This is a genomic window from Pseudomonas sp. GW821-FHT02C04 (assembly GCF_059421845.1).
On record NZ_JBWKVT010000001.1, the window covers coordinates 1,011,570 to 1,472,942 of the forward strand.

General features: G+C 59.9%; 397 protein-coding genes, 3 tRNA genes, 2 pseudogenes and 2 riboswitches (2 of these 404 running past the window's edge). Of the genes and pseudogenes, 214 read left to right on the top strand and 188 right to left on the bottom strand.

Features of this window, described 5'->3' with window-relative positions; genetic code table 11:
• On the top strand, positions 1-3,773 hold the 3' portion of the coding sequence (locus tag AC07VV_RS04625) for a RecQ family ATP-dependent DNA helicase (protein ID WP_495035462.1). 1,390 nt of this gene lie to the left of the window's left edge; the window shows 3,773 of its 5,163 coding nt (coding positions 1,391-5,163); the start codon falls outside the window, past its left edge; it ends in the stop codon at positions 3,771-3,773.
• 105 nt (positions 3,774-3,878) lie between these two features.
• On the opposite strand, the gene AC07VV_RS04630 is transcribed toward AC07VV_RS04625, so the two are convergent.
• Entirely contained in the window at positions 3,879-4,460 is a 582-nt protein-coding gene (locus AC07VV_RS04630) for a TetR/AcrR family transcriptional regulator (RefSeq protein WP_495035463.1), read from the bottom strand.
• 119 nt (positions 4,461-4,579) lie between these two features.
• Here AC07VV_RS04630 and AC07VV_RS04635 point away from each other — a divergent pair, with 119 nt between their 5' ends.
• Genes AC07VV_RS04635 through AC07VV_RS04645 form a run of 3 tightly spaced genes read left to right on the top strand, consistent with a single transcriptional unit; the run spans position 4,580 to position 10,304 of the window.
• The gene (locus tag AC07VV_RS04635; RefSeq protein ID WP_495035464.1) at positions 4,580-5,737 is read left to right on the top strand and encodes a MexC family multidrug efflux RND transporter periplasmic adaptor subunit; all 1,158 of its coding nucleotides are present in this window, start codon (positions 4,580-4,582) and stop codon (positions 5,735-5,737) included.
• 27 nt (positions 5,738-5,764) lie between these two features.
• The gene (locus AC07VV_RS04640; RefSeq protein WP_495035465.1) at positions 5,765-8,896 is read left to right on the top strand and encodes a multidrug efflux RND transporter permease subunit; all 3,132 of its coding nucleotides are present in this window, start codon (positions 5,765-5,767) and stop codon (positions 8,894-8,896) included.
• Between the two features lie 4 nt (positions 8,897-8,900).
• Positions 8,901-10,304 (top strand): efflux transporter outer membrane subunit, encoded by a 1,404-nt coding sequence (locus tag AC07VV_RS04645; RefSeq protein ID WP_495035466.1) that lies wholly within the window; start codon positions 8,901-8,903, stop codon positions 10,302-10,304.
• Between the two features lie 84 nt (positions 10,305-10,388).
• On the opposite strand, the gene AC07VV_RS04650 is transcribed toward AC07VV_RS04645, so the two are convergent.
• On the bottom strand, positions 10,389-10,955 hold the full coding sequence (locus AC07VV_RS04650; protein ID WP_495035467.1) for a TetR/AcrR family transcriptional regulator: 567 nt from the start codon (positions 10,953-10,955) through the stop codon (positions 10,389-10,391).
• A 536-nt stretch (positions 10,956-11,491) separates the two neighbouring features.
• Between AC07VV_RS04650 and ectB the strand changes: the two genes are divergently transcribed.
• Genes ectB through AC07VV_RS04675 form a run of 5 tightly spaced genes read left to right on the top strand, consistent with a single transcriptional unit; the run spans position 11,492 to position 15,510 of the window.
• Entirely contained in the window at positions 11,492-12,745 is a 1,254-nt protein-coding gene (gene ectB / locus AC07VV_RS04655) for a diaminobutyrate--2-oxoglutarate transaminase (protein ID WP_495035933.1), read from the top strand.
• Entirely contained in the window at positions 12,742-13,209 is a 468-nt protein-coding gene (locus AC07VV_RS04660) for a GNAT family N-acetyltransferase (RefSeq protein WP_495035468.1), read from the top strand. The genes ectB and AC07VV_RS04660 overlap by 4 nt, the downstream gene beginning before the upstream one ends.
• Positions 13,210-13,219: 10 nt before the next feature.
• On the top strand, positions 13,220-14,524 hold the full coding sequence (locus AC07VV_RS04665) for a SidA/IucD/PvdA family monooxygenase (protein WP_495035469.1): 1,305 nt from the start codon (positions 13,220-13,222) through the stop codon (positions 14,522-14,524).
• Positions 14,525-14,574: 50 nt separating this feature from the next.
• Positions 14,575-15,198: a LysE family translocator gene (locus AC07VV_RS04670; protein WP_096820436.1), complete on the top strand. Its 624-nt coding sequence runs from the start codon at positions 14,575-14,577 to the stop codon at positions 15,196-15,198.
• A 24-nt stretch (positions 15,199-15,222) separates the two neighbouring features.
• Complete coding sequence (locus AC07VV_RS04675; protein ID WP_495035470.1) at positions 15,223-15,510, top strand: hypothetical protein; 288 nt, start codon at positions 15,223-15,225, stop codon at positions 15,508-15,510.
• Between the two features lie 75 nt (positions 15,511-15,585).
• Here AC07VV_RS04675 and AC07VV_RS04680 read toward each other — a convergent pair whose 3' ends face one another.
• Entirely contained in the window at positions 15,586-16,194 is a 609-nt protein-coding gene (locus AC07VV_RS04680; protein WP_495035471.1) for a hypothetical protein, read from the bottom strand.
• Positions 16,195-16,218: 24 nt separating this feature from the next.
• Between AC07VV_RS04680 and AC07VV_RS04685 the strand changes: the two genes are divergently transcribed.
• Positions 16,219-16,398, top strand: coding sequence for a hypothetical protein (locus AC07VV_RS04685; protein WP_495035472.1), 180 nt, complete (start codon positions 16,219-16,221; stop codon positions 16,396-16,398).
• A gap of 297 nt (positions 16,399-16,695) precedes the next feature.
• On the opposite strand, the gene AC07VV_RS04690 is transcribed toward AC07VV_RS04685, so the two are convergent.
• The 8 genes from AC07VV_RS04690 to panB form a co-directional block, all read right to left on the bottom strand.
• On the bottom strand, positions 16,696-17,211 hold the full coding sequence (locus AC07VV_RS04690; RefSeq protein ID WP_495035473.1) for a cupin domain-containing protein: 516 nt from the start codon (positions 17,209-17,211) through the stop codon (positions 16,696-16,698).
• 132 nt (positions 17,212-17,343) lie between these two features.
• Positions 17,344-18,954 carry a gamma-glutamyltransferase family protein gene (locus AC07VV_RS04695; RefSeq protein WP_495035474.1) on the bottom strand — a complete coding sequence of 537 codons (1,611 nt, stop codon included), beginning with the start codon at positions 18,952-18,954 and terminating at the stop codon, positions 17,344-17,346.
• A 25-nt stretch (positions 18,955-18,979) separates the two neighbouring features.
• A complete protein-coding gene (locus tag AC07VV_RS04700; protein WP_495035475.1) occupies positions 18,980-20,071 on the bottom strand; it encodes a polyamine ABC transporter substrate-binding protein in 1,092 nt (363 codons plus the stop codon).
• A gap of 20 nt (positions 20,072-20,091) precedes the next feature.
• Positions 20,092-20,871: an amino acid ABC transporter ATP-binding protein gene (locus AC07VV_RS04705; RefSeq protein WP_495035476.1), complete on the bottom strand. Its 780-nt coding sequence runs from the start codon at positions 20,869-20,871 to the stop codon at positions 20,092-20,094.
• Between the two features lie 2 nt (positions 20,872-20,873).
• Positions 20,874-21,650 carry an amino acid ABC transporter permease gene (locus tag AC07VV_RS04710; protein ID WP_102620000.1) on the bottom strand — a complete coding sequence of 259 codons (777 nt, stop codon included), beginning with the start codon at positions 21,648-21,650 and terminating at the stop codon, positions 20,874-20,876.
• An 11-nt stretch (positions 21,651-21,661) separates the two neighbouring features.
• Positions 21,662-22,468, bottom strand: coding sequence for an ABC transporter substrate-binding protein (locus AC07VV_RS04715; protein ID WP_495035477.1), 807 nt, complete (start codon positions 22,466-22,468; stop codon positions 21,662-21,664).
• 79 nt (positions 22,469-22,547) lie between these two features.
• The gene (locus tag AC07VV_RS04720) at positions 22,548-23,216 is read right to left on the bottom strand and encodes a GntR family transcriptional regulator (RefSeq protein ID WP_096821385.1); all 669 of its coding nucleotides are present in this window, start codon (positions 23,214-23,216) and stop codon (positions 22,548-22,550) included.
• A 306-nt stretch (positions 23,217-23,522) separates the two neighbouring features.
• On the bottom strand, positions 23,523-24,347 hold the full coding sequence (gene panB, locus AC07VV_RS04725; protein ID WP_495035478.1) for a 3-methyl-2-oxobutanoate hydroxymethyltransferase: 825 nt from the start codon (positions 24,345-24,347) through the stop codon (positions 23,523-23,525).
• Between the two features lie 214 nt (positions 24,348-24,561).
• Between panB and AC07VV_RS04730 the strand changes: the two genes are divergently transcribed.
• The 13 genes from AC07VV_RS04730 to AC07VV_RS04790 all read left to right on the top strand — a co-directional run bounded on the left by AC07VV_RS04730 (position 24,562) and on the right by AC07VV_RS04790 (position 41,828).
• Positions 24,562-25,437 carry a LysR family transcriptional regulator gene (locus AC07VV_RS04730; protein ID WP_495035479.1) on the top strand — a complete coding sequence of 292 codons (876 nt, stop codon included), beginning with the start codon at positions 24,562-24,564 and terminating at the stop codon, positions 25,435-25,437.
• 591 nt (positions 25,438-26,028) lie between these two features.
• Positions 26,029-27,903 (top strand): 3-dehydroquinate synthase, encoded by a 1,875-nt coding sequence (locus tag AC07VV_RS04735; protein ID WP_495035480.1) that lies wholly within the window; start codon positions 26,029-26,031, stop codon positions 27,901-27,903.
• Entirely contained in the window at positions 27,900-28,790 is an 891-nt protein-coding gene (locus AC07VV_RS04740) for a UbiA family prenyltransferase (protein WP_495035481.1), read from the top strand. Before AC07VV_RS04735 ends, AC07VV_RS04740 begins: the two co-directional genes overlap by 4 nt.
• Positions 28,787-29,542 carry an EboA domain-containing protein gene (locus AC07VV_RS04745; RefSeq protein ID WP_495035482.1) on the top strand — a complete coding sequence of 252 codons (756 nt, stop codon included), beginning with the start codon at positions 28,787-28,789 and terminating at the stop codon, positions 29,540-29,542. The genes AC07VV_RS04740 and AC07VV_RS04745 overlap by 4 nt, the downstream gene beginning before the upstream one ends.
• Before the next feature lie 36 nt (positions 29,543-29,578).
• A complete protein-coding gene (locus AC07VV_RS04750) occupies positions 29,579-30,463 on the top strand; it encodes a TatD family hydrolase (RefSeq protein ID WP_096821431.1) in 885 nt (294 codons plus the stop codon).
• Positions 30,460-31,692, top strand: a complete 1,233-nt coding sequence (gene eboE, locus AC07VV_RS04755; protein WP_495035483.1) for a metabolite traffic protein EboE — start codon at positions 30,460-30,462, stop codon at positions 31,690-31,692. Before AC07VV_RS04750 ends, eboE begins: the two co-directional genes overlap by 4 nt.
• Complete coding sequence (locus AC07VV_RS04760; RefSeq protein WP_495035484.1) at positions 31,682-33,127, top strand: alkaline phosphatase family protein; 1,446 nt, start codon at positions 31,682-31,684, stop codon at positions 33,125-33,127. Before eboE ends, AC07VV_RS04760 begins: the two co-directional genes overlap by 11 nt.
• Complete coding sequence (locus AC07VV_RS04765; protein WP_495035485.1) at positions 33,106-34,248, top strand: hypothetical protein; 1,143 nt, start codon at positions 33,106-33,108, stop codon at positions 34,246-34,248. The genes AC07VV_RS04760 and AC07VV_RS04765 overlap by 22 nt, the downstream gene beginning before the upstream one ends.
• Before the next feature lie 10 nt (positions 34,249-34,258).
• A complete protein-coding gene (locus AC07VV_RS04770) occupies positions 34,259-36,628 on the top strand; it encodes a hypothetical protein (protein WP_495035486.1) in 2,370 nt (789 codons plus the stop codon).
• Between the two features lie 66 nt (positions 36,629-36,694).
• Entirely contained in the window at positions 36,695-37,615 is a 921-nt protein-coding gene (locus tag AC07VV_RS04775; RefSeq protein WP_495035487.1) for a hypothetical protein, read from the top strand.
• A 19-nt stretch (positions 37,616-37,634) separates the two neighbouring features.
• Positions 37,635-38,927, top strand: coding sequence for a hypothetical protein (locus AC07VV_RS04780; RefSeq protein WP_495035488.1), 1,293 nt, complete (start codon positions 37,635-37,637; stop codon positions 38,925-38,927).
• A 3-nt stretch (positions 38,928-38,930) separates the two neighbouring features.
• Positions 38,931-40,748, top strand: coding sequence for a hypothetical protein (locus AC07VV_RS04785; protein ID WP_495035489.1), 1,818 nt, complete (start codon positions 38,931-38,933; stop codon positions 40,746-40,748).
• A gap of 30 nt (positions 40,749-40,778) precedes the next feature.
• Positions 40,779-41,828, top strand: a complete 1,050-nt coding sequence (locus tag AC07VV_RS04790) for a hypothetical protein (RefSeq protein WP_495035490.1) — start codon at positions 40,779-40,781, stop codon at positions 41,826-41,828.
• A gap of 47 nt (positions 41,829-41,875) precedes the next feature.
• On the opposite strand, the gene AC07VV_RS04795 is transcribed toward AC07VV_RS04790, so the two are convergent.
• Together AC07VV_RS04795 and AC07VV_RS04800 are read right to left on the bottom strand one after the other, a co-directional pair.
• Positions 41,876-42,184, bottom strand: coding sequence for a cupredoxin domain-containing protein (locus tag AC07VV_RS04795; RefSeq protein WP_495035491.1), 309 nt, complete (start codon positions 42,182-42,184; stop codon positions 41,876-41,878).
• A 14-nt stretch (positions 42,185-42,198) separates the two neighbouring features.
• Positions 42,199-43,170, bottom strand: a complete 972-nt coding sequence (locus AC07VV_RS04800; RefSeq protein ID WP_493156366.1) for a metallophosphoesterase family protein — start codon at positions 43,168-43,170, stop codon at positions 42,199-42,201.
• A 154-nt stretch (positions 43,171-43,324) separates the two neighbouring features.
• Between AC07VV_RS04800 and AC07VV_RS04805 the strand changes: the two genes are divergently transcribed.
• Positions 43,325-43,846: a sigma-70 family RNA polymerase sigma factor gene (locus tag AC07VV_RS04805; protein ID WP_495035492.1), complete on the top strand. Its 522-nt coding sequence runs from the start codon at positions 43,325-43,327 to the stop codon at positions 43,844-43,846.
• Entirely contained in the window at positions 43,839-44,585 is a 747-nt protein-coding gene (locus tag AC07VV_RS04810) for an anti-sigma factor family protein (protein WP_495035493.1), read from the top strand. Before AC07VV_RS04805 ends, AC07VV_RS04810 begins: the two co-directional genes overlap by 8 nt.
• Before the next feature lie 40 nt (positions 44,586-44,625).
• On the opposite strand, the gene AC07VV_RS04815 is transcribed toward AC07VV_RS04810, so the two are convergent.
• From AC07VV_RS04815 to AC07VV_RS04825, 3 genes are all read right to left on the bottom strand, one after another.
• The gene (locus AC07VV_RS04815; protein ID WP_495035494.1) at positions 44,626-45,669 is read right to left on the bottom strand and encodes an alpha-xenorhabdolysin family binary toxin subunit B; all 1,044 of its coding nucleotides are present in this window, start codon (positions 45,667-45,669) and stop codon (positions 44,626-44,628) included.
• A gap of 28 nt (positions 45,670-45,697) precedes the next feature.
• Entirely contained in the window at positions 45,698-46,897 is a 1,200-nt protein-coding gene (locus tag AC07VV_RS04820) for an alpha-xenorhabdolysin family binary toxin subunit A (RefSeq protein WP_495035495.1), read from the bottom strand.
• Positions 46,898-47,167: 270 nt separating this feature from the next.
• Complete coding sequence (locus AC07VV_RS04825; protein ID WP_495035496.1) at positions 47,168-48,073, bottom strand: helix-turn-helix domain-containing protein; 906 nt, start codon at positions 48,071-48,073, stop codon at positions 47,168-47,170.
• Positions 48,074-48,235: 162 nt separating this feature from the next.
• Here AC07VV_RS04825 and AC07VV_RS04830 point away from each other — a divergent pair, with 162 nt between their 5' ends.
• The 5 genes from AC07VV_RS04830 to AC07VV_RS04850 all read left to right on the top strand — a co-directional run bounded on the left by AC07VV_RS04830 (position 48,236) and on the right by AC07VV_RS04850 (position 54,408).
• The gene (locus tag AC07VV_RS04830) at positions 48,236-49,594 is read left to right on the top strand and encodes a glutamine synthetase family protein (RefSeq protein ID WP_096821445.1); all 1,359 of its coding nucleotides are present in this window, start codon (positions 48,236-48,238) and stop codon (positions 49,592-49,594) included.
• A 90-nt stretch (positions 49,595-49,684) separates the two neighbouring features.
• On the top strand, positions 49,685-50,773 hold the full coding sequence (locus AC07VV_RS04835) for a polyamine ABC transporter substrate-binding protein (protein ID WP_192558052.1): 1,089 nt from the start codon (positions 49,685-49,687) through the stop codon (positions 50,771-50,773).
• Entirely contained in the window at positions 50,770-52,071 is a 1,302-nt protein-coding gene (locus AC07VV_RS04840; protein ID WP_495035497.1) for an NAD(P)/FAD-dependent oxidoreductase, read from the top strand. Before AC07VV_RS04835 ends, AC07VV_RS04840 begins: the two co-directional genes overlap by 4 nt.
• 113 nt (positions 52,072-52,184) lie before the next feature.
• A complete protein-coding gene (locus AC07VV_RS04845; RefSeq protein WP_096821448.1) occupies positions 52,185-53,840 on the top strand; it encodes a PqiB family protein in 1,656 nt (551 codons plus the stop codon).
• A gap of 16 nt (positions 53,841-53,856) precedes the next feature.
• Positions 53,857-54,408 carry a PqiC family protein gene (locus AC07VV_RS04850; RefSeq protein ID WP_495035498.1) on the top strand — a complete coding sequence of 184 codons (552 nt, stop codon included), beginning with the start codon at positions 53,857-53,859 and terminating at the stop codon, positions 54,406-54,408.
• Here AC07VV_RS04850 and AC07VV_RS04855 read toward each other — a convergent pair.
• Entirely contained in the window at positions 54,366-55,679 is a 1,314-nt protein-coding gene (locus AC07VV_RS04855; RefSeq protein ID WP_495035499.1) for a sensor histidine kinase, read from the bottom strand. The two genes, AC07VV_RS04850 and AC07VV_RS04855, sit on opposite strands and share 43 nt — an antisense overlap.
• Positions 55,680-56,005: 326 nt before the next feature.
• On the opposite strand from AC07VV_RS04855, the gene pmrG reads away from it, so the two are divergent.
• The 6 genes from pmrG to AC07VV_RS04885 all read left to right on the top strand — a co-directional run bounded on the left by pmrG (position 56,006) and on the right by AC07VV_RS04885 (position 64,049).
• Complete coding sequence (gene pmrG / locus AC07VV_RS04860; RefSeq protein ID WP_495035500.1) at positions 56,006-56,659, top strand: lipopolysaccharide core heptose(II)-phosphate phosphatase PmrG; 654 nt, start codon at positions 56,006-56,008, stop codon at positions 56,657-56,659.
• A gap of 281 nt (positions 56,660-56,940) precedes the next feature.
• Positions 56,941-58,653: a lipid IV(A) 4-amino-4-deoxy-L-arabinosyltransferase gene (arnT, locus tag AC07VV_RS04865; protein ID WP_495035501.1), complete on the top strand. Its 1,713-nt coding sequence runs from the start codon at positions 56,941-56,943 to the stop codon at positions 58,651-58,653.
• Positions 58,650-60,179 carry an ArnT family glycosyltransferase gene (locus tag AC07VV_RS04870; protein ID WP_495035502.1) on the top strand — a complete coding sequence of 510 codons (1,530 nt, stop codon included), beginning with the start codon at positions 58,650-58,652 and terminating at the stop codon, positions 60,177-60,179. The genes arnT (AC07VV_RS04865) and AC07VV_RS04870 overlap by 4 nt, the downstream gene beginning before the upstream one ends.
• A gap of 202 nt (positions 60,180-60,381) precedes the next feature.
• Positions 60,382-61,395, top strand: a complete 1,014-nt coding sequence (locus AC07VV_RS04875; RefSeq protein ID WP_096821454.1) for an iron ABC transporter substrate-binding protein — start codon at positions 60,382-60,384, stop codon at positions 61,393-61,395.
• A gap of 3 nt (positions 61,396-61,398) precedes the next feature.
• Positions 61,399-62,994 carry an ABC transporter permease gene (locus AC07VV_RS04880; protein ID WP_495035503.1) on the top strand — a complete coding sequence of 532 codons (1,596 nt, stop codon included), beginning with the start codon at positions 61,399-61,401 and terminating at the stop codon, positions 62,992-62,994.
• Positions 62,991-64,049 (top strand): ABC transporter ATP-binding protein, encoded by a 1,059-nt coding sequence (locus AC07VV_RS04885; protein ID WP_102620027.1) that lies wholly within the window; start codon positions 62,991-62,993, stop codon positions 64,047-64,049. Before AC07VV_RS04880 ends, AC07VV_RS04885 begins: the two co-directional genes overlap by 4 nt.
• A gap of 7 nt (positions 64,050-64,056) precedes the next feature.
• On the opposite strand, the gene AC07VV_RS04890 is transcribed toward AC07VV_RS04885, so the two are convergent.
• Positions 64,057-64,995: a site-specific integrase gene (locus tag AC07VV_RS04890; RefSeq protein ID WP_495035504.1), complete on the bottom strand. Its 939-nt coding sequence runs from the start codon at positions 64,993-64,995 to the stop codon at positions 64,057-64,059.
• Between the two features lie 372 nt (positions 64,996-65,367).
• On the opposite strand from AC07VV_RS04890, the gene arnB reads away from it, so the two are divergent.
• From arnB to AC07VV_RS04940, 10 genes are all read left to right on the top strand, one after another.
• Positions 65,368-66,516, top strand: coding sequence for a UDP-4-amino-4-deoxy-L-arabinose aminotransferase (arnB, locus tag AC07VV_RS04895; protein WP_096821457.1), 1,149 nt, complete (start codon positions 65,368-65,370; stop codon positions 66,514-66,516).
• Positions 66,513-67,541, top strand: coding sequence for an undecaprenyl-phosphate 4-deoxy-4-formamido-L-arabinose transferase (gene arnC, locus AC07VV_RS04900; protein WP_495035505.1), 1,029 nt, complete (start codon positions 66,513-66,515; stop codon positions 67,539-67,541). Before arnB ends, arnC begins: the two co-directional genes overlap by 4 nt.
• Positions 67,538-69,529, top strand: coding sequence for a bifunctional UDP-4-amino-4-deoxy-L-arabinose formyltransferase/UDP-glucuronic acid oxidase ArnA (arnA, locus tag AC07VV_RS04905; protein ID WP_096821459.1), 1,992 nt, complete (start codon positions 67,538-67,540; stop codon positions 69,527-69,529). Before arnC ends, arnA begins: the two co-directional genes overlap by 4 nt.
• Positions 69,529-70,413: a 4-deoxy-4-formamido-L-arabinose-phosphoundecaprenol deformylase gene (arnD, locus tag AC07VV_RS04910; protein ID WP_495035506.1), complete on the top strand. Its 885-nt coding sequence runs from the start codon at positions 69,529-69,531 to the stop codon at positions 70,411-70,413. The genes arnA and arnD overlap by 1 nt, the downstream gene beginning before the upstream one ends.
• Entirely contained in the window at positions 70,410-72,059 is a 1,650-nt protein-coding gene (gene arnT, locus AC07VV_RS04915) for a lipid IV(A) 4-amino-4-deoxy-L-arabinosyltransferase (protein WP_495035507.1), read from the top strand. The genes arnD and arnT (AC07VV_RS04915) overlap by 4 nt, the downstream gene beginning before the upstream one ends.
• Positions 72,056-72,400, top strand: a complete 345-nt coding sequence (gene arnE, locus AC07VV_RS04920) for a 4-amino-4-deoxy-L-arabinose-phosphoundecaprenol flippase subunit ArnE (RefSeq protein WP_423203520.1) — start codon at positions 72,056-72,058, stop codon at positions 72,398-72,400. The genes arnT (AC07VV_RS04915) and arnE overlap by 4 nt, the downstream gene beginning before the upstream one ends.
• Positions 72,397-72,810, top strand: a complete 414-nt coding sequence (gene arnF, locus AC07VV_RS04925; RefSeq protein WP_102620032.1) for a 4-amino-4-deoxy-L-arabinose-phosphoundecaprenol flippase subunit ArnF — start codon at positions 72,397-72,399, stop codon at positions 72,808-72,810. The genes arnE and arnF overlap by 4 nt, the downstream gene beginning before the upstream one ends.
• Positions 72,807-74,186 carry a UDP-glucose dehydrogenase family protein gene (locus AC07VV_RS04930; RefSeq protein ID WP_096821463.1) on the top strand — a complete coding sequence of 460 codons (1,380 nt, stop codon included), beginning with the start codon at positions 72,807-72,809 and terminating at the stop codon, positions 74,184-74,186. Before arnF ends, AC07VV_RS04930 begins: the two co-directional genes overlap by 4 nt.
• Entirely contained in the window at positions 74,183-75,781 is a 1,599-nt protein-coding gene (locus AC07VV_RS04935; protein WP_495035508.1) for an ArnT family glycosyltransferase, read from the top strand. The genes AC07VV_RS04930 and AC07VV_RS04935 overlap by 4 nt, the downstream gene beginning before the upstream one ends.
• 62 nt (positions 75,782-75,843) lie before the next feature.
• Positions 75,844-76,362 carry a GNAT family N-acetyltransferase gene (locus AC07VV_RS04940; RefSeq protein WP_495035509.1) on the top strand — a complete coding sequence of 173 codons (519 nt, stop codon included), beginning with the start codon at positions 75,844-75,846 and terminating at the stop codon, positions 76,360-76,362.
• Between the two features lies 1 nt (position 76,363).
• Here the strand turns inward: AC07VV_RS04940 and AC07VV_RS04945 are convergent, their stop codons facing one another.
• Positions 76,364-77,329 (bottom strand): LysR family transcriptional regulator, encoded by a 966-nt coding sequence (locus AC07VV_RS04945; RefSeq protein WP_096821466.1) that lies wholly within the window; start codon positions 77,327-77,329, stop codon positions 76,364-76,366.
• A 310-nt stretch (positions 77,330-77,639) separates the two neighbouring features.
• On the opposite strand from AC07VV_RS04945, the gene argH reads away from it, so the two are divergent.
• From argH to AC07VV_RS04990, 9 genes are all read left to right on the top strand, one after another.
• Complete coding sequence (gene argH / locus AC07VV_RS04950) at positions 77,640-79,067, top strand: argininosuccinate lyase (protein ID WP_495035510.1); 1,428 nt, start codon at positions 77,640-77,642, stop codon at positions 79,065-79,067.
• Between the two features lie 62 nt (positions 79,068-79,129).
• Positions 79,130-80,008 carry an amino acid ABC transporter permease gene (locus tag AC07VV_RS04955; protein WP_096821468.1) on the top strand — a complete coding sequence of 293 codons (879 nt, stop codon included), beginning with the start codon at positions 79,130-79,132 and terminating at the stop codon, positions 80,006-80,008.
• Between the two features lie 20 nt (positions 80,009-80,028).
• Entirely contained in the window at positions 80,029-80,793 is a 765-nt protein-coding gene (locus tag AC07VV_RS04960; protein WP_096821469.1) for an amino acid ABC transporter ATP-binding protein, read from the top strand.
• Between the two features lie 39 nt (positions 80,794-80,832).
• Positions 80,833-81,657, top strand: a complete 825-nt coding sequence (locus AC07VV_RS04965; protein ID WP_096821470.1) for an ABC transporter substrate-binding protein — start codon at positions 80,833-80,835, stop codon at positions 81,655-81,657.
• A 56-nt stretch (positions 81,658-81,713) separates the two neighbouring features.
• The gene (locus tag AC07VV_RS04970; RefSeq protein ID WP_495035511.1) at positions 81,714-82,562 is read left to right on the top strand and encodes a polysaccharide deacetylase family protein; all 849 of its coding nucleotides are present in this window, start codon (positions 81,714-81,716) and stop codon (positions 82,560-82,562) included.
• Positions 82,555-83,445 carry a polysaccharide deacetylase family protein gene (locus AC07VV_RS04975; RefSeq protein ID WP_495035512.1) on the top strand — a complete coding sequence of 297 codons (891 nt, stop codon included), beginning with the start codon at positions 82,555-82,557 and terminating at the stop codon, positions 83,443-83,445. Before AC07VV_RS04970 ends, AC07VV_RS04975 begins: the two co-directional genes overlap by 8 nt.
• The gene (locus AC07VV_RS04980) at positions 83,442-84,794 is read left to right on the top strand and encodes an MmgE/PrpD family protein (protein WP_495035513.1); all 1,353 of its coding nucleotides are present in this window, start codon (positions 83,442-83,444) and stop codon (positions 84,792-84,794) included. Before AC07VV_RS04975 ends, AC07VV_RS04980 begins: the two co-directional genes overlap by 4 nt.
• Positions 84,795-84,810: 16 nt before the next feature.
• Positions 84,811-85,989 (top strand): MFS transporter, encoded by a 1,179-nt coding sequence (locus AC07VV_RS04985; protein WP_495035514.1) that lies wholly within the window; start codon positions 84,811-84,813, stop codon positions 85,987-85,989.
• Positions 85,990-86,148: 159 nt separating this feature from the next.
• The gene (locus AC07VV_RS04990) at positions 86,149-86,835 is read left to right on the top strand and encodes an HPP family protein (RefSeq protein ID WP_495035515.1); all 687 of its coding nucleotides are present in this window, start codon (positions 86,149-86,151) and stop codon (positions 86,833-86,835) included.
• A 34-nt stretch (positions 86,836-86,869) separates the two neighbouring features.
• On the opposite strand, the gene AC07VV_RS04995 is transcribed toward AC07VV_RS04990, so the two are convergent.
• Positions 86,870-87,349: a hypothetical protein gene (locus AC07VV_RS04995; protein ID WP_495035516.1), complete on the bottom strand. Its 480-nt coding sequence runs from the start codon at positions 87,347-87,349 to the stop codon at positions 86,870-86,872.
• 280 nt (positions 87,350-87,629) lie between these two features.
• Here AC07VV_RS04995 and AC07VV_RS05000 point away from each other — a divergent pair, with 280 nt between their 5' ends.
• Both AC07VV_RS05000 and AC07VV_RS05005 read left to right on the top strand, forming a co-directional pair.
• Positions 87,630-88,736, top strand: a complete 1,107-nt coding sequence (locus tag AC07VV_RS05000; RefSeq protein ID WP_495035517.1) for an enoyl-CoA hydratase/isomerase family protein — start codon at positions 87,630-87,632, stop codon at positions 88,734-88,736.
• Between the two features lie 3 nt (positions 88,737-88,739).
• Entirely contained in the window at positions 88,740-89,891 is a 1,152-nt protein-coding gene (locus tag AC07VV_RS05005; protein WP_495035518.1) for an acyl-CoA dehydrogenase family protein, read from the top strand.
• A gap of 37 nt (positions 89,892-89,928) precedes the next feature.
• On the opposite strand, the gene AC07VV_RS05010 is transcribed toward AC07VV_RS05005, so the two are convergent.
• The 6 genes from AC07VV_RS05010 to AC07VV_RS05035 form a co-directional block, all read right to left on the bottom strand.
• A complete protein-coding gene (locus AC07VV_RS05010; protein WP_085730850.1) occupies positions 89,929-90,702 on the bottom strand; it encodes an enoyl-CoA hydratase in 774 nt (257 codons plus the stop codon).
• Between the two features lie 14 nt (positions 90,703-90,716).
• Entirely contained in the window at positions 90,717-91,844 is a 1,128-nt protein-coding gene (locus AC07VV_RS05015; protein ID WP_495035519.1) for an acyl-CoA dehydrogenase, read from the bottom strand.
• A 20-nt stretch (positions 91,845-91,864) separates the two neighbouring features.
• Entirely contained in the window at positions 91,865-93,055 is a 1,191-nt protein-coding gene (locus tag AC07VV_RS05020; protein ID WP_007951273.1) for an acetyl-CoA C-acyltransferase, read from the bottom strand.
• 12 nt (positions 93,056-93,067) lie between these two features.
• Positions 93,068-93,829, bottom strand: coding sequence for an SDR family NAD(P)-dependent oxidoreductase (locus tag AC07VV_RS05025; protein WP_011334280.1), 762 nt, complete (start codon positions 93,827-93,829; stop codon positions 93,068-93,070).
• Between the two features lie 16 nt (positions 93,830-93,845).
• Positions 93,846-95,510 carry an AMP-binding protein gene (locus AC07VV_RS05030; protein WP_495035520.1) on the bottom strand — a complete coding sequence of 555 codons (1,665 nt, stop codon included), beginning with the start codon at positions 95,508-95,510 and terminating at the stop codon, positions 93,846-93,848.
• A 282-nt stretch (positions 95,511-95,792) separates the two neighbouring features.
• Positions 95,793-96,809 carry an AraC family transcriptional regulator gene (locus tag AC07VV_RS05035; protein WP_495035521.1) on the bottom strand — a complete coding sequence of 339 codons (1,017 nt, stop codon included), beginning with the start codon at positions 96,807-96,809 and terminating at the stop codon, positions 95,793-95,795.
• Between the two features lie 219 nt (positions 96,810-97,028).
• Here AC07VV_RS05035 and efeU point away from each other — a divergent pair, with 219 nt between their 5' ends.
• The 4 genes from efeU to efeO (AC07VV_RS05055) are packed head-to-tail and all read left to right on the top strand — an operon-like array spanning position 97,029 to position 101,247.
• Positions 97,029-97,877, top strand: a complete 849-nt coding sequence (efeU, locus tag AC07VV_RS05040) for an iron uptake transporter permease EfeU (RefSeq protein WP_495035522.1) — start codon at positions 97,029-97,031, stop codon at positions 97,875-97,877.
• Positions 97,878-97,885: 8 nt separating this feature from the next.
• Entirely contained in the window at positions 97,886-99,085 is a 1,200-nt protein-coding gene (efeO, locus tag AC07VV_RS05045; RefSeq protein WP_495035523.1) for an iron uptake system protein EfeO, read from the top strand.
• A 17-nt stretch (positions 99,086-99,102) separates the two neighbouring features.
• Positions 99,103-100,401, top strand: coding sequence for an iron uptake transporter deferrochelatase/peroxidase subunit (efeB, locus tag AC07VV_RS05050; RefSeq protein WP_495035524.1), 1,299 nt, complete (start codon positions 99,103-99,105; stop codon positions 100,399-100,401).
• 21 nt (positions 100,402-100,422) lie between these two features.
• Entirely contained in the window at positions 100,423-101,247 is an 825-nt protein-coding gene (gene efeO / locus AC07VV_RS05055) for an iron uptake system protein EfeO (RefSeq protein WP_096821487.1), read from the top strand.
• Between the two features lie 63 nt (positions 101,248-101,310).
• Here efeO (AC07VV_RS05055) and pssA read toward each other — a convergent pair whose 3' ends face one another.
• Positions 101,311-102,654: a CDP-diacylglycerol--serine O-phosphatidyltransferase gene (gene pssA / locus AC07VV_RS05060; RefSeq protein ID WP_495035525.1), complete on the bottom strand. Its 1,344-nt coding sequence runs from the start codon at positions 102,652-102,654 to the stop codon at positions 101,311-101,313.
• 237 nt (positions 102,655-102,891) lie between these two features.
• Here pssA and AC07VV_RS05065 point away from each other — a divergent pair, with 237 nt between their 5' ends.
• Together AC07VV_RS05065 and AC07VV_RS05070 are read left to right on the top strand one after the other, a co-directional pair.
• Positions 102,892-103,458, top strand: a complete 567-nt coding sequence (locus AC07VV_RS05065; protein ID WP_192558074.1) for a TetR/AcrR family transcriptional regulator — start codon at positions 102,892-102,894, stop codon at positions 103,456-103,458.
• Between the two features lie 52 nt (positions 103,459-103,510).
• Entirely contained in the window at positions 103,511-103,990 is a 480-nt protein-coding gene (locus tag AC07VV_RS05070; RefSeq protein WP_096821490.1) for a nuclear transport factor 2 family protein, read from the top strand.
• Positions 103,991-104,032: 42 nt separating this feature from the next.
• Here the strand turns inward: AC07VV_RS05070 and sfnG are convergent, their stop codons facing one another.
• Positions 104,033-105,127 (bottom strand): dimethylsulfone monooxygenase SfnG, encoded by a 1,095-nt coding sequence (sfnG, locus tag AC07VV_RS05075; protein ID WP_495035526.1) that lies wholly within the window; start codon positions 105,125-105,127, stop codon positions 104,033-104,035.
• 256 nt (positions 105,128-105,383) lie between these two features.
• Between sfnG and AC07VV_RS05080 the strand changes: the two genes are divergently transcribed.
• Positions 105,384-106,163, top strand: a complete 780-nt coding sequence (locus AC07VV_RS05080) for a TSUP family transporter (protein ID WP_027611974.1) — start codon at positions 105,384-105,386, stop codon at positions 106,161-106,163.
• Here AC07VV_RS05080 and nudC read toward each other — a convergent pair.
• The 3 genes from nudC to AC07VV_RS05095 all read right to left on the bottom strand — a co-directional run bounded on the left by nudC (position 106,131) and on the right by AC07VV_RS05095 (position 108,636).
• Entirely contained in the window at positions 106,131-106,961 is an 831-nt protein-coding gene (gene nudC, locus AC07VV_RS05085; RefSeq protein WP_493071047.1) for an NAD(+) diphosphatase, read from the bottom strand. The genes AC07VV_RS05080 and nudC overlap by 33 nt on opposite strands.
• A gap of 6 nt (positions 106,962-106,967) precedes the next feature.
• On the bottom strand, positions 106,968-107,780 hold the full coding sequence (locus tag AC07VV_RS05090) for a crotonase/enoyl-CoA hydratase family protein (protein ID WP_495035527.1): 813 nt from the start codon (positions 107,778-107,780) through the stop codon (positions 106,968-106,970).
• A gap of 82 nt (positions 107,781-107,862) precedes the next feature.
• Positions 107,863-108,636 carry a class I SAM-dependent methyltransferase gene (locus tag AC07VV_RS05095; protein ID WP_495035528.1) on the bottom strand — a complete coding sequence of 258 codons (774 nt, stop codon included), beginning with the start codon at positions 108,634-108,636 and terminating at the stop codon, positions 107,863-107,865.
• Between the two features lie 157 nt (positions 108,637-108,793).
• Between AC07VV_RS05095 and AC07VV_RS05100 the strand changes: the two genes are divergently transcribed.
• The 4 genes from AC07VV_RS05100 to pncA all read left to right on the top strand — a co-directional run bounded on the left by AC07VV_RS05100 (position 108,794) and on the right by pncA (position 111,308).
• Positions 108,794-109,327 carry a tetratricopeptide repeat protein gene (locus AC07VV_RS05100; RefSeq protein ID WP_096821494.1) on the top strand — a complete coding sequence of 178 codons (534 nt, stop codon included), beginning with the start codon at positions 108,794-108,796 and terminating at the stop codon, positions 109,325-109,327.
• 62 nt (positions 109,328-109,389) lie between these two features.
• Positions 109,390-109,875 carry an RNA polymerase sigma factor gene (locus AC07VV_RS05105; protein WP_141401792.1) on the top strand — a complete coding sequence of 162 codons (486 nt, stop codon included), beginning with the start codon at positions 109,390-109,392 and terminating at the stop codon, positions 109,873-109,875.
• The gene (locus tag AC07VV_RS05110; RefSeq protein ID WP_495035529.1) at positions 109,872-110,630 is read left to right on the top strand and encodes an anti-sigma factor family protein; all 759 of its coding nucleotides are present in this window, start codon (positions 109,872-109,874) and stop codon (positions 110,628-110,630) included. Before AC07VV_RS05105 ends, AC07VV_RS05110 begins: the two co-directional genes overlap by 4 nt.
• 51 nt (positions 110,631-110,681) lie before the next feature.
• On the top strand, positions 110,682-111,308 hold the full coding sequence (gene pncA, locus AC07VV_RS05115; protein WP_495035530.1) for a bifunctional nicotinamidase/pyrazinamidase: 627 nt from the start codon (positions 110,682-110,684) through the stop codon (positions 111,306-111,308).
• 119 nt (positions 111,309-111,427) lie between these two features.
• Here the strand turns inward: pncA and AC07VV_RS05120 are convergent, their stop codons facing one another.
• Together AC07VV_RS05120 and AC07VV_RS05125 are read right to left on the bottom strand one after the other, a co-directional pair.
• Complete coding sequence (locus AC07VV_RS05120; RefSeq protein ID WP_495035531.1) at positions 111,428-112,732, bottom strand: ATP-binding protein; 1,305 nt, start codon at positions 112,730-112,732, stop codon at positions 111,428-111,430.
• A gap of 4 nt (positions 112,733-112,736) precedes the next feature.
• A complete protein-coding gene (locus AC07VV_RS05125; protein WP_007960391.1) occupies positions 112,737-113,438 on the bottom strand; it encodes a response regulator in 702 nt (233 codons plus the stop codon).
• A gap of 184 nt (positions 113,439-113,622) precedes the next feature.
• On the opposite strand from AC07VV_RS05125, the gene AC07VV_RS05130 reads away from it, so the two are divergent.
• From AC07VV_RS05130 to AC07VV_RS05145, 4 genes are all read left to right on the top strand, one after another.
• Complete coding sequence (locus AC07VV_RS05130; protein ID WP_096821498.1) at positions 113,623-114,780, top strand: efflux RND transporter periplasmic adaptor subunit; 1,158 nt, start codon at positions 113,623-113,625, stop codon at positions 114,778-114,780.
• Positions 114,781-114,795: 15 nt separating this feature from the next.
• Positions 114,796-117,894 carry a multidrug efflux RND transporter permease subunit gene (locus AC07VV_RS05135; RefSeq protein WP_495035532.1) on the top strand — a complete coding sequence of 1,033 codons (3,099 nt, stop codon included), beginning with the start codon at positions 114,796-114,798 and terminating at the stop codon, positions 117,892-117,894.
• Between the two features lie 109 nt (positions 117,895-118,003).
• Positions 118,004-118,900: a hypothetical protein gene (locus tag AC07VV_RS05140; protein ID WP_495035533.1), complete on the top strand. Its 897-nt coding sequence runs from the start codon at positions 118,004-118,006 to the stop codon at positions 118,898-118,900.
• 210 nt (positions 118,901-119,110) lie between these two features.
• Entirely contained in the window at positions 119,111-119,752 is a 642-nt protein-coding gene (locus AC07VV_RS05145) for a DUF1345 domain-containing protein (protein WP_495035534.1), read from the top strand.
• A 56-nt stretch (positions 119,753-119,808) separates the two neighbouring features.
• Here the strand turns inward: AC07VV_RS05145 and AC07VV_RS05150 are convergent, their stop codons facing one another.
• Both AC07VV_RS05150 and AC07VV_RS05155 read right to left on the bottom strand, forming a co-directional pair.
• A complete protein-coding gene (locus AC07VV_RS05150; protein ID WP_495035535.1) occupies positions 119,809-122,343 on the bottom strand; it encodes an autotransporter outer membrane beta-barrel domain-containing protein in 2,535 nt (844 codons plus the stop codon).
• 256 nt (positions 122,344-122,599) lie between these two features.
• Complete coding sequence (locus tag AC07VV_RS05155; protein ID WP_495035536.1) at positions 122,600-125,455, bottom strand: hypothetical protein; 2,856 nt, start codon at positions 125,453-125,455, stop codon at positions 122,600-122,602.
• A 230-nt stretch (positions 125,456-125,685) separates the two neighbouring features.
• Between AC07VV_RS05155 and AC07VV_RS05160 the strand changes: the two genes are divergently transcribed.
• From AC07VV_RS05160 to AC07VV_RS05180, 5 genes are all read left to right on the top strand, one after another.
• Positions 125,686-126,711 (top strand): LacI family DNA-binding transcriptional regulator, encoded by a 1,026-nt coding sequence (locus AC07VV_RS05160; RefSeq protein WP_495035537.1) that lies wholly within the window; start codon positions 125,686-125,688, stop codon positions 126,709-126,711.
• A gap of 64 nt (positions 126,712-126,775) precedes the next feature.
• The gene (locus AC07VV_RS05165) at positions 126,776-127,558 is read left to right on the top strand and encodes a sugar phosphate isomerase/epimerase family protein (protein ID WP_495035538.1); all 783 of its coding nucleotides are present in this window, start codon (positions 126,776-126,778) and stop codon (positions 127,556-127,558) included.
• Entirely contained in the window at positions 127,551-128,516 is a 966-nt protein-coding gene (locus AC07VV_RS05170) for a sugar kinase (protein ID WP_495035539.1), read from the top strand. The genes AC07VV_RS05165 and AC07VV_RS05170 overlap by 8 nt, the downstream gene beginning before the upstream one ends.
• Before the next feature lie 122 nt (positions 128,517-128,638).
• Entirely contained in the window at positions 128,639-129,937 is a 1,299-nt protein-coding gene (locus AC07VV_RS05175) for an MFS transporter (protein ID WP_495035540.1), read from the top strand.
• 21 nt (positions 129,938-129,958) lie between these two features.
• Positions 129,959-130,927 (top strand): 2-hydroxyacid dehydrogenase, encoded by a 969-nt coding sequence (locus AC07VV_RS05180; RefSeq protein WP_495035541.1) that lies wholly within the window; start codon positions 129,959-129,961, stop codon positions 130,925-130,927.
• Positions 130,928-130,962: 35 nt separating this feature from the next.
• Here AC07VV_RS05180 and AC07VV_RS05185 read toward each other — a convergent pair whose 3' ends face one another.
• From AC07VV_RS05185 to AC07VV_RS05200, 4 genes are all read right to left on the bottom strand, one after another.
• Complete coding sequence (locus tag AC07VV_RS05185) at positions 130,963-132,150, bottom strand: pyridoxal phosphate-dependent aminotransferase (protein ID WP_495035542.1); 1,188 nt, start codon at positions 132,148-132,150, stop codon at positions 130,963-130,965.
• 41 nt (positions 132,151-132,191) lie between these two features.
• A complete protein-coding gene (locus AC07VV_RS05190; protein ID WP_495035543.1) occupies positions 132,192-133,817 on the bottom strand; it encodes a methyl-accepting chemotaxis protein in 1,626 nt (541 codons plus the stop codon).
• A 223-nt stretch (positions 133,818-134,040) separates the two neighbouring features.
• A complete protein-coding gene (locus AC07VV_RS05195; RefSeq protein ID WP_495035544.1) occupies positions 134,041-135,180 on the bottom strand; it encodes a glycerate kinase in 1,140 nt (379 codons plus the stop codon).
• 91 nt (positions 135,181-135,271) lie between these two features.
• Positions 135,272-136,396: a sugar diacid recognition domain-containing protein gene (locus AC07VV_RS05200; protein ID WP_096821508.1), complete on the bottom strand. Its 1,125-nt coding sequence runs from the start codon at positions 136,394-136,396 to the stop codon at positions 135,272-135,274.
• Between the two features lie 171 nt (positions 136,397-136,567).
• On the opposite strand from AC07VV_RS05200, the gene AC07VV_RS05205 reads away from it, so the two are divergent.
• On the top strand, positions 136,568-137,878 hold the full coding sequence (locus AC07VV_RS05205) for an MFS transporter (protein WP_096821509.1): 1,311 nt from the start codon (positions 136,568-136,570) through the stop codon (positions 137,876-137,878).
• 116 nt (positions 137,879-137,994) lie between these two features.
• Here the strand turns inward: AC07VV_RS05205 and AC07VV_RS05210 are convergent, their stop codons facing one another.
• From AC07VV_RS05210 to AC07VV_RS05220, 3 genes are all read right to left on the bottom strand, one after another.
• Positions 137,995-140,319 carry a hypothetical protein gene (locus tag AC07VV_RS05210; protein ID WP_495035545.1) on the bottom strand — a complete coding sequence of 775 codons (2,325 nt, stop codon included), beginning with the start codon at positions 140,317-140,319 and terminating at the stop codon, positions 137,995-137,997.
• Between the two features lie 186 nt (positions 140,320-140,505).
• Entirely contained in the window at positions 140,506-140,877 is a 372-nt protein-coding gene (locus AC07VV_RS05215) for a DUF6124 family protein (protein WP_495035546.1), read from the bottom strand.
• 413 nt (positions 140,878-141,290) lie between these two features.
• Complete coding sequence (locus AC07VV_RS05220) at positions 141,291-141,653, bottom strand: VOC family protein (protein WP_495035547.1); 363 nt, start codon at positions 141,651-141,653, stop codon at positions 141,291-141,293.
• Between the two features lie 97 nt (positions 141,654-141,750).
• Here AC07VV_RS05220 and AC07VV_RS05225 point away from each other — a divergent pair, with 97 nt between their 5' ends.
• From AC07VV_RS05225 to rarD, 3 genes are all read left to right on the top strand, one after another.
• Positions 141,751-142,650: a LysR family transcriptional regulator gene (locus AC07VV_RS05225; RefSeq protein ID WP_495035548.1), complete on the top strand. Its 900-nt coding sequence runs from the start codon at positions 141,751-141,753 to the stop codon at positions 142,648-142,650.
• 69 nt (positions 142,651-142,719) lie between these two features.
• Entirely contained in the window at positions 142,720-143,733 is a 1,014-nt protein-coding gene (locus AC07VV_RS05230) for an aldo/keto reductase (RefSeq protein WP_495035549.1), read from the top strand.
• A 139-nt stretch (positions 143,734-143,872) separates the two neighbouring features.
• Positions 143,873-144,754, top strand: a complete 882-nt coding sequence (gene rarD, locus AC07VV_RS05235) for an EamA family transporter RarD (protein ID WP_096821514.1) — start codon at positions 143,873-143,875, stop codon at positions 144,752-144,754.
• Positions 144,755-144,814: 60 nt separating this feature from the next.
• Here the strand turns inward: rarD and hppD are convergent, their stop codons facing one another.
• A complete protein-coding gene (gene hppD / locus AC07VV_RS05240; protein WP_495035550.1) occupies positions 144,815-145,891 on the bottom strand; it encodes a 4-hydroxyphenylpyruvate dioxygenase in 1,077 nt (358 codons plus the stop codon).
• Positions 145,892-146,137: 246 nt separating this feature from the next.
• Positions 146,138-147,085 carry a DMT family transporter gene (locus AC07VV_RS05245; protein ID WP_495035551.1) on the bottom strand — a complete coding sequence of 316 codons (948 nt, stop codon included), beginning with the start codon at positions 147,083-147,085 and terminating at the stop codon, positions 146,138-146,140.
• A 77-nt stretch (positions 147,086-147,162) separates the two neighbouring features.
• On the opposite strand from AC07VV_RS05245, the gene AC07VV_RS05250 reads away from it, so the two are divergent.
• From AC07VV_RS05250 to AC07VV_RS05260, 3 genes are all read left to right on the top strand, one after another.
• Entirely contained in the window at positions 147,163-148,035 is an 873-nt protein-coding gene (locus tag AC07VV_RS05250) for a LysR family transcriptional regulator (protein ID WP_495035552.1), read from the top strand.
• Positions 148,036-148,150: 115 nt separating this feature from the next.
• Positions 148,151-149,686, top strand: coding sequence for an EAL domain-containing protein (locus AC07VV_RS05255; protein ID WP_495035553.1), 1,536 nt, complete (start codon positions 148,151-148,153; stop codon positions 149,684-149,686).
• Positions 149,687-149,921: 235 nt separating this feature from the next.
• Complete coding sequence (locus AC07VV_RS05260) at positions 149,922-150,287, top strand: histone-like nucleoid-structuring protein, MvaT/MvaU family (RefSeq protein ID WP_096821522.1); 366 nt, start codon at positions 149,922-149,924, stop codon at positions 150,285-150,287.
• Positions 150,288-150,495: 208 nt separating this feature from the next.
• Here AC07VV_RS05260 and AC07VV_RS05265 read toward each other — a convergent pair whose 3' ends face one another.
• Positions 150,496-151,014, bottom strand: a complete 519-nt coding sequence (locus AC07VV_RS05265; RefSeq protein ID WP_096821524.1) for a DUF4946 domain-containing protein — start codon at positions 151,012-151,014, stop codon at positions 150,496-150,498.
• A 142-nt stretch (positions 151,015-151,156) separates the two neighbouring features.
• Between AC07VV_RS05265 and gloA the strand changes: the two genes are divergently transcribed.
• Complete coding sequence (gloA, locus tag AC07VV_RS05270; RefSeq protein WP_065260490.1) at positions 151,157-151,678, top strand: lactoylglutathione lyase; 522 nt, start codon at positions 151,157-151,159, stop codon at positions 151,676-151,678.
• Positions 151,679-151,770: 92 nt separating this feature from the next.
• Here gloA and ahpF read toward each other — a convergent pair whose 3' ends face one another.
• From ahpF to AC07VV_RS05285, 3 genes are all read right to left on the bottom strand, one after another.
• The gene (ahpF, locus tag AC07VV_RS05275; RefSeq protein ID WP_495035554.1) at positions 151,771-153,333 is read right to left on the bottom strand and encodes an alkyl hydroperoxide reductase subunit F; all 1,563 of its coding nucleotides are present in this window, start codon (positions 153,331-153,333) and stop codon (positions 151,771-151,773) included.
• 128 nt (positions 153,334-153,461) lie between these two features.
• On the bottom strand, positions 153,462-154,025 hold the full coding sequence (gene ahpC, locus AC07VV_RS05280) for an alkyl hydroperoxide reductase subunit C (protein WP_007958941.1): 564 nt from the start codon (positions 154,023-154,025) through the stop codon (positions 153,462-153,464).
• 136 nt (positions 154,026-154,161) lie between these two features.
• Complete coding sequence (locus AC07VV_RS05285; RefSeq protein ID WP_495035555.1) at positions 154,162-155,100, bottom strand: site-specific integrase; 939 nt, start codon at positions 155,098-155,100, stop codon at positions 154,162-154,164.
• Positions 155,101-155,277: 177 nt separating this feature from the next.
• Between AC07VV_RS05285 and AC07VV_RS05290 the strand changes: the two genes are divergently transcribed.
• Complete coding sequence (locus AC07VV_RS05290; RefSeq protein ID WP_495035556.1) at positions 155,278-156,282, top strand: DNA-binding protein; 1,005 nt, start codon at positions 155,278-155,280, stop codon at positions 156,280-156,282.
• On the opposite strand, the gene gorA is transcribed toward AC07VV_RS05290, so the two are convergent.
• Positions 156,279-157,637, bottom strand: coding sequence for a glutathione-disulfide reductase (gene gorA, locus AC07VV_RS05295; RefSeq protein ID WP_495035557.1), 1,359 nt, complete (start codon positions 157,635-157,637; stop codon positions 156,279-156,281). The two genes, AC07VV_RS05290 and gorA, sit on opposite strands and share 4 nt — an antisense overlap.
• A gap of 129 nt (positions 157,638-157,766) precedes the next feature.
• Positions 157,767-158,606, bottom strand: a complete 840-nt coding sequence (galU, locus tag AC07VV_RS05300; protein ID WP_085710029.1) for a UTP--glucose-1-phosphate uridylyltransferase GalU — start codon at positions 158,604-158,606, stop codon at positions 157,767-157,769.
• A gap of 247 nt (positions 158,607-158,853) precedes the next feature.
• Between galU and AC07VV_RS05305 the strand changes: the two genes are divergently transcribed.
• Positions 158,854-159,042 (top strand): hypothetical protein, encoded by a 189-nt coding sequence (locus AC07VV_RS05305; RefSeq protein ID WP_249485983.1) that lies wholly within the window; start codon positions 158,854-158,856, stop codon positions 159,040-159,042.
• Positions 159,043-159,177: 135 nt separating this feature from the next.
• A complete protein-coding gene (locus AC07VV_RS05310) occupies positions 159,178-159,474 on the top strand; it encodes a hypothetical protein (RefSeq protein WP_495035558.1) in 297 nt (98 codons plus the stop codon).
• 3 nt (positions 159,475-159,477) lie between these two features.
• Here AC07VV_RS05310 and AC07VV_RS05315 read toward each other — a convergent pair whose 3' ends face one another.
• Positions 159,478-159,708 (bottom strand): hypothetical protein, encoded by a 231-nt coding sequence (locus tag AC07VV_RS05315; protein WP_096821535.1) that lies wholly within the window; start codon positions 159,706-159,708, stop codon positions 159,478-159,480.
• A gap of 72 nt (positions 159,709-159,780) precedes the next feature.
• The gene (locus AC07VV_RS05320) at positions 159,781-160,137 is read right to left on the bottom strand and encodes a hypothetical protein (protein WP_096821537.1); all 357 of its coding nucleotides are present in this window, start codon (positions 160,135-160,137) and stop codon (positions 159,781-159,783) included.
• Positions 160,138-160,348: 211 nt separating this feature from the next.
• On the opposite strand from AC07VV_RS05320, the gene AC07VV_RS05325 reads away from it, so the two are divergent.
• The 5 genes from AC07VV_RS05325 (at position 160,349) to ada (ending at position 163,486) form a co-directional block, all read left to right on the top strand.
• Complete coding sequence (locus tag AC07VV_RS05325; protein WP_007958929.1) at positions 160,349-160,651, top strand: DUF1883 domain-containing protein; 303 nt, start codon at positions 160,349-160,351, stop codon at positions 160,649-160,651.
• A 28-nt stretch (positions 160,652-160,679) separates the two neighbouring features.
• The gene (locus tag AC07VV_RS05330; RefSeq protein WP_169430549.1) at positions 160,680-160,856 is read left to right on the top strand and encodes a hypothetical protein; all 177 of its coding nucleotides are present in this window, start codon (positions 160,680-160,682) and stop codon (positions 160,854-160,856) included.
• A 92-nt stretch (positions 160,857-160,948) separates the two neighbouring features.
• On the top strand, positions 160,949-161,662 hold the full coding sequence (locus AC07VV_RS05335; protein WP_495035559.1) for a 2OG-Fe(II) oxygenase: 714 nt from the start codon (positions 160,949-160,951) through the stop codon (positions 161,660-161,662).
• 5 nt (positions 161,663-161,667) lie between these two features.
• The gene (gene alkB, locus AC07VV_RS05340; protein WP_495035560.1) at positions 161,668-162,330 is read left to right on the top strand and encodes a DNA oxidative demethylase AlkB; all 663 of its coding nucleotides are present in this window, start codon (positions 161,668-161,670) and stop codon (positions 162,328-162,330) included.
• A gap of 88 nt (positions 162,331-162,418) precedes the next feature.
• Positions 162,419-163,486: a bifunctional DNA-binding transcriptional regulator/O6-methylguanine-DNA methyltransferase Ada gene (gene ada / locus AC07VV_RS05345; RefSeq protein ID WP_495035561.1), complete on the top strand. Its 1,068-nt coding sequence runs from the start codon at positions 162,419-162,421 to the stop codon at positions 163,484-163,486.
• On the opposite strand, the gene AC07VV_RS05350 is transcribed toward ada, so the two are convergent.
• Positions 163,483-163,941: a GyrI-like domain-containing protein gene (locus tag AC07VV_RS05350; protein WP_495035562.1), complete on the bottom strand. Its 459-nt coding sequence runs from the start codon at positions 163,939-163,941 to the stop codon at positions 163,483-163,485. The two genes, ada and AC07VV_RS05350, sit on opposite strands and share 4 nt — an antisense overlap.
• Positions 163,942-164,002: 61 nt before the next feature.
• Positions 164,003-164,986, bottom strand: a complete 984-nt coding sequence (acuI, locus tag AC07VV_RS05355) for an acrylyl-CoA reductase (NADPH) (protein ID WP_495035563.1) — start codon at positions 164,984-164,986, stop codon at positions 164,003-164,005.
• 179 nt (positions 164,987-165,165) lie between these two features.
• Here acuI and AC07VV_RS05360 point away from each other — a divergent pair, with 179 nt between their 5' ends.
• From AC07VV_RS05360 to AC07VV_RS05415, 12 genes are all read left to right on the top strand, one after another.
• On the top strand, positions 165,166-167,613 hold the full coding sequence (locus AC07VV_RS05360) for an autotransporter (RefSeq protein ID WP_495035564.1): 2,448 nt from the start codon (positions 165,166-165,168) through the stop codon (positions 167,611-167,613).
• A 108-nt stretch (positions 167,614-167,721) separates the two neighbouring features.
• Positions 167,722-168,783: an NAD(P)H-dependent flavin oxidoreductase gene (locus tag AC07VV_RS05365; RefSeq protein ID WP_495035565.1), complete on the top strand. Its 1,062-nt coding sequence runs from the start codon at positions 167,722-167,724 to the stop codon at positions 168,781-168,783.
• Between the two features lie 175 nt (positions 168,784-168,958).
• On the top strand, positions 168,959-169,726 hold the full coding sequence (modA, locus tag AC07VV_RS05370; RefSeq protein WP_249485970.1) for a molybdate ABC transporter substrate-binding protein: 768 nt from the start codon (positions 168,959-168,961) through the stop codon (positions 169,724-169,726).
• Entirely contained in the window at positions 169,727-170,407 is a 681-nt protein-coding gene (gene modB / locus AC07VV_RS05375) for a molybdate ABC transporter permease subunit (RefSeq protein WP_096821551.1), read from the top strand. It begins immediately after the preceding gene.
• 3 nt (positions 170,408-170,410) lie between these two features.
• Positions 170,411-171,490, top strand: coding sequence for a molybdenum ABC transporter ATP-binding protein (gene modC / locus AC07VV_RS05380; protein ID WP_495035566.1), 1,080 nt, complete (start codon positions 170,411-170,413; stop codon positions 171,488-171,490).
• A gap of 72 nt (positions 171,491-171,562) precedes the next feature.
• Positions 171,563-172,600: a DNA topoisomerase IB gene (locus AC07VV_RS05385; RefSeq protein WP_495035567.1), complete on the top strand. Its 1,038-nt coding sequence runs from the start codon at positions 171,563-171,565 to the stop codon at positions 172,598-172,600.
• A gap of 143 nt (positions 172,601-172,743) precedes the next feature.
• Positions 172,744-174,381, top strand: a complete 1,638-nt coding sequence (locus tag AC07VV_RS05390) for an ATP-binding cassette domain-containing protein (protein ID WP_495035568.1) — start codon at positions 172,744-172,746, stop codon at positions 174,379-174,381.
• A gap of 71 nt (positions 174,382-174,452) precedes the next feature.
• A complete protein-coding gene (locus AC07VV_RS05395) occupies positions 174,453-174,683 on the top strand; it encodes a hypothetical protein (RefSeq protein WP_096821557.1) in 231 nt (76 codons plus the stop codon).
• Between the two features lie 120 nt (positions 174,684-174,803).
• Complete coding sequence (locus AC07VV_RS05400; RefSeq protein ID WP_085730787.1) at positions 174,804-175,034, top strand: hypothetical protein; 231 nt, start codon at positions 174,804-174,806, stop codon at positions 175,032-175,034.
• A gap of 85 nt (positions 175,035-175,119) precedes the next feature.
• Positions 175,120-175,404 carry a hypothetical protein gene (locus AC07VV_RS05405; RefSeq protein ID WP_495035569.1) on the top strand — a complete coding sequence of 95 codons (285 nt, stop codon included), beginning with the start codon at positions 175,120-175,122 and terminating at the stop codon, positions 175,402-175,404.
• Between the two features lie 114 nt (positions 175,405-175,518).
• On the top strand, positions 175,519-176,190 hold the full coding sequence (locus tag AC07VV_RS05410; RefSeq protein WP_495035570.1) for a TetR/AcrR family transcriptional regulator: 672 nt from the start codon (positions 175,519-175,521) through the stop codon (positions 176,188-176,190).
• A 120-nt stretch (positions 176,191-176,310) separates the two neighbouring features.
• Positions 176,311-177,150, top strand: coding sequence for an SDR family oxidoreductase (locus tag AC07VV_RS05415; RefSeq protein ID WP_495035934.1), 840 nt, complete (start codon positions 176,311-176,313; stop codon positions 177,148-177,150).
• Positions 177,151-177,344: 194 nt separating this feature from the next.
• On the opposite strand, the gene AC07VV_RS05420 is transcribed toward AC07VV_RS05415, so the two are convergent.
• The 8 genes from AC07VV_RS05420 to AC07VV_RS05455 all read right to left on the bottom strand — a co-directional run bounded on the left by AC07VV_RS05420 (position 177,345) and on the right by AC07VV_RS05455 (position 181,984).
• Positions 177,345-177,584, bottom strand: coding sequence for a YceK/YidQ family lipoprotein (locus AC07VV_RS05420; RefSeq protein ID WP_096821563.1), 240 nt, complete (start codon positions 177,582-177,584; stop codon positions 177,345-177,347).
• A 208-nt stretch (positions 177,585-177,792) separates the two neighbouring features.
• Positions 177,793-177,879 (bottom strand) — tRNA-Leu (locus AC07VV_RS05425).
• A gap of 195 nt (positions 177,880-178,074) precedes the next feature.
• Positions 178,075-178,148, bottom strand: a tRNA-Cys gene (locus AC07VV_RS05430).
• 47 nt (positions 178,149-178,195) lie between these two features.
• Positions 178,196-178,271: transfer RNA gene (locus tag AC07VV_RS05435), tRNA-Gly, on the bottom strand.
• Positions 178,272-178,331: 60 nt separating this feature from the next.
• Positions 178,332-178,892, bottom strand: coding sequence for a CDP-diacylglycerol--glycerol-3-phosphate 3-phosphatidyltransferase (gene pgsA, locus AC07VV_RS05440; RefSeq protein ID WP_085730785.1), 561 nt, complete (start codon positions 178,890-178,892; stop codon positions 178,332-178,334).
• A gap of 32 nt (positions 178,893-178,924) precedes the next feature.
• On the bottom strand, positions 178,925-180,748 hold the full coding sequence (gene uvrC, locus AC07VV_RS05445) for an excinuclease ABC subunit UvrC (RefSeq protein ID WP_192558124.1): 1,824 nt from the start codon (positions 180,746-180,748) through the stop codon (positions 178,925-178,927).
• Positions 180,749-180,750: 2 nt separating this feature from the next.
• Positions 180,751-181,392 carry a response regulator transcription factor GacA gene (gene gacA, locus AC07VV_RS05450; RefSeq protein WP_032829778.1) on the bottom strand — a complete coding sequence of 214 codons (642 nt, stop codon included), beginning with the start codon at positions 181,390-181,392 and terminating at the stop codon, positions 180,751-180,753.
• 127 nt (positions 181,393-181,519) lie between these two features.
• A complete protein-coding gene (locus tag AC07VV_RS05455) occupies positions 181,520-181,984 on the bottom strand; it encodes a GNAT family N-acetyltransferase (RefSeq protein WP_495035571.1) in 465 nt (154 codons plus the stop codon).
• A 184-nt stretch (positions 181,985-182,168) separates the two neighbouring features.
• Between AC07VV_RS05455 and AC07VV_RS05460 the strand changes: the two genes are divergently transcribed.
• The gene (locus tag AC07VV_RS05460; RefSeq protein WP_495035572.1) at positions 182,169-182,297 is read left to right on the top strand and encodes a hypothetical protein; all 129 of its coding nucleotides are present in this window, start codon (positions 182,169-182,171) and stop codon (positions 182,295-182,297) included.
• 334 nt (positions 182,298-182,631) lie between these two features.
• Complete coding sequence (locus tag AC07VV_RS05465) at positions 182,632-183,708, top strand: 3-deoxy-7-phosphoheptulonate synthase (protein WP_495035573.1); 1,077 nt, start codon at positions 182,632-182,634, stop codon at positions 183,706-183,708.
• Between the two features lie 47 nt (positions 183,709-183,755).
• Here AC07VV_RS05465 and AC07VV_RS05470 read toward each other — a convergent pair whose 3' ends face one another.
• On the bottom strand, positions 183,756-184,865 hold the full coding sequence (locus tag AC07VV_RS05470) for a hypothetical protein (RefSeq protein ID WP_495035574.1): 1,110 nt from the start codon (positions 184,863-184,865) through the stop codon (positions 183,756-183,758).
• Positions 184,866-185,202: 337 nt separating this feature from the next.
• On the opposite strand from AC07VV_RS05470, the gene AC07VV_RS05475 reads away from it, so the two are divergent.
• The 10 genes from AC07VV_RS05475 (at position 185,203) to AC07VV_RS05520 (ending at position 198,048) form a co-directional block, all read left to right on the top strand.
• On the top strand, positions 185,203-186,072 hold the full coding sequence (locus AC07VV_RS05475) for an esterase/lipase family protein (protein ID WP_495035575.1): 870 nt from the start codon (positions 185,203-185,205) through the stop codon (positions 186,070-186,072).
• A 97-nt stretch (positions 186,073-186,169) separates the two neighbouring features.
• Positions 186,170-186,451 carry a peptidylprolyl isomerase gene (locus tag AC07VV_RS05480; protein ID WP_041478733.1) on the top strand — a complete coding sequence of 94 codons (282 nt, stop codon included), beginning with the start codon at positions 186,170-186,172 and terminating at the stop codon, positions 186,449-186,451.
• Positions 186,452-186,586: 135 nt separating this feature from the next.
• Positions 186,587-188,455, top strand: a complete 1,869-nt coding sequence (locus AC07VV_RS05485; RefSeq protein WP_495035576.1) for an extracellular solute-binding protein — start codon at positions 186,587-186,589, stop codon at positions 188,453-188,455.
• Positions 188,455-189,516: a microcin C ABC transporter permease YejB gene (locus AC07VV_RS05490; protein ID WP_249485914.1), complete on the top strand. Its 1,062-nt coding sequence runs from the start codon at positions 188,455-188,457 to the stop codon at positions 189,514-189,516. The genes AC07VV_RS05485 and AC07VV_RS05490 overlap by 1 nt, the downstream gene beginning before the upstream one ends.
• Positions 189,516-190,538 carry an ABC transporter permease gene (locus AC07VV_RS05495; RefSeq protein ID WP_102622254.1) on the top strand — a complete coding sequence of 341 codons (1,023 nt, stop codon included), beginning with the start codon at positions 189,516-189,518 and terminating at the stop codon, positions 190,536-190,538. Before AC07VV_RS05490 ends, AC07VV_RS05495 begins: the two co-directional genes overlap by 1 nt.
• Before the next feature lie 13 nt (positions 190,539-190,551).
• Positions 190,552-192,126, top strand: coding sequence for an ABC transporter ATP-binding protein (locus tag AC07VV_RS05500; RefSeq protein ID WP_495035577.1), 1,575 nt, complete (start codon positions 190,552-190,554; stop codon positions 192,124-192,126).
• Between the two features lie 40 nt (positions 192,127-192,166).
• Positions 192,167-193,582 carry a sigma-54 interaction domain-containing protein gene (locus AC07VV_RS05505; protein WP_495035578.1) on the top strand — a complete coding sequence of 472 codons (1,416 nt, stop codon included), beginning with the start codon at positions 192,167-192,169 and terminating at the stop codon, positions 193,580-193,582.
• 274 nt (positions 193,583-193,856) lie between these two features.
• Complete coding sequence (locus tag AC07VV_RS05510) at positions 193,857-195,248, top strand: GntP family permease (protein ID WP_192558129.1); 1,392 nt, start codon at positions 193,857-193,859, stop codon at positions 195,246-195,248.
• A 7-nt stretch (positions 195,249-195,255) separates the two neighbouring features.
• Positions 195,256-196,029 (top strand): 3-hydroxybutyrate dehydrogenase, encoded by a 774-nt coding sequence (gene hbdH, locus AC07VV_RS05515; RefSeq protein WP_119428349.1) that lies wholly within the window; start codon positions 195,256-195,258, stop codon positions 196,027-196,029.
• 63 nt (positions 196,030-196,092) lie between these two features.
• Positions 196,093-198,048, top strand: a complete 1,956-nt coding sequence (locus AC07VV_RS05520; protein ID WP_495035579.1) for an acetoacetate--CoA ligase — start codon at positions 196,093-196,095, stop codon at positions 198,046-198,048.
• A gap of 6 nt (positions 198,049-198,054) precedes the next feature.
• Here the strand turns inward: AC07VV_RS05520 and AC07VV_RS05525 are convergent, their stop codons facing one another.
• A complete protein-coding gene (locus AC07VV_RS05525; protein WP_495035580.1) occupies positions 198,055-199,164 on the bottom strand; it encodes a PilT/PilU family type 4a pilus ATPase in 1,110 nt (369 codons plus the stop codon).
• A 126-nt stretch (positions 199,165-199,290) separates the two neighbouring features.
• Between AC07VV_RS05525 and AC07VV_RS05530 the strand changes: the two genes are divergently transcribed.
• Complete coding sequence (locus tag AC07VV_RS05530) at positions 199,291-201,828, top strand: PAS domain-containing hybrid sensor histidine kinase/response regulator (RefSeq protein ID WP_495035581.1); 2,538 nt, start codon at positions 199,291-199,293, stop codon at positions 201,826-201,828.
• 50 nt (positions 201,829-201,878) lie between these two features.
• Complete coding sequence (locus tag AC07VV_RS05535; RefSeq protein WP_096821583.1) at positions 201,879-202,154, top strand: peptidylprolyl isomerase; 276 nt, start codon at positions 201,879-201,881, stop codon at positions 202,152-202,154.
• Positions 202,155-202,203: 49 nt separating this feature from the next.
• Here AC07VV_RS05535 and kdgK read toward each other — a convergent pair whose 3' ends face one another.
• From kdgK to AC07VV_RS05580, 9 genes are all read right to left on the bottom strand, one after another.
• Complete coding sequence (kdgK, locus tag AC07VV_RS05540; RefSeq protein WP_495035582.1) at positions 202,204-203,139, bottom strand: 2-dehydro-3-deoxygluconokinase; 936 nt, start codon at positions 203,137-203,139, stop codon at positions 202,204-202,206.
• Positions 203,139-204,359 (bottom strand): amino acid deaminase, encoded by a 1,221-nt coding sequence (locus AC07VV_RS05545; protein WP_495035583.1) that lies wholly within the window; start codon positions 204,357-204,359, stop codon positions 203,139-203,141. The genes kdgK and AC07VV_RS05545 overlap by 1 nt, the downstream gene beginning before the upstream one ends.
• A gap of 39 nt (positions 204,360-204,398) precedes the next feature.
• Positions 204,399-205,163 (bottom strand): IclR family transcriptional regulator, encoded by a 765-nt coding sequence (locus AC07VV_RS05550; protein WP_495035935.1) that lies wholly within the window; start codon positions 205,161-205,163, stop codon positions 204,399-204,401.
• Between the two features lie 78 nt (positions 205,164-205,241).
• Positions 205,242-205,631: a RidA family protein gene (locus tag AC07VV_RS05555; protein ID WP_007912330.1), complete on the bottom strand. Its 390-nt coding sequence runs from the start codon at positions 205,629-205,631 to the stop codon at positions 205,242-205,244.
• Positions 205,632-205,662: 31 nt separating this feature from the next.
• On the bottom strand, positions 205,663-206,460 hold the full coding sequence (locus AC07VV_RS05560; RefSeq protein ID WP_007960239.1) for an amino acid ABC transporter ATP-binding protein: 798 nt from the start codon (positions 206,458-206,460) through the stop codon (positions 205,663-205,665).
• Positions 206,457-207,119: an amino acid ABC transporter permease gene (locus AC07VV_RS05565; protein ID WP_007960241.1), complete on the bottom strand. Its 663-nt coding sequence runs from the start codon at positions 207,117-207,119 to the stop codon at positions 206,457-206,459. The genes AC07VV_RS05560 and AC07VV_RS05565 overlap by 4 nt, the downstream gene beginning before the upstream one ends.
• Positions 207,120-207,128: 9 nt before the next feature.
• Complete coding sequence (locus tag AC07VV_RS05570; protein WP_059405928.1) at positions 207,129-207,791, bottom strand: amino acid ABC transporter permease; 663 nt, start codon at positions 207,789-207,791, stop codon at positions 207,129-207,131.
• A 51-nt stretch (positions 207,792-207,842) separates the two neighbouring features.
• A complete protein-coding gene (locus tag AC07VV_RS05575; RefSeq protein WP_085695951.1) occupies positions 207,843-208,691 on the bottom strand; it encodes a transporter substrate-binding protein in 849 nt (282 codons plus the stop codon).
• A 241-nt stretch (positions 208,692-208,932) separates the two neighbouring features.
• Positions 208,933-209,112, bottom strand: coding sequence for a hypothetical protein (locus AC07VV_RS05580; protein WP_495035584.1), 180 nt, complete (start codon positions 209,110-209,112; stop codon positions 208,933-208,935).
• 203 nt (positions 209,113-209,315) lie between these two features.
• Between AC07VV_RS05580 and AC07VV_RS05585 the strand changes: the two genes are divergently transcribed.
• From AC07VV_RS05585 to AC07VV_RS05610, 6 genes are all read left to right on the top strand, one after another.
• A complete protein-coding gene (locus AC07VV_RS05585) occupies positions 209,316-209,747 on the top strand; it encodes a thioredoxin family protein (RefSeq protein WP_495035585.1) in 432 nt (143 codons plus the stop codon).
• Between the two features lie 174 nt (positions 209,748-209,921).
• Positions 209,922-211,076 (top strand): non-hydrolyzing UDP-N-acetylglucosamine 2-epimerase, encoded by a 1,155-nt coding sequence (wecB, locus tag AC07VV_RS05590; protein ID WP_495035586.1) that lies wholly within the window; start codon positions 209,922-209,924, stop codon positions 211,074-211,076.
• Positions 211,073-213,247: a cyclic di-3',5'-guanylate-activated glycosyltransferase NfrB gene (nfrB, locus tag AC07VV_RS05595; RefSeq protein ID WP_495035587.1), complete on the top strand. Its 2,175-nt coding sequence runs from the start codon at positions 211,073-211,075 to the stop codon at positions 213,245-213,247. Before wecB ends, nfrB begins: the two co-directional genes overlap by 4 nt.
• Entirely contained in the window at positions 213,244-216,402 is a 3,159-nt protein-coding gene (locus AC07VV_RS05600) for an NfrA family protein (RefSeq protein ID WP_495035588.1), read from the top strand. Before nfrB ends, AC07VV_RS05600 begins: the two co-directional genes overlap by 4 nt.
• The gene (locus AC07VV_RS05605; RefSeq protein WP_495035589.1) at positions 216,402-217,280 is read left to right on the top strand and encodes a DUF4434 family protein; all 879 of its coding nucleotides are present in this window, start codon (positions 216,402-216,404) and stop codon (positions 217,278-217,280) included. Before AC07VV_RS05600 ends, AC07VV_RS05605 begins: the two co-directional genes overlap by 1 nt.
• Positions 217,264-218,340 (top strand): GGDEF domain-containing protein, encoded by a 1,077-nt coding sequence (locus AC07VV_RS05610; RefSeq protein ID WP_495035590.1) that lies wholly within the window; start codon positions 217,264-217,266, stop codon positions 218,338-218,340. Before AC07VV_RS05605 ends, AC07VV_RS05610 begins: the two co-directional genes overlap by 17 nt.
• A 5-nt stretch (positions 218,341-218,345) precedes the next feature.
• Here the strand turns inward: AC07VV_RS05610 and AC07VV_RS05615 are convergent, their stop codons facing one another.
• The gene (locus AC07VV_RS05615; RefSeq protein WP_495035591.1) at positions 218,346-219,902 is read right to left on the bottom strand and encodes a TerC family protein; all 1,557 of its coding nucleotides are present in this window, start codon (positions 219,900-219,902) and stop codon (positions 218,346-218,348) included.
• 301 nt (positions 219,903-220,203) lie between these two features.
• On the bottom strand, positions 220,204-220,608 hold the full coding sequence (locus AC07VV_RS05620) for a MerR family transcriptional regulator (RefSeq protein WP_495035592.1): 405 nt from the start codon (positions 220,606-220,608) through the stop codon (positions 220,204-220,206).
• A 79-nt stretch (positions 220,609-220,687) separates the two neighbouring features.
• On the opposite strand from AC07VV_RS05620, the gene AC07VV_RS05625 reads away from it, so the two are divergent.
• Entirely contained in the window at positions 220,688-221,911 is a 1,224-nt protein-coding gene (locus AC07VV_RS05625; protein ID WP_495035593.1) for an NADH:flavin oxidoreductase/NADH oxidase family protein, read from the top strand.
• Between the two features lie 3 nt (positions 221,912-221,914).
• Here the strand turns inward: AC07VV_RS05625 and AC07VV_RS05630 are convergent, their stop codons facing one another.
• The 5 genes from AC07VV_RS05630 to cobW are packed head-to-tail and all read right to left on the bottom strand — an operon-like array spanning position 221,915 to position 230,118.
• A complete protein-coding gene (locus AC07VV_RS05630) occupies positions 221,915-223,558 on the bottom strand; it encodes a phospholipase D-like domain-containing protein (protein ID WP_495035594.1) in 1,644 nt (547 codons plus the stop codon).
• A 40-nt stretch (positions 223,559-223,598) separates the two neighbouring features.
• The gene (locus tag AC07VV_RS05635; RefSeq protein ID WP_495035936.1) at positions 223,599-224,261 is read right to left on the bottom strand and encodes a vWA domain-containing protein; all 663 of its coding nucleotides are present in this window, start codon (positions 224,259-224,261) and stop codon (positions 223,599-223,601) included.
• A gap of 2 nt (positions 224,262-224,263) precedes the next feature.
• Positions 224,264-225,265 carry a magnesium chelatase ATPase subunit I gene (locus AC07VV_RS05640; RefSeq protein ID WP_495035595.1) on the bottom strand — a complete coding sequence of 334 codons (1,002 nt, stop codon included), beginning with the start codon at positions 225,263-225,265 and terminating at the stop codon, positions 224,264-224,266.
• A 2-nt stretch (positions 225,266-225,267) separates the two neighbouring features.
• Positions 225,268-229,041 carry a cobaltochelatase subunit CobN gene (gene cobN / locus AC07VV_RS05645; protein WP_495035596.1) on the bottom strand — a complete coding sequence of 1,258 codons (3,774 nt, stop codon included), beginning with the start codon at positions 229,039-229,041 and terminating at the stop codon, positions 225,268-225,270.
• Between the two features lie 3 nt (positions 229,042-229,044).
• Positions 229,045-230,118, bottom strand: coding sequence for a cobalamin biosynthesis protein CobW (gene cobW, locus AC07VV_RS05650; RefSeq protein ID WP_495035597.1), 1,074 nt, complete (start codon positions 230,116-230,118; stop codon positions 229,045-229,047).
• A gap of 99 nt (positions 230,119-230,217) precedes the next feature.
• Positions 230,218-230,427: riboswitch (cobalamin riboswitch) on the bottom strand.
• Between the two features lie 744 nt (positions 230,428-231,171).
• Positions 231,172-231,393: riboswitch (cobalamin riboswitch) on the top strand.
• A gap of 122 nt (positions 231,394-231,515) precedes the next feature.
• On the opposite strand from cobW, the gene AC07VV_RS05655 reads away from it, so the two are divergent.
• From AC07VV_RS05655 to cobM, 4 genes are all read left to right on the top strand, one after another.
• The gene (locus AC07VV_RS05655) at positions 231,516-231,713 is read left to right on the top strand and encodes a CbtB domain-containing protein (RefSeq protein WP_016983301.1); all 198 of its coding nucleotides are present in this window, start codon (positions 231,516-231,518) and stop codon (positions 231,711-231,713) included.
• Positions 231,714-231,724: 11 nt separating this feature from the next.
• A complete protein-coding gene (locus AC07VV_RS05660; RefSeq protein ID WP_495035598.1) occupies positions 231,725-232,426 on the top strand; it encodes a CbtA family protein in 702 nt (233 codons plus the stop codon).
• Complete coding sequence (locus AC07VV_RS05665; protein ID WP_323160581.1) at positions 232,423-232,836, top strand: cobalamin biosynthesis protein; 414 nt, start codon at positions 232,423-232,425, stop codon at positions 232,834-232,836. The genes AC07VV_RS05660 and AC07VV_RS05665 overlap by 4 nt, the downstream gene beginning before the upstream one ends.
• 91 nt (positions 232,837-232,927) lie before the next feature.
• Positions 232,928-233,674 carry a precorrin-4 C(11)-methyltransferase gene (gene cobM, locus AC07VV_RS05670; protein WP_495035599.1) on the top strand — a complete coding sequence of 249 codons (747 nt, stop codon included), beginning with the start codon at positions 232,928-232,930 and terminating at the stop codon, positions 233,672-233,674.
• Positions 233,675-233,721: 47 nt separating this feature from the next.
• On the opposite strand, the gene nfuA is transcribed toward cobM, so the two are convergent.
• The 3 genes from nfuA to AC07VV_RS05685 all read right to left on the bottom strand — a co-directional run bounded on the left by nfuA (position 233,722) and on the right by AC07VV_RS05685 (position 237,752).
• A complete protein-coding gene (gene nfuA / locus AC07VV_RS05675; protein WP_003225494.1) occupies positions 233,722-234,306 on the bottom strand; it encodes a Fe-S biogenesis protein NfuA in 585 nt (194 codons plus the stop codon).
• Positions 234,307-234,396: 90 nt separating this feature from the next.
• Positions 234,397-235,398 (bottom strand): acyltransferase family protein, encoded by a 1,002-nt coding sequence (locus AC07VV_RS05680; RefSeq protein WP_495035600.1) that lies wholly within the window; start codon positions 235,396-235,398, stop codon positions 234,397-234,399.
• A gap of 59 nt (positions 235,399-235,457) precedes the next feature.
• Positions 235,458-237,752, bottom strand: coding sequence for a fatty acid cis/trans isomerase (locus AC07VV_RS05685; protein ID WP_495035601.1), 2,295 nt, complete (start codon positions 237,750-237,752; stop codon positions 235,458-235,460).
• Between the two features lie 158 nt (positions 237,753-237,910).
• Between AC07VV_RS05685 and metH the strand changes: the two genes are divergently transcribed.
• Together metH and AC07VV_RS05695 are read left to right on the top strand one after the other, a co-directional pair.
• Positions 237,911-241,621: a methionine synthase gene (gene metH, locus AC07VV_RS05690; RefSeq protein ID WP_495035602.1), complete on the top strand. Its 3,711-nt coding sequence runs from the start codon at positions 237,911-237,913 to the stop codon at positions 241,619-241,621.
• Positions 241,622-241,758: 137 nt separating this feature from the next.
• A complete protein-coding gene (locus AC07VV_RS05695) occupies positions 241,759-241,977 on the top strand; it encodes a DUF2970 domain-containing protein (protein ID WP_495035603.1) in 219 nt (72 codons plus the stop codon).
• 6 nt (positions 241,978-241,983) lie between these two features.
• Here the strand turns inward: AC07VV_RS05695 and AC07VV_RS05700 are convergent, their stop codons facing one another.
• A complete protein-coding gene (locus AC07VV_RS05700) occupies positions 241,984-243,057 on the bottom strand; it encodes an ABC transporter substrate-binding protein (RefSeq protein WP_495035604.1) in 1,074 nt (357 codons plus the stop codon).
• A 525-nt stretch (positions 243,058-243,582) separates the two neighbouring features.
• On the opposite strand from AC07VV_RS05700, the gene AC07VV_RS05705 reads away from it, so the two are divergent.
• Both AC07VV_RS05705 and AC07VV_RS05710 read left to right on the top strand, forming a co-directional pair.
• A complete protein-coding gene (locus tag AC07VV_RS05705) occupies positions 243,583-245,241 on the top strand; it encodes a nitrite/sulfite reductase (RefSeq protein WP_495035605.1) in 1,659 nt (552 codons plus the stop codon).
• Complete coding sequence (locus AC07VV_RS05710; protein WP_096819964.1) at positions 245,225-245,719, top strand: DUF934 domain-containing protein; 495 nt, start codon at positions 245,225-245,227, stop codon at positions 245,717-245,719. Before AC07VV_RS05705 ends, AC07VV_RS05710 begins: the two co-directional genes overlap by 17 nt.
• Positions 245,720-245,762: 43 nt before the next feature.
• Here the strand turns inward: AC07VV_RS05710 and AC07VV_RS05715 are convergent, their stop codons facing one another.
• The 3 genes from AC07VV_RS05715 to sohB form a co-directional block, all read right to left on the bottom strand.
• Positions 245,763-247,145, bottom strand: a complete 1,383-nt coding sequence (locus tag AC07VV_RS05715) for an NEL-type E3 ubiquitin ligase domain-containing protein (RefSeq protein WP_495035606.1) — start codon at positions 247,143-247,145, stop codon at positions 245,763-245,765.
• Entirely contained in the window at positions 247,142-250,642 is a 3,501-nt protein-coding gene (locus AC07VV_RS05720) for a dermonecrotic toxin domain-containing protein (RefSeq protein ID WP_495035607.1), read from the bottom strand. Before AC07VV_RS05720 ends, AC07VV_RS05715 begins: the two co-directional genes overlap by 4 nt.
• Positions 250,643-250,835: 193 nt before the next feature.
• A complete protein-coding gene (gene sohB / locus AC07VV_RS05725) occupies positions 250,836-251,858 on the bottom strand; it encodes a protease SohB (RefSeq protein ID WP_495035608.1) in 1,023 nt (340 codons plus the stop codon).
• A gap of 205 nt (positions 251,859-252,063) precedes the next feature.
• On the opposite strand from sohB, the gene AC07VV_RS05730 reads away from it, so the two are divergent.
• Both AC07VV_RS05730 and AC07VV_RS05735 read left to right on the top strand, forming a co-directional pair.
• Positions 252,064-252,774 carry a histidine phosphatase family protein gene (locus AC07VV_RS05730; RefSeq protein WP_495035609.1) on the top strand — a complete coding sequence of 237 codons (711 nt, stop codon included), beginning with the start codon at positions 252,064-252,066 and terminating at the stop codon, positions 252,772-252,774.
• 48 nt (positions 252,775-252,822) lie between these two features.
• Positions 252,823-253,140, top strand: coding sequence for an SCP2 sterol-binding domain-containing protein (locus tag AC07VV_RS05735; RefSeq protein ID WP_085730743.1), 318 nt, complete (start codon positions 252,823-252,825; stop codon positions 253,138-253,140).
• Positions 253,141-253,196: 56 nt separating this feature from the next.
• Here the strand turns inward: AC07VV_RS05735 and AC07VV_RS05740 are convergent, their stop codons facing one another.
• The 13 genes from AC07VV_RS05740 to AC07VV_RS05800 form a co-directional block, all read right to left on the bottom strand.
• The gene (locus AC07VV_RS05740) at positions 253,197-253,787 is read right to left on the bottom strand and encodes a hypothetical protein (protein ID WP_495035610.1); all 591 of its coding nucleotides are present in this window, start codon (positions 253,785-253,787) and stop codon (positions 253,197-253,199) included.
• Entirely contained in the window at positions 253,784-254,836 is a 1,053-nt protein-coding gene (locus tag AC07VV_RS05745; protein ID WP_495035611.1) for a hypothetical protein, read from the bottom strand. The genes AC07VV_RS05740 and AC07VV_RS05745 overlap by 4 nt, the downstream gene beginning before the upstream one ends.
• Positions 254,837-254,848: 12 nt before the next feature.
• Positions 254,849-255,376: a PAAR domain-containing protein gene (locus tag AC07VV_RS05750; protein ID WP_495035612.1), complete on the bottom strand. Its 528-nt coding sequence runs from the start codon at positions 255,374-255,376 to the stop codon at positions 254,849-254,851.
• A 34-nt stretch (positions 255,377-255,410) separates the two neighbouring features.
• Positions 255,411-257,045, bottom strand: coding sequence for an ABC transporter ATP-binding protein (locus tag AC07VV_RS05755; protein ID WP_495035613.1), 1,635 nt, complete (start codon positions 257,043-257,045; stop codon positions 255,411-255,413).
• Between the two features lies 1 nt (position 257,046).
• Positions 257,047-258,069 carry an ABC transporter permease gene (locus AC07VV_RS05760; protein ID WP_495035614.1) on the bottom strand — a complete coding sequence of 341 codons (1,023 nt, stop codon included), beginning with the start codon at positions 258,067-258,069 and terminating at the stop codon, positions 257,047-257,049.
• Positions 258,063-259,133 (bottom strand): microcin C ABC transporter permease YejB, encoded by a 1,071-nt coding sequence (locus tag AC07VV_RS05765; RefSeq protein WP_192558157.1) that lies wholly within the window; start codon positions 259,131-259,133, stop codon positions 258,063-258,065. The genes AC07VV_RS05760 and AC07VV_RS05765 overlap by 7 nt, the downstream gene beginning before the upstream one ends.
• Entirely contained in the window at positions 259,120-260,970 is a 1,851-nt protein-coding gene (locus AC07VV_RS05770) for an extracellular solute-binding protein (RefSeq protein WP_495035615.1), read from the bottom strand. Before AC07VV_RS05770 ends, AC07VV_RS05765 begins: the two co-directional genes overlap by 14 nt.
• Before the next feature lie 114 nt (positions 260,971-261,084).
• The gene (locus tag AC07VV_RS05775; protein WP_495035616.1) at positions 261,085-263,739 is read right to left on the bottom strand and encodes a TonB-dependent receptor; all 2,655 of its coding nucleotides are present in this window, start codon (positions 263,737-263,739) and stop codon (positions 261,085-261,087) included.
• A gap of 119 nt (positions 263,740-263,858) precedes the next feature.
• The gene (locus AC07VV_RS05780) at positions 263,859-264,362 is read right to left on the bottom strand and encodes an RES family NAD+ phosphorylase (RefSeq protein WP_495035617.1); all 504 of its coding nucleotides are present in this window, start codon (positions 264,360-264,362) and stop codon (positions 263,859-263,861) included.
• A complete protein-coding gene (locus AC07VV_RS05785) occupies positions 264,359-264,835 on the bottom strand; it encodes an antitoxin Xre/MbcA/ParS toxin-binding domain-containing protein (protein ID WP_495035618.1) in 477 nt (158 codons plus the stop codon). Before AC07VV_RS05785 ends, AC07VV_RS05780 begins: the two co-directional genes overlap by 4 nt.
• A 269-nt stretch (positions 264,836-265,104) precedes the next feature.
• Complete coding sequence (locus tag AC07VV_RS05790; RefSeq protein ID WP_495035619.1) at positions 265,105-268,026, bottom strand: TonB-dependent receptor domain-containing protein; 2,922 nt, start codon at positions 268,024-268,026, stop codon at positions 265,105-265,107.
• 91 nt (positions 268,027-268,117) lie between these two features.
• A complete protein-coding gene (locus AC07VV_RS05795) occupies positions 268,118-269,068 on the bottom strand; it encodes a FecR domain-containing protein (RefSeq protein ID WP_495035620.1) in 951 nt (316 codons plus the stop codon).
• Positions 269,065-269,571, bottom strand: coding sequence for a sigma-70 family RNA polymerase sigma factor (locus tag AC07VV_RS05800; RefSeq protein ID WP_096819977.1), 507 nt, complete (start codon positions 269,569-269,571; stop codon positions 269,065-269,067). The genes AC07VV_RS05795 and AC07VV_RS05800 overlap by 4 nt, the downstream gene beginning before the upstream one ends.
• Before the next feature lie 298 nt (positions 269,572-269,869).
• Between AC07VV_RS05800 and AC07VV_RS05805 the strand changes: the two genes are divergently transcribed.
• The 4 genes from AC07VV_RS05805 (at position 269,870) to AC07VV_RS05820 (ending at position 274,865) form a co-directional block, all read left to right on the top strand.
• Positions 269,870-271,588, top strand: coding sequence for a hydrogenase maturation protein (locus AC07VV_RS05805; RefSeq protein ID WP_495035621.1), 1,719 nt, complete (start codon positions 269,870-269,872; stop codon positions 271,586-271,588).
• A gap of 84 nt (positions 271,589-271,672) precedes the next feature.
• A complete protein-coding gene (locus AC07VV_RS05810) occupies positions 271,673-272,536 on the top strand; it encodes a LysR family transcriptional regulator (RefSeq protein WP_495035937.1) in 864 nt (287 codons plus the stop codon).
• A gap of 110 nt (positions 272,537-272,646) precedes the next feature.
• Complete coding sequence (locus AC07VV_RS05815; RefSeq protein WP_495035622.1) at positions 272,647-273,792, top strand: sterol desaturase/SRPBCC family protein; 1,146 nt, start codon at positions 272,647-272,649, stop codon at positions 273,790-273,792.
• A gap of 50 nt (positions 273,793-273,842) precedes the next feature.
• On the top strand, positions 273,843-274,865 hold the full coding sequence (locus AC07VV_RS05820; protein ID WP_495035938.1) for an SMP-30/gluconolactonase/LRE family protein: 1,023 nt from the start codon (positions 273,843-273,845) through the stop codon (positions 274,863-274,865).
• A 77-nt stretch (positions 274,866-274,942) separates the two neighbouring features.
• Here AC07VV_RS05820 and AC07VV_RS05825 read toward each other — a convergent pair whose 3' ends face one another.
• Both AC07VV_RS05825 and AC07VV_RS05830 read right to left on the bottom strand, forming a co-directional pair.
• Complete coding sequence (locus AC07VV_RS05825) at positions 274,943-275,128, bottom strand: hypothetical protein (protein ID WP_495035623.1); 186 nt, start codon at positions 275,126-275,128, stop codon at positions 274,943-274,945.
• A gap of 107 nt (positions 275,129-275,235) precedes the next feature.
• Positions 275,236-275,478 (bottom strand): HP1242/YdcH family protein, encoded by a 243-nt coding sequence (locus tag AC07VV_RS05830; protein WP_495035624.1) that lies wholly within the window; start codon positions 275,476-275,478, stop codon positions 275,236-275,238.
• A 206-nt stretch (positions 275,479-275,684) separates the two neighbouring features.
• On the opposite strand from AC07VV_RS05830, the gene AC07VV_RS05835 reads away from it, so the two are divergent.
• The 7 genes from AC07VV_RS05835 to AC07VV_RS05865 all read left to right on the top strand — a co-directional run bounded on the left by AC07VV_RS05835 (position 275,685) and on the right by AC07VV_RS05865 (position 281,874).
• On the top strand, positions 275,685-276,206 hold the full coding sequence (locus AC07VV_RS05835; RefSeq protein ID WP_495035625.1) for a DUF4142 domain-containing protein: 522 nt from the start codon (positions 275,685-275,687) through the stop codon (positions 276,204-276,206).
• Between the two features lie 241 nt (positions 276,207-276,447).
• Positions 276,448-277,299, top strand: a complete 852-nt coding sequence (locus AC07VV_RS05840; RefSeq protein ID WP_495035626.1) for an STAS domain-containing protein — start codon at positions 276,448-276,450, stop codon at positions 277,297-277,299.
• 3 nt (positions 277,300-277,302) lie between these two features.
• The gene (locus tag AC07VV_RS05845) at positions 277,303-277,665 is read left to right on the top strand and encodes an STAS domain-containing protein (RefSeq protein ID WP_007959463.1); all 363 of its coding nucleotides are present in this window, start codon (positions 277,303-277,305) and stop codon (positions 277,663-277,665) included.
• The gene (locus AC07VV_RS05850) at positions 277,662-278,066 is read left to right on the top strand and encodes an anti-sigma regulatory factor (protein WP_495035627.1); all 405 of its coding nucleotides are present in this window, start codon (positions 277,662-277,664) and stop codon (positions 278,064-278,066) included. The genes AC07VV_RS05845 and AC07VV_RS05850 overlap by 4 nt, the downstream gene beginning before the upstream one ends.
• Positions 278,063-279,073, top strand: coding sequence for an ATP-binding protein (locus AC07VV_RS05855; RefSeq protein ID WP_495035939.1), 1,011 nt, complete (start codon positions 278,063-278,065; stop codon positions 279,071-279,073). The genes AC07VV_RS05850 and AC07VV_RS05855 overlap by 4 nt, the downstream gene beginning before the upstream one ends.
• A complete protein-coding gene (locus AC07VV_RS05860; protein WP_495035628.1) occupies positions 279,066-279,941 on the top strand; it encodes a sensor histidine kinase in 876 nt (291 codons plus the stop codon). The genes AC07VV_RS05855 and AC07VV_RS05860 overlap by 8 nt, the downstream gene beginning before the upstream one ends.
• On the top strand, positions 279,931-281,874 hold the full coding sequence (locus tag AC07VV_RS05865; RefSeq protein ID WP_495035629.1) for a PAS domain-containing hybrid sensor histidine kinase/response regulator: 1,944 nt from the start codon (positions 279,931-279,933) through the stop codon (positions 281,872-281,874). The genes AC07VV_RS05860 and AC07VV_RS05865 overlap by 11 nt, the downstream gene beginning before the upstream one ends.
• Before the next feature lie 51 nt (positions 281,875-281,925).
• On the opposite strand, the gene AC07VV_RS05870 is transcribed toward AC07VV_RS05865, so the two are convergent.
• The 3 genes from AC07VV_RS05870 to AC07VV_RS05880 form a co-directional block, all read right to left on the bottom strand.
• The gene (locus AC07VV_RS05870; RefSeq protein WP_495035630.1) at positions 281,926-284,559 is read right to left on the bottom strand and encodes an excinuclease ABC subunit UvrA; all 2,634 of its coding nucleotides are present in this window, start codon (positions 284,557-284,559) and stop codon (positions 281,926-281,928) included.
• A 29-nt stretch (positions 284,560-284,588) separates the two neighbouring features.
• Complete coding sequence (locus AC07VV_RS05875) at positions 284,589-286,700, bottom strand: hybrid sensor histidine kinase/response regulator (RefSeq protein ID WP_495035631.1); 2,112 nt, start codon at positions 286,698-286,700, stop codon at positions 284,589-284,591.
• Between the two features lie 130 nt (positions 286,701-286,830).
• A complete protein-coding gene (locus AC07VV_RS05880; protein WP_085710119.1) occupies positions 286,831-287,520 on the bottom strand; it encodes a GntR family transcriptional regulator in 690 nt (229 codons plus the stop codon).
• A 139-nt stretch (positions 287,521-287,659) separates the two neighbouring features.
• On the opposite strand from AC07VV_RS05880, the gene AC07VV_RS05885 reads away from it, so the two are divergent.
• The 7 genes from AC07VV_RS05885 (at position 287,660) to AC07VV_RS05915 (ending at position 294,954) form a co-directional block, all read left to right on the top strand.
• Entirely contained in the window at positions 287,660-288,745 is a 1,086-nt protein-coding gene (locus tag AC07VV_RS05885) for an ABC transporter ATP-binding protein (protein WP_495035632.1), read from the top strand.
• A 1-nt stretch (position 288,746) separates the two neighbouring features.
• Positions 288,747-289,664 (top strand): ABC transporter permease, encoded by a 918-nt coding sequence (locus AC07VV_RS05890; RefSeq protein WP_007959454.1) that lies wholly within the window; start codon positions 288,747-288,749, stop codon positions 289,662-289,664.
• The gene (locus tag AC07VV_RS05895; RefSeq protein ID WP_064597101.1) at positions 289,661-290,449 is read left to right on the top strand and encodes an ABC transporter permease; all 789 of its coding nucleotides are present in this window, start codon (positions 289,661-289,663) and stop codon (positions 290,447-290,449) included. The genes AC07VV_RS05890 and AC07VV_RS05895 overlap by 4 nt, the downstream gene beginning before the upstream one ends.
• Positions 290,450-290,464: 15 nt before the next feature.
• Positions 290,465-291,517: an extracellular solute-binding protein gene (locus AC07VV_RS05900; RefSeq protein WP_096819986.1), complete on the top strand. Its 1,053-nt coding sequence runs from the start codon at positions 290,465-290,467 to the stop codon at positions 291,515-291,517.
• Positions 291,518-291,602: 85 nt separating this feature from the next.
• A complete protein-coding gene (locus tag AC07VV_RS05905) occupies positions 291,603-292,799 on the top strand; it encodes an amidohydrolase family protein (protein ID WP_495035633.1) in 1,197 nt (398 codons plus the stop codon).
• Positions 292,796-294,283 carry an amidohydrolase family protein gene (locus tag AC07VV_RS05910; protein WP_495035634.1) on the top strand — a complete coding sequence of 496 codons (1,488 nt, stop codon included), beginning with the start codon at positions 292,796-292,798 and terminating at the stop codon, positions 294,281-294,283. Before AC07VV_RS05905 ends, AC07VV_RS05910 begins: the two co-directional genes overlap by 4 nt.
• 11 nt (positions 294,284-294,294) lie before the next feature.
• A complete protein-coding gene (locus AC07VV_RS05915; protein ID WP_085730718.1) occupies positions 294,295-294,954 on the top strand; it encodes a flavin reductase family protein in 660 nt (219 codons plus the stop codon).
• Between the two features lie 80 nt (positions 294,955-295,034).
• Here AC07VV_RS05915 and AC07VV_RS05920 read toward each other — a convergent pair whose 3' ends face one another.
• The 8 genes from AC07VV_RS05920 to AC07VV_RS05955 all read right to left on the bottom strand — a co-directional run bounded on the left by AC07VV_RS05920 (position 295,035) and on the right by AC07VV_RS05955 (position 303,890).
• Complete coding sequence (locus tag AC07VV_RS05920) at positions 295,035-295,694, bottom strand: DUF799 domain-containing protein (RefSeq protein ID WP_495035635.1); 660 nt, start codon at positions 295,692-295,694, stop codon at positions 295,035-295,037.
• Entirely contained in the window at positions 295,691-296,059 is a 369-nt protein-coding gene (locus tag AC07VV_RS05925) for a DUF4810 domain-containing protein (RefSeq protein ID WP_495035636.1), read from the bottom strand. Before AC07VV_RS05925 ends, AC07VV_RS05920 begins: the two co-directional genes overlap by 4 nt.
• A gap of 29 nt (positions 296,060-296,088) precedes the next feature.
• Positions 296,089-296,775: a CsgG/HfaB family protein gene (locus AC07VV_RS05930; RefSeq protein ID WP_162130490.1), complete on the bottom strand. Its 687-nt coding sequence runs from the start codon at positions 296,773-296,775 to the stop codon at positions 296,089-296,091.
• Between the two features lie 293 nt (positions 296,776-297,068).
• Positions 297,069-300,167 carry an error-prone DNA polymerase gene (locus AC07VV_RS05935; RefSeq protein WP_495035637.1) on the bottom strand — a complete coding sequence of 1,033 codons (3,099 nt, stop codon included), beginning with the start codon at positions 300,165-300,167 and terminating at the stop codon, positions 297,069-297,071.
• A complete protein-coding gene (locus tag AC07VV_RS05940; protein WP_495035638.1) occupies positions 300,143-301,558 on the bottom strand; it encodes a Y-family DNA polymerase in 1,416 nt (471 codons plus the stop codon). The genes AC07VV_RS05935 and AC07VV_RS05940 overlap by 25 nt, the downstream gene beginning before the upstream one ends.
• Before the next feature lie 7 nt (positions 301,559-301,565).
• Positions 301,566-302,183 carry a translesion DNA synthesis-associated protein ImuA gene (gene imuA / locus AC07VV_RS05945; protein WP_011334534.1) on the bottom strand — a complete coding sequence of 206 codons (618 nt, stop codon included), beginning with the start codon at positions 302,181-302,183 and terminating at the stop codon, positions 301,566-301,568.
• Positions 302,183-302,800, bottom strand: coding sequence for a transcriptional repressor LexA (gene lexA, locus AC07VV_RS05950; protein WP_102621788.1), 618 nt, complete (start codon positions 302,798-302,800; stop codon positions 302,183-302,185). The genes imuA and lexA overlap by 1 nt, the downstream gene beginning before the upstream one ends.
• Before the next feature lie 172 nt (positions 302,801-302,972).
• Complete coding sequence (locus AC07VV_RS05955; RefSeq protein WP_085745456.1) at positions 302,973-303,890, bottom strand: LysR family transcriptional regulator; 918 nt, start codon at positions 303,888-303,890, stop codon at positions 302,973-302,975.
• Between the two features lie 103 nt (positions 303,891-303,993).
• Between AC07VV_RS05955 and AC07VV_RS05960 the strand changes: the two genes are divergently transcribed.
• Both AC07VV_RS05960 and AC07VV_RS05965 read left to right on the top strand, forming a co-directional pair.
• Positions 303,994-305,748: an amidohydrolase gene (locus tag AC07VV_RS05960; protein ID WP_495035639.1), complete on the top strand. Its 1,755-nt coding sequence runs from the start codon at positions 303,994-303,996 to the stop codon at positions 305,746-305,748.
• A 102-nt stretch (positions 305,749-305,850) separates the two neighbouring features.
• Positions 305,851-306,588, top strand: a complete 738-nt coding sequence (locus tag AC07VV_RS05965; protein ID WP_495035640.1) for a TorF family putative porin — start codon at positions 305,851-305,853, stop codon at positions 306,586-306,588.
• A 22-nt stretch (positions 306,589-306,610) separates the two neighbouring features.
• On the opposite strand, the gene AC07VV_RS05970 is transcribed toward AC07VV_RS05965, so the two are convergent.
• From AC07VV_RS05970 to AC07VV_RS06020, 11 genes are all read right to left on the bottom strand, one after another.
• Positions 306,611-306,889 carry a DUF971 domain-containing protein gene (locus AC07VV_RS05970; RefSeq protein ID WP_495035641.1) on the bottom strand — a complete coding sequence of 93 codons (279 nt, stop codon included), beginning with the start codon at positions 306,887-306,889 and terminating at the stop codon, positions 306,611-306,613.
• Positions 306,886-307,848 carry a HEAT repeat domain-containing protein gene (locus AC07VV_RS05975; protein ID WP_495035642.1) on the bottom strand — a complete coding sequence of 321 codons (963 nt, stop codon included), beginning with the start codon at positions 307,846-307,848 and terminating at the stop codon, positions 306,886-306,888. The genes AC07VV_RS05970 and AC07VV_RS05975 overlap by 4 nt, the downstream gene beginning before the upstream one ends.
• On the bottom strand, positions 307,845-308,693 hold the full coding sequence (locus AC07VV_RS05980; protein WP_495035643.1) for an ABC transporter ATP-binding protein: 849 nt from the start codon (positions 308,691-308,693) through the stop codon (positions 307,845-307,847). Before AC07VV_RS05980 ends, AC07VV_RS05975 begins: the two co-directional genes overlap by 4 nt.
• Positions 308,693-309,466 carry an ABC transporter permease gene (locus tag AC07VV_RS05985; RefSeq protein WP_495035644.1) on the bottom strand — a complete coding sequence of 258 codons (774 nt, stop codon included), beginning with the start codon at positions 309,464-309,466 and terminating at the stop codon, positions 308,693-308,695. Before AC07VV_RS05985 ends, AC07VV_RS05980 begins: the two co-directional genes overlap by 1 nt.
• Positions 309,467-309,529: 63 nt before the next feature.
• The gene (locus AC07VV_RS05990; protein ID WP_495035645.1) at positions 309,530-310,933 is read right to left on the bottom strand and encodes an ABC transporter substrate-binding protein; all 1,404 of its coding nucleotides are present in this window, start codon (positions 310,931-310,933) and stop codon (positions 309,530-309,532) included.
• A 110-nt stretch (positions 310,934-311,043) separates the two neighbouring features.
• The gene (locus tag AC07VV_RS05995; protein WP_007959413.1) at positions 311,044-311,289 is read right to left on the bottom strand and encodes a 4Fe-4S dicluster domain-containing protein; all 246 of its coding nucleotides are present in this window, start codon (positions 311,287-311,289) and stop codon (positions 311,044-311,046) included.
• Positions 311,290-311,314: 25 nt separating this feature from the next.
• Positions 311,315-313,045, bottom strand: coding sequence for a fumarate reductase/succinate dehydrogenase flavoprotein subunit (locus tag AC07VV_RS06000; RefSeq protein ID WP_192558181.1), 1,731 nt, complete (start codon positions 313,043-313,045; stop codon positions 311,315-311,317).
• Between the two features lies 1 nt (position 313,046).
• Complete coding sequence (locus AC07VV_RS06005; protein WP_495035646.1) at positions 313,047-313,793, bottom strand: GntR family transcriptional regulator; 747 nt, start codon at positions 313,791-313,793, stop codon at positions 313,047-313,049.
• Positions 313,794-313,888: 95 nt separating this feature from the next.
• Positions 313,889-314,857 carry a Gfo/Idh/MocA family protein gene (locus AC07VV_RS06010; protein ID WP_495035647.1) on the bottom strand — a complete coding sequence of 323 codons (969 nt, stop codon included), beginning with the start codon at positions 314,855-314,857 and terminating at the stop codon, positions 313,889-313,891.
• 9 nt (positions 314,858-314,866) lie between these two features.
• Positions 314,867-315,754, bottom strand: coding sequence for a Dyp-type peroxidase (locus AC07VV_RS06015; protein WP_495035648.1), 888 nt, complete (start codon positions 315,752-315,754; stop codon positions 314,867-314,869).
• Positions 315,755-315,811: 57 nt separating this feature from the next.
• Positions 315,812-316,846, bottom strand: coding sequence for an AraC family transcriptional regulator (locus tag AC07VV_RS06020; protein WP_493072445.1), 1,035 nt, complete (start codon positions 316,844-316,846; stop codon positions 315,812-315,814).
• 211 nt (positions 316,847-317,057) lie between these two features.
• Here AC07VV_RS06020 and AC07VV_RS06025 point away from each other — a divergent pair, with 211 nt between their 5' ends.
• From AC07VV_RS06025 to AC07VV_RS06035, 3 genes are all read left to right on the top strand, one after another.
• A complete protein-coding gene (locus tag AC07VV_RS06025; RefSeq protein WP_096820006.1) occupies positions 317,058-318,005 on the top strand; it encodes a SphA family protein in 948 nt (315 codons plus the stop codon).
• 255 nt (positions 318,006-318,260) lie between these two features.
• Positions 318,261-318,455, top strand: a complete 195-nt coding sequence (gene relB, locus AC07VV_RS06030; RefSeq protein WP_192558187.1) for a type II toxin-antitoxin system RelB family antitoxin — start codon at positions 318,261-318,263, stop codon at positions 318,453-318,455.
• Complete coding sequence (locus tag AC07VV_RS06035; RefSeq protein WP_495035940.1) at positions 318,388-318,729, top strand: type II toxin-antitoxin system RelE/ParE family toxin; 342 nt, start codon at positions 318,388-318,390, stop codon at positions 318,727-318,729. Before relB ends, AC07VV_RS06035 begins: the two co-directional genes overlap by 68 nt.
• Positions 318,730-318,777: 48 nt before the next feature.
• Here AC07VV_RS06035 and AC07VV_RS06040 read toward each other — a convergent pair whose 3' ends face one another.
• From AC07VV_RS06040 to gspG, 9 genes are all read right to left on the bottom strand, one after another.
• Positions 318,778-331,272: a filamentous hemagglutinin family protein gene (locus AC07VV_RS06040; protein ID WP_495035649.1), complete on the bottom strand. Its 12,495-nt coding sequence runs from the start codon at positions 331,270-331,272 to the stop codon at positions 318,778-318,780.
• A 192-nt stretch (positions 331,273-331,464) separates the two neighbouring features.
• Positions 331,465-332,574: a substrate-binding domain-containing protein gene (locus AC07VV_RS06045; protein WP_102621803.1), complete on the bottom strand. Its 1,110-nt coding sequence runs from the start codon at positions 332,572-332,574 to the stop codon at positions 331,465-331,467.
• Positions 332,575-332,922: 348 nt separating this feature from the next.
• Positions 332,923-334,134 (bottom strand): type II secretion system inner membrane protein GspF, encoded by a 1,212-nt coding sequence (gene gspF / locus AC07VV_RS06050; RefSeq protein ID WP_495035650.1) that lies wholly within the window; start codon positions 334,132-334,134, stop codon positions 332,923-332,925.
• A complete protein-coding gene (gene gspE / locus AC07VV_RS06055) occupies positions 334,134-335,540 on the bottom strand; it encodes a type II secretion system ATPase GspE (RefSeq protein WP_085646839.1) in 1,407 nt (468 codons plus the stop codon). Before gspE ends, gspF begins: the two co-directional genes overlap by 1 nt.
• Before the next feature lie 166 nt (positions 335,541-335,706).
• Positions 335,707-338,064: a type II secretion system secretin GspD gene (gene gspD / locus AC07VV_RS06060; protein ID WP_495035651.1), complete on the bottom strand. Its 2,358-nt coding sequence runs from the start codon at positions 338,062-338,064 to the stop codon at positions 335,707-335,709.
• The gene (locus AC07VV_RS06065; protein ID WP_495035652.1) at positions 338,061-338,606 is read right to left on the bottom strand and encodes a type II secretion system protein M; all 546 of its coding nucleotides are present in this window, start codon (positions 338,604-338,606) and stop codon (positions 338,061-338,063) included. The genes gspD and AC07VV_RS06065 overlap by 4 nt, the downstream gene beginning before the upstream one ends.
• Entirely contained in the window at positions 338,599-339,744 is a 1,146-nt protein-coding gene (gene gspL / locus AC07VV_RS06070) for a type II secretion system protein GspL (protein WP_495035653.1), read from the bottom strand. The genes AC07VV_RS06065 and gspL overlap by 8 nt, the downstream gene beginning before the upstream one ends.
• On the bottom strand, positions 339,741-340,694 hold the full coding sequence (gspK, locus tag AC07VV_RS06075) for a type II secretion system minor pseudopilin GspK (RefSeq protein WP_495035654.1): 954 nt from the start codon (positions 340,692-340,694) through the stop codon (positions 339,741-339,743). Before gspK ends, gspL begins: the two co-directional genes overlap by 4 nt.
• 8 nt (positions 340,695-340,702) lie before the next feature.
• Positions 340,703-341,161 (bottom strand): type II secretion system major pseudopilin GspG, encoded by a 459-nt coding sequence (gspG, locus tag AC07VV_RS06080; protein ID WP_085610505.1) that lies wholly within the window; start codon positions 341,159-341,161, stop codon positions 340,703-340,705.
• Between the two features lie 146 nt (positions 341,162-341,307).
• On the opposite strand from gspG, the gene gspI reads away from it, so the two are divergent.
• The 3 genes and pseudogenes from gspI to AC07VV_RS06095 all read left to right on the top strand — a co-directional run bounded on the left by gspI (position 341,308) and on the right by AC07VV_RS06095 (position 343,890).
• On the top strand, positions 341,308-341,688 hold the full coding sequence (gene gspI, locus AC07VV_RS06085) for a type II secretion system minor pseudopilin GspI (protein WP_495035655.1): 381 nt from the start codon (positions 341,308-341,310) through the stop codon (positions 341,686-341,688).
• 618 nt (positions 341,689-342,306) lie between these two features.
• On the top strand, positions 342,307-342,669 hold the full coding sequence (locus AC07VV_RS06090) for a DUF6124 family protein (protein WP_495035656.1): 363 nt from the start codon (positions 342,307-342,309) through the stop codon (positions 342,667-342,669).
• 913 nt (positions 342,670-343,582) lie between these two features.
• Positions 343,583-343,890: pseudogene (locus tag AC07VV_RS06095) on the top strand (DUF6124 family protein).
• Between the two features lie 86 nt (positions 343,891-343,976).
• Here AC07VV_RS06095 and AC07VV_RS06100 read toward each other — a convergent pair.
• The 6 genes from AC07VV_RS06100 to AC07VV_RS06125 form a co-directional block, all read right to left on the bottom strand.
• Positions 343,977-344,264 carry a hypothetical protein gene (locus AC07VV_RS06100; protein WP_495035657.1) on the bottom strand — a complete coding sequence of 96 codons (288 nt, stop codon included), beginning with the start codon at positions 344,262-344,264 and terminating at the stop codon, positions 343,977-343,979.
• A gap of 212 nt (positions 344,265-344,476) precedes the next feature.
• Positions 344,477-344,863, bottom strand: a complete 387-nt coding sequence (locus AC07VV_RS06105) for a DUF6124 family protein (protein WP_273901115.1) — start codon at positions 344,861-344,863, stop codon at positions 344,477-344,479.
• Positions 344,864-345,454: 591 nt separating this feature from the next.
• Entirely contained in the window at positions 345,455-346,978 is a 1,524-nt protein-coding gene (locus AC07VV_RS06110) for an RNA-directed DNA polymerase (RefSeq protein WP_495035658.1), read from the bottom strand.
• Between the two features lie 248 nt (positions 346,979-347,226).
• Positions 347,227-349,410 carry a DEAD/DEAH box helicase gene (locus AC07VV_RS06115; protein WP_495035659.1) on the bottom strand — a complete coding sequence of 728 codons (2,184 nt, stop codon included), beginning with the start codon at positions 349,408-349,410 and terminating at the stop codon, positions 347,227-347,229.
• Positions 349,407-351,023 carry a HamA C-terminal domain-containing protein gene (locus AC07VV_RS06120; RefSeq protein ID WP_495035660.1) on the bottom strand — a complete coding sequence of 539 codons (1,617 nt, stop codon included), beginning with the start codon at positions 351,021-351,023 and terminating at the stop codon, positions 349,407-349,409. The genes AC07VV_RS06115 and AC07VV_RS06120 overlap by 4 nt, the downstream gene beginning before the upstream one ends.
• 178 nt (positions 351,024-351,201) lie before the next feature.
• Positions 351,202-351,633, bottom strand: coding sequence for a type II secretion system protein N (locus AC07VV_RS06125; protein ID WP_127798384.1), 432 nt, complete (start codon positions 351,631-351,633; stop codon positions 351,202-351,204).
• Positions 351,634-351,766: 133 nt separating this feature from the next.
• Between AC07VV_RS06125 and gspH the strand changes: the two genes are divergently transcribed.
• Positions 351,767-352,219 (top strand): type II secretion system minor pseudopilin GspH, encoded by a 453-nt coding sequence (gspH, locus tag AC07VV_RS06130; RefSeq protein WP_495035661.1) that lies wholly within the window; start codon positions 351,767-351,769, stop codon positions 352,217-352,219.
• Positions 352,216-352,824 (top strand): type II secretion system protein GspJ, encoded by a 609-nt coding sequence (locus tag AC07VV_RS06135; RefSeq protein WP_495035662.1) that lies wholly within the window; start codon positions 352,216-352,218, stop codon positions 352,822-352,824. Before gspH ends, AC07VV_RS06135 begins: the two co-directional genes overlap by 4 nt.
• Here the strand turns inward: AC07VV_RS06135 and AC07VV_RS06140 are convergent, their stop codons facing one another.
• From AC07VV_RS06140 to AC07VV_RS06150, 3 genes are read right to left on the bottom strand one after another with little or no spacing between them, the layout of a single operon-like run.
• On the bottom strand, positions 352,825-353,763 hold the full coding sequence (locus AC07VV_RS06140; protein WP_495035941.1) for a FecR family protein: 939 nt from the start codon (positions 353,761-353,763) through the stop codon (positions 352,825-352,827). It abuts the gene before it with no gap.
• Between the two features lie 45 nt (positions 353,764-353,808).
• Positions 353,809-354,360, bottom strand: a complete 552-nt coding sequence (locus AC07VV_RS06145; RefSeq protein ID WP_495035663.1) for an RNA polymerase sigma factor — start codon at positions 354,358-354,360, stop codon at positions 353,809-353,811.
• Positions 354,357-355,103 (bottom strand): STN domain-containing protein, encoded by a 747-nt coding sequence (locus AC07VV_RS06150; protein WP_495035664.1) that lies wholly within the window; start codon positions 355,101-355,103, stop codon positions 354,357-354,359. Before AC07VV_RS06150 ends, AC07VV_RS06145 begins: the two co-directional genes overlap by 4 nt.
• A 123-nt stretch (positions 355,104-355,226) precedes the next feature.
• Here AC07VV_RS06150 and AC07VV_RS06155 point away from each other — a divergent pair, with 123 nt between their 5' ends.
• Positions 355,227-355,541, top strand: a complete 315-nt coding sequence (locus AC07VV_RS06155) for a hypothetical protein (protein ID WP_495035665.1) — start codon at positions 355,227-355,229, stop codon at positions 355,539-355,541.
• Between the two features lie 143 nt (positions 355,542-355,684).
• Here AC07VV_RS06155 and AC07VV_RS06160 read toward each other — a convergent pair whose 3' ends face one another.
• A complete protein-coding gene (locus AC07VV_RS06160; RefSeq protein WP_495035666.1) occupies positions 355,685-356,125 on the bottom strand; it encodes a carboxymuconolactone decarboxylase family protein in 441 nt (146 codons plus the stop codon).
• 206 nt (positions 356,126-356,331) lie between these two features.
• On the opposite strand from AC07VV_RS06160, the gene pdxR reads away from it, so the two are divergent.
• From pdxR to AC07VV_RS06180, 4 genes are all read left to right on the top strand, one after another.
• Complete coding sequence (pdxR, locus tag AC07VV_RS06165) at positions 356,332-357,765, top strand: MocR-like pyridoxine biosynthesis transcription factor PdxR (protein WP_495035667.1); 1,434 nt, start codon at positions 356,332-356,334, stop codon at positions 357,763-357,765.
• 123 nt (positions 357,766-357,888) lie between these two features.
• The gene (locus AC07VV_RS06170; protein WP_096820028.1) at positions 357,889-358,182 is read left to right on the top strand and encodes a putative quinol monooxygenase; all 294 of its coding nucleotides are present in this window, start codon (positions 357,889-357,891) and stop codon (positions 358,180-358,182) included.
• A gap of 185 nt (positions 358,183-358,367) precedes the next feature.
• Positions 358,368-358,769, top strand: a complete 402-nt coding sequence (locus AC07VV_RS06175) for a cupin domain-containing protein (RefSeq protein WP_249484461.1) — start codon at positions 358,368-358,370, stop codon at positions 358,767-358,769.
• Between the two features lie 241 nt (positions 358,770-359,010).
• Positions 359,011-359,724, top strand: a complete 714-nt coding sequence (locus tag AC07VV_RS06180; protein ID WP_495035668.1) for an ATPase — start codon at positions 359,011-359,013, stop codon at positions 359,722-359,724.
• Between the two features lie 71 nt (positions 359,725-359,795).
• Here the strand turns inward: AC07VV_RS06180 and AC07VV_RS06185 are convergent, their stop codons facing one another.
• The gene (locus AC07VV_RS06185) at positions 359,796-364,682 is read right to left on the bottom strand and encodes an NAD-glutamate dehydrogenase (RefSeq protein WP_495035669.1); all 4,887 of its coding nucleotides are present in this window, start codon (positions 364,680-364,682) and stop codon (positions 359,796-359,798) included.
• Positions 364,683-365,198: 516 nt separating this feature from the next.
• Between AC07VV_RS06185 and AC07VV_RS06190 the strand changes: the two genes are divergently transcribed.
• From AC07VV_RS06190 to AC07VV_RS06220, 7 genes are all read left to right on the top strand, one after another.
• The gene (locus AC07VV_RS06190; protein ID WP_085711311.1) at positions 365,199-365,552 is read left to right on the top strand and encodes a hypothetical protein; all 354 of its coding nucleotides are present in this window, start codon (positions 365,199-365,201) and stop codon (positions 365,550-365,552) included.
• 211 nt (positions 365,553-365,763) lie between these two features.
• Entirely contained in the window at positions 365,764-366,723 is a 960-nt protein-coding gene (locus AC07VV_RS06195) for an AAA family ATPase (protein WP_007913915.1), read from the top strand.
• A gap of 5 nt (positions 366,724-366,728) precedes the next feature.
• Positions 366,729-367,673, top strand: coding sequence for a DUF58 domain-containing protein (locus AC07VV_RS06200; RefSeq protein ID WP_096820033.1), 945 nt, complete (start codon positions 366,729-366,731; stop codon positions 367,671-367,673).
• Positions 367,670-368,167, top strand: a complete 498-nt coding sequence (locus AC07VV_RS06205) for a DUF4381 domain-containing protein (RefSeq protein WP_192558207.1) — start codon at positions 367,670-367,672, stop codon at positions 368,165-368,167. The genes AC07VV_RS06200 and AC07VV_RS06205 overlap by 4 nt, the downstream gene beginning before the upstream one ends.
• Positions 368,160-369,239 carry a vWA domain-containing protein gene (locus AC07VV_RS06210; protein ID WP_495035670.1) on the top strand — a complete coding sequence of 360 codons (1,080 nt, stop codon included), beginning with the start codon at positions 368,160-368,162 and terminating at the stop codon, positions 369,237-369,239. Before AC07VV_RS06205 ends, AC07VV_RS06210 begins: the two co-directional genes overlap by 8 nt.
• A complete protein-coding gene (locus tag AC07VV_RS06215; RefSeq protein ID WP_495035671.1) occupies positions 369,236-370,972 on the top strand; it encodes a tetratricopeptide repeat protein in 1,737 nt (578 codons plus the stop codon). The genes AC07VV_RS06210 and AC07VV_RS06215 overlap by 4 nt, the downstream gene beginning before the upstream one ends.
• Entirely contained in the window at positions 370,969-372,609 is a 1,641-nt protein-coding gene (locus tag AC07VV_RS06220; protein ID WP_495035672.1) for a BatD family protein, read from the top strand. The genes AC07VV_RS06215 and AC07VV_RS06220 overlap by 4 nt, the downstream gene beginning before the upstream one ends.
• 103 nt (positions 372,610-372,712) lie before the next feature.
• Here the strand turns inward: AC07VV_RS06220 and AC07VV_RS06225 are convergent, their stop codons facing one another.
• The 9 genes from AC07VV_RS06225 to AC07VV_RS06265 all read right to left on the bottom strand — a co-directional run bounded on the left by AC07VV_RS06225 (position 372,713) and on the right by AC07VV_RS06265 (position 377,190).
• Positions 372,713-373,144: a hypothetical protein gene (locus tag AC07VV_RS06225; protein WP_495035673.1), complete on the bottom strand. Its 432-nt coding sequence runs from the start codon at positions 373,142-373,144 to the stop codon at positions 372,713-372,715.
• A gap of 19 nt (positions 373,145-373,163) precedes the next feature.
• Positions 373,164-373,586, bottom strand: a complete 423-nt coding sequence (locus tag AC07VV_RS06230; RefSeq protein WP_495035674.1) for a hypothetical protein — start codon at positions 373,584-373,586, stop codon at positions 373,164-373,166.
• Between the two features lie 111 nt (positions 373,587-373,697).
• Positions 373,698-374,090, bottom strand: a complete 393-nt coding sequence (locus AC07VV_RS06235) for a HEAT repeat domain-containing protein (RefSeq protein WP_495035675.1) — start codon at positions 374,088-374,090, stop codon at positions 373,698-373,700.
• A 144-nt stretch (positions 374,091-374,234) separates the two neighbouring features.
• Positions 374,235-374,702, bottom strand: a complete 468-nt coding sequence (locus tag AC07VV_RS06240; protein WP_495035676.1) for a hypothetical protein — start codon at positions 374,700-374,702, stop codon at positions 374,235-374,237.
• Positions 374,703-374,886: 184 nt separating this feature from the next.
• The gene (locus AC07VV_RS06245) at positions 374,887-375,351 is read right to left on the bottom strand and encodes a PM0498 family protein (RefSeq protein ID WP_495035677.1); all 465 of its coding nucleotides are present in this window, start codon (positions 375,349-375,351) and stop codon (positions 374,887-374,889) included.
• An 18-nt stretch (positions 375,352-375,369) separates the two neighbouring features.
• A complete protein-coding gene (locus AC07VV_RS06250; RefSeq protein ID WP_495035678.1) occupies positions 375,370-375,759 on the bottom strand; it encodes a contact-dependent growth inhibition system immunity protein in 390 nt (129 codons plus the stop codon).
• 108 nt (positions 375,760-375,867) lie between these two features.
• Positions 375,868-376,392, bottom strand: a complete 525-nt coding sequence (locus tag AC07VV_RS06255; protein ID WP_495035679.1) for a hypothetical protein — start codon at positions 376,390-376,392, stop codon at positions 375,868-375,870.
• 181 nt (positions 376,393-376,573) lie between these two features.
• Positions 376,574-376,879 carry a hypothetical protein gene (locus AC07VV_RS06260; RefSeq protein ID WP_495035680.1) on the bottom strand — a complete coding sequence of 102 codons (306 nt, stop codon included), beginning with the start codon at positions 376,877-376,879 and terminating at the stop codon, positions 376,574-376,576.
• Positions 376,880-376,977: 98 nt separating this feature from the next.
• Positions 376,978-377,190, bottom strand: coding sequence for a zf-TFIIB domain-containing protein (locus AC07VV_RS06265; protein ID WP_273536439.1), 213 nt, complete (start codon positions 377,188-377,190; stop codon positions 376,978-376,980).
• A gap of 296 nt (positions 377,191-377,486) precedes the next feature.
• On the opposite strand from AC07VV_RS06265, the gene AC07VV_RS06270 reads away from it, so the two are divergent.
• Genes AC07VV_RS06270 through AC07VV_RS06280 form a run of 3 tightly spaced genes read left to right on the top strand, consistent with a single transcriptional unit; the run spans position 377,487 to position 382,950 of the window.
• Entirely contained in the window at positions 377,487-378,731 is a 1,245-nt protein-coding gene (locus AC07VV_RS06270; RefSeq protein WP_495035681.1) for an exonuclease SbcCD subunit D C-terminal domain-containing protein, read from the top strand.
• A complete protein-coding gene (locus AC07VV_RS06275; RefSeq protein WP_495035682.1) occupies positions 378,728-382,369 on the top strand; it encodes an AAA family ATPase in 3,642 nt (1,213 codons plus the stop codon). The genes AC07VV_RS06270 and AC07VV_RS06275 overlap by 4 nt, the downstream gene beginning before the upstream one ends.
• A complete protein-coding gene (locus AC07VV_RS06280; protein ID WP_495035683.1) occupies positions 382,366-382,950 on the top strand; it encodes a glutathione S-transferase in 585 nt (194 codons plus the stop codon). Before AC07VV_RS06275 ends, AC07VV_RS06280 begins: the two co-directional genes overlap by 4 nt.
• 5 nt (positions 382,951-382,955) lie before the next feature.
• Here the strand turns inward: AC07VV_RS06280 and AC07VV_RS06285 are convergent, their stop codons facing one another.
• The 8 genes and pseudogenes from AC07VV_RS06285 to AC07VV_RS06320 form a co-directional block, all read right to left on the bottom strand.
• Positions 382,956-383,213: a hypothetical protein gene (locus AC07VV_RS06285; RefSeq protein ID WP_495035684.1), complete on the bottom strand. Its 258-nt coding sequence runs from the start codon at positions 383,211-383,213 to the stop codon at positions 382,956-382,958.
• A complete protein-coding gene (locus AC07VV_RS06290) occupies positions 383,210-383,422 on the bottom strand; it encodes a hypothetical protein (RefSeq protein ID WP_495035685.1) in 213 nt (70 codons plus the stop codon). Before AC07VV_RS06290 ends, AC07VV_RS06285 begins: the two co-directional genes overlap by 4 nt.
• A gap of 254 nt (positions 383,423-383,676) precedes the next feature.
• A complete protein-coding gene (locus tag AC07VV_RS06295) occupies positions 383,677-383,856 on the bottom strand; it encodes a hypothetical protein (protein ID WP_011334602.1) in 180 nt (59 codons plus the stop codon).
• Between the two features lie 156 nt (positions 383,857-384,012).
• Positions 384,013-385,188, bottom strand: coding sequence for a lactonase family protein (locus AC07VV_RS06300; RefSeq protein ID WP_495035686.1), 1,176 nt, complete (start codon positions 385,186-385,188; stop codon positions 384,013-384,015).
• The gene (locus AC07VV_RS06305) at positions 385,185-385,493 is read right to left on the bottom strand and encodes a DUF5629 family protein (RefSeq protein WP_495035687.1); all 309 of its coding nucleotides are present in this window, start codon (positions 385,491-385,493) and stop codon (positions 385,185-385,187) included. The genes AC07VV_RS06300 and AC07VV_RS06305 overlap by 4 nt, the downstream gene beginning before the upstream one ends.
• A gap of 230 nt (positions 385,494-385,723) precedes the next feature.
• Positions 385,724-387,304 (bottom strand): aldehyde dehydrogenase (NADP(+)), encoded by a 1,581-nt coding sequence (locus tag AC07VV_RS06310; protein WP_495035688.1) that lies wholly within the window; start codon positions 387,302-387,304, stop codon positions 385,724-385,726.
• A gap of 9 nt (positions 387,305-387,313) precedes the next feature.
• Positions 387,314-388,306, bottom strand: a complete 993-nt coding sequence (gene araD1 / locus AC07VV_RS06315) for an AraD1 family protein (protein WP_495035689.1) — start codon at positions 388,304-388,306, stop codon at positions 387,314-387,316.
• 35 nt (positions 388,307-388,341) lie between these two features.
• Positions 388,342-389,663: pseudogene (locus tag AC07VV_RS06320) on the bottom strand (MFS transporter).
• Between the two features lie 193 nt (positions 389,664-389,856).
• Between AC07VV_RS06320 and AC07VV_RS06325 the strand changes: the two are divergent.
• Positions 389,857-391,593 (top strand): IlvD/Edd family dehydratase, encoded by a 1,737-nt coding sequence (locus tag AC07VV_RS06325; protein WP_495035690.1) that lies wholly within the window; start codon positions 389,857-389,859, stop codon positions 391,591-391,593.
• A 211-nt stretch (positions 391,594-391,804) separates the two neighbouring features.
• Positions 391,805-392,524 carry a FadR/GntR family transcriptional regulator gene (locus tag AC07VV_RS06330; protein ID WP_323160316.1) on the top strand — a complete coding sequence of 240 codons (720 nt, stop codon included), beginning with the start codon at positions 391,805-391,807 and terminating at the stop codon, positions 392,522-392,524.
• 81 nt (positions 392,525-392,605) lie between these two features.
• Here AC07VV_RS06330 and AC07VV_RS06335 read toward each other — a convergent pair whose 3' ends face one another.
• Together AC07VV_RS06335 and AC07VV_RS06340 are read right to left on the bottom strand one after the other, a co-directional pair.
• A complete protein-coding gene (locus tag AC07VV_RS06335) occupies positions 392,606-394,990 on the bottom strand; it encodes an efflux RND transporter permease subunit (protein WP_096820060.1) in 2,385 nt (794 codons plus the stop codon).
• A gap of 28 nt (positions 394,991-395,018) precedes the next feature.
• Complete coding sequence (locus AC07VV_RS06340) at positions 395,019-396,047, bottom strand: WD40/YVTN/BNR-like repeat-containing protein (protein ID WP_096820061.1); 1,029 nt, start codon at positions 396,045-396,047, stop codon at positions 395,019-395,021.
• A gap of 325 nt (positions 396,048-396,372) precedes the next feature.
• Between AC07VV_RS06340 and AC07VV_RS06345 the strand changes: the two genes are divergently transcribed.
• The 7 genes from AC07VV_RS06345 to AC07VV_RS06375 are packed head-to-tail and all read left to right on the top strand — an operon-like array spanning position 396,373 to position 401,593.
• The gene (locus tag AC07VV_RS06345) at positions 396,373-396,963 is read left to right on the top strand and encodes an amino acid synthesis family protein (RefSeq protein ID WP_007957412.1); all 591 of its coding nucleotides are present in this window, start codon (positions 396,373-396,375) and stop codon (positions 396,961-396,963) included.
• 31 nt (positions 396,964-396,994) lie between these two features.
• Positions 396,995-397,828, top strand: a complete 834-nt coding sequence (locus AC07VV_RS06350) for an alpha/beta fold hydrolase (RefSeq protein WP_495035691.1) — start codon at positions 396,995-396,997, stop codon at positions 397,826-397,828.
• Positions 397,825-399,306, top strand: a complete 1,482-nt coding sequence (locus tag AC07VV_RS06355) for an aldehyde dehydrogenase (protein WP_495035692.1) — start codon at positions 397,825-397,827, stop codon at positions 399,304-399,306. The genes AC07VV_RS06350 and AC07VV_RS06355 overlap by 4 nt, the downstream gene beginning before the upstream one ends.
• A 12-nt stretch (positions 399,307-399,318) precedes the next feature.
• Complete coding sequence (locus AC07VV_RS06360) at positions 399,319-399,804, top strand: flavin reductase family protein (protein ID WP_085711335.1); 486 nt, start codon at positions 399,319-399,321, stop codon at positions 399,802-399,804.
• Between the two features lie 11 nt (positions 399,805-399,815).
• Positions 399,816-400,205, top strand: coding sequence for a carboxymuconolactone decarboxylase family protein (locus tag AC07VV_RS06365; protein WP_007957404.1), 390 nt, complete (start codon positions 399,816-399,818; stop codon positions 400,203-400,205).
• A gap of 58 nt (positions 400,206-400,263) precedes the next feature.
• Complete coding sequence (locus AC07VV_RS06370; protein WP_495035693.1) at positions 400,264-401,028, top strand: GntR family transcriptional regulator; 765 nt, start codon at positions 400,264-400,266, stop codon at positions 401,026-401,028.
• 1 nt (position 401,029) lies between these two features.
• Complete coding sequence (locus tag AC07VV_RS06375; RefSeq protein ID WP_495035694.1) at positions 401,030-401,593, top strand: NUDIX hydrolase; 564 nt, start codon at positions 401,030-401,032, stop codon at positions 401,591-401,593.
• A 145-nt stretch (positions 401,594-401,738) separates the two neighbouring features.
• Here the strand turns inward: AC07VV_RS06375 and AC07VV_RS06380 are convergent, their stop codons facing one another.
• Positions 401,739-402,032, bottom strand: a complete 294-nt coding sequence (locus AC07VV_RS06380; RefSeq protein ID WP_495035695.1) for a DUF1330 domain-containing protein — start codon at positions 402,030-402,032, stop codon at positions 401,739-401,741.
• Positions 402,033-402,097: 65 nt separating this feature from the next.
• Here AC07VV_RS06380 and ribBA point away from each other — a divergent pair, with 65 nt between their 5' ends.
• From ribBA to AC07VV_RS06405, 5 genes are all read left to right on the top strand, one after another.
• Positions 402,098-403,207: a bifunctional 3,4-dihydroxy-2-butanone-4-phosphate synthase/GTP cyclohydrolase II gene (gene ribBA, locus AC07VV_RS06385; protein WP_085711338.1), complete on the top strand. Its 1,110-nt coding sequence runs from the start codon at positions 402,098-402,100 to the stop codon at positions 403,205-403,207.
• A 166-nt stretch (positions 403,208-403,373) separates the two neighbouring features.
• Positions 403,374-404,399 carry an ABC transporter substrate-binding protein gene (locus AC07VV_RS06390; protein WP_495035696.1) on the top strand — a complete coding sequence of 342 codons (1,026 nt, stop codon included), beginning with the start codon at positions 403,374-403,376 and terminating at the stop codon, positions 404,397-404,399.
• Positions 404,396-405,343: an ABC transporter permease gene (locus tag AC07VV_RS06395; RefSeq protein WP_495035942.1), complete on the top strand. Its 948-nt coding sequence runs from the start codon at positions 404,396-404,398 to the stop codon at positions 405,341-405,343. Before AC07VV_RS06390 ends, AC07VV_RS06395 begins: the two co-directional genes overlap by 4 nt.
• Positions 405,344-405,349: 6 nt before the next feature.
• A complete protein-coding gene (locus AC07VV_RS06400; RefSeq protein ID WP_007957396.1) occupies positions 405,350-406,159 on the top strand; it encodes an ABC transporter permease in 810 nt (269 codons plus the stop codon).
• A gap of 16 nt (positions 406,160-406,175) precedes the next feature.
• A complete protein-coding gene (locus AC07VV_RS06405) occupies positions 406,176-407,330 on the top strand; it encodes an ABC transporter ATP-binding protein (protein WP_248740715.1) in 1,155 nt (384 codons plus the stop codon).
• A 63-nt stretch (positions 407,331-407,393) separates the two neighbouring features.
• On the opposite strand, the gene map is transcribed toward AC07VV_RS06405, so the two are convergent.
• The gene (gene map, locus AC07VV_RS06410; RefSeq protein WP_495035697.1) at positions 407,394-408,185 is read right to left on the bottom strand and encodes a type I methionyl aminopeptidase; all 792 of its coding nucleotides are present in this window, start codon (positions 408,183-408,185) and stop codon (positions 407,394-407,396) included.
• Entirely contained in the window at positions 408,182-408,442 is a 261-nt protein-coding gene (locus tag AC07VV_RS06415) for a ParD-like family protein (RefSeq protein ID WP_096820074.1), read from the bottom strand. Before AC07VV_RS06415 ends, map begins: the two co-directional genes overlap by 4 nt.
• A 296-nt stretch (positions 408,443-408,738) precedes the next feature.
• Between AC07VV_RS06415 and AC07VV_RS06420 the strand changes: the two genes are divergently transcribed.
• From AC07VV_RS06420 to yecR, 6 genes are all read left to right on the top strand, one after another.
• Complete coding sequence (locus tag AC07VV_RS06420; RefSeq protein ID WP_495035698.1) at positions 408,739-409,674, top strand: Ppx/GppA phosphatase family protein; 936 nt, start codon at positions 408,739-408,741, stop codon at positions 409,672-409,674.
• A 259-nt stretch (positions 409,675-409,933) separates the two neighbouring features.
• Complete coding sequence (locus tag AC07VV_RS06425; protein ID WP_096820076.1) at positions 409,934-411,310, top strand: pyridoxal-phosphate dependent enzyme; 1,377 nt, start codon at positions 409,934-409,936, stop codon at positions 411,308-411,310.
• Complete coding sequence (locus tag AC07VV_RS06430) at positions 411,307-412,485, top strand: cystathionine gamma-synthase (protein ID WP_085711347.1); 1,179 nt, start codon at positions 411,307-411,309, stop codon at positions 412,483-412,485. Before AC07VV_RS06425 ends, AC07VV_RS06430 begins: the two co-directional genes overlap by 4 nt.
• A gap of 843 nt (positions 412,486-413,328) precedes the next feature.
• Positions 413,329-413,556: a hypothetical protein gene (locus AC07VV_RS06435; RefSeq protein WP_495035699.1), complete on the top strand. Its 228-nt coding sequence runs from the start codon at positions 413,329-413,331 to the stop codon at positions 413,554-413,556.
• 426 nt (positions 413,557-413,982) lie between these two features.
• A complete protein-coding gene (locus tag AC07VV_RS06440; RefSeq protein WP_495035700.1) occupies positions 413,983-414,297 on the top strand; it encodes a hypothetical protein in 315 nt (104 codons plus the stop codon).
• A gap of 60 nt (positions 414,298-414,357) precedes the next feature.
• The gene (gene yecR, locus AC07VV_RS06445; RefSeq protein WP_495035701.1) at positions 414,358-414,666 is read left to right on the top strand and encodes a YecR family lipoprotein; all 309 of its coding nucleotides are present in this window, start codon (positions 414,358-414,360) and stop codon (positions 414,664-414,666) included.
• On the opposite strand, the gene AC07VV_RS06450 is transcribed toward yecR, so the two are convergent.
• Positions 414,638-416,275: an ATP-binding response regulator gene (locus AC07VV_RS06450; RefSeq protein ID WP_495035702.1), complete on the bottom strand. Its 1,638-nt coding sequence runs from the start codon at positions 416,273-416,275 to the stop codon at positions 414,638-414,640. The two genes, yecR and AC07VV_RS06450, sit on opposite strands and share 29 nt — an antisense overlap.
• A 114-nt stretch (positions 416,276-416,389) precedes the next feature.
• On the opposite strand from AC07VV_RS06450, the gene AC07VV_RS06455 reads away from it, so the two are divergent.
• A complete protein-coding gene (locus tag AC07VV_RS06455; protein ID WP_495035703.1) occupies positions 416,390-416,992 on the top strand; it encodes a LuxR C-terminal-related transcriptional regulator in 603 nt (200 codons plus the stop codon).
• 42 nt (positions 416,993-417,034) lie between these two features.
• Here AC07VV_RS06455 and AC07VV_RS06460 read toward each other — a convergent pair whose 3' ends face one another.
• Positions 417,035-417,577, bottom strand: a complete 543-nt coding sequence (locus AC07VV_RS06460) for a GNAT family N-acetyltransferase (protein WP_495035704.1) — start codon at positions 417,575-417,577, stop codon at positions 417,035-417,037.
• Entirely contained in the window at positions 417,574-418,572 is a 999-nt protein-coding gene (locus tag AC07VV_RS06465; RefSeq protein ID WP_495035705.1) for a bile acid:sodium symporter family protein, read from the bottom strand. Before AC07VV_RS06465 ends, AC07VV_RS06460 begins: the two co-directional genes overlap by 4 nt.
• An 84-nt stretch (positions 418,573-418,656) precedes the next feature.
• On the opposite strand from AC07VV_RS06465, the gene AC07VV_RS06470 reads away from it, so the two are divergent.
• From AC07VV_RS06470 to AC07VV_RS06480, 3 genes are all read left to right on the top strand, one after another.
• Positions 418,657-419,445, top strand: a complete 789-nt coding sequence (locus tag AC07VV_RS06470) for an AraC family transcriptional regulator (RefSeq protein ID WP_495035706.1) — start codon at positions 418,657-418,659, stop codon at positions 419,443-419,445.
• Positions 419,446-419,583: 138 nt separating this feature from the next.
• Positions 419,584-421,293, top strand: a complete 1,710-nt coding sequence (locus AC07VV_RS06475) for an amidase (RefSeq protein ID WP_495035707.1) — start codon at positions 419,584-419,586, stop codon at positions 421,291-421,293.
• A 223-nt stretch (positions 421,294-421,516) separates the two neighbouring features.
• Positions 421,517-421,870, top strand: a complete 354-nt coding sequence (locus tag AC07VV_RS06480) for a hypothetical protein (RefSeq protein WP_495035708.1) — start codon at positions 421,517-421,519, stop codon at positions 421,868-421,870.
• Positions 421,871-422,154: 284 nt separating this feature from the next.
• On the opposite strand, the gene AC07VV_RS06485 is transcribed toward AC07VV_RS06480, so the two are convergent.
• Positions 422,155-423,093, bottom strand: a complete 939-nt coding sequence (locus AC07VV_RS06485; protein WP_495035943.1) for a Dyp-type peroxidase — start codon at positions 423,091-423,093, stop codon at positions 422,155-422,157.
• 204 nt (positions 423,094-423,297) lie between these two features.
• Here AC07VV_RS06485 and AC07VV_RS06490 point away from each other — a divergent pair, with 204 nt between their 5' ends.
• Positions 423,298-424,275, top strand: coding sequence for a TerC family protein (locus AC07VV_RS06490; RefSeq protein ID WP_495035709.1), 978 nt, complete (start codon positions 423,298-423,300; stop codon positions 424,273-424,275).
• Between the two features lie 42 nt (positions 424,276-424,317).
• Here the strand turns inward: AC07VV_RS06490 and AC07VV_RS06495 are convergent, their stop codons facing one another.
• A complete protein-coding gene (locus AC07VV_RS06495) occupies positions 424,318-425,418 on the bottom strand; it encodes a polyamine ABC transporter substrate-binding protein (protein WP_096820082.1) in 1,101 nt (366 codons plus the stop codon).
• A 252-nt stretch (positions 425,419-425,670) separates the two neighbouring features.
• Entirely contained in the window at positions 425,671-427,077 is a 1,407-nt protein-coding gene (locus tag AC07VV_RS06500) for a purine-cytosine permease family protein (RefSeq protein WP_495035710.1), read from the bottom strand.
• A gap of 325 nt (positions 427,078-427,402) precedes the next feature.
• On the opposite strand from AC07VV_RS06500, the gene AC07VV_RS06505 reads away from it, so the two are divergent.
• Positions 427,403-427,888 carry a flavin reductase family protein gene (locus AC07VV_RS06505; RefSeq protein WP_007950450.1) on the top strand — a complete coding sequence of 162 codons (486 nt, stop codon included), beginning with the start codon at positions 427,403-427,405 and terminating at the stop codon, positions 427,886-427,888.
• Between the two features lie 67 nt (positions 427,889-427,955).
• A complete protein-coding gene (locus tag AC07VV_RS06510) occupies positions 427,956-428,999 on the top strand; it encodes an LLM class flavin-dependent oxidoreductase (protein WP_085703595.1) in 1,044 nt (347 codons plus the stop codon).
• A gap of 152 nt (positions 429,000-429,151) precedes the next feature.
• On the opposite strand, the gene AC07VV_RS06515 is transcribed toward AC07VV_RS06510, so the two are convergent.
• The 10 genes from AC07VV_RS06515 to AC07VV_RS06560 all read right to left on the bottom strand — a co-directional run bounded on the left by AC07VV_RS06515 (position 429,152) and on the right by AC07VV_RS06560 (position 446,495).
• Entirely contained in the window at positions 429,152-429,736 is a 585-nt protein-coding gene (locus AC07VV_RS06515; protein WP_495035711.1) for a hypothetical protein, read from the bottom strand.
• A gap of 324 nt (positions 429,737-430,060) precedes the next feature.
• Entirely contained in the window at positions 430,061-430,405 is a 345-nt protein-coding gene (locus AC07VV_RS06520) for a hypothetical protein (RefSeq protein ID WP_495035712.1), read from the bottom strand.
• A 92-nt stretch (positions 430,406-430,497) separates the two neighbouring features.
• Complete coding sequence (locus tag AC07VV_RS06525) at positions 430,498-430,941, bottom strand: hypothetical protein (RefSeq protein ID WP_495035713.1); 444 nt, start codon at positions 430,939-430,941, stop codon at positions 430,498-430,500.
• A gap of 75 nt (positions 430,942-431,016) precedes the next feature.
• The gene (locus tag AC07VV_RS06530; RefSeq protein ID WP_495035714.1) at positions 431,017-431,508 is read right to left on the bottom strand and encodes a hypothetical protein; all 492 of its coding nucleotides are present in this window, start codon (positions 431,506-431,508) and stop codon (positions 431,017-431,019) included.
• A 48-nt stretch (positions 431,509-431,556) separates the two neighbouring features.
• Positions 431,557-432,105, bottom strand: a complete 549-nt coding sequence (locus tag AC07VV_RS06535) for a hypothetical protein (RefSeq protein ID WP_495035715.1) — start codon at positions 432,103-432,105, stop codon at positions 431,557-431,559.
• Positions 432,106-432,360: 255 nt separating this feature from the next.
• Complete coding sequence (locus AC07VV_RS06540) at positions 432,361-432,939, bottom strand: hypothetical protein (RefSeq protein WP_495035716.1); 579 nt, start codon at positions 432,937-432,939, stop codon at positions 432,361-432,363.
• Positions 432,940-433,252: 313 nt separating this feature from the next.
• Complete coding sequence (locus tag AC07VV_RS06545; protein WP_495035717.1) at positions 433,253-433,519, bottom strand: MafI family immunity protein; 267 nt, start codon at positions 433,517-433,519, stop codon at positions 433,253-433,255.
• 3 nt (positions 433,520-433,522) lie between these two features.
• Positions 433,523-444,166 (bottom strand): hemagglutinin repeat-containing protein, encoded by a 10,644-nt coding sequence (locus tag AC07VV_RS06550; protein ID WP_495035718.1) that lies wholly within the window; start codon positions 444,164-444,166, stop codon positions 433,523-433,525.
• 25 nt (positions 444,167-444,191) lie between these two features.
• A complete protein-coding gene (locus tag AC07VV_RS06555) occupies positions 444,192-445,898 on the bottom strand; it encodes a ShlB/FhaC/HecB family hemolysin secretion/activation protein (RefSeq protein ID WP_495035719.1) in 1,707 nt (568 codons plus the stop codon).
• A 147-nt stretch (positions 445,899-446,045) separates the two neighbouring features.
• On the bottom strand, positions 446,046-446,495 hold the full coding sequence (locus AC07VV_RS06560; protein WP_495035720.1) for a winged helix-turn-helix transcriptional regulator: 450 nt from the start codon (positions 446,493-446,495) through the stop codon (positions 446,046-446,048).
• Between the two features lie 180 nt (positions 446,496-446,675).
• On the opposite strand from AC07VV_RS06560, the gene AC07VV_RS06565 reads away from it, so the two are divergent.
• From AC07VV_RS06565 to AC07VV_RS06590, 6 genes are all read left to right on the top strand, one after another.
• Positions 446,676-447,494: an alpha/beta fold hydrolase gene (locus AC07VV_RS06565; protein WP_495035721.1), complete on the top strand. Its 819-nt coding sequence runs from the start codon at positions 446,676-446,678 to the stop codon at positions 447,492-447,494.
• Positions 447,495-447,751: 257 nt separating this feature from the next.
• Positions 447,752-449,059, top strand: a complete 1,308-nt coding sequence (locus AC07VV_RS06570) for a flavin-containing monooxygenase (RefSeq protein WP_495035722.1) — start codon at positions 447,752-447,754, stop codon at positions 449,057-449,059.
• Positions 449,060-449,117: 58 nt separating this feature from the next.
• The gene (locus tag AC07VV_RS06575; protein ID WP_007950460.1) at positions 449,118-449,534 is read left to right on the top strand and encodes a RidA family protein; all 417 of its coding nucleotides are present in this window, start codon (positions 449,118-449,120) and stop codon (positions 449,532-449,534) included.
• A 27-nt stretch (positions 449,535-449,561) separates the two neighbouring features.
• Positions 449,562-450,239 (top strand): DUF1028 domain-containing protein, encoded by a 678-nt coding sequence (locus AC07VV_RS06580; protein ID WP_039766940.1) that lies wholly within the window; start codon positions 449,562-449,564, stop codon positions 450,237-450,239.
• The gene (gene argE / locus AC07VV_RS06585) at positions 450,236-451,384 is read left to right on the top strand and encodes an acetylornithine deacetylase (protein WP_495035723.1); all 1,149 of its coding nucleotides are present in this window, start codon (positions 450,236-450,238) and stop codon (positions 451,382-451,384) included. Before AC07VV_RS06580 ends, argE begins: the two co-directional genes overlap by 4 nt.
• 288 nt (positions 451,385-451,672) lie before the next feature.
• Entirely contained in the window at positions 451,673-453,088 is a 1,416-nt protein-coding gene (locus tag AC07VV_RS06590; RefSeq protein WP_495035724.1) for a purine-cytosine permease family protein, read from the top strand.
• Between the two features lie 137 nt (positions 453,089-453,225).
• Here the strand turns inward: AC07VV_RS06590 and AC07VV_RS06595 are convergent, their stop codons facing one another.
• From AC07VV_RS06595 to AC07VV_RS06605, 3 genes are all read right to left on the bottom strand, one after another.
• Positions 453,226-454,068 (bottom strand): hypothetical protein, encoded by an 843-nt coding sequence (locus AC07VV_RS06595; RefSeq protein WP_495035725.1) that lies wholly within the window; start codon positions 454,066-454,068, stop codon positions 453,226-453,228.
• Between the two features lie 77 nt (positions 454,069-454,145).
• Positions 454,146-456,677: an NERD domain-containing protein gene (locus AC07VV_RS06600; protein ID WP_495035726.1), complete on the bottom strand. Its 2,532-nt coding sequence runs from the start codon at positions 456,675-456,677 to the stop codon at positions 454,146-454,148.
• Between the two features lie 168 nt (positions 456,678-456,845).
• Positions 456,846-457,349: a winged helix-turn-helix transcriptional regulator gene (locus AC07VV_RS06605; RefSeq protein ID WP_495035727.1), complete on the bottom strand. Its 504-nt coding sequence runs from the start codon at positions 457,347-457,349 to the stop codon at positions 456,846-456,848.
• A gap of 99 nt (positions 457,350-457,448) precedes the next feature.
• On the opposite strand from AC07VV_RS06605, the gene AC07VV_RS06610 reads away from it, so the two are divergent.
• Together AC07VV_RS06610 and AC07VV_RS06615 are read left to right on the top strand one after the other, a co-directional pair.
• Positions 457,449-458,087: a cysteine hydrolase family protein gene (locus AC07VV_RS06610; protein ID WP_495035728.1), complete on the top strand. Its 639-nt coding sequence runs from the start codon at positions 457,449-457,451 to the stop codon at positions 458,085-458,087.
• Positions 458,084-459,649 carry an aldehyde dehydrogenase (NADP(+)) gene (locus AC07VV_RS06615; RefSeq protein ID WP_495035729.1) on the top strand — a complete coding sequence of 522 codons (1,566 nt, stop codon included), beginning with the start codon at positions 458,084-458,086 and terminating at the stop codon, positions 459,647-459,649. Before AC07VV_RS06610 ends, AC07VV_RS06615 begins: the two co-directional genes overlap by 4 nt.
• 41 nt (positions 459,650-459,690) lie before the next feature.
• On the opposite strand, the gene AC07VV_RS06620 is transcribed toward AC07VV_RS06615, so the two are convergent.
• The 3 genes from AC07VV_RS06620 to AC07VV_RS06630 all read right to left on the bottom strand — a co-directional run.
• Positions 459,691-460,299 (bottom strand): nucleotidyltransferase domain-containing protein, encoded by a 609-nt coding sequence (locus AC07VV_RS06620; protein ID WP_495035730.1) that lies wholly within the window; start codon positions 460,297-460,299, stop codon positions 459,691-459,693.
• Between the two features lie 107 nt (positions 460,300-460,406).
• Positions 460,407-460,835, bottom strand: a complete 429-nt coding sequence (locus AC07VV_RS06625; protein ID WP_102620931.1) for a TOBE domain-containing protein — start codon at positions 460,833-460,835, stop codon at positions 460,407-460,409.
• Between the two features lie 131 nt (positions 460,836-460,966).
• Positions 460,967-461,373 carry the 3' portion of a M24 family metallopeptidase gene (locus AC07VV_RS06630; RefSeq protein WP_119427389.1) on the bottom strand. The gene runs 256 nt beyond the window's last position, so only the last 407 of its 663 coding nucleotides appear in the window; its start codon lies off the right edge, out of view; it ends in the stop codon at positions 460,967-460,969.

The following is a 461,373-nucleotide window of genomic DNA, read 5'->3' on the forward strand; positions in this document are numbered from 1 at the left end:
GTTGCTTCACCGCCACGGCCAAACCGGAAGTACTGGCCGACATCCGCAGCCATTTCAAGGAGATGCTGCACATCAACTTCGAAGAGTTCCTTGGCAGCCACGAGCGCGGCAATCTCATTCTTGAGGTAATGCCCTGCAGTCGCGCCGAAAAATGGCCGAGGATCCATCGTCTATTGGAAGAATACCTGGGACAGCAACCGGGCGCGGCAGTGGTATTCGTGGCCAGCCGCAAGGCTGCCGAGAAACTGGCAGAGTTTCTCAGACAGCAGGGGCTCGATTGCCGGCATTTCCATGCAGGCATGGAGCCTGCTGAAAAGTTGTCAGTCCAGGCTGACTTCAAGGATGGTGGGATACGGATAATGGTTGCCACCAATGCGTTCGGCATGGGAGTGGACAAGGAAGATATTCGCCTGGTGGTGCATGCCGATATTCCCGGCTCGCTGGAAAACTACTTGCAAGAGGCCGGCCGGGCAGGGCGTGACCAGCAACAGGCGCATGCGGTATTGCTTTATGACCCACAGGATATCGAGACACAGTTCGGCCTGTGCGAACGAGCCTGCCTGAGCCAGCGGGACATTCAGCAGATTCAGAAGAAGCTGAACGGCGAATTCAAGCGCCGCGGTCAGAACACGCTAGTGATCACGGCGGGGGAGATCCTCATGGATGACACCATCCAGACCTCCTTCGATGCCGATGCACTGGATGCCGATACCAAGGTGGTCACCGCCATCGCGTGGCTGGAGCGCGGACGTTATCTGACCCGCGAAGAGAACCACACGCAGATTTTCCCTTCACGTCTGGCGCTGCCTCGCGAAGAGGCCGAGCGCTGTCTGCGCGAGTCGACCCTTACCGAGCGGCGCAAGGCGGAGTATCTGGCCATTCTTGGTTACCTCTATGGAGCCAGCGCCGCCGAACGGATCAACACCGACAACCTGGTTACCCTTACCAGCCTGGACCCCCAGGAAATAGCCCGAGTGCTCAAGGACCTCGAAGCGCGCAAGTTGCTGGTCAGTGATACGCAGTTCACCGTAGTTCTCAGCAATGGCCGTACCGAAAGCTCGCAGCAGCAACTGCAACTCTTGCTGACGCTGGAAAAGGCTTTGCTCGAAACGCTGGCTGAACAGGCACCCGACGCCCCCGATGGCACTTGGCAGGACATCAATGTTTCAATACTGACCTCGGCACTAAAGGCACGAATGGGGCGCACCGACGTGTTGCCGCTGCATGTGCTACGCCTGCTGCGTGGGCTTTCGCCCGATCGTGATAGTTATGTCGAGCGACGTGCCAACAGCTTTGAGTTGCGCCAGCTAAGCCATGATTTCATTCGTCTGCGCATTCGTCATGACAATGGTTGGCGCGGGCTTTCCGAGGTCAGCGAAACCCGTGCTGTAGTGGCCAGCAAGCTGCTCGAACATCTGTTGGGCAAATTACCGGGGCGGCGTAAGAACCAACTCGTCGAGGCCACGTTCGGCGAACTGGTCGACCTGATCGATCAGGATCTGGAATTGAGCCAGCGAGTGCCGGACAAGCGCGACAAATATGTCGAACGAGTGCTGCTGTTCCTCCATCGCCAAGAGGTGTTCTGCCTCAATCACGGTGTGACGGTGATGCGCCGGGCCATGACCCTCAAGGTCGACCATCAGCGCCCACGATTCCTCAAAGAGGACTACCAACTACTTGACGAGCACTACCGCGAGAAACGTATCCAGGTACATGTGATGCGCGAGTACGCCGAGTTGGCTCAAACCAATCCGCAGGCTTCGCGACAGCTTGTGGCCGATTATTTCAACGCCGACAAAACGACGTTCCTCAAGCGGTATTTCGCGGGCCGTGAGGCCGTACTCAAATACGCGACCAGCGAAGCATCCTGGCACATGATCGTCGAGGCTTTGAGCGACACTCAGCGTGCAATCGTCACCGATGACATGGACAGTAATCGCCTGGTACTTGCAGGGCCGGGCTCGGGCAAGACCCGGGTCATCGTTCACCGCATAGCCTACTTATTACGGGTGCGTCGGGTGCCGGCCAACGCAATCGTTGCGCTGACCTTCAATCGCCACGCTGCGAACCAGATTCGCAAACGACTGCTGACCTTGGTCGGCGCCGACGCCTACGGTGTCAGCGTGATGACCTACCACAGCCTCGCCATGCGCCTGACCGGCACTCGCTTTCAGCGCGGAGACGAGGTGGACGAGGACACCCTGGGCAAGCTGATGAGGGAGGCGGTGGATCTGCTTGAAGGCTCGCTCGTCGTACAGGTCGACGATGAGGATGACCAGACACTCACCCAGGACGACCTGGATGATGCCCGCGCCAACCTGCGTGCCCAGTTACTGCGTGGTTATCGCTATATCCTGGTGGATGAATACCAGGACATTGACGAGTTGCAGTATCGACTGGTGAGCGCACTGGCTGACCGTGGTTCATCCGACGAAGGTAAACCGTGCATCATCGCCGTGGGTGACGATGACCAGAACATCTACGCCTGGCGGGATACCAATAACCGCTACATCGAGGAATTTCGCAACACCTACTCAGCCACCGATGCCTTCCTTGTCGAGAACTATCGTTCCAGCGCCTGCATTATCGCGGCAGCCAATCACCTGATCGGCTTCAATGCCCAGCGCCTGAAAATCGCTACGCCGGTTTCGATCGACGCGCGGCGTCTTTCGGATCCTGCGGGTGGCAAGTGGCATACCCTGGACCCGCAGCGACGCGGTCAGGTAATGCGTTTGCTCATTGATCCAACTGACCGCGCGCATGGCAACTGCCAGGCGCAGGCCGCCATGCTCGAACTACAGCGTCTGCTGGATCTAGAGGATGGCATCTGGGATGGCTGCGCGGTACTCGCCCGGACTCATCACTATCTTCTGACAGTCCAGGCCTGGTGCGAGCAGCACGGTGTTTCTTATCATTTGGCGACGGAGAAGGACAATGGCTTGCCGCTGACCCGTCAGCGCGCATTTGTGGAGGTGGTCGAACATCTTGAACGGCAGGCCGGGGCCCTGACTGCCGAACAGGCGCTGCAGCAGGTGCAGTCGATGCTCGACGAGTACTCGGCGCCGTTCTTCGAAACTGCATTCTATGAACTCAAGATCGAACTCGGCGACTGTCAGCTGCAATGCAAGGCAATCATCGAGTGGCTGTATGACTATGCGCGGGAAATCCGTCAGCAGCCGGGCAGTGGCCTGTACCTGGGCACTGTGCATTCGGCCAAAGGCCTGGAGTTTCGACATGTGGTGCTGCTGGACGGAGGGTGGAACCACAAGATAGAGGCCCTTGATGACGAGCGCCGTCTGTATTACGTCGGGATGACTCGCGCGGAGCAGACCCTGACGCTGTGCGAATTCAGCGTCGAAAATCCGTTCAGCGGCTGCCTGCCGCCCAGCATCCTGCGCAGGCCTTTCACTGGTTCGCCTTTACACGGCCTGAACAAGCGTTACCAGCAGCTCGGACTCAATGAAATCGATATCGGGTACGCCGGCCGTCATGCCGAAAGCGATGCAATCCACTCGGCGCTGCGTCAGTTACGGCGAGGCGATTTACTGACCTTGCAACCTGATCGCTCGGGAACGCGCAACCTGATAATGGATGCGTTCGGCACGGTGGTCGGCAGAACCGCCAGCTCGTATACGCCTGAATTCGTGATACAGACCTGCGAGGTGGCCGAGATCCTCATTCGTTACGCAGAAGAGGGTGAGGAGCTATACCGCAAATATTGCAAATGCCAGCAGTGGGCGCTGGTGGTACCGAGAGTTTGCGGAATCCCTTGATGGTAAGGAGCGTGTTGGGCAGGTCATCGCCCAGCCGCTCCATGATTCAAGACGCTTGTAAGGCTATAGGTTTCGACCGCCAGCAGTTTGGGGCTGACACTGTCTTCAGCGACAAACCTGAGTAAAGCTCGTCCCAACAGCCAACGCACCATGTAGAAACATCTGCTCAATCGTCCGTTCAGAATCGGCGTTGGCAGCCCGCCCGAGTTGCTCGGCATCCACCAACCCGTAGACCAGCGCAATAAACAGCTCGGTGCAAATCGCCGCGGTGATATCGATGCGAAACAGCCCTGCCTGCTGGCCTCTCAAAAAGAACCCGTCCAGCGCCTCCAGATAAAACAGCCAGCGCCTGCCACCCTGTTCCAGGTCGAGGAAGTCGGGGCGGTATTGCGCCATCAGAAAGGCCAGCAACTCGCGGTGGGCGAGGTGTTCCCGGATCAATCGGCGCAGCGCCTCCAGCGGTTCCAGATGCTGCAAGCCGGCGTTGTCGATGATCAGCTTTAGCGTGCCTTCGGCGTGCTCCTCCAGTTTGGCTGTCAGGTTTTCCCGAGTTCCGCAGTAGCGGTGCAGGGTGGCCTTGCTCACGCCTGCCAGTTGCGCCAATTCCTTCATCGTCGCCCGCGGCCGGTTGGCCACGGCCAGGGTCAGCGACTTGAGAAGCGGGTCATCATGGGAAATCGAGTTCATCACCGAGCCTTAAAGGACGTTCACACAAGATTCACAAAATACTCACATGAGACTTTATTGACTCATTGTGATTTGAAACGTAGCATTCGCGCCAAATTCGATCAAGCCTTGGGTGAGTTATGGGCAATTTGCGTGCGGTAGGGATGGCGGGGTCGCTGGCAGTCGCCATCGCGTTGGCCGGGTGTGGGCCGGCAAGTGAACAAGCGGCGGTGGCGGAATTGGCGCACCCGGTAGAAGTGGTAGCCGTGAAGACCGAGCCTTTGGCGCTGACGTCGGAGCTGCCGGGCAGGGTGGAGCCGATGCGCGTTGCGGAAGTGCGCGCTCGGGTGCCGGGCATCGTGATGCAGAAGCGTTTTGAAGAGGGCGCTGATGTGAAAGCCGGGGATCTGTTGTTCCAGATCGACCCGGCACCGCTGAAGGCAGCGTTGTCGCGGGCCGAAGGTGAGCTGGCTCGCGCTCAGTCTGTTGCGCTTGAGGCACAGGCGCGCGTCAAGCGCTATGAACCGTTGGTGAAAATCGAGGCGGTCAGCCAACAGGATTTCGACAGCGCCATGGCTGACCTGCGCAGCGCTCAGGCGGCCACCCGTTCGGCCCAGGCCGACCTGCAAAGCGCCCGGTTGAACCTCGGTTATGCCTCGGTAACCGCGCCAATTTCCGGCCGTGTCGGCCGTGCACTGGTCACGGAAGGGGCCTTGGTCGGGCAGGGGGACGCGACGTTGATGGCGCGGATTCAGCAACTGGATCCGGTTTATGTCGACTTCACTCAGTCGGCCGCCGATGCACTGCGTCTGCGCGAGTCGCTCAAGGACGGAAAACTCTCCGCCGATGACGACAAAGCACTGTCGATTCGCGTCGACGGCACAAATTACGAGCGTCAGGGGGCGCTGATGTTTACCGATGTTGCTGTGGATCGTGGCACGGGGCAGGTGTCGTTGCGCGGCAAGTTCGCCAATACCGACGGCGTGCTGTTGCCGGGCATGTATGTCCGTGTGCGTACGCCACAGGGCACTGACAGCCAGGCCATTCTCGTGCCGCAACGTTCGGTGCAGCGGGGCAGCGATGGTGGCGCCCAAGTGATGGTGGTCGGCGCAGACGACCGGGTTGAATCACGCAGTGTGGTCACTGGCGCCATGCAGGGTTCGCGCTGGCAGATCAGCGAAGGGTTGAAGGCGGGCGATCAAGTGATCGTTGGCGGCCTTGCCGGTCTGCAACCGGGGGCCAAGGTCGTACCGGGTCAGTCCCAGGCCGTGGCTCAGACGTCTGAGTCGAAACAGTAAGGGCGCCGTCGCCGCGAGGATTTCCCGATGTCCAAGTTTTTCATCAAACGCCCGAACTTTGCCTGGGTGGTGGCGTTGTTCATCTCTCTGGCCGGCCTGCTGGTCATTCCGATGCTGCCGGTGGCGCAGTATCCCGACGTCGCGCCGCCGCAGATCAAGGTGACAGCGACTTACCCCGGTGCCTCGGCGAAAGTGCTGGTGGATTCGGTCACTAGCGTGATCGAAGAATCGCTCAACGGTGCCAAGAACCTGCTGTATTTCGAGTCGACCAACAACTCCAACGGCATCGCCGAAATTGCGGTGACGTTCCAGCCGGGTACTGATCCGCAACTTGCCCAGGTCGATGTGCAGAACCGCCTGAAAAAGGCTGAGTCGCGCATGCCGCAAGCCGTGCTCACCCAAGGCCTGGAAGTGGAGCAGGCCAGCGCCGGTTTCCTGTTGATCTATGCGCTCAACTATAAGGAAGGGACCCAGCACACCGACACGACCGCGCTGGGCGATTACGCCGCACGCAACATCAACAACGAACTGCGCCGGGTGCCGGGCGTCGGCAAGCTGCAATTCTTCTCCTCTGAAGCCGCGATGCGCATCTGGCTCGACCCGCAGAAGCTGGTGGGTTATGGGCTGTCCATCGACGACGTAAGCACCGCGATTCGCGGGCAAAACGTGCAGGTGCCGGCCGGCAGTTTCGGCAGCACGCCAACCAGCAGCCAACAGGAACTGACCGCCACGCTGGCAGTGAAAGGCACTCTGGATGATCCGCAAGAATTCGCACGCATCGTTCTGCGCGCCAACGAGGACGGCTCGACGGTCAAACTGGGCGACGTCGCCCGAGTGGAGATCGGTCAGGAGAGTTACAACTTCAACTCGCGTCTGAACGGCAAACCCGCCGTGGCAGCGGCGATCCAGTTGTCGCCCGGCGCCAACGCAATCCAGACCGCAACGGCCGTAAAAGAACGCCTGGCCGAACTGTCGACGTACTTCCCGGACGACGTGGAATATTCCGTTCCCTACGACACGTCGCGTTTCGTCGATGTCGCCATCGAGAAGGTGATCCACACCCTGATCGAGGCGATGGTGCTGGTATTCCTGGTGATGTTCCTGTTTCTGCAGAACATCCGCTACACCTTGATTCCGTCGATTGTGGTGCCGGTGTGTCTGCTCGGCACACTGGTGATGATGTACCTGCTGGGCTTCTCGGTGAACATGATGACCATGTTCGGCATGGTGCTCGCCATCGGCATTCTGGTGGACGACGCCATCGTGGTGGTGGAGAACGTCGAGCGGATCATGGCGGAAGAAGGGTTGTCGCCGGTCGACGCCACGATCAAGGCCATGGGGCAGGTATCGGGCGCGATCATCGGTATCACCCTGGTGCTGTCGGCGGTGTTCATGCCACTGGCGTTCATGTCCGGTTCGGTGGGGGTGATCTATCAGCAGTTCTCGGTCTCGCTGGCGGTGTCGATCCTGTTCTCGGGCTTCCTGGCGCTGACGTTTACGCCGGCGCTGTGCGCCACATTGCTCAAGCCGATTCCGCAAGGACACCATGCAAAGCGCGGTTTCTTTGGCGCCTTCAACCGTGGTTTCGCCCGGCTCACTGAGCGTTACTCGATCCTGAACAGCGGGCTGGTCGCGCGGGCCGGTCGCATGATGTTGGTGTACGTCGGCATTATCGCGATGCTCGGCTACTTCTACCTGCGCTTGCCGGAATCGTTTGTGCCCGTGGAAGACCAGGGCTACATGATCGTCGACGTTCAGTTGCCGCCGGGCGCGACCCGGACTCGCACCGAAGCGACCGGCGAACAACTGGAACGCTATCTCGCGTCTCGTGATGCGGTGCAGTCGATGTTCCTGGTCTCGGGTTTCAGCTTCTCCGGGATGGGTGATAACGCGGCACTGGCGTTCCCGGTGTTCAAGGACTGGTCGCAGCGTGGCGAAGATCAATCGGCGATGGCCGAGGTCATGGCGCTGAACGAGCAGTTTGCCGTGACCAACGACGGCGCCGTGATGGCGGTGCCGCCGCCACCGATTGACGGTTTGGGCAACTCCGGTGGTTTTGCGCTGCGCCTGCAGGATCGTGCCGGCCTGGGTCGTGAAGCCTTGCTCGCCGCCCGTGACCAGGTGCTCGGTCAGGCCAACGGCAACCCGAAAATCCTCTACGCCATGATGGAAGGTCTGGCCGAGTCGCCGCAATTGCGGGTGGTGATCGATCGTGACAAGGCCCGCACCCTCGGTGTGAGTTTCGAGTCCATCAGCAGTGCGTTGTCCGCCGCGTTCGGTTCCGAAGTGATCAACGACTTCACCAACGCTGGCCGCCAGCAACGTGTGGTGGTGCAGGCCGAGCAGGGCGACCGGATGACCCCGGAAAGCGTGCTCAAACTGTACGTACACAATAGCGCCGGCAATCTGGTGCCGCTGAGCGCCTTCGTTACGACTCACTGGGAAGAAGGCCCGGTGCAACTGGTGCGCTACAACGGTTATCCATCGATCCGCATTGTCGGTGACGCCGGGCCGGGTTACAGCACCGGTGAAGCCATGGCGGAAATGGAACGAATCGCTGCGCAATTGCCGGCGGGTTTCAGCTACGAATGGACGGGGCTGTCGTATCAGGAAAAGGTCTCCAGCGGTCAGGCGACGCAATTGTTCGCGCTGGCGATCCTGGTGGTGTTCCTGTTGCTGGTGGCGCTCTACGAGAGCTGGGCGATTCCGTTGACGGTGATGCTGATCGTACCGATCGGTGCCATCGGTGCGGTGCTCGCGGTGATGGTCGCCGGCATGCCTAACGACGTGTATTTCAAGGTGGGTCTGATCACCATCATCGGTCTGGCGGCGAAGAACGCGATCCTCATCGTCGAGTTCGCCAAGGAGCTGTGGGAGAAGGGCTACAGCCTGCGCGACGCCGCCAGCGAGGCTGCACGCCTGCGTTTCCGGCCGATTGTCATGACTTCCATGGCGTTCATTCTCGGTGTGGTACCGCTGGCACTGGCAACCGGGGCAGGGGCGGCAAGTCAACGTGCGATCGGTACCGGTGTGATCGGCGGGATGCTCAGCGCGACGTTGCTGGGTGTGCTGTTCGTACCGATCTGTTTTGTCTGGGTGCTGTCGCGGTTGCGCAGTAAACCCGCACCTATCGAACAACCCGCTTTGGCTCAGGAGTGATTCCATGCGTATTTCAGCTTTCTCTGCGCTGGTGATCGCCATGCTGCTGGGCGGTTGCTCGTTGGCACCGACTTATGAGCGTCCTGTTGCGCCGATTGCGGAGCACTGGGCGGGGGAGTCGACCAAGCAGGGCAGTCCGATTAACCAACTAGCTTGGCAGACGTTTATCGTCGATCCCGAACTGCGTCGCCTGGTGGTGATCGCCCTGGACAACAACCGCTCTTTACGCCAGACACTTCTGGATATCGAACAAGCGCGGGCGCAATACCGTATCCAGCGGGCGGACCGGGTGCCGGGCCTGAATGCCAGTGCATCCGGCAATCGTCAGCGCCTGCCGGCGGATCTGGCCAGCAATGGCCAGGCGGGGGTCGCCAGCAGCTATCAGGTCGGCGTGTCGCTGCCGGAATACGAGCTGGATCTGTTCGGCCGGGTGAAGAGCCTCACTGACTCTGCATTGCAAGAGTATCTGGCGACTGAAGAGACGGCCCGCGCCGCGCAGATCGCCCTGATTGCCGAAGTCAGTCAGGCATATCTGATTCACGATGGCGCCCAGCGTCGCCTGGATCTGACTCAGCAAACGCTGATCAGCCGCGAGTACTCGTTTGCACTGATCAGCCAGCGCCGATCAACCGGTACGGCGACAGCGCTGGACTATCAGGAAGCATTGGGACTGGTGGAACAATCGCGCGCCGAACAGGAAAGCAATCTGCGGCAGAAACAGCAGGCTTTTAACGCGCTGGTGTTGTTGCTCGGCACCAAGGATGCGGCGAAGTCGATTCCTGAACGGCTGTCGACGGAGCCGATGCTGGTTCAGGACATTGCGCCTGACACCACCTCCACGCTGATCGAGCGCCGACCGGACATCCTCGCCGCCGAGCATCGATTGCAGGCGCGCAATGCCGACATCGGCGCTGCACGGGCGGCGTTCTTTCCGCGCATCAGCCTGACCGGAAGTTTTGGTACGTCCAGTGCGCAAATGTCCGGTTTGTTTGACGGTGGTTCGCGGTCCTGGAGTTTTGTGCCGAACCTGTCGCTGCCGTTGTTCGATGCCGGGCGCAACAGTGCTGGCCTGAGCCTGGCCGAAGCCCGTAAGGACTCGGCGGTGGCGGCTTATGAGGGCACGATTCAGACGGCGTTTCGCGAGGTCGCCGATGCACTGGCCGCCACCGACACCTTGCGCCGGGAAGAGGCGGCCCGACGCGCGCTGGCCGACACCAGCAGCGAAACGTTGAAACTGGCCAAGGCGCGTTATGAAGGCGGCATCGACAGTCACCTGCGTTACCTCGATGCCCAGCGCACCCGCTTCGTCAACGAAACGGCATTTATCGAGGTCAGCACCCAGCGGCAGATTGCCCTGGTCGATCTGTTCCGCTCGCTGGGCGGAGGCTGGTCGCCAGAAAAGTCCTGACAACAGCTCCTTTGGGGTGGCACGTCCAGCCATTCAGCCCCGTGAACCGAGAGGTCACGGGGCTTTTTTTTGCTTGGTGGAACGTTACTGAGGACGGGCGGGATTGGCAGCGCCATGCAGGAACATCTGTTCCACGACATTGGCCGAGTTGGCACTGGCGGCACGCCCACGGCGTTCGGCATCGACCATGGCGAAAATCATGGTCAGGAACAGCTCGGTGAAGACCGCGGCAGTGATATCGATACGGAACGCGCCCAATTGTTGGCCGCGCAGAAAGAAGGCATCGAGGGCATCGAGGTAAAACTGCCAGCGTTTGCCTTCATCGGTGTTCGCGAAGGTGTCGGGGCGATACTGAAAGAGCAGGAAAACCAGCATTTCACGATGTGCCAGATGCTCATTGACCAAACCGCGCAGGGCTTGCACCGGATCGCCACTCAACAGGTCGGTCGAGGTGGTGATCTGGTTGAGAACCGTCTCACCATGACTTTCCATCATCAGCACCAGATTGTCACGGGTGCCGCAAAAGCGGTGCAGCGTCGCCTTGCTTACGCCAGCGGCTTCAGCCAGCTCCTTGAGCGTCGCGCGGGGGCGATCAACGATGGCCAAAGCCAGCGCCTTGATGAGTCGTTCGTCTTGGGGAGTCAGGGACATCAGTCAATCTCGGATCGAATTTCAATGTCGGGAATTGTGCAGGAAAAGCTCTTTACTGCAACGAAAACCAAAAAAATCGAGAAATTTACTTCATCTGAGACAATTTTCACTCAACGCCCCCGGCCCACCGCGCAACGCTCTTGCCTCCCGCCAATCCCAAGCCTGAAACGAGCGACGGGCGATTCTGTCGACCCAAAACGCCTCATCACGGTTACTGATTTGTACGTTTGGGCATTCCAGAGAACCAGTAATAAGCATATGAATTTATAGTTGGTCGTTTGTTCACGAATTACTGATAGTTTAATAAGCGAAAGACGTCATTGTTCCTGCTGGCCAACAGAGCGGGTCATGTTTCAACGGATGAAAGTTGTACACGGACTTCACGGATGATAGACCTCTCAGCATTCGCTACATGGCCACTGGGAAATCGCTATGCCTGTTGGAAGTCCATTCAATTGGATTGATAAACGGTACCTGACATGACGGCTACGCTGAACTACTCACTTCCCCACCTTGCACCTGCCACGCCACAGTCCCTGGATATATTTGAGCTTAAAGAATCCAACGTTCGTTCTTACTGTCGTGACTTCACTGCCACCTTTCATACCGCTGAAGGTTCGACCTTGACCAGTGAACAAGGTCAGGTGTTCATTGACTTTTTCAGCGGCGCGGGGGCTCTGAACTACGGGCATAACAACCCGGTTTTGAAAGCTGCGCTGCTCGACTATATCGAGAGCAATGGCATTACCCATGGCCTGGATTTCAAAACCACGGCAAAGAAGAACTTCCTGACGGCGTTCGATGAGCAGATCCTGGCCCGTCGCAACTTGCGCTACAAAGTACAGTTTCCCGGCCCTACCGGTACCAATGCGGTAGAGGCCGCCATCAAACTGGCCCGCAAGTACACCGGCCGCCAGAATATCGTGGCATTCACCAATGCGTTCCACGGCATGTCCCTGGGCAGCCTCGCCTTGACCAGTAACCCGCGTAAGCGAGCAGGGGCCGGGGTCACCTTGAACAACGTGACGTTCATGCCGTATGACCAGTATTTTGGCGACGACCTGGACACCTCGTTGTACCTGTCCAAGATGTTGCGCAGCGGTAGCGGCATCGATAAGCCAGCGGCCATCGTACTCGAGACAGTGCAGGGTGAGGGCGGTGTGAACAGCGCTTCGGCCGCCTGGGTACAAGCGGTGCAACGTATCGCCCATGACCATGACATTCTGTTGATCATCGACGATATACAGGCAGGCTGCGGCCGCACAGGGGACTTCTTCAGCTTTGAGACCCTGGGTGTCACCCCGGATATCGTGACCTTGTCCAAATCCATCAGCGGCTATGGCTTGCCCATGTCCCTTGTCTTATTGGCGCCCCATCTGGATGTATGGGAGCCGGGGGAACACAACGGCACGTTTCGCGGCAACAACCTGGCATTTGTCACGGGCAAGGCGGTTATCGATCACTATTGGAGCGATAACCGTTTTACCCAGGAGCTCAGCGCCAAGGCAGACCTGCTGCATCAAGGGCTGTTGGCGCTATCCCGGGACTTTGCAAGCAAGGCGCCAAATCGCCTCAAAGGGCGCGGGTTCTTCCGAGGCATTGAGTTCAAGGACAAGTCCCTGGCGCAGAGAGTTGCGGCACAGGCTTACGCGGGCGGGCTGATCATTGAAACTTCAGGCATCGACAACCAGGTGCTCAAGTTTCTGCCGGCACTGACAATATCCCCCGCTCAGATCACTCAGGGTTTGCACATACTTGAGCAAGCCTTTGCCGAGGTGACCGCATCATGAGTGATCAAATCATTACTCGGCATGCGTCCCTCGACGACGCTGCGGCGATTGCGCCATTGCTGGACAAATACCGCCAGTTCTATGGTGAAGCCTCCGATCTGGCCCGCTCACTGGAATTTATTAAACAGCGCTTTTTTCTGGGTGAAACAATTTTTGTTGTTGCTGAAGTCAACAACGAAGTCATTGGATTCACCCAGCTATTCCCCAGTTTCTCAAGTGTCACACTGGAGCGCCTCTGGATACTCAATGACTTATATGTCGAATCGTCAAAGCGCAAGAAGGGAGTAGGGCTGGCGTTATTGAATGCAGCAAAAATATTTGCGCAGACAACAGGCGCCAAACAACTATTTATCGAAGGCGCAGACGATAATCCACGAGCACGAAGCCTATACACTCGATTTGGTTTTATCGAAAACACCGCGTATCACTATTATCATCTTCCATTAAAGCAAATCCAGGGATAGGAGCATTTCCATGTCAAATACTGTCTTCGATATTGTGGGAATTGGCTTCGGTCCCTCCAACCTTGCGTTGGCAATTGGCCTCGAAGAGTCAGCATCAGCGCTGACTTATCGCTTCCTTGACGCCAAGCAGAAGCCGGACTGGCAGGATGAAATGCTGCTCAGCGGATCAGATATCCAGAACAACCCTTTACGGGATCTGGTTACGCCACGCAATCCACGCAGCCGCTATGGTTTCGTCAATTACCTGAAAGAAACCGGTCGCCTGTTCGACTACCTCAACTTGCCACTGACGTATCCGTTACGCCGGGAATATGCCGAGTACATCAAATGGGTAGCCAGCCATTTTCTCGGCGATGTCGAATCTTCGGCGTTCGTCCAGCAGGTTGAACCGCTTCTGTTCAAGGGAGAGCAGGTGTGGAAGGTTACCTATAACGATCAACGAGTCGTTTATGGGCGCAGCCTGGTACTCGGCACCGGGCGTACGGCGAATATCCCGGCAGTATTCGAAGGTCTGACCGGGCCCCGAGTGTTCCACCTCAATCACTATCTGGAGCACATCAACAAGCTGCCACCGAGTGTGCAGCGTATCGGCGTGGTGGGTTCCAGCCAGAGCGCGGTGGAGATAGTCCTCGATCTGACTGCCAGATTCCCGGACAAAGAGGTTTATTCGTTACATCGAAGCTTCAGCTTTCGACTCAAGGACACCAGTCCGTTCAGTGACAAGGTGTACTTCCCGGAATTCATCGACTACTACTTTGACCTTCCACCAGATGCCAAATCGCGGTTGGACAAGCAATTGCGGGGCACCAATTACAGCTCTGCCGATGAAGATGTCATCAACGCGCTGTACGTACGCATCCATGAAGAAAAACTGCAGGGCAAGCAGCGCATCAAGATCCTCAATAACATCGCCATCGAGCAGGCGCACATCGATACATCGGGCCAGGTGCAACTGGCACTCAGGGAGGTCAATCAGCTGACGCATTCAACCCTTGCTCTGGATGCGTTGGTGCTTGCCACAGGCTTCAAGGATATTGCGGCCAAGGAAAACGGTGAGCTGTACCCGCCGTTGCTCGCGCCTCATCACCGTCGGTTCCGCGCCGATGCTCAAGGTGCACTGGTGGTCAATCGCGATTACAGCCTGACGCCTCTGGATGACTTGCCCGCGGTGTTTCTCAATGGGTTATGCGAAAGCTCCCACGGCTTGGGCGATGCGGGCTCGTTCAGCCTGATTTCCTTACGGGTGGAACACATTCTTTCCGCCCTGGAGAATAAATTGGCTCAGATCGAAGCCCCGGTACAAGCATTGGCTTGATGCCATCCGGCAGCAGTCTGGAAAGACTGCTGCTCAAACAAGGAGGTTTTATGTTCACAGCAGCGTTGATTTACATACTGGCGGTAATAAGCCCTGGGCCGAATTTCATCATTGTCAGTCGATTCTCTTCACTGGGCTCGGTTTCCACTGGACTTGGCGCGACCTTGGGCATCTGCACTGTAGGGGTATTCTTCTCGACCATTTCCCTCTTGGGACTGGCAGCATTGCTGCATGAGTACCCGGCCTTTTCCAAGGTGGCCACCTTGTGTGGTTCGACGTACTTGCTCTACATCGCCTACAGCATCATCAAAAGTGTGCTGGCAAAAAATACTGGCACCACCGAAAGCGCCGCTGTTGGTGTCACCAGCTTCGGCAAGGCCTATCGGGTGGGCGTCATCACCAACATCAGCAACATGAAGACGATCGCCTTCATGATCAGCATCTATGCCGGCTTCCTGTCCTCGCCACGCACCGACATCGAAAAAGTGCTGGTGGTCGTGCTGTGCTCAACCCTCGAAGTCATCTGGTATTCCCTGGTGTCGTTGCTCTTCGGTCAGGGCCCGATAAAGGCGCTGTTTCTCAAATACACCCGGCAGATTGACATAGGCCTGGCCGTGTTTCTGGTGGCGTTCTCTCTCAATAACGCAATTCCAGTACTGATTGCCAGCCGATGAGGTCGTGTCATGGAGTGGAACGATATGCTCAAGGATGTAAGCGTGCGCTTCAAATATCGCAGTTGGTTGCTGATCGATTTGCCCTGTGATGGCTTGCCACTGAGCCTTCATACGCGAAACCTGGTAAGCGATTATGGCCCGGTCACCCTTGTTCTCGACTGCGGCCTTGAAGATATCTTTTCTGTCGTAGATGCCTTGGGGCCTGGGGTCAGCTATGCGGCATCGTTGCAAACCCCAAGGCGCGAAGTTTTGGCTGTAGTGGCAGGATTAGCGGATGCAGTGGCTTTTCAAGACTTCAAATGGGCCTGTTGATGCGCCACCTGCGAAGGAGCCTTGGGCAGTAAGCGAGGAGGGGCGCCATTCATCCTGCCAAAAGTTACGGGCCTCTCAGGTGAAAAACACAATAGGTTGCGATAACCCACTTTTGAACAGGAATTCATCTCCTACAAGTTGAGGATGGTAGTTTGGCCTTCCTGGAAAGTCTTCCGGGTGACCCGCAACCGCTCGGCCTTTAAGCTCGGGCGTGTTCAGTAACGTTCCGAGCGTTGTAAGTAATGTGAAATCCAATACTTCGTAGGTTGGCAACGTTAACCAGGCATGAAGATCGATGTGATTGAGTGGTTGTTCATCCCGACAAAGCTTCTTCAACTGAGCCAGCTCAGTGTGAAAGATGGGCCCCTTTCCTTCTTCTTGAACAAACCCCAGCGTGTAGAACAACGGAACACCAAGCAGCTCCTGAAGAGGTTCCTGCAGGCTGCCGGTAACCTGGAAGCACCTCTGGGAGAAGTCATCATAGTCACAGCCAGAAAGCTCAGAAATCCAACACTCCTGGATTTTGACCATTACATCACTTATCAGTAGCCGCCCCTGCAGAGGTGTAAATGATGGGGGATTCAGCCCCCATTTTCGGGTGCGGACCAGGCTTTCGTTGAATTCCCGTTCGTACCCGGTTCCTGTTACACGTCTAGACTTGAAAAAAGTGGAGAGAAATGACACCTGAAATCCTTATGGCGTTAGCGCATGCTGCAGGCTGAGCTTGAGAGGGTGCGGATTGTAGATCAGGTTGTAAAGGATGACCCGCTTGCTGCGCGGCAATTACTTCACGAAGATTTTTTTGCCGGAACGGCGCAAGGCTTCATCTGGAAAAAGCGCTTCATGGAAAATCCTTGCGATGAAGTCATCAGAGTCGAATGGTGTTGAGGATCGGGTGGGGCCAACCGGAGGTTAGTGAGGGCCGTGCGCTGATATCGGATTATGAATCCCACCGAAGCTTTTGATTTTCTGGGAAACGGGTGTGTGGGAGTTTGGCCGCAGGTATGTGGGATTGGACGTTTCGTAAAGTTCTGCCCTGACACATCATTTAACATAATATACATTACACGTAACAAAGTACTACAGAGCCAGCCCGGTTGCACAGGCGTTTTCGAGCTCCAGCATTGCCCTCAAAACGCTTTGCCTCTGAAGCTTGATGATCTCTCCATTTGAAATGCGCTGATCTCAATCCTCGTCACGCGTCAGCTTTTCAATCAGCGCTCTATGCTGCGGATACTGCGCCGTGAGCTTCTGTCGATTTCCCATTTCCATATCGGCGAAATCAAACCCTGGTGAAACCGCTTCGCTGATCAAGCCAAATCCATTCTCGCCATTCAACAGTCTGGAGGCTTTCCAGATTCCGCCCGGTACATGCAATTGCAGATGTTGTCCTGCCAGAACATCGCTACCCATCACCAAAGTCTGCAGCGAACCGTCAGCGTGAATCAGGCTGTATTCGATGGCGTCGCCCAGATGGAAATAATGCAGGATGTCTGACTGGTTGAAATGAAACTGGCCCACAGGCGATTCTTCGGTCAACAGGTAATAAATGGACGTCATCAAATAACGTGAGCCACCCTTGGTTTCGAGCATTTCTCGATGGTCGGCCTGAAATGTCCTGCGGAAATAGCCACCCTCAATATGAGATTCAAGTTTCAGGGCTGCAATGACGTCTTTTGAGCTCGCCTGGCGTTTCAACATAGCCTTCTCCATTGACTTCACAGTAGATTTTCGCATAGCTCAACTAAAGACTCATTTAGTGTAGTTAACCTAATATATCGACACATTCGAAGACGTTGGCCTCATTTAGCGTCACCTTTTGTCAACTTGCGCTTACCAAACCGCAATATGCGAATCCGCCCTGGGCTCAGTCCCGCCACACAGCACGCCACTGACCGGATCACGAAGAATAATCTGTCCCCGGCCATAATCCGTCAGATCGCATGCAATCTGCACCTCATGCCCCCGACGCGCCAAGGCATTGGCCAAATCCCTCGAAGCCCCCTGCTCGATCCCTACCCTCATCCCCCCCAGCCATTGCCAGCGCGGAGCATCCAGCGCCGACTGTGGATTCAATCCGAAATCCACCAGATTCATGACCATCTGCACATGCCCCTGAGGCTGCATATAGCCGCCCATCACACCAAACGGCCCAAGCGCCTGGCCATCCTTGGTCAGGAAGCCTGGAATGATCGTATGAAATGTCTTCTTGCCCGGCGCCAGGCAGTTCGCGTGTTCCGGATCAAGGCTGAATTCCTGCCCTCTGTTCTGTAGCGCAATGCCGCTGTCAGGCAGCACCACACCCGAACCAAAGCCGTGGTAATTACTCTGGATGAACGACACCATGTTGCCGTGCCCATCGGCCGTCGCCAGATAAACCGTACCGCTGGCATGAGGATCGCCTGGCTTGGGTGGCTGAGCTTTATCGCCAATCTGCCCACGGCGCCGAGCACTGTAGTCATCACTCAACAAATCGGCCACCGCCACCCGCATATGCAATGGGTCAGTGATGTAGTGCAAGCCATCGCTGTACGCAAGTTTCATGGCCTCTAGCTGACGATGCCAGGTCTGCTGGCTGTCACGATGATCAAAGTCGAAACCCTCGAGAATCTTCAGTGCCATCAACGCGACCAGACCCTGGCCGCTCGGTGGGATTTCCCAGACATCCACACCGCGATAATTGACGTGGATCGGCTCCACCCACTGCGCACGGTAATGCTCCAGATCCGTGGCGCGCAGATATCCGCCGGTAGTCCGTGAATGAGCATCCAGGCGCTGCGCCAACGCGCCGCGATACAGACTCTCACAGCAACTCTCCGCCAACTCTTCAAGCGTCCGCGCTTGTGCAGGATTGCGAAACAGCTCCCCTGCCCTCGGCGCCCGCCCCTCAATCAGAAAAGTATCGAACCAGGCGTCCAGCACCTCGTCGCGATGGGGACTGAACTCATCCAGAGCAACCTGCCACTGATGAGCAACCACGGGCGACAGCGGAAAACCCTCCCGCGCCAGGTTGATGGCCGGTTGCAGCAGATCAGCGAACGGCAGCACGCCAAAGCGTTGCGAAAGTTCGGCCCAGGCCGATGGGCAACCGGGCACCGTCACCGGCGTCCAGCCATACAGCGGCATTTGCTCATGGCCTGCAGCCTTGACTGCTTCGATGCTCAAAGCAGCCGGTGCATGTCCGTTGGCGTTGAGGCCATGCAACTGATCCTTGAACCAGACCAGGGCAAAAGCATCGCCACCAAGACCGCAACCCGTAGGCTCGACCACGGTCAGCGCTGCCGCGGTGGCGATCGCGGCGTCGATCGCATTGCCACCCTTTTGCATCATCTCGATGCCGGCCTGAGCGGCCAGTGGCTGGGACGCCGCCACCATGCCACGACGGGCAAAAACACTTTGACGTTGCGACGGATAGGGATACTCGTGAGCAGAGAATTTCAGCATGGCAAAGGCTCTTCAAAACAAGGATTCATTGACCGGACTTGATCCGGTTCCATTCGCGGGTCATCAGGCGCTGGATGTTTTCCGGCAGATCCGCAGAGACAAAGGTGTGACTGATCACCTCGTCGCCCGGGTAGATCCCCGGGTTGCCGCTGACCTTGGGATCCATCAAAGGCGTGGCGTCCTTGTTCGGATTCGCATACCCCACATAGTCACTGATCGACGCAATGACCTCGGGCCGCAGCAAGTAGTTGATCACGGCATGGGCATTGGCCACGTTGCCGGCATCCTTGGGAATCGCCAGCATGTCGAACCACAGATTCACGCCTTCCTTGGGAATCAGGTAGCGGATATCAGTGTTTTTCCCGGCCTCGCGAGCCCGGGTCTGGGCCTGCATCACGTCGCCGGAGTAGCCGATCGCCACGCAAATGTCGCCGTTGGCCAGGTCGGCGGTGTACTTCGATGAGTTGAAGTAAGTCACCGACGGCCGCAAGGTCATCAGCAGTTTCGACGCCTGCTTATAGTCGTCCGGCTTGACGCTGTTGGGGTCCAGCCCGAGATAAAGCATGGCTTGAGGAATGATTTTCACCGGCGCATCGAGAAAGGCCACGCCGCAACTTTTAAGTCTGGAAAGGTTCTGCGGATCGAACACCATGGCCCAGGAGTCCAACGGTACGTCCTTGCCCAGCACCGCGCGCACCTTCTCCTCGTTGTAGCCAATGCCCACGGTGCCCCACATATAAGGAACGGCATAGCGGTTGCCCGGATCGGCCGCTTCCAGACGCTGCATCAAACGCGGGTCGAGGTGCTTCCAGTTATCCAGCAACGACCGTTGTAGCGGTTGATAGGCACCAGCCCGGATCTGTTTCGACAGAAACTGGCTTGAAGGCACCACCACGTCATACCCCGAGTGTCCGGAAAGCAACTTGGCCTCGAGCATTTCATTGGTGTCAAAGATGTCGTACTGAACCTTGATGGCACTGTCTTTTTCGAAGTTCTTCAGTGTGTCGGGGCCGATGTAGTCGGACCAGTTATAGACCTTCACCACCGAGTCGGCAGCCTGAGTAAAGGGCACCACGGCAGCGCAGCACAGCGCCGCAAACACGCTCGATAAACGCATCGTCATTATCCTTGTGAGACTCACAGCACGCGGCTGAGAAAGGCTTGGGTACGGGGATGAGAGGGATGACTGAAAATCTGTTCCGGCGGTCCCTGCTCGATCAGTTCACCCTGATCGAGCACCACCACGCGGTCCGCTACCTCACGGGCAAACCCCATTTCATGGGTGACCACCACCATCGTCATGCCCTCCTCCGCCAGTTCCTTCATCACCTGCAGGACCTCGCCGACGGTTTCCGGATCAAGAGCGCTGGTGGGTTCGTCGAACAGCATCGCCTGGGGTTTCATGGCCAGCGCCCGGGCAATCGCCACCCGCTGCTGTTGGCCACCGGAAAGCATCGAGGGGTAATGGTTGGCCTTCTCCGCCAGCCCGACACGTTTGAGCAGCGCCCGCGCCTGTTCCTCCGCCGCTTTACGTGGCACACCCAACACCTGAATCGGTGCTTCGATGATGTTTTCCAGCGCGGTCATGTGCGGGAATAGATTGAAGCGTTGAAACACCATGCCGATATCCCGCCGCTGGCGGGCGATGTTGCGCTCCGAGTCTCGCACCAGGCTGCCATCGGCCTTCATGCGATAGCCCATGGACTGGCCATTGACCCGGATCTGCCCGGACTGAATGTCTTCCAGCAAATTGATGCAGCGGATAAACGTGGTTTTGCCCGATCCTGAAGCACCGATCAGCACCACCACTTCACCGCGTCGGACTTGCAGGGAAATCCCTTTGAGAATTTCGAGGTTGCCGAACGACTTGTGAATGTTCAGCGCTTCGATGATCAGCTCTTCACTTTGATGCGCCATGATTAACGTCCCCTCAGCAGTTTCAGGGTACTGCGACCGAACATCCGGCTGGATGCCGGCGGCGGCGACGAAGGTCGATCCGACTGGCCGAAACGTGTCTCCAGCCAACGCTGGAAGAAGCCCCAAAGCGTCGTGAGCAACAGGAAATAGATCGCCACCACGAGGTACAACTCGAACACCCGAAAGGTCGCCGAAGTCACCATCTGCGTACTGAGCAGCAGTTCCTGCACACCGATCACACTGACCAGCGTGGTGTTTTTAAGCATCACGTTGAACTCGTTGCCCAGTGGCGGCACGATGACCCGAAACGCCTGCGGCAAGACGATACGGCGCATCAACTTGGCGAAGGTCATGCCCAGCGAGCGCCCCGCCTCGTACTGCCCCTTGTCGACAGCGCCGATACCGGCGCGAATGATCTCGGCCATGTACGCGCCTTCGTTAAGGCCCAACGCAATGATCGCGGCCTGGATATTGCCCGGAACCACCAAGCCAAAAAGATCAATGTCTTCGAAGCGGAAAATCCCGCCCGCCGCCAGCGCCGTGTAAAGGAAGACGATCTGCACCAGCAAGGGCGTCCCGCGCATCAGCCACACATAAAAACGCACCGGCAGATGCAGCAAAGGGTTCTTCGACAATCGCAGCAACGCCGCCGCCAATCCCAGGACACAACCCAGCAACATGGCCAGCACACTGATCAGGCACGTCAGCCAGAGCCCGGTGAGGTAGACCCCGCTGGGCTGCAACAGGTACTGCCAGAACACATCCCAATTGAAGTTCATCAACACTTACCTCAATCGAGAGTGTCGCTGGAGACGTGCCATTTACTCAGGAGCTGGCTGTAGCTGCCATCGCTGCGCATGTCGGTGATCACTTGCTGCACCGCGGCACTCAGTTGCGGATCGTCCTTGCGAATGCCCAGACCGGTGAGGATCCGGCTGAAGGCTGGAACGCCTTCCTCGAACAGGTCCGGCGCCATGGCGGCGTAATAACCGGCGGTTTCCACCGTGGTGCCATAAGCATCGACCTGACTGATCCGCAGGGCCTGGAACGCATCGGTGTCGGTGTTGTAGACCACCAGTTTCATCGGTGGCTTGCCGGCCTTGGCCAGGCTTTCATTCTCGGTATCGAGCAAGGTCTTGATGGTCGAACCGTTGAGCACCGCGATCTTGTGCCCGCTCAGATCAGCCAGCACTTTGAGCCCCTTCGGATTGCCCTTGGGCACCACCACCGCCTGGCTGGAATACATGTAGTTGACGATGTCGATCACCTCGCGGCGCTCGGGTTTGTCGAACAACTGATCGACGATCATGTCGCACTGTTTGGCCAGCAAGGCCGGCAGCAAGCCGGAAAACGGGATCACCCGCCACTCAACCTTCTTGTCTCCCAGACGCTTGGCGATTTCCAGACCCAGGTCGACGGTCAAGCCTTTGGGCTTTTGCGCCTCATCGAAGGACACCAGGGGCGGCGAGTCCATGCCCGAGCAATAGGTGAGTTTGTCGACCTTGAGCAAACGCTCCGGCACGGTGGGTGCGGCAACCGCCCACTGCGTACAGAGCCCCAGGGAAATTGCAGCCAACAACAGGCGAGACGTATGCATGACCAGACACTCCAGTTCGGTTAGTAACGGGGCAGTTCTCAAAGTCAAAACATCGGCGGGCTTGGTGCCCGCTCTGTGGTTATCGTTCCGATTGCAGAAACTTGATGAGCTCAGGGACCGTGCCTTCGATGTGCTCGCGCACCACGGCCTCTGCCTTCGCGGCATCACCGGCACGAATTGCGTCGAGGATCACCACGTGTTCCTGGCGTGCACTCAGTGGCTTTTCAACGTGCTGCAGCCAAAGACGCATGGGGGCTTCGATCAGCGAGTAGAGCGCGCTGATCTGTTTCACCAGACGAGGTCGTCCGCTGAGGCTGCACAGGTACTCATGGAACTTGCGGTGGCGACTGACCCAGGCCGCACTCTCGTCGCGGTAGTCATCCATTTCATCGAGCAGGCGTTCCAGGGCAGTCAACTGACGTTCACTGATCTTCGGCACCGCGACTCGAATCGCCAGTCCCTCAAGGGCGCTGCGCATCTCGAAGACTTCATGCATTTCCTCGACATCCAGACCGCTGACAATCGCGCCGCGATTGGGCCTGAGCGTCACCAGCCCCTGAGCATCGAGACGGCGAAAGGCTTCGCGCACGGGCATCCGGCTCATGCCGATTTCACTGGCAATGTCCTCGGCGATCAGCCGGTCACCTTTGCGATAACGGCCGCCGCAGATGCCTTCCAGAAGAAAGTTGTAGGCCTCCTCCTCCGCGGTCATCGGTTGGCGCTGGTCGTAGGCGGGAGCGAATTGCATGGCGGCACCTTTTGTCTTTTTGTATCCAATTATCCACGGATACATAAAAGCAGAATGCATGCCAAGACCTGCCTCTTCACGCCAAGCGATTGATTCAAATGAATTAAGGAAAATAGCACCGTGCACAGCCATCAGATTTGCCGGCACGAAAATTGGGATTTGCTACCTAATGGCTCATTGCGAGACCTGGAAAGGTGCAGAACGGTAGCTGAGTAACACCTCTTGAAACACGCCGGCCAGCACCCACTCGCCTGCCAACGCAGCAAGCGAGTGAAATGAGCCAGTCCTCGGGTCGCGCAGCGCCAATCAGCGCTTCACGCCAAAGCAGTGCGAAAGCTCAGGGAAACTGCCCTCACGAACATCCGAAGCGTACTGCCCCACGGCATCGCGGATCACCGCATGCACATCGGCATAACGTTTAGCGAAACGCGGTACGAACTCACCCCCCAGCCCCAGGATATCTTCGATCACCAGCACCTGGCCGTCGCACGCGGGCGAGGCGCCGATTCCGATGGTTGGCACGCGCAAGGCTTCGGTCAACTCGCGGGCCAGCGGCTCTGCTACGCCCTCCAGCACAATGCAAAACGCACCGGCCGCTTCCATCGCCAGGGCGTCCTGACGGATAGCGTCTGCCGATCGTTCGTCCATGCCCTGGGCCTTGAAGCCACCCATGGTGTTGACGAACTGGGGCATCAACCCGATATGCGCCACCACCGGAATGCCCCGCTCCACCAGAAACTGCACAGTGGGCGCCATGACCGCACTGCCTTCCAGCTTCACGGCAGCGATATTGGCCTCCATCATCAACCGCGCGGCACTGCGAAAAGCCTGAGCCGGTGACTCCTGATAAGAGGCGAATGGCAAATCAGCCACCACGCACGCGCGCTGTGTGGCACGCACCACCGCACGACTGTGCTGAATCGTCTGATCCAGTGTGAAATCCAGCGTGTTGGGCTGCCCGTAGGCAACCATCGCGGTCGAATCCCCCATCAGGATAACGTCGACAAATTCGTCAACGATCTCAGCAAGCGATCGATTGTGCGCGGTCAACGACACGATCTTGCGTTTGCCCTTACAAGCCCTGATGTCGGGTACGGTCAGACGGCGGGTTTCATTGACTGCGGTACTCATGACGTGAGCTCCTCGCGAAAACAGCGTTGAAGAAAGGACCTCTTGAATCGACGCAGACGCCAAATACGATCTCCGAACAAGGCTGGCCTCCACTTCTGATTTAATGTTCCCCGTCCTTGTATCCGGACGTTTTTCGGGGGCGATGGTAGAAGCATTTCTCCAGCCGGAGTGAGCGAACATTTTTTCTGAACCGTATGCGGAAATGGAATACAAGATGGACCTGAAGAACTTGCGCTATTTCGTGGAAGTGACAGAGCACGGAAGTTTCTCGAAGGCATCCCGCACCCTTCACGTCACCCAGTCGGCACTGAGCAAAGCCGTTCAATTACTCGAAGAGGAACTGGGCGCGACGCTATTGGTTCGCAGCCGTCCGGGCGTGCCGTCACGCTTGACCCCGTCGGGCGAAGTGGTCTTCCACCACGCCAAGGGATTGCTGAGTCGCAGCAAGCAAATGTTGACGGACGTGAACTTGCTCAACAGCCTCGTCACCGGTGTCCTTCAGCTGGGGCTGCCACCCTTGGGCAGTACCGATCAAGTAGCGGCCGTGTTGACCGAGTTTCGGCGGCGCTTTCCCCAAGTGGAACTGCAATTGCGTGAGCAAGGAGGCCAGGCTCTGGAAGAGGCCGTTCGCAAGGGCGAGATAGAACTGGCGATCAGTCTGCGACCCGACGGAAACGACCTGGCCTGGCTGCCGATTTGTGAGGAACCACTGGTTGTCGTCCTGCCACCTCGCCACCCACTCGCCAACCGCCATCGACTGACACTGCCGGATTTGGCGCATCACCCTTGGGTGCAGTTGCAGGGCGCCTCGATTCTCAATCACCGCATCAAGCTCTGCTGCCCTGCTGTGGACGTCAGTCGTCTACAGGCAGCCAAAAGCGACAACCTGGCTTTTTGCTTGTCATTGGTGGCCGCGAACGCAGGCCTGCTGGTATTGCCCCGACTATTGGCTCAACACCACATCCCGCCCGGTGTGGAAATCGTCCCGCTCGAATGCGCGGACCTGGAGTGGCAACTCGTCACCATCTGGCGCAAGAACGCGCAGCTGTCGGTCGCGGCACAGCAATGGCTTGAACTGTTGGCCTTTTGAATAGCGAGTCTGGTCTGGGCGATGCATGGCGCAATCGTCAGGCTTGGCTGGTCTGAATGGGGATGCCGAATGTTTGAATGAATCGGTTGTTCGTACCGCAACTTTCATTCAACCATTCATCAAAACTTAAAAGCCCTGACACGCACCCACTCACCCAACGAATCAATCAACGTAAGTTCTTATAGCCAGCGGCAATAACTCAAATAACAAAAAATAATGCCACATCGCCACCATCTCAATAGCTTGCTAATTAACCCCGTTGAAAACTCTTCTCATTACGCTGAATAAACAGCATTTAAGCGACTGCAACAAATTCACTCATCACCCTGAATGCATTAGATATTTTTTCAGTCAACAACCGCCGACTTCCGAAACTCCCATACCCATTAAACAGCCTCTGAAAAACACCCTTTCTCAATCGACTTGCAAAAACACAACAACCGTCTAGGTTCATGAATATCTTCAAAGGCACCATCAGCCGAACAATAAAAACAGCCTTCAAGGCGGGAGAACTCATTCCCCTGAAATAATTCAGACTCTGCTTTTAGTTACTGAACGGAACTCAGTCATCACAATCAAGAGGGATGCTTGATGAAGCACAGCCGTTGGTATCGTGCGCTCTCGAAAAAGGCGCCAGCCGAACATTTTTGGCTGTCACTGTTTTGCTTTGCGGGTCTTGTGATCGCCAGCTTCGTGTTGTTCGAACAGCAGATCCAGGACTTCCTCACTCATCTCGACCTGTACCTTCCGTCTTCCCCCTCCCAGCAACTCAACCTGGCGCTTTTGCTGATCGCCCTGTTGGCGCTGGACGTTGTGCTGCCCGTGCCTTCCAGCGTGGTCGCGCTACTGGCCGTGGCCATGCTGGGCAGTGTCGGCGGTTATCTGGTGATTTTCGTTGGCCTGTGTCTGGGTGCCGGGTTGGGTTATGCATTGGGCGCCGGTTATTTCCGGATGCTGTCCAGCCGCCTCGGTCTGCATCAGCGCAAGCCAGGGCAACTGGCGTATCGGCTGGGTACGCTGTCGTTGATCTGCCTGCGCGGCGTGCCTGTACTGGCTGAAACCTCTGTGGTGGCGGCCGGCATGCAACGCTATCCGCTACGGGCGTTTCTGCTGGTGACTACCCTGGCCAACGCCGGTCTGGCACTGGCCTACAGCGCCATCGGCACGTTCCTCGTCGAAGAGAACGCGTTGCTCGTGACCATCCTCGCCAGCATGGTGTTGCCGGGGTTGTTTATCGCCGGGTACAGCCTGTTCAAGACCTTGCGCAAACGCGGCAACGAGCCAGCGCTGCACGGGCGTTTCGAGGTCAGTTACGACTACCCGGTGGTGTTCACGGATCACCTGTTCGATCCGCTCAATGCTTGCCTGCATCAACAACTCACCGCCCGGCAAAACGGCCGGGTGACGGTGATGGTGTTCGCCGATGAACAACTGCTGAAAAGCGCGCCGCACCTGCTGGAACAGATCGATGGCTACTTTGCCGCCCATGCCGCGGACCTGCATTTGCAGGCGCCGCCAATTGCCGTTCCGGCCGGGGAGCTGAGCAAGGATTCACAGGTGTTGCAGCAGCTCTACGCCGACATGCTGAAACATGGGTTGGACCGGCACTGTTATGTGCTGGCCTTGGGCGGTGGCGCGGTACTGGATTCCGTGGGCTACGCCTGCGCCACCTTCCACCGTGGCATCCGGCTGATCCGCGTGCCGAGCACCGTGCTGGCCCAGAACGACGCCGGCATCGGAGTGAAAAACGGCATCAATGCCTTCGGCCAGAAGAATCTGTTGGGGGCTTTCTACCCCGCCACGGCCGTGATCAATGACTTCCAGTTGTTGACCAGCCTGACCCGCCGCGACCAGATCGCCGGGCTGGCCGAGGCGGTGAAGGTCGCGCTGATCAAGGACCAGGCGTTCTTTGAATGGATGGAGCAACAGGCCGACGCCCTCGCCCGCTTCGATCACGCGGCCAGCCGTTATGCGATTCGCCGCTGCGCCGAGCTGCACCTGGCGCACATCACCGGCGCCGGCGACCCCTTCGAGCGCGGCAACGGGCGGCCTCTGGATTACGGGCACTGGGCCGCGCACAAACTGGAAAACCTCAGCCATCACCGGTTGCGCCATGGTGAAGCGGTCGCGGTGGGCATGGCCCTCGACGGGCTCTACGCCAATGCGCTCGGGCTGTTGAGCGATACCGACAGTGAACGGGTGATGAGCCTGTTGAGCAAACTCGGTTTCAACCTGTGCCCGCCGGAACTGACCCTCAAAGATGCGCAAGGTCGCTCACCCGTGTTGCTCGGGCTGGAGGAATTCCGCCAACACCTCGGCGGGCAGCTCTCGATCCCGATGCTCAGCGGAATCGGCCAGTCGGTGGACCTGCATGAAATCGACGACGCGCAAATGGAACAGGTGCTGCAGAAGTTGTCCGCCCGCAACGCTCCGGCTCTCGACCTGAGCGAGGGCTTTGCGAAATGAGCCAGACCCCGCAAAGCCTCAAAACCTGGATGACGCTTGGCCGTGTCTCCAACCTGCCCACGGTGTGGACCAACACCCTGGCCGCCGCCCTGTTGGCCAGCAGCGCCGGTGCTCTGGCGCCGCCCTCGTGGATGGTGTGGATTCTGCTGCTGTTCACGCTGTCGCTGCTGTATCTGGCCGGCATGTTGCTCAACGATCTGCTGGACGCCGACTGGGATCAGCAACACCACAATCCCCGGCCCATCACCCTGGGTCTGGTCAGCCGCCAGCAAGTGCGCCTCGCCACCGTGTTGTTGCTGACACTGGCGGCCGCCTCGGTGCTGGGCCTGAGCCAATTGATCGATCAGCCGCATTGGTTGCTGGCCAGCGTCACCCTCTTGGTGGGCTGCATCATCGGCTACAACGTGCTGCACAAAAAATACGCCCACAGCGTCTGGTTGATGGGCGCCTGCCGCTCGGCGCTGTACCTCACGGCGGCGGCCAGTCTGGCGGTGCCACCGGAGCCGATCTGGCTCTGTGCGATGTTGTTGGGCGTTTATATCAGCGGGCTGACCTACCTGGCCCGCAATGAGCACAACAATGAGTTGCTCAGTCGCTTGCCCCTGATCCTGATGTTGAGCCCGCTCGCGTTGGCGATCTACTCCGACAACTTGTGGTTCTGGCCGGTGCTGCTGCTCTGGCTCGGCTGGCTGGGCTGGCACTACTGGCGTAACTTGGCCAACCCGCAGCATCGAAAGGTCCGCGCTTTTATCGGCGCCGGCCTGGCAGCGCTGCCTCTGTTCGATGCGTTGGTGATGGCCGTGGCCAACCAGCCGTTGGGCAGCCTGCTGTGTGTCCTGGTGTTTTTCCTGCTCCCACACTTTCAGCGCTGGATCAAACCGACATGAACATGGACGTCACTGCACCGCCGACGGCGGCCCTCGGCATGCGCGACGATTGCCTCGCCGAACACCATCAAACCTTGACCCGGCAACTCGATGAGACCGAACTGCACTGGTGGCGTCAGGCACAGGCGCAACTGGCCCGGCAGCCGGACGCCAATACTGCAGCGCTCCTGAGCGGTCAGTGCAAGCGGCATCTGCGTGACCGTGCACTGCCCGACAGCCACTGGAGCCTGATCCAACTGGCTCGCGCGTTGTTGCTGGCGCAGGTCCTTGAACTGTCCTCTGAGGACGGACAATTGTCCCTGCTGCGCCAGCTTTTTCTCTGGGGCGACGATCAGGAAAAGATCGCCACCCTCAAAGCCTTCGACTGGCTCGACAGCCACGGGGTGTGCGTCGAACTGGCATTGCAGGCCGGACGTACCAGCAACAGCCAGGTGTTTGCCGCCCTCGCCCTCGACACCCTCTACCCGTCGCGTCACTACCCGGAACGGGCTTTCCACCAACTGGTGCTGAAGGCGCTGGGCATGGGGCTCGATGTCCGACGCCTGATCGGCCTGCCGCAGCGACGCAGCATCACCCTCAACCAATTGGCCCTCGACCTGCTGGAAGAACAGCTCGCCGCTGATCGAACGGTGTCCGCCGGATTGCCCCTGGCGATTGCCTTCGACCAGCTCAGCCAGGCGCAACACCAGCGACTGGCCGACCTGAACCAACAGCAACGCTTGCCGCCGGAATGGCGCAGCCATCTGAACTGATGCCCAACGATTCCTTTCCCTTGACGAGGATTCACCATGCCCAAGTACTTCGACCCGCATATTCATATGGTCAGCCGCACCACCGACGACTACCAGAACATGGCCGCCGCCGGCATCACCGGGGTGATCGAGCCCGCGTTCTGGCAGGGTCAGGCCCGGACCAGTGTCGGCAGCTTCATTGATTACTTCGACACCCTGCTGGGCTGGGAGCGCTTTCGCGCCAGCATGTTCGGCATCCACCACTTCTGCACCATCGGCCTCAATCCCAAGGAGGCCAATGACTTGTCGGTGGCCAACGAGGTGCTGGAGATTCTGCCGCGGTATCTGGTGAAGGACGGCGTCGTCGCGGTCGGCGAAATCGGCTACGACGACATCACGCCCGAGGAAGATCGCTTTCTCGCCGCACAGCTGGAACTGGCCAGACAATTCAACCTGCCGGTGCTGGTACACACGCCGCACCGCGACAAGATCGGCGGCACCAAACGGACTTTGGCAGTGATTCGCGAGGTGGGGATCAATGAGAATCTGGTGATCATCGATCACCTCAACGAACTGACCCTGCCGCTGGTGCTGGACAGCGACTGCTGGCGCGGTCACTCGATCTACCCCAATACCAAAATGTCGGAACAGCGCATGGTCGCCCTGCTCCAGCAGTACGGCACCGAAAAAATGGTGGTCAACAGCGCCGCCGACTGGGGCATCAGCGACCCGCTCAAAGTGCCGAAAACCGGTCAGGCGATGTTGGCGGCCGGCTTCAGCGAGGCGCAGGTCGAGCAAGTGCTGTTCCACAACCCGGTGGACTTTTTTGCCCAGAGCGGTCAACTGGACAAAACCCTGATCAGCACCCCGCTGCCCATCGATCAGCGCCGGCAGTGGCAGGAAAACTCCGCCCTGCGGGGTCAGGAACCGGTGATCAAATGAATGCCGGCATGGGCTGGACGCCCGGGCAGATCGGCTATTGCAGCAATGTGCACCCGACCCGCGATCTGGCCGGGTTGCAGTCTTCGATCGAGCAGCATTTTCAGGGTGTGCGGATCCTGCGCGGCCTGCAAGCGCAGGACAGCGGACTGTGGATCAGCGCCCTCGCCGAGTCCAAGTTGCAGCAGAAATCGGCGCGTTCGGCGTTCCTCAGCCTGCTGCAACACAGCGGGCTACGGCTGACATCGCTGAACGGGTTTCCCTACGGTCAATTTCATGACCGTGCGGTGAAAGCCGAGGTCTACCTGCCCAGTTGGGCGGAGCCGAAACGCCTGGCGTACAGCCTGAATCTGGCGCACATCCTCGCGCAAGCCTTACCGCCAGATTGTCATCAGGGAGTGATTTCAAGCGTACCGCTGGGCTATGCCGCCACCTGGAATCCGACGCTGCAACAACGGGCCGAGTATCAACTTCGCGAACTCACGGCTTCACTGGCCCAGTTGTATCGTGAAACCGGCAAGAAGATTGTGTTCTGTCTGGAGATGGAACCGGACTGCGTGCTGGAAACCACTGACCAGGCCATCGCCTTCTTCCGTCGCTGGCAAACCACGGACCCGAACCATGCCTATCTGGCGCTGTGTTTTGACGTCTGCCATCAGGCGGTGATGTTCGAAGACTGCTATCAGTCGCTGGAAAAGCTGCGTCAGGCCCGGGTGCCTATCGGCAAGATCCAGCTCTCCAATGCCTTGATCTGTCGTCTGCCCTGCGATGACGACAAACGCCGCGAACAGGTCCTCAAGACCTTGAGCGACTTCTGCGAAACCACCTACCTGCATCAAGTGAAGGCTCGCGATGAACAGGGCCGGTTGGTGGCCTGGGCGGACCTGCCCGCCGCCCTCGTCGATTGCGCCAAGCACCCGCAGCGATACCCCGAGCTGAGGATTCATTTCCACATCCCGTTGTTCAGCGAACAGCTGTTGTTGCCCGAGCTGAGCGGCAGCCAGATCGCCCTGTCGCAGACCTTCGATTTTCTCGCCAGCCATGAGGATTTCAGGCCGGTGCTGGAAGTGGAAACCTACAGTTGGGGCGTCCTGCCCGCGCAACTGCGGCCAACAACCGAAGCCGCCCAGCTTCAGGGGATCGCCGCAGAACTGAAATGGGTCGAGGACCAATTACGCCAGCGTCGGCTGCTGCAACCACAGACGCAGGAGGCGTACGCCGATGCGCTCTGATCATGCACGTCAACCGCTGCTGCTGATCAATGTGGTCGGGCTGACGCCATCGCTGCTGGGTGACGCGACGCCGCACATCAATGCCCTGCTGAAAACCGCCAAAATGGCCCACCTGCAACCGGTGTTTCCAGCCGTCACCTCGTCGGTGCAGGCCTCGATTCTCACCGGGCGGCCGCCGTCCGAACACGGCATCGTCGGCAATGGCTGGTATTTTCGCGATCAGGCCGAAGTGCGTTTCTGGCTGCAACCCAACGCGCTGATCCAGGGTGAAAAGGTCTGGGAGACGCTCAAGCGCGAGCTGCCAGGGTTTCGCTGCAGCCAGTTGTTCTGGTGGTTCAACATGTACGCGGACGTGGATGCCGCCATCACCCCGCGCCCTCACTACCCGGCCGATGGCCGCAAGATGTTCGGTCTGTATTCGTCACCGGCATCGTTGCACGAAACGATCGAACGGCAGATTGGCGAGTTTCCCTTTCCGGGTTTCTGGGGCCCGGCGGCGGGCATTGCATCGAGCCGCTGGATCGTCGATTGCGCCATCGCCGAATTTCAGATTGATCAGCCCGACCTGCAATTGATCTACCTGCCGCACCTCGATTACAGCCTTCAGCGTGTCGGGCCCGATCATCCGTCGATTGCCGACGAGGTTCGGGCCATCGACCAGGAAGTCGGTCGTCTACTGACCTTCGCCGAGGAACAGGGCGCGGCGGTAATGCTGCTGTCGGAATACGGGATCGAAGCGGTCAATCAATCGGTTTCGATCAACCGCTTGTTGCGTTCGGAAGGTTTGCTGGAGGTGCGCCAATCGCTGACCTGGGAATTGCTCGACCCCGGCGCCAGCGCAGCGTTTGCCGTGGCCGATCATCAGATCGCGCATGTCTACGTGAAACGGGCCCAGGACATCCCCCGTGTCAAAGCGCTGTTGCAGCGCCAGCCCGGTATCGAGCAGGTGCTGGACAAGGCCGAACAACGAGCGTTTCAGCTGGATCACCCGCGCAGCGGCGAGCTGGTGGCCGTGGCCGCTGCGGGTTACTGGTTCGATTACTACTACTGGTTCGACGATCGCAAGGCACCCGACTTTGCCCGCACCGTCGACATCCACCGCAAGCCGGGCTACGACCCGCTGGAACTGTTCATCGACCCGGCCATTCGTTTCCCGAAACTGCGAGTCGCGCGGCGCCTGCTGCAGAAGAAACTCGGATTTCGCTACTACATGGACCTGATTCCACTGGACACCGGACTGGTCCGTGGCAGTCACGGTCGCCTGCCCGAGCGCGAGGAAAGCGGCCCGCTGCTCATCACCAATTGCGATCTGCCATTGCCGCAAACCCTTGCGGCGACGGCAGTGAAACAACTGCTCCTTCAGCATTTTCTGGGGCACTCATACACCCACTCGGCCAATGCCAAGGAGCTTCCATGCGGCGAGCCATTTCTATAACTGTTCTCAGTGCACTGGCCGGTTTGGCTCAGGCACAGGACACCACCCCTTTCGATTGCACCCAGTTTCTGAAGTTTGGGACTGACATCACCAAGACCCGGGCTGCGTTCGAGCAGAATCCCGAAACCATGGCCTGGAACTGGTTCGTCTGTCTGAACCAATTCAGTCCCACCCAGGCCAGCAACCGGGTGTGGGAAACCATGAAGCCTTCGGATCAGGTCTACCTGCCCGATGGCGCTGCGCCCGGCGCCTACGCCAGCCCCGTGCCGCCTCCGACCGAGGTGATAACACAGGCCCGAACGCTGGGGATGGACCTGAACCGGACCTTCCACAATATCAATGCCACGCAACAGGTCGATGGTCTGGCGCTGCACATGGGCGGCGCCGTGCCTGCTTCTCAGAGAGGCAACCCGGTGCGCTTTCAACTGTTGATGGGTGAAGACACCTTCGACTACATCGTGCAGCGTCAGGTCTACAACATGAACGGTCAGGCCGCGCTGCCGGACAACCTGAACTTCCCGGCCACCGCGTGGGAGTTGAAGGCGGCATGGCTGTGGATCGGCTCAGACACGACCTACCGGCAAACCCTGGCCAACGACGGTTACTACATTGGCCAGGCTTATTACCGGCAGGACGACGGCACCTATCAGGTCGGCTATGCGGCGTTGAGCGGGCTGCACGTGGTCAACAAACTGGATGACAACTGGGTCTGGACCACCTTCGAAAACATCAACAACAGCAAGTACACGGTGACCAACGCCCCCACCCCGATGCCGATGACCAACACCACCGGGCCGACCCCGGCCGCCAAACCGGTGAACGTCAGCTTCCAGGCCAGCAACCCGACGCTGTCGAAGTACGAACTGATCGGGGTCGAGTACCAGCCCGTCACTCAGGTGCTGGCCAACTCGCAATTGGAATCGGCGTTCCAGAACACCTCGTCCTGCCTGGCCTGCCACGGCACTGCTGCCTACTCGAACGACAAGGGCTACTTCAATTTCGCCATCAAAAAGGATGGCGGCATCGTCTACCCGACAACCCCGCTGCCGCCGTCCGATTTCGACGGCTACAAAAAACTGGACTTTGTCTGGTCGCTGAAGCGCGCCCAGTGGCAACGCTAAGGAGCACGACATGAGCGTATTGAACTTCCCCCGGATCTACCTCAACGGCCATATGTTCTGGAACCCGCCGACGGCCAACAACAACGATGTGCTGCCGCTCTATGACGCGGTGAAGATGGATATCAACTGGCCGTTTACCCGCTACTACGACATCACGCAGGAGAACGCTCCCACCACCCTGATGCCCTGGATCATTTCACCCGTGGAGCAGAATAATCTGCCGCCCTATGTGCAGCAGGTTCCGGGCAACGGAAGCCCAGGCACCTTCCCGTTCATACCCGCCGAATGGGACCTGTTTGGCGACAATGCCTGCGGGACGGTGAGTTACCAGAGTACCCGCTCGACCATTATTGGCGGCGAATTGCAGGCCAACACCTACATTGCTCAGGATGCACTGGTCGGCAGGGACTTCCAGTTGCTCGGCAATCCTTTTGGCAGTCAGAGCCCGACGGCCGCGCGCTTCGTCGATATCAGCCCTTGGCAGAACACCTTCACGGCGCTGTACTTCGACAAGTTGCAGCTGGGAGATGCCACCTGTGGCCTGACGTTGAACCGTCAATACCGGATGCTCGACCGCTTCCTGACGTTCAATTGGGCCGGCGACTTCCGTGGTCTGGTGCATGTCACCACCACCTGGCAGACCTGCTTTCCCCGGGACAATCTGGAATGGGTCATTGGCGATTCCGTCCTGCTGAGCAATCTCCAGCAACAGATGGAGGCTCAAAACGCTCAGGGCCTGATGTTCAGGTTCGCCACGTACCTCACCTGTTACGACAGGAACGGTGTGTTCAACGACTTCCCGTACGTCGACACCCGCGACAATGTCGAATCGGCGCAGGCCCGTTTGAAGGCGATGTATCAGAAGGGGCTGGACAACGTTTCCGATATTTTCTTCAACCCCGCCTACAACCGTACCGTAGCGACCCTGGGACTGTGGTTCGACCACGAATACCCCACGGCGCCCGCCGGCCCGCGTCTGGTCAGCGACCAGAAGATCATGGTCACAAGCCCCGACATGCCTGAGCCGACCAGCACCAATCTGGGTGTGACCTCGGTGCAGATCACCAACAACACGTTGTCGCTGGATCTGGCCAACACGTTTCCGTTCTATCCGCTGGACAAGAACGCCGACGTCCTGACTGCCGAGAAATTCCAGGCCGGCGACTTCAAGCTGGGCGTATCGCAGAACGGGAATTTCGTGCCGGTGGTCGACATCGGTTTCGAGCAGTACCGACAGTCGGCCTTCGACAAACGCTCGGGCCTGCTGGATATCCCCCTCAGCGCCACGCAAACGGCCACCCTGCAATCCGGCCCGCTGGAGTTGCAACAACAGAACTCCACAGGCCCCGTGAAGGCCGCCGTTCAGCAAGTCTGGACCGCCGAGGTGGTAGAAAGCGGCACCTTCGTCGACGTGAACGACCGCAAGACGCTGAACATCATGGTGCAGCAAAATGGTCAACCGGCCGCCAACACCACACTCTGGGTGGTGGAATACGGCAACCCTTACAACGTGACCACCAGCGACTACTACCTGACGTTCCTGAATAAGCCCGACTTCACGCTGTTCTACGACAACGCAGATCGCAACAAAAACACCGCCAACCTGCCACAGTTCAAAGGTACGGCGCCTGTAGCGAACTACCTGGCCACCGGCAGCGGTCGTCGACTGGTCAATCTGGAAGCCAAAGACAAACCGGTGGGCGTTCCGGTCAGTTATCAGTCATTCATGAATGGCTCAAGCAAACCGATCACGGTCCCCCTGACCCCTTGCCTGGAATTCGACGCCGGCGTCTACGTCAGCGGAACGCTGGATAACGGTCAGACGGTGGATTACTCCTACGTCGCCACCACCACCGACGCCAATGGCATCGCCCAGGTGAGTTTCAAGGCTCTGGCCCCGGGTTTCCCTACGCTGCGCTTCATCGTCAAGGAAGGCGCCAGCGACCCGGACATCCCTTTCAGCTTCGCGTTCACGGAAGCCCAGACCGACTTCCTCGCCCCGCTGCGCGTCCTGCCTCTGGACATGCAGCTGCAACAGGACTTCGTCAACTACTGGAACGACATCTACAAGGACAAGAATGCGCCCGAAGCGATCTGGGATGACTTCATCTACCCAAGGGTCCTGAAGACCTTCTACTACCTGTACCCGATCATGAACAAGTTCATGCCGCTCAACTCCCGCACGCGGGTGGAAGGCGCTGTCGATCAGCTGATCCGGCTGATCAGCAAGGAATACCAGGAAGAAAGCACCCTCGCGATGCCCATCACCCGTGACCTGTCGCAAAGCCGGCGCGCCGTGCTGGAGTTGTGGGCGCAGAAACTGGTCAAGCGCAACTTCCCGCCCATGCAACTCAAGATGAGCGATTACGACGACCTCTGATCCATCAGGAAAGATGAGCCGCTGCGGGAGTGCGCTCCCGCCGTGCGCTTTGCCACGGAGTGACCCATGAACGTCAGCCTCATGAACCGTCTGTTGCTGTTGATCCTGCTGTTCTGTCCATCCGCATTCGCCCAGGACAGCGGCGCCGTCTATTTCACCAATGGCGTACACAACACGCTGGGGTGTAATGATCAGAACGGCAACTGCATCGCCACGCGTCTTCCCGGCGAGCCCTCCGATCCGTTCTTCCCGGCATTCTGGATCAGCAACTGGACCATGTACCGGGTGATGCACAACTACGAAAACAACCCGCCGCCCTACAGCAACCCACCCTCTACCCTGACGCCTGCGGACTACACCGTCTCTCGCGGAACCAGCTACTACGACACAACGTACATCCCGCCGGATGGCGACGGCTTCGGCGCGATGATGGAGCACTACGAGAAATACTGCCTGCCGATCTTCCCGATCAAGAACAACAACTACACCTGCTCGTTCGTGTCCCTGGGCAACAAGGCGTACTTCCTGACGTACCCGCAGGATCGTCCGAAAGACATGCCGGCCTGCTGCATGTTCTCTCCGATGAATCATCCGCCACGGCAGGACTTCATCGAGCACCTGCCCTACAGCGCCGAGCGCAGTAAAAACCTCGATGGCAGCGTGCAAGCCTACGCCCTGGATCTCGAATCGCCGCAAGGTCCGATCCTGTTCGGCTATGCCTTCTACAAAAAAATGTCGGGGCAACCGCCCTACCGGCCACCGCAATCGTTCTTCTTTTCGGGCGATACCAGCGTCGCCAACGCGCCGATCGTCAGCCAGAACTACACCGACTTTCACATCGCCAAACCGGACCCGGCAAAGACCTGGGCGCAGGTCGCCGCCATGTGCCCGTCGAATCCGCCGCCCTGCCAATTGTTCGAGCCACCGGAATCGCAGAGCAATGGCCACAAGGCGCAGTGGAACAAACTCATGCAGCGTAAACCGTGATCAACGACGAAGGATCGCCATGAAAACCACATTCCGTTATTCCGTGATATTGCTGGGTCTGGCCAGCCTGTCGGTGCTGGCCAGGGAACAAGCCATGCCATCGGTGCAGGCCAGCCAGTTGAACTGCCAGCCGCCGAGTACCGCACCGGCCGCCACGGCCGGTCAGGATCAGTTCGATCAATACAGCTGGCAGATGTTCATTGCCCTGAGCTGGCCGGCAAAAAGCGGGCAGCGCGGCAATCCCGACTGCACCAAACAGCCCGGCGATGCCGGTTACACCGTCTGGCAGACCTACAAGACCGTCGGCGAAATCTTTCTGCCGAATGCCGTCAATCCCGGGCCGTGGAATTCCCCGCAAATCGCAAAAAGCTTCAACATCATCAACATCGCCTCGTTGAAAAACAGCGCTCAGGTGAACGCCGTCGATCAGGCGGTCGGCGGCTGGTTGATCGATCAGGCGAAAAACCCGACCTATTACGACATTTCGGCCAACGAGACGTCCTACAACTACATCGTGGGCAACAGTTTCTACAACGCCGACATCGTTTCCAAAGCCAACAACATCACGTTTCCGTGGGGCGTCATCGAGATCAAGTCGAGCTGGCGCATCCTCACCGCCCATGACAACGCCCGCCGTTACCTGACCATGATCGCGCGAGTGGCCAGGTTCAATGACCAAGGCGAGAAGATCGGGGTCAGCGAGGCGTTTCTGGGGCTGGTGGGTCTGCACATCATCACCAAGGCGAACGGTTATCCGCAGTGGATCTGGTCGACCTTCGAACAGGTCGACAACGTTCCGCCGAAGGTGCAGGTGAACGGTCAGTGGGTCGATCAGCCCGCATCTGGCACAGCCTATTCCTACTTCAACGCCGCTGCGCCCGCCGCGACGCTCAACCAGTCGCCGTGCGACTGGCAGACTCAGGGCCCGCACCAGGTCTGCGTGCCCAAACCCGGCACCACGTTCCAGACCCCGAATCCGCTGAACCGCGTCACCCCGATCGCCGACATCACCAATCAGATCAACGCCAGTTACCAGGCCGACCCGGGGCTGCAAAAAAGCGTGTTGAAGTACTACCAGCTCATCACCACCCAGCGCCCGCTGATGCCTGACAACCCCGGCAACCCGCTGGGTCAGCCGACGCCGGCACTCTCGGCCAACGTGACCATGGAAAGCTACATCCAGCCCAACAGCAGCTGCATGAACTGCCATTCCATGGCGACACCGGTCAAGAGTCCTTACAAGTCCGATTACTCCTATCTGTTCAAGTTCGCCAATTCGCCACTCGGCAAAACCATCAAGGACGGGAAATAAATCATGAGCATCCTCAATGGCCCGCGACTGAATTTCTGGGGTGGTATCCGCACGGATGTCAGTCTGCCGAACAATTCACCCACCATTCCTTATGACGGCGATGACAACTGGCCGATCTTTGACCTGACCACTTCGACCCTGGCATCGGGTGCCCAGTCTTACACCGACGATCAGTTGAACACCATGATCAATGCGCCCACGGGCGACTACTACACCGCCGGCGGCTGGAATCATTACGGGCAGCATGTCGTCGACATGCAAAACGCGCTGATCAGTTCCCAGGGCAGCCCCGGCAGCGTCAGTACCACGGGGGATATGGTGGGCCAGCCGGTCTATCTGCTGGGTTCTGTGGACCCGGTGACCGGACAAGGGCCGGTATCGGGCCCGATGATGGTGGATCTCGACCCCACCTCGACAACCACCACCCAGATATTTGTCGGTGGTCTGCAAATCGGTGGCAGTAACAACATACAGTTGCTGATTCACGCCAATACGGTTTGCAGCAGCCTGGATCTCGGCATGCGGGTGCTGCAGCCACTGCCGAGTGAGATGGATTCACCCGGCTCTTGCCGTATCAGTGGCACCTTCCAGCTGACCTTCCCGCTGACCAGTATCGTCAGCTGGAACCAGAACAGCGCCGGTTTGCGATCGATCATCCAGGCACCGGGAGCCACCGGTATCGTCCTGCGCTTCGTGATGTTCGAAATGTGCCCGACGATGACCACGCCCCAGCTGCAAGCCGATTATGCCGCCGGCAGAGACACCCCGAACCCGAGCATCGGCCGGGTTATCGGTACATTGGCTCCGGCGTTCGCCAATGAGCCGCTGAACTGTCAGGCGGGCCGTCAGATCGTCAATCAGGACACGGGCGGCACCGGCTACGCCGACCTGAGCAGCGCGGCAATGCTGAGCGTCGACATGGTCAACATCATTCCGAAACAGACGTTCAGGGCCGTCAGGGATGACATCACCAGCCCAATCGGACCTAACGGGAATTACGGCCCTGTCACCCTGGCAGCCGGTGACACCAACCTCGCCACACTCGATCCGACCAGCAGTCCCCTGCTCGATTATTACGTGTATGGCGGCATTGTCGATTTGCCTCTCGATACAACTCAACAGTCTGCGGTCAGATCCTCGGCGCTGGAGATCAGCGCCCCCGGCACGGTCGCCGGGACTACGTTGCAGGCAACAGAGTCTGTCTATCGGATCTATGCCGATCAACGCAGCGTCTATACCGAGGACTACCCGCAGGGCCTGTCGATTACGCTGCAGGTGCGGTATCTGGGTGCTGCGGTGACCAGGACAACTGAAATCGATCTCACCGCCGCGCCCTCGGGACCGTATTACACGCAACAGCGCTACTGCGACTTCCTTTATTTCCCCCCGGCTCTGACGGTAAGCCCCGGTCAGTTGTCCGTCACGTTCTCCGTCAACGTAAAACCCGCAGCAGCTCCCTTCGCCGGTTTCGTCGCCCTGACCTACACCGTCAACGGTCAGCAAAGCGGCACGTATTTCACCAACTTCCGCAAATACGCCCAGACCGACTTCGGCATCCCCAGGGGCACCACCATCACCTGGCAACTGATGTATCCGAACGTCCTGCGCTTTCACTACCTGGCCTTCCCGGCCATGTCTCGCTACATCCCGCTGAACCAGCCCGACGCGATCATGGGCGCGAAGAACCCGATCATTGCCCGAACCTCGGACGCCTACAAAGGCACCACGTTGTTCATGCCCGTGGTGCGGTCGATGTCAGCCAGTCAGCGGGCATTGCTGCGGGCCTATCTCACGGGCGAGCCGTGGCAACCGCCGCAGTAATCGCGTCCATCAGCCCATGGAGAGAAACCTATGACTGTTCATATTCCTGCGCGCCCCAGCGAGACTCTGCGCCCGAGCACCATCATCGCCGAAGGCCTGCTGAACCCACGCGGTGTCTGCATGCAAGCCGATGGCAGCCTGCTGCTGGTCGAAGCCGGTTCAGGCCTGCCGGATCAGACGTTCAGCGGCCGCATCAGTCGACTGCGGCCGGACCCGCTCAAGCCCGGCACGTATCTCGCCCCTGAAACACTGGCGCAAGGTTTCCGCGCCATGAACATGCAGGCCCGCATGTTGCGCGATGAAATCATGGGGCTGTCGGACATTGCCTGCGGTGACGGGCGCTGCCTGGTCAGCCAGACCGACTATGTCGAGGGCTCGAAACTGCTGGACCTGCAATACACCCCACCCGAGCCGGTGTTTCACAGCCGGGGCAATCTGAATGCGCTGTGTTACCACCCGACCCGCCGCAGTTGGCTGGCCGTCAAACCCGATACCAATCAGTTGGTGGAGTTCAGCAGCGGCGAGGATGAACAGGTACTGGTGCAGTTGCCCGATCTGGACATGGGCCAGGAAGCCGTCCCCGTCACGCTGGTGCACGAACCGGCGACGGACGCCGTGCTGATCAGCCTGTTCTCCGGGGAGATGCAAAGCGACCCGAGTCGCAAAGGCATCGACTTTGATGATCAGGCCGGACAGGTGATCCGGGTCTGGCCCGACACCGGCCGGATCGAAGTGCTGATTCGCGGCCTGCAACTGCCCACCGGGCTCGCGCTGTGTCCGCAAGGAAACGTCTTGGTGCTGGAGCTTTGCAGCCGTCTGCAACAACCCTTGCCGCCTGACTGGAATGGCGAAACCCTGCATGGCGGATTCACCCGATTCAGCGGGCGACTGTTGAGCTGCAATCTGCAAACAAGCGAAGTGACCGTGCTCGCCCGCGACCTGGATACCCCGTCCAACCTGTGTCTGTTGCAGGATGCGGTACTGGTGAGCGAAGGCATGGGGTTAACGGGGCGACTGTTGCCCACGCCGGACAACAAGGTGGTTGCGTTGAACGGCCGACTGCGTCGGGTACAGCTCTGAAAACAGATGGAAAAAAGGCGCGGCCCTGTGAGAGCCGCGCCTTCTATTTATTGAGTCACCACAATCTTTCCGATCATCTGCGGATGCAGCACGCAGAAATACTCGAACTCGCCCGGCGTATTGAACACCCAGGAAAAACTGTCATTGGTATCCAGCGCCCCCGAGCGAAACACTTTATGGGTTTCGGCCACCGTGTGCGGGATCTGATCGTCATTCACCCACGTCACCTTGGTGCCCACGGCCACGGTCAGATCCTTGGGGCCGAACATGAACTCCTTGATATCGACCTTCACCTCCTGCGCCCACGCCGGCATCGACAGCATCAGGCACAGCACTGCCAACAGTCGCGATTTCATCTGGCTGCCCTCCCCTAGACCAGTGTCGAATCGATCAGCGCCAACGGATGATCGCCCTGTGTCGCACGCACATCGGTGATCCCCAGATAGTTGCGCAACTGATCGGCCGCCACGGTCATCGGCCCCGGAGACGGCGCCGCGCCCGGTGCCGGTTGTGGATACGCCGTGCCACGGGCGGTGTGGAAGGTGATGTTGCCTTCGACTTTCTGGATGACCTGATGGATGTGGCCGTTCAACACCGTCACCGAGCCGTACTTGCGCAACATCGCAATCGCCTGATCGCCATCCTCGGTGCCCCAGCCCCATGGCTGATAGATCGTCCACAGCGGAATGTGGGTGAACACGACGATGGGCGTACTGGTCGAAACCGCGCGCAGATCATCAGCCAGCCAGGCCAGTTGATCGGCGCCGAGGGTCGCTTCATGGCCTGCCTGGAAGTTGAAGACATTGACCAGCGCGATGAAATGCACGCCATGGTCATCGAAGCTGTACCAGCCGTTGCCTTTGGTGCCCTTGCCGTAACGTTCCAGATAGAGCTTGCCGCCGCCCTCGTCGAGGGTGTCGTGTTCACCGGGGATGTAATGCACGGTAGACGGCAGGCCTTTGAGCACCTGCGCCGCCGTATCGAACTCCTCGGCCTTGGACAGGTGCGTGATGTCGCCGGTGTGCAGGATCAGCGACGGCCGTTTCGGCAGTGCGATGACCTTGTCGATCGCCACTTGCAGCGTTTTCACCGGTTCCGGATTGGCTTCCTTGTTGAAGCCGATGTGCGAATCGCTGATCTGCACGAAATGAAAGGTGCTGGCCAACGCCTTGGGGTCGGTGACGTTACCCGCCTCATCCATCGCAAACGCTCTGGGAATACCGCCGCTCAAAGCCCAGAGGACGCCGGCCCCGGCCCACGCCGAGCATTTGAGCAGCGTTCGCCGGTCGGGGTTGTGCAGCAAGCCGTCGGTGCGCAGTGGATGTTTTGCTTGATTGTCCATGGGGATGTCCTCGCTGGCGGACTACAGTGATGTAGCTGACACCAGGTAGAACCACGCGGGGCGAACGTTTATTCCACGCTGCAAAACAAATTCTTTTCAGGGAATAAAACACGACGCATCACGGTTATAGGGGTGTGACGGTGCGGAAACCACTATGAATCGATTTGAGGAACTGATTGCGCCGCACCTGGACGCGGCTTACAACCTCGCGCGCTGGATCACAGGCAACGACAGCGCTGCACGGGACGTCGTGCAGGAAAGCGCCCTGCGCGCCTTCAGGTTTTTGCAGCGCTTTGCCGATGGCAACGCCAAGGCCTGGTTCCTGACCATCGTGCGCAACGAAAGCTACACCTGGCTCAAAGCCTCGGCCGGACGCCAGTGGGTCGCTTTCGATGACGAAACCGGCGATAGCAGCGATAGCGGCGGCGCACTGAGCCACAGCCAGAGCCCGGAACTGCTGGCCATTCACACGGAAAACGCGGCGTTGCTCCAGCAGGCACTGAGCGCCTTGCCGCCGGCGTTTCGCGAGGTCATTGTGCTCAAGGAACTCGAAGACATGCCCTACAAGGACATCGCCCTGGTGGTCGATATTCCCATCGGCACCGTCATGTCGAGACTGGCCCGGGCGCGTGCCATGCTCAAGCTCGAACTACTGAAGTTGCACGATCATGAATGAACTCGACTGCACGGTTTGCCGGACACAACTGCATGGTTATCTGGATCAGGAACTTGATCCTGCGATGGCTGCGGATGTCGCTGCGCATCTGGCCACGTGCGCCGACTGCGCGCGGCTTCATGATCAAGCGAAACTGCTGAAGACCAGCGTGAAACGCCATGCGACGTATTACTCCGCACCGGAGTCGTTGACTGCCAGCGTGCTTGCCGCCGTTGCTCCTGCATCGCCGAGCCCGTTCGAACGTTGGCGAAAATGGTTCGCCCCGGCATTTTCCGCAGCGGCCCTGGCCTTGGCGATGGTGCTTTACGTGGCAACACCGGGCAGCGAACAACCGTTGATGGACGAAGCCGTCTCCAGCCACGTGCGCTCGTTGATGGGGCAGCACCTGAACGACGTGGTGTCGTCCGACCGGCACACCGTGAAACCCTGGTTCACCGGCAAACTCGACTTCTCGCCGCCCGTCGTCGACTACTCGGCGCAAGGCTTTCCACTGCTCGGCGGACGGCTGGATTACCTGCAACACCAGACCACTGCTGCCCTGAGTTACGGCCGCGCAAAACACATCATCAATGTGTTTATCCTGCCGACAACGGACGCCGACAAACCGTCGCAGAGCCAGACGATTCGCGGTTTCAACGTGATTTCCTGGCAGGCCGGTCACATGCGTTTCGTGCTGGTTTCGGATGTCGAGAAAAGTGAGCTGGAGGCGTTCAGCCAATTGCTCAGGAATGGGGTCTGAAGCAGGCGCAGCCCATCGCTTGACCGACTGCGCCCGGCCCTCAGTTGATCATGAGGGCGTTGTAATCCGCATTCAGCGTGACCAGGTGCGTCTTGTACCGATTGATCAGCGAAGACAGATCGCTGCGCGAGTAGTCGCTGTTCTTCAGGCGCTCAAGTGCCAAGGCAAAGCCTTTCCAGACATTGGCCACTGCGGTGATCTCTTCACCCGCGACCCGCCGCTGACGGCTGATCTCGACGATCGCACTGGCATCCGACAGCACATCCTCTGCCGCTTGCAGATCGGTATTGAGCGCATTCATTGCCTGGGAAATGCTCTGGATTTCCTTGTCCAGATTGTTGCGAGCCGTCGCCAGTTCGCTGTACTTGATGCCATCGGACACCACGCCCAGCACTTTGCGCACCAGTTCGATGCCCTGCTTCACCGCCTCTTTCTTCGGGTTGGCCATGTCGATGCTGTCGAGCGCCTTGCCCGACGGGATCGCGTTCTTGTACATCTCGGCCAGATTGAACTCGCGAATCACCTCCTGAGCCTTGACCAGGGTGTCGCGTTGCTCCACACAGGTCGCCTTGCTCCGGCAGTGTTCATCCAGATGCGCCAGGATCCGAGCCTTGCGCTGTTTGGCAACACTCAACGGCTCATTGGCGCGCTCACCGATTTCGACGCTGTAGACACTGCGCACATCGTTGTCCAGACGCTGCGCGCACTCTGCAAACCGTGCCTCCACACGTTCGAACATCGCCTCGACGATCCCTTTGATATTGCGGATTTCTGCGCTGAGCAGGGCGCGGTCTTCGGCCGTCAGGTCATCCCGGCCGAGGGTGTCACGCAATTCTTCGAGCGCCGAGAAATAGCTGTCCCCGGACGCGTTGCTCAATGCCGTCAACAGAACCGGAAACGCTTCGCGCAGGGTCTGATCGGTGTTGTTCAAGTACGCGGCAACTTGTTGCGCGCGTTCTTGCAGCACGTCGGATTGAACATTGCGAAAACGCGCCAGGGTCGAAATGTCGCGAATGGTCTGCACGATGCTCTTCACATCGACCGTCGGGATATGCGGGGTATTGATGGGTGTAACGCCGTTCATGGCAATAATCCTCAAAGCGAAGGGGCAATCAGTTGAATGATTTCTTGTATTCGTCCAGGGCGGCATTGAAGGTTGCCAGCAACTCCCCGGCGGTGCTTTTCACGTCACGCCACGGGTCGATCACCAGCGCGAACTCGGCCACGAACGTGGTCAGGCGCAAGGCATCGTTGATGCGCTCGAACTGTTGCGCCGAGGCATCGATCTTGCTGAGCATGGTTTGCCACATGGTGTTGAGGATGTTCAGCGCGGCTTCTGCGCCGGCCATGCGAATGCCGATGTCGCCGAAATTCGACATCGAACTCTCGATGGCGCTCTGCAGGCTTTGCTTGCCGCTGACGCTCTCTTCCAGCGCATCGACCTCGGCCTTCAGGGCATTGCGCTCCTTGCGCGCGGTCTCGGCCTTGGGGCCGAAGATCGAGCCTGAAATCGGCCAGAAGATCGGCAGCACACCGGAGAACGACATGCCGACGTAATAGTCGTAGTCTTTGTCCAGTTGGGTGATCCGCTCCTTCTTTTCCTTGATGGTCTGTTGGGTGCTGGCGATCGATTCCACCAGGTTGTGGCGCTCCATCAAGTCGTACTTGCCCTTCACTTCCGACTGCAGGCCGAATACCCGCTTGCCGGTCGACAAATCACCACCGGACAGTTCGATCTTGAAGTTGGAGATGCGATCCTTGAGCTCTCGTGTCGCACCCTGCTGGCGCTGAATGTCGACCTTCATCAGCTTGATGATTTCAGTCACTGCCGAGGCCACTTCGCCATCGTCCGACGTGTACGTGATGCCGGCCAGATCATTCCCGGTCATTTGCCCGAAGGTGGTCCTGACGCGCTCCATGATCGGCATTTCCTTGATCACGGAAATGATTTCCCCGCCGCTGCTGACGATGTTTTTCGCCGCCGCAGCCAGATCGCTGCTCTGCTGGAGGATCTTGGTTTCAACCGCATCCCAACTGGCGGCGTGAATGCGGATCTTTTTGAACAGCACCTGGATGTCGGCCGGCTCCAGGCCTGCGACATCGATCTTCTTGTACTTGAGGTACGACTCGACTTCCGGCAGGTCGCCGGGCAGCGACAGGCCCTTTTTCACGTACTGCTTGATCTTGATCACATCTTCTCGGGTCAATAACCCGGCGTCGCGTGCAACGCCCGGATATTGCCCGGAGATAAGATGAAGAACCGCTTGCGGCAGGTTGTTACTGCTTTCCGACTCTTTCAATGGAACAGCCATCTTGAATGCCTCTATTCATACAGCCGGTGCAACCATTGCACCGGCCCGCAGAACGCTAGATGACTTTCCTGAAGGAGCAGAAGAAACAGAACGATTCGATAAAACCTTCGTAAGACTTTAATTTATATGGATTTAGACCAAAAGAGCCGTGTAGATGAAACATCGAGCAACAGACGCCGGAAGAGTCTTACAGACAACGGTTACTTTCGGGCCGTTAAACACACGGCAATCCGTACTCAACGCAATAAAGCGCACTTTTCATAGTGCGTTTTATTTGCTCGAACGCTTGAGCGTCTCACTGGGAAGTTCATTGAACAGCGCCCGATAGCTGTTGGAAAACCGCCCCAGGTGCCAGAACGACCAGTTCATCGCCACTTCGGCCACCGTGGTGCCTGAAACGGCCCCCCTGAGCAGTTCCCGGCGGGCACTGTTGAGCCGGCGCAGGCGCAACCACTGGGTCGGTGACATGCCCGTGTAGGCCTTGAAGGTCTGCTGCAATTGCCGCAACGAAACCCCGGCCACCTGGGACAGTTCCAGCAAGTTGAGGGTTTCTTCCGGCGAATCCGCCGCCCATTCGCCCACCCGTTTCATGGTCGTGCGCTCTTCAGTGCGGCGCTGCAAACCACCGCGGTCCAGGCACACGCAAGCGTTGTCGAGGATGAACAGGCAATCCTCCAGCAACTGTTGGGTCAGTGCTTCTTTGCTTGGCTGATCAAGGGTTTGCGACAACTTCGTGAGAGTCGAGCTTAACCAGCGACTGAACAGCGCGTTTTGCGCGCCGTTGAGCGGCGCCATGAACAAACCTTCCAGCCGGGCCACGTCCAGGCCGTTGCGGCGGACGAACTCCGGGCCGAACACCACGGCGATTTCCTGATAGTTCTCCGGGGTGATCCAGATGTTGCGGCTCTCTTCGTTCAGCAGGTACAGCGCGTTGTCACTGCGATCGAAACAGAACGCCAGAGCCCCCGACGGCGCACTGAAATTCTGCTCGACCCGGGTGTTCATCTGTTCTTCGTAGACCTCCACCCCCTGCAAGTCCAGATAGCGGATTCGCCCGGCAAAATGCCCCGGCGACATCTGTTGGTAATGCTGGACCCAGCCCGGTGTGGCGCGAACCTGTTCGGCGACATCGGCGGTGTTGAAAGCTTGAACCTGTAGCGGATTACACGTTGTCATGGGAGACCTTGCGCACTCTTTTGGTGCGCTTTGGTGCTGCTTAAAGTGGATAGATGGAACGGCAAGGCCCGCCCAAGATAGTCGTCAACGCGCCACAGGGGAAGCCTGCGAAAGATGAAATCGCACTTCCCCCGCGTCAATAAAACCAACGACGAGGTCTTTATGAATGCCCCTTTCGATCAGCTGTTCACATGGCTGAAAGATCACAAGATTACCGAAGTGGAATGCGTGGTCAGCGACCTGACCGGCATCGCCCGCGGCAAAATTGCACCGACCAACAAGTTCCTGCATGAGCGAGGCATGCGCCTGCCGGAAAGTGTGCTGCTGCAAACGGTAACCGGGGATTTTGTCGACGACGACATCTACTACGACCTGCTCGACCCGGCCGACATCGACATGGTCTGCAAACCGGTGAGCGACGCGGTGTACGTGGTGCCATGGGCCATCGAGCCGACGGCCATCGTGATCCACGACACCTTCGACAAGTTCGGCAACCCGATCGAACTGTCGCCGCGCAACGTGCTGAAGAAAGTCTTGCAGCTGTACACCGACAAGGGCTGGAAACCGATTGTCGCGCCGGAAATGGAGTTCTACCTGACCCAGCGTTGCGAAGACCCGGACTTACCATTGAAGGCACCGCTGGGCCGTTCCGGTCGCGCTGAAAGCGGTCGTCAGTCGTTCTCGATCGATGCGGCCAACGAATTCGACCCGCTGTTCGAAGACGTCTACGACTGGTGTGAACTGCAAGGCCTGGATCTCGACACACTGATCCACGAAGACGGCCCGGCACAGATGGAAATCAACTTCCGTCACGGCGACGCACTGGACCTCGCCGACCAGATCACCGTGTTCAAGCGCACCCTGCGTGAAGCCGCGCTCAAGCACAACGTCACCGCGACGTTCATGGCCAAACCGATTGGCGATGAGCCTGGCAGCGCCATGCACTTGCACCAGAGCGTGGTGGAAATCGCCACCGGCAAGCCGATTTTTGCGAATGCCGACGGCACCATGAGCGATCTGTTCCGCCATCACATCGGCGGTCTGCAGAAATTCATCCCGAAAGTGCTGCCGATGTTCGCGCCCAACGTGAACTCGTTCCGTCGATTCCTGCCGGACACCTCGGCACCGGTCAACGTCGAATGGGGCGAAGAAAACCGCACTGTCGGCCTGCGGGTTCCAACCTCCGGCCCTGAAGCGATGCGCGTGGAAAACCGTCTGCCCGGCGCTGACGCCAACCCTTACCTGGCGATCGCCGCGAGCCTGCTGTGCGGTTACATCGGCATGGTCGAGGGCATCGAGCCAAGTGCCGCCGTCGAAGGCCGCGCCTATGAGCGCCGCAACCTGCGCCTGCCGATCACCATCGAAGAAGCCCTGACCCAGATGGAAGAGTGCGACACCGTCGCCGAGTATCTGGGCAGCAAGTTCGTGCGCGGCTACGTGGCGGTGAAACGTGCCGAGCATGAAAACTTCAAGCGCGTGATCAGCTCCTGGGAGCGTGAGTTCCTGTTGTTGAGCGTTTAAGCCTGCGACCTGATCGCTCCCGGACACTGTCCGGGAGCGATCCCTACCGACTTTACGAGCATAAAAAATCCAACTCGAAGAGGTGTCGATATGCGTCTGTTGAAATCCCTGATCCCCGCCGCTCTGGCCCTGGCGTGCAGCGCAGGTGCGCAAGCCCAACCCCAGGTCAGCGTCTACAACTGGACCGATTACATCGGCCCGACCACCCTCGCCGACTTCCAGGCCGGCAGCGGGATCAAGGTGATCTACGACGTCTTCGATTCCAACGAAACCCTCGAAGGCAAACTGCTCGCCGGTCGCACCGGTTACGACGTGGTGGTGCCGTCCAACCACTTCCTGGCCCGTCAGGTGAAGGCCGGGGCGTTCCTCAAGCTGGATCGCTCGCAACTGCCGAACTGGAAGAACCTCGACCCGAAACTGCTGGCCCTGCTCGAGAAAAACGATCCGGGCAACGAGCACTCGGTGCCGTATCTGTGGGGCACCAACGGCATCGGCTACAACGTCGACAAGGTCAAACAGGTGCTGGGCATTGACCACATCGATTCCTGGGCCGTGCTGTTCGAACCGGAGAACCTGAAAAAACTCACCCAGTGCGGCGTGTCGATGATGGACTCGGCCGACGAAGTGTTCCCGGCGATCCTCAATTACATGGGCATGGACCCGCGCAGCGAGAACCCGGAAGACTTCAAGAAGGCTGAAGCCAAACTGCTGAGCATCCGTCCGTACATCACCTACTTCCACTCCTCGAAATACGTGTCGGATCTGGCCAACGGCGACATCTGCGTGGCCTTCGGTTACTCCGGCGACGTGTTCCAGGCCGCCAACCGCGCCAAGGAAGCGAACAACGGCGTGAACATCGCCTATGCGATTCCCAAGGAAGGCGCGAACCTGTGGTTCGACCTGCTGGCGATTCCCGCCGATGCCGGCAACACCAAGGAAGCCCACGCCTTCATCAATTACCTGCTCGATCCGCAAGTGATCGCCAAGGTCAGCGCCTCGGTCGGGTATGCCAACCCGAACCCGCCGGCCAAGCAATACATGGACGTCGCACTGGTCAGCAATCCTGAGGTTTATCCACCTCAGGAGGTGCTCGACAAACTCTACATTTCCACCACCCCGCCCCAGTCGATCATGCGTCTGATGACCCGTTCCTGGAGCAAAGTGAAGTCGAACAAATGAATCAATACACCCAGGAACACGCCCGCTCGTATTACGCCGCATCAGCCCGGTCGAGCACGCCCTACCCGGCGCTTGAAGCCGACCTGATCGCCGATGTCTGCGTGATCGGCGGTGGTTTCACCGGCGTCAACACCGCCATCGAACTGGCACAACGAGGCCTCTCGGTGGTGCTGCTTGAAGGCCGGCGCATCGGTTGGGGCGCCAGCGGGCGCAACGGCGGCCAGTTGATCCGTGGCATCGGCCATGAAGTCGAGGGCTTCGCCCGCCATGTCGGCGCAGAAGGCGTGCGTTACCTGCAACAGGCCGGCGTCGACTCGGTGGAACTGGTGCGCCGGCGCATCGGCGACAACGCCATCGAGTGCGACCTGCGCTGGGGCTTCTGCGAACTGGCCAACACCACGGCGCAGTTCGAGGCGTTCAAAGCTGAACAGGAAAGCCTCGCGGTCTCGGGTTATGCCCATGAAACGCGTCTGGTCGGCCCCGAAGACATTCGACGGCAAGTGGTCAACGCCGATGTCTACAAAGGTGGCCTGATCGACATGGGTTCGGGTCATCTGCACCCGCTCGATCTGGTCCAGGGCGAAGCGCGGCTGGCAGCTTCGCTCGGGGTGCGGATCTTCGAGCAGAGCCCGGTGCTGGAAATCAGCCACGGTGCGACGGTACAAGTGCGCTGCGCCTCGGGCACAGTGCGCGCTGGTAGCCTGGTGCTCGGTTGCAACGCCCACCTGGATGAACTCGAGCAACAGCTCAGCGGTAAAGTCCTGCCGGCGGGCAGCTACATCATCGCCACGGAGCCCTTGTCCAGGGAACGCGCCGCCGAACTGATCCCGCAGAACCTGGCACTCTGCGACCAGAAGGTCGGCCTCGACTATTACCGGCTCTCGGCGGATCGGCGTCTGCTGTTCGGCGGTGCCTGCCACTACTCCGGGAAGGATCCGGCGGACATCGCCGCGTACATGCGACCGAAGATGCTCAAGGTCTTCCCGCAACTGGCAGATGTGCGCATCGACTATCAATGGGGTGGCAAGATCGGCATCACCGCCAACCGCTTCCCGCAGGTCGGGCGCCTCAAGCAGCACCCGAACGTGTTCTACGCCCAGGGCTATTCCGGCCATGGCCTGAACGTCACGCACTGGTGCGCCAAATTGCTGGGCGAAGCGATTCACGCAGGCCACAGCCAGGGCATGGACGTGTTCAGCGGTGTGCCGCACATGACCTTCCCCGGCGGCCCGGCGCTGCGCTCGCCGTTGTTGGCACTGGGCATGTTCTGGTATCGCCTGCGGGAAATGCTCGGCTGAACCTCGCGGCTTGAAGCGACCTGCACATTTGCTCTATCGCAAAGCACTTCTATATTGATGAAGTGCTTTTGCGTTCCTGACGCTCAGTGCCCAACACACTCTGGAGGTCATGGATGGAGTCGTCAGCCGCCGATCAACCGCGAGCACCCGGTCAGGCACCGATCAAGACCCGCCGCTTCAGCATTTCGCTGGTGTGGATCGTGCCGATTGTCGCCGTGCTGGTGGGCATTTCGCTGGTGGTGCACAACCTGATGCAGGAAGGCCCGACGATCGTCGTCACCTTCAAGACCGGCAGCGGTCTGACCGCCAACAAGACCGAAGTCAAATACCGCAACGTGGTGGTCGGCCAGGTCTCGGATGTCGAACTGAGCGACGACCAGAAGAGCGTCAACGCCACGATCAAGCTGTCCAAGCAGGCCGAAACTTTCACCCGCGAAGACTCGCAATTCTGGGTGGTACGCCCGCGTATCGGCGCGGGTGGCGTGTCGGGCATCGATACCCTGCTGTCTGGCGACTACATTGGTGCCGATATCGGCCAATCGAACGATCGCGCCAAGTACTTCAAAGGGCTGGAAAACCCGCCCCCGATCACCTATGGCGAACCGGGCAGGCGCTTCAACCTGCACGCTTCGGATCTGGGTTCGCTGGACATCGGCTCCCCGGTCTACTACCGCAAGATCCCGGTCGGCCAAGTGGTGGCCTATGCCCTGGACCCCGACGGCAAAGGCGTGAACATCGAAGTGTTCATTCACGCGCCGAACGATGCCTATGTCACGGAAAACACCCGGTTCTGGAACGCCAGCGGCATTGACGTCAATGTCGGTGCCAATGGTTTTGCGGTGAAAACCGAATCGCTGTCGACCTTGCTGGTCGGTGGCATTGCCTTCCGCGCACCCGATTACAGCCCCAACGATGTCGCCGCGGCGGATGAAAAGTCCTTCGATCTGTTCGAAGACCAGATGACCGCCCTCGCCCCGCCCAACGGCAAGCCGCAGTACCTGAGCCTGCGTTTCGATCAGGCGCTGCGCGGTCTCAAGGTCGATGCCCCGGTGGAATTCCTCGGTATGGAGATCGGCCGGGTGGTGAGCATCAACCTCGACTTCGACGAGAAAAAACGCAGCTTCCCGCTCAACGTCGGCATCGTGATCTACCCGCAACGTCTCGGTCGGGCCCATGAAAAGATGCTCAAGGTGCTCAACCACAACCCGGACGACGAAGCCGCTGGCGTGCGTCTGATCGGCACCTTCATCGACAACGGCCTGCGCGCCCAGGCTCGCAGCGGCAACCTTCTCACGGGTCAGCTGTACATCGCTTTGGACTTCTTCCCCAAAGCCGAAAAAGTCGCGTTTGACCCCACCGCTCGCCCGATCAGCGTTCCGACCGTCCCCGGCAGCCTCGAACAGTTGCAGGAAAAACTCGAGGCCATGGTCGACAAACTCAACAAGCTGCCGGTGGAACGCATCGCCGGCAATCTCGACAGCAATCTGGTGGAACTGCGCAAAGGCCTGACCCAATTCAACGCCAAAACCCTGCCCGGTGTTCAGAGCACCCTGGCGGACGTGAGCAAGACTCTGCAATCGGCGAGTTCGACGCTGGCTGAAGACTCGCCGCAACGCGAACAACTGACCCAGACCCTCGACGAACTCGGGCGCATGTCGCGCTCGTTGCGTGAACTGTCGGATTACCTGGGCCGTCATCCGGAATCGCTGATTCGCGGTCGCCCCGACAACGCCGCGCCGCTGGATCTCAAAGGACCGCCGCGCAATTGAGCACAGGAGCTGTCCCATGGCTTTACCGCTGAAGTTCACCGTGCTCGCTGCGTGCCTGCTGCTGGGCGCCTGCCGCAGCGACCCGATCAGCTTTCATACCCTGACCCCGGCACAACCGGCGGCCGGCAGATCGGGCTCGGACATCACGATTGAAGGCATCAGCGTGCCGCCGCAGGTCGACCGGCCGCAGATCGTCATCCGCCAGGGCAACAGTGGCCTGGCGATTCTGGAAACCGAATGGTGGGGCGCCAGCCTGGCCGATGAACTGCGCAGTGCGCTGGTGGATCAACTGAGCAACGCCGGCGGGTCGCGCAAAGTCTCGGTGCGGATCGACGTGCAGCGTTTCGATTCGATTCCCGGGCAGTACGCGCTGATCGACGCCAAATGGCGGCTGCGCGCGGCCGGTGAATCCGACAAGGGGCTGCTCACCTGCCGTTCAGTCCTGCAAACCCCGTCCGGGCCGAGCATCAATGAACTGGTGATTGCACAACAAAACAACGTCAAGCGCCTGGCTGCGCAGATCACTCAGGCGGCGGGCAATGGACGGGGCTGTCCGCCGGCGTCCTGAGTGGCAGGGTTCAACGCCACGCTGAAGCGGCAACCGTTGGATTCGCCCGTACTCAGGTTCACCTGCCATTGCTGTCGCTTGCAGATCCGCTGCACCAGCGACAATCCCAGCCCAAGCCCCTCTCCCCGACCTTCATCACCGCGCACGAAGGGCTGAAATACGGCCTGGCGCTGTTCTTCCGGAATGCCGATGCCACTGTCCTCCACCACGAAGCCGTTGGCCCTCAAGGTCAATCGGACAAAACCCCGATCGGTGTAATGCCAGGCATTGCGCAGCAGGTTACCCATCACCGATTGCAGAAACGTCAGGTTAAAACGTTCCATGCAGGGCTGATCCACGTCGTAGTAAAACTCCAGCCCTTTTTCGCGAATCAGTCGGCCCCAGATCTCGCACTGAGCATCGGCGACTTCCTTGAGGGTGACGCAAATATCATTGCCGGCATCATCCTCGGCGCGAGCCAGCATCAGGAAGGTATCGACCAGTTGGCGCATCTCGTGGCTGGCCCGGGCGATGCGATTGACCTGTGCGGTCGAACGGGGATCCAGCGACGGATTGGCGAGCAACAATTCGCAGGAGCCGCCCAGCACCATCAACGGCGTGCGCAGTTCATGGCTGACATCGCTGGTGAACAGTTTTTCGCGGCTCAGGGTTTCGCGCAAACGCCCCAGTGTCTGATCGAACGACAACGCCAGTTCCCCCACTTCATCCGCCGCATAGTCCGGGTGCAATGGGGGCGCCAGCACCAACAGCTGATCGCGGTGGCGAACCTGGCGAGCCAGGCGAATGACCGGCGCCATCACCCGCCGCGCCAACAGCCGACCGAGCATGATCGCCAGCAGGATACTCAAGAGAAAACCGACCGTGACCACGATGAACAGCAACCGCTCGCGTTGTTCTAGGCTTTCCTGATCACGCAGTAGCACGTATTTGCGCCCGCCGACCACCTCGACCATCGCGAAAAAATCGTCGCCGTTGAACATGATTTCCTGGAATCCGGGTGACAGCGCCGCCAGTGACGGAATCAGTGCCATGGGTCCGGGTCCGCCTTCGAAGAAAAACAATTCACTCTTTTCCGGCTGATGGCTCCAGCGATTGATGTCATCCATCGCCAGCAACCGGTGCAGGCCGCCACTCAGGGTGCTGGTGGCCAGTTTGTGTTCGACCACATGCACGGCGGCAACGATGCCCAGCGCAAACACCCCGGCGACCAGGGCGCTCATCAAAGCGAACACGATGACGATCCGTTTCGTCAGGCTTTGCTTGAGGTCCATTCGGGTCGATGACTCCACTGCTGATTTCAGACTTCGCGGTCAAAAACAGGCGAGCGCCGCGACATTGACCGAACCTTCGCAGCTTCACCGCAAACATAAACATTTGTTAAGCCAGGCCGGTAAAAAAAGGGTATTTGAGTCTGGTTATCAAACACCCGATTAATTGTGCAGTTTCAACTCTCGCAAATTTTTCACATGTTCTTCACTGCCCCCCAACGTGCACAAACGTAATGTTCAGCCAATATTCAAGTTCACAACTATAAAAGTTGGTTAAATCGCCGGCCAATCTCGCCTGCGACGTCAAGGGGCATGCCGTGGAGCGACAGATGCAATTAACAGCGACATATAAACAACGCCGGACGCTGCGACTTGGAAGACTGCTGACCATCATCGGTTCGTTGCTGTCCATCGCGCTGGTCAGCGGCTTTGTCTGGATGACCCGTTCGCCCATCGATCTGGGCCAGGCCGGACATGCGGCCAAGGCTGATTTGACCAAGGCCTGGCAGGCCGGCGAAGTCGTTGCTCTGGTGCGTCATGCCGAACGTTGCGACCGTTCCGACAATCTTTGCCTGGGCCCGGCCGACGGCATCACCAAGGCCGGCAACGAATCGGCCGCACTGGTGGGCAAAGGCTTCGTGGCACTGGGCATGCAGCAGGCTCAGGTGTTCACCAGCCCGCTGACCCGTACCGTGCAAACGGCACGTGCCATGTTCGGGCAGGACGCCGCCGCCCAGATCTGGCTTGAGTCCTGTGGTTCGTCACTGCGCAACGACGTGGTGGCGCACAAGGTGGCGCAACGCAATCTGGTGCTGGTCACCCACAGCGGCTGCATCAGCGATTTTGAAAAACAGACCGGTTTCCCCCACGCGATCGCCGCCGATTACAGCAGCACCCTGTTTGTTCGCATCGATGACAAGGGCCAACTTAAAGTGCTGGGCATCATGAATGCCGACGCCTGGTCCCAACTCAATAGTCATTAATGCTTTAGTTGGATCGGGCCGGCAAGGCTGAACTTTTTTCAACTAGCCAAGCGCAGTTTTCATTATTTTGTAATGAGAGATGTATCTGCCCCCGATTTACTGGACAACTGTTTTTTTTAAGCTTGGCTTTATCGCGAGAACTTCGGCCTGGAGGTACGACAGTTCTCTGGATACAGGAAACGCCCGACACCTGCATTCATTCAACACGATGACACGCCCGCTCAGGAACGCGCCGGGCAGGTCATCGACACAAGAACTTCGTTCGGTACCAAGGCTCTGTCATGACGTCTGAAAACAACCCGCTGCGACACGCTGCCCGTCATTTTCCCCCAACCACGACTTTCGAACGCTTGGCCATCCCCGGCCTGATTCTGGCTTTCGTGGTGTTTTACCTGCTGCCGTTGATGACTCACGGCCTGTGGATCCCCGATGAAACCCGCTACGGTCAGATCAGCCAGGAAATGCTGCTCAGCGGCAACTGGGTGGCCCCGCACTTCATGGGCATCCGTTATTTCGAGAAGCCGATCGCCGGTTACTGGATGATTGCGATCGGTCAGGCGATCTTCGGTGACAACCTGTTCGGCGTGCGAATCGCTTCAGCGTTGAGTACCGGCGCCAGCGTCTGGCTGACCTACCTGATGGCCCGCCGGCTCTGGAACAACCCGCGCATCAGCGCCGCGAGCGCCCTGCTTTATATGAGTTTCGGGCTGATTGCCGGTCAGGCAGGTTATGCCAACCTCGATCCGCAGTTCACCTTGTGGGTCAACCTGAGCATGGTGGCCGTGTGGTTTGCTATCGACAGCCGTACGCCCCGCGCCCGCCTGGGTGGCTGGGCGCTGCTGGGTGTGGCGTGCGGCATGGGCCTGATGACCAAGGGCTTTCTGGCCTTGCTGCTGCCAGTACTGATCGCCCTGCCCTACATGATCTGGCAACGCCGCTTCGGCGAACTGGTGCGCTACGGACTGGTCGCCGTGGTGGTTTGCGTGCTGATCAGCCTGCCGTGGGTGTTGGCTGTTCATTACCGGGAACCTGACTTCTGGCGGTTCTTCTTCTGGCACGAACACATCCGTCGCTTTGCCGCCGGCGATGCCGCGCAACATGCTCGCCCGTGGTGGTTCTATCTGCCGCTGCTGTTCGCCTCCACTCTGCCGTGGGCCGTGCTGCTGCCTTCGACGCTCCTGCGCACCTGGCGTGAAAAGCGTGAGGCGAAAACCGCTTACCTGGCGCTGTGGTTCCTGTTGCCACTGGCCTTTTTCAGCTTGAGCAGCGGCAAACTGCCGACCTACATCATGCCGTGCCTGCTTCCCGTTGCGCTGTTGATGGGGCAGACCGTGGTCAACTGGCTGGATCAGCACAGTGGCCGCGTCCTGCGCCTGAACGGCGTGATCAACACCGTCATCGCCAGCGCTGCGCTGGTGGCGCTGCTTTATCTGCAAGCGACCAAGGAAATCTACGAAAACACCGAGATGTTCAGCCTGTCGCTGGTGTACATCGTGCTGGTGGGCTGGATCATCGCCAACGCCTTGCAGGTGCTGCGACCATTGACGTTGTGGGCGATGCCGGCGCTGGGCATCGGTCTGCTGGTGGCATTGCTGCCTGCGGCCATGCCGGCACAGATCGTCAACAGCAAGATGCCTGACCAGTTCATTGCCGAACATCAACAGGAACTGAGTGAAACCGCGTCCCTGCTGAGCAACGACCTGGGCGCTGCCTCGGCGCTGTCGTGGCGTTTGAAACGGCCGCAAGTGGATCTGTTCAACACCATCGGTGAACTGAAATACGGCCTGGAAGATCCAGCCATGGCTGCGCGAAAAGTCAGCATGGAAGGTGTCGGCCAATGGATGACCGAAGCGCGTAAGAAAGGCGCGGTCGGTGTGGTCTTGCGCGTCAACAGTACGCAGGAAGAGCAGGAAGTCGGATTGCTGCCGGTGGACGGCAAGCACTACCGTCGCGGCAATCTGCAGATCTTCATCTTTCCGCAGAGCCAGCCATGACCTTGCGCAACAATGAACGGGGCGCCCTGCTGCTCCTGCTGACGGCCAGCGCCCTGATGTTGCTGCTCGGCCTGGGCAGCCGCGAGCTCTGGGGCGCGGAAACCCGCTGGGCCAACATCGCGTTGCAGATGCTGCAAAGCGGCGATTACTTCGACCCGTACCTCAAGGGCGATCCCTACTACGACAAACCTCTGTTGTCGTATTGGCTGATCACCGCCACCGCCTGGCTGACCGGAGGCCTGGATCACTGGTCGTTGCGACTGTCTTCGGTGGTGTCCGCGTGGTTGAGCGTCTGGCTGGTGTACCTGCTGGGCGAGCGCCTGTTTCGCAAAGGCACGGGACTGATCGCCGGCTGGATGCTGGCGACCACGTTCTATTTCGTGTTCTGGGCACGGGTCGCCACGGCTGACATCCTGACCGTGTGCGGCGTGTTGGCGGCGGTCTGGTGGTACTGGCGCGGGCCGGATGACACTCGGTTTTCACGCTATTTAGTGTTCTGCGTTTTGCTGTCCCTGACTTCGCTGTTCAAAGGCCTGATCGGCTTCATCCTGCCGGGGCTGGTGCTGTTGCCGCACCTGTTGAATGAAGGCCGCTGGAAGCGCCATCTCAACCTGCGCCTGCTTGCGGCGCTGGTGGTTGCCGGGGCGTTCTATATGACGCCGTTCCTGCTGTCCCATCTCTACGGCGCGCCGAACTACGGGGAAAGCGGCCTGGGGCTGGTCTTGCGGGAAAACGTCGTGCGGTTTTTCCAGCCGTTCGACAACATCGGCCCGATCTACACCTATTTGTTGTATCTGCCGGTGTATACCCTGCCCTGGGCGCCGTGTTGGATCATCGCCCTGTGGGTTGCCGCGCGGAACTGGAAACACATCGAACCGGACACCCGCTGGCTGATTCAGGGCCTGGGGTTGTTGATGCTGTTCTTCACGGCCAGCGGCAGTCGGCGCAGTTACTACGTGCTGCCGCTGGTGCCGTTCGCGCAACTGCTCGGGGCCTGGTGGATCACCCGGCGCATGGCGGCGCGCAATGCCGAAAGCCCGTTCGGCGGGCGTGGCCTGAAAATCGGTTTCGGTGTGGCCACTGTCCTGCTGCTCGGCATTCTCGGCGTGCTTTACCCGTGGACCAACAGCGGTGGCGGCGCGATCCGTTTCGGCGAGACCGTGCGCCTGCAAGCCAGCCAAAAGGCGCCATTGAGTCAGTGGCACATGGTCATGGTCGAGGTGGACAACAAAGTGCCGATGTACCTGCAGACTGGCGGTGCACCGTTCTACTACGTGCCGGAAACCCGGGATTTCCCCCGTGATGGCGATGCCGCCGCGATGTTCGAGTGGCTGGAGCGCACCAGCGGCCGGCATTGGGATCCGCAACGGACCATCTTTGTCGCCCAGTACCGTACCGGTGATCCGGTGCCACTCGAGCAGCTCGGTCGCGACCATCAAGTCATCACCACCACCCCGACCCGCGGCGAACAAGTGTTCCACGGCCGCGAGGATCAAAGCGTCGCCTACCTCCCCCAAGGCTCCTGAAAGACAACGCCGGGTTCGCCCGGCGTCCCCGCCAAGTGACTGCTAACCTGAATGGCAATGACATGTATTAACGGTTTGTTTGACGTTTTTTTCTCATTTACCTCTCTACATTGCCAGCCAGCCAACATATGCAAATCATTCGCATTGAAATCTCCCCGCGAACGGTTGCCCATAACGTCTAAAAAACAGGAGCTGCCCCGTCATGAGTTCATCCATTCCGTCCTTTCTCAAGCACGCTGCTCTGGCGACGGCGCTGCTGGCTGCCGGCCAGGTGTTTGCCGCCGACTCGGTTGGCATCGTGGTCTACAACGCCCAGCATGAAACCCTGACCAAGGCGTGGGTCGCCGGCTTCACCGAAGAAACCGGGATCCCGGTCACGATCCGTAACGGCGACGACACGGAAATGGGCAACCAGATCGTGCAGGAAGGCGCGTCCTCTCCGGCAGACGTGTTCCTGACGGAAAACTCCCCGGCCATGGTGCTGGTGGACAACGCCAAGCTGTTCGCTCCGGTAGCACCGGCCACACTTGAACAAGTGGGCGCAGCCTATCGTCCGGCGCACGGCCAATGGGTCGGCATCGCCGCTCGCTCCACCGTATTCGTCTATAACCCGGCGAAACTGGCGGAAAAAGACCTGCCAAAATCCCTGACGGACCTCGCCTCCCCAGCCTGGAAAGGCCGCTGGGCTGCCTCGCCTGCCGGCGCGGACTTCCAGGCCATCGTTGCCGCCGTGCTGGAACAGAAAGGCGAAGCCGCCACCCTTGAATGGCTCAAGGGCATGAAAGCCAACTTCACCGCCTACCGTGGCAACAGCTCCGTGCTCAAAGCGGTCAATGCCGGGCAGATCGACAGCGGCGTGATCTATCACTATTACTACTTCGTCGATCAGTCCAAGACCGGCGAAAACAGCAAGAACACCGCCCTGCACTACTTCAAGCATCAGGACCCGGGCGCGTTCGTGAGCATTTCCGGCGGTGGCGTGCTGGCGTCCAGCAAGCACAAGGACGAGGCTCAGAAATTCCTCCAGTACATCACCGGCAAGCAGGGCCAGGAAGTTCTGCGCACCGGCAACTCCTTTGAATACGCCGTGGGCAAGGACGCAGCATCCAACGCCAAACTGGTGCCGTTGAAGGATCTGGACGCGCCAAAAGTCGACGCATCGAAGCTCGACAGCAAGAAAGCCGTCGAACTGATGACCCAGGCAGGACTGCTGTAATTGATGCCTGAAACTTTACCGGCGGGGATCGCTGCGGCGCCCCCCGCCAACCTTTCACGCAGGACCCGCGCCCTCAACGGTCGCGGGAGCCCTTGGGTGGTCGTGCTGGCGATCGGTGTGTCACTGCTGTCGTTACTGCCGATCGGCTTTGTCATCGGCGTGTCGTGGTACACCGGTTGGGCGACCATCGAAGCGTTGATCTTCCGCCCTCGAGTAGCCGAACTGCTGATCAACACCGTCTTGCTGGTATTGATCACCCTGCCAATCTGCATTGTGCTCGGCACCACTCTCGCGTGGCTGACCGAACGCACCAATCTGCCGGGTCGGCGATTGTGGTCACTGCTGGCGGTTGCGCCGCTGGCGGTACCGGCGTTCGTGCACAGTTACGCGTGGGTCAGCCTGATTCCGTCGATCAATGGATTGCCAGCCGGCGTGCTGGTGTCGGTGATCGCCTATTTTCCGTTCCTCTATCTGCCGATTGCGGCGACATTGCGTCGCCTCGACCCGGCGATTGAAGACGTTGCCGAATCCCTCGGTCTGAAACCGTGGGCCGTGTTCTTCCGGGTGGTCTTGCCGCAATTACGGCTGGCGATCTGTGGCGGCGCGCTGTTGGTGGGTCTGCACCTGCTGGCCGAGTACGGCCTGTACGCAATGATCCGCTTCGATACGTTCACCACCGCCATTTTCGATCAGTTCAAATCCACCTTTAACGGTCCGGCCGCCAACATGCTCGCCAGTGTTCTGGCGTTGTGCTGTCTGGCGATGCTGACCGTTGAATCCAGCGCCCGAGGCCAGGCACGTTATGCCCGGGTCGGTTCCGGCAGCGCCCGCGAACAGCGGACCGTGCGCCTAAAACGTGGCACCGCCACGCTGGGCCTGTGCCTGCAAGTCCTGACTTGCCTGCTGGCCCTCGGCGTCCCGATGCTGACGCTGGGCAAGTGGCTGATCGCCGGCGGCGCCGAGGTCTGGCAAGGCGAAGAGTTGTTGCCGGCGCTGCTTCAGACCCTGTCGTTCGGCGTGGCCGGGGCGCTGTTGACCAGCCTTGCGGCGATTCCGATTGCCTGGCTGTCGATCCGCGCGCCCGGCAAGCTGCAGCGTCTGCTTGAAGGCTGTAACTACATCACCAGTTCTCTGCCGGGGATTGTCGTGGCACTGGCGCTGGTCACCGTGACGATCCACTTCGCCCGGCCGATCTACCAGACCACCATCACCGTGCTGCTGGCGTACCTGCTGATGTTCCTGCCGCGAGCGCTGGTCAGCCTGCGTGCCGGTTTCGCCCAGGCGCCGGTGGAGCTGGAAAACATCGCGCAAAGCCTCGGTCGCTCGCCCCTGCGCGCCTTGTGGCTGATCACCCTGCGCCTGGCCGCGCCCGGTGCGGCAGCGGGTGCCGCGCTGGTGTTCCTGGCGATCACCAATGAATTGACCGCAACCCTGTTGCTCGCGCCCAATGGCACGCGCACCCTGGCCACCGGTTTCTGGGCCATGACCAGCGAAATCGACTACGCCGCCGCAGCGCCTTACGCCCTGCTGATGGTGGTGCTTTCGCTGCCGCTCACGGCCATCCTCTATCACCAATCCAGGCGCAGTGCCGGCCGATGAACGCTCTCGACATCATCAATCTCAGCAAATCCTTCGGCGCGCAAACGGCGCTGGACACCATCAACCTGTCCGTCCCGACGGGCAGCCGCACCGTGATCGTCGGCCCGTCAGGCTCCGGCAAGACCACGCTGCTGCGAATGATCGCCGGGTTCGAATTTCCCGATGCCGGCAGCCTGACGCTCAACGGCCAGACGCTGGTCGACAGCACCCACGCCGTGCCCGCCTACCAGCGGCAGATCGGCTATGTACCGCAGGATGGCGCGCTGTTTCCGCACATGACCGTGGCGGACAACATCGGTTTCGGGCTCAGCGAGACCGGCAGCGCCAGAACCGAGCGCATTCAGGCGCTGATGGACAGCGTGGCCCTGAACGCCAACATGGCCGCGCGCTGGCCTCATGAATTATCCGGTGGCCAGCAGCAACGGGTATCGCTCGCTCGCGCACTGGCCCAGCAACCACGCCTGATGCTGCTGGATGAACCCTTTTCCGCCCTCGACACCGGCCTGCGCGGCGCCATGCGCAAAATGGTCGCCCGCCTGCTCGAAGAGGCCGGTGTGACGACGATTCTGGTCACCCACGACCAAAGCGAAGCGCTGTCGTTTGCCGACCAATTGGCCGTCATGCGTGACGGACGACTGGTGCAATCGGGGCATCCGATGGACCTCTACCGCTATCCGGACGACGAGCAGACCGCACGTTTTCTCGGTGAAGCGGTGGTCATGCCGGCGCGGATCGAGGCCGGCTGGGCCCATTGCGATCTGGGACGGATCGCGGTGAACAGCAACGGCTTCTCCGGCCCGGCGCAGATCATGCTGCGCCCGGAACAGCTTCAGCTGTCCGACCTTCCCGCCGACTCGGAGGGCTGCAATGCCGTCGTCACCGAACGCGACTTCGGCGGCAACACCTGCACCCTGACGGTCGAACTGTGTGCCAGCGTCAACGAAGAAGCCGGCCGCTCACTACTCGTTCGCAGCACCGGGATGCACGCGCCACCGGCCGGCAGCGCCGTGCAACTGTCGATACTTGGGGCCGCCCACGTCTTCGAAGCGTCCTGACGTTCAGCTACAGATCGAAACGATCCACGGCGCGGCGCCGCTCGTTGTCGTCGCGCACGTCGTAGTTGGCGGTCGTCTGGATATTGCTGTGGTGCGCCAGTTTCTGGGCAATCGACAGGTCGTGCTCCTCGATCACCCGGGTGATGAATGAACGGCGGAAATCGTGGGGCATGATCTTCACCCCGACCTGCGTGCCGCGCTGGCGGGCGATGTAATAGATCGCGTGTTTGGTGATGCGCTCGCGGGTGATGTGGCTGCCACGGCGGATGCGATTGAACAGAAACGTATCGTCGCTTTCGCCTTCCTTGAGTTCGGAACGGCGAAACTCCAGCCAGGCATTGAGTTTGGCGAACGCCCAGGCCGGTGCGTATTTGATCAGTTGCTTGTTGCCCTTGGCATTGACGCACAGGCTGCGTTCAGTGAAATCCACCTGGTTCAAATCCAGATCCACCGACTCGGATTTACGCATGCCGGTGCCGTACAACAGCGCAATCACGGCCGCGTCACGCAGCCCCTGCGGGCGCGGGTCGGCGGCGCAGACTTCCATCAATTCGTGAATCAGCGTGCGCTTCAGATTGCGCCCCTGAGACAGTCGCGTGCCGGCGATGCCCTTGACCGAACGCATCTTCAAAAGATGATCCTGAGTGATCAGGCTCATGCGCCAGGCTTCGTTCATCACGCCGCGAATGGCATTTACATAAAGTGAAGAGGTGTTGGGGGCATAGTTGTCTGCACGCAATGCCGCGACTAACGCCACAACATCTTCGGGTTGTAAGGCGTGCCACGGAATGTCCTCGACATTCATGTCTTCAAAGCCGAGACGGTCGGCGGCATCCTGCAAAACGTAACGCATGGTGAGTTGGCTGGAAGGTGCCAAACGCGCCAGATACAAGGACAAAGGGTTACTTCTGATGGATTCTGAAGGGGTAACGGATAAGCTGCTCAAACGAAAGGCCTTGAGTAAAAACAGTCCAGCACAACAACTAACAACTGCAATGAACTTGATGTAAAGAAGAGTCTTGTAGTAGGACTTTTCCGATAAAACCGCAGAAGTCTGAACAGCGGCTGTATGAATTCCAGATAAACGATTCACCGACCGGTTTTTCATATTCCTTTCACAAAATCGGGAATAACCTTAGGTGGATAGGTCCTCAGTCGGTACCGCCCAACCTGCCGGGCAACGCCTGAAAAGTCAACCAACCCCCGACGTCTTGCTGCTCCAGCAACTCGTTGATGCAAAACCCGTTTTTTGCGTCTACGCTGGGATTGGATCCGATGAACAGATGGATCTGTCCATTTTTATCGCAATGAGGTGTCCATGAGTCAGGCGTTTCTCCCCTTCTCCCGCCCGAGTATTGGCGATGAGGAAATTGCGGCCGTCGAACAGGTACTGCGTTCAGGCTGGATCACCACCGGGCCGAAAAACCAGGCACTTGAAGAACAGTTCGCGCAGTACGTGGGTTGCAAGCACGCCGTTGCACTGTCGTCTGCCACCGGCGGGATGCACATCACCCTGCTGGCCCTGGGCATTGGCCCTGGCGATGAAGTCATCACGCCTTCGCAGACCTGGGTCTCCACCGGCAACATGATTTCCCTGCTCGGCGCCACGCCGGTGTTCGTCGATGTCGACCGCGACACCCTGATGACCGACGCCGCCCGCATCGAAGCCGCCATCACGCCGCGTACCAAAGCCATCATTCCCGTGCATTACGCCGGTGCCGCGTTCGATCTCGATCCGCTGTATGCCCTGGCCGACAAGCACGGCATCGCAGTCATCGAAGACGCCGCCCACGCTGCCGGCACCCGCTACAAGGGCCGCCACGTCGGCTCCCACGGCACGGCGATCTTCTCGTTCCACGCGATCAAGAACATGACCTGCGCCGAAGGCGCGATGTTCGTCACCGACGATGAAGCCCTGGCCGCCCGTGTACGCATGCTCAAGTTCCACGGTCTGGGCGTCGATGCCTACGACCGTCTGACCGGTGGCCGCAAACCGCAGGCCCAGGTCATGGAACCCGGCTTCAAATACAACCTGTCCGACATCAACGCCGCGATTGCCCTGGTGCAACTGCAGCGTCTGGACGCCATCAACGCCCGCCGTACTGAACTGGCCACCCAATACCTGCAAAAACTCGAAGGTCTGCCGGTGCAACCGCTGGCCGTGCCGCAGTACGCCCAGCAGCACGCCTGGCACCTGTTCATCCTGCGCATCGACAGCGAACGCTGCGGGATGGATCGCGAAGCCTTCATGAAGGGTTTGCAGGAGCAAGGCATCGGCACCGGTATCCACTTCATTGCCACCCACCTGCACACCTGGTATCGCCAGCGTGACCCAGATCTGTATCTGCCCAACACCGAATGGAACTCGGCGCGGCTGTGCTCGATTCCGCTGTTCCCCGACATGACCGACCAGGATCTGGATCGTGTTGTCGGTGCCATCGCCACCCTTATGGACAAACGCTCGTGAGACCTTACCCGATAAAATGCGTGTCGATCGTCATCCCGGTCTACAACGAAGAGGACAGTCTGCCTGAGCTGCTTCGGCGCACAGAGGCGGCCTGCGCCCAACTCAAACATGACTACGAAATCGTGCTGGTCGACGACGGCAGTCGCGATGAATCGGCCAACATGCTCGAGGAAGCCGCCGGACGTGAAAACAGCCCGTTCGTAGCCGTCATTCTCAACCGCAACTACGGTCAGCACGCGGCGATCATGGCCGGCTTCGAACAATGCAAGGGCGACGTGGTGATTACCCTCGACGCCGACCTGCAAAACCCGCCGGAAGAAATCCCGCGTCTGGTGGCCGAAGCCGAAAAAGGCTACGACGTGGTCGGCACCGTGCGCGGTAACCGTCAGGATTCGGCCCTGCGCCGCTATCCGTCGAAGCTGATCAACCTCGCCGTGCAACGCTCCACTGGCGTGGCCATGAGCGACTACGGCTGCATGCTGCGCGCCTATCGCCGCACGATCATCGACGCGATGCTCGCCTGCCGCGAACGCAGCACGTTCATTCCGATCCTGGCCAACAGTTTCGCCCGTCACACCACCGAAATCGTCGTGGCCCACGCCGAGCGTGAACACGGCGATTCGAAATACAGCCCGATGCGCCTGATCAACCTGATGTTCGATCTGGTCACCTGCATGACCACCACGCCGTTGCGTCTGTTGAGCATCGTCGGCTTCGCCATGGCCGGTCTGGGTGTGCTGTTCGCCGTTGCGCTGATCATCCTGCGCCTGGCGTTCGGCGCGGGCTGGGCCGGCGACGGCACTTTCGTACTGTTCGCGGTGCTGTTCGTGTTTACCGGTGGCCAGTTCATCGGCATGGGCCTGCTGGGTGAATACCTGGGGCGCATGTACAGCGATGTGCGAGCCCGCCCGCGCTTTTTCATTGAAAAGGTGTTGCGCAGCCAGCCGGCCTCCCCGGCACCTGTCGTCACCGTTGATGGCCTCACTTCCAATTCCAATTCCACTTCCGATCAGGTTCTCTCATGAGTGCAAAAACCGTTGTCTTCGCTTACCACGATATTGGCTGCGCCGGCATTGAAGCCCTGTTGAACAGCGGCTACGACATTGCAGCAGTGTTCACTCACGCCGATGATCCGAAGGAAAACGCCTTCTACGCCTCGGTTGCGCAACTGTGCGCCAACAAGGGCATCCCGGTTCACGCGCCGGAAGACGCCAACCACCCGCTGTGGATCGAGCGTATTGCCAAGCTCGACCCGGATTACATCTTCTCGTTCTACTACCGCAACCTGCTGAGCGAGCCGCTGCTGGCCCTCGCCAAAAAAGGTGCGTTCAACCTGCACGGCTCGCTGCTGCCACGCTACCGTGGTCGCGCACCGGCCAACTGGGTGCTGGTCAACGGCGAAACCGAAACCGGTGTTACCCTGCACCGCATGGTCAAACGCGCTGATGCCGGCGCCATCGTCGCCCAGCAACGCGTCGCCATCGAGCGCAGCGATACCGGTCTGAGCCTGCACGCCAAACTGCGCACCGCTGCCAGCGACCTGCTGCGTGACACCCTGCCGAACATGCTGCAAGGCAAGATCACCGAAACCCCGCAAGACGAATCCAAGGCCACCGTGTTTGGCCGCCGCACGCCTGCGGACGGCAAGCTGGTCTGGGCAAAACCGGCCGAAGAGCTGTTCAACCTGGTTCGCGCCGTGACCCGCCCATACCCGGGCGCCTTCTGCGCCGTGGGCGAGCACAAGCTGATCGTCTGGAGCGCCGAAGTCGTCAAGGGCAACGACGGTCAGGCCCCTGGCCGCGTGATCAGCGTCGATCCGCTGCGCATCGCCTGCGGTGAAGACTCGCTGGTGATCAACGCCGGTCAGCGCAACGACAACGGCCTGTACCTGAGCGGTCCGCAACTGGCCAACGAGCTGGGTCTGGTGGACGGTTCGCTGCTGCGCGGCGCCGAGTCCGGCCGTGCACCACGCCGCACCCGCGTGCTGATCCTGGGCGTCAACGGTTTCATCGGCAACCACTTGTCCGAGCGCCTGCTGCGTGACGACCGCTACGAAGTCTATGGCCTGGACATCGGTTCCGACGCCATCTCCCGTCTGCGCGACCACCCGAACTTCCACTTCGTCGAAGGCGACATCAGCATTCACTCCGAGTGGATCGAGTACCACATCAAGAAGTGCGACGTGGTCCTGCCGCTGGTGGCCATCGCCACGCCGATCGAATACACCCGCAACCCGCTGCGCGTGTTCGAACTGGACTTCGAAGAGAACCTGAAACTGGTTCGCTACTGCGTCAAGTACAACAAGCGCGTGATCTTCCCGTCGACCTCCGAAGTCTATGGCATGTGCCAGGACAAGAACTTCGACGAAGACAGCTCGAACCTGATCGTCGGCCCGATCAACAAGCAGCGCTGGATCTACTCGGTCTCCAAGCAACTGCTGGACCGCGTGATCTGGGCTTACGGCGCCAAGGGCCTGAACTTCACCCTGTTCCGTCCGTTCAACTGGATGGGTCCGCGTCTGGACCGTCTGGACTCGGCCCGTATCGGCAGCTCCCGCGCCATCACCCAGCTGATCCTGAACCTGGTGGAAGGCACGCCGATCCGCCTGTTCGACGGCGGCGAGCAGAAACGCTGCTTCACCGACATCGCTGACGGCGTCGAAGCGCTAGCCCGCATCATCGATAACGACAACGATGTCTGCAACGGTCAGATCATCAACATCGGCAACCCGGAAAACGAAGCCAGCATCCGTCAACTGGGCGAAGAACTGCTGCGTCAGTTCGAAGCTCACCCGCTGCGCTCCAACTTCCCTCCGTTCGCCGGTTTCCGCGACGTGGAAAGCAAGGCGTTCTACGGTGCCGGTTATCAGGACGTGGAACACCGCAAGCCAAGCATCGCCAACGCCAAGCGCCTGCTGAACTGGGAGCCGACCGTGGAAATGCGCGAGACCATCGGCAACACGCTCGACTTCTTCCTGCGTGAAGCCATGCTCGAAATCGCGGACAAGCGTTAATGCAGGCAGGTCTTCGTATCGATGTCGACACCTACCGAGGCACCCGTGAAGGGGTGCCTCGGCTGCTGGAAATCCTCGACGAAGCGCAGGTCAAGGCAACGTTTTTCTTCAGTGTCGGCCCGGACAACATGGGCCGACATCTGTGGCGCCTGATCCGCCCGCAATTCCTCTGGAAAATGCTCCGTTCCAATGCTGCCGGCCTTTACGGCTGGGACATTCTGCTGGCCGGCACCGCCTGGCCCGGCAAGCCGATCGGTCGCGATCTCGGGCACCTGATGCGTCAGGCCCGGGACGCCGGTCATGAAGTCGGCCTGCACGCCTGGGATCACCATGGCTGGCAGGCCAATGCCGGCACCTGGAGCGACGCGCAACTGATCGAACAGATCCGTCGCGGCGTCGACACCCTGAGCGACATCATCGGCGAAAAGATCCAGTGCTCGGCCGCCGCCGGCTGGCGTGCGGACGAACGCGTGATCGAAGCCAAGGAGACCTTCGGTTTTCGCTACAACAGCGACTGCCGCGGGCAACAGTTGTTTCGACCACTGTTGGCCGATGGTTCGGTGGGTGCGCCGCAGATTCCGGTGGACATGCCAACCTTCGACGAGGTGGTCGGCCCGACCGTAGCCGCGAAGGACTTCAACGCCTTCATCCTTGACCGGTTCCGCCCGGACAACCTCAACAACTACACCATTCATGCCGAAGTAGAAGGGATTCTGATGGCCGAAGAGTTTCGTCGATTGCTGGCCGATGCACGCCAGCGAAACATCGAGTTCAAGCCTTTGGGCGACCTGTTGCCCGAGTTTCTCAACACATTGCCTGTCGGCCGTGTGCAACGTGGCGCCCTCGAAGGCCGTGAAGGCTGGCTGGGAGTGCAAGGCGCATGAGCAAACGCTGGGCATTGCCGCTGCTGATCGGACTTTTTCTGCTGGCCTACCTGCTGCCGCTCGGCACGCATGGCTTGTGGATTCCCGATGAAACCCGTTACGCACAGATCAGCCAGGACATGCTGCTGAGCGGCAACTGGGTGTCCCCGCACTTCATGGGCCTGCGCTATTTCGAGAAACCGATTGCCGGTTACTGGATGATCGCGCTCGGCCAGGAATTGTTCGGGCAGAACCTGTTCGGTGTGCGTTTCGCCTCGGCCCTCAGCACCGGATTGAGTGTGCTGTTGTGCTTCCTGGTCGCCCGTCGGTTGTGGAACGAACCGCGCAAAAGCTTCATCTGCGCCCTCCTCTACATGAGCTTCACCGTCGTCGCTGGCCAGGCCGGTTACGCCAACCTCGATCCGCAGTTCACCTTCTGGGTCAACCTGAGCCTCGTCGCCCTGTGGTTTGCCGTCGACAGTCGCAGCACCCGGCAGCGTGTGATCAGCTGGGCCGTGTTGGGGCTGGCCTGCGGCATGGGGTTCATGACCAAGGGTTTTCTCGCCTGGCTGCTGCCGGTGCTGATCGCCCTGCCGTGGATGCTCTGGCAGAAGCGCTGGCGTGAACTGCTGATCTACGGTCCGGTGGCGATTGCCGTGGCAATCATTGTCAGCCTGCCGTGGGTGCTGGCCGTGCACAGTCAGGAACCGGATTACTGGCGGTTCTTCTTCTGGCACGAACACATCCGCCGCTTTGCCGGTGACGACGCTCAGCACGATGCGCCGTGGTGGTTTTACCTGCCGTTGCTGGTCGCGTTCAGCCTGCCATGGGTCGGCATGCTGCCGCCGGCCTTCAAACAGGCCTGGCAGACCCGTGCCCAACCGGGCATTGCCTTCCTGCTGCTGTGGCTGGTGATGCCGCTGGCGTTTTTCAGCCTGGCCAACGGCAAGCTGCCGACCTACATCCTGCCGTGCCTGCTGCCACTGGCGCTGTTGCTGGGTCATGCACTGGCCGACCGTCTGCGTCTGGAACAAGGTCGGGCACTGAGCGTCAATGGTCTGCTGAACCTGGTGCTGGGCGTCATCACGCTGATCGCACTGGTTTACCTGCAATTGAAAAAACCGGTGTACGACCACGAACTGCACAGCATGGTGCTGGTGTTCATTGCGCTGATCGGCTGGATCATCGCCAACCTGGCGCAGGCGTTTCTGCCACTGCAATGCTGGGCGGCTCCGGCCCTCGGCAGCCTGCTGCTGATCGGTGTGCTGCCGGCCGCGCTGCCGAAGTCCGTGGTGGCCAACAAGACCCCGGACCAGTTCATCCTGCATCACCTCGATGAACTGTCCGGCACCACTCACCTGCTGAGCAACGATCTCGGTGCCGCCTCGGCACTGGCCTGGCGCCTGAAGCAACCCAAGGTGGCGTTGTACAACACCGTGGGCGAGCTGAAATATGGCCTGTCCTACCCTGAAGGCGCCGAACAGCGGATCACCACCGATGAAGTCCAGCAGTGGGTGCGTGATGCCCGCCGCACCGGCTCGGTCGGCGTGGTCATGCGGGTCAAGGGCGACGACGAACTGCACGAAGTCGACCTGCTGCCCAAGGACGGCACTCGTTATGAGCAGGGCAACCTGGTGATCATGGTTCTGCCCAAGGATCCGTCATGAGTTGGTTGCTGTTGCTGACCGCGTGTCTGCTGACGTGCCTGGGCCAGGTCGCGCAAAAGTATGCGGTGGAGAGCTGGCGCGGGGTCGACTCGTCCTGGGCCGACAAACTGCGCTCGCCGTGGCTGTGGCTGGCCCTGTTCGCACTGGGCTCGGGCCTGCTGGTCTGGCTGTTGGTGCTGCAACGCCTTGAAGTGGGCATCGCTTACCCGATGCTCAGCCTCAACTTTGTACTGATTACGCTGATCGCGCGTTTCGTGTTTCGCGAACCGGTCGACCGCCAGCACTGGATCGGTGTGGCACTGGTGATCGGCGGCGTGGCACTGCTGGGGCAACAGTCATGAGCCAGGGACGCGGCATCGGCTTCGCCCTTGGCAGCGTGTTGCTGGTCAGCGGCGCCCAACTGGGCATGCGCTGGAGCATGACGCGCCTGCCGCAGCCTGAACAATGGTTGTCCGCGCTGACCACCGGCAACGTCGATCTGACGGCGCTGGCGGTGGTGTTCACGGCCATTCTCGCCTATGCGCTGTCGATGCTCTGCTGGCTCGCCGCCCTGCGCGACCTGCCGCTGGGCCGGGCCTATTCACTGCTGAGCATCAGCTACGCGCTGGTGTATCTGCTGGCGGCCAGTCTGCCGCTGTTCAACGAATCCTTCAGTTTTACCAAATCACTGGGCGTGGCACTGGTCATGCTCGGCGTCATCACTATCAACACTCGTCCGGCAAAAGCGCCCGATTTGAGGAGTGCTCCATGAAAATCACAGTATTTGGAAGCGGTTACGTCGGCCTGGTGCAAGCCGCGGTTCTGGCCGAGGTCGGCCATGATGTCGTGTGCATGGATATCGATCAGAAGAAGGTCGAACTGCTCAGCCAGGGTCACGTCAGCATTTTCGAACCGGGGCTGTCGAGCCTGGTCCGTGAAGGCCTGGACTCCAGCCGCCTGCACTTCACGTCCGATGAAAAGTTTGCCGTACAGCACGGTCGCGTAGCGTTCATTGCCGTGGGCACACCGTCCAGCGAGGATGGCTCGGCCGATTTGAAATACGTGCTGTCGGTGGGCGATGCCGTCGCTCGTCATCGTGAACAGCCGCTGATCCTGGTCGAGAAATCCACCGTACCGGTCGGCACCGGCGACACCTTGCGTGCGCACATTCAGGCCGCGCTGGACAAGGCCGGGCGCGCACTGCAGTTCGATATCGTCTCCAACCCGGAATTCCTCAAGGAAGGTTCGGCGGTCTCCGACTGCCGTCGTCCGGACCGTATCGTCATCGGCTGCGAAGGCGATGACGTGCGCGACGTGATGCGCGACCTGTACTCGCCGTTCAACCGCAACCATGACCGCATCATGTTCATGGACCTGCGCAGCGCCGAACTGACCAAATACGCCGCCAACTGCATGCTGGCGACCAAGATCAGCTTCATCAACCAGATCGCCGAGCTGGCCGAACACCTGGGCGCGGACATCGAGTCGGTTCGCCAGGGTATCGGCGCCGACACGCGCATCGGTTACCACTTCATCTACCCGGGCTGCGGTTACGGTGGCTCGTGTTTCCCCAAAGACATGCGCGCGCTGATCCACAGTGCCGAACAGGCCCATTGCTCCAGCGACCTGCTGCAAGCGGTCGAAGCGATCAACGAGCGTCAGAAGCACAAGCTGTTCGACCGCATCAATGCCTTCTACAAAGGTGATCTGCGCGGCAAGACCTTCGCCCTGTGGGGCCTGGCGTTCAAGCCGAACACCGACGACATGCGCGACGCACCTAGCCGCGTACTGCTCGATTCGCTGTTTGCCGCCGGCGCCAGCGTTCGCGCCTTCGACCCGGAAGCGATGCAGGAAACCCAGCATCTGTACCCGAACGAAGAGAAGCTGATGCTGATGGGCACCCCGGAATCGGTACTGTCCGGTTCCGACGCGCTGATCATCTGCACCGAATGGCAGCAGTTCAAGGCCCCGGACTTCGACCTGATCCAGCAACGCCTCAAGGACCCGGTGATTTTCGACGGCCGTAACCTGTACGACGCCGATCGCCTGGCACGCAATGGCTTCAAGTACTTCCCGATCGGCCGTGGGGACTCGCGCAAATTGCCGATCCCGCTGCAACAATGGCCTAACACTGCGGACGTCGCTTGATCCCGTTGTCGCCTGCCATCCGCCAGCAGTCCCTGATCGCAGGGCTGCTGGCACTGTTGTTGTTTATCGCCGGGGTTTACGGACAGGCACCCATTGGCTTCGATTCACGTTTTGTACTGTTTGCCCAGGAGATGCTGAGACACGGGCCGACGGTATTCCCGACCACGTATGGCCAGCCGTACGCCGATTATTCGGCGGTTTCGACGCTGTTCATCTGGCTGTTGTCGCTGCCCTTCGGCGCGATCAATACGCTGACGGCGTGGCTGCCCAGCGCCATCGCCGGTGCGGTGATCGTGACGTTGATGTACCGCTTGCTGGCGGTGCATTCGCTACGCTGGGCACTGGTCAGCATTGCGCTGCTGATGCTCACCAGCACCTTCGTCACGGAAGTCCGGGCGGTGTCGCAAGACCTGATGCTGGCTGCCGTGGCGCTGTCGGTGTTCTACCTGGGCTACGCACACGACCATTTCGGCTCCGGCCGACGCTGGCCATTGATCTTTGCCCTGTTGTTGCTGGGCTTCGGTATTCGCGGGCCGATCGGCCTTGTGGTGCCGACCGGCATGCTCTGCAGCTATTACCTGCTCAACCGCCAATGGGCACGGCTGTTCGTGTTCGGTGTGCTGGCGTCGATCCTGCTCGCCGCGTGCGTCGGTCTGCTGTTGTGGCTGGCCAAGCTCAGCGGTGGCGAGGCCTTTCTGCAAGACGTGATCCGCATGCAGTTCATGGGGCGCATGGATGGCAGTGAGGGCGTCAGCGGCTCGCTGTATTACTTCACCAGTTCGCTGGGCAACTACGCGCTGGCGTATCCGCTGGCACTGCTGGTGCTGGCGGCGGCATGGCTGAGCAAACCGCATCAGCGCGGGCCGGCCTTGCGGCTGGTGCAATATTGCGCAGCGGCCGGGTTGATCGTCATGGTCGGTCTGTCGATTCCACAGGCGAAGAAGGCGCGTTACCTGCTACCGATGTTGCCGATGGCGGCGATCATCGCGGCGTATCCGTTTCAGGTGGCTCACGGTCGGGTGTTCGCTTGGTTGCGCGGGATCATTCAGGGGCTGTGGCTACTGACGCCGGCGCTGCTGATGGTTGCCTTGCTGGCGGCGCAGCGCAGGTTTCCGGGCGTGCTGACCGGTGTCATGCCGGTGATGATCGTGCTGGGCGTGTTGCAACTGCTGGCGTTGTCCCGACTGTGGAAACCTCGCTGGCGTGCCGAAGTCATGGCGCTGAGCTCGGTGCTGGCGTTGTGGACGGTCTATGCGGCGGTGTTCGAACCGGTAGAACGTGATCTCTACGACACCCGTGCCTTCAGTCGTGCTGCGTTCGCTCAGGTTCAACAGAACCCGGCGCCGCTGGTGCTGCACGGCATGGGCAAGGACGCCAAGGCGATCAAGTTCATGGTCAACGTCGAACAGGACCTGCAACCGCAGTTCACCGAAACCGCCCAGCAACTGGAAGCGCTCAAGGGCCCGGCCTGGCTGATCATGGACAGCAAGGACCTGCAATCGCTGCAAGGTACACCGCTGGCCGGCCTGCAACCGGTATTGACCGGGCGTTTCGACAAGAACGATTACGTGCTGTTGTACCTGAAACCCTTGTAGACCTCGTTGAAGGCTGCGATCTTGCGGACTTTCCCAGGATCACAGCCTTCGGCAGTTCCCGCATGACATTCACGCTTCGCCTCGCCCGGCCCGCCGACGCGGTCACCCTCCCCGCCATCGAACGCTCGGCCGCCGAGCTGTTCCGCCTCGACCCGACCCTGGCCTGGCTGGCCGACAGCAATGTACCCGACGCCGCACAGCATTTGCAGGCCATCGAGCAGGGACATGTATGGGTTGCAGAAAATACTGTCGGACAACTTGCCGGTTTTTTAAGGGCCGTTGAAATCGACAACCAGTTACACGTCGAAGAACTGTCCGTCAGCCAACACTTTCAGGGCCAAGGCATCGGTCGCAAGTTAATGTTGGGCGTGATTGAACACGCGCGACGGCAGCAACTTGAGGCGATCACGTTGACCACTTTCCGCGACCTGCCGTGGAATGCGCCGTTCTATCAACGCATGGGTTTTGTGCCATTGAACGAAGTGGATGCCGGACCGCGTTTGATCGAGGTACTCAACGACGAAATCGCCCACGGTTTGCCCGGTGAGCGACGTTGCGCGATGCGATTGATGCTCGGCTGAATTACAGCGGTGCCTTCAGATCAACGCCCAATGCCTGAGCGAACGCCTTCACCAACGGACTGCGCACGGTGTTGTGACGCAGGATCAGATTGAACGGCGTGGCGATGTTGATTCGCTCAGGCAGCACTGCGCGAAACTGCCCCGCCGCCACCAGCGTGGCCGCGTAATGCCGGGGCAGGAAGCCTACGAAGCGCCCGGTCTTGATCAGCAGCGCCACGGCTTCGACCTGGGTCGCCGAAGCGGAAAAACTGTCGTAGCGGGCAAAATTGAGTTTGTCGCGATGGATCGCGTAGCGGTGGTTGATGCACTCGTAATCCTGCAGCACATCGCTGTTCATTTGTGCTTCAGGCATGTCGAACAACGGATGGCCGACAGCGCAGTAAACCTCCGAACGTTCTTCATATAACGGGTAATAATCAAACTCTTCCCGCTTTTGATAGACCGGCACTATTCCCGCCACCAGACGCCCCTCTACCACCCCTCTTTCCACCTCATCCAGCTGGGTGGCCTGAAGTTGAAACCTTACTTTCGGCGACTCTTCATTTATTCTTTTAAGCGCGGCAACTAACGGTGAATTAAGGTCGCTGATCGTATTATCGATCACCCCCACGCCAAGATCGCCGATAAGTTCGTTCTGCGCCGAACTAAGCCGATCCCGAAAGTTGTCGACCGACGCAAAAAGATCAATCGACGCCTGATACACCAGACGCCCTTCCTCGGTCAGGTGAAACCCCTCGCGCCCCCGGGTACACAGGCGCATGCCGATGCGGATTTCCAGGTCGGAGATCTGCTTGCTGATGGCCGCAAGGCCCACGTTCAGCTCGTTTTGCGCGGCGCTGAAGCCTCCCGCCTCGACCACGGCCTTGAACACCTTGAGCAGTTTGAAATCCAGTCCGCTGAGGGCCAGCGGTGCTCGGTGAGCCGTTTTCAGCGGCGGGTTTCCGGAATTGGAAAGTGGGGTTTCCATAATGCTGATTTACCTCTGGCGCAATGTTCAACAATCTGTGTCCAACAACAAAAACATCGCCGGCTAATAATAATGATCACAGAAAACAAGCCTTGGCAACCGCCAAAAAATCCCGAACATCAGTGCCAACTCACTGATCGTCAAACATTAAAAGCTGACACTTCGATCAGCTCTTGTCTCTTTGCAACTGCCCTCTTGAAAACTGCTTTGGCCTGATTCTGTCCGTTGCTGCTGTTCGCTAAATAGCCAGCGCGATTTTCAGGGCCAGCACACCGATTTCAGTTCGCGTTACCGACGAGGAAAACAACAAATGTCTCAAACCACCGACCGTCTCTGGGGTGCCCGTTTCAAAAGCGGCCCGTCCGCAGCCCTGGCGGCCCTGTCCCGTTGCCCCGAGCGCTATTTCCGCCTGACGCCGTACGATCTGGCCGGCTCCAAGGCCCACGCCGGGGAACTGCAACGTGCCGGCCTGCTGGACGAGCAGGAAACCCGCACGATGATCGAAGCCCTGGACGGCATCGGTGCCGATTTTGCTGCCGGGCGCATTGCCCCGACCCTGGACGACGAAGACGTTCACACCTTCATCGAGCGCCTGCTGACCGAACGCCTCGGCGCATTGGGCGGCAAGCTGCGTGCCGGCCGTTCACGCAACGACCAGACCGCCAACGACCTGCGCCTGTTCCTGCGGGATCACGTGCGCACCCTGGCTGTGGAAGTCCTGGCCCTGCAAACGGCGCTGGTGAATCAGGCCGAGCAGCACGTCGACAGCATCTGCCCGGGCTTCACCCACTTGCAGCAGGCGCAACCGATCGTGTTCGCCCATCACCTGCTGGCCCATTCGCAATCGATGCTGCGTGACGTGCAGCGACTGGTGGACTGGGACGCCCGCACCTCACTGTCGCCACTCGGTGCCGCAGCCATGGCCGGTTCCGCGATCGCTCGCCAGCCACAGCAATCAGCGAAGGAAATGGGTTATGCCGGGGTCTGCGAAAACTCCATCGACGCCGTGGCCAGCCGCGATCACGTCGCCGAATTCCTGTTCATCGCCAGCATGCTCGGGATCAACATCTCGCGTCTGGCCGAAGAGTTCTGCCTGTGGTCGTCGCGCCAGTTCCGCTGGGTCGATCTGGACGACGCCTACGCCACCGGCAGTTCGATCATGCCGCAGAAGAAAAACCCGGACATCGCCGAGCTGGCTCGGGGCAAGGCCGGACGTCTGATCGGCAACCTGACCGGTCTGCTCTCGACGCTCAAATCCCTGCCTCTGTCGTACAACCGCGACCTGAGCGAAGACAAGAACGGCGTGCTCGACAGCGTCGACACCCTGCTGTTGGTGCTGCCGGCGATGGCCGGGATGGTCGCGACCATGACCGTCAACGTCGAGGAACTGCGGCGTCAGGCGCCGCTGGGTTTCACCCTTGCTACCGAAGTTGCCGACTGGCTGGCGGTGCGCGGCGTGCCGTTCAAGGAAGCCCACGAAATCACCGGGGCGCTGGTTCAGGCCTGTGAGAAACACAGTCTCGAATTGTGGGAAGCCTCGCCGGCGCTGCTGGCCGAGATCGACCCGCGCCTGACGGCGGACGTGCGCGACAGCCTGACCCTGGAAGCCGCCATCGCTGCCCGCAGCGGTTGGGGCGGCACCGCGCCGCAGCAAGTGCGCGAGCAGATCGGCCGACTGAAAACCGCCCTCGCTGTGCAACAACAGTGGACCGAAAACTACCAAGGCTTCCGCCTCTAAGCCGGATCCCCCTCCCCCCCGGGAGGGGGTTGATCTGAAAGTACAGTGTACGGAGAAACACCATGAGCCAGACTCAGGCAGAACGACTCCAGGCGGAGCGCAAACTGGCGGAAAACCAGTTCGACATCACCCAGTACCAGCATGTGCCACGGCGCTATTACGGGCGAATCTTCTTCGCCACGTTGATTGTGATCGCGATCATCGGCCTGGTGCGGGCCTTCGCCGAAGGCAAGATCGAATGGTCGTACATCGGCCAGTTCCTGACTTCCGAAGCGATCATGTGGGGCCTGCTCAACACGATCATCATGGCCGTGCTGGCCATGGCGCTGGGCATCGTGTTCGGGGTGATCACCGCGATCATGCGCATGTCGGCCAACCCGATCCTGCGCTACGTGGCGCTGACCTACACCTGGCTGTTTCGCGGTACGCCGCTGATTCTGCAACTGCTGTTGTGGTTCAACCTGGCGCTGATCTTCCCCACCATCGGCATTCCCGGCCTGTTCGAACTCGACACCGTGAGCCTGATGACGCCGTTCGTGGCCGCCCTGCTCGGCTTGAGCATCAACCAGGGCGCCTACACCGCCGAAGTGGTGCGTGCCGGCCTGCTGTCTGTGGACACCGGCCAGTACGAAGCGGCCAAGTCGATCGGCATGCCGCGCCTGCAGGCGCTGCGCCGGATCATCCTGCCGCAGGCCATGCGGATCATCATTCCGCCGGTCGGCAACGAATTCATCGGCATGGTGAAAATGACCTCGCTGGCGAGCGTGATCCAGTACTCGGAACTGCTCTACAACGCCCAGAACATCTACTACGCCAACGCCCGGGTCATGGAGCTGCTGATCGTCGCCGGTATCTGGTACCTGGCCACCGTCACCGTCCTGTCCTTTGGTCAAAGCCGTCTGGAGCGTCGTTTCGCTCGCGGCGCCGGCAAGCGCTCGTAAGCCGCGCAGGAGAATCGAACATGAGAAGCATCGTCAAGGCTGTGGCCCTGAACAAATATTACGACCAGTACCACGCGCTCAAGGACATCAACATCGAGGTCGAGCAAGGCGAAGTGCTGTGCATCATCGGCCCGTCCGGCTCGGGCAAGAGCACCCTGCTGCGCTGCGTCAATCAGCTGGAAAAGATCGACAAGGGCGGCCTCTGGGTCGATGGCGAACTGGTGGGCTACCGCGTCGTCGGGCACAAGCTGCACGAACTCAACGAGTCGCAGATCGCCCGTCAGCGTCTGGCCACCGGCATGGTGTTCCAGCGCTTCAACCTGTTTCCGCACATGACTGTGCTGCAAAACATCATCGAAGGCCCGTGCCAGGTGCTCAAGCGTTCGCCCAAGGAGGCTCACGAAGAAGCCCTGGAACTGCTGGCCCGAGTTGGCCTGGCCGACAAACGCGACAGCTACCCGATCGAGTTGTCGGGCGGTCAGCAGCAACGGGTGGCGATTGCCCGCGCCCTGGCCATGCGACCCAAGCTGATGCTGTTCGATGAACCCACTTCGGCACTCGACCCGGAACTGGTCGGTGAGGTGCTGTCGGTGATGCGCGATCTGGCGCAGACCGGCATGACCATGATCGTCGTCACCCATGAACTGGGCTTCGCCCGTGAGGTTTCCAACCGCATGGTGTTCATGGACGGCGGGCAGATCGTGGAGGCTGGAAGCCCCGAAGAAATACTAATAAGTCCGCAAAACCCGCGCACCCAAAGCTTCATTTCTGCCGTTCGAACCTGAGGCCCCTTTGGCCTTCACAACACTCATAAGAGAACGTCCATGAAGAACTTCGTTATCCCAGCAGTACTCGCAGGCCTGATGGCTTCCAGCGTCAGCTTCGCCGCCGAATTGCCGGCCGGCATCAAGGAAAAAGGCGAGATCGTCGTCGCGATCATGCCCAACTACCCGCCGATGGATTTCAAGGACCCGGCCACCAACAAGCTCACCGGTCTGGACTACGACCTGGGCAACGCCCTGGCCGAACGCCTCGGGATCAAGATCAAGTGGCAGGAAACCGGCTTCGAGCAAATGATCAACGCCCTGACCACCGACCGCGTCGACATCGTGCTGTCGGGCATGACCGACACCGCCGAGCGTCAGGCCAGCGTGACCTTCGTCGACTACTTCACCAGCGGCCCGCAGTTCTACACCTTGCAGAAGAACACCGCGACCAACGAAATCACCGACCTGTGCGGCAAGAAAGTCGGCACCAGCCGCCGCACCACGTTCCCGGCGGAAATCGCCGCGTGGAGCAAGGAGCACTGTGAGGCGGCAGGCAAACCGGCGATCAACGTGATCGGCACCGAAGGCTCGGCCGACGCCCGCGCCCAACTGCGTCAGAGCCGTATTGATGCGGCGATGCAGGGCAGCGAAACCCTGTCGTACCTCAAGACCCAGGAAAAGGACATGTACAAGACGGTCGGCCAGCCGATCTCCGTGCAGTTCACCGGGTTGGGGGTGAGCAAGAAGAAACCTGAGCTGAGTGAAGCGGTGAAAGTGGCGTTGCAAAGCATGGTGGATGACGGCAGCTACAACGCGATCCTGAAGAAGTGGGATCTGGAACTGGGTGCGATCAAGGACGTGACCATTAACGCCGGCAAGTAAACCGGTCAGCGCCGACCCAACCGGTCGGCGCTTTTTCATGAACAGCTGGAGCGCCCTTGATGTCCTCCTTGCAACCCACCTGGCCCGACCAGCACAAAGCCTGCCTCGCCCTGGCCTTCGATCTCGACGGCCCGACCGGCGACGCCATGCTCAACGGTTCGATCTGGCACAAACCCGAATACTTCGGTTTCGGCGGCTATGGCCCCTACCGCGCCTTGCCGCGCCTGCTGGATCTGCTCGACACCTTCAAGATCCCGACCACTTTCTTCGTCCCCGCGTGGGTCGTGGAAAACTGGCCAAAACAATGCCAGGCCATCGTCGAGCGCGGCCATGAAGTCGCCTACCACGGCTACAAGCACGAATCCTTCTACGCCCTGACGCTGGATCAACAGCAGGCCGTGATGAACAAGTCCCGCGACGTTTTCTGGCAATACCTGCACATCCGCGCCGAGGGGTTTCGCACCCCGTCCGGGGACTGGCGCGCCGAGACCCCGGCGATGCTGGCCGACAACGGCGTCATCTATTCCAGCAGCATGCGCGGCGATGACCGCCCGTATCTGGTCAACGTCCCCGGCCACGACACCCCACTGGTGGAGATCCCCGGCCGCTGGGAGATGGACGACTACGCCTCCCTCGCCTACACCCGCGCACCGAACTTCCCGTCCGGGCTCGACCGCATCGCCAGCTACGAGCTGACCCTCGACAACTGGCAACGCGAGTACGACGGCGCGATGGACGAGGGACTGTGCCTGACCACCCTGTTCCACCCGAAAATCACCGGCAAACCGGGGCGCATCCTGTTGCTGGAGAAACTCTTCGAACACATGCGCCAGCGCGATGACGTGTGGTTCGCCACCTGCCGTGACGTCGCGCGCTGGTGGCTGAAGGAGCATCACCATGGCTGACGCTGAAAACCTCTGGCCCGCCGGCAAACGCTGCGCGGTGGTGCTGACCGTCGATTACAACGACATCCACGGCATTCTCACTCAGGCCCCGGAAGTCGCCGGGCGCGACAAGACGCTGTCGGTGTGGCGCTACGGCACGCAACGCGGCGTCGAGCGCTTGCTCGGTCTGTTCAGGGAACTCGGGGTGCGCAGTAGTTGGTTCGTGCCCGGCATCGTCGCCGAGGAAAATCCGCAGCACATCGCCGCGATACACGCTGACGGCCATGAAATCGCCTGCGCCGGTTACCGCCATCAGGATTACGACACGCTGGATCTGGCGGCGCAAAGCGCAGAAGTCGCCAAGGGTTGTGCAGCGCTGGAAGCATTGACCGGCGTGCGTCCAACCGGTTTTCGGATTCCTGCGGGCAACGGTGCACCGGGGTTCATCGAAGCCTTGAAAGATCACGGCATTCACTGGTCTTCGTCCTGGCGTGGCGATGACCTGCCGTTCTGTCACCCGACCGCGCCCGAAGTGGTCGAGCTGCCGCTGCATTACGAACTGGAAGACGAACCCTACTTCGCCTTCAACCTGAGCCCGGCCGTGCCGCCGGCACAATCGCGAATCGCTTCCTACAGCCACACCCTCGGCAACCTGCAAATGGACTTCGCCGGGTTCCTCCGCTTCGGCCTGTGCTACGTGCTGCGCCTGCACCCGGAAATCATCGCCACGCCGGGGCGTATCGGTGTGTTGCGTGAATTGCTGCAAGGCATTCAACAGCACGACGACGTGTGGATCGCCACCGGCGCCGAAGTCGCGCAATGGTGGGCGCAAACGGCGGCGCCGGTCGCACAGGATCACCCGGCGTCAGTGTATGAACGCCACTATCGGGACTACCTCGTATGACCGAACGCATGCAGCGGCTGGCGCAGTTTTGCGTCGAGACCCGGTTTGAAGATCTGCCCCCGGCGTTGGTGGCACAGGCCCAACGGCACATTCTCGATACCTTCGGTGCCGCGCTGGCCGGGGCCGACAGTGCGGTGGCGCTTCAGGCTCGGCAGGTGTTCGGCGCCGAACCGGGCACCGCACTGGTCTGGGGTTCATCACTGCGTGTCGGCGCCGGGCATGCAGCATTGCTCAACGGCATCGCCGCCCATGCGCTGGAGCTGGACGATACCGGCGGTTGCGATCATTCCGGCGCGGTGGTGCTGCCGGCGGTGATGGCCGCGCTGTCGCTGGTGGATCGGCCGGTGGACGGTCGCGAGTTCATCACCGCCGTGGTGATCGGCTACGAAATCGGCCGGCGGGTGCTGGAAGCCTGCGGCAGTTATTCCGCGCACAACGGCGCCGGTTGGCACTCCACCGCCACCTGCGGCGTGTTCGGCGCGGCGGCGGCCTGTGCGCGGATCTTTACCCTGGATGCAGGGCAAACCGTATCGGCGCTGGGCATCGCCGGCAGTTTCAGTGGCGGGTTGTGGGCGTTCATCCACGACGGTTCGCAAAGCAAGAAACTGCACAGTGGCCGTGCAGCCGAAGGTGGTTTGCTGGCGGCGCGTTTTGCTCGCGAAGGTGTCAGTGGGCCGTCGGTATTGTTCGATGATGTCTGGGGTGGATTTCTCAAGACCCTCGCGCCGGGTAGCGCGCAACCGGATGCATTGGACGCCGAGTTGGGACAGGTCTGGAAACTCGCGCGCTGTTCGATCAAACCCTACGCTGCCTGCCGTGGCACTCATTCGGCGATCGATGCGCTCGGCTTGTTGCTGGAGCAATTGCAAGTCGACGCCGATCAGGTGGAAGACGTCCAGGTGAACCTGTGCGGGTTTCTGCTCGACATGTGCGGCGGTCGCGACACCCGCAGCCTCGCCGCTGCGCAGATGAGCCTGCCTTACGCCCTCACCACGCGACTGGTGCACGGGCACTGTCGGCTCGAGGCTTACGATGAGCAGCCGCGCAACGATCCGCGCATTGCTCAATGGCTGACGCGCATTCGCCTTGAAGTGGATGAGCGTCTGTCGGAGGATGGCGAGCCGGTGGTCATTGTTCGAACCCGCGACGGGCGTCAGGCGAATCTGTGCGTCGAGGTGCCGCTGGGGGCACCGGGCAATCCACTGAGCGAGGCGGCGCTGGAGGAAAAGTTTCTCAGTCTGGCGTTGCGCGTGAGTTCAGCAGCCAAGGCTGAACGGCTGCTGGCGCAGTTGCGGCAACTGCAAACGCTGGATTCCGTGCGCGATCTCGAGCACCTGTTAACCGAATAAGGACATTTGATTTTCCGTGGCCACCTACTCGCTCGTTATCCGCCGCCTGATGATCGTTTCGCTGACCATCGTCGTCAGCCGCGCCATCACCAGCCCTTTGCTCACGCTGTTCTTGAGCAACAAGCTCGGCCTCAACCAACAGGACGTCGGGTTGCTGCTGGGTATCGCGGTGTTCATCGCCACCCTGCTTGCGCTGTACGGCGGCTACATCATCGACCGACTCGAGAAGCGTCGGTTGCTGATTCTGGCGATGCTGTCCAGTGCAGTCGGCTTCGTGCTGCTGACCTTCGCCAAAGACCTTTACCTGACGACCGCGACCCTGGTCATCACCGAAACCGCCTCGGCGTTGTTCCTGATCGGTTCCAAGGCGATCCTCAGTGAAAATCTGCCCATGGGTCAGCGGGCCAAGGCGTTTTCGCTGCGCTACACCCTGACCAACATCGGCTACGCCACCGGCCCGATGCTGGGTGTGGTGATCGCCGGGGTGTACCCGATTGCGCCGTTCCTGATTGCTGCCGGTATCGCTTTCGGCAGCATCTTCCTGATGATCGGCATCCCCAAGGACGCCAGCCCGGTCGCCGCCATCGGCCAGCCGCAAAGCTTCCTGAAAACCCTGGTCACCCTGAAAAACGACCGCACGCTGATCATGTTCACCTGCGGCTGTCTGCTCAGCACCGTGGTCCACGGGCGCTTCACGCTGTACCTGTCGCAATACCTGCTGGTGGTCGAAGACTCGCAGCGCGCCCTGCAAACCATGGCCGCCCTGCTCGCTTGCAACGCCATCGCGGTGATCCTGTTGCAGTACCAGATCGGCCGCTTTCTCAACCGGGAAAAGCTGCGCTACTGGATTGCCGCCGGCACCAGTCTGTTCATCCTCGGCCTGATCGGTTTCAGCCTCGCCGACAGCCTGGTGAGCTGGTGTATCGCAATGTTCATCTTCACCCTCGGCGAGATGATCATTTATCCGTCGGAGTTCCTGTTCGTCGATACCCTGGCCCCGGAAGAATTGCGCGGCAGTTATTACGGCGCGCAGAACCTCGCCGCATTGGGCGGTGCATTGAGTCCGGTGATCTGCGGTTTCCTGTTGATGCACACGCCGGCGCCGACCATGTTCTACGCGCTCAGCGCACTGACCGCGATGGGCGGGCTCCTGTGCTTCATGAGCGGACGCCGAGTGGCTTTACTTCATAAATAATGCATTGAAGATGCATTTATATGAATTTGTCAGCATCGAGATTGCTTGGCACACTGTGCGCGTTCCTCCCCCAATAGTTGGAACACTTCGAAGGACTTTCCGGATTGACGGACAAGTCCTTTTTTTTGCCTTCAGTTTCCCCAAGAGGATCGGTTCTTCATGCTCGCTCGCTGGTTGCCCGCCGCCATCAACACCCGCCCCACCGAATGGAGCCGCGCCGCCATCGGCATGGCGCTGGGCACGCTGGTCAGTGTCTGGGTGTGCAGTCAGGTGTTCGGCATCGAAGTCGCCTACCACCTGATCGGCCCGTTGGGTGCATCGGCGGTGTTGCTGTTCGCTGTGTCCTCCGGCGCCCTCGCCCAGCCGTGGTCAATCATCGGCGGCTACCTGTGTGCGGGTGTCGTGGCATTGCTGGTGGCCCACGTCCTCGGCCGAACCCTGGGCAGCGCGTGCCTGGCGGCGGGCATGGCGCTGATCCTGATGTGCTGGCTGCGCTGCCTGCACCCACCGGCCGGCGCGGTGGCCTTGACCATGGTGCTGGCCGACCCGACCACCATCGCCATGGACTGGAGAGCCCTGGAACCGGTCATGCTCAGCGCTGCGTGCATGCTGCTCAGCGCGCTGGCATTCAACAACCTGACCCGCATCCGCTACCCGAAACGCCCCGCCGAACCCGCGCCGGCCGTGGCGCCGATCGATACGCAGGCCATCACGGCAGAAGACCTGAAACTGGCGCTGGCGGACATGGAGGCGTTTATCGATGTCACGCCGGAGGATCTGGAGCAGTTGATTCATGCCAGCGAACTGCATGCCAAGCGGCGGAGCATTGGCCAAGTGTTCACCTGACAAAGGCGTCCTGCTGCAACGCCCTGAAAATGGATCAATCCGGCATCGACCGGATGATGTCCGTCAGATCCTCTTTGGTGATTTCATTGGCCTTGATAGCGGCGGCGATGTCTTTTTTGGAGAGCGGAAAACGTTTGAACATGTCTTTCAACGTGTCGGCATCGACATTCGACAACCAGCGAGGATCAATCAATGATCCTCCATACTCGGGTTTCATCGGCACTGGATCGCCGGCAATAACACCCTTGTGATTGAAAAAGACCATGTAACGACTAAAACCTTCGGGGTAGCTTTTGTCGTAATAAAGCGTCGTGCTGGCGGGCAGCACGTAATAGTGTTCATCATCGCCACTCCCCGCGATCAGCAAGGGTTCTTTGGTCCTGATCATCTCCATGCCATACGCCCTGGAAAGCCCGCCACGCAGGACAAACGCCAACGCTGCGACATTGATAACCGTCAGCAGCAGTAGCAACACAACGATCAGTCTGCCTGTTGAATACCTTGTGATTGACATGGTGCGACTCCATTGCGCGTTGAGCTCTGGTGAAAAAAACGCCGTGTTTCTGTTGCAGACGCTGTTGAAGCGAAGGTCTGTTTGCGGGCTCGTCGCAACCGCCGCGCAGCCTAGCAGGCGCCGGCGCTCCGGCCACAATTTTTCATTTTGTGGTCAAGGCAAAAATGCAGACAGCCCGTGCACATATCCCCGTTGTACACGGCAAATTTGCACTGTTACGATCCGCTAACGCTCGCGCGCGAGCTTCTCGAATAAAGACAATAAAAGCAGGGAGTTAGTGATGACTGCTCAGGCTTCATCCCCGCGGACTTCGTCCATGGATGCCACGCCACACGAAGTGCTGGCCGAGGTTCGCAATCACATCGGTCATCTGACCCTCAATCGCCCCGCCGGCCTCAATGCCCTGACCCTCGACATGGTGCGCCAGCTCCAGCAATACCTGGACGCCTGGGCCGGTGATGCTGATATTCACGCGGTCGTGCTGCGCGGTGCCGGCGAGAAAGCCTTCTGTGCCGGTGGCGACATTCGTTCCCTGTACGACAGCCATAAAAGCGGCGACACGCTGCACGAAGATTTCTTCGTCGAGGAATACGCTCTCGACCTGACGATTCACCATTACCGCAAACCGGTGCTGGCATTGATGGACGGCTTCGTCCTCGGCGGTGGCATGGGCCTGGTGCAAGGCGCCGATCTGCGGGTGGTCACCGAGAAGAGTCGTCTGGCGATGCCGGAAGTGGCCATCGGGTATTTCCCGGATGTCGGCGGCAGTTATTTCCTGCCGCGCATTCCCGGCGAACTGGGTATTTACCTGGGCGTCAGCGGCGTGCAGATTCGTGCGGCGGATGCGCTGTATTGCGGCCTCGCCGACTGGTATCTGGACAGCAGCAAACTCGGCACCCTCGACGAGCAACTCGATCAGTTGCAATGGCACGATACGCCGCTGAAAGACCTGCAAAACCTGCTGGCCCGTCACGCCGTGCAAACCCTGCCGGATGCGCCGCTTGAAGCCTTGCGCCCGGCCATCGACCACTTCTTCGCCTTGCCAGATGTGCCGAGCATCGTCGAGCAATTGCGCGCCGTGACCGTTGCCGACAGCCACGAATGGGCGACCACCACCGCCGACCTGCTGGAAACCCGCTCGCCGCTGGCCATGGGCGTGACCCTGGAAATGCTGCGTCGCGGCCGGCACCTGAGCCTGGAACACTGCTTCGTCCTCGAACTGCATCTGGATCGCCAGTGGTTCGAACGCGGCGACCTGATCGAAGGCGTGCGCGCCTTGCTGATCGACAAAGACAAATCACCACGCTGGAACCCGCCGACCCTTGCCGCGCTGCACGCCGAGCACATCGCGAGTTTCTTCCACGGTTTCGCTGAGAGCGGGAGCTGAGCCATGCACGATCTCGAATTGACTGAAGACCAGGTAATGATCCGCGACATGGCCCGGGACTTTGCCCGTGGCGAAATCGCCCCCCACGCCCAAGCCTGGGAAAAGGCCGGCTGGATCGATGACGGTCTGGTGGCGAAGATGGGCGAACTCGGCCTGCTGGGCATGGTGGTACCGGAGGAATGGGGCGGCACGTACGTCGACTACGTGGCTTATGCGCTGGCGGTGGAAGAGATTTCCGCCGGTGACGGCGCCACCGGTGCGTTCATGAGCATTCACAACTCAGTGGGCTGCGGGCCGGTACTCAACTACGGCAGCGAGGAACAGAAACAGACCTGGCTGGCGGATCTGGCCAGCGGCGCAGTGATCGGCTGCTTCTGCCTGACCGAACCCCAGGCCGGCTCCGAAGCGCACAACCTGCGCACCCGCGCCGAACTGCGTGACGGGCAATGGGTGATCAACGGCGCCAAGCAATTCGTCAGCAACGGCAAGCGGGCGAAACTGGCGATTGTGTTTGCCGTCACCGATCCCGATCTTGGCAAGCGCGGTATTTCCGCGTTTCTGGTGCCGACCGATACGCCGGGCTTCATTGTCGACCGCACCGAACACAAGATGGGCATCCGTGCCTCCGACACCTGCGCGGTGACGTTAAACGATTGCCGTATTCCCGAAGCCAATCTGCTGGGTGAGCGCGGCAAAGGCCTGGCCATTGCTCTCTCCAACCTTGAAGGCGGACGCATCGGCATTGCCGCGCAAGCACTGGGCATCGCCCGTGCAGCGTTTGAAGCGGCGCTGGGTTACGCCCGTGATCGGGTGCAGTTCGGCAAGGCGATCATCGAGCACCAGAGCATCGCCAACCTGCTGGCGGACATGCAGATGCAGATCAACGCGGCACGCTTGATGATCCTGCATGCGGCGCGGCTGCGTACAGCAGGCAAACCGTGTCTGTCTGAGGCTTCGCAGGCCAAACTGTTTGCTTCGGAAATGGCTGAAAAGGTGTGCTCGTCAGCGATTCAGATTCACGGCGGGTATGGGTATCTGGAGGACTATCCGGTGGAGAAATACTACCGGGATGCGCGGATTACCCAGATTTATGAGGGGTCGAGCGAGATACAGCGGATGGTGATTGCGCGGGAGTTGAAGAACTACCAACTCTGATTGGGCGCCCCCACGCAATGCGTGGGGGCGAACTCCATCACTTGCCTTGGAACTCCGGCGACCGCTTGGCCACAAACGCCGCCATCCCTTCCTTCTGATCCTGCGTCGCAAACGCCGCATGGAACACCCGACGCTCGAATCGCACGCCTTCAGTCAGGTTCACTTCGAACGCGCGGTTGACGCTTTCCTTGACCATCATCGCAATCGGCAACGACTTGCTGGCAATCACGGCAGCCACTTTCAGCGCTTCATCCAGCAACTCATCGCTCGGCACGATGCGAGCGACGATGCCGCAACGCTCGGCTTCCACCGCGTCGATCAAACGCCCGCTCAGGCACATCTCCATCGCCTTGGCTTTGCCCACGGCGCGGGTCAGGCGCTGGGTGCCGCCCATGCCCGGCAGCACGCCGAGGTTGATTTCCGGTTGACCGAATTTGGCATTGTCGCCGGCCAGAATGAAGTCGCACATCAGCGCCAGTTCACAGCCGCCGCCGAGGGCGAAGCCGTTGACGGCGGCAATGATCGGCTTACGCCGGTTGGCCACGCGGTCGCTGTCGCTGAACAGGTCGTCCATGTAGATCTGCGGGTAGGTCAGATCCGCCATTTCCTTGATGTCGGCGCCAGCGGCGAAGGCTTTCTTCGACCCGGTGATAACGATGCAACCAATGTTCGCATCGGCTTCCAGGCCATCGAGGGCGCGGTTCACTTCGCTGACCAGTTGCGCGTTCAGGGCATTCAGCGCCTGCGGGCGATTCAGGGTGATGACGCCGACGCGGCCATGGGTTTCCAGCAAAATCGTTTCGTAACTCATGTGCAGATTCCTTCTCAAAGATTGCGCGAAATGACCATGCGCTGAATGTCGCTGGTGCCTTCGTAGATCTGGCAGACCCGCACGTCGCGGTAGATACGCTCCAGCGGGAAGTCGTTGAGGTAACCGTAACCGCCGAGGGTTTGCAACGCCATGGAGCAAACCTTCTCGGCCATTTCCGAGGCGAACAGTTTGGCCATCGACGCCTCGACCAGCGCCGGCTGACCGCTGTCACGCAGGGCGGCGGCGTAATGCACCATCTGCCGCGCCACGGCGATCTGGGTCGCCATGTCCGCGAGACGGAAGGCCACGGCCTGGTGCTCGATGATCGGCTTGCCAAAGGTGTCGCGCTCGCGGGCGTAATCGCGCGCCGCTTCGAACGCGGCGCGGGCCATGCCCACCGATTGCGAAGCGATGCCGACGCGGCCGCCTTCAAGGTTGGCCAGGGCGATCTTGTAGCCCTCGCCCTCCTCACCCAACCGGTTGGCCACTGGCACTTTCACGTCTTCGAACAGAATCTGACAGGTGTCCGAAGCGTGCTGGCCGAGCTTGTCCTCGACGCGGGCGACTTTGTAGCCCGGCGAGTCGGTCGGCACGATAAAGGCGCTGATCCCGCGCTTGCCGGCACTCGGGTCGGTGACGGCAAACACGATCACGATCCCGGCGTTCTGCCCGGAGGTGATGAACTGTTTGCAGCCGTTGAGCACGTAGTGATCGCCTTCCAGCCGTGCGCGGGTTTTCAGGCTACTGGCGTCGGAACCGGCCTGCGGTTCGGTCAACGCGAAAGCACCGAGCATCGCGCCGCTGGCCAACGGTTTGAGGAAGCGTTCGCGCTGGTCGTCGTTGCCGAACTTGAGGATCGGCACGCAGCCCACCGAGTTGTGCACGCTCATGATCGTCGAGCACGCGCCGTCGCCAGCGGCGATTTCTTCCAAGGCCATGGCGTAGGCCAGATACCCGGTGTCGCATCCGCCCCACTGTTCCGGCACCAGCATGCCGAAGAAGCCCAGTTCGGCCATTTCGCCGATGGCTTCTTTCGGGAAGCGGTGCTCGCGATCCCACTCGGCGGCGAACGGTTTCAGCCGTTCCTCGGCAAACTGCCGGGCCATGTCGCGGATTTGTTGTTGGTCGTCATTGGGAATCATGGCAAATCCTTAACTCGGGTTCAGACGCACTCGACGGCCATCGCAGTGGCTTCGCCGCCGCCGATGCAGATCGCCGCGACGCCGCGTTTCAGGCCTTTCTGGCGCAGGGCCGAGAGCAAGGTCACAAGAATCCGCGCACCGGAGGCACCGATCGGATGACCGAGGGCGCAGGCGCCGCCGTGGATGTTGAGTTTGTCGTGGGGGATTTCCAGGTGGGTCATCGCCGCCATGCCGACCACGGCGAAGGCTTCGTTGACTTCGAACAGATCGACCTGATCCAGCGACCAGCCGGTTTTCTTCATCAGCTTCTTGATCGCGCCGATCGGTGCCACCGGGAACAGGCCCGGGGTGTCAGCGAAGGCTGCGTGGCCATGAATCACCGCCAGCGGTTTCAGACCTTGTTTCTGCGCTTGCGACTGGCGCATCAGCACCAGTGCGGCGGCGCCGTCGGAGATCGAGCTGGAGTTGGCAGCGGTTACGGTGCCGCCCTCGCGGAACGCCGGTTTCAGCGAAGCGATCTTGTCCAGTTTGGCTTTTGGCGGCTGCTCGTCGTTGCTGATCACAACCTGTTCCTTGCCGACGGTCACGGTCAGCGGAACGATTTCGGCCTTGAAGCTGCCGTCCTTGATTGCCTGCTGGGCGCGGGTGGTCGAGGCGATGGCGAAAGCATCTTGAGCTTCGCGGCTGAAGTCGTTGGTTTCAGCGCAATCTTCGGCGAAGGTGCCCATCAGACGACCCTTGTCGTAGGCGTCTTCGAGACCGTCGAGGAACATCGAATCCAGCACCCGGCCATGGCCCATGCGGTAACCGGCGCGAGCGCGATCCAGCAGGTACGGCGAATTGGACATGCTTTCCATGCCGCCGGCGATCACCACATCGGCGCTGCCGGCCAGCAGCATATCGTGAGCGAGGATGGTGGTTTCCATGCCCGAACCGCACATCTTGTTGACGGTGGTGCAGCGGGTGGATTTATCCAGCCCGGCGCCCAGTGCAGCCTGACGCGCAGGCGCCTGGCCGAGGCCGGCTGGCAGTACGCAGCCGAACAACACTTCATCGACCGCATCGGCGGCGACACCGGCACGCTCAACCGCAGCTTTGATAGCAGCCGCGCCGAGTTGCGGCGCAGTCAGGCTTTTCAGTTCGCCCTGAAAACCACCCATCGGGGTACGAACGGCACTGACAATGACAATCGGATCGTTGGAGATGGTCATGAGAAATCCTCCTTATTTGGCGGCCATGCGCAAGGCGCCGTCGAGACGGATCACCTCGCCGTTGAGCATGCTGTTTTCAATGATATGCCGCACCAGCGCGGCGTACTCGGCGGGTTTGCCCAGACGCGGCGGGAACGGCACGCCGGCGGCCAGCGAGTCGCGCACTTCCGGGGTCATGCCGGCCATCATCGGGGTTTCGAAAATGCCCGGGGCGATGGTCATCACGCGGATGCCGAAGCGCGCCAGTTCACGGGCGGCGGGCAAGGTCAGGCTGGCGATAGCGCCTTTGGACGCGGAATACGCGGCCTGGCCAATCTGGCCGTCGAATGCAGCGACGGAGGCGGTGTTGATGATCACGCCGCGCTCGCCGTCAGCGTTGGCTTCGCTTTCGGCAATCGCAGCTGCCGCCAGACGCAGCATGTTGAAGCTGCCGATCAGGTTGACGTTGATCACCTGCGCGAAGCTGGACAAGGCGTGAGGGCCGTTCTTGCCGAGGATTTTCTCGCCGCGAACGATCCCGGCGCAGTTCACCAGTCCATTGAGGCTGCCGAAAGCTTTTACCGTTGCCTGAACAGCGGCTTCGGCGGCGGCTTCGTTGCTGATGTCGGCCACGACACTTTGCGCGCCGAGGCGCTGAGCCTGAGCGGCAACGGCTTCGGCGTTCATGTCCACCAGCATCACTTTGGCGCCAGCGGCAACCAACAGCTCAGCGGTGGCGGCACCCAGGCCGGACGCGCCGCCGGTGACGATAAAAACCTTGTTCTCGATCTGCATGACTGTTTCCTTGGATTCAAGCTGAAACGTTGTGCGCCGCAGCCTCTTGAGCCTTGGCGATTTCCTGGTTGCGCAAGATAAAGCGCTGCAATTTGCCGCTCGGGGTTTTCGGCAACTCGCTGACAAATTCGATTTCACGGGGGTACGAATGCGCGGCCAGACGTTTGCGCACGTGTTGGCGCAGTTCTTCGGCCAGCGCCGGTTCCGCACGGTATTGCGGATTGAGCACAACGAAGGCTTTCACCAGTTCTGTGCGCTCGGGATCGGGTTTGCCGACCACTGCCGCTTCGACCACCGCCGGGTGCTCGATCAGTGCGCTTTCAACGTCGAACGGGCCGACCCGATAGCCTGAAGTGGTGATCACGTCGTCACTGCGACCGACGAAGCTGATGCTGCCGTCCGGGTTCCACTCGACGGTGTCGCCGCTCAGGTAGTAATCGCCGACGAAGGCCTTGGTCGGTGCACCTTCGTAACCGGCGAACCAGCACATTGGCGATTGCGTGCGGTCGATGGCGAGAATGCCTGGCTGACCGACGCCGAGTTCGTTGTTCTGCTCGTCGAGCACCACGATGCGATGGCCCGGCGAAGCAAAACCGGCGGCGCCGAGGTGGATCGGGTGTTCGAGGCCGTGGTGGTTGCACAGCACCATGCCCAGTTCGGTCTGGCCGTAATGGTCGTGAATGACCACGCCGAGGTTGTCAGCGAACCAGCGGATCACTTCCGGGTTCAACGGTTCGCCGGCGCTGCTGACGATGCGCAGCTTGCCCTTGATCGATTTGGCGAACTCATCACCACCGGCAATCAACAGGCGATAAGCCGTAGGCGACCCGGTGAGGTTGGTGATGCCGTATTTGTTGATCACCCGGCAGGTGCTTTCGAGGGTGAACGGGCCATCGTAGAAGGTGATTGGGTGGCCCATCGACAACGGGCCGGTTACGCCAAAATAAATGCCATAGGCCCAACCCGGATCGGCGACGTTCCAGAACGCATCTTCCGGACGCAGATCCACGGCGTCGCGGGTGTAGCTCTGGAACGCCACGACTGCCTTGAGCGGCACCGACAGCGCTTTCGACGGGCCGGTGGTGCCCGAGGTGAACATCAGCAGGAACGGGTCTTCACCGGTCAGCATCACCGGTTCGCAGACATTGGAATGGTTGGGCAGCTCGGCCCAGAAACTGAAATCGCCACGGACAATGCCCTGGCCTTTCGGACCGCCGACGGTGACCAGCGTCGGGCAGTCGGCGACTTCGGCAAGCTTCGGCCGGTTGACCGCATCGGTGACCACGACTTTGGCGCCGGAGCTGTTCAGGCGATGCTCGAGCGCTTTCGGGCCGAACGCGGTGAACAGCGGTTGATACACCGCGCCGATGCGCCAGGTGGCGAACACGGTGATCAGCAATTCGATATTGCGCGGCAGCAGGCCGGCGACCTTGTCGCCTTTCTGCACGCCCTGGGCGAGAAGGAAATTGGCGAAACGCGCGGCTTTGTCCTGCAGATCGCTGAAGGTGTACGTCGCACTGGCGCCGTCGCGGCCTTCCCAGAACAGCGCGATGCGCCCAGGCAAGGCGTGACGGTCACAACATTCGACGCAGGCGTTGAGCGCCTCGAGCGTGCCGCTGAGTGCGGCGTCCACGGTGTGCTGATAATCAAACTGCTGGGTGGCAGACAAGTAATCGCGCATTGCCAGAATCCCTCTGTGTTTTTATTAGGTTGGGGAACCGTAAACAACAGAGGAATACTCGCGCCGCACGCCGGCTGCGGCAATGGTCAAAGCCCTCAAAGTGGATGACTGGTTTGGCCAAGAATCCCGACTTTGATCGCTCCCACGCCGACCGCGTTGATCGTTCCCACGCTCTGCGTGGGAATGCCTCAAGGGACGCTCCGCGTTCCAGCTCTGGAAGGGACGCGGAGCGTCCCGGGCTGCATTCCCACGCGGAGCGTGGGAACGAGAGTCAGGGGCGGGTCAGACCGCTTCGTTGAGGATCAGGCTGCGGTAATGCCCAGGATTAGTCCCCGACCACTTGCGAAACGCCTTGTAGAACGAGCTCGCATCGGCAAACCCCAGGCGTGTGGCGATGTCGACAAAACTGATCGAAGGCTCCGCCAGCCAGATGATCGCCAGTTCCTTGCGCACGCTGTCCTTCAAACCCTGATAGGTCTGCCCTTCTTCGGCCAGACGTCGGCGCAGGGTCGAGGCCGACATGCACAGTTGCTGGGCCAGGGCTTCGGTTTCCGGCCACTGTTCGGCGGGCAACTGCCGCAGATCCTGTTTGATCCGACTGGCGAGGCTTTCCGGGTCGCGGTACTTCACCAGAATGTTGGCCGGCGCATGGGCGAGGAAACGTTTCAACTCCTCGGCACTGCGCTTGATCGGCAGATCCAGTACGTCGGCGGCGAAAATCATCCGCGTGCGCGGCCGATCGAAGCGCAGGTTTTCCGAGAACATCACCCGGTAATCATCACAGAACTCCGGCGCCGGGCAGCGCAGTTCGATGGCGAGGATCGGAATTCGCCGCCCCGCCAGCCAGCACGCCACACCGTGGACGATCATCCAGTAAGTGAAATAGGTGAAGGCGCGGCGCGGTTCGGGGTCGTCCTCCAGCAGCACGATCTCCGCCAGACTTTGCTGATGCACCAGTTGCGCGGGCATGCGCTCAAGCATCAGCGACAGGAAATTCAGGCCGCTGCTCAACCCGGCCGCCAGGTTCGGCTGGGCCATCGCGCTGCGGCAGAGGAATTCCAGGCTGCCGGACTTCAGCTTGCGCGGGTCCATGCCAAAGAACTCGTCATCACCCCGCCGCGCCAGCAGTCGCCACAACCGTGCGTACTGGCTGGCCGGGACGCGGGCGTCATCGGTGGCCAGCAGCGCCGGATCGATGCCGACCTTGTTCAAGACTTCTTCCGTGGCCACGCCCGGGGCACAACTTTGCAGCAGTGCTTCGCGCACCAGTTGAATGGCGATGGTGTCTTTTTCCGACATGGATCGAGGCAAATCCTGTTGTTGTTCGGGTGGCAGGCATCTTAACGCAGCCGCCCTGGCCCGGCTCGCTCAATCCGGAAATGTCGTTGCGTATTTGAGAATGGTTGATCTTCAAGCTCGTTCAGCTACCGTTCAGGTAAATGTCAATGAGTGACATGTGAGAATGACTTTCATTATGTTACAACTTGTAACCTCATTTCGTTACACAGTGGATGCCGAATGCTCGTTCCCTTTCTGATCATGCTGCGTGAAGGCATTGAAGCCGCGCTGATCGTTGGCATTATCGCCAGCTACCTGCAACAGACCGGCCGTGGCCAATGGATGCCGGCTGTGTGGATCGGCGTGTTTCTCGCTGCTGCGCTGGCGTTGCTGGTCGGTGGCGGTCTGGAACTGGTCAGCGCCGAATTCCCGCAGAAACAGCAGGAACTGTTCGAAGGCGTGGTCGGCCTCGTTGCCGTGGGGATTCTCAGTTCCATGGTGTTCTGGATGCGCAAGGTGGCACGTTCGATCAAGCATTCGCTGCAAGCCTCTCTCGATCACGCACTGACTTCTTCGAAGCATCAGGTCATCGCGCTGATCGCCATGGTGTTTTTCGCCGTCGCCCGGGAAGGGCTGGAAACGGTGTTCTTCCTACTCGCCGTGTTCCAGCAGAGCGAAGGCCCGGGCGCGCCGATCGGTGCCCTGCTCGGCCTGATCCTGGCCATCGTCGTAGGCTTCCTGATCTACAGCGGCAGCATGCGCCTGAATCTGTCGGCGTTCTTCCGCTGGACCGGGCTGTTCATCCTCGTGGTCGCTGCCGGGATCCTCTCCAACTCGGTGCAGGCACTGCATGAAGCCGGAGTCTGGAATCACCTGCAAACCGTGCTCTTCGATTTCAGCGCGACGTTGCCGATGGACGGCCCGCTGGGCTCGGTGCTGGCCGGCATGTTCGGTTATCAGGATGCACCGACCGTCAGCACCCTCGGTGCCTATCTGATCTACCTGGTGGTGGCGCTGGTGATGTTCTTCTATCCGGCCTCCGCCCCGGCGCCCAAAGCCGCCGCTTCGAATTCCGCTTCCAGCCAATAAGGGCCTCCATGTCAAAGCCTAATATTCCTCAGGCCTCCCCTCCCCGCGCCTTGCGCTGGGCGGTGGCCGGTTCGGTGGTCGTGATGATCGCCGCCGGTGGCCTGTTCTACTACGCCTCGAAAATGGCTGCGGCCAAGCGTCAGCACAACCATGACGAAGTGGTGGTCAACATCCACCCCGGCAGTTGCGAGCCCAACGAGCTGAGCGTGCCCGCTGGCCGCGCCAGTTTCCGCATCGTCAACCGCTCCGACCGGGCGGTGGAATGGGAAATCCTCGACGGCGTGCTGGTGATCGAAGAACGCGAGAACATCGCACCGGGCCTGAGCCAGGTAATCAACGCCAACCTGCAACCTGGCGACTACGCCATCACCTGCGGCCTACTGAGCAACCCGCGCGGCGTGCTGCATGTCACGCCGACCGCTGCCTCGGATGCCGCCGCCAAGGCCAAGCCGTCGATGGTCGCTTTCGTCGGGCCGCTGTCGGAGTTCCGCGTGTATCTGGCCACTCAGGGCAGCGCGCTGATCAGAGCTGTCACCGCACTCAATCAGGCGATCACCAGCGGCGATCTGGCCCAGGCTCAAGCCGCGTACCTGCCGGCCCGCGCGGCGTATCAACGTCTGGCCCCGGCCGCACAACGCCTGGCCGAGCTGGACAACAGCATCAATGCCCGCGCCGATTACTTCGAGAAACGCGAGCAGGATCCGGCCTTCGTCGGCTTCCATCGCATCGAGTACGCGCTGTTCCAGCAACGCAGCCTCGACGGTCTGTCGCCGGTTGCCGAGCGCCTGTTGGGCGACGTCACCACGCTGAAACAACAGTTGCTGGCCCAATCGCTGCCGCCAGAGCAACTGGTGGAAATCCTCGTGCGCAACCTCAACACACTGGCCGACGTGCGCGCCGCCAGCGGCGAAGAGGAACGCTACAGCCACGGCGACCTCAACGGCTTCGCGGCCAATCTGGAGACGGCGCACAAAGTCGTCGAACTGTTGCGCCCGATGCTGAGCAAATCCGCCGCCGACCTGCTGCCGAAAATCGACAGTGCGCTGACTGATTTCGATACCACGCTGAACGGCTTCAAGGTCAAGGATGGCTACGCGAGTTACGACACCGTCAACGGTGAGCAACGCAAGCAGATCGCCGACAAGGCCAAGGCTCTGGCCGACGCCCTCGACGCCATTGATCCCGCCCTCGGCCTCTCCGGCCTGTAAGTAGAAGACGAATACCGATGAACGATTCCGAACACTTCAACCTGCAACGTCGCCGCGTATTGATGGGCATGGGCGCCGCCGGTGTCGCACTGGCCGGTACCGCCCTGAGCTGCCCGGCGATGGCCGCAGCGCCTGCGCAAGTCACCGAAGCGCCGAGCAGCGACAAGACCCAGGATCACCACGACTTTCATGGTGCGCACCAGACCGGCATCGTCACCCCGCGTCCGGCGTCCGGCATGCTGGTGTCATTCGATGTGCTGGCCAGCGACCGCAAAGACCTCGAACGTCTGTTCCGCACCCTCAACGAGCGCATCGCGTTTCTGATGAAGGGCGGCCCTGTCGCGCAGATCGATCCGAAATTGCCGCCGCCGGATTCCGGCATCCTCGGCCCGGTGGTCACGCCGGACAACCTGACCATCACCGTGTCGGTGGGCGAGTCGCTGTTCGACGAGCGTTTCGGCCTCGCCTCCGCCAAACCCAAGCGCCTGATTCGCATGGTCGGTTTCCCCAACGATGCGCTGGAGCCCGATTGCTGCCACGGCGACCTGAGCCTGCAGTTCTGCTCCAACACCGCCGACACCAACATCCACGCCCTGCGCGACATCGTGAAGAACCTGCCGGACCTGCTGCTGGTGCGCTGGAAACAAGAAGGCAGCGTGCCGCCACAAGCCCCGGCCAAACCCGGCGTGCCGGCGCAATCGGCGCGTAACTTCCTGGGTTTCCGCGACGGCTCGGCCAACCCGGACTCCAACGACGGCAAAGCCATGGATCGCATCGTCTGGGTGCAACCGGGCAGTGACGAACCGGCCTGGGCCGTTCACGGCAGTTATCAGGCGGTGCGGATCATCCGCAACTTCGTCGAACGCTGGGACCGCACGCCGCTGCAGGAGCAGGAAAGCATCATCGGCCGCGTGAAAACCACCGGTGCGCCGATGGGCGCCAGCCATGAGACCGAAGTCCCGGACTACAGCAAGGACCCGGAAGGCAAGCTGACCAAGCTCGACGCACACATCCGCCTGGCCAACCCGCGCACCGCCGCGAGCCAGGCCAACCTGATCCTGCGCCGGCCGTTCAACTATTCCAACGGCGTGAACAAGAACGGCCAGCTCGACATGGGCCTGCTGTTCATCTGCTACCAGGCCGACCTGGAAAAAGGCTTCATCACCGTGCAGACCCGCCTCAATGGCGAGCCGCTGGAGGAATACCTCAAGCCGGTCGGCGGCGGTTACTTCTTCACCCTGCCGGGTGTTACGGGCGACAAGGATTTCATCGGTCGCTCGCTGCTCAACGCTACCCAACCAAAAACAACTGCATAGCATTCAACAGGAGCCGCCCCCATGAAAAAGACGCCCATCGCGTTATTGCTGACCCTAGGTTTACTCAACACCCCGCTGTCGGCGTTCGCGGCGACCGCGCCGCTGGATCTGGTCGGGCCGGTTTCGGACTACAAGATCTACGTCACCGAACAACTGGATCAGCTGGGCACCCACACCAAGCAATTCACCGATGCCGTGAAAAAGGGCGACCTGGCTACCGCGCAAAAGCTTTATGCACCGACCCGCGTCTACTACGAGTCGATCGAGCCGATTGCCGAGCTGTTCAGTGACCTCGATGCGTCCATCGACTCCCGCGTCGACGACCACGAAAAAGGCGTGAAGGCTGAAGACTTCACCGGTTTCCATCGCCTCGAGTACTCGCTGTTCTCGGAAAAGAGCACCCAGGGTCTGAACGATCTGGCGGACAAACTGGATAAAGACGTCCAGGACCTGCAGACCCGCGTCGCCGGCCTGACCTTCCCGCCCGAGAAAGTCGTCGGTGGTGCTGCCGCACTGCTGGAAGAAGTCGCTGCCACCAAGATCTCCGGTGAAGAAGACCGTTACAGCCACACCGACCTCTATGACTTCCAGGGCAACATCGACGGCGCGAAGAAAATCGTCGACCTGTTCCGTCCGCAGATCGAGAAACAGGACAAGGCCTTCGTTGCCAAAGTCGACAAGAACTTTGCCACCGTGGACAAGATCCTGGCCAAGTACAAGACCAAGGACGGCGGCTTCGAGACCTATGACAAAGTGAAGGAAAACGACCGCAAGGCGCTGGTCGGCCCGGTCAATACCCTGGCGGAAGACCTGTCGACCTTGCGTGGCAAGCTCGGCCTGAACTGAGTTCGGCGCATAAAAAAATCCCCCGGACGCGTCCTGCGTTCGGGGGATTTTCGTTTTCCGGTCTTACAGAATCCGGTACAGCAACCGCTCGACCCGTACCCGGCTCACGCGCTTGAGGAACTTGGCCACCCCGCTCGGATAATCCGGCAAGGCCTCCAGGTCCTGGAATCGTGCGATTCGCTGGGTGTGTTCGAAGATGTTTTCCAGTTCCAGACTCCGCGGCTCCAGCCACTCGCCTTTCGGGTCGTCGATCAGCAAGGCGTTTTCCAGATCGAGACGGAACGCCCGCGGGTTGAGGTTGTTGCCGGTCAGCAGCGTGTAGCGCTGATCGATCCACATGCCCTTGAGGTGATAGCTGTTGTCGCCCTCACGCCACAGATGCAGGTTCAACTGACCGCTGTCGATGTTGCGCTGATGGCGCTTGGCGAAACGGCGCAGGCTGATCTCGTAGAGATACGGCAGCGCGGCGATCACCTTGAACGGCTCAGTCGGCGGAATGTAGAAGTCGTTGGCCGTCTTGTCACCGACCACGATGTCGATCTTCACACCGCGAGCCAGCGCCCGGTTGATCTCGCGGATCACCCCCAGCGGCAGGTTGAAGTACGGCGTGCAGATGGTCAGTTGCTTCTGCGCGCTGGCGATCAGCTCCAGAATCACCCGGTTCAGCGGGTTGTTTTTGCCTACGCCGAGCAACGGGCTGACTGACAGGCCAGTGTGCGCCGTGCTGCCGGCGCTGGTGTCGTATGCCGCATATTTGAGGCGGCTGCGCAGGTCGCCGATGTCGTTACGCAGGCTGCGGGTGGTCGGCAGGTTCGGCAGGTCGAGGCGATGCACCGCTTTCGATTCGATCAGGCCGTGCTTGACCAGATGGTGCATCGAGTCCGCCAGTTCACGGCTCTGCAACACGTGATAACGGTCGAAGCGGTACTTGTCGAACTTGTGCAGATAGACGTTGTTCAGGCTCGCACCGCTGTAGACCACGCAATCGTCGATCACGAAACCTTTAAGGTGCAGCACGCCGAACAGCTCGCGGGTCTGCACCGGCACGCCGTAGACCGGCACCACGCTCTGGTGGGTGCGGGTCATTTCCTGATACCACGCCGAGTTGCCCGGCTGCTTGCCGGCACCGATCAAGCCGCGCTGGGCGCGCAGCCAGTCGACGACCACAACGATTTCAAGCTCGGGACGCTTGAGTTTGGCGGCGTGCAAGGCATCGAGGATTTCCTGACCGGCTTCGTCATTTTGCAGATAGAGCGCGACGAGGTAGATGCGCTGGGTCGCCTGGGCGATTTTCTCCAGCAGGCAACGACGGAACTCGGCGGCGCCGGACAGAATGGTCACGGCCTCGGCGGTCAGCGGAAAGCTGCGTAGTTTGGGCAGCAGAGAGCGTTTGAAAAGCAACGGCATAGGGCTCGCAATGGGTCGAATCCGAAGAACCCGAGAGCTTACACCATCAACTCCTTCGGGTCTTGTTACTGTCTGTTGATCGTTCCCACGCTCTGCGTGGGAATGCAGCCCGGGACGCTCCGCGTCCCTTCCAGAGCTGGAACGCGGAGCGTCCCTTGAGGCATTCCCACGCAGAGCGTGGGAACGATAAATAAAAAACATTTGACCAAGGAGAACGATCGTTCTACTGTTCGCCACATGAACGAAATCACCAGCAACGACACGACCCGCGACATCATTCTGGATGTCACCGAAAAGTTGATCTACAAAAGTGGCATCGCCGCCACTGGAATGGATCTTCTGGTGAAAACCGCCGGTGTCTCCAGAAAGAGTATCTACCGCTACTTCGCCAACAAGGAGGAGCTGACCGTCGCCGCCCTGCAACGCCGCGACGTGCGCTGGATGCACTGGTACAGAAGCGCCGTCGATCAGGCCGAAACCCCGGCCGATCGCCTGCTCAACCTGTTTACCGTGCTCAAGGGCTGGTTCGCCTCGGAAGGCTTCCGGGGCTGCGCCTTCATCAATACCAGTGGCGAAACCGGCGATCCGCAGGACCCGGTGCGCCAGGTCGCCAAAGACCACAAACAGAAGCTGCTCGACTACGTGTGCGAGCTGTGTACCGAACATGGTGCCGAGGACCCGCAACTGCTGGCCAAACAGTTGCTGATCCTGATTGACGGCGCCATTACCGTAGCGCTTGTGATGGGTGATCACAGTGCCGCCGATAATGCGCAATGCATGGCGCGAAAGTTATTGGACCTGTAAAGCCTCAATAAGCGACAAGTTGTTCAATCGTTAATTTGATCGGGAGACAAACATGTCTACTGCAGCCGAAGTGCGTCCGCCATTGCCACCCTTCAACCGTGAATCGGCCATTGAAAAAGTTCGCCTGGCCGAAGATGGCTGGAATTCCCGCGACCCGCACCGCGTATCGCTGGCTTATACCCTCGACACAAAGTGGCGCAACCGCGCCGAATTCGCCAACAACCGCGAAGAAGCAAAAGGCTTCCTGACCCGCAAATGGGCCAAGGAGCTGGATTACCGCCTCATCAAGGAACTCTGGGCGTATTCCGACACCCGCATCGCCGTGCGCTACGCCTACGAATGGCACGACGACTCGGGCAACTGGTTCCGTTCCTACGGCAACGAAAACTGGGAGTTCGACGAGCACGGCCTGATGTTCCAGCGTTACGCCTGCATCAACGACATGCCGATCAAGGAAAGCGAACGCAAGTTCCACTGGCCGCTGGGCCGGCGCCCGGATGATCATCCGGGGCTGTCCGAGCTGGGTCTGTAATTCAGCCTCCGATCCCTCCTGCACAGTGTGCAGGAGGGATTTTCAGGCGACTTCGGCAGTCCGGGCCGATTGCGCTTTGGCTTCCAGTTCCCGCACCAGCGGCAACACCCGCTGACCGAAATACTCCACCTCTTCCTGAAAGTGCAGGAACCCCGCCAACACCAGATCCACACCCACCGCTTTCAACGCCACGATGCGCTCGGCAATCTGCTGCGGCGTACCAATCAGATTGGTTTTGAAGCCGTCGTTGTACTGCACCAGATCTTCAAAGGTCGATTTGGACCAGTTGCCCTCGCCCTCCGGCGACGCCCTGCCCGCCTGTTTCGCCGCATCACCAAAGGCATTCACCGCTTCCGGATCAGCCTGATCGATGATCTGTGCCAACACAGCTTTGGCTTCCTCTTCGGTATCCCGGGCAATGACAAACGCATTCACCCCGATTTTGACTGAATGATGGTTCGCCGCCGCTTTGGCACGAATATCGTCGACCTGGGCCTTGATGCCTTCAACGCTGTTGCCGTTGGTGAAATACCAGTCCGACACCCGTGCCGCCATGTCCCGCGCCGCACGGGAGCTACCACCCTGAAAGATTTCCGGGCGGCCCAGCGGTTTCGGTTTGAGGCTGTAGTTGTCGAAGCGATAGAAATCGCCACGGAAGGTGAAGTTGTCCTGACTCCAGATCCCTCGCAATGAACGGATGAACTCTTCCGAGCGACGATAGCGCTCGTCGTGCTCCAGCCAGTGCTCGCCAATGGCCTGGAACTCGCCCTTGAACCAGCCGCTGACGATGTTCACCGCGATCCGGCCGTTAGTGAGTTGATCGATGGTCGCCAACTGTTTGGCCGCCAGCGCCGGTTGCCACGGGCCGGGCAGAATGGCGGCGATGACTTTGAGCTTGCTGGTAGCGGCGAGCAGCGCGTGGCTGAACGCCACCGATTCATGCTGGAACTCGGCGCCGTAGCCTGCGGTGAAGCGAATCTGAGTCAGGGCGTATTCGAAACCCGCCGCCTCGGCCAGTTGCGCCAACTTGCGGTTGTAGTCGATGCCCCAGTCGGTACGTTGTTCGATCTTGCTGACCACCAGCCCACCGCTGACGTTCGGCACCCAGTAGGCAAATTTCACGGCTTGCTGACTCATTGGCGTGTCCTCGGGACAGTTGATGAAGGTGAGAGAGGTAGAGCAGCAAGCGTGCCAGCCTCGATAGCCCGGTTTTATTGAGGCTTCAGGTGATCGGGATGCATGACGGGAGGGTGATTTGTTGTGTGCGTGTTGGCTGGGCAACAGTTGAACAGTCGGTGCCCGGGCCTTATGGGTCGCCGCAACACTTGGAAATGAGTAACATGACTGCCCTCCCCGCAGCCCAGCTCTGCAACCTGCCGAATAAGCCGATTCCATGCCTTTCGAACTCAGCGTTGACCTCACTACCCTGGCCGTTCTGGCCCTTGTCGCTTTCATTGCCGGATTCATCGACGCCATCGCCGGCGGTGGCGGTCTGTTGACCACGCCGGCGCTGCTCACCGCCGGTCTGCCGCCGCATCTGGTGCTGGGCACCAACAAACTGAGTTCGACCTTCGGCTCGGCCACCGCCAGTTTCACCTTCTACCGACGCAAGCTGTTTCACCCGAGGCAGTGGATGCACGCCATCGTCGGCACGCTGGTCGGCGCGCTGACCGGCGCCATCGTCGCCCACTATCTGCCAGCCGAGTGGCTGAACAAGATGTTGCCGGTGATCGTCTTCGCCTGCGGCCTGTACCTGTTGTTTGGCGGCACGCCGAAAGCACCGCTGGACAGCGATGCACCGATCAAGAAGAAGTGGCAATCGACCCAGGGCTTCAGCCTCGGTTTCTATGACGGCGTGGCCGGGCCGGGTACGGGTGCCTTCTGGACCGTCAGCAGCCTGCTGCTGTACCCGATCGATCTGGTCAAGGCCAGCGGTGTGGCGCGCAGCATGAACTTCGTCAGCAACATTGCGGCGCTGTCGGTGTTCGTGTTTTCCGGGCAGGTGGACTGGATCATCGGCCTGAGCATGGGCCTGTCGGTGATGGTCGGCGCGTTCTTCGGGGCGCGCACCGCGATCAGCGGCGGCGCCAAGTTCATTCGTCCGGTGTTCATCACCGTGGTGCTGGGGTTGACCGTGCGTCTAGCCTGGCAGCACTGGTTCAGCGTGGCCTAAGCGCCGCGCCACGTAGACGTCGATCAGGTAACGGGCAATCGATTTGGACGCCGGCAACGGCGGCAGATCGTGCACGTTGAACCACTGGGCGTCTTCGATCTCGTCCTCCTGACAGACAATCTCGCCACCGGCATATTCGGCATGGAACCCCAGCATCATCGAGTGCGGGAACGGCCAGCACTGGCTGCCCAGGTACTGGATGTTCTTCACTTCGATGCTGACTTCTTCGCGCACTTCGCGGATCAGGCAATCCTCGGCCGACTCCCCCGGCTCCGCAAACCCCGCCAGCGTGCTGTAGACCCCGGTGACGAAACGCGGCGAACGCGCCAGCAGCACTTCATCGCCACGAGTCACCAGCACGATCATGCTCGGCGAAATCCGCGGATAACTGCGCAGGTCGCACGGCTGGCAATACATCGCCCGCTCCCGTGGCACTTGAGTCATGGCCTGACCGCAATTGCCGCAGAAACGGTGTTCACGGGCCCACGTCCCGATCTGCGCCGCATAACCCAACACTTTGTAGATCGTGTGATCGCCGTCGAGCATGAACGCCCGCAAGCCTTTCCAGTTGCAGCCCGGCACCTCGCTGGCGCTGCGCAGTTCCAGCAGGTAGACCGGCTCGCCATCGAGATGGCCGATGCCATGCTCGGCGAGAATCGACAAGTCCTGGCGCTTGAGCCATTCCCGTGGGAACAGCACGCCGTTGTCATCGAACAGAAAACCCTCGGGGCTGCGCGCGACGGCCCAGCCGCCAGGTTGATCGGTGTCCAGTACTGCGGTGGTCCAGCGAGATGTCATGGTTTCTCAATCCAGAAATTCGGGTTTCTGTTTGCTCATATGGGCGGCCATGGCCACGCGCAAGTCGGTGGATTGCAACATGGCGGCGTTCCAGGTGGCAACGTACTCCAGACCATCGTCGATACGGTGGTCGCGCATGTAGCTGATCATTTCCTTGGTGCCGGTGACCGCGATCGGCGACTTGCCGGCGATGTCCCGGGCAATGTCCATCACGCCTTCGATCAGGCTGTCCTTGTCGCTGTAGACGCGATTGACCAGCCCGATGCTGCGGGCCTCTTCGGCGCCAAAGGTACGACCGGTGTAAGCCAGCTCCCGCAGCATGCCGTCACCGATGATCCGTGGCAACCGTTGCAGGGTGCCGACGTCGGCTGCCATGCCGATATCGATTTCTTTAATGGAGAATTGTGCGTCTTCGGCGGCGTAACGCATGTCGCATGCCGCTATCAGATCGATGGCGCCGCCCAGGCAATAACCCTGAATCGCCGCGAGCACCGGTTTGCGGCAATTGTCGACGGCATTGAACGAGGCTTGCAGGGTCAGGATCTTTTTGCGCAGCAGGCGCGCGTTGCGGCCGACGTCCTTGCCCAGCTCATTGGCCACGCCGGCCAGCATCATCAGGTCGATGCCCGAGGAAAAGTGTTTGCCGGCACCGCTGAGCACCACCACCCGCACTTCGTCGGTGTCGTCGATCCAATGGAACACCTCGACGATTTCGCTCCAGAACGCGGCGTTCATCGAGTTGATCTTTTCCGGACGGTTGATCTGCACATGGGCAATGTTGTCGGCCAGTTCGACGCTGAAGGCGGTGTATTGAGTCATGGCAGAAATCCTTTACCGGTCTGAAAATGAGGCCTGAACTATATCAAGGCCTCAGAACGGCGGTTCGGCCAAATGCAGGACTCTAGCCGCCCTTCACCGCCGCGAACGCGGCAGTCTCGTAAGGCACGGTCATCACATCCCTGCCCCGCAGCTCGGGATCGGACGCGACCAACGCACGCAGCTGCTCATCGATCCGGGCTCGTTCTGCATCCGGCAGCGCCGCGATGAAACTGGTGGAACGCACCCGGTTGAAAATCACATCTTCCGGCGAGCCGGTATGGCCATGGTGAAAATGCTGGGCCTGCAACGGCCCGAACGCCGGGTGCGGGAACACCTTGCGCCAGGCACCGGTGTAATAGCGTGGCGTGTCGCCTTCCTGAGCGTTGACGATGGCGTCGAGCTTCGGTACCCAGCCGACCTTGGTGTCGCGCAGGTTCCAGATCAGCCCAAGCTTGCCGCCGGGCTTGAGCACTCGGGCGATTTCGTCCAGCGCCTCGGTGCTGGCGAACCAGTGAAAGGCCTGGGCGCAGACCACGGCATCCACCGAGGCGTCGGGTAATGGCAGATCGGTCGCCATGGCGCTGACGGCCAGCACGTCCGGCCAGTTGGCAGACAGTTTTTCCAGCATCTGCGCCACCGGCTCCACGGCAATCACCTGAGCACCGGTCGCCACCAGCCGTCCGGTGAACTTGCCGGTGCCGGCGCCGAGGTCGATAACAGTCTTGTGGCCATCCAGGTCCAGTGTTGTCGTCAGCCATTCGGTGACCGCCGGCGGATAGTCCGGCCGGCCTTTGATGTACGTGTCGGCCGCGGTCTTGTAACCGGCGGCAGCCGAGTGGTGAACCTGATCTTTCATGGCGCGACTCCCAATGTGGAACGGCGGATCGACGACAGACGTCAGGAGCATAGCGCCCGGATTTGCGCTTTCCTTGAATGGCACCTGACAAAGCAATGAATAAAACTTCACCTTGCGGTGTTCAACATCAGACATGACCCACTATGGAGCCTTGCCCATGACCTTCCGTTCCGTTATGTTCGCCGCCCCGTTGCTGATGGCCGCGATGTTGTCCAGCCCATTGGCCCTGGCCCACGGCGATGAAGACGAGCCGGTACAGAAACCCAACTGCCCGAAAGGCCAGGTGCTCGACAGCAAGACGCAGAAATGCGTCAGGCAGACCAGCAGCCTGGTGCCAGACGCCGACCGCACCGACTACGCCTATCGTCTGGCCAAGGACGGTCGCTATGAAGAAGCCCTCGCCTTGCTCGACACCCTGAAACAGCCGAACACCGCCAAGGCGCTCAACTATCGCGGCTATGCCACGCGCAAACTGGGGCGCACCGACGAAGGCATCGGTTATTACCTGCAATCGGTCAAGCTTGATCCGCAGTACGCGCAAGTTCGCGAATACCTGGGCGAGGCTTATGTCATCAAGGGTCGCGTCGATCTCGCGCAGGAACAGTTGCAGCATATCCAGAAGATTTGCGGCACAACCTGCGAGGAATACCGGGACCTGGCCGAAGCCATCAACGATTCATCGAAAACCTGACACGACACGCGGAGGCGATCATTTTCAGCGATCAGGCATTCAGAGACGAACTCGGACAACACCTGGCGCGCTTGTGGCGCTACGGCTTGCTGCTGTCGCGCAATCGGCACGTGGCCGAGGATCTGGTGCAAGCCACTTGCGTGCGGGCGCTTGAGCGTTCAGGCCAGTACGTGGCCGGCACGCGCATGGATCGCTGGCTGTTGAGCATTCTGCATTCGATCTGGCTCAACGAAGTGCGCGCCCGCCGGGTGCGCCAGGGCCAGGGTGTGGTGGACGCCGACAGCCAGCTGACGTTCGACGGCGAATACGCTGCGCAGACTCACGTGATGGCGGCGCAGGTGATCCGTCGCGTCGATGCGCTGCCTGAAACCCAGCGCGAAACGGTGTACCTGGCCTACGTCGAAGGCCTGTCCTATCGCGAAGTCGCCGAGATCCTGCAAGTGCCGATCGGCACGGTCATGAGTCGCCTCGCCACCGCACGCCTGAAACTGGCCGAATACCCACCGCTGCAAGCGGTACCGAACACCCCCGCAGGAGACCGGCAATGAATACGCCTTCGGACGAGCAACTGGTGGCGTATCTGGACGATGAACTGGACCGCGAACAACGCAGCCAGCTCGACAGCCTCATCGCCGACGATCCGCTGCTTAATCTTCGGGTGCAGTGGCTGAGCCGCAGCAACCTGCCCTATCGCGACGCCTACGATGAACTGGCCCGACAGGCACCGCTTGATCGCCTGCAAGCCCGACTGGACGCTGCGCCCTCCCCGCAACGGCCGGGTTTCAGCCGGCGCTGGTTTATCGGCGCGGCGGCAGCGGGCATGGTGCTCGCGGGTGTCGCGGCGGATCGGTTGTTCCTCGGCTGGCAAGCGCAGCAATCGCACAACTGGCGCGAGCTGGTGGGCGATTACATGGCCCTGTATGTGCCGCAGACCCTTGAACATCTGGCCACCGACGAAGCCTCCGAGCTGGCACAGTTGCGAACCGTCGACGCGCGGCTGGGCCTGAGCCTGTCGCCGGCGAAACTGAAACTGCCCAGTGCGCAGTTCAAGCGCGCGCAACTGCTTGAGTACGACGGCGTGCCGATTGCCCAGATGACCTGGCTCGACGCCACCCATGGCCCGCTGGCACTGTGCGTCACGCGTTCCAACAGCGGCAGCCAGCCGCTGGCCCATGAACGCCGGCAAGGGATGAACGTGGTGTACTGGACCGAACGCGAACACGCGTGGATGCTGATCGGGCATAACCCGGCCACCGAGCTGGAAGGTCTGGCAAAAATGTTTAAAGAGCGGCTGAGCACATGAGCCAGCCTGTCACTATGCTTGGCGAGTGATTATCCAGGGAGGAACCCTTACATGCCGATTTCTACGCGTACTGCATTGCTGGTCATCGACGTACAGAACGACTTCACTCCCGGCGGCCAACTGGCCGTGCCCGAGGGTGACCAGATCGTCTTGCTGATCAACCGTCTCGCCGAGCAGTTCAAGCACGTGGTCATTGCCCAGGACTGGCACCCGGCGGGCCACGCCTCGTTTGCCTCCAGCCATCCCGGCCGCCAGCCCTACGACGTGATTCAACTGCCGTACGGCGAACAGACCCTCTGGCCGGATCACTGCATTCAGGGCACACACGGTGCCGAGTTTCACTCGGGTCTCAACCTGCCCCACGCGCAGCTGATCATCCGCAAGGGCTGCAATCCGGACATCGACAGTTATTCGGCGTTTCTGGAAGCGGACCGTGCCACCACCACAGGACTGGCGAGTTATCTGAAGGAACGCGGTGTCGACACGGTGTACATGGTCGGCCTGGCGCTGGATTTCTGCGTGATGTTCTCCGCGCTGGATGCGCGGGCGGCGGGGTTCAATACGTTTGTGGTGCTGGACGCGTGTCGGGCGATTGATTTGAATGGCTCGCTGGCGACGGCGATCGAGCGGATGCAAGTGGCCGGGGTCGGGTTGATTCAGTCCACTGAGATCCTCTAATTTCCACCCAGAGCACTGATCGTTCCCACGCTCTGCGTGGGAATGCCGCCATGGACGCTCTGCGTCCACTGTGACGCGGAGCGTCACGGTATGCATTCCCACGCGGAGCGTGGGAACGATCATGAAGTCGGGGTCGGCAACCAAAGCCTGAACCGCGCTCCGCCCAACGGCGAACCTTCCACCGTCAATGTCCCGCCCTGCGCTTCCAGCGCCCGACGGCTGATCGCCAGCCCCAGGCCAAATCCGCCAGTGGCTCGATCCCGGCTGCGGTCCAGTCGATAGAACGGTTCGAAAATCCGCTCCCGCTCATCTTCCGGAATGCCGATACCATCGTCATCCACCCAGATCTCACAGCCCTTCGGGCAGACCTGCACACCGATCTGAATGCGTTTTTCGCAGTAACGCATGGCGTTGCGCAGCAGGTTCTGAATCGCGCGGGCGGTCAGGCGCGGGTCGAGGGAGAAGCGTTCCAGTTGGTTGTGCAGCAATACATCGATGACGATTTCCGGGGACTCCAGCTCTTCGTCGACGCTGCCCAGAATACTGTCGATGAACTCGTCCAGTGCCACTTCGACCTGCTCCGGCAGACGCGCCGGGTTTTGCAGGCGACTGTAGGACAGCAACTCCAGCACCAGTTCATCGAGCTCACGAATGTGCGCGACCAGTCCTTGCAGACGTTCGCGGCTGGCTTGCGGCAGGTCATCGGACAGCGCCAGCGCGAGGCCGAAGTCCAGGCGGGTCAGCGGCGTGCGCAGTTCGTGGGACACCGCATTGAGCAAGTCACGCTGCTGGTTGAGCAGGTTTTCGATGTCGCCGGCCATGGTGTCGAACACCGTGGCCAGGCTGCCGATGTTCGAACTCGAGCCGATTTGCGTACGTTCGCTCAAGTGGCCTTTACCGAAGCGTTCGGCGGTACCTTTGAGGCGTTCCAGGTCGCGCCAGTGCGGCCGCAGCCACAGCAACAGACACGCCAGCAGGCTCGCACCGATCAGGACGTTGATGCTCCAGTACAGCAAATTCACGTCCATCGGGTCCGGCGGCACCACCATTTGCACGGCGACCTGGTCGTTCAACGGCGTCACCGCCAGCGTGCGCCAGCCCCAGTCGCCGATGCGCACCACGTTTTCTCCGCGACGCAGGCGTTCCTGTTCGATCGGGGTGAAATTGGCGTCATCGATGCGGGCGAGGACGATGTGCAGCGGCTGGAAATCCTTGTCCATCGAGGCGGCGACCGCCGGCCATTGATCCTGCGGCACGGCGCGAAACTGCTTGGTGATCAGCGATTGCAAGCCACGGGAATAATCGAGGTTGTAGGTGACGAACCGATCCCTGAACGCCATCACCACCAGATCCGGCACCAGATAGATTGCCGCGCTGTAGGAAACGATCGTCACCAGATAGAGGCGAAACAGGATTCTGAACATCGACTCAGCATTCCCACTCGGAACGGCTGAACAGATAACCCTTGCCCCACACGGTCTTGATCTTGCGCGCTTCGCCCGCGTGGTCGTCGAACTTGCGTCGCAGCTTGGAAATCGCCACGTCCACCGAGCGGTCGGTGCCGTTGAACTCTATGCCGCGCAGGCGTTGCAGGATCTGGTCGCGGCTCAGCACTTCACCGGCATGACGGGCCAGCACCACCAGCAGGTTGTATTCGCCACTGGACAGCTCGACCGGTTGCTCGCGCCAGGTCACGGTGCGCTCCGACAGGTCGATGCACAGGTTGCCCATCAGGATGCGGTCGTTGGCGGTCATCGGCTCGCCGAGGCTGCTGCGGCGCAACAAGGTGCGCACTCGCGCCAGCAGAACTCGCGGCTCGCAGGGCTTGGTGACGTAATCGTCGGCGCCCATTTCCAGGCCCAGCACCTGATCGTGGCTGTCATCGCGGGCCGTGAGCATCAGGATCGGCAGCGTTGCCGAGTCGGCGCGCAGCAATCGACAGACCTGCAAACCGTCGAGGCCCGGCAGCATCAGATCGAGAATCACCAGATCCGGCGGATTGAGCCGCGCCCGTTCGCGCACATGGTCGCCACGACCGATCACGCTGACGGAGTAACCGTTGCGTTCCAGGTAGCTGGAAATCAGTTCGGCGAGGGCGGTGTCGTCTTCGACCAGGAGGATGTTGGGCATTGAGGTGATCCAGAGCGAGCGATGGCGACGGTCATGTCGCAATAAATTTCAAGGCGTAAAGGATATACGCCCTCACTCGTCCCTGAGCAAAACCCTTACACAATTTCACACAGCACCTACAAAGCTTCACCGCTACCTTCGGTGCCTGCCCGTAGGATGCGCACATCAATATTGGGGGTTGTACATGTCGAAGAATCTGCTGGCCGGGCTCGGCCTGATCGCATTGGCGCTGACGCTGAGTGCCTGTGGTAAATCCTCGAGCACTGAGGAACAGGCGCCACCGGCCACCGTGCGGGTCGAAACCCTTGAGGCGCGCCCCCTGTCGATCAGCAGCGAACTGAGCGGGCGCATTGCCGCGCCACGCATTGCCGAAGTCCGCGCCCGAGTGGCCGGCGTCGTGCTGCAACGCACCTACCGCGAAGGCAGCGACGTGAAAAAGGGTGACGTGCTGTTCCGCATCGATCCGGCGCCATTCAAGGCTGACCTCGACAGCGCCGAAGCGGCCCTGCGTAAAGCCGAAGCCAATGCGTTCCAGGCAAAACTGCAGGAACAGCGCTACGCCCAGTTGATCGATGACAAGGCCATCAGCGCTCAGGACTACGACAACGCTCGCGCCAATGCCCGGCAAACCGCCGCCGACGTCGCCGCCAACAAGGCTGCGGTCGAACGGGCGAAGCTGAACCTCGGTTACGCCACCGTCACCGCGCCGATTTCCGGGCGTGTTGGCCGTGCCCTGGTGACTGAAGGTGCGCTGGTTGGCCAGAACGAAACCACGCCCATGGCGCTGATCCAGCAACTGAACCCGATCCACGCCGACCTCACCCAGTCGACCCGTGAATTGAATGAGCTGCGCCGGGCCTTCCGTTCCGGCCAGTTACAGCAGGTCGGCCAGGATCAGGTCAAGGCCACGCTGATTCAGGACGACGGCAGCCTCTATCCGCTACCGGGCAAATTGCTGTTCAGCGACATCACGGTCGATCCGGGCACCGGGCAGATCATCCTGCGCAGCGAGTTCCCCAACCCGGACCTTGATCTGCTGCCCGGCAGCTACGTTCGTGTGCGCCTTGAGCAAGGCGTGATCCAGCATGGCCTCACCGTGCCGCAACGCGCGGTGCAGCGCGACAGCGCCGGTGTGGCGCAAGTCCTGACCGTCGACGATCAGATGCGCGTCGCCCAGCAGCCAGTGCAACTGGGCGCCGTGCAGAACGACCGCTGGATCGTTACCGGCGGCCTCAAGCCCGGCGACCGCATTGTCATCGAAGGCCTGCAACACGCCCGTCCGGGCGAAGTGGTGCAGATCGACGACACCCCTCTTCCACTTGCCCAGACCTCTGGTCAGTAAGCAGGACGCTCTTCTATGCCGCAGTTCTTTATCGACCGCCCGGTGTTCGCCTGGGTCGTCGCGTTGTTCATCCTGTTGGCCGGTGCGCTGGCCATCCCGCAATTGCCGGTGGCGCAATACCCCGACGTCGCGCCGCCGCAGATCGAAATCTATGCCGTGTACCCGGGCGCCTCGGCGCAGACCGTCGACGAGAGCGTGGTCAGCCTGATCGAGGAAGAGCTCAACGGCGCCGATCACCTGCTGTATTTCGAATCGCAAAGCAGCCTCGGCAGCGCCACGATCAAAGCCACGTTCCAACCGGGCACCAACCCGGAACTGGCGCAGGTCGATGTGCAGAACCGCCTCAAGGTGGTCGAGTCGCGTCTGCCGCAAGCGGTCAACCAGCAAGGCTTGCAGGTGGAGAAAGTCTCCGCCGGTTTCCTGCTGCTGATCACTCTCACCTCCAGCGACGGCAAACTCGACGACGTGGCGCTCAGCGATTACCTGGCGCGCAACGTGATGAACGAGATCAAACGCATCGACGGCGTCGGCAAGGCTCAGTTGTATGGCGCCGAACGGGCGATGCGGATCTGGGTCGATCCGCAGAAGCTGATCGGTTTCAACCTGACCCCGGCCGACGTCAACGCCGCCATCGTCGCGCAAAACGCTCAGGTGTCGGCGGGCAGCATCGGCGATCTACCAAATCCGAGCACCCAGGAAATCACCGCGACGATTCTGGTCAAGGGTCAGCTGTCGACGCCGGAAGAATTCGCCGACATCGTGCTCAAGGCCAACCCGGACGGCTCCACCGTGCGCATCAAGGATGTGGCGCGGGTCGAGATCGGCAGCCAGGAATACCAGTTTGGCACCCGTCTGAACGGCAAGCCGTCCACCGCCGTCGGCGTGCAACTGGCGCCGGGCGCCAACGCCCTCAGCACCGCAACGCTGATCCGGGCGAAGATGGATGAGCTGTCGCGCTACTTCCCTGCCGGCGTGGAATACAAGATCCCCTACGACACTTCGCCGTTCGTGAAGGTCTCGATCACCAAAGTGGTCTACACCCTCGGCGAGGCGATGCTGCTGGTGTTTGCGGTGATGTTCCTGTTCCTGCAGAACATCCGCTACACCCTGATCCCGACGCTGGTAGTGCCGGTGGCGCTGATGGGCACCTTCGCGACCATGCTCGCGCTGGGTTTCTCGATCAACGTGCTGACCATGTTCGGCATGGTGCTGGCCATCGGCATTCTGGTGGACGACGCCATCGTGGTGGTGGAGAACGTCGAACGAATCATGGCCACCGAAGGCCTGTCACCGAAAGAAGCGACGCGCAAGGCGATGACCCAGATCACAGGCGCGATCATCGGCATTACGCTGGTGCTGGTGGCGGTGTTCATTCCGATGGCGTTCATGCAGGGTTCGGTGGGCGTCATCTATCGCCAGTTCTCGCTGTCGATGGCCACCTCGATCCTGTTCTCGGCATTCCTCGCCCTGACCTTGACCCCGGCGTTGTGCGCAACCTTGCTCAAGCCGATCGCCAAGGGCGAACACCACGAAAAAACCGGGTTCTTCGGCTGGTTCAACCGCCGCTTCGAGCAACTGACCGATCGTTATCAGGGCTGGGTCGGTTACGCGTTGAAGCGTACCGGTCGTTATCTGTTGATCTACGTTGTGTTGCTGGTCGGCCTGGGCTTGTGCTTCGCGCGCCTGCCCTCCTCGTTCCTGCCGGTCGAGGACCAGGGTTACACCATCACCGACATCCAACTGCCGCCCGGTGCGAGCAAGAACCGCACGGTGCAGGTGGTCGAGCAGATCGAAGCGCACAACGCCGGCGAACCGGGTGTCGGCGACAGCACGGTGATTCTCGGTTTCAGCTTCTCCGGCAGCGGGCAGAACGCCGCGCTGGCGTTCACCACGCTCAAGGACTGGTCGCAGCGTGGTCACGACGACTCGGCGAGCTCGATTGCCGACCGCGCCAACATCGCCCTGAGCCAGATCAAGGACGCCGTGGCCTTCGCCGTGCTGCCACCGCCCGTGGATGGTCTGGGTACGTCCAGCGGTTTCGAGTTCCGCCTGCAGGATCGCGGCGGCCTCGGTCATGCGACCTTGATGGAAGCGCGCACCCAGTTGCTGGCCGCCGCCGAGAAAAGCCCGATCCTGATGAACGTGCGTGAAAGCGCGCTGGCCGAAGCGCCGCAAGTGCAGCTGGAAGTGGATCGCAAGCAGGCCAATGCCCTGGGGGTTTCGTTCGCCGATGTCGGCAACGTGCTGTCCACTGCCATCGGTTCCTCGTACGTCAACGATTTCCCCAATCAGGGCCGCATGCAACGGGTTGTCGTGCAGGCCGAAGGCGACCGGCGCAGTCAGGTCGATGACTTGCTGAGGATGCACGTGCGCAACGACGCCGGGAAAATGGTGCCGCTGTCGGCGTTCGTCCGAGCCACATGGACTCAAGGCCCGGCGCAGTTGACCCGCTACAACGGCTACCCGGCAATCTCGATCTCCGGCGAACCGAAACCCGGTCACAGCACCGGGGAAGCCATGGCGGAAATCGAACGGCTGGTGGCGCAAGGCCCGAAAGGTCTGGGCCAGGAATGGACCGGTCTGTCGTTGCAGGAACGCTTGTCCGGCAGTCAGGCGCCGATCCTCCTCGGCCTGTCGCTGCTGATCGTATTCCTGTGTCTGGCGGCGTTGTACGAGAGCTGGTCGATTCCTACTTCCGTGCTGCTCGTTGTGCCGCTCGGCGTGCTCGGCGCGGTGCTGGCGGTCACGCTGCGCGGGATGCCCAACGACGTGTTCTTCAAGGTCGGGCTGATCACCATCATCGGCCTGTCGGCGAAGAACGCGATCCTGATCATCGAGTTTGCCAAGAGCCTGTATGACGAAGGCCATGATCTGATTGATGCCACGCTGCAAGCGGCGCGTCTGCGGTTGCGGCCGATTGTCATGACCTCGCTGGCGTTCATTCTGGGCGTGGTGCCGCTGGCGATTGCCACGGGTGCGAGCTCGGCAAGTCAGCAGGCGATTGGTACCGGGGTGATTGGCGGGATGATTACGGCGACGTTGGCAGTGATTTTTGTGCCGGTGTTTTTTGTGGTGGTGGTGAAAGCCGTAACCCGGTGGGCTGGCAAGAAATGAATTTTCGCTATAAGGCGATTGGCTTTTATACCTGTCATATTTGACAGGTTCATAAAATACTAAAAAACCCTAAATTGGCTCCTGATTCACTCACGAACAGGAGCCGTCAATGAACATTCAAAAAACCAGTTTAGCGAACTCTTTCACTGCTCAAACTGACGACCCAAACGCCGAGAAATTTTCTGCCGACAGATTTTTCATTTCAGGTACTGACACTGCGATTATCAGTGCTCGAATGTCTGTAGCGGATCAGCTTTATACCTATAGAAGTATCGTTATATATCTCGAGGCTCCCGGAAAAATTGAGAACAAAACCTACGACTTGAGCGCAAGCAATCCTGAGGTGCGTGTCCACTGGTTGAAGAGCAACGATACAATCGTACTGTCGCCCTATGTAGCAAACAGAGGGACGTTGACGATCAGCTTTGACCCAGAAAAAAACGTTGCATATGGCACACTGAATTTCACGGCGGAAGATCCAACGGGTGATCAAGTCGTAGTCAGCGCTGGAGCGTTTGATATTCAGAATGCTGATTCAAACCTAGATCACCTGAATGCCGAAAAAAATAATGCGACCGGCTCCGCCTCGGCACATGTTGAAATCGCTGATTACGACAAAAAATTCGAGTATCGGTCGACAAACGCAATCCTGAATCTGGAACAGAACCATCCAGCGCTTGGTAAATCCTGGGTAGTTCATACCGAAGATATAGCTTCAAGGCCTGATCCACACCACCGAGTCCTCACTTTTCATGTTTCAACAAGCGTTGCACAGAACAAACAGTATGATTTAGCAGCCGAGACCAAACAGGTAGAAGCAATATTTATGATCGTTGACGGCAGGATTGACCCCTTCCGCCCGCAAAATGGCCAGATAACCTTCACATCGTTGCCCGACCCAGAGACTGCAGAAGGAGAGATGAAGGCGACATTCAGCTTCACAGGTATTTCAGATGACGGAGTAACCGCTGAGATATCCAATGGCATCCTGTCTGTCGAAAAGTGACAGGATCAGAATGCGATAAGTATTCGATCTCAAGCGCCTTGCTACTTCTACCAAGCGTGTATCGAGGCGTTTACCTTAATAGACTGCTCATGGCTTTATTCCGCGCCAACCACTCTGACGAGTATGGCCAACATCTCTCAATTTCACAGCACCAGCCAGAACCCACACCCATGCTATGGTTTGCTCGACGCCGTCAACAAAGAGCCGCCCATGCGCTTCCTCGCCCGTACCCACCCTCGCCTTTCCGCCGCCGCCCTGTTCGGCCTTGCCGTCGGCCTGCTGGTGCCCGCCGATTCCATCATCAGCAAGATCCTCATCGGCTGGAACGCCGGGGTCTGGACCTATCTGGCGCTGATGCTCTGGCTCACCGCACGGGCGAAGGCGCCCGACGTCAAACAGATCGCCGTCATCGAGGATGAAAACGCCGGGTTGGTGCTGTTGGTTGTGTGTATTGCAGCACTGGCCAGCCTGGCGGCCATCACGATTGAACTGGCCGGCAGCAAGGACCTGGAAACCACCCGCAAACTGCTGCACTACGGTTTTACCGCACTGACGGTCATCGGCTCATGGCTGCTGATCGGGGTGATTTTCTGCGTCCACTACGCCCGGCTGTTTTACACCTGGGACGGCAAGGAGCCAGCGCTGCGCTTTGCCGAAGGCCTGACGACACCCAATTACTGGGACTTTCTGTACTTCTCGTTCACCATCGGCGTGGCAGTGCAGACGGCGGATGTCGGCGTGGCCACGCGGGAGATCCGCAAGATCGTACTGGCACAGTCGTTGATCGGGTTTGTGTTCAATACTGCGATTCTTGGCTTCTCGATCAACATCGCCGCCGGGCTCTTCGGCTGAGCGCACAAAAAAAACGCCCCGGCACTGCTGCACGGGGCGTTTGTTGTTTCAGCGCATCAGAAGAAGTAACTGACTCGCAGACTGCCACTCCAGTCCTGATTGACGGTGTTGCCTTTGCTGCCACCGACCTGACCGGAAACCTGCCAGTTGCGTTGCGCCGGCGTCCACTTCAGACCTGCGCCATATTCGACCCCGCTGCTGGCGCGATCATCATCGAAGCTGTCATCGTTGATCTTGACTCGGTTGGCTTTGACAAACTCATGGTTGGCGCCCAACGACAGGCTCGGCTCCAACAGACTGCCGTTATCAAGAGCGATGACTCGTCCCCCCCTCACCCCGGCGTTGCCCTGGAGCGAGCGCATGGTGTCGGCCTTGACCTTGAGACCATTGTCCAGACGATAGCTTTCACTTTGGGTCGCGCCGGTCGATACCCGGACCTGCGGCTCGACAAACCAGTTGTCCTTCAGACGAATGTGTTTGCCCACTGCCACCGAACCGCTTGCGCCCAGAGCCTTGTAATCGCCCTTGGCCTGGGTGCCGTCGCTCATGGTGACCTTGGCCTTGTTATCGAACTGGTTGACCTTGGCCATGAGGTTGACGAATACACCGCTTTCAACATCGTACGTGCTGCCGTAAACGCCTGCATTCAGGCTGTCGACCGTCGCGCTGGAGCCGTATTTGAGGTCCATGTTTGTGTGGCTGGCGCCCACAAAACCACCGATGACCCAGGCACGGCCAGCGATATACACCGTGGTATCGGCACCACCGGTGATGCTGTTCGTGTTCTGGCTGTAGCCATTGCCATAGGCATTTTTGACGCTGTACTGGTTGCCATTCGTACGCACCCAGACACTGTTACTCAATTTAGTGGTGTCACTGTCGCTGGCCGCGCGAAGAGAAGCGTCGGGTTGGAGGCTCAATCCACGATCACCGATCTGGTCGCTGAGCATGTTCATTTCCGCGTTCAGTACGCTGCGGGCACTGCCGGCCAAAGCCAAGGCGGTGTTGGTCGAGGTGCTGACAGTTCCCTTGTCGGGGTTGAGGTACAGACCCTGCCCGTCCTGCTTCAGTCGGTAAACGAATGTACCGGCATCCACCGTGTCTTTATTGGCCAGCGTAAAAGCAGCGGTGCCGGCGGCAATATTGCCGACTTTCACCGGTTCTGCGGTAACAGGCGTCGTTCCGGTGGCAGAGACCAGCAATTGATGCTGACCGCTTGCAGAGCCGGTCACGTTCAGGAAGTCAGTACTGCCAGTCCCGAGATCGGTGCCCATCACGAAGGTGCCTTTACCTGTGAGATTGCCGATATTCAACTGCTGGAACTGCTCGTTGGTGCCCATTTGCACGACACCGTCGTTCATACCCAGATTCTGTACGGTGCTATCACCGGTCATGACCCATCGCGCAGCATTGTTGATGGTCAGGTTACCCGAGTTGTTGATCTGGCCCGTGAGCACCGAACCGTTGTCCAGCAGCACGCTGCCGTTGGTATCGCTGGTGACGTTACCGGTCAGCGAGCTGCCATTGTTCAGTGAGAGGCTGGCGACATTGTCGACGTTGCCGTTGATAACCGAGCCGTTGTTCAGGCTGACAGTGGCCGCTGTTCCCGCGACGGCCTCTACGTTGCCGTTCAAGGTAGCGCCGCTGTCGAACCTGGACTGGGTGACGTTCTGTAGATTGCCGTTGAGCGTGGCGCCGTTCTGCATCAGCAGTGCAACCGTACTGCCGGTTTCGGCAATCACATTGCCAGTCAGGGTGCTGGCGTCGACATTGAAGTTGGCGGTGGAGCGGTTGATTGCTCTCAACACCGAGCCGTCCCCGCCGACCAGTTCGGAATTGTCACTGACATTGATGGTGGCGACAGTTCCCGCACTCCCGGACGAACCCAGCACGATGGCCGATCCGGTTCCGCCGTTCACGCGAGTGTTGCTAAGTGTCACTGTGCTGGCATTGACGCCTACCGTGTCGGTCACGATTTGTAAGCCGTCCTGTGCGCCGGTAATCGTGCTGCCCGTCGCTGCAAGCGTCGCGCCGCCCAGTTGCACACCGTAACTGGTGGCGCCTGTGCCGACGACAGTGGAGTCTGTAAGGTTCAGCACGGCAAAACCTACCGCTTGTACGCCGCCGATCAGGCCTGTGATGACGCTGTTACCCGTCACGGTGGCAGAAGAGGATGCAGGGGTGCTGATGTTACGTCCCAGCAAAAGTCCGAAACTGTTGGTGCTGGTGATCGTCGAGTTGTCGATCGTTGCATTGCTGTCGATCAGTTGAATGGCTCCACGGCCCGACGCGCTGTTGACCGTAGCGCCGGACATGTTCAACGAGGAGGTGTTTGCATCGATTCGCTGGCTCTGACCACCGTTGAAAACGACATTGGCACTTTGTGAACTGATGGTCAGCGCTGTCGCGTTGTTGACGGTCAGTGTTCCCCCCTGAGACACCACCCAGGCTTCCGGCGCAGGTGGATTGGTGACCACTTCACTTTCGCCCGGCAACAGCGTTCGGCTATAGGCCTCGGGTGCCGCGATCAATGTTGCCACCATCATCAGTCTGATGGTGTTCGGCTGTTTGAAACGAAAAAAAATGGACATGGGTACTTCCTCAAATCTGCACGATTACAAAAGCTGTTTTTTCGGCAGTATTGAAAGCGCCCACCTAAAAAACGTCCGACAGCCTAATGAGAAAACCGAATGTTTTATGTAGGAATAGTCCTTATATGCACGACGATTTATCCTCCCAGAGTGAAGGCATCCTCGATCTCCTTCTCTTTGATAATGGAAAAAATCGCGAGAGAGACAATCGAGTCTCCCTCGCGGCGCAAACAAGTTCAGCACATTGATATCAACCCTAAACTGGGGCTAGTGTCAGATCGCAATAGAAGTTGCTGCTATTGATAGTATCCAAAGGCTTGATAACCGGAGTTGATGATTGCAGGCCATTCTGAGCTGTAATCCAGTATTTACCCCATGCAACCGCCCCTCGCCTCGGTTGGGCAGCCTTGAAGTTTGCAGCAGTACCAACGCCTGCAACGTCAGGTATGTTGGCGGCCTGAATGGTGTAAGTTGCCGAGGCAGCCGTACCGGGAATCAACGCAGTACCCGTTGCATTTGAATGCGCTTCAAAATGTGCCGTGACAACTGTTGCCGGCGGTAGTAGTGGAGTCTTCGCAATCTGCAGTCCCAGTACATAGCCACTAGTAGGACTCGTCATCCCATAGCACTCGATATAGTCGCGCACCAAAGGACTACGAATTCTGATTGTAGGATCCGGCAGAACAATCGGAATTTGATTGACGATCACTGTCTTCGGCAAGGATTTATTGACGTTCTTGCCTAACCCGGTTATCTCGATAGTGTAGCGAGCCGTATCGCTAGGAGGTTTCAACTTGGCCATCTCGTTTGCCGGGATCGGTTCAGAAAAACCCTGCACAGCCACGAGCGGACTAAAAGTAGCAAAAGGAACTGTCGCGGTACCCAAGTAACACTTGACCGAATGCGTGGGCAAAATATCCGGATCGTTAATACCATTCGTCACCGTGAATGTACCTGGTTTGGTCCGATCATCAGCCGAAACAACGTCTGGAACATTGGAAGCCCCCGTTACAACCGGAAGTTGAAGATCCGGATTGTCCAGTTCCGGCGGGTTGACAGGAATTACACCAGCGATACGCGAATCAAAAGTAAAGATTGCAGTCGGTGACTCTGCATCAGGCGAAAGTCCGGTACGCACTATTACGGATTTGATCTCGATGTCCACGGGGTCATCGGTATCAGCAAACAGCGGATACAGATCTGTGAAGTCAATATCAAAACTCAAATTAGCGTTAGCCCATTGTTGTGTGGCAGTCTCAAAAAAAACAGTCACATCGAGAGCTTTAGTTAATACCAAATAGACTTCATCCCCAGTCACCGCATTCAGGATACTTGAGTTTTCGACAATAGCCGCAAGCGGGATCGGGGCCGGAGGCGAAGCCGTATTTAGAAAGTCCTCCCAATAAAGCGTAGTGGCGTAATTTGGATCGGTTTTTGGCACCAACGGCGCTTTATTGATCGATGGCGCCAAGGGTAATGCCAATGTCAGAAGGCCAACAGACGCAGACTTTTCACCTTCGTTACCGAGCCAGTCAATCCACTGATAGACCACATTGACGCGACCATTCGGAAATTTAAGCAACTCAGTGCTATCAATATCCAATGCACCAGTAGCAGGGACTTCGGCATCCCATACCAACACTTCCAGCACGCCGGAGATAAACCAGACCTTCAAAATATCATCGGAACGACGCCACAAGTAAGTGGTATTCACCGTGAGATTAATGTTCGCATTATTATCGATCCAGGTTTTGTCAATAGTCCGCAGCGGAAGCGGAGTGCCATTGACAAAGACTGGAGCGGGTGTCGGCTTGATTTTTTTGGGTGGATTTTTTGTATTGACCGGTGCAGTTTGGTCAGTAATGAACTCAATGGGTGGGTCGGATGGATCAGAGTTACCGCCATCGTCTTTATAAAGGTCAAGCCTGAACTCCCAGACAGTCGGTCCAGGTGACGTAGCCTTTTCCGCAAAAAGTTTTGCATCGAAAGGCAACAGGATAGTTGTAGGAGGACGGCTTGCAACCGGGCCAAGCTCAATTTTATCTGGATAATCAATCCAGTTCGGATCGCCTTTTTCACGGTACTGAACCTCAATACTATCTCTATCAAACTCTTCGTCTGAACGAGTAAAGTTGAAATTCACGACGCCGGAATCCAGCACTGCTTTCGCAATAAAACCTCCTGCCAGCGTATCAATTGAAACGACCGAATTAACCCCACCGCCTGACGAGGTAGAAACTGGCCGTGGTGTTTTAGGTACAAATTTAATTCCCATTTCTTTATCTCCTTGCGCGTTCAGGCCGGAAGGGCCAGGTTTTCCAGGTGTTACTCGATCGATTTTCACCAATCCTTTTTCTGACTCAGCAATGAGTTTTCCGCCACGAAACACCTGACAGACGAAAACAGCTGAATCATCATCAATTAACAAACTTATATGATTAAGAAACGGCACTACATGATTAAAGCCATTTGTTATATCTGTATTGAAAAGCGGTTTTTCCCAGCGACCATAAGCTTCTGTTACCTCAGGACCACTTCCGTTGAGGCTCCGGTATCCCCTCCAGAAAATCACTGCGGCATCTCCGGGCAAAGCAATATTGATCAAGGAAGGAATTTTGAGAGTGCCGCCACTCGTCAATGGAGGGTTCGTATTGTTATTCCAATACCCCCAGAGTGTTGCGCCCACCGCCACAAGTTCCGAAAAGGTTAAAAGAGGCGTGTGATCGATGGTCAGTTTACGCAGTGGAGAATCGTCTCCATTACCTCCACCTCGCTTCCACAATTTGTAATAAACGTACGCAACACCATCAGTTGCCATTTGTTTGGGAGTCAAAGGCACATAAACAAAAAGGCCGATAATCCCCGCAGGATAAGTCTGGTCAAAAATAATTGTTTCTATTGAATTTTGAACCCAAAACACCACCAATTGGTCATTGGGCCCTGTGTCATCCGGGCGAGGAATAACAATACGAGTGCCATTCTTCAGAATATCTCTGGGGATATTTCCATCCAGATCGTTGTCGTCAACACCTTCGACTGAAAGCGGTTGCGCCAGTACCCCTATAGGCGTCTTAGCGGTTTGATTAGTGGGTGTTGAAGTCATTTTTTCCATCACCGATTGGTACTAGACTCTTGAAAAACCCAGGTACTTTCTTTCGCTGTTCTGTCGGGAAAATTAGGCGCTTCAACAGAGAGTTTTCCTACTGTCAGATCTGACAGGTATTGCTACCGTCTGTCGGACTTATCCGACTTCCACCCCGCGACGCAAAGCATCTTCACTTGACGCCACCAAGGGGTTTGGTGTCTCCTGAAACCGGTTTCAGACAATAAGAAGACTCAACCGTGAACGATTTCTCCGCCGCCCAGCGCAGCCGCGTGACCATGCTCGACGTTGCCGAACACGCTGGCGTGTCCAAGGCCAGCGTCTCGCGTTTTATCGGCGACGACCGCGCCCTGCTCTCCGATGCCATTGCCCAGCGCATCGAGCAGTCCATTGCCGAACTCGGCTACCGCCCCAATCAGATGGCGCGTGGATTGAAGCGCGGACGCACCCGCCTGATCGGCATGCTGGTGGCCGATATCCGCAACCCTTATTCGATTGCCGTGATGCACGGGGTGGAGACCGCTTGCCGTCGACACGGCTACAGCCTGGTGGTGTGCAACACCGACCGCGATGACGAGCAGGAGCGCCAACACCTGGCGCTGTTGCGCTCGTACAACATCGAAGGGCTGATCGTGAACACCCTGGGTCATCACCGGGATGAGCTGGATGAGCTGAAGCGGGAAATGCCGCTGGTGCTGGTGGATCGCAAGGTCGACGGGCTCGACAGCGACATGGTCGGGTTGAACAACCCGCAGGCCATCGAGATGGCGCTGGAGCATCTTCAGCAGCGTGGCTATCGAGATGTGTTGTTGGTGACGGAACCCTATGACGGCACGAGTTCGCGGATCCAGCGGGTCAGCAGTTTTCAGCAGCAGATTGGCCAGCGCAAATGCATGAATGGTGCGGTGCTGGAAACCGGCTCGAGCCTTGCGAGCGATCTTCAAACCTTTTTGAACACACCTGATAACGGCCCGAAAGCCTTGTTCTGCGCCAATGGCGTGGCGGCGCTGGCCTGTACCCTGGCGTTACGTGAGATCGGCTGCCGGCTGTTCGAGGACGTCGGGCTGATCGCGCTGGATGATCTGGACTGGTATCCGTTGGTGGGCAGCGGGATCACCGCCCTCGCCCAGCCAACTGCCGAAATGGGTGCGCAGGCATTTGAATGCTTGCTCAAACGCTTGCGTGGGACTGATGAAGCAGCGCAAACCCTCGATTTTACGCCGGTCCTGGTCGAGCGTGGCTCGACGCGCGGAATAGCGAAATAAGGCCCTACGGGGCCACCAAATTTTTTTTGAACAAAAATGAAACCGGTTTCAGAGGTAGATAACAATGAATAAACCTGCCGTTTCCATCAGTCTTTCCAGCTACGGCGCCGACCTCGTCCGACGCCATGGCCAGGCTTCGTTCATCGAAGTGCTGGCCGCTGCGGGCGCCAATCGCATCGAATGGCGCGAAGAGTTGCTCACCAACGAAGTCCCCGAAAAACTCGCCGCAGCCACGCAAGCTCAAGCCATGCAAAGCATCTACTCCTCGCCCACCGAACTATGGCTGGCCGGCCAGTCGCGGCCCAATCCCGAACTCATCACCGCGCTGCAAAACGCCGAAGCGTTCGGCTCGAAGTGGCTGAAGGTTTCCCTTGGCTTCTTCACCGACAACACCGATCTGCAGACGCTGGCGCAGATCCTTGCGCAAAGTCCGGTGCAACTGCTGGTGGAGAACGACCAGACCCTGCACGGCGGTCGCATCGAACCGTTCCAGCGCTTCTTCGCCGCCGTCGAGCAACACAACCTGCCGATCAAAATGACCTTCGATATCGGCAACTGGCAGTGGCAAGACCAGTCCGCCAGCAGCGCCGCACGGTTGTTGGGCCGTCACGTCGGCTATGTGCATTGCAAAGCCGTGGCCCGCCGTGCCGACGGCAAGCTGGTGGCCGTGCCGCCGGCCGCCACCGACCTGCATCTGTGGGAACAACTGCTGCGGCACATGGCCCAAGGGGTCATGCGCGCCGCCGAGTACCCGTTGCAGGGCGATGATCTGGTGCAACTCACCACCGAACACGTCGCCGCCCTCGCCCGCCTCGGCCAATCCCGCCTGGAGCCTGCTCATGTCTGAGATCGATATTCTGTCGTTCGGCGAAACCATGGCCATGTTTGTTGCCGAACAGAGCGGCGATCTGGCCTCCGTCGACCAGTTTCACAAACGGATTGCCGGGGCCGACAGCAATGTGGCCATCGGCTTGTCTCGACTGGGTTTCAACGTTGCGTGGCTGAGCCGGGTCGGTGCCGATTCGCTGGGTCGCTTCGTGGTCGAAACCCTGCACGGAGAGGGTCTGGATTGCAGCCACATTGAAGTCGATCCAGCACACCCGACCGGTTTCCAGCTCAAGTCCCGCAACGATGACGGCAGTGATCCGACGGTCGAGTACTTCCGTCGCGGCTCGGCAGCCAGTCACCTGTCGCCGAAGTCGATCAACCCAACGCTGCTCGGCGCCCGGCATCTGCACGCCACCGGCATTCCCCCGGCGCTGTCCGCGTCAGCCCGGGAAATGTCCCATGAACTGATGACCCGCATGCGCAACGCCGGGCGCAGCGTGTCGTTCGACCCGAACCTGCGCCCGAGCCTGTGGGCCAGCGAACGGGAGATGATCAGCGAGATCAACCGCCTCGCCGCCCTCGCCCACTGGGTCTTGCCGGGGTTGAGCGAAGGCCGCTTGCTGACCGGGTTTGAGGATCCGGCGGATATCGCTGCGTTCTATCTCGATCAGGGTGCCGAAGCCGTGGCGATCAAGCTCGGGCCGCAGGGCGCGTATTACCGCACGCATCTGGATCAGGGGTTTGTCGCCGGGGTGCCGGTTGAAACTGTGGTCGACACGGTCGGTGCCGGGGACGGATTTGCGGTGGGGATGATCAGTGCCCTGCTGGAGCACCTGAGTTTTCCCGAAGCCGTCAGACGTGCCAACTGGATCGGCAGCCGGGCGGTGCAGAGCCGTGGCGACATGGAGGGTTTGCCGACGCGATCCGAACTCATGACTGATCGTTCCCACGCTCCTGCGTGGGAATGCAGCCCGTGACGCTCTGCGTCACATGGGACGCGAAGCGTCCCCGGAGGCGTTCCCACGCAGAGCGTGGGAACGAGCAAGCAATAAACAATTGAACCTGCTGCGACAAAAACAACAAGCTCAGGAGCAAGACCATGAAAACCGCAACCCTCGCCACCCGCCGCTGGTGGTACATCATGCCGATCGTGTTCATCACCTACAGCCTGGCGTACCTGGACCGAGCCAATTATGGCTTTGCCGCCGCGTCCGGGATGGCCGCCGACCTGATGATCACGCCGGGCCTGTCCTCGCTGCTCGGCGCGCTGTTCTTCCTCGGCTACTTTTTCTTCCAGGTACCCGGCGCGATCTATGCGCAAAAGCACAGCGTCAAGAAGCTGATTTTCGTCAGCCTGATCCTTTGGGGCGGGCTCGCCACGTTGACCGGCGTGGTCTCCAGCGCCTATTGGCTGATCTTCATCCGCTTCATGCTCGGCGTGGTCGAAGCGGCGGTGATGCCGGCGATGCTGGTGTATCTGTGCCACTGGTTCACCCGCGCCGAACGCTCCCGGGCCAACACCTTCCTGATCCTCGGCAACCCGGTAACCATGCTGTGGATGTCGGTGGTTTCAGGGTATCTGGTGCAGCATTTCAGCTGGCGCTGGATGTTCATCATCGAAGGTTTGCCGGCGGTGCTCTGGGCATTCATCTGGTGGAAGCTCGCCGATGATCGTCCGGCCCAGGCCAAGTGGCTCACTGACCGGGAAAAGCAGGATCTGGAAAGCGCACTGGCGGCCGAACAAGTCGGGATCAAAGCGGTGAAGAACTACGCCGAGGCCTTCCGTTCGCCGAAGGTGATCATCCTGGCGCTGCAGTTTTTCTGCTGGAGCATCGGCGTCTACGGCTTTGTGCTGTGGCTGCCGTCGATCCTCAAGGCCGGTGCGCAGATGGACATGATCGAGGCCGGCTGGCTGTCGGCATTGCCGTATCTGGCGGCAGTGATCGGCATGCTGCTGGTGTCGTGGGGCTCGGACAAACTGCAAAAGCGCAAACGCTTCGTCTGGCCGCCGCTGCTGATTGCCTCGGTGGCGTTCTACGGCTCCTACGCCCTCGGTGCCGAGCATTTCTGGTGGTCGTACACGCTGCTGGTGATTGCCGGCGCCTGTATGTACGCGCCGTACGGGCCGTTCTTCGCCATCGTTCCGGAGATTCTGCCGACCAACGTTGCCGGTGGCGCCATGGCGCTGATCAACAGCATGGGCGCCCTCGGTTCGTTCGGCGGCTCGTATCTGGTCGGCTACCTGAACAGCTCCACCGGTTCGCCCGGCGCCTCGTATCTGCTGATGAGCGGCGCGCTGATGCTCTCGGTGGTACTGACGATTTTCCTCAAGCCCGGCGCCAGCGACCGGGTGACGGCCAAGCGCGTCGCACCGCGCCCGCTGCCGGCCCATTCCTGAATTGACAGAGAGATGACTGCGATGAAAAAGCAGGTTGTGTTGTACAAGAAACTTTCGCCTTCTCTGATGGCCCGTCTGCAAGAGCAGGTCGACGTGACGTTGATCGACAGCCTCGACGCTGACGGTCTGATGAAACTGCGCGACGCGCTCCCCGGTGCTCACGGTCTGCTTGGCGCCAGCCTGAAACTGGATGCGGCGCTGCTCGATCTGGCACCCAAGCTTGAAGCGATTTCCAGCGTCTCGGTGGGTGTCGACAACTACGACATCGATTACCTGACCCGGCGCCGGATCATGCTGACCAACACCCCGGACGTCCTCACCGAAACCACCGCCGACACCGGTTTCGCGCTGATCCTGGCCACCGCCCGGCGGGTGGTGGAACTGGCGAACATGGTGCGCGGCGGTCACTGGCATCGCAGCATCGGCCCGGCGCATTTCGGCACCGATGTGCACGGCAAGACGCTGGGCATCATCGGCATGGGGCGGATCGGCGAGGCGTTGGCGCAGCGCGGGCATTTCGGGTTCGGGATGCCGGTGATCTATCACAGTAAGTCGCGCAAACCGGCGGTCGAAGAACGTTTCGATGCGCAGTACTGCAGCCTTGAGGATATGCTGCGGCAGGCGGATTTCATCTGCCTGACCCTGCCGTTGACTGCGCAGACTGAAGGTTTGATTGGCGCCGAACAGTTTGCGTTGATGCGTCCGAAAAGCATCTTCATCAACATCTCCCGGGGCAAGGTGGTGGACGAAGCCGCGATGATCGAAGCGTTGCGGCATAACCGGATTCGCGCGGCGGGGCTTGATGTGTTTGAACGCGAGCCGCTGAATCACGATTCGCCGTTATTGCAGTTGAACAACGTCGTGGCAACGCCGCACATGGGGTCGGCAACCCACGAAACGCGCGAAGCCATGGCGCGGTGTGCGGTGGAGAATCTGTTGGCGGCGCTGGCGGGAGAAAGGCCCGCCAACCTGGTGAATCCCCCACGTTGATCGTTCCCACGCTCTACGTGGGAACGATCACACGATCAGGCGCTGCGCACTTGCAAAAGCTGCGCAGCGCACAGCGCAATCCTTGAACACGCATCTGCAAGCTTCACCCGATCCACCACCAGCCCGATGCGAATATGCCCCGCCGCACTCGGCCCGAACGCTTCACCGGCCAGCACCGACACCCCATAACCCTCCAGCAGTCGCTCGGCAAAGCCCTGTGCTCCGATCCCCGTCTGACGCACATCGACCATCACGAACATCCCGCCGTCCGGCTTGATCGGGTACAACCCCGGACAGCCGCGCAACCGTTCGCACACCAGATCCCGACGCAAACGGTATTCCTCGCGCATCTGCGTCACTTCCGGCAGATCCTTTTCCAGTGCGACCTGCGCGGCCTTCTGCACAAAATCCGGCAGACCGAACAGCATGCTCAGCGACAGGTTCACCAGATGTTCGGCCAAGGGTTTGGGTCCGATCATCCAGCCGATGCGCCAACCGGTCATCGCGTGAGATTTGGACAGGCTGTTGATGGTCGCCGTGCGCTCGGCCATGCCCGGCAAACTCGCCGGACTGACGTGCTCACCCTCGTATAACAATTCGCTGTAGACCTCATCGCTGATCAGCCACAAGTCATGACGAATGCACAGCGCCGCCAGCTCCTGCCAGATCAACAGAGACAGACTGGCGCCGGAGGGGTTGTTGGGACTGTTGAGCAACAGGGCCCGCGTCCTGGGTGTAATCCGCGCCGAGACATCCGCCGGGTCGACTCGAAAGCCGTTTTCCGGACGAACCGGCACTGGCACCACGGTCGCGCCGCAAGCGCCAAACACGCCTTCGTAGGTGACATACATGGGTTCGGCGACGATGACTTCATCGCCCGGATCGAGCAGACATTGCGCCACCGAATACACCGCGCATTGCGCGCCGGGCAGCACGATCACATGCTCGGCATCGACGTCCTGACCGCTGCGTCGCCGATGGCGTTCGGCAATCCGCTTGCGCAGCTCCAGCCGGCCACGCACTTCGGAATAATGGGTATCACCCGCCAACAGGCTGTCGATGGCGCCGTGAATGATCGGCAGCGGCGTATCGAAATCCGGATCACCCACGGACAGCAGCAAGACATCAATGCCCCCGGCGCGCAGCTCCAGCGCTCGGTCGTGAATCCGCCAGGCCGCTGCACCCTCCCCGGCGATTCGTTGGGTCAAGGCTGAATAGCGCATGTACGTCTCCTGATTGCGCGGTCTCCAGCCTTCACCCTAGGTCAAATCACAAACCGCGCCACCATCGCATTCAAATCCACCGCCAGACGCGACAGTTCGTGGGTCGCAGCGCTGGTCTGGTTGGCGCCGGCGGCCGATTGGGTGGCGAGGTCGCGGATGTTGACCAGGTTGCGGTCGACTTCACGGGACACCTGCGCCTGCTCTTCCGAGGCACTGGCGATCACCAGGTTGCGTTCGTTGATCTGGTTGATCGACTGGGTGATCTGCTCCAGTGCGACGCCAGCGGCGCGGGCCATTTCAAGAGTGGACTGGGTGCGCTGGTTGCTTTGCTGCATCGACTCGACCGCTTCGCCGGTGCCGTTCTGGATGCCGGCGACCATTTTTTCGATTTCCTGGGTCGATTGCGCGGTGCGATGAGCCAGTGCGCGAACTTCGTCCGCTACCACGGCGAAACCGCGTCCGGCTTCACCGGCACGGGCTGCTTCGATGGCGGCGTTGAGCGCCAGCAGGTTGGTCTGTTCGGCGATGGCGCGAATCACGTCCAGCACCTTGCCGATGTCGCGGCCCTGAGCCGCCAGGCCTTCGATCATTTGCGCGGTGTTCTGCACGTCGTGGGTCATGGTCTGGATCGCGTCGACGGTTTTCACCACCTGGTCGCGACCTTCGCGGGCGGCGTGGGTCGACTGGTTCGACGCTTCGGAGGTCGACACCGCGTTGCGTGCGACCTCTTCCACCGCTGCGGTCATTTCGTTGACGGCGGTGGCGGCCTGTTCGATTTCGTCGTTCTGTTGTTGCAGGCCACGGGAGGCTTCTTCGGTCACGGCACTGAGTTCTTCGGCAGCGGCGCCCAGTTGCGTGGCGGAGCCGGCGATCTGCTCGATGGTCTTGCGCAGGTTGGTCTGCATCGCGGCCAGTGCTTCAAGCAGGCGCGCCGGTTCGTCCTTGCCGTCGATTTCAATGGCTTTGGTCAGGTTGCCGCCAGCGATGGTTTGCGCGGCAGCGACGGCGCGGTTCAACGGGGTGACGATGCTGCGGGTCAGCAACCAGGCCAACAACACCGTGGCAAATGCTGCGAAGACCGCCACGATGACAATGCCAGTGATCGCGCTGTCGTAGTGTTCACCAGCCTGAATGGACGCGTCCTTGGCACCGGCGGCATTGATCGCAATCAGTTTGTTGAGCTGCTCGCCCATCTGGTCGGTGCCGTCCTTGATCTTCGTGTTGATCAGGGTGCGCATGTCCTCGACCTTGTCCTGACGCGACAAGTCCATCATCTGGTTCTGGGCTTGCAGGTAGTTGTCCAGGGTCGTCGCGAAAGCCTGGTATTGCGCGCGCTCTTCACTCTCGGCCGGCAATGCGGCGTAGGCGGCCTGAGCGCTGCGTACCTTGTCCACCAGCACGCCGATGCGAGTCTGTGCTTCTTGCAGGCCGGCAGCGTCACGGTTGACCAGAATGCGGAACGACAGGATCCGCAGGCGCAATACGTTTTCCGTCACCACGCCAAGGTAAGTGACGCTGGGCAACTGATTGGTCTGCATTTCGACAGAGGCCTGGCGGATGACCGACATGCGGTTGACGGCGAATACGCCGAGCACGATCACCAGCAGGGCAATAAAGGCAAAACCGAGGAAGGCACGGGGCGCGATATTCAGATTACGCAAGGACATAGTAGGACTCTCGGATGATTGAAACTACGAGCGTCCATGCCGTGATCACTGACCCTTCGGGCGGGTTTCAGTCCGGCGTCACTGTGCTGGGAAATCTTGTGTGCGCCTGTTAGCTATATCGGCCAGGCTTTAGGAAGTTTGCGTGTAAAGAAGAAATATTTTTCAAAGTGTTGCGGGTGTTTCAACGTTGAAACACCCGCTGTTTTAGATGATGGGTGACAGGTCAGGTCGGGGTCGCCATGCGCCAGATGCGAGCGATGTCTGTGGCACGTTCGCGCAACAGGCGCGGGGCTTCGGCGCAGGCTTGTTCGAGGGTCATCGGGCCACTGGTGACGGCGAATGCTGCGTCGATACCGTGATCGTAAAGCTCCTGATAACCCTCGCCCAGAGTGCCGGCAATGACAATCACCGGTACGCCGTGTTGTTTGGCGATCCGTGCCACGCCAAACGGGGTTTTGCCGCGCAAGGTCTGCGCGTCGAAGCGCCCTTCCCCGGTGATCACCAGATCTGCGTCTTTCACTGCATCGGCCAGCCCGACCAATTCGGCGACCACTTCAACCCCGGCCTGGAACTGCGCGCCGAGAAACGCCTTGGCGGCAAAACCCAGTCCGCCCGCAGCACCGCTGCCAGGCTCATCACGAACGTCTTTATCCAACGCTTGCGCGCAGAGTTCGGCGAAGTGACCGAGGGCCTGATCCAGTTGCTGCACTTGCGCGGGTGATGCGCCTTTCTGCGGGCCGAAAATCGCCGAGGCGCCGTGGGGGCCGCACAGCGGATTGTTGACGTCGGCGGCGATGTCGAAACGGACTTGCGCCAGACGCGGGTCGAGTTCGGCGAGATCCAGTCTGGCAAGTTGCGCCAGTGCGAGACCGCCCGGCACCAACGATTGCCCTTGAGCATCCAGTAGTTTCACGCCCAGCGCCTGCATCGCCCCGGCGCCGCCGTCGTTGGTGGCGCTGCCGCCGATGGCCAGAATGACTCGTTGTGCGCCGGCATCCAGCGCTGCGCGGATCAGTTCACCGGTACCGAACGTGCTGCTGATGCACGCATCGCGTTGCCCCGGCGGTACCAGTTGCAGACCACTGGCCTCAGCCATTTCGATGATTGCGGTGTGGTTGTGCGGCAACCAGCCCCACGCGGCTTCAACCGCTGCGCCCAACGGGCCACGCACACGGGTGCGACGCAGTTCGCCTTCGCACGCGGCGAGAATCGACTCCACCGTGCCTTCGCCACCGTCGGCCATCGGGCATTTGACCAGCGTCGCCTGCGGCCAGACCTGCGCCAGACCCAGCGCAATGGCTTCTGCAACGCCTTGGGCACTCAGGCTGTCCTTGAACGAATCGGGGGCGATGACGATTTTCATGCGAATTCTCCAGTTCCAATGCCCCTCATGCTGCCAGTCGCTTTGCGCGTTGACGCCTGTCCGCTGCACAAGTTGGACAGGCGTTTATTGTTCATTTCGACAAATCGTCAGTCTGCGGCAGCAATTGCACACCCAGATACAACGCCAGCATCCCGTCGAGCCTTAGCGGATCGACCCCGCTCAACTCGGCAATTCGTTCCATCCGATAGCGCAGGCTGTTGCGGTGAATCCCCAACGCATCGGCGCAGGCCTGGCTCTGCCCGTCGTGATCGCACCAACTGCGCAGGGTCGCGAGCAACTGGCCGTTGTTGTCCTTGGCGATGACCTTGCGCAACGGTTTGAGCAGTTCATCCAGCGCATCATCGTTGCGATGGCGCCAGAGCATGACCGGCAAGCGATAGCGATTGAGAGTCAGCAGTCGAGAACGTGGCAACACTTCGCGGCCATAGGCGAGCAAGTCGCCGACCCGCCGATAGCAACGGCGCAACCCGGCCAGCCCATCGGCCTGTCCACCGACGGCGATGCGCAGGATGTTCCAGCCCAGGCCATCGAGTTTTTCCAGCAAACGATCATGCTCGACGTTCTGACTCGCCGGCCGGCACCACAGCAGCGACGACTTCGCGGAACTCACGCACCAGCTGTCCGGATAGCGCGTCATCAGCCAGGCACTCAGCGCCTCGACGGTCTGCCCCGGCCCATGCTCCAGACCCAATTCAAACAGATAGGGCACCCGCGTCAGTTGCGGTTTCAGCCCGAGTTGCTGAGCTTCATCGACCAAACGCGGCGAGTCCCCTGCTTCGCTCAACAGCAACGCGAGCAAGTCATCGCAGCGTTGCCGCCGCCACTGCTGCTCGGATTGCTGATTGCGCTGGCCAACGAGCATTTCAGCCGTCATGCGCACCAGTTCGGCGTAAGTGCGCAGTTGCTCCGGCTCACCAGTGATCCCGAGCACACCGATCAAACGCTGATCGAGCAGCAACGGCAGATTGATCCCCGGCTGCACGCCTTTCAGATGCACCGCCGTCTGCGCGTCAATCTCCACCACTCGCCCGTTAGCCAGCACCAGTTGCGCACCTTCGTGACGGGTGTTGATCCGCTCCGGCTCGCCACTGCCGAGGATCAGCCCCTGGCTGTCCATGACGTTGACGTTGTACGGCAAAATGGCCATGGCCCGGTCGACGATGTCCTGGGCGAGGTCGTGATCGAGTTCGAACATAAGGGCTGGAATCCTTGAAAACAGGCGCGGACGGTTGTTCACCCGCACAGGGTCTGGCGGCAAACCCTGTGCTCAGGCACAAAGACAATCCGGCCAAAGGTGGCCGAGACTCTCAGGGCGATCAACGTTACCCTTTGCATCGCAAAAAATCATAATAAAGAGAGAGCCGCCATGTCGCAGAGCGCCGCTGCCGCCCAGACCATCGATGACGATAAAAATGCCGTCTACAAACGCATCACCCTGCGTTTGATCCCCTTCATCTTCATCTGCTACCTGTTCAACTACCTCGACCGGGTCAACGTTGGATTCGCCAAACTGCAGATGCTTGACGCGCTGAAATTCAGCGAAACCGTGTACGGCCTTGGTGCCGGCATCTTCTTCATCGGCTACGTGCTGTGCGGCGTACCGAGCAACCTGGCCCTGACCAAATTCGGCCCACGGCGCTGGATTGCCGTGATGATGATCACCTGGGGCACGCTGTCGACCTGCCTGCTGTTCGTCACCACGCCGACCGAGTTTTACACCTTGCGCCTGTTCACTGGCGCCGCCGAAGCCGGGTTCTTCCCGGGCGTTGTGCTCTATCTCTCGCAGTGGTTCCCGACCTTCCGCCGTGGCCGGATCATGGCGCTTTTCATGTCGGCGATCCCGGTGTCCGGCCTGCTCGGCAGCCCGTTTTCCGGCTGGATCCTCAATCACTTCGCCGCCGGCCAAGGTGGCCTCGCCGGCTGGCAGTGGATGTTCCTGCTGCAAGGTATTCCGACTGTAATCCTCGGTGCACTCGCCTACTTCCTGCTGAGCGACAACTTCGCCAACGCCAAATGGCTGACCCCGCATGAGCGTTCGGTGCTGGAAGCGGATCAGGCAGAAGACCTGGCGAACAAACCCAAAACCACTTCCGATTCGTTGATTGCTGTGTTCAAAAACCCGGCGATCTGGGCTTTCGGCCTGATCTACTTCTGCATCCAGAGCGGCGTATACGCGATCAACTTCTGGCTGCCGTCGATCATCAAGAACCTCGGTTTCAGCGACAACCTGGTGATTGGCTGGTTGAGTGCGATTCCGTACCTGCTGGCGGCGGTGTTCATGCTGGTGGTCGGGCGTTCGGCGGACTTGCGTAAAGAGCGTCGCTGGCACTTGGTGGTGCCGATGTTGATGGGTGCTATCGGCCTGTTGATCGCGGTGAACTTCGCGGCAAATCCGGCGATTGCGATTCTTGGCCTGACCATTGCGACGATGGGTGCGCTGACCGGGTTGCCGATGTTCTGGCCGGTGCCGACTGCCATGCTGAGCGCGGGTGCTGCGGCGGGTGGGTTGGCGTTGATCAACTCGATGGGGCAGATGGCCGGGTTCCTCAGCCCTTACCTCGTCGGTTGGGTCAAGGACAGCACCGGGTCGACTGATGCGGCGCTGTATCTGCTGGCGGGGGTGATTGTTGGCGGGAGTCTGCTGGCGTTGCGGATGACGCGGACGTTGCGGGCTTAAGCCTTAGTCGAAATACAGAAACGGCCCATTGCGGGCCGTTTTTCATACACCTGTGAACCTGCCCCTAAACCATCCGAAATGGCGAGAAATAGGCAAGTGCCCTTTTCCATGAACGATCACCGAAACAGAGGCGAATCAGCAACACTCCCGCCGCCAAACTGCGGATCATCAGTTGGTACGCCAGCAACATTAGACGACATGCTTTGCAATCCGGCTTCGAGAGAAATGACGTACACACTGTCACCACCACCACTGGCGACATAAGCTCGCGTGTCATCGTGACTGATCGCGACACTGACAGATCCAGGTCCGATCGATGTGTAAGCGGTGATTGTCCCCCTGAGCAAGTCGATGGTCGCAAGCTTGTTGGTTTCCGCCAGACAGCAATAAGCCAGCGTACCGGCACGATTGAGAACAATATCTCTTGGTGTTCCGTTAACAGGGATTGTTCTGACAACTGCCCGTGTTTGAGTATCTATTTGCCGTATCTCACCGTTATAGGTAGATGTCCAAAAACAGCAATAAATGTATCTACCGTCTGGACTGACAGCCAAACCATACGGAACATTTGTCCCGATTAATGGAATCGTGGCAGTCACCGTCAATGATTGCGTGTCAATGATCGAAATCGATTTGTTTGTTCCTGTAGCACCATCAACGCAGCAAACAAAGAGACGATCTTGATTCGCAGTGATCGCCAGTGACCACGGATTGACGCCTACCGGGATACGTTTGACGACCAACTGGCTTTGAAGATCAACCACTGAAACGCAGCGCTCGTGATAACTGGACACATAGGCCAGACCGCCCGATCGGCTCAATACAACCCCAGCGGTATTCTTGACAGCAGCCAGCGTCGCAACAACTACCGAACGCTCAAGATCAATGATCGCAAGCGGCTGTGTACTTACCGATGAACTATCGAGGTCACATGCATAAGCGCGCGTCCCCTCTTTGTTGACACCTATGTCCCAAGAAATTTTCTGTCCCGGCACCGCTATATTCTGAATAACACGTGACGTTGTCGTATCGATCACGGCCACCGATGAACTGCTGGATTTGGCGACATACAATCGGGTGCCATCTGCACTGATCGTAACGCCAAGCGGCTGTGCGCCTACTGGCACTACCCCGGCGGGACCATAGGCCTTGATTGTAAAGGCAACATTTGTCGCTGCACCTCGACTACTGGCAGTGAGTGAAAAGACTCCAGGCGTATCACTGGCAATAACCCCGCTGACGTTAACCGTGCCGTCCTGCCGGGTAGGAAAATCGCGTGCCCCCCCTGTTCCATCGGCATAAACCGTACCCACTGGAAGCTTGACCTCGATTACGCCTGCAACCGGCTGGCCTGCCTGGCTCAGGCTCAGTTGGATATCCTTTACTTGCCCGCCGGCAGCCACGGTGTAAGGCCCGTTGAGAAACGCCACCACCACATCTGCCACCACTGTTAAATTGCGTACATTCGAATAGGTATTAGTCGGGTGATACAGCGATTTGGCATACAGACGCCGCGCGCCCGACGGTACTGTGATCGTCAGTACCCATTTTCCTGTCGTCGGGTCAGCCGTTACCTTGCCCTTTGGTACTGCACTTGGGCCGCTGCCGTCATAGATTTCGACTTGCCTGCCCGGACTTGCCTCGCCGTGGAGTGTCAGCGAGGTACTGCTCGTTGTATTCCCTTCTGGAACATCGTTGCCGGTTGCGTCAAGAACGGAAATGAGCTTCGGAACGATAAGTGGCTGGTTGGCAGTGATAACGATAGAGCTCGTCGGCGACACTCTGAAGTTGTTCAGTTGATCTTCATTGGTGGCGCTCACTGAACGGGTACCGTCACCGATCTGCTGGAGGTCAATAGTCGTCAAGGTGTAGGTGATCGGGTTGGCAGGATGGACATAGGGAATGGTTTTACTCCATGAGCCTATGGTCAGTTCCACTTCGTCAAATTGGCGCGGGTCGCTCCGGGTTAAAGTGACGGTAGCCGACTGCCCCGGGCCAATGCTGGGCGGATGGCTGACCGTGATACCGGAGACCGGGTTGTTGAACAGCACATTCAGTATCGGGGTGGATTGATCTTTATTACCGCTGACCCGGGTGACTTCGTAGTACAGCGTATTGAGGCCATTCTTCAGCCGTCCCCATGGCAACGACATCAAAATGCGGATGTTCTCTTCGCCCGGATAGATCGGCTTGATCTCGGATGTCTCCTGGCTGTTTACCCACAGCCTTACGGAGTCACCCACGGCAAAGGAGGCGGAAAACAACGTGACCGGGTCGATCACCATGAAGAGTTTGGTGGATGGCGAATGAATGCTTTCGGAAATGCCGAGATGGTAGGCCCCTGGCGGTTGCAGGTTCTCTTCTGCGCCCGGGATGGCCATCGGATACAGCTGGAGCAAGGCGCTGATTTGTGTCGAATTGATGTTGATGCTCGTGCTCATGCTGCTCTCCTGGCGTACAGTGGGAAGCCATATCGGGATCGAATCTCATGACACCGCGAAAAGGAGTGAATCGTCACCTGTCAGATCTGACAGGTGAGCGTGATTTCAAGACGAATGGTCATCAGTGAACGGTTTTCCTGCAGACGCAAAAACGGCCCCGTAAAGGGGCCGTTTTGGTTTCAACACTCAGGGTCGAGGTTCCGCCGCCAACTCCAGATTATCCAGCGCCCGGTTTACCGCCAGTTCACCCAGCATGATCAGTTGCGCAATCCCCAACAGCACATGCCGTTGCGGCGTATCGAGCATCCCGGCGAAATCGCTGGCCATGGTTTTGGCCGAGGTCAGGGTTTCGCAGGCGTCGGCCAGCAGTTCTTCGTTCGGAATGCCGGGGGCGATGAGGTAGCGGGTGTTGGGTTTGAGGAGCGGTTTTCTGGGGTGGAACGGATTGAGGTAGTGATCCAGGGCGCGGTCGGCGGCTTCGTGGAATTTCTTGGAGTCGAGGGTTTCGTAGGGGGAAGTTGAATCGGCTTCGGGTGGGTTGGGTGTTGGTTTGATCACGTTTGAATCTCCAAATCAGAAAAATGGAGCCATCAAACTTCGCTACCAAACGAAGAGGTGGTGGCCATACACGGGTTGGTAGACCGGTGACTTGGAGAACCGGCGCGCTCGAAAGCGCCCCACGCATGGCCACCATAAAAGCACGGACGGATAAGCGTCCGAATACGGTGAATTGCGCAACAAGTCAGATCCGGGCTACCAAACCCGATCGCTGTTTTTCAGCGACTGGACAACGATAAAACCCGGCCCTTGAGCGCACAAGCCGGCGGATTCTGACTTAGTCGTAGGCAACGGCGCAAGGTTGTGTAGCCTGGGAGGCGTGTCTGGACGTGTACTTTAAACACTGCACTTAAACACCCCACTCCAGATCGTTCCCACGTCGAGGCGTCGAACCGTCCGCGTGAGAACGAGTGTCACACACTGGTTTTTGCATCCAGCTCCAGCACCAACCCTCCCGGCATCTGCACAAAAATCTGCCAGATCCCATCCTCCGGCACCTGCGCCACCTGATACGGCAACCCACTGCCCTGCACCCGTTTCAAAACCACCGCCGCGTCTTCATCGGTGCGAAAAGCAATATGGCTCAACGCCGCCTCATCCAGCGCCGGCTGCTCAATCACATGCACCAACGCCTGCTCATCCTGGTACAACCAGCGCCCGGGAAACGGAAACGGCGGCCGGCGCCCCGGCGTCAGTCCCAGTAACCCGCCAAAAGCGTCCTGCAGCGCCTGACCGTCAGCGGTGTTGAAGGCCAGATGATCAAATGTCCACGTCATGTCTGTCTCCTGTGGTTATTCAGGACTTCAGTATCAGCGCTTGCCAATCCTGGAAAAATCCCGCAAAACGCCAAGGATCTTCAACGGATTTTTACTAATGAGCTCAATCCTCGATCTGGAAATCTTCGTCCGCACCGCCGACTCCGGGAGCATTTCCGCCGCCGCCCGGGCGTTGGAGCTGACGCCGGCCGCAGCCAGCATCGCGCTGAAACGCCTGGAAACCCGCCTCGGCATCCGCCTCTTCGCCCGCTCGACCCGCAGCATGCGCCTGACCGAAGAAGGCCGGCGTTATCTGGAAAGCGTGCGCTTGGCATTGGCCACACTGGCCGAGGGCGAGCAGGCGCTGAAGCAGCAGACCGAAGGCCTGAGCGGCGTGCTGCAACTGGCGGCGCCGTCGGACTTCGGGCGCAATGTGTTGCTGCCGTGGCTGGACGATTTCAAGCGCGAGCATCCGCACATTCAGCTGCAATTGCTGCTCAACGACCGGCATGCGGACCTGTTTCGCGAAACGGTGGATGTGGCGCTGCGTTTTGGCGTGCCGAGTGATTCGACGCTGGTGGCGTTGCCGATTCTGCCTGAGCATCGGCGTGTGGCCTGCGCCAGTCCTGCGTATCTGGAGCGCCACAGCACGCCGCAAAATCCTGCTGAACTGAGCGAGCACAGCGCCCTGCTCTACCTGCGCAACGGCCGGCCCTATAACACCTGGCGTTTCCATCGCGACGACGAAACGGTCGAGGTCGAAGTACGCGGCGACTACCTCAGCGACGACGGCGAGGTCGCGCGCCGCTGGGCGCTCGCCGGGCACGGCATCGCCTACAAGGCCTGGCTCGACGTGGCCGAAGACGTCCGTGCCGGGCGGTTGGTGACGCTGTTCGATGACTGGCACGGCGAGAGCGTTCCGTTCAATCTGCTGTGCCCGCACCGGGTGCAGGTGTCGGAACGGGTGAAGGTGTTGCAGGCGTTTTTGCGCGAGCGTTGCGAGGCATTGCGCCGATAAATTCACTTTGCCGTACCGGGCGCTTCTGGTATTTGATGGAAGCTTTCCCACCGACAAAAGGATTTCGGCATGAGCTATCGCACACTGGGTCACTCGGGGTTGCAGGTGTCCACCCTCACCCTCGGCACGATGATGTTCGGCGAGCAGACCAGCGCAGAAGACTCGCTGCGCATCATCGACAAGGCCTGGGATCAGGGCATCAACTTCATCGACACCGCCGACGTCTACACCAACGGCCGCTCGGAAGAGATCGTCGGTGAAGCCATAGCCCGTCATCGGCATGAATGGGTACTGGCAACCAAGGTCGGTTTCGGCCCGGTGGACGGTGTGCCGAACCGCAGCGGTTTGAGCCGCAAACACATCTTCAATGGTCTGGAGGCCAGCCTGACCCGGCTCGGCACCGACTACCTCGACATCTATTACCTGCACCGCGAAGACCACAACACGCCGCTGGAAGTGACGGTCTCGGCGATTGGCGATCTGATTCGCCAGGGCAAGATCCGTTATTGGGGCCTGTCGAACTATCGCGGCTGGCGGATTGCCGAGGTGATTCGCGTGGCGGACAAACTGGGCGTCGATCGCCCGGTGATCAGCCAGCCGCTGTACAACATCGTCAACCGTCAGGCCGAAACCGAACAGATCACTGCCGCCCAGACTTACGGCCTCGGCGTGGTGCCTTACAGCCCGCTGGCCCGTGGCGTGCTCAGCGGCAAGTACGCGCCGGACGTAACTCCGGACGCCAACAGCCGCGCCGGGCGTCAGGACAAGCGGATTCTGGAGACTGAATGGCGCGTGGAGTCGTTGCGCATTGCCCAGCAGATTCAGCAATACACAAAAGAGCGTGGGGTCGGGATTGTCGAGTTTGCGATTGCCTGGGTGCTGAACAATGGCGCGGTGACGTCGGCGATTGTCGGGCCGCGTACTGAGGAACAGTGGGATGCGTACACCAAGGCGCAGGCGGTGAAGATCACGGCGGAGGATGAGGCGTTTATCGATTTGCTGGTGACGCCTGGGCATGCGTCTACGCCGGGGTTTAATGATATGAGCCATTTTGTGTCGGGGCGTAAACCGCATCAGGCTTAAGCACCTATGCTTCGACACAGGTCCCTGCTCTCACGGGACCTGCGTCGAATGTTGGAAATATTGATCACTCGGCCAATATTCACCACAAAAACCACGTATCCTGCGCGCCCCGTTTGACCATCACCCCCGCGAGGACAGTTTGTCTAAAGGCATTGCTCTATCGGTGACAGCATCGACGCTGTTTGCCGTCATGTATTACTACACCTCGTTGCTCACTCCGTTGAGCGGCGTGGAAATCTTCGGTTGGCGGATGCTGCTGACCGTGCCCTGCATGACCGTGTTCATGTTGTTGTCCGGCGAATGGCGGCGCGTGCTGGAGTTGCTGCGCCGGATCCCAGCGCTGCCGAAGTTGATCGGTGGCCTGATCGTTTCGGCAGCGTTGCTGGGCGTGCAGTTGTGGCTGTTCATGTGGGCGCCGCTCAATGGCTACAGCCTCGATGTATCGCTGGGTTACTTCCTGCTGCCGCTGGCCATGGTGCTGACCGGGCGCATCGCTTATGGCGAAAGCCTGTCGTACCTGCAGAAAGTCGCGGTGTTTTTTGCCAGCCTCGGCGTGTTGAACGAGTTGTATCAGGTCGGTGGGTTTTCCTGGGCGACGCTGGTGGTGGTGGTCGGTTACCCGTTGTATTTCGTGCTGCGCAAATACCTCAAGACCGACAACCTCGGCGGATTGTGGGTCGACATGACGCTGATGCTGCCGGTGGCATACTGGTTTGTGCGCGGCGGTGAACAGGGTTTCGGCGTGTTCGATCAGTACCCGGCGCTGGCGTGGCTGATTCCGCTGCTTGGTCTGATCAGTGCGTCGGCACTGGTGGTGTACATCATTGCCAGCCGCTTGCTGCCGTTCAGCCTGTTCGGTTTGTTGAGTTACGTGGAACCGGTGCTGTTGTTGGGTGTGGCGCTGTTGCTCGGCGAAAGCATCAAACCCGGTGAATGGCTGACCTACATCCCGATCTGGCTGGCAGTCGTGGTGCTGGTGTTTGAAGGGTTCAAGCATCTGATGCGCCAGCGACGCCCGTAAGACGCGCAATAAAAAGCCCGGCCTGCAACATTGCAGTCCGGGCTTTTTTACATCTGCAGATTACTCGGTAGCGAGTACGCCACGACGCACCTGGTCACGCTCGATCGATTCGAACAGTGCCTTGAAGTTGCCCTCGCCGAAACCATCGTCGCCTTTACGCTGGATGAATTCGAAGAACACCGGGCCCATCAGGGTTTCCGAGAAGATCTGCAGCAGCAGACGCTTGTCTTCTTTGTCCGATGCACCGTCGAGCAGGATGCCGCGCGATTGCAGCTGATCGACCGGCTCGCCGTGGTTCGGCAGACGGCCTTCGAGCATTTCGTAGTAGGTGTCCGGCGGCGCGGTCATGAAGCGCATGCCGATCTTCTTCAACTGATCCCAGGTCTTGATCAGGTCGTCAGTCAGGAAGGCAACGTGCTGGATGCCTTCGCCGTTGAACTGCATCAGGAACTCTTCGATCTGCCCGGCGCCTTTCGACGACTCTTCATTGAGCGGGATGCGGATCATGCCGTCCGGGGCGGTCATCGCTTTCGAGGTCAGGCCGGTGTATTCGCCCTTGATGTCGAAGTAGCGGATTTCACGGAAGTTGAACAGCGTCTCGTAGAACTTGGCCCAGTAGGCCATGCGACCGCGATACACGTTGTGGGTCAGGTGATCGATGATCTTCAGACCGGCACCGACCGGATTACGGTCAACGCCTTCGATGAACACGAAGTCGATGTCATAGATCGAGCTGCCTTCGCCGAAACGGTCGATCAGGTACAGCGGCGCACCGCCGATGCCTTTGATCGCCGGCAGATTCAGCTCCATCGGGCCGGTTTCGATGTGGATCGGCTGGGCGCCGAGTTCCAGTGCGCGGCTGTAGGCCTTTTGCGAATCCTTGACCCGGAACGCCATGCCGCACACCGACGGGCCGTGCTCAGCCGCGAAGTACGAAGCAACGCTGTGGGGTTCGTTGTTGAGGATCAGGTTGATCGCGCCCTGACGATACAGGTGCACGTTCTTGGAACGGTGGGTCGCGACCTTGGTGAAGCCCATGATCTCGAAGATCGGCTCCAGGGTGCCAGGTGTCGGCGATGCGAACTCGATGAACTCGAAGCCCATCAGGCCCATTGGGTTTTCGTATAAATCTGCCATGGTTGGCGCCTCATCATTCTTATCAATTAACCAGAGTTATTTGTCAGTAATGCTGAGACCGGTGGGTGGCGCACAGGAGATGCCACGCACACTGCGGGCGAGGAAGTCACCGTAGATCAGTTGAAACCCGAATATCTTCATTGTCGACCCAAGGCTCTTGCGGGCGAGGCTTCTGCTGCCAGAAGACGATTATTATTGTATGCGTAACCCGATTCTACACAGCGTAAATAGGATTGTCTGCCCTCTCTATAAAATCCGCTTTTTTCGGCCCGGTGCAAGGGGTTTGTTGCACAGCCAGATGCCCGCCAGAACCAGCACGCCGCCCAGGCACATCGGCATCGTCAGTTGCTCGCCCAGCAGGACGGCACCGGCCAGCACGGCGGTCAGCGGATTGAGCGCGATGAACACACCAGAGCGGGTCGCGCCGATTTTGCGGATGCCATCGTAGTAACCGATGTAGGCCAGCGCCGAACCCAAGACCCCGAGATAGATCAAGCTCAGCCATTGCGTCATCCCTAGACTGGCCACCGCCGCCCCGCTCACTTCGCCGCGAACGGCAGCCAGTGCCCAGAGCATCAGCGTGCCGAGCAGAATCGAAAAGGTCACGGTCTGCAAGGGGCCGATGCTCTGGTTGAGGCGGCGGGAGAACAGCGAGTAAACACCCCAGCTCAACACGCAGCCGAGAATCAGCAGATCGCCGATCCAGGCGTCTGGCGTTGCGGCCAGCAATTGCGGATCGCGGCTGACGATCACTACACCCGCACCACCGATGCAAACCAGGATGCCGATGACTTTCAAGCGACTCAGGCGCTCCTTGAACAGCAGCCATGATGCCAGGCCAATCACTGCCGGATTCAATGCAACGATCAGCGAGGCCCGCGATGCATTGATGTATTGCAGGCCGTAAAAGAAGCACAGGTTGTAGAAGAAAATCCCGAAGAACCCCAGCAATGCCAGTTGCAGCCATTGCCCCGCAGTCGGCCGTGCGAAGGGAATCCGCGCCAGCCACAAGAATCCAAGCAGCGCGACGCTGGCCAGCAAGAACCGAAGACTGGCAGCGAAGATCGGACTCAGACTGCCGGCCAGAAACCGCCCGGCCACCCAGGTCCCGCCCCAGATCATGCTGACCATGGCCAGGTTCAGATAGACCGATATGTCCGAGGCGACCGGACGAATGGATTCATGACTGTTCATAACACTCCCGACGATGAAACTGACGAATGACGTATCATTCGATTGATTCAACATCATCGTAAAATGAGTCTTTACTCATGACCCTGACCCAACTCGAGATCTTTTCATTGGTGGCCGAGCTACGCGGCTTCACCCTCGCCGCCCATCGCCTTGGGATTTCACAGTCGGCGGTGTCCCACGCCTTGAAGTCGCTGGAGCAGGAACTGGGCGTCGAATTGCTGCGCCGGCATCAATCGCAGGTGGAGCTCAGCGACATTGGGGAACAGTTGCTATTGCGCGCACGGGCGATGCTCGGGCTGGCCAATACATTGCGTCAGGAGGCCGCCGATGCGCGGGGCATGAAACGCGGCACGTTGCGTATCGGCTCGTTCGGCCCGACGTCTTCGATCAGGTTGCTGCCGAACATTCTTCGGCATTACCGCGAGGCGCATCCGGGCATCGAGGTGCACATCGACGAAGGGCCGGATCGGCAAGTGGTCCAGTGGCTTGAGGAGCGGCGGATCGATATCGGTTTCGTGGTCCTGCCTGAAGATCGATTCGACACGTTTGCCCTCGTGGAAGATCAGATGGTCGCCCTGCTCCCTCTCGACCATCCGCTGGCAACTCGTGAAACGTTGGCCCTGAAAGACCTGTGCAACGACCCGTTCGTGCTGACCGAGGCGGGGTCCTCAGAGTTGGTGTCGCGGATGTTCAACGCAGCAAAGTTGAGCCCGAATATCCGCTACCGCTGCTCGCAGTTGCTAAGCACCCTCGACACCGTGAGCCGGGGCGATGCCATAACGGTCGTGGCCGAAGGTTCTCTGCCGGTTGAGGCGGATTCGCGCTACGTGAAGCGACCGCTGTCACCCATCGTGCAACGACAAGTCGGTCTGGCCGTGCTTGACCAACGTCAGGCTTCACCCGCCGCCCTGGCCTTTATCCAGCTGGCGACACGGATGAATTATCGATGAGCGGCGCAAGCGCCATCGGCCATCTATCATGGGCACAGACCAAACGCTTTCCGGAAGGTGCCCCGTTGCCCCGTCTGCAATCGAGAATCCCATTTCATCGCGACAGGATGCGCCCATGCCGCTGACCGCCCGGCCCCGCCGCAAACGCAGCACCCGAATCATCGTGACACTGCTTTGTGGCGCGCTTCCGATCATCATCGGCAGCGTCATTCTCCACATGCAGGCCGAACGCACGCTCCAGCAAAGCTCCCGGGAAACCGCCAACGAAGCCCTGCGCCAATTCGAACTGATGCTCGACAACACCGCCCAGGCCGCGCGTGACTTGCTGCCGCTGGCAGGCCAGACGTGCGAGAACGTCAAACTGGCCTTGCGCGAACAGGTGACCCGCCGCCCGTTCGTTCGCTCAACCAACCTGGTGTGGGACAACAACCTCTATTGCAGCTCGCTGTTCGGCGACTTCAAGGAAGCGGTCAATCCCGGCGATTATGCCCAAGGCAAGTTGTGGCTCATGAACGGCAACCCGGTCACGCCAGACACTGCGCTGCTGGTGTATCGGCTGAGCGACGGCCGGGGTGGTGCGTTGACCACGCTGGACGGTTATCACTTGAGCAACATCCTGCGCCTGATCGGTCGGCAAACATTGTTGTTGCTGCAAGTGGGCAACACCTGGCTTTCCGCCGACGGCAAAGTGCACCAAGGCCCCCTGCCCGAGTTGCCGGTTGCGCAAAGTACCTTGAATTCATCGCACTACGCTTTCACGGTGTCGGCCGGTTTCCCTGAAGGCGAGATCTGGCGGTACATGAGCAACGAGTACCCGCCGCTGTTCAGCCTGCTGATGTTTTTTGGTGCGGTGTCCGGCGCGATCGGCTACAGCATGCAAAGACGCTCTACGTCGCCGAGTCACGAAATGCTCCGCGCACTGGAAGCGGGGGAATTCATTCCGTACTTTCAACCGGTGGTTCACGGCGACAGCAAACAATGGTCAGGCACTGAAGTGTTGATGCGCTGGAAGCATCCCAAAGAAGGCCTGGTGCGTCCGGACCTGTTCATACCGTTTGCCGAACACTCCGGGCTGATCGTGCCGATGACCCGCTCATTGATGCAGCAAACCGCTGTTGCACTCGGGCCGCTGTCGTCTGCCTTTGCGGCGCCCTTTCACATCGGTATCAACATTACGGCCAGTCACTGCCAGGATCTGGAGTTGCTGGAAGATTGCCGCGAGTTTCTGGCGGCATTCGCCCCCGGCAGCATCAGTCTGGTGCTGGAGTTGACCGAGCGGGAGTTGATCGAGCCCACCGACATCACCCATCAACTGTTTGCACAACTGCGCGCCATGGGCGTGAAGATCGCCATCGACGACTTCGGTACCGGTCATTCGAGCCTGGGTTACTTGAGAACATTCAATGTCGACTTCCTGAAGATCGACCAGACATTTGTCGCCATGATTGATAAGGACGCCCTGTCCCGCCACATTCTGGACAGCATCATCGAACTGTCCGCCAAACTGGAACTGGGCACGGTAGCCGAAGGCGTGGAAACACAGACCCAGGCCGATTACCTGACCGCGCACCACGTCAACTTTCTGCAAGGCTATCTGTTTGGCAAACCGATGCCGGCCGCAGACTTCATCGATGCATTAACTCACCATTAACTAAACGCGATAAAACCGGCGGGCTCAGACCGTTCGCACCAAATTGATACAAGACATCGCTGTTTTTACATAAAGAAAAAGTCAGGATTTACTCTTGACGCATTAACTACTACAATTTTTCTTACCTGTTGCTAGATTGGCAGGTGAGCCACTATCACCGAGTCGCTTCAAGGCTCTTGGCTTATAGCTTTGTTTGCGGTTGGTATCAGCCAAACACACTATTGGAGTAAAGATATTGTCCAGACTCGCTGAATTTCGCGCAGCCGAAAAGGCCCTTCAAGAACAGCTCAAGCAGCTGGAGTCGCTGAAGAACGATGCCGGGCTCAAGAAAGAAATCGAATTCGAAGAAAAGCTCCAGGGGCTGATGAAAACCTACGGCAAAGGCCTGCGCGACATCATCGCCATCCTCGATCCGAATCCGGCAAAATCCGGCCTGCAACAGGCCGCGGCACCTAAAACCCGCCGCGCTCGCGTGGTCAAGGTCTATCAGAACCCGCACACCGGCGAGCTGATCGAGACCAAGGGCGGCAACCATCGCGGGCTGAAAGCCTGGAAGGAACAATACGGTGCAGCCACCGTTGATTCCTGGTTGCGCGGTTAATCCCTCGCAAACATAAAAGCCCTGCATTTGCAGGGCTTTTTTTTGGACGATATCTAACAAATGCAACAATTTCTTGTTGCGAAAGTTGAGAGCCAAACACCGTCTTGCACTGGAACTATGCTTCCGGATGTTGCGTCATTGCCGGGCGATCAACTTTGTATTTAATCACTTCAGGTATCTAACGCCCCACGGACCACCGAACAGCTGACTAAAATTTCAAGCTGTTTCTCGCCGCCACTATTTCATCCGCACTGGCCTTGTAAACCTCGGCCTGCCCGGCATAGGAAAGTACATAGGCTTTGTCTGCCTCTACTGCGGCAACCAATGTTTGTGACAGCACATGACGGCCGTTTTCGGTGACGGTGCAAGTGGTCTCTAGCGCCGCCAGTGAACCGAGCGTGCTCGAATGAACCTTGTTGCAGACACTCTGATAGCCGCCCTGGAAAAAGTCTTTCTGTACCGACTTGCGCATCTCCAGCAACACGCCTTGCAAATTGACCTGATGACCCGTTTCCACACGCGTCATCGTCAACTCCATCACCATGACCTGATTGCCATCGGCATCAGTCTTCACCGCCCGCTGACGGGAAACTTCCGGCGCGGTTTCGGGCAGCGCTTCGACTTGCCAGCCGGCGGGCCAGGTAATGCTCGGCGCCTCAGCGCAGGCCGCAGCCGCGATGAGGGACAAGCCGAAGAAAACGAACAGCGATTTGAACGGTCGGATCATTACCAGAGGCACTCGCGGATTGAGCCGTAAAGTCTGAGGCTCGCCCGCTTGCAGGGCAAGCCCGCGCTTTCGGTTTGGCGATGCCGCAAGGCATGCGTATCATTGCGCCCATTCACTCGCCCCAATTTGTTACGGAGGGCTCATGAGCCTGCAAGAACTGAACACTTTCCCTGGCGTGACCGCCACCCCGGACAGCGCAACCCGCAATTTCGTCTTCAACCACACCATGCTGCGCGTAAAAGACATCACCAAGTCGCTGGACTTCTACACCCGCGTACTGGGCTTCTCGCTGGTGGAAAAACGTGACTTCCCGGAAGCGGAATTCAGCCTGTACTTCCTCGCCCTGGTCGACAAATCGCAGATTCCGGCCGACGCCGCTGCCCGCACCGAGTGGATGAAGTCGATTCCCGGCATCCTCGAGCTGACCCACAACCACGGCACCGAAAACGACGCGGACTTCGCCTATCACAACGGCAACACCGACCCGCGCGGTTTCGGCCACATCTGCATCTCGGTCCCGGACATCGTCGCCGCCTGCGCGCGCTTCGAAGAACTGGGCTGCGACTTCCAGAAGCGCCTGACCGATGGCCGCATGAAAAGCCTGGCGTTCATCAAGGATCCGGATGGCTACTGGGTCGAGATCATTCAGCCGGCGCCGCTGTAAAAGCTGAAACCTCTCTCCCTTGGTAAGAGGACGTTGTAGAAATAAAAAACCCCATCATCGCTGATGGGGTTTTTCTTTTTCAGGCCCGGGATTTACGCCGGCGCTGAAGTGCGGATCAGGTGATCGAAGGCGCTGAGGGAAGCCTTGGCGCCCTCGCCTACCGCAATCACGATCTGCTTGTACGGTACGGTGGTCACGTCACCGGCAGCGAAGATGCCGGGGATCGAGGTTTCACCACGGTTGTCGACGATGATCTCGCCACGCGGCGACAGCTCGATGGTGCCTTTGAGCCAATCGGTGTTAGGCAGCAGACCGATCTGCACGAAGATCCCTTCCAGCTCGACAGTGCGCAGCTCGTCACTGTTGCGATCCTTGTAACGCAGGCCGTTGACCTTCTGCCCGTCGCCGGTGACTTCAGTGGTCAACGCACTGGTGATCACGGTGACGTTCGGCAGGCTGTGCAGCTTGCGTTGCAAGACCGCGTCGGCACGCAGTTGTACGTCGAACTCAAGCAAGGTTACTTGGGACACGATACCGGCCAGGTCGATGGCCGCCTCGACGCCGGAGTTACCGCCGCCAATCACCGCCACACGTTTGCCTTTGAACAGCGGGCCGTCGCAGTGCGGGCAGTACGCAACGCCTTTGTTGCGGTATTCCTGCTCGCCTGGCACGTTCATTTCACGCCACCGCGCACCGGTCGCCAGAATTACGCTCTTGGCTTTGAGGGTCGCACCGCTGGCGAAATGTACTTCATGCAGCTCGCCGTTCTTGCCCGGTATCAGCTTGTCGGCGCGTTGCAGGTTCATGATGTCGACGTCGTACTGCTTGACGTGTTCTTCCAGCGCGGTCGCCAGTTTCGGGCCTTCGGTTTCCTGCACGGAAATGAAGTTCTCGATGGCCATGGTGTCCAGCACCTGACCGCCGAAACGCTCGGCCGCAACGCCGGTACGAATACCTTTACGTGCGGCGTAGATCGCAGCCGAAGCACCGGCCGGGCCACCGCCGACGACCAACACATCAAAAGCCTGCTTGGCGCTGATTTTCTCGGCCTGACGCTCGATGGCGCCGGTGTCGAGTTTGGCGAGGATTTCTTCCAGGCCCATGCGGCCCTGGCCGAAGTTTTCGCCGTTCAGGTAAATGCTCGGCACAGCCATGATCTTGCGATCGTTGACTTCGTCCTGGAACAGCGCGCCGTCGATGGCGACGTGGCGGATGTTCGGGTTCAGCACGGCCATCAGGTTCAGCGCCTGAACGACGTCCGGGCAGTTCTGGCAGGACAGCGAGAAGTAAGTCTCGAAGTTGAACTCGCCCTTGAGCGAGCGGATCTGTTCGATCACCTCGACACTGGCCTTCGAAGGGTGGCCACCGACTTGCAGCAGGGCCAGCACCAGCGAAGTGAATTCATGGCCCATCGGGATGCCGGCGAAACGCAGGCTGATGTCGGCACCCGGGCGGTTGATCGAGAACGACGGCTTGCGTGCATCGTCGCCGCTGTCGATCAAAGTAATCTGGTGCGAAAGACTGGCAACGTCTTTCAGCAGGTCGAGCATTTCACGGGATTTCGCACCGTCGTCGAGTGAAGCAACGATCTCGATCGGCTGGGTGACCCGTTCCAGGTACGATTTCAACTGGGCTTTAAGATTGGCGTCCAACATACGGGCGATCTCCTGACTTTATTTGAGGCGAAAAAAAGCCCGAGCGAATCTCGCCCGGGCTTTTCTATTGGGCGGTGCAGCTTACTTAAGTAGGTGCGGAGTTCCGCCCTGCGTTGCGTGTCACAGACTTAGATCTTGCCGACCAGGTCCAGGGACGGAGCCAGAGTGGCCTCGCCTTCTTTCCACTTGGCTGGGCAAACTTCGCCTGGGTGAGCAGCAACGTACTGAGCAGCCTTGATTTTGCGCAGCAGCTCGGAAGCGTCACGGCCAACGCCGCCATCGTTCAGTTCAACGATTTTGATCTGGCCTTCAGGGTTGATCACGAAGGTGCCACGATCCGCCAGACCAGCTTCTTCGATCAGCACGTCGAAGTTGCGGGAGATGACCTGAGTCGGGTCGCCAATCATGGTGTACTGGATTTTGCCGATGGCTGGCGAAGTGTTGTGCCAGGCAGCGTGGGCGAAGTGGGTGTCGGTCGAAACGCTGTAGATTTCTACGCCCAGTTTCTGGAAGGCAGCGTAGTTGTCGGCCAGGTCTTCCAGCTCGGTTGGGCAAACGAAGGTGAAGTCGGCTGGGTAGAAGAACACTACGGACCATTTGCCTTTCAGGTCAGCGTCCGAGACTTGTACGAAGTCGCCGTTTTTGAACGCGGTAGCTTTGAACGGTTTTACTTGGCTGTTGATGATAGGCATTGATGACTCTCCGTCAGGGTTGTGAATTCGATGGGTGAATCCTACCCACTCACTCGACGGATGGCTCATTGGCAAACCTGATGCTGCTGATTTGTTTTCGCTATTAGCGGACTGTATTAATAGAAGAAAACGATATCTACGGCGACAGCGGCTTATCCGTAATCCGGGCCATCCCGTGAAAAGGGCTCGCTTCAACATAGCGCATGGCGGACTTCATATCCTTCCAGCCCACGTAACTCATCAACGACTTGAGATCCCAACCGCTTTGATGGGCCCAGGTGGCAAAGCCGCGCCGCAACGAGTGGCTGGTGTAGCGCTCGGCGGAGATCCCGGCGCGTTCCAGGGCCTGACGCAGCAGCGGAATCACGCTGTTGGCGTGCAAGCCCTCCTCGCTCAGATTGCCCCAGCGATCGACACCTCGAAACACCGGGCCGCGTACGAGCGCCGCTTCGGTGATCCAGTCGATGTAGGCCTGCACCGGGCACAGCTTCAGCAACGCCGGAGCCTGATAGGTCTGACCGAGGTTTTCCCGGTCGCCCTTGCTGCGCGGCAGGTACAGGGTGATGCCGCTGCCGGCGTGGGCCTGCACGTGCTCGATCTGCACCCGGCACAGTTCGTCACTGCGAAAGCCGCGCCAGAAACCCAGAAGAATCAGCGCTCGATCCCGGCAGGCTCTGAGTAGCAACGGCCGGTCCTGTTGCTCTCGGGCTTCTTTCATTTCCTGTTCAAGCCAGGCCACGGTCTGTTCAAGATCATGCAGTTGCAACGGCTCGGCCTGTTTTTCCTGCGCGGGATGCAGTGCCCTAATGCCCTTGAACACCTTGCGCACCACCGGCGTCTTGGTCGGATCGGCGAACCCCTGACTGTTGTGCCATTGCGCGAGCGCCGACAAACGCAACTTCAGCGTATTGACCGACAGCACGCCCGCGTGAGCCACCAGATACCGCGCGACGCTGTCAGCCGTCGCGGGCAGGAACCCGCCCCATACCGTTTCGAAATGCTCGACGGCCGCACGATAACTGCGGCGGGTGTTGTCACGGGTGGCGGCTTGCAGATAGCGATCGATATCGCTCATGGGCTGATTTCTCGCAGATGTACTGATTTGAAGATTGAAAAGCGGATTCTGGCGCTTCACACGGGGTAATACCAGTATATCCCGCCCGTTCATCTTGAAACATTTAACTTTATTTTCAGCATGGTACACTGCGTACTTTGGTGGCATGTACCACAGTACGTAATCGTAGGAGCACATATGGCCCGTGGCGGCGTTAACAAAGCAGTAGTCCAGATCGCGCGCTCAGCGATCCTCGCCCGTGGCGAACACCCAAGCATCGACGCAGTACGCATCGAGCTGGGCAACACCGGGTCGAAAACCACTATTCATCGATATCTGAAGGAGCTGGATGACGGCAGCGAACCGGCTGATCCGTCGGCAGAACCGATTGATGACGAGCTGCTGGCGCTCGTCTCGCGCCTGGCGCAACGCCTGAAAGAACAGGCGCAGGAGCCAATTGACCAGGCTCGCGAACAGTACGAGCAACAACGCCAGGCATTGGAGGCAGAGCTGAATCAGCTTCGCCAGAACCATGCGCAACTGGAGCAAAAGCACGACATCCAGGGCGCAGCGCTAGCGAAGGAGTCCGAAGCCCTGAGCGACACTCGCTCGATGCTGCAGACCGAACAGACACGCAATGCCGGCCTGAATCAGGCGCTGGCAGATTTCGAATTACGCTTGCAGGACAAGGACGAGCAGATCCGCTCGCTGGAAGAAAAGCACCTGCACGCTCGCGACGCGCTCGAGCACTACCGCAACGCCGTCAAGGAGCAGCGCGAACAGGAACAGAGCCGTCACGAAAGTCAGGTTCAGCAATTGCAGATGGAGTTGCGTCAGGCGCAGCAAAGCGCGCTGGTACGCCAGGATGAGATCACTCAATTGCACCGCGACAACGAACGCTTGCTGACCGAAAACCGCGGCACACTGCGGGAACTGAGCCTGCTGCAGGATCAGCTCAAGCACAGCAATCAACGTCAGGATCAACTGCTGGAACAAGCGACGCGTGTCGACAGCGAACGCACCCTCCTCCAGGAACGCTTGCGCGTGGCCCTGCTGGAAAGCCAGACGCTCAAGCAGAACATCGACGAGCAGTCGCAGCTCAATCAGTCACTGGAAAAGCAACTGACCCAGACTCAGGACAGCTTGCGCCTGGCCACTACCGTTGCGGCAGCGCCAGACGCAAAAGCTTCAAAGGATACTTAAGCGCCAACCGGCGTACGCATGGTGACAAACTCTTCGGCCGCCGTCGGGTGTACCCCGATGGTGTCGTCGAAGTCACGTTTGGTTGCGCCAGCCTTCAGCGCAATCGCCAGGCCCTGCACGATTTCACCGGCATCCGGCCCGACCATGTGGCAGCCAAGCACCTTGTCGGTTTTGCCATCGACCACCAGCTTCATCAGCGTGCGCTCCTGGCACTCGGTCAGGGTCAGCTTCATCGGGCGGAAACGACTTTCGTAGATCACCACGTCGCGCCCCGCCTTCCGCGCCTCTTCTTCGGTCAAACCGACGGTGCCGATATTAGGCAGACTGAACACCGCCGTCGGGATCATCTTGTAATCCACCGGACGGTATTGTTCTGGCTTGAACAGACGTCGCGCCACCGCCATGCCTTCAGCCAGCGCCACTGGCGTCAGTTGAACGCGGCCGATGACATCGCCCAGCGCAAGAATTGACGGCTCGGTGGTCTGATATTGCTCATCGACCTTGATAAAGCCCTTCTCATCCAACTGCACCTCGGTATTTTCCAGCCCGAGATTGTCCAGCATCGGACGCCGACCGGTGGCGTAGAACAGGCAGTCCGCTTCCAGTACACGACCATCCTTGAGGGTCGCCTTCAGGCTGCCATCCGCTTGCTTGTCGATCCGCTCGATGTCGGCATTGAACTGCAGATTCATGCCGCGCTTGGTCAGCTCTTCCTGCAGATGTTTGCGCACTGAACCGTCGAAGCCGCGCAGGAACAGATCGCCGCGATACAGCAACGTGGTCTCCGCACCCAGGCCATGGAAGATTCCGGCAAATTCGACCGCGATGTAACCGCCGCCGACGACCAGAACACGTTTCGGCAGCTCTTTCAGGAAAAACGCCTGATTGGAGCTGATGGCATGCTCATGTCCCGGGATTTCCGGAATCTGCGGCCAGCCGCCCGTGGCGATCAGAATATTTTTCGCGGTGAAACGCTCACCATTGACCTCGACTTCATGCGGACCAACGATCTTCGCGTGCGCTTCGTGCAGGGTCACGCCACTGTTGACCAGCAGATTGCGATAAATGCCGTTCAGGCGATTGATCTCGCGATCCTTGTTGGCGATCAGGGTCGCCCAATCGAAATTCGCCTCGCCCAGGCTCCAGCCGAAACCGGACGACTGTTCAAAGTCTTCGGCGAAATGCGCGCCGTACACCAGCAGTTTTTTCGGCACACAGCCGACATTGACGCAGGTGCCGCCCAGATAACGGCTCTCCGCAACCGCCACTTTCGCACCGAAACCGGCAGCAAAACGCGCAGCCCGCACACCGCCGGAACCGGCACCAATCACATAAAGGTCAAAATCGTAGGCCATTTCTTTCTCCTCGGCAGGCGATCAGCATACCCGGCGTCGTCTGTTGGGCAAGCACTCCTGCCGATATAGGGGCGGAAAATGAAAAAGCCACCCGAAGGTGGCTTTTTCGTACAGACAGGTCAGGCGCTATCAGTAGGCCTTGCCAGTCTTGTAGAAGTTTTCGAAGCAGAAGTTGGTTGCCTCGATGTAACCCTCGGCACCACCGCAGTCGAAACGCTTGCCCTTGAACTTGTAGGCCATCACGCAGCCGTTCTGGGCTTGTTTCATCAAGGCGTCGGTGATCTGGATTTCACCACCCTTGCCTGGCTCGGTCTGTTCGATCAGGTCGAAGATGTCCGGAGTCAGGATGTAACGACCGATGATCGCCAGGTTGGACGGCGCGTCTTCCGGCTTTGGCTTCTCGACCATGCTGTGTACGCGGTAGATGTCGTCGCGGATCATCTCGCCGGCAATGACGCCGTACTTGCTGGTTTCTGCCGGATCGACTTCCTGGATAGCAATGATCGAGCAACGGAACTGCTTGTACAGCTTGACCATCTGGGTCAGTACGCCGTCGCCTTCGAGGTTGACGCACAGGTCGTCCGCCAGCACCACGGCAAACGGTTCATCACCGATCAGCGGACGACCGGTCAGGATCGCATGACCCAGGCCTTTCATTTCAGTCTGACGGGTGTAGGAGAACGAGCATTCGTCCAACAGCTTGCGGATACCGACCAGGTATTTCTCTTTGTCGGTGCCTTTGATCTGGTTTTCCAGCTCATAGCTGATGTCGAAGTGGTCTTCCAGAGCACGCTTGCCACGGCCGGTCACGATGGAGATCTCAGTCAGACCAGCATCCAGAGCTTCTTCGACGCCGTACTGGATCAGTGGCTTGTTTACCACCGGCAGCATTTCTTTGGGCATGGCTTTAGTCGCTGGAAGGAAGCGAGTACCGTAACCGGCTGCTGGGAACAAGCATTTCTTGATCATATAAGTCCTTGAAAGGGCTGTGTGTACGAGTTTCGGCGCAGTCTAATCAGGCGGCGTGCACCTTACAATGCCCCGCACTGGCTAACCGATGTCAACATAGAGAAATATTCTGGCGGATAGTTCAATCCGCACGCAGAAGCTGCGCATTCAGCGTAGCCCAAAGATTCAGGAACACCGCATCGACCCGCGCCCGTTCGCCCGTTTCCCGTTATCATGACGCCTTTGAACCAGCCAACGAGGCCGCTAGATGTCCGCAGCAAAAATCATCAACGGGTACACCATCGCCAAGGCGAAAGATGGCCAGTGGCATATCACCGCCGCCAACGGCGAAGATGTGTCCGGTCCATTGCCCACTGAAGCGATGGCGATTGAGGTAGCCGCGGTGCTTGATTACACGCCTCCTGCACCGAAACGTCGCGGCAAGGATCAGGACTGATCAGCTGTAACGCATCCAGAGCCCTGCCATAGCGCGGGGCTTTTTTTGAACATGAAGATGTGGCCAATCGCTATAACCTTTTCATGCCGGCGCTGTCATAGCGTCTAGCCCTCTCCTTCCGAAGACGACATCGCCATGAACACCCGTACGCTGCACAGCATGCTGCCCCTGTTAGCACTTCTGACCCTGGCCGGCTGCGCCAGCTCTCAACCCACTTACCTGGACAATGGCGAGCAAGGGTTGAGTATCGATTGCTCCGGCGAGGCCAATTCCTGGGCAACCTGTTATGAAAAGGCTGACGCCTCCTGCGCCGGCACCGGCTATCGCATCGTCGGAACCGATGGCACACCGGCGCCCAAGGAAAGCGACAAAACGCTGGGTATCGATGTCGGCAACTACAAGAACCGTAGTGTCGTGGTGGTCTGCAAGTAGGTTTTACATGTGAATTTCGGCGAACTTGATCCCCAGCCCGCGGACGACCTCAATCAGGTCATCCAGACGGCCAAACGATTCGACTTCGTCGTTTTCATCCACCAGAAAATAACTGCGCCCGGCGCTCTTCTTGAAAAACACGATCCATTCACCCGAATTCGCCGGGTTCTGAATCACATGGGTGGCCGCGATCAGCCCCTCTTTATGGCGCTCGCGCACCTGTTCTCGCTTCATGCACATCTCCAGAAATGACAATGCCGCCCAGGCGTGACCTGGACGGCATCAATACCGATGACTGACAGTTTATCAGCCGGAAATGCACACCGTGGCGGCATTGCGCACATCCCTTGGGCGTATCGGCACGTTGGACATGCGCTCGTGCAACTTGATGCTGCTGCCGCCGGAGCGGTCCTCAATGTCAAACACCGCTGCCGGGCCGGACGACAACTTCCCGGGCACGATCACCCGAACCCCGTCCTTGTGCGGCTCCATTTGCAGGGCCCCGCGGCTTTGCGCCAGCTTGTCGGCCAGACACTGTGCGTACTCGTGGGGTTTCTTGCCGGAAATGACGCTCATGGTCGGCAGTGTTTCATTGATTTCCGAAACACTTGCGCAACCACCCATCGCCAATGCCAACGGCACAAAGACCACACCCCACTTCATACAGAATCTCCTATAAAGACCCTCGGACAGCGTGAATGCCGTTTTTCTCCGAGGCTCATTGCATTTAACGCACATGAAATCGCGAATAACTGTTTTTAATTGTCAAAGCGGCGCCCGACGGCCGGATAATAACCTGTCCGGGCTGATAAACTGCGCCAATCGACCCTGCTATCGTTTTGATTTTGTAGAAAAAGCCCTTCTGGAGGCGCCCATGAAATTTATTCACCAGCGCGAGCACCTCAACGAAGACGACATCGTCGTCATCCAGTGCTCACAAACCTGCAACATCCGTCTGATGAACGACGCCAACTTTCGCAGCTTCAAGAACGGCGGCCGTCACACCTATCACGGCGGCGCGTTCGACACCTTTCCGGCCCGCATCACTGCGCCGAGCACCGGGTTCTGGAATATTACTATCGACACCGTCAACCGTCGTGCAATCAGCGTGACCCGCAAGCCGACCCTGACGCACTCGATCAAGATCATTCGCCGTTCCAGCTCGAAACTCAGCTGATCGGCTCCTTCAACGCAATCAGGTAAGCATGACCGTGGCCCAAACGACCAAATACGTCATCAAGTACAAACTGAACGGCGAGCGCCGCTTCGAATTCGCTCAGCTGGAAAACGGTACGCCGGAAGAAGCAAAGGCTGCGCTGGATGCCCTGCACGGCCAAAGCGAAGACGTGATCAGCGACATCAGCGTCAGCAAGGCGTTGTAAGACGCGGGTGACAATTCGACCGCAAGCGCCGGAGTGTTCCGGCCTGGCGGGCTGCCTAGACTGATCACCTGGACGCAAGCCAAGGAATCAGTATGCCGATGTCACCCGAATCGCCCCTCGATGCGCTCGACTGGGCCGCACTGGAACAACAACTGGATCAGGACGGTTGCGCCATCATCCGCTCGCTGCTGCGCCCGGAAACCTGTGATCGCCTGAGTGCGCTGTACCCGCAAAGCGAACCGTTCCGCTCACAGGTGATCATGGCCCGCCACGGTTTCGGTCGCGGCGAATACAAGTATCTGCGCTACCCGTTGCCTCCATTGGTGGAGCGCCTGCGCAATGCGCTTTATCCGCGCCTTGTTCCCCTGGCCAATCACTGGCATGAACGGATGGGCTTGCCGCAACGCTTTCCACCCCTGCACAGAGAGTTTCTTGCGCGCTGTCATGCCGCCGGTCAACTGCGGCCTACCCCGCTCTTGCTGCAATACGGCCCACAGGACTACAACTGTTTGCATCAGGACTTGTACGGCGAACACGTCTTTCCGCTGCAAGTCGCGATTCTTTTGTCAGAACCTGGCGAGGATTTCAGCGGCGGTGAATTCGTCCTGACCGAACAACGCCCGAGAATGCAATCTCGCCCACTGGTGATGGACCTGAAAAAAGGCGACGCGCTGATCTTTGCCGTCAACCAACGCCCGGTCAAAGGCGTGCGCGGCGACTATCGGGTCACCATGCGCCACGGCGTCAGCCGCCTGCACAGCGGAAAACGGCATACTCTGGGCATCATTTTTCACGACGCTACCTGACCATCATGCACACCCACTTCGATTTGTTCGCCGACACCGAATCCGAGCAGCCCCGACGCGCTGAGCAGATCGGCGAACAATCCTGGGTACTGCGTGGCTTCGCCCTTCCCCATATCGAACATTTATTGCCGGCTCTGAAATCGGTCATCGAACGCGCCCCGTTGCGACACATGATGACGCCCGGCGGTTTCAGCATGTCAGTAGCCACCAGCAGTTGCGGAGCGCTTGGCTGGATTACCGACCGCAGCGGTTACCGTTACTCGGCCGATGACCCGCTCAGCCACCAGCCTTGGCCGGAGATGCCCGAAGTCTTTCGCGACCTGGCGCAGACAGCGGCGAAGCAAGTCGGATTTTCCGATTTCATACCGGACTCCTGCCTGATCAACCGTTATGTCCCTGGCGCGAAAATGTCTTTGCATCAGGACAAGGACGAACATTCCTACACCGCACCGATCGTTTCTCTGTCATTGGGTTTGCCCGCCATGTTCCTGTTCGGTGGTTTCGCCCGTAGTGACAGGAGCCAGCGCATTCCGCTGTTGCACGGCGACATGGTGATCTGGGGTGGCGCTGATCGGCTGCGCTACCACGGCGTCCTGCCGATCAAGTACGGCCGGCATCCGCAGTTGGGCGAACAGCGTTTCAACCTGACGTTCCGCACCGCCGGATAACCGCGCAAAGTTTGACCGCAAGGGCCGGAGTGTTACGGTTGGCGGCACTGGTTAACCTGAAATTCAACAGGTCAACGGACTCTCCATCATGAAAACGCTTTCGATCCCGCTGAACATTGAAGACGATCCACGCTGGTCCGCCGTCGTCGCCCGGGACCCACGGGCGGACGGTCAATTTGTCTACGCAGTGAAAACCACTGGCATCTATTGCCGCCCAAGCAGCCTGGCGCGCTTGCCGAAACCGCAGAATGTCGAGTTCTTCGACACCGCCGAAGAGGCTGAAGCAGCGGGTTATCGCCCCAGCAAGCGGGCGAGCAAGGATCAGAGCGACGTGGCCGCGCAACATGCAGCTACCGTAGCCGCTGCGTGCCGACAGATCGAAACCGCCGAAACCCTGCCAGCGCTCAACGAACTGGCGGATGCCGCCGGCCTGAGCTCATTCCATTTCCATCGGGTATTCAAAGCCGCCACCGGCCTGACGCCCAAAGGTTACGCCGCCGCACACCGCTCCCGCAGAGTGCGGCAACGATTGGCGGATGGCGACTCGGTGACCGACGCGTTGTACGACGCTGGTTTCAACTCCAACAGCCGTTTCTATGAAGCCGCTGACCAGTTGCTGGGCATGAAACCCGGCGACTTCCGGGCCGCCGGGCAAAACAACAACATTCGTTTTGCGGTCGGTCAATGTTCGCTTGGCGCCATTCTGGTGGCCCAGAGTGACCGGGGGATTTGCGCGATTCTGTTGGGGGACGATCCCCATCAATTGGTCTGTGATCTGCAGGATCAGTTTCGTCGGGCCAACCTGATTGGCGCCGATGCCGGGTTCGAGCAACTGATCGCCCATGTCGTCGGGTTCATTGAAACGCCGGCCATCGGTCTCGATCTGCCACTGGATGTACGGGGCACCGCGTTTCAGGAGCGGGTCTGGCAGGCGCTGCGCGAAATACCGGTTGGCAGCACCGCCAGTTATGCCGATATCGCCCAGCGTATCGGCTCGCCCAAAGCGGTTCGGGCCGTGGCTCAGGCCTGCGGCGCCAACAGCCTTGCGGTGGCGATCCCTTGCCATCGCGTGGTCCGCAGCGACGGCAACCTCTCGGGCTATCGCTGGGGCGTGGAGCGCAAGCGTGAGTTGTTGTCCCGGGAAACGCAGCCTTAACGGATGCCGATGTAAATCGACACTGACTCGGGGCCGAGATAGGCCTCGAAGTCGGTGGCGTAACGTCGCTGAATCTGCGGATTGGCTTCGAAGTGTTTCCAGATCCGCCCCCAAGTGGCAATGACCGCATCGGGCAATGCGCCATGTCCCTGGAACACCAGATACTCGCCGCTTTCGATCCTAATGGTTTCGAAATCAGTCAGCGGATTGGCAACCGCAACACCCGCCGTCACATCGAATGCACCCGAGGCATCCGACTCATAGGCCGAGTACACCCCGTAAATCGGCGACTCGGTCAGTTTGCCGGGAATGGCCTCCGCCAGGTTCTTGCCGAAGAATTGCCCCCACATCGGGCCGATTTTCGCGGTCTCGGCCTTGTGTTCTGCGGCGTTGGTGGTGCGAACGCGCAAGCCTGAAACCGTGAACGACTCAACGTGCTGTTGTTGTAAATCCATCGAAGTGCCACTCCCTTTTTTTGAAGTGCGGCCCGGCAGGTCCGCGATGGCGCTTAATGTGTCAGCGATTGACGTCCACGACAACCCGTCCGCGCAGCTGCCCGGCGAGCAGCTTCGGGGCCGCTTCGATGGCTTCGCTGAGGCCAATTTCGTGGCTGATCAGGGGCAGCAATGCAAAATCCAGATCCTTGGCCAGACGTTCCCAGGCCTCGATTCGACGGGCCTTGGGCTGGGTTACGCTGTTGATTCCGGCCAGCGTAACGCCCCGCAAGATGAACGGTGCCACCGATGCCGGGAAATCCATGCCCTGAGCCAGACCGCATGCCGCGACAGTCCCTTCGGCGCGGGTGCTGGCGCAGGCGTTGGCCAATGTGTGGCTACCGACCGAATCGATGACCGCTGCCCAACGTTCCTTCGCCAGTGGTTTGCCGGGTTCGGACAAGATCGCCCGATCGATGATTTCGCTGGCGCCCAATTGTTGCAGATACTCATGCTCCGACACCCGGCCGGTAGAGGCCACCACGCGATAGCCGAGCTTGTGCAATAAGGCGATTGCAAAGCTGCCGACCCCACCATTGGCACCCGTGACCAATACTTCACCGTGCTCCGGCGTCACGCCATTACGTTCCAGCGCCATGATGCACAGCATCGCCGTGTAGCCCGCCGTGCCAATGGCCATGGCTTGCGCCGCGGAAAACGCCTTGGGCAGCGGAATCAGCCAGTCGCCGTTGAGCCGCGCCTTCTGGGCCAGGCCGCCCCAGTGGTTTTCACCGACGCCCCAACCATTGAGCAGCACCTGATCGCCAGTCTTATAGTCGGGATGCGAACTGACTTCGACCGTACCCGCCAGATCGATCCCCGGCACCATCGGAAACCTGCGCACCACCGGGCTGCTGCCGGTAATCGCCAGCCCGTCCTTGAAGTTCAGCGTGCTGTACGCGACGCGCACCGTCACATCGCCTTCGGGCAACTGCTGCTCGTCGATTTTCTGCAGGCTGGCGCGATAACCGCTGTCGTCTTTGTCGATCAGAATGCCGTTGAACATGATTGCCTCTCAGGGAATGAATTCAGGGTCTCGTGGCATTCAAATAGCACATCGCAACATTTTGCCCCACTCGACCTTCCGCCAATCACTTAAACCGCCGGATGATTCCGGATCGGCCGGCTATGCTCTTTCGACGGCTTCCACTTATCCCCGAGAAGCCCTTGTCGATGGAGCTGACAATGTCCCGCGCTCGCCCTTTTCTTGCCTGGCTGATGCTCTGTCTGTTGGCATTCAATACCGCGTGGGCGGCGCCTGCGGCCAAGACCACGGACGCCGCTGCCGTTGAGCCGACATGGCCGCAAGTCATCACTAGCGGCAAGTCAAAACTCACCGTGTATCAGCCGCAGCTCGACAGCTGGGACGGCTACACCTTGCAGGCCCGCGCCGCCGTAGAGGCCACCGGCGCTGACGGCAAGGCGACTTATGGCATCGTCCAGTTCAGCGCTCACACGCTGGTCGACAAGGCCACCCGCTGGGTCGCGCTCGACCAGTACAAAATCATCAAGGCTGATTTCCCTGCCGACGCCAGCCAGGCCGACACCTGGATTACGACACTGCAAAACGATGCGGCCAAGCGCAAGAAAACCATTTCACTCGATCAATTGGAGGCTGCCGTCGGTGTACTGGCCGCCGAACAGAAAGCCGACACCGCGCCCCTGGAAAACACGCCACCGACCATCCTCAGTTCGGACGTGCCAGCCATGCTTGTCTATATCGACGGTGAGGCTGCGTATCGCGAGGTCGACGGCACCGGGTTGCAACGGGTGATCAACACCCGTCCTCTGCTGCTCAAGGACGCCCAGGGCAAACACTATCTGCACGTGTTCGATGGCTGGATGGTTGCCGAGCAATTGACGGGGCCCTACGCCCTGCTCTCATCGCCTCCGCCGGATCTGGAGAAAGCCAAGAAAGCGGCGATCGAGAGCCGGCAGGTGGATCTTCTCACCGGGCAAAGCGATCCGAAGGACAAAGTGCCGAGCCTGGCCAAGCCGCCGCAGCCGAAGATATTCGTCGCCACGACCCCGACCGAACTGATCGTCACCGACGGTGCGCCACAGTGGCTGCCGATCCAGGGCACGCAACTGCTGTACGTCAGTAATACCACCGGGCACATCTTCAAGGAAATCGGCGATCAGAACAGTTATGTGCTGATCTCCGGCCGCTGGTTCCGCGCCGGTGACATGAACGGCCCGTGGACATTTACCCCGGCGGACAAACTGCCGGCCGACTTCGCCAACATCCCCGACGACAGCCCGAAGGAAAACGTCAAAGCCTCGGTCGCCGGAACGCCCCAGGCCAAGGAAGCGGCCATTGCCGCCACCATCCCGCAGACGTCGGCAATCAAGAAAAACGCGGTAAAAATGACTGCACCGCAGTTTGACGGCGAGCCTCAACTCAAAGCCATCAGCGGGACCCCGCTTCAATATGTGATCAATAGCGCCACGCCGATCATCCGGGTCGACAACAACAGTTGGTACGCCGTGGAGAACGGCATCTGGTTCGTCGCCACGGCAGTAACCGGGCCATGGACCGTCGCCAGCTCAGTGCCAGCGGTGATTTATTCGATACCGCCGAACTCGCCGATGCACTACCTCACTTACGTCAAAGTCTATGAGTCCAGTGGTGACACGGTCGTCGTCGGCTATACCCCGGGCTACCAGGGATCGACGCTGGATCCGGCGACCGGCGTTGTGGTTTACGGCACCGGCTATCCGTACACGCCATGGGTCGGTAGCGCCTGGTACGGGCCGCCGGTGACTTACGGCTTTGGGGTCGCGATTCGCTACACGCCGTGGACTGGCTGGACCTTCGGCTTCGGGTTCGGCTGGAGCTGGGGCGGCAGCACTGCCGCCATGGGCTGGGGCTGGGGCGCCTATCCATGGTGGGGCAATTACGGATGGGGTTACGCGTGGGGGCCACACCTGTATCCGGCACCATTGGCCTGGGGCGGCGCTGCCTATGGTTATCACGGCGGCGCCGTGGCCTGGGGCCCTGGCGGCTGGGCCGGCACCACCGGCAACATCTACCGGCAATGGGGCGACCGGGCGACCGTCAGCCGCTATGGCGCAGGCTACAACGCCTGGACTGGCAACCGCTGGGCTGGCCAGGTCGGTTCCTCCTACAACTCACGGACCGGGATTGCGACCGCAGGCCAGCGTGGAGCGGTACACAATGTCTACACCGGTAACTATGCAGCTGGCCGCAGCGGTGAAGTGGTTGGGCCCAACGGTGGCGCAATCGCAGGGGGCCGGGTAACCGCAGGCAACGCTCGCAATGGCACTCAGGTAACGGCCAATCGTGGCGCCGTTTACAACCCGAACACCGGCAACACCACGCAATACGGCGGGATTCACGGACGCAACAGCGGCGCCGCGCGGGTTGGCGACAACGTGTATGCCGGCCATGACGGCAACGTCTACAAAAAGACCGATGACGGCTGGCAGTCGATGGTCAAGGGTGGCGCGACCCGCACATCGGCCAACAACAATGCTCAGTTGCAGAACCTCAACCGCGACTCCGCGGCGCGTAACGTGGGCAATCAGCGTCTGAACAACTTCCACAATTCTTCGCAGTTCATGAACCATTCATTCGGCGGAGGAGGCGGTGGTGGATTTCATCGACGCTGACCTGAATCCCGCGAGGCTACAAATCTCGGCTGGCCCTGCACCCGGTTTTGCTGGTAAAAAAACCGGCTTCAGCTTCTCTGCCCTGCTTTGTCCTTCGGAGTCTTTTCCATGAACCAATGGCCAGATACCCGCATTCTTGACCTGCTCGGCATCGAATTGCCGATCATCCAGGGCCCGATGGCCGGTGCCACCAACTCGTCGATGGTCATCGCCGTGTGCAACGCGGGCGGTTTGGGATCAATGCCGGCAGCGATGTTGAGCATCGAGCAATTGCGCGAAGAACTGAAAGCCATCCGCCAGGGCACCGATAAACCGTTCAACGTCAACTTCTTCTGCCACCAGCCACCGGCCGCCGATGAACAGCGGGCACGGGACTGGAAGAATCTGCTGGAGCCCTACTACCGCGAACTGGGCGCTGATTTCGACGCCCCGACGCCGGTATCCAACCGTGCACCGTTTGATGCAGCAGCTTGCGAAGTGCTGGAAGAGTTTCGCCCTGAGGTGGTGAGTTTCCACTTTGGCCTGCCGGAAAAATCCCTGCTGGACCGGGTCAAGGCCACTGGTGCGAAGATTCTGTCTTCGGCAACCAACGTCGATGAAGCCATCTGGCTCGAACAGAACGGTTGCGACGCAATCATCGCCATGGGCTACGAAGCCGGAGGGCATCGGGGCATGTTCCTCAGCAATGACCTGAGCAGTCAGGTCGGAACCTTTGCCCTCGTTCCGCAAATCGTCGACGCGGTCAAAGTGCCGGTGATTGCTGCCGGTGCGATCGCCGATGCGCGAGGCGTTGCAGCGGCGTTCATGCTCGGTGCATCTGCTGCTCAGGTCGGCACGGCTTATCTGTTTACACCAGAGGCCAAAGTCAGCGCCTCTCATCACAATGCGCTGCGCACGGCGAAAGACAGTGAGACCGCTATCACCAACCTGTTTACCGGGCGTCCGGCACGGGGGATTCTGAATCGAGTGATGCGTGAAGTGGGACCGATGTCGGACAAAGCGCCGGCGTTTCCCTTGGCCGGCGGTGCCCTGATGCCATTGCGCGCCAAGGATGAGGCCGACTTCAGCAACCTTTGGGCCGGTCAGGCGTTTACGCTGGGCAAGGAGTTGAGCAGTGCTGAACTGACTCGGCAACTGGCCGAAGGAGCGCTCGCAAAACTGGCTCGGTAAAAGCACGGCAGACTGAGGGATTTCATGCCCTCACCTGCCAGCCTGAAACCAGCACTTTCCGTTTAGAGGCATTTCGCTATATATTCAGCTATATAGCGATTCACCCCCTCGCATCGGCGCAGTCTACCCCTCCAACAATAACTGCCCACTGCACTTGCCAACAACGGAGCTGTTCATGACCATTCGTGCCTCACGTTTTGCCCCTACCTGCCTGGCCTCCTTGCTTGCAGTATTTGCCGCCGGCGCTGTTCAGGCGGATGAAGTGCAGGTTGCCGTCGCGGCCAACTTCACCGCACCGATCCAGGCGATCGCCGCCGATTTCGAAAAAGACACCGGGCACAAACTGGTCGCGGCCTATGGCGCCACCGGGCAGTTCTACACCCAGATCAAGAACGGCGCGCCATTCGAAGTGTTCCTCTCGGCTGACGACACCACCCCTGAGAAACTGGAAAAAGAAGGCGACACCGTCAAGGGCTCGCGCTTCACCTACGCCATCGGCACCCTCGCGCTGTGGTCGGCCAAAGAAGGCTACGTCGACGCCAAAGGCGACGTTCTGAAGAAAAACGAATACCAACACCTGTCCATCGCCAACCCGAAAGCCGCGCCTTACGGTCTGGCTGCCACCCAGGTGCTGGAAAAGCTGAAACTGACTGAAGCGACCAAAGCCAAGATCGTCGAAGGCCAGAACATCACCCAGGCCTACCAGTTCGTGTCCACCGGCAACGCTGAACTGGGCTTCGTTGCCCTCTCGCAGATCTACAAGGACGGCAAGGTCAGCAGCGGCTCGGCGTGGATCGTGCCGGCGAGCATGCACGACCCGATCAAACAGGACGCCGTCATCCTGAACAAAGGCAAGGACAACGCCGCTGCCAAGGCGCTGGTCGACTACCTCAAAGGCCCGAAAGCCGCTGCGGTGATCAAGTCCTACGGTTATCAGCTGTAAATGTCGCTGACGAGTGCCGATTTCGCGGCGATCTGGCTGACCCTGAAGCTGGCGTCCCTGACCACCGCGATCCTGCTGGTCATCGGCACTCCGATTGCTCTGTGGTTGTCGCGCAGCCAGTCCTGGTTGCGCGGCCCCATCGGGGCAATTGTCGCCCTGCCCCTGGTGCTGCCGCCGACCGTCATCGGTTTTTATCTGTTGCTCGCGCTCGGGCCCAATGGCTTTCTGGGTCATTTCACCCAATGGCTCGGGCTCGGCACGCTTACGTTCAGCTTCACCGGACTGGTGATCGGTTCGGTGCTCTATTCCATGCCCTTTGTGGTGCAGCCGCTGCAAAACGCCTTCTCCGCCATCGGCACTCGCCCCCTGGAAGTGGCCGCCACTTTGCGCGCCAATCCATGGGACACGTTTTTCAGCGTCATCCTGCCGCTCGCACGTCCCGGCTTCATTACGGCGGCGATCCTGGGTTTCGCCCATACCGTCGGTGAATTCGGCGTTGTACTGATGATCGGCGGCAATATTCCCGACAAGACCCGGGTGGTCTCGGTACAAATCTACGACCACGTCGAAGCCATGGAATACTCACAAGCACATTGGCTCGCCGGTGCGATGCTGGTGTTTTCGTTTCTGGTGTTGCTGGCGCTCTATTCCAGCCGCAAGTCGCGCGCAGGCTGGAGTTGATCGATGATTGAAGCACGCTTGAAACTCGCTTACTCCGGCTTCGGCCTGGATGTTGACCTGCACCTGCCCGGTCGTGGCGTGACCGCATTGTTCGGACAATCAGGCTCAGGCAAGACCACCTGCCTGCGTTGTATTGCCGGACTGGAACGGGCTTCGCACGCCTTTGTGCAAATCAACGACGAAATCTGGCAGGACAGCGATAAAGGCATTTTCGTCCCGCCGCACAAACGTGCGCTCGGCTATGTCTTTCAGGAAGCGAGCCTGTTTCCGCACCTCTCGGTGCTGGCCAACCTGCAATTCGGCCTCAAACGGATTGCCAGGAATCAACGCCGGGTCGACATGGCACAAGCCACCGAACTGTTGGGAATCGGCCATTTGCTGGAGCGTCATCCGCAGCATCTGTCCGGCGGCGAACGTCAGCGTGTCGGCATCGCCCGGGCGCTTTTGACCAGTCCGAAACTGTTGCTGATGGACGAGCCGCTCGCGGCCCTCGACAGTCAGCGTAAAAGCGAAATCCTGCCTTACCTGCAACGGCTGCACGACGAACTCGATATCCCGGTTCTGTATGTCAGTCACGCTCAGGATGAAGTCGCGCGCCTGGCCGATCACCTGGTGCTGCTCGACAACGGCAAAGCGTTGGCCAGCGGCCCGATCGGCGAAACTCTGGCCCGCCTGGATCTGCCACTGGCAATGGGCGATGACGCCGGAGTGGTGATCGAGGGGCAAGTTATCTCCTACGATCACAACTACCAATTGCTCTGCCTGCAATTGCCCGACACGTTACTGAGCATTCGCGTGACCCACTCCCCCATGGAAGTCGGTCAGACGCTGCGCTGCAAAGTGCAGGCTCGCGATATCAGCCTGACCCTGCAAAACACCGAGCACAGCAGCATCCTCAACCGCCTGCCGGTGACGGTTGCCAGCGAAATGCCCGCCGACAATGCCGCTCATGTGCTGATCCGCCTCGATGCGGGTGGCACGCCTCTGCTGGCAAGAATCACCCGGTATTCGCGAGACCAGTTGGGCGTGCATGCGGGTCAACAATTGTGGGCGCAGATCAAGGCTGTCGCGGTTCTGGCTTGAATCGGTCGGCACGACTGCCATGGCATGCGGTCAATCGCTGTAACAGCCCGATTGCCGCCAAGGATTCCCGCCATGCCCGATACCGCGCTGACCGATGTGTTGCCTTCGGACCTGCATTACGTCGATGACACCCAGCCCGGGCTCACCCGCAAGAAGCTGCGCGGCAAGTTCTGTTACTTCGACACAGCAGGCCAGCGCATCACTGATCCTGACGAAATCAAACGCATCAATGCGCTGGCCGTGCCACCGGCCTACACCGATGTCTGGATCTGCGCTGACCCTCGCGGTCATCTTCAAGCCACTGGTCGCGATGCTCGGGGGCGCAAACAGTATCGCTATCACCCGCGCTGGCGCGAGGTCCGTGATGCCGACAAATACTCGCGACTGCGTGAGTTCGGCATGGCGCTGCCGAAGTTGCGCAAACAACTGGAAGCGCTGTTGGCAGCACCGGGGTTCAGCCGCGACAAAGTCATGGCCACGGTGATCACTTTGCTCGATGCGACCCTGATCCGTGTCGGCAATACTCAATACGCACGAGACAATAAATCCTATGGACTGACTACCCTGCGCAGCCGGCATGTCGAGATCAATGGCAGCGCGATCCTGTTCCAGTTTCGCGGCAAAAGCGGCATCGAGCATCAGATCACCGTGAAGGACCGGCGCCTGGCGCGGATCATCAAGCGCTGCCTGGAAATCCCGGGGCAGAATCTGTTCCAGTATCTGGATGAAAACGGCGAGCGGCACACCGTCAGTTCCTCCGACGTCAACACCTACCTGCAAACCCTGACCGGCGCAGACTTCACCGCCAAGGACTACCGGACCTGGGCCGGCAGCGCCCTCGCACTGTCGGTGCTGCGGGAGTTGCAATGGGAATCGGAGGCCGAAGCCAAGCGGCATGTGGTGGAGATGGTCAAAGGTGTGGCGCGGCAACTGGGGAACACGCCGGCGGTGTGTCGAAAGTGCTACATCCATCCGGCCGTGGTGGAGCATTTCATGCTGGGAGCGCTGGCTGAGCTTCCAAGATCACGGATCCGCAAAGGTCTGCGCAAGGAAGAAGTCGCACTGGCGCTATTCCTGGAGCGTATGGCTGAGATGGCCGCTACGCCTTGAACCCGTCGGATGTCTCGACTAGGCTAACGACCCTTCCCTCCCAAGGACGACCGCAGAAGTGAACAACTAAGCCTTCAAAAATGTAATCGCGACACGCCTTCAAAGGCGCCTGTCAGTGTTCCCGACATTTTTTGGAGGTGCCGATGACTCACGTCTCGCGTACGCCTGCCCTCGTCTCCCTGAATCAGCTGGGTTTCCAGTTCGCCAACGGCGAGATGATTTTCGATGCACTCAATTTGAAGTTTGATCACACGCCGACCGCCATCGTTGGACGCAACGGTGTTGGCAAAAGCGTACTGGCGCGCCTGATCGCCGGACAATGGCAACCCACCACCGGCAGCGTGACGCGCGCCGTGACAACAACCTACGTGGCGCAGACCTGTGTTGCGGCGCCCGGCGAGACGGTCGCCAAGACCACCGGCAGCGCCTCCATTCTTCAGGCTCTGGAGCGAATGAACCGGGGCTGCGGCTCAGTCGAGGATTTCGACCTCATTGGCGAACAATGGGATTTGGCGGAGCGCTTGCGGCGCTTGCTCGATGACGCCGGGCTGGCCGAGGTCGCATTCACTGACTTGACCGAACAACTCAGTGGCGGTCAGCAAGCACGAGTCGCACTGATCGGCGCGTTTTTGAGTCAAGCCCCGTTGCTGGTTCTTGATGAGCCGACTAACCATCTGGATTCATCGGGACGGCGATGGCTGATGAATTCACTGGAGCGCTGGCACACCGGGTTGATCGTCGTCAGCCATGATCGGCAATTGCTCGACCGCATGCAGCGGATCGTCGAGTTGAGCGCGTCTGGGGCTATCGAATTCGGCGGTAATTACTCGGCATTCCGCGAGCATCAGCGAATTCATCAAGCAGCGGCGCAAGCGCGCCTTGAGCAAGCCAGAAGCGAACGTCAGCGCGAGCGCCTTCGATTACGGCGTGAACATGACACGATACAGCGCCACGCCGCCAACTCGCGACGCAACGCCGAAACCGCCAACATTGCCAGTTTCGAATATGTGGCGATAAAGGGTGCCGCCCGGGAAATCATGGGGCATGTCCGTCAGGGACATCAGGCCCGCAAGTCCGAACTCGATGCCCAGGTGCGGGAGGCTTACGCCAAGGTGCAACCCGAGGACAACGTGCTTATCAACTTGCCGGGGAGCGCGGTGCCGAACAACCGTCAGATCTGCACGCTGATTGACGCTCGGCTGCCATGGTTACCGAACGATGCACCGACGAGCCGGCTGAATCTCACGATCCACGGCCCGATGCGGATCGCTGTCAGCGGTCCCAACGGGTGCGGAAAAACAACCCTGCTGAAGGTACTCGCCGGGCAACTGGCGCCTGTCGACGGAGTCGCCGCGACTCACGTGCCCTTCGCGTTTCTTGATCAGCAATTGGCCCTACTGGACGATCACCGTTCCATCACCGAACAGCTGATGATGCAGGGGGCTGCACTGACCGAGGGCACCCTGCGCAGCTATCTCGCCCACTTGCAGTTGGATGCGAGCCGCGCCACGGGATGTTGCGCTTCATTGAGCGGTGGCGAACGTCTGAAAGCCGCACTGGCGCTCGCATTGTGGCGACCGGACCCCGCGCAACTGTTGTTGCTGGACGAACCGACCAATCATCTGGATCTGCCCTCGGTGGAAGCTTTCGAACAGGCCTTGCAGACATTTCCGGGAGCGATCGTTGCGGTTTCACACGACCGGAATTTTCTCAAGGCATTGAATCCGACTCACCATCTGAACTGGCACCGCTCTGGCTGGGTACTTCAGCCGACGAACTGACCTGCCTATTTTTTGCACGATTTGTCAGGGCTTCTATAGTTGATCTGACACGAATCAACTGCGGTGACGCCATGGAAGACATATTCGTCGTGAAGCGTTGCAACAAGATCATCATTCACGGTCGCCGCGCCGGAGAAAGTCTCCATGAACCTGCCGAAGCCACCGGCTGGTACCGCATCAGTGACACGCGTACCGGCGGCTTCATCGGGGATGGCTACGATCTGGAAGAGGACGCTCGGCGAGAATGTCTGCGACTCAACGCCGCCAGTTCACGGGTGACTGTCAGTGAGTCTTCTGGCTGATAGCTGTCATTTACGGGTCTATACTCAAACCAGCTGAAGGAGCAGCGCCCCAACGGCAGAGAGCTCGCGCTTCGCGGGCTTTTTGCTGCCTCAGAGCGGTTTCCTGAACGGAGGTGTTCCATGTCCGAAAGAGAGTCCATCACCACTCTCCTCACCTTGCTCGATGCCCGGGAGGCCCGCCTCGCCGCGGCCTGCAAAGAGATCGCCGACTGGGTCGATCATCAAGGCGGGCACCCGACCGCCCTGCGCATTCGCGATCGTTTGAACGACATCGAAAAGGATGCTCCGCTGATTCGCAGCACCCTGTCGTCGCTCAAACCTGTTGATCGGCCTCTGCCACGCTTCAGGTGATCCGCTGATTGGCGCAATGCTGCAAAAAAGAACGTCCTTGGTGGTGAGAGGTCAAACCCTTTACACGTCACCAAGGAGGCGTCTCATGGTCATTCACTTCAAAGTCGATGGGCATCTGGCCTGTGGTCACAAGGGCAACAACCTCAGTTCCAGCCCCGAGCTCAATCGCGTCAAATGCCGCAGCTGCCGCAACACAGAAGCTTATAAAAACGCACGCAAAGACCAACGTAATGCTGCGCGTCGGCTCGCTCGCCATGCAAAAGCAACGCACCATGCATCCGGTTGGCGCTCGGAGTGGATCGAGCGTCTGACAGCGATGACTGGTCTCCAGCGCCTGCCAAGAGGTTTTACCGGGCAAGCATTCGTTTAAGCGGCCGACGACAATGGGCCGTCTGTTCGGCCCATTTCTGCTGATGTGTTTATGACTGTGTAGATCCGCCGATGCTATGGTAAGTCCTGTCCGTTCCAGTTTCGGTAACTCAGAGTGCAAGCATCCATTGATCCTGAAGAAAGTGTCGGGGCTTCCCCCTTACCTCGCCGCAATCCGTTGCAAAAACGTAGCCGTGAACGGCAGGAACGAATTCTTGGTGTGGCCACCCGGCTGATTGCCAGCAAGGGCAGCGATCAACTGAAGATGAGCGAAATCGCTGCACTCTGCGAGATATCCATTGGCTCTCTCTACCAGTATTTTCCTGACAAGAGTTCGATCATCCTCAGCCTCGCGCAGCGTTATAACGCCGAAAGCCGCCGCTGCATTCAAGTTGCCTTGGAAGCGGCCCACGACGCGCAAACGCTGAAAACCGCCTATTCGGATCTGCTGGATCTGTATTACCAGGTGATCACTGCGGAACCGGTCATGCGCGATATCTGGTCTGGCATGCAGACCGACAAACAACTGCTGGACCTGGAACTGCAGGAAAGTCGCGTTGCGGCGCAAATGCTGACCAGCGCAATGCTGCGTGCTTTTCCTGACGCGGATAAACAGCAAGTGAGCGATGCGGCTTTTCTGGTCTGGCAACTGGGTGAATCGACAATGCGCCTGGCCATTTCCTGTACCCCGGAAGAAGGACGTCGATTGGTCGAAGCCTTCAAGCGCATGTCACTTCGAGAAATACTGCACCCTGCCCTCGCCGAGTCTCTCAATACCTCGATTTAAGTTCGTGACCTTCAGAAAATGACCTGTCGTCGGCTAAGGGCGAGCTTTTCTTGACGCAATAACATGAGCATCTATCGTCTTTTTTGTGAGGAGCACTCACGTTCAGACGGAGAGATGATCATGACAAGCTCAGAAGCCCAACCCTTTCTGATACTCGGCGCCACCGGAAAAACCGGATGCCGCATCAGCCAACGACTGACCGAAGAAGGACATCCGGTTCGACCGGGCTCGCGCAATGCACCCATCCCCTTCGATTGGGACAATCCTTCAACTTGGAGCACTGCCCTGACGGATGTGCGTGCAGTCTATATATCCTATCAGCCTGATCTCGCCATGCCCGGAGCCCTGGAAACACTGCAAGCATTCGTATCGCTCGCGGCTGAGCACCAAATCAGACACCTGGTGTTGTTGTCAGGGCGCGGTGAAATTGAAGCGCAAGAAGCTGAACGGATTGTGCAGAACAGCGGCATCGACTGGACAATTCTGCGAGCCAGTTGGTTTTTCCAGAACTTCAGCGAGGCACATTTCCTCGATCCGATCATCGAAGGTCAGCTCGTGCTTCCAGTTGGTAATGTCGCTGAGCCGTTTGTGGATGCGGAAGATATTGCTGATGTCGCCGTGCAGGCACTCACCAAACCGGGTCATGTTGGAAAACTCTATGAACTGACCGGGCCAAAAGCATTGACCTTCGCTGAGGCGATTCGGGAGATCGGCTCGGCAACAGGGCGCGAAATTCAGTTCATACAAGTGCCGGCGGAGAGTTACCGCAAGGAACTTGAAAATGCGCAACTACCAGCGCCGTGGGTCGACCTGGTGCTTTATCTCTTCACCACTGTACTGGACGGGCGCAATACCGCTGTTGCCGATGGTGTGAGGCAAGCGTTGGGACGGTCGGCGGCAGACTTCAGTGCTTATGCCATACGTACGGCTTCGACTGGGGTCTGGAATGCGCGACCGTGAATGAAGGGCGGATGTTTTTGTGGCACAAAAAAGGCTTGCATGAAAAACGTCATGCAAGCCTTTATATTCGATGTATCGAAAGCCGAGCCTGAACCAATGCCCCTCTGGAGAGCTCAATCGGTTCGTATTCCATACTGTCCAGTGATTGAAATCCAGGTCGAAACCTCATCCCGATACGGAGGCATTCCAGCAAATCAAAGGTTACAGCTGTACTGATACTCGAAGGGGAAAAATACCGTATCGACCACTAATGAAAACGGTGCGTCTATGAGTAAAAACGGAATCAACTTTCCTTTGGATGCACCCACCGCCCACCAATCAAACCGCACTCCGATATAGGGGCATCGATGCTCGTCGTAATCCATCCGCATGGCGGTTGCTGCACAACCGCTCAGACTGGCGATCAACACCAGTAAAACTGCTTTGCGAAACACGTAACGTCCTTATTACATCATCGATGGAGACTGAATGCTCCTGCCCCACCTCTCAGTTGACCGCGATAGCGACGAGGTTGAACAGCACGATCCGAATGGCAGGGAAAAGGTCATGACAACAAGATCAATCAGGGTTGAGATCAAAATTGCGACCCAGAAACAAACAAGGGTTTGCATCAGCTTTCGCCCGCAAACCCTTGATTCAAGATGGTGCCCGAAGCCGGAATCGAACCGGCACGCCCTTACGAGCGGGGGATTTTAAGTCCCATGCGTCTACCAGTTTCGCCATTCGGGCGGTAGCGCGGTACTGCGTTGCCCTGATGCCGGTTCACAATCCTGACAGATTGCTGCCCGTACAGCAGAGGGGGAAATATATACATCACTCCCCCGTGAAGCAAGTTGGCAAAGGCCGTTTTAAAGACTAAATCTTTCAGCACAATGCAATAAAAAAAAGCTCCGTAAATCATGGATCTACGGAGCTTATTTATAGTGGAGGCCGAGGTCGGAATCGAACCGGCGTAGGTGGATTTGCAATCCACTGCATAACCATTTTGCTACTCGGCCTCAAAAACATTTGCTGTCAGTAGCGCAACAACAAACGCTGTAAAACTTGGAGCGGGAAACGAGACTCGAACTCGCGACCCCGACCTTGGCAAGGTCGTGCTCTACCAACTGAGCTATTCCCGCTTGGTGTGGCGCATTCTATAGAAATCAGAAGCGCCGTCAACCCCTTGATTCAAAAAAGTTTTATTTCTTTTCAACATCGGTCTTCAGATGCGGCCAGGCAGCCCGAAGGTATTGAACCATCGACCACAAGGTCAGGCCTGCAGAAACCATCAGCAACGTGTAACCGATGAAAACCCAGAAGCTGAAAACCTTGGGGTTGGCCAGAAGGATCACCAGTGCAAGCATTTGCGCAGCGGTTTTCCATTTGCCCAGGTTCGACACAGCCACATGAGCCCGCGCGCCGAGTTCGGCCATCCACTCACGCAACGCCGAAACGACGATCTCGCGACCGATGATGACGGCCGCCGGCAACGTGAGCCACAGGTTGCCGTGCTCCTGCACCAGCAACACCAGTGCAACAGCAACCATCAGTTTGTCAGCGACAGGATCCAGAAACGCTCCAAACGGAGTGCTTTGCTCCAGGCGGCGCGCCAGATAACCATCCAGCCAGTCCGTTGCTGCCGCGAAGGCAAAGACCGAACTTGAGGCCAGATAACTCCACTGGTAAGGCAGATAGAACAGCAATATGAAGATCGGGATGAGCAGGACACGGAGAACGGTAATCAGATTAGGGATATTCATCGGCACAACTGGCTACGAGGTGAATGGGCATTCTACTCACTATGCAGGTTTGCATAAATCGACTCTGCTAGCTTTTTGCTGATCCCCGGCGCTTTGGCGATCTCTTCGATGCTTGCACGAGACAGCTCCTGCAATCCACCAAAATGTTTCAACAAGTCCCTGCGCCGAGTCGGCCCCACACCCGCCACGCCTTCCAGCGTTGACGTACGACGGGTTTTGCCACGGCGCGCACGGTGTCCGGTGATTGCAAACCGGTGAGCTTCGTCACGAATCTGCTGAATCAGGTGCAACGCCGGGGAGTCGCCACGCAATGTGAATTCATGCGCGGCATCATTCAGATACAAAGTCTCGAACCCTGCCTTGCGCGTCGCGCCTTTTGCAACGCCCAGCAGAATCAGGTCCGGCACGGCCAGTTCGTTGAGCACATCACGCGCCATCGACAACTGCCCTTTGCCGCCGTCCACCAACAGAATGTCCGGCAACTTGCCCTCACCGTCCTTCAGCTTGCTGAAGCGCCGGGTCAACGCCTGATGCATGGCGGCATAATCATCACCCGCCGTCACGCCTTCGATGTTGTATCGGCGGTAATCCGATTTGATCGGCCCTTCTGGCCCGAATACCACACAGGACGCGACGGTTGCTTCGCCGCTGGAATGGCTGATGTCGTAGCACTCCAGGCGCTGCGGTGGCTCGTCCAGCTTCAGCACCTCGGCCAATGCCTCGAAACGGGCCGCAACGTGCTGACGGTTCGCGAGCCTCGCACCCAGCGCCTGTTCGGCATTGGTCACGGCCAGTTGTTGCCAGCGCGCCCTCGTACCGCGAACCCGATGACTGATGGACAGTTCGCGCCCGCGCAGCTCCTGGATCGCTTCGATCAATGTGGGAAAGTCTTCATGAACGACGTTGACGATCAGTTCACTTGGCAAATCGCGCTCGGGGCTGCTGATGAAATACTGGCCAAGAAACGCAGCCATGACTTCCGCAACGTCTTCTTCGATCCCGACCTGCGGGAAAAAGTTCTTGCTGCCCAGAACCCGCCCTCCCCGCACGCTGATCAAATGCACGCAGGCGCCACCGGGGTTGACGAAGGCTGCGATCACATCGATATCGCCAGTTCCGCCTTCCATGCTCTGCTGATCCTGAACCCGACGCAGCAATGCAATCTGGTCGCGCAGTTCAGCGGCGCGCTCGAACTCGAGGTTGATGGCAGCCTCTTCCATCGCAGTGGACAGTTCGTTGGTCAACGCATGGCTGCGCCCCTCGAGGAACATCACCGAGTGCCGCACGTCTTCGGCGTAAACCTCAGGCTCGACCAGCCCGACACAGGGAGCCTTGCAGCGTTTGATCTGGTACTGCAGGCACGGACGCGTCCGGTTCTTGTAGTAGCTGTCTTCGCACTGACGCACAAAGAATGTCTTCTGCAGAAGGCTGAGGCTTTCGCGAATTGCCCCTGCACTCGGATAAGGCCCGAAGTACTTGCCCTTGGCCTTCTTGGCACCGCGATGAATGCTCAGGCGAGGGAATTGTCCGTCAGACAGAAACACATACGGATAAGACTTATCGTCGCGCAACAGGATGTTGTACGGCGGCCGCCACTCCTTGATCAGTGTTTGCTCAAGCAGCAGGGCTTCGGTTTCGTTGGCGGTAATGGTCGTTTCGACCTGGGCGATTCGTCCAACCAGCGCGGCGGTCTTGGGTGCCAGCCCGGTTTTTCGAAAGTAACTGGCCAGGCGTTTCTTCAGATTCTTGGCCTTGCCGACGTACAACAGACGCGCATCGCTGTCGAACATGCGGTAAACGCCGGGGCGCCCGCTGACAGTCGACAGGAAGGCGCCGGAATCGAATGTTTCAGTCATGGTCAGAGGCTGGCATCAACCATGCCGTGACGAACTGCCAGAAGCGTCAGCTCGACATCACTGCTGATCGAAAGCTTCTCGAAAATGCGGTAACGGTAGGTGTTTACGGTTTTTGGCGACAGGCACAATTTGTCGGAAATGATCTGCACCTTCTGGCACCCGACAATCATCAAGGCAATCTGGATTTCCCGCTCCGACAAGGCATCGAACGGAGAATCATTGGTTGGCTGGAAGGACTTGATTGCCAGTTGCTGGGCAATCTGCGGACTGATGTAGCGCTGACCGGCAAAGACCAGGCGTATAGCCTGTACCATTTCCGGCAATCCAGCACCCTTGGTCAGGTAACCCGCGGCTCCCGCCTGCAGCAATCGGGTAGGAAACGGATCTTCTTCACACACGGTGACTGCAACCACCTTGATGTCCGGATGGCTGCGCAACAGTTTGCGCGTGGCTTCCAGGCCGCCGATGCCAGGCATCTTGACGTCCATCAGCACCACGTCTGGCTTCAGCTCACGGGCCTTGATAAGGGATTCTTCCCCGGACTCGGCCTGGCCAACCACTTGCAGGCCATCAATATCGGCCAGCATCCGTGTAATGCCCGTACGAACGAGATCATGGTCATCGACCACTAGCACCCTAATCAAGCAGACACCTCGCGATATGGTCTTATTGGGATGCCGGACACCTTAGCAAAAAGTGCCAGACAGACCTAGCGGCAAGCAGCATATAAAAAGTTTCAATTCATCATTCAGGGCTTGCCGGCCGTGCGTTTCAGAGCACACGTGTACTGAATTCGAGATGCATCCTCAGGAAACACTCGTCCTCGCCCTGCACAACCATTCCCTTTCTGCGATACAGGTTTTGCGCCGGATTGTTCTTGAACACTGTCAGACGCAATGCCGGGCGGCGCTCAAGGTGCGCAATTGCAACAATCTGATCGATCGCCCAGGAACCTGCGCCTTGTCCCTGAAATCCCCCGCAGACCTGTAACTCGCGAATGTACAACGCACGAGCATCACGACTGAGGCTGAAATAGCCTACAGGCCTGCCATCGCATTCGATCATCCAGTTTTCGCGCCCGGCCCAGGCGATATCGAAAGCTTCGTCCAGCCACAGCAGATCGTAGCTGATGTAATAGCGGAGCATGTTCTGGCAGGTAATTTCTCGCGTAAACGACAGGTCATCGGGTGTCGCCGATCGCAAATGAAACCTTGTTTGCACATCCACCACCTTCATGCCTTGCCCTCCCCTGATGCCAACCTCGACGCGACTCAACCTTGAACCGCTGAAAACGGCAGAGTGTGTCATAGCTTGCCGAAGGCTCAACCGATAGAGCACGTCTTATACCTTCGATAGCATTTTCTGATTGCTGACGCGCATCGGGCTCTAGTAAGCTCGGCGCATTCATCGGAGACACATCATGTTCAACGCCCTTGCACAGCTTCTTGCCACCAGCGCCCAGCGCTCGGTTGCGGCTGCGCGCGTGAACGACATTTGCGCTCCAGCCAGCTTTTATTTTGGGTATTGGTTTAGCCACTGGCGCGCCTGATACCCACACGGCGCCCATATAGACGGGTCGCCTACCAGAGAATTCTCAACCCCCGGTCGGCCTCCCGACCGGGGGTTTTGTTTTTTCAGGCCCTGAACTTTCAGCGACACACCAGACATTTGAGGAATCACGACATGAACTACGCCACTTATTACCGCTACGACAGTTTTACCGCCTGGCGATTTAGCAGCCTCCGCTCGGGACAGCCTGCCGCCTCCGATCGGTCACCCACAGGTGGCAAGCCAACACATGTAGCCAATACGGCCAACTGTCGAACACCCCAATAGGGCCGAGTCGGCGGGAAAAACCCGCGACCAGCCCAGGAAGACCGAATATGAACTCGTCCGTTTCTGCTCTGCCACTGTCCACCCTGAACCCGGCCAACGAAGCATTGACCCTGCGTCTGCCCAGTTCGCTGCAACTCAAGCAGCAATTGCCCCTGAGCAATGCCTTGAACCAGCAAGTTGCCAATCACCGCCAGGCCATCCGCGCCATTCTCAACGGCGAAGACCACCGTTTGCTGGTCGTTGTCGGCCCTTGCTCCATTCACGACCCCGAATCAGCGCTCGAATACGCCGAAAAACTTGCCCGACTGGCCAACGACGTCAGTCAGGAAATGCTGCTCGTGATGCGTGCCTATGTCGAAAAACCCCGCACCACCGTCGGCTGGAAGGGTCTCGCGTACGATCCCCATCTGGACGGCAGCGATGACATGGCCGCCGGCCTGACATTGTCACGCGAACTGATGCTGGAAATGATCCGCCTCGGCCTGCCTGTTGCCACCGAACTTCTGCAGCCCATGGCTGCTGGCTACTTCGACGACCTGCTCAGCTGGGTTGCCATTGGTGCGCGAACAACCGAATCACAGATTCATCGCGAGATGGCCAGCGGACTGAGCATGCCGGTCGGCTTCAAGAACGGCACCGATGGCGGCGTATCCATTGCCGTCGACGCAATGCGCTCAGCGGCTCATCCACATCGTCATTTCGGCGTAGACAGTCAGGGCCATCCGGCAATCATTCCGACTTCGGGCAACCCGGACACACACCTGGTCCTGCGCGGCGGCCATCAAGGGCCGAACTACGACCGCGCCAGCGTGTCCCGAATCCATACCGAACTGAGCCGCCTGAAAATCCCGAGCCGGATCATGGTCGATTGCAGTCACGCCAACAGCGGCAAGGACCCTCTGCGTCAGCCTGAAGTATTCAACGATGTGCTGGAACAACGCCTGCAAGGCGACCGCTCACTGGTCGGCATGATGATCGAGTCGCACCTGTTCGAAGGATGTCAGCCCCTGAGCGAATCGTTGCGTTACGGCGTTTCCGTGACCGATGGCTGCCTGGGCTTCAGTGCCACGGAACACCTGCTGCTCAATGCAGCCGACCGCCTTCGGACACAACCTCTGCCTTGATTGCAAAAGCAGCCTTCCGCAGCGGATACACGCGGAAGGCTGTTTGATCATTCCTGTACGTGCAACAAGACACCCTCGGAAACCTGGCTGACATCGTCCAGTCGCTCGACGGAATAAGACACACGCACGACCGTATTGATGTGTTCACGCCAGAATCGATGGGGAACGATAAAGACGATTGGCTCAACTTCCATTCCGCTGCTGATTTCCCGATCATCACGATGAAAGAAGAACTCTCCATCGCACTTGAGATAAACCAGCTCTCCAACCTCCAGCTGCGCATTGCTGATCACCACACTGACACCGTCAATGGTGTCCTTTACGTCGAGCACCCGGCCTTCCGCCTCCAACACTTGTGGCATGGCCAGTTCGCCCCGCACCAGCGGAGCAATGTTGACTCGCGTAACCCCTGACTCACGAATCGCACCACTTTTCTGTTCTATGCAGTACTGAACCACCACCTCTCCACCCAGGTGCGGGGCGATGAATTGTGGGTCGACACCGAATACCAGCGGCTCTCCAACAGCAAAGGATTCGACGATCAGACAGTCCCGAAAGGACGCGTGCTCTACGGGACCTTGCCAGATCAACGCCACCCGGTCTCCCGCTGTCATTCCGGCGTAAGGCTGCAGGGTGACCGTGGTTCCATCGATGACACGCGCAGGCTCAAGACTCCCTCCGACAGCATCATCAATGATGGCCGGCAGCAGACTGTAACGAACATCTCCGACATCCAGTCGTTCTCGATCGGAGGTCACCGGCATCGGTCTTGAAACGCTGGTCAATGTCCAGAAGACCTCCAGTGAACCGCCGTCCAATGCCGCGATGTGAGGGCTTCTGACGACAAATACAATTTCCTTTCCCAACTGGGCTTCGCTGACGAATCGAACGCCTTCGTTTCGGTACGGCATGCCCTCGATATCAAGACCGTGCCAGCTCAATACCACCCTGTCGCCGCAAGCCATATCGGGATAAGGCGCAATCCGCACGACGACCTTGTTCCGCGAGGGATCAAGAACCGCATCCTCCACAGCGTCGAGGGTGACAGCGGGCAGTGAGTCAACCGGCTCATGACTGCAAGACTGCCCGGATGACTCGATCATTGTTGCGACCAAAGCGTTGCCTTGCGTTGCTTCCTGCGCGTTCTGCGTATTCATTCGTAGCTCCATTCCCTGGAAATACCCTGCAGCTGGCTCGCTGCGTCGAAGAACCTCTATTCAAGCCGCTTCATCAAAAATTTAATGTCGTCCGTACGCAGTGCAGAACGCGGGCAAGTGCATCACATGAAGTAGGCAACGGCAGGGAAAACACATGGGGCAACGCAGGAGATGTCCAAACATTCCGATCCGGACTTCAAACATCAGGGAAGTTTCGTTCAGGTGCTGATCCAGTTTCCGGCGCTGAACCGGGACTCTTCATACATCGTGAGCTCAACGACTGTTTTAGAGTGGCACCGTGCAAATATCGATGAACTTCTGCGATCAAGGATGAAAAATGCAACGAAATACCACAACTCTTTATCCCATCCTGTTGGTGCACGGCCTGTTCGGGTTCGAGCGCATTGGTCCTTTTGAGCTGTTCCACGACGTCAAACAGGCGCTGAAGGCCGTCGGCGTACAGGTGTTCGTGCCGCATCTGTCAGCCATTCATGACAATGAAGTGCGAGGCAAACAACTGCTCGGGCAGATTGACTCTGTGCTCAGAGGCACAGGCGCGAGCAAAGTCAACCTGATCGGTCATAGCCAGGGCGCATTGGCGGCTCGCTATGCCGCAGCGGTTGCCCCACAAAGGGTTGCTTCCGTGACTTCGGTCAGTGGACCGAACCACGGCTCGGAGCTCGCAGACTTCTTGCGCAAGGCACTGATTCCCGGAAGGTTACCGGAGAGCGTCGCGCAGAATGTGGCCACGCTGTTTTCCGACTTTCTATGCCTGCTCGGTGGAACCACGACCCTGCCGAAAAATGCATTGGCCGCGTTGAATGCACTGACGACCGTAGGGGTCGGTGATTTCAATGACAAATATCCGCAAGCCCTGCCGGAGAGCTGGGGCGCGCAGGGAGCCGAACGGGTCAATGGCGTCCGCTACTATTCCTGGAGCGGCGTTGTGCCGGAAATGAAACTGCAAACATTCGATCCCGTTCATGGCATTTGCCGGGCGCTGTCGCAGTACTTCATCACCGAGCCCGGTCAGAACGACGGTTTCGTCGGCCGCTACAGCTCTCATCTGGGCACCGTGATCCGTTCCGACTACCCATTTGATCATTTGCGCAGCTTGCGTCGGGCCTCCGGTGAGCCTGCCGGCTCAGCCGATTCGATCCAGTTGTACGTCGAGCACGCCTTGCGCCTGCAGGCAGCTAATCTCTGAGTGCCGGCATCAGACAGCCGAACGGAACTTTGCCGAGAAATCGGCCACTGAATCCGGTAGGCTCCACCCTTTACTGATTTGATTGGAGATTTTCCCCATGGCTAAAGCCACCGCCCGCCACATCCTGGTTTCCAGCGAAGACAAGTGCAACGAACTCAAGGCCCAGATCGAAGCCGGCGCCGATTTCGCTGAAGTCGCCAAAGCCAACTCCACCTGCCCGTCCAGCCGTCAGGGCGGTGATCTGGGCTCGTTCGGTCCGGGCCAGATGGTCAAGGAATTCGATACCGTGGTTTTCAGCGCCCCGATCAATGTCGTCCAGGGCCCGGTCAAGACCCAGTTCGGTTATCACCTGCTGGAAGTCACCAGCCGTCAGGACTGATCCCTCACCCGTCCTGCTGTGTAACGGCCCGCCAGATGGCGGGCCGTTGTGTTTTGGTTACACCACGCGACTGGCGAACAGCGCTGCGCTCGCGTACAAATTGCGCTTATCGATTACCCGGCTCTAAGGCTGACAATGCGACTGGCTTTCTCCACTTTGATGTTCACTGCCGTGGCTCTGCTGATGAGCGCCGCCGGTGTGAGCGCTGCACCGCAGCATGCTTTGACCGTTTACGGCGAACCGGCAAAGTATCCGGCCAATTTCAGTCACTTCGACTACACCAATCCGCAAGCGCCCAAGGGCGGAACGATGCGCCGCTCGGCGATCGAGATCGGTCACTTCGACCATGTCCTGCCCTACATCGACAAAGGCATCGGCGTCACCCAGATCGATGGCCTGCTGTATTCCCCGCTGGCCCAGCGCTCGATGGACGAGCCCTACACCGTCTACGGACTGGTGGCGCAAAAGATGGAGCGTTCCGAGGACGGTCTGTCCCTGCGCTTCTTCATCAACCCCAAGGCACGCTTCGCCGACGGTAAACCGATCACCGCCGAAGACGTGCGCTACACCTACGATTTACTGATGACCCAGGGCAGCCTGCGCTATCGCACCCAGTTCGCCGACGTCAAAGGCGTCGAAGTCGAAGCGCCGCTCACCGTGCGCTTCGATTTCAAAAGCAATGAAAACCGCACCCTGCCACTGGATATCGCGACCCTGCCGGTGTTTCCCGAGCACTGGTGGAAGACCCGGGATTTCGCTGGCGGTGGCGGCTATGAACCTCCGCTGGGCAGCGGCCCGTACCGAGTCGGAAAAGTCGACTCCGGGCGCAGCATCACCTTCGAGCGCAATGGCAACTGGTGGGGCAAGGACTTGCCGGTCAGCCGCGGGCTCTACAACTTCGATCACTTCAGCATCGAGTACTTCGGCGACACCGATGTCGCCCGCCAGGTGTTGCGCGGCGGCGCCTACGACTACAACCGCGAATTCTCCGCTACCGGCTACTCGATCGGCTACGACAGCCCGGCCCTGAGCGACGGGCGCCTGCAGAAGGCTCACCTGGCAACCGAGGCGCCGCAATCAGCCCAGGGCTTCGTGTTCAACCTGCAAAAACCGATGTTCCAGGACCGCCGCGTACGTCAGGCCCTGGCCATGCTCTGGGACTTCGAATGGAGCAACCGGCAGATGATGCGCAACATGTACATCCGCCAGCAGAGTTACTTTTCCAACAGCGCCCTCGCCGCCCGTGAACTGCCGGACGCTGCCGAACTGAAGATCCTTGAACCACTGCGCGGACAAATCCCCGACGAGGTATTCACGAAGGTCTTCGAGGCGCCGAAAACCGACGGCAGCGGACTGATCCGTGACAAGCAGCTTCAGGCACTCGAACTGCTTGAACAGGCTGGCTGGAAACCCGACGGCGACCAATTGGTCAACGCGCAGGGCGAGCCGCTGAGCTTCACCTTCCTGGTCAGCCAGAACGGCATGGACCGCCTGCTGCTGCCCTACAAGCGCACCTTGAAACAGATCGGCATCAATCTCGATATCCGCCGCATCGACTCCTCGCAATACGTCAACCGACTGATGAGCCGCGACTACGACATGATCGTCACCGGTTACCCGGTCACCACGTCGCCCGGTGGGGAACTGCTCAACTACTTCGGGTCCGCTTCGGCCAACGATCCCGGCGCCAACAACTATATGGTGCTGAAAAACCCCGCGGTCGACGGCTTGATCAATGGCCTGATCCGCGCCTCGACCCAGCCAGACATGTTGCATTACGCCCACGCGCTGGATCGGGTGTTGCAATGGAATTACTACTGGATTCCCAACTATTACCCGCCGGGCACGTCGACCGTGTGGTGGAACCGCTTCGGCATCCCTACCGTGCAGGCGAGCAATGACGAAGCGATCGAGAGCTGGTGGGAAATCAGCAGCACGCCGCTGACCAACCAGCAGATGACGGCCGAGAAAATCAGCCGTGGCAGACCCGGAGGGCCGCACTGATGTGGGCTTACATACTGCGGCGCCTGCTGCTGATCATTCCGACGCTGGTGATCATTCTGCTGGTCAACTTCGTGATCATCCAGGCCGCCCCTGGCGGTCCGGTGGAACAGGCCATCGCTCATTTGCAAGGCATCGGTGGCGCCAATGTCGGCGGTGGTGCAAGCGAAACCATGAGCAGCACCTCCCGCGCCAGCCGCGGCCTCGACCCGCAACTGATCAAGGACATCGAAAAACAGTACGGCTTCGACAAACCGGCCCATGAGCGTCTGTGGCTGATGCTCAAGAACTACGCGCAGCTGGATTTCGGCAAGAGCTTCTTCCGCGGCGCCACGGTCACCGACCTGATTCTGCAGAAAATGCCGGTGACCATTTCCCTCGGGCTGTGGGCGACGCTGATCACCTATCTGGTGTCGATCCCGCTGGGCATTCGCAAAGCCGTGCACCACGGCAGTCATTTTGATATCTGGAGCAGTACGGCGATCATCATCGGTTACGCGATGCCGGCGTTTCTGTTCGCCATGTTCCTGATCGTGGTGTTTGCCGGCGGTACATCGCTGAACTGGTTTCCGGTGCGCGGGCTTGTCTCGGACAACTTCGAATCGCTGTCGACGCTGGGCAAGATTGCCGACTATTTCTGGCACCTTGTTCTGCCGGTCACTGCATTGGTGATCGGTGGCTTTGCGACCCTGACCATCCTCACCAAGAACTCGTTCCTCAATGAAATCACCCGTCAGTACGTGGTCACCGCTCGCGCCAAAGGCCTGAGCGAACGCCGGGTGCTGTATGGCCACGTGTTCCGCAACGCGATGTTGCTGGTGGTGTCGGGCATTCCCCAGGCGTTCATCAGCGTGTTCTTCGCCGGCTCATTGCTGATCGAGGTGATCTTCTCCCTCGACGGCCTCGGGCGCATGAGTTACGAAGCGGCCGTCTCTCGCGACTATCCGGTGGTGTTCGGTTCGCTGTTCATCTTCACCCTGTTCGGCCTCCTGATAAAACTGATCGGTGACCTGTGCTACACGCTGGTCGATCCGCGCATCGACTTCGCTGCGAGGAATGCCTGATGTTCAAGCTCTCGCCTCTGGGCCGTCGCCGTTTCGAACGCTTCAAGAAAAACCGCCGGGGCTGGTGGTCGCTGTGGTTGTTCATTGGTCTGTTCGTGATCAGCCTCGGCGGCGAACTGATTGCCAACGACAAGCCCTTGGTCGTCAGCTATCAAGGTCAGTGGTATTTCCCGGTGTTCAAGCGCCACACCGAACAGGAGTTCGGCGGCCAACTGCCCTTCCAGGCCGATTACCGCAGCGACTACGTCCAGAACCTGATTCGCAAGGACGGTGGCTGGTTGCTGTTTCCGCCGATCCCGTTCAGTGACGACACACCTAACTACGACCTCAACAAACCGGCGCCCAGCCCACCGACTTCGGTCAACTGGCTGGGCACCGACGATCAGGCGCGGGACGTGCTGGCACGGGTGATTTTCGGCGCTCGGGTGTCGATCCTGTTCGCGCTGATGCTGACTTTCGTCAGTGCTTTGATCGGCATCGCGGCCGGCGCCCTGCAAGGCTACTACGGTGGCTGGATCGACTTGCTCGGTCAGCGTCTGCTCGAAGTCTGGTCGGGGCTGCCGGTACTGTACCTGCTGATCATTCTTTCGGGGTTTGTCGAGCCGAATTTCTGGTGGCTGCTGGGGATCATGGCGCTGTTTTCATGGCTGGCGCTGGTGGATGTGGTGCGGGCGGAGTTCCTGCGCGGGCGCAACCTGGAATACGTCAAGGCTGCGCGGGCGCTGGGCCTGACCGACCGCAAGGTGATCTTCCGGCACATCCTGCCCAATGCGATGAATGCCACTTTGAGCTACCTGCCGTTCATTCTGACCGGGGCGATTTCCACCCTGACGGCGCTGGATTTCCTGGGCTTCGGCATGCCCGCCGGCAGCGCATCGCTGGGCGAGCTGATCGGCCAAGGCAAACAGAACCTGCAAGCACCGTGGCTGGGATTGACGGCGTTTTTCACCCTCGCGCTGATTCTGTCCTTGCTGGTATTCATCGGCGAAGCGTTGCGCGATGCCTTTGACCCGCGCTCATGAACGGATACTTGATATGACTGACAACCTGATCGAAATCCGTGACCTCAGCGTCGCCTTCCATGGCCAGGCCGTGGTGCGCAATCTGTGCCTGGACATCCGCCCCGGCGAGTGCCTGGCGCTGGTCGGCGAGTCGGGCTCGGGCAAATCGGTGACAGCTCACTCGGTCCTGCAACTGCTCCCGGACAGTGAAGCCCAAACCACCGGCAGCATTCGTTATCGCGGCCAGGAACTGGTGGGAGCTGATCCCAAGACCTTGCGCGACTTGCGGGGCAACCGCATCGCGATGATCTTCCAGGAGCCGATGACCTCGCTCAACCCGCTGCACACCATCGAAAAGCAGATTGGCGAAACCCTGCTGCTCCACCGAGGCCTGGGCGGCAAAGAGGCGCAGAAACGCATTCTCGAACTGCTCGAACTGGTGGGTATCCAGAAACCGCAAGAACGGCTGAAGGCTTACCCCCATCAATTGTCCGGCGGCCAGCGGCAGCGGGTCATGATCGCCATGGCACTGGCCTGCGAACCGGAACTGTTGATCGCCGACGAGCCAACCACGGCCCTCGACGTCACCGTGCAGCGCAAGATCCTGGTGCTGCTCAAATCCCTGCAGCAACGCCTCGGCATGTCGCTGCTGCTGATCAGCCACGACCTCAATCTGGTGCGCAGCATCGCCCAACGGGTATGTGTGATGAAGGCCGGGGAAATCGTCGAGCAGGCACCGTGCGAAACCCTGTTCACAGAGCCGAAACACCCTTACAGCTGTGTGTTGCTCAACGCCGAACCCGAGGGAGAAGCGCTTCCCCGGGACGAACGGGAAAACGTGCTGGAAGTCGATGACCTGCGGGTTGATTTCACGGTCGGTGGCGGGCTGTTCCAGCGCAAGCAATACCTGCGGGCGGTGGACGGTATCAGCCTGAATATCCAGCGCGGCAAGACGCTGGGCATTGTCGGCGAGTCCGGCTCGGGCAAGTCAACGCTGGGTCAGGCAATCCTGCGTCTGCTCGAGTCCGAAGGCAGCATTCGCTTTCAGGGACAATCTCTCGACAGCCTCACTCAGAAGCAAATGCGCCCATGGCGCCGGCAGATGCAGGTGGTGTTTCAGGACCCGTTCGGCAGCCTCAGCCCGCGCATGTCGGTGGCGCAGATCATCAGCGAAGGGCTGGAGGTGCATTGCCAGTCCACCGCCGACGAGTGCGACGCCCAGGTGATCCGCGTGCTCAAGGAAGTCGGCCTCGACCCCGAAAGCCGTCATCGCTACCCCCACGAATTTTCCGGTGGCCAGCGTCAGCGCATCGCCATTGCCCGGGCACTGGTGCTCAAACCGGCGCTGATCCTGCTCGACGAGCCGACTTCGGCGCTGGATCGCACCGTGCAGAAACAAGTGGTCGCCCTGCTCCGCCAGCTTCAGGAAAAACATGGCCTGACATACCTGTTCATCAGCCACGACCTGGCGGTGGTCAGGGCACTGGCCCACGACATGATCGTGATCAAGGACGGCAAAGTGGTCGAACGCGGCGCCAGTCACGACGTGTTCGACTCGCCGCAGCACCCCTATACCAAAGAGCTGTTGGCAGCGGCGCATCCGGGGTAGGCATAATCGCGCCACCTGACTTCCGCCAATGGACGCCGCCATGAACACCACTGAAAGCCTCAAGGACTACCAACGGGTTCGCACGCTGGCGATCCGTTCGTTGTTCGAGATCATCGAGCAATCCAGTGAAGGCACGGTGATTGTCGACCGCGATGCGAACATCGTCTGGATGAACGAGCGCTACGCCCGGCGCTTCGGGCTCGACTCTGCGGCCGGAGCCATCGGCAAACCTTGCGAAAGCGTGATTCCGGGCAGCCTGCTGCGTGAAGTGGTGCGCACCGGGCGACCGATTCTGCTGGACATGCAGGACACCCCGAAAGAACCGCTGGTGGTGATGCGCCTGCCGATCCATGACGACGCCGGCGCGGTGATCGGCGCCATCGGCTTTGCCCTGTTCGACGAATTGCGCACACTGTCGCCGATGCTCAAGCGCTACCTGAGCATGCAGGAGGAACTGGCCTCGACCCGTTCGCTGCTGCGCGCACGCCAGACCAAATACAACTTCGCCCACTTCATCGGCACCAGCGCTGCCAGCCTGGAAGTCAAACGCCGCGCCCGACGCAGCGCGAGCGCCGAGTCGCCGGTTCTGTTGCTGGGCGAGACTGGCAGCGGCAAGGAGTTGCTGGCTCAGGCGATTCACGGCGCTTCGCCCCGGGCCAACAAGGCGTTCGTTAGTATCAACAGTGCGGCGATTCCCGAAGCGCTGCTCGAAGCCGAGTTCTTCGGCACGGCGCCCGGCGCCTTCACTGGTGCCGATCGCAAGGGCCGCACCGGCAAGTTGCAGATTGCTCAGGGCGGAACGCTGTTTCTCGACGAAATCGGCGACATGCCGTTGCCATTGCAAAGCAAATTGCTGCGGGTGCTTCAGGAAAAAGAGTTCGAACCTGTGGGTTCCAACGACGTGATCCAGAGCGATGTGCGGGTAATCGCCGCGACGTCGACGGATCTGGAGGCAGCGATCAAGCGCGGCGAGTTCCGCGCAGACTTGTACTACCGGCTCAACGTGCTGCCGATTCAGGTGCCGCCGCTGCGTGAACGGCTGGATGATCTGCCGGCGCTCAGTGAAGCGATTCTTGAAGAGTTGCGGAGTCAGCATGAACTCAATCGTGAAGCGCTGGAGTTGCTGGGGCAGCACGCCTGGCCGGGGAACATTCGCGAGTTGCGCAACGTGCTTGAACGAGCGGCGTTGCTCAGTGATGACTTGATGCTCACGACGGAAGACATTCGTGCAGCGATTGGCACGTTTACACCGGTTGAGCGAACACTGATGTCTCTGTCAGAGCCGGTAACCAACGAAACCTTCAGTCAAGCCCGCGAACGGTTTGACCGGCAATTGATTCAATCCACCCTCGTGCAATGCGGGGGCAAGGTGATCGAGGCGGCTGAACGGCTGGGACTGGGGCGGTCAACGCTTTACAAGAAAATGATTGCGCTGGGAATTGTGGAGTCTCAATAAAGAGACGAAATTCTCCAAAAAGGGACAACATCAAAAGCATCGCGGGCAAACCCGATCCCGCAGGGAAATTCGCTCAATTGTGGGAGCGGGCTTGCCCGCGAAAACGCCCTCCCGGCCATCAAAGTCTCAAAACAGAGACAAAATCTCGAAAACCATCATCCAGAACCAAACTAATTCCATATATTTCAATAACTTAACCATCTGGCACAGTTCTCGCTAAAGCCCCTTCCTACACCCGTTCCACCCACAAAAATAACAATCGAAGGAGCACACCATGAGTGTGATCATCGCCTTGGCAGCCCTCGCGCTGCTGATGCTCGCGGCCTACCGTGGCTACAGCGTTATCCTTTTTGCCCCGATCGCCGCCCTCGGCGCCGTCCTGCTCACCGACCCGTCCGCCGTCGCCCCTGCCTTCACCGGGGTGTTCATGGAGAAAATGGTCGGTTTCATCAAACTCTACTTTCCCGTGTTCCTGCTCGGCGCCGTGTTCGGCAAACTGATCGAACTGTCCGGTTTCTCCCGCTCGATCGTCGCGGCAGCGATTCGCTTGCTCGGCACCCGCCAGGCGATGCTGGTGATCGTGCTGGTCTGCGCCCTGCTCACCTACGGCGGCGTTTCGCTGTTCGTCGTAGTGTTCGCGGTCTATCCGTTCGCAGCGGAAATGTTCCGTCAGAGCAACATCCCCAAGCGCCTGATCCCGGCAACCATCGCCCTCGGCGCGTTCTCGTTCACCATGGACGCCCTGCCCGGCACGCCACAGATCCAGAACATCATCCCCAGCACCTTCTTCAACACCACCGCGTGGGCGGCGCCCTGGTTGGGCTTGATCGGCACGATTTTCGTGTTCTGCGCCGGCATGCTGTTCTTGCAGCGTCAACGCAACAAGGCTCAGCGCGCCGGCGAAGGCTATGGCACTGAACTGCGAAATGAGCCGGAAACTGCCGAAGACCTGAAACTGCCGAACCCGTGGCTGGCGCTGTCTCCGCTGCTGGCGGTAGGCATCATGAACCTGCTGTTCACCCAGTGGATTCCGCAGTGGTACGGCAAAACCCACAGCCTCGCGCTGCCGGGCATGGCCGCGCCGGTGACCACCGAAATCGCCAAACTCACGGCGATCTGGGCGGTGCAGGCGGCACTGCTGGTGGGGATTCTGATGGTGCTGGCGTTCGGTTTTCAGGCGATTCGCAGCAAGCTTGCCGAAGGCAGCAAAAGCGCGGTCAGCGGCGCGCTGCTGGCGGCGATGAACACCGCGTCGGAATACGGTTTCGGCGCGGTCATCGCCTCGTTGCCGGGTTTTCTGGTGCTGGCCGACTGGCTCAAAAGCATTCCCAATCCGCTGGTCAATGAAGCAATCACCGTGACCCTGCTGGCCGGCATCACCGGTTCCGCCTCGGGTGGCATGAGCATCGCCCTGGCGGCGATGTCCGAACAATTCATCAGCGCCGCCCACGCTGCCAACATTCCGCTGGAAGTGCTGCACCGGGTAGCCGCGATGGCCAGCGGCGGCATGGACACCCTGCCGCACAATGGCGCGGTAATCACGCTGCTGGCGGTCACCGGCCTGACCCACCGTGAGGCCTACAAAGACATTTTCTGTATTACGCTGATCAAGACCCTGGCGGTTTTCGTGGTAATCGGCACTTTCTACGCCACTGGCATTGTGTGAGGTATTCATGACGACTCTTACTGGCAAGACCGCACTGGTCACCGGCTCCACCAGCGGCATCGGGCTTGGCATTGCGCTGACGTTGGCCAAGGCCGGCGCCAACCTGATCCTCAACGGCTTTGGCGATGCTTCGAAGGTGATTGCCGAAGTCGAGCAGTTCGGCGGCAAGGTCGGCCATCACCCGGCAGACGTCAGCAGCCCTGAACAGATCGCCGACATGATCGCCTACGCCGAGCGCGAGTTCGGTGGCGTGGACATTCTGGTCAACAACGCCGGCATCCAGCATGTCGCGGCGGTGGAAGAGTTTCCGGTGGAACGCTGGGATTCGATCATTGCCATCAACCTGTCGTCGGTGTTTCACAGCACCCGCCTGAGCCTGCCGGGCATGCGTGCCAAGGGCTGGGGCCGGATCGTCAACATCGCCTCGGTGCACGGTCTGGTGGGTTCCACCGGTAAGGCCGCGTATGTAGCGGCCAAGCATGGCGTGATCGGCCTGACCAAGGTGGTCGGCCTGGAAACCGCCGCCAGCAACGTCACCTGCAACGCCATCTGCCCGGGCTGGGTACTGACGCCGCTGGTGCAGAAGCAGATCGACGATCGCGCGGCCAAAGGTGTCGACCCGCAACAGGCGCAGCACGATCTACTGGCCGAGAAACAGCCGTCGCTGGAGTTCGTCACCCCTGCACATCTGGGTGAACTGGTGTTGTTTCTGTGCAGCGAAGCCGGCAGCCAGGTGCGAGGCGCCGCGTGGAATATCGATGGCGGGTGGCTCGCGCAGTAAGCTTGCAACTGATCGCTCCCACGCTGTCGTGGGAGCTTTCTGACAAACAATAAGAGGCAAACCATGTCCGACATTCTCTGGCAGCCCGATGCCAAGCGCATTGCCCGGTCCCGCATGGACGGTTTTCGGCGCTTCATCAATCAGCGCCATCAACTGCATCTCGACGACTACCCGGCCCTGCACCAATGGTCCATCGACCAGCGCGAAGCGTTCTGGCAGGCGATCGTTGATTTCTTCGGTATCCGTTTTCATACCCAGCCGGACGCCGTTCTGCGTGGAGGCCTGAAAATGCCGGGCGCCGAATGGTTTCCCGGCGCCACCCTGAATTTCGCCGAGCATCTGCTGAGTCGCCGCGACGACGCCATCGCCGTGATCGCTATCGGGGAAAACGGCCAACGTGAACTGCTGACCTGGGCCGAACTCGCCCAGCAAGTCGCCGGATTTCAGGCCAGCCTGCAAGCAGCCGGTGTCGTGCTCGGCGACCGGGTCGCGGCCTGCATGCCCAACACCTGGCAAACCCTGGTGGCGATGCTGGCGACCACCAGTCTCGGCGCGATCTGGTCATGTTCCTCACCGGACTTCGGCACCCACGGCGTAATCGACCGTTTTGGCCAGATCGAGCCAAAAGTGCTGATCACCTGCGCCGGCTACCGTTACGCCGGCAAAGAGATCGACCAGACCGTCAAGATCAACGAAATCCTCGAGCAACTACCTTCACTGCAACAACTGATCATCGTGCCGTACGCACGACCTCACGCCCATGCCACGGATTACCGGACACCCGCCAACGTCACGTTGTGGGACGACTTCTATGAGCCGGGCGATGAGCCACAATTTGTCCCGGTACCCTTCGCCCATCCGCTGTACGTGCTGTATTCCAGCGGCACTACCGGCGTACCGAAGTGCATCGTTCACAGCACCGGTGGCGTGTTGCTGCAACACGCCAAGGAACACGGACTGCATGTCGACCTGGGCCCCGGCGACCGTTTGTTCTACTACACCACTTGTGGCTGGATGATGTGGAACTGGCTGGTCTCGGCACTGGCAGTCGGCAGTGCGGTGGTGCTGTATGACGGCTCACCGTTTTATCCGGACAACGAGCGGTTGCTGGAGCTGCTCGACGACGAGCAGGTCAGCGTGTTCGGCACCAGCCCGAAATTCCTCGCGACCCTGGAAAGCAGCGGCATCAAGCCGCGCGAAAGCTACGACTTGAGCCACCTGAAAACCCTGCTCTGCACCGGCTCCGCGCTGTCGCCGCAGAGTTATGACTTCGTTTATCGCGACTTCAAACCGGACGTTTGCCTGTCCTCGATGTCCGGCGGTACGGACATCGTGTCCTGTTTCGTCAATGGCAACCCGATGTCAGCGGTACGCCGGGGCGAGATCATGGGCAAGAGCCTGGCCATGGCGGTCGAAGTGTGGAACGACGCCGGGCAACCGGTGATCGGCGAAAAAGGCGAGCTGGTGTGTACCCGGCCATTCCCCGCCATGCCGATCGGACTGTGGAATGACCCGGACGGCGAGAAGCTGCGCAAATCCTATTTCAGCCAGTTCCCCGGCGTCTGGGCCCAGGGTGACTACGCCGAACAGTTGCCTCACGGCGGGATGATGATTCACGGCCGCTCCGACGCCGTGCTCAACCCCGGCGGCGTACGCATCGGCACGGCGGAAATCTACCGTCAGGTGGAGAAAGTCCCGCAAGTTCTGGACAGCGTTGCCATCGGCCAACAGTGGCAGGACGACGTGCGAGTGGTGCTGTTCGTGCGCCTCAAGGAGGGCGTAACGCTGGACGAGGCGCTGCAACAGCAGATTCGTCAGGTGATCCGCGCCAACACCACGCCCCGCCATGTACCGGCGAAGATTGTCGCGGTCACGGACATTCCGCGCACCATCAGCGGCAAAGTGGTGGAACTCGCCGTGCGCAATGTGGTGCACGGCGAGCCGGTGAAAAACACCGATGCGCTGGCCAATCCTCAAGCGCTAGAGCAGTTCCGCAATCGGGTCGAACTTCGCGACTGACGCCTGTCAGTCCATCAGTCCCCATTCGCCAGTCGATGGCGGTGGGGACGGCACGGTATCGGCGTGCAGCTTCAGACGCAGGCGCAGGTTGTTCACCGAATCTGCGTTTTTCAGGGCCTCGTCTTCATCGATCACCCCTTCTGCCACCAGTGCAAACAACGCACCGTCAAAAGTCTGCATGCCGAGTTCCGCCGACTTTTCCATGATGTTTTTCAGTTCGCCGAAGTCATTGCGCCGAATCAGATCGGCAATCGTCGGCGTACCGAGCATCACTTCTGCTGCTGCCCGCCGCTGCCCGTCCCGTGTTCGCACCAGACGCTGGGATACAAACACTTTCAGATGATTGCCCAAGGCATGCAGCAATTGCGCGCGGCGCTCTTCGGGGAAGAAATTGATGATACGGTCCAGCGCCTGATTGGCGTTATTGGCGTGCAACGTCGACAACACCAGATGCCCGGTTTCGGCGAATGCCAGCGCATGCTCCATGGTTTCGCGGTCGCGGATCTCGCCGATCAGCACCACGTCCGGCGCCTGACGCAGGGTGTTTTTCAGCGCGGCATGAAAGCTGCGCGTATCGACCCCGACTTCTCGCTGGTTGATGATCGATTTCTTGTGGCGATGAATGTATTCAACCGGATCTTCAATGGTGATGATGTGCCCGCTGCTGTGGCGATTGCGATGGTCGATCAGCGCGGCGAGCGAAGTAGACTTCCCGGAGTCGGTAGCGCCGACAAACAGGATAAGCCCCTGCTTGAGCATCACCGTTTCGAGCAGTATCGGCGGCAGCTTCAGGTCTTCGAATCGGGGGATGTCGAGTTTAACGTTGCGGATCACGATCGACACGTCATTGCGCTGCTTGAAGATGTTGACCCGGAAGCGGCCGATCCCGGTTCGGGAAATCGCCAGGTTCATTTCCAGATCCCGGTCGAACTCTCGGCGCTGCTCGGCGTCCATCAGGGAGACGGCGACAGTCGCCACTTCGCCGGGCTTGAACGGCTGTTCGCTCAACGGTGTCAGCACACCGTCGAACCGCGCACTGGGTGGCGCCCCCGTGGACAGGAACAGATCTGAACCGTGGCGGCTCGCCAGCTGTTTGAGCAGTGCGTCGATTTCCATGGCCAAAAGCACCTGCGAAGCTTTCAATGAACTTAAGACCGTGCGTCGTGACGCGACGGGCCTTACAGCGTCTACCGCACTAGGATAGTAGACGCCGCCTCACCGACCGACGCTCAGGACCTTTTGATGAACGCTGTACCGCACACCGATGACGCCCAGGCATTGATTGCCCGCACCGACTGGAGCCGCAGCCCGCTCGGCAGCGCCGACAATTGGCCGCAGAGCCTGCGAACCGCGGTGGACATCGTGATTCATTCGCCGATGCCGATGCTGCTGTTGTGGGGCCCACAGCTCACCCAGATCTATAACAACGGCTTTGCGCTGCTGGCCGGCAGCAAGCATCCACACGCTTTCGGACAGCCGGCGCACCAGATATGGCCGGAACTTCGAGACTTTACCGACCCGATTTACAGCGCCGTCCTACAAGGCCAGGTGCGAACCTACAGCGAACGGCGTTTTACCCTGCAACGGGACGGCAAGGATTCCGACTTCTGGCTGGACCTGACCTACAGCCCGATTCGTGACGAAAGCGCGCAAGTGGCCGGCATTCTGGTCACCGCCATTGAAACCAACGAACGCCGACGCATCGCCCTGGAACTGCAGCAACGTTCCGAAGACAGTCTCAAGGCCCAGCGCGAAAGCGAAGAGCGCCTGCAACTGGCGCTGGCGGCAACCGATGCGGTCGGCACCTGGGACTGGGACATTGGTGAAGATCGCTTCATCGCCGATGCCCATTTTGCCCAATTGCACGGCGTCGACCCGGCGCGGGCCAGTCAGTTACCCATCAGTGAATACCTGCACGGCGTGCACCCCGAAGATCGCGCGCTGATCGCCCGCAGCATCAAGCATTGCATCACCCATGGCACCGAATACGCCGAGGAATACCGTCTATTGCAGGCCAATGGCGACGTGCGCTGGGTATTCGCCCGCGGGCGTTGCTACAAGGATCACCACGGACGGCCGATGCGTTTTCTCGGCGCGGCGCTGGACCTGACCGAACGCAAGCACACCGAACAGGCACTGCGCCAAAGCCAGACCGAGCTGCAACTGATCATCAACGCAATGCCGATCCTGATCAGCTACGTCGACCGCGAAGAACGCTTTCGCCTGAACAATGCTGCGTACCTGGACTGGTACGGGCTGACGCCGCAAGAGCTGTACGGACGCACGATCCGCGACGTGATCGGCGAAGAATCCTACTTTCTGCGTGCCCCGTACATTGCCGAGGCACTGGCCGGCCGCCCCTGTTCGTTCAGCCTTTACACACCCCATCGCGATGGCAGCCAGCGCCACGCCCTGATGAACTACCTGCCGCGCCACGGCCCGGATGGCGCGGTGAACGGTTTCTACATCTTCGTGATCGACGAGACCGAACGCAAAAAGACCGAAGAAGCCTTGCGCAACCTCAATGAAACCCTTGAGGAACGCGTGAGTGCGCGCACCGAGCAACTGGCCCAGGCCAACCAGCGTTTGCAGAACGAAATGTTCGAACGCGAACGCGCCGAAGATGCCCTGCGTCACGCACAGAAAATGGAAGCGGTCGGCCAGCTCACCGGCGGCATCGCCCATGACTTCAACAACATGCTGACCGGAATCATCGGCAGCCTCGACTTGATGCAGCGCTATATCGCCAGTGGCCGTACTGATGAAATCGGTCGATTCACCGATGCCGCGGTGTCCTCGGCCAATCGCGCCGCGGCGTTGACCCACCGCTTGCTGGCGTTTTCGCGGCGCCAGTCGCTGGATCGCAAGACCTTGAACGTCAACGAGCTGATCCACTCACTGGAAGACCTGATCCGCCGTACCAAGGGCGATCCGATCGAACTGACCCTGCGCCTGGCCGACAGTGTCTGGCCCGTCAGCACCGATGTCAGCCAATTGGAAAACGCCCTGCTCAACCTGGTGATCAACGCCCGCGACGCCATGCCGGACGGTGGCGAACTGCTGATCGAAACCGCCAACGTCTACCTCGACGGTAACGACATCACCACCCTCGAACCGGTCAAGGCCGGTGATTACCTGATGCTAGCGGTGAGTGACAACGGCACCGGCATGACGCCGTCGGTGCGTTCGAAAGCGTTCGACCCGTTCTTCACCACCAAACCGATCGGCCAGGGCACGGGGCTCGGGTTGTCGATGATTTATGGTTTTGCCCAACAAACCGGTGGGCATGTCAGCCTCGACAGCCTGCCGGGCCAGGGCACCTGTGTGCGCCTGTACTTGCCGCGTTTGTATGCGCTGGAACCGGAGCGGCCGGTGATCGAAACGACGACCGAGGCCCCGGCAGCCGCCACCGGCGAAACCGTGGTGGTGGTCGAGGACGATCCGGCGGTGCGCATGCTGGTCATGGACCTGCTCAAGGAATTGGGTTACCGCGCCCATGAAGCCGAAGACGCCAAGAGTGCCTTGCCGCTGCTGGAATCCGACCTGCGTGTTGACCTGCTGGTGACCGACGTCGGGCTGCCGGGCATGAACGGCCGACAACTGGCGGAGATCGCTCGCCAGCACCGTCCGGGGCTCAAAGTGTTGTTCATGACCGGTTATGCGCAGAAAGCCGCCGAACGTCAGGGTTTCCTGGAGGACGGCATGGACATGGTGGCCAAGCCGTTTTCCATTGAGCTTCTGGCCGGCAAGATCCGCACGATGATCAGCCAAAACCCGTGACTTGAGGCATAATCCGCGCCCCGCCGTTACCCCGCTACAGGTATTGCACGATGAAAGCCCAAGCCCGCCACATTCTGGTGAAAACCGCCGAAGAGGCTGAAAAACTCAAACAACGCATCGCCAACGGTGAAGCGTTCGATGTGCTGGCCAAGAAATTCTCGACCTGCCCGTCCGGCAAGCGCGGCGGCGATCTGGGTGAAGTACGGCCGGGGCAAATGGTCGGCGTGATCGACGCAGTGATCTTCAAGAAGCCGCTGCGCACGGTGCACGGGCCGATCAAGAGCAAGTTCGGCTATCACCTGGTGCAGGTGTTTTTCCGCGATTGATCCGGAGCCCTGATGGCGCGGCTTTCGGCAGCGCCTTCAGGGAACGTATTCATTCTTTGGGGATCAGTGCGCCAGGCACCTGAATCACCCGACTGGCCAACCGGTGCCCAGCCTCCGCCGCCTGCGCAGGGCTTGCGCCCGACAAGCGGCTGGCCAGATACGCCGCACTGAACGAGTCCCCCGCGGCCGTGGTGTCCACCACCTTCTCGACCTTCTGCGCCGGCACTTCGAACGCTTCCCCGTCGCAACGGATCAGACAGGCCTCGGCGCCGCGTTTGAGTACCACTTCCGGCATGCCGATCTGCGCGTACGCTTCAAACACCGCGTCACAGTCTTCGAAATGGAACAGCGCCTGCTCGTCGTCCACCGTCAGCAACGCCAGATCGACATACGGCAGCACGCTGCGATACGCCGCCCGCGCCTCTTCTACCGAGGCCCACAGCCGTGGCCGGTAATTGTTGTCGAAGACGATCCGCGCATCGCGCTGGCGGGCTTCGATCAAGGTCTGGATCAGCTTTTCCCGACCCTGCGCGCCGAGCACAGCCAGCGTGATACCGCTGAAATACAGCACGTCGTAGTCCGGCAACGCCGCCAGAATCGGCGCGGCCGCTGGGGTCGTGAAGCAGTCGCGTACGGCGGCCTCATTGCGCCAATACAGAAAGCGACGTTCGCCGGCGGCGTCGGTCTGGATGCAATACAGGCCCGGCAAACGACCGGGCAAGCGCTGGACCAGATCCAGGCCAATGTTTTCATCGGCCCAACTGCGACACATGGCGTCACTGAAGCTGTCGTCACCCAGCGCCGTGACGTAATCGACCTGCGCCTTGTCGCCCATGGCGCGAGACAGATAGACCGCGGTGTTCAGCGTGTCGCCGCCGAAGCTCTGTTGCAGGCTGCCATCGGCACGCTGTTGAAGTTCGATCATGCATTCGCCGATCAGGGCGATGCGCGGGGTGTTCGGCCCCAACGGACTGAGCGTGTTCATCAGAAACAGGTTTCCATGGTTTCGATCACCGACAACTGCTCATCCACCAGCAGTCCCACGCGCCACTTGTCGAAGGTCAGGCACGGGTGCGAAGTGCCGAAGGAAATGATGTCGCCCACGCGCAATTCCACACCCGGCGCCACGGTCATGAAGGCATGCTGGTCCATCACTGCCGTCACCTTGCAGGCGCCGACATCGTCGCCTACCGCCGGCAGCACACCAGCCTTGTAACGCAGCAATGGCACCGGCATCCCGGCATCGAACGCCACGTCGCGCTTGCCCAAGGCAATCACCGCGAACCCCGGCTCCGGCATCGACTGCACATGCGCCCAGACTTCCAGCGCCGGGCGCAGGCCTTCATGCAGATCGCTGCGACGGTCGAGCACGCAGCACTGCGCCTCTTTATAGATGCCATGGTCGTGAGCCACGTAACTGCCGGGACGCAACACACTGAGGAAACGCCCGCCAGCGTTCTGCGCCTCGAACGACTCAGCGATCAGGTCGTACCAGGCCGAACCCGACGCAGTGATGATCGGCTTGGCGATGGCGAAAGCGCCGCTGTCCTGCAATTGCACCGCCAGGCGCACCAGCGAAGCCGCGAATTCACGGATTCCGCTGACAGCGTGATCGCCATGGATCACGCCCTCGTAACCTTCAATGCCAGTCAGAGCCAGCGCCGGTTGTGCGCCGATGGCCTTGGCCAGCTCGATGACTTCCTGCTCGCTGCGGCAACCGCAACGACCGCCGACCACACCGTACTCGATCATCACGTTCAGGCGCACACCGCGAGTCGCGAAGTAAGCGCCCAGATCGGCGACGTTATCCGGGTGATCGACCATGCAATAAAAATCAAAGCCCGAATCGGCCGCCAACAGATCGGCGATCAACGCCATGTTCGGAGTGCCGACCAGTTGATTGGCCATCAACACCCGGCGCACGCCGTGGGCGTAAGCGGCGCGGGTCTGGGTGGCGCTGGCCAGAGTGATGCCCCAGGCGCCGGCGTCGAGCTGACGGCGAAACAGCGCCGGGGTCATGCTGGTTTTGCCGTGGGGCGCGAGCTCGGCGCCGCTGTCGCTGACGAATGTCTGCATCCAGCGGATGTTGTGCTCCAGCGCTTCGCGGTGCAGGACCAGCGCCGGCAGGCTGATGTCACGCACCAGTTGCGCGCCGAGGGCGGCATCGCCCTTTTCCACCGCAGCAGTGTTGTTGGCAGTCGTCATGGTCGAACTCCTCACAGTCGCGTCCGCTGGCGGGCGCGGTTATTCGTTGATTCGCCGGGCGAGGCTGTTGGCGCTCTCGATCAAGACCCGGCGATAGTCGTTGTAATTGTTCTTGGCATCGGCGCGCGGGGCGACGATGCACAGGGTGCAAATGGCCACGCCGCTCGGGTCTTTGACCGGCGCGGCGAAGCAATGGGTGAAGGTATCGGCGACACTGTCGAACGAGAAGAAACCGTCGATGCCGGCCTGGCGAATTTCCTTGAGAAACGTCTCCATCGGCAGACGTTCGCCACCCGGCAGGATGAAGTCGTCGGGGTCGATCAGGTCGCTGATCGCCTGATCACTCAAGTGCGCCAGCAGCAAGCGTCCGGACGCCGTCCACGGGATTGGCGCGTTCTCGCCGATATCGGAGGAAATGCGGAAATGCCGCTCGCCCTCTTTCATCAACGCCACCGTGTATTTGCGCCCGTTGAGCAGGCACATCTGCGCGGTTTCCCGGGTCTGGCTGACGATCTCCTGCAACGCGTGATCGGCCTCGCGACTGAGGTCGAAATGCCGCAGATGCGCCTGGCCGAGGAAATACAGCTGACGACCGAGATAGACGTGACCATCCTTGCCCACCGGCTCCAGAATCCGCCGTTCGAGCAACGAGGCCACCAGTTCGTAGACCGTGGATTTCGGGCTGCCGATGCCATTGGCGATGTCGTTCGGGCGCAGTGGCTGGCCGATCTCCTTGAGGAAATCGAGGATATCGAACGCCCGGTCCAGACCACGTGCCCGGCGCTTGATGGTGTCTTCGGTCATTTCAGTGGTTCCCATTCAAAGTGCCGGGAGTTTATCGCGAAAGATCGTTCCCACGCTCTGCGCGGGAACGGTCAACGCTCAAGCCTTTTTCTTGTACGCAATGCAGTCGATCTCGACCTTGCAGTCGACCATCATGCTCGCCTGCACACAGGCCCGGGCCGGTGCGTGTTCGGGCTTGAAGTATTCGCCGAAAACCTTGTTGAAACTGCTGAAATCCCGCGGATCGTCCAGCCAGACCCCGGCACGGACCACGTCTTCCAGGCCATAACCGGCCTCTTCGAGAATCGCGATCAGGTTCTTCATGGTCTGGTGAGTCTGCTCGACGATGCCGCCCACGATGATCTCGCCATCCACCGCCGGCACCTGACCGGAAACGTGCAGCCAGCCATCGGCCTCGACTGCGCGGGCGAATGGACGTGGCTGGCCGCCAGCGGCGGTGCTGCCGGTGCCGTAACGAGTAATGCTCATGGATGTGTCTCCTGATTGAAAAAGTGAAAAGTCAGAACCGCGTGCTTTTAAGAAATTCCGCCAGCCGCGGCGATTGCGGACGCTCGAACAGCTCCTTGGGAGGCCCCTGCTCTTCGATGCGCCCCTGATTCATGAAAACGATCTTGTCCGAGACCTCGAACGCAAAACGCATTTCGTGGGTCACCAGCAACATGGTCATGCCGTCCTCGGCCAGGCCCTTGATCACGTTCAGCACTTCGCCGACCAGTTCCGGGTCGAGGGCCGAGGTGACTTCGTCGAACAACATCAGGCTCGGGTTCATCGCAATCGCCCGGGCAATCGCCACGCGCTGCTGCTGGCCGCCGGACAACTGGCCGGGAAAGTGATTGCGCCGCTCCAGCAGTCCGACCCGCTCCAGCCACTTTTCGGCCAGGACCACGGCTTCGTCCTTGTGCATCTTTTTGACTTTGAGCAAGCCGAGGGTGACGTTCTGCAGTGCGGTGAGGTGCGGGAACAGGTTGAACTGCTGGAACGCCATGCCGGTCATCGCCCGATGGCGCGCGATGACTTTTTCCGGGTGGCGCACGCGTTTGCCATTGAGTTCGTCATAACCGATGGATTCACCGTCGAGCAGGATCTGTCCGCCCTGGAACTCCTCCAGCATGTTCACGCAACGCAGCAGCGTGGTCTTGCCCGAGCCGCTGGAGCCGATCAAGGTCACCACGTTGCCGCGCTGCATGCTCAGGTCGACGCCCTTGAGCACTTCGACCGCGCCGTATTGTTTGTGCAGGCCACGGATGTCCAGCAGCGGCTGGCCGTTCTGGACGTTGGAAACTTGAGCTTGAGTCATGGCAAAGCCACCCGCTTTTCAATGTGCCGGCCGAGTAATTCGATGCCGTAGTTGATGACGAAGAACAGAAAACCGGCGAACAGATAAAACTCCAGGGTCATGAACGTCCGGGCGATGATCTGCTGGGTGCTGAGCAACAGCTCCGCCACGCCGATCACCGACAGCAAGGTCGAGGCCTTGACGATTTCCGTGGACGAGTTGACCCAGGTCGGCAGGATCTGTCGCAGTGCCTGAGGCAACAGCACGTAGCCGAGGGACTGATAGAACGTCAGGCCGATCGCCTTGCCCGCTTCCATCTGCCCGCGTGGCAATGCCTGCAACGCACCGCGCACGATCTCGGCCACGTGGGAGCCGCAAAACAGCGTCAGACCCAAGGCACCGGCCTGAAACGCGCTGATCTGCCAACCGAGCGCCGGCGCCATGTAGAAGCAGGCCAGCACCAGCACGAACACCGGGGTGCCGCGAATCAGGTCGACATAAAAACGAAACGGTGCGCGCATCCAGAACTTGCCATAGGTCAGCACCAGCCCGGCAAATACACCGATGACCGTGCCGAACAGAATCGCCAGCGCCGACACCTGCACGCTGGTCAGAAAGCCTTGCCACAAGGCTTCGCGGGCAATCCACAACTCATGCAACCAACTGGGGGATTCGTACATCGCAGCCTCCTATCGGCGGATCGCCAGACGCTGCTCGAGGTAACGCAGCAGCATGGCAATGAGGTAACAGGCCGCGACATACAACGCCGTGGTCACCAGCCAGGTTTCGATCACCCGGTAGCTTTCGACGTTGATCTTGCGCGCGTAATAGGTCAGCTCCGGCACCGCAATCGCGGCGGCCAGCGAGGTGTCCTTGAACAGCGAAATGAAGTTGTTCGACAGCGCCGGCAGCACGTTGCGCAACATCACCGGCACCGTGACGTAGGCCTTCACCTGCCACTCGCCCAGGCCGATGGCCAGTCCCGCTTCACGCTGACCCTTGGGGATGCTCAACAAGCCGCCCCGGAACACTTCGGTCAGGTACGCCCCGGCATACAGCGACAGCGTGATGATGAACGACGGGATCTTGTCCAGCCGGATCCCCAGGCTCGGCAACGCAAAGTAGATCAACAGAATCAACACCAGAATCGGCGTGTTACGGATCACCGTCACATACACCGATGCCAGCACCCGCAAGGCGCGATGCTTCGACAGCAAGGCAAACGCCATCAGCAGGCCGATCACGCAGCCGATGGCGATCGACACCAGCGCCAGCTCAAGACCCAGACCGAGCCCCGCCAGCAAGGTGTCGAAATCGCGCCACACGGCGGCAAAGTTCAACTGATAGTTCATGGTTGGCAGTACCTTGAGCGGGGCGCATCAGGGCGCCCCACTCTCACGGGATCATTTGAATTCGACAGGGAAACCGATAGCGGGCGATGGCAGATCAACGCCGAACCATTGCTTGAACGATGCCGCGTAGGTCGGGAACTCAACACCGGTCATGGCTTCATGCAAGGTGGTGTTGACGAAGTTCAGCCAGTCCTGATCGCCGCGTTTGACGGCGCAGGCGTAGGTCTGCGGGCTCCAGGCGTACGTCGGGCTGCGATAGCGGCCAGGGTTCTGGACCATCAGGTATTTGACTGAAGACTGGTCGGTGGCGGCGGCATCGGCGCGACCGGAGTTCACGGCCTGATACATCAGATCGACGCTGTCGTACTGATCGACCTTGGCCTTGGGCAGCGCCTGGTGCACCAGCTCTTCGGCGTACACGTTTTGCAGCACCGCCACAGTCACGCTGTCACCGGCGGCCTGCAGGTCTTCGATTTCCTTGTACTTGCTGTTGTTCGGCAGCAGCAGGCCGACGCCTTCGCGGTAATACGGCAGGGTGAACGCCACTTGCTGCGCACGGCTGGCGGTGACGGTGATGAACTGACAGCTCATGTCGACCTTGTCGGTCAGCAGGTTGGGAATCCGTGCATCGGATGACTGCACCACGAACTCGACCTTGCTCGGGTCATTGAACAGACCTTTGGCCACCATTCTGGCGATGTCGATATCAAAGCCCTGCAACTTGCCGTCCGCGCCCTGGAAGTGCCACGGCGCATTGGTGCTGCCGGTCCCCACGATCAGTTTTCCACGGGCCAGGACGCTGTCGAGCTTGCTGTCGGCCGCCTGGGCCATACCCATGACAGCGGACGAAGCCGCAAGAACAAAAACACACGCTTTGAACAAGGAAGGTCGGCGATGCATGGCAAGCACTCCAGAGGATTGTTTATTCCGCTATACCGGAACACGGTTTGTTACTACGGAATGAACAGCAGAAAGTGTGCCACAGGAATCGAGGGTAATCTGTAGCGGGTTGAAAATTCACAAGAATCAAACAGATACGAAAAAAGGGAAATGAGAAAGCGGTGATGAACCGGAAGCGAGCGCTACCGTTGGCTACAACAATGCGGGTAGCAGGTTCCCAGTCGGTGCACGGGTGATCGATTCAGGGGCGGTGTTTATCCCCCGAGAACTCCGCGCACAAGTCTTCTATCGAAACTCTTATGGTCGGATCATTTTCCCGCTCACTGCAGAGAGCTATCAGCTCCAGATCCTCAAGACGATTTGTCAGGACCTCATCGGTTTGTGCTACGGAAACTGCTTTCAAACCTGCATCGCTGCCCATCAGGAGCTCCTTTGATAAATGCCTGAAAAACGATACCAGCTGCTTGGCGTCCGTGGATCTGAGTCTTCTGAGGGAATGCTCTTGCAGCAAAGTAGGACGAAACCATCCTTCGCAGGACCTACCTGTAATTTCTGACAGTAGACCGCCGTTTTGCCCTGCTTTAACGTCAAAGGCCTTTCAGATTCATTGATCAGGAGGCTCCAATGACGACGCCGACTCGATATTCAGCGTTGCCCCCGACGTACCAGAAGGTCTTGAAAGCCAGGCGCCTCGTCGTCCTGTACTTCTTCAACGAGCATTGCGGTGCCTGCGTGTTCTCCGGCCCCGTTTTTCTCGAAGTCGCCAAGCCCTTCCGGCCCTGGATGGATATCTTCATGCTCGATACCACACAGTCGTGTCGACATCCTGATGTCACGGGAACTCCGACGGTGTTGTTCTACAAGGAAGGCGTACTGCTCAAAAAACTGAAGGGCATCGGTACGGATGAATCACTCCAGCAAGACTTCAGCCAATTCCTCGGCAAAACCAGACACCCCGCCGTGCCGCGCAAATCGCCCCATGACCTGAGCTGGCTTCGCCACACCCTGCGTACCCTCTGCACCATCCCCCGCGCAAAACGATGGAACTTTTCCTGAAAGTGCCACCTAAGAGCCATCAGAGATGGCACTTTCGTTCCAATTGATCTGTAACAACTAGCCTCAAGGCCGGATTGGACAAGCTCCCATCCGGCTGCTTTTCTTTATTTCTCAGAAAGAGATAGGTGCTGCTGGCTATCCGGCTACAGCCTTGCTTCGTCCCAGGAGGGGTCAATGTCCTTTAACGTCATGATGGTTTTCGGTACTCGCCCGGAGGCCATCAAAATGGCCCCGTTGGCTCGGGTTCTGCGTCAGTGGCCCGACATCAAACTCAACATCTGCTCGACCGGCCAGCATCGGGAGATGCTCAAACAGGTACTCGACGCGTTCGAACTGACGGTCGATGAAGACCTGCAAGTGATGACCCAGGGCCAGACACTCAACGGTCTGTCGCAACATCTGCTTGCACAACTCGACCAGGCCTACGAACGGGTCAAACCGGACATCGTGCTGGTACACGGCGACACCACCACCAGCTTCATCGCCGCCCTCGCCGCGTTCAACCGGCAGCTGCCCATCGGCCACGTCGAGGCCGGTTTGCGCACCGGCAACCTGCGCGCTCCCTGGCCTGAAGAAGCCAACCGACGTCTGACCGGCGTGATCGCCGACCTGCACTTCCCGCCGACCGGCAAAGCCGAAGCCAATCTGCTGCGTGAAGGCGTGCCGCAGGACAACATCGAAATCACTGGCAATACCGTCATCGATGCGCTGCTGTGGATGCGCACGAAGCAGCAACAGAGCAACTGGCGCCCGGTTGCCGATTCACCTCTGGCGGTGCTCGACGACAGCCGTCGCATGGTGTTGATCACGGGCCATCGCCGGGAAAACCTCGGCGACGGTTTCCAGAACATCTGCCAGGCCCTGGCCGATCTCGCCCTGCGCTACCCGGATGTGCAATTCGTCTACCCGGTGCACCTCAACCCACAGGTGCAGAGCGCGGTGTACGGCATGCTCGCCGACAAACCCAACATCTATCTGGTCGCGCCTCAGGATTACCCGAACTTCGTCTGGCTGATGGGCCGTGCGCATTTCATCCTGACCGACTCCGGCGGCGTCCAGGAGGAAGCGCCGGCCATCGGCAAGCCGCTGCTGGTCTTGCGAGACGTCACCGAACGCCCCTCCGTGCTCGAGGGCGGCACCGTGCTGCTGGTGGGCACCGACACCGCGAAGATCGTCAAGGAAGCCAGCCAGTTGCTCGATGACGAAGCGACCTACAAACGCATGAGCCGCGTCCACAGCCCATACGGTGACGGTCACGCCAGCGAACGTATCGCCAAACGCCTCCACGCCTGGTTGAGCGCACGCTCGACGGCGGGTAACGGGGTATGAGCCTGGGCTGGGTCGATTTTTTTGCGTATGTGCTGTTTGGTCTGAAGTATGTGGCGATCCTCCTCGCCCTGCTGATGTTCATCCTCGGTCTCGATGACCTGTTCATCGATCTGGTGTACTGGAGCCGCAAGCTCATCCGACGCTGGCGGATCTACGAGAAATTCAAGCGCGCTGACGAGGAACGCCTGTATTCGATTCCCGAGAAGCCGCTGGCGATCATGGTGCCGGCGTGGAACGAAGTCGGCGTGGTCGGCGAGATGGCGCGGCTGGCGGCCTCGACCATCGATTATGAGAACTATCAGATTTTCGTCGGCACCTACCCCAACGACGCCGAAACCCAGGCCGACGTCGATGCGGTCTGCCAGCACTACCCCAACGTGCACAAAGTGGTCTGCGCCCGACCGGGTCCGACGAGCAAGGCCGACTGCCTGAACAACATCATCGATGCGATCCTGCGTTTCGAAAGCGAGGCGAAGATCCAGTTCGCCGGCTTCATCCTGCACGATGCCGAAGACGTGATCTCGCCGATGGAGTTGCGCCTCTACAACTACCTGCTGCCGAACAAGGACCTGATCCAGATTCCGGTCTACCCCTATGCACCGGAATGGAAAGGCTTCACTGCCGGGCACTACGTCGATGAGTTCGCCGAGAACCACGGCAAGGACGTCATCGTCCGCGAAGCCCTCACCGGCCAGGTGCCCAGCGCCGGCGTCGGCACGTGCTTCAGCCGTAAAGCCATCAGCGCGCTGCTGGAAGACGGCGACGGTATTGCCTTCGATGTGCAGAGTCTCACCGAGGACTACGACATCGGTTTCCGCCTCAAACAGAAAGGCATGAAATGCATCTTCGCCCGCTACTCGGTCAGCGATCCAAAACTGGCACTGGAGCAACCGTGGGTGTTCGGGATGAACCGCGAGTTCTCCCAGGTCATCTGCGTTCGCGAGCACTTTCCCCGCGACTTGCAACACGCGATCCGGCAGAAATCACGCTGGATCGTCGGCATCGTGTTTCAGGGCACCAAGAACCTCGGCTGGAGCCGCAAAGGCCTGCTCAATTACTTCCTGTGGCGTGACCGTCGCGGGCTGATCGCCTACCTGCTGAGCTTTCTGGTCAACTTGCTGTTCCTGGTGCTGCTGGCGATGTGGGCCGTGACGGTGATTTCTCCGGATTCGTGGCGCTATCCCTCGATCCTCGCTGACAGCTCGTTGCTGTCGGTGCTGCTGTGGCTCAACGGTCTGATGCTGTTCAACCGCCTGTTCCAGCGTGGCTGGTTTGTCACTCGCTACTACGGGCTGGTCGAAGGTCTGTTGTCGGCGCCGCGCATGATGTGGAGCAACTTCGTCAACTTCTTCGCCAACCTGCGCGCCCTGCGTCAGGTCATGGAGATGGGCGATTCGCGCCGTGTGGCCTGGGACAAGACCACCCACGAATTCCCGGCGTTGACCAAGGCGCAGCGCACCCCGCTCGGCCATCGGCTGGTAGAAAAAGGTCTGCTGACCGAAGAACAACTGGAAGCGGCGATCACCAGTCCGGTGCGTCGTCGACTTGGTCGCGAACTGCTGCTGCGTGAGTACATCGACAGCACTCAGCTGGTTCAAACACTTGCCGAACAGCTTGACCTGGAATGGGCGCCACTCAACCCGTTCAAGCTCGACAAGCGCCTGATCGATGCCGTGCCACGCCGGGTCGCATCGCACTACGGCGTGCTGCCGGTGGCCGAAGAAGGCGACACCCTGATTCTGGCCTCCGAAGGCCCGGTCAGCCAGGTTTCGCTCGGCGCGATCAGCCGTCAATTGAAACGCCCGGTGCGTAGCCGTCTGGCACCCCAGGGCCGCGTTACGCTGGGGATTCGTTACTGGTACGCCAGCCCCCGCCAGAATGAGGAAGTGCGTCATATGCTCGAAGTCCTTGAGCGCCATCAGGACGATGAAGCCTTGCTGGAGCGGGTCAGCCGCCATCAGGTGCTGCTGGGCAATCTGCTGCAGGTTCGCGGTATGGTGCCGCCAACCTTGTTCAATCAGGCGTTGATCGATTTCGATGCCGAAAACATGTCACTCGGGGAGCATCTGATTTCCCGCGGCATGATCACCCAGGAAGTCCTGGAACAAGCCCTCGCCGATCAGGCCAGCGAACAGCAAGCCGCCTACCGCATTGTCCGGGAGGTCGCATGAAGCCTGTGCATCGTCACACCCTGCTGATGGGCAGTCTGCTGCTGGGTCTGAGCACCGCGTATCCGCTACAGGCCGCGCCTCTTAGCGACTTCGAGCAATTTCGCAGCTATCCCTACATGGACCGAAGCTATCGCGAAGCGAAAAAGGGCAACTGGAAAGAAGTCGAACGACTGATGCGCCACTTGCTGGAAAAGGTCCCGAAAAACGACGAGGCCCGAGCGCTGCTGGTTGAGTCGCTGGCCAAACAACGCCGCTACAAGGACGCCATGCAGGCGCTGCCGGACAACAGCGACGCCCTCCTCGACCTGCGCCTGACCTGGATCGAACAGGATCCACCCACCAGCACTCAGGTTGAAAGCTGGATGGCCACCAGCAGCCTGAATGATCGCGTGCGTCTGTGGCAGGCCTACAGTCTGAGTCTCGCCAAGTTCGGCGGCGCGGCCAAGGCTCACGACTGGCTGGCACAGTTGTCGCCCAAGGGCGATGACAATATCCTGCGTCTGGCACGGGCCAACTGGTCGGAACAGCTGCGCGACTGGAGCGGCACCATCGATCAGCTCGCACCGCTCGCTGCCCGCAAACAGCTGGACGCCGAAGGCTGGCAACGCCTGGCCAATGCTTATGTACAGCGCCTCGACGAAAAACCGCTGCAACAACTGCTGCAACAGGCACCGACTCCGGAGGCTGCACGCAAGATCCGTCTGGCAATGGTCGACCGCGCCATTGCCATGGGCCACGAACAACAGGCACAACGCTGGATTCAGTCGTTGCCGGACTCCGATCTGGCCGACCCGGCGCAACGTCAGCGCCTGTGGGAACTGGCGCGCAAGACCGAAGACGTTCCGACCGTACAGCGCTTGAGCAACGACTTGCAGCGTCCTTGCCTGGAGACCGCCGAATGGTTGTCGCGCCAGGACCCGGAAGCAGCGCTAAAGCAATTTCGCAGCTGCACGCCTGACGACGACCCGCGCACCTGGCTGATACTCGCCCAACGCCTGCAAGCCACTGACCTGCTGCAGACCACCCGACTGCCGCAGCCGTGGGACAGTCGCCGTCAGGAGCAATTGCTGGGTGTCTGGCAGGAACAGGGACGCAGTGACAAGGTCGACGCCTGGCTGGCTGGTCAGACGCAGACCGCCGATGTGGTCAAGCGTCGGGCGGAATTGTCGCAACGCATGGGCCGGATGACCGAAGCACAAACCCTGTGGGAGCTGCATTACCGGCAGACCGGCAATCTGGCTTCGCTGAATCAGGCCACTTATCTGGCGGTGAACAGCGGCGATCGTGAGCATGCGCAGCAATTACTTGAAACGGCGTATGACCGCCATCAAGGGCGCTTGCCGGCCACAGCACTGCAACGCCTGGCCGGACTTTATGCGGCTTCGAAAACCACGACACCGGAACAGCAACGGCGAATGGCTTCATTGCTTACCCATGTGGATGGCGCTACCCGGGGTCAATTACTCGCGCAACTCGCGGAAAACGGTCAGTGCGACGCCGTTCAGCAAGCCATCGGCAACCATCCGCAAGCCGCCGGGGATTACCGTGCCCTGGGTCGTTGCGCGATGCCGGATCGGCCGGGTGAAGCCGTCGTCTATTACCAGCAAGCGGAAAAACTCGGTGACCGCAGCAACCGTCTGCCGTTGGCCTACGCCCTTGAAGCGGCCGGTGATTCGGCTGGCGCACTGACTATCTGGCGCAGCCTCCCGTCAGCGGAACTGAGTGACAACGCGCGCCTCACCGCCAGCCGCAGCTCGCTGAATGCCGGTGACAGCCAGACAGCCGAACGCTACTGGCAGCAAAGCACAACGCGCGGCGCCAATGAATGGGCCCTCGGCGCGGCAATCGCCGATGCCCGTGGCGATCATGCCCAGGCACTTGAACGTCAGCGTAAAGCCTTGCAACAAGCACCGGACGCCGGACATTTCTACGCGGCATCGGTCACTGCGCAAAAAGCCGGCGACCTGCCACAAAGCACCGCATGGCTGGCCGAGGCGGTACGCCGCGACCCGAACAACCCACGGTATTGCGCCGATTACGGCATGCGGCTGGCCGGCGCCGAAACCCGAGAGGAACGCGCCACCGCAATCCCCTATCTGCAACAGGCCACCGGTGACTTTCCAGAGGACTATCGACTCGGTGAAACCCTGGCCTGGCGCTACGACGAAGTGGAAGACAGCGCCTCTGCCCGCAAGGAATTGCGCCGGGTGATCGATCTGGAACAGAACCCGGTGGCCGCCGACGACGAGGATGGCAGCATGGAAGCGCGGCGTTACCGTCAGCGCCGCGCCCATGAAACCCTCTCCCGCCGTGACAGCCGGACGATTGCCAGCACCTGGTCACCGGCCGGCGTATCGACGAATGACTTCGTGCGACCGGACGAGAGCAAAGGTTCGCACCGCCGCGCCGACTCGCAAAACGTACAACTGGCGATGTGGGATCACGCCCTCGGCGATGAACCGAGCCGCGCCGGCAGCACGCTGTCGGTGTATGGCCGGGTCCTGCTCGGTGGCCAGGGTCGCTCCAGTTACGCCGAATCCCTCGCCGCCGGTGTCGGCCTGCGCTACAAGCCGTGGGGCACGCAAAACATCAACTTCTACGGCGAAATCTACAAACAGAGCCAGTTCAACGATGACGATAACCACAGCCTGAGCCTCGGCCAGATGCTGGTACCGGAAAAACTGCTGGATCAGGTTAACGATCACCGCCAGGACGGCCACACCACCACCGACTATCTGCTGCGCGCGACTGCCTCGTTCCTCGATCAGGGCAAGTACCGTAACGACTGGCGCGTCGACGAAAATGACTGGGACGAACGTTTCCTCTACCTCGACGCCGCCTGGTGGACCAAGGCCGGCGATCATCAATGGCTGTCGCGGTTCCAGCAGGGGCATGCCTGGAAGCTGCCAAACAGTGGTGCTCAGACAATCATGCCTTACGGCTTCCTCGAATTTGCCAGCCAGGACCCGAGCAACGACTGGCGCCAGGATCTGCGCACTGGCGTCGGTCTGCGCTGGCAGTGGTGGTACGACGAAGATCGCTACAACGCCTACCGGTCGAAACTGACGGTACGCACCGAATATCAACAGTCGCTGGGCGGCAATCTGTATGAAGGCGGCAACGGTGTGCTGCTGGGCGTGGAGTGGAATTTCTGATGGCTCGATGGATGTTGTTTTTCTGCCTGCTGATGGGCGCCACGCTCGCACGGGCCGATGAGCGGGTGTTCTATCAGCCGCTGAATGTCGACGCCGACCTGACGCAGGCGCAATGGCAGAAAGTCTGGCAGGACACCGCCAGACAAGGCACGCGAACGGTGATTGTGCAGTGGACCGCGTATGGCGACTCGGACTTTGGCGGTGCCAATGGCTGGCTCGCCAACAGCCTGAAACTCGCCGGGCAACAAGGTCTGCAACTGGTGCTCGGGCTGGTAATGGACCCGGCGTATTACAAGCGCATAGACGAACTGGACAGCGCCGGCCTCGGTGCCTACTGGCAGGCGCAACTGGGGCAATCGCTGGCGCAACAACAAAAGTTGCGCCAGGAATGGAAACTGCCGGTCAGCGGTTGGTATCTGCCGCTGGAGCTGGATGACTTGCACTTTCTGGCGGCCGATCGACGGGCAACGCTCCAGCGTCAACTGAAAGACTTCGCGGCAAAACTGGATGCGCCGCTGCATGTCAGCGCCTTCAGTGCCGGCAAGCTTGCGCCGACAGTCAATGCCCAATGGCTGGAAGATCTGACGGCGGCCGGCGCGCACGTCTGGTGGCAGGACGGTGCCGGTACCGGGCGCCTGCCAGTGCTGGTGCGCAATGGATATGCCAGCGCACTGCCTTGCTCCGTCGGTATCGTGCATGAAGCGTTCCGCCAGGTCAGCCGCGAGGGCGAGCCGTTCCGCGCCGAACCGGCGACCCCGGATGCGACCCCGACCGGCTGTCATCAAAGTGCAGTGTTTTCCCTGCGCTATCGACCGTGGGGACAGGTGATTCTCGACAACCAGCGCAAGCATTCGGGCAGCAATGTACAAAACCATTGAAGACGAAGTCCTGAAACGAACCGCGCCCGCCGAGCTGTGGGACGAGTTCATCCAGCATGAGTTTGAGCGGCTGCATTCGTTCTGCCTGCTGATCTATCTGGCCAGCATGGGCATCTGGCTGGCCTTCGACCTGATCGTCAGTTTCCTGGGCGATCAGGGCTTCACCTGGCGTTCGATGATCTTCATCGCCGCGTTTGCGGTGCTTGCCGTGGTGCTGATGTTCACACGCAAGGCCCGTCACTTCGACTGGCTGAACCTGACCTTCGTGTTCGTCATTACTCTGGGCATCAGGCTGGTGATTGATGGCCTGCCGCCGACGTTTCATGGCATCTGGCTGGTGCTCGCGGCGGCCACCACGCTCTACAGCGCCTCAGTGTTGCCACTCAGTCGCTGGTCGTTCTTCGCTGCGCAGGTCATCACCTGGCTGATACTCAACCCGTTCATGGGCACCGGTATCGGCCTGCTGGAACTCAAAGGCGTCATGACCATCGCCTACAGCGTGTTTCTCTGTGCGTTGACGATCTACACGTTCCTCAAACTGCGCGAGACCAAGCTCTACAACTACATCATGTCCAAGCTGTTGCTGGATCAGGCCTACAACGACACCCTGACTGAAATTCCCAACCGCCGCTCGTTCATGACCCGTGCCGAAAAGAGCCTGCAAGCGGTACCTCGCGAGCACGACCATTATCTGGCGATGATCGACATCGACAACTTCAAGAAAGTGAATGATGTGTACGGCCACGACATCGGCGATGAAGTGCTCAAGAGGATCGCGGCGGACATCAAAGCGGTGATGGCGCCGTTCGAGTACGCGCGACTGGGCGGCGAGGAGTTTGCGATTTATCTGGCCGGTGTGCGCCGCGACGACGTCGAGGCATTGTCCGGTGAGTTGTGCCGGGTGGTACGTGAGCAAACCACCCGGCACCCGGTGACCATCAGCATCGGTGTGGCCCGGGTCGAGGATGGTGACACCCTAAACCAGGCCCTGATCAAAGCTGATGAAGCGTTGTATGAGTCAAAGCACACCGGGAAAGACCGGTATACCTTTCATCAGTGAGGCTGTCAGGCCTCACGCACCAGCAACACCCGCGTCACCCGTCGCTCCTCGACCGCCATCACGGTCATGCCCCAACCGTCGTGTACCAAGCGATCACCCTTCATCGGCAACCGATCCAGTAGACTCATCACCAACCCGGCGAGGGTCTGGTAATCCTCGGTTGGCTCGGCGGTGAAGCCGGTGCGCTGACGAATACGTGTCAGGTTCAAAGCGCCATTCACCACAAACCCGCCCTGCTCCTCGACCACGTCCGGGCCAGCGATTTCGCTGGCGTCCGGCAATTCACCGGCGATCGATTCGAGAATGTCGGTCATGGTCAATACACCAACAAAATCACCGAATTCGTTTACTACAAACGCGATATGGGTCGATGCTGCACGCATCTGCTCCAGCGCGTTGAGGATCGAATAGCTGTCGAGCAGGTTCAGTGTCTTGCGCGCCAGGTGTTCAAGGTTTGGCTCGTTTCCGGCCAGATATTCCTTGAGCAGCTCCTTCTTGTGGACGAAGCCCAGCGGTTCGTCCACCGCACCGTTGCGAATCAGCGGCAGGCGCGAGTAGGACGAATGCATCAGTCGCGTACGAATCGCCTCAGCATCGTCAGCCAGATCAATGTGATCGACATCGGCGCGCACGGTCATCAGGGCGCGAATCGGCCGCTCGGCCAGTTGCAGCACACCGCTGATCATCACCCGCTCGCGACGGTCGAACAGCTCCGCGCTTGGCGCTTGGCCATCGTCCAGCAAGTCGGAAATCTCCTCGCCCACCTCTTCCACCGCCAGTTTACGACCGCCCAACAAACGCATCACCGCGTGGGCCGTACGCTCACGCATCGGGCGCAAGCCCTGCATCGAGCGTTTGCGACGGGCACGGGCGATCTGGTTGAACACCTCGATCAGGATCGAGAAACCAATGGCCGCGTACAGATAACCTTTCGGGATGTGGAAGCCCAGGCCTTCAGCAGTCAGGGCGAAACCGATCATCATCAGGAAGCCCAGACAGAGCATGATCACCGTCGGGTGCGCGTTGACGAAACGGGTCAGCGGCTTGCTGGCTACGATCATGACGCCGATGGACACGATCACCGCGATCATCATCACCGCCAGTTCGTCGACCATGCCCACGGCGGTAATCACCGCATCGAGGGAGAACACCGCATCGAGCACGACGATCTGCGCCACGATAGGCCAGAACAACGCATAAGCCGTGTTGGTCGAGCGCTCGCCGATATGGCCTTCCAGCCGTTCGTGCAATTCCATGGTCGCCTTGAACAACAGGAACACACCACCGAACAGCATGATCAGGTCACGGCCGGAGAAACTCTTGCCGTACACTTCGAACAACGGTGCGGTGAGGGTGACCAGCCAGGAAATACTCGCCAGCAGGCCAAGACGCATGATCAGCGCCAGGCTCAAACCGATGATTCGCGCGCGGTCGCGCTGATGCGGCGGCAGTTTGTCTGCCAGGATCGCGATGAACACCAGGTTGTCGATACCGAGTACCAGTTCCAGCATGATCAGTGTCAACAAGCCCAGCCATGCCGTGGGATCCGCTAACCATTCCATATTCTGTCTCTATCTCTCTTCAGTGAATTCAGGCTGCCGGACACGGCAAAGTGCGGCGCGAAAGCTCGAGGGCTGCGCCATCAACGATAGTCGGTAGTCGGAAGACTGGATGCTGCGAGTGCGTCAAGACCGCGCCGTGGCGCGAGGGGAACGTGGTTCGTTGAATCGAACCGGGAGGCTCCAAGAGGGTGTTCATGCAAATCCTGAATGAAAAAAGGCCTTGAAGCGTACAGGCTCAGATGACTTTTCCTACAGCTGGAAATCATTTCAAAATCTGTACGCCGCAGACATATCCGGACTTTTACGGGTAAAGCGTCGACAACACCCGTTCGGCATTCGCACCGCAGCTCATGCCTTCCGGCTTCGATTGAATGCTGTCGATCACCTCCAGCAAACGCGCCTTGCTCTGGGCCAGATGCTGTTGCATGACTTCAATCTGCTCGACCTTGCGCGTCAGGCCTTCCACCAGTTCATCGTGCTTGAATTCACCGGTTCCGGCGGCTGGCAGCAACTGCTTGAGCTCTTCAAGGGTAAACCCGGCCTGCTGGGCGCAACGGATGATATTCAAGGTTTGCAGCACTTGCGGCGGGTAACGCCGATAGCCATTGCCCAGCCTTTCCACTTTGGGAATCAGGCCCTGCGCTTCGTAGAAACGAATGCTCGAAGCGCTCAGCCCGCTCTGTTGCGCCAATTCACCAATTTTCATTTCAGCCTCGAATTGCCTGCTTGACATTAAAGTTAACTTTAAGCTTAGCCTCTCTCCATCACTGATGAGGAGTCAAGCAATGTCGCCCTTCCAGATTTTGAATCTGCCCAACGGCCAGACCGTCGGCAACCGTATCGCCAAAGCCGCCATGGAAGAAAACCTTGCGGACCGTGACCAGGCACCGTCCCGCGAACTGTTCCGCTTGTATCAGGCGTGGGCCGACGGCGGTGCCGGGCTGCTGCTGACCGGTAACGTGATGATCGACCGCCGCGCCATGACCGGCCCCGGCGGCGTGGTGCTGGAAGACGAACGGCATCTGCACCGTTTCCGCCAATGGGCCGAAATCGCCCGCAGTGGCGGCGCGCAGGTCTGGGTACAGCTCAACCATCCCGGCCGCCAGACCTTCGCCAATATGGGCCAGCAAGCGCTGGCGCCGTCGGCGGTGGCACTGGACATGGGTTCGTTCTCGAAACTGTTCGCCGAGCCCAAACCGATGACCGAGGACGACATCGAAGATGTGATTCAACGTTTTGCCAAAAGCGCCGCGCTTGCCGAGAAGGCCGGGTTCACAGGCATACAGATCCATGCCGCCCACGGTTATCTGCTCAGCCAGTTTCTGTCGCCGCTGACCAATCGTCGTACCGACCGTTGGGGTGGCTCGCTGGAAAACCGTGCACGCCTGCTACTGTCTGTGATCGAGGCTGTGCGTCAGGCGGTGTCGCCACATTTTTGCGTGGCGGTGAAGCTCAATTCGGCGGACTTCCAGCGCGGCGGTTTCGACACGGACGACGCTCGTCAGGTGATCGAATGGCTCAACGAACAGCCAATCGACCTGCTGGAACTGTCCGGTGGCAGTTACGAAGCGCCGGCGATGCAAGGCGAAGCCCGCGACGGGCGCACCTTGGCCCGTGAGGCATTTTTTCTGGAGATGGCCAGCGAACTGGCCAGCGTGGCGCGCATGCCGGTGATGGTCACCGGCGGCATCCGGCGCCTGCCAGTCGTCGAACAAGTGCTCGACAGCGGCCTCGCCATGGCCGGCATCGCCACGGCACTGGCCATCGAACCGAGCCTGGTCAAACACTGGCGCGAAGGCCGCAACAGTCATCCGCAACTGCCGCCGATCCGCTGGAAACGCAAACCGCTGGCGGCGCTGGCGAACATGGCCGTGGTGCGCTTCCAGATGGTGCGCCTGAGCCGGGGTCGCAAGCCGCATCCGGAAGTGTCGGCACTCTGGGCGCTGATTCGCGACCGCTTGTACCTCAGTCGCCGAACCCGGCAGTACCGTCAGGCGATGGATGTATAAGCGCTAGCGCCCGGCAAACCGCAGGCGAGACAGCTGGCGCAAATCCCCTTCGACGTAATAGTCGTTGGTCCAGCTGTCATCCGCCGCCAGCGGCTGCACCTGCTTCAGCGCCAGTTTTTTCGCGAAATAGCGGAAGCGGTAATGCTCGTAGAACCGCAATAGTTCCAGGCCATAACGGTCCGCCAGTTCGGTGTCGCCGCGAATGATCAGGAAGTTCTCGTCGTTGCCGTTGCTGGCCGCTGCGCTGAGATTGTGGCTACCGCTGATAATGGTCGGGTTGTCACTGGTGAAGTCGGTGACGATCGCTTTGGTGTGCACCAGCAGGTTGCCCTTCTGGCCTTTCATGTTCTCTTTCAGCCAGCCTTCCAGCCCGGTGTTGAGCAGCGCGGTGGCAGCGAACTCGGCCGTGCGGTCGGCGTGGAATCCGGTGATGCGACTCACGGTGTTCTGCAGGCCGTAACGCAGGATGTCGTCGTGGGGCTGACCGAGCAGCGCATTGAGAATCGCGTCGGGCAAGGTAAATGCCGTGACGAATAGCACGTCCTTCTTCGCCGCATTGATGATGTCGACGAACGCCCGCAGATCGGCACCGCCACTGCGCGGTGAGAACCCGGCAAACAGCGGTTGCGCCGGGTTCATAGGGTTGTGCTGGGTGATCCAGTCGCGGGTGGCGCCGACATCCGCCGGCGTCGCCCAGACCTGCTCGAACGTCTGCAGATAGCTGGCTGCGATGACCGTGTCGTCCAGCACATGCACCACGTTGGCCTGGCGATACACGCCGTTGGCGGTGAAATTGGTGCTGCCGCACAGCACGGCCTGCGGTTGCCGCTCACCGCCAGCGATACGACTGAGGACGATGAACTTGTCATGGAAAATATCGTGGGTCACCCGGCCGCGCTTGCTGGCTTCCGGCAATTTGGCGAGGCTGGCCTCGTTCATCGTGGTGTCTTCGTCACCGGGCTTGGCGTGATACAGCACCCGCACCTGCACACCGCGATCGAATGCGGCGTTCACCGTGTCGATGATGGCTTGCAGTTGATACTCGTAGATCGCTATGTCCAACGCCCATTGCCCGTCGACGGCGCGCTCGATAAACCCTTGCAATCGCCCGAGCAGGCCGTTTTCCAGCCATTGTCGAGCGGCGTCTGGCCAGGCTTCGATAGGCATGTTCTTGTTGGCGCTGATCTGTGCGTCGAGATCGGGAAACTTGCGTTGGAACGCCTGACTGGCGGCCACAGCGCGATTGAAGATCACGCTCTGGTTGGCCGGATGACCGTCATCCGAGGTAATGCTCAGTTCCAGCGACTCCCCCAGCACCGGCGCGTCGGCAGTGCCATAGGCCAAGTGCACGCGGTAGTGCATGGTTGTGCCGGGATAGACCGCGTAGTCGGCCCATCGAAATTTCTGCAAGGGCGCGATATCGCTGGGCGTGGCGTGAAACTGCGGGAAGGTGTGAGCCTTGCCGGGAAAGGTCAGGCTGTTGAACAGGAACTGCCAGGGTTTGTCGCCCTGCTGCTTCTCGATGGCAAACCCCAGCATGCCTTTGCGGCGGGGTTCAGCGAGGTCCATTGCCAGCAGCACGCCGTTGGTACCGGCGTAAGCCTTTACGCGAAAATCGTCCTGAGGATTGGCAACCAATACGCGCATGATTCACTCCTTGTGAGATGGGCTGGTTGCAGCATAGACCTCATATCGACAATAAATCGTCAATATGACGGTAATCCGCTTCCAGTGCAGTCGCCAACTGCCTGGCCCGGCCCAACCGGATCGGCCCGCGTTCGATATCGATCAACAGGCCCGGACAGGCCAGCACCGGCAATCCCGAGCATTCTTTCAAGCGCCCATCAGTGAGTACCAGCAGGCGCTGCTGCTCGGCGGGGAATCGCTTGCGACGCACGGTCAGCCAGTGCTCAGCCTCAGTCAGCGCCGCCAGCAATGGCGTGCCACCGCCCGCGCCCAAATCCTCGAGCCACGCACGCAATCCGCTGGAAGCTTTCAAACCCTGCACCTGCCATTTCGGCGCTGCGCCGCTGGCGGTCAGCAAGGCGAGCCGCGCCCGTTGTCGGTAAGCGTCATCGAACAATTGCGCGAGCACGCCCTTGGCATCGCTCAACGCTTGATGACGACGGGTCGAGGCCGAGGCGTCCACGATCACCAGCCACAGTTCATGAGGGGTGCGGGTGCGTAGTTGAAACAGCAGATCCGCGCGCACTTTCGGGCGGCCATTGAGCAATGTGCCCGGCCAGTTCACCGAACCACTGCGAGCGGCGTGACGTTTGCCCTGGCGACCGTTATCGAGGCGTCCGGCGCGGGGTCTGGCATTCGCCCCCGCGTCGGATCGGGGGCGAATGCCTACGGCTTTTTTGGCCAGGCAGGGACTTCACGGCGCGTGCCAGTGGCGAGGGCCGGCGCCGGCATTTCACCCCACTGGCCCTGCCCTTCACTCGGATCAGCCTGAGAGCCGGACGGCGATTGCGCCGGTGGCGGCGCACTGGTCGAAGACTGTTCGCGGCGGCGATGACGCAGTGCAAATTCAGCCACGGCATCGATGTCCTGCTCGGCGATGGCTTCGGCGCCACGCCACGCCGCATGGGCCCGCGCGGCACGCAGCCAGACCAGATCGGCACGCAGGCCATCGACACCGGCCGCAAAGCAACGCTCGGTAATCTGCGCCAACGCTTCATCATCGAGGGGAATATTCGCCAAGGCATTGCGGGCGTTTTCACAGCGCTCACGCAGGGCTTGTTGCTCGGCTTCCCACTGCCCGCAGAAGGCCTGCGGATCGCTGTCGAAATCCAGTCGCCGGCGAATGATCTGCCCGCGTTCAACCGGCGCCGTGTGACCAGTCAGGGCGACATTCAGACCAAAGCGATCGAGCAGTTGCGGGCGCAATTCGCCCTCTTCCGGATTCATCGTGCCGATCAGCACGAACTTCGCCGAATGACGATGGGAAATGCCGTCGCGCTCGATCAGGTTGGTGCCGCTGGCGGCCACATCGAGCAGCAGGTCCACCAGATGATCCGGCAACAGGTTCACTTCATCGACATACAACACGCCGCCGTCAGCCTTGGCCAACACACCGGGAGAAAACTGCGCACGACCGTCACTGAGTGCCGCATCCAGATCCAGCGTGCCGACCAGCCGTTCCTCAGTCGCGCCCAATGGCAAGGTGACGAACTGACCGCTGGCCAGCAGATCCGCCAGACCCCGAGCCAGGGTCGACTTGGCCATACCACGCGGGCCTTCGATCAACACGCCGCCGATTTTCGGATCGATGGCCGTCAAATACAGCGCCAGCTTCAGATCGTCGGCGCCGACCACCGCAGAGAGCGGAAAATGTGGGGTATCGGTCATGTTCAGCTCTCTTCTTCTATATCCAACAACAGGTTTTCCAGCGCTTCGCGGTACGCGCCCGGCTCCTGCCACATCCCGCGCTGCTGCGCCTCGAGCATGCGCTCGGTCATGTCGCGCAGCGCGTGGGGATTATGCTCGCGCACGAACTCGCGGGTCGCCGGGTCCAGCAGATAGGCGTCGGCCAGCAATGCGTACTGGTGATCGTCGATCAGTTGGGTGGTGGCGTCGAAGGCAAACAGGTTGTCGATGGTGGCCGCCAGTTCGAACGCGCCTTTATAGCCGTGGCGTTTGACGCCGTCGATCCATTTCGGATTCGCCGCCCGGGAACGGATCACCCGGTTCAGCTCTTCTTTCAGAGTGCGGATCTTCGGCAGGTCCGGCTGACTGTGATCGCCGTGATAACTGGCCGCCGCCTCGCCGCGCAGGCTTTCCACGGCAGCGAGCATGCCGCCCTGGAACTGGTAGTAGTCGTTGGAATCGAGCAAGTCATGCTCGCGGTTGTCCTGGTTTTGCAGCACGGCCTGCACCTGGCTCAGGCGCTGGACGAATTGCTCGCGGGCGGCGGTGCCTTCATCGGAACCACCATAGGCGTAGGCGCCCCAGTTCAGGTAGACCTCGGCCAGATCCTCGCGGGTTTGCCACAGGCGACCGTCAATGGCGCCCTGCACGCCCGCGCCATAGGCACCGGGTTTGGCACCGAATATTCGCCAGCCAGCCTGACGACGGGCAGCGTCTTCATCCAGCCCCGACTGCCGCAGCGCCTCGCGTTCGGCGCGCACCTTGGCGGCCAGCGGGTTGAGGTCGTCCGGCTCGTCCAGCTCTGCCACGGCTTGCACGGCAGCGTCGAACAGACGAATCAGATTGGCGAACGCATCGCGGAAAAATCCGGAGACTCGCAGCGTGACATCGACCCGAGGCCTGTCGAGCAGGCTCAGCGGCAGAATCTCGAAATCATCGACGCGCTGACTACCCGTCGCCCATACCGGACGCACGCCCATCAGCGCCATGGCCTGGGCGATATCGTCACCGCCGGTGCGCATGGTCGCCGTGCCCCAGACCGACAAACCGAGCTGGCGTAGATGGTCGCCGTGATCCTGCAGGTGTCGTTCGAGAATCAGGGTTGCGGACTGGAAACCGATCCGCCAGGCGGTGGTGGTCGGCAGGTTGCGCACGTCCACCGAATAGAAGTTGCGCCCGGTGGGCAACACATCGAGACGACCGCGACTCGGTGCGCCGCTCGGGCCGGCCGGGACGAAGCGACCGCTCAGAGCGTCGAGCAGACCGTGCATTTCGGCCGGGCCGCAGGCGTCGAGGCGTGGGGCAATCACTTCGCGCAGGGCGCTGATGATCGCCTGCACATCCGACCAGCCAGAAGCGTCCAACTGCGCCACATCACCCGCCAGTGACTGCTCGATCAACTGCCCCGCGAACAACTCCAGACGCTCTCGGGTATCCCCCGCCGTACGCCAGACTTCATCACTCAGCGATTGCAGCTCCATTGGACGCTGGCCGGTCCAGGGATCAGCCAGTGCGCAATCCAGTGGATCGAAACCCAGTTGAAACGCCTTGGCCAGCGCCCGCAACAAACTCGATTGAGCGCCTTTGCCGTCGCCCCGAGGAATGCGCAGTAGCGCCAGCAAGGTATCAATGCGCAAACGCCCGGTCGGTGACTCACCGAAGATGTGCAGGCCATCGCGGATCTGCGATTCCTTCAGATCACACAGATAAGTGTCCAGACGCGGCAGCCAGATCGCCGCGTCAGCGTCGCTGTCGAGGGCTTCGTCGAGTTGCAGTTCGCGATCGATCTGCGTGTCCCGCACCAGTTGCAGAATGTCGCGTTGCAATTCCCGGGCGCGGCGCGGATCGAGCAACTGCGCTTCGTAATACTCGTCGGCCAACAATTCGAGATTGCGCAACGGACCGTAGGTTTCGGCGCGGGTCAGCGGCGGCATCAAGTGGTCGATGATCACGGCTTGAGTGCGACGCTTGGCCTGGGCGCCCTCGCCCGGGTCGTTGACGATGAACGGATAGATATTCGGCAGCGGCCCGAGCAGCGCGTCCGGCCAGCAGTTCTCCGACAGGCCCACGCCTTTGCCCGGCAGCCATTCGAGGTTGCCGTGCTTGCCGACATGGATCACGCAGTGAGCGCCGTAGGTCTGGCGCAGCCAGAAATAGAACGCGAGATACGCGTGCGGCGGCACCAGATCCGGATCGTGATACACCGCGCTCGGGTCGACCTGATATCCCCGCGCCGGCTGAATACCGATAAAGGTCAGGCCAAACCGCAGGCCGGCGATCATCATCCGCCCGTCACGGCACATCGGATCGTTTTGCGGCGAACCCCAACGTTCCAGCACCGCCACGCGATTGGCTTCGGGCAGTGCGTTGAACATCGTCAGGTAGTCGTTCATCGCCAGACTTTGCTGGCACGGGCGCTGGTCGAGGGTGTCGAGGTCGTTGCTGACACCGCCGAGCAGTTGCCGGATCAGTTCCGTGCCGCTGTCCGGCAGTTCGGACGGCAGCGGATAACCCTCGGCCTGCAACGCCCGCAGGATATTCAGCGCGGCGGCCGGTGTGTCGAGACCGACGCCGTTGCCGATGCGCCCGTCACGGGTCGGGTAGTTGGCGAGGATCAGGGCGATGCGCTTTTCAGCGTTCGGCACCCGCGCCAGATCGACCCAGCGTCGCGCCAGTTCTGCGACGAAATCCATGCGTTCAGGCTGCGCCCGATAACACACGACATCGGACTGACTGCGCTCACTGCGCCAGGCCAGGTCCTTGAAGCTGATCGGCCGACTGATAATCCGGCCGTCGAGCTCCGGCAAGGCGATGTGCATCGCCAGATCCCGAGGGCCGAGGCCTTGCTCGCTGTCACGCCAACCTGGCTCGTTGTCCTGGGCGCAGATCGCCTGGATCACCGGAATGTTGCGACGGAATGGCCGCAGATGCGGCGCTTCCGGGCTGGACTGGGCGAAACCGGTGGTGTTCAGAGTCACCCCAGCCTCGACCTCATCCAGCCAGTCCTCGACCACCGACAGGCAGCCGGGCTCTTTCAAACTGGCCACGGCAATCGGCAGCGGATTGAGTCCGGCAGCCTGCAGCCGTTGGCAGAACACGTCGATAAACGCCGTGTTTGCCGCCTGCAAATGCGAGCGGTAAAACAACACCGCCGCCACCGGTTGACCGGGCCGCCAATCGGCTTGCCAGTCGCTCAGTGCGGCGGTGTTTTTATTTGGGTGGTAAATCGCCGTGCGCGGCAGCGTTTGCGGCTCGCCCCACACGTAATCCCGCGCCAGCCAGCGATTGGCCAGACAGCGGAAGAAGTCCAGCGCATTGCCCATGCCGCCCTGACGAAGAAACTGCCAGAGCCGGTCACGATCCTCGGCACCCACGGTGCTCAAGTCGCTGAGCTCCGGGTCGGGACGGTCATCGCCCGGCACCAGAATCACCTGCACACCACGCTCGGACAACTCGACCAATCGCTCGACGCCATACCGCCAATAAGCGATGCCGCCGTGCAGCGAGATCAGAATGACCTTGGCGTGACGCAGCACTTCATCGACGTACAGGTCGACCGACGCATGGTTCTGCACCTGCATCGGGTTGGCCAGCCGCACGCTCGGGTAATCTTCGGGCAGCTGCTGCGCGGCTTCGGCGAGCAGCGCAAGGCTGGAGTCGCCGCTGCACAGGATCACCAGCTCGGCGGGGGTTTGTCCAAGGTCGGCAATGTTGTCATCCGACACGAAACCGCCGGGCTGGGTCCTGAGCAGGTGCATGGCTTAAACGCTGAGCGCGGTGCGCAGTTGCGCTTCGAGCTGGGCGGCGTCCAGTTCCTGGCCGATCAACACCAGACGCGTCACACGTGCCTCATCGGCGCCCCATTGACGGTCGAAATGCTTGTCGAAACGCGTGCCCACGCCCTGGATCAGCAAGCGCATCGGCTTGTTCGGGATCGCCGCGAAGCCTTTGACCCGTAGGATGCCGTGCTGAACCACCAGTTGCGTCAGCGCGTCGAGCAGCAGGCTTTCGTCAGCTTGCGGCAGTTCGATGGAGATTGAGTCGAAAGCATCGTGATCGTGGTCGTCGTGATCGTCATCGCCTTCACCGTGGTGGTGATCGTGATGGCTGTGACGGCTGTCGATGTGCTCTTCGGAACCGGCACCGAGGCCGATCAGCACGTCCAGCGGCAGGCGACCGTTGCTGGCTTCGATGATTTTCACCGCTGGCGGCAGCTCCTCGGCGACTTCCAGACGCACGCGAGCGAGGTCTTCAGGGCTGGTCTGGTCGGCCTTGTTGAGGATCACCAGGTCGGCGCTGGCCAGTTGGTCGGCGAACAGCTCGTGCAGTGGCGATTCGTGGTCCAGGTTCGGATCGAGCTTGCGCTGGGCATCGACCTGATCCGGGAACGCGGCGAAGGTGCCGGCGGCCACGGCCGGGCTGTCGACCACGGTGATCACCGCGTCAACGGTGCAGGCACTACGGATTTCCGGCCACTGGAAGGCTTGCACCAGCGGTTTTGGCAGAGCCAGGCCCGAAGTTTCGATGAGGATGTGGTCGAGGTCACCGCGACGGGCCACCAGTTCGCGCATCACCGGGAAGAACTCTTCCTGAACGGTGCAGCACAGGCAGCCGTTGGCCAGTTCGTAGACGCGACCGGTGGCTTCTTCTTCGGTGCAGCCGATGGTGCACTGCTTGAGGATTTCACCGTCGATGCCCAGCTCGCCAAACTCGTTGACGATCACCGCGATGCGGCGACCCTGAGCGTTGTCGAGCATGTGCCGCAGCAAGGTGGTTTTACCCGAGCCGAGGAAACCGGTGACGATGGTGACGGGGAGTTTGGCCAGTGTTTTCATCGGATGCCCTTTGGCAAGGTGGCGGGCATACGGGACGAGACCGGCAACGCGGGTGCGTGCCTGGAGAGTTCGCCACCGGATCACCCCGCCCGGTTGAAAGTGAGAATCTGTGACGAGGCAGGTCTCCTGGCTGACGGTGTTCGGGCCTTGGCCCGGTATTCGCTGCGCCTTCCCGCTGGCTCTGGATTGAGTTGGCAGTGGCGTGGCAGCGAACAGCACCGTTCACAGTTGCGGGGGCAGCCGCGGCTTGGACCGCGTTCCCTTCTTAGCTTCGGCGTGGGCCGAAGAACCTCGAAAGCGCAAGGCTACGCAGGGTATTGGGATGGGTCAATGGCCGTTGTTTTTTGATTTTTGGATTTGTGAGCATATCCGTTGCTGCGGTAACGGCTTCCTAGGGTTCCGCCCTTACGGCGGGTCACTTTTGACAAACGCCTCAAAAGTAACCAAAAAGTCTTGGCCCCGGCGTACGGCACTTCGCTGAGGCTCAGTGTTCCCTCGCTACGGTGTCCATCAGGGGGCATCGCCTACGGTTTGCTTCGCTGCACCTCCTCTCGATGTATGCGGCTTCGCCGCACGGCGCTGCGCGCCTACCCCCTGATGAACACCTCCGCTCGGCCTGCCGAAGGGGCAAAAAATCAAAAGCCAAAGCCAGAGCAAAGCCCGATCAAGAGCCCCCTCACCACTCACCACTCACCACGATGAGCGTTAGCTCGAGTAAAGCTTTTGATCTCAAGGCCCGTCGGCAGGCTGAGTGGAGGGATTGATCCGGGGGTGGGAGCGCAGCGACCGTTTGGCGAAGCCAAACACATCGAGAGGAGGTGCAGCGAAGCAAACCGTAGGCGATGCCCCCGGATCAATCCCGGAGCGAAGGAACCCCGAGCCTCAGCGAGGGGCCGAACGTCAGGGTAAAGCCTTTTTGGTTACTTTTTCGGCGTTTGGAAAAAGTGACCCGCCGTAAGGGCGGAACCCTAAGTGGCCATAACCGCAGCAACGGATATGCCCACAAAAACGGATATGCCCACAAAATTGACTAAATTCCCCAACCCATGGTCTCCTACACAACTTGTTACGGGTGCCCTTCACAGGGTGAAACGGGAAACCGGTGAATCATGTGCTTTACTCTAAAGCCATGTCAGTCCGGTGCTGCCCCCGCAACGGTAAGCGAGCGAAGCGTCAGATCCACTGTGCCCAAGGGCATGGGAAGGTGACGCTTGCAGGTCGGCCTGACGCCAACCCCTCGTGAGCCCGGAGACCGGCCCGCAACACACAGTGCGCATCTTGCGTCACTGAACATAACAAACCCGCGGTGGGCGGGCGCTGTTCGAACCTCTGCGTGCCCGACTCGCAGGGGTTTTCATGCGCACCGTTCACCCGCTGACACTCCAGAGGGAAGCGCCATGTCGATCATCAGCAGCACCGGCAGCAACACGGACAAAATCTCCAGCACCACCACCCTGAGCCAACGCCTGACCGCTGCGATCTTCGCGTCGATCCTGGGTGCCAGCCTGGTCTACTTCGCCGGTTTCTCGCACATCGAAGCGGTTCACAACGCCGCTCACGATACCCGCCACAGCGCCGCGTTCCCGTGCCACTGAGACCTGACGACATGATCAAGCGTATTGCGCAGACCGCAGGTTTCACCGGCCTTCTGGCCGCCCTGCTCCTGACGTTGCTGCAAAGCTTCTGGGTGTCGCCGCTGATTCTTCAGGCAGAGACCTTCGAGAAAGCCGAGCCGGTTGCCGCCGTTCACGAACACGCCGCCGGCACCGCCGCCCACACCCACGATGCCGAAGCCTGGGAGCCGGAAAACGGCTGGCAGCGCGTGGTTTCTACAACCGGCGGCAATCTGGTCGTGGCCGTGGGTTTTGCCCTGATGCTGGCCGGTCTGTACACCCTGCGTGCACCGACCAAGACCTCGCAAGGCCTGCTCTGGGGTCTGGCGGGTTACGCGACTTTCGTGCTCGCCCCGACACTGGGTCTGCCGCCTGAGCTGCCGGGCACCGCTGCCGCAGACCTGGCGTCGCGTCAGATGTGGTGGATCGGCACTGCCGCGTCGACCGCTGTCGGCCTGGCGTTGATCGCGTTCGGTGGCAACTGGCTGCTGAAGATCCTCGGCGTGGCGATCCTCGCTGTTCCGCACGTGATCGGCGCCCCGCAACCGGAAGTGCACTCGATGCTCGCTCCGGAAGCACTGGAAGCTCAGTTCAAAATCGCTTCGCAGCTGACCAACGTGGCGTTCTGGCTGGCCCTGGGCCTGATCAGCGCCTGGTTGTTCCGCCGCAAAAGCGAAGGTCAGTACCACGCATGACCGATGACAGCGCAGCGCCGACCTTCGTGGTCGGCCTGGGCTGCCAGCGCGGCTGCCCGGCCAGCACGCTGCGCGCATTGCTTGACCAGGCCTTGCAGGCGCATCGAATTGACCTCGAGAAGGTCAAGGCGCTCGCCAGCATCGACCTCAAGCGCGATGAACCCGGTTTGCAGGAACTCGCCGCCCAACTGGCGCTGCCGTTGCTGTATTTCAGCAGCGAAGAACTGGCCAGTTATCAGCAACGTTTGAGTCATCATTCACAGATCGCCTTCGAACGCACCGGTTGCTATGGCGTAGCGGAAAGTGCCGCGCTGGCGCTCGCCGAACAACTGATCCAGGCCCCGGCAAAACTGCTGATTTCCAGACAAAAATACGCCCAGGCAACCCTGGCATTGGCCGGCGCGGCGTAAATTCCCGATAATCCCCGCTTTCGATCATGAGCATTCTTCATCTGAAGTGCTCTTGAAGCCTCGACCTGCCCTACTTTCACAGGATCCAACGATGACCGTTTACTTCATCGGCGCCGGCCCCGGCGACCCGGAATTGATCACTGTCAAAGGCCAGCGGCTGATCCGCAGCTGCCCGGTGATCATCTATGCAGGTTCGCTGGTGCCAGCGGCGGTGCTGGACGGTCATTCGGCTGAAACCGTGGTCAACAGCGCCGAACTGCATCTGGAACAGATCATCGATCTGATCAAGACTGCCCACGCCAAAGGCCAGGACGTGGCGCGCGTGCATTCGGGTGATCCGACCCTGTATGGCGCCATCGGTGAGCAAATCCGTTATCTGCGCGAGCTGGATATCCCGTTCGAGATCATCCCCGGTGTAACTGCCACCGCCGCATGCGCCGCGCTACTGGGCGCAGAACTGACCCTGCCGGACATCTCGCAAAGCGTGATCCTGACCCGCTATGCGGACAAGACCGCGATGCCCGCCGGCGAGGAACTGGGCAATCTGGCACAGCACGGGGCGACCATGGCGATTCATCTGGGGGTCAATCATCTGGAGAAAATCCTCGTCGAGCTGCTGCCGCATTACGGCGCGGACTGCCCGATCGCGGTGATCCACCGGGCGACGTGGCCGGATCAGGACTGGGTGGTGGGGACGCTGGAGGATATTGCCGCGAAGGTGGCCGCCAAGGGATTTCGGCGTACGGCACTGATTCTGGTCGGGCGGGTGTTGGGCAGCGATCACTTCAGTGAGTCGTCGCTGTATCGCGCGGGGCATGCGCACTTGTATCGACCATAAAAAAACGGCGCTCACGGGGCGCCGTTTTTTATGCCGCAGCGAACGCCTTAGTAGTAGGCGTTTTCTTTCTGCGTGTGGTCGGTCACGTCACGAACGCCCTTGAGCTCCGGAATGCGCTCGAGCAAGGTGCGCTCGATACCTTCCTTCAGGGTGACGTCCGCCTGGCCGCAGCCCTGGCAACCGCCGCCGAACTGCAGCACGGCAATGCCGTCTTCAACGACATCGATCAGACTGACCTGACCGCCGTGGCTAGCCAGCCCCGGGTTGATTTCGGTCTGCAGGTAATAGTTGATGCGCTCATTGACCGGGCTGTCGGCGTTGACCATCGGTACTTTGGCGTTCGGCGCCTTGATGGTCAGTTGGCCGCCCATGCGGTCGGTGGCGTAGTCGACGACAGCATCGTCGAGGAACGCTTCGCTGAACGAGTCGATGTAGGCAGTGAAGCTTTTCAGCCCCAGCGCAGTGTCTTCAGGTTTCTCTTCGCCCGGCTTGCAATAGGCAATGCAGGTTTCGGCGTACTGGGTGCCAGGCTGGGTGATGAAGACGCGGATGCCGATACCCGGGGTGTTCTGCTTGGACAGCAGATCGGCCAGGTAATCATGGGCGGCGTCGGTAATGGTAATAGCGGTCATGGAAACTCCTCGCAGGCTTGAAGCGGAGTTTACGCCAATCGGCGCGCGGCACAAAGTCCCAGTATTTACGTAGGAATAGTTCGCAATCGCCTAATCCGCGAGTTTGCCGTCGATTCGCGCCCTAAGCCATTGATAACTGCGCCTCTCCACCCATTCGTAACTCAGCCACGAACCCACGCCGATCGCCACCGCGCACAGGACAAACATCAGATACGGGTTGATTGCGTAGCGCCGGGCCAGAAACCCGCCGGCGGACAACACCAGAACGTGCATCAGATAAACCGAGTAGGAACAGTCACCCAGCAACTTGAGCACCTGATTGCGCTCGACATAGCGCTCCAGCGCCATACACGCCATGACCAGCAACGCGCTCGGAACGCCCCAGTTCAGTAATCGGGGCGATGGTGGCAAGTGATAGATCGCCAGTAGCGCCGCGCCGATGGCCATCAGCGGCAGCCAGCAACCCTGGCTGATCCAGCCACGGTGATACAGCATGCCGATGCCAATCCCGAGCAGAAACTCGTAAACGATATCCGAACGGTAGAACTCACTGACCCAGCCAAACCCGGTCCACGCCTGAGACACGGCAAACAGCAGTGCTGCGACCACCAATAACCGCATGCGCAGGCGGAACAACAAAGTCCATGCAAACAACAGGTAAAACAGCATCTCGTAGTTGAGGGTCCAGCCAACGTTCAGCGTTGGATAGAACCCATAGCCGCCAGGATTTTCGCTGGGAATGAACAGCAACGACAGCAATAGATGAGGCCAATCGAGCACCTGATCCGGCAGCAACGGCCGGGCGAACACCACCAGCAATGCCATCAACAGCGTGTACAGCCAATAGGCCGGCAGGATGCGAAACAATCGATACAGCAGAAACCGCGCCGGCAGCAGCGCCTTGCCTTCGGTGGACAGGAAAATCACCAGCCCGCTGATCACGAAAAAGATATCGACGCCCACCGCGCCCTTGTCGATGAACAGTTGCCCTATCGGCCCGCGCGCCTTGAAATCGAAGAAAATCTGCATGAAGTGATGGCAGACCACCGCCCACGCAGCGAGCGCTCGCAGGGCCTGCACTGAAATCAACATCGATGGCGCTCCCGATCCCGTGCTACACAGAATTGGGACAGCGGCCATCGTTCAAACGATCAAAGATTCTCGTACCGGTTCATATCCAGCACGCCCTCTTCCACCGGGTCGGTTTCATGGATGTACTGGCTCAGATCGTGGAAGTAGAACCAAAACTGCGGATGGCTGCGGCGAATGCCCCAACGTTCGACGATTTTCTCGAACTGCGGCGCATCCTTCGCGCTTTCCATGGCATCGACAAACGCCGGCACCTGATCCGCCGGGATGTTGAACATGAAGTTCGGGTAGCTGCTCAGCACACCCGGATAAATGGTCAGGGTGTCGAGGCCCGGCTGATAGCGCAGTGACTCACCGAGCAGGAACGCTACGTTGCTGTGGGCGCGGTTGCGCAACAGGCTGTAGACCTCGCGCTTGCCGCTGCGGGTTTCGATGCGCAGCATGGTCGCTTCCGGCAACTGATCGATCACTTTCAGCCCCGCCGCAGGACGCGCCGTCAGACGGCTCAGGGCCTGTTCGGCGTTTTGCAGCGCCGGGTCGATGTTCGGCCGCGAGCAGTAGGCATCCACGCAGCGGTTGATCGGATCGGGCCGTGCGTTGAGGTCGCCGTAACGGGCGAGCAACTGCATGGCGAAGTCATGTTTCGGGTCTTTACCGTCGAGTTTCAGTGCCGTTGGCTTGTCGTCGTCGATGGACTCATAGTCCAACCACATCTTGAACTGGCCGCTGCTCTGATACCAATCGTCGAGGTAATCCTCGCGGGAATCGGCCGGCATCAGACGCAGAAAGTTCTGCTCGGCGCCATTGCGGATCAAGTCGAAATACAACCGGGTCTGCGCCTGATGGGAGACGTTACCGAACACATCGAAATTCACCGCCAACTGGTAGTAGGTGCGTTCCAGCAGCGGATAGTCGAACAGCCACATGGTCTGCGGCACCTCGCCGATCAGGCCTTTGGTCACCGAAGCGCTGTCGAAGTGGCGGAAGATGCTCAACAGCGCATTGTCGTTGCCCGCCCACAGGGTCGACCAGCTCGGCGCCGGTTGGTCGGCGTAGCTGTCACGGCGCAAGGCTTCGTACTGGTTTCGCTTGTTGCGATAGTCGTGCCACAGGCTCAGGACGCTGCCGACGTCGTCGTTCTGCCCCGGCATGGCCAGCAACGGCGTGGCCTGGCCGCGATAGTTCGGATCGGTGATGTACAGGTCATGTTCCGGCGCCTGGAACAGCGCCCAGAAGTTGTCGCGGATCACGTCGGTTGCGATCTGGCCACGGCACACGGGACCGCGAATGAAGGTACGCACGAAGTATTCGGCGTTATCGAGCATGAACTGATAACGCGCCTGCGCCGGAATCGCTTCGAAGGTCGCAAACGGGTTCGCGCGGCTCTGCGGCCCGTAACCCGGCAGCGCATGCACCTGCCAGTTGCCGTTATAGAACAGGCTTTTGACCCGCGCCATCTTCGCCGCGCTCAGCGGATAGGTGATGTGGGTCTTGTGCACGATCACGCCCTGCACCGGCCACAGGCGGTAATACACCTGGGTGCCCGGATCATCGTTCGGGCGACGGGTGGCAATCAGGTCGATCGGCTGGCCGGTCGGCGTGCGCGAACGCACCCACTGGAAGAAATGCCCCGGCTCGCCGTCCTTGAAGTAGATGTGCGCCAGGAACCAGTGTTCGTACAACCAGCGCCCGACCAGACTCTCCCGCGCGCCAGGCTGGTTGAGCAGGTTTTCCCACTGCACGATCTGCAGCGCTTCCTTGGCGCTCGGCGCCAGGCCCTGCTCGTCGATCGGCGCGCCGGACGCCAGCCAGCGCTGCAACGTCTGGTATTGCTGGTTGGTCAGGCCGGTGACCGCCAGCGGCATGCCCTCTTTCGGGTGGGCGCCGGCATAGCCGTCGAACTCGGCGGGCATCGCACACATATTTTCCCGTTGCAGGCCGAGGACGATGTCTTCCGGCAGCTTGGCGTTGGGTGTCAATGGCGTTTTGTGCCCCAATTCCAGCATGCGCGCCATCAGCGCCGCCTGACTGCCCTGGGCGTCGAGTACCGAATAGAAGTCTTTCTGCTGCCAGGCACGTTTGCCGAAGGCGTCGTAGAACAGCCGCGTGGTCGGCGCCGCTTGCGTGCGTTCGCCGTCGTAGACCGGCATCTTGCTTGCGCCACGGGCCGCACCTTCACCGCTGCCCAGGTTCAGCTGACAGGCGGAGTCGTAGCACGCATGGCAGGCCACGCACTTCTCGGTGAAGATCGGCTGGATGTCGCGGGTGTAAGAAATCGAAGGCGAGATCGCAGGACTTTGCGCCGCCGCGCCAAAGCTCAAAAACAGCAACACCATGCTGACGACGCGGTACGACATATCCCTGATCCTGATCCTGAATAAAAACGCCGCGATTCTACCGTTATGACGCCCGTGCCAACATGAGCGATATTCATGCAAAAGCGCCACATGCTCTAAATCCGCACAGGTTTGTTATGATCCCGCTCCTTCGTCATGGTCTTTTTCGAGTAGTCCCAATGTCCGATCGCAGCGTCCGCCTTCAAGCTCTCAAGCAAGCCCTCAAAGAGCGCATCCTGATACTCGATGGCGGTATGGGCACGATGATCCAGAGCTACAAGCTCGAAGAGCAGGATTATCGCGGCAAGCGTTTCGCCGACTGGCCGAGCGACGTCAAGGGCAACAACGACCTGCTGGTCATAACCCGTCCCGACGTGATCGGCGGCATCGAGAAAGCCTACCTGGATGCCGGCGCCGACATCCTGGAAACCAACACCTTCAACGCCACCCGCATTTCCATGGCCGATTACGGCATGGAAGAGCTGGCCTACGAACTCAACGTAGAAGGCGCACGACTGGCCCGCAAGGTCGCTGACGCCAAGACGGCCGAGAACCCGGACAAGCCGCGTTTCGTCGCCGGCGTGCTCGGCCCGACCAGCCGCACCTGCTCGCTGTCGCCGGACGTCAACAACCCGGGCTACCGCAACGTCACCTTCGATGAGCTGGTGGAAAACTACACCGAAGCCACCAAAGGCCTGATCGAGGGCGGCGCCGACCTGATCCTGATCGAAACCATCTTCGACACCCTCAACGCCAAAGCGGCGATCTTCGCCGTGCAAGGCGTGTTCGAAGAACTGCACATCGAACTGCCGATCATGATTTCCGGCACCATCACCGACGCCTCCGGTCGTACCCTGTCGGGCCAGACCACCGAAGCGTTCTGGAACTCCGTGGCGCACGCCAAGCCGATTTCGGTCGGTCTGAACTGCGCCCTCGGTGCCCGTGAACTGCGTCCGTACCTGGAAGAGCTGTCGGACAAGGCCAGCACTCACGTTTCGGCGCACCCGAACGCCGGCCTGCCGAACGAATTCGGCGAGTACGACGAACTGCCGGTGGACACCGCCAAGGTCATCGAAGAATTCGCCCAGAGCGGTTTCCTCAACATCGTCGGCGGTTGCTGCGGCACCACGCCGGGCCACATCGAAGCCATCGCCAAAGCCGTTGCCGGCTACGCGCCACGGCAGATTCCGGACATTCCCAAGGCCTGCCGCCTGTCGGGTCTGGAACCGTTCACCATCGATCGCAGCTCGCTGTTCGTCAACGTCGGCGAGCGGACCAACATCACCGGTTCGGCCAAATTCGCCCGCCTGATCCGTGAAGACAACTACACCGAAGCCCTGGAAGTCGCCCTGCAGCAGGTCGAGGCCGGCGCCCAGGTGATCGATATCAACATGGACGAAGGGATGCTGGATTCGAAGAAGGCCATGGTGACCTTCCTCAATCTGATTGCCGGCGAGCCGGACATCTCCCGCGTACCGATCATGATCGACTCCTCGAAATGGGACGTGATCGAAGCCGGCCTCAAATGCATTCAGGGCAAGGGCATCGTCAACTCGATCAGCATGAAAGAAGGCGTCGAGCAGTTCATCCACCACGCCAAACTGTGCAAACGCTACGGCGCCGCCGTGGTGGTGATGGCGTTCGACGAAGCCGGCCAGGCCGACACCGAAGCGCGCAAGAAAGAAATCTGCAAACGCTCCTACGACATTCTGGTCAACGAAGTCGGCTTCCCGCCGGAAGACATCATCTTCGACCCGAACATCTTCGCCGTAGCCACCGGTATCGAAGAACACAACAACTACGCTGTGGACTTCATCAACGCCTGTGCCTACATCCGTGACGAACTGCCGTATGCGCTGACGTCCGGCGGCGTGTCCAACGTGTCGTTCTCGTTCCGTGGCAACAACCCTGTGCGTGAGGCGATTCACTCGGTGTTCCTGCTGTACGCGATCCGCGCCGGCCTGACCATGGGTATCGTCAACGCCGGTCAGCTGGAGATCTACGACCAGATCCCGCAGGAACTTCGCGACGCCGTTGAAGACGTGATCCTCAACCGCACCCCGGAAGGCACCGACGCCCTCCTCGCCATTGCCGACAAGTACAAGGGCGACGGCAGCGTCAAGGAAGCCGAGACCGAAGAGTGGCGCAGCTGGGACGTCAACAAGCGTCTGGAGCATGCGCTGGTCAAGGGCATCACCACCCACATCGTCGAAGACACCGAAGAGTCCCGTCAGTCCTTCGCCCGTCCGATCGAAGTGATCGAAGGCCCGCTGATGTCCGGCATGAACATCGTCGGCGACCTGTTCGGCGCCGGCAAAATGTTCCTGCCGCAGGTGGTTAAGTCCGCCCGCGTGATGAAGCAGGCCGTGGCCCACCTGATTCCGTTCATCGAACTGGAAAAAGGCGACAAGCCGGAAGCCAAGGGCAAGATCCTCATGGCCACCGTGAAAGGCGACGTGCACGACATCGGCAAGAACATCGTCGGCGTGGTGCTGGGTTGCAACGGCTACGACATCGTCGACCTCGGCGTGATGGTCCCGGCCGAGAAGATCCTTCAAGTGGCCAAGGAGCAGAAGTGCGACATCATCGGCCTGTCCGGCCTGATCACCCCGTCGCTGGATGAAATGGTCCACGTGGCCCGCGAGATGCAGCGCCAGGACTTCCACCTGCCGTTGATGATCGGCGGCGCGACCACCTCCAAGGCGCACACGGCGGTGAAGATCGAGCCGAAGTACAGCAACGACGCGGTGGTCTACGTGACCGACGCCTCCCGCGCCGTGGGCGTGGCGACGCAGTTGTTGTCCAAAGAACTGAAAGCCGGTTTCGTCGAGAAGACCCGCGAAGAGTACGTCGAAGTCCGCGAGCGCACCGCCAACCGCAGCGCCCGCACCGAACGCCTGAGCTACGCGGCGTCGATCGCGAAAAAACCGCAGTTCGACTGGGCCACTTACACCCCGGTCAAACCGACGTTCACCGGCAGCCGCGTGCTGGATAACATCGACCTCAACGTGCTGGCCGAGTACATCGACTGGACACCGTTCTTCATCTCCTGGGACCTGGCCGGCAAGTTCCCGCGCATCCTTGAAGACGAAGTAGTCGGTGAGGCCGCGACCTCGCTGTACAAGGATGCCCGCGAGATGCTGACCAAGCTGATCGACGAGAAGCTGATCAGCGCCCGTGCGGTGTTCGGTTTCTGGCCGGCCAATCAGGTACACGACGACGATATCGAGCTGTACGGCGATGACGGCAAGCCAATGGCCCGCCTGCATCACCTGCGTCAGCAGATCATCAAGACCGACGGCAAGCCGAACTTCTCCCTCGCCGACTTCGTCGCGCCGAAGGACAGCGAAGTGACCGACTACGTCGGTGGTTTCATCACCACCGCCGGGATCGGCGCCGAAGAAGTGGCCAAGGCCTATCAGGACGCTGGCGACGACTACAACTCGATCATGGTCAAGGCGTTGGCCGACCGTCTGGCTGAAGCCTGTGCCGAGTGGCTGCACCAGCAAGTGCGTAAAGAACACTGGGGTTACGCCAAGGATGAAGTCCTCGACAACGAAGCACTGATCAAAGAGCAGTATTCCGGCATCCGCCCTGCCCCAGGCTACCCGGCGTGCCCGGATCACACCGAGAAGGCCACGCTTTTCGCCCTGCTCGACCCTGAAGCTCAGGAAATGCGCGCCGGCCGCAGCGGTGTGTTCCTCACCGAGCACTACGCGATGTTCCCGGCGGCAGCGGTCAGCGGCTGGTACTTCGCGCATCCGCAGGCGCAGTACTTCGCCGTGGGTAAGGTCGACAAGGACCAGGTGCAGAGCTACACCTCGCGCAAAGGCCAGGAACTGAGCCTGACCGAGCGCTGGCTGGCGCCGAACCTGGGTTACGAAAACTAAGTTACGACAACTAAGTTACGACAACCAATCCAGCTTCACCCGACACCCTGTGGGAGCCTATTGGCTCCCACAGGTATTTCTGCGACCTGAAAAGGGTTGGCTATGCTTGTCTGACACACACGGCAGACGAGGGATTTATGGACGATCCAGTCGACAACAAGCCACCGACCTTCTGGCAGATGGTGCAAAGCGTCATGGCGGCGGCGTTCGGGGTGCAGAGCGGCAAGAACCGGGCAAGGGACTTCACCCATGGAAAGCCCAGCCACTTCATCTTCCTGGGCATTGCGTTCACGGCGGTGTTCGCCCTGACGCTGTTTGGCATCGTGCAACTGGTGGTGCACCTGGCGGGTGCCTGACCGGCGTCAGCGCATCAGGGTTTGCAGGTTGAACGGATAGCGATACGAAGCCGGACGGCCCTTCGCCGAGAGCTTGCGAAAATGCACGCCGTAGTCCGGCGAAGTGCCCATGGCCAGCATTCGACGGGCATGATCTCTGTCGATCAGTTGCAACAACGGAATCTGCCGGTCACGGCCGCCGTACTGATTCAGATCGACGCCTTGCGCGTGATCATGCAGTTCGACCAGCGCCCAGCCACCGAGGGTGAAATGCCCGCCGAGCAGCGCGCTCAGGCGACCGTCGACCATGGCCTGCAAAGCTTCGGGCGAGGTATTGACCGCGCTGAACAACACGTCCTTGCCCGGTACTTTCCCCGCCTCGGAAACGGCGCGCATCGCACCGAAGGCCATTTCATCGTTGGCCGCCCACACCAATGACACTTTCGGATATCGAACCAACAATTGCTTCGCCTGCTCGTAGGCACGCTGTTGCGTCCAGCCGCCGTAGACCAGTTGCCGCAAACGTACCTGAGGATGCTCGGCCAGCGCCCGCTGCATGCCTTTTTCGCGCAACTGTGCCGAAGGTGTGATCTTGAGGCCCGAAAACGCCAGCAGATCGATGGTTTCACCGGGAGCCACCGCAGGGTGCAGGCGAATCAGCTCCTTCATCATCAGGTAGCCACCCTCCTCATCGTTGGGCACCAGACTGCCGATGCGATCGGCGCGCTCCGCTACCAGCGCCTGCTGGTTGGGCGTCAGTGCCGAATTGACGATAAAGAGCTTCACGCCACTGTCGTTGGCCATGCGCAAAATCTGCGGAGCGACGTACTGTTCATTGACGAACACCAGATAATCCGGGCGGTCAGGCCCCTGCAACGCCAATCGCGCCTGCGCCAGGGTCAGTTCGGGCTGGCGTTGGGCATAGAGGATGTGCAGGTCGACTCCCAGATCCCGAGCGGCGGCCTGCATGAATTGCGAATAACTGACCCAGAACGCTTCCTGGGTCGAACCCGGATTCAGGAACAGCACGGACTCCGCCCGCGCACTGGTCCCGAAGGCCATGCCCAGCAAAAGCAGACTGATGTGGAGAAACTTGAACATGAAGCATCCGGGCCCAGGGAAAAATGGCCGCGCATTATAGCCATTCAATCGCCGGCCATTAGCGCCTGATCCCGCTTTTTGTCCGACAATCGTCGGAGGCGGGCCCGGAGGGGTCGTTTTACTGATGACTGACCCAGAACACCGCTGTTCCAACGACCAGAATGATCAGGAACAGAATGGCCCATGCATCGACACTGCTATCGCTTTTCCTTGCCTTGGTTGGGTTGCTCATTGCATCGCCTCTTGTCGGTTTTATCGGTGATTGCAGAAAGACTCGACCACAGTTAAGACGATGATTGTCCGCACGACAAATGTGGGTTAGTTAACAGTGATTCTCGTTAGTCGTTTTGGTTCTTTCCATATACTCAAACATCACTTTTGCGCATAACTGCAAACGGGTATATTGCCCCGGCTCCATTAGGGAGTGCGCGGCCGTGCGCGCGTAATTGCAGAGGCACCATCGGACTCCAGCAAGCGAAAACGCAGCGTTTTCCGAGTAGCCCAAAGCCTGAGAACAGGACTTATATGTACGTATACGACGAGTACGATCAGCGGATCATCGAGGACCGCGTCAAGCAGTTCCGTGATCAGACCCGACGCTATCTGGCAGGTGAGCTGAGCGAAGAAGAATTCCGCCCCCTGCGCCTGCAGAATGGCCTGTACATCCAGCGTTTCGCGCCGATGTTGCGAGTGGCGGTGCCCTACGGCCAACTGACTTCGCGTCAGATGCGCATGATGGCCAAGATTGCCCGCGACTACGACAAGGGCTACGCCCACATCAGTACCCGCCAGAACGTACAGTTCAACTGGCCGGCACTCGAAGACATCCCGGACATCCTCGCGGAACTGGCCACCGTGCAGATGCACGCGATCCAGACCAGCGGCAACTGCCTGCGCAACGTCACCACCGACCAGTTTGCCGGTGTTGCGTTCGATGAGCTGATCGACCCGCGTCCGTGGTGCGAAATCGTTCGTCAGTGGACCACGTTCCACCCGGAATTCGCCTACCTGCCACGCAAATTCAAGATCGCCGTCAACGGTTCGACCTCCGACCGTGCGGCCATCGAAGTCCACGACATCGGCCTTGAGCCAGTGCACAACGCCGCGGGCGAACTCGGTTTCCGCGTGCTGGTCGGCGGCGGTCTGGGTCGTACTCCGGTGGTGGGCGCCTTCATCAACGAGTTCCTGCCGTGGCAGGACCTGTTGAGCTACCTCGACGCGATCCTGCGGGTTTACAACCGCTACGGCCGTCGCGACAACAAATACAAGGCGCGGATCAAGATCCTCGTCAAAGCGCTGACTCCAGAAGTCTTCGCCCAGAAAGTCGATGCCGAAATGGAACACCTGCGCGGCGGCCAGACCACCCTGACCGAAGCCGAACTGCATCGCGTCGCCAAACACTTCGTCGACCCGGACTACAAGGCGCTGAGCAATCAAGACGCCGAACTGGCCACCCTCGACAAGGAACACCCGGGTTTCGCCCGCTGGCGCACCCGCAATACCCTGGCACACAAGAAGCCGGGCTACGTGGCCGTGACTTTGTCCCTGAAGCCGACCGGTGTTGCACCGGGCGACATCACCGACAAGCAGCTCGACGCCGTCGCCGACCTGGCCGACCGCTACAGCTTCGGTCAATTGCGCACCTCCCACGAACAGAACATCATTCTGGCCGACGTCGAGCAGAGCCAGTTGTTCACCCTGTGGGGCGAGCTGCGTGAGAGTGGTTTCGCTACGCCGAACATCGGCCTGCTGACCGACATCATCTGCTGCCCTGGCGGTGATTTCTGCTCCCTGGCCAACGCCAAGTCGATCCCGATCGCCGAATCGATCCAGCGCCGCTTCGACGACCTGGACTACCTGTTCGACATCGGTGAGCTGGACCTGAACATCTCCGGCTGCATGAACGCCTGCGGTCACCACCATGTCGGCCACATCGGCATCCTCGGCGTGGACAAGAAAGGTGAGGAGTTCTATCAGGTCTCCCTCGGCGGCAGCGCCAGCCGTGACGCCAGCCTGGGCAAGATCCTCGGCCCGTCCTTCGCCCAAGACGCCATGCCGGATGTGATCTCCAAGCTGATCGACGTGTACGTGGAGCAACGTACCGAAGACGAGCGCTTCATTGACACCTACCAGCGTATTGGCATCGACCTCTTCAAGGAACGCGTCTATGCAGCGAATCATTAAGAACAACGAGGTCGTCGACGAAACCTGGCACCTGCTGCCCAAGGATTTCAATATCGACGAGATCAGCAACTGCGACGACCTGATCGTCCCGCTGCAGCTGTGGCGTGAACACAGCCGCATGCTCAAGGCCCGCGATGGCGGTCTGGGTGTGTGGCTGGATGCCGACGAAGAAGCCGAGGAAATCGGTGACGACGTGAATGAGTTCCAGGTGATTGCCCTGAACTTCCCGGCGTTCACCGATGGCCGCAACTACTCCAACGCCCGCCTGCTGCGTGACCGTTACGGTTTCAAAGGCGAACTGCGGGCGATTGGCGACGTGCTGCGCGACCAACTGTTCTACATGCGCCGTTGCGGCTTCGATGCCTTCGCCCTGCGTGCGGACAAAGACCCGTACGACGCCCTTGAAAGCCTCAAGGACTTCTCGGTGACCTATCAGGCCGCCACTGACGAACCGCTGCCGCTGTTCCGTCGCCGCTGACCGTGTACCCCGAGCCCGCCTGCGCGGGCTCGGGTGTCTCTGCTTATCCCTCTCTCGTTCCTAACCTGTTGGGCCCCGGCGTGACTGGCAAGGTCAAACCTGGATGCCTCGCCAATGCTGCATTGGTCAGCTGTTTGCGCAGTTCCAGGCTTTCATTTCTGAAGTTGTCGAAGATCGTCGTCATTTGCTGACTGGCAGCCTCACGAGACAACCCGACCTGTGCCTCCAATCGCGAAAACGCTTGCGCACTGCGATCGAGAACGCTGGTAAATGCATCCTGACGTGTCGTCAGCAAATACTCCGCCCAGAACTCCTGCCTGCTGACCGACTCGGACAGTTGTGCCGTCTGCTCGGCCCTGACGACCTCCAGATACGCGTGATCGATCTGCGCGTCAGTCACCTCGGTATCCAGCGGCATATTCAGCTCTGTGGGTTGTGCCGGCAACGCCAGGCGTTGTGCCAGTCTCACCCGGTAAATCAGGCTGACATCCAGCGCCTGACGTTGAGTGAAGGTCCCCGAGCGGGAACGTCGCGCAATATCGAGCAACGCTTGCTTTTCCACCTGCTGCAAACGGAACAACCCGCGCAACAGACGGACCAGGTCGCCTTCGAGTGTCTGTGTACCGGTGCGGGCCGCCGCCGCTGCCCGATAACACAGCACCCTGACCTCCAGATCGCTGAACAGCCCCGCAACATTGGGTGCACTGACCCAACCTGTCCGGGCCATGCGAAACAGGGCTCGACGCAACGTGTCGTCCTCACAAGCTGCCTCCAGCACATTCCACACCCGCTGCCCGAGCTGTTCGCGGGTTCGGGAGTAATCGGCCGTTTCACGCAGTTGCATGAGCACTTCAAAAAAATCCCGGGAGTCCGGGGCCGCCGACAGCGATGACAGCACTTGCTTCGCCCGGCCGATTTCCACAGTCGGCAAGCCGTTGACCCACCCGGCCCCCTCACGATCACCCGCCAATCGTATGGTGCGGGCGTACTCGGTGGTGAGCACGCCGAGGCTTATGCCTTGTGACTGTTGGTACGCAGCGATGTCTTTCAGGCTTGCCGCCGACAGCGGGTTGCCATCGATCGTGGTGCCACGATTCAGTACCGCGCGGGAGGTGAACACAGACAACGGGATATCGACGATCCTGTTGTTGCGCAAATCGAGAGACTCCAGATGCGCCAGTACATCGGTTTTCCCGGGCCATTCGCTGATGCCGGTGTCACGCAGATTAAGATGACGCAAACTGCGCATCGCACTGACATCAGGCGTCTGCCCCAACGTCGAGTTGAACCCAAGATCCAGCGTGCGCAAATGCTGTTTGCCGCCCAGCTCCTGCATCGATCGCTCGGTCAGGCGAATGCTGTTATTGCTCAGATCCAGCCCGGTCAGCGCCGGCATATCCCCGATCGCAAGAGGAATGCGCGTCAACCCGTTCCCTGACAATTCAGCACCCGCAATCCGGTAAAGTTACGCAAAAATGTGTTCAACCCCGCGCTGGCGCCAACGCCACTCATCTCCAAAGCGGTGATGTGGGCAAAATCACCAACGAGGGTCGGCATTTCCCCCAGCGGCGCTGCATCGAATGTCAGACTGTAGGTCGGATGACCCGAGTGCACGGAGTGGCGGGTTTCCTTGCGCCAGGCGCGCAAAATGGCTTGCATTGCCCGGGCCTTGCTATGGGTCGGCACCTTGAGTCTCGGTCCCTCCTTTTCCTGATAATACGTATCGCGGTGAGTCCAGCGCTCCAGGGTTTCGACCATCGTCCGGTATTGCTCGCGCAGCCGCTCCAGCGATCTGATGGCCAAGACTTCGTCGGTGCCCAGCGAGGTCACGAAACGTTTGAGCTGCGCGGGGGACTGGGCCGGATACAGCTCCTGCGCCCGGCGCATGAGCACGGGAGATGTTCCCGGTGCAGAACTCGAAGGAGCCGACTGCTGGACGAAGGCTTGCTCGATCCGACGATCCGCCAGGCCCATCGGTGAACGGTAATCGGCGCTCACCGGTTCAATTTCCAGCACCTTGGCGAATGCTTCGCGCCGCTGCAGTGCCAATGCAGTGATTTTCTGCCGCAAGCCAGTGCCATCGATGTCCTTGTCGACCCCGATGGCCTTGCGACTGTGGGTCGGGAGGCTTTCCCACAATGTCTGGAAGAAATTCGCCCGGGTGCGCGTCGGCTGACTGGAGACGACAGTGTGACGCGTGTCCTGGCCCTGATAGCGCTCGGCGTAGGCTTCGATCAGCACCTTGTGTGCGGCGTCACTCGGGCCGACGGTTGCCCGCTGATCGGCATATACACCCCAATCCAGAATTTCGACAAACACATCGCCAGGCCAGCCGGGCAAATGGATCAACGTGTCGAGTATCAGCATGTCGGGATCGCGTCCGCAGGCCGCATCGAGATACAAACCCTCGTATGCCCGGTTCAGACGCTGGATCTGCTGATAGCGCCGCGCCTCTTCGGCCAGACGCAGCGGTACGGTATCGGACTCCAACTGCTCCCACTCACGCGCATCGGCATGCTGAACCAGTTCGTCGATGGCACTGGCTGAAAGTCCTGGAAAGGCCTTGATGATCGGCTCGCCCCTGGACAGTTCGCAGATATCGGCTCGCCGGAACAGCCGATCCATCATCGCCATGCGCATGCGCGGTGCCAGCGCGGCAATGTGACTGGCCAATAGCGCAGACTGGTTTTTCGACTCCACAGTGGCCGAACCCAGCAAGCGTGAACGCTCACTGGCATTGAGTGCGGCCAACAGTGGAGCATGGAACTGTCCCTTGCTCAGCACGTCCTCACTGATTTTCACCTGCCGGGCCGCATTGTCTGCACCATAGCGCGTCACTTCGAAGCCGGCGACGTCCTCCACAATGATTGCCATGTCCCGTGGCCAACGCCCTGCCCCCGTCAACAAATACAACTGCAAATCGGCATCTGCCATGGGTGCAGAAGCCGGTACGGCGATCTGCTCCATGAACAACCCGACGTCGGTATCTGCGCGAAAACGTCTTACAGAGTCCGTCAAAACCGCCATCGGTTTGCCGCTTTCGACAAACAACTGGCGCATAGCCGCCTCGTCGATGCCACTGGCCGCGATGACTTGCAGCGCACGAGTATCTGAAACCTTCTCTTCCCGGAATCCCAAACGACGGAACAGGGTCAAAGAGCTCCATTCGTGAGGCAGCTCGGAGTCGTGACGCCAGGCGCCCGCACCGTTGGTCTCAAGTAAAGGTGAATAGCGTTCGGGCAACTGCGGGTCATGCACCTCCCACAAGCCGGTGCCGGTTACCGGACGCACCGCGTACGCATCGGGGCCCAGCGGCAAATAGCGCTTGTCTGCACGCCAGACCAACCCTTGCGCATCGGCAGCAAGATTGCCAGGCAAGGATTCACGATATCGGTAAGCGGTCATGTCCGGATTCCAGAGTCGATGCGACATCGTGCCAACCGGGACACGCCGCAACCCTTGCATGAAACTCGACGAACGCACGACTCTATAAGCCTTGCCGGTGGCCACACCGCCAGCGGCGAAGCCCGCCATGAGGATCAGGTTCTCGAGGGTGTCAAACAGACAATCGGCGGCATGCTCCTGATCGCCGTGAGCCCAGCTGTCGATGCCCTCGTAAATCTCGCCGAGTAATTGCAGCCCGGCAACGGCGCACAGGACTTCGCCGAGAACCGGCACAAAGGAGACAAAAAACAACAGCGTATTCAGTCCGATGGCTTTGTAGGTGTCCAGCCTGGCCAGACGGGTTTTCTCATCTTCATCATCGGTGGGCACCACCAGCAAACGAGTGTCGGCCCGCACCTGCGCTGCGCGGTGCTGGAAGATGGCCAGAAACAGATCTTGTTTTGCGTCACCTTCAAGATCGATGCCTGTCAGAGGCAGATAGCTCGAAGTAATGGGAAACTGGTTCGGCCTGACATCCAACAAGCGCACACTCAGACCCGTAAGGAAAAGCGAGCGATCCTGCATAGGCAGGAATCGCATGAAAAAACGCCGAAACTCGGGATTGCGTAAACGCCCGCTCAGCTCAAGTTCGAATTTTTGGAACGACGCATACTCTTTCAAGGGATGATCATGATCGCCCGGCATATAGATCACACAACGGTAATCGTCTTCCTCTGGCTCGCTGATCAGGCCGATGAACATGGCGCCTCGAAGTTGCACCCCAAGCATTTCAAGACTTTGATAGCCAAGCGTGTTCTTGCCCAGTTTGATCGGGGATTCAGAGTTCTTGACCGAGTTGAGCATCTGATAAACATCGGCACCGATGTGACCACGCATATAGGCGATATGCCGATCAACATCGAACTGATCTCTGGAACAAGCGACGGATGTTTCCTGCAAACTGGCGATTTGAGTGTCGCTGCCAAAAAAACCTTCCACATGTTTCTGGTATTGCTTGCCAAGATCCAGGTATCGGCAAAGTCTGGCGAACTCATGGGGCTTTATCGGCAATACCCGATTGAATCGCCCCGTTACTTTCTGTGGAATGTAGAGCAAAGAGCTCTCGTGATAGCTGCTGGCCAAGGTTTCAGACAACTCGAAATTTTCACAAGCGGCCGTCAACAGATTGCGATCGATCGGTAACACCAGTTTCTTGCGCAGCCCCAACAGACTGGATGTGGAGCGTACGTGTTGAAAAATCGCCCCATCGACTTCGAAGGGCTCGCCCAGTTTCTCAGCCATGGCCTTGGCCAGAAGGGGTGTGCAAAAGCTCTGTGGGGATTTTAGCGTCCGCAGTTTTTCCAGCGCGGCATGGCGGGATTTGAAACTGGCCTTGAAACTTTCATAGAGATCATTGCGAGCGACCTCTGAAGATTCAAGCAGCCAGGCGGGCATTTGTTTTTTATATAACTCAAAGAAGACGCCTTGTTGAGCTGGCGTCATGCCGGGCAAACTTGATCGACTCTTTTCAACATCCATGTTTAACAACTCTCATCCTGAAGTGAACATTCAGAATAAAGTTGAAACAACATTCAATACAGCGCGATTAGTTGATGTATTCCCCACCAAAACAACAACATTACGCGACGATAAAATACCTATATACCGCACTGTCTTACGATAAAAGTGTTTCACGCTCGCGAGGGTGAAACCTCACGAGCGTACGCAACACTTACCAGAAACGTTGCTGGGTCAGCCGGCTCCACCAGCTCAGCAACACGCGATCCACCGAGCCGCTGGCCGCGATGCCGATACGCTCCTGCAGGCTTTTGCGTTCGGCGTAGTGCAGATGATAGACCTCTGACTGCTTGGCGCGCTCGGCCAGGTATTCGTCACTGGTCTTGAGTTCATCCACCAATTGCTTTTCCAGCGCCGCGATGCCGAGCCAGACCTCGCCCGTGGCCACTTCGTCGATCGCCAGTTGCGGGCGATAACGGGCGACGAAGTTCTTGAACAGTTTATGGGTGATGTCCAGGTCTTCCTGGAATTTCTCCCGGCCCTTCTCGGTGTTTTCGCCAAACACGGTGAGGGTGCGCTTGTATTCGCCAGCGGTCAGCACTTCGAAATCGATGTCATGCTTTTTCAGCAGGCGATTGACGTTCGGCAGCTGCGCCACCACACCGATCGAGCCGAGAATGGCAAACGGTGCGCTGATGATCTTCTCGCCGATGCAGGCCATCATGTAGCCGCCGCTCGCCGCGACCTTGTCGATACACACCGTCAATGGCACGCCGGCGTCACGGACGCGCGCCAGTTGCGACGAGGCCAAGCCATAGCTGTGAACCATGCCGCCGCCACTCTCCAGACGCAGGACCACTTCATCCTTCGGTGTAGCCAGGGTCAGCAGCGCAGTGATTTCGTGACGCAGACTTTCGGTGGCCGACGCCTTGATGTCGCCATCGAAATCCAGCACGAATACACGCGGTTTGGCGTCCGGGTTCTTCTTCTGTTTCTTCTCGGCCTTGGCCTCGCCCTTGCGCAAGGCCTTGAGCTGATCCTTGTCGAGCAGGGTCTGCTCCAGCCGCTCACGCAGGCCTTTATAGAAATCATTGAGCTTGTTGACCTGCAACTGGCCCGCGGACTTGCGTCGGCCCTTGCTGCGCAATGCAGCAAAACTGGCCAGCACCACCAGAATCGCGATGACCAGTGTCACGGTCTTGGCCAGGAAACTGGCGTATTCAGTCAAAAACTCCACAGTGACTCCTTCAAACGATGCGCAATTGCTTAACACGCGCGGGATACCTCCAGCATACCCATGCACTGCTTCGTCGGCCAGCCGTGAAACCTCTGGAAACAGGCCTGTAACGGGCATTTCAAACAAGCGTATGTTTTTTCATTGACAGCTCTCCGCCATCCCCATAACCTCGCCACAACCTTCAACGTACCGGGATGACGCGGACGTGGGCAGCATCTACTTGATTCGACATGGCCAGGCCTCCTTCGGTGCAGACGACTATGACGTCCTGTCGCCGACCGGTGTACGCCAGGCAGAAATCCTCGGCCGCCACCTCGCCGAGCTAGGCGTCAGCTTCGATCGCTGCCTGTCGGGCGATCTGCGACGTCAGCAACACACGGCCAACAGCGCGCTGGAACAGTTCGCCGCCGTCGGCCTGCCGGTCCCTGCTCTGGAAATCGATTCGGCCTTCAACGAATTCGACGCCGACGCCGTGATCCGCGCCCTGCTCCCGGCCATGCTGCCCGAAGAACCCGAAGCGCTGGAGATCCTGCGCAACGCCGCACAGAACCGTGGCGAGTTCCAGCGCATCTTCGCCCTGATCATTGAACGCTGGCTGGCCGGCACCTACGACACGCCGGGGCTGGAAAGCTGGCTGGGGTTCGTCGAGCGGGTCCAGGCCGGGCTGAACCGCCTACTTGATCAGGCCGACAACAACCAGAAAATTGCAGTGTTCACCTCGGGCGGCACCATCACCGCCCTGCTCCACCTGATAACGCAAATGCCTGCCCGGCAGGCCTTTGAACTGAACTGGCAAATCGTCAACACCTCGCTCAACCAGCTGAAGTTCCGCGGTCGCGAGGTGGCTCTGGCTTCCTTCAACAGTCATGCACACCTGCAACTGCTGAAGGCCCCGGAACTCATCACTTTTCGCTGAGTCCGGATTACTGTGACCCTGCTGCAATCAACCAAAAAGGATCGAACCATGACCTCCGTAGCTGATGCCGTAAAAGCAATGCAAGCCAAGTTCAACCCAGCCGCTGCTGCCGGTCTGGATCTGATCTTCGGTTTCAACATCACTGACGAAGACAAGCACTACGCCCTGATCGTCAAAGACGGCACTTGCGACATCCAGGAAGGCGAAAACGCCGACGCCAACTGCACACTGGTGCTGGACAGCGAAACCCTGAAAGGCATCGTCAGCGGCGAAACCGACGGCATGCAGGCCTTCATGGGCGGCAAGCTGCGCGTTGAAGGCGACATGATGCTGTCGATGAAACTGTCCGAGCTGTTCCCGGCGTAAGTCGCAGGCCAGCCCAAAAAAATCCCGCCTTGATGGCGGGATTTTTCATTTCAGCGTCATTGGATGCCGGCGGCGTCCAGCTCCTTGAAGACCTCACGATCGGCGATCTGGGTCTCACTGTCGGGGTACATCAACTGGACGTTGCCCCCGGGGATGATTTCACCTGTCTGCGCATCACGGGCGAAGGTGATGACATACCGCTCACCCTGATACTTCAAATAAATATTGTAATAATCCTGCGGCTTGTCCGGTGCTTCAAAAGCGCTGTAGCGATAACGAATTCGCGGAATCAGCATCGGCCAGGCGTTGCCGAGCGAGTCGCCATTGACCGCTGGATCGGCCGCTTCAAGGGCCACAATGGCACCCGCTACCAATTCATCGTTGTCGCTCGACTTGAAAGGCAATGGTCGATTACGCAACATGGTCACGGCGCTTGCCTTGCCCTCGACAACATCACGACGGTACAGGTCGTTACGAAACCATTTTGTTGCATCAAAACGGTTTTCTTCCGGGCTCCAGTCGCCGTAATACATCATTACTTTCTCGCTCATCGCATCTTCCCTTGTGTGCAGATACAAACCCATTGCACTAAAAACCAGCAAAAAAGCCGCTATGACGACCACGCGCTTATGAAAATTGACAGTCATGGTTGCGCCGGTTGCCCCTTTTTAAACTTCAGTTGCTGCTTCGGTGGCCCCAAAGGCGTATTGCCTGAACGAACTTTTCCGACAGCGCCGTAATCGTCCAGCGGAAATTTCATGTTCTTTTCGTTCTTCGCACGACTCTGGGCATGCATCGACAGCTTTCTATCGTTTTCGGTCGCCTGATCCGGCGGCTGGACCGGAGCTGTTTCGCCGGGCAGCGCCAGGGTGTCGTCCTTTTTTGACAATCTATATTCAGCAAGACGTCGTTCATAACCCGCTTTCTTGATCCTGAACGTAGATTTGGCTTTTTCGTCCGACGCTATACGCGCTTTCGCCCCCTCCAAACCATCGCGATCTGCATCGCTGCCATACGTTTGATCGTAAAGACTGCGTCGCGGGTAAGCATGAATGGTTGCCCCGGTTGCCTCGGCAAGTTGTTGTGCGAGGCTGAGTTCGTAATGCTCCTGACCTTCTCTGACCACCGCCGTCTCGTTCACACCTAACCCGGTTCGGCAAGCGTACGAAAAGATATTGGCGCCCAGGGCAAAGGCGTCAGGCTTCAACTGGCTGGCCTGGGCAGGCCCGAAGCGATAGGTGGTGTCCTTGCCTTCGATTTCGTAACCGAACTCGATATTGAACACCACGCCGTGGGCAAAAATGTCGAGCTGTTTGATCTCGCGCTTCTCTTCGACCCGCTTGTTTATAAAGGCAACCAGTTCGGCGGCGGAATCGATCTCCAGGTATTCGGCTTTGTATTTATTGACGACAAGCTCTTTGAGCGTCGCGCGCATTTTGGGGTCGTACTCGGCTGTAAACAGCAGAAAGAAGGTTTTGTCCGCAGCCCCCATTTTAATACGCAAGTAGTCGCTTAGCTGTCCGACACCCTGGTTGATGAAACTCATCTTGTTGCCGTAATTCCCGCGAAACTCGGTCCAGCTACTGATGTGGTAGGAGCCTACCACCGTCACATAATCGTACTTGAGCGTCCCCTTGACCTGAGTAGTCCCATGTTGATCACTGGTCTGTACCTGCTTTTTTTTCGGTGGTGGCACGTTCAACTTTCCTTAGTAATCAATGCCCAGGGCATCCAGGTGAGCGGCAGCTTCCTTGCCCCATTGCACGACAATCGATGTCGGATCGGCAGTGAATACCCGTGCCGCATTACCGTGATTGTCGGTGTGGCCGACCAGACGCTGACCGTCACCGGTTTCGATGCAATAGAGCATGTCGGGAATGGCTTCGCCGGTGCCTTCGTCCACCAGCTGGAAGCGCTCACTGTGCTTGGGTACGGTAATGATCGGAGTGAAAGGAGCGGAGCCGACCTGGGTGCCGACGAACACATCGCCGGAACCGGTAATGATCATGCCGCCATGAGCGGTGGCACTGCCGAGAAAGGCGATGGGCTTGCCATTGATCAGGATGTTGCCGATGCCTTCGGTCACGCTATCACCGCAAGCCGTGGCGTCACCGACGCGCAGCACCGGCATGCCGTTGATGTTCACATTGGGCGAACCACTGGTGCTGGGATTGGTACCGTGGCCAGTGACGGGGCAGGCATTGAGGTCGCTGAGGCGCGCGGCAGGCTTTGCCATCGTTTACATCCTTGTACGAGTGGGGATGCGGAATTTACCGGATGTGTGCCGTGTTTGAAAGGCTGATCTCCTGTCTGCTCTGGCCCGTCGTGACCGGTGCCACAATCGATGCCGCCAACAACTCCCTCGTGTACGGATGCTGTGCCGAGCGAAACAATTCGGCCGTTTCCCCACGCTCCACCACCTCGCCATCCTTCATCACGATCAAGTCGTGGGCCAGCGCTCGTACCACCGCCAGGTCATGACTGATAAACAAATAGGCCAGCCCGTGTTCCTCCTGCAATCGGCGCAACAGCGCGACGATCTGTTTTTGTACTGTGCGATCCAGCGCCGAAGTCGGCTCATCAAGCAATATCAGATCCGGTTTCAGGACCAGCGCCCGGGCAATCGCAATGCGTTGCCTCTGCCCGCCGGAGAACTCGTGGGGATAGCGATGGCGTGTAGCAGGGTCGAGCCCGACTTCCTTCAATACATCGATCACGGCCTGTTCACGCTCTAGCGCATTCAAGTCACTGTGCACCTGTAAGCCCTCGGCAATGATCTGCTCCACGCACAAGCGTGGGCTGAGGCTACCGAACGGATCCTGAAACACCACTTGCAGGCGTTTGCGCAGCGGCCGCAGTTGTTTTCCGCTCAGTTGCTCCAGCGCTTCGCCCTCGAATCGAATGCTGCCTTCGGCCTCGATCAATCGCAGGACTGCCTGACCGAGGGTGGATTTCCCCGAGCCGGATTCACCGACAATGCCCAGGGTCTTGCCTCGCTGCAGCGTCAAATCAATACCGTTGACCGCATGCAGATACGACTTGGGTCTTAGCCAGCCGCCACCGAGTGGGAAGCGCACGTTGAGATCTCGAACCAGCAGCAGATCCTCCCCGGCGTCGCGGCATAGCGCCGCGCCACCGGGTTCGGCGTTGAGCAACTCGATGCTGTAAGGATGCTCCGGCGCCCGGAACAGTTGCTCGCAAGTCGCCTGTTCAACGATCTCGCCGCCGCGCATTACCGCGACACGCTGGGCAATGGTGCGCACCAGATTCAAGTCATGACTGATGATCAGCAACGCCATGCCCAGTCGTTGTTGCAGCTCTTTGAGCAACAGCAGGATCTTGCGCTGCACGGTAACGTCGAGGGCAGTGGTCGGCTCATCAGCGATCAGTAAATGAGGCTCACACGCCAGCGCCATCGCGATCATCACTCGCTGCCGTTGCCCGCCGGAGAGCTGATGCGGATAGGCCTGCAGACGCTCGCTCGGGCGTTGAATGCCCACCAGCTCCAACAACTCCAGAATCCGTTTGCGTGCCGCCGCGCCCGCCAGACCTTTGTGCAGCGCCAGACTTTCGCCGAGTTGCCGTTCGATGCTGTGCAACGGGTTCAGCGAACTCATCGGTTCCTGAAAAATCATCGCGATGCGGTTACCACGCAGTTGCCGCAGATAACGCTCATGCACGCCCAACAATTCCTCGCCGCCATAACGAATGCTGCCGTCAATGCGGGTGATGGCCGGGTCCAGCAGTTGCAGGATGCTGTGGGCCGTCACCGATTTGCCGGAACCGGACTCCCCCACCAGCGCCAGGCATTCCCCCGGACGAATGTCGAGGTCGATGCCGTGGACCACTTCCTGGCCTTTGAAGGCGACTCGCAGGTCGCGTATTTCGATCAAGTGTTCACGCATATCAAGTCCTGGGGTCGAAGGCATCACGGCACGCTTCGCCGATGAATACGAGCAATGAAAGAATCAGCGCGAGCGCAAAGAACGCAGTCAGGCCTAGCCACGGGGCTTGCAGATTGGTCTTGCCTTGGCCGATCAATTCACCCAGCGAAGCACTGCCCGCCGGCATGCCGAAACCCAGGAAATCCAGCGCAGACAACGTCGCAATGGCTCCGGTGAGAATGAACGGCAGGTACGTCAGCGTCGCGCTCATGGCGTTGGGCAGGATGTGTCGCACAATCACTTGGGCATCGCCGACACCCAGCGCCCGCGCGGCTTTCACGTACTCAAGCCCCCGACTGCGCAGAAACTCGGCGCGCACCACGTCAACCAGGCTCAGCCAGGAAAACAGCGCCATGATGCCCAGCAACCACCAGAAATTCGGCTCGACGAAGCCCGACAGAATGATCAGCAGATAAAGCACCGGCAGCCCCGACCAGACCTCCAGCAAACGCTGCCCGATCAGATCGATCCAACCCCCGTAATAGCCCTGGAGTGCACCGGCGGCGATGCCGATCAGGGCACTGGTCGCGGTCAGCGCCAAGGCAAACAGCAGCGATACCCGTGTACCGAAGATCACCCGCGCCAGCACATCCCGTGCCTGATCGTCGGTGCCCAGCCAGTTCTCACCGGTGGGAGGACTCGGTGCCGGTTCCGTGAGGTCGTAATTGACCGTGTCGAAACCGAACGGGATCGGCGCAAACCACATTCGCCCGCCCTGCCCCTCGATCAGCTCGCGCACCTGGGCGCTGCGATAGTCGGGCTGAAACGGCAACTCGCCGCCGAAATCCTGTTCGGTGTAACGCTTGAACGCCGGAAAATACCAACCGCCCTGGTAGCTCACCAACAGCGGTTTTTCGTTGGCGACCAGCTCGCCGCCAAGGCTCAAACCAAAGAGCGCAAGAAACAGCCACAACGACCACCAGCCGCGCCGATGGGCCTTGAACCGCGCCCAGCGGCGCTGTCCGATGGGAGATAACGTCAGCATCGGGCGGTCCTCGCAGAGAAGTCGATGCGCGGGTCGACCAGCGTGTAGCACAGGTCGCCCAGCAGTTTTATCAAGAGTCCGAACAGGGTGAAGATGAACAGCGAACCGAATACCACCGGGTAATCCCTCGACACTGCCGCCTCGTAACTGAGGCGCCCGAGGCCATCGAGGGAAAAAATCACCTCGATCAGCAGCGAGCCGCCGAAGAACACAGTCACCAGCGCCTGAGGCAACCCGGCGACCACCAGCAGCATCGCATTGCGAAACACGTGTCCGTACAACACCTGCCGCTCACTCAACCCCTTGGCCCGGGCCGTGACGACATACAGCCGCGAGATCTCGTTGAGGAAGCTGTTCTTGGTCAGGATCGTCAGGGTCGCGAAACCACCGATCACTAACGCGCTGACCGGCAACACCAGATGCCAGAAGTAATCCGCCACCTTGCCCCACGGCGTCAGCTCGGCGAAGTTGTCCGAGACCAGCCCGCGCACCGGAAACCAGTCCAGCGCCGTGCCGCCGGCAAACACCACGATCAACAACAGGGCAAAGAGAAAGCCCGGCATCGCGTAACCGATGATGATCGCCGCACTGCTCCAGACATCGAACGCCGAGCCGTTGTGTACCGCCTTGCGAATACCCAGCGGGATCGACACCAGATAAGTAATCAGCGTCGCCCACAGGCCCAGCGACAAGGTCACCGGCAATTTCTGCCAGATCAACTCCGTCACCGTCGCGCCACGAAAGAAACTCTTGCCGAAATCCAGCTGCGCGTAGCTCTTGAGCATCAGCCACAAGCGCTCGCTGGCGGGTTTGTCGAACCCGTACTGACGCTCGATATCGGCCACCAGTTTCGGGTCCAGGCCACGGGTCGCGCGGGACTCGCCGCCAATGGTTTCGACATGACTTGCGCCCACCGCCCCGCCGACACCGATGCCCTGCAAACGGGCGATGGCTTGCTCGACCGGGCCACCGGGCGCAGCCTGCACGATCACGAAGTTCACCAACAGAATCGCCAACAAGGTCGGCACGATCAGCAGCAGACGCCGCAGACTATAACCCCACATGGGCAAACTCCTTTTGCTGTTTTTGCGCCTGTGTGGCGGTCAACGCCGTCGGACTGATTTCCCACCAGGTGTCGAGGCCAGCGTCGTACAGCGGCGCAATCGCCGGCCGGCCGAAACGGTTCCACCACACCGTGGAGATTCCCGGCGGGTAGTAGTTGGGAACCCAGTAGTAGCCCCACTGCAACACCCGATCCAGCGCCCGGGCATGGCGCAACAGACTCGCGCGACTGTCGGCCTGCACCACGCCTTCGAGCAGCGCATCCACCGCCGGATCACGCAGGACCATGTAGTTGTTGGAACCCGGATCATCGGCGCCGTCGGAGCCGAAGTAATTGAACATTTCGCGCCCGGGTGCCTGACTCACCGGATAACCGACGACGATCATGTCGTAGTCGCGATTGCGCACGCGGTTGGTGTATTGCGCGGTGTCGACCTGACGAATATCGAAGCCGATGCCGATCTGCGCCAGGTTGCGTTTGAACGGCAGCAGCAAGCGCTCGAAACCTTTCTGGCCGTTGAGAAAAGTGAATTGCAGCGGCTCGCCGGCGGCATTCACCAGCTGATCGCCACGGGGTTTCCAACCGGCGGCCTCCAGCAGTTTCAGCGCCTGCAACTGTTGCGCGCGGATGTTGCCGCTGCCGTCGGTGCGCGGCGCCTCGAACACCTCGCTGAACACCTCATCGGGAATCTTGCCGCGCCAGGGTTCGAGGATTTTCAGTTCTTCGGCGTCCGGCAATTCAGTGGCTGACAGCGCGCTGTGGGAGAAGTAACTGCGCTGGCGCAGGTACATGCTGCGCATCATCTGCCGATTGCTCCATTCGAAATCCCAGAGCATGGCGATCGCTTGGCGCACCCGGCGATCCTGAAACATCGGTTTCTGCAGGTTGAACACGAAACCCTGAGCGCCTTGAGCAGCACCGGGAGCGAGGTGTTCACGCAGCAACTTGCCCTGCTCCAGCGCCGCACCGGCGTAACCGATGGTGTAACTGGTGGCGGAGAATTCGCGGTTGTAATCGAAGCCGCCGGCCTTGAGCACTTGCCGTGATACGTCGGTGTCGGCGAAGAACTCCACACTCAACTGATCGAAGTTGTAGAGCCCGCGACTGACCGGCAGATCCTGGCCCCACCAGTCCTTAACCCGCTGGAATTTCACACTGCGCCCGGCATCCACCCCGCTGACCCGATAGGGGCCGCTGCCGGGCGGAATCTCGAAACCAGCGCCTTCGGCGAAGTCCCGCGTGCGCCACCAGTGCTCGGGCAGTACGGGTAGCACCGCCAGATCCAGCGGCAAGGTGCGGCTGTCGTTGTTCTTGAATACGAAGCGCACTTGCGTCGGCGACTCGACCTGCACCTCGGCGACATCACGAAACTGCTGCCGGTACTTCAGGCTGCCCTGGGTGGTGAACAGCTTGAAGGTGTAGCGCACGTCCTCGGCGGTGATCGGCGTGCCGTCATCAAAACGCGCCTCTGGATTGAGATAGAAACGCACCCAGCGCCGATCCGCGTCCAGCTCCATGCGTTGCGCCACCAGGCCGTAGACGCTGTAGGGTTCGTCTTTGCTGCGATACGCCAACGGCGCGTAGAGCCAGCCATCGATCTCGGCGACGCCGGTGCCTTTTTCGACATAGGGAATCAGGTGATCGAACGGACCGCTTTCCAGCGAAGAACGCCGCAGGCTGCCGCCCTTGGGTGCGTCGGGGTTGGCGTAGGCCAGGTGCTGGAAGTCCGGGGCGTATTTCGGGGCTTCGCCGTAGACCGTGAGGGCGTGTTGGGGCTGCGCAAAAATAGCCTGGCTCAGCACAAGACATACGCCCAGCAAAGTGAGTCTGGAAAACATGGGCAGATCCTTTAACCACGTACCTGCCTACCTTTGATGTGCAGCGGGCAGGCATTTTTTATAGGGCCGGTTTTAGAACAATGGGTTACTAAAACCGGCACCGACTGGTCATTCTCAGAACTTGTAGTTGACTCGCGTGAACAGCGTGCGCCCAAACGGGTCGCCGTATTTCGGGTCGTAGCCGCTCTGGAACGTATAGGTCTGGTTGCTGAATGGCGGCTCGCGGTCGAACAGGTTCTTCACCCCCAGCGTCACGGCCAGGGTCTTGCGCCAGGTGTAAGTGCCGGCCACGTCCCAGACGTTGTACGAGCCAACGTAGTCGTGGGTCTCACGATCCGAGTCGTGATAACCGCTGGTGTAGCGGTTGGTCAGGCTTGCGCCGAACGGGCCGTAGTTCCAGCTGCCGGTCAGGCTGTGGCGCCAGCGGGCAACGGCGCCGGCCGAGGAAAAGTCACCGCCGCGGAAATCGCCCAGCTTGTCGATGTAGTCGCCCTTGAGTTGCTGCTGATACTCGTAACGACTGACATAGGTCCCTTGCAGACCGATGCCGAAATCGCCGTAGGCCGTGCTCGGCAGGCGATAGTCGAAGCTCACGTCGACGCCGTTGGTCTTGATCTTGCCCAGGTTGGCCAGGCCGGTGACGACGTGATCGATAGAGCCATCAGGCTTGCGGATCAAACGCTCCGGGTACAGTTCCGGGTTCTCGAACACCGCCGACTCGGGAAACTCGGCGATCTGGTTGGCGATATTGATCCACCAGAAATCCAGCCCGGTGGTCAGGCGATCGAACGGCTGATACACGAAACCGAGGGTGACGTTGCGCGCGGTTTCCGGGCTCAGGTCCTTGTTGCCGCCGGTCCGACTGTTGAACTGCTGAGCGCAGTCGCGGTTGGCAATCCCGCCGTTGCTCGGGTTGCCACCGGCACACAGCCGCGGGTCGTTGTAATTGGCCACGGTGAACGTGGTGAAGTTCGGGTTGTACAACTCGTACAGCGATGGTGCCCGGAAGCCTTCACTGTAGGCGCCGCGAACCACCAGCTCCTTGAACGGCTGGAAGCGGAACGAGTATTTCGGGTTGGTGGTGCTGCCAAAATCACTGTATTTGTCGTGTCGCACAGCGGCGGACAGTTCCAGGCTGTCGAGCACCGGCACGTTGACCTCGGCGTACTGCGCCGAGACGCTGCGGTCCCCGGTGACGCTGGCATTGGGGTCAACGCCCAGGCTCTGCACATCGGCCGCGAACTGGGCGAAATCCTGATGGAAGTCTTCCTTGCGGTATTCGCCACCCAGCGCCAGCGCCGAAGGGCCGGCGCCAAACCAGTCACCGATCTCGCGGCTGACACGGCCATCAATGGCCTTCACCCGGCCGACGGCTGTTCCGTAATCGCCATCCACCGCGTTGGCCGCCAGCAACGCGGAACCTGCAGCCGTCTGCGGGCCGAACGGATTGATCACACCGTTGGCAATGCCCTGGCTGACAGCCCGGTCGTTCACATAACCGCTACGGATGGTATTGACCACTTTGTTCTGGTTGTACGAGGCACCGACGTTGTAGTCCCAACCGACGAGCGTGCCGTCGAAGCTCAGCAGCAGGCGCTGACCCGTGTTGTCGTCCTCATGCTGGCGAGCACCGACAGCGGTTTCGCGCCAGTTCACGTCTACCGGTTGCGTTGGATCAAGGGCAAAACCGCTCGGCCCCGGGGTGATGCCGTTGCCCGGATAAAACGTAGTACCAGGATTGACCTGATTGCCCATCAAGGTACCGGGGCCGATCTGGGTGCGGTTTTCGTTGCGTGCCCAGAAGTATTCGAGGCTGACGTTGTGATCGTCCGACAGCTTGCCGGTGGCTTTGGCGAAGGCCGACGTCTTTTCGGTTTCCGGCACCAGATCGAGGTAACTCCACAGGCTCTGGCGGCAGATACCGTTACGCGACAGCAGGCCCGGTGCATTGCAACCGGAACCGGCCAACGGGTTGGTGGCGTTGCTGCCCTGACTCCAGTTGGCGGGTGACGCCGTACCGGAGGTGTAATCCAGCCCTCGCCCCGGCTGGTAATTGTAGGTGTAGGCGCGATCTTCGGCGGCCAGCCGTTGCTGCTTGTCGTAACTCACAACGCCGAACACGTTGAAGCGATCGTCCTGCAAATCTCCAAAACCCCAACTGCCGCTGAAGTTGCGGCTTTCACCGCCGCCGGAATGGGTCGGCGTGTCGTAGTTGGTACTGATCTGACCTTCGGTGAGGCTGGTCTTGGTGATGAAGTTGATCACCCCGCCGATGGCATCAGTGCCGTACAGCGCCGAAGCACCGTCGCGCAGCACTTCAACCCGGTCGATGGCGGCAAACGGAATGGTATTGAGGTCCACGCCGGAGCCGTTGATGGCGTTGGTCGCGTTATTGCTCAAACGCCGGCCGTTAAGCAGTACCAACGTCTTGTTCGGGCCAATGCCTCGCAGGTCAGCGTAAGACGCCCCGCCGCTGCTCGAACCCACCGAACGTCCGGAGCCCACGGAAGACTGGTTGGCAGAAATGCGATTGACCAGTTCTTCAGTGGTGGTCACGCCTTGCTTCTGCAGTTCCTCAACCCGAAGGATGGTGACGGGTACCGCCGTTTCGGCATCGACCCGGCGGATCGCGGTGCCGGTGACTTCGACCCGTTGCAGTTGAGTGGTCGGTTCTGTGGCACTGCTGTCGGCGGCAATCGCCGGCAATGTGTTGATCGCCAGCAGCAAGGCCAGGCTCAACGGGGATCTAACGGGTGAAAATCGAATCATGAACAGCCATCCCTGCGTTTTGGTTTATGCAGGGATGTGCGATGACCAATAGGGATTTATAGGGCGCGATTTAGACCGTTGGGTGATGAGGTTATGCAAAAAAGAGGCATGTGAATTTCTCAGATCAATTCCGCGTCCCGCAGCAATCGCGTATCCAGCCCGAACCGTTCTTGAGAGACCATCCTGAATTGCCCCTCAGCCAGATCGCAGCTCACCAGCAAATTCCATGAATGCCGGGTGGCTGCCGAGGGGATCAGTACGAACGGATGCTCGGCCAGCAATGCATCGGCAAAATCCTGCTGGTTGGGCGACGCCTGTGCCGGGCTCATCCAGTAGGGGTTGGGCAGCTCCTCGGGTTGCACGATTTTCACAAGTGCCTCACTGATCACCTCAAAGCACGTCAGCACATAGGGACTTCTATCCAGTGCGTTAAAGCTCCCATGAGCTGCCACCTCCAGAATGGCTGTAGAGGGATCGATCGAGGCATAAACGACGCGCCGGCCGGGCCGGTTCCATCGACCGCCCTGCAGTTCCGAACCAATTCCGCTGTCCCAGGTGCATCGATAAACCTCAGGGTCCAGCCGCCACGCATACCAACGGTCGTCCCAAGGCAACGGGTTCATTGATAAACCCCGTATTTGATTCGGTGCAGATAAGCATCGACCGATTGATACCCCAAAGAGCTCTCAATCAATGCGACGGGCCTGTAACCGTTTAACCATTTGGTTGCCTTGTTCAACCATTCCTCGGCGCTCGACTGATCGTGGAACACCTCGATGGCGGACTCCAGAGCGTGCGCATACTGGAAGGCGATCATGCTCTGTTGGCGGCTCAGGCGCGTAGGCTCGTCGCTGTTAAGCAAGCGCCGTACGGTTCTGACGGACCTTCCGGTGATGAGCTGCACAAGTTCGCTTTCCCGGTACAGCTCAGACGTTGAAATCATGTTGACGACGTCGCGCAGATCAAAGCCTTCCAGCGCATAACGGATGATGTACATGGTATCCCGGTCCCATATCCGGCCATGCAGCAACAACTCCACAGGTTTGCCCTCGATCTTCTTCAGACCGGTAAGTCTGGGTGCTTTTGTCTGGGGCATGGGAGCACCCTCCGTAGGGCACCTGGCGTGATCGGCACGCCAGAAATCACGAGGGGAATAAGTAGAGTTTTCGTGCTCGAGATGTGCGGTTCGCATAATCCATCCAATGTCAGGGGCCCGAGCGTTCAGGCCGGTCAGTGACTTCATGTCACGACCGATGCTATAGGCCCCGCTTCCGACGGCCAACCTTAAAAAGTCGTCGGAAATATCCCTGATTTCACTCAAAATCCGGCAACTTCCGTAGGACGCTGTGGAGCATCATTCCGTACTCAACTCCCGAAGTGATAACTCACATCCAGCCACCACTGACGGCCGTACGGGTCGTAGTTGCCGGTCGGGTAATACGGCCAGCCTGCCGAGTCGTCATGCTTGACCTGATTGAGCACGTTGTTCACGGTCAGCCCGACGCTTGCCCGGTCGTTCAAGCGATAGCGCGCACTGGCGTTGAACACCGTCCACGGCGACAGACGTCCGTCACCCGCGCCGTTGGTGACCGAGCCATACCGGATGCCCATCAACGTCGCCGTGGCCTTCTGATAGTCCCAGGTCAGGCTGGCGTTGACCTTGCTGCGCCAGTCGTAGTTGGTGCGCGAAGTGCGCCAATCCTGGGTCGGGGCTTCGTCCGATTCCTTGTAGAAATGCGACAGCACCAAGGTGTAGCCCAGCGCCGAACTGAACGCGCCGTACTGGCCCGCGCCCCAACGGATATTGCTCTTGAAATCGAGACCGCTGACCCGCTCGCTCGCCGCGTTGATCGCATTCACCCGCACCCGCTGCAACTGGTTGGGATCGATGGCGGCATTGCCGGGATTGCGATCGACGCGAGCGAGGGTCGACTGGCAATTGGCCGAGTTGATGTCCTGGGTGCCATTGCGGCATTCGTTCTCCTGCTGCAACAGGCGGTTTTCGTCGACGGTGGTCAGCAGGTCATCGATTTCCACACGCCAGAAGTCGGTGGAAAAATCGAAGTTGCGCGACGGCGACCAGACAAAACCGTAGGTCCACGACTTGCCGCGCTCGGACTCCAGATCCGCCGTGCCGCTTTGCGTGTAGTCGACCCGCCCACGATCACACGCGCCCGCCACGCCCTGACTGCAACCGTAATAGTCGATCTGCGCCGGATAGTAACCATTGCTGTCGGACTGGTAGATGTAGTTCAGGTCGGGCGCGCGGAAACTGGTGCCGTAACTGCCGCGCAACAACAGGCTGGTGACTGGTCGCCATTCCAGGCCGAGGTTGTAGGTTTTCTGCTGCTCGGTGCGGCCGCTGAATTTGTATTGGTCCCAGCGCCCCGCCGCTGTCGCCAGCACGGTGTCGGTGACCGGAATGCTGAACTCGCCGCCAGCCGCGTATCGCTTGCGCGAACCACCCGAACTTTGCGCCGGGGTCACGCCATAGAAACTGCCGTCGTTGAGGCTGTCGTCCGGATCGATCCGGTATTCCTGTTTGCCTGCTTCCAGTACGCCGGCAAAGCCGACCGGGCCGGCCGGCAGGTCAAACAGATCGCCATTGACCGAGGCGTTGTAACTGGTGGACACCGACTTGCTGCTTTGGCTCAGGTTGCCGCGAAACTGCTCCCATTCCTGCGGCGTCAATGGCCGGTCGAGGCGCGAGGCGTCCGGGGCGAACACCGGGTAGCCGCCGCGTGTACCGAGCTGCGGGCCGAGATAGAAATCCTGGATCGACGACAGCGGCGTGTAGCGTGTGGTGCGCACGCTTTTGTATTCCGAGCGGTTGGCCGCCAGATCATAGTGCCAGCCGGTGTCGGCGATCTTGTCCGAGAGCCCCAACGTGCCGGTCCACGAGGTGTCGCGCCACTTGCTGTTGTTGCTGGTGCGCCCGCCGATTTCCTCTTCACCGAAACGGCGATACCAACGTTCCAGACTGCCGCTGTTCTGGTTGATGAAATCCGGCGAAGTGAAGGTCGGACCACGGGTGTTGTTCTGGATGTGGTCGAGGCCATACATCAGATCAGCGAACACCTGACCGCTATCACTGAAATGCCAGGTGCCACGGGTGTAGCCGTCGTAGTTTTCCTTTTGTGTCTGGATCGTCCAGTAATCGTTGTACATCTGGTCGGTGCGGCAGCGCCCGCCGCTGTTGAACAGTTTGTTATCGAACGTGCCTTGATAAGCGCCGCAGCCCGGTCCCAGGTAACGGTTGTTGCTCAGGTCACGGCGGTAACCGACGTCCGCCAGCGGCCCGCTCTGCATAAAACCTCGGTCATCGGCCCAGATCGGATCACGATTGGTCAGCTCAAGTCCGAACAAACCATCGAAGTCGCCCCAACTGCCGCCGCCGCTGATCTGCAACCGCTGATTGTCACCGCCGCCGCGCTCGCTGGTACCGCCCTTGAGGTTGACGTCGACGCCATTCATCTTGTCCTTGAGGATGATGTTCACCACCCCGGCGATCGCATCCGAACCATAGATCGCCGAGGCGCCGCTGCTGAGGATTTCGATGCGGTCGATGATCGCCGACGGAATGTTCGCAAGGTTGGTGAAGTTGACCTTGCCGTCGTACGGCGTCGGGTAATCGGCGACCCGCCGGCCATTGATCAGTACCAGCGTGTGGTTGGGCCCCAGGCCGCGCAGGTTGAGTGCGCTGGCGGCCGGTTGCCAGGTGTTGCCGTAGTCTTCGCCTTGGGTCATGCCGGTGTTTTGCGTCTGCGTGGCGAGGGCGTCGTAGACGTTCTTGTAACCCCGCGCTTCCATTTCTTCGTGGGTGATGACGTTGACCGGCGTCGCGCCATCGCTCTGGGCCCGGGCGATCCGCGAGCCGGTGACCGTGACTTTTTCCATGCGGTAATCGGCGCTGCTGGCGGGCACCACAGCAGCGGCTTTCACGGGCGCAGCGCTCGGCACATCGGCCTGGCGAATGCTCAAACCCTGAGTGCCCTGCTCGACTTGCAGACCGCTGCCGAGCAACGCCTTCTCCACCGCCTGCCGGCCACCCAACGCACCGCGCACGGCACTGCTGCGCTTGCCCTGCACCAGATTCTGGCTGAAGGAAATCGGCACGCCGGTCTGGCGCGAGATATCCAGCAGCACCTCGTCGAGGGCTCCTGCGGCGATGTCGAAGGTAAAGACCTGAGTGGCGGCGTCTTGCGCCAATACGGCCGAAGGAACGATGCCCATCGCCAGCGCGGCGGCCAGCGTCAGGCGGGGTAATTGTTGTTTGAATGAGAACATCGAGGGGCTTCCCTGTTGAAGGCGTCTGCAGGGAATGAGCAGCGGGCCGGCGCTTTTTATAGGGTCGCGGATAGACCAGGAAGTTATGGTTTTATAACCGTGCTTCGATACTGACCCAGTACGGGTTGTGCCAGGTGACACGGATCGGCAGCGAACGTTCGAGCAATTGCAAGGTGCGGTCGCTGTCGTCCAGCGGATAGAGGCCGCTGAGGCGTAAACCGGCGACGTCGGGGCTCAGGTACAGAATGCCGCGACGGTAGCTGCGCAGGCTGTCGATGACTTCGCTCAAGGGACGATCACGCACTTCGAGTCGCCCTTGCACCCAGGCGCTTTCCTGCCCTTTGCTGCGTTCCAGCGCGAGAAACTCCTGACCGTTGAACAGCAGGCTTTCGCCCGCCTCCACCACTTGCCGCGCGCCGCCAGCAGTAACCACTTCGACCTGCGAATGCAGCATCACCAGCCGCGTCGAATCCTCAGCACGCTGCACCAGGAATTTCGTACCGAGGGCGCGCATCCGCCCGTGCTCGGTTTCGACCACAAACGGCCGGGCCAGATTTTTCGCCACGTCGACCAGCAGTTCACCGCTGCGCAAGGCCAGAAGACGCTCGACGTTATCGAATCGCGGCACCACGCGGCTGCGGGCGTTCAGCGTCAGGGCGCTGCCATCCTCCAGCGTGAATTGACGTCGCTCGCCTGTACCCGTCGACAACTCGCCGGCCTCCGGCAGCCAGCCATAGCGTCGACCGAGCAAACCGGCCAACACCGCAATGCCGAGCACACTCAAGCTGCCGCTGATGAATCGGCGGCGACTGCTGGCGGGCGCATTCAGGCTGTGCAGCACACTCTCACGCGGCAACCCGCGCAGGTTCGAATGACGCAGCAGATTCAGCCCGCCGCCCATTTGCTCGATGATCTGCTGATGCCGTGGATCCGCCGCACGCCATTCGTCGAAGGCTGCGCGCTCCTGCAGGCTGACATCCCCCGACTGCAACAACGCCATCCATTGCGCGGCTTCGTCGATCAGCGTTTCGTCCGGTCTCATGCCTGCATCGCCTGATAGCAACGCTTGAACGCCTCGACCATGTACTGCTGCACGCGACTGGTGGACACACCGAGGCGCTCGCCGATTTCGCTGTAGGTCAGGCCGTCGAGCTGATGGTAGAGAAACGCAGCCTTGGCCTTGGCCGACAGGCCGTTGAGCAAGCGATCCACCGCCAGCAGTGCTTCGATCACCAACGCCCGCTCCTCGGGTGACGGATGCACCGGCTCTGGCGCCAGGGCCAGGCTTTGCAGGTAGGCACGCTCCAGGTCCTGCCGGCGCCAGCCTTCATAGACCAGACGCCGGGCAATCGTCGTCAACAGTGCGCGGGGTTCGCGTATGGCCAGTGGATCGGGCAACGCCAGCACCCGAAGAAAGGTTTCCGAAGCAATGTCCTGTGCGCTGTGCGGGCAACCGAGGGTACGGCTGACCGCTGCGCATAACCATCGGTAGTCCTTTTGGAACATTTGCCCGATGACTTGGTAATGCGGGTTGTGACTCCCCATGCCTTACTCCCTGAAAACGGGCTCCACCCGCTGCGAAAATCCATGGATACGCCGGGATCGTCCGGCGTTGATCAGGGGAGCGACTGTGCAATAGCATCGCGGACATTTGAAGTAATAAAAAATCAGGATCAGCAAACCTTTGAGAATAAGACACGTCGTCGCCACGGCAACATTGGCTGACACAACGTTGATCTCGATCAGTGGCGCCGGCCACGCCAGTCTCTAACCTTGCGCCTCCATCGATAGCCACGGACGGCTCACCGGGAGCCTGCGGCTGACCCTTCAAGGAAGAGCAATCATGCGATCACTCAACATCATTCTTTTGTCGTCGGCGTTCAACGGCCTGACCCAGCGTGCCTGGCTGGACCTGCGTCAGGCGGGCCATTCGCCCAGCGTCGTGCTGTTCACCGACGAAACCGCCGTGTGCGAACAGATCGAACACAGCGGCGCCGACCTGGTGATCTGCCCGTTCCTCAAGGACCGCGTACCCCACGCGCTGTGGAGTAACCCGCAACGTCCGGTGGTGATCATTCACCCCGGCATCATCGGCGATCGCGGCGCCAGCGCACTGGACTGGGCGATTACCCGCGAACTGCCGTCCTGGGGCGTGACCGCCCTGCAAGCGGTGGAAGAAATGGACGCCGGCCCGGTCTGGGCCACCTGCGAATTCAACCTGCCGACGGGCCTGCGCAAATCCGAGCTGTACAACGGCCGAGTCAGCGACGCGGCGATCCGCTGCATCCGTGAAGTGGTGGAGAAATTCATCGACGGCTATGTGCCGGTGGCCCTGGATTACGCCGATCCGAAGGTTCTGGGACGTCTGCAACCGAACATGAAACAGGACGACCGCACCTTCGGCTGGCACGACTGCTCGCGCTTCATCAAACGCTGCATCGACGCGGCGGACGGCCAGCCCGGCGTGCTCGCCAGCCTCGCCGGCGGGCAGTATTACGTGTATGACGCGCACCTCGATCAGCGCACCGGGATGCCCGGCGAGATTCTCGCGGTGCACGACGATGCGGTGCTGGTGGCGACCGGTGATCACAGCCTGTGGATCGGATCGCTGCGGCGCAAACCGCAACCCGGCGAAGAAACCTTCAAGCGTCCGGCACGGCATGTGTTGGCCGGGCAACTGGCGCACGTGCCGGTGCTGGACTGGTCGATTGCCAATGCGCCGTTCAGCGACGAGACGTATCAGCCGATTCGCTATCGCGAGTCCGGACAGGTCGGCGAGCTGACGCTGGAGTTCTACAACGGCGCCATGAGCACCGAGCAGTGCCAACGCATGGTCGAGGCTTTGCGCTGGGCCAAGTCCCGCGACACTCAAGTGTTGTTGATCAAGGGTGGACGCGGCAGTTTTTCCAACGGCGTGCATTTGAATGTGATTCAGGCTGCCGAAGATCCGGGCGCCGAAGCGTGGGCCAATATCCAGGCGATCGACGATGTGTGCGAGGAACTGCTCAGCGCACGGCAACTGGTGGTCAGCGGGGTCACCGGCAATGCCGGCGCGGGCGGCGTGATGCTCGCCCTGGCTGCCGATATCGTGTTCGCCCGCGCCGATATCGTGCTCAACCCGCACTACAAGAGCATGGGCCTGTACGGCTCGGAATATTGGACCTACAGCCTGCCCCGCGCCGTCGGCCCGGCCATGGCCGAACAACTGACCCAGGCCTGTCTGCCGGTCAGCGCCACCCAGGCGTTGCAACTGGGCATGGTCCAGGAAGTCGGCCCGCGCTGCCCGGACGAGTTTGGTTTGTGGCTGCTGCAACGGGCCAATTCGGTACTGAGCGATCCGACGTATGCGCCAGTGCGTGAACGCAAGCTGCGGGTTGATCACGAACTGATCCGCCAATGCCGCGAAACCGAACTGCAGGAGATGCAGGAAGACATGCTGTACAACCGCAATCAGTTTGCCGAGAAGTGCCGGAATTTTGTGTACAAGCGCAAGACTTGCTGCACGCCAGCGCGGTTGGTGGAGGATTGGGCGAGAGTGCGTGAGGCTGAGCTCGCCGGTTGAGTCCCGATGCAGGTTCGCGATTGCACGATGACGCGATCGCGAGCCTGCACCTACAATGCGGGCACCTCAACCACCGGCCCGCCCATGGACATCGACCTCGCCCGCACCTTTCTGGAAATCGTCCGCCACGGCAGCCTCGCTGCGGCGGCCGAGAAGCTGTTCGTCACCCAGACTGCGATTACCGCCCGTGTGCAGAAGCTAGAAAGCCAGTTGGGCAGCACACTGTTCGTACGTAACCGTGCCGGTGCGCGCCTGACCGCCAATGGCGAGGCTTTCGTGGTCTACGCCAATCAACTGGTGCAGACCTGGGAGGCCGCACGCCGCGACCTGCCGCTGCCCGAAGGCTACGACAACGTGCTGCACATCGGCGGCGAAGTCAGCCTGTGCAACCCGTTGATGCTCAGTTGGGCCGCCGAACTGCGCGAGAAGATTCCCAGCCATGCCCTGCGCATGGACATCCGCGACGGCGAAAACCTGCTGCGCCAACTTGAACTCGGCGTGCTCGACGCAGCGTTGGTCTATCAACCGGAATACTGGCCGGGATTACAGGTTGAGCAAGTGCTGGAAGAGAAACTGATTCTGGTCCGAACCCCCAACCGCCCCGCGCCTTACGTGTACATCGATTGGGGCACCGATTTCCGTCGCCAGCACGACGCCGCGCTGCCGGAAAAAGCCAAGGCGGCCCTGAGCTTCAACCTCGGCCCGCTGGCCCTGCAATACATTCTGGAGAACGGCGGCAGCGGCTATTTCCGCACCCGGGTGGTGCGCACCTATCTGGAAAGCGGCGCACTGGAAACCGCCACCAAAGCCCCGGAATTCGGCTACCCGACCTACCTCGTCTACTCCCGTGACCGCGATTCGGCAACCCTGCAACAGGCGTTCGATCTGCTGCGCGAAGTGATCAAGGCCGATGACGACTGGTCGCAACGCTGGAACCCGTTGAGCTGACGACCGCTATGCACCGGAGCATGGCAGTTGTGACCTCAAGGTAGACCCTGCACAAACGGCGGGATCGGCTAATCTGCCGGGTATAACGACAATATCCGCAGGTGACCGCAGTGAGGCAGACCACCGAGGCATTTCGCAGCCGCTATCGTGCGGCGATTCATCCGCTGTACAACCCGTGGCTGCACGGCGCCTTCGTGCTGCTGTTCGGCGTGCTGGCCATCGGTGCGTTCTGGAGCAGCACACATCAGGTGCGTCCGCTGGAATGGCTGGCCGTGCCGCTGACCTTGCTGTTCTTCAACTTCGGCGTGTACGTGGTGCACCGCCACCTCGGGCATCACAAGAAAGCCTTCGCCAAGATGTTCTATGCCCGTCATGCCGGCGACCATCATAGTTTCTTCACCCCTGGCCACATGACCTGGGACAGCGCCCGCGACTGGCGGGTGATCCTGTTTCCGGCGTGGCTGATCGTGGTGCACACGCTGCTGATCACCCTGCCCCTGTGGTGGCTGTTTTCGCAGGTCAACGCCAACGTCGCCGGACTGTTCGGAGGCAGCATGGTGCTGGGTTACCTGACCTACGAGGTGTTTCACGCCTGCGAGCACTTGCCGGCGCAACACCCGCTGAGCCGCCTGCCGTGGATCCGCCAGATGCGCCGTCTGCACGAGTTGCATCACCGTCGCGAGCGCATGCAGGAGCGAAATTTCAACATCGTCCTGCCCCTGATGGATTACCTGTTCGGCTCCCTCTACTGGGAGCCGGAGCCCGTCCCTTTGACCGATTCGAGAACGCCCATGACCCGCATGCAGCATCCGATCGACATCGCCGGCGACCCGATTGCCGTACTCGCCTACGCCGCCACCGTCAGCCGCTGGCCGGAGTGGCACCCTTCCTCGCTGAAAATCGATGGCCCCGCCGGCCCGTTGCATGCCGGTGCCCGTTTCGAAGAAGACATTCATGCCGGTGGCCGCGAGGGACATTTGAGCTGGGAAGTCACCGAATACCTGCCAGGTCGGCGCTGGTGTGCCCGGGCCCAGGGCGATCATGGATTGTCATTGCATCTGACCTACGAATGCTCGGCCGCAGGCGAAGGCACGGCTTTTGTGCGCACCCTCGATTACCGCTTCGAGAGCCTGGGCATGCGCATCGCCAATCAGTTGTTGCTCAAACGCCGCATTGAACGTGAATCGGCGGCCTCGATGCTGGCCCTGCGCGACAAGGCGACTCGGCATCTGGCACTCGCAGGAGCTCACGTGTGAAGTTGCGCCATGTGATTTTGCTGCTGATCGTCTTGATTCTGGCCTTCCTGATGCTGATGCCAACCAAGGTCGAACCGGTGGCCTGGACACCGCAACCGGCACCGTCGCTGACCGAAGGGATTTACGCCGAAAACCAGCGTCTCAAAAGCGCAGCGCAGGTCGGCCCCAGCGACATTGAAGGCCCGGAAGCCCTGCTGCTGGAGGGCGACGCATTGATTACCGGGCTACACGACGGGCGTCTGATCCGCACCAGCCTCGACGGCCAGCAACGCAAAGTGCTGGCCGATACTGGCGGGCGTCCGCTGGGACTGGCGCGGCACCCCAACGGCTTGCTGGTGATCGCCGACGGGGTCAAGGGTTTGCTGTCACTCGATGCCCAGGGCCGACTGACCGCGCTGACCACTGAAGCCAATGGCCTGAAGTTCGGTTTCACCGATGACGTGGCCATCGACAAGTCCGGGCATTACGCCTACTTCAGCGATGCCTCCAGTCGCTGGGGTTACGGCCATGACGGCGAAGCGATCATCGAGCACGGCGGTGACGGACGTCTGCTGCGCTATGACTTCCAGACCGGCAAGACCAGCGTTCTGCTCGATAAACTGGAATTCGCCAACGGCGTGACCCTCGGCCCGGATGACGCCTATGTGCTGGTCAACGAAACCGGCGCCTACCGCATCAGCCGCTTTTGGCTGACCGGGCCGAAGGCCGGCACCCATGACCTGTTCATCGACAACCTGCCGGGTCTGCCCGACAACCTCGCGTTCAATGGTCGGGATCGTTTCTGGGTGGCGCTGTACACGCCGCGCAATCCGCTGCTGGATCGCACCGCCGGGCATCCGTTCGTGCGCAAGATGCTCGTGCGGGCAATGACCGTCCTGCCCAAACCGCTGGAAAAACGCGGGTTCGTGTTGGGGCTGGATCTGGACGGCAAGGTGATCGCCAATCTGCAGGATGCCAGCGCCGGCAATTACTCGCCGATCACCACGGCGCGCGAGTATGGCGAATGGTTGTATTTCGGCTCGCTGAAGGCCACGCACATGGCGCGGATGCCGCTGGATGCGGCCTTGAAATGAAGGCCTGAAATTCGCGTTGAACCGGCGGGCGCCATCGCTGCGATGCGGCGGGCCGACGATCCAGCGATGGCGGACGGTCAGTTGTTGGACCGATCGAATTTTTCCGGGTCTTCATCTTCCGGCAGATCCGCGATCTTCCGTTCCTCCTCAGGATGGCGGACGGTATGCGCTGGACTGTTGGGCTCGGGATGCGTCGGAACCGGGTCGAATGCGCCCTGCTCTTCACTGGGGAACTTGTAATCGGGGAGCTTGGGTTTGTTCATGAGGCACCTCGCAAAGAGTCGTTAAGTGAAGACTCTGTACATTCGAGGTGCCGTCGTGGCTGTCGTTCCAGTCGTGCACCATCGAAGATCAATGGCGCGACTGACGGTCAGGATCGCGCCTGCAACTGCTGGACGATCTTGTCTTTGACCTGCAAGCGTTTCTCTTTGAGTTTCTTCAGGGTGTCGTCGCTCGGAGCATCCGAGGTCGCCGTCTCGGCCTTGACGACTTCGGCGTCCGCCTGGGAGTACTTGTTGATCAGTGCATCCAGAAACGGATCCGCGGTGCGTTTTTGCTGGATCTCTTCCTTCGTAAGCTTCAAGTCCTGTAACAGATCATGGGTCACCGGCATGGAACACCTCCGTCAGTTGATCGGCAGCCAACGCGACCGATTGCGCTGGCCAGTTATCAGAATGGCCTTGGTTGACCGGTTCTGTCGACCACCTGTCAGACCAGCGGTGCCCGTTCGTCGCCCTGTCGCAAATGCAATAAAACCTTCGCCCGCAGGCCTCCCTCCATTGAGTAACACCCCCAAAATACCTGCGTGGAGAAACACCAATGGACGGATTCAATCTGCGTCATCTTTTTCTGGCCATGGCGTTGAGCACTGGCATGGGCTCGGCATTTGCCGCTACCGACAATGACTTCGTCGACAACGCTGCCGCCGGCGGCATCGCCGAAATCGAGACCAGTCGCCTGGCGCTCGAGAAGAGCCAATCGGCCGACATCAAGGCCTTCGCCAACATGATGATCACCGACCATGGCAAGGCCAACGATGAATTGGCCACAATCGCCCAGGCCCACGACATCAAGGTCCCGGACTCCACGACTCTGGTCAAACAAGCCAAGGAAAAAATCCTCGACATGCGCGATGAGTCCTTCGATGCCGCCTACGCCAACAATCAGGTCAAGGCCCACGAAGAAGCCATCAAACTGTTCGAGAAACAGGCCAACACCGTGACCGACGACCAGGTCAAGGGCGCCACCGAACTCAAGGGCTTTGCCCAGAAAATGCTCCCGGGGCTGCAAAAACACCTGGCCGCCGCCAAGGAACTGCAAGCCAAACACCCGAGCAAATAAACGCCAAACGCGCAAAAGGGCCGCATCCACTGGATGCGGCCCTTTCATTTCTGCCCCCCGAAATCCGCCAAAAAACCTCCGCCGCCACCCACGCCGACTAGAGTTACCGGAACGTTCCTTGCGACAGATCAAAAATATCCACTCGGGAACGAACAACTATTTCATACGGCAAATGTCATTCATTTCGCGCCGGTCGTTTTCCCGCACACCGGCCCCCACTTCGCGACGGAGCAACAGGCACATGGCAGCACTGCAGAACAGCACACTCGAGGCGATGAAAAACAAACAGGCACAACTGCTGGGCGAATGGACCCAAGGGCTGGTCGACAGCGGCGCCACCCGCAACCTCAAGGATCACGACATCCAGCAACAGACCAGCGAGTTCCTGCAACTGGTGGTCAGCGGCCTTGAGAACGACAACGGCACCAACATTGCCGCGCCGGGCTGGGAAGCGACCCGCCAGTTCCTCGAAAAGCTTTCCCACAGCCGCGCCCTGCTGGGCCAGGATTCGCAGCAGACCGCCAGTTTCATTTTCTCGCTCAAAGGCCCGCTGTTCACCTTGCTGCAAAGTCATTACCGGGAACAACCGGCACTGCTCGCCGAACAGCTTTGGGAAATCTCCGAACTGCTCGACGCCTTCGGCCTGCACACCATCCGCACTTTCCAGAAATCCCGCGAAGCAGTGATCAAGCGTCAGCAGGAAGAGCTGCTGGAGCTGTCCACACCAGTAGTCAAACTCTGGGACGGCGTCCTCGCCCTGCCGATGATCGGCACCCTCGACTCGCAACGCACGCAAGTGGTGATGGAATCACTGCTGCAACGCATCGTCGACACCGGTTCGGAAATCGCCATCATCGACATCACCGGTGTGCCGACCGTCGACACCCTGGTAGCCCAGCACCTGCTCAAGACCGTGACCGCGATCCGCCTGATGGGCGCCGATTGCATCATCAGCGGCGTGCGTCCGCAGATTGCCCAGACCATCGTCCATCTAGGCCTCGACCTGCAAGGCGTGGTGACCAAAGCCAACCTGGCTGATGCACTGAAATTGGCCCTGACCCGCCTGGGTATCACTCTCGCCAAGACGGTTTAAGCGATGGAACGTATCCCGATTCTCCAGATGGGCGACTTCCTGCTGGTGACCATCCAGGTCGACATGCATGACCAACTCGCCCTCACCCTGCAGGACGATCTGTCCGAACGCATCAGCAAGACCTCGGCGCGCGGGGTGTTGATCGACATCTCGGCGCTGGACATGGTCGATTCGTTCATCGGCCGGATGATCGGCACGATCTCCGGTCTGTCGAAAATCATGGACGCCGAAACCATGCTGGTCGGCATGCAACCGGCCGTGGCGATCACCCTGGTCGAGCTCGGCCTGAACCTGCCCGGCGTCAGCACCGCGCTGAATGTCGAGCGCGGCATGAAACTGCTCCAGGAACGAGTACGCCAGCAATGACGGTGCGCAGCAGCGGTACGCATCCGATCAACATAGAGCAGGACGTGGTACTCGCCCGGCAACTGGCGCGCAAACTGGCCACCGAGTGCGGCATGCGCCTGATCGACCTGACCAAACTGGTGACCGCCGTCAGCGAACTGGCGCGCAACACCATGGTGTACGGCGGTGGCGGTGACATGGACTGGCAGATCCTCGACGACAACCACAAGGTTGGCCTGCGCCTGACGTTCCGCGACGAAGGCCCGGGCATTGCCGACATCAAACTGGCGATGACCGACGGCTGGACGTCCGGCAGCGGCCTGGGTCTGGGCCTGACCGGTGCCAAGCGGTTGGTGGACGAGTTCGAACTGGACACCGCGCCCGGCAAAGGCACTCGCATAACGATCACCCGATGGACATGAACATCAGCGGGAGCCTGACCCGAGTGTTGCCGATCGAAGAGCTCAGCCAGATCGGCCATGCACGGCGCACGGCGCAGCAACTTGCCGAACAGCACGGCTTCGATGAACGCGATGCCGGGCGTGTCGCGCTGGTCGCCACGGAGCTGGCGAGCAATGTGCTCAAGCATGCGACGCACGGCGAATTGCACTTGCGGGTGTTGCAACGGGTCGACGGTTTCGGCATCGAAATGCTCGCGGTCGACCGGGCCGGAGGCTTCGATCTCGACGCCTGCATGGCCGACGGGTTTTCCACGGGTGGCACGCAGGGCATCGGGTTGGGTGCGGTATCGCGCCAGACCGAGGTGTTCGATGTGTACGCCGACGCCCGGGGCGCGGTGTTGCTGGCGCGTCTTTATCCGCGCACCGATCGGCAGGCGGATCTGCGCTTCGGCGTCAGCCAGCACTCACTGCACAACGACCCGGCGTGCGGTGATGTCTGGCATCTGGCATTCAACGGGCCGGACATCAGCGCCCTGATCGTCGACGGCCTCGGCCATGGCGAAGACGCCGAGCGCGCCGGACGGGCCGGTGAGAAGGCCTTCGCCCTGACCCCCTTCGCCGCCCCGGTGTTGCTGATGGAAGACCTGCACCGGGAAATGATCGGCACCCGTGGCGGTGCCGTCGCATTTGCGCAGTTCCATGGCGCGCGCGACAGCCTGACGTTTGCCGGTGTCGGCAACGTCGGTGCCAGCCTGGTGACGGCCGACAAGTCCCGCGGACTGGCCTCGCACCCGGGGATCGTCGGCGCTCAATACCGAAAAGCCCAGCCCTTTGACTATGCTCACGTGAATGGACATCTATTGATCATGTACAGCGACGGCTTGCAGTCCCGTTGGAACCTACAAGACTACCCCGGCCTGGTGCACCGCCATCCCGCCGTGATAGCCAGCATCCTGCACCGCGACTTCTGTCGCGGGCGCGACGATGTAACGGTGCTGGTCGTTGCCCTGGAGGCCGCCCATGGCTGAGTCCCCGACCTTGAACAGCGCCGAGCAATCAGCGCTGATCGCCCAATTGCAGAGCGAAACCGCCGCGCTGCGCGAAGAGCTCGACGAGACCAATCAGGGCGTCCTCGCCCTGTATGCCGAACTCGATACCCAGGCCGAACAACTGCGCCAGGCGTCGGACCTGAAAAGTCGCTTCCTGTCGTACATGAGCCACGAATTCCGTACGCCGCTGGGTTCGATCCTGAGCATCAACAGCCTGCTGGCCGATGAACTCGACGGCCCGCTCAGCCCCGAGCAACACAAGCAGGTTGCGTTTGTCAGCACTGCCGCCCGAGAACTCAGCGACATGGTCGATGACCTGCTCGATCTGGCGAAGATCGAAGCCGGGCGCATCACCATTTCCCCGGCGTGGTTCGACATGTTCGATCTGTTCGCCGCACTGCGGGGGATGTTCCGGCCGATTGTCGACGCCACGGCAGTGGACCTGATTTTCGAAGAGCCGGTGGGCCTGCCAAGGCTCTACACCGATGACAAGAAGCTGGCGCAAATCCTGCGCAATTTCATTTCCAACTCGCTGAAGTTCACCACCCGGGGCGAAGTCCGGGTTTCGGCGCGCCTCGAAGGTCAGGACAAGGTGCGTTTCGCGGTCAGCGACACCGGCATCGGCATTGCCCCGGAACTGCACGGTGCGCTGTTCGAAGACTTTTCCCAGGTCGACTCACCGTTGCAAAAACGCCTGCGCGGCACCGGGCTCGGATTGTCCCTGTGCAAGCGCTTTGCGGCGTTGCTGGGTGGCGAAGTCGGCGTGGAAAGCGCGCCCGGCGTCGGCTCGACCTTTTTCGTGATCATCCCGCTGGCGATCGCTCTGGAGAACGTCGATGAAACATGACATCCGCCTGCTGATCGTCGACGACAACGTCGCCACCCGCTACGCCTTGCGCCGACGGCTGGAACGCCACGGCTACGAAGTGCTGGAGGCCGGCACCGGCGGCGAAGGTCTGGCGCTGATCGCCAGCGAAACGCTGGATGCGCTGATTCTCGACGTCAACCTGCCGGACATGAGCGGTTTCGACATCGTGCGCAAACTGCGCACCGATCCGGGTACCGCCCTGCTCCCGGTGATCCACGTATCGGCGGCATCGATCCAGACCGGCGACATCATCACCGGCCTCGACGCCGGGGCCGATGCCTACCTGATTCATCCGGTCGATCCCGATGTGCTGCTGGCGACCCTGCGCACCTTACTGCGGGTACGCGACACGGAAAACGCCCTGCGCGAAAGCGAGGCGCGGTTCCGGGAGATTTTCGTCAACGTCTCGGCGCCGATTGCCGTCATCGATGCGACCCTGAAAATCCACGAGTGCAACCACGCCTTCGCTCAACTGATCCAGGACAACCGTGACCCGCAGATCCTCAGCGAATGCTTTGCCGAGGATCAGGGCGCGATCCTCGACGAACTGCGCCTGCGGCTGGTGGATGGCGAACGCTGGAAAGGCACGCTGAACATGCGCGTGCAAGGCGAGATCCGTGAAACCGAGTGGCAGATTTCACCCTATCGCACCCCGGAGCTGAGCCTGGTGTTCGTCGAAGACGTCACCGAACACCGTCATCGTGAACGCTCGCACCTGGCGCGACTGGACGACACCACCACGCAACTGGCCAAGGAAGTCGCCGACCGGGTACGCGCCGAGTCGCAGCTGCTGCAAGTGCAGAAAATGGATGCGCTGGGCAAACTCACCGGCGGCATCGCCCATGACTTCAACAACCTGCTGACCGGGATCATCACCAGCCTGGAACTGATCCAGAAACGCGTCGCCGATGCACGTCCGGACAAGGTGCAGTTCTACGCCGAAGCGGCCCTGAACTCGGCGATGAGCGCGGCCTCCCTCACCCATCGCCTGCTGGCCTTCGCCCGGCAACAGCCGCTCGACACCCGGCCGGTGGACATCAACGATCACGTGCGCTCGCTCGAAGAGTTGCTGGTGCGCACCATCGGCGAACGCATCGCCCTCAAGCTTGAGCTGACCACCAAACCGGCCATCGCCCTGGTTGACCCGATTCAGCTGGAAAGCGCGGTGCTCAACCTGGTGATCAACGCCCGGGATGCGCTGCCGCAGGGCGGCAATATCTGGGTCAGCACCTATGCCGCGTACTCTCACGGCGATCCGAACCTGACCGATGGTTCCTACGTGGCGCTGTCGGTGCGCGATGACGGCACCGGCATCGAGCACAACGTGATCGACAAGGTGTTCGATCCGTTCTTCACCACCAAACCGCTGGGCCAGGGCACCGGGCTGGGGCTGTCGACGATTTACGGTTTCGCCCGGCAGTCCGGCGGCGATGCGCACATCCGCAGCGTTGCCCGGCGCGGCACCGAAGTGACCATCATGTTGCCGGCCACCAGCGACCCGACTGCCGTCGATCTGGTGCCACCCGTGGTCGATCCGCAGGGTTCCGGCGAGCACGTGCTGATTGTCGAGGACATGCCTTCAGTGCGGCTGTTCGTCACCGAAGTGCTGGAAGACGCCGGTTACCGTTGCACCCAGGCCGGCGATATCGAGACCGCGCTGGAACGCCTGCAGAACGATCCGTCGATCAACCTGCTGCTGACCGACGTCGGCCTGCCGCGCATGAGCGGTCGCGAACTGGCGGACGTTGCCCGGGGCTGGCGCGACGGGTTACCGATCCTGTTCATGACCGGTTATGCGGAAACCGCGATCAACCGCCAGGTGTTCCTCGGGGCCGGCATGGACATGCTGGTCAAGCCGTTCCAGATCAGCGATTTGCTGGACAAAGTGCGCCGTACGCTCGACGGCGCCTGACACGCCGCCCTCGCCAACCTGCTGGCGAGGGCGATATTCGAGGCGCTACGGCTAGCGGCTGAGGGCACGGGCAAGAAACGGCGCAGTCCGGCTTTTCTTGCTCGCAGCGACTTTCTGCGGCGTGCCGGTCACGACGATTTTGCCGCCCTGATCTCCCGCACCCGGGCCGATGTCGATCACCCAGTCGCTCTGCGCCACTACGCGCATTTCGTGCTCGACCACAATCACCGTATGCCCCGCCGTCACCAGCGTGTCCAGTTGTTCGAGCAAGCGGTCGACGTCTCGCGGGTGCAGCCCGGTGGTCGGCTCATCCAACACATACAACGTCGCGCCGCGCTGGTTGCGCTGCAGTTCAGTGGCCAGTTTGATCCGCTGAGCTTCGCCGCCGGACAACTCCGTCGCCGGTTGCCCAAGGCGCAGGTAACCGAGGCCAATATCTCGCAAAACCTCCAGCGAACGGCGGATCGGCGGTTGTTCGGCAAACACCGTCACCGCCTCGTCCACGGTCAATTGCAGCACCTGCGCGATGCTCAGCCCCTGCCACTGCACCGCGAGCGTTTCGGGGTTGTAGCGTGCGCCATGGCAGGTCGGGCATGGCGCATAGACACTGGGCATGAACAGCAACTCGACACTGACAAAACCCTCGCCCTCGCAGGTCGGGCAACGACCCTTGGCAACGTTGAAGGAAAACTGCCCGGCGTCGTATCCCGCCGCACTCGCTTCGCTGGTCGCGGCGAACAATTTGCGCACGTTGTCGAACAGCCCGGTGTAGGTCGCCAGATTCGAACGCGGTGTTCTGCCAATGGGTTTCTGGTCGACCTGCACCAGACGCTTGATCGACTCAAGCCCGGCGCTGACCTGGCCGGTGCTGGCAGTCGGGGTATCGTCCTCCAGATTGAGTTCTTCCTGCTCGGCGTCACTGACACTGCGCCCGAGCTGCGCGCCGACCAGTTCCAGCAGCGCCTGGCTGACCAGGCTCGATTTGCCGGAACCGGAGACGCCAGTGACCGAGGTGAAACAACCCAACGGAAATTCGGCGCTGAGGTTATTGAGGTTGTTGCGTGTGACGCCGTCGAGTTTTAGCCAACCCGAAGGTTTGCGCGCGACGCGGGTCGGCCGTTGCTGTTCGGCGAACAGGTAGGCGCGGGTCTGCGACTGCTCGATGACCGCCAGCCCGGCAGGCGGACCGCTGTAGAGAATCTGTCCGCCCTTTTCGCCCGCTGCCGGGCCGACGTCGATCAGCCAGTCGGCGCGGCGCATGGTGTCCAGGTCGTGCTCGACCACAAACACGCTGTTGCCGTCGGCCTTCAGACGCTGCAAGGCCTCGAACAGCGCCTCGCCGTCCGCCGGGTGCAGGCCGGCGGAAGGTTCGTCGAGCACGTAGATCACACCAAACAGTTGCGAGCCCAATTGGGTGGCCAGGCGCAGGCGCTGCAATTCCCCGGACGACAGGGTCGGTGTGCTGCGTTCCAGCGCCAGATAACCGAGGCCAAGATCGGTCAGGGTGCTGACCCGCTCCAGCAAATCCTCGGCAATGCGCTGTGCGGCCAGGCGCTTTTCCAGCGACAGGTTCGGCGTATGGCGCACGTCCGGCGCGTTGGCGTGGCCGCTGGCGCCATGGGCCACACGCTGCTGCCGGGCTTCGCGGGTCTGGTTGTGGGTGAGGGTTTCGCCGGTTTCATCGGCGTGTTCCAGCCAGCTCGCGTCCGCCACCGGTTTCAAGACTTCGGCGACTTGCAGCAACGGCATTCGCGACAACTCACCGATGTCATGGCCGGCAAACGTCACCGACAGCGCCTCGCGCTTGAGGCGCTTGCCATCGCACAACGGGCACAGGCTACCGAGCATGAATTGCGACACGCGCTTCTTCATCAGCGCACTTTGCGAATGGGTGAAGGTGTGCAGGATGTAGCGCCGGGCGCCGGTGAACGTGCCCTGATAGCTCGGTTCCATTTTGCGCTTGAGGGCGACGCGGGTTTCTTCCGGCGTCAGCCCGGCGTACACGGGAACGGTCGGCGTTTCCTCGGTGAAGAGAATCCAGTCGCGCTGTTTTTTCGGCAGCTTGCGCCATGGAATATCGACGTCGATGCCCATGGTCACCAGGATGTCGCGCAGGTTCTGTCCCTGCCAGGCCAGCGGCCAGGAGGCCACGGCACGCTGGCGGATGGTCAGCTCGGGATCGGGCACCATCAACGCTTCAGTCACTTCGTAGACCCGGCCAAGCCCATGACAATCGGGGCAGGCGCCTTGCGGTGTATTCGGCGAAAAATCCTCGGCGTACAGCATCGGATGGCCCGGAGGGTAACTCCCGGCGCGCGAGTACAGCATGCGGATCAGGCTCGACAGCGTGGTCACACTGCCCACCGACGAACGCGTACTCGGCGTACCCCGCTGTTGCTGCAGGGCCACGGCCGGTGGCAGGCCCTCGATGGAGTCGACGTCCGGCACACCGACCTGATCGATCAGCCGCCGCGCATAAGGCGCTACCGATTCAAAGTAGCGCCGCTGGGCTTCGGCGTACAACGTCGAAAACGCCAGCGACGACTTGCCCGAGCCCGACACGCCGGTGAACACCACCAGCGCATCCCGGGGGATGTCGACATCAACGTTCTTCAGGTTGTGTTCACGGGCGCCGCGCACGCGAACCATGCCGGCGGCGGAATTGGAGCTGCGCTTGGAGGTCATTGGCCAGCCTTGGTCAGGGGATTCGAAGCTCAGGCACTGAGCACGGAACGGATCATCTGCAACAACGCTTCGGGGCCATAAGGCTTGCCGAGCAAATGGGTGTCGGGACTGAGCTGGTGATTGCGCGAGATGATGTCGCGGGTGTGGCCGGAGGTGAACAGTACCGCCACCGGCGGCATTTGCACCTTGGCCCACGCCGCCAGATCGGAGCTCTTGATCAGCCCGGGCATGACCACGTCGGTGAAGATCAGGTCGACCCGAGCGCCTTCCATCAACATCTGCATGGCTGCGTCGCCATTACCGGCGATCAGCACACGGTAGCCTTCTTCGCGCAACAGTTCGACCGCCGAGGTGCGCACCGCTTCGTTGTCTTCGACCACCAGAATGGTTTCGTTGCCGCCCGCCTGCTGTCGACGCACACCGGGTGTCTCATCGATCAGCGGCCGCAGGCTGCGCGGGAAATACAACTGCACCCGCGTGCCCTCGCCGACCTGGCTGTCGATCTCGACATGCCCGCCGCTCTGTTTGACGAAACCGAACACCATGCTCAATCCGAGGCCCGTGCCCTGCCCGTCGGCCTTGGTGGTGAAGAACGGTTCGAAGACCTGCTCCAGCATGTGCGGCGCAATGCCCACGCCGCTGTCACTGACCGAGACCCGCACGAAATCCCCCGGCACGATGCCCTTGCCGGCGCAGAACGCCCGGTCGAGCGAGGTGTTGGCGGCGCCGAGCACGATGGTGCCCTCGCCTTTCATGGCGTCCCGGGCATTGATCGCCAGATTGAGAATGGCGTTTTCCAGCTGGTTGCGGTCGACGTTGATGTGCCACGGTTCTTTGGGCAACTGGACGTCGATCTGAATGGTTTCCCCCAGCGCCCGTTGCAGCAATTCGCCGACGCCCTCGAAGATCTGCCGTGGATCACACACCGCCGGCGACAGCGGCTGGCGCCGGGCAAACGCCAGCAGTTGCGAGGACAGCTTGGCACCGCGCTCCACCGCCGCCAACGAGGCGCTGACCCGCCGTTGCACGTTGGCATTGTTCGGTTCGTGCCGCGCCAACAGGTGCAGGTTGCCGGCGATCACTTGCAACAGGTTGTTGAAATCGTGGGCCACGCCGCCGGTAAGGCCGCCGATGGCTTCGAGCTTCTGCGACTGGCGCAGTTGCTCTTCGGCGCTCAGGCGCGCTTCGACTTCATCGGCGACGCGCTGTTCGAGGTTGCGGGTGAACTTGAGCAGGGATTCTTCGGCGGTCTTGCGTTCGTGGATGTCGATCAGCACGCCGGGGAAACGGAACGCCTGGCCCTGCTCATCGAACTCGCATCCGCCGCTGGCCAGTACCCACAGATGACTGCCATCGGCGCGCAGTACGCGGTATTCAGCGTTGTACGGTTCGCCGGTGCGCACCGAGTTCTCGACACATTCCTGCACCCAACTGCGGTCATCGGGATGAATGTGCGCTTCGGCAATGTGCTGCGGCAGGTTGGTCAGGTCCTGGTCCGGCGGAAAGGAAAAGGTGCGGGCGAATCGCTCGTCCGCCGACAGCACGTTGTTTCTCACGTCCCAGACAAACGAACCGAGCAATGCCCCGGCATTCAGCGCCAGGCGAACCCGCTCGTTGTCGGCGCGATAGGCATCTTCAGCGGCCTGGCGCAGGCGTTCGGACAGCACCAGTTCAGTGGTTTCCACCACCATCGCCATCACGCCCGAAGGCACCCCGGCATCATTGGCCACCGGGCTGTAATAAAGGTCGAGCCAGACATCCTCGGGCACGCCATCGCGTAGCAGCACCAGTACTTTGTTGCGATATTCGAGGGTGCCGCCGGCCAGACAGGTGTCGACCACATGCCGGTTGAAATCGGCGACTTCCGGCCAGCCCAGTTCCACCGGCACGCCCAAAAGGTACGGATGCCGGCCGCCGGCGAATCGCGAGTAAGCGTCGTTGTAGATCATGTGGCCGGCATGGCCCCAGAGCATGACCATCGGCAACGGCGAGGCGAGCATCAGCTGCACCGTGCTGCACAGGCTGGCCGGCCAGGTTTCGAGAGGGCCCAGGTCGGTCCCGCTCCAGTCAAAGGCGCGGATGCGTCCGGCCATCTCGCCCTGCCAGCCGTCACACCCGTGGCTATCGGATAAAAACTGCATCGACTGCTTCAACGCCTTGTGGTTGGTTCGCTCGATCGCTACGCCCGATGACGTGGCACCCGTCTGTTTCGAGCGCATCGGGCAGCGATGGTTTCATAGAGGTATAGCCGATTTCACTGGCGGCCGGCGCTCAGACTTCGATCAGGTGTTTGAGCGGGTGGTAGCCGGTCTTGAGCTTCGCAGCGACGTCGAGAATCGCCTTCTGGATGCCGTCCAGGTGCATGCAGGTCAGCTCGATGGCCGCGCTCTGATTGCCGGCCTCGATGTACTCGATCAGGCGCAGATGCTCGTCGTCGCGGCAGGCTTCGTGGCTGTCGTCATCCAGCGCGGCGGCATACAGCGAGGCGCGGGAAATCAGCTTCTGGAACCAGTCGAGCAGCACCGGGTTGTTGAGGCTGCGGGCCAGTTTGAGGTGGAACTCGCCAAGCAGGTGAATCAGCCGCTCGTGGTCACCGGCCGCATGGGCCTCGTCTTCCAGCAGCAGGTGCTCGCGCAGGTCTTGCATCGCAGCGGAGTCCTTGCGTCGGCACAGTTCGGTGACGATGCCGATCTCGATCAGGCGCCGGGTTTCGAACAGCGAACGGATCTCTTCATCGCTGGGCAGCGACACCGACGCACCTTTATTGGGCTCGGTGGTGACCAGTCCGTCGGCCTCCAATTGCTTGAGCGCGGCCCGAACCGACGTGCGGCTGACATTGAACAATTCCGCCAGCGACGCCTCGCCCAGTTTCATCCCCGGACGCAGCGAGCGCTTGCTGATCGCCTCGTAAACCCCTTGGTAGACGCGGTCGACCGTGGTTTCCGTTTTCTTCTCGGTCATTCAAAAGCTCCTTCAATGCTGGCAACGCTGCCCGACGAACGACTCAGTCTGGGAAATGGGGGTTGCGCAAGCAGATTAATCCGGGTATTTCTAAATTGCATTCAAATATTGCATACAATAATTAGAGGATTGCACCATTATGGGTCAACCAATAGCAATTGAAGTGCGTAATGTCTCCAAACGGTACTCTGACGATCCTGGCCTCGCGCCGGCCCTCGATAACGTGTCGGTGAACATCGCCGACAACGAGTTCTTCACCCTCCTCGGCCCTTCGGGCTGCGGCAAAACCACCTTGCTGCGCACCATCGCCGGTTTCGAACACGTCAGCGACGGCGAGATCCGTCTGGCGGGCGAAACGGTCAATCACCTGCCGCCGTTCAAGCGTCGGGTCAACACAGTGTTCCAGAGTTACGCGCTGTTTCCGCACATGAGTGTCGCGCAGAATATCGCCTTCGGCCTCGAGATGCAGGGTCTTGATCGCAAGACGATTCCCGGACGGGTCGACGAGATGCTCGCGCTGGTGCAGATGGAGCACCTGGCCGGGCGCAAACCGGCGGAACTGTCCGGCGGCCAGCAGCAGCGCGTGGCTCTGGCCCGGGCCCTGGCGCCGAAACCGAAAGTGCTGTTGCTCGACGAGCCGCTGTCGGCGCTGGACCTGAAGCTGCGCAAGGAAATGCAGGTCGAACTCAAGCGCGTGCAGCAGGAAGCCGGGATCACTTTCATCTTCGTCACCCACGATCAGGAAGAAGCCCTGACCCTGTCCGACCGGATTGCGGTGATGTCCGCCGGCAAAATCCTGCAGATCGGCACCCCGACCGACATCTATGAACGCCCGCAGCACCGTTTCGTCGCCCAGTTCATCGGCGACATCAACTTCCTCCCCGGCCAGCTCAAGCGCGGCGAGCACAACGAAAACATTTTCGTGCCCAACGGCATGCCGGTGGAAATCCCCTGCCCGCCCCAAGGCGTCAATGGCAGCAGCGTGCAACTGGCATTTCGTCCCGAGCGTTCACAACTGGTCGGAGCGGATCAGCCGCATCATCTGCGCGGGGTGATCGAGGCCGTGCTGTATGTCGGCACCGCGACCCTGTACCAGTGCCGTTTGAACAACGACATCAAAGTCATGCTGCGGGAAAACAACGAAGGTCTGAACCGTGGTCGTGCAGTAGGTGAGCGCGTGGCGGTGCACCTGCCGCCTCAGGCCTGCCTGTTGATGGAGGCCTGAGATGAGCGTCAGCAGCACTTCCCCCTCCCTCAACCGCGCGCTGCTGCTCAGCCCGGTGGTGTTGACCCTGCTCGCCCTGATCGCCATTCCGCTGGGGATCATGGGTTACATCAGCCTGTTGCCACGCAACACCTACGGCGGCGTCGACTGGCAGGCCCAATGGCAACTGCAGAGTTACGTGCAGCTGTTTTTCCAGGAAGGTTTCGACGGCGAACTGGAGCTGAACTGGGTCTACGCCCAGGCGCTGCTGCGCTCGGTGTTCCAGGCCGGTGGCACCACGGTGCTGTGCTTCCTGTTCGGATTTCCGGTGGCGCTGTGGATGTCGAGCCTGACCCCGCGCCGACGAAACCTGATGGTGTTGCTCATCACCATTCCGTTCTGGACCAACCTGCTGATCCGCAACTACGCGTGGCTGATCATCCTGCGTGAACAGGGCTGGGTTGCCCAGAGCCTCAACGCGCTGTTCCCGAGTGCCGGCGGCATCACCCTGCTCTACAACGATTTCGCGGTCAGCGTCGGCCTGGTCTACAGCTTCCTGCCGTTCATGATCCTGCCGATCTACTCGACCCTGGAAAAACTCGACTGGCGTCTGGTGGAAGCCGCCTACGACCTGGGCGCCAACCGCTGGCATGCCCTGCGCCGGATCATCCTGCCGCTGTCGATGCCCGGCGTGATTGCCGGTGCGTTGCTGGTGTTCGTGCCGAGCCTGGGCGCCTTCATCACCCCGGCGATCCTCGGCGGCGGCAAGACTTTGATGATCGGCAACCTGATCCAGCAGCAATTCGGCACCGCGCGCAACTGGCCGCTGGGCAGTTCGCTGTCGTTCCTGTTGCTGGGGATTCTGCTGCTGTCACTGGTGCTCTACGCCCTCTACAGCCGCAGCGCGGCGAAAACCCTGAACCGGGGAGCGAAAGCATGATTTCTCTGCACCTGAAAAAACTCCCCGCGACCCGGGAAATCAGCCTGCTGATCCTTGCCTACCTGTACGTGCCGATCCTGGTATTGATCGCCTACAGCTTCAACGCCAACCGCTCGGCGACGGTGTGGACCGAGTTCTCGTTTGCCTGGTACGGGCGGATCCTGGCCAACCCGTCGATCCAGACTGCCGCGCTGAACTCGATCATCGTCGCGACCATCGCCACGGTGTGCGCCACGGCAATTGCGCTGCTCGCAGCACTGGCGACTTACCGGCCGTTCTACGGACAGAAAATGGTCGAGGGCGGGATCAACCTGCCGCTGATCCTGCCGGAGATCGTCACCGCCGTGGCCACCCTGCTGCTGTTCATGGCGCTGGGGATCAAGCTCGGGCTGATGACGGTGATCGTCGCGCACATCGGCTTCTGCATTCCGTTCGCTTACCTGCCGATCCGTGCACGGCTCAACGATCTGGACAAGAGCCTGCTGGAGGCCGCCAACGACCTGTACGCCAACCCGTGGCAGGTGTTCCGCCGCGTGACCTTGCCGCTGCTGTGGCCGGCGGTGTTGTCCGGTTCGGTGCTGGCGTTCGTGGTCAGCCTCGACGATTTCATCATGACCTTCTTCGTCGCCGGCCCCGGTTCGACCACGTTGCCGGTGTACATCTTCTCGGCGATCAAGGCTGGCGTAACGCCCGAGATCAACGCGATTTCGACCCTGATGCTGGTGATTTCCATCGTGCTCGTGGTGCTGGCCTTCTGGCTCGGCCAACGCGGCAAACAACAATAAACCTGGAGCGCTCTCATGAAATTGAAAAACATGCGTCTGGCAGTATCCGGTCTGGCCCTGAGTTGTTTCACCGCGTTCGGCGCCCACGCCGCCGAGCCCAAAGAGCTGTTTTTCTACAACTGGACCGATTACTACCCGGTGGACCTGCTGGCCAAGTTCGAAAAAGAGACCGGGATCAAGGTCACCATGGACGGCTACGACAGCAACGAAACCCTGCTCGCCAAGTTGCAGGCCGGCGGCGCGGCGTATGACGTAATCGTGCCGTCGCAGTCGATCATGCAGACGCTGATCAAACAGGATCTGCTGCTGGAAATCGACACGCCAACCCTGAGCAACTTCCAGTACGTCAAAGGCCCGTTCCGCGACCCGAGCTTCGACCCGGGCCGCAAGTTCTCGGCGCCGTATCTGTGGGGCACCACCGGTTTCTCCTACGACAGTGCCCGGGTGCCCGGCGGCAAACTGGATGATTCGTGGAAAGAGTTCTTCGAGCCGCGCAAGGAACTGCAAGGCCAGCTCGCCGCCCTCGACACCTCCAGCAGCGTGATCAACGCCGCCAGCCATTACCTGAACGTCGACGAATGCACGGAAAACCCGCAGGACGCTAAGCGCATCCTCGAGCTGCTGCAAAAGCAGAAACCGTTTTTGAAGATGTACAGCTCCGACAACACCGTCGACCGGATGGCCTCGGGCGAAGTGATCATGATGCAGAACTGGAACGGCTCGACGGCCCGCGCCACGTTGCAGAAGAGCACGATCAAATACGTGTACCCGAAAGAAGGCCTGGCGATGTTCCAGGACAACTTCGCCGTACCGAAAAGCGCGCCGCATCCGGGCAACGCGAAGATCTTTATCGACTGGATGATGAAACCGGAGAACGCGGCGGCCGTGTCCAACGCGATTGCCTATGCCAACGGGATACAGAGCGATCAGTTGCTGGATGCGAAATGGAAGGTCATGGACGCGATCAACATGCCCGAGGAATACGCCTCGCGACTGCGGCCGGAGAAGGAATGCAGCAACAAGGCGCGGGAGCTGCAGGATCGGATCTGGTCGAAGCTTAAGGGTTGATTGCCTGACTTGAACCGGTGGCGCTGCCATCGCTGGCATGCCAGCGATGAGGCCCGCCCAGACAACATAGAAACAGAGGTATGAAATGTCCCACCCCCGCTGGCTCAGAAACACCCGCCCCTACGGCGCCCCCGCCGAAGACCTGCTGATTGAAAACGGCAAGTTCACCCAACGCCGTCCGGCCTCGAATACGCCGTTGGCCGCCACCGACATCGACGGCCAGAACCAGCTGCTCACCGCCCCGTTGGTGGAAAGCCACGTCCACCTCGACAAGACCCTGTACGGCCAACCCTGGCGCCCGAACAGCGCCGGCCCGACGCTCAAGGACTACATCAGCAACGAGCGCCGCGTCCTGCGCGAAGTCAAAGCGCCGATTGCCGAACGCGCCGGCGCGTTGTTGGAAAACTGCATCGCCCGGGGTTCGCTGACCATGCGTTGCCACGTCGACATCGACCCGGAATTCGGCCTGCGTCACGTCGAAGCCATGCAACAACTGCGCGAAACCTACAGCGACCTGATCGACCTGCAACTGGTGGTCTTCCCGCAAACCGGCCTGATCAGCCGCCCCGGCACCGCCGAGCTGATGCGCGAAGCCATGGCACTGGGCGTGGAAAACGTCGGCGGGCTCGACCCCTGCGGCATCGACAACGACCCGATCGCGCAACTGGAATTCGTGTTCAAACTGGCCCGCGAATTCCAGCGTGGCGTCGATATTCACCTGCACGACAAGGGTGAACTGGGTCTGTGGCAGATCGCCCGGATCGCCGATTACACCGAACGTTTCAACCTGCAGAACCGGGTGATGATCAGCCACGCCTATTGCCTCGGCATGTTGCCGTGGAGCCAGGTCAAACCGGTCGCCGAACGCCTTGCGGCACTGGGGATTTCGCTGATGAGTTCGGCGCCGGCCGATTGCGCGGTGCCGCCGTTTCTGGCGCTGCGCGAGACCGGCGTCAACGTGTGCCTGGGCTCCGATGGCATTCGCGATGCGTGGTCGCCGATGGGTAATGGCGACATGCTCGAACGGGCGATGTTGCTGGCGTTTCGTTTCGACCTGGGCAAGGACGATGAACTGGCGGCGGCGTTCGAAGCGGCGACGGTCAACGGTGCGCGCGCACTGGGGATCAAGGATTACGGTTTCGCCATCGGTCGGCCGGCGGACTTTCTGCTGATGCCGGTCGAAACCCTTGGCGAAGCAGTGGTCGCGCGGCCGGTGCGTCAGGTCTATCGCGGCGGCGAATTGATCGCCAGCGGCGGTCGCTTGCTGGGCAGCCGTCTGTGAAACGGATCGGCCTGAAGGCCAGTTGCGTGGTCGGTTTCGACGGCACGCAGCATATGCTGTGGCGCGACGGCGAAGTGGTGTTTGCCGGCTCGCGCATCGAGTTTGTGGGGCGCGGTTATCAAGGGCCGGTGGATCAGTGGATCGACTACGGTAACGCGCTGATCGGCCCCGGCTTCATCGATCTCGACGCCCTCGGCGATCTCGATTCCACCGTGCTGACCCTGGACAACGGCGATGAACGCAGCATGGGTCGTATGTGGTCGGCGGAGTATCTGGCGGCCGGCCCGCGTGAGTCGTTCAGCCCCGAAGAAGAAGTCTTCAAATACCGTTACGCCTTCACCCAGTTGATCCGCAACGGCATCACCACGGCGATGCCGATCACCTCAATGTACTACCGCGAATGGGCGGAGACCTACGACGAGTTCGCCGCTGTCGCCGACGTGGCGGGCGAACTGGGGCTGCGCACCTACCTCGGCCCCTGCTACATGAGCGGCATGAGTTACTGGCGCGCCGACGGCACCCTCGCCCATCACTGGGATGAGGCGCGGGGTCTGGCCGGACTGGACGCAGCCGAACGGTTTTTCAAGGATTTCGATGGTGCGCATGCCGGGCTGATTCGCGGTGCGCTGCTGCCGGATCGCATCCAGACCTGCACCCCGGCGCTGCTGCAACGCACCTCCGCCCTGAGTCGCGAACTGAATGCACCGATGCGTCTGCACTGCTGTCAGGCGCCCGGTGAAGTGGCGATGGTCGAGCAGTTGCGCGGCACCTCGCCGCTGGGCTGGTTGCAGCAACTGGATTTGCTCACCTCGCGCAGCCTGTTGCCCCACGGCATCTACACCTCGGGCGATGACGATCTGCAACGGGTCATCGACGGCGGCGCGAGTCTGGTGCACTGCCCGCTGGTGTTCGCCCGTGACGGCGAAGCGCTGAACTCGTTTGGCCGCTACCGCGCCAAAGGCATCAACTTTGCCCTCGGCACCGACACCTGGCCGGCGGACTTGTTGGCCAACATGCGCCACGGTTTGAACATCGCCCGATTGATGGAGGGCGGCCCGGCGCTGACCAGCAGCCTCGATCTGTACAACGCCGCCACCCTCGGCGGCGCCAAAGCGTTGGGCCGTGACGATCTCGGTCGCCTGGCCCCCGGTGCCAAGGCCGACATCACCGTGTTCAGCCTGCGCGGCCTGCATCTGGGCCCGCTGTTCGATCCACTGAAAAATTTGCTGCTGGCCGGGTGCGGCGACGACTGCATCGCCAGTTACATCGACGGTCGCTGCGTGATGCACGACGGCCAGGTCAACGGCGTCGACTACCCCGCCCTGCAACGCCAGGCCCAACGCCAATACGAAAAACTGATGCGCAGCCACAGCGACCGGGCCTTTGGCCGACCGGACTGGAAAACCCTGTTCCAGCCGGCCATTCCGTTCGCCGACGACTACAGCGCCGAGGCGCCGTTGAGCGCCATCGATCCACTTCTTTAGAGAACACTGCCATGCACAGCTTCGATTTCAGCCAACTGAGCCCACGGGAAAAATACAAGATTCTGATCGGCAGCGTGGTGCCGCGCCCGATCGCACTGGTCACCACCATCGACGGCGAAGGCCGGGTCAATGCGGCGCCGTTCAGCTTCTTCAATGCGCTGTCGGCGGACCCGCCCATTCTCGCGCTTGGTGTCGAGAACTACGGCGACCAGAGTCCCAAGGACACCACCCGCAATATCCAGATGAACCAGGAATTCACCGTCAACATCGTCAACGATGCGCTGGTGGAGGCCATGAACGTCTGCGCCGTGCCGTTCGCGCCGGGTTTCGATGAATTGACGGCTGCCGGCCTGACGGCAATCCCCGGGACTTCGGTCAAATGCCCGCGAATCGGCGAAGCACCGGTGGCGCTGGAATGTCGGCGGATGATGGCGCTGAACATCGGTCAGTCGCGGGAGATCATTTTTGGCGAGGTGTTGATGGCCCATGTACGCGACGAGTTGATCGATCCGAAAACCCTTTACATCGATCAACTGGGGCTGGATGCGATCGGGCGCATGGGCGGCCATGGTTATGCACGGACCCGGGATTACTTCGACCTGCCGACCCGCTCGTTGCAAGCGTGGACGGAGGCGCCGGGGGGTGGCGAGCGGTTCTGGCCCGCCAAATAAAACGGCGGCCCACCGAAGTGGGCCGCCGTGCTGATCGTTCCCACGCTCCGCGTGGGAACGATCAGTGCGAAACAGGTCGATCAGTCAGTGCCGTACTTCGGCGACCGTGGCCCGTACAACAGGCCTGCCGGATGACCGGCCGACAGCAGACGATTGCTGGCCACACCGGCAATCGGGAAGCCGGCATCGGTGGAGCTGTTGACGATCTGTTTCACCGCTGCGGTGATCAGTGCGCCGATCAGGCCGCCGCCACTGTTGTTGCCGCCCTCTTCACTCGACGCCCGGGCCGAACCGGTCCACAGGGTGGTGCCGGTTTTCAGGTCGACCAGTTTGGCGCTGGCGGTCACGGCAGTTTCGCTGCTGATCACCATGTAGCGCGTACCGTACTCGCTGACGGTGATGTACAGCGCCGCGTCGGCACCGAAGATTTCATGCAGTTTGTTGGTCGGTGCCTGATGAATGTCATCCGGCGTGGTCAGGCCGTTCTGGCGGAACGTCTCGTCGACCAGGGTGATCGGCAATACGTAGTAACCGGCTTCGGCCAGCGGGAACGTCACTTGCGACAACAGGCTGTAGGACGCCTTGACGTCCGGCGAGGTGTTCAGCGGCGGCAGCACCAGAATGGATTTCGGGCGCGCTTGCTTGTAAGCCGAATAGTCCACGGCCTTCGGTGCAACGCAGCCGCCCAGAACGGTCAGCGCCAGGCCCGCAGCCAGCAGTTTCAAGGCACGCGAGATCATTTGGCGTCCTCGGTCTTGGCGTTTTTAAGCAGAAAATCCATGTACGTGCCGGACTCGGGGAACAGGGTCTTTTCGGTGCGCAGCTGCTGCACCATCTGATCGTCCTTGCCCATGCTCAGGTACAACAGACCGAGGTGTGCGTGATAACCCGGCGGTACCGGCTTGCCACTGGCGCGGATTTTTTGCAGATCGGCTTCCAGCGCTTCGGCCTGGGCTTCTTTCGGCGTTTCGCTTTTGAAGTATTCGTAGACTTGTGGCTGGTAGCCTTCCCACTGATACAGGGTTTGCGGGCTGCTGCAACCAGCCAGCAAGGCGCTGGCGGTCAGTGTCAGGGCCATCAGCGACCGGGACAGGGACAGATTCATGGTGTGTTGCTCCTTGCGATGGGCGTCTATCAGTTGCCCGGTTTCCAGGCACCGGCGTTCATGCCATCGACCAGACGATTGATCGCCTCGCGCATGGCCAGATCGAGGACTTTGCCGTTGAGGGTGGAGTCGTAGGCAGCGGTGCCGCCGAAGCCGATGATTTCGCGGTTGGACAAGGCGTATTCGCCGGCGCCCTGGGTCGAATACACCACTTCGGAAGTGCTGATGTTGACGATGTTCAGGTTGACCTTGGCGTAGGCGACCTGGGTCTTGCCACGGCCGAGAATGCCGAACAGTTGGTGATCGCCGGTCTCTTTGCGGCCGAACTCAGTGACATCACCGGTCACCACGTAATCGGCGCCTTTCAGACGCTGGGCCTGGCCCTTGATCGCCGCTTCCTGCTGGATCTCGCCCATGTTGTCGCGGTCGAGCACGGAGAAACGGTTGGTCTGCTGCAAGTGAGTGATCAGGATGGTCTTGGCCTGACCGCCGAGACGGTCGACGCCGTCGGAGAAGATCCCGCGCATGTAGCTCGAACGGTTGTCGAACTTGCCCACGGCCATCGGGATACGGACACCGGACCAGGCTTGAGAGGCGCTTTCCACCTTGGCCACCGGCAGTGCGCGGGAGCTTTCGGTGGCGCAACCGGAAAGCGAGCCGGCCAGGGTGCCGAGGACGGCAATCGCAACGCCCGAGACCAACATCCGGGAGATCATTCTCACTGTGCATTCCTTCTGAAAAATGATGTGTCCCGGCACCGCAAAGTCGTGGGGGATCGGGAAAGGGGCGGCATTATGCCAAAGTGCCACCACTGAAGACAGGTTTTTTTGACGTCAGCAAATTGGCTTTCGTATCGGCCAGCAGCCGTCAGTTGCCGATCGTTCCCACGCTCCGCGTGGGAATGCATCCCGTGACGCTCTGCGTCACAGTGGACGCGGAGCGTCCATGGCGGCGTTCCCACGCAGAGCGTGGGAACGATCACTAACGATCAACACAGGTTCAGAGGTTGTCAGTGGAAATCGCGGCTTTGCACCCGAATCCCGTTGAGTAACGGACTGAGGTCACTCAAGCGTCCGGCAATCAGATGCCGGACTTCGCCTTCACGCTCCCAGCGGCCATCGACCTTGAGCAATTGCGAGCCGACCAGCACCTGACGCTGGCGCTCGGCCAGATCACGCCAGACCACCACGTTGACGTTGCCGAACTCGTCCTCCAGCGTCACGAAGGTCACGCCGCTGGCGGTGGCCGGTCGTTGGCGGCCGGTCACCAGCCCCGCCACGCTGACCGGTCGCCCGTGCTCGACCTCCAGCAACTCCCGGGAGCTGCGACAGCGTCGTGCCCGCAACTCATCGCGCAACAACGTCAGCGGGTGCGGCCCCAGCGTGGTGCCGAGAGTGGCGTAATCGGTGAACAAATCTTCGCTGACACTCGGCGTCGGCAGCACCACATCGGGCTCTTCCTGACTCGGCAGCCCGGCAAACAGTCCAAGCTGCTTCTGCACCCCGGCCACTTCCCAGCGTGCCCGATGGCGGTGACCGGCCAGATCGCGTAACGCACCGGCATCCGCCAGCAATGCCTGGGCCCGACTGTCGAGCCCGGCCCGTTCGCCCAGATCGGCGACATCGGCAAACGCGCCCCTCGTGCGAGCCTTTTCAATACTCCGTGCATCTTCCTCGCGAAACCCCTTGATCATCCGCAGCCCCATGCGGATTGCCGGTTGCTCGCCGGTGATCGGCTCCAGGCTGCAATCCCAGTCACTGGCGCGCACGTCCACCGGACGGATCTGCAAATGATGCCGGCGCGCATCCTGAAGAATCTGATCCAGGCTGTAGAAACCCATCGGCCAGCTGTTGATCAGCGCACAGGCAAACGCCGCCGGTTCGTGGCACTTGAGCCAGCAACTGGCATAGGTCAACAAGGCAAAACTGGCGGCATGGGACTCGGGAAAACCGTAACTGCCGAAGCCTTTGATCTGTTCGAAGATCTGCGCGGCGAATTCCGGGGTGTAGCCGTTTTTCTTCATGCCGGCAGCCAGCCGTTCCTTGTGCGGCTCCAGCCCGCCGTGGCGTTTCCACGCGGCCATGGAACGGCGCAACTGATCGGCCTCGCCGGGGCTGTAGTCGGCGGCGACAATGGCGATCTGCATCACCTGTTCCTGAAACAGCGGCACGCCGAGGGTGCGTTTGAGCACCACTTCCAGTTCCGGTGACGGGTAGGTTTCCTTTTCTTCCTTGTTCCGGCGGCGCAGGTACGGATGCACCATCCCGCCCTGGATCGGCCCCGGCCGGACGATGGCCACCTCGATCACCAGGTCGTAGAAGTTTTGCGGTCGCAAACGCGGCAGCATCGACATCTGCGCCCGGGACTCGATCTGGAACACGCCGATGGTGTCGGCGCGGCTGATCATGTCGTAGGTCGGGCGATCGTCAGGCGGGATGGTGGCCAGGCTCAGATCCTGATTGCGATGACGGCGCAGCAGGTCGAAACAGCGGCGAATCGCGCTGAGCATGCCGAGGGCGAGGATATCCACCTTGAGCAACCCGACGGCGTCGAGATCGTCCTTGTCCCACTGGATGATCGTGCGGTCGGCCATGGCGGCGTTTTCCACCGGCACCAGCGTGTCCAGCGGTTGCTCGGAAATCACGAAACCGCCGGGGTGCTGCGACAAATGTCGGGGGAAGCCGATCAATTGCCCGGTCAGGCTCAGCACCCGGTGCAGGATCGGGCTGTCCGGGTCGAAGCCATTTTCGCGCAAGCGCTCCACGGGCGGCGTTTCATCGCTCCAGTGGCCGCAGCAGTCGGCCAGCGCATTGATCTGGTCCGGTGGCAAGCCAAGCGCCTTGGCCACGTCGCGCACCGCGCCGGCGGCGTGATACGTGCTGACCACCGCCGTCAGCGCCGCACGACGGCGGCCATATCGGCGAAACACGTATTGCAGGACTTCTTCCCGGCGCTCGTGCTCGAAATCCACGTCTATGTCCGGCGGCTCGTTGCGCTCCCTCGACATGAAACGTTCGAACAGCAGCGTGGTGCGATCCGGGTCGATCTCGGTGATGCCCAAGGCAAAACACACCGCCGAGTTGGCCGCCGAACCCCGGCCCTGACAAAGGATTTTCTGCGCCCGTGCGTAACGCACCACGTCGTGCACGGTGAGGAAGTAGCTTTCGTAGCCGAGCTCGGCGATCAGTTCCAGCTCATCGTCGATCTGTTTGAGCACCTTGGGTTGCGCGCCTTGTGGCCAGCGCCAGGCGATGCCTTCTTCGGTCAAATGACGCAGCCAGGAACTGGCGTCGTGTTCCTCGGGCACCAGCTCTTTGGGGTATTGATAGCGCAACTGGCCGATGTCGAACGTGCAGCGGTGGGCCAGCCTCACCGATTCGTCCAGCAAGGTCTGCGGATACAACTCGCTCAATGCGTCGAGACTGCGCAGGTGCCGCTCGCCGTTGGGGTGCAGACGCAACCCGGCTTCGGCTACCGGAACGTGATGACGGATCGCAGTCATGGTGTCCTGCAAGGCACGGCGGCCACGGGCATGCATGTGCACATCACCGCTGGCCACCGCTGGAATCTGCAACTCACCCGCCAGACTCAGCAGCGCGGCCAGCCGCTGTTGATCGTTCTGCCCGCGATGCAACTGCACCGCCAGCCACAAACGTTCACCGAAGGTCTGTTTCAGCCAGCGGCCCTCTTCCACGTCATCGACCGTATCCGGCACCCACAGCACCAGCAATCCCGGCAGCGGTTCATTGAAATCTTCGCGCAGTATTTGATACTGGCCTTTCTGGGTACGCCGTCGAGCCTGGGTGATCAAGCCGCACAACGCCTGATAACCCTCGATGTTCTCGACCAGCAACACCAGTTTCGGGCCGTTCTCGATGCGCATCTCGCTGCCGATGATCAGCGGCAGCTCCACGGACTTCGCCGCTTGCCAGGCACGAACGATCCCGGCGAGGGTGCATTCATCAGTGATCGCCAGCGCCTGATAGCCGTGCTTTTTCGCCCGCTGGAACAACTCCAGCGCACTGGACGCACCGCGCTGGAAACTGAAATTCGACAGGCAGTGCAGCTCGGCATAGCCCTGATTCACGCGAACCAGCCCTGCAGCCACAACGGGCCGCCCTCACCCACTGCCCGGTACGCCCAGCCTTGCTGGCCGGCGCGGTTCTGGATCAGGTAATAGTCACGGCGCACGTCGTCACCGTCCCACCAGCCGGATTCGATCCGTTCCGGGCCCATGAGGATGCGCGCCGAACCTTCGGGCACGGTCTGCGGCTCGCCCAACAACCAACCCGGACGCTGCACGCCCGGCAATGCAGCGCAACGCTGTTTGTCGTCGGCGTTCTGCCACGCGCACTCCGGTCGATGATCGGCCTGGAAGCGCAGGCCCTGCACCGCGTCATCGCCCAGCCGCGCACGCAGGCGTTCGCGCAGTTGCTCCCAGGGCAAGGTCTGCTGCGGGCGGTCGTCGAACAGCTCCTGGAACTGCGGCACGAAACTCGGCAGGTCCTCGGCGCGCAGACGAAAACCGCGCACCGGGGCCTCGACCTGCACCTGCTCCAATCGGCCACGGGCCAGTTCAAAGAGCATCGCCGGATCGCGCTCGGCGCTGAGCAGGCCGACCTTGATCAGCGTGTCCGGCAACCCCGCATGTTCCAGATGCAGATCGAAGCGCTGCACGCCGCTGTCGCGTCCGCACAGAAACGCCGACAGATCACCGGTCAGGCGGCGCAACGGGAACAGCAGCGCCTGATGAGACTGCACGTCGAAATTGAGTTCGATGCGCACATCGAAGCGATCCGGCGGCAGGTAGAACGCCAGCGCCAGCGGCCGTGCGCCGAACAGCGTGTCCAGATGCTTGAGCATCGGTGCCTCGAAACGCCGGGCCAGGGCCTGACGCGGCAGACTCTGCACCTGATGGAGATTACGTAGTCCCATGCGCGACAACGCCGTGGCCACGCTCGGTTCAAGCCCGATGCGATCGACCGGCAGTTGCCCGAGGTGATGGCGCAGGGCTTCACCATCCGGCACCACCAGTCCGTCATAGGCGTTGGCCAACACCCGCGCCGCCACCGGGTTGGGCGCGGCGACGATGCGGTGACGAAAGCCCAGCTCCGTCAGCTCAGTACGTAATAGCGCTTCGAACTGCGCCCAGGAACCGAACAGCCCGAGGCTCGACTCGATCTCGAACACCACGGTGCGCGGGTAATGCACGCTGACCTGCGCGCTGAAACGATAGGCCCAGGCGGCGAGAAACTGCTGCCAGTGCTCGACCTCGGCCGCGTCGTAATCGACGGTGACAAAACCTTTGCTCATGGCCTGCGCGGCGGTCATCGACTGCCCCGGACGCAACCCCAATGCCCGCGCCGCCGGGTTGACCGCTTGCAGCACCCGGCGCTGGGCCGGGCCGCTGAGCAGCGCCAACGGTTGGTCGGGATCGGGACGTTGGCGCAGCACGGCGTCGAGGGCCAATTGCGGGAACAGAATGCAAACCCAGCGCATGGCGACCTCAATGCCCCACGGTAAAGGCAATCGGTGCGCTGCGCGCCAGCCCGCCCCGGCATTTGAGTACGCGCAATTGCGCCGGGCGGGCATCGATGGCAATGCGCAATGCGGCCGGCGACGGATTGACCGCTTCGCTCAAGGGTCGCCACGCGAACGCGAGGGTCTGGCCGGTTTCCGCCGCTACCTGCAAACGGCGCAAGGCGCGGTCATCGGCCTTGTGCGGCCAACACAGCACTGCGCCGCAACTGCCCGAACGCAGGCATTGTTCTGCCGCCCACAACGCATCGCGCTCGCTGGCCTGGATCACCGACAACTGACGCAGATCGACCCCGGCATTGGCCCAGGCCTGCGGATACGGCACGAACGGCGGCGCCACCAGCACGATGCGCTCGCCCGCCGCCGACAGCCGCGCCAGGGTCGGCCACACCAGTTGCAGTTCGCCGACACCGGGCCCGGCCAGCAGGATTTCGCTCAGCGCCGCTTCCGGCCAGCCGCCACTGGGCAAGGCGGCATCCAGCGCCGCGTGCCCGGTGGGTTGCGGGCTGGCGGCCGGTGGCGCAGGCCGGCCCTTCCAGACCTGGCCGCCATTGAACAGCGTATCCAGCGCGACGACGGCACCCATCAGCCTTGCCTCACCAGGCCGCAGAACACCCCTTCGATGGCCAGGTCCTGATCGGCCCGCACGACAATCGGCTGGTACGCCGGGTTGCGCGGCAACAGGCGAACCTCATCGCCGATCCGCTCGAAGCGTTTGATGGTGACCTCGCCGTCGAGCCGCGCCACCACGATCTGGCCGTTGAGCGCTTCGGGGTTGCGGCGTACGCCGACCAGATCGCCGTCGAGAATCCCGTCTTCGATCATCGAATCGCCCTGCACCCGCAACATGTAGTCGGGCGTACGGGAGAACAGCGCGGGGTCGAGCATCAGCCGATTGTGGATGTCGGCATCGGCGCCGATGGGCGCACCGGCGGCCACCCGGCCAAGCACCGGGACTTCGAGCAGTTCCGGCCGCGCCGGTTGCCCGAGCAAACGAATGCCCCGGGCCTGATGCGGATTGACCTCGATAAACCCGGCTTCGGTCAGCGCCAGCACATGCTTGCGCGCCACGCTGCGGGAGGCAAAACCAAAAGCCTCGCTGATTTCAGCGAGGCTTGGGGGCTGACCGTGTTCGGCGATGCGTTCGCGGATAAAGGTCAGGATGGCGGTACGGCGGGGAGTCAGAGTCGTCATGGAGTACATTTGTACTCCTGTGGGATTTTCCTGACAAGCACCGCCAGTCAGCTCGAATCCTGTGACTGATCGTTCCCACGCTCTGCGTGGGAATGCAGCCCGTGACGCTCCGCGTCACTGGACGCAGAGCGTCCCTAGAGGCATTCCCACGCGGAGCGTGGGAACGATCAGAAGCACGGCATCAGCTCAAACCGCGCTCCGCCAGAAACCCCGCGATGTAGTCGATAAACGCCACAACCTTGGCCGTCGCCCGCCGATGGCTCGGGTACACCGCCAGGATGTGCGGGCCAAAGCTGTCAGGGTCGATCTCGTAATCAGCCATGACCCGCACCAGTCGCCCGTCGGCGATATACGGCGCAGCGCTCCACAACGGCGTATGCAGCAAGCCGCGCCCGGCCAGGGCGCTGGCCAGCAGCAGGTCGTAATTGTCGCTGCGCAACAGTGGCGCCGCCGGTTGCGCCAGGCTCAGGCGCTGGCCGTCGCGTTCGGCCCACCAGAATTCGCGGCTGAGCAACGGATGCCGATACAGCAGCCATTCATGCTGATCGAGGGTCTGCGGCGTCACCGGCAAGCCCTTGCGCGCCAGGTATTCGGGGCTGCCGCACAGCGCCAGACGATTGCTGCCGACCACCCGCGCAATCAGCCCCGGCAAATCGTCATGACCTTCGCGCAGCGCCAGGTCGTAGCCGCTTTCCAGCAGATTGACGAATTCGTCGCACAAGTCCACTTGCAGGCTGATCTGCGGGTATTGCTGCAAAAAGCCGTCACACACCTGATCGAGAAACGCTCGCCCGTAAGCCAGCGGCGCGGTGATTTTCAGGCTGCCGCGCAGGCCGTGCTGCAACTGCTCGATTTCTTCGCTGGCCTCGTCCAGCCGTTGCAACACCTGTCGTGCGGTTTCCAGATAGAGCCGGCCGATTTCGGTCAGCAGGATCCGCCGCGTGCTGCGCTCGAACAACCGCGCGCCAAGTTCGGACTCCAGATGATTGACCGCTTTGGTCAGGGCCGACGGGGTCTTGCCCAATTGCTCGGCGGCGCGGCTGAAACTGCCGAGCTGCGCGGTGACCACGAACATTTTCAGTGCACCCAGCTTGTCCATGCTTTTTCCATTCAGGCAAAAACGTTTTTCGTGAGGGAGGCGTTCTGTCGGGCGTTGGCAGCCACTAATCTGGCCATCAGACGCAATAACAAGGAAATGTTCAATGAAAAGATTCATCCCGCTTTTCACCAAAAATGTCTTGATCGCCGCTGTGAGTTTTGCCTCGATGGAAGCCATGGCCGCCACCGATCTGGTGCTGCTCAACGGCAAGATTTTCACCGCCGACCGTGCTCAGCCGAAGGTTCAGGCGCTGGCCGTGGAGAACGGCAAGGTGCTGAAAGTCGGCACGGATGCGCAGATCAAAGCCTTGATCGAGCCCGGCACCCAAGTCATCGACCTTAAAGGCCAGGCGCTGATGCCCGGCCTGATCGACAGCCATTCCCACGCGATTTTCGGCGGGCTGGAAATGGTCTCGGCGAACATGGAAGACGACGTGGTCGGTCTTGATGAACTGGAAAAACGCCTGCGCGGCTGGCGTGACGACGGCAAGGCCCGGCATGGCGATGTGTTGAGCGTGGCCGGCATGAGTTCGGCGTACTGGGCCAAGGCTGAAGCGCTGGGCAAAATCTTCAACCACGGCGAATGGGCCAACGTGCCGGTGGTGTTCACCGGCAGTGATCACCACACGGCGTGGGCCAACAATGTGATGCTCAAGCGTGCGGGCATCGACGCCGCGCTGCTGAAAACCCTGCCTGACGCGGAAAAAGACACCATCGGCAAACTGCCCAGCGGCGAGCCGAACGGCTTTGTGGTCGATGCCGGTTGGGATCGCGTCGCCTCGAAAATGCCGGTACCGAGCCCTGCCGACATGCTCAAGGCGGCGCAATCGGCGGTGCGTTTCAATAACAGCCTCGGCATCACCGCGTGGATGGACCCCGCCGCCAACGCCGCCCCGGGCGAGCCGGTGTTCGCGCTCAAGCCCACCGAGAAAACTGTCGGCGTGCTGCCGGCCTACAAAGCCCTGTCGGAAAGCGGCGGCATGACCGCCCACGTTGCCGCGCTGCTGGTGGCCAATCCGAAAAGCGTCCCGGCCGATCTCGATACCCTCGACAAGGTACGCCAGCAATTTCAGGGCATTCCCAACCTGACCCTGCCCGGAATCAAGATCTTCGCTGACGGCGTGATCGAATACCCGGCCCAGAGCGCAGCGATGATCGATCCTTACAGCAACTCCCACAAACAGGGCGAGTTGCTGATCGATCCGCAGCACTTCGGTGAACTGGTCAGCGCCATCGACCAGCGCGGCTGGCTGGTGCACATCCACGCCATCGGCGACCGCGCGGTGCGCGAATCACTGAACGGCATCGCCCAGGCGCGCAAGGATCGACAGAGCGGCGTGACGCACTCGATCACCCACCTGCAAATGGTCAACCCGAAGGAGTTCGCCCGCTTCAAGCCGTTGAACGTGATTGCCTCGATGCAACTGCTGTGGGCCAGCGCCGACGACTACACCACCGACATGATCAAGCCTTACGTCAGCGCCCTAGCCTTCCGCTATCAATACCCGGCGCATTCGCTGCTCAAGCAAGGCGCGACAATTGCCGGCGCCAGCGACTGGCCGGTGTCCTCGCCGAACCCGTGGAATGCCATGGCCCAGGCCATCACCCGCGTCGGGCCGCTGGGCGTGCTCAACGCCGACGAACGCCTGGACCGCGAAACCATGTTCTACGCCTACACCGTCAATGCCGCGCGGACCATCGGCCTGGAGCAACAGATCGGCTCGCTGAGCCCCGGCAAACAGGCCGATTTCATCGTGCTCGATCGCGACGTGTTCAGCGTCGACGACAAGGCCCTGCATGACACCCAGGTCCTGCAAACCTGGTTCGCCGGCCGTCAGGTCTACGCACCGACCCTCTAATAACAATCGCCGTACCCCCTGCCCGCCCCCGCGCCAACCGCCGGGGTCCGGCGCAGCCTTGCCCGCTTCCTGCCCATAACAATCACAACATCGGGACTTCACATGAAAGCCATGCCCCTGCTCGCCCTCACGTCCTTGAGCCTGCTGCCCTTGAGCAGCCACGCGATTCCCCTGAACGATGACTTTGCGGTGCTGGTCGACCTGACCCTGGCCAGCGACTACCGCACTCGCGGCATCTCCCAGACCCAGAACGATCCGGCGGTGCAGGCCGGTTTGACCCTGGCCCACAGCAGCGGCCTGTACCTCGGCGCGTGGAGTTCGAACGTCGATTTCGGCGGTGGCCTGAAAACCCGTCAGGAAGTCGATTACTACGCTGGCTGGCTGTGGCAGGCCACCGAGCAGGTGAGCCTGGACCTGGGCAGCATTCGCTACGCCTACCCCAGGGAAAGCCAGTTCAATCAGACCGAGGTCTACGGGATTCTCGGCGTCTACGGCGTGAAGCTGGCGGCGTACTACTCAAGTGATGCGCCGGGCATCGACAGCAAACAGAGTTCGCTCTACAGCTACATCGGCTATGAAACCGAATTGCCGTTCGATTCCGGGCTGAAGCTGCGCTACGGCAACATGGACTTCAAGGACCCGCACCTGTATTCGGCATCCGGTCACAGCGAAGAGTCCTACCGGGAGTGGGAAGTCAAACTGACCCACAACCTGGCCGGCGTGGTGCTGGGTCTGAGCTACATCGACACCGACCTCTCGCAGAACCAATGCCTGAGCAACTGGGGCTTCAAGGATGTGTGCACGGCGACGGTGGTGGCCAGCGTCAGCAAATCCTTCTGAGCCCCGGTTGATTGTGGTGAGCCTAGGCTTTGAGTTGCGCCAGGTATTGCCACGGGTAGATCCCGCGCTGATGACCATCGCTGAACACCAGTTGCAGGCCGTAACCCTGGGGGTTGAGTTCGACCACACGCACTCGATCATCCACCAGCGGAATCGAACCTCGCAGGCGAAACGCCCGGCACTGCGAACACGGGCACTGGCGGCGCAGTTCGGCGTGGTCGAGCAACTGCTCGCGGCCATCCGGCCAGCTCAGCCGCAACCGGTGTTCACTTTGGGAATTGCCGATCGCCAGCGGATTCATTGCAGCTGACTCAAGGCAATCCGCACGGCCTTGCGCACTTCCGGGTCGCCGTCATCCTGCGCGGCCTGCAATGCCGCCACGGCCCCACGATCATTCAACTCGCCCAGCGCCAGCGCCGCTTCCTTGCGCAGGTTGCTGATGCGATGACCGAGGGTATCGATCAGGGCGTCGAGGGCTGCGACGTACTTGAGGCGCCCGAGGCTGCGAGTGGCGCGCAGGCGAACCTGCCAGTAGTCGTCGGCCAAAGCTTCGATCAGTGCCGGGCCTGCATCGGCATGGCCGACTTTGCCAAGTGTGGTCGCGGCTTCTTCGCGCACTTGCCAGGCGTCATCCTGCAAAGCCTGACGCAATGCGGGCAGCACCTCGGCGCCACTTGCCAGACCCAGAGCACCGGTGGCTGCGCGGCGCACTTCGGTGTCCGGGTCATCACTCGCCAAGCGGGCCAAGGCTGGCAACGCGTCGAGTTGCTTGAGCCAGCCGAGCACGCCGACGGCTTCGCGGCGCACGCTGGCGTCGGCATCGTTCAGCGCCTGAATCGCGGCCGGCGCAGCGCCGGGGAAACGCAATTCACGCAAGGCCCGGAACGCGGCAATCCGTACGCCGGTTTCGGCATGGGCGGTCCACGGCAGAATTACCCTGCCCGCCGCTTCGGTTTTGAGCAGGCTCAGGCTCTGCGCCGCAGCGGCTTGCACGGCCGGGGACGGATCCGTCAGGGCCTGGCACAGCGCTTCAACCACCGGCTCGTCTTCCCAGGCTTCCAATAGACGCGCCGCTTCGGCACGCACTTCTTCGGCCGGGTCTTCGGCCAGTCGCTCGACCAGCCAGAGCAAGCCGTCCGGCTCTTCGAGGTCAGCCAGGTCGATCAGGGCTATCCGACGCACTCCGGCATCATCGGCGGTCAGGCGTGGTTGCAGGGCGAGAATCTCGTCGTTATCGGTCACAGCAAAAAATGAGGTCATAGGGCAAATCGCGGCAAGGAGTTTTCAGGAGGCAAACCGAGCGGGTTGAGGCGCGGCAGCGGTCGGTCGTTGTCGTGGCGCAGCAGGTCGAGGCAGTGGCGCTTGAGGCGCGAAAACTCGCTGCTGGTGACCAGTTCGGTGGTGCGTGGCCGGGGGAAGTCCAGACGCAAGTCTTCGATGATCCGCCCCGGCCGTGCGCTCATCACCAGCAAGCGGTCGGCGAGGAACAGCGCTTCGTCGATGTCATGGGTGACGAACACTACGGTGGTGCGAATCCGCGTCCAGATGTCCAGCAGCAGTTCCTGCATGTTCAGTCGGGTCAACGCGTCCAGTGCGCCGAAGGGTTCGTCCATCAGCAACAGCCGTGGCCGGTTGACCAGCACTCGGGCGATTTCCACCCGTTGCTGCATCCCGCCGGAGAGTTGATCCGGCCAGCGGTCGGCGAAACCTTCGAGGCCGACCAGTTTGAGGATTTCATCGGCGGCACGATGGCGCTCGGCCTTGCCGATGCCGCGCATCTTCAGGCCGAAAGCAACGTTGTCGCGGATCGTGCGCCACGGGAACAGGGTGTGATGCTGGAACACCATGCCGCGCTGCGGCGACGGGCCAGACACCTCGGCGCCATCGACTTTCAACTGCCCGCCATGGGGTTGCAGATGCCCGGCCAGCGCGCCGAGCAAGGTCGATTTACCACAACCGGACGGGCCGAGAATGCACACGAACTGGCCCGGCTCGATCTGGCAATCCAGCCCCTGCACCGCTTCAAACGCTTGCCGACCTTCGCCGAGAACGATGGATAACTGGCGGATGTCGATCCGCCCTTCGGGGGTTTGCATCACGCTCATCAGGCTTTTCCTCGTGGTCGGTGCCAGGGCGTGAACAGCCCGCCCAGGCGTTTGATCAGCAGGCTGCTGCCCATGCCCAACACGCCGATCAGCAACATGCCGACCACGATGTCGGCGTAGTTCTGAATGGTGTAGGACTCCCAGGTGTAGTAACCGATGCCGAACTGGCCGGAGATCATTTCGGCGGTCACCAGACAGAACCACGACGTGCCCATGCCGATCGCCAGCCCGGTGATGATGCTCGGCGCAGCGCCCGGCAGGATCACTTCCAGCAGGATCGCCCGACGCCCTGCCCCAAGGCTTCTGGCCGAGGCGATCAGGCGCGGGTCGACGCCTTCGACGCCGTGCACGGTGTTGAGCAGGATCGGGAACAGCGCGCCGGTAAAGGTGATGAAGACCATCGACAGCTCCGACGACGGGAACATCAGGATCGCCAGTGGAATCCATGCGACGGCGGGAATCGGGCGCAGGACTTCCAGCGGTGGCAGCAGCAGGTCTTCGGCCCATTTCGACCGGCCGATGGCCAGGCCCAGGGCGATGCCGATGATCAGTGCCGCTAGGTAACCGGCGAAGACTCGGCTGAGGCTGGCGGTCAGGTGTTGGATGAGCTTGCCGGAGTCGCCGAGGCCGAGGGCGGCTTCGATCACGGCCAACGGGGTTGGGACGTTGGCGAAGGTGACGAGGCCGAGGTTCCAGTGGTGGCTGGCGGCTAGTTGCCAGAAGAGCAGGCAGAGCAGCAGTGAGGCGGCTCGGGGGATCCAGCGTGAAAACATATATCACCTCTGATCGTTCCCACGCTCTGCGTGGGAACGATCTACGTGGGAACGATCTGTAAATCAGCGGGTGGCAACGGCCTGCGCGGTGGCATCAGTGAAGTCGAAGACCTTCCCACCCTGCGCCGAAGCAAATTGCTGCGCCTGCCCCTTGAGCAGGAACGCACTCAACCGCCCCTTCCCATCACTGGCAAACCACGCCTGCTCCGCCAGCAACTTGATCCCGCTGTCACTCGCCTGGGCATACACCGCCCGAATGTTCTTGCCTTCCGATTTCAGACCGGCCAGTGCGGTAAACGCCTCTTCAGCCGAGGCATAACGCCGGACTTTGTCCTCACCGCGCACCCAGATTTCCGCGACATGGCTGAAATCAGAAATGGCTTTTCCAGTCACCGCATCGACAGACTTCAACGGCGTCTGTGCGTAGTTGGCCAGTTGCGCGGTGTAATCCAGATTCGAGGCCTTGAACGCCGCGCGGATGTACTGATCGTCGATAAAGGTATTCAGGTCGAGCCCGCGATCCGCCTTCTTCAGCAGCTTCAGCGTGTCGATGGCAGTGCCCACGGCCTGGCGATATTCCGGTTTCCAGCTCAGGTCACGGGTCTGCACGCCGAGCGGGCCGTGGAACAGGTAATTGACCTCGGCATCGACGCCAGTGACCTTGGCGATCAGTTCACTGTACTTCTCCGGTTCGGCGGCCAGCAGTTGATTGGCCTCGATGCTTGCGCGCAGGTAGGCGACGACGATTTCCGGGTACTTCTTGGCGTAGGCCTGATCCACCAACGCACCATGGAAGGTCGGCGCATTGGCCTGGGCGCCGTCGTAGATCTTGCGGGCGAAGCCACGGCTCGGGAACAGTTCGGCGAACGGTACAAAGTCGGCGTGGGCGTCGATCTTGCCGGCCTGCAACGCGGAGCCGGCAACTTCCGGCGGCTGGGCGATGATGTTCACATCCTTCAGCGGATCCCAGCCCTGCTCCGCCACCGCGCGCAGCAGCATGCCGTGGGCGGTGGAGGCGAACGGCACCGAAATGGTCTTGCCCTTGAGTTCGCTCAGCGACTGCACGCCGGACGCGCTCGGCACCACGATGCCATTGCCGCTGCCCTTGATGCTGCCCGACAACACGCTGATGAACAGGCTGTGTTTGCCGGCGGTTTCAAACGCCACGCCGTTGAACGCACCGGGGAAATCGGCCATGGCGCCAAAGTCGAGTTTGCCGGCGACCATCTCGTTGGTCAGCGGCGCACCGCTGGTGAAGTTCTTCCACTGCACATCATATTTGGCGTCCTTGTAGGCGCCGTCGTGGGGCAGGTATTTGTCGAGCAGGCCCAGCTCGCGGATCAACAGCCCGCCGGCGGCGCAGTTGATGGTGGTGTCCTGGGTGCCGATGGCGATGCGGATGGTTTCGGCCGAGGCCGACAAGGTGAACGAAGCCAGTACCAGACCGGCGATTGCTGCACGCAACATGGTTGAATCCCCTCGAATCATTTATAGGATGTTCGTCTCCGCCGCGATCAGGGCGCGGTGGGAAACGAGGGGTGTCTTGAATCAGGCGTCCGGTGTTGCCGGATAGCGTTTTAGCGGAGCAGGTACGGGATTTCGACTTTCACCGCGCCGGTCGGGCAGTCCTTTTCGCACGGCATGCAGTACCAGCATTCATCGAACGCCATGTAGGCCTTTTGCGTGGCCGGGTTGATCGCCAGCAGGTCCATCGGGCAGACGTCGACGCACACGGTGCAGCCCTTTTCGGCGATGCATTTGTCCTCGTCCACGGTGACGGGGGCGTTGGAGCGGAAGAAGATTTCCTGGGCTTGGTAGGCCATGGTTCGGACTCTCTCTAGTGATGCCTCAAGCGGCGAAAGCGCCGACCCGAAGGCGGTCGTAGGCCTGCATTTCCTCGGCATCGAGCGGGATGATGTAAGGCTCGACGGCTTTCTTGAAACTGGTCATGCGCCCGTCTTCGCCCTTCTTCAGGTGGCAATGGCAGAACCATTCGCGGTCGTCCCGTTGCGGGTGATCGACCCGGTAGTGGTACAAGCCCCAGCGGCTTTCAGCGCGGAACAGCGAGGCCCGGGCGGCCATTTCGGCGCAGTCGCGGATCACGCTGGTTTCCATGGCGCGCATCAGTTCGTGGGCGTTGTTGGCCTTCATCTCGTTGAGGTCGCGTTCGATGTCGCTGAAGCGCTGCAGGCCGATTTCCATTTTCTTGGTCACTTTCGGCGGTTGCAGGTAGTCGTTGACGAAGCGCCGCAGCTTGTACTCGACCTGCGCCGGCGGCAGACCGTGTTCGCGATCCAGCGGTGCGTAGACCCGGGCCTTTTCCTTTTCGATCTGTTCGGCATCCAGCGCAGAGAACTCACGTCCGGCGACAAATTCAGCCGCGTTATGGCCGGCGAACCAGCCGTAGGTGAATGCGCCGAGCATGTAGTTGTGCGGCACGGCGGCCATGTCGCCCGCCGAGTACAGACCTTTCACCGAGGTTTCGGCGCGCTCGTTGACCCAAACGCCGGACGCCGAGTGGCCGCTGCAAAAGCCGATTTCCGAGATGTGCATCTCGACCATTTGCGTGCGGTAGTCGGTGCCGCGATTGGCGTGAAACTGGCCACGGCTCGGGCGTTCGTTGCTGTGGAGGATTTCCTCGATGTTCTGGATGGTTTCCTCGGCCAGGTGATCGAGTTTGAGAAACACCGGGCCGTTGCCGCTCTCCAGTTCCTGGTGGAACTCCCACATCATCTGCCCGCTCCAGTAGTCGCACTCGATGAAGCGTTCGCCCTTGTTGTTGGCGGTGTAGCCGCCTAGCGGGCCGGTGACGTAGGCGCAGGCCGGGCCGTTGTAGTCCTTGATCAGCGGGTTGATCTGGAAGCACTCAAGGTTCGCCAGTTCGGCCCCGGCGTGATACGCCATCGCGTAACCGTCGCCGGCGTTGGTCGGGTTTTCGTAGGTGCCCATCAGGTAACCCGAGGACGGCAGACCGAGTCGCCCGGCCGCGCCGCAAGCGAGGATCACCGCCTTGGCCTTGATCACGTGGAAGTCGGCGGTGCGGCAGTCGAACCCCATCACACCGTTGACGGCGCCCTCCTCGTCAGTCAGCAAACGGGTGCAGACCAGTCGGTTGGTGATGCTCACCCGCGCCCGCTTCAACTGGCGATACAGGACTTTCTTGATGTCGTGCCCTTCCGGCATCGGCAGCACATAGGCGCCCATGTGGTGGACTTTCTTCACCGCGTAATCGCCGGTTTCGTCCTTCTCGAACTTCACGCCCCAGCGGTCGAGTTGCTCGATGGTTTCAAAGCTGTGGGTCGCGTAGGCATAGACGGCCGCCTGATTGACGATGCCGTCGTTGGCGATGGTGATTTCCTTGGTGTACTGCTCCGGCGTCGAGTGGCCGGGAATGATCGCGTTGTTCAGGCCATCCATGCCCATGCTGATCGCGCCGCTGCGCTTGACGTTGGCCTTGTCGACCAGCAGCACGCGCAGTTCCTTGTTCTTTTCCTTGGCCTTGATCGCCGCCATCGGGCCAGCGGTGCCGCCGCCGATGACAACGATGTCGTATTCCTGCTCTAAGGTATTGCGGGTCATGTCACGCCCCTTTTTGCCGGTCGATCCGCAGGCGGTACTGGAACGCATCGCCACGGTAGTAAAGGTGTTCGAAGTCCAGCGGCTGGCCGTGGGCGTCGTGGGTCAGACGCTCGATGCGCATGATCGGCGAGCCGGCCTCGACGTTCAGCGCCTGGGTCAGGTCGCTATCGGCCAGCACGGCGTCGATGGCCAGATCGGCGTGGCCGAGGGCAATGCCGCAGTCGTTTTCGAGGATCAGGAAGATGTCGCGGGTCACCAGGTCGGCCTTCTCCAGCCGCTCGCCGACGGCTTTGGTCAGGTAGGTGATTTCCAGCGAGATCGGCTCACGGTTGATCAGCCGTACGCGTTTGATCTGGGCGACGATTTCGCCTTCGGCGATCTGCAAACGCTCGGCGACCAGTTTGTCGGCGGCGATGAATTTGAAACTGCGCAGGCGGTTGATCACCTCGTAGCCACGGCCGGTCATGGACTCGGCGAGGCCTTGCAGGGTGCTGACGTTCTGGAATGTCTTGGGTTTGGCGACGAAGGTGCCTTTGCCATGGATCTTGAAGATCAGCCCTTCCTTCTGCAGATCGCCCAGGGCCTGGCGCACGGTGATGCGGCTGACTTTGAACAGCGTGCCGAGCTCGCTTTCGGACGGCATCTGGCTGTCTTGCGGGTATTCGCCGTCGAGAATCCGGGTGCGCAGCACGTCGCGCAGTTGAGTGTGCAGCGGGACGCTGCCCAAGGAGAGAACGTTATCAGTCATCACGAAATCACTTGTCATAACGAGTTATGACGTGATCTTAGAGACGTTATGACAAGCTTGAGAAATATTGTTTGGGCATAACCTTAGACGCGCCTTCAGTGGCGCTTGAGGATTTGATCCATGACCCAATCGGTCTTCAGGGCTTCGGCGGCGACCGCGGGGTGCCGGGACTCACCGCGAATCTGCGCGTTCATGCCGAGTACGTGATGCCATTGGATGTGTTCGTGATGGGGGATTTCCAGGCTGATATCTTCTTCCGCATGCAACTCGACCGGATGCTCATCGAACACCGAAAAACCGATTCGCCCTTGGCTGCCGATGATCTCGACCCGATCCTCACGGCGATCCGCAACAAAGCTCCAGCAACCCATACCTAACGCGCCCGAGGCAAACCGCCAACTGGCGCTGACCGCATCCTCCGCCGCGTACAACCCGGCCTGACGCGCCGTGAATCCGGCGACTTCAACGATGTCGCCGAGCAGGTACTGGAACAGGTCAAAACCATGGCTGGCCAGATCCGCGAAATACCCGCCACCCGCCACCGCCGGATCGGTGCGCCAGTTGGCGCTGCCGTCCAGATCCTTCGGTGATGGCGCCTTGGTCAGCGTCCAGCTCAAGTGCCGCACTTCGCCAATGCGGCCCTGCTCCAACCATTGCCGAACCTGCTGGAAACGCGGTAACGAACGACGGTAATAGGAGACGAACAGGTGCAGACCGGCATCGGCAAACACCTGCTGCATTTCGCGGCTTTGCCCGGCGTTGAGCGCCATGGGTTTTTCGACGCAGCAATGCTTGCCGGCGGCGGCGACTTTCAGGCTGTAGGCGTGGTGACTGTCGGGTGGCGTGGCGATGTATACCGCGTCCACCTCGGGGTCGTTGATCAGGGCATCGACGTCGGTGTAAGTCCGGGCGATGCCGTGGCGCGTGGCGTAATCGGTCACGGCTTCGAGGCGGCGGCCCATTACCGCCACCAACGCCGAGCCGGGCGCCTTGTAGAAGGCCGGCCCGCTCTTGCGTTCGGCGACACTGCCGCAACCGATCATGCCCCAACGCACCACGTTCATGCTTGTGCCTCAGCCGATGCGCAGTGCGCGCAGATCGAGGTGGCCGTTTTGCAGCGGCGGGCACCAGTAGTAGCCGCCGGTGATCGGCCGGCTGATGCGGTACAGACCGTCGGTGATGCCGTCTTCCAGACCGCTCATGCGGCGCAGTTGTGCTTCGAAGGCGTCGAGGGAAAAGCCGAACGCCAGGAACATCAGGCCGGCGCGGTCGCCTTCGATCCACGGCATCGAACGGCGCACGACGAAGGCTTCCGGAGCGAAGCTTTCCTGAGCGGTACGCTTGACGTGGGCGGACACCGGGGCGTCGTCGATCTCTTCGTTGTCGCTCAGGCGACGGCCCATGATGTTGTCCTTGTCCTCGGCGGACAACGCATGGAAACCCTTGAGGTCGTGCTGCCACTGCTGGATCGCGGCAAAGCTGCCACCGACCAGGCCTTCGGCGCCTTCACTTTGCAGTGCGGCGGCGATGGCGGCTTCGTCATGCGGGTTTTCGGTACCGTCTTCATAACCGGTGAGGTCATGGCCGTCCTTGTGGCGGAAGGCTTCCTGCATCTGCACCAGACGCAGCGCCGGGGCCAGTGCAGCCTCAAGCGCAGTGCTGCGATTGAGCAACTCGCCACGGTCGACGCCGTGCAGCCAGACCCACAGGGCGTGCTGGGTCGACGGGTTTTCCACGCCGACACCGGTCAGCGCCGGGAAGCTGCGCAGGCCGTCGATGTTCACATTCAGGGCCTTGGCCAGGGATTCACCGAAACCGACCACCGCCGACTTGCTGTCCACCAGGTTCAGCAGGTTGTCGATCGCCTGCGGCAATGCTTCCACCGATTCGAGGGCGAAAAACAGGTGACGTGCTTGCGGCGGAACAGGGGTGGCGAGGATGCCCGGCTGGTAGTAACTCATGTGAACTCCTTGGGAAAGAGCGCGGAGTTTAACTGTAGCCGGAGGGTTTGTGTGGGTTCAGATGACGCACTCGTTGCGCCACGCGCTCGGGCTCTTGCCCGTCCAGCGCTTGAACGCCCGGCGAAAGCTGCGCACGTCGCTGTAGCCAACTTCTTCGGTGATGCGCTCGATGGGCATGTCGGGATTGGCCAGCAGACTCATCGTGCGTGCCTGGCGCACTTGCTCCAGCAACGCCTCGAAGGTCAGCGAGTGCTCGGTCAGGCGCCGGCGCAAGGTGCGGCTGCTCATGTTGAGGTCGCCAGCGATCTTTTCGATGTGGCTGCCCCGGCTCAGGTCCCGGGCAATGGCGCGCTCCACGGCCTGGATCAGATCGAGCTTCTGGTGAACCTGCGCCGCCTCCAACTCCAGCAGTTTGACCGCCTGGCGCAGCGCCAGCGAATGATGATTGGGCAGGTTCACATCCAGCCACTGCACATCGATCAGCATGCGATTGTGCAGACAACCGAAGCGTACATCCGGCCCCAGCAGTCGCCGGTATTCATCAACGTAATCCGGCGCCGCGTGCATGAACTCCACGGCAATCGGTTTGAACGTCTCGCCCACCAGCGCACGGCCGTAGACCAAAAGGCTGGCGAAAAACTCTTCGACCGCAAACACCTGCACTTCGGCGAACGGCAAGCGGCATTCCACGTCCAGGTACACCTGCTCGCCCACGACATCGACACTGGAAACGACGATCCCGCCGGACGTGTGTTGATGACGAATCCCCAGCTCGAACGCATCGCGCAGGTTCTTGCACAGCGACAGCACATGCCCGAGCAGGCCGAGGGTGCCGAGCACGTTCTGCGCACCGACCCACAGACCCAGCCCCTGATTGGGCAACGCCTTGAGCGCGCGCTGGATCATGGCCACGGCCTGGCGGTAGGAAATCCGCTGTGACGGATCCTGCAGGTCTTCGAAAGTGAAACCGAGGCCACGGCACAGGCTTTCGGCCTCAATACCCTTGTTGGCCGCAACTTCGGCCAGGGTCTGCAGCAGAAAGGGCGACACCAGCGCCAGTTCGAAGGTGGGGTCTTGGACTTTTACATTCATGGGGGCTGACATTCCGGATCACGCTGAATTGTTATTTTTGTAACCGGTTATGTCGAAGGAAGTTAGCACAGGGTTGGCGGACTGTCCGCAGAAGTCCCCTTCCGTGTCCGCCAATACCCTGCCCCGTCGTGCGCCAAGGGCTTATTTCTATAGTGGCCGGGCGTCCTGCGCGCCGGCGGTGCGCCCAAACACAATAATAATGAGGACGGACATGACCCCGAACCGCGCGACATTCCCTGTGCGACTGGCGCTGAGCCTGCTCGGCTGCGCCGTGACCCTGCCGGCGCTGGCCACCGAAGCCGGTGTCGACAACATCGGCACCGGCACCGACGGCTTCTTCATGCTGCCGCTGGAAGTCGACAGCCTTCCCGAGAACATGGTTGCCTTCAACCTCTACTACAACCACTACAAGGCGACCAAGCTCAACATCAGCTCGTTCGGCGGCAAAGTGCCGAATGTCGAGATCGAATCCACCGCCGTCATCCCGCGCATCGATTACTTGAGCCCGGTACGGGTGTTCGGCGGACGCCTCGCCGGTTACATCGCCCAGCCGTGGCTGAAGCAGGAAGTGTCGGTGTTCGGCCTGAGCGACACCCGCGAAGGCATGGGCGATACCACCATCGCGCCGATCATCCTCTGGGACATGGGCAAGAACCTGACCCTCGGCGCCGCCCTGGAAATCACCGTTCCCACCGGTGAATACAGCGTCGATCGCCTGGCCAACACCAGCAACAACTTCTACACCTACAAACCGCTGTTCTCCTTCACCTGGCTGCCGACGGACAAGACCGAAGTCTCGATGAAGACCACCTACAGCTTCAACGAGAAGAACAAGGACACCGACTACAAATCCGGGCAGATCTTCCACTTCGATTATTCGGCCAGCTACAAGATCACCGACGACCTGATGCTCGGCATCAACGGCTACTACCTCAAGCAAACCACCGACGACAAACAGTTCGGCCACACCGTGCAGTTCGCCGGCCAGGACGTTGATGACGGCGTACGCGGCAAGGTGTTCGCCATCGGCCCGGCGTTGCACTTCACCTTCCTCAAGTACGCCAGCGCGGAGATTCGCTGGGCCAAGGAATTCGACGTGGAGAACCGGCCGGAGGGGGAAATGTTGTGGGCGAAAGTGAGTATTCCGTATGCGTTCTGAGTGCATTTGTAGGAAGGCGCGCGCAGATTTGTAGGCTGGAAACCTGAAAAACAAAGAGGAGGAATAGGCCTACAGCGGCGGTCGAGATTGCCGGACAACGGAGAGAAACGTCCGGCAGATTTCAAAGGGGGTGTTTGCAGATACTGGATCCCGCAGCTTCATGGTTCTTCAAGGGCTCATGGAGTGCATCGTCTGCCAGTGACGACAATGGGCCAATCCCCCCTTAGACTGCTGAAATTGATCACGGAGATCACTATGAGCATATTGCATTCCCCGTTTTACTCTGACTTCGAATCAGAAGAAGAGGCAGAGAGCTACGATCGCTGGTTTCGTGCCAAGGTTCAGGAGGCTCTCGATGATCCCAGCCCTGGCATTCCCCATGATGAAGCTATGGCAATGCTCGACCAGATGCTGGAAGAGATGCGCAGGAAGCGCCGCGCTGCTGCTTGAATGGAGCGATCAAGCTCTGAACGATCTGGCTGACATTATTGATTACATTGAACAATACAACTCAAACGCTTCAGTTGCTCTGCAACACAAGGTTGGTGCAGCAACGAAAAGGCTTTCATCAATCCCCTATGGTTACCGGTCCGGTCGAGTGCCAAGCACTCGGGAAATGGTGATCAATCCAAACTATCTGCTGGTCTATCGGGTGAACGGGTGCATCAGAATACTGACGTTAGTCCACACCCGACGACAATACCCACGAACCTCATCAACATAAAAAAAGGGCGGCCAAATGGCCGCCCGAAGCGTACTACACGAGAGTCCTTTACAACGTCAGCTGCCCCCGCTCCTCCTCCGTCAGCTGCTGTTTCGCCTGTTCATCCAGCGCCCCGGCGCCCAGTACCTGCACCGGGCTGTTGGGGTTGTAACCCGGTGTCGGTGCACGGCTCGCGCCGTCGCGGGTCGGGGCCAGTTGTTCGTTGCCGAAGCTCAGTACCTGCACGGTGAACACCGAGGCCTGGTTCTGCCGTGACGCGGCTTGCTGTTGACGGGCGACGTCTTCCGCTGCCTGGGTCGCCGACGACGCAGCCGAGCTGGCCGAGGTGATCGCCCCGGTGTTGACCGCCGAAACCACCGGCACACCGGTTGCCTTGCCCTGCACCGCAATGTTGGCGGCATTGACCACCGTCAGCGCGGCGATGTTGACGTTGCCCGAGACGCGAATCCCCGCCTCGCCCGCATCGATGGTGCCCAGCGGCGCAATCAGGTCGATGTCCCCCGGTGCCACTTCGGCAATCGGGTTGAGCGTGGCGATACCGGCGCCGGTGCTCGGCACCGATGGCGACAGGGTCACGTTGCCCCAGGTGTCGTACACGCGTTTCGGCGGGGTGTAGACCACGGTGGTTTTCGAGCCGCGACCGGCGTTGATGTCGCCCTCGGCGGACCAGCCGAGGATCGAGCCACCAAACGTGGTCATGATCCGGCTCTGCCCCAGCAGAATGCTGCCCTGGGAGTAGAGCTGAATGTTGCCCGAGCCCTGGGTGATGATGCCCGCCGTGGATGGCGGCGCCGCGCCCTCGATGCCGAACACCTGACCACCACCCGGCGTAAGCATCTGGATATCGCCGCCGAACAGCGTCTTGACCCCGGAGCCACCGTAAAGAGTGATGTCGCCGTCATAACGGATCGGGTTGCCGGCCACATCGGTGGTCGGGAACAACGAGGCAATGGCATTACGACCGCGCAGATAACTACCTTTGCGTGGACCATCGGCGTCGTTGTATTCCAGGCCACCGGCGCGCAATTCGGCGAAGTACACCTGGCGGGCGAAGATCGCCTGCTCGGCACTTGGCAACGCGGCGAAGAAGGCTTGCGCCTGTTCGGCATTACCGTTGAAGCCGTAGCCGAGGGTCAGCCAGCTCTGCAGTTCGTCGAGGTAGGTTTTGACCACCTTGCCCGGTTGACCACTGAGGGGCACATCAGGATTGGCAAGGTTCTGCGAGTTCAGGTAATGCGCAATGAACCGCGAATAATCCACGCCCTGCGCGCCCGCACCCGCCTGCATGACCACACTGGCGCCAGGCCGGTTATCCCCGGCCACTAGCGGCCCGATGCTGCTGATGCCGGCACGATCCTCCATCAGGATGTTGCGCCCGGCACTCATATCCAGCAGACCAGGACCGGCGATGTCGAAGCTGCTGTAGAGGATGTCGCGGCCGGCGGAAACCCGTGACACGTCATGCGCACTGTTGTGTATGAACAGGTTGCCCGAAGAACTGATGGCTTCGTTATTCCCCATTTCCTTCGGCGCCCTTGTCGGCTGGCCCAGATTGGCACCCGACGCCACGATATCGCGCCCCGCCAGCATCCATACCGGTGCTGCCGCTTCGTACCAGGTGCGCAGTGTGGTTGCAAAAGACAGGGTTTCGCCGCTGCGCACACCCACCAGATCACCGGTCAATGCATAAAAACGAGCCGGTGCCTGTACGCCGCTCAATCCCGAGTAGGTGTCGGCACCAAAAGCGAACAATGGATAACGCGAGTTCAGGCGCGGTGCTATGCCATCGTTGCTGTAGTTACTCGTTGTCGGCCTGCTGTCGGTGTATTGCGCATACCCCGTGAACGCAGGGGCAAACGGCGTTGCAATGGCCAACAGGCTGGCGCCGGACTGATTGATCGCGTAGCCACCGGCGTAGATCGAGTCACCGGCCAGCATTTCCAGTTGCCCCGCCCTTGAAGGCGCCAGCAAGAGTGAATAGTTCGTTGCGGCAGGCGTCCCGTTTTCACTGAACGTGGCCGAAGCACCGGCATAGATGGAACCTTGCCCTGCCACGGCACGCAAAATCGACGGATACACGAAGCGTCCGTCAGTGGGGGACGTGTTGAGATTCGGGACAGTCCCCTGCGAGTCGGTTTCGGCCAATTGGGTACTTGGCGTCAGGTTGCCCCCCGCCGAAAACAGGTCGATAGCCGTGTGATCGGTCCACAACGAGAAAGCCGACAAGCCGCCTCCTGCGTGAACAACACCGTTTGCATCCGTGAACGGCGTGGAGTTCTGCAGTTGGACCCGCCCAGGGTCGGCTGCGCCACCGAGGACCAGATCACCACGGGTGCTCAAGCGCATGCCCGAGTCGCCGGGTATCAGCACCAGCCCACCGGAAGCACTGCCCAGAGTCGAGGTAAACGGATCGAAAGCCCGGGTTTCGCGCGGGTCCTGATAGGTTGCGTAAGCACCATACTGCAGCTTGATCGCACCCGATGCGCCAGCCGACATTTGTGCCGCTCCGCGCAGGTTGATCAACGCACCCTGCAAATCGTGGCGTGGCGTGGCAGTACCGGTTTGCCCGGCACGTGCCTGCAATGACGGGTTCAGCATGCCGCCAATGCGAATGTCCATGTCGCCGCCACCGGTCAATTGCAGGCTGCCATCACTGCCCACTCGCCCGGTACTGCCCACTGCAACGATCAGACCCTGACTGCGTGGGTTGGTCACGCTGTCGCCCAGCGGCTTGAGCATACCGGCATCGCCTCCGACTCGCAGGCTGACGTTGCCGCCGCCGAGTGCGCCGAAACCGGTAAAACCCACCAGGTAAGGGGCGGTATCACTGCCCGCACCAGGCAGCGGCTGGGTAGCATAGCTGCCGAAGTTGATCCACCACGCCGTCGGCACATTGCTGTTGCCCGTGCCCTGACGCCAGAGCCAGTTGCCCACCGATGCGCTGGCCACCTGCTCTCGATAGACCGCCGTGTTGCTCGGCCCACGACGTCCGACCGCATCACCGGACACCGAGCCGCCGGCATTGATCGTCAGGTTGCCACCCAATGTCGGGTACCAGGCCTGATAAAGACTTTCGGTACCGCCATTGCCCCATTTTTCGTAGTCCGCCCCTTTACTGCCCAGCACCGAGTTGTCGTCGGTCAAACGTCCACGTGGCTGGTTATATCGCTGATCGATGTCGCTGGACTGAGTGCCGGCCGTGTACACACCGTAAGGTGAATCCATGCTCAGGTTGCCGGCCGCCAACAGATCGAGATCGCCGGTACCGGTGCGCAGCACGCTGAACATTTGCGAGTGAGTGGTGACAGCGATGCCACCCTTGTTCGGCATGCAGCCACCCGGATCGATGTCGCACCAGTACAGATCCTCTTCACTGATCGGTGTACCCGGCTCCTTGCCCAACCAGTTGCCTTCGGCCCACAGGAACTTGGCGGGAGCGACACAGTCCGCCGGATTTTCATCGCAGAAATGCAGATCGGCATCGGTCACGACCGAACCGGCCGGGCGGTTCTTGGAGTTGCCTTCAGCCCATTTGGTGTCGAGCTTTTTCTCGGTCACTTTCAACCCGTAATGGGTATCCGCCAGACGCAGATTGCCGTCCGCCGTCAGCGGCTTCAACGCACGGCTGTCGGCGGACCCAAGGTCGGCGCCGGCCACTACGCGCATCGACCACGACGTGCTGCCCGGTGCCAGCATGCTCGCGATGGCCCAGTTGCTGCCCTGCTGCGTTGTGCTTGAGTAACCGCGCAGCTCAATGAATGCAGTGCCATCGGCAAGCACGACGTCGGTCATGGACGGAATCAGCGAGCCGCGCAACAACGCCAGCGGGCCGCGCAATTTAACGCCCACAGCGTTGTTATCCGCCCCGATCGCACGAGGCAGCGGCACATCTTTTGGCCAGAGCATGGCAAGCAGGCTGGTGGCATCGTTCAATCGAGTGCCAGCCCCCAGCCGACTGCCTGCCGGCAATGTCACGCGGTCATTGAGCAAGGTGCCGGCGGCGTACAACAGGTTGCCCGATGCATCATGCACGGCGCCTGACAATACCGTGCCGGCGCTGATCGTATAGGCGTTGACCAGAACGCCTTCGGTCGGCAGCAACGTACCGCCCGCCAGCGTGGCCGCTTGAATCGGCAAGTCGTAATTGAGCGTGGTGCCCGCCGGAAACAGAGTGCCTTCGGCCAGAGTCACGCCGCTGCCCGGTACAATCAGGTCGCCGCCAAACGGCTGGACACCCGGCAGCAGTTTCCAGCCAGCATCATCGACGGTTTCCAGGGGCTTGGCGAAACCGTCGTTGATGCTGCCGTAGATATCCAGATTGCCGCCGGCACGAATCACCAGGCTGCCGGACTCACCAGAGCCATAGACCGGCGTCTTCTGCGAATTCGGGTTGAGGCTGGCGTAGCGGTAATGCGACAGGTCGACATCACCTTCTACCACCAGATCGCCATCGGCCGTCTTGCTGACGATCTCGACACCGGGTCGCAGATGGAACGCATCGGCGTAGGACGCATTGTTGAGCCCGGCGAGCTTGCGTTGCAGCAGATCATTGTTGGCCAGCGCCGCATCGATGAACGTGGTGTTGTCACCGTCGATACGAACGAACATGGCCTGATCGATCACCTGATACGGCCGGCCGCTGGCGGCCGGATCGATACCATCGCGGGCATCCGCGTAACGTCGCACGCCATTGAGGCCGATGGAGCGCGCCCCTTCAATGGTCAGCGTACCGCTGGCATCAATGGCGATATCACCGACGCCAAGCCGTGGCGCGTTCAACTCCAGCGTACCGCGCGGCATCCCGTCGTTTTGCCCTGGCAGCTTGCCATTGACTGCATCGGTGCCATGACGCAGATCGATCCGTGCACCGGAGGCCAGTGTGAGCAAGCCATCACCGGAATTGAGTTCGACCATGGCGCGGTTCGGCGCGTCGATGATCTTGCCGTAGCTGTCGACCCGCAACACACGACCATGGGCATCGAGCACGGCATTACCGGAGAGGGTCAGGCCGTTTTTGCCGGACAGGCGAATGCTGCCGACCCGCTCACCACTGGCATCGACACGACCGCCAATGGTGAGGCTGCCATTGTCCACCACCACATTGACTTCGCCGGCCTTGAGCCCGTCGCCGATCAGCAGGTCACCCTGTTTGAACTGGAAGCTGCGACTGCCGAACACCTGCCCGGCGTTCAAGCGCTGATTGAGTGCGGCGAACTGTTCATTCAAATCGCCACCCAGCCGTTGCGCACGGATGTCCACACCGGCGGCCTTGTACGGCACCAGCGTACCGCCGGCATCGTAATAGCCGCTGCTGGCACCGAGGATTTCACCTTGCAGATCGACCTCCCCCGCATTCACCGCCAGTGCCACAGCACTGAGATTGCCGGCCTGATTGTTCTGCGCCGACAAGTCGATACGTGAGCCCGCCGCCTGGCGAATGTTGCCGTTGTGGCTATAGAGCGACACGTCTCCGCCCCAGCTGTATTTCTTCACGTCATTGAACGGCAAGGTGCGCCCGGCCAGATCCAGTTGCGCGTTGCCGGTCAGGCTCAGGTCGCCTTCTGCCTTGACCTGCAGCTTGCCGCTGGCCAGCACGATACGGCCGTCGAGTACGACGTTGCGCGCTTCAAGACTCAGCTCTGCGCCCAGCGCATCGGCCAATGCAGCGCCACCGGTACCGGTGAGCGTCAAATTGTTGCCCGCCTTCAATGCGTTGACCGATGCTGCTTCGCCCGTCAGCAACGGCGTCAGCAGCGTAAGGTTGCCGCCGCTGTAGGTGTAGCCCTTGGCCGGGTCATACGCGCCCTGTTCCTGGTACACCGACAGGCTGCCTTTGTGGTTGGCGGTAATGCGCTCACTGGCCGTGAGATTGACGTTGGCGAAACCCAACGCCAGGCGATCGTTCTGATCCAGTCCACTCGGTTGCGGACTTGGCCCATAGCCCAATTCGATCCGCTGCGCCTGGATGTCGAGGGTCCCGTGACCGCTGCCGGCCCCGCCCTTGACCACTGCACCCGGCTCTTGCGGGGCACCATTCCAGATCAGGTTGGCGGTACGGATGGTTGCGACATCCCGGGCATCACCCTGTCCGTAGATCGCCGGTGTGGTCAGGATCAGGTTTTGCAAATTGCTGCGACCGGTTTGCGGGTCCAGCGTATCGAGCGAGACACTGCCGAAGAAGTTGAAGGCGTCACGGGCTGTCAGGCTCAAGGACTCCAGCGCCGGAGCACCGAATTGCGTATCGCCCCGCAGCAGACGATCAAGCACGTTCTGGCTCAGCGTGAGGCCGACTGGCACGCGCCCTTCTGCACCCGTCAGCGCCTGCGCATTACCGACATTGATCGCACCCACCGCAAGCCCCAGGTGGCGTGTGCCGAAACGCACCGCGGCGCTCAGCTCAAACTGATTGTCGGTCGCCGCGGTGATGCTCCCGTTGGAGTAAAGTATCGCCGGGTTGCTGCACGGCTCAAGCGAACAGCTGCCGATACGGATACTGCCCGCTCCATTGATACCCACGGCCTTCGCCGGTGCCAGCACGCTGTTCCAGCCATTGGAAACCAGCAGCAGGCTGGCATTGCCGGGGTCGTAGACAAACCCGTCGGTTGAATCGAACGGGGCGTCACCACGTCCCAGCGTGTTGATACCCGCGCCGGCCTCAAGGGTGATGGTGCCGTCGATCTTGCGAGTCCGCAGAACCACTTCCGGCGCAGAAAGCACGGCACCTTCGCGCACCGTGATGTTGTCGGAGCCGATGTTGTTGGCGAAGGTGACAATATTGCCCCCACTGCCGTAGTCCACCGTTGGCAAGGCGCCAATCGCCAGCCTCCCGGCATTCATTTGATTCAGGCTGTCGGCGTACAGCGAAATACCCGTGAAACCCTGTGTACGCTGTCGACCCGCACCCAACACCTCGATGGTGCCATCGACTGAACGCACAACGGCGGTACCCGCCACACCGCCCTCGGTCGGCTTGAACAGCACCTGTCCGTTGAAGTCCATGGCAATGTCACGGTCCCCGCCACTGTTGAAACGCAGCTCCAGCAACTTGCCATCCATCGGCGCCAGCGCCCGTGACACGCCCAGGCGCGCCGCATCGTTTTTGATGAACTGGGTGAAGCCGGTTTCGTTGTATTGCGAATAACGCCGCAGTACATCGGCCGAGGTCAGAATCAGCGCGCTGGAGAGACTGTCGCGTACACCGCTGTTGGCGATCGACATCTGCCCGTTGCTGGTCCATGAACCGTTGCGCATCTGCAACGCAGCACCGGTCTGCCCGCCCATGACCTGACCGTTGACCTCGACGCGAAATGCACCGGGCAACAAGGCGAATGTCGACGGCAGCAAGGTATAAGTGCCGGCCGCCAGCCCCGGCACACCGGCGGCGATGGTAATTTGCTGGCCGATACGCGGATCGACCGCCCCCGCCTCGGCGAGCACCGGCGCATAAACACTCTGATTACCCGGCACGATGGCATAAACCGGATTGCTCGCCAGCCCTGGCAGGCTGAAGGTGCCGTCATTGGCATTGCGTACCAACGGGTTGAAACGCGCATCGGTCGAACCGCCACGGCCGGAGACAAAGCCTGCGCCACGCAAGTCGCCGCCACCCGAAAGATCAATCACGGCACCTGGCGCGACGTCGATGTATTGCGACAGCAGGGTCACTCCCGTCGAAGCGCCGACAATCCCTTTGAGCGCTACAGGGCTGCCGTTGTAGCGATAGTCGATGCCATCGGTTGTACCGCCGTAAGGCATGACCAACCCGGAAGCGCTGACGGACGTGAGACTGCCGGGCAATAGCTGGACTTCACGGGTCAGCACTGACTTGGTGTTCTCGCCCAGCATGATCGAACCGAGCGGCGCCCGTAGCACACCACCTTGCTCGATGCGGCTGGCAGCGAGCGTCAGATTGCCGAACACCGAGTAAGGCAGCGCAGTCGGCGCCGCGCCGTTGGAGAGAATGCGCAGAGTACCTTCAGAGGGTGACGTCTCCTGCTGAAAACCGGCACGCACCCTGGCACTCGCCCCAGTCACCGGGTAGATCTGAGCCGCGCTGAGGCTCAAGTCACCCGCCGCCCAGAGTTCGGACTGTGTTCCAGTGGTGGAGGCAAGAAACCGCATGTCACCCGAACTGGCGAGAGAAACCTGGGCGAAGCCACGGCGACCAACCTGCCGGGCCGGGCCATTGAGTTGCGCAATCGAACCCGACGTACCGAATGACAGACTGTTGCCGATGTCCAGCAGGTTCGACGTGGCGACGAACTGCGCCGCCGACAGGTTCGGTGTTGGCGCATTCATGACCCTTGGGCGGATGACGGCGTTGGAGCTGTAATAGACGCCCGTGCCCAGCATTCGCAGGTAAGGCGCAGACAGATTGATTCGCGCGGTGCCTTTCGAGTTTTCGGCCAGCGACACGGCGCCGGCATACAGGCTCAAGCTCTGATTCAGATGCAGGTCGACATCGCCGTCGAAGGAAATCAAGCCGTTGCTCAACAGGCCAAGATGATCGAAACCGCCTGTCATCAATGCATCGGCACTCAGCCGCGTGCGACCGTAGACCAACTGCCGGTCTGCCTCACCGGGCTCAAGATCCGCCGGCAACAGCGGCTCGCCCTTACCCTGGCCAATGATCAGTTCCCTTGGCAGGCGTACCTCGTTGGTGGCCAGGTTGGGATTGTAGATCGGCGTTTCCAGTGCGATGTCCAGTCGACCACCGGCAGCACCTGCACCGCCCGCCGCCGCCCGCAGATCGCCGTCGATAAACAGGCCGTTGTAGGAACTCAGGGAAATCTTGCCGCCATCCGTGGCAACCGTGGTCGGCCCCTGACCGGCGATGTCCAGCACCGCCTGAGTGCCAGAAGCGTCAAGACGTGCACCGTTGCGCACGATGACATAAGCGTCGGCCGACGTGGCGGTGGCCTTCTTCGCATCGATTTCACCGCCGATGATGATGCTGCCACCCTTGCCGACCTGGCCATAGACGCGTCCCAGTGCATCGACTGCCGTGGTCGCGCGACCGGCCACATCCAGCACGGCGCGTTCGCCAATCCAGATCGAACGGTTATGGGCTTGATTGGCGGCTTCCAGGGCATTCTCGGCCGGATCGCTCAAGCCGAACTGCTGCTGGCGAATATCAAGGGTGCCGCCCCACGCGTTCAGTTCGCCATTCACCGTGATCTGCCCCGGCCCGCGCAGACCGATCCGTTGCCCGGGATCGACGCTGATGCGTGAACCCGCGCCAAGCGTCAACGCGGACTTGAGCGGATCGATCAGGCCGGCCTCGCTCGATCCAGCCTGCAACGACAGGCTGGCGCCACCTCGTTGAGTCAACACAGCCTTGGTCGGGTTTTCCTGGAACAGCGTCGGCGTCCACAACTCCAGTGCCGTCTGCGGATCGACGCCGCTGACCTGTTTCGACGCCGCTTCAGCGAAACGATAGACCGGCATCGTGACGTCGAGCACGCTGTTGTCGGCGACCTCCAGGCCGTTCAAACCAATAATGCTGTACGCCGAGAAGCCCTTGCCGAACAGGTTCGGTGCCAGTTGCAAGGTGCGTTCGGCCAGCGTCTGGTCGGTCTGCCCGATCATGACCTTGTTGGCCTGTACCAGCAGCGTGCCGCCCCCGGTGACACCGTATCCGCGCACATCACCATCAAGGATGAGCTGTGTGTTACCTGGCGCGGCGTTGGCGCTGGACTCCAGCGTCACACTGCCGCCCTTTCCGCCGCGAGTCTTGCCGTTCGCCAGCACAGCGGCGCCAGACGAAACATCCAGCAAGCTCCCGGCCTGGACGTCGATATCGCCACTGCTGCGGATCGAAATCAGGCCACCGTTCAAATACGCAAGGTGGCTGCCGTCATCCGGGTTGGTGCCCAGATTGCTCCACAGACCGCGCGTATCCAGTTGCACACCGTCAGCCACAGTGACGCGGGTTGCGTGCCCTGTCGCGGCAGAAATCTTCGTGTCAGCGACCTTGTTGAGCTGCAGCTGATTGAGCACGTTACCCAAACGCACACTGCCACCGCGGGCCGTGAGATCGGCATCGATCTGCACATCCGGCGCGTACAGCGTGATGTCGCCGCCGGCATCGACCTTGAGCGCATCGTTAACGTCGATCAGGTCTTTGGCAGACACTTTCAGAGCGCCCAGCCTGAAACCGTTGAGTTGATCGGCATCGAGAAACAGTTTGCCTTTGCGCGCCTCGGACACTGAAGCGAGCAGATTCTGGTCATTGCCATCGGCCGGTTTCTCACCGCCAATACGTACCTGGTCGAACGTTGGATTGAGGCCGTACAACAGGCCGCCAGCGGAGGCGACATAGGCCGGGTCATAACTGCCGACGATCAGTTGCGCACGCCGCGCCACGGCTGTCTGAGACTGTTCATAACCGTCCAGTACAGCACGCGGTGTCTGGGTCTGGCGCTCACCTTGATACACCTCGCCGAGCATTTGCCCGTTGAGCACGGCGCTGCTGGTCGCAATCACCAGTTGCCCGGCATCGCGGCCCACGGTGTAGCCCGACTCGACACGTTTGGTCGGCGCGATCAGCGGGCTGTAGTAATAATTCGTCTGGCCCCAGCGCTTGCTGCTGTCCTCGTAGCCTTTGTACAAACCGCTGTAAAGAATATCTCCCGGCGCTCGAGAGATTTCATACAGACGCCCGTCGGCACCGCGCAGCCAGCTCTGGCGAATCTCGCCGCTCTGTACATCCAGCGTACCGCCGGACAGATTGATCAACGAACCTTGCTCGGTGACCACATCATTGCCGGCGAAACTGACCCGGCCGCCTTGCGCCATCCACTCACCGATGCTGTGGTTCTGCGTGCCCAGATAGCCGCCGACTTCGAGCAAGCCGCCGGCGGTGTACCAGCGGTCCGTGGCATAGCCGTTGGTGCCGGCGGGGACATACACCAGTTCGCGCACATCGACCCACACGTCATTGCTGTTCAGCGCACCGCTCTCGCGGTTGACCGACGCATCACGCTGCTCGTTGCCCTGTACGTTGATTTTGATGTTGTTGGATTCCATCGCGACTTTTACGCCGATGGCGCCGGACACATCGATCATCGCGCCGTCACGCACCAGGCTGCGACGCCCTGCCGTCACGGCGACCTGACCGCCTGTGGCAAGCGTGATCGAGCCGTTCTGGAACTCGACGCTGCCGCCGCTCTGCACCTCGATACGCGACTGGTCGCCGCGCACCTTGTTGTTGGCGTTGACACCGGTCAGCGCGGCTTTGTGCTGACTGTCGAGTGCCGTCAGATCGCTGCTGTCGAGCATGATCGCCGTGGCGCTGCCCTGCCCCAGGGTGACGCTGCCGTTGGTGTCGGTGGCCGGGTTGAGCAAGTGGATGGTGCCGCGCGTTGCCACCGAAGTGCTGGCCAGCAGCACACCGTTTTGCTGCACCTCATGGCCGGTCAGGGTGATGTCGCCCGTGGCGGCCTGAATCAAACCGCTGTTGCTGACCTTGCCGGCACTGCTGCCAGCCTTGAAGCCCGGAACGACTTCACTGCCGAACGTCGTGGAGAAGCCGTTGCCTTCGGTACCCGAGCCTTTGCGGATATAGAAACGATCGCCGGCGCCGAGCACGGTCTGGCCTTTGGCGGTGTTGATACTGCCGTCGTTCTGCACCTCGTTGCCCAGCAGCAAGGCATAGCCGCCGGCATCGGTGGACGTCGCGGGCGCGTGGGTTGCAATCGCTGCGCCGCGCTCTACCAGTACCTTGCCGGCAGCGTCGGTAAAGGTCGGCTGACTGGCGTTGCTGTCGAAGTACAAGCCGCGGTCACGGAACTGGATGTCGGTGATATTGGCGGCAGCGGCCACCAGGTTACGCACGTTGACCTGGCTGCTGCCGCTGAACACGATGCCGTTGCGGTTGATCAGCATCACCGTGCCGTCGCCCTTTATCTGCCCCTGAATCTGACTGGCGCGTGCGCTCGGATCATTGACCCGGTTGAGCACTGCCCAATTCGATTGCTGGGCAAACTCGACCGTGGTGTTGCGGCCGACGTTGAAGGTTTCCCAGTTGAGAATCGCCTTGTCGGCGGTCTGTTCGATCTTCACCGTAGTCTTGCCATCGGCCTGGGACTGCTGCGGGCCTTTGGCATTCTGCCAACCCTGGGCAAGGCTGTTATCGACCTTCAACCCGCCCTCGCCCAGACCATCCGGCACAAACTGCACCGTACCCAACGCCGCCGAGCGCCCGGCAGCCTGAGCCGCTTGCTGCGCGGCAATCGCGGCCACGGTGTTGTTCAACGTCTGAATCGAACGTTGCAATTGCTGATTGGCTTTCTGTTGCTGCGCCAATGGCGGCGTCATTCCCGGTAACCCACCGGTGCCGGGCCTTGCAGCGGCGGCTTGCTGGGCGGCGCCCTTGGCGGCAAACCAGCCCGAGCTGAACGCCGTTTGCGCGTGCGCACTGCCTGCCACCAGACACAACGCCACCGCCTGAGCCAGCGGCTTGAGCAGCCACAATGCCGGGTCCATGGCATCACGCTTGAAGGACTGGACGTGGGTACGACGACGGGATGGGCGAGCGAGCATCACTACGAGATCCTTTTAAGAGCTGCAGGTCGGCAACCACCTGCTGTTAGGACATAGGCGGTTGGCAAGGGGCACGACCGAACGGATGTCACACAAACTTCATGTTGGGGGAGTAATTGCGCGCGGTTCCGGCAAAAAAAATGGCAGCCCCAAAAGGGGCTGCCATTCAAACCGCTGACTTGAAGTGAAACCTTACAGAGGACGGCCAACAGTGTTGCAGACGCTGGCGTTGTTGATGTCCAGGTTGTTGCCGGTGGAGTTGGTGATGAAGTTGGCGGTCACAGCGTTTTTCCAGTTGGTCGGAACCACGCTGAAGCCGTGAGCCACGGTCGCAACGGTGTTGCCTGGAACGCTGTAGTGAGTGGTCAGGAAGGCCTTCACGTCAGCAGCCACGGATGCATCCTTGTAGCACTGGCCGAAGATGAAGTTGGTGTAGGCAGCAATTGGGTAACCGGTGGCTGGGTTGGCAACAACCGGAGCCCACTGAGCTGGATCAGCCGGGTTGACTGGCAGTGTGGCCGAAGACAATGCGGTAGTGACGTTTGCGGTGGTCGGCTGAACACCGTTGACGCGCGAAACGACGGCATTGCTGTTGGCATTCACGCCATCCGGACCCACGTAGCCGATGGAACCGTCAACAGCGTTCACGGCAGCAGCGACGTCAGAGGTGTTAACCACGCCTACGAAAGTGGTTGGCAGTGGAGTGCCGGCTGGTTTCAGGGTGTTGGCGAACGTGGTGGTGACGGCGAACTTGGTTGGGCAAACCGCGTTCAGGTGGCGAGTGAGGATTTCCGAAGTGCCGCTGGAAGTGGAGCGATACACAACGCGAATCGGGGTGGCGTCAGAGTTGTTCAGCAGGTCGCCCCACTTGGTGGCAGTGCCCGAGAACACGTCGCACAGCTGAGCGCTGGTCAGGTTCAGAGCGGTCTGGCCGGTCTTTTTGTAAGGAATGGCAACCGAAGTGGCGACCGAAGGCAGTTGGATCAGCGGGCCGTAAGTGGTGCTGTAAGCGGTGTTGTAGTTACCGATTTCGGTAGCGCTGAGCACCGAGTCGCTGCCAGCGAAGTGAACCGTACCAGTGGTTTTGAACTGCGTCGAATCGTTGGTCAGGAAAGCCACTTTACCCACGCCGCTGCCTGTGCCCAGGTAGCTGAAGTTGGCTGGCAGGATGCTGTTGGCAGAGCCTTTGTACAGAGCGGCAGGCAGAGTCGCGCCACCACCGGTTACGTTGGCGGCCATGGCCTGGGCGGAAGCCAGGGCAGCGACGGTCAGGGAAGCTGCGATCAGAGTGCGCTTGAACATGAAGAATCTCCTTTTCAACGTTGGTTGTGAACACAGGTTTTCAGGGGACTTGCATGACACTGGGAGGACTCACCGCTGACCTTCGCAAGCGGGGTCCGTGGTTAAGTCGCACTGAGAAATTCGCAGTTTCCGGTGACAGATAAAGGAAAAAACCTCGGGAGGTGCAGGCTGATTTACGAGGGATTTTCTCGGGTGTTCTGCTGGTTATCCGGAGTGTCTAAGACAAGCTTTTCGAGGGAATCGGCCACAGCCCTTGAAGGGCCGTTGCAGATGACAGAAAGGAGAACCCGAGGATGCTGTTTTTTGCGCTCGGGTGAGAGCTGGCGCCGCTGAAAAAAGATGAGAAAACTACTGCACGAGTTGGTTGATCTCGATGATCGGCAGCAGCACCGCCATCACAATCACCAACACCACCCCGCCCATCACCACGATCATCAACGGCTCCAGCAACGCGGTCATGCCCATCGCCCGGCGCTCGATATCACGAGACAGGGTTTGCGCCGCACGCTCAAGCATCGGTGGCAGCGCACCGGTTTTCTCGCCGCTGGCGATCAGGTGAATCAGCACCGGCGGGAACACGTTCTCCACTTTCAGCGCGGCCGCCAGGTTGACGCCCTCTCGCACCTTGGCGGTGGCCTCATTCACACTCAGGCTCAGACGATCATTGGACAAGGTCTGCCGCGCCGCCTCCAGCGCGCGCAACAACGGCACCCCGGCGCCGCCGAGAATCGCCAGCGTCGAGGCGAACCGTGCGGTGTTCAGCCCCAGCACAAACCGCCCGATCAGTGGCAACTTCAGCACCCGATGATGCCAACTCAAGCGCGCCGCCGGGTTGCGCAAATACAGGCGCCAGCTCCAGAACGCACCGGCCATGACGCCTGCGCACAACCAGCCCCAGGCACGGATGAAATCACTGGCATTGAGCATCGCCAGCGTCAGCCCCGGCAGATCCTGCCGCGCCTGGGAAAACGCGCTGACTACCTGCGGCACCACGTAGCTGAGCAGGAAAATCACGATGCCGATCGACACCAGCCCGACCACACCCGGATAGATGAACGCGGTAAGAATCTTGCCGCGCAGGTTGTTGCGCTCCTCGATGTAATCCGCCAGCCGCTCCATCACCTGCGCCAGATCACCGGACTCCTCGCCCGCCGCAATCAGTGCCCGGTAGATTTCCGGAAAATCCCGTGGCCGCGCCGCCAGCGCTTCCGCCAGGCGCATGCCGCTGCGCACGTCGGCGCGTACGGCGCTGAGGGTGTGGGCGATGTGTTTTTTCTCGGCCTGTTCGACCGTGGCACTCAGCGCAGCCTCCAGCGGCAGACTGGCGCCGAGCAGGCTCGACAGTTGCCGTGTGGCCCAGGCCAGATCGTTATCCGACATCCTGGCGCTGAACATTCCACCGCCGCCGTGCTGGGAGACGTTGCTTTCCTTCTCCACCGACAACGCCGTCAAACCACGACCGCGCAGCGCGCCAAACGCGGCACCCTGACTTTCCGCTTCCAGATGCCCGGATTCGATCTTGCCGCTGGCATCGGCGGCTTCAAAACGATAGCGATTCATCAGGCGTCCCGTGTCACACGAAGGATTTCTTCCGGCGCCGTGGCACCGCTGCGAATCCAGCGCTCGCCGTCCTCGCGCAGGCTGAACATCCCGGCCTTGCTCGCCGCTGCACGCAAGGCCTGCTCCCCTGCCCCTTGGTGTATCAGGGTGCGGATGTCGTCATCGATGCAGAACAATTCATGAATGCCGGTTCGGCCGCTGTAACCGGTGTGATTGCACGCCGCACAACCCACCGGACGCCAGGTGCCGGGCGTGGCCGGGTCTTCCTGTTTGCACTGATTGCACAGACGTCGTACCAACCGCTGGGCCAGAACGCCGAGCATCGACGAGGCCAGCAAAAACGGCTCGACGCCCATGTCGACCAAGCGGTTGACCGCCGACACCGCGTCGTTGGTGTGCAGGGTCGCGAGCACCAGGTGACCGGTCAACGAAGCCTGCACCGCGATCTGCGCGGTTTCGAGGTCGCGGATCTCGCCGATCATGATGATGTCCGGGTCTTGCCGCAAAATCGCCCGCAAGGCCAGGGCGAAGGTCATGTCGATCTTGGCGTTGACCTGAATCTGGCTGATGCCCGGCAAGTCGTATTCCACCGGATCTTCCACGGTGAGGATGTTGCTGGTGCTCGCATCGAGCCGCGCCAGTGCCGCATACAAACTCGTCGTTTTGCCGCTACCGGTCGGGCCGGTGACCAGCACGATGCCGTGGGGCTGGCGGATCAGGTGATCGAGTTTGGCCAGCACCTGCGCATCCATGCCCAACGTTTCCAGATGCAAACGCCCGGCCTGTTTGTCCAGCAGACGCATCACCACCCGTTCGCCGTGACCGGTGGGCACAGTGGAGACGCGAATATCAATCGGCCGCCCGGCCACGCGCAACGCAATGCGCCCGTCCTGCGGCAAGCGTTTTTCGGCGATGTCGAGCTGCGCCATGATCTTGATCCGCGACACCAGCGCACCGTGCAACGCCTTGCGCGGCGAGACCACGTCGCGCAGCGTACCGTCGACCCGGTAGCGCACCACCGAATGGGTTTCGAACGGTTCGATGTGAATGTCGCTGGCCTCATCCCGCGCCGCTTGCGTGAGCAAGGCGTTGATCATGCGGATAACTGGCGCGCCGTCCTGGGTGTCGAGCAGGTCGGTGATTTCCGGCATGTCCTGCATCAGGCGGTCGAGGTCGACTTCGTTTTCCGCCGCGCCAACCACCGCCGCCGCGCTGCCAGTGTCGGCGTAGGCTGTGGCGAGCAAGCCGTCGAGTTCGTCATCGCGCACCCGCTCAAGCCTGGCCGCGCCGAACTGTCGGCGCACCTCGCTGATCGACCAGCCCGGTGTCGACGGGCACACCGTCAGCACGCCGTCGCGCAGCAGAATCCGCTGCGCCTTGGCCCAGGCGTAAGGCAATGCACTCATCTCATGCCCTCCCGAGTGTTGCTCCTGACCTCTGTGGCGAGGGAGCTTGCTCCCGCTCGGGTGCGAAGCGCCCGCAAACCCAGCATGCAAGGTGTGTCTGGAACAATGGGGCGGCAGTTTCTGGGTCTGCTGCGCAGCCCAGCGGGAGCAAGCTCCCTCGCCACGTTCATTGGATCGGCACCGCTTTGATGGTCGCGCGCGGGCCTGTCCCCGGCAGCGACGCCGGCACGCCCTGCGCAGCGGTCGGCAATTGCGGCGCCTGCATGTCCGGCATCGCCCAGCTGCGTTCCGGTTGCAGACCGCCCTGAGCGCGGCGCATGAAGTCGTAGCGGTTAAGCGTAATGCTGCGCCCCGCCGCACTGTCGCGAATGATGTACGGGCGCAGGAACACCATCAGGTTGGTCTTGGTGATCGAGCGGCGTTCGTTGCGAAACAGCGCACCCAACCCCGGAATGTTCGACAGCCACGGCACCGCGTCATTGCTCTGGCTGTAGCCATCCTGCAGCAGACCGCCGAGCACCATGATCTGCCCGTCATCGAGCAGGATGCTGGTGTCGATCGCACGTTTGCTGGTGACGATCCCCGCCGAGGTGGAGGCAGCCGAAGCGCGCTCGTCGATGCTGCTGACTTCCTGATAGATGTCGAGCTTCACCGTGCCGCCCTCGGAAATCTGTGGCCGCACGTTGAGCTTCAAACCGACTTCCTCGCGGGTCACGGTCTGGAACGGGTTGTTGCTGGTGCCCCCGCCGCCGGTGACGTAGCTGCCGCTGACAAACGGAATGGTCTGACCGACGAAAATGCTCGCGGCTTCGTTGTCCAGGGTCAGCAGGTTCGGCGTCGACAGCACGTTGGTGCCGCCCTTGCTCTTCAACGCCCGGGCCAGCACTTTCAGGTCGAGAATCTTGCCGATGCCGGGGATATCGACGGTGCCGTTGACGTAGCCGAGGTTCAGACCTTTGGGCAACACGTCGACACTGGTCTTGCCATTGACGTTGATCCCCGAGCCGCCAAGGTTGGCGCCGCCGATTACGCCGTTGCCGGCCAGATTGCCGGTCTGCCATTGCACGCCGAATTCACTGGCATCGTCCTCGCCGACTTCGACGATCAGGCTCTCGATCACCACTTGCGCGCGGCGCTGGTCGAGCAAATCGATGACTTCACGCAGGTTGCGGTACAGCGGTTCCGGCGCGGAAATCAGCAAGGTGTTGGTGGTGGCGTCCGCCTGAATGGTCACGCCGCCGGCGCTGAAAGCCACGTTCTGTTCGCTGCTTTGCGCGTTGCTGCTGCCGCTGGTGGCGCTGCTGCCCTGGGCGTAGCTGCCGCCGGTGCTGCCGCTGTTGGTGGTCGAAGTGCTGCCGTTGGTTTGCGTACCGCTCTGGCCGTTCTGCCCGCCGCCCGAATTGGTCGAGCTGCCCATGGCGCTGAGTACCGAACGCGCACTGTCACTGGTGCCGCTGTCGCTTTCACCGGTCAACAATCCGCGTAGTGCCTGGGCCAGTTTTCCGGCCTGGGCGTTGCGCAGATACACCACGTGCAGGTTGCTCGGATTGCTCTGGGCGTTATCGAGTTTGTAGATCAGGTTGCGCGCCAGCTCCGTGCGCTCGGGGCTGCCGGCGCGGATGATGATGGTGTTGGAACGCGGGTCGCCGATCACCGCGATTTTCTGCGTTGGATCGTTGCCCGGTGCGTCGAGCAGGTCGGCGACCATCGGCGCGATGTCGGCCGCGATACCGTTCTGGATCTGCACCACGTCGGTATCGATGGCGCTCGGGGTGTCGATGCCTTGAATCAGTTGCGCAACCCGGGTGAGGTTTTCGGCGTAGTCGGTGACGACGATGGTGTTGTTGCCCGGATAGGCGTTGATCGGGTTGTTCGGCGAGACGATCGGGCGCAGCACCGGAATCAGGTTCACCGCGTTCTCGTATTGCAGGCGGAACGTGCGGGTGAGCATGCCGTTGCCGGCCGGTTTGTCGGCGCTGTAGATCGGCCCGCCGAGCAACTTGGCGTCGGCCTCCGGCACCACCTGCGCCACGCCGCCCACATCCACCACGCTGAAACCCTGCATGCGCAGCGCCGCCAGCAGCATGTCGTAAGCCTGATGCGCCGGCACCTGGCCTTCAGAGACCAGTGTCAGGTTGCCCTTGACCCGAGGGTCGACCAGAAACTGCTGGCCGGTGGAACGCGACAACGCCCGTACCACTGCTTGAATATCCGCATCGACAAAATTCAGCGTCACCGGTTGATCGCCCAACGGATTGGCCGGCAACGTCGTGCCCCGGGCCGAACCGCCACTGCGGGCGCGTTCGGTGATGTTGTGCAATTGCTTCGGCGCAGGTCTTGCCTGAGCCTGCGCGCGCTCGCGGTCGAGCACCGCGTCGCCACTGCGCTGGGTGTTGGCCAGCGGCCGGCCGAGTTCGCTGTCCACCAGCAGCGGCGGTTGATTCGGTGGTGTGGTGTTGCTGCACGCGCTCAATGCCATCAACAGCATCGGCAACGCCATGCGTTTGGACCCTGACCCCTTCATGAAGCTTCCTTAGCGCCCAGCGCCTGATCCATGCGTACGGTGCCCGACAGAGTGCCGGCCGTGTCATCGGTCGCGGCGTCGTCTGCGCGTTGCAGACGGGCCTCGACCACTTGCAGTGAAAAATTCCGGGGCTGGCTCAGCAGCCAGTCGAGCACGGCATCAGCCGGTGCCGCATCGAAAGTCAACTGCCAGCCTGCGGACGCCGCCGCCAATTGGTAATGGCCGCCCAGTCCGCTGGCCTGCAAGGTCTGTTGCAGCGACTGCTCCAGGTTTTGCCCGTCGGGGCGCACGCTGACGTCGCGCAACAGCACTTCCAGCGCTTCAGCCTGGGCGCGCAGTTTTGGCGTTTCGACTTGCGAGGCGGCGATCTTCTTCAGCGGCGGCTGAATCAACGCCACCCACAGAAACAGCCCCAGCAACAGCGCCGCCATCCCGCCGACCATGCGTTTTTCCCGCAACGCCAATGGCTGCCAACGGGCCTGCAACTGAGCATTGAAGCGCTGCCAACCGGCGCGGTACTTCGCAAGCGATGGGCTATTCATCTTCGGCTCCGCTGCTGTCATCGTTGTCGGTGGCGGCGGTCGCCTCGCCGGCCGGGCGCAGGACCCAGCCGTCGTCATTCGGGCTGATGCTGATGCCGGCCTGGGTCAGCGTGCCTTGCCAATCCTTGTCGTTGCCCGAACGCCGGGCCTCGGGCAGCAGACTCAATTGCAACACGCCGTCGACAAACTCCAGCCGCTGTACCGTCCCGGCCATGGACGGCATGCCGCTGCCGGCCTGCGACACCAATCGAGTGAAATCCTGCCCCGGCGCATCCACCGCGCCTTGCTGACGCGCCGCGATTTGCTGACGGGCCTGTTGCAGCGGATTGAGGATCACCGGCAACTCGGGGAATGCCTGCTTCACCCGCTGCGCCATCTGCGCCTTGAGCTGCTGGCCCTGCCCGGCCTCGCGGGCGGCGTACAGATTCAAACCGATCACCCACACCGCCAGCGCCAGCGCACAGCAACCGAGCGCCCTGCCCCAGCCGCGATGTTCAGTGCCCGGTTGCTGAAGACCGCCGTGCAGTCCCCAGCTCGGCAACGGGCCAGAGCAGCGTTGCGTGTCAGCCAATGTCGATTGCACCGCTTCCGGCGCGCCGTCACCGATCCAGTGCGCCGGCAGACCGGTTTCCAGCAACCATGCTTCGTCGATCATCGGCTGCACCTGTGCCGCATTCGGGCCGTGGCGCAACAACAGATGATCGTCGTGCAGGCAGCCGACGCCGCCGGCCATCACCGGCAAACTGTAGGCCGCCGGGTACAGGCCTTTGAGGTTCAAACCGAACTGCCCGAGGTGCTGCAAATCCTTGCGTGATACCCAGGCAATCTGCACCTGGCCGCTTTCATTGCGAGTGCTGTGGGCGATGTGCATCTCGGCGCTGTCGCCGAGCATCAAGGCCTGCGCCGCACACTGCACAGCCGCAGCGGTTTTGTTCGCGGGCAACGGCGGCAAATCGATGCTCGCCAGCAGGCTGTCCGACGGGTGCAGAAAGCACACCAGCGGCTGTTTCGGCAGTGCACCGAGCCGCACGCGTTCCTGGCGAGTGACCTGCCCCTGACGATCCAGCCACGCAGCATCCACTTCACTGTCGAGACTCAGCTCCGCCAGCGGCGGCAAACTCACGCGCAACTGGCTCATACGCCCACCCGCGACCAGATCACTTGCGGCAATCGATCCTGACTGCGATGCAACAACGCATCGAGGCTGACCCGCCGCTGATCACGCCGCGCCTGCCCGCGCAGCCGGAACCAGTCGCTGGTAATGCCGACCTTGACGCTGGTGATCTCCAATTGCGGCAGTCGCAGCCGATTGACGAAATCCCCACGATTGATAAACCAGCGCCCGGCGTCACGCTCATTGATCAACGCCTGCGCCCGCTCCAGCGACAGCCCCGGCACATAAGCCGCCAGCACCGGCGCCGTGGCGGTGTTGCCGTTGAGCCAGGTGGTCGCCGGAATCACCGTCAGGTACGGCGCCAGTTTCGCCAACAGCGCATCGTTGACCCCGTCGACACTGCGCAAATCGTCAAGCGTGCGCAGCATCGGCAAGGTCGGCGACTGCGGTTTGCGCGACGCGGACGGCGACGTGGCGCGCCCGCTGTCGAACGTATTTTTCGCCACAGGCTTGTCCACCACTTGGGCATTCAACAGATGCGGATAAGAGCCGATCACCCGCTGACTGATGCGCCGGCTCAAGCCGCTGCTGACACCGATCAACTCGCACAAACGCTCGAATGCCTGCACCTGCACATCATCGATCCGCTCGTTGGCCACCAGATTGCGCAGGTTGAACTTGCCCTGCTCGTCCTCCAGCCGCCCTTCGAAACCTTGAGTGTTCAACCGCTGCGCCCACGGCTGATCGAGTCGGGTCAGCGGATCTCGCTGCCGGGCATCCCACAACAATTGCCGGCTGATCTCCAGCCCGCCGTGCAACACCCAACGGCCCTGCACACGCAGTTGCTCGGCTTCCAGCGCACGGGTTGAAACGCTCTGGCGCGTCAGCATGCCGGCGGCGATCACCGCGACCACTGCCGCGATCAGCAGCGCACTGATGATCGCCATCCCCTGCTGGTTCGATTGGCTGTTCATGACCGGCCTTACAACTGCCAGGAACCGATGTCGGCATTCACGCCGTCGCCGTCAGGCTGGCCGTCGGCGCCGAGGGAAAAGATGTCGATCTCGCCATTGGCACCGGGATTGAGGTACTGATAAGGACGACCCCACGGGTCATTCGGCAGGCGCTCCAGGTACGAGCGCCAGTTAGTGTTCTTCGCATCGGCCGGCCGCTCCACCAGCACCTTCAGGCCCTGGCTCTGGCTCGGGTAAGTGCCGTGATCGAGGCGATACAGCTTCAGCGCCTGCATCAACCCGCCAATGTCCTGCTTCGCCGCCGTGGCCCGCGCCTGATCCGGCCGGTCGAGCACCTTGGGCACCACCATCGCCGCCAGAATCCCGAGAATCACCACGACCACCATGATCTCGATCAGCGTGAAACCCTGCTGCCCACGGGGCATCCGGCTCGGTCGACTGGGCTGTTTGAATTGCGCGATATCCATCTCGTCATTCCCTGGCTTGATTCGATTCGACGCGCAGTGTTGCAAGAAGATATGTCAGGGATGTTGAAAATCCTCGGGTGTTTTCGTCGTCAAGCCGTCAAGCACGGGCGTTAGCGTCAAGGGCTGCCCGACTGCCCGAGCCCCCGATGCGCACCCCCACCCCGCAAGCCGGATTCACCCTGATTGAAGTGCTCGTCGCGCTGGCCATCATCGCCGTCGCCATGTCCGCCGCCGTGCGCGTAGCGGGGTTGATGACGCAGAGCAGCGGGGTTTTGCGGGATCGTTCGATTGCAATGATTGCGGCGCAGAGTCGGATGGCGGAACTTCGGTTGGAAGGGAAATTGCCGATGGGGGTTAAGGCGATGGAGTGTGATCAAGGGAGGTTGCTGTTGCGGTGTGAGCAGGTGATTGGGGGGGTGGAGAATGGGCGGTTGCTCAAGGTTGGGGTGCAAGTTTTTGATCGCAGCCAGGAGGGGCCGGCGTTGGCGCGGTTGGAGACGTTACTCAGCCGCCCCGAAAATCCCTAGCCCTCCCGAAACGTCAGACCGCTGGTATGCAGCAGAATTGACCGAGAGATATTTCCGACAACCACCTGAAAATCTTCACCACCACGCACACACCGCGTTGAACCCATAATCAACTCGAACGCCCGCCTCCAAATCCATAATCAACGCGGTCGCCCAGGTCGATGTACAACGCCAGACACCTCCGTCGGCCCCCTCTCCCTCCGGGCGGTCCGACGTTTCGGGAGGGCTGGGGTGAGGGCCGCCCTTGCCCCACCCGTTTACCCACCCCCAAAAACCACGTTTAAAAGACACCAACCGTAACGTCCCCAAGGCTACACAACCTTGCGTCATTGCCTACGACTACGCCAGAATCCGCCGGCTTGTGCGTCTAGTACGCGGGTCTTATCGTTCCATGGTCACTGAAAACCAGTGATCGGGTTTGGTAGCCCGCAGCGCTGACGCATTGCGTCACCTCATGCAGTTGCATTCATGCGACTGGATTTATGGTGGCCATGCTCAGGGCTTCTTCGGAAGCGCCGGTTCCAGTGCTCCGGTCTACCAACCTGCGTATGGTCGCCACACCCTCGTTTGGTAGCGAGAGTGGTTGACTCCAATTTAATCAGTACTGGAGTTACATCAATGATCAAACCAACACCAAACCCACCAGAAACCGATCCAGTCTCCCCCTACCAATTCCCCGATTCCCGAACCCTCAACGAAGCCGCCGAACGCGCCCTCGACCACTACCTCACTCCGCAACAACGCATCATGGGCAGCCACCACAAACACGATCCCATGTACCTGGCCAACCCGGCGTACAACACCGAATCCCTGCTGGCCAACGCCAGCGAATCATTGGGATCGGCGAGCGAAATGCTCAATAACTTTGCGGCCACGCTTGAGCCTGTTCATCGCAAGACTGCGATAGGGATTGCGCAGTTGGTGATGTTGAGTGAGTTGGCGGTGAATCAGGCGCTGGATCATGTTGAGGTGAAGGCGTAAGCGGCTGAGCGCTGCTGCTCAATAGTCGGAAAGAAAGTGGCGGAGGTTGTCAGGTGAGACTGCCGGTCTCCGCCAAATGAGCGGCTCTACCTTTAATGCCAGCCGGATTTCAGGTCCGTATCGGTTCCTAACCGATACTTACAACAATCACCCGATCCTGCTCCTTTACCTGTCAGAGGCTAAGCCGCAGGTGCAACAAATATCGTCGTTACTTTTGAATTGGGGACAATTCTGATCCACCTGTCCCGCTGTGTAGGGGAAATCCTCCAAGGGAACGATTTTTTACGCTCAATCAATCCTATCCGTATTTTATCGAAGCACAGTGAACGGCATAGTACTGTCCGTACGAACGAGCACCGAGTTAATAATTAATCGATATAAAAAACTGTCAATTATGACAGGTGCCATTTAATTAATATCGGCGCAGTCTTGCTTAAGTATTTAAACGAGGTAAAAGAGATGAAACCCGTTGGGAATTTATTATATTTTGGCGCCTTTCTAAGCTTTACTGTCGTCGCTCAAACCCATGATGCAGAGTGTCAATCAGAGTGGATAAAAAGCTCAGCCTACTCAACTTGCAAAGGAATCGACTGGACGACTAAAACTATCGGAGTCAATCCCAATACGGGTTACTATGAAGTTGACCCAAGAAATCAGCAGCCAGTCAAATTTTGCAAACTCATACAAAGCTGCTTACAAAACGGCTTAAAGGCAAGCGAAGTGGATATGAATACTTATTACTCCAAGGAGAACAGACCTAATGTATTTACGTTTCGAATAAATGAATTGAAGGATCTGAAAAACTGTAACGGCATCCTTTTGATAAAAGGATGCTAACTCCTGTCATTTGAGTATGTAAGCAGTTTTTTTGGGGGATTGGGTATTTCACCATGATCAAACCCTTCGCGTACCAATTCCCGACTTACAAAACCGCAACGAAACCGCCGAACGCGCCCTTCATCACGACCTAACTACACAACAACGCATCGTGGGCAGCCACCACAAACCTAACTCCATGTTCCTGGCCAACCCGGCTTACAACACCGAATCGCTCCTGGCCAATGCCAGCGAATCACTGGGATCAGCGAGTGAATGCTCAACAACTTCGCCGCCACGCTGGAGCCTGCCCATCGCAAGACTGCGATCGGGATTGCGCAGTTGGTGATGTTGAGCGAGCTGGCGGTGAATCAGGCATTGGATCATGTTGAGGTGAAGACGTAAGCGGCTGAGCGCTGTAGCTCAACAGCCGGAAAGAAAATGGCCGAGGTTATCAGGTGTGACTGACAGCCTCGGCCAATTGAGCAGTTCTATTTTTTGCGGCACATCTCGACGTCATCCTGAGTCTTCAGGTCTGTGTCGATTCCCAAGCGATACCTGCAGTAATCAATAATCCACCCCCGCTCCTCTGCTGTCAGGTGTTCTACCTTCCTGATCTCTCCATCGTTCGCGTGGATGTTGTAGAACTTCATCTGAAACGTCGGGTGCTTCTTGATGAAGACAATGGTCTCGATGTCTCCGTCTTCAAGGGCTTCGTAGTAGCCGACGTAGAGCTCCGTCGTTACGACGAGGATAGCTGCGATTAGAAGCTTTTTCATTCCGTTGGTGCCGGTGGTAGAGGCTGAAGGGTTCTAGCATGAAAGGAGACTGATTGAATGCCAGAAAGTAAATCAGCCCCCATTTTATGCTGCCAGCCCAGCTCCCACAGATTTCAGCGTCCTACACAATATCTGTGATCAACCTAAATCCCTGTGGGAGCGACGGTGCGACGATTCGACTTGCTCGCGAAGGCGCCAGAATTGACACCAATTTAATCAGCAGGTGATCCCGAGCTCTGCCTCACCGGCAATTGCAAATTATCCAACGCCCGATTCACCGCCAACTCCCCGAGCATGATCAACTGCGCAATGCCCACCAACGCCCGACGCTGCGAAGCCGGCACCAGACTGGCGATGTTTTGGGCAATGGTTTGGGCCGAAGCAAGTGTTTCACTGGCATCAATCAGCAGTTCTTCGTTTTTGTTGTCCGCAGTCACGGCATACATCCCGCGGGTTCTACGTGGGGGCGGCGTGGAGCCGGGGGGACAGAGGTAATGGTCGAGCGCGCGGTCGGCGGCTTCGTGGAGTTTTCTGGAATCTATGGATTCGTAGGGGGAAACCGAGTCGGTTTCGGGCGGGTTGGGTGTTGGTTTGATCATGGTGAAGCTCCATTTTTATACCTGGTGGAACCACCAACACCTGTCGCTAAACAAGTAAGGGTGGCAGCTGTACGCGGGTTAGCGAACCGAGAGGTATAAGACCCGGCAGACCCGAAGGTCTCCCACGCACAGCCACCATATCGTCATCGCAAATGTCTGCGACAAACTGGAGCGTCGTTGAACTTATACCTGGTCGGGTCGCTAAACCCGGTCGCTGGGTTGCCAGCGACCCGTAGACGATAAAGACCAGGTACAAAGCGCACAAGCCGGCGGATTCTGGCGTAGCTGTAGGCAATGGCGCAAGGATATGTAGCCTGAGAGAGTGTCTGGAGATGTCTTTTTAAACGTTCGTGTTTATCGGAATTCTCATTGCGTCTCGGCCCCCACGACAGATCCGTCCCCTTGCCCCAACAAACGTAAGCGTCCGTCGAACACATCCCCCTGAAGCTGATATGGAGCCATCGCCTCCATTGAACCGAAAAATGGGACTGGTTTATTTCTCAGAAAATAAATCAGTCCCCTTTTTCTACAGACCACTGCGAGCTAAGCACTTTGGCAACATGAGCGTCAGTGGCAATTGAGATCCATAATTCAAGCAGTTTTCTGGACCCATTGCGCCACTAACCGGTCTAACAAAACGGGAGAGTTGCTAATAAACAACTTAAGCCAGTGCGTACGCTCATCACTCGGCAAGACTCTTGAAGAATTTAGAACCGCTCTTCTAGCCTTTCCACCAAGATTATAAACAGTTGCTTTATGATTCCTCACCCAAGCTACATTTTTATTAGTAATTGCCGCCTGAGCTTGGTTCTCAATGTTAGGACCATTAAAAATAAACGCATGTAACTTTGACGACTTTAGCAAAGTAGAGTTCTGGGCAACGTACCACTCCAGCCAGAAGCGGCATATTTGACTATCTACAGCTGGATTTCCAATTACCGCCTCGATAGTGGACAAAAAAGTATTTGCAAAAAGATCATCCGTAACCTCATGAAGATATAACGCAACATCATTTATTACAGGAGCAAAAAACTCAAAATTCAAAAATATTGTGGCAGCAATATTTGATATTTTGTGTCGTCGCGCAGATCTTATAATGCTTCTCGCAAGCCCCAAATCAAGGTATTCATAGGTGACAATTTTCTCTATAGCCGCCAACAATCTAGCCTCTAGAATTAACTCCTCATCATCTATTTCAACCTCGACTTCTTCCATCTCATTAGTGTAAGAATTAAAAACCTCAAGAGTTTCAAGAAGTTGAATCTTCTCTTCAGCATAGTGATTATGAAGATGCTTTTCGACAAACTCTTCCGAGTTCATCAAAAAAGTCTTTTCAGAAGAGACAGTTAGACGGTGATTTTCATAAAGATACAAAGTGAGGCTTTCAAGTACGCTGGACAATTGTCTTGCTGAATTTGAGAAAATTCGAATATCATCGACATATCGCGTGTGGTGCACCCCTTGATCTTTCAAAAAGCGGTCAATATCTATGAATACAGCCTCAGCCATAATAATACTAGCGGCGGGCCCAACCGGAATCCCCTGGGAAGACTTGCTATTTTGCGTGGATAGAAATGTCTCTATATCATCACCTAACGGTTTAAGAGATGAATCAGCGATCTCGATTGCGTTATTCAAACGGTGTAAATAAATTTGATTATAGAAGTCCGTGATATCGGTTACTAGTACGGTATCGTATTCATCTGCCAAATCTTCTGTTTTCTTGGTAAAGTCTGCCCACCCAGAACCTGCACCAAAAAAATTCCCGTCTAAAATATTAAGACGGTATGAGCATGCAATATGCTCTTCGATCGGTATACGCGCCTTTTCAATCGCATCAGTTACTTCGCAAGCTAACGCGGTGTAAATTACAGAATCAATAGGTTCAAGTTGATGAACAATTCGAAAGCCACCCTTAGGTTTCGCGATGGTCATAGTTCGCGGCTGCGTCACCCACAACTTTGAAACATTCTTTGACATCAACTCTTTTTTAACGTCATCCCAGTGATGCCAGAGAGCTTCGTACTCAATCGACTTAGGAAAAAAGTCCGAGTCATAGTATTTGCTTATATGTTCCCGCGCAAAGTCCAGTGATTTCTCGCTAAGTATAGCCATATCCTATCCCTGATCAAAAATTTAAATAATCAATTGTCAAGCCTAGACTTATATCGTTTTCATCAAACAAATCAGCCCATGTTTTTTTGCCTGTTCGTTATTGCGGCGAGCAATATCGGCGCTCCAGCGCTACCAACATCTATGATTGCTAACAAATAGCTCAGCGAGTGTTTTTTTCTCATGGCGCTGTTCGTCTACAACATATTTTTCGGTACTCAGCAACCCACTATCAGAGTTCAAGGCCGGCGTCATACGGTGCCGAGTGCACGCCTGAGGAACATCTGATCCACATCCCCCAAAAATCGACTCCAAGATCCCTCGGTATCCCGAAGATATTGACTAAGGCCATCGACGTCGGCCTGCTCAGGAAACCCCAGTCTCTCTGTCAACCGATGTAGTGTTTGAATAGGAATTCCGATTTCCTCCAAAGCATTGACTCCTGCGGGAAGGTGGAAGCTTTCGAACGCCATTTTGACATGCGTGTAATCGATCTTACTGCGGATACCTCGCTTGATTGCATGGTGCTTGACGACATCCTCTATCAAGCCTAGTAACTTTGGCAGGGTATATCCGAAGGTATTAGTTATAATTTTCAAATCATTGTTAAGTGCGCTGGAAAGCGTGCGCTTCTCTCCCTCAGTTATCCAATTCTGTGCATACAATATTTGGCTTTTCAGATAATCCGAATAGCTCGAAGCGCTAAGGTAGCCGGCAAGTTTGGCGATCATGACATCCGTTGGTTTAACCTGGACCCCGTTACGACTGAACGTCTGCGGTACAAGCCGGGCGATAACTTTTGCAAAAGTCTTGAGGAAATTGGTCGCGGGGGTCCAGTGAAATACAAGTGTGGCAAATTCGATGTCGTCCATCATCTCGATCATGCTTTGCAGTTCTTCGAACTGCTCCACTCGGAAATACGAGTGCTTTTTTACTAGATCGATAGAAACACGATCGCTCGTAAAAATCTTATCGAATCGATCCTGTGAAAACTCAAATAGATGATCTGGTTGAATGCTCGCCAGAAGATTGATTGGGGTGTCTACATCTTGAATACCGAGCGGAATCTCAACCTCTTGGTTCAGGTTATCTTCTGGAATTTCCTCTAGGCAAAAAATTTTACCTACGAAGTGAACCCCCATCCGCCCGGCGCGCCCCTTGATATTCCCGTGAGTGAATTTGTCGATGCTGCGAGTGCCATCGCGATTGTCGTAGATCACAACGTTCTTCGCGACGGTGTTGACACCTTCGATAATTGTGGAAGTGCAAAGCAGGAAGCGCAGTTTTCCCGCATTGAACAAATCGGCTGTGTATTGCTGCAACGCCCTTGGCAGCGCCCCAAAATGCAAACCGATACCGTTTTTGAGGGCAACCGTGTAGTCCCAATCAGCATCGAACTCTTCACTGACCCAATCGATATGAGAACTCGTAGTCTGAGAACCATGCCCAAGCCTTATCAACTCGCGCGCCACTAGCCCCGCAACAGTTGGGGACTTGCAGTAGATGATCGTGGCGCCGACACATGCGCTCGCAATCGCAGCCAGCGCTTTGAGCTTGGCTTTGTCATCATTTGCCTTGATGCCGAACGTCTGAACATCAAGTGCAACCGTGTTAAAGTCGGTGGAAACGAAAGTATGTGGGTATCCGAGCCTTTCTAAGCCGCAAATGCTATTAACGAATGGCCCAGTCAAATAGAACTGTTTGGAAACCTTAAGCAGTTTACTCAGTGCGATGTTGAGCTCAATGACTCGCTCGTCCTGATAATCCACGTTGCCGCTTTTGAGCTCCCGAAACGCCAGTTTGTAAAACTCGTCGATGACGAAGAGGTCAATGTCGACGATGTCGCTTCGCTCGTTCACCCGCTCTTGGGTAAGCACATAGACAGCTCGGTTGGAACGGCACTCTTGGGAGCTGTGGTGAATGATCTGATATCGATCGCCGAACCGTTCTTGCAAGCGGCGACGAGTCTCGTCGGCAAGAGCTACAGTTGGAACAACCAAGACAAGCCGTTCCAAGGTGCCCAGACCCAGCAGCGAATCCACAATAGCGCTTTTGCCCATACTTGTTGGCGCACTCAGCACCACGTTCTGACCAGCCTTAAGCAGATCGAATATATGGAATTGCATCGAGTGGAAAACGAAGCTGTCAGAGAACGGTGTTCGGTACAGATCCAAAACCCTAAAATCGTCCGGCGTGAGGTCTGTGAACTCCTTTTTCAGATAAGGAAACAAACCTGATTTTCTAACCATGTTTTTCAGGAGGCCGGTGTGCTCAGTGAATCGCTCGCGCGCATCGAGGGCGCGCACGATCAAATCTCGCCCCAGGTCATATGAGACAGGGTTGGAAAGAAGTTTGTTGATTACGGAAAGATATTTGAAAGACGAGAAGTCCTCGCCCTGTAGGCTGTTCTTCGCCTTTTCGTAGAACTCAGTCATACAACTTCCCTTACCTTGTCCTCGACCAATTTGGTTAACCGCTCAAGGCTCGGAGCGGGGTAGATGAAGATGTGGATGCAAAGATCAGCGAACGGCGAATCCTCGATGAGATCTGCAGCGAATTTTTCAAACAACGCTGTCGTTTCCTTCTCCAACTCATCCTCGTGCCCCGGTGTTTCAGGCTCGGTAAGCAGTTGCGAGTCATAGCCCACGAACAGAACGAAGGTGAAACGATCAAGGTGGGCATCGAAGGGTTGGCTACCATCGAGGATTTCGTCGATGTCGTGGCGAAGCAGGTAGTCGTCGTCTTTGATATCAAGGATTTTTTTGCGTGCGGTATCGAAACACTCCGAAATTTCCTCGTACAACCGATCCCGTATTTCCGGAAGTCTCACAGCAATGTCGATATCAGTTACCAACTCACTGAAGCCAATCCAGAGCTGATCACCTTCTGGGTCGCGTCGGACAATGTGCACGTTTTCAAGAATTTTCTCGGGCCCAATTCTTTCCACGTGCAGCATGCATGGTATTGGCTGGCTTTCATGGTGTTGCCGAATTGTGGCGTGCAACAACACGCGCCCTAAAAATTCACTAACATCATGGAGAGACTTGAAGATGGACGTTCGCAGCCGTTCTCGCTTTTCTATAAGGGTCAGTTTGTGAATATCGGACATTTCTTTTGGCCGAAGAAAAATCTCATCTAACCATTGGCAAACGTTGTCCACGATATGTTTGTAGCGGTATCTCTTAAGCGAGTACTCCTGATGCAGAACCTGCCCGTTGCGCTTGGCACATGTCGAAGCCATGGGAGTTCTGAATGGCGTAAGAATTTGGGGCAAGTCCCGTTTGACGTAAATTTTGCGGCCTGATCGAGATTGATCATCCTCAACACGCAATTTGAACCACCCTAGAAGGTCTGGCCGGGAGTAGGACTTTTCATCAGCACTGTGGATGCGCCGAGAATGCTCGCCCTTACGTGTCACGGTGTCGAGAATGCGGCACCATATATCTTCAGAAACGGTTTCAGAGCTAAGAATGACCCCGTGCAAATCCTGAGAGGCCATTCTTATATTTCTGATCCCCATGAGCTCCAACTCGCGCAGGGTGTGGTAAACCTCCCAAGTGGCCGCATCGACCCAGTCAGCGACGCTTACACCAGACGCAGTCTGATAATTGGCCGTTCGCTTGTTGAGGTCGTCGATCAACTCCTGCCGGCCGGCCTTACCTGCCCGAGCTTTTGGGCTGATCGTCAAATACTCAAGGGTTTTGTTCACCTTGTCCTCGGTGACGATCAAATACCTAGGCAACAAATTGGCACCTGATTCACATTGCATTGACTTATGCAATATTGAACTGCAGGCGATTGTTTTCTTGTTGGCGCCCTTGGAGTTTTTGACGATGTCGGAGATGTTCCAGCGTGTTTTCTCGGTACTTTTCACTTGCACGAAATCGACGTATCCGTCGGATACGATATCGATATCGTCCGTGACCTCGCAGCGGACACTTCGGATAGTTTTATCGCGAAGCATTTGGGTGACGTGGTAGGCGGCAACACAATCCTGAAATAGAAAACCGTGCTTGGCGGCTACACCACCTGAATCATTCGAGTCCATCTCGACATCCATGACAATTTGCCGAGAATCTAGGGGATTTCTTTGCCATAGCCCACACAAGTGACATCACTTCGCCACCCGAGTACCTGTTCTCCTCTCTCACACATCCGCTTTAACCGATACTTCAAAAGTTACACCCCCAGCTAAAAAGCAAAATAACCACCTCCAACCCCAGAACTCACGGCCTCACCAACCTAGGCATCTCCACCCCCTCCCCCAACCTCTCCACCTCCAACCGCACCCTCTCCCCACCCTGCTCAATCACCACCCCATCCCCCTCCACCGCCACCAACTTCACCCCAGGACTCACCCGCTCCCCCTGTAAAAAACTCCTCGGCGGCCCATCGTTCAAACTCAAAATCGCCACCGCCCCCCGACTCCCCGCCATCACCCCACTGACCTTGATCTCCACCGGCGCCGTGCGGTTGGAAAACCACTGCAACGCCGGATTGTCGCTACGCGCGGCGAGCAGTTGCGGCGTGGCCGCCGGGGTGTGGGATTCGGCGGTGGTCAGAAGTAGGGATGACCAGGTGGCGATGCCGACCAGGGCGGTCAGCAGTGCGGCGGCCTGGATGATTTGGGGGGGTGAAAAGCGTGCGGTGTATCTCATGGGCTGAATCTCCTTTTAGTCCCGGTGACCAGACTACGCGGCAATTCTCACGGTTTTATTTCACACGCCTTACATGTTGGCCGTGCAGGATGGTTTTTTGGGACGGGGCTGGACGCAAGGGAGTGCGCATTCGATGAACCGGTGCAGGCAGCAGGGTTTTACGCTGATCGAGTTGATGGTGGTGCTGGTGATCATCGGCATCGCCAGTGCGGCGATCAGTCTGAGTATCAAGCCCGATCCGTTGCAGTTGCTGCGCAAGGACGCCGAGCGCGTGGCGCAGTTGCTGCAGATTGCCCAGGCTGAGGCCCGCGCGGATGGCCGGCCGATTGCGTGGTTGAGCGATGGCAAGGGGTTTCGTTTCAGTCGGCGTAGCGACAGTGGCAAGGGTTTTGATCATTTCGATCGGGACCCGCAGTTGCGGCCGCGTCCCTGGCAGAGTCCGAAGCTGGAGGTGCGGGTGGAGCCCAGGCAGAAAGTGGTGCTGAACGCGGAGTGGATCAATCCGCCGCTACAGTTGACGCTGTCTGACGGGCTCAATCGGTTGAGTGTGCTGCGCGATGCTTCGGGCCGGATTAGCGTGCAATGAACAGACAACAAGGTTTTACGCTGATCGAGGTGATGGTCGCGATTCTGTTGATGGCGGTGGTCAGTCTGATTGCCTGGAAGGGGCTGGACAGTGTCACCCGCGCCGACAGCCATTTGCAGGCCAGTGGTGAGCAGAGTGACAGCCTGTTGCGGGCGCTGAATCAGATGCAGCGGGATGTGGAGATGCGCGCCGGGATCGAGCTGACGGAGCCGAAGAAGGTCGGCACCGAGGATGAACCGGCGACGGCGCCGCCTGCCGTTACGGTGCGCAGCAGTGACAGCAAGGGGTTTCGGCTGGACATCATTCGTAGCGCGGCGGATCAGCCGGGGGCGTTGCAGCGGGTGCGCTGGTGGCTCAAGGGGGACACGCTGTATCGCGCGGTGGCGCCGGCGCGCAGTCGGTATCCGTTGCCGGCACCGACGGCTGGGGTGGCGATTTTGGGTGAGGTGAGTGATTTGCAGGTGCGGGTTTGGGAGGCGGACAAGGGGTGGCGGCAGTTGAGCGGGAATCGGCGGGAGGATCCGTTGGGGTTGGAGGTGCGGTTGACTCGGCAAACACCGCAAGGGCCGGAGAAGTACCGGCAGGTCATGGGACCCTTGCAGTGATTAGCTGAGAACGACTACACCGCCCGGCAACTCGGTGCATTTGACGCCGTAGGCATCACGGATCAGTGCACCTACGCCGGCCAGTTGATCGAGGGAGAACCGCGCCTGCACCCGGCGCTGGCCGAGATCGCGATTCAGCAGCAACAACATCCCCGGGCGATAGCGGTTGATCTCGTCGATCATCTGGCTGAGGGTCGCACCGTTGAACACCAACACCTGCTGACGCCAGTTCATCACCGCCGCCGTGTCGACGCTTTGCACAGTGCCAACTTGTTGCGCGTCGTAGGTCAGTTGCTGGCCTGGTTCCAGGCGCAGACTGCGGCCTTCGACTTCCACGTCCACTGCACCATCAAGGCACGTCACGCAAACCTGCTGATCAAGGTTGCGCAGGTTGAACCGCGCCCTGCTCGCCCGCAGCCAGCCGCCACCGGCCTGCATCGCCATCGGCAACCGCGCGGTCTGCACTTCGACTTCGCCGCTGACCAGTTCAAAGCCTTGCACGCCCTCATCCACCGAACGCTGGTTGATGCGTGTCTGGGTGTTCAATTCCAGGCTCAAGCCGTCGGCCGGTTCGACGCGGCGTTGCTGGCCAACTTCGGTGATGTAATCCGCTCCGAGCCCGGAGAATCCGCCCGGAATCGTGCCGCGTACCAGCAGGAACGCCGCCGATGCGGCAATCGCGCCGCCGAGAAAAGCCCGGCGTCCAAACCCTCGTGGCGCCTGCGTCGCTTCGGCTGCCGGTTGCAGCAGGTGCCACAAGGCCTTGCACTCTTCGAAGGCGCGGGCGTGTTCGGGGCTTTGGGCGCACCACTGGCGCAGCGCTCGGGCGTCGGCGACCGTGGCGCGGCCGGAGGTCAGCAGGATCAGCCAGTCGCGGGCTTCGCTTTGCAGACGCTCGGCAGGCGTGGGCTCGGCAGGTGTCAGACGGAAGATGTTCAAACGCACAGGTACTCGACGGGTTGATCGGGACACTCAATCGGAGCTTCATTCACTAGACGGTTTTCCGGCCCCGCGACCGAACCGCTGAAACACTTTTCTTTCCAGCTTGGCCGCGCAGTGTCCGAGGGCAGCCTTGATTTCCTTCTCGACCATGCGTGTGGAGATGCCGAAACGCTGGGAGATTTCCAGGTGCGGCGCCTCTTCCAGCCGTGCGGCGATGAAGATCCGGCGGCGCCGGGCCGGCAGCTCGTAGAGGGCGCTGAGCAGGGACTGGATTTCCTTCTGGCCGCCGACTACACGCATCGGGTCCAGCGCTTCGTCGCTGACTTGCAGCAGTTCTTCGACTTCGCTGCCGGTGAGCAATCGCGCATCGGCCTGGCGGCGGTCGGCGGCGATGTTCAGGGCCATGCGATAGAGGTAGGCGTTGGGCCGCAGCAGGTTCGGCGGCGCTTCCATGCGGTCGACCCGCAGGTAGGTTTCCTGCAGCACGTCGTTGGCCAGGTCCTCCGAGCCGAGACGGCGTCGCAGGCGCACCCGAAAGTCCTCGTAGGACGTCAGGAACAGCTGGACCATCGAACTTTGTCCGGCGTCTTTCATCCCCCGGAAACTCCTTCCCATTGTGTGCATTCCATGCGCTTTCCTGACGATTCGGGTAACAACAGCAAGGTGACTGGCTGGCGCAATGCGCCGGGTGTCGGCCGGTCGATTTTGAGCGTGTGAAAACTGTCTACCAGCGCGGCATCGCGCCGAACATCGCCGGTCGAGGTGACCAACCGGTTGTGCTGCACCACGCCGTCGCGGCCGATCCACAGCTGCAACACCGCGCGAAAACTGCCGGGCCGGGTGAGTGGCGAACGGCACAGGTTGCGTTCAATCGCGGCCTGCACCGCCGTGGCGTAACTGCGGTTGACCGCGATGCTGGCGGGGGTTGGTTTCTCCGCCGGCATTGGCACGTCCTCGACTTGCGCAACCTGCAAGGTGAACGCGTCGTCGCGGCTGTACTTGGCCATCAACCCGCTGCCGCCGAGCATCCGGCGCAACGCTTCGGCGGCGGTGAATTCGCCATCCACCGCCAACGAGCGTCGACCGCGACTCAACTGACTGTCGACCAGCACCGCCATGCCGGTGGCGCGGCTGAACTGATCGAGGGCGCGGGCCAGTTCCTGGGCCGGGATGTGCAGCGTCATGCGCATCGTCGCCGGCACCGGGTCGGCGCTGGCGCGGCTCAGAAACAAGCCAAGCAGCAGCCCCAGACAGAGCTGGCGCACGAGCGCTGAGCGCACAACATCCTCCCTGGCACGGCCTCGCTGCACGGCTGATGCACCCCTGAAAACCGTCATCCTGAGGGCTGTTTATGAATCTGGTGTGACGGCCACTGCAAAAAAACCATCACGGGATCGGCGCCGCCGTTGCACTAGACTCTTGAGCTAGAGCGGCCCCTTCGGGCCGGCCAGGAGGCCAGCATGAAATCACTGTGGACATTGGCGCTGAGCGGAATGTTGTTGATGCTGTCGGGCGGCGTGCATGCCGAGCAGGCAGTGGGTTGCGTCGAGGTGACTGTGGGCGGTTACAAGGCGCCGAATTACGACTGCCTGAGCCAGCAGATGGGCAACAACCCCGACGGCGCGGCGGCTGCGCAGAAGAATCAGGAAGCGATGAATGTGCCGGTCAACAAGCGCCCGCCGAATCAGGTGGGGCTGGCGACGCCGGCGGCCACCAGTACGCGGATGGGCAACACGTTTGGTACGTCGGTGAAACCGCAGCGGCCGCCGAACTAGTTTTTACCTGATCGTTCCCACGCTCCTGCGTGGGAATGCAGCCCGTGACGCTCTGCGTCACTGGACGCGGAGCGTCCCCAGAGGCATTCCCACGCAGAGCGTGGGAACGATCACCGTGTAGGGGCTTGGGAGATGGCTAGTGATCAGTCACTGGGGACTTGCCGAAAACTCACCGCCAGGCGATTCCAGCTGTTGATGGTGCTGACGGCCATGGTCAGGTCCACCAGCTCCGTCTCGTTGAACTGTTCCCGCGCCTGCTGGTAAACATCGTCAGGCACCCGGCTATCCGCCAGCAGCGTCACCGCCTCGGTCCAGGCCAGCGCCGCCCGTTCGCGCAGGTTAAAGAAGCCGCTGTCGCGCCAGACCGCGATGGCGTACAGCCGCCGATCCGTCTCCCCTGCCCGCCGCGCTTCCACCGAGTGCATGTCGGTGCAGAACGCGCAGCCGTTGAGTTGCGAGGCGCGGATCTTGATCAGGTGCAGCAGCGGCGCCTCGATGCTCAGGCTGCAGGTCAGCGCTTCCAGGGCAATCATCGCTTTCATGGCTTTGGGTGAAGCGCTGTAGTAATCCAGACGCGGGGACATGGGCGGGTCTCGGGCAGCAGAAGAGTGATTTCACGGTAAGCGCTGGTGCGCCAGGGTTACAGCCCCAATTCCACGGAAAACCGGCAGACCACTGATCCTTGACCAATTTCCGGTTTTTGCTCCGCGCAACTTCTGCCCCGCGTGCATTCGGGAGTAATCTGGCGGGCGCACAATCCGCCTCATTCGCCCCCAGGAGCCCCGTCGGTATGGAACTTCATGTCGTGATCAACGGCCGCAAGGATCTGGCCGGTCAGTTGTACCAACAACTGCGTGGCGCCATTGAATCCGGGCGTCTGGCCGCCGGCACGCAACTGCCGCCCAGCCGCTTGCTCGCCGAGCAACTGGGGATTTCGCGCAAGACCATTTCCGACACTTACGCGCAGCTGACTTACGAAAACTTCCTCACAGGCGTCATCGGCAAAGGCACTTACGTCAACGCGCGCTCGACGCCGGTCCAGCGCAAGCAAAGTCATTCCGAACTGGCCAGTTCCGAGGTGATCGAGAGCTGGTGCAACCTGCCGGTGTTCCTGCGCCATCCGACGCTGGAAGGCTCGCTGCGCTACGACTTCATCGGCGGCGCCACCAGCAAGGGCCAGTTTCCCCACGATGACTGGCGCCGCTGTGTCTCTCACGCCATGCGGCAAATGGCGGGTTCCAAGGGTTTCTACAGCGTGGCGGAAGGCTTGCCGGCGCTGCGCAATGCGATTGCCCGGCACATCGCGTTCTCTCGCGGCGTGAACTGCCAGGACGAAGACATCGTGGTGTGCAACGGCGCGCAACAGGCGCTGGACTTGATCGCCCGGGTGCTGCTGCGCCCCGGCAGTCTGGTGGCGATGGAAGATCCGGGTTATCCGCCGGCGCGGCTGCTGTTCGGCACTCATGGCGCCACCGTGGTCGGGGTGCCGGTGGATGCGGAAGGGATTCAGGTGCAGCACATTCCCGATGGCACCCGGTTGATCTACGTGACGCCGTCGCACCAGTTCCCGCTGGGCATGTCGATGAGTCAGGCGCGGCGCGAGGCGTTGCTGGCCCGGGCCTATGAACTCGGCGCGATCATCATCGAGGACGACTATGACAGCGAGTTCCGTTACGAGGGCCGGCCGACGGATTCGCTGCACAACCTCGATCAGCGCGGCATCGTGGCTTACGTCGGCACCTTCTCCAAGACCCTGCTGCCAGAGCTGCGCCTCGGCTATGCGATCCTGCCGCCAGCGATCCTCGAAGCGGTGATCCGCGCCAAGCAGCTCACCGATCTGCACGCGTCCACCCTGCCGCAATGGGCGCTCGCCAAGTTTATCGCCGAGGGTTGCCTGCTCAAGCACATTCGCCGCTGCCACACCATTTACGCCCAGCGCCGCGAGCGGATCCTGGCGCGCATGGCCACAGACCTGTCGCCGTGGCTGGAGGCCGTGCCGGCGAGCGCGGGCTTTCATATGGCGGTGTTCTGCCGGGTGCCGATCGACTTGCCGCTGGTGATCGAACTGGCGAAAAAGGTCGAAGTCGGGCTGTACGCCATCGACGGCTTCTATTACCAGCAGCCGGCGAGAAGCGGAATGTACTTCGGCTTCGGCGCCATCGAGACGCTGGACATCGATATCGCGCTGGATCGCCTGCGCGACATTCTGCAACAGGTCGCCTGATAGATTGGTCTAACGGATTACCCGCCGATTGGTTATTGGTGATCCGGGGGTGCAGGCCTATTCTGCACAGGCGTTATCCCTCAATGAGCAGGATTCGTCCGGCCTGATTCAGGAGTGTGAGCAATGTCCAACGAAGTGATCAACACCGTACAGGTGCAGGCTGCGGCCGGCCGCTCCGAGGAGCTGGGCAAGCAGTTGCAGAAGATCGTCGAAACCCTGCGCGAAACACCGGGCTGCGATTCCTATATGGTCGACCGCTGCCCCGACGACAGCCACCGCTGGACGGTCAGTGCCCATTGGCAGTCGGAGGCCGCGATGCAGGCGCATTTCAACCGGCCTGAGGCTCAGGGGTTTATCGATCTGATCGACAGTCGGCTGGCCAATAGCGTCGATTTCAACTCGTTTCCTATCGTTTGAAACTCAAGAAAATTGCAGCCTTCGGCAGCCTCGGGGAAACCCGCGAGGCTGCCGAAGGCTGTGGTTTTTCTGGTTTGCGGGGAATCCGGATTGGTCACCCGATCTTCCCGAATATTGGCCGTTTGATTAGACCGGCACGCGGACTACTGTGAAGACCGACTCCCCCACTTCACAGGTGACCCGCCATGAAACTCCTGCACATTTTCGCCGCCGCTCTCGCCCTGTCTGTTTCTGCCGCCGCCATGGCTCACGATGCCTCCGAGAAGGTCTCGGTCCTGCAGGATCAGATGCTGAAAAATGTCCCGGGCAAAAAAGCCATGATGATCGAAGTCGACTACAAACCCGGCCAGTCCTCCATCGCCCACAAGCACGACGGCACGGCCATGGCCTATGTGCTCGAAGGCGAAGTGACGTCCCAGGTCAAGGGTGAAGAGGCAATCACCTACAAGAAGGGCCAGTTCTGGTACGAGCCGGCCGGCTCCGAACATCTGGTGTCGAAAAACGCCAGCAAAACCAAACCTGCCAAGTTGCTGGTGTTCATGGTGCTGTCGCCGGACGAGCAAGTGCTGATCCCATTGAAAAACTGATGGTTGTTTAACCAGCCATAAATAAAAGGCGCAAATCGTTGATTGGCGCCTTTTTTATTTCCCGCGGCAATTAATCAAAAACGCTTACAGCCAATAAAACTATTGCATGACAGTCATTCAGCAAATTGTCAGGTTGTTTTCAGTTTCGCGGGAGTAGTCTGAGGCAACTGTCGCCGGTTCCATTTAATCAACCCCGACACCTCTGACTTTCCGACTGAAGTTGCTTCACGGGAGACTCACCATGAAACTTGCCTTTGCCAGTACCTTGGCGATATCAGTTTTAGCGTTGTCCGCCTGCTCCGTTCCTACCGCTCCAAAAGCGGTTTCCTCCCTCGACACACTGTTCACCCAACCGGTCGGCCGCAGCAGCGCCGCCCAGGTCAAAAGCGGTCCCGGTGTCTCGCTGGGCGTCGTCTACAGCCCGAGCACCCAGACCAACCGCGAATACCTGCGCGACTATCAGGCCAACGCCGGCACCGGTTTCGGCCAGAGTTTGCTGGTACAGCCGATCCACGATGCCTACGTCGCCACATCGAAACCGGACATGGCCGTGGACTGGGTGAAAGCGTCCCTGCAACGTCAGTTCGGCTCGGTCACGGTGTACCCGGACATGCAGAGCCTGCGTGCGGCCAACCCGGATGTGGTGGCGATCGTCGACACTCACAGCCAGTTGATTACCTCGCGCAGTTCCGACATCAAGGCAGATGTGAGTGCGGACTTTTATGACGGGAAGTTGAACTACATCGGGACGGCCAAGGGCTCTGAGGCGAAAGAGTTGACGCCGGTCTGGGCGGACTTCAAGCGTTCAGAGGAGATTGTTGCGGATATTAATCAGCAACAGGAAGTTCAGGTTCGGGCGTTGCAGAAGTTTGACCAGTCGCTCAGTAATTTACTGACCGGGCCGGCAGATAAAGTGTCGATGATTGATAACAAACAAGGACATAACTTGCAGTAACGAGAAAACCGTCAGGCAAAAAAAAAGCCCCCGCATCTCACAATGCAGGGGCTTTTTCATTCAGCGGCTACTCAAGCAAGCTCAAGCTCCGCAGTCGCCGCAGCAGGCACAACGGCCTGACCGCTCAACGCCACGTCGTTCAGCTCACGGTTGGCCACCGCGTACATGGCGTAGTCGGTGCCGCTGGCGGCACGGATTTCCACCAGCATGGCGCGCCAGCGCTGGATCATCGCGTCGTGTTGCGCCATCCACAGTGCCAGACGCGCTTCCACGTCCAGATCACCGCCGCCCGCTTGCAGAACGGCGATGGTGATCGCGCGTTGCTGCCAGTCGACGTCGTCGCGGAACGCTTCACGGGCCAGGGCCTGCCAGTTGTTTTCAACCGGCAAGGCGCTGATCTGCGAAATGTACCAGGTGATGTCCAGCGCGCTGCCCACGGCGAAGTACGCCTTGGCCACTTCGGCTGGGTCCTGACCGGTCACGTCGGCCGCTTCGATGATCGGCAGCAGCGTGTAGAGATGGGTAGTCCCCGCCACCATACGCGCCAACAGTTCCGGTACACCGGCTGCGACGTAAGCCTGATAACGCGCCTGCCAGTTTTCGCGGATTTCGCCGCTCAGCAGTTCGTCCAGCTTCAGGCCCAGCTCCTTCAGGTGCGGACCGAAATGCGCGACGTCACGGGCAGCGTTCTGCTCGTTGCGACGGGCACGCAGGAACCAGCGCGTAGCGCGACGGCCCAGACGCATCAGCTCGTCCATCAGCTCCAGTTGCACGTCAGCGGAGACCTGATAATCCAGCGCTTCGATCTGACGGAACCAGTGCGGGAGGTGGAAAATGTCACGCACGATCACGTAAGCGCCAGCCACGTTCGCCGGGGTCATGCCGGTCGACTCTTTGAGTCGCTGAACGAAGGTAATGCCCATGTGGTTGACCAGATCGTTGGCGATCTGGGTGCTGACGATTTCGCGCTTCAGACGGTGACGGCGCATGGCTTCGGCGAACTTGCTGACCAGGGTCGGCGGGAACGCGGTTTCCATGTCGCGGGTCAGGTAATCGTCGTCCGGCACCAGGGAGCCCAGCAGCTGCTCCTTGAGGTCGATCTTGCTGTACGAGATCAGCACCGACAGTTCAGGACGGGTCAGACCGTGGCCTTCGGCAACACGCTCAGCCAGTTGCTCTTCGGTCGGCAGGAACTCGATGGCACGATCCAGCTTGCCACGGCCTTCCAGGTCGCTCATCAGACGCTTGTACTCGGCGATGCGCGCATAAGCGCGGCGGGCCGCCAGGGACAGAGCCTGAGTCTGCTTGTAGTTGTTGCCCAGCACCAGACCACCGACTTCGTCGGTCATGCTCGCCAGCAACTGATCGCGTTGCTTGCCCGTCATGTCGCCGGCCTGAACCACTTCGTTCAGCAGGATCTTGATGTTCACTTCGTGGTCGGAGCAGTCCACGCCACCGGCGTTGTCGATGAAGTCGGTGTTGGAACCGCCGCCATTGAGACCGAATTCCACACGACCCAGTTGGGTCATGCCGAGGTTACCGCCCTCGCCCACGACTTTGCAGCGCAGCTCGTTACCGTTCACGCGCAGCGCATCGTTGGCCTTGTCGCCGACATCAGCGTGGCTTTCGGTGCTGGCTTTGACGTAAGTACCGATACCGCCGTTCCACAGCAGATCCACCGGCGCCTTGAGCAAGGCGTTCAGCAGTTCGGTCGGGGTCAGTTTGTCGGCCTTGATGTCGAAGCGTTCCTGCATCTGTGGGGAGATGGCAATGCTCTTCGCGCTGCGCGAGAAGATACCGCCGCCTTCGGACATGATGCTGGTGTCGTAGTCGGACCATGCCGAACGCGGCAGGTCGAACATGCGCTGACGCTCGACGAAGCTGGTCGCCGGGTTCGGGTTCGGGTCGATGAAGATGTGCATGTGGTTGAACGCGGCAACCAGTTGCAGCTTGTCGGACATCAGCAAACCGTTGCCGAACACGTCACCGGCCATGTCGCCCACGCCGACTACAGTAATACTGTCTTCCTGAACATTGATGCCGCGCTCGCGGAAGTGGCGCTGAACGCCAACCCACGCGCCCTTGGCGGTGATGCCCATTTTCTTGTGGTCGTAACCGGCCGAACCACCGGACGCGAACGCGTCACCCAGCCAGAAGCCGTAGTCGATGGCGATGCCGTTGGCGATGTCGGAGAAGGTTGCAGTGCCCTTGTCCGCCGCGACCACCAGGTACGGGTCATCGTCGTCATGACGCACGACGTTGGCCGGCGGTACCAGTTTGCCGTCCTTCAGGTTGTCGGTGATGTCCAACAGACCCGAGATGAAGATGCGGTAGCAGGCGATGCCCTCGGCCGCGATCTCGTCACGGGTGCCGCCCAGTGGCAGGCGACGCGGCAGGAAGCCGCCCTTCGCACCCACCGGCACGATGACCGAGTTCTTCACTTGCTGGGCTTTTACCAGGCCGAGGACTTCGGTACGGAAGTCTTCTTCACGGTCGGACCAGCGCAGGCCGCCACGAGCGACGTTGCCGAAGCGCAGGTGCACGCCTTCGACGCGTGGCGAGTAAACGAAGATTTCGAACTTCGGAACAGGCTTCGGCAGTTCAGGGATCAAGTGCGGGTTGAACTTGAAGCTGAAGTACGACTTGTTCTGGCCGTTGGCGTCGGTCTGGTAGAAGTTGGTACGCAGGGTCGCTTTGATCAGGTCCAGGTAACGACGCAGGATGCGGTCTTCGTTGAGGACTTGAACGTCGTCCAGCGCGGTCAGGATCGCTTGTTCCAGACGCAGTTGCTTGTCGTCCAGATCATCGCTGCCCAGCTTGCGTGCCAGGTAGAAACGGGTTTTGAACAACCGGGTCAGTTCGCGAGCGATGTCGGTGTGGTTGTTCAGGGTGCTGGCGATGTAGCCGAGGTCGAAGCCCAGACGGATCTGCTTCAGGTAGCGAGCGTAGGCACGCAGCAGCGCGACGTCGCGCCATGGCAGGCCGGCGGTCAGCACCAGACGGTTGAACGCATCGTTTTCGGCGTCGCCGCGCACGATGTGGACGAACGCGTCCTGCAGGGTGTCATTGAGCTGCTGGATGTCCAGGTCCATGCCTTCAGCGGCAGTGAACGCGAAGTCGTGGATCCAGAACTCGCGGCCGTTGTTGTGACGCAGGCGATACGGGAACTCGCCCAGCACGCGCAGGCCGAGGTTTTCCAGGATCGGCAGCACGTCGGACAGGGCCAGCGGGGTATCGGCGTGATACAGCTTGCAGTGCAGCTCGCGCGGGCCGGAAGCCAGCGGCTGGTAGAAGCTCATGGCCAGCGGCTTCTTCTCGCTCAGGTTCAGCAGGTGCTGCATGTCGACCACGGCCGAGTGCGCAGCGAAACGCTCGCGGTAGCCGGCCGGGAAGCCTTTCGGGAAGTCCGCCAGCACGTTGGTGCCGTTGGCTTCGCCGAAGGTTTCAACGGTCAGGGCGGCGTAGTCGTCCTGCCAGCTGCGGCAAGCCTGGATGACTTCGTTTTCCAGTTGCAGCGGGTCGATGTCGATGCGGTTTTTCGGGTCTACGCGCAGGATCAGTTGCACGCGGGCCAGCACGGACTCGGAGAAGAAGGTCCAGAACTCGCAGTCGGTCGCCTTCAGGCGCTCCATCAGCACTTGCTGGATTTTCTGACGAACTTCGGTGGAGTAGATGTCGCGCGGCACGTAGGCCAGGCAGTAGCAGAAACGACCGTACGGGTCTTTGCGCAGGAACACGCGGATCTTGTTGCGTTCCTGGATCTGCACGATCGACATCACGGTGCTGAACAGTTCGTCGACCGGGGTCTGGAACAGGTCGTCACGCGGCAACACTTCCAGAACCTGTGCCAGTTCCTTGCCCAGGTGAGCCTTGGACTGGAAGCCGGAACGGCGCTCGATCTCTTCGACCTTGCGGCGGATGTACGGGATGACACGTACGCTTTCGCCATACACCGACGAGGTGTACAGGCCCATGAAGCGGTGTTCCTTGATGACTTTGCCGTCGGCATCGATTTCGCGGATCGACACGTAGTCCGGGTAAGCCGGACGGTGGACGCGGCTCGGGTGCGCAGCCTTGGCGAACGACAGCAGCGTCGGTTCGCGCAGGTAGTTCACGGCGTAGTCTTCGATGTGACGGTCTTCGTTGGTCAGACCGGTGCGCAGCATCCGGGTCAGGCCGAGGAAGGAGTTCTGGTCGTATTCGATATGGCCGCCATCGGCCTGATCGACAACGGTGAACTCTTCGTAGCCGAGGAAGGTGAAGTGGTTGCCCACCAGCCATTCCAGGAAGCTCTTGATTTCGGTCTTCTCGTCGGCTTCGACGGCGAATGCGCTGTTATCGAGCTTGGTGAGGATTTCCTGCACCTTGGCCTTCATCGGCTCGAAATCGGCAACCGCGACGCGGACTTCACCCAGGACCTGTTCCAGTTCCTTGGTCAGCACATTCAATTCGGCCGCGTTGGCGCAGCGGTCGATTTCCAGGTACATCAGCGATTCGTGTTGTACGCCTTCGCCGGTCGAACCTTTAGGCAGGATTTCCAGCAATTCGCCCTTGCTGCCACGACGCACGCTGAGCACGGTGGTCTGCAGGGTGTGGATGCTGTAGCCGCGGCGGTTCAGCTCGGTACGCACCGAGTCCACCAGGAATGGCAGGTCGTGGTGCAGCACTTCGACCGCGGTGTGGGTCGACTGCCAGCCGTGACGTTCGTAATCGGGGTTGTAGACGCGCACTTGCGGTTGCGCGTGATCGAAGCGCTCAAGCAGGCGCCACGCAGAAAGAGTACAGCCAGCGAGGTCGGAGAGGCGACGTTGAGTCAGCTCGTCCAGGGAAATGATGCCGAAGAATTGTTCAGAGAACAGCGCCACTTGTGGCAGTGCCTGTTCACTGATGTGCTGCGCCAGTGCCGCTTGCAGTTGGTGCTGGAAGTCGGCTTTGCTGGCTGCGGTGAAGAACGCCATCTGTGGTACTCCGCTTGGGCTTGTTATTGATGGAAAGCGTCGCGTACAAAACCCCTTTCGGGGCGTTCCGTCGCCCTGTTCCTGAATCTCGGGCAGAGGAAACAGGGTGACAGGTGGGTGAAGCTGGACGAGACACTCAGGTCACATTCACCTTCCATGAATGGGCATCTGCAAAAACGACTGTCCGGCGCCGCTCGCGGGGCCATGGCAATGCCTTTACGGGTGCTCATCCGTTGCGCAGCTTAATGGGTGCGACAATGTGTCTGCTTGCGGTGCTGCGACATATTCGGTCATTGGCACGTAAACCAAGGCAGGCGCATCGGTAAACACTAGCATTCATGGGGCAGAACGCCGGTCTGAATCCCCGGTTTTACGGTACATGCGTGCCAGAAATGACCATTGACCTGCGTCGCGTTCACGACACATCCTCTGACACTCAGGCGAGCAGAAATTCCCGAGGGCTGGCAGAATCGCGCTTTATTGCGACCACCGAGCCCGCCGAGGCAGGAATTACCCATGCAAATGACCACCGCCCTTTTGATCGTCAACCCGTGCGACGACGAAGAAGACAACATGGCCATGCTCTGCTGCCACAGCGACAAGGGTGAAATGTTTCTGATGAGCCGCTATCCGGACGAGGATGAGCTGGAGATCACGCTGGATGGCGAGCCGTCCACCCTCGATGGCGTGAAAGTCACCTTGACCAAGACCCTGCTGAAAATCGAAATCGCGGCGGCGGATGCCGATGCGTTGAATGGCGATGATGTGCTGGAAATCACCTACAACCCGGACATGGTGGATCTGGCCGAGGTCGAGGAAACCCTGAAGAACATTCTTGACGGTACTGGCACCTTTATCAGCCAGATTTGATGGCGTCTGGGCCGGCCCTTTCGCGAGCGAAAGGGCCTCAAAGAACACCACATCTCCCCCGCCCTACAAAATTCCAACAATTGCCCCGGTCATTTCCCGCACTTTGCGCAAAATGCCGTTAGTCGCCACCCCCTGCGATGGATTAAAGTAACGCCCCCAGCCCCGGCGTTATCCGAACGCCTGTGGCCACCCTTTCCAGGAACAGTCATCGATGGAACATCGTGAAGCGCTGCTGGCGCTGCGAACCTTTCTTTCAACGCAGATTCTCGGCCAGGAAAAACTCATCGAGCGCTTGCTCATCGCCCTGCTCGCCGACGGCCACATGCTGGTCGAGGGCGCTCCGGGTCTGGCCAAGACCAAAGCGATCAAAGAGCTCGCCGAGGGCATCGAAGCCCAGTTCCATCGCATTCAGTTCACCCCGGACCTGCTGCCCGCCGACATCACCGGTACCGAGATCTATCGCCCGGAAACCGGCAGCTTCGTGTTCCAGCAAGGCCCGATCTTCCACAACCTGGTGCTGGCGGACGAAATCAACCGTGCCCCGGCCAAGGTGCAATCAGCCTTGCTCGAAGCGATGGCCGAACGTCAGGTCAGTGTCGGGCGCAGCACCTATGAGCTGTCGCCGCTGTTCCTGGTGATGGCCACGCAGAACCCGATCGAGCAGGAAGGCACCTACCCGCTGCCCGAAGCGCAGCTCGACCGGTTCCTGATGCACGTAAAAATCGGTTTTCCGGACGCGGCCGTCGAACGCCGGATCCTGCAACAGGCCCGGGGCGAAGCCCTGAACGGCGAGACCAAGCCCGAACGCCGGGTCAGCCAGCAGGCGATCTTCGCCGCGCGCAAGGAAATCCTCGGCCTGTACATGGCGGACGCCGTGGAGGAATACCTGGTGCAACTGGTCATGGCCACGCGCAACCCGGCCAAGTTCGACCCGGAAATGGCCGAATGGATTGCCTACGGCGCCAGCCCGCGTGGCTCGATCGCCCTTGATCGCTGTGCCCGCGCCCACGCCTGGCTGGCCGGTCGCGACTTCGTCAGCCCGGAAGACATCCAGGCTGTGCTGTTCGACGTGTTGCGCCACCGCATCATTCTGTCGTTTGAAGCCGAAGCCGCTGGCATCGATCAGGATCGCGTGGTGCAACGGATTCTCGACGTCGTAGCCGTCGCTTGACCCCGATGAACGCCTCTCTGCCTTCCGAACCGGGTATTCGCGTCAGCCTCGCCGAGCTGATCGAGATGCGTCACCGCGTGCGCGAAGTGCAGCTGTTTTCCACGCCAAGCCAGCGCAGCCCGCTGATCGGCCTGCACCACTCGAAATTCCGTGGCCGTGGCGTGGACTTCGATCAGGTGCGGGTCTATCAGGCCGGCGACGACGTGCGCACCATCGACTGGCGCGTGACCGCGCGGACTCAGGAGCCGCACACCAAGCTGTTCCATGAAGAGCGCGAACGGCCGATTTTCATCATGGTCGAGCAAAGCACGCGGTTGTTCTTCGGTTCCGGGCTGATGTTCAAATCGGTGCTCGCGGCGCAGGCTGCAGCGCTGATCGGCTGGGCCGCGCTGGGCCACAACGACCGGGTTGGCGGGCTGGTGTTCGGCGACAACGAGCATTACGAAATCAAGCCACGCCGCAGCAAGCAGAGCCTGCTGCAACTGCTCAACCGGTTGGTGAAGGTCAACCAGTCGCTGCACAGCGAGCGGGAGCCGGATCGCGATGCGTTTGGCGTGGCGTTGCGCCGGGCTCGCGAAGTGCTGCGCCCCGGCAGTCTGGTGATCGTGATCTGTGACGAGCGCGCACTGACCGACAGTGCCGAGCAGCAATTGAGCCTGCTGTCGCGTCATTGCGACCTGCTGATGCTGCCGCTGTCCGATCCGCTGGATCACGCCCTGCCCGCTGCCGGGCTGCTGAGATTCGCCGAACGAGGCGCGCAACTGGAACTCGACACCCTCAACTTCGACCTACGCCAGACCTATCGTGCCCAGGCCGAAGCCCGCATCGCCCGCTGGGAATTGCTCGCGCAGAAACTTCGGGTGTTGCTGATGCCGTTGAGCACCCAGAGCGAAATGGTCGAGCAGATGCGCGAGTTCCTCAATCCGCAGCGCCCGGGGAAAGTTCGATGAACGGCCTCGAACAACTGCAACCGCTGATTTCCCCGCCACCGATTGCCTTCTGGCCGCCGGCGCCGGGCTGGTGGCTGCTGCTTCTGTTGCTGCCGCTGATCGGCGTCGTGCTCTGGCGTCTGCGCCGTTTCATTCCAATCAAGAAGAAACCCGTCGTGCGCGCCGAAATCCCGCTCGATCCGGTGCGCATCGCCGCACTCGCCGAGCTGGCACAAATGGTCAAACCCTACGACGGTGCCCCGGCGGGCGCGTGGCTGCAACAACTCAACGGCCTGCTCAAACGCCTGTGCCGCAACCACTATCCCTACAGCCAGAGTCACACCCTCAACGGGCGCAAATGGCTGGCGTTTCTCGACAACCGCTGCCCCGCCGCCGGCCTGACCCGCTGGATGGTGTTGGTCGAGGGCGCCTACAAACCCGAGTGCAAACTGGACGACAAGGCCATCGCCGGCCTGACGCAAGCCGTCGACACCTGGATCCGCAAGCATGTTTGAGTTCGCCTGGCCGTGGATCTTTGTGCTGTTGCCACTGCCGTGGCTGATGCGCCTTGTGCTGCCGGTCGCGGACAGCGGCGAGCCAGCGTTGAAAGTGAGTTTCCTTGGTGACCTCGAAGGTCTCGCCCGCCGCCGCGCCCGGGCCAATCTGCCGGCCTGGCGCCAGCAGGCACCGCTCATGCTGTTGTGGCTGTTTCTGCTGATCGCTGCCGCCCGCCCGCAATGGCTCGGCGAACCGCTGCCGATTGCTGCGAGCGGTCGCGATCTGCTGGTGGCGGTGGACGTGTCCGGCTCGATGGACTTCCCCGACATGCAATGGAACGACGAAGACGTCAGTCGCCTGTCGCTGGTTCAGCATTTGCTCGGCGACTTCCTGGAAAGCCGCGATGGCGACCGGGTCGGTTTGATCCTGTTCGGCAGCCAGGCTTACCTGCAAGCACCGCTGACGTTTGACCGACGCACCGTGCGCGTGTGGCTCGACGAAGCGCGGATCGGCATCGCCGGCAAGAACACCGCCATTGGCGACGCCATCGGTCTGGCGCTGAAACGTCTGCGCATGCGCCCGGCACAGAGCCGTGTGCTGATTCTGGTCACCGACGGCGCCAACAACGGCGGCGAAATCGATCCGCTGACCGCCGCACGACTGGCCGCCAACGAAGGCGTGAAGATCTATCCGATCGGCATCGGTGCCGACCCCGAAGAAAGTGGCGCCACGGCACTGCTCGGCGGCAATCCGACCCTCGATCTCGACGAGCCAGCACTCAAGGCGATCGCCGACGCTACCGGCGGACGATACTTCCGCGCCCGCGACGGCAAGGAACTGCAAGCGATCAAGGACACCCTCGACCAACTGGAACCGGTGGCCCAGCAACCGACCCAGGCGCGCCCGGCCCAGGCGTTGTATCAATGGCCTCTGGCATTGGCGTTGCTGTTGAGCATATTGCTGGTTGCCCGCGAGTTGTGGCCGGACAACCCGTTGCAACGGCTGTTCACCAAGGAGCTGTATCTGCAAAGCCCCCTGCCTGACTGGCGCGCGCGCCTCAAGCGTTTGCGTCTGCGGAGGCGCCGATGATCGCCCTCTGGCCGCACTGGTTCCGTCCGTGGTGGTTGCTGCTGTTGCCGCTGCTTGGCTGGCTGATCTGGCAGCTCTGGCACCGGCAGAAACGCGCCGGACGCTGGCAGATGATTCTGCCGCCAGCGTTCCATGCGGCGTTGCTCAGTGGCGGCAGCGGTCGCGACAGCAAGTTGCCGTGGGTAGCGTTGGGCGGCGCATGGTTGCTGACGATCCTGGCGCTGCTCGGGCCGAGTTGGGAGCGCGTCGAACAGACCAGCCAGAAACCGGCGGATCCGCTGGTGGTGGTGCTGGAGCTGACCCCGGAAATGCTCGCCACCGACTCGCCGCCCACGCGTCTGGAGCAAGCCCGACGCAAGCTGTTCGATCTGTTGCAGGCGCGCAGTGATGCGCAGACCGCCATCGTGGTTTACGCGGGCAGTGCCCACACGCTGGTGCCGCTGTCGGACGACCTCGCGACCAGTCGCAATCTGCTCGACGCCCTCAAGCCGTCGCTGATGCCAGAGAGCGGCCATCGCGCCGATCATGCTGTGAGCAAGGCGCTGGCCTTGCTGGAACAGGGGGCGCTGGGTCAGGGACGCATTCTGCTGATCGGCTCTTCGCTGTCCGATGAGGAACGCCAAGGCATACGCCATGCGTTGAGCGGGCAATCGGCGCAGCTGCTGATGCTCGGCATCGGCACCGCCGAGGGTGCGCCGATTGCTCAGGAGGACGGCAGTTTCCTCAAGGACGCCCAGGGCGCGATCCGCGTGCCGCAACTCGACAGCCCCGGCCTCGGCGCCTTCCTCAATTCGGTGGGCGGCGAGTACCACAGCGCACGGCTGGATGAGTCGGATCTGGGCAGCCTTGGCCTGCTCAACGGCCCGCGCAGCCTGCGCAACGACGGCCAGACCCTGCGCCTCGATACCTGGGCCGATCAGGGTTACTGGCTGCTGTTGCCGCTGTTGCTGCTCGCCGCGTGCGCCGGGCGCCGTGGCTGGTTGTTCTGCCTGCCGCTGCTGTTTTGCCTGCCACAGCCGAGCTACGCTTTTGATTTCGAAGACCTGTGGCTGCGCCCCGATCAACAGGGTTTGCACCTGCTCAAGCAGAAGCGTCCTGCCGAAGCGGCGAAACACTTCGAAGATCATCAGTGGCAAGGGCTGGCGTTGTACGAGGCCGGCGACTACAGTGGCGCCGCCCAGCGTTTTGCCGAAGGCAGCGATGCCCGCGCCCACTACAATCGTGGCAACGCACTGGCGAAAAGCGGTGAGCTGGAAGCGGCGATCGATGCCTATGAACAGGCTCTGGAGTTGCAGCCGGATTTACGTCCGGCACTGACCAACAAGGCGCTGGTGGAAAACCTGCTCAAGCAGAAAAACACTCCGCCGCCGACCGAGCCCGAGAAGCAACCGACGCAGCAGAACGTGCCGGGCGACGAACCACCGCCCGCCACTGCACCGCCACCGGCGGTCAAGAATGATGCGCCAAGCGAGGCCCAGCCCGCGGAGTCGGCCAGTGAACCACCGCCGACCACCCCGCCGCAGCCAGGCCCCAACGAAGTGCCCAACAGCGCGCCGGACGAAGAACAGAACACCAGCCCGACGCTGCGCCCCAGCGAAGACAATGTCGAAGGCGAGCAACGCCAGGCACTGGAACAATGGCTGGGCAAGATCCCGGACGATCCGGGCGAACTGCTGCGACGCAAATTCTGGTACGAACAGCAACAACATCAGGATCAGGAAAACACTCGATGACCCGTTTCACCGCTCTCTTGCTGCCCCTGCTGATCTGCACGGCCACCGCCCAGGCGGCCGGGCTGACGGCCAGTGTGGATCGCAGTCGCCTGAACTCCGGCGAGACGGTCGAACTCACCCTCGAATCCAACGATGTCACGCAGTTCGGCAAACCTGATCTGACCCCACTGGAGCCGCTGTTCGAAGTGCGCGGCACGCGTCAGGTCAACCAGTTGACCACCCTCAACAACGAGAACCGCGCTACCACCCGCTGGATCATCACCCTGCTGCCTAAACAGAACGGCAGCATGGAAATCCCATCGCTGAAACTGGGCGAAACCGAGAGCCAGCCGATCACCGTGCAGGTGGTTGAAAGCGACGTTCACGAAGAAAAGAATGTCCTCGATCCGGTGTTCATCGAGTCCAGCCTCGACCAGACCAACGTCTACGTGCAGGCCCAGGCGATCCTGACCCTGCGCATCTACCATTCGGTTTCGCTGTACGACGACAGCAGCGTGACCCCGTTGCAGATCGCCGACGCGCGCATCGAGCAACTGGGCGACACGCGCACCTACGAAAAAGACATCAACGGTGTGCGGCACGGCGTGATCGAAATGCGCTATGCGATCTATCCGCAGCACAGTGGCTTGCTGACCATCACTCCGCAGACCTTCAGCGCCACATTGGTCGACACCCAACCGGCAAAAGACCCCACCGCCCAAGGGCCGAAAACCGGCAAGTTGCTGCGAGTCACGTCCTCGGAAATCCCGCTGACCGTCAAACCCAAACCGATCACTTATCCGAGCGATGCGCCGTGGTTGCCGGCCCGCAGCCTGAGCCTGAGCGAGAGCTGGAACCCGGAGCCGGATCACACGCAGGTCGGCGACTCTCTGACGCGCAGCCTGACGCTCAAGGTCGAAGGCCTCGCCAGCTCACAACTGCCGGCCCTGCCCGCCACCGAAGCCAACGGCCTGCGCCGTTATCCGGATCAGCCGGTGCTCAACAATCAGAGCAGCGAACGCGGTCTGATCGGCAGCCGTGAAGAACGCGAAGCGCTGGTGCCGAGCCGCAGCGGTTCGATCGAACTGCCGACCGTGGACGTGGTGTGGTGGAACACCTTCGAAGATCACCTGGAACACACCAGCCTGCCGGCGCGCACCCTGCAAGTGGTGAACAACCCAAGTCTGCAGGTCGACACCCCGGCCGGCAGCGCACCATCATTCAACGCCGCCGACAGTGAAGCGCTGTGGTGGTGGAAACTCAGCACACTGATTCTGGCCTGTACCACCCTGCTCGGCTTCGGCCTGTGGTGGCGTGCCCGCTGGCAACCGGCGATCCTGCGCGCCGCGCAAACCGGCCCGAGCCCGCGCACCCTGCTCGACGACATCAAACGTGCCAGCCAGGCCAACGACCCCCACGCCACCCGCCAGGCCCTCGACGCGTGGGCCCGTCAGCAGCCGGAAACCCTGGCGGACATGGCTGCGCGATTTGTGCCGCTGTCGGATGCGCTCGACGGTTTGAACGGCGCGCTGTACAGCGAGACCGGGCAGCATTGGCAGGGTGAGGATTTGTGGCGGGCAATCCGGACAATTCCGACGGCGGAGCGGGTGCAGGATCCTGTGGGCGATAGCGGGTTGCCGCCGCTTTATCCGAAGTAAGCGAAAGAACACCAGCAAACAACATCAAACGATGCCGCACGTCGCGCTCGAATTCGTTTCTGGCAAGATCAGCAGACCACTCGACGTGGTCTGCCCTCCTCCTTCATTTGCTTGTAAGCAGATGCTCGAGATTCAACACCGACACCCGCCCTGCCTGGTTGTTTTCCTGCTTTGCTCGCTCGATGGCCGACGCAATCAGAGCGAAGCACTTTCCCGCTTCCACACCTGAGCTTGTCATCGACCTGATAGCGTCCAGCGCCGCATACCTGACGGTTTCGCTTTCGTGAAACATGACATCCAGCAATACAGCCAGAGCGCGTTCATCAGCAACGTCCCCCATGGATTCGCACATGCGCAAAATCCAGAATTCACTCTTGCCATTGACGGCCGCCAGCAGTTCCGACCAGTCGATGTCGGAAAACTCTTCAAGTATCCCGGACGCGTTCACAACTTCGACATCCGACCAGTAATCGGTCGGAATCTCATCATCAGCGTACCGGCTTATACAAACATCAAACCTGGAATACATACTCATAGGTCATCCCCGGCTACGCTCAGTCGACGCCAGTAAAGTCCACATAAACAGCCTCGACGATGGCGCCCTCCTCACCTATTTCAGGTGCGTAGAACCGCAGGCCCAGACGGGCCACATTGAAGCCTGAGTTATTGAAAACCAGAAACTCGCCTTGCTCTATCAGGAACTGTTGAACGACAAACACTTCTTCGCCTGCCAACCGCTGACCGCGCCAGGCGAATTGAGCCCATTTCAAAAACTCAACGCCGACGACCATCAAGGCATTATCGAAGTAGACATGAAGTCCCAGATCATCATATGCATCGGTTGGGATAGCGGAATCCGGACTTTTTAAAAACTCGTCAAAGGGGCTTTCGAGGGCCGACCTCGAATCTTCACGGGTCATACCTGCGCGAATCAGTCCAAGGTCTCCTGGGCCGAGCAAGTCAAAATCAATGGTCATTCATTAAAGCCTTTCGAGTTATTGATCGATTACTCACTAAAAGGGGACCACTAAAAGGGGACGACCACTAAAAGGGGACAGATTTATTAAATCAAATAAATCTGTCCCCTTTTAGTGTTCTGCCTGGTTGTTTTCCTGCTTTGCTCGCTCGATGGCCGACGCAATCAGAGCGAAGCACTTTCCCGCTTCCACACCTGAGCTTGTCATCGACCTGATAGCGTCCAGCGCCGCATACCTGACGGTTTCGCTTTCGTGAAACATGACATCCAGCAATACAGCCAGAGCGCGTTCATCAGCAACGTCCCCCATGGATTCGCACATGCGCAAAATCCAGAATTCACTCTTGCCATTGACGGCCGCCAGCAGTTCCGACCAGTCGGTGTCGGAAAACTCTTCAAGTATCCCGGACGCGTTCACAACTTCGACATCCGACCAGTAATCGGTCGGAATCTCATCATCAGCGTACCGGCTTATACAAACATCAAACCTGGAATACATACTCATAGGTCATCCCCGGCTACGCTCAGTCGACGCCAGTAACAAAAAGGGGGCAGATTTATTTAATAAAATAAATCTGCCCCCTTTTCTCAACTACGACTGCCAGAAAGTTAGACAAACCCCATAGTCATCGAGAAGATCATCGGCAATTTAAAACTGAAATTCCTTTCCTGGAAAGCAGTCTGATAACGCGCGCTTCCAATATCCAGTGAGCTGCTCGGCAAACAAATGGCAAAGACGATAATCTTCTTCTGACAGTCCCACCTTGAATACCGGCCTATCCGGCGCATCTTCCCACCTTGAAAAAAACTGATTTATTGAAAAAACATTCCTATACCGTTCAACGTTTTTACGCAATGCACTCTGTTCCAACACACCAGTTTCAGTCTCGACCATCCCCCTCAAAGGAAATTTATGTGGATCATATTGTTCAGCATTGGGCAGCCAGAAGACGTGACCATCGACCTCAATAAAATCAGGAGAAAGCAAACCCAGAACAGAAATTGTTTGTTCCAATGAAACGAGATTACCTACATACGAAAAGAACTCCCCGGAACCTATGTCCGAGACAAACAGATTCAATGACTCTTTGGAAATATTACCCTTATAAATTTTCATCATTTCAACCCTAAGCCATCCAGAACCGACTGAGAAACGCATCCCTCAAAGGCTTTTGTGTCATTTCCCCTCTTGGGGAAATAGGCGCCATTCGGTGCCTGGCTCCATTCGATCACTTTAATCCTCACTAAAAGGGGAAAGATTTATTTAATTATTTTAAGCCCGCCCCTGTCGCCGTTACTGTTCACCGCCCATACCTTTCGAGAAACGCCTCATCACTCGAGTCAACGGTAAACAACGCTTGCTCGTATCCCTCAAGGTCATCGCTCAACCAGGTTTCTCCAGGTCGCTGCAGATGAAACTTCACCGTCGCATCGAATTTATCACCTGAAATGGCTCCCTGCAGAACACCCGGCAGACCGGATTTGTTCCACGTTTCAAACACTGAAGACAAGTACGAGAGCGCGCATGCCAAAAACTCGGTTTTTACGTAATCATCGATATGGATCGAATTAACGAAGCACTCATACCCCGTTCTATCCGGGAAGTTCTTCAGGCTTGCGTTCCTCTGGAAGCTATCCAGGTTCGCCAGAAAAACACAGCCATCCCGCTCTACGAAACCGGACCTTGCAATATCCGCCAACTCCCCGACCAGAGAAGCACGTCCCACCCGACGGAGCATTTTCTCCATTTCACTGTTAAATCTCACACATCCCCCCCAACTTATCTACACGGCGTCAAGCACCCTTCTCAAGGCTGAAGCAGCCCCTAACAACTCGGCGTCAGCACTCAAGCGATTCACTTCGGCCAGAGCAACAACAGCCTTGCGGGATGCTTCGGCATTCTCGTGCCAATACACAGCTCTCAAACCCGCCAGCGCAACCAGCAACTCACCGTCATATCTATCGCCTTCCAGAACGTCATCGGTCAGTAAAGCGATGCCGATAGGCAACATTTCCCGCACATACAGATCCTGCCTCAATGCACGACAAACATCTCCCACACTCAGGCAATCCAAAGGCGTATCGCGCACGGACAAATACCACTCATCCAAAGACCAGAGCTGTCTCGAAGTCCCATAAAAATCCGGCCCTTGCTCCAAATCTCGAAACCTCATATCCGGCTCCCAAGCCCTATCGCTGAACACACTAAAAGCACACTAAAAGGGGACAGATTTATAAAATCAAATAAATCCGTCCCCTTTTAGTGCGTCCCCTTTTCTCAACTACGACTGCCAGAAAGTTAGGCAAACCCCATATTCATCGAGAAGATCATCGGCAATTTCAAACTGAAAATCCTTTCCTGGAAAGCAGTCTGACAACGCGCGCTTCCAATACCCAGCGAGCTGCTCGGCAAACAAATGGCAAAGACGATAATCTTCTTCTGACAGCCCCACCTTGAATACCGGCCTATCCGGCGCATCTTCCCACTTTGAAAAAAACTGACTTATTGAAAAAACATTCCTATACCGTTCAACGTCTTTACGCAATGCACTCTGTTCCAACACACCAGTTTCAGCCTCGACCATCCCCCTCAAAGGCAACTTATGTGGATCATATTGTTCAGCATTGGGCAGCCAGAAGACGTGACCATCGACCTCAATAAAATCAGGAGAAAGCAAACCCAGAACAGAAATTGTTTGTTCCAATGAAACGAGATTACCTACATACGAAAAGAACTCGCCGAAACCTATGTCCGAAACAAACAGATTCAATGACTCTTTGGAAATATTACCCTTATAAATTTTCATCATTTCAACCCTAAGCTATCCAGAACCGACTGTGGAACGCTTCCCTCAAAGGCTTTTGAGTCAAAAGGGGACAGATTTATTAATCCAAATAAATCTTCCCAATTTTTCAATTTCAATAATAAATCCTTCCACTTTTTTACTTCTTTACACCAACACCTGCCACCTCGACAAACCCCTCGCTTCAAGCATAATTAAATTCAGTTCTAACTTGTTCACCCTCACGATAAGACATAACGAAAGATGACCATAATTCGCCACGTCGTACTGCGTTAGCTTTTAGCTCTTTTACCAAATAGTACACATCCGAAATATCAAAATCTATTTCCGAATCCGTCACACAGACGCCATTTTTTTCCACCTCCAGCTCAGTTTCCATATAGCCCTCACCCACTTCCACCTCGTAGCGGAATGCATCGTAGCCATGGACGATACCGCCTTCGATCATCTGAAAAATCTTTTTGACGATTTCAAAATCTTCTGCAATCACTCTAATACCACCAGCGCTCTTTAATGTTCATCACCCACTAAAAGGGGACAGATTTATTTAATAAAACAACCCCTCATTTTTTGCTCTTCGCGCCCCCCCTACAAATCTTCCGAAACAACTTCCAATTCATCCCACAGCATGGAAAGGCCAATGCCTTTCATATAAGTCCCGTAATCTACAAAACCGGGAAACCCAATATTTTCGATCGAGAACCACGTCGCATCGCACTCTGGGCAAATAAAAATAATCGTCTTATTCGCCTTAATCATCGCCTTGACAACATTATCCTGCTGACATCTTGGGCAGATCATATAAACCTCTCCATCATCAAAAAAGGAACAATCAAAAAAAATGGACAGATTTATGGTCGGGTTGGCAATGATTGCGGAGGTTGAAGCCCGACGGACCGCTCGATCAAAAAAAATGATATCAATATAGTGGCCATACGGTCGATACCCGGTATATGGCCGTCAATTAAAGGATTCGCCGAGATCGTCCCACCCCACCTCCCGGACAAGCCTGCCCGTCGCAATAATCTGTAAACTCTCCCCTCTTTCGCCGCCCTCCTTCCAGGCGGCCATCACCTCTTTATATTGCGGAGTCAGCCTTGCGTCTGTTTCACACCTCCGACTGGCACCTTGGGCAGAACCTGCACGGCCAGGAGCGCGATTTCGAGCATGCATGCTTCCTCGAGTGGCTGCTGCGCCAATTGAAGCTGGCGCAGCCGGACGTGCTGCTGATCGCCGGCGACATCTTCGACACGGTGAACCCGCCGGTCAAAGCCCAGGAACGCCTCTACGATTTCATCGTCAGCGCCCACGAGCAGCAGCCGTTGCTGACTATCGTGATGATCGCTGGCAACCACGACTCCGGCTCGCGGATCGAGCTGCCCGCGCCGTTGATGCGGCGTTTGCGCACCCATGCGCTGGGTCGGGTGTTGTGGCTGGACGACGGACAGCTCGATGCTGAACGCCTGTTGTTGCCGCTGCCGAATGCGTCCGGCGAGATCGCCGCGTGGTGCCTGGCGCTGCCGTTCCTACGGCCTGCCGAAGTGACCGGCGCGCATCTGGGTGACAACTATCTGCGTGGAATTGGTCAGGTGCATGAATGGCTGATCGAAGCGGCCATCGCCAAGCGCCAGCCGGGCCAGGCACTGGTCGCCATCAGTCATGCGCACATGGCCGGCGGTTCGGTGTCGGAAGACTCCGAACGCAGTCTGATCATCGGCAACGCCGAAGCCCTGCCGGCCAGCCTGTTCGGGCCGAGCATCAGCTATGTCGCCCTCGGCCATTTGCACAAGCCGCAGAAGGTCAACGGTGAAGAGCGGATTCGCTACAGCGGCTCGCCGATCCCGTTGTCGTTTTCGGAAATCAGTTATCAGCATCAGGTGCTCGACGTCGTTCTGGACGGCGAAACCTTGGTTAGCGTCGAGCCAATGCTGATTCCCCGCTCCGTCAACCTGCAACGTCTCGGCCCTGCGCCGCTGGCGGAAATCCTGTTGCAACTGGCCGACCTGCCGAACATCGACCTGCTGGCCGAAACCCAGCGCCAGCCGTGGCTGGAAGTCCGTGTTCGTCTCGATGAGCCACAGCCAGACTTGCGCCATCAAGTCGAAAGCGCTCTGCAAGGCAAGGCTGTGCGACTGGTGCGGATCGCGGCGGAGTACGCGGGCAACCGTGGCGCTGAAGGCACAGAAGACAGCAGCGCGCTGATCGAGCTGGACCAACTCACGCCGCAGGAATTGTTCAGCCGCGCCTGGCTCGACAATTACGGCAACGAGGTCGACGAGCAAACCCTCAAGGACTTCGCCGAGCTGCTGCAAGACGTACAAATGGAGGGCGAGCAGCCATGAAGATTCTCGCCATTCGTTTGAAGAACCTTGCCTCGCTGGCCGGCCCGTTCGAGATCGACTTCACCGCCGAACCGCTGGCCAGCGCCGGACTGTTCGCCATCACCGGCCCGACCGGCGCCGGCAAAAGTACCTTGCTCGATGCCCTGTGCCTGGCGTTGTTTGGCTCTGTGCCGCGTTTGAACAACACCAGCCGTGACGCCAAGGTACCGGACGCCGACGGCGAAATCGCCACTGGCGACCCACGCACGCTGCTGCGGCGCGGCACGGGTGAAGGTTTTGCCGAGGTGGATTTTGTCGGTGTCGATGGCCGCCGCTATCGCGCTCGCTGGGAAGCCAACCGCGCCCGGGAAAAGGCTGGCGGCAAGTTGCAGGCCAGCCGTCAGAGCCTGCGCGACATCGATCATGATCAACTGCTCGCCAGCCAGAAAGGCGAGTACAAGATTCAGCTTGAAGCAGCGCTGGGCCTGAACTTCGAACAGTTCACCCGCGCCGTGCTGCTGGCCCAGAGTGAGTTCAGTGCGTTCCTCAAGGCCGATGACAACGACCGCAGCGAACTGCTGGAGAAACTCACCGATACGGCGCTCTACACCCGCCTCGGCCGGCGCGCGTTCGACAAGACCAAAGAGGCGCGCGAAGCCCACAAGCAGTTGCAGGATCAAGCCACCGGCGTGACCCCGCTGCCGCCCGAGGCCCGCGCCGAACTCGACGAACGCTTCAACGCCGCCCAGCAGCAATTGAAGTTGCAGCAGGCCCAGCTCAAACAGCTTGAGCAACAACATACCTGGCTCAAGGATCTGCACCTGCTGCAAGACGCGCAGCAGGCAGCCGCCGAGCAGCTGCAGAGCGCCGAACACGAACGCGAAACACTGGCCGGCGAACGCCTGCGTTTGACGCGCCTGGAACAACTCGCCCCGCAACGGCACCAGTTCGCCCGCAAGGCTGAAATCGATGCATGGCTGACGCCACTGGCGGCGCAAATCAGCGCGCACAATCAGCAACAAAGCGAGCTGACTGAACGCCAGACGCAATTTGAACAAGACCTGAATGCTGCGCAAATCGCCCTGACCCTGGCACAGACGCAACAAAGCGAAAGTGCACCGTTGTTGCGCCAGGCCTTCGATGAGCAAAGCACCCTCGCCCGCCTCGCCAAAGAGGTCGCGTCCGGTGCCGAAACGAAGCAAGCCGCCGAACAGGCCTGCACTCAGGGCCAGAGCGCGATTCAGACTCTGCTCGAACAGCAAAAACAGGTCGCAGAGCGCCTGCAACGCATCGCCGCCGATCTTGAGCAAAGCAGTCATCTGGCACCGTTGAGTGAAGCCTGGAATGCCTACCGCGACCGCTTGCAGCAACTGATGCTGATCGGCAACCGGTTGAACAAGGGCGAGAGCGAACTGGCGAATCTCGAACAGAACGCTGCCCGCGCCACCGAAGAACTGGCGACACAAAAGCAGCAGCTTGAAGTGCTGTTCAAAGAGGCCGGCGCCGAACCGGACGCCGTCGCCGAGCAGATCGGCATCCTCGGCACTCTGTTGCAGGACAACCGCAAACAACTGCGCGCCATCGAAGATCTGACGCGCCTTTGGGCCAGTCAGCAGGACTTGGACAAACGCGGGGACGAGCTGCAACGGCGTCAGCTCGATGCGCAACAGGAGCGCGAGCGCCTGACCCAGGACGGGGTGAAAACCAAGTCCGAACTGACCATTGCCGAACAAACCCTCAACGTCACCCGTGAACTGCTCGAACGTCAGCGTCTGGCGCGCAGTGCCAGTGTCGAAGAGCTGCGTGCGCAATTGCAGGACGACCAGCCGTGCCCGGTCTGCGGCAGCAGCGAGCATCCGTATCACCAGCCGGAGGCCCTGCTGCAAAGCCTTGGTCGTCACGATGAAAGCGAGCAGGCCAGCGCGCAGCAAGCGGTCGATCAACTGAAGGAAAAACTCACCGAGCTGCGTACCAGCGTCGGTGGTGTGATTGCCCAACAGAAAGAGTTGCTGCAACAACAGGAACAACTGGCGACACAACAGCAAACGCTGACGCCGAGCATCGAGGCTCATCCGCTGGCCGTGCAGTTGCTGAATCAAGACAGCGACAAACGCGCTGCATGGCTGACCCGCCAGAACGAACAACTGAACCAGAGCATCACCCAGGACGAACAGCGCCAGACTGCCCTGCTCACCTTGCAACAGGATGCGGCGCGCCTGACCCAGCAATTGCGTCAGGCCGAAACCGCACACCAGCAAGCGACGCAGCATCTGAGCAATCAACAGCGCGAGCTGAGCGCTGACCGGCAGCGTCTGGACGATGAACTTGCGGCCTTCGCCACGCTGTTGCCCTCCGAGACGCACGAAGCCCTGCGCGCCGAGCCGGCTGCGACCTTCATGCAACTCGACCGGCAGATCGCCGAGCGTCTGGCGCAAGTCGATCAGCAAAAGGAAGAACTGGCCGAACAGCAACAACGGCAGCAGACGCTTGAGAAGGAACAGGACCGTCAGCAAAGCCGCGTGCAGCAACTGCAAAACGCTGAACAGCAGCTCTACGCACTGACCGCTCAGCAACAGACCAGCCAAGAGAAACTCGCGCAATTGCTGGGCGATCACAACTGCGCCGAACACTGGCAGCAGCAGCTTGAACTGGCGGTAGAACAGGCACGCAACGCCGAATCCACCACGACTCAGGCACTGCAAGGCGTGCGCACGCAACTCGTGCAAATCGCCGCCGAACTCAAAGCGCAGCAAGAGCGTTTGCAGGCACTGGAAACCGAAGACCGCGATCTGGCCGGAAAAATTGCCGACTGGCGCGCCCGTCACCCGGAACTGGACGACGGCGGCCTCGAAGATCTGTTGCGGGTCGATGACGCGCAGGTTGGTGAGCTGCGCGAGCGTTTGCAGCGCAACGAAAAAGCCCTGGAACACGCCAAAGTGCTGTTGCAGGAACGTGATCGCCAGTTGCTCGAACATCAGGCGCAGCACAACGGCAACCTCGAAGCCGAACAACTCACTGTCGCCCTCGCCGACGTACAGAACCAGTGCAGCGCGAGCGAACAGCTCTGCGCCGAGCTGCGTGCCGAGCAAGTCGAAGATCAGCGCCGGCAGAACGCCAATTCCGCGCTGGCGCAACAGATCGCCGACGCCTATGCCGAGTATCAGCGCTGGGCGCGACTCAATGCCTTGATCGGCTCGGCCACCGGCGACACCTTCCGCAAGATCGCCCAGGCCTACAACCTCGACCTGCTGGTGCATCACGCCAACGTGCAACTGCGGCAACTGGTCAAGCGCTACCGCCTCAAACGTGGCGGCAGCATGCTCGGCCTGCTGGTGATGGACACCGAAATGGGCGACGAACTGCGTTCGGTGCATTCGCTGTCCGGTGGTGAAACCTTTTTGGTGTCGCTGGCGCTTGCACTGGGCCTGGCCTCGATGGCGTCGAGCACGCTGAAAATCGAATCGCTGTTCATCGACGAAGGCTTCGGCAGCCTCGATCCGGAATCCCTGCAACTGGCGATGGACGCCCTCGACGGATTGCAGGCCCAGGGCCGCAAGGTCGCGGTGATTTCCCACGTGCAGGAAATGCACGAGCGGATTCCGGTGCAGATTCAGGTACAGCGCCAGGGCAATGGCTTGAGCACACTGGAGGTGAAATGAACACGCTGTATTCGTTCCGTCGCTGCCCGTACGCGATGCGGGCGCGGATGGCCCTGCGTTATTCGGGCGTGCCGGTGGAGATCGTCGAAGTCAGCCTCAAGGCCAAACCGGCCGAAATGCTGGCGATCTCGCCCAAAGGTACGGTGCCGGTGCTGGATGCGGGTGGTCAGGTGATCGATGAAAGCCTGGAGATCATGCGCTGGGCGCTGGCGCAGAACGATCCGCAGGGCTGGTTGCTGGGTGGGGACTCGCGGATTGCCGAATTGATCGAAGCCAACGACCAAGTGTTCAAGGTGCACCTGAATCGCTACAAGTACGCCGAGCGTTACCCGGAACAGCCGATGGAGGTTTATCGCGCCGAAGGTGCGCTGTTTCTGCAAAAGCTGGATGAGTTGCTCGAAGGTCGCGATTACTTGCTGACCGGGCATCCGAGCCTGGCCGATATCGCGTTGTTGCCGTTCGTTCGCCAGTTCGCCCATGTTGATCGTGACTGGTTTGCGCAGACGCCTTACGTGCGGTTGCAAGCCTGGTTACAGCGGTTCCTGGAATCAGACCTGTTCACCGCCATCATGAAAAAGTAGGTGCCTTACGCCAGCACTTCACACATCCCTAGCGCCGAGCAATCCACCTCGAACGGCCCGAAGAACTCGGCGGAGCTTTTCACCGGTGGATTGCCAGCCAATAGCCCCAACGCATTGGCGCGTTCGATGTTGTGCGCGATGGTGTGGTTGGCCTCTATGGCCCGGGCCAGTCCGCCGACCGAACCTTGTCCGAATCCCAAAAGAGACGTGCCGTTGGTCATGATCGCCAGACCGGCGATGATCCAGAATCTGTAGCCTTTCATGCTCCGACGGCTCCCGCGAGTTCAGTTGAATCCACCGCTGCGTTTTGCGAACGAAGTTCGAACTGGATACCGGGATGCGCGACCTGGATGGGTGCATCGAAGCTGTGTTGCGATTGGGACGAGAGGCTGACGAACAGCACCATGACCAGGTACAGACCGATGGCCAGGTAAGCGCCGCGTTTGGCGGAAGTGATGATTGAACTGGCCATGATGTGTGCTCCGTGGACAATGTTTCGACGCCCACAGAATCAATCAAAAAAGCCGGGGTAACCACTCAGGGTTTGGCATAGTAACCATCAGCTTCGTTGATTATTTAGCCGGTCTATCTCGCCGCTTGAAAATACCTATTACCGGTAGTTGCGCACGCAAAAAACTGCCCAAGGCTGCGATCTTTTGATTTTGCTTTTAACAAACAAGATCAAAAGATCGCAGCCTTTGGCAGTACCCTGACGTGGCGGGAATTTCAGTGTTGAGCTTTGTGATCCAGGGCAGCGTAGAAGTTGGCGCTCTGTTGCAGGTATTTCTGGGTGTAGCTCTGGGTGTGGGATTTTTTGTCGCTGATTTCAACGTTGGCGCTGGCTGGCAGAGCAACGGTGGCGGAGATTGCGGAAGCGGCGATGATCGAGAAGAGATTGAAGTTCATGGCGGTAACCCTCGTGTTCGGTTGGCTTGCTTGCCCGGTTGGGCCGTGAAGCAAACTTAACGCTCGAGGGTTGCTCGCTTGAAATGCTTTGTACCATTACCTGTTATCAGCAGGATTAATACAAAGCGTCAGGCCCCGTAGACCGGGGCCTGCGGCTTATTGACGCAGCAGAAACTTGAGGTCGCTCGGGGCGTCCATCGGCAGTTTTTGCACGGTTTTGCCCAGCAGACCGGTCTTGCCGTCGCGTTCAACCACAACAATCTGGTTGCTCTTCTGGTTGGCGATCAGCAGGAATTTGCCGCTCGGATCGAGGCTGAACTCGCGCGGGTGATCGCCTTCCACCGAACGCCGTTGCAGCTCCTTGAGCTGGCCGGTGGCCGGGTCGATGGCGAACACCAGCAGCTGATTGGCAGTGCCACGGTTGCTGACGTAAAGGAATTTGCCGTCGGCAGACGCGTGCAGCGCCGCAGCGGCTTTGTCCGAGGTCGGCTGGCCGGCCGCCAGGTCGACCATTTGCGTCTGGGTCAGCACGCCGTCGTTGTAGTCGAACACCGCAACCTGCGCGCTCATTTCCATGGTCAGCCAGGCATGTTTGCCGTCAGCGCTGAACAGCAGATGACGCGGCCCGCTACCCGGTGGCAGTTGCACCGAAGCGGTTTTCGCTGGAGTCAGCGGCAGGTCCGGGTTGGCTTTCGGGTCAAATTGGTAGACGAAGACTTTGTCTGCACCCAGGTCGTTGGAGAACACATAACGGCCGTCCGGCGAAGAGATCGTCGAGTGCACATGGTTCGAGGCCTGACGCTCAGGGTTGACCCGGCTCGCCGGGTGAGCGCTCATCTGCACCACCGGTTTGAGTTTGCCGTCGCTGCCGACCGGCAACACCGCGAGGGTGCCGCCCGGATCTTCGACCACGGAATAGTTGCTGACGAACAGATGGCTGGCGTCGCCGCTGAGACTCGAATGGGTCGGCTCGTTGCCGAGGCTCTGGACCTGATTGATCAGGGTCAGGGCGCGGGTTTTCGGATCGATCGAATAACTGCTGACGCGGCCGACCGGGTCTTTCTGGCCAGGACCGTTTTCGTTGACCACGAACACCCGGTGCTGATCCTTGGACAGGGTCAGCCACGACGGGTTTTCGCTCTTGATCACTTGCAGCGGCTTGGCGTCGATCTGGCCGGTTGCGCTGTCGAAGTTCATCCGGTAGATGCCCTGGCTGGTGCCGGCGGTGTAGGAGCCGACCAGCAACTGGAAGCTCTCGGCCGACGCGCTGGAAAGGCCCATCGCACCGACGCTGCCGGCCATCAGCAATGGCCAGAATTTACGCATGTTCATTCGGCTTCATCCTCGTCGTCGGCGCTGCTGAGTACATCGCCAAGGCAGACCAGACGGTGTTCGCCGACGGTTTTGGTGTCGCTGGCAAAACCGATGATCAACCAGCTCTGCAGGTCCTGGTCAAACGTCGCTGCTTCAACCTGAGCCGGCGTGAACTCCCAATGCCTGGCCGTTCGGCCATCGATGCACTCGATATGCAGATTGTCGTCTTCATCGAGGGCGAATTCGAAGGCGTGCAGGCCGTCGATTTCGACCATACCGCAGTGTTCGAGGGCGTTGAGAAGGGTGTCGGTTACGGCAGTCATGGCAATCATGTCTTTCAGGGGGAAAGTGGCAATGATAGCTCAATGTGACCGCTGAGCTCCTGCCCTGATCGTTCCCACGCTCTGCGTGGGAATGCAGCCCGGGACGCTCCGCGTCCCTTCCAGAGCTGAAACGCGGAGCGTCCCTTGAGGCGTTCCCACGCGGACGGTTCGACGCCTCGACGTGGGAACGATCAACAAAGCGCGGCGTGGGAACGATCATACAGCGTGAGTCAGAGGGCGTCGCGCGAGGGCTTGCCATCCACCAGCCGCTGAATGCGCAGCGGGTTGGCATTTTTCAGCGGTTCCGGCAGCAGGCTGTCGGGGTAGTTCTGGAAGCACACCGGGCGCAGGAAGCGATCGATCGCCAGCGTACCCACCGAGGTGCCGCGAGCATCGGACGTCGCCGGATACGGTCCGCCGTGGACCATCGAATCACACACCTCGACGCCGGTCGGGTAACCGTTGAGCAGGATCCGCCCGACCTTCTGTTCCAGCAACGGCGTCAGTTCCGGGAACTGCACGAAGTCCGCCGGCTCGCCGATGATCGTCGCGGTGAGTTGTCCATGCAGGCCGTGCAGCGCCGCGCTCAGTTGCGCCTGATCCGCCACGTCGACGATCACCGTGGTCGGGCCGAACACTTCTTCCTGAAGCACTTCATCGCCATCGATCAACAGGCTGGCATCAGCCTTGAACAGCTGCGGCTGCGCCTGATTGCCCTGCTGCGGATTACCCGCCAGATGCTCGATGCCGGCATGCGCCAAGAGTTTTTCCAGACCTTTGCCGTAGCTGCCGAGGGTGCCGGCATTGAGCATGGTTTGCGCTGGTTGATCACCGATCAGCGCGGCAACTTGCTCAACGAACGCCGTGAACTGCGGCGAGCGAATGCCGATCACCAGGCCCGGGTTGGTACAGAACTGACCGCAGCCCTGCACCACTGAGGCTGTCAGATCACGGGCGACCGTTTCCGAACGCACGGCCAGGGCCTGCGGCAGGACAATCACCGGGTTGATGCTCGACATCTCGGCGAACACCGGAATCGGCTGTGGACGCGCGGCGGCCATGTCGCACAGTGCCCGTCCGCCTCGCAGCGAACCGGTAAAACCTACCGCCTGAATGGCGGGATGCTTGACCAGCCACTCACCCACACCACCGCCATAAATCATGTTGAACACCCCGGCCGGCATCGCGGTTTTCTCCGCCGCACGAATCACCGCGTCAGCTACGAGCTCGGCCGTCGCCATATGGCCGCTGTGGGCCTTGAACACCACCGGGCAACCGGCGGCCAGCGCCGACGCGGTGTCGCCGCCGGCAGTCGAGAATGCCAGCGGAAAGTTACTGGCACCGAACACCGCCACAGGTCCGAGGCCGATGCGGTATTGACGCAGATCGGGGCGCGGCAGCGGCTGACGATCCGGCAGCGGCAGGTCGATGCGCGCACCGTAGAAATCGCCACGCCGCAGCACTTTGGCGAACAGCCGCATCTGGCCGCTGGTGCGTCCCCGCTCTCCTTGAATCCGTCCGGCAGGCAATGCGGTTTCGCGGCAGACCACAGCGACGAAATCATCGCCCAGCGCATCCAGCTCATCGGCAATCGCATCGAGAAATTGCGCGCGGCGTTCGGCGCTCAAACTGCGATAAGCCGGGTAAGCAGCGGCGGCGGCCTTGGCGGCAGCGTCCACTTCCGCTTCCGTGGCCTGAATGAAATCGTGGGGCAGTGCTTCGCCCGTGGTGGCGTCGACGCTTTGCAGCTTGACGTTACCCGACGCGCTGCGACGACCGCCAATGTAGTTGTGACCGAGAATCTGAGTCATGGGATCTCCTTAAAGGGTACCGATGCTGTCCGGTTGGAAAACGGCTTCAACCGGGGCGATGCCATTGACCAGCGGCGCGCCGAATTCGGCCTGGCTGATCTCGAACACGTCGCCCGGCTGAGTGCGGATGCCATCGGCGAACGACAGGGTCGCCGTGCCGAAAAAGTGAATGTGCACATCGCCGGGGCGCAGGAACTGGCTGTACTTGAAGTGGTGGTATTCAAGGTTCGCCAGGCTGTGGCACATGTTGGCCTCGCCGCTGAGGAACTCGTTTTGCCACAGCACTTCGCCGTCGCGCAGGATGCGGCTGGTGCCGGCCAGATGTTGCGGCAACTCACCCACGCGCAGCTCCGGGCCGTAGCTGCAACTGCGCAATTTCGAGTGGGCCAGGTACAGGTAGTTCTTGCGCTCCATGACGTGATCGGAGAACTCGTTGCCGACCGCGAAACCGAGGCGATATGGCTTGCCGTCATGGCCAATGATGTAGAGGCCCGCCATCTCCGGTTCTTCGCCAGCGTCTTCGGCAAACGGTGGCAGCGGGAATGGCTGACCGGGACGCACGACAATGCTGCCGTCACCCTTGTAGAACCATTCCGGCTGCACCCCGGCCTGCCCCGCCGCCGGTTTGCCACCCTCCACGCCCCACTTGAAGATGCGCATGGTGTCGGTCATTGCCGCTTCATCGCCGGCCTGCTGATGCATCTTGTCCCGAGCCGACGCGCTGCCGAGGTGCGTGAGGCCGGTGCCGCTTACCAGCAGGTGCGCCGGGTCCGGGTGGTCCAGCGGCGGCAGGATGCGCAGGTCTTTGAGCAACTGCGCGTAATCGTGGCTGATGCCCAGGCCCAGAGTTTGTACTTGTTGCGCCAGGGTGCTGCCGGCTTCAATCGCCGCCAGGGCGAGGTCGCGAACCGTGCGCGCATCCTGCACTTCACGCACCAGACCGTCCTCGACCACCCCGACGCGGCGCTCGCCGTTACTCAATTCGAATTGAACCAGATGCATGATGTTCTCCTGTTAAGACAAATCCTGGATCGATTTCAGGTGCGGGTCGCACCGCGAGCACTGGCGGCAAACTGATCAACCGGCAACACGTGTTTGCGCTCCAGCAAGCGATAGACGACGCCCGTCAGAACCAGACCGAACACCATCACCCCGGACAGGAAGTACAGGCCCGAAGCAAGGTTGCCGGTGTATTCCTTCAACGCGCCGATCACGAATGGGCCGATGTAACCACCGAGGTTGCCCACCGAGTTGATCAAGGCAATGCCCGCCGCCGCACTGGCGCCGGCAAAGAGCGCCCCGGCAGCGTCCAGAACACCGCCGTGCAGGAAAACAGCGCGAACGCCACCAGACACAACGCTGCCAGTTGGGCCACCGGCAACGACAGCCAGGCACTGAGGAACAAACCGATGGCGCCCAGCACGTAGAGCACCGCCAGATGACCGTAGCGATCATTCATGCGGTCGGAACTGCGCGGCACGATCAGCAGGCCGACGATGCCGAAGATGTACGGCACCGACGAGACGAAGCCGGTCACCAGATCGCTGCCGCCGAACTGTTTGATCAGGGTCGGCAGCCACAGGCCAAGGCCATAAATGCTCAGTGTCACTGGCAGGTAGAACAGCGCCAGCAGCAACACGCGTTTGTCTTTCAGCGCATGCAACGGATTGCCGTGGCGGGTCTGGCCGTATTCCTGCAGGTCCTTTTTCAGCTCGCCGGTCAGCCAGTCCTTCTCCGCCTGATCCATCCATTTCACTTGCTGCGGGCCGTCCGGTAGCCAGCGCAGCACGGGCCAGGTCAGCAGGATCGCCGGGGTGCCGATGACGATGAACAGCCATTGCCAGCCGTGCAGGCCGAGGATGCCGTCCATGCCCAGCAAGCCGCCGGACACGGGGCCGGTGATCATCATCGCGATGGGTTGGGAGAGAATGAACAGCCCGAGAATCTTGCCGCGATGGCGCACCGGGAACCATTGAGTGATGTAGTACAGAACGCCGGGAAAGAACCCCGCCTCGGCCGCGCCGAGCAGAAAGCGCATCACGTAGAAACTGTGCGGGCCCTGGACGAACGCCATGCCGATGGTGATCGCGCCCCAGGTGATCATGATCCGCGCGAACCAGCGCCGCGCACCGAAGCGTTCGAGCATCAGGTTGCTGGGGATCTCCAGCAGAAAGTAGCCAATGAAAAACAGCCCGGCACCGAGGCCGTAGGCGGCATCGCCGATGCCGATGTCGGCGCCCATGTGCAGCTTGGCGAAGCCGACGGCGGAGCGATCCACATAGGCGATCAGGTACAGCAGGATCAGGAAGGGAATCAGTTTCAGCGTGATGCGCCGGACAAGCCGCAGTTCCTGGCTCATGAGATCGGTCTCCGATTGTTGTTTTTATGGAACCTCGGGGGACGCCTCTCGCGGAAAACCGCCAGGGCCATCCCTCCGTCGAAAACGACTATATAGTAATACTAATTACCCAACAACACTTCCAAACCGTCGATTTTGCGCTTATGTTTAGCCGAAGCTCGCAAACAATAGTCTTACAATAAGAGAATCGATCATGTCTGATAAGCACCCCACCCTGCGCTCCGCCCAATGGTTTGGCACGGCCGACAAGAACGGCTTCATGTACCGCAGCTGGATGAAGAATCAGGGCATCGCCGACCATCAGTTCCATGGCAAACCGATCATCGGCATCTGCAACACCTGGTCGGAACTGACGCCGTGCAACGCGCACTTCCGCCAGATTGCCGAGCACGTCAAACGCGGTGTGATCGAGGCCGGCGGCTTCCCGGTGGAATTCCCGGTGTTCTCCAACGGCGAGTCGAACCTGCGCCCGACCGCCATGCTCACCCGCAACCTGGCGAGCATGGACGTCGAGGAAGCAATTCGCGGCAACCCGATTGACGGCGTGGTGCTGCTGACCGGTTGCGACAAGACCACCCCGGCGCTGTTGATGGGTGCGGCCAGTTGCGACGTGCCGGCCATCGTCGTCACCGGCGGGCCGATGCTCAACGGCAAGCACAAGGGCAAGGACATCGGCTCCGGCACCGTGGTCTGGCAGCTCAGCGAGCAGGTCAAGGCCGGCACCATCACGATTGACGATTTCCTCGCGGCCGAGGGCGGCATGTCCCGCTCGGCCGGCACCTGCAACACCATGGGCACCGCCTCGACCATGGCCTGCATGGCCGAAGCACTGGGCACGTCCCTGCCCCACAACGCGGCGATTCCAGCAGTGGATGCGCGGCGTTACGTGCTGGCGCATATGTCCGGCATGCGCGCGGTTGAGATGGTTCGTGAAGACTTGAAGCTGTCGAAGATCCTGACCAAGGAAGCTTTCGAAAACGCGATTCGTGTCAACGCGGCGATTGGTGGTTCGACCAACGCGGTGATCCACCTGAAAGCCATCGCCGGGCGCATTGGCGTCGAGCTGGATCTGGACGACTGGACGCGCATCGGTCGCGGCATGCCGACCATCGTCGACCTGCAACCGTCCGGGCGTTTTCTGATGGAAGAGTTCTACTACGCCGGGGGCTTGCCGGCCGTGCTGCGGCGTCTTGGCGAGGCCAATCTGATTCCGAATCCGAACGCGCTGACCGTCAACGGTAAATCCATCGGCGAGAACACCAAGGACGCGCCGATCTACGGTGAAGACGAAGTCATCCGTACCCTCGACAATCCGATCCGCGCTGACGGCGGCATCTGTGTGTTGCGCGGCAATCTCGCGCCACTGGGCGCAGTGCTCAAACCATCAGCCGCCACACCGGAACTGATGCAGCACCGCGGCCGCGCCGTGGTGTTCGAGAACTTCGATATGTACAAGGCGCGGATCAACGACCCGGAGCTGGACGTCGATGCGAACTCGATTCTGGTGATGAAAAACTGCGGGCCGAAGGGTTATCCGGGCATGGCCGAAGTCGGCAACATGGGTTTGCCGGCCAAGCTGCTGGCCCAGGGAGTGACGGATATGGTGCGCATCTCCGACGCTCGCATGAGCGGCACAGCGTACGGCACCGTCGTGTTGCACGTTGCCCCGGAAGCGGCGGCCGGCGGGCCTTTGGCGGCAGTGAAAGAAGGCGACTGGATCGAGCTGGACTGCGCCAGCGGGCGTTTGCACCTGGACATTCCGGACGCCGAACTGGCGGCGCGCATGGCGGATCTGCAACCGCCGCAGCAATTGTTGGTGGGTGGATATCGTCAGTTGTACATCGACCATGTGCTGCAGGCGGATCAGGGGTGTGATTTTGATTTCCTGGTCGGCTGCCGAGGGGCTGAAGTGCCCCGCCATTCCCACTGACCCTTGAACGTTTGATCGTTCCCACGCTCTGCGTGGGAATGCAGCCCGGGACGCTCTGCGTCCCATTCGAGAGCTGGGACGCGGAGCGTCCCTTGACGCATTCCCACGCGGACGGTTCGACGCCTCGACGCGGGAACGATCGTAGCTCCAGATTACGCCGTGCCTGCTATGATGCGCGGCATCTCCATCGTTCAGGATCGCCCCGCGCCCCATGGATTACCGCAAACCTTCCGACCGCAAAAGCATGCACTCGCGCATCGTCCAGGAACTGGGCATGCAGATTGTTTCCGGACGCTTTTTGCCTTGCGACAAACTGCCCGCCGAAGCCTTGCTCTGCGAGGAGTACGCGGTCAGTCGGCCGGTGTTGCGCGAAGCCACGCGAGTGTTGGTAGCCAAGGGGCTGGTGTACTCGAAACCGCGCGTCGGCACCGTGGTCAAGCCGCGCCGCGAATGGCACATGCTCGACCCGGACGTATTGCACTGGCTGATGCAAAGCAGCCCGCAGAATGAATTCTTCAATGTGCTGACCAGCGTGCGCAGCATCATCGAACCGGCCGCTGCCGCCCTCGCCGCCCAACACGCCACCGATGCCGACATCGCAGCCATCGGCGAAGCCTACCAACGCATGGAGGCCGCACCGACCCCGGAGGCCTTGCTGCAACCGGATCTGGATTTCCACAGCCGCATCGCCGACGCGACCCATAACGACTTGCTGGCGAACCTGTGCAACATGCTGTCGGTGGCGATTGCCGAGGCGTTGAAGCATTCGAATCAGCGGCCGAATCTGCATGAGTTGGCGTTGCCTCGGCACAAGGCGATTTTGACCGCGATCGAGAACCGGGATGCGCTGGGAGCTAGGCATGCGACGTTGGTGCAGCTGGATGATGCGCGGAGCGCTTTGAGTGTTGTGCTTGGGGCAGATCTTTCGTAGGTCGATAGTCCGCCGGCCCGCACCGCAGGCATAAAAAAGCCGCAACCCTTGGGTTGCGGCTTTTTCGTTTCAGAGGCCCAATCAGTGGGCAAACAACGAGTTCCCCTTCTGCCCCGCCAGCTTCTCAGGCTTGATCAGGAACTTGGCCAGTGCCGGCAGCAGCCACAGCGCACCGAACATGTTCCACAGCAGCATGAAGGTCAGCATCAGGCCCATGTCGGCCTGGAACTTGATCGCCGAGAAGATCCAGGTGCACACGCCGATGGCCAGGCACAGGCCGGTGAACAGCACCGCTTTACCGGTGGATTTCAGGGTCTGGTAATAGGCTTCCTGCAACGGCAGGCCGGCACGCAGGAAACTTTCCAGACGGCTGTAGATGTAGATGCCGTAGTCCACGCCGATCCCCACGCCCAGCGCCACCACCGGCAGCGTCGCAACCTTCACGCCGATGCCCATGAACGCCATCAGCGCGTTGCCGAGTACCGAGGTCAGCACCAGCGGCAGCACGATGCACAGGGTCGCCGCCCAGGAGCGGAAGGTGATCATGCACATCACCGCCACGCAGATATACACCAGCACCAGAATGGTCAGTTCGGCCTGCTTGATGACTTCGTTGGTCGCAGCCTCGATCCCGGCGTTACCGGCCGCCAGGATGAATTCCAGACCTTCCTTGTTGTTGTCCTTGGCGAACTCCTGCACCGCATGCACCGCCCGATCCAGGGTTTCAGCCTTGTGATCGTTGAGGAACACCAGCACCGGCGCCAGCGAGCAACTGTTGTTGTACAGGCCGTCGGCACGGGCGATGGAGTTGTTCAGCACGTCCGGGTTGCGCGACAGGGTTTCCCATTTCAGGTTGCCCTCGTTCATGCCCTTGATCATCTGCTTGGACACGGTCACCAGCGAGATCGCCGACTGCACGCCCTCGGTGTTCTGCATCTTCCACATCAGCTCATCGATCGGCGCCATGGCTTCATAGCGCGAGCAGCCTTCGGACTTGGTCTTGACCATCACCACCAGTACGTCGGAACTGGTGGAGTAGTTGTTGATGATGAAGTTGTTGTCCTTGTTGTAACGCGAATCCGGACGCAGTTCCGGCGCACCCTGGTCGAGGTCGCCGATCTTCAGGTTCTGGCTGTACCAGAGGCCGCCACCGAAGGCGATCAGGGCCAGCGCGATAGACACCGGTGCGACTTTCGGGCTGGCGAAATTCGACAGCAGGCGCCAGAACGGGTGTTCGCGGTTGGCGTCCTTCTTGCTCTTGGCCACCGCACGCTTGCTGATGCCGACATAGGAAATCGCCACCGGCAGCAGAATCAGGTTGGTGAACACGATCACCGCCACGCCGATGGACGCGCCGATGGCCAGTTCACGGATCACGCCGATGTCGATGATCAGCAGCGTGATGAAGCCCACCGCATCCGCCAGAATCGCGATCATCCCCGGCAGGAACAATTGCCGGAATGTGCGTCGCGCCGCAGTCAGCGCGTTATCCGCCTCGCTCGATTGCAGGGCGATACCGTTGATCTTCTGCACGCCGTGAGAAATACCGATAGCGAAGATCAGGAACGGCACCAGCATCGAATACGGATCGAGGCCGAAACCGAAGAAGTGCATCAACCCCAGTTGCCAGACCACCGCCACCAGCGTGGTGCTCAACACCGCCACCGTACTGCGCAGGCAGTTGGTGAACCACAGCAGCAAAATCAGGGTGATGACGAAGGCGACGCCGAAGAACATCACCACCATCACCAGACCGTCGATCAGATCACCGACCTTCTTGGCGAAACCGACGATGTGGATCTTGACGTTGGGGTTCTGCGCTTCGAACTTGTTGCGGATCTTGTCTTCCAGTTCATGGGAGAACTGGCGGTAGTCCAGCGCCAGCAACTTGCCCTGGTCTTGCGGGTCCGGGTAGGACTCCAGCAGCGGGATGTCGACGATGCTCGACTTGAAGTCGTTGGCCACCAGACGCCCGACCTGACCCGACTTGAGCACGTTGTTGCGCAGCATGTCGAGGCTGTCCTGGGAGCCGTCATAGCTCTGCGGAATCACTTCACCGCCGGCGAAACCTTCCTCGGTGACTTCGGTCCAGCGTACGCTCGGGCTCCACAGCGACTTCAGGCCGGAACGGTCGACGCCGGAGATGTAGAACACCTCGTCGTTGATCTGGCGCAGGGTCTCCATGTACTCCTTGGAGAAGATGTCACCGTCCTTGGCCTCCACCGAAATGCGCACGGTGTTGCCCAGGTTCGTCAGATCGTTGCGGTGCTCCATCATCTTCTCGATGAACGGATGCTTGAGCGGGATCATTTTTTCGAAACTGGTGGACGGCCGGATCAGCGTGGCCTGCCAGAACAGGAAAATGCTGACCAGCAGGCAGATCACGATCACTGCCGGGCGGTTGTTGAAAATCAGGCGTTCGAGAAACGTCGCCTTGTCCTGATGATGAGTGCTCAAGGAAGTCATAGCCCCGCCTTCTTATTATTGATTCGGCTCATTTGCCCAGCTCGGTGCCGTTGGGCGTAGTGGTGTGAACGCCACCCTGCCCGCTCAGGATCAGATTGCCGTTGCCGGCGGCGGTGACCGACGACAGCGAGATGCGATCCGGGCGGTTGAACACGCTGAAGGTTTCGCCGTTGTCGCTGCTGCTGATCACCGTGCCGCCGTTGCCGACGATGACGATCGAGCCGTCTTCAAGAAGCGTGGCGCCGGACAGGCCGAATTCCAGGGCACCGCGCGCCGCCTTGAGTTCGACCTGCTGCCAGGTGCTGCCGAAATCGGTGGAGCGGTAAAGGTTGCCGCGCAGCCCGTAGGCCAGCAGCGTGGAAGGCTGGGCAGTGCCGATCACACCAAACAGCGAGCCTTGGTATGGGCCTTCGATTTTCTCCCAGGTCTGGCCCCAGTCGGCGGAGCGGAACATCGCGCCCTGCTCGCCCACGATGAACAGCCCGGCGTCCTTGACGGCGGCGATGGCGTTGAGGTGGAACTGGTCCTGGTTGTCGAGGCGGTCGCTGACGTCTTGCCAGTTCTTGCCGCCGTCGGTGGTCTCCAGCAATGCGCCGTAGGCACCCACGGCCAGGCCGTTGTTGACGTCCTTGAACCAGAGGTCGAGCAGCGGCGATTCGCGCTTGAGGTCTTCGAACTGCTTGGTCCAGGTCAGGCCGCCGTCTTCGCTGGCGAGGATCTGCGCGTCATGGCCGACGGCCCAGCCGTGTTTGTCGTCAACGAAATACACGGCCGTCAGCAACTGGCGGCTTGGCACCTTGGCCTGGGTCCAGGTCTTGCCCTGGTCGTCGGAGTAGAGAATGTGCCCGCGATCCCCGACCGCCACCAGCCGTGAACCGGCGTGAACGACATCGAGCATCAGGCTTTTCGGGGCCTTGGCCGATTCGATGGCGTAGACCACGTCGGCTGGAGCTTCGGCAGCCAGTACGGGCGCCGACAAGGTGGCAAAGCCCAGCAAAGAGAGTGCTGTGGCCAGCAACGCGGTGTTGCGAAACGCCGGCGGGCGGCAACGACTCATAGACCTTCCCCTATTTATTATTGTTAGGCCATTCGGCCTTCAAGGGCGCCGCAAGTGTGCTCCAGCGACGGTTGGTCAGAAGCATAGTCCTGAAACCCGCAATCCAGAGCCACTTCGGAAGCTGGCTCATCCTATCGGTCATTCGAAACGTCTGACAATCGGCGCAACGTTATCTTTTGTTAACCGAAAGGGATTACAGCAGCGGCTGAATGCACGGGCATTCGTCCGACTGATGGGCGGGAATCTTGCGCGGGGGACTTGCACGATCGGTATTATGGTATACCATCAGACGCACAGACACTCTTTATCCCCTACGGAGCAGCTCATGAGTTTCGAAATTCGCAAGATCGTCAGCTATGTCGAAGAGACCTTCATTGAAGGCGGCAAGGCTTCCGACACCCCGGTGACCATGGTGGGCCTTGCCGTCGTGATGAAGAACCCGTGGGTCGGCAATGGCTTTGTCGAAGACCTCAAGCCGCAGATCCGCGCGAACTGCTCCGACCTCGGCGCGATGATGGTCGAGCGTCTGGTGGGCATCATCGGCGGCGCCGAGAAGATCGAGGCTTACGGCAAGGCAGCGGTGGTCGGCGCCGATGGCGAAATCGAACACGCCTCGGCGGTGATCCACACCCTGCGCTTCGGCAATCACTACCGCGAAGCGGTCAAGGCCAAGAGTTACCTGAGCTTCACCAACAAGCGCGGCGGTCCGGGCACCTCGATTCAGATCCCGATGATGCACAAGGACGACGAAGGCCTGCGCTCGCACTACATCACCCTGGAAATGCAGATCGAAGACGCCCCGCGCGCCGACGAAATCGTCGTGGTGCTCGGTTGCGCCGACGGTGGCCGTCTGCACCCGCGCATCGGCAACCGCTACATCGATCTGGAAGAACTGGCCGCCGAAAAAGCCCAGTAATCACAATAAAAAGGCACTGCAGGAGCGCTCCATGATTCGGCATACCGCTGAACTCACCCCGGCCGGCACCAGTTATCTGGCGACCGGCCAGGGCCACCCCGTGGTGTTGATCCACGGCGTGGGCCTGAACAAAGAAATGTGGGGCGGCCAGATCGTTGGCCTGGCCACGCAATACCGGGTGATCGCCTACGACATGCTCGGACACGGCGCCAGCCCGCGACCGGCCAGCGGCACCGCCCTGCTCGGTTATGCCGATCAGTTGCTGGAGCTGCTCGACCACCTGCAATTGCCGCTGGCATCGGTAATCGGTTTTTCCATGGGCGGTCTGGTGGCGCGGGCCTTCGCCCTGCATTACCCGCAGCGCCTGAAAAGCCTGGTGGTGCTCAACAGTGTGTTCAACCGCAGTGAAGAGCAGCGTGCCGGGGTCATCGCCCGCACCGCGCAGGCTGCCGAACATGGGCCGGACGCGAATGCCGAAGCGGCACTGTCGCGCTGGTTCAGCCGTGAATATCAGGCGGCCAATCCGGCGCAGATCGCCGCGATCCGCCAGACCCTGGCCGGCAATGATCCGCAAGGCTATCTGACCACCTACGAATTGTTCGCCACCCAGGACATGTACCGCGCCGACGACCTGGGCAGCATCCAGGCGCCGACGCTGATCGCCACCGGCGAGCTGGACCCCGGATCGACCCCGGAAATGGCCGAGCAACTGGCCGCGCGCATTCCCGGCGCGAAGGTTGCCGTGTTGTCCGAGCAACGGCATATGATGCCGGTAGAGTCGCCTCGGCTGGTGAACCAGACGCTGCTGGAATTTCTCGAAACCGCACACGCCCGACAAAACCATATAAAGGGGATCGTTGCATGACACTCGCACGCTTCCAGATGTGCATCGGCGGAGAATGGGTCGACGCCCTCTCTGGCAAGACTTTCGAAAGCCTCAACCCGGCACTGGCCGAGCCTTGGGCCGAGCTGCCCGACGCCGATGAGGCCGACGTCGAACGCGCCGTGCAAGCCGCGCAGACTGCATTCGACAGCCCGGCATGGCGCGGCCTGACCGCCACCGCGCGCGGCAAACTGCTGCGGCGTCTCGGTGACCTGATCGCTGAAAACAAGGAACAACTGGCGCAGCTGGAAAGCCGCGACAACGGCAAACTGATCCGCGAAACCCGGGGTCAGGTCGGTTATCTGCCGGAATTTTTCCACTACACAGCAGGCCTTGCAGACAAGCTCGAAGGCGGCACCCTGCCGCTGGATAAACCTGATCTGTTTGCCTACACCGTGCACGAAGCCATGGGCGTGGTCGCCGCGATCATTCCGTGGAACAGCCCGCTGTATCTGACCGCGATCAAACTGGCCCCGGCCCTCGCCGCCGGCAACACCATCGTGATCAAACCATCGGAACACGCCTCGGCAACCATTCTGGAGCTGGCGCGCCTGGCTCTCGAAGCCGGGATTCCACCGGGCGTGGTCAACGTCGTCACCGGCTACGGCCCTAGCACCGGCGCCGCCCTCACCCGCCATCCGCTGATCCGCAAGATCGCCTTCACCGGCGGCGCGGCCACGGCCCGGCATGTGGTGCGCAGCAGCGCCGAGAACTTCGCCAAGCTTTCGCTGGAACTGGGCGGCAAGTCGCCGAACATCATCTTCGCCGACGCTGATCTGGACAGCGCGATCAACGGTGCGATTGCCGGGATCTACGCGGCATCGGGCCAAAGCTGTGTATCCGGCTCGCGATTGCTGGTGCAGGACGAGATCTACGACGAATTTGTCAGCCGACTGGTAGAACGCGCCCAGCGTATCCGCATCGGCAACCCGCAGGACGACAGCAGCGAAATGGGCCCGATAGCCACCGCGCAGCAACTGGCGGTGGTTGAAGGTCTGGTGGCTGATGCCATCGCTGAAGGTGCGCGCCTGCGACTGGGTGGCAAGCGGCCGAGTGGCGTCGGTGACGGCTGGTTCTACGAACCGACGCTGTTCGAGTGCGACCGCAACTCGATGAAGATCATGCAGGAAGAAGTCTTCGGCCCGGTGGCCTCGGTCATCCGCTTCAAGGACGAAGCCGAAGCGCTGGCGATTGCCAACGACTCGCAGTTCGGCCTTGCCGCCGGCATCTGGACCCGTGATCTGGGCCGCGCCCATCGCCTGGCCCGGGACGTACGCTCGGGGATCATCTGGGTCAACACCTACCGCGCCGTGTCGGCGATGGCACCGATCGGCGGCTTCAAGAACAGTGGCTATGGACGCGAAAGCGGCATCGATTCGGTGCTGGCCTACACCGAACTGAAAACGGTGTGGATCAACCTCTCCCAGGCACCGATGCCTGATCCGTTTGTGATGCGTTAGGAGTCCTGCGACATGATCGAACCCGGCATTTACAAAGACGTCATGAGCTCGTTTCCGTCCGGGGTCACGGTGGTCACCACCCTCGACCCCGACGGCGGCATCGTCGGTATCACCGCCAGCGCCTTCAGTGCGCTGTCGATTGATCCGGCGCTGGTGCTGTTCTGCCCCAACTACGCCTCCGACACCTACCCGGTGCTGCGCGACAGCAAGCGTTTCGCGATCCATTTGCTGTCCGCCGACCAGACCGCCGAGGCCTACGCCTTCGCCGGCAAAGGCAAGGACAAGGCCAACGGCATCGACTGGCATTTGAGCGAGCTCGGTAACCCGATCCTCGCCAAGGCCACGGCGATCATCGAGTGCGAACTGTGGCGTGAATACGACGGTGGCGATCACGCGATCATCGTCGGGGCGGTGAAGAATCTGATCCTGCCGGCGCAACCGGTGACGCCGATGATTTATCACAAGGGCAAGCTCGGCGCGTTGCCGACGCTGGGTTGAGCGGAGGACACATGAGCAACGAAAAATATGAGCAGGGCCTGAAGATCCGCACCCAGGTGCTCGGCGAAGCCTATGTGCAGCGCTCGATCGAGAACGCCGACGACTTCACCCGCCCGCTGCAGGAAATGGTCACCGAATACTGCTGGGGCCATGTCTGGGGACGCGAAGGCCTCTCGCTCAAGGAGCGCAGCATGATCAACCTGGCGATGATCTCCGCGTTGAACCGCCCGCATGAACTGAAACTGCATGTGCGCGGCGCCTTGCGTAACGGCCTGAGTCGTGAGCAAATACGCGAAATTCTGCTTCAGGTCGGTATTTATTGCGGCGTCCCGGCAGCCGTGGACAGTTTCCGGCTTGCCCGTGAAGCCTTCGCCGAAGCCGACGCCGAGGCCTCCAGTTAACCCCTCGGCTGTTTTGATGCCCGTCTGGCATGGACAGCCACACTAAAGAGCGGACCCCATGAAACGCCTGCCACTCGACGACAGCTTCAAGGTCAATCGCAACCCCGTCACCCTGCGCGAAATCGTGCTGGATAAACTGCGAAGCGCCATCATGAACTTCCAGCTGCTGCCGGGCGATCGCCTGGTGGAGCGCGATCTGTGCGATCGCCTGGGCGTGAGCCGTACGTCGGTGCGTGAAGCCTTGCGTCACCTGGAATCCGAAGGCCTGGTGGAGTTCGCCGACGCCAAGGGCCCGCGCGTGGCGATCATCACCCTCGCCGATGCGGTCGACATCTATGAACTGCGCTGCGTGCTCGAAGGCCTGATCGTCCAGCTGTTCACCCTGCGCGCCAAGGCCAAGGACATCAAGGCCCTGGAAAAAGCCCTCGACGAGAACCGCAAGGCGCTCAAGGATGGCGAGCTGCAACAGGTGATCGATTCGGTGCAGGGTTTCTACGACGTGCTGCTGGAAGGCTCCGGCAACCATGTCGCGGCCACTCAGCTGCGCCAGTTGCAGGCGCGCATCAGCTATCTGCGCGCGACGTCGGTGTCCCAGGAAAACCGTCGCGGCGCGAGCAACCAGGAAATGGAAAAAATGGTCGAGGCGATCAAGAGCGGCGATCCACTGGCGGCGCATCAGGCGTGCGTCGATCACGTTCGCGCCGCCGCTGCGGTGGCCCTCGATTATCTCAAGCGCAAGCAGGAGGAAACCGGCACCGATCTCAAAAGCACTCCGCCGATCACCCTGCCCATCGCGCTGAAAGAACCGCGCATAGGTCACTGACATGTTCAGCCCGAGCTTTTGCCCGAAATGCGGTGGCGCTGACCTCGGTCAGCAGGTGCCGCCGGGCGATACGCACGAGCGCCTGATGTGCCGCGGCTGCGGCTACATTCACTATGTGAACCCGAAAATCATCGCCGGCTGCATCATCGAGCAGGACGGCAAATACCTCTTGTGCCAACGGGCGATCCCCCCGCGCCCCGGCACCTGGACCCTGCCCGCCGGTTTCATGGAAAGCGGCGAAACCACCGAACAGGCCGCCCTGCGCGAAGTCTGGGAAGAAAGCGGCGTACGCGCGGAAATCGTCTCGCCGTATTCGATCTTCAGCGTGCCGAAGATCAGCGAGGTCTACATCATCTTCCGCGCCCTCGCGCTGGAAATCACCGGCCAGTACGGCCCGGAAACCCTCGACTACCAGTTCTTCGCCCCCGAAGACATTCCATGGGACCAGATCTACTACCCGGCGATCCGGCAGATCCTCGAACGCTACATCGAGGAACGCCAGGCCGGGGTGTATGGCATGTACATGGGCAATGACGACAGCGGCAAGATTCATTTCATGCGTTGACAGTCACCTTCCTCCTTTTCTGATCGTTCCCACGCTCCGCGTGGGAATGCAGCCCGGGACGCTCCGCGTCCCTGAAGTGCCGAACGCGGAGCGTCCGAAGAGGCATTCCCACGCAGAGCGTGGGAACGATCAGAGGTCGTGCTGCTTACGGCGCCATCCCTTCCACAATGATGATCTCCGCCTTCGCCCACTCCTCGCGGTAGCTCTTCGCTTCCTGATACGCCGCCGAGCGATAGCACGCCACCGCCTGCTCGTAGCTGTCGAATTCAATCACCACACTGCGCTGGGGCGTCGCCCGCCCTTCCATTGCTTCGCTGCGCCCGCCTCTGGCTAAAAACTTCGCACCAAACTCGGCGAACGCTTTCGGCGCGCGCTGGGTGTATTGGCTGTAGTGATCGGGATCGGTGATGTCCACGTGAGCAATCCAGTACGCCTTCATAGTGACCTCTTGGTTGAATTTGTATTATGGTATACCACGAATTTCATCCCTATCGAGAGTCCAGCATGGCCTTCAACAGCATCGAAGAAATCATCGAAGATTATCGCCTCGGCAAAATGGTGTTGCTGGTCGATGACGAGGATCGGGAAAACGAAGGCGACCTTCTTCTGGCCGCTGATCGTTGCACGCCCGAGGCAATCAGTTTCATGGCCCGTGAGGCTCGGGGGCTGATCTGCCTGACGTTGACTGACGATCACTGCCAGCGCCTGGGGCTGGAGCAAATGGTGCCGAGCAATGGCAGCGTGTTCAGTACCGCGTTCACGGTTTCCATCGAAGCGGCGGTCGGCGTGACTACCGGGATTTCCGCTGCTGACCGCGCTTGTACGGTGGCCGCTGCGGTGGCGCCAAATGCTCGCGCTGAAGACCTGGTGCAGCCCGGCCACATCTTCCCGCTGCGCGCCAAGGAAGGCGGCGTGCTGACCCGGGCCGGCCACACCGAGGCCGGTTGTGATCTGGCTCGACTCGCCGGGTTCACGCCGGCCTCGGTGATCGTCGAAGTGATGAACGACGACGGCACCATGGCCCGCCGCCCGGATCTGGAAGTCTTTGCGCGCAAGCACGGGATCAAGATCGGCACCATTGCCGACCTGATCCACTATCGCCTGAGCACCGAACACACCATCGAGCGTATCGGCGAACGGGAGCTACCGACGGTGCATGGCACATTCCGCTTGATCACCTTCGAAGATCGCATCGAGGGCGGCGTGCACATGGCGATGGTCATGGGCGAATTGCGCCGCGAAGAGCCGACGCTGGTACGTGTGCATGTGATCGATCCGCTGCGTGATCTGGTTGGCGCCGAATACAGCGGGCCGACGAACTGGACGCTATGGGCAGCGCTGCAACGGGTCGCGGCCGAAGGACATGGCGTGGTCGTGGTGTTGGCCAATCATGAGTCGTCGCAGGCGTTGCTGGAGCGGGTGCCGCAACTGACTCAACCCCCACGGCAGTTCAGTCGCTCGCAATCGCGGATCTATTCGGAGGTCGGCACCGGGGCGCAGATTCTGCAGAACCTGGGCGTCGGCAAGCTGCGTCACCTGGGCCCGCCGCTCAAATACGCCGGTTTGACCGGCTACGATCTTGAGGTGGTCGAGAGCATTCCGTTCACCGAATAACCCCGTTTGCCAGATAGCCGGTAAGGCAAAGTGCTTGCACAATGTTTGGAATACCATAATATGATATTCCATAGACCGGGCGACCTGAAAAACCGTCCAGCTACTGCTCCCGACAGGCGGGCAACAACGCAAGCCCGCTCAAAAACACAACAATGAGGGCGTAAAAATGGTGTTGAACAAAGCTGCAACCGCGATTCTTCTTGCGGGACTGCTGAGCGTGACCGGTCAGGCCGCGATGGCCGCCGAGAGTGTGAACTTTGTCAGCTGGGGCGGTAGCACCCAGGATGCGCAGAAACAGGCCTGGGCCGATCCATTCAGCAAGGCCAGCGGCATCACCGTTGTGCAGGACGGCCCGACCGACTACGGCAAACTCAAAGCCATGGTCGAAAGCGGCAACGTGCAATGGGATGTGGTCGACGTTGAAGCCGACTTCGCCCTGCGCGCCGCCTCCGAAGGCCTGCTCGAACCCCTCGATTTCAAACAGATTCAGCGCGACAAGATCGACCCGCGTTTTGTCAGCGACTACGGCGTCGGTTCGTTCTTCTTCTCCTTCGTCCTCGGTTATAACGAGGGCAAGCTCGGCGCCAACAAGCCGCAGGACTGGAGCGCGCTGTTCGACACCAAGACCTTCCCCGGCAAACGCGCCCTGTACAAATGGCCAAGCCCCGGCGTGCTCGAACTGGCGCTGCTCGCCGACGGCGTGCCGGCCGACAAGCTCTACCCGCTGGACCTGGATCGCGCCTTCAAGAAACTCGACACCATCAAGAAAGACATCGTCTGGTGGGGCGGCGGCGCGCAGTCGCAGCAACTGCTGGCCTCCGGTGAAGCGAGCATGGGTCAGTTCTGGAACGGCCGGATTCATGCCCTGCAAGAGGACGGCGCACCGGTCGGCGTGAGCTGGAAACAGAACCTGGTCATGGCCGACATTCTGGTCGTGCCAAAGGGTGCGAAAAACAAGGACGCGGCGATGAAGTTCCTGGCCAGCGCCAGCAGCGCGAAGGGTCAGGCCGACTTCTCCAACCTGACCGCCTACGCCCCGGTCAACGTCGACAGTGTGCAGCGTCTGGACTCGACGCTGGCCCCGAACCTGCCGACTGCCTACGCTAAGGATCAGATCACTCTTGATTTCGCGTACTGGGCCAAAAACGGCCAGGCCATCGCGACACGGTGGAACGAATGGCTGGTCAAATGAAAATGGCGGCCACCGCGTCCCGTCCCTCCACTGCCACCGGGAGCGCCGCGAGCGCTGCCGGGTCGGCCGCCGGAAAAAAGGCGAGTGCCATGGCGCAAGCCCCGTCCCTCAAGCAACGCTGGCGCGGCGCCGGCAACCTCGCGCCGGCGCTGCTGTTCCTCGGTCTGTTTTTTCTCGCGCCGTTGATTGGCTTGTTGCTGCGCGGCGTGCTGGAACCGGTGCCGGGCCTTGGCAACTATGAACAACTGTTCGCCAACTCGGCTTATGCCAGGGTGCTGTTCAACACCTTTTCAGTGGCCGGACTGGTGACCGTGTTCAGCCTGCTGCTGGGTTTTCCGCTGGCGTGGGCAATCACCCTGGTGCCACGGGGCTGGGGCCGCTGGATCCTCAACATCGTGCTGCTGTCGATGTGGACCAGCCTCCTCGCCCGCACCTATTCGTGGCTGGTGCTGTTGCAGGCTTCGGGCGTCATCAATAAAGCGTTGATGGCCATGGGCATCATCGATCAGCCGCTGGAAATGGTGCACAACCTGACCGGCGTGGTGATCGGCATGAGCTACATCATGATCCCGTTCATCGTGCTGCCGTTGCAGGCGACCATGCAGGCCATCGATCCGATGATCCTGCAGGCCGGTTCGATCTGTGGCGCCAGCCCGTGGACCAACTTCTTCCGGGTGTTCCTGCCGCTGTGCCGGCCGGGTCTGGCGTCCGGTGGGTTGATGGTGTTCGTGATGTCGCTCGGTTACTACGTCACCCCGGCGCTGCTGGGCGGGGCGCAGAACATGATGCTGCCGGAATTCATCATTCAGCAGGTGCAGTCGTTCCTCAACTGGGGCCTGGCCAGCGCCGGCGCCGCGTTGCTGATCGTCATCACGCTGGTGCTGTTCTACGTCTACCTGAAGCTGCAGCCGGAATCCCCGGTTGGCGCCAGTAACGCGAGGTAAGCCGACATGCTCCTGACGCCCAATGCCATGAGTCGCCGGATGCGCTTCGGCCTGTATTTCACCACCGGGCTGATCGGCCTGTTCCTGCTGTTGCCGATCGTGTTCATCGTCCTGCTGTCGTTCGGTTCGTCCCAGTGGCTGGTGTTCCCGCCACCGGGCTGGACGCTGAAATGGTACGTGCAGTTCTTCTCCAACGCCGACTGGATGAGCGCAGCACTGGCCAGCCTCAAGGTCGCGGTGCTGACCACGATCTGCGCCGTCGCCCTCGGTTTGCCGACGGCCTTTGCGCTGGTGCGCGGACGCTTCCCCGGCCGGGAAATGCTCTACGGTTTGTTCACGCTGCCAATGATCGTGCCGCTGGTGATCATCGCCGTGGCGGTGTATGCGCTGTTTCTCAAGCTCGGCTACACCGGGACGATGTTCGCCTTCGTCGTCAGCCATGTGATCGTCGCACTGCCGTTCACCATCATCTCGATCATCAACTCGCTGAAGCTGTTCGATCAGTCGATTGAAGACGCGGCGGTGATCTGCGGGGCGTCACGCCTGCAAGCGGTGTTCAAGGTGACCTTCCCGGCGATTCGCCCGGGGATGGTGGCCGGCGCCCTCTTCGCCTTCCTGGTTTCCTGGGACGAAGTGGTGCTCAGCGTGATGATGGCCAGCCCGACCCTGCAAACCCTTCCCGTGAAAATGTGGACCACCCTGCGCCAGGACCTGACGCCCGTGATCGCCGTCGCTTCGACGCTGCTGATCGGCCTGTCGGTGTTGGTCATGGTGATCGCCGCCGCTCTGCGCCGGCGCAACGAAATCAGCGCCTGAGCGCCAGGAGTACGACATGAGTGCCGTGATCAAAGACGCATCCCAGCAGAACGACAAACCCCTGGTCAGCCTGCGCAACCTGAACAAGCACTACGGCGATTTCGCCGCCGTGGACAACATCTCGCTGGACATCAAGGACGGCGAATTCCTGACCTTCCTCGGCTCCAGCGGATCGGGCAAAAGCACCACGCTGTCGATGCTCGCCGGCTTCGAAACCCCGAGCAGCGGCGAGATCCTCGTCAACGGTCAGTCGCTGGTCAACGTGCCGCCGCACAAGCGCGACATCGGCATGGTGTTCCAGCGTTATTCACTGTTCCCGCATCTGTCGGTGCGCGACAACATCGCGTTTCCGCTGGCAATCCGCAAACTTGCCGCGGCCGAGCGTGACAAACGTGTCGATGCGATGCTGAAACTGGTGCAGCTCGAGCAATTCGCCCATCGCCGTCCTTCGCAACTCTCCGGCGGCCAGCAGCAACGGGTCGCCATTGCACGGGCACTGGTTTACGAGCCACGCATCCTGCTGATGGACGAACCGCTCGGGGCGCTGGACAAGAAGCTTCGCGAAGACTTGCAGGATGAATTGCGCCAGTTGCACCGCCGTCTTGGCATCACCATCGTCTATGTGACTCACGATCAGGAAGAAGCCATGCGCCTGTCCCAGCGCATCGCGATTTTCAGTCACGGCAAGATTGTCGGGCTCGGCAGCGGTTATGACCTGTACCAGAATCCGCCGAATGCGTTTGTGGCGTCGTTCCTCGGCAACTCGAATTTCCTCAAGCTCAAGGCTCAGGGCAACGGCGCGGCGAGTTTTGAAGGGCAGTCGCTGTCGATTCGCCTGACTGCCGGATTGCAGACCGGGCAGGATGTGCTGCTGATGGTGCGTCCGGAGAAGGCGTTGGCGTTGAGTGTGCAGCAGGCGGCCAGCGAGCCATTGGCGGCAGGTTGGAATGAGGTGTCGGCGAAGGTGGTCGAGGTGCTGTTTCTGGGTGAAAGTCAGACGTGCAGTGTGGTCACGTCGGGTGGCACGTCCATGACCGTGAAAGCATTGTCGGCGGCAGGGATGCCGTTGAAAGCCGGGGATCCGGTGCAGGTGCGTTGGGCGACGGCGGATGCTTGTGTCTATACCGAGTGGGCCGAAAGCGATCTGAACAAAGCCGCAGGCGCACACTGATTCAACAGATATTTGCGTGTCACTCTCTGGCCACCACAACGTCGGGTTGTGGTGGCCATTTTTTTAAACGATGGCCGTGTAGCCTTCGATCTGGTCCGGCCAGGCCGTCAACACTTCGAATCCGTCTTCCGTTACCGCCACCATGTGCTCCCACTGCGCCGACAACGACTGATCCTTGGTCACCACCGTCCAGCCGTCCGCCAAACTCTTCACATGGCGCTTGCCGGCATTGAGCATCGGCTCGATGGTGAAGATCATCCCCGCCTTCAACTTCAAGCCCTGCTCCGGATAACCGTAATGCAGCACTTGCGGTTCATCGTGATAGACCTTGCCAATCCCGTGCCCGCAATACTCGCGCACCACGCTGAAACCTTCCTTTTCCGCCAGGCTTTGAATCGCATGGCCGATGTCCCCCAACGTGGCGCCCGGCCGCACGACGCGGATGCCAGCGCACATGGCGTCGTAAGTGGTCTTGATCAGATGCCGCGCCTCAGGCGTCGGTTCGCCGACGACGTACATGCGACTGGTATCGCCGAACCAGCCGTCCTTGATCACCGCGATGTCGAGGTTGACGATGTCGCCGTCCTTCAGCAGCCGGCCCGATGGAATGCCGTGGCAGACCACATCGTTGACCGACGCACAGACGGTTTTCGGGAAGCCGTGATAACCGACGTTGGCCGGAATGGCTTTCTGCACATTGACGATGTAGTCATTGCACAAGCGGTCGAGCTGATCGGTGGTGACGCCAGCCTTGACGTGCGGCACCAGCATCGCCAGAACCTCGGCGGCCAGTTGGCCGGCCACGCGGGACTGGGCGATCTCGGCCCGGGTGTTGATCTTGATCGGGTTTCTCATGCCTTGGCTGCCTCTTGAACCGGGACGTTCTGCGCGGCATCGGCCAGGGCACAGATTTGTTGCAGATCCAGACCACCCGCCTGCTCGGCGCGAATCAGCAACCGGCAAATAGCGTGGTGATCAAGGTCGGGATAGAGCTCGGCGAGCATGCCAATGCGCATCCAATGCTCGGCCTGCGCGTTGATCGAGCGGCTGAGTGCGTTGCTGGAGATGCGCAGATTCTCGTGCATGTCCTCTGAAATCTTCACGATGCCCATGGCAATATCCGATATGAAGTGTATATGGATCGTATATTAATCGGGCATCACCACGGATTGCAAACTTTGCTCGTCCACTAAATCGCAGGCAAAAAAAAGCTGCCGAAAGAGGCAGCCAAATCATGAAAAGCACGCGATGTATTGGGGCCAAGTATGGGCGGCCGATAATGACAGTGTCATGACAGCGATGAATTCATTGAACCGCCCCGCCCGCGTCATCAGGTTGTCATCGAACCCACGGCAGAATCCTCGCAAACCGTCCCGAGCCTCCCGACGGAAGATTTGCAAGGACTCCCATGAAAGAAGACACCTCGCTGTTTGCTGCCATCGACCTGGGCTCGAATGCGTTTCGCATGATGATTGGCCAGTCGGTGCGCAGCAGAAAGGGCTTCATGATTCAGGAGGTCAAAACCTTGCGCGAGCCGGTGCGGTTGGCCGAAGGGTTCGATGGCCGGGCACTGGATGAAATGGCGCTGGACCGTGGTTGGCAGGCGCTGGCACGGTTCGGCAAAAAGCTGCGCGGTTTCGAGCCCGGCCGTGTGCGAGCGGTTGCAACCAGCGCTGTACGCGAGGCGGACAACGCGCAGTTGTTCCTGGCCAGCGCAGAACGGCATCTGGGATTTCGCATCGATGTGATTTCCGGGCATGAAGAAGCGCGTCTGGTCTATGCCGGTGTGGCCCACACCCTGCCGGTCGCCGATGACATGCGACTGGTGGTCGACATTGGCGGTGGCTCCACCGAACTGATTCTCGGCCAGGGCTCGCAGCCGCTGCTGACCGAAAGCATTGCCATCGGCAGCGGCACCTTGAGCGCGCGCTACTTTCGCAATGGCGAGATTTCCGCCGGCGCCCTGCAAGAAGCCGAACGGGTGGCCATCCTGCAATTCGAAAAAGTCGCCCGTCGCTATCGCGCCCAGGGCTGGCAGCAAACGATCGGCTCTTCGGGCACCGCACGGATGCTCGCCAAAGTGCTCAAGGCCAATCGCCTGAACGATTACGGCCAAAACGGCATCACCTACGGTGGCCTGCTGCGGCTGTCGTTGCGCCTGCTGGAAGTCAGCAATGTTCAACAGCTGAAACTGGCCGGTCTGCAAGCCCATCGCCAGAGCATTCTGCCCGGCGGCCTGGTGGTCATGCTGGCGGCATTCAAGGTGTTCGGGATCGCGCAAATGGTGCCGTCCGAGCCGGGATTGCGACTGGGCGTTCTGCACGGTCTGATGAGCAATCACTGAGCGATTTTCGCTGCAGGATTTTCACTGCCGAATCAAGCCGTCCGTGACGCTGAAGACGCCCTTTGAATACTCAATGACGCCTCTGTATAAACCTCTGTAAATCGCACCCTTCACCTCTCTGATTTCGTTCTATCGTTAGATCGAAATGGCTGAATTGCACGCTGACTAATGGTTGCGACAGTTGATGTCTGCGCCTATGTTGCACGCGAGCTTTTCCCCCGCGAATGGAACGCGATCAACACCACAAAGAGGTGAAGAAATGTCAAAGGAATCACGCCCTGCCGTACTTGGGCTGATCGGCAATACTCCGCTGGTACAAGTCACCCGCTTCGATACCGGCCTGTGCACCCTGTTTCTCAAACTTGAATCCCAGAACCCCGGCGGATCGATCAAGGATCGTATCGGCCTGGCGATGATTGACGCCGCCGAACGCGACGGTCGCCTGCAACCCGGTGGCACGATCGTTGAAGCCACCGCCGGCAACACCGGCCTGGGCCTGGCGCTGGTCGGTCGCGCCAAGGGCTACCGTGTAGTGCTGGTCGTACCGGACAAGATGTCCACGGAAAAAGTCCTGCACCTCAAGGCCATGGGCGCCGAAGTGCACATCACCCGCTCCGATGTAGGCAAAGGTCACCCTGAGTACTATCAAGACGTCGCCGCCCGTCTGGCGAAAGACATTCCCGGCGCCTTCTTCGCCGACCAGTTCAACAACCCTGCCAACCCGCTGGCCCACGAATGCAGCACTGCGCCGGAAATCTGGGCGCAGACCGAGCATGACCTGGACGCCATCGTGGTCGGCGTCGGCTCGGCCGGCACACTGACCGGCCTGACCCGCTTTTTCAAACGCGTGCAGCCGGATCTTGAAATGGTCCTGGCCGACCCGGTCGGTTCGGTGATGGCTGAATACAGCCGCAGCAAGCACTTGGGCACCGCCGGATCGTGGGCGGTGGAAGGTATCGGCGAAGACTTCATTCCGTCGATCACCGACCTGTCGAGCGTGCGCAGCGCCTACTCGATCAGCGACGAAGAAAGCTTCGATCACGCCCGCCAGTTGCTGAAAGCCGAAGGCATCCTCGGTGGTTCGTCCACCGGCACCCTGCTCGCCGCCGCGCTGCGTTACTGCCGTGAGCAGACTGTGCCAAAACGCGTGGTCAGCTTCGTCTGCGACACCGGTACTCGCTACCTGTCGAAGGTCTACAACGACCAATGGATGACCGATCAGGGCCTGTTGCAGCGCAAACGCTACGGCGATCTGCGCGACCTGATTGCCCGACGTTTCGAAGACGGCAAAGTCGTCAGCGTCGGCCCGGACGATACGCTGATGACCGCGTTCCAGCGCATGCGCCTGGCCGATGTCTCGCAGCTGCCGGTGTTGGTGGATGGCAAACAACTGGTCGGCGTGATCGACGAATCGGACATTCTGGTGCGCGTCCACGAAGACGCCTCGCTCTTCAGCAAACCCGTCGCCCATGCGATGACAGACAAGTTGCAAACCCTCGCCCCCGGCGCCACGCTGGCTGAACTCGAAGCCGTGCTCAGCAGCGGCCTGGTGGCGATCATTGCCGACGCTTCCGGCTTCCACGGCCTGATCACCCGCGTCGACATGCTCAATCAGTTACGGAGATCCCTCGCATGAGTCAGCACGACAAGAACGCCCGCCCTCAGGGCTTCGCCACCCGCGTGATCCACGCCGGGCAAACGCCGGACCCGACCACCGGCGCGCTGATGCCGCCGATCTACGCCAACTCCACGTACCTGCAAGACAGCCCCGGCGTGCACAAGGGTTTCGACTACGGCCGCTCGCACAACCCGACGCGTTTTGCGCTGGAGCGTTGCGTGGCGGATCTGGAAGGCGGCACTCAAGCGTTCGCCTTCGCTTCCGGGCTGGCGACGATTTCAACCGTACTCGAACTGATCGACGCCGGCTCGCACATCGTGTCCGGCAATGACCTGTACGGCGGCACGTTCCGTCTGTTCGACAAGGTGCGCCAGCGCAGTGCCGGGCATCGTTTCAGCTACGTCGACCTGGCCGATCTGTCGGCGTTCGAAGCGTCGCTGCAGGACGACACGCGCATGGTCATGGTGGAGACGCCAACCAACCCGCTGCTGAGCCTGTCCGACCTCGCCGCCATCGCGCGCATCTGCAAGGCACGCGGGATCATCTGTGTGGCCGACAACACCTTCGCCAGCCCATGGATCCAGCGTCCGCTGGAACTGGGTTTCGACATCGTGCTGCACTCGACCACCAAATACCTGAACGGTCACTCCGACGTGATTGGCGGCATCGCGGTGGTTGGCGACAATCCTGCGCTGGCCGAGCGCCTGGGCTTCCTGCAAAACGCCGTCGGTGCAATCTCCGGCCCGTTCGACGCGTTCCTCACGCTGCGCGGTGTGAAGACGCTGGCGCTGCGCATGGAGCGTCATTGCAGCAACGCGCTGGAGCTGGCGCGCTGGCTGGAGCAACAGCCGCAGGTCAAACGCGTCTACTACCCGGGCCTGGAATCCCATCCGCAGCACGAACTGGCCAAGCGTCAGATGCGTGGTTTCGGCGGGATGATTTCCCTGGATCTGAACAGTGATCTGGCAGGCGCTCGCCGCTTCCTGGAGAACGTGCAGATTTTCGCCCTGGCCGAAAGCCTCGGCGGTGTGGAAAGCCTGATCGAGCACCCTGCGATCATGACTCACGCGACCATCCCGGCCGAAACCCGTGCCAAGCTCGGCATCGGTGACAGCCTGGTGCGTCTGTCGGTGGGCGTCGAGGACATCGAAGACCTGCGGGCGGATCTGGCGCAGGCGCTGGCCAGTATCTAACTCGCAAAAACGTCAAAGCCCGCACTAGGCGGGCTTTGGTGTTTGAGTAGGCGGCCAGTGCTGGTCTCTGGCTTACGAGGTTTATCAGGACTCTCACAGTACAGGCAATGTGCTCTGCTGCTTCACACGGCATAAGGGCTGGAACCCAGCGCGGGGTTCTTTCTAACCGTGTACCCTTCGGAACGCGCCCAACGCTTCCTCGCTATCCGCTTGCGCATCAGTCTGCGTCTTCGCCTACATGCTTGAGCCTAGCAAACACGCTGCTTTGCGCTACGCGTTTTTTAGATTGATTGTTTTCTAGCGCTGGCCTGCAAGGAAGGTAACCGACTATCGCCTTCAAGCCCCTTCAACCTGCCACCCGCCAAGGTCGAACTATACTTTTCAGTTCGCTGTCCGGATTTCATGTAAACCGTCGACACCTGTGCGCCTTGGGGTGCGCCCGTGCCAATCGCCAATCTGGTTAACCCCGGGCCAACGAGCCTTCCGTCGAGGAACCAATGACGGGCAATGCTCGGATGCTTTGTGGCTGATGGGTCGTGGAGAAAATCATGAAACACAAGCTTTGGTCAGGCGTCGTCCTGGCGGTCGCTGCATCGGTTGTGGTGATGCCCAGTGTCTGGGCTGCGCAGGCTCAGGCGCTGGCGTCTGATGGGGCGGATCATGTCAAAGCCGGGGCGGTTGCTTCGGATGGTTCGGATCATGTTGGCGCTGGCGCAGTCGCCTCTGATGGTTCCGATCACGTTGGCGCCGGAGCCGTAGCTTCTGACGGCTCCGACCATGTTGGCGCTGGAGCGGTGGCTTCGGATGGTTCGGATCATGTGGGCGCGGGTGCAGTAGCTTCAGATGGTTCTGATCACGTTGGCGCTGGGGCTGTGGCCTCCGACGGTTCCGATCACGTCGGTGCTGGCGCGGTGGCTTCTGACGGTTCTGATCACGTCGGTGCTGGCGCGGTGGCTTCTGATGGTTCTGATCACGTCGGTGCTGGCGCGGTGGCTTCTGACGGTTCCGATCACGTCGGTGCTGGCGCGGTGGCTTCTGACGGTTCCGATCATGTTGGCGCTGGCGCTGTAGCTTCTGACGGTTCCGATCATGTCGGTGCAGGCGCTGTAGCCTCTGACGGCTCCGATCATGTCGGTGCCGGCGCTGTAGCCTCTGACGGCTCCGACCATGTCCGCGCGGGCGCCCTCGCCTCCGATGGCGGCGATAAAGTGGGGGCCAGTCGATTCGCGTCCACTCGCGTTGGCGTAGGTTCTGACCAGGTCGCTTCCGCCCTCATGACGGGCAGCTATTCGGATCAGTTCAACAACCCTCAGTGATGCTTTTCGGCGCAATCGGCGGCCTGCCGATTGCGCCGCACTAGCACATTTGTGCTAATCGACCACCCCGTTCTCTGGCGTTATAGTCCCTCGCAACCCCCCGACACTCCCCAACATTGCCGCCGCGCAGTGCGCGGGATCGTTGTGCCTGGAAAAACAACAACACCAAGGAAGAAACACCATGAAACTGCACCTCAGCCTCGCCAAGATCACGGTTCTCGGTGCCCTGCTCCTCGGCGCCAGCGGTTGCCAGACCGCCAAACCCACCGAAGACAGCATGCGCGAACGTGCCCAGACCGTCATCGGCAAACCGGTCACCAAGATCGGCAACATCCGCAACGACAGCACGCTGACCTACTACACCGCCTACACCGCCGCCGGCGAATACAACTGCGAATTGCCCAGCGGCGCGATCATCGCGGTCGCCAGCATGGGCATCATGACGCCTCCGTTGTCTTGCCTGCCCAAAGGCGCATCGCCGATTCCGTACCAGTAGTCCGGCGCAGAAAAACCGTTCCAGCGACTCTTCTCATCCGGTAAAGGATTTCGTTCGATCATGAAAACACTCATCGCCACCCTCAGCCTCGCAGCCATGGTTCTCACCGGCTGCGCCACCCCCAAGCAATGGGAAGCCACCGGCGGCAGCAAGACCGACGGCGTTGTCCAGGTCTCCTATGAACTGGGCCAGTTCGAGAGCGGGCAAACCTCCGCCGCTCAAGGGTTGGCCACGGCTGAAGGCCGTTGCAAGGTCTGGGGCTACAAGAGCGCCGAAGTGTCCGGCTCGGAAAAAAACATCTGCCGCACCATGGGTCAGTACAACTGCCTGCAAACCACCATCACGCAGGACTATCTGTGTAAGCGCTGACCGCTTCGGTCTGCCGGTCGCGCAGCGCACGCAAGGTCGCGCGCAGCTCGGCCGGGCGTACCGGCTTGGACAGAATGGCGATCTGGCGGTCATGCAGGGCCGCCTGGATTTTTTCGATGTCATGCCCGGTGATGATCATGGCCGGCACCGCATATCCCCGCTGACAGCGAACCTCATCGATGCACTCGATGCCGGTACTGTGCGAACCGAGGTCATAGTCGGCAACGATGATGTCGCAGTCCGTTACCAGACCCTGCCCGCTCAACTCGGCCTGCACGATACAGCCCCAACGCTCGAGCAACGCCGAGGTGGCCAGCAGAACGTTGCGATCATCTTCCACCAGACACACCTTCAAACCCGTCAGCAAACCGACTTGCCTGGCCTCCTCACGATTGACCGGAACCTGTGGCGGCGCCAGCGGCAGCCCATGCAAGGTCACCGCCGTGCCATGCCCCAGCCGTGAGCGGATCGCGACGTCGACACCGATTAACTGCCCCAGACGCCGGACAATCGACAGCCCCAGGCCCACACCTTCAACGTCCTTGTCGCGCAACTGGCGAACCCGATAAAACTCCTCGAACACCTTGGGCAAATGCACTTCGGCGATGCCGTTGCCCCGGTCATAGATCGTGATGGCCAACCCCGCGCCGCGCTTGCGCACACCGATCAGCACCGGCCGGTGCGCGCCGTATTTGAAGCAATTGGAGAGCACGTTCTGGACCATGGTCGCCAGTAGTGCCGGATCGGTGTGCACCCAATGCTCACAAGGCCGCAGACGCAACTCAACCCCGGCCCAGCGCGCGGCTTCGGAGTTCTGGCGGACCTGATCTGCCAGCCACTCGCCCAATTCGAAAGTCTGCATCCGGGGCAGAATCCGCCCGTTGTCGAGGGTGTAGAGATCGAGAATCGAACGAAACAGCTGCGACACGTTGAGCAGCGAACGGTCGATGCTGTCCACCAGCCGTCGCTCCTCCTCGCCCAGCCGCGACTCACGAAGACACGCGGTAAACAACCCGATGGAATGGATCGGCTGGCGCAGGTCATGACTGGCCTGGGCCAGGAAACGTGACTTCTCCAGATTGGCAGCGACCGCTTCTTCCGATGCCTTGCGCGTGCGCTCCAGCAGCAGGTGTGCATACACCGGAATTACCGTGCTGGTGATCATCAGCATCAACACCATGAACGGTTGCGCCTGCCAGTATGGCGTCAGCCGATAGACCGCCAACAGCGCCAGCAATGCCATTACCGTGGCAATCGCCAAGTAGCGCGAGCCATAGCGCATGCCGTTGCCGAGATTGACCCAGACCATGACGGCGTAGATGGGCAACGCCGCCTCGCCGCCGACCACCAGCCCGAAACTGGTGCCGGTGTAATCGTGGATCATGCCGAAAATCCGCCGCGCCGGATAATGCCCGGGCCAGCGCACGATGGCCTGGCGCAGCCCGATGGAGGCCAGCAGAAACAGGAAAATATAAGTGATCACCGGCAGATAAGTATCGAAGCGCTGACCCGGCAGGAAACCGAGCACGGCCATGTAAACCAACGCGATACTGGCGATGATGATGCGCAGATTCGCCTGATCGAGCTCGGTGTTTTTCTCGAACTTCATGGGGGAACGTCCTTGTGCGGCAGTCGTCATAAACAACACGAACCAACAGGCAATGCCTTCGCCCGGTGCTAAGGTGCATGCCGTGAGAAATGCGGACCCAGGGAGGGTTGTGTCATGACATGCCGCATCATCATAGCCGACGATCATCCGCTGTTTCGCGAAGCGATGGTACACACGGTCCGGCGCCTGTTGCCGGAAGCACTGATCGAAGAAGCCGGCGACCTGGAGGCGGTGCTCGCCCTGCTGCCATCCGGCAATGAGCCTGACACGCTGATCCTGGACCTGCGCTTCCCCGGCCTGACGTGTGTCAGTCAGCTCTCAGAGCTACGGCGGCGCTTGCCGCGAACCACCCTGATCGTGGTGTCGATGGTCGATGACGAGGCGCTGATCAGCGAGGTCATGGCCGCCGGCATCGATGGTTTCATTGGCAAGAACATCGCCCCCGACGAGATCGGCCAGGCAATCCTGGCGATCCGCGAAGGCGAAGTGCTGGTGAAGTTTGCCCCGTCCGGCCTGCTGCCACTGGAAAGCGGTGCCGCCCTCACCCCGCGCCAGCAGGATGTGCTGCGGCTGATCGCCCAAGGCAAGACCAACAAGGAAATCGCCCGTGAACTGGATATTTCTCCGTTCACGGTGCGGATTCATGTGTCGTCGTTGTTGCGTGCGCTCAACGTGCCGTCGCGGGCTGCGGCGGTGAAGTATTCGTTGAAGAGCTGACGCAGCATTTCCCTGCATTCATCTCCGATGATGCCTGTCTGGTTAACGGATCAACCTGCTCTCGCGACACGCCTGATACACCACGCTCGGCGCGTGCCCGGGCACATCATCCAGGGTATCGATGCTTAGCATGCCGATTCTCTCCAGGACTTTGATCGAAGCACCATGATCGGGCCTGACCACCGCAAAGACCTCGGGAACGGCCAGTTCGGCAAAACCGAAGTCAAGCGCCGTCCGACCCAGCTCTGTCGCATACCCCTGTCCCCAGGCTTTCGCGGCGAAACGATAGCCCAGATTCAAACGCTCGGTCTCCAGGTACAGACGCGCATCCAGACCGCCAAAACCGATCACGTCCTCCGGCGCGGCGCGAGTCGTGATCGCCCACTGCCCGTAGCCTTTCTGTGCCCAATGAAGCAGCCACTTTCCAAGCATCGTTTGTGCCTGGCCAATCTCGCGCATGGGGCCGGCCGGGTTGAACTGATTCGTCTGGGGATCGCCGTAAATGGCGAACAGACTCTGCAGATCCTCAGGCTGGGGAGCCCTGAGGATCAGGCGGTCGGTTTCTCGTGGAGGGACGCTTGTCATGGATCCACCTGCGCCATCAGTTCAGGCACCGATTCCGGCCGCTTGGCATAACGCTGCGCCAGCACCGCGCAGACCATCAATTGAATCTGATGGAACAGCATCAATGGCAGGATCAACACGCCAATCGTGCTGCCGGCAAACAGCACCTGTGCCATCGGCACGCCGGTGGCCAGGCTCTTTTTCGAGCCGCAGAACAAAATGGTGATGCGATCTTCCTGGCTGAAGCCGAATGCCTTGCCCAGCACCGTCGACGCCAGCAGTACCAGCCCCAGCAAGATGCAGCAGGCCACGACGAGACCGAACAGGTCGATCACCGGAATCTGATGCCAGATGCCTTCGTTGACGGCTTCACTGAACGCGCCGTAGACCACCAGCAGAATCGAGCCCTGATCGACGAATTTCAGCCAGTTCTTGTTGCGACCGACCCAGGCGCCGATCCAGCGGCGGGCGATCTGACCGGCGATGAACGGCAGCAGCAGTTGCACACTGATTTTCAGGATCGCGTCGACGGTCGAGCCGCCGTCACCATGCACATTCAGCAACAGCGTCACCAGCAACGGCGTAAGAAAAATCCCGAACAGGCTCGACGCCGCCGCACTGCAGATCGCCGCCGGAATATTCCCCCGGGCCAGCGACGTGAAGGCAATCGCCGACTGCACCGTGGCCGGCAGTGCACAGAGGTAGAGCATGCCCATGTACAGGTTGTCGCCTACCAGCGGCGACAGCAGCGGTTTGAGCGCCAGACCCAACAGCGGGAACAGGACAAAGGTCAGACCGAACACCAGCAGGTGCAGGCGCCAGTGGCCGGCCCCGGCGATGATCGATTCGCGCGAAAGCTTGGCGCCGTGCAGGAAAAACAGCAGCGCAATCGCGATGTTGGTCAGCCAGCCGAAGCCGACCGCAACCTGACCACTGGCGGGCAGGAAGCTGGCGAGCAGCACCACGCCGATCAGGGTCAGGGTGAAGTTGTCGGGCAAAAATCTTGGGCGCGTCATGGTTTGCTCATCCGGGGGTTGCCAGTACGTGGAAGCGACTCTAACGTGACTGGAAATTACCGACTAACGCCGAAGAGCCGCAAGATGCCGCCAAAAGGACACGACAAGAGCGTCAGACGCAGCATTCCCGGGCTGCCGAGCCTGCCGCGTCCGTTGTACGGGCGCACCGAATCACTGCCCAATCGCGCCCTGACCCGCCGCCACAGCCATCCGTGGGTGCAATTGTCTTACGCGATCCAGGGCGTACTTGAAGTGCAGACCGCCGCCGGTCGTTTCGTCGCTCCGCCAGAGCGGGCCGTGTGGATTCCGGCGGGGGTGCCGCATCGGGTATTCAGTTCGCCGCACACGGAAATGCGCAGCCTGTACATCGATTGCAGCGTGGCGGGTTGGGCGCTGGAGCGTTGTCATGTGCTCGGCGTCAGCGATCTTTTACGGGAGCTGATCCGGGCCTTCAGTCAGATTCCTGTCGAGTATGACCAGAGCGGCCCTCACGGACGCCTGGCGCAGGTGATCCTTGATCAATTGGCTGAAGCTCCTCAAATCGACCTGATGCTGCCACTGCCTCAGGACATCCGCTTGCGGCAGATATATCAAAGTCTCGAGCAACATCCGGAACAGCAGACCACACTCAGTCACTGGAGCGAAAAGTTCGGTGTGACCGAGAAAACCCTGAGCCGGCTGTTTCTGCGCGATACCGGTCTGACCTTTCGCGCATGGCGCCAGCGCTTGCGTTTGCTGGGCGCGCTGACACCGCTGGAGCGTGGCGAACGGGTCACTGAAGTGGCTCTGGCCTGCGGTTATGATTCGATATCGGCGTTCATCGCAGCCTTTCGCCAACAGTTTGGCGAGACGCCTGGAGAATTTTTTCGCTGATTTTTGTCGATATTTATCGAATTAGGACATGCCATTCGACAAACTTCAGGGTAGAGTTTCGTCCATCAAGAATGATTGACACGTTTCGACGATAACAATGATCAACCACCCTTTAGCGAACCTGTCGGCGGTAACAGCATGATCGAAGTCACTGAAGTCTCCATTGCTCAACTGCGCTCGGCGCTCGAATCCGGCCAGACCACTGCGGTTGAACTGGTTCAGGCCTATCTGGCGCGTATCGATGCCTATGACGGCCCGCAAACCGACACTGCCCTGAACGCGGTGATCGTGCGCAACCCCGAGTCCTTGAAAGAAGCTCAGGCGTCCGATGCCCGCCGCGCCAAGGGCGAAACCCTCGGTCCGCTGGACGGCATCCCCTACACCGCCAAGGACAGCTATCTGGTCAAAGGCCTGACCGCTGCGTCCGGCAGCCCGGCGTTCGCCGATCTGGTGGCCCAGCGCGATGCGTTCACCATCGAGCGCCTGCGTGCGGGCGGCGCGATCTGCCTGGGCAAGACCAACATGCCGCCGATGGCCAATGGCGGGATGCAGCGTGGCGTCTACGGCCGCGCTGAAAGTCCGTACAACGCCGCTTATCTGACTGCGCCGTTTGCTTCCGGCTCGTCGAACGGTGCCGGCACTGCCACCGCTGCTAGCTTCTCGGCATTCGGTCTGGCGGAAGAGACCTGGTCGAGCGGTCGCGGCCCGGCATCCAACAATGGCCTGTGCGCCTACACGCCGTCCCGTGGGGTGATCTCGGTGCGCGGCAACTGGCCGCTGACGCCAACCATGGATGTGGTGGTGCCCTACGCGCGCACCATGGCTGACCTGCTGGAAGTCCTCGACGTAGTCGTCGCCGAAGACACCGACACCCGTGGCGACCTGTGGCGCCTGCAACCCTGGGTGCCGATCCCGAGCGTCGCCTCGGTGCGCCCTGCTTCCTACCTTGATCTGGCGGTGAAGAGCGATGCGCTGGCCGGCAAACGTCTGGGCGTGCCGCGCATGTACATCAACGCCGACCCCGAGGCCGGCACCAGCGAAGCGCCCGGCATCGGCGGCCCGACTGGGCAACGTATCAACACCCGCGCCTCGGTGATCGATCTGTGGAAACAGGCACGTCAGGCCCTCGAAGCGGCCGGTGCCGAAGTGATCGAAGTGGATTTCCCGCTGGTCTCCAACTGCGAAGGCGATCGTCCGGGCGCACCGACCGTGTTCAATCGCGGCATCGTCTCCAAAGAGTTCATGCACCACGAACTGTGGGATCTGTCGGCCTGGGCATTCGATGATTTCCTGCGCGCCAACGGCGACCCGAAACTCAACCGTCTGGAGGACGTCGACGGGCCGAAAATCTTCCCGCACGACCCGGGCACCCTGCCCAACCGTGAAGGCGACCTCGCCGCCGGGATGGACCAATACGTGCGCATGGCCGAGCGCGGCATCACGCCGTGGGATCAGATTCCAACCCTGCCGGACGGCCTGCGTGGTCTGGAGAAGACCCGCAAGCTCGACCTCGAAGACTGGATGGATCGCCTCGGCCTCGACGCCGTGCTGTTCCCGACCAACGCCGACGTGGGCCCGGCCGACGCCGACGTCAACCCGGCCTCGGCGGACATCGCCTGGAGCAACGGCATCTGGGTCGCTAATGGCAACCTCGCGATCCGCCACCTCGGCGTGCCGACCGTCACCGTGCCGATGGGCGTGATGGCCGACATCGGCATGCCGGTGGGGCTGACGTTTGCTGGTCGTGCCTATGACGATTCGACGTTGCTGCGCCTGGCAGCGGCGTTCGAGGCGATCGGTTCGAAGCGTCTGGTGCCGCCGCGTACGCCGACGTTGAAGGCTCAATAAGCTCGTCGCGGGCTGAAATTGCTTCACCCGGGAAAACGGGTGCCATGAAGTATTTGTGGCACCCGCTTCTCCAACATGAAGAGTCAACGCATACATTCCAGCCTCACACAACTGTCAGTTCTAACAGTAGCCTCACAGAAAACGCACGAGTAGTGTGATGATTGATTGGTTTAATTAACAAACCAAGACAACATTTCACGAATGTTTTAACGGGGTGTAAACCATGAACAAAGATGAACTTCACAAAGCGCAGTACATCGATAAAAACCTGAGCCCTCTGTCTACCTCCAAAAAGAAACGTTCCGACGCCGAGCGTTTCACAGCAACCTTTAATCCTGCTCTCCCCTCCGGGGATAAAAATTTTACAGCAACTAAATTTATAAACGCTGAATTAGTTGATGGACATATCAGTGTACTTGGCAGTTCGGGTACAGGTGCCAAATTCAAGCAAATAGGTTTTTTATCAAGAACGGCACTCCAAGTGGAACTTACACTATTAGTGACTCTCAGCAAGCGACCGTCAGAGCAGCACTTATTGCAGAGCAAGTGGTTAGACATGCAAAAGGCGGCACTCTAATTTTAAAAATCAACAATGACTCTATTGCAGGCAAGGGCAATTTCGAAGTTGATCATGATGAACAAGAAAGGCAACATGTAGAAGACATTGACTTTCATGTAGAAGAGACCATTCCGACTTAAACGCACTAATACTCCTTTAAAAATCGAGCAAAGGTTCGCCTCTCGACAAGAAATCATCTTGAATAAGTGGCGAGCCCGCTCTTGATTCACCTTAAACCCTAAAATTGGCAAATGTTAGAAAATAGGGAAGTCAGCTAACCCGCTTCCCTATCCTACCTTGTGTTATCGCTCTGCCAATGTTTCCAGCAAATCCGCCGAAGGCACGAAGAACAGACTGCCAGTCACCGCCGTACTGAAGTCCAGCAACCGGTCATAGTTGCCGGGTGGCTTGCCGACGAACATGTTTTCCAGCATCTGTTCCAGTGGCTCCGGCGAACGCGCGTAGCCGATGAAGTACGTACCGAACTCGCCCGCGCCGGGCCGGCCGAACGGCATGTTGTCACGCAGGATTTTGACTTCCTCGCCGTCCTTGGTGATGGTCGTCAAAGCGCTGTGGGAGTTGCTCGGTTTGACCGCGTCATCCAGCTCGATATCGGACAGTTTGGTTCGCCCGATCACCCGCTCCTGAGCTTCGACCGGCAATTCGTTCCATGCCTTCATGTTGTGCAGATACTTCTGCACCAGCACGTAACTGCCACCGCTGAACGTCTGATCTTCATCGCCTACGAGGGTGAAATGCTCGGCTTTGCGCCCGACCGGATTTTCCGTGCCGTCGACAAATCCGATGATGCTGCGCATGTCGAAATAGCGGAAACCCTGTACCTCGTCGGTGACTGTAACGGCACCGTCCAGCGCCGACATCAGCTGCGTCGCCAGTTCGAAACACAAATCCATCTGATCGGCGCGAATGTGCAGCAGCAGGTCGCCCGGCGTGGAGACGGCGCGCCGCCCTTCTACACCGAACTCGCGAAAGTCATGCAAGGACGCCGGTCGCGGGCTGCCGAACAGGCGATCCCAGGCGCTGGAAGAAAACCCGCAGACGCAGGACAGGCTGCCCGAGGGGACCCGTTTACCGACCGAGCGCGTCAAACCGGCGATATCGGCGCACCAGCCGCGGACTTTTTCGGCCGCCTCGGCTTCGGCGTTGAGGGTCGCCACGATGAATATCGCAGCACTGGTGATCGGGCTGCAGACGGCTTGAGGATCTGGCGTGTCGATGATCGTCGCTCCTGGCGTGATGGACTGACTCGACAGCGAGGTTAGCAAAGAAGTGTTGAATGAAGTATTACCCGTGCGCTGCCCGCAGCGCCCGACACTTCGTTTTTAACGAACAATACCCACGAAATAAACGATTTTTCTTCGTCGGAATTCTCCTACTAGCATGGCCCCGTCTACCCCGAAAAACATAAAGACAGGGAGAACGACATGCACCCCATCAACATCGGCGAACCCTGGATGTGGGTCGCCTTCATCGTTTTTGTCCTCGCCATGCTGGCCGTTGACCTGTTTGTCTTCGGTGGGCGCAAGGCGCATCGGGTCTCGGTGCGCGAGGCGTCGTCCTGGGTGATTGCCTGGTGCATGTTGGCGCTGGCCTTCGCCGGGCTGCTCTGGTGGTATCTGAATGGCGAATTCGGCCCCGAAATCGCCCAGCGCAAGACCCTGGAATTCCTCACCGGCTATCTGATCGAGCAGTCACTGTCGATCGACAACATGTTCGTGTTCGTGATGATTTTCGGCTATTTCGCCGTGCCGCCGGAGTTGCAGCGCCGGGTGCTGCTGTACGGGGTGCTCGGCGCGATCGTGATGCGCGCGGCGATGATCTTTGCCGGGGTGTGGCTGGTCTCGCAGTTCACGTGGCTGCTGTATGTGTTCGGCGTGTTCCTGATCATCACCGGGATCAAGATGCTGGTGTTTGCCGAGCAGCAACCGGACCTCGATAACAATCCGCTTCTGCGCTGGGTGCGCGGACATCTGCGGATCACCAACGGTTTTCATGGCGAGCGCTTTTTCGTGCTGCAGAACGGCGTGCGCTGGGCCACGCCAATGTTTCTGGTGCTGGTGCTGATCGAGGCCAGTGACTTGATGTTTGCGGTCGACAGCATCCCGGCGATTTTCGCGGTGACGACCGATCCGTTCATCATTTTCACGTCGAACATCTTCGCGATCATGGGCCTGCGGGCGCTGTACTTTCTGCTGGCGGACATGGCCGACCGCTTTCATCTGCTCAAATACGGACTGGCGCTGGTGCTGGTGTTCATCGGCGGGAAGATGACGGCGATGCCGTGGTTTCACATGCCGGTGGAGTGGTCGCTGGCGATTGTCGGCGGACTGATTCTGGCGTCGGTGTTGCTCAGTCTGGTCCTGACGAAGGGCAAGTCGCCCGAAGAAAGTCAGGCGAAATAACAGCCGAGGGATCGAACAGGATTCGCTCCCCCGGCTTTGAATTTACTTATCGGACTTGATGCTGGTCCAGACCCGCGTCCGCACCCGCTCCAGTTTCTGCGGCAGTGGCTGCACCACGTACAGCGTCTTGAGCGCTTCGCTGGTCGGCGTCAGGTTCGGGTTGCCGGTGATTTCCTTGTTGATCAGCGGCAGCGAATCCTTGTTCGCATTCGGGTAGCCGAGGAAGTCACTGATCGACGCAATGACTTTCGGTTCAAGCAAGGTGTTGAGGAACTCGTGGGCCTCTTCAACGTTCTTCGCGCTCTTCGGAATGGCGAAGGTGTCGAACCAGATCGGCGCGCCTTCCTTCGGCAAGCGCCAGTCGACCACCACGCCGTTACCCGCCTCTTTGGCACGGTTGCCGAACTGGTAGAAGCTGCCGGAGTAACCGATGGCCACGCAGATGTCGCCGTTGGCGATGTCGGTCATGTACTTGGCCGAGTTGAAGTAGGTGACGTAAGGGCGAACCTTGAGCATCAGGTCCTTGGCTTTCTCATAGTCCGCCGGGTTCTGGCTGTTCGGGTCGAGGCCCAGGTAATGCAGGGCCAGCGGGAGAATTTCCGACGGCGAATCAAGCATCGCCACGCCGCAGGATTTCAGTTTCTCCATGTTCTCGGGTTTGAACACCAGATCCCAACTGTCCACGGGCGCATTCTCGCCAAGCGCAGCCTTGACCTTGGCCGGGTTGAAACCGATCAACACCGTGCCGACCATGTAGGGCACGCCGTACTGATTGCCGGGGTCGTTGGAGTCGAGCAACTTGAGCAGCGCCGGGTCCTGGTGACTCCAGTTCGGCAGTTTGGACTTGTCGAGTTTCTGGAACACGCCGGCCTTGATCTGGGTATCGAGGAACTGGTTCGACGGCACCACCAGGTCATAGCCGGAGTTGCCGGTCAGCAGTTTGGCTTCCAGGGATTCGTTGGTGTCGAAGGTGTCCCAGGTCACTTTGATGTTGCTTTTGGCGGCGAAATCCTTGGGCACCGCTGGCAGAATGTAATCCGCCCAGTTGTACACCCGCAGTTCGCGCTGTTCGGCTTGCACGGCGCTTGCCAGCAGCGTCAGCCCGCACACAGTGGCGCCCAGAATGCGTTTCATCGTGACCATATTGTGTTTCCCCGAATGCAGCGTGAGTCGATGGTTTTTATGTTCTGTACACGGCAGCGGCTGTCAGATCAGCCAAGGGCAAGGAAGGTGCAGCATTTAGTTGTGGCTTCGATTCTTGCCGACAGCGTAGTCGGAGCACAGTGGCCGGTTGGCCAAAAGGGGATCGATATGGCCAATTTGAGTGACCGCCAGAATACTGAAACGACAATGCCCGGCGATTGGCCGGGCATTGTTTGAGTAGCGTATGCAGGATCAGTCGGTAAAGCCCAACCGCGTTGCCCTGCTCTCCTGCGCCTGCCCACGCGTCGCCAGGCAGTAATACAACGGGCATGTCACGATCAGGCCGACCAGCCATGACAGGTCCGCGCCGTCCACCAGATTGGCGTAGGGGCCGACGTAAAGTGAGGTGTTGGCGAACGGAAGCTGCACGATGATGCCGATGAAGTAGGCAATGATCGCGTGCAGATTGAAGCGCCCGTAGATACCGCCATCGGCGCGGAAAATCGAGGCGATGTCGTAGCTCCCGCGCTTGATGAGGTAGAAATCGATCAGGTTGATCGATGCCCACGGCACCAGCACCAGCAGCAGCGCCAGAATCAATCCGATGAACTCGGAAATGAAATCCGCCGACGCCCCCAGCGCCACCACGCAGCAGCCCGCCAGCACCACGCTCGACAACATTACCCGCACTTTGATACTCGGCGTCCATTGGCTGGCGAAGGTCTGGATCGAGGTGATGATCGACAGCACCGCGCCGTACAGATTCAGCGCGTTGTGGCTGATGATGTTGAGCAGGAACAACACCATCAGAATCGGCCCCAGCCAACCGGTGGACTGCTTGACCGCGGCCATCGCTTCGGTGCCTTCCGGGGTCGCCAACACTGCCACCGCGCCAAACGTGAACGACAGAATCGTGCCCAGCGTGGCGCCCAGGTAAGTCGCGATAAATGGCTTGCTGATACCGATGTCCGCCGGCAGGTAGCGGGAATAGTCAGAGACGTACGGCGAGAAGCTGATCTGCCAGATGATGCCCAGCGACACCGTCGCCAGCCACCCGGACAGGTTGAAGCTGCCACGGGTGAAGAAGTCCGCCGGCAAGTCATGGGCAAAGATGTAGATGAACCCGGCCAGCAACGCGCTGCCCATCACCCAGGTACCAATGCGGTTTAGCGTGTGGATGAAGTTGTAGCCGATCACGCCGATCGCCGTAGCGCTGAGGGCGCCGATCAGGATGCTCAACGGCGCTGGCACCAACGGCGCAATGCCGACGATGGATTTACCGGCGAGCACGATGTTGGAAATGAAGAACCCGATATAGATGATCGCGGCGAAGAACACGATCAGCAGCGCACCGTAACGCCCGAACTGACCACGACTCTGCACCATCTGCGGAATGCCCATGCGCGGACCCTGCGCCGATGCCAGGGCGATCACCACGCCGCCGATCATGTGCCCCAGCGCAATCGCCAGCAGCCCCCAGAACAGGTCGAGATGAAACACCTGAACCACCATGGCGCCGGTGACGATGGGCAGTGGCGCAATGTTGGTGCTGAACCAGAGAGTGAAAAGGTCGCGGGCCTTCCCGTGGCGTTCCGCGAGTGGGACGTAGTCGACCGTGTGATTCTCGATCAGCGGATCTTGCCGGGACATCTGGGACATAAAAATGAACTCGATTGGGTCTGTTCTTATCGTTGTATGAAGCCAAACCGGGGGCGCTTCGTGGCCGCCCCTCAGATGGAGACCATATTATGGTATTCCAACATTTTCACAAGACTGATCCGCTGTTTGTGACGGCATCTGATCCGGCATCCTCCCTGATCGCCAGGCTTTACAGCTAGACAAAAGCCCCGTAAATGCTGAGTTTCCGACGGATGAACCACGTTTATCGTTTCACCAAAAAAGCACTTGCAATCGATGTATTACGGTATACCATCAGACCCATAAACACATAAAAACACGCTTCACCGCACTCGAGGATTGACCAATGATCGATGCTGCCGTCTACAAACAAGTCATGGGCTCGTTCCCGTCCGGCGTCACCGTCATCACCACGCTTGATGACGACGGCCAGATCGTCGGCCTCACCGCCAGCGCCTTCAGCTCGCTGTCGATGGACCCGGCCCTGGTGCTGTTCTGCCCCAACTACAGCTCCGATTCCTACCCCGTCCTGATCAAGAACAAACGCTTTGCCATTCACGTGTTGTCCGGCGGCCAGCAGAGCGAAGCCTATGCGTTCGCCCGCAAAGGCAAGGACAAGGCGCAGGGCATCGAGTGGACGCTGAGCGAACTGGGCAACCCGATTCTGGCCAACGCGACAGCTATCATCGAATGTGAGTTGTGGCGCGAATACGAAGGCGGCGACCACGCGATCATGGTCGGCGCGGTGAAAAACCTCATCGTCCCTCAGCAGGACGCCGGCCCGCTGGTGTATTGCCACGGCAAGATGGGCGCTCTGCCCGCCTTTGCCTGACCCGCACGATTGCACTTAAACAGGCCTGCAAGCGACCGGCCGACCACAAGAGATTCGAGGTAGCGTCATGAAATTTTCCCTGTTCGTACACATGGAGCGCTGGGACGAAAGCGTCAGCCACCGTCAACTGTTCGAAGACCTGACCGAACTGACGTTGATGGCCGAGGCCGGCGGTTTCAGCACCGTGTGGATCGGCGAACACCACGCCATGGAATACACCATCTCGCCGAGCCCGATGCCGCTGCTGGCCTACCTCGCTGCCAAGACCACCACGATTCACCTGGGCGCCGGCACCATCATCGCGCCGTTCTGGCACCCGCTGCGGGTCGCCGGCGAATGCGCCCTGCTCGACGTGATCAGCAACGGCCGGATGGAAGTCGGCTTGGCCCGTGGTGCTTATCAGGTGGAGTTCGATCGTATGGCCGGCGGCATGCCCGCCTCATCCGGCGGCCAGGCGCTGCGGGAAATGGTCCCGGTGGTCCGTGCCCTGTGGCAAGGCGACTACGCCCACAATGGCGAGATCTGGAAATTCCCCACGTCGACCAGCGTGCCGAAACCGATCCAGAAGCCCAATCCGCCGATGTGGATCGCCGCCCGCGACCCGGACTCGCACAACTTTGCCGTGGCCAACGGCTGCAACGTGATGGTCACGCCGCTGATGAAGGGTGATGAAGAAGTCCTCGACCTGAAAAACAAATTCCAGACGGCGCTGGACAACAACCCTGATGTGCCGCGTCCGCAATTGATGGTGCTGCGTCATACCCACGTGCACTCGGCGGATGACCCGGAAGGCTGGAAGGTTGGTGCCAAAGCCATCTCACGTTTCTATCGCACGTTTGACGCTTGGTTCGGCAACAAGGAAGTGCCGGTGAACGGCTTCCTCGCCCCGAGCCCGGAAGAGAAATTTGCCGGACGGCCAGAGTTTGAACTGGAGAGCCTGCACAAGACGGCGATGATCGGTACGCCAGAGGAAATCATTCCGCGAATCAAGTACTACCAGGAATTGGGGGTGGATGAGTTCAGCTTCTGGTGTGATAACAGCTTGCCGCATGCAGAGAAGAAGAAGTCGCTGGAGCTGTTTATCAAGCAGGTGGTGCCGGCGTTTCGTTAACGACTCTGCTGATTGTATCTGCCCAATAAAAACGCCCTGATAATCCAGGGCGTTTTTGTGCCCACGCTTCCAAAACCCATTCTTTTTCCTGGCGTTCAATTTTGCGTTTGGCAAAAAATGTACATATCAGCGAGGGCGCGACAGGGACCCTTTTATACAAATCTGAGTTTCCAGTAATCGTACCCTGCCACGACCCAGTACCGCTCACTCGACGGAATCAAAAAGCTGAAATCAGCATTCTCCGCAGTCCAGTCCGGCTCGACCAGATCCTCATGAACACGCACATCATCCATGTGCATGAATATTTTCCGATCAAAATTGATATAAAAACTTGGGAAGCGCGAACTGATAACATTGGCACGCTTGTACACATCAGGCGTCAAGCCCTCGCCTGTCTGGTAGTAATGCTCAACCCTTTCAAAAACCTCTGCATCTGCCCCGATAAAATCCTGCAGATCGTGGGAAGACAGAATTTTTTCGCTTGAGTCGTGGAGGTACTTGGGGAAGTTATCCGCAGTCATTTTAAGGACACCCCCTCTAAACGCCTTGCAAGCGAGTTCATATTGTTCCTGGCTTATACTCCCGGCGTCCAGGTAAGCACGGTAGTCTTTTTCCGCATCAAGGGTGAAGTTGTATTTTTCGTCTACGACCCAAAAGCTCTTGCCTGAACAAACGAAGAAGCAAATGTTTTTATCACCGTTCCAGAGCTCATCAAAAACTGTTTGGTTGATTTTCATCCCTCGGACTCCTTTAAGAAGCACTCTAAAAAACAAACAGACATATTAATTAAAGCTGTCCATCTCTGGATTCTAAAGAATCTTACGCTTGAGCAGAGCAAAGATACCGACCCTTAGCAGTGCAATTTCCAGTTCATGCGACTGGCATACCGCTGTATGGATTACCAACATCGTTGCCAAACTCAACGTAAAGAAACTCTTCACGCAGGTCATCGACAGACATTGAGTCTGGCAGATTTCTATAATACGAGGACTGCTTAGTCATTCTTGCACCTGAATGAACGAACTGAAAGGTGGACAAACTTAATTAATCCCATTTTTCTATTATTCGCCCTTTCTATATCGAGGATCATGCCTCATCAATTTCAGCACTTCATCCCAGTTCCAGAGAATGCCCTCCAAGTGATCGCTTGGCATCTCTTGAGCTACATCGCCAACCGAAAAATCCAACATCGCCTTTTTGCAACAAAAATAAAACTCATTAAAGCACTCTGCCTCGACACTCTTGAGCACTATGAAGCTTTGAGCCTCTTCGTCCAGCGATCTGTATATTATTCGAAGGCATGACCTGTCTGTTCCTTCAAGATTGATTCTCGTACCTTCGACAATGCAATCAAACACGCCACTGGAGGTTGCCCAGCCTACACCATCAGCAATCGCGATATACATACCCACAATATCACCTCAAGGGAACTGCGTTTGGATCATTAACTTTAATAAATTCGACCAAAATACAATAAAGCGAAGGGCATTAGTTTCAGTCAAGAAATTGAAAACTCCGAGCGAACATATTCGGTAAGGCCCATCAAATCCTCGTACGCCGCCGGACCAAGTAAAGGCTCATAAACAGACAAGTAATCGGCGGCAGCCATGCTTAAACCCAACGCCAACTCATCAACCTCCAACAGTCTTGACGGGGCTATCATCCAGTTAATCCCCGGGAGACCTTCGCGCGCTCTCCCAACAAGCGACCATGACAATGCCCCTTTATAACTTTCTACCACACATCTTAATTTTTCAATATCACCGTCTCTAACAGATTTAAATCTGAAAGCGATGAAAGGGAGAAAAGCAGAATGATCCTCTCGCTGCACTTTACCTCCGACCACTACGTCGGGATAACGTTGCCGATATTTCCGCCACTCCAGGCTGCCAATATCAGCAACAACATTCAGAAGGTGACCTTCATCGCTCTCAATCTTCATGATCTAGCAGCCTGTTGTGCTTAGCCTGTGAAAAAGCCACGAGCTAATCGGGGCATTGTCTTTTTGGGTTTCGGCTCAATAACCAACCTGGCGGATATCAGTCTCCAGCTCTGTCGGATCAGGCAGGAAGAAACGGGCAGTCAACCAGCATGTCGCCATTGAAGTGACAAAGAGTACGACCATTCCGAAAATCTCATCGGAAAACTTCGCACTCTCTACATCCCGTACAACGGCGACGATAAACGGAGTAACCCATAAAGTGGCCAGCACCGCGCCCGACAGCGCTATCACGGAACAGGCTCGACTTGTCCTTTTGACTTTCATCGATGCGATCACCAATGAAAACAGCAGAAATGGCACGAGAAATACCACTTGAGCCAGAACAGGTCCGAGGAATGGCATCAACATCAATTCCGCCCCTGCGACCTCCCCCATCAACCGTGGGTTCGTGGCCAGATGGGCGACGGTCGCAATCGTCTTGAAGAGGCCGGCGATAAAACCCGGCGCCAACGGGCAAAGAAGAAAAGCCAGGAAAACCTTCAGACGCGGATAACTCACATCACTCACAGGCAAAATTCTTCCTCACGCATTGATGGGCTCTCTGAATTCAGCAGATCAGCTCTTCACAGGAATGCGCTGCTCGGGCTGAGTAACGTCGTAGACGTGCTGCTCGCAACTGCCGCCAACAAACTCGAACTCCACCAGATAGGCTTTGCCACGCTCTGGCGTAAACGAATTGCTCACTGGCCCGCAGGTATGGAGAACTCCGGTGCGAGGGCCATTCGCATAGCCCGACACTTCAATTGTCTTATCGGCATCGGCCTGGGTTTCCAGTTGCGGGAAGCGTTTGGCCACTGCGCTGTTGCCCACTTCGTTGAGCTTGGCAATCCAGCCGAACACCTTGCCTCGCCCCGAATCCACCACGGTTCCCAGCTCTTCCATGCGGCGGTCGGGATCGTCTGCACGACGGATCGAAAACTCTACAGGGATCGTCGAGCCCGACGCTTTCATCACTACCTTGGCGTGCTGCGCATCGACCGCCACCGTATTCTGGCGCAGTTGGACACCGTCTTTCAGCAGATTGGGAGAAGAATCCCGAACGTTGGAATGGCAACCTGAAAGCGCGAACGCCAAGGTCAAAGTAACGAGTGCAGGTTTGTTCACGTGTGAATCTTCCCTAATGAGCGCAGCGAGACGGAGGTGATATCAAACATCGGCGCGATATTAGATGGCCACTATTTTGGCGTCAATCATTCGATTAAAAAAAGGGGCAATTTTATTACCTGTAGATCGCCGCATTATTAGAACAGTCAAAAAAGCCAAAACTCAAAAGGAGACACATTTAATTAATTAAATGTGTCATTTCCGCCCAGCCCGCTTTTCATTTCAAAACAACCGACGCCCACTCCAAATAACTTTCTAAAAAATCATAATCATATGAATCAATTGATCTTCAGAATCTTCCAGACTGCCTCCTCCTCCACCACCGAAAATTATTCTATCGGTACGAGCATAAAACCATTCTTCAGCCTCATCATAAATCAGCTCAAAACAAGTAGCTGCGCAATCAACTCGCGAACCAAGTCCCCTACCCTCCACTTTCCCCTGATAGGAGTAAGTTAGTCTTTTGTCTCCCAGCGAGCCGAAATAATCGAACATCCATACGGAGACACTGGAAACCCTACCATTCAAAAAACCGACCACAAGCGCCCTAGTCTCGGATAACACTTTCTCTGAACCTGGAAACTGCAAATTCCAGCCCGTGAGATTCAAATCAAAAATATCAAACCGAAAAAATGCCTTACCTGAACTTTCTGTAACATCCAAAACCAACAATGGAGTATCAGAAAACTTATACACCCTCGCTTTCGGATCTAGACAACACTCAAGGAGCATGGATTCAAACTCCTCACGCGTTGCCCCCAACTCAATACCAGCCAGTTCTACACCTGGGACGACGGGGGCAAACCAGTTCACTTTAATCATTTCAAGACCCATATGTCGTTCTTGCAAACCAACCTTTGACCAGATGAATTATAAAACGCTGTCTTTTTTCAAGATCCGCCTGACACCCCCCCTCAGAGTTGAGTTTATATTTAACCTTATAGGTAGCAGGATCAATAACCTTAACCTTATTCCCATCCACAAAAGTAAACTTATAGCACTAACCACTATGTATCGACTCAGAACTAACAGGACACCTTTTCGAAATAAATCCGTCCCCTTTTCGCAAAAGCAAAAAGGGCGAACTTATCAAATTAGATAAATTCGCCCCCTTGATCATTCTTTTCCTTTGTTCCGCTTTTACCTTCTATTCAACTACGGGCGTGGTCAACCCTTGCAAATATTTGAAAGGCGCGCCCCCCATATCAAAACCCATATCAACAATTAATAGCCTTACCTCTTCAAACTCCTCGTTACTCAGAGATACATCATATTCAGAAATATGATCACAAAGAATCTCCAACGCCAAACTCTCTTCATTATATTTTACATAATCCAATGCACCTTCAAGAAGAAAATCTTCCAGCCGACCCTTCAACTTAGTGCCAAAACTCAGTATACGTTCCGAATACATAATTTATCTCTTGATCTGTTTATACGGAGGGATAGGTGCATTGTCCGGAAATGCAGTAACGACGTTACCATTTGCTGGCTGCCAGACAACGCGCATGCGCACACCATCACGCTCTTCGTAAGCGACCCATTTTGCAGCATCCCCTTTTTTTGTATACATACCGCCAGTACCTGTCTGGGCATACCATTTTGTGTCGGGCGACGTCACGATGTCGCTCACCTCGTGGATTACCTTTTCTGCTGACCAACTTTGTGGAAAAACGGTTTTCCCCGGCTGGCCTGGCCAAAGGTGCCCACCACTCCCGGGTCCGTCGCCATACAAGATATGCTGCTTCGACTGATCAGACAGAATATCAATATAGTCAGGCTGAGCATCTGTCCAATTTGGCCGTTCCGGGTCTTTTGGTGGCGTTACATCCGTTTTTGGCGGTACCACCGGCTTCTGCGGATCCAACACCGGTACCACCGGCTTCTGCGGATCCAACACCGGCACATCCGTATCCGGCAGCTTCTCCGAAAACTTCGTGATCTGCGTCTTGAGATGGTCAATCTTGACCGTCGATCCCACTTCTTTGATGGTCTTGACCGAGACGTCGATACCCATACGCGACAGTTGCAGCGACGCATTCGCGGAGCTGGTGCCACCACCGGCCATGAGCTGGACGATGAGTGCAACGGCCTGACCCATTTGCCGGCCAACGTTCTCCGCGTTCTCGTCGCCGCCCACGGTGGCTGCTTCAAGGATTTGTGAAAGTTGCGATTTGAACGCATCAGCGACGCTTTTGCCGAGGATGTTCACCGCCTCATCAGAAGCGAGGAACTCGTTCATGGCGTGGAAGCTTTCCACCGGATCACGCAGCAGATTCACTGCACTGTCCAGAGCGCCCAGTCCAGCGCCTGCCATGCCGTCCGTGAAGCCTTTCATGACTCCGGAAGCTGTCAGCAGATCCTGTCGTGCTGAAATGAGTCCCCACTTCGCGATGATCGCCAGCTTAAGGGCCAAGTTGGGCTCTGCATCGATTTCCTTTTTGGCCTGGACGTACTGCTGCGTTGCCAGCCAGTTGTTGTCGATGTTGGCTGTCGCTGCATTATTCGCGGTCGCCGCGCCATTTGGATTGCTCATGGCCGCAATACCGGTCACCAGACTGGTGATGATGTTGCGTTTGGCTTCACGTTCTATTGCGGTTTCATTCGGGTCGGAGTCTGCAAACAGGCCGGCCAGCACACTGGACGCCGAACCACCCAAGGCACCCGCCGAACAGCTTTGATTGCTGGCGGCAGCGCCTGCGCAACCGAGAATCGCATGCAAGGCGGCGTGTTCCGGACTGCCCTCTTTCAGACCTTTTTTCACCAGGTCGCCGATGTACGACGAACCCTGCTGCTGGACGTAGTTGACCACCATGTTTTGTGCGAATTGCGAGCTGCTACCGGTGACGCCACCGCTGATCCCGGCGACCAGAGCTGTTGCAATCTGTCGGTAGGTACCACCAGCGCCCCAGTTGTCGCCGATTTCTTGTACCTGCTTCTGGAGCACCAGGTATTTCTCGTGATGTTCCAGCTTCTTGGCTGGATCGGTTTCGCTTTTGGAAAGCGCATACTCGACTTCAGCCTGTTTCTTCTTGTCATCAATTTCACGCGCGCGGCTCTCGATGAACTGCGAAACGTTCTGCACGAATTTACCGACAATCTCGAAATCAACACCAATTTCCTTGGCATCGAAAATCGGCTTTAGCTTGTTGCTGCCGTCACGCTCGCTGGAAACATCGGTGTTGATCGCAGCGATGGCCTGTTCGGCCGTTTGCCCGGTCAGCTCCTGTTGCTTTGTGCTGTTAGTGATGGTGACGGCAGCGCCGCTGATACCACTGTAAGTGGTGCTGCTGGAGTTTCCGCTGGCAAACAGAGCAATCGGAGTCGTTGCGCTGACGCCATCCTTGCTGGCGACGACAGGCCCGCCTCTGTTGGCCGTCGCGCTGGCATTGCCATTGGCGTCACGCCCCATGTCGCCGCCATATCCACCACTCAGGTTAATGCTGCTGGCATCGTACTCAGCCTTGTTCTTGACGTCCGACGTGGTCAGCGTGCCGGTGCTTAATGTGTTTTTGCCGTCAGCCACCGCTTTGTCGGTACTGGCAATGATCGCCCCGACGAGGTCAGTGTTGCCCTTGACCTCGACCTGGAAACCACCATTGCCCGCCTTGATGCCCGACTGCTCGGAGACGCTGGCGTATTCACTGTGCATGTGCTGCTGGGAGATGCCGCCGCTGACGCTGCTGTTGCCGACGCAGAACGGAGGCACGCAGACACTCAGGCCGACGTTGGCGCTTGACTGCTTGGAGGTGTAGGTACTGGTGTCTTGCAGGCTCTCGATATTGAGATCGCCGCCCACGTTGACCTTGACCGTTTCCCCGCTGGCGGTAGCGCCCTTGATGTTGGTGTCGCCACCACTTTTCAGGTTCAGCGTGCCGCCGGACTTGACCGAGGTGTTGGTGTGCGTGACGTCGTCACCATCACTGCTGCCACGGCCCTTGTTGGCGGCCAGTTCAAAGGTAATACCGTTTTGCTCGCCGAAGCCGAAACCGATACCGGCGCTCCAGCCGCTGTTGCTGTTGGTGCTTTCCTGATGAGCAGTATTCTGTGCGGACAAAAGATTGATCGCGCCATCGGCGTTCAGCGAAACATCGCCACCGCCTTCAATGCGGCTACCGACCACATTGATGTTGCTGTCGGCACCGGCGCCCTTGGCGACGATGTTGATGTTGCCACCCGCAATCACACCGCTGCCGACGACATTGCTGCCGCTCTGGCTGCTGTTCATCTTGCTTTGGCTATTGCTGAGGTTGACGCTGACCTTCACTCCGACCCGAGGGTCTTCTTTCAGGGCCTTGGCCGCGTCCACCGCCTGGTCGCCACTCATGGCCGCATTCACGGCAGCGAGTGCAAGCATCCGCCCGTCAGTGGTTTTCCCGGCGGCCTCGCCCATCTGCTGGATGCCACGCAGTGCATCCACCAGCGGAATGCTCACCGTGCCACCGACGGCGGTGCGATTGGTGCTGGCGGTTTTGGTGGAACTCAGCGTGTCATAGCCCTCGCCGATATCCACGTGCTTGGCCGTGATCCCGATGTCACCCACCGGCGCGACCAGTTGACTGGCCGTCTGGGTGTAATGATCCCCGGCCGTCAGCAGGATGTTGCCGCCAAGCGATGCGATCTGACTGCCCGACTGGCGAGTCGTGGTGCTCTGATCCGATTCCTTGGTCTTGACGATCCCCGTCGCGCCCTGCCACCAGGAACCGATCTCGCCCACCTTCTTGCTGCCTGAAGAGGAACTGGCGGTCGTGGTGTTTTCAGCGCTGATGACTTCCAGGTTGCGTCCGGCGTTGATACCGATGTTCTTGTCGGCCACCAGCGTACTGCCTTCAACGACCGTGTCCCGACCGCTCTTGATCTGCAGGCTGCCGGCGCTGATATCGCTGCCGATGCTCTCGGTGGAAGTCTGTTGACCCTGTTGCGACTTCTGCGTGTTGGACAGCAGCCCGGTAATCGTCGCCCCCGTCTTGCTGGAGCTCTGCGACTGGCTGGAGGTTTGTGTTTCCTGGGCGGCGCCGATGAACACGTCATTGGCGGCGGTCAGCTTGATCTCATCCGTTGCACGCAACGAGGCCGCCTTCAACGTAATGTCGTTGTCGGCTTTGAGCTCCATGCTCTTGGCAACCCACTCGGTGCTGTTCAAGCGGGTTTGAGTGGCCTCGGCACTATTGGATTTGCTGGATTTCCAGTTCTTCTTCGAAGAGGCACTGGCTTGGCTGGCATAGTCCTCGGCTGCGTCGAGATTGATGTCATGGCCGGCAGTGGCCAGCAACGATCCATCGGCTTTGACTTTTGCCCCTTGTGCATTGATGTCTTGACCTGCAGACATCACCAGCTTGCTTCCCGACTCGATACTCGAACTGACCGACGCGATACTTTCGCTTTCGGTCATCACGGATTTTTTCTTGCCGAAGCTGCCCTTCGTTGTCTTGGTGTAAAACGAGTGATCAAGGTTGTCAGCGGTCAGCAGGTTCAGGTCGTCGCCGGCATAGACAAAGGCCTCGCCACCCGACTTGACATGGCTGGCGATCAGGTTGAGATCCTTGTCGGCATTGAGCGTCAGGCTTCCACCAGCCTTGATCACGCTCGATTGCTGGGCGATGTGATCCTCCTCCGCACGGAACTTCTTGTTCCAGCCGGTGGCATGGGACTCGTCAGCCGCTGAGCTGATCGTCAGGTCACCTTTGGCATTGATGTCAACGTTGCCTTTGGCCTCGACATTACTCGCCACCACGCTGACGTCACGCTGGGCCGTAACCTTGAGTGTGCCGCCGACGTTGACGTCCGAGCCATGCTGCTTGACCGTCGAATACTGATAGTTGGTATTGCTGCGGTCAGTGGTCTGTTCGGTCGAGTCGATGTGTACATCGCGGCTGGCCGTCAGCGTGGTATCCCCACCACTCTTCAATACGCTGCCGCTGTTGTTGATGTCACGACCTGCGCTGATCACCAGTGCGTTCGCCGCTTCGATGCGCGAGGCGTTGTCGACGAAGTCGGTTTCTTCGCTCAGGCGACCGTCAGTGCTCTTGTGGGTGGTAACCGTGCGCTCGTTGATCACATCGCCATGTTCGGCGGTCAGAGTGACGTCGCGCCCGGCAATAATGCCCCCGGCCTTGTTGGTCAGATTATTGGTGGCCGTCAACTTCAGGACATTCCCGGCCTCGACCAGACCACTGCTCACCAGGTCTTTTTTGGCGGTTGCATCGAGGTTCTGGCTCGCGCGCAACGTACCGGAGTTCTCCAGGTTCTCACCGGCGATCAACGTGACATCGTTGCCTTGGATCAACGCACCATTGGCCGCGAGGCGGTTGTTGGCGTTGGCCAGGTACAGCACCGGCACCAGGACTTTTTCGCCGTTTACTACACGCTCTTCGAGCCAGACGATGTCGTGGGTCAGCGCAGCGACCTGCTGTGCACTGAGGGTAACGCCCACGCTAAGGTTCAAGGTGTTCTTGCTGGCGATGGCGTTGTCCATCAGGTACTTGTAGACCGCCTCATCGGAATTCTGCCCATCGATGAAACGCTGCCCCGTCCGGGCCACCACGGCTTGCTGAATCAGTTTCTGTTCAAAGAGGCCGTCGCCCAGACGCTTGGCACTCTGGTCTGCGCTGTAGCCCAGTCCCTTCAGCAGATAATCCGAGCTCATGAACTGCTTGAGGTCAGTGAGCACTGGGTTGGTTTCGATCAGGTATTTGTGCGGCTGAGACTTGCCGGCGTTGCTCGGCAGGCCTTGCACCCGGTTGATGGTCACCGGGGTCGGCGATGGATCGGCGGTGACCTTGCCGCCGCTCAACGTCCAGCTCTGCGGGCCAGTGGCGGTCGGATTGCTGCTGCCTTCCGTGCTCAGGCGGAACAGGCCGTTCTGGCCTGTCGGCAAGCTGAAACCTGGCAGGTCGATCGGGCTGACCTGCTGCTGGGCGAGATCCGGCGGCAGTTGCGGGTTGATCTTGACCACCGTGGAGTAGCCACTGCCAGCGCCCGTATCGGTGTTGGTTTTGCCTGCCGCGACGTAGCTGTAATAAGGACGCACCACACTGTTGTCGATGGTCTGGGCCGCATTCAATGTGATGTTGCCACCGGCCTGGATCACAGCGTCATAGGAACTGCCGGATCCGGGGACGGTAACGATGCTTTCGGTGAGCTTGCCACCGCCGAGCATGCTTATGAAACGACTCAGATCCGCCTCAACAGTAGGCGACGGCGTGTCTCCGTTCTTTTCGTTGAATGCTTTGGCTGCGGGCTCGGTGGCGTAGATCTGGTCAACGTAGTTCCAGTAGGTACGCTTGGTGATGATCTCCTGCTCTTGCACGCCCTTGTTGGTGATAGTGCCGGCATTGACCGAAATGTTGCCGGTGGCGGCAATGGTACTGCTGCTGTTGTTCAGAGCCTGGACGTTGAGCGACATGTTGCCACCGCTGGTCAGGCTCGCGGCCGCGCTGCTGTTGCTGACTTTCAGGCGATCGGTCTCGGCAATCTCCCAATGCCCGTTGCGTCGACCGCCACTGCGAAAATCACACCCGGCAATCGGGATCAGATTGCAATCGAGCTGGGTGATGACCACCGAGTTTTTTTCATGCGCTGTGTATTCGAGAATGTCCCTGACGTTATTCACGGTCAGGGCATTGATGGTCAGGTCTCGCGCGCTGTAGATCTCGCCGGAACGATTGTCCAGCAAGTCAGCCTTGCCACTGTCGCGATCCCGGCCGATGTGTACGTTGCTCAGGCCGTACACATTGCCGTAGGCGTTGGTGAAACTGGCCAACAGCAGACGCATGTCGCCGCCACTGGTGATCAGGCCCCCGCTGTTCAGGAGGGCACTGGTGGTCAGGGTGAGCTCTTTGCCGGAACCGATGGTGCCGTAGTTATTGATGTTGGCGGCGCCCAGGGTCAGATCACCGCTGGATGTCAGACGCCCCTGGTTGTTCAACACGCCATTGATATTGATGGTGGTGTTGCCGCCACCGGCAATGCTGGTCCCGGCGTTGAGATCCAGCTGATTGGCCTTGAGCGCCAAGTCACCCAGACTGCTGGTGCGACCATTCCCGGAATAATTGCCCCACAAGGTCAGGTCCAGCGAACCATCACTGGCAATTAACCCGTCGTTATTCCAGCTGCCACCGCTCCCGATCAGTTTGCTGACCGCCAGCAACTGCCCGCTCGCCGTCTGGTTGAGGCTGTTGATGTTGACCGTCAGACGATCGGCCTGGATCAGACTGCTGTTGGTCCAGCCATCGGCTGTCAGCGTCAGTCCGCCGCGGGTGACGAAGCTGCCGCCAGCACTGCCGAGCTGTCCGGTGGCGATGTCGAAAACCCCGGTACCGACGTGCAACACGTTACCGCCACCGTTCAACAATCCACCCGCGCCGAGGCTGAGGTCATTGTTGGCGCTTTCTACGGTACCGTTGCGGTTATCGAACAGACCGCCGAGGGTGAACGCGGTTTTCCCGGTGCTGCCGAGTGCACGCAGCTGGCCCGTCTGGTTATCGATACTGGCAGCACCCACGCTCAGCGTGCTGGCGCTTTCGATGATGCCTTTGCGGTTGTTCAGGGCACCGCTCAAGCTGAAATCGATTTGTTGTCCAGCCACCTGGCCGCCGGTACTGCCGCTGTTGTCAAAATCCCTACCGGTGACGCTGGCGCGTTGCCTGGCAACCAGTACGCCGTTGCGGTTATTGAAATTACCGTTGTTGCCCAGATCGATAGTCGCGTCACCGCTCTGTGCAGCGATCCGTCCAGCGTCGTTGTCGAGACCGGCCAAGGCCTTGAGCGTCAGTTGCTGAGCCTGGATCACCCCACCTTGTCCGTTGCGCAACAAGCCGCCGACCTGCGCAGTGAAGGCGCTTTTGAGGCTGGACAGCACACCGCCCCGGCTGTCGAGGCTGGCAGCGGAGACGTCGAGATCGCCGGATTTGGCTACGAAGCGACCACTCTGGTTATCGATGGCGCCATCGACCTTGACGGTGAGTAAGCCTTCGCTTTGCAGGGTGCCCTTGGCGTTGTCGAGGCTGGCAGCGGTCAATTGCAGATCAGCGGCATCGCTGTAAATCAGACCACCACTGTTTTGCACAGCACCGCGCGCGGTGAGCACCAGGTTGTCGTTGGCAGCTACGGTGCCGCCATTGCGATTGTCGAGGTCGCCGGTCAACAGGCTGAGCAGTTTCTGGCTGACCAGTTTGCCGCCCTGGTTATTGATTTGCGCGGCACGTGTGATCACTAATGGACCAGCGCCGGCCAATTGACCTTTGATATTTGTCAGAGCGCCCAGCAAGTCGAGATTGACAGCCGCTTCACTGGCCAGAACCCCTTCAGTGTTATCCAGGTCTGTGCCGGTGAAACGGATGTCCTGCTTGGCGTTGATGGTCGCATGGGTGTTGTCGAGACGTTTGGCGCTGATATCCAGAGCCGCGCCGCTGTCGATCTGGCCACCCTGCCCGTTGTTCAATGTGCCGGTGACGGTCAGAGCCTGCGCGCCCTCGCTCGAGAGCGCGCCTTTGTCCGAGTTATCGATGTTGGCCGCGGTGATCTTCAAGATGCCTTTGCTGGCCAGTGCCCCGGTGTTGCTGTTGCGGATATCACCAGTGAGATCGACCACCAGATCGCCATCACGACTGGACAACGTACCGTGATTGCGATTGTCGAGATTGCCACCGAGCAGGCTCAGGTTTTGCCAGCCGGAAATCAGACCATTCAGATTGCGCGTGTTGTCAGCGCTCAGATCCAGTCGCTGACGACTGAAAAGCTTGCCATCACTATTGTCCAGATTGCGTGCGGCAAGCGTATAGCTCAGGTCGCTGGAGAGTTCGCCGCCCTGGTTGTTCAGGTCCCGCAGATGATTGATGCTCAACCGGCCTTTGGTCGTAATCAGACCCTTGCTGTTGTTGAGGTCGCCCATCGCACCGCTGAAATCGATGGCGATGGCACTCCCGAGCAGCGAGCCGCCATTCTGGTTGTTGATGTTGGCAGCGCTGATGGCGAGAGCTTGTGTGGCGTTGATCAGTCCCTTGTCCTGATTGTCGAGCTGACCGTCAACGCGCAGATCCAGGCCGGCACGACTGGTGAAGGTACCGCCATTGTTGTTGAGGCTACCCGCGCGGGCGTCGATGCTGGCTGCAGCGATAAGTCCCTTGATATTGGTCAATGCCTGCTGCACGCGCAGGGTCAGGGTTTGATTGCTCAGCAGTTTGCCATTGCTGTTGTCCAGGCTGTCTGCAGCAAACGTAAACGCCTGGGCGCTGGAGATTTCACCGCTACGGTTGTCGACCTGTTGCAGGTTTTTCAGAACCAGCAGCGGTGCATTGATCAGACCTTTCTGGTTGTTCAAGGCGCCGTTGTTGAGATCAAGCGTCAGCGACGTATCGCTGGTGAGTTGTCCACCTTCGTGTTGATCGAGGCTTGCTGCATTGACCGACAACGCACCGTTGCTGGCGATCCGCCCCTTGTCGCTGTTGACGATGTGGCCAGCCTTGAGTGTCAGGTTGTCGAGGGAGGTCAACTGGCCACTCTGGTTGTTGATCTGGCCGGTGGCGGTAATGCTCAAGGCTTTTCCGGCATTTACCAGCCCTGCAACGTTGTCCAGCGTTGCCATGCGCAATGTCGCACTTTGCAGGCTCGACAGTTCGCCGCTGCGGTTATTCAGGTGACCGATGTTGGCATCCAGACGCCCGGAACTCTTGATCAGACCGTTGGTGTTGAGTACCTGGCTGGCGTTGAGACTCAGCTCCCCCGAGCTCAGTACGCGACCTTGGTTCTGGTTATCAAGAATGCCTGCGGTCACGCGCGTGTTTTGCGCGCTCAAGGTACCGCCCTGATTGTTCAGGGTCTGTGCCGCCGCGACCGTCAGATCGCGGCTCGCAATCACGCTTTTGCCGGCGTTATCGATGCTGCGCGCGCTGATGGCGACATTGCCTGCTGCATTGCGAGTGTTGTCCGCGTTGACTCCGGCTTCGATGATGCCGTTGTTGGTCAACTGCCCGCCGGCATTGAGATTGATATTGTCCCGTGCTGCGAGAGTCTGCCGGTTGGTCAGGTTGCCCTGGGTCTGAGCGTTGACGTTCGTGCCGGCATAAACCGGTCCCTGGGCGTCGAGGCTGGTCGCCGTGATGTTGATGTTGTTCGCGGCCGAGGCCTGCGCCAGGGTCAGTTGACCGTTGCTGTCGATCTGGATATCACCGCCGCTGGCCGCCACGTTGCCTGCCAGCTTCACCCCCACGCCGGCTTCCGTGCCCACCAGCTTGATCGCCCCCGCATACATCCCGCCAAGCGCCGAAGAGTCGATGGCCAATTGCGGTTTGGTGCTGCCGTCATCGGCACGGGCCGTGGCATTGAGAGTTTGCGCGTTGACGTCGTTGCGACCGGCAACAATGGTCAGGTTCTGCGCCCGGATTTCGGCATTGATTTTTGCGCTGCGGGTGATGATTTCGAAACGGTCGACGTTGCTGGCGTTGAGCCCCGTACCTTCGATGGCGACGCTGCCCTGATCAACCTGAAAGCGATCCAGACGACCCGCACCATCAAGCACCGGTTTACCGGTAGTCAGGGTCACTCGTGGGGTATTGATGAAACCGCAACCGTTGCAACTGATGCCATAAGGGTTGGCAACGATGACTCGCGCCGACTGCCCCGCCACTTCGGTATAACCGCGCAACTGGCTCGGGTTGCCGCCCACCACTTCGTTAAGGATGGTTTGCGCCGCCACACGATTGGTCAGGTGAGGGTTGCCGACGATGATCCCGCCCAGTTGCGTCTGCCCGGTCTGAGCTGCCACGTTGTTGAGGATGACGCCCTGTGCCCCTACGTTGTAGTCGTGAAACTGGTTGTGTGAAAGCCCCGAGCCGTCAGGCGTGGCGATGTTGACGATCGGCACGCCGTTGCCGGCCTGCCCCAGACTCGTGCCGGGATTGGCCACCACAATCCCGTCCGCCTGCGCCCACATCGGTTGCCAGAACATGACGTTGGCCAGCAGGAATGCCAGTCCGCGTTTGGGCATGCCCCAGAAGTGTTCGCGGCTTTTTACGGCCGCAGCAGGTTGGCCGGCCAGAAAGGTCAGGTGGCGAATGTCCATATCAGTATCTCGGGGCAGGCGGAAATTAAATGAAGAAGTCCAGGCGGAAATAGATCGGCGCTTCGCGCTCGGTCAGCGCGGCCGGTCGTTCCAGGGAATGGGCGAAGGTCACGCTGGCCGCGACGTGCTCGCCACGAGCGAACAACTCCAGCGAGTTGCTCGACATGCGCCCGTGCTGGTCGCCGTTGTAGCGGTCGCCACGGATCACGCCCTGGTCGTAGCCGAGGCTGGTGCCGTATTCGGCGAATACCGGGCGCAGCCATTCGGCAGTCACCGGGCGCGCCCAACGCAGATCGTTACGCCAGTAGCCACCGCTGTCGCCAGACAGCGACTGATCCTTGTAGCCACGGATCGACGACAACCCGCCGAGGCTGGTGCGCTGCGAACTGAACAGCACGTCTTCGCTGCGCTGGCCGGTCATCAGGCTGCTGAAACTGAGCGATTCGTCCCACAGCTTGAACGGCTGCAGGTAGCTCAGGGTCGCGGTGTATTTGCGGTAGCGCGCGTCCGGTTCGCCGGGGCCCGGATCGTGGCTGCCCTGGGCATCGAACGCACCGATGCCTTGCTGCATCCCGGCGTCGATGTTGACGAACGCGCTGCCGATCCGCCGGCCGTGGTTGATGCCGAACTGCGCTTCGCTGATGCGGTTGCTGCTCAGGCGCAGCTTGCTGTCTTCGATGAAGTTGTTGGTGCGCAGGTACGACAGGCCGGTGCTGAGAGAGGTCTTGCTGACCGAGTCACGGTGGATCACCCGCTCGGCGCGAAACTGATGGTTTTCACTGTCGCCGGTCTGCTTGAAGTTGTAACCGTTGGCGGCGATTTGCGAGCGGTACTCGCTCTGGCTGTAGCTGTAGCTGAAGTTCCACCAGCCCCACGGCAGGTTGTAGTTGAGCATCGCGTTGTTGGAGGTGTGCTGATGATCGCTCATCGCATCGTGACCGCCGCGCAGGCTCAACTGATCGGCCAGGCCCAGCGGGCTGTCCCAGTCGAATGTAGTCCCCCACTGTTGCTCACCGGTACTGCGCTGGCCGCTGTTGCTGCGCGACAGCCCGGCACGCCAAGGCTTTTGCGGGGTGTTGTTGACCAGCACGTCACTACCACCGACATTCTTGCCCGGTGAAAGCTCCATCTTGGCCTGATTGGACGGCAGGCGATTGAGCTGATCGACCATCTGCTCGATCTCGCGCAGGTTGACCAGCTCGCCGGCCTTGCCGGGAAAAGCCATGGCCAGTTCACGTTCCGACAGCTTGCTGTTCTCGGCACCTTTCAGGCTTTCGAGCTTGCCCTCGACCACCAGCACTTTCAGGTGGCCGGCGGACAAATCCTGCTGCGGCAAGTAGGCGCGACTGGTGACCAGCCCCTTCTCGATGTAATGCTCGGTGATGGCTTTGAGCAGCTCATTGAGCTGTGGCACGCCCAGGCACTGGCCTATGTACGGCTTGAGCAGGTGCGTCTTGTCGCTCTCCGACAGGCTGTCGGCGCCTTTGAGTTCGATGTCTTTGATCGGGAAGCAGCGAGTGTCGGTCGGCGCCGCCGGTTGAACTGGCTTGGCATCCTTGCCCGGCAGGTCCTTGAGTTCTTCGAGGCGACGGCGCTGCTCGTCGAGCAGGCGATCCTGGCGTTCGCGGATCAGGTCGGTTTCACCAGGGGTGGGTGCAGCGAGTACAGCGTTAAGCGGAGACAGGCACAGCAAAGCCAGGCACAACCTCGCCCCAAGGGCGGGTGAGTACATGTTCGATCCCTCGAGACGGAATTGATATCAAAATAGTGGCGCGATGTTAATGAGCCACTATTCTGACGTCAATTTATGGATTCACCGAAATAGTGTTGCCGACGAACGGTATCGATGAAGTCTGCGACGGACTCGACTCAATTCATCTCAATGTTCAACAGCCAGTTTCGTCGCCACATCCTCCGGCGCCAGCACTCGACCATCGGCTGACAGCAACTCAAGCTTGCGGATCGGCTGCCCCTTCTGCGCATCGACCATCACCGACCCCGACTCTCCCGGTTCGAACATGAACTCCCCGCCCCACTGCGACAGCGCGACGATCACGGTTTGCAGGGCCCGGCCCTTTTCCGTCAGCACGTACTCCTTGTAGGCGCTGCCATCGGACGCCGGCACCAGGCGCAGGATGTCGCGCTCCACCAGCCCTTTGAGCCGGACACTCAGCATGTTCTTGGCGATCTCCAGGCTCTTCTCGAAATCGCCGAAACGACAAATGCCTTCCAGCGCATCGCGGATGATCAGCAACGACCACCAGTCGCCGATCAGGTCCAGTGTCCGGGCGACCGGGCAGGCATTGCCGGCAAGACTTTTGCGCTTCATTTCGGTGTCTCCAGCAAATCGGCAGGTTCAATGCGGTTGCATCTTACAACCCGCGCTGCAAAACCGATAACGCCGTGCGCCTCGAACTTAGCACCTGCGTACAAGTGGCCGATGCACTTTGCCGCGATAGTGACCGTTGCCATCACGGCATCCACGCAGGCCCACACCCAAGGAGTTTCCATGAGCACGTTCACGACTCAAGACGGCACCGAGATCTATTTCAAGGACTGGGGCAGCGGCAAGCCCGTGCTGTTCAGCCACGGCTGGCCGCTGGATGCCGACATGTGGGAATACCAGATGGAATATCTGAGCAGCCGCGGCTACCGCACCATCGCCTTCGACCGTCGTGGCTTCGGGCGCTCCGAGCAGCCGTGGACCGGCTACGACTACGACACCTTCGCCGATGACATCGCGCAGTTGATCGAACACCTCGATCTGCGTGACGTGACCCTGGTCGGCTTCTCCATGGGCGGCGGCGATGTCAGCCGCTACATTGCGCGCCATGGCAGCGAGCGCGTTGCCGGGCTGGTGTTGCTGGGCGCGGTGACGCCGCTGTTCGGCAAGAAACCGGACTTCGCCGAAGGTGTCGACAAGTCGGTGTTCGACGGGATCAAGGCCGGCCTGCTGAAGGACCGTGCGCAGTTCATCGCTGACTTCAACGCCCCGTTCTATGGCACCAATCAGGGTCAGAAAGTCTCTGAGGGCGTGCTGACGCAAACCCTGAACGTCGCCCTGCTCGCCTCGCTGAAAGGCACCGTGGATTGCGTCACGGCGTTCTCGGAAACCGACTTCCGCCCGGACATGGCGAAAATCGATGTGCCGACGCTGGTGATTCACGGCGACGGTGATCAGATCGTGCCATTTGAAACCACCGGCAAACGGGCCGCTGCGCAGATCAAGGGTGCTGAGCTGAAAGTCTACGCAGGCGCGCCACACGGCTTTGCGGTCACCCATGCGCAGCAATTGAATGAAGACCTGCTGGCGTTTCTCGACCGCTGAGTCCGCAGTCAACTGAAGCCTTGCAAAGGGCCGTCGACTACCCTGTCGGCGGCCATTTTTTTCGTTGCCCCGGATTCCGGTGCCATGGTGAAGCCCCGTGTTTACAGGCCTTTCAAGCCTCTGCATCACGTTTTTATCTTCACATCCCAGCTTAATAATATTTTACCGATAACCACCCCCTCCCTAGTCTGATCCCAAGCACAGAGAACAGGTCGACAGCGGCCTGAATCCAACGGCCTCGTGAGAAGGGATCAGAGATGACCACTGAAATAATAAAAACAGACACGCTTGTTGTCGGCGCCGGTCAAGCGGGTGTGGCCATGAGTGAACACCTGAGCAAACTCGGTGTGCCGCACCTGGTGCTGGAGCGCAGCCGAGTTGCCGAGCGCTGGCGCACCGGGCGCTGGGACTCGCTGGTAGCCAACGGTCCGGCGTGGCACGACCGGTTTCCGGGGATGGAATTCGATGATGTCGATCCGGATGGTTTCGCCCACAAGGAGCGCGTCGCCGACTACTTCGAGGCCTATGCGAAGAAATTCAACGCGCCGATCCGCACCGGCGTGGACGTGAAAAGCGTGGTGCGCAATGTCGGTCGCCCGGGCTTCACCGTCGAGACTTCCGAGGGTGTGATCGAAGCGGCCCGCGTCGTCGCCGCCACCGGCCCGTTTCAACGTCCAGTGATCCCGGCCATTGCGCCGAAGGATGAGCGCCTGTTGCAGATTCATTCGGCCGATTATCGCAACCCGCAACAACTGCCGGCCGGTGCGGTGCTGGTGGTCGGTGCCGGTTCGTCGGGCGTGCAGATCGCCGATGAATTGCAGCGTTCGGGCAAGCAGGTGTTCCTCTCGGTCGGCGCCCATGACCGCCCTCCTCGCGCTTATCGCAACCGCGATTTTTGCTGGTGGCTCGGCGTGCTCGGCGAGTGGGATCAGGCCGCAATGAAACCCGGCCGTGAGCACGTGACCATCGCCGTCAGCGGCGCCCACGGAGGCCGCACCATCGACTTCCGTGGCCTGGCCCATCGCGGAATGACTCTGGTCGGCGTCACTGAATCGTTCAGCGACGGCGTGGTGACCTTCAAAAAGGACCTGCGCGACAACCTCAAGCGTGGCGACGAGAACTACCTTGCGCTGCTGGATGCCGCCGACGCCTACATCGAACGCAACGGCCTCGATCTGCCGCTGGAACCGGAGGCCCGGGAAACCTATCCGGATCCTGAATGCGTGAAGAACCCGCTGGCCAATCTTGACCTGGCCGCCGCCGGCATCACCTCGATCATCTGGGCCACCGGGTTTGCCGTGGACTACTCCTGGCTGAAAGTCGCGGCGTTTGACGACCACGGCAAGCCGCAACATCAGCGCGGTGTGTCCAGCGAATCGGGTGTGTATTTCCTCGGGTTGCCGTGGCAGTCGCGACGCGGTTCATCGTTCATCTGGGGCGTGTGGCACGACGCCAAGCACGTGGCCGATCACATCGCTACCCAGCGCAAATACCTGGCCTATCGCGATGCCGAACAACGCGAAGCCGTGCAGCACAACAAAGCCGCCGACACCGTCGACGCTTGATTCCCCTCATCAATACCGGCGCCGGTTGCGCCGGGTTCGATTTCGTCAGGAGCCTCACATGAGTCAGCCAACCCACACCCGCATTCGCATGTTCAACACCAAGGACACTTACCCGAACCAGACCCTGGACAATGACTTGTGCCAGGCCGTGCGCGCCGGCAATACCGTGTATGTCCGTGGTCAGGTCGGCACCAATTTCGATGGTGAACTGGTCGGCCTCGGCGACCCGCGCGCGCAGACCGAACAGGCGATGCGCAACGTCAAGCAACTGCTCGAAGAGGCCGGCAGCGACCTGAGCCACATCGTCAAGACCACCACTTACCTGATCGACCCGCGCTACCGCGAGCCGGTGTATCAGGAAGTCGGCAAATGGCTAAAGGGTGTTTTCCCGATCTCCACCGGGCTGGTGGTGTCGGCGCTGGGCCAGCCGCAGTGGCTGATGGAGATTGATGTGGTTGCGGTGATTCCCGAGTAATTCGACCTTAGCGAAAGGAGGCCACACATGACATTTTCCATCGCCGCCCGCTGCCCTGAAACCGGTCAGTTCGGCATCGCCATCAGTTCCTCCAGCATTGCCGTCGGCGCCCGTTGTCCATGGCTGTTGCCGGGTGTCGGCGCGGTGTCGAGCCAGAACATCACCCTGCCGTCCCTCGGCCCGGAAGTGCTCGCCTTGATGGAGCAAGGCCTGGCGCCCGAGGCAGCGCTGGACAAGGTGCTCACCCGCAACGGCTACAGTCAGTACCGGCAGATCACCGCGATCAACCACCTCGGGCAGACCGCGCATTTCAGCGGCGCGCAAACCCTGGGCGTGCACAACGCCGTGTCGGGCGAGCAATGCGTGGCGGCGGGCAATATGCTCGCCGGGCGCTCCGTCATCGAAGCCATGGTCAGCGCGTTCGAAGAAGGCGAAGGCCAATTGGCCGACCGTCTGATCAAGGCCCTGCACGCTGCCCAGGCCTTGGGCGGTGAAGCGGGCCCGGTGCATTCGGCAGCCGTGGTCGTGGTCGGCGAGCTTACCTGGCCCATCGTCAACCTGCGGGTGGACTGGGCCGATGAAGACCCGATCGGTCAATTGCAAAAACTCTGGGACGCCTATCGCCCGCAGCTTCAGGACTACATCGACCGCGCCCTCGATCCGGCCAAGGCGCCGGGCTACGGGGTTGCCGGAGACGACCGATGAGCGACAGCGTCGCGTTGCTCAAGACGCTGGTGGGGTTCGACACCACCAGCCGCGAGTCCAACCTGCAATTGATCGACTTCGTGCGCAGCTACCTCGAAGGTTTCGATGTGCCGTGCGAGCTGATCTACAACGATGAGCGCAGCAAGGCCAACCTGTTCGCCACGATTGGCTCGGCCGATCAGCCGGGCATCGTGTTGTCGGGGCACACCGATGTGGTGCCCGTCGATGGTCAGCCATGGACGCTGCCACCGTTCGAACTCAGCGAGCGCGACGGCAAGTTGTACGGCCGTGGCACGGCGGACATGAAGGGCTACATCGCCTGCGTGCTGGCGCTGGTGCCGTCGTTGGTCAAAGCACCCTTGCGCATGCCGGTGCACATTGCGCTGTCCTACGACGAAGAGGTCGGTTGCCTCGGTGTGCGTTCGTTGCTCAAGGTGCTGGAGCAGCGTCCGGTCAAACCGCTGCTGTGCATCATCGGTGAACCGACCGAACTGAAACCGGTGCTCGGGCACAAGGGCAAATTGGCGATGCGCTGCGATGTCCAGGGTCACGCCTGTCATTCGGCTTACGCGCCACTCGGGGTCAATGCCATCGAATGCGCCGCCGAGTTGATCGGCGAGCTGGGGCGCATCGGTCGGCAGCTCAAGGATGAACACCTCGACCCGCGCTTTGACCCGCCATATTCCACGGTGCAAACCGGCGTAATCAGCGGTGGCAAAGCATTGAATATCGTCCCCGCCGATTGCCGTTTCGACTTCGAAATCCGCGCCCTGCCCTCGCAGGATCCAGCGGTCGTCGCGCAGCAACTCAAGGCCTACGCCGAACAGCAAATGCTGCCGCGCATGCGGGCCGTCAGCGAGCAGAGCGATATTCGGTTCAGCGAACTGTCGGCGTATCCGGGACTGGCGACGGATGCCCGAAGTCAGGCTGCGGAATTGATCGCCACGTTCTGTGGCTCGGACGATTTTGGCACCGTGGCGTTCGGCACTGAAGGCGGACTGTTCGACGCGGTGGGAATTCCTACGGTGGTGTGCGGGCCCGGCAGCATGGATCAGGGTCACAAGCCGGACGAGTTCGTCAGCCGCGATCAGCTCAAGGCCTGCGATGAGATGCTGCAACGGATGCTGGCTTCGATTCGCCTTTGAAAAAACGGCTGGCTGCAGGATTCATGTCCGCAGCCAAGCCGCAATATCACCGACAGACAGCTGCTCCGATGGAGGTCAGCTGCGTTGTCGTTCATGGCGCTGAAACACCCGAGACAGAGCGCTTTCACCTGAACGGAGAACCTCGTTTTTTTAACGCCTGAAGCAACAAAACAACTAATTTATCTCTCCCCGGGCATTGCCCATGATCAACCCCAACAAGAAATGCGCCGTCCGTGCCGGCGCTCACTGAAGTACGTCCACGTACTCGTCCTTGCCTTGGAGTTCGTCATGGCCACCTCTGCAACAACGTCCGCACCGCTCATAGAAAAACACACGATCGGCTACGTGCCGCCCGAAGATCGCCACGGAAAGGTTCGGGATCTGTTCACCCTCTGGTTCGGCGGCAACATCGCACCGTTGCCCATCGTCACCGGCGCCCTCGGCGTGCAGTTGTTTCACCTGAATCTGGTGTGGGGCATCGTCGCCATTCTGGTCGGCCATCTGGTCGGCGGTGTGCTGATGGCGCTGCACTCGGCGCAAGGCCCGCAGATGGGCATTCCGCAGATGATCCAGAGCCGCGCGCAATTCGGCTCCCTCGGCGCGCTGCTGGTGGTGTTGATTGCCGGCGTCATGTACATCGGTTTCTTCGCCTCCAACATCGTGCTGGCCGGCAAGTCCCTGCATGGCGTGGTCGACAGCGTTCCGGTACCGGTCGGCATCGTGATCGGCGCGCTGGGCTCGGGAATCATCGGGATCATCGGCTACCGCTTCATCCATGTGCTCAACCGCATCGGTACCTGGGTGTTGGGGATCGGCATCGTGGTCGGCTTCGGCTACATCCTGACTCACGTGCAAACGGCTGACTTCCTTACCCGTGGCGGTTTCAACCTGTCGGGCTGGCTCGCCACCGTGTCGCTGGCAGCGTTGTGGCAGATTGCGTTTGCGCCGTATGTGTCGGACTACTCGCGTTACCTGCCAGCCAATGTGCCGGTGGCCGCAACGTTCTGGACCACTTACCTCGGCTCCGCACTGGGCTCCAGCCTGTCGTTCATTTTCGGTGCCGTCGCCGTGCTGGCAACCCCGGTGGGCATGGACACCATGGAAGCGGTGAAACTCGCCACGGGTTCAATTGGCCCGCTGATGCTGGTGCTGTTCCTGCTCAGCGTGATCAGCCATAACGCCCTCAACCTGTACGGCGCGGTGCTGTCGCTGATCACCCTGGTACAGACCTTCGCCCACCGCTGGATCCCGACCGCCAGGAGCCGCGCGGTGATTTCGCTGATCGTGCTGCTCGCCTGCTGCTTTGCTGCCGTGGGTGCGTCGTCGGACTTCATCGGCCACTTCGTCGACATGGTGCTGGTGCTGCTGGTCGTGCTGGTGCCGTGGACGGCGATCAACCTGATCGATTTCTACGCCATCCACAAAGGCAAATACGACATCGCCTCGATCTTCCAGGTCGATGGCGGCATCTACGGCCGCTACAACCCGCAGGCCTTGCTGGCGTATGCGATCGGGATCGCGGTGCAGATTCCGTTCATGAACACGCCGCTGTACGTCGGCCCGGTGTCGGCGCACATCAACGGCGCGGACCTTTCCTGGCTGGTGGGGTTGCTGGTGACGTCGCCGCTGTATTTCTGGCTGGCCAGTCGTGACAGCGCTTATCGTCGGCGGCTGATGACCGGTAAGCTGGCGGGCAGTCTGTAAGTAAATATAGGGAGGGCATTGTTCAAATGATCTCGGACCGGATCGAACTTCCGCGATCCGGTCAAAACTCAGCCCCCCCCACCTACGAGAAAAACAAACACTAAGTTTTTACATACGCCGCGACATGACCATTACTCTTACTGCCTATCCGACCAACCGGAAAGATTGATCTCTGTTGCGATATTCCCTTTTTCATCTCTACGCGCAGTGTAATTATAGATCCGCTTTACACTGCCAGAGATATCATTTGAATAAGATCGTTCGTGACCCTTGACATCACTCATCCACGCCGCCTCACCACTTCTACTTGAATGAGGCATTAAGTACTTTTTTCCATATTTCGATTTATCGAATCCGCGATGACCTTCATCATTCTCTTCATAGCCATCATCAGGAAGTGTATCTTTTCCTTCATACGCTACCGACACCCCAGCATCGTAACCCGCAATCATTATCGCCATATCGTACGCCCCTACCCCTTCAGCGTATCTTTTCAGAAAACGCTGCGCGACGACGGGTTCGTCTTGCATTGATTTTTTACTGGAAACCGTGGCTGACTTGCAAACATCAAGAACAATTTTTCTGAATGCTGGCCATCCTTCTGCTTTTGATTTCTCAACCACCCGATCCGCTAAATATTCAGGTGGCCTCTTTGATATTGAAGATTCCGCGCCATGAGCAACTATGATTGCACCGGCATCACTGTTCTCGGGAGTCTTCGCAGGTGCAAGATGCTCTTTTAAAGCCTCAGCGGCCTCTGCGCTCATGATCTCAAAATCCCCAGAGTAAGCACTATTCGAGTGCCACTCCTCCAAAAGCGTCCAGCTCCTGTCTTCTGTCTTAAGCTTCCAAATCGTTACTTCATCGGTTCCTTCACGGCCGCAATATTTATAAAAAAGTCCTCTGGCGCTAAGAATGAGATCGCCATCATTATGCGCACCTGACTCGCTTATGATAATAAAAAGTTTCTTGACCCTCATCTGGCACTCCTTGCTCATAGACTTATCGAATCCAGCATAGCCTATTTTCAACGCAGCACTTCAATCAAGCCAACTTTTCAGAAAACGTATCGGGTGGTTTGTTCCCGGGCATTGAGACTTCGTTGCGGAACATAATCATCTTCCACAGGCGCGTAAACGCCCTTATCGACTTTCCTGACATACATTTTTGTCAAACAGGTTGCGAAGGCGGATGCGAGAGCGGCCTGCCATTGTTTTATCCCGACATCACTGAGACACTGATATTTCTGATAGATATCTTTTGCAATATCTTTAATAATCAATAGCTCATTCTTCTCGCAGACAGCAATTCGCGATTGAGCAAACGCCAAGGCGGCACGATAAAGCATCGCTCCTTCAGGAAGTGGCATTTCCAGAATTTTTTCTCGTTTTTTCTTGCGCTTAGCGAACAAGCGAGCTCCAACCGCGGCGACGGATATAGGTAATTGTGATCTAAGTTTACGAACATCAACGACCACTCCGCCAACAGGCAAAACCAAGTTATCATAAACCTTCAAATCTTCGACAACCCCTGGATATAGTAACTTCCCATTCCTATCATCTTCAAAACGCGCACTACATATTACGCAGAGCTCATCAACACCAACCAGATGCGGGGTCATACAACAGCAAGCCTGACAACTCTTTAGCCGCATTGGATTTTCCGAAATACAAACCCCTATCCGATCGGAATACGCACGCACTCGATATATTCTTTCGAGCGTATTCTTGAACCAGAAAAATACCGGAGCAGCCATAAAGAAAGCCAAATAGTCAACCCAACTGATGGCCAGATCAGTCGGCGTCTCGAATTCAACAACCCACGCGCCCCAATTCTTCGACCATGCAAGATTCAAAGTTTTCAACGAGACACTTACGGCCGCTGCATTCTCAGCAACGATATTCGATACCAACAACTTATCCTGTTCAATCGCCAGCTTCTCCCGGTTAGCTGGGTGCCTTTCAAAGAGCTTTTGAAAAACACCACTCCGACGCCATCGCGGACTTTTCACATCAAATATTGCGATGCACATGGTCGTCGCACGAGAATAGGCACTGAACAACTCAGCATTATCCAGGGATTCGGCTCCAAGAATAATGACAATTGGAGATTCCAGCCCACGAAAGCGTGCAACACCTTTGAAATTTACCTGATTGGCATATAGATACTCCATATGCGTCTTGCCTATCAGATTATCCACCAGAACAATAACATGCTCCTCCTTTACCCCTTGATGGTGAAAACGGGAAAGTTGATATGCCACTTCAGCCAATGGATCAGTTGTTGCTATCTCTTCAATAGAGTCATCTTCAAACTCCCTTGGCGATGACACTTGAATATTGGGAGGAATTGCTTCAATCAAGTGCTCCGTTACTGCTTTCGGCATTCTCGACACGACGGACAAAAAAAACGGTGATATTCCATCAAGCAGTTCAATTAGTTTATTTAGGCTTGTTGTTTGACTCTCGAATGAAAACACCTGAGTTTCGTCACAAAAACAGGCGATCGGCTTACCGGAAAACCACGAAAAAAGAGTTTCGCACCATTCAGAATCGAGTGCCTGAGCCTCATCCAGGACCAGCAAATCGTACTCACCCATCAAACTTTTCTGTACCGCAGCAAGCAGATCCGCATGACACAAAGACCTCAGCCACTCTTGAGAGTCATTTCGTGCACCTCCCAGCTGGGACCTTGCAAAGTTACAGAGTGAATGCCAGGTAGTAACCGTGCAGTTCTTGCTACCTTCCAGTTGATTTTTTATATACGCTTTCAAACCGCTATTATAAGTAACAAAAAGAACTCGCCGCCCCTCCGACGACATTTTCCTTGCCACTTCTATACCGATCAGAGTTTTCCCAGTCCCAGGCCAGCCAGTAATAAGTGCTTGCTGCCGGTTACACACCATATTGACTATCTTGTTTTGTTCGTCAGTCAACCTCAACCATAGTTCATTGTCATATACAACTCTACCACCCCACCCCGGCGAACCGTCATAGCAAGGACAAATGACTTCAATCAATCGATTGAGTTTTTTGAGACCCATGCTCGGGTAATTCATGGTGCTTTTCCAATACTGCATTATTTCGACGATACGCAAGCACAATTTCGGCATCTGCGCCCTGTCGATAAAAATCTTCTGCGGGGGACTCACTGAACAATCAACCATCGCACTACTTATGATTGATTCGCCAAAATCGCTATCCGGAAAAACATACCCATAGCCCACCTGCTGACTTGTAGACTCAACCCCAAGCCACCTTATCAGTCCATGCACACCTTTCCTCAATTGATAAACCGGATCTACAACGTATCCATCCCGGACATGCACAAAGGCCGAGTGTTCAACACGATAGCGTCCACTTTTCACTTCCAGAGCCAATACCCCTAGCTCCGGATGAAGAATAATGAAATCGATCTCACCTGTGGGGGCAACGCGTCGATCCAACTGCCTTACAGCAGCACACAACCATGGAAGGCTATGTATGACTGTAAACTCATCACTTAGATGTTTTTTTAATAATGAATAGACTGTCTGCTCACCGTAACTGTCTGTATCGCGCGGTCCATGCAACGGAATCATTCTTGCCATAGAGTTAATACCTTGCAGTCCTGTGTCTAGTTTTCCTTTCGGTGACGTTTAAGCTTCTCAAAACAGCACCCATGACATTAATTTAGATTGATAACTTTTGCCCACGTGCATAGACAGAAAAGCCACACGAATGGGATCTTGCATATCGGCGCCACGGAGTGATCGCATTCAAGTCCGAGTGCCTTTGAACGCCTCACGCCGCGCCTGCCGCTCGGCGACATAGGCTTCTTGCGGCTGACTGATCAGATCCTCGCGTCGCAACAGTCCGCCGCAGTGATCGCACAGCGGTCCGAGGCCGGCGCTGTGGTTGCAGTGCTTGTGGGTCATGTTCACGGCCAGCCCCTCCTCCGGCGACTTGCACCAGGTCTCTCCCCAGGCGCGCAACGCAATCACCACCGGGTAGAACGCCTCGCCCTTCGCGGTGAGGTGGTACTCGTAGCGTTTCGGCCGCTCGTTGTACAAGCGACGCTCGACCAACCCGTCCGCCTCCAGGCTTTTCAGACGGGCGGCGACCATCTGCGGCGTACCGCCGGTCTGGGCCTGAATCTCGTCGTAGCGATGGCTGCCCATGAACAACTCGCGCAAAACCAGCACCGTCCAGCGGTCGCCGACGATCGCCTCGGCCCGGGCAATCGGGCACAGCGTATCGGGAAGACTATCGTTTACAGCCATCAAGGCTTGCCTCTTTCATTGTTACTATGATTATCATATCAACACGATGCGGGAACAAGCCCTGAGCATCGATCACTCTCATTGCCGGAGTAAACAGCCATGTCGAAACCTCTCTATCCACTCGACAGAACCGCCTACCTGCTGGTCGATCCGTACAACGATTTTCTCTCCGACGGCGGCAAGATCTTTCCCCTGATCAAACCGATCGCCGACCAGAACGGCCTGCTCGACAACCTGCGCAAACTCGACCGTGCCGTGCGTGGCCTGCAGATTCCGGTGGTCATCGTACCGCATCACCGCTGGGTCAAAGGCGACTACGAGAACTGGGATCACCCAAGCCCTACCCAACAAAAGATCATGCACATGCACCACTTTGCCCGTGGCGAATGGGGCGGTGAATGGCACCCGGATTTCGCGCCAAAGGACGGCGACATCGTGGCGCAGGAACATTGGGGCTCAAGCGGTTTTGCCAACACCGACCTCGATTTTCGCCTCAAGCAGAAGAGCATCACCCACGTGATCATCGTCGGCTTGCTGGCCAATACCTGCATCGAAGCCACCGCCCGCTACGCCAGCGAACTGGGTTACCACGTCACGCTGGTGCGCGACGCGACCGCTGCATTCAAACCGGAAATGATGCATTCCGCCCATGAGCTGAACGGCCCGACCTTCGCCCATGTCGTCACCACCACCGACGAGTTGATCACCAGCCTCAACACACAGGGTGAGTCGAAATGAGTCTGACCGGCCACCTGCTGATCGGCGCCTCTGACATCCCCGCCACCGAGGGCACGATGAAAGCGCTGAATCCGGCAACCAATCAACTGATCGAGCCAGAGTTCGCCTTCGGCGGCGTGGCGCAGGTCGACCAGGCTGCAACCCTTGCCGATCAGGCATTCGACAGCTACAGCCACACTTCGCTGGCCGAACGGTCTGCGTTTCTGGAAAGCATCGCCGACAACCTCGACGCCGTTCGTGAGGAACTGGCTGCCCGCGCCGCACTAGAAACCGGTTTGCCTCAGGCACAGCTCGAAGGCGAAGCCGCCAAGGCCGCCACCCAATTCCGCCAGTTCGCCGACGTGGTGCGCAAGGGACGCTTCCTGCAACTGGCCATCGACCCGGCACAACCTGAGCGTCAGCCCCGGCCACGGATGGATCATCGCCTGCAGAAAGTCGCGATAGGTCCGGTGGCGATCTTCGGCGCCAGCAACTTTCCGATTTCCTATTCGGTGGCCGGCGGCGATACAGCCTCGGCACTCGCGGCCGGTGCGACGGTGATTCTCAAAGCCCACAACGCCCACCCCGGCGCCTCGGAAATCCAGGCCCGCGCCATCCGCAAGGCCGTACAAGAGCACGGTTTGCACGAAGGGGTTTTCTCCCTGGTGCGCGGTGGCGGCAATGCCATCGGTGAAGCGCTGGTCGATCACCCGCTGATCAAAGCGGTGACCTTCACCGGTTCGGAACTGGGCGGCATGGCGCTCTATCGCCGCGCTCAGTTGCGGCCCGACCCGATCCCGGTGTTCACCGAGATGACCAGCGTCAACCCGACCTTCATCCTGCCCGCAGCAATGGCGGCACGCGGCGCGGAAATCGGTGATGGTTTCGCCGAGCGGATGCTGGTCAATGTCGGGCAAGCCTGCTTGTGTCCGTCGATCCTGATCGCGGTCAAGGGTGATGGCCTGCAAGCATTGCGCAGCGCCTTGATCAAACGGATCAGTGATGCACCGGCACGCACGATGCTGACCCCGGGGATTCACGGTTCATACGTCAAAGGGCTGGTGGCGATGGAAAGCGTTGGTGCGAATCTGGTGGCAGTCGGCGCACCAGCGGATGGCCAATTTGAAGGCCGCTCGGCGCTGCTGGAAGTCGATGGCCAACGCCTGCTCGACGAACCGGCGCTGGCCCATGAAGTGTTCGGTCCGGCCGCGTTGCTGGTGACGGTCAACGATGAGGAAGAATTGCTGGCGGTCGCCCGTTCGTTCAAAGGCCAACTGAGTGCGGCCATTCACCTCGAAGACCGCGATCTGGATCTGGCCCGGCGCCTGCTGCCGATCCTCGAACGCCGCACCGGGCGCATCGTGGTCAACGCCTTTGCCCATCCTCAGGAAGTGACTTTCGCCACCGTGCACGGCGGGCCGTTCCCGGCCACTTCGGACAGTCGCTTCACCTCGGTCGGCATGACCTCGATCGAGCGCTTTTTGCGGCCGGTGGCGTATCAGGGCTTTCCGGATACGTTGCTGCCGGAGGTGTTGCGCGGCGGTAATCCGCTGCAGCTACCGCGTCTTGTCGATGGCCAATAAACCCGTCCCGGTTCGGCGCAATACCGAACCGGGACGCAGGTTCAAATTCGCGCCAGCCATTCATGCCCCGGGTGTACCAACGCCAGTTGCTCCATCAACCATTGTCGCTCCCTGGGCGAAAGCCTGGGCAAGGTGAGATTGAAATCGGCTTGATCCTTTGCCCTGAGGTGTTTGGCCTTGAACAACAGAATGGCCGCAGGCCTGAGGTAGGGAATGCCCGCATCGTTGGTGCAGACCATTTCACTGCGCTCGCCAGTGATCGACGTATCGCGCTTGTAAACCCATCTGTCTGGCGTTCCGGGTTCGATCATCATGTCGACCCGCCAGACTTGCGCCTCGGTATCAAAACACCAGACCTGAAAAATGTCGGAAGCAGGTTCGCGATTGGATGCCAGTAGCTCGAAGACGCCGTCCTTGACCGCATAGAAATCCAGATGCCCCAGCGCCTCGCGAAACACCGGGAAGTCTTCGCGCAGGATGGTGAATTCAAGATCTTCATGCGCTCGGGTTTGCCGCCCCTGCCAGACATCAAGTGCCCATCCGCCGACGATGCACCAAGGCCGATCGATGTGTTCGAGTCGCTGGAATAAATCAGTAGGTGTCCAAGGGCTCCATGCCGCTTGATCCGGCAGGTGTTCCTGAGCCGTCATTCGCCGTTCTCCATGTCCTTGGCTTTATCCGGACATTGAAACAAAAAAGTGCCGGGCTCGCTTGAGCCCGGCACTTCTTTTTTACAGCCATTGGCCTGACGGATAGATCAGGCCGGCACACCCAGAATGATGTGCGAAGCCTTGATCACCGCCGTCGCGCTGACGCCCGCCGCCAGGCCCAGTTCGTTCACCGCGTCGCGGGTCACGATCGAATAGACCTTCGAGCCGCCGGCCAGCTCGATCACCACTTCGGCGTTGACGGCGCCATCGGTCACGCTCAGCACCTTGCCTTGCAGGCAGTTGCGGGCCGACAGGCGAATGCCGTCGGACTCGGTCATCAGCATCACCCAAGGCGCCTTGACCAGCGCAACGGCTTCTTTGCCCACCGCGATGCCCAGGCTCTTGAGGCTGGCCAGGGTCACGACCGCGACCAGTTTTTCGCCGCCCGGAAGGGTCAGGACGACTTCCGCATTGACCGAGCCTTCCTGAACCTGGCTGACCTGACCTTTGAAAACATTGCGGGCACTGACTTTCATGATGGACGTCCTTTTTTTGACTTTGGAGTTAGGAAACGGCCTGCATCATCTGAGCAAGCGCTATGTAGTTACAACTACAGCGCTACACCTGAATGAACATTGACTCCTGACTCTAGCACCGCCAATGTGAATCAGATCAGCAGGTCTTCATAGAAGGCGCCATAGGGAAGCTCAGGGTGTTCGATCTGGATTTCGAGGATCCACACACCGGCATTCGGAGCCTGATCGAAATCACCGAGATTGCCGCCCCGATAAATCGCATGTGGAAAATCGCTGACCCGGTGGCCCTTGATGTCCAGGTTCAGTTTCCAGCCCATCGCCTCGGCCTGATCGGTGGCGTAGCGATACAGTTCGACACCGGTCACGCCCTTGCGCCAGAAGGCTTCGACCTTGTCGAAGAGTTCTTTGGAGGCCGCCGCGCAAGCGATCATTTGCGGATCGGACCCGGTAACGAACGTCGCCCCGGCATCGCCTTCATGGCCTTCCCAGACCACGCCCATGTCGATGAAGAAAATGTCTTCCTCGCCCAGCACCGGAT

Bases quoted from the DNA above. Each gene is read 5' to 3' on its own strand.
- AC07VV_RS04630 (WP_495035463.1), bottom strand. From the start codon at position 4,460: ATGAACTCGATTTCCCATGATGACCCGCTTCTCAAGTCGCTGACCCTG.
- AC07VV_RS04635 (WP_495035464.1), top strand. From the start codon at position 4,580: ATGGGCAATTTGCGTGCGGTAGGGATGGCGGGGTCGCTGGCAGTCGCC.
- AC07VV_RS04640 (WP_495035465.1), top strand. From the start codon at position 5,765: ATGTCCAAGTTTTTCATCAAACGCCCGAACTTTGCCTGGGTGGTGGCG.
- AC07VV_RS04645 (WP_495035466.1), top strand. From the start codon at position 8,901: ATGCGTATTTCAGCTTTCTCTGCGCTGGTGATCGCCATGCTGCTGGGC.
- AC07VV_RS04650 (WP_495035467.1), bottom strand. From the start codon at position 10,955: ATGTCCCTGACTCCCCAAGACGAACGACTCATCAAGGCGCTGGCTTTG.
- AC07VV_RS04660 (WP_495035468.1), top strand. From the start codon at position 12,742: ATGAGTGATCAAATCATTACTCGGCATGCGTCCCTCGACGACGCTGCG.
- AC07VV_RS04665 (WP_495035469.1), top strand. From the start codon at position 13,220: ATGTCAAATACTGTCTTCGATATTGTGGGAATTGGCTTCGGTCCCTCC.
- AC07VV_RS04670 (WP_096820436.1), top strand. From the start codon at position 14,575: ATGTTCACAGCAGCGTTGATTTACATACTGGCGGTAATAAGCCCTGGG.
- AC07VV_RS04675 (WP_495035470.1), top strand. From the start codon at position 15,223: ATGCTCAAGGATGTAAGCGTGCGCTTCAAATATCGCAGTTGGTTGCTG.
- AC07VV_RS04685 (WP_495035472.1), top strand. From the start codon at position 16,219: ATGCTGCAGGCTGAGCTTGAGAGGGTGCGGATTGTAGATCAGGTTGTA.
- AC07VV_RS04690 (WP_495035473.1), bottom strand. From the start codon at position 17,211: ATGTTGAAACGCCAGGCGAGCTCAAAAGACGTCATTGCAGCCCTGAAA.
- AC07VV_RS04695 (WP_495035474.1), bottom strand. From the start codon at position 18,954: ATGCTGAAATTCTCTGCTCACGAGTATCCCTATCCGTCGCAACGTCAA.
- AC07VV_RS04700 (WP_495035475.1), bottom strand. From the start codon at position 20,071: ATGCGTTTATCGAGCGTGTTTGCGGCGCTGTGCTGCGCTGCCGTGGTG.
- AC07VV_RS04705 (WP_495035476.1), bottom strand. From the start codon at position 20,871: ATGGCGCATCAAAGTGAAGAGCTGATCATCGAAGCGCTGAACATTCAC.
- AC07VV_RS04710 (WP_102620000.1), bottom strand. From the start codon at position 21,650: ATGAACTTCAATTGGGATGTGTTCTGGCAGTACCTGTTGCAGCCCAGC.
- AC07VV_RS04715 (WP_495035477.1), bottom strand. From the start codon at position 22,468: ATGCATACGTCTCGCCTGTTGTTGGCTGCAATTTCCCTGGGGCTCTGT.
- AC07VV_RS04720 (WP_096821385.1), bottom strand. From the start codon at position 23,216: ATGCAATTCGCTCCCGCCTACGACCAGCGCCAACCGATGACCGCGGAG.
- panB (WP_495035478.1), bottom strand. From the start codon at position 24,347: ATGAGTACCGCAGTCAATGAAACCCGCCGTCTGACCGTACCCGACATC.
- AC07VV_RS04730 (WP_495035479.1), top strand. From the start codon at position 24,562: ATGGACCTGAAGAACTTGCGCTATTTCGTGGAAGTGACAGAGCACGGA.
- AC07VV_RS04735 (WP_495035480.1), top strand. From the start codon at position 26,029: ATGAAGCACAGCCGTTGGTATCGTGCGCTCTCGAAAAAGGCGCCAGCC.
- AC07VV_RS04740 (WP_495035481.1), top strand. From the start codon at position 27,900: ATGAGCCAGACCCCGCAAAGCCTCAAAACCTGGATGACGCTTGGCCGT.
- AC07VV_RS04745 (WP_495035482.1), top strand. From the start codon at position 28,787: ATGAACATGGACGTCACTGCACCGCCGACGGCGGCCCTCGGCATGCGC.
- AC07VV_RS04750 (WP_096821431.1), top strand. From the start codon at position 29,579: ATGCCCAAGTACTTCGACCCGCATATTCATATGGTCAGCCGCACCACC.
- eboE (WP_495035483.1), top strand. From the start codon at position 30,460: ATGAATGCCGGCATGGGCTGGACGCCCGGGCAGATCGGCTATTGCAGC.
- AC07VV_RS04760 (WP_495035484.1), top strand. From the start codon at position 31,682: ATGCGCTCTGATCATGCACGTCAACCGCTGCTGCTGATCAATGTGGTC.
- AC07VV_RS04765 (WP_495035485.1), top strand. From the start codon at position 33,106: ATGCGGCGAGCCATTTCTATAACTGTTCTCAGTGCACTGGCCGGTTTG.
- AC07VV_RS04770 (WP_495035486.1), top strand. From the start codon at position 34,259: ATGAGCGTATTGAACTTCCCCCGGATCTACCTCAACGGCCATATGTTC.
- AC07VV_RS04775 (WP_495035487.1), top strand. From the start codon at position 36,695: ATGAACGTCAGCCTCATGAACCGTCTGTTGCTGTTGATCCTGCTGTTC.
- AC07VV_RS04780 (WP_495035488.1), top strand. From the start codon at position 37,635: ATGAAAACCACATTCCGTTATTCCGTGATATTGCTGGGTCTGGCCAGC.
- AC07VV_RS04785 (WP_495035489.1), top strand. From the start codon at position 38,931: ATGAGCATCCTCAATGGCCCGCGACTGAATTTCTGGGGTGGTATCCGC.
- AC07VV_RS04790 (WP_495035490.1), top strand. From the start codon at position 40,779: ATGACTGTTCATATTCCTGCGCGCCCCAGCGAGACTCTGCGCCCGAGC.
- AC07VV_RS04795 (WP_495035491.1), bottom strand. From the start codon at position 42,184: ATGAAATCGCGACTGTTGGCAGTGCTGTGCCTGATGCTGTCGATGCCG.
- AC07VV_RS04800 (WP_493156366.1), bottom strand. From the start codon at position 43,170: ATGGACAATCAAGCAAAACATCCACTGCGCACCGACGGCTTGCTGCAC.
- AC07VV_RS04805 (WP_495035492.1), top strand. From the start codon at position 43,325: ATGAATCGATTTGAGGAACTGATTGCGCCGCACCTGGACGCGGCTTAC.
- AC07VV_RS04810 (WP_495035493.1), top strand. From the start codon at position 43,839: ATGAATGAACTCGACTGCACGGTTTGCCGGACACAACTGCATGGTTAT.
- AC07VV_RS04815 (WP_495035494.1), bottom strand. From the start codon at position 45,669: ATGAACGGCGTTACACCCATCAATACCCCGCATATCCCGACGGTCGAT.
- AC07VV_RS04820 (WP_495035495.1), bottom strand. From the start codon at position 46,897: ATGGCTGTTCCATTGAAAGAGTCGGAAAGCAGTAACAACCTGCCGCAA.
- AC07VV_RS04825 (WP_495035496.1), bottom strand. From the start codon at position 48,073: ATGACAACGTGTAATCCGCTACAGGTTCAAGCTTTCAACACCGCCGAT.
- AC07VV_RS04830 (WP_096821445.1), top strand. From the start codon at position 48,236: ATGAATGCCCCTTTCGATCAGCTGTTCACATGGCTGAAAGATCACAAG.
- AC07VV_RS04835 (WP_192558052.1), top strand. From the start codon at position 49,685: ATGCGTCTGTTGAAATCCCTGATCCCCGCCGCTCTGGCCCTGGCGTGC.
- AC07VV_RS04840 (WP_495035497.1), top strand. From the start codon at position 50,770: ATGAATCAATACACCCAGGAACACGCCCGCTCGTATTACGCCGCATCA.
- AC07VV_RS04845 (WP_096821448.1), top strand. From the start codon at position 52,185: ATGGAGTCGTCAGCCGCCGATCAACCGCGAGCACCCGGTCAGGCACCG.
- AC07VV_RS04850 (WP_495035498.1), top strand. From the start codon at position 53,857: ATGGCTTTACCGCTGAAGTTCACCGTGCTCGCTGCGTGCCTGCTGCTG.
- AC07VV_RS04855 (WP_495035499.1), bottom strand. From the start codon at position 55,679: ATGGACCTCAAGCAAAGCCTGACGAAACGGATCGTCATCGTGTTCGCT.
- pmrG (WP_495035500.1), top strand. From the start codon at position 56,006: ATGCAATTAACAGCGACATATAAACAACGCCGGACGCTGCGACTTGGA.
- arnT (WP_495035501.1), top strand. From the start codon at position 56,941: ATGACGTCTGAAAACAACCCGCTGCGACACGCTGCCCGTCATTTTCCC.
- AC07VV_RS04870 (WP_495035502.1), top strand. From the start codon at position 58,650: ATGACCTTGCGCAACAATGAACGGGGCGCCCTGCTGCTCCTGCTGACG.
- AC07VV_RS04875 (WP_096821454.1), top strand. From the start codon at position 60,382: ATGAGTTCATCCATTCCGTCCTTTCTCAAGCACGCTGCTCTGGCGACG.
- AC07VV_RS04880 (WP_495035503.1), top strand. From the start codon at position 61,399: ATGCCTGAAACTTTACCGGCGGGGATCGCTGCGGCGCCCCCCGCCAAC.
- AC07VV_RS04885 (WP_102620027.1), top strand. From the start codon at position 62,991: ATGAACGCTCTCGACATCATCAATCTCAGCAAATCCTTCGGCGCGCAA.
- arnB (WP_096821457.1), top strand. From the start codon at position 65,368: ATGAGTCAGGCGTTTCTCCCCTTCTCCCGCCCGAGTATTGGCGATGAG.
- arnA (WP_096821459.1), top strand. From the start codon at position 67,538: ATGAGTGCAAAAACCGTTGTCTTCGCTTACCACGATATTGGCTGCGCC.
- arnD (WP_495035506.1), top strand. From the start codon at position 69,529: ATGCAGGCAGGTCTTCGTATCGATGTCGACACCTACCGAGGCACCCGT.
- arnT (WP_495035507.1), top strand. From the start codon at position 70,410: ATGAGCAAACGCTGGGCATTGCCGCTGCTGATCGGACTTTTTCTGCTG.
- arnE (WP_423203520.1), top strand. From the start codon at position 72,056: ATGAGTTGGTTGCTGTTGCTGACCGCGTGTCTGCTGACGTGCCTGGGC.
- arnF (WP_102620032.1), top strand. From the start codon at position 72,397: ATGAGCCAGGGACGCGGCATCGGCTTCGCCCTTGGCAGCGTGTTGCTG.
- AC07VV_RS04930 (WP_096821463.1), top strand. From the start codon at position 72,807: ATGAAAATCACAGTATTTGGAAGCGGTTACGTCGGCCTGGTGCAAGCC.
- AC07VV_RS04940 (WP_495035509.1), top strand. From the start codon at position 75,844: ATGACATTCACGCTTCGCCTCGCCCGGCCCGCCGACGCGGTCACCCTC.
- AC07VV_RS04945 (WP_096821466.1), bottom strand. From the start codon at position 77,329: ATGGAAACCCCACTTTCCAATTCCGGAAACCCGCCGCTGAAAACGGCT.
- argH (WP_495035510.1), top strand. From the start codon at position 77,640: ATGTCTCAAACCACCGACCGTCTCTGGGGTGCCCGTTTCAAAAGCGGC.
- AC07VV_RS04955 (WP_096821468.1), top strand. From the start codon at position 79,130: ATGAGCCAGACTCAGGCAGAACGACTCCAGGCGGAGCGCAAACTGGCG.
- AC07VV_RS04960 (WP_096821469.1), top strand. From the start codon at position 80,029: ATGAGAAGCATCGTCAAGGCTGTGGCCCTGAACAAATATTACGACCAG.
- AC07VV_RS04965 (WP_096821470.1), top strand. From the start codon at position 80,833: ATGAAGAACTTCGTTATCCCAGCAGTACTCGCAGGCCTGATGGCTTCC.
- AC07VV_RS04975 (WP_495035512.1), top strand. From the start codon at position 82,555: ATGGCTGACGCTGAAAACCTCTGGCCCGCCGGCAAACGCTGCGCGGTG.
- AC07VV_RS04980 (WP_495035513.1), top strand. From the start codon at position 83,442: ATGACCGAACGCATGCAGCGGCTGGCGCAGTTTTGCGTCGAGACCCGG.
- AC07VV_RS04990 (WP_495035515.1), top strand. From the start codon at position 86,149: ATGCTCGCTCGCTGGTTGCCCGCCGCCATCAACACCCGCCCCACCGAA.
- AC07VV_RS04995 (WP_495035516.1), bottom strand. From the start codon at position 87,349: ATGTCAATCACAAGGTATTCAACAGGCAGACTGATCGTTGTGTTGCTA.
- AC07VV_RS05000 (WP_495035517.1), top strand. From the start codon at position 87,630: ATGACTGCTCAGGCTTCATCCCCGCGGACTTCGTCCATGGATGCCACG.
- AC07VV_RS05005 (WP_495035518.1), top strand. From the start codon at position 88,740: ATGCACGATCTCGAATTGACTGAAGACCAGGTAATGATCCGCGACATG.
- AC07VV_RS05010 (WP_085730850.1), bottom strand. From the start codon at position 90,702: ATGAGTTACGAAACGATTTTGCTGGAAACCCATGGCCGCGTCGGCGTC.
- AC07VV_RS05015 (WP_495035519.1), bottom strand. From the start codon at position 91,844: ATGATTCCCAATGACGACCAACAACAAATCCGCGACATGGCCCGGCAG.
- AC07VV_RS05020 (WP_007951273.1), bottom strand. From the start codon at position 93,055: ATGACCATCTCCAACGATCCGATTGTCATTGTCAGTGCCGTTCGTACC.
- AC07VV_RS05025 (WP_011334280.1), bottom strand. From the start codon at position 93,829: ATGCAGATCGAGAACAAGGTTTTTATCGTCACCGGCGGCGCGTCCGGC.
- AC07VV_RS05030 (WP_495035520.1), bottom strand. From the start codon at position 95,510: ATGCGCGATTACTTGTCTGCCACCCAGCAGTTTGATTATCAGCACACC.
- AC07VV_RS05035 (WP_495035521.1), bottom strand. From the start codon at position 96,809: ATGTCGGAAAAAGACACCATCGCCATTCAACTGGTGCGCGAAGCACTG.
- efeU (WP_495035522.1), top strand. From the start codon at position 97,029: ATGCTCGTTCCCTTTCTGATCATGCTGCGTGAAGGCATTGAAGCCGCG.
- efeO (WP_495035523.1), top strand. From the start codon at position 97,886: ATGTCAAAGCCTAATATTCCTCAGGCCTCCCCTCCCCGCGCCTTGCGC.
- efeB (WP_495035524.1), top strand. From the start codon at position 99,103: ATGAACGATTCCGAACACTTCAACCTGCAACGTCGCCGCGTATTGATG.
- efeO (WP_096821487.1), top strand. From the start codon at position 100,423: ATGAAAAAGACGCCCATCGCGTTATTGCTGACCCTAGGTTTACTCAAC.
- pssA (WP_495035525.1), bottom strand. From the start codon at position 102,654: ATGCCGTTGCTTTTCAAACGCTCTCTGCTGCCCAAACTACGCAGCTTT.
- AC07VV_RS05065 (WP_192558074.1), top strand. From the start codon at position 102,892: ATGAACGAAATCACCAGCAACGACACGACCCGCGACATCATTCTGGAT.
- AC07VV_RS05070 (WP_096821490.1), top strand. From the start codon at position 103,511: ATGTCTACTGCAGCCGAAGTGCGTCCGCCATTGCCACCCTTCAACCGT.
- sfnG (WP_495035526.1), bottom strand. From the start codon at position 105,127: ATGAGTCAGCAAGCCGTGAAATTTGCCTACTGGGTGCCGAACGTCAGC.
- AC07VV_RS05080 (WP_027611974.1), top strand. From the start codon at position 105,384: ATGCCTTTCGAACTCAGCGTTGACCTCACTACCCTGGCCGTTCTGGCC.
- nudC (WP_493071047.1), bottom strand. From the start codon at position 106,961: ATGACATCTCGCTGGACCACCGCAGTACTGGACACCGATCAACCTGGC.
- AC07VV_RS05090 (WP_495035527.1), bottom strand. From the start codon at position 107,780: ATGACTCAATACACCGCCTTCAGCGTCGAACTGGCCGACAACATTGCC.
- AC07VV_RS05095 (WP_495035528.1), bottom strand. From the start codon at position 108,636: ATGAAAGATCAGGTTCACCACTCGGCTGCCGCCGGTTACAAGACCGCG.
- AC07VV_RS05100 (WP_096821494.1), top strand. From the start codon at position 108,794: ATGACCTTCCGTTCCGTTATGTTCGCCGCCCCGTTGCTGATGGCCGCG.
- AC07VV_RS05110 (WP_495035529.1), top strand. From the start codon at position 109,872: ATGAATACGCCTTCGGACGAGCAACTGGTGGCGTATCTGGACGATGAA.
- pncA (WP_495035530.1), top strand. From the start codon at position 110,682: ATGCCGATTTCTACGCGTACTGCATTGCTGGTCATCGACGTACAGAAC.
- AC07VV_RS05120 (WP_495035531.1), bottom strand. From the start codon at position 112,732: ATGTTCAGAATCCTGTTTCGCCTCTATCTGGTGACGATCGTTTCCTAC.
- AC07VV_RS05125 (WP_007960391.1), bottom strand. From the start codon at position 113,438: ATGCCCAACATCCTCCTGGTCGAAGACGACACCGCCCTCGCCGAACTG.
- AC07VV_RS05130 (WP_096821498.1), top strand. From the start codon at position 113,623: ATGTCGAAGAATCTGCTGGCCGGGCTCGGCCTGATCGCATTGGCGCTG.
- AC07VV_RS05135 (WP_495035532.1), top strand. From the start codon at position 114,796: ATGCCGCAGTTCTTTATCGACCGCCCGGTGTTCGCCTGGGTCGTCGCG.
- AC07VV_RS05140 (WP_495035533.1), top strand. From the start codon at position 118,004: ATGAACATTCAAAAAACCAGTTTAGCGAACTCTTTCACTGCTCAAACT.
- AC07VV_RS05145 (WP_495035534.1), top strand. From the start codon at position 119,111: ATGCGCTTCCTCGCCCGTACCCACCCTCGCCTTTCCGCCGCCGCCCTG.
- AC07VV_RS05150 (WP_495035535.1), bottom strand. From the start codon at position 122,343: ATGTCCATTTTTTTTCGTTTCAAACAGCCGAACACCATCAGACTGATG.
- AC07VV_RS05155 (WP_495035536.1), bottom strand. From the start codon at position 125,455: ATGGAAAAAATGACTTCAACACCCACTAATCAAACCGCTAAGACGCCT.
- AC07VV_RS05165 (WP_495035538.1), top strand. From the start codon at position 126,776: ATGAATAAACCTGCCGTTTCCATCAGTCTTTCCAGCTACGGCGCCGAC.
- AC07VV_RS05170 (WP_495035539.1), top strand. From the start codon at position 127,551: ATGTCTGAGATCGATATTCTGTCGTTCGGCGAAACCATGGCCATGTTT.
- AC07VV_RS05175 (WP_495035540.1), top strand. From the start codon at position 128,639: ATGAAAACCGCAACCCTCGCCACCCGCCGCTGGTGGTACATCATGCCG.
- AC07VV_RS05180 (WP_495035541.1), top strand. From the start codon at position 129,959: ATGAAAAAGCAGGTTGTGTTGTACAAGAAACTTTCGCCTTCTCTGATG.
- AC07VV_RS05185 (WP_495035542.1), bottom strand. From the start codon at position 132,150: ATGCGCTATTCAGCCTTGACCCAACGAATCGCCGGGGAGGGTGCAGCG.
- AC07VV_RS05190 (WP_495035543.1), bottom strand. From the start codon at position 133,817: ATGTCCTTGCGTAATCTGAATATCGCGCCCCGTGCCTTCCTCGGTTTT.
- AC07VV_RS05195 (WP_495035544.1), bottom strand. From the start codon at position 135,180: ATGAAAATCGTCATCGCCCCCGATTCGTTCAAGGACAGCCTGAGTGCC.
- AC07VV_RS05200 (WP_096821508.1), bottom strand. From the start codon at position 136,396: ATGTTCGAACTCGATCACGACCTCGCCCAGGACATCGTCGACCGGGCC.
- AC07VV_RS05205 (WP_096821509.1), top strand. From the start codon at position 136,568: ATGTCGCAGAGCGCCGCTGCCGCCCAGACCATCGATGACGATAAAAAT.
- AC07VV_RS05210 (WP_495035545.1), bottom strand. From the start codon at position 140,319: ATGAGCACGAGCATCAACATCAATTCGACACAAATCAGCGCCTTGCTC.
- AC07VV_RS05220 (WP_495035547.1), bottom strand. From the start codon at position 141,653: ATGACGTGGACATTTGATCATCTGGCCTTCAACACCGCTGACGGTCAG.
- AC07VV_RS05225 (WP_495035548.1), top strand. From the start codon at position 141,751: ATGAGCTCAATCCTCGATCTGGAAATCTTCGTCCGCACCGCCGACTCC.
- AC07VV_RS05230 (WP_495035549.1), top strand. From the start codon at position 142,720: ATGAGCTATCGCACACTGGGTCACTCGGGGTTGCAGGTGTCCACCCTC.
- hppD (WP_495035550.1), bottom strand. From the start codon at position 145,891: ATGGCAGATTTATACGAAAACCCAATGGGCCTGATGGGCTTCGAGTTC.
- AC07VV_RS05245 (WP_495035551.1), bottom strand. From the start codon at position 147,085: ATGAACAGTCATGAATCCATTCGTCCGGTCGCCTCGGACATATCGGTC.
- AC07VV_RS05250 (WP_495035552.1), top strand. From the start codon at position 147,163: ATGACCCTGACCCAACTCGAGATCTTTTCATTGGTGGCCGAGCTACGC.
- AC07VV_RS05255 (WP_495035553.1), top strand. From the start codon at position 148,151: ATGCCGCTGACCGCCCGGCCCCGCCGCAAACGCAGCACCCGAATCATC.
- AC07VV_RS05265 (WP_096821524.1), bottom strand. From the start codon at position 151,014: ATGATCCGACCGTTCAAATCGCTGTTCGTTTTCTTCGGCTTGTCCCTC.
- gloA (WP_065260490.1), top strand. From the start codon at position 151,157: ATGAGCCTGCAAGAACTGAACACTTTCCCTGGCGTGACCGCCACCCCG.
- ahpF (WP_495035554.1), bottom strand. From the start codon at position 153,333: ATGTTGGACGCCAATCTTAAAGCCCAGTTGAAATCGTACCTGGAACGG.
- ahpC (WP_007958941.1), bottom strand. From the start codon at position 154,025: ATGCCTATCATCAACAGCCAAGTAAAACCGTTCAAAGCTACCGCGTTC.
- AC07VV_RS05285 (WP_495035555.1), bottom strand. From the start codon at position 155,100: ATGAGCGATATCGATCGCTATCTGCAAGCCGCCACCCGTGACAACACC.
- AC07VV_RS05290 (WP_495035556.1), top strand. From the start codon at position 155,278: ATGGCCCGTGGCGGCGTTAACAAAGCAGTAGTCCAGATCGCGCGCTCA.
- gorA (WP_495035557.1), bottom strand. From the start codon at position 157,637: ATGGCCTACGATTTTGACCTTTATGTGATTGGTGCCGGTTCCGGCGGT.
- galU (WP_085710029.1), bottom strand. From the start codon at position 158,606: ATGATCAAGAAATGCTTGTTCCCAGCAGCCGGTTACGGTACTCGCTTC.
- AC07VV_RS05305 (WP_249485983.1), top strand. From the start codon at position 158,854: ATGTCCGCAGCAAAAATCATCAACGGGTACACCATCGCCAAGGCGAAA.
- AC07VV_RS05310 (WP_495035558.1), top strand. From the start codon at position 159,178: ATGAACACCCGTACGCTGCACAGCATGCTGCCCCTGTTAGCACTTCTG.
- AC07VV_RS05315 (WP_096821535.1), bottom strand. From the start codon at position 159,708: ATGAAGCGAGAACAGGTGCGCGAGCGCCATAAAGAGGGGCTGATCGCG.
- AC07VV_RS05320 (WP_096821537.1), bottom strand. From the start codon at position 160,137: ATGAAGTGGGGTGTGGTCTTTGTGCCGTTGGCATTGGCGATGGGTGGT.
- AC07VV_RS05325 (WP_007958929.1), top strand. From the start codon at position 160,349: ATGAAATTTATTCACCAGCGCGAGCACCTCAACGAAGACGACATCGTC.
- AC07VV_RS05330 (WP_169430549.1), top strand. From the start codon at position 160,680: ATGACCGTGGCCCAAACGACCAAATACGTCATCAAGTACAAACTGAAC.
- AC07VV_RS05335 (WP_495035559.1), top strand. From the start codon at position 160,949: ATGCCGATGTCACCCGAATCGCCCCTCGATGCGCTCGACTGGGCCGCA.
- alkB (WP_495035560.1), top strand. From the start codon at position 161,668: ATGCACACCCACTTCGATTTGTTCGCCGACACCGAATCCGAGCAGCCC.
- ada (WP_495035561.1), top strand. From the start codon at position 162,419: ATGAAAACGCTTTCGATCCCGCTGAACATTGAAGACGATCCACGCTGG.
- AC07VV_RS05350 (WP_495035562.1), bottom strand. From the start codon at position 163,941: ATGGATTTACAACAACAGCACGTTGAGTCGTTCACGGTTTCAGGCTTG.
- acuI (WP_495035563.1), bottom strand. From the start codon at position 164,986: ATGTTCAACGGCATTCTGATCGACAAAGACGACAGCGGTTATCGCGCC.
- AC07VV_RS05360 (WP_495035564.1), top strand. From the start codon at position 165,166: ATGTCCCGCGCTCGCCCTTTTCTTGCCTGGCTGATGCTCTGTCTGTTG.
- AC07VV_RS05365 (WP_495035565.1), top strand. From the start codon at position 167,722: ATGAACCAATGGCCAGATACCCGCATTCTTGACCTGCTCGGCATCGAA.
- modA (WP_249485970.1), top strand. From the start codon at position 168,959: ATGACCATTCGTGCCTCACGTTTTGCCCCTACCTGCCTGGCCTCCTTG.
- modB (WP_096821551.1), top strand. From the start codon at position 169,727: ATGTCGCTGACGAGTGCCGATTTCGCGGCGATCTGGCTGACCCTGAAG.
- modC (WP_495035566.1), top strand. From the start codon at position 170,411: ATGATTGAAGCACGCTTGAAACTCGCTTACTCCGGCTTCGGCCTGGAT.
- AC07VV_RS05385 (WP_495035567.1), top strand. From the start codon at position 171,563: ATGCCCGATACCGCGCTGACCGATGTGTTGCCTTCGGACCTGCATTAC.
- AC07VV_RS05390 (WP_495035568.1), top strand. From the start codon at position 172,744: ATGACTCACGTCTCGCGTACGCCTGCCCTCGTCTCCCTGAATCAGCTG.
- AC07VV_RS05395 (WP_096821557.1), top strand. From the start codon at position 174,453: ATGGAAGACATATTCGTCGTGAAGCGTTGCAACAAGATCATCATTCAC.
- AC07VV_RS05400 (WP_085730787.1), top strand. From the start codon at position 174,804: ATGTCCGAAAGAGAGTCCATCACCACTCTCCTCACCTTGCTCGATGCC.
- AC07VV_RS05405 (WP_495035569.1), top strand. From the start codon at position 175,120: ATGGTCATTCACTTCAAAGTCGATGGGCATCTGGCCTGTGGTCACAAG.
- AC07VV_RS05415 (WP_495035934.1), top strand. From the start codon at position 176,311: ATGACAAGCTCAGAAGCCCAACCCTTTCTGATACTCGGCGCCACCGGA.
- pgsA (WP_085730785.1), bottom strand. From the start codon at position 178,892: ATGAATATCCCTAATCTGATTACCGTTCTCCGTGTCCTGCTCATCCCG.
- uvrC (WP_192558124.1), bottom strand. From the start codon at position 180,748: ATGACTGAAACATTCGATTCCGGCGCCTTCCTGTCGACTGTCAGCGGG.
- AC07VV_RS05455 (WP_495035571.1), bottom strand. From the start codon at position 181,984: ATGAAGGTGGTGGATGTGCAAACAAGGTTTCATTTGCGATCGGCGACA.
- AC07VV_RS05460 (WP_495035572.1), top strand. From the start codon at position 182,169: ATGTTCAACGCCCTTGCACAGCTTCTTGCCACCAGCGCCCAGCGCTCG.
- AC07VV_RS05465 (WP_495035573.1), top strand. From the start codon at position 182,632: ATGAACTCGTCCGTTTCTGCTCTGCCACTGTCCACCCTGAACCCGGCC.
- AC07VV_RS05470 (WP_495035574.1), bottom strand. From the start codon at position 184,865: ATGAATACGCAGAACGCGCAGGAAGCAACGCAAGGCAACGCTTTGGTC.
- AC07VV_RS05475 (WP_495035575.1), top strand. From the start codon at position 185,203: ATGCAACGAAATACCACAACTCTTTATCCCATCCTGTTGGTGCACGGC.
- AC07VV_RS05480 (WP_041478733.1), top strand. From the start codon at position 186,170: ATGGCTAAAGCCACCGCCCGCCACATCCTGGTTTCCAGCGAAGACAAG.
- AC07VV_RS05485 (WP_495035576.1), top strand. From the start codon at position 186,587: ATGCGACTGGCTTTCTCCACTTTGATGTTCACTGCCGTGGCTCTGCTG.
- AC07VV_RS05490 (WP_249485914.1), top strand. From the start codon at position 188,455: ATGTGGGCTTACATACTGCGGCGCCTGCTGCTGATCATTCCGACGCTG.
- AC07VV_RS05495 (WP_102622254.1), top strand. From the start codon at position 189,516: ATGTTCAAGCTCTCGCCTCTGGGCCGTCGCCGTTTCGAACGCTTCAAG.
- AC07VV_RS05500 (WP_495035577.1), top strand. From the start codon at position 190,552: ATGACTGACAACCTGATCGAAATCCGTGACCTCAGCGTCGCCTTCCAT.
- AC07VV_RS05505 (WP_495035578.1), top strand. From the start codon at position 192,167: ATGAACACCACTGAAAGCCTCAAGGACTACCAACGGGTTCGCACGCTG.
- AC07VV_RS05510 (WP_192558129.1), top strand. From the start codon at position 193,857: ATGAGTGTGATCATCGCCTTGGCAGCCCTCGCGCTGCTGATGCTCGCG.
- hbdH (WP_119428349.1), top strand. From the start codon at position 195,256: ATGACGACTCTTACTGGCAAGACCGCACTGGTCACCGGCTCCACCAGC.
- AC07VV_RS05520 (WP_495035579.1), top strand. From the start codon at position 196,093: ATGTCCGACATTCTCTGGCAGCCCGATGCCAAGCGCATTGCCCGGTCC.
- AC07VV_RS05525 (WP_495035580.1), bottom strand. From the start codon at position 199,164: ATGGAAATCGACGCACTGCTCAAACAGCTGGCGAGCCGCCACGGTTCA.
- AC07VV_RS05530 (WP_495035581.1), top strand. From the start codon at position 199,291: ATGAACGCTGTACCGCACACCGATGACGCCCAGGCATTGATTGCCCGC.
- AC07VV_RS05535 (WP_096821583.1), top strand. From the start codon at position 201,879: ATGAAAGCCCAAGCCCGCCACATTCTGGTGAAAACCGCCGAAGAGGCT.
- kdgK (WP_495035582.1), bottom strand. From the start codon at position 203,139: ATGAACACGCTCAGTCCGTTGGGGCCGAACACCCCGCGCATCGCCCTG.
- AC07VV_RS05545 (WP_495035583.1), bottom strand. From the start codon at position 204,359: ATGACGACTGCCAACAACACTGCTGCGGTGGAAAAGGGCGATGCCGCC.
- AC07VV_RS05550 (WP_495035935.1), bottom strand. From the start codon at position 205,163: ATGACCGAAGACACCATCAAGCGCCGGGCACGTGGTCTGGACCGGGCG.
- AC07VV_RS05555 (WP_007912330.1), bottom strand. From the start codon at position 205,631: ATGAGCATTACTCGTTACGGCACCGGCAGCACCGCCGCTGGCGGCCAG.
- AC07VV_RS05560 (WP_007960239.1), bottom strand. From the start codon at position 206,460: ATGACTCAAGCTCAAGTTTCCAACGTCCAGAACGGCCAGCCGCTGCTG.
- AC07VV_RS05565 (WP_007960241.1), bottom strand. From the start codon at position 207,119: ATGTACGAATCCCCCAGTTGGTTGCATGAGTTGTGGATTGCCCGCGAA.
- AC07VV_RS05570 (WP_059405928.1), bottom strand. From the start codon at position 207,791: ATGAACTATCAGTTGAACTTTGCCGCCGTGTGGCGCGATTTCGACACC.
- AC07VV_RS05575 (WP_085695951.1), bottom strand. From the start codon at position 208,691: ATGCATCGCCGACCTTCCTTGTTCAAAGCGTGTGTTTTTGTTCTTGCG.
- AC07VV_RS05580 (WP_495035584.1), bottom strand. From the start codon at position 209,112: ATGGGCAGCGATGCAGGTTTGAAAGCAGTTTCCGTAGCACAAACCGAT.
- AC07VV_RS05585 (WP_495035585.1), top strand. From the start codon at position 209,316: ATGACGACGCCGACTCGATATTCAGCGTTGCCCCCGACGTACCAGAAG.
- wecB (WP_495035586.1), top strand. From the start codon at position 209,922: ATGTCCTTTAACGTCATGATGGTTTTCGGTACTCGCCCGGAGGCCATC.
- nfrB (WP_495035587.1), top strand. From the start codon at position 211,073: ATGAGCCTGGGCTGGGTCGATTTTTTTGCGTATGTGCTGTTTGGTCTG.
- AC07VV_RS05600 (WP_495035588.1), top strand. From the start codon at position 213,244: ATGAAGCCTGTGCATCGTCACACCCTGCTGATGGGCAGTCTGCTGCTG.
- AC07VV_RS05605 (WP_495035589.1), top strand. From the start codon at position 216,402: ATGGCTCGATGGATGTTGTTTTTCTGCCTGCTGATGGGCGCCACGCTC.
- AC07VV_RS05610 (WP_495035590.1), top strand. From the start codon at position 217,264: ATGTACAAAACCATTGAAGACGAAGTCCTGAAACGAACCGCGCCCGCC.
- AC07VV_RS05615 (WP_495035591.1), bottom strand. From the start codon at position 219,902: ATGGAATGGTTAGCGGATCCCACGGCATGGCTGGGCTTGTTGACACTG.
- AC07VV_RS05620 (WP_495035592.1), bottom strand. From the start codon at position 220,608: ATGAAAATTGGTGAATTGGCGCAACAGAGCGGGCTGAGCGCTTCGAGC.
- AC07VV_RS05625 (WP_495035593.1), top strand. From the start codon at position 220,688: ATGTCGCCCTTCCAGATTTTGAATCTGCCCAACGGCCAGACCGTCGGC.
- AC07VV_RS05630 (WP_495035594.1), bottom strand. From the start codon at position 223,558: ATGCGCGTATTGGTTGCCAATCCTCAGGACGATTTTCGCGTAAAGGCT.
- AC07VV_RS05640 (WP_495035595.1), bottom strand. From the start codon at position 225,265: ATGACCGATACCCCACATTTTCCGCTCTCTGCGGTGGTCGGCGCCGAC.
- cobN (WP_495035596.1), bottom strand. From the start codon at position 229,041: ATGCACCTGCTCAGGACCCAGCCCGGCGGTTTCGTGTCGGATGACAAC.
- cobW (WP_495035597.1), bottom strand. From the start codon at position 230,118: ATGAAAACACTGGCCAAACTCCCCGTCACCATCGTCACCGGTTTCCTC.
- AC07VV_RS05655 (WP_016983301.1), top strand. From the start codon at position 231,516: ATGTCGATCATCAGCAGCACCGGCAGCAACACGGACAAAATCTCCAGC.
- AC07VV_RS05660 (WP_495035598.1), top strand. From the start codon at position 231,725: ATGATCAAGCGTATTGCGCAGACCGCAGGTTTCACCGGCCTTCTGGCC.
- AC07VV_RS05665 (WP_323160581.1), top strand. From the start codon at position 232,423: ATGACCGATGACAGCGCAGCGCCGACCTTCGTGGTCGGCCTGGGCTGC.
- cobM (WP_495035599.1), top strand. From the start codon at position 232,928: ATGACCGTTTACTTCATCGGCGCCGGCCCCGGCGACCCGGAATTGATC.
- nfuA (WP_003225494.1), bottom strand. From the start codon at position 234,306: ATGACCGCTATTACCATTACCGACGCCGCCCATGATTACCTGGCCGAT.
- AC07VV_RS05680 (WP_495035600.1), bottom strand. From the start codon at position 235,398: ATGTTGATTTCAGTGCAGGCCCTGCGAGCGCTCGCTGCGTGGGCGGTG.
- AC07VV_RS05685 (WP_495035601.1), bottom strand. From the start codon at position 237,752: ATGTCGTACCGCGTCGTCAGCATGGTGTTGCTGTTTTTGAGCTTTGGC.
- metH (WP_495035602.1), top strand. From the start codon at position 237,911: ATGTCCGATCGCAGCGTCCGCCTTCAAGCTCTCAAGCAAGCCCTCAAA.
- AC07VV_RS05695 (WP_495035603.1), top strand. From the start codon at position 241,759: ATGGACGATCCAGTCGACAACAAGCCACCGACCTTCTGGCAGATGGTG.
- AC07VV_RS05700 (WP_495035604.1), bottom strand. From the start codon at position 243,057: ATGTTCAAGTTTCTCCACATCAGTCTGCTTTTGCTGGGCATGGCCTTC.
- AC07VV_RS05705 (WP_495035605.1), top strand. From the start codon at position 243,583: ATGTACGTATACGACGAGTACGATCAGCGGATCATCGAGGACCGCGTC.
- AC07VV_RS05710 (WP_096819964.1), top strand. From the start codon at position 245,225: ATGCAGCGAATCATTAAGAACAACGAGGTCGTCGACGAAACCTGGCAC.
- AC07VV_RS05720 (WP_495035607.1), bottom strand. From the start codon at position 250,642: ATGGATGTTGAAAAGAGTCGATCAAGTTTGCCCGGCATGACGCCAGCT.
- AC07VV_RS05735 (WP_085730743.1), top strand. From the start codon at position 252,823: ATGACCTCCGTAGCTGATGCCGTAAAAGCAATGCAAGCCAAGTTCAAC.
- AC07VV_RS05740 (WP_495035610.1), bottom strand. From the start codon at position 253,787: ATGACTGTCAATTTTCATAAGCGCGTGGTCGTCATAGCGGCTTTTTTG.
- AC07VV_RS05750 (WP_495035612.1), bottom strand. From the start codon at position 255,376: ATGGCAAAGCCTGCCGCGCGCCTCAGCGACCTCAATGCCTGCCCCGTC.
- AC07VV_RS05755 (WP_495035613.1), bottom strand. From the start codon at position 257,045: ATGCGTGAACACTTGATCGAAATACGCGACCTGCGAGTCGCCTTCAAA.
- AC07VV_RS05760 (WP_495035614.1), bottom strand. From the start codon at position 258,069: ATGCTGACGTTATCTCCCATCGGACAGCGCCGCTGGGCGCGGTTCAAG.
- AC07VV_RS05765 (WP_192558157.1), bottom strand. From the start codon at position 259,133: ATGTGGGGTTATAGTCTGCGGCGTCTGCTGCTGATCGTGCCGACCTTG.
- AC07VV_RS05770 (WP_495035615.1), bottom strand. From the start codon at position 260,970: ATGTTTTCCAGACTCACTTTGCTGGGCGTATGTCTTGTGCTGAGCCAG.
- AC07VV_RS05775 (WP_495035616.1), bottom strand. From the start codon at position 263,739: ATGATTCGATTTTCACCCGTTAGATCCCCGTTGAGCCTGGCCTTGCTG.
- AC07VV_RS05780 (WP_495035617.1), bottom strand. From the start codon at position 264,362: ATGAACCCGTTGCCTTGGGACGACCGTTGGTATGCGTGGCGGCTGGAC.
- AC07VV_RS05785 (WP_495035618.1), bottom strand. From the start codon at position 264,835: ATGCCCCAGACAAAAGCACCCAGACTTACCGGTCTGAAGAAGATCGAG.
- AC07VV_RS05790 (WP_495035619.1), bottom strand. From the start codon at position 268,026: ATGTTCTCATTCAAACAACAATTACCCCGCCTGACGCTGGCCGCCGCG.
- AC07VV_RS05795 (WP_495035620.1), bottom strand. From the start codon at position 269,068: ATGAGACCGGACGAAACGCTGATCGACGAAGCCGCGCAATGGATGGCG.
- AC07VV_RS05800 (WP_096819977.1), bottom strand. From the start codon at position 269,571: ATGGGGAGTCACAACCCGCATTACCAAGTCATCGGGCAAATGTTCCAA.
- AC07VV_RS05805 (WP_495035621.1), top strand. From the start codon at position 269,870: ATGCGATCACTCAACATCATTCTTTTGTCGTCGGCGTTCAACGGCCTG.
- AC07VV_RS05810 (WP_495035937.1), top strand. From the start codon at position 271,673: ATGGACATCGACCTCGCCCGCACCTTTCTGGAAATCGTCCGCCACGGC.
- AC07VV_RS05820 (WP_495035938.1), top strand. From the start codon at position 273,843: ATGCTGATGCCAACCAAGGTCGAACCGGTGGCCTGGACACCGCAACCG.
- AC07VV_RS05825 (WP_495035623.1), bottom strand. From the start codon at position 275,128: ATGAACAAACCCAAGCTCCCCGATTACAAGTTCCCCAGTGAAGAGCAG.
- AC07VV_RS05830 (WP_495035624.1), bottom strand. From the start codon at position 275,478: ATGCCGGTGACCCATGATCTGTTACAGGACTTGAAGCTTACGAAGGAA.
- AC07VV_RS05835 (WP_495035625.1), top strand. From the start codon at position 275,685: ATGGACGGATTCAATCTGCGTCATCTTTTTCTGGCCATGGCGTTGAGC.
- AC07VV_RS05840 (WP_495035626.1), top strand. From the start codon at position 276,448: ATGGCAGCACTGCAGAACAGCACACTCGAGGCGATGAAAAACAAACAG.
- AC07VV_RS05845 (WP_007959463.1), top strand. From the start codon at position 277,303: ATGGAACGTATCCCGATTCTCCAGATGGGCGACTTCCTGCTGGTGACC.
- AC07VV_RS05850 (WP_495035627.1), top strand. From the start codon at position 277,662: ATGACGGTGCGCAGCAGCGGTACGCATCCGATCAACATAGAGCAGGAC.
- AC07VV_RS05855 (WP_495035939.1), top strand. From the start codon at position 278,063: ATGAACATCAGCGGGAGCCTGACCCGAGTGTTGCCGATCGAAGAGCTC.
- AC07VV_RS05860 (WP_495035628.1), top strand. From the start codon at position 279,066: ATGGCTGAGTCCCCGACCTTGAACAGCGCCGAGCAATCAGCGCTGATC.
- AC07VV_RS05865 (WP_495035629.1), top strand. From the start codon at position 279,931: ATGAAACATGACATCCGCCTGCTGATCGTCGACGACAACGTCGCCACC.
- AC07VV_RS05870 (WP_495035630.1), bottom strand. From the start codon at position 284,559: ATGACCTCCAAGCGCAGCTCCAATTCCGCCGCCGGCATGGTTCGCGTG.
- AC07VV_RS05875 (WP_495035631.1), bottom strand. From the start codon at position 286,700: ATGCAGTTTTTATCCGATAGCCACGGGTGTGACGGCTGGCAGGGCGAG.
- AC07VV_RS05880 (WP_085710119.1), bottom strand. From the start codon at position 287,520: ATGACCGAGAAGAAAACGGAAACCACGGTCGACCGCGTCTACCAAGGG.
- AC07VV_RS05885 (WP_495035632.1), top strand. From the start codon at position 287,660: ATGGGTCAACCAATAGCAATTGAAGTGCGTAATGTCTCCAAACGGTAC.
- AC07VV_RS05890 (WP_007959454.1), top strand. From the start codon at position 288,747: ATGAGCGTCAGCAGCACTTCCCCCTCCCTCAACCGCGCGCTGCTGCTC.
- AC07VV_RS05895 (WP_064597101.1), top strand. From the start codon at position 289,661: ATGATTTCTCTGCACCTGAAAAAACTCCCCGCGACCCGGGAAATCAGC.
- AC07VV_RS05900 (WP_096819986.1), top strand. From the start codon at position 290,465: ATGAAATTGAAAAACATGCGTCTGGCAGTATCCGGTCTGGCCCTGAGT.
- AC07VV_RS05905 (WP_495035633.1), top strand. From the start codon at position 291,603: ATGTCCCACCCCCGCTGGCTCAGAAACACCCGCCCCTACGGCGCCCCC.
- AC07VV_RS05915 (WP_085730718.1), top strand. From the start codon at position 294,295: ATGCACAGCTTCGATTTCAGCCAACTGAGCCCACGGGAAAAATACAAG.
- AC07VV_RS05920 (WP_495035635.1), bottom strand. From the start codon at position 295,694: ATGATCTCGCGTGCCTTGAAACTGCTGGCTGCGGGCCTGGCGCTGACC.
- AC07VV_RS05925 (WP_495035636.1), bottom strand. From the start codon at position 296,059: ATGAATCTGTCCCTGTCCCGGTCGCTGATGGCCCTGACACTGACCGCC.
- AC07VV_RS05930 (WP_162130490.1), bottom strand. From the start codon at position 296,775: ATGATCTCCCGGATGTTGGTCTCGGGCGTTGCGATTGCCGTCCTCGGC.
- AC07VV_RS05940 (WP_495035638.1), bottom strand. From the start codon at position 301,558: ATGCGCTGGGTTTGCATTCTGTTCCCGCAATTGGCCCTCGACGCCGTG.
- imuA (WP_011334534.1), bottom strand. From the start codon at position 302,183: ATGGGTGCCGTCGTCGCGCTGGATACGCTGTTCAATGGCGGCCAGGTC.
- lexA (WP_102621788.1), bottom strand. From the start codon at position 302,800: ATGTACTCCATGACGACTCTGACTCCCCGCCGTACCGCCATCCTGACC.
- AC07VV_RS05955 (WP_085745456.1), bottom strand. From the start codon at position 303,890: ATGGACAAGCTGGGTGCACTGAAAATGTTCGTGGTCACCGCGCAGCTC.
- AC07VV_RS05960 (WP_495035639.1), top strand. From the start codon at position 303,994: ATGAAAAGATTCATCCCGCTTTTCACCAAAAATGTCTTGATCGCCGCT.
- AC07VV_RS05965 (WP_495035640.1), top strand. From the start codon at position 305,851: ATGAAAGCCATGCCCCTGCTCGCCCTCACGTCCTTGAGCCTGCTGCCC.
- AC07VV_RS05970 (WP_495035641.1), bottom strand. From the start codon at position 306,889: ATGAATCCGCTGGCGATCGGCAATTCCCAAAGTGAACACCGGTTGCGG.
- AC07VV_RS05975 (WP_495035642.1), bottom strand. From the start codon at position 307,848: ATGACCTCATTTTTTGCTGTGACCGATAACGACGAGATTCTCGCCCTG.
- AC07VV_RS05980 (WP_495035643.1), bottom strand. From the start codon at position 308,693: ATGAGCGTGATGCAAACCCCCGAAGGGCGGATCGACATCCGCCAGTTA.
- AC07VV_RS05985 (WP_495035644.1), bottom strand. From the start codon at position 309,466: ATGTTTTCACGCTGGATCCCCCGAGCCGCCTCACTGCTGCTCTGCCTG.
- AC07VV_RS05990 (WP_495035645.1), bottom strand. From the start codon at position 310,933: ATGTTGCGTGCAGCAATCGCCGGTCTGGTACTGGCTTCGTTCACCTTG.
- AC07VV_RS05995 (WP_007959413.1), bottom strand. From the start codon at position 311,289: ATGGCCTACCAAGCCCAGGAAATCTTCTTCCGCTCCAACGCCCCCGTC.
- AC07VV_RS06000 (WP_192558181.1), bottom strand. From the start codon at position 313,045: ATGACCCGCAATACCTTAGAGCAGGAATACGACATCGTTGTCATCGGC.
- AC07VV_RS06005 (WP_495035646.1), bottom strand. From the start codon at position 313,793: ATGACTGATAACGTTCTCTCCTTGGGCAGCGTCCCGCTGCACACTCAA.
- AC07VV_RS06010 (WP_495035647.1), bottom strand. From the start codon at position 314,857: ATGAACGTGGTGCGTTGGGGCATGATCGGTTGCGGCAGTGTCGCCGAA.
- AC07VV_RS06015 (WP_495035648.1), bottom strand. From the start codon at position 315,754: ATGAGTTACTACCAGCCGGGCATCCTCGCCACCCCTGTTCCGCCGCAA.
- AC07VV_RS06020 (WP_493072445.1), bottom strand. From the start codon at position 316,846: ATGAATGTAAAAGTCCAAGACCCCACCTTCGAACTGGCGCTGGTGTCG.
- AC07VV_RS06025 (WP_096820006.1), top strand. From the start codon at position 317,058: ATGACCCCGAACCGCGCGACATTCCCTGTGCGACTGGCGCTGAGCCTG.
- relB (WP_192558187.1), top strand. From the start codon at position 318,261: ATGAGCATATTGCATTCCCCGTTTTACTCTGACTTCGAATCAGAAGAA.
- AC07VV_RS06035 (WP_495035940.1), top strand. From the start codon at position 318,388: ATGAAGCTATGGCAATGCTCGACCAGATGCTGGAAGAGATGCGCAGGA.
- AC07VV_RS06040 (WP_495035649.1), bottom strand. From the start codon at position 331,272: ATGCTCGCTCGCCCATCCCGTCGTCGTACCCACGTCCAGTCCTTCAAG.
- AC07VV_RS06045 (WP_102621803.1), bottom strand. From the start codon at position 332,574: ATGTTCAAGCGCACTCTGATCGCAGCTTCCCTGACCGTCGCTGCCCTG.
- gspF (WP_495035650.1), bottom strand. From the start codon at position 334,134: ATGAATCGCTATCGTTTTGAAGCCGCCGATGCCAGCGGCAAGATCGAA.
- gspE (WP_085646839.1), bottom strand. From the start codon at position 335,540: ATGAGTGCATTGCCTTACGCCTGGGCCAAGGCGCAGCGGATTCTGCTG.
- gspD (WP_495035651.1), bottom strand. From the start codon at position 338,064: ATGAAGGGGTCAGGGTCCAAACGCATGGCGTTGCCGATGCTGTTGATG.
- AC07VV_RS06065 (WP_495035652.1), bottom strand. From the start codon at position 338,606: ATGAATAGCCCATCGCTTGCGAAGTACCGCGCCGGTTGGCAGCGCTTC.
- gspL (WP_495035653.1), bottom strand. From the start codon at position 339,744: ATGAGCCAGTTGCGCGTGAGTTTGCCGCCGCTGGCGGAGCTGAGTCTC.
- gspK (WP_495035654.1), bottom strand. From the start codon at position 340,694: ATGAACAGCCAATCGAACCAGCAGGGGATGGCGATCATCAGTGCGCTG.
- gspG (WP_085610505.1), bottom strand. From the start codon at position 341,161: ATGGATATCGCGCAATTCAAACAGCCCAGTCGACCGAGCCGGATGCCC.
- gspI (WP_495035655.1), top strand. From the start codon at position 341,308: ATGCGCACCCCCACCCCGCAAGCCGGATTCACCCTGATTGAAGTGCTC.
- AC07VV_RS06090 (WP_495035656.1), top strand. From the start codon at position 342,307: ATGATCAAACCAACACCAAACCCACCAGAAACCGATCCAGTCTCCCCC.
- AC07VV_RS06100 (WP_495035657.1), bottom strand. From the start codon at position 344,264: ATGAAAAAGCTTCTAATCGCAGCTATCCTCGTCGTAACGACGGAGCTC.
- AC07VV_RS06105 (WP_273901115.1), bottom strand. From the start codon at position 344,863: ATGATCAAACCAACACCCAACCCGCCCGAAACCGACTCGGTTTCCCCC.
- AC07VV_RS06110 (WP_495035658.1), bottom strand. From the start codon at position 346,978: ATGGCTATACTTAGCGAGAAATCACTGGACTTTGCGCGGGAACATATA.
- AC07VV_RS06115 (WP_495035659.1), bottom strand. From the start codon at position 349,410: ATGACTGAGTTCTACGAAAAGGCGAAGAACAGCCTACAGGGCGAGGAC.
- AC07VV_RS06120 (WP_495035660.1), bottom strand. From the start codon at position 351,023: ATGGACTCGAATGATTCAGGTGGTGTAGCCGCCAAGCACGGTTTTCTA.
- AC07VV_RS06125 (WP_127798384.1), bottom strand. From the start codon at position 351,633: ATGAGATACACCGCACGCTTTTCACCCCCCCAAATCATCCAGGCCGCC.
- gspH (WP_495035661.1), top strand. From the start codon at position 351,767: ATGAACCGGTGCAGGCAGCAGGGTTTTACGCTGATCGAGTTGATGGTG.
- AC07VV_RS06135 (WP_495035662.1), top strand. From the start codon at position 352,216: ATGAACAGACAACAAGGTTTTACGCTGATCGAGGTGATGGTCGCGATT.
- AC07VV_RS06145 (WP_495035663.1), bottom strand. From the start codon at position 354,360: ATGAAAGACGCCGGACAAAGTTCGATGGTCCAGCTGTTCCTGACGTCC.
- AC07VV_RS06150 (WP_495035664.1), bottom strand. From the start codon at position 355,103: ATGACGGTTTTCAGGGGTGCATCAGCCGTGCAGCGAGGCCGTGCCAGG.
- AC07VV_RS06155 (WP_495035665.1), top strand. From the start codon at position 355,227: ATGAAATCACTGTGGACATTGGCGCTGAGCGGAATGTTGTTGATGCTG.
- AC07VV_RS06160 (WP_495035666.1), bottom strand. From the start codon at position 356,125: ATGTCCCCGCGTCTGGATTACTACAGCGCTTCACCCAAAGCCATGAAA.
- pdxR (WP_495035667.1), top strand. From the start codon at position 356,332: ATGGAACTTCATGTCGTGATCAACGGCCGCAAGGATCTGGCCGGTCAG.
- AC07VV_RS06170 (WP_096820028.1), top strand. From the start codon at position 357,889: ATGTCCAACGAAGTGATCAACACCGTACAGGTGCAGGCTGCGGCCGGC.
- AC07VV_RS06175 (WP_249484461.1), top strand. From the start codon at position 358,368: ATGAAACTCCTGCACATTTTCGCCGCCGCTCTCGCCCTGTCTGTTTCT.
- AC07VV_RS06180 (WP_495035668.1), top strand. From the start codon at position 359,011: ATGAAACTTGCCTTTGCCAGTACCTTGGCGATATCAGTTTTAGCGTTG.
- AC07VV_RS06185 (WP_495035669.1), bottom strand. From the start codon at position 364,682: ATGGCGTTCTTCACCGCAGCCAGCAAAGCCGACTTCCAGCACCAACTG.
- AC07VV_RS06190 (WP_085711311.1), top strand. From the start codon at position 365,199: ATGCAAATGACCACCGCCCTTTTGATCGTCAACCCGTGCGACGACGAA.
- AC07VV_RS06195 (WP_007913915.1), top strand. From the start codon at position 365,764: ATGGAACATCGTGAAGCGCTGCTGGCGCTGCGAACCTTTCTTTCAACG.
- AC07VV_RS06200 (WP_096820033.1), top strand. From the start codon at position 366,729: ATGAACGCCTCTCTGCCTTCCGAACCGGGTATTCGCGTCAGCCTCGCC.
- AC07VV_RS06205 (WP_192558207.1), top strand. From the start codon at position 367,670: ATGAACGGCCTCGAACAACTGCAACCGCTGATTTCCCCGCCACCGATT.
- AC07VV_RS06210 (WP_495035670.1), top strand. From the start codon at position 368,160: ATGTTTGAGTTCGCCTGGCCGTGGATCTTTGTGCTGTTGCCACTGCCG.
- AC07VV_RS06215 (WP_495035671.1), top strand. From the start codon at position 369,236: ATGATCGCCCTCTGGCCGCACTGGTTCCGTCCGTGGTGGTTGCTGCTG.
- AC07VV_RS06220 (WP_495035672.1), top strand. From the start codon at position 370,969: ATGACCCGTTTCACCGCTCTCTTGCTGCCCCTGCTGATCTGCACGGCC.
- AC07VV_RS06225 (WP_495035673.1), bottom strand. From the start codon at position 373,144: ATGAGTATGTATTCCAGGTTTGATGTTTGTATAAGCCGGTACGCTGAT.
- AC07VV_RS06230 (WP_495035674.1), bottom strand. From the start codon at position 373,586: ATGACCATTGATTTTGACTTGCTCGGCCCAGGAGACCTTGGACTGATT.
- AC07VV_RS06235 (WP_495035675.1), bottom strand. From the start codon at position 374,090: ATGAGTATGTATTCCAGGTTTGATGTTTGTATAAGCCGGTACGCTGAT.
- AC07VV_RS06240 (WP_495035676.1), bottom strand. From the start codon at position 374,702: ATGAAAATTTATAAGGGTAATATTTCCAAAGAGTCATTGAATCTGTTT.
- AC07VV_RS06250 (WP_495035678.1), bottom strand. From the start codon at position 375,759: ATGAGGTTTCGAGATTTGGAGCAAGGGCCGGATTTTTATGGGACTTCG.
- AC07VV_RS06255 (WP_495035679.1), bottom strand. From the start codon at position 376,392: ATGAAAATTTATAAGGGTAATATTTCCAAAGAGTCATTGAATCTGTTT.
- AC07VV_RS06265 (WP_273536439.1), bottom strand. From the start codon at position 377,190: ATGATCTGCCCAAGATGTCAGCAGGATAATGTTGTCAAGGCGATGATT.
- AC07VV_RS06275 (WP_495035682.1), top strand. From the start codon at position 378,728: ATGAAGATTCTCGCCATTCGTTTGAAGAACCTTGCCTCGCTGGCCGGC.
- AC07VV_RS06280 (WP_495035683.1), top strand. From the start codon at position 382,366: ATGAACACGCTGTATTCGTTCCGTCGCTGCCCGTACGCGATGCGGGCG.
- AC07VV_RS06285 (WP_495035684.1), bottom strand. From the start codon at position 383,213: ATGAAAGGCTACAGATTCTGGATCATCGCCGGTCTGGCGATCATGACC.
- AC07VV_RS06290 (WP_495035685.1), bottom strand. From the start codon at position 383,422: ATGGCCAGTTCAATCATCACTTCCGCCAAACGCGGCGCTTACCTGGCC.
- AC07VV_RS06295 (WP_011334602.1), bottom strand. From the start codon at position 383,856: ATGAACTTCAATCTCTTCTCGATCATCGCCGCTTCCGCAATCTCCGCC.
- AC07VV_RS06300 (WP_495035686.1), bottom strand. From the start codon at position 385,188: ATGAACATGCGTAAATTCTGGCCATTGCTGATGGCCGGCAGCGTCGGT.
- AC07VV_RS06305 (WP_495035687.1), bottom strand. From the start codon at position 385,493: ATGACTGCCGTAACCGACACCCTTCTCAACGCCCTCGAACACTGCGGT.
- AC07VV_RS06310 (WP_495035688.1), bottom strand. From the start codon at position 387,304: ATGACTCAGATTCTCGGTCACAACTACATTGGCGGTCGTCGCAGCGCG.
- araD1 (WP_495035689.1), bottom strand. From the start codon at position 388,306: ATGCATCTGGTTCAATTCGAATTGAGTAACGGCGAGCGCCGCGTCGGG.
- AC07VV_RS06325 (WP_495035690.1), top strand. From the start codon at position 389,857: ATGTCTGATAAGCACCCCACCCTGCGCTCCGCCCAATGGTTTGGCACG.
- AC07VV_RS06330 (WP_323160316.1), top strand. From the start codon at position 391,805: ATGGATTACCGCAAACCTTCCGACCGCAAAAGCATGCACTCGCGCATC.
- AC07VV_RS06335 (WP_096820060.1), bottom strand. From the start codon at position 394,990: ATGACTTCCTTGAGCACTCATCATCAGGACAAGGCGACGTTTCTCGAA.
- AC07VV_RS06340 (WP_096820061.1), bottom strand. From the start codon at position 396,047: ATGAGTCGTTGCCGCCCGCCGGCGTTTCGCAACACCGCGTTGCTGGCC.
- AC07VV_RS06345 (WP_007957412.1), top strand. From the start codon at position 396,373: ATGAGTTTCGAAATTCGCAAGATCGTCAGCTATGTCGAAGAGACCTTC.
- AC07VV_RS06350 (WP_495035691.1), top strand. From the start codon at position 396,995: ATGATTCGGCATACCGCTGAACTCACCCCGGCCGGCACCAGTTATCTG.
- AC07VV_RS06355 (WP_495035692.1), top strand. From the start codon at position 397,825: ATGACACTCGCACGCTTCCAGATGTGCATCGGCGGAGAATGGGTCGAC.
- AC07VV_RS06360 (WP_085711335.1), top strand. From the start codon at position 399,319: ATGATCGAACCCGGCATTTACAAAGACGTCATGAGCTCGTTTCCGTCC.
- AC07VV_RS06365 (WP_007957404.1), top strand. From the start codon at position 399,816: ATGAGCAACGAAAAATATGAGCAGGGCCTGAAGATCCGCACCCAGGTG.
- AC07VV_RS06370 (WP_495035693.1), top strand. From the start codon at position 400,264: ATGAAACGCCTGCCACTCGACGACAGCTTCAAGGTCAATCGCAACCCC.
- AC07VV_RS06375 (WP_495035694.1), top strand. From the start codon at position 401,030: ATGTTCAGCCCGAGCTTTTGCCCGAAATGCGGTGGCGCTGACCTCGGT.
- AC07VV_RS06380 (WP_495035695.1), bottom strand. From the start codon at position 402,032: ATGAAGGCGTACTGGATTGCTCACGTGGACATCACCGATCCCGATCAC.
- ribBA (WP_085711338.1), top strand. From the start codon at position 402,098: ATGGCCTTCAACAGCATCGAAGAAATCATCGAAGATTATCGCCTCGGC.
- AC07VV_RS06390 (WP_495035696.1), top strand. From the start codon at position 403,374: ATGGTGTTGAACAAAGCTGCAACCGCGATTCTTCTTGCGGGACTGCTG.
- AC07VV_RS06395 (WP_495035942.1), top strand. From the start codon at position 404,396: ATGAAAATGGCGGCCACCGCGTCCCGTCCCTCCACTGCCACCGGGAGC.
- AC07VV_RS06400 (WP_007957396.1), top strand. From the start codon at position 405,350: ATGCTCCTGACGCCCAATGCCATGAGTCGCCGGATGCGCTTCGGCCTG.
- AC07VV_RS06405 (WP_248740715.1), top strand. From the start codon at position 406,176: ATGAGTGCCGTGATCAAAGACGCATCCCAGCAGAACGACAAACCCCTG.
- map (WP_495035697.1), bottom strand. From the start codon at position 408,185: ATGAGAAACCCGATCAAGATCAACACCCGGGCCGAGATCGCCCAGTCC.
- AC07VV_RS06415 (WP_096820074.1), bottom strand. From the start codon at position 408,442: ATGGGCATCGTGAAGATTTCAGAGGACATGCACGAGAATCTGCGCATC.
- AC07VV_RS06420 (WP_495035698.1), top strand. From the start codon at position 408,739: ATGAAAGAAGACACCTCGCTGTTTGCTGCCATCGACCTGGGCTCGAAT.
- AC07VV_RS06425 (WP_096820076.1), top strand. From the start codon at position 409,934: ATGTCAAAGGAATCACGCCCTGCCGTACTTGGGCTGATCGGCAATACT.
- AC07VV_RS06430 (WP_085711347.1), top strand. From the start codon at position 411,307: ATGAGTCAGCACGACAAGAACGCCCGCCCTCAGGGCTTCGCCACCCGC.
- AC07VV_RS06435 (WP_495035699.1), top strand. From the start codon at position 413,329: ATGGTTCTGATCACGTTGGCGCTGGGGCTGTGGCCTCCGACGGTTCCG.
- AC07VV_RS06440 (WP_495035700.1), top strand. From the start codon at position 413,983: ATGAAACTGCACCTCAGCCTCGCCAAGATCACGGTTCTCGGTGCCCTG.
- yecR (WP_495035701.1), top strand. From the start codon at position 414,358: ATGAAAACACTCATCGCCACCCTCAGCCTCGCAGCCATGGTTCTCACC.
- AC07VV_RS06450 (WP_495035702.1), bottom strand. From the start codon at position 416,275: ATGAAGTTCGAGAAAAACACCGAGCTCGATCAGGCGAATCTGCGCATC.
- AC07VV_RS06455 (WP_495035703.1), top strand. From the start codon at position 416,390: ATGACATGCCGCATCATCATAGCCGACGATCATCCGCTGTTTCGCGAA.
- AC07VV_RS06460 (WP_495035704.1), bottom strand. From the start codon at position 417,577: ATGACAAGCGTCCCTCCACGAGAAACCGACCGCCTGATCCTCAGGGCT.
- AC07VV_RS06465 (WP_495035705.1), bottom strand. From the start codon at position 418,572: ATGACGCGCCCAAGATTTTTGCCCGACAACTTCACCCTGACCCTGATC.
- AC07VV_RS06470 (WP_495035706.1), top strand. From the start codon at position 418,657: ATGCCGCCAAAAGGACACGACAAGAGCGTCAGACGCAGCATTCCCGGG.
- AC07VV_RS06475 (WP_495035707.1), top strand. From the start codon at position 419,584: ATGATCGAAGTCACTGAAGTCTCCATTGCTCAACTGCGCTCGGCGCTC.
- AC07VV_RS06480 (WP_495035708.1), top strand. From the start codon at position 421,517: ATGAACAAAGATGAACTTCACAAAGCGCAGTACATCGATAAAAACCTG.
- AC07VV_RS06490 (WP_495035709.1), top strand. From the start codon at position 423,298: ATGCACCCCATCAACATCGGCGAACCCTGGATGTGGGTCGCCTTCATC.
- AC07VV_RS06495 (WP_096820082.1), bottom strand. From the start codon at position 425,418: ATGGTCACGATGAAACGCATTCTGGGCGCCACTGTGTGCGGGCTGACG.
- AC07VV_RS06500 (WP_495035710.1), bottom strand. From the start codon at position 427,077: ATGTCCCAGATGTCCCGGCAAGATCCGCTGATCGAGAATCACACGGTC.
- AC07VV_RS06505 (WP_007950450.1), top strand. From the start codon at position 427,403: ATGATCGATGCTGCCGTCTACAAACAAGTCATGGGCTCGTTCCCGTCC.
- AC07VV_RS06510 (WP_085703595.1), top strand. From the start codon at position 427,956: ATGAAATTTTCCCTGTTCGTACACATGGAGCGCTGGGACGAAAGCGTC.
- AC07VV_RS06515 (WP_495035711.1), bottom strand. From the start codon at position 429,736: ATGAAAATCAACCAAACAGTTTTTGATGAGCTCTGGAACGGTGATAAA.
- AC07VV_RS06520 (WP_495035712.1), bottom strand. From the start codon at position 430,405: ATGTATATCGCGATTGCTGATGGTGTAGGCTGGGCAACCTCCAGTGGC.
- AC07VV_RS06525 (WP_495035713.1), bottom strand. From the start codon at position 430,941: ATGAAGATTGAGAGCGATGAAGGTCACCTTCTGAATGTTGTTGCTGAT.
- AC07VV_RS06540 (WP_495035716.1), bottom strand. From the start codon at position 432,939: ATGGGTCTTGAAATGATTAAAGTGAACTGGTTTGCCCCCGTCGTCCCA.
- AC07VV_RS06545 (WP_495035717.1), bottom strand. From the start codon at position 433,519: ATGTATTCGGAACGTATACTGAGTTTTGGCACTAAGTTGAAGGGTCGG.
- AC07VV_RS06550 (WP_495035718.1), bottom strand. From the start codon at position 444,166: ATGGACATTCGCCACCTGACCTTTCTGGCCGGCCAACCTGCTGCGGCC.
- AC07VV_RS06555 (WP_495035719.1), bottom strand. From the start codon at position 445,898: ATGTACTCACCCGCCCTTGGGGCGAGGTTGTGCCTGGCTTTGCTGTGC.
- AC07VV_RS06560 (WP_495035720.1), bottom strand. From the start codon at position 446,495: ATGAAGCGCAAAAGTCTTGCCGGCAATGCCTGCCCGGTCGCCCGGACA.
- AC07VV_RS06565 (WP_495035721.1), top strand. From the start codon at position 446,676: ATGAGCACGTTCACGACTCAAGACGGCACCGAGATCTATTTCAAGGAC.
- AC07VV_RS06570 (WP_495035722.1), top strand. From the start codon at position 447,752: ATGACCACTGAAATAATAAAAACAGACACGCTTGTTGTCGGCGCCGGT.
- AC07VV_RS06575 (WP_007950460.1), top strand. From the start codon at position 449,118: ATGAGTCAGCCAACCCACACCCGCATTCGCATGTTCAACACCAAGGAC.
- AC07VV_RS06580 (WP_039766940.1), top strand. From the start codon at position 449,562: ATGACATTTTCCATCGCCGCCCGCTGCCCTGAAACCGGTCAGTTCGGC.
- argE (WP_495035723.1), top strand. From the start codon at position 450,236: ATGAGCGACAGCGTCGCGTTGCTCAAGACGCTGGTGGGGTTCGACACC.
- AC07VV_RS06590 (WP_495035724.1), top strand. From the start codon at position 451,673: ATGGCCACCTCTGCAACAACGTCCGCACCGCTCATAGAAAAACACACG.
- AC07VV_RS06595 (WP_495035725.1), bottom strand. From the start codon at position 454,068: ATGAGGGTCAAGAAACTTTTTATTATCATAAGCGAGTCAGGTGCGCAT.
- AC07VV_RS06600 (WP_495035726.1), bottom strand. From the start codon at position 456,677: ATGGCAAGAATGATTCCGTTGCATGGACCGCGCGATACAGACAGTTAC.
- AC07VV_RS06605 (WP_495035727.1), bottom strand. From the start codon at position 457,349: ATGGCTGTAAACGATAGTCTTCCCGATACGCTGTGCCCGATTGCCCGG.
- AC07VV_RS06610 (WP_495035728.1), top strand. From the start codon at position 457,449: ATGTCGAAACCTCTCTATCCACTCGACAGAACCGCCTACCTGCTGGTC.
- AC07VV_RS06615 (WP_495035729.1), top strand. From the start codon at position 458,084: ATGAGTCTGACCGGCCACCTGCTGATCGGCGCCTCTGACATCCCCGCC.
- AC07VV_RS06620 (WP_495035730.1), bottom strand. From the start codon at position 460,299: ATGACGGCTCAGGAACACCTGCCGGATCAAGCGGCATGGAGCCCTTGG.
- AC07VV_RS06625 (WP_102620931.1), bottom strand. From the start codon at position 460,835: ATGAAAGTCAGTGCCCGCAATGTTTTCAAAGGTCAGGTCAGCCAGGTT.